At 69.1% G+C, this 404,794-nt stretch carries 360 protein-coding genes and 17 pseudogenes; 201 read left to right on the forward strand and 176 right to left on the reverse strand.

The window, feature by feature from the left end:
- Positions 1-415: 415 nt before the first annotated feature.
- A complete protein-coding gene (locus ACTWOL_RS33955) occupies positions 416-1,081 on the reverse strand; it encodes a DUF4232 domain-containing protein (protein WP_474300724.1) in 666 nt (221 codons plus the stop codon).
- 528 nt (positions 1,082-1,609) lie between these two features.
- Between ACTWOL_RS33955 and ACTWOL_RS33960 the strand changes: the two genes are divergently transcribed.
- The 3 genes from ACTWOL_RS33960 to ACTWOL_RS33970 all read left to right on the forward strand — a co-directional run bounded on the left by ACTWOL_RS33960 (position 1,610) and on the right by ACTWOL_RS33970 (position 7,409).
- Complete coding sequence (locus ACTWOL_RS33960; RefSeq protein WP_474300725.1) at positions 1,610-2,479, forward strand: alpha/beta fold hydrolase; 870 nt, start codon at positions 1,610-1,612, stop codon at positions 2,477-2,479.
- Between the two features lie 334 nt (positions 2,480-2,813).
- Positions 2,814-6,191 (forward strand): pyruvate carboxylase, encoded by a 3,378-nt coding sequence (locus tag ACTWOL_RS33965; protein WP_474300726.1) that lies wholly within the window; start codon positions 2,814-2,816, stop codon positions 6,189-6,191.
- A 210-nt stretch (positions 6,192-6,401) separates the two neighbouring features.
- Positions 6,402-7,409, forward strand: coding sequence for an NADP-dependent oxidoreductase (locus tag ACTWOL_RS33970; RefSeq protein ID WP_474300727.1), 1,008 nt, complete (start codon positions 6,402-6,404; stop codon positions 7,407-7,409).
- A 167-nt stretch (positions 7,410-7,576) separates the two neighbouring features.
- Here ACTWOL_RS33970 and ACTWOL_RS33975 read toward each other — a convergent pair whose 3' ends face one another.
- Positions 7,577-7,768: a hypothetical protein gene (locus ACTWOL_RS33975; protein WP_474300728.1), complete on the reverse strand. Its 192-nt coding sequence runs from the start codon at positions 7,766-7,768 to the stop codon at positions 7,577-7,579.
- A gap of 111 nt (positions 7,769-7,879) precedes the next feature.
- Complete coding sequence (locus ACTWOL_RS33980; RefSeq protein ID WP_474300729.1) at positions 7,880-8,635, reverse strand: type 1 glutamine amidotransferase domain-containing protein; 756 nt, start codon at positions 8,633-8,635, stop codon at positions 7,880-7,882.
- Between the two features lie 217 nt (positions 8,636-8,852).
- Between ACTWOL_RS33980 and ACTWOL_RS33985 the strand changes: the two genes are divergently transcribed.
- The 6 genes from ACTWOL_RS33985 (at position 8,853) to ACTWOL_RS34010 (ending at position 13,595) form a co-directional block, all read left to right on the forward strand.
- Positions 8,853-8,996 (forward strand): hypothetical protein, encoded by a 144-nt coding sequence (locus tag ACTWOL_RS33985; protein ID WP_474300730.1) that lies wholly within the window; start codon positions 8,853-8,855, stop codon positions 8,994-8,996.
- 503 nt (positions 8,997-9,499) lie between these two features.
- Positions 9,500-10,006 carry an RNA polymerase sigma factor gene (locus ACTWOL_RS33990; protein ID WP_474301310.1) on the forward strand — a complete coding sequence of 169 codons (507 nt, stop codon included), beginning with the start codon at positions 9,500-9,502 and terminating at the stop codon, positions 10,004-10,006.
- A complete protein-coding gene (locus ACTWOL_RS33995; protein ID WP_474300731.1) occupies positions 10,003-10,821 on the forward strand; it encodes a hypothetical protein in 819 nt (272 codons plus the stop codon). The genes ACTWOL_RS33990 and ACTWOL_RS33995 overlap by 4 nt, the downstream gene beginning before the upstream one ends.
- Positions 10,822-10,844: 23 nt before the next feature.
- Positions 10,845-11,648, forward strand: coding sequence for an ABC transporter ATP-binding protein (locus ACTWOL_RS34000; RefSeq protein WP_474301311.1), 804 nt, complete (start codon positions 10,845-10,847; stop codon positions 11,646-11,648).
- A gap of 100 nt (positions 11,649-11,748) precedes the next feature.
- Positions 11,749-13,023, forward strand: a complete 1,275-nt coding sequence (locus tag ACTWOL_RS34005) for a hypothetical protein (RefSeq protein WP_474300732.1) — start codon at positions 11,749-11,751, stop codon at positions 13,021-13,023.
- A complete protein-coding gene (locus tag ACTWOL_RS34010) occupies positions 13,020-13,595 on the forward strand; it encodes a hypothetical protein (RefSeq protein WP_474300733.1) in 576 nt (191 codons plus the stop codon). The genes ACTWOL_RS34005 and ACTWOL_RS34010 overlap by 4 nt, the downstream gene beginning before the upstream one ends.
- 85 nt (positions 13,596-13,680) lie before the next feature.
- Here the strand turns inward: ACTWOL_RS34010 and ACTWOL_RS34015 are convergent, their stop codons facing one another.
- Entirely contained in the window at positions 13,681-14,049 is a 369-nt protein-coding gene (locus ACTWOL_RS34015) for a low affinity iron permease family protein (protein WP_474300734.1), read from the reverse strand.
- A 362-nt stretch (positions 14,050-14,411) separates the two neighbouring features.
- On the opposite strand from ACTWOL_RS34015, the gene ACTWOL_RS34020 reads away from it, so the two are divergent.
- The 4 genes from ACTWOL_RS34020 (at position 14,412) to ACTWOL_RS34035 (ending at position 20,024) form a co-directional block, all read left to right on the forward strand.
- Positions 14,412-16,556, forward strand: coding sequence for a SpoIIE family protein phosphatase (locus tag ACTWOL_RS34020; RefSeq protein WP_474300735.1), 2,145 nt, complete (start codon positions 14,412-14,414; stop codon positions 16,554-16,556).
- 254 nt (positions 16,557-16,810) lie between these two features.
- Entirely contained in the window at positions 16,811-18,532 is a 1,722-nt protein-coding gene (ctaD, locus tag ACTWOL_RS34025) for an aa3-type cytochrome oxidase subunit I (protein ID WP_474301312.1), read from the forward strand.
- The gene (locus ACTWOL_RS34030) at positions 18,529-18,870 is read left to right on the forward strand and encodes a hypothetical protein (protein ID WP_474300736.1); all 342 of its coding nucleotides are present in this window, start codon (positions 18,529-18,531) and stop codon (positions 18,868-18,870) included. Before ctaD (ACTWOL_RS34025) ends, ACTWOL_RS34030 begins: the two co-directional genes overlap by 4 nt.
- A 215-nt stretch (positions 18,871-19,085) precedes the next feature.
- Positions 19,086-20,024: a hypothetical protein gene (locus ACTWOL_RS34035; protein WP_474300737.1), complete on the forward strand. Its 939-nt coding sequence runs from the start codon at positions 19,086-19,088 to the stop codon at positions 20,022-20,024.
- Between the two features lie 200 nt (positions 20,025-20,224).
- Here ACTWOL_RS34035 and ACTWOL_RS34040 read toward each other — a convergent pair whose 3' ends face one another.
- Both ACTWOL_RS34040 and ACTWOL_RS34045 read right to left on the reverse strand, forming a co-directional pair.
- A complete protein-coding gene (locus ACTWOL_RS34040) occupies positions 20,225-20,806 on the reverse strand; it encodes an AAA family ATPase (protein WP_474300738.1) in 582 nt (193 codons plus the stop codon).
- Between the two features lie 204 nt (positions 20,807-21,010).
- Positions 21,011-21,700, reverse strand: coding sequence for a helix-turn-helix transcriptional regulator (locus ACTWOL_RS34045; RefSeq protein WP_474300739.1), 690 nt, complete (start codon positions 21,698-21,700; stop codon positions 21,011-21,013).
- Positions 21,701-21,801: 101 nt separating this feature from the next.
- Between ACTWOL_RS34045 and ACTWOL_RS34050 the strand changes: the two genes are divergently transcribed.
- Positions 21,802-22,239, forward strand: coding sequence for a DoxX family membrane protein (locus ACTWOL_RS34050; RefSeq protein ID WP_474300740.1), 438 nt, complete (start codon positions 21,802-21,804; stop codon positions 22,237-22,239).
- A gap of 91 nt (positions 22,240-22,330) precedes the next feature.
- On the opposite strand, the gene ACTWOL_RS34055 is transcribed toward ACTWOL_RS34050, so the two are convergent.
- The gene (locus ACTWOL_RS34055) at positions 22,331-23,776 is read right to left on the reverse strand and encodes a sensor histidine kinase (RefSeq protein WP_474300741.1); all 1,446 of its coding nucleotides are present in this window, start codon (positions 23,774-23,776) and stop codon (positions 22,331-22,333) included.
- Complete coding sequence (locus ACTWOL_RS34060; RefSeq protein ID WP_474300742.1) at positions 23,773-25,431, reverse strand: NAD(P)/FAD-dependent oxidoreductase; 1,659 nt, start codon at positions 25,429-25,431, stop codon at positions 23,773-23,775. Before ACTWOL_RS34060 ends, ACTWOL_RS34055 begins: the two co-directional genes overlap by 4 nt.
- 280 nt (positions 25,432-25,711) lie before the next feature.
- On the opposite strand from ACTWOL_RS34060, the gene ACTWOL_RS34065 reads away from it, so the two are divergent.
- Positions 25,712-26,437 (forward strand): VOC family protein, encoded by a 726-nt coding sequence (locus tag ACTWOL_RS34065; protein WP_474300743.1) that lies wholly within the window; start codon positions 25,712-25,714, stop codon positions 26,435-26,437.
- Positions 26,438-26,903: 466 nt separating this feature from the next.
- Here the strand turns inward: ACTWOL_RS34065 and ACTWOL_RS34070 are convergent, their stop codons facing one another.
- From ACTWOL_RS34070 to ACTWOL_RS34085, 4 genes are all read right to left on the reverse strand, one after another.
- A complete protein-coding gene (locus tag ACTWOL_RS34070; protein ID WP_474300744.1) occupies positions 26,904-27,269 on the reverse strand; it encodes a CBS domain-containing protein in 366 nt (121 codons plus the stop codon).
- Between the two features lie 496 nt (positions 27,270-27,765).
- Positions 27,766-28,041, reverse strand: a complete 276-nt coding sequence (locus ACTWOL_RS34075; protein ID WP_474300745.1) for a plasmid stabilization protein — start codon at positions 28,039-28,041, stop codon at positions 27,766-27,768.
- A 604-nt stretch (positions 28,042-28,645) separates the two neighbouring features.
- Entirely contained in the window at positions 28,646-29,167 is a 522-nt protein-coding gene (locus ACTWOL_RS34080) for a hypothetical protein (RefSeq protein ID WP_474300746.1), read from the reverse strand.
- A gap of 161 nt (positions 29,168-29,328) precedes the next feature.
- A complete protein-coding gene (locus ACTWOL_RS34085) occupies positions 29,329-29,889 on the reverse strand; it encodes a hemerythrin domain-containing protein (RefSeq protein WP_474300747.1) in 561 nt (186 codons plus the stop codon).
- Between ACTWOL_RS34085 and ACTWOL_RS34090 the strand changes: the two genes are divergently transcribed.
- The 3 genes from ACTWOL_RS34090 (at position 29,881) to ACTWOL_RS34100 (ending at position 32,233) form a co-directional block, all read left to right on the forward strand.
- Entirely contained in the window at positions 29,881-30,321 is a 441-nt protein-coding gene (locus ACTWOL_RS34090) for a hypothetical protein (RefSeq protein ID WP_474300748.1), read from the forward strand. The two genes, ACTWOL_RS34085 and ACTWOL_RS34090, sit on opposite strands and share 9 nt — an antisense overlap.
- Positions 30,318-30,800 (forward strand): hypothetical protein, encoded by a 483-nt coding sequence (locus ACTWOL_RS34095; RefSeq protein ID WP_474300749.1) that lies wholly within the window; start codon positions 30,318-30,320, stop codon positions 30,798-30,800. Before ACTWOL_RS34090 ends, ACTWOL_RS34095 begins: the two co-directional genes overlap by 4 nt.
- A 266-nt stretch (positions 30,801-31,066) precedes the next feature.
- Positions 31,067-32,233 carry a carboxylate-amine ligase gene (locus ACTWOL_RS34100; RefSeq protein ID WP_474300750.1) on the forward strand — a complete coding sequence of 389 codons (1,167 nt, stop codon included), beginning with the start codon at positions 31,067-31,069 and terminating at the stop codon, positions 32,231-32,233.
- A gap of 124 nt (positions 32,234-32,357) precedes the next feature.
- On the opposite strand, the gene ACTWOL_RS34105 is transcribed toward ACTWOL_RS34100, so the two are convergent.
- A complete protein-coding gene (locus ACTWOL_RS34105; RefSeq protein WP_474300751.1) occupies positions 32,358-32,549 on the reverse strand; it encodes a hypothetical protein in 192 nt (63 codons plus the stop codon).
- Positions 32,540-32,752: a hypothetical protein gene (locus tag ACTWOL_RS34110; RefSeq protein WP_474300752.1), complete on the reverse strand. Its 213-nt coding sequence runs from the start codon at positions 32,750-32,752 to the stop codon at positions 32,540-32,542. Before ACTWOL_RS34110 ends, ACTWOL_RS34105 begins: the two co-directional genes overlap by 10 nt.
- A gap of 469 nt (positions 32,753-33,221) precedes the next feature.
- On the opposite strand from ACTWOL_RS34110, the gene ACTWOL_RS34115 reads away from it, so the two are divergent.
- On the forward strand, positions 33,222-33,959 hold the full coding sequence (locus ACTWOL_RS34115; RefSeq protein ID WP_474300753.1) for an SAM-dependent methyltransferase: 738 nt from the start codon (positions 33,222-33,224) through the stop codon (positions 33,957-33,959).
- Positions 33,960-34,116: 157 nt separating this feature from the next.
- Here the strand turns inward: ACTWOL_RS34115 and exaC are convergent, their stop codons facing one another.
- The 5 genes from exaC to xylB form a co-directional block, all read right to left on the reverse strand.
- Positions 34,117-35,640 carry an acetaldehyde dehydrogenase ExaC gene (gene exaC / locus ACTWOL_RS34120; RefSeq protein WP_474300754.1) on the reverse strand — a complete coding sequence of 508 codons (1,524 nt, stop codon included), beginning with the start codon at positions 35,638-35,640 and terminating at the stop codon, positions 34,117-34,119.
- A 151-nt stretch (positions 35,641-35,791) separates the two neighbouring features.
- A complete protein-coding gene (locus tag ACTWOL_RS34125) occupies positions 35,792-37,072 on the reverse strand; it encodes a GAF domain-containing protein (protein ID WP_474301313.1) in 1,281 nt (426 codons plus the stop codon).
- Positions 37,073-37,162: 90 nt separating this feature from the next.
- The gene (locus ACTWOL_RS34130; protein ID WP_474300755.1) at positions 37,163-37,666 is read right to left on the reverse strand and encodes a metallophosphoesterase family protein; all 504 of its coding nucleotides are present in this window, start codon (positions 37,664-37,666) and stop codon (positions 37,163-37,165) included.
- 57 nt (positions 37,667-37,723) lie between these two features.
- Entirely contained in the window at positions 37,724-38,926 is a 1,203-nt protein-coding gene (locus ACTWOL_RS34135; protein ID WP_474300756.1) for an ROK family protein, read from the reverse strand.
- Positions 38,923-40,368, reverse strand: a complete 1,446-nt coding sequence (gene xylB, locus ACTWOL_RS34140) for a xylulokinase (protein WP_474300757.1) — start codon at positions 40,366-40,368, stop codon at positions 38,923-38,925. Before xylB ends, ACTWOL_RS34135 begins: the two co-directional genes overlap by 4 nt.
- Before the next feature lie 178 nt (positions 40,369-40,546).
- Here xylB and xylA point away from each other — a divergent pair, with 178 nt between their 5' ends.
- Positions 40,547-41,713, forward strand: coding sequence for a xylose isomerase (gene xylA, locus ACTWOL_RS34145; RefSeq protein ID WP_474300758.1), 1,167 nt, complete (start codon positions 40,547-40,549; stop codon positions 41,711-41,713).
- 376 nt (positions 41,714-42,089) lie between these two features.
- On the opposite strand, the gene ACTWOL_RS34150 is transcribed toward xylA, so the two are convergent.
- Both ACTWOL_RS34150 and ACTWOL_RS34155 read right to left on the reverse strand, forming a co-directional pair.
- Positions 42,090-43,448 (reverse strand): SWIM zinc finger family protein, encoded by a 1,359-nt coding sequence (locus ACTWOL_RS34150; protein WP_474300759.1) that lies wholly within the window; start codon positions 43,446-43,448, stop codon positions 42,090-42,092.
- On the reverse strand, positions 43,445-46,318 hold the full coding sequence (locus ACTWOL_RS34155; protein ID WP_474300760.1) for a DEAD/DEAH box helicase: 2,874 nt from the start codon (positions 46,316-46,318) through the stop codon (positions 43,445-43,447). Before ACTWOL_RS34155 ends, ACTWOL_RS34150 begins: the two co-directional genes overlap by 4 nt.
- A gap of 461 nt (positions 46,319-46,779) precedes the next feature.
- Here ACTWOL_RS34155 and ACTWOL_RS34160 point away from each other — a divergent pair, with 461 nt between their 5' ends.
- Both ACTWOL_RS34160 and ACTWOL_RS34165 read left to right on the forward strand, forming a co-directional pair.
- Entirely contained in the window at positions 46,780-47,892 is a 1,113-nt protein-coding gene (locus ACTWOL_RS34160; RefSeq protein WP_474300761.1) for an acyl-CoA desaturase, read from the forward strand.
- Between the two features lie 91 nt (positions 47,893-47,983).
- Positions 47,984-48,166 (forward strand): hypothetical protein, encoded by a 183-nt coding sequence (locus ACTWOL_RS34165; protein ID WP_474300762.1) that lies wholly within the window; start codon positions 47,984-47,986, stop codon positions 48,164-48,166.
- Positions 48,167-48,246: 80 nt separating this feature from the next.
- Here the strand turns inward: ACTWOL_RS34165 and ACTWOL_RS34170 are convergent, their stop codons facing one another.
- The 4 genes from ACTWOL_RS34170 to ACTWOL_RS34185 form a co-directional block, all read right to left on the reverse strand.
- Positions 48,247-49,074, reverse strand: a complete 828-nt coding sequence (locus tag ACTWOL_RS34170) for a hypothetical protein (RefSeq protein ID WP_474300763.1) — start codon at positions 49,072-49,074, stop codon at positions 48,247-48,249.
- Positions 49,075-49,285: 211 nt separating this feature from the next.
- Entirely contained in the window at positions 49,286-49,528 is a 243-nt protein-coding gene (locus ACTWOL_RS34175) for a hypothetical protein (protein WP_474300764.1), read from the reverse strand.
- A 246-nt stretch (positions 49,529-49,774) separates the two neighbouring features.
- The gene (locus ACTWOL_RS34180) at positions 49,775-50,374 is read right to left on the reverse strand and encodes a class I SAM-dependent methyltransferase (protein ID WP_474300765.1); all 600 of its coding nucleotides are present in this window, start codon (positions 50,372-50,374) and stop codon (positions 49,775-49,777) included.
- Positions 50,375-50,810: 436 nt separating this feature from the next.
- Positions 50,811-51,026 (reverse strand): CsbD family protein, encoded by a 216-nt coding sequence (locus ACTWOL_RS34185; protein WP_474300766.1) that lies wholly within the window; start codon positions 51,024-51,026, stop codon positions 50,811-50,813.
- Positions 51,027-51,298: 272 nt separating this feature from the next.
- On the opposite strand from ACTWOL_RS34185, the gene ACTWOL_RS34190 reads away from it, so the two are divergent.
- The 4 genes from ACTWOL_RS34190 to ctaF all read left to right on the forward strand — a co-directional run bounded on the left by ACTWOL_RS34190 (position 51,299) and on the right by ctaF (position 54,363).
- Positions 51,299-51,802: a hemerythrin domain-containing protein gene (locus ACTWOL_RS34190; protein WP_474300767.1), complete on the forward strand. Its 504-nt coding sequence runs from the start codon at positions 51,299-51,301 to the stop codon at positions 51,800-51,802.
- Between the two features lie 120 nt (positions 51,803-51,922).
- A complete protein-coding gene (locus tag ACTWOL_RS34195; protein ID WP_474301314.1) occupies positions 51,923-52,183 on the forward strand; it encodes a DUF5133 domain-containing protein in 261 nt (86 codons plus the stop codon).
- A gap of 84 nt (positions 52,184-52,267) precedes the next feature.
- Positions 52,268-53,977 carry an aa3-type cytochrome oxidase subunit I gene (gene ctaD, locus ACTWOL_RS34200; RefSeq protein WP_474300768.1) on the forward strand — a complete coding sequence of 570 codons (1,710 nt, stop codon included), beginning with the start codon at positions 52,268-52,270 and terminating at the stop codon, positions 53,975-53,977.
- Positions 53,974-54,363, forward strand: coding sequence for an aa3-type cytochrome oxidase subunit IV (gene ctaF / locus ACTWOL_RS34205; RefSeq protein WP_474300769.1), 390 nt, complete (start codon positions 53,974-53,976; stop codon positions 54,361-54,363). Before ctaD (ACTWOL_RS34200) ends, ctaF begins: the two co-directional genes overlap by 4 nt.
- Before the next feature lie 11 nt (positions 54,364-54,374).
- Here ctaF and qcrB read toward each other — a convergent pair whose 3' ends face one another.
- Complete coding sequence (gene qcrB / locus ACTWOL_RS34210; RefSeq protein WP_474300770.1) at positions 54,375-56,015, reverse strand: cytochrome bc1 complex cytochrome b subunit; 1,641 nt, start codon at positions 56,013-56,015, stop codon at positions 54,375-54,377.
- A gap of 562 nt (positions 56,016-56,577) precedes the next feature.
- Here qcrB and ACTWOL_RS34215 point away from each other — a divergent pair.
- The 7 genes from ACTWOL_RS34215 (at position 56,578) to ACTWOL_RS34245 (ending at position 64,085) form a co-directional block, all read left to right on the forward strand.
- A complete protein-coding gene (locus ACTWOL_RS34215; RefSeq protein ID WP_474300771.1) occupies positions 56,578-57,357 on the forward strand; it encodes an MHYT domain-containing protein in 780 nt (259 codons plus the stop codon).
- A gap of 279 nt (positions 57,358-57,636) precedes the next feature.
- Positions 57,637-60,141 (forward strand): sensor histidine kinase, encoded by a 2,505-nt coding sequence (locus ACTWOL_RS34220; RefSeq protein WP_474300772.1) that lies wholly within the window; start codon positions 57,637-57,639, stop codon positions 60,139-60,141.
- Complete coding sequence (locus ACTWOL_RS34225; RefSeq protein ID WP_474300773.1) at positions 60,138-60,575, forward strand: roadblock/LC7 domain-containing protein; 438 nt, start codon at positions 60,138-60,140, stop codon at positions 60,573-60,575. The genes ACTWOL_RS34220 and ACTWOL_RS34225 overlap by 4 nt, the downstream gene beginning before the upstream one ends.
- Before the next feature lie 20 nt (positions 60,576-60,595).
- A complete protein-coding gene (locus ACTWOL_RS34230) occupies positions 60,596-61,009 on the forward strand; it encodes a DUF742 domain-containing protein (RefSeq protein WP_474300774.1) in 414 nt (137 codons plus the stop codon).
- Between the two features lie 54 nt (positions 61,010-61,063).
- Positions 61,064-62,038 carry a nucleoside hydrolase gene (locus ACTWOL_RS34235; RefSeq protein WP_474300775.1) on the forward strand — a complete coding sequence of 325 codons (975 nt, stop codon included), beginning with the start codon at positions 61,064-61,066 and terminating at the stop codon, positions 62,036-62,038.
- Positions 62,039-62,476: 438 nt separating this feature from the next.
- A complete protein-coding gene (locus ACTWOL_RS34240; RefSeq protein ID WP_474301315.1) occupies positions 62,477-63,319 on the forward strand; it encodes a pentapeptide repeat-containing protein in 843 nt (280 codons plus the stop codon).
- A gap of 205 nt (positions 63,320-63,524) precedes the next feature.
- Positions 63,525-64,085 carry a type 1 glutamine amidotransferase domain-containing protein gene (locus ACTWOL_RS34245; protein WP_474300776.1) on the forward strand — a complete coding sequence of 187 codons (561 nt, stop codon included), beginning with the start codon at positions 63,525-63,527 and terminating at the stop codon, positions 64,083-64,085.
- Positions 64,086-64,281: 196 nt separating this feature from the next.
- On the opposite strand, the gene ACTWOL_RS34250 is transcribed toward ACTWOL_RS34245, so the two are convergent.
- Genes ACTWOL_RS34250 through ACTWOL_RS34260 form a run of 3 tightly spaced genes read right to left on the reverse strand, consistent with a single transcriptional unit; the run spans position 64,282 to position 68,512 of the window.
- A complete protein-coding gene (locus ACTWOL_RS34250; RefSeq protein ID WP_474300777.1) occupies positions 64,282-65,235 on the reverse strand; it encodes a cation diffusion facilitator family transporter in 954 nt (317 codons plus the stop codon).
- Between the two features lie 42 nt (positions 65,236-65,277).
- Positions 65,278-67,122, reverse strand: a complete 1,845-nt coding sequence (locus tag ACTWOL_RS34255) for a transketolase (protein ID WP_474300778.1) — start codon at positions 67,120-67,122, stop codon at positions 65,278-65,280.
- 1 nt (position 67,123) lies between these two features.
- Entirely contained in the window at positions 67,124-68,512 is a 1,389-nt protein-coding gene (locus tag ACTWOL_RS34260; protein ID WP_474301316.1) for an NAD(P)/FAD-dependent oxidoreductase, read from the reverse strand.
- Between the two features lie 407 nt (positions 68,513-68,919).
- Between ACTWOL_RS34260 and ACTWOL_RS34265 the strand changes: the two genes are divergently transcribed.
- The 4 genes from ACTWOL_RS34265 (at position 68,920) to ACTWOL_RS34280 (ending at position 73,161) form a co-directional block, all read left to right on the forward strand.
- Positions 68,920-69,528, forward strand: coding sequence for a GTP-binding protein (locus ACTWOL_RS34265; protein WP_474300779.1), 609 nt, complete (start codon positions 68,920-68,922; stop codon positions 69,526-69,528).
- Between the two features lie 148 nt (positions 69,529-69,676).
- A complete protein-coding gene (locus tag ACTWOL_RS34270; RefSeq protein WP_474300780.1) occupies positions 69,677-70,090 on the forward strand; it encodes a roadblock/LC7 domain-containing protein in 414 nt (137 codons plus the stop codon).
- Between the two features lie 287 nt (positions 70,091-70,377).
- Positions 70,378-71,511 (forward strand): DUF6397 family protein, encoded by a 1,134-nt coding sequence (locus tag ACTWOL_RS34275; RefSeq protein WP_474300781.1) that lies wholly within the window; start codon positions 70,378-70,380, stop codon positions 71,509-71,511.
- An 81-nt stretch (positions 71,512-71,592) separates the two neighbouring features.
- Positions 71,593-73,161: an ATP-dependent DNA ligase gene (locus tag ACTWOL_RS34280; protein WP_474300782.1), complete on the forward strand. Its 1,569-nt coding sequence runs from the start codon at positions 71,593-71,595 to the stop codon at positions 73,159-73,161.
- Positions 73,162-73,423: 262 nt separating this feature from the next.
- Here the strand turns inward: ACTWOL_RS34280 and ACTWOL_RS34285 are convergent, their stop codons facing one another.
- Both ACTWOL_RS34285 and ACTWOL_RS34290 read right to left on the reverse strand, forming a co-directional pair.
- The gene (locus ACTWOL_RS34285; RefSeq protein ID WP_474300783.1) at positions 73,424-74,254 is read right to left on the reverse strand and encodes an SDR family NAD(P)-dependent oxidoreductase; all 831 of its coding nucleotides are present in this window, start codon (positions 74,252-74,254) and stop codon (positions 73,424-73,426) included.
- 79 nt (positions 74,255-74,333) lie between these two features.
- Positions 74,334-75,341: a lytic polysaccharide monooxygenase auxiliary activity family 9 protein gene (locus ACTWOL_RS34290; protein ID WP_474300784.1), complete on the reverse strand. Its 1,008-nt coding sequence runs from the start codon at positions 75,339-75,341 to the stop codon at positions 74,334-74,336.
- 425 nt (positions 75,342-75,766) lie between these two features.
- Here ACTWOL_RS34290 and ACTWOL_RS34295 point away from each other — a divergent pair, with 425 nt between their 5' ends.
- Positions 75,767-77,596, forward strand: coding sequence for a VanW family protein (locus ACTWOL_RS34295; protein WP_474300785.1), 1,830 nt, complete (start codon positions 75,767-75,769; stop codon positions 77,594-77,596).
- Positions 77,597-77,692: 96 nt separating this feature from the next.
- On the opposite strand, the gene ACTWOL_RS34300 is transcribed toward ACTWOL_RS34295, so the two are convergent.
- Positions 77,693-78,394: a TetR/AcrR family transcriptional regulator gene (locus tag ACTWOL_RS34300; protein WP_474300786.1), complete on the reverse strand. Its 702-nt coding sequence runs from the start codon at positions 78,392-78,394 to the stop codon at positions 77,693-77,695.
- A gap of 130 nt (positions 78,395-78,524) precedes the next feature.
- On the opposite strand from ACTWOL_RS34300, the gene ACTWOL_RS34305 reads away from it, so the two are divergent.
- The 4 genes from ACTWOL_RS34305 (at position 78,525) to ACTWOL_RS34320 (ending at position 84,110) form a co-directional block, all read left to right on the forward strand.
- Entirely contained in the window at positions 78,525-79,769 is a 1,245-nt protein-coding gene (locus tag ACTWOL_RS34305; protein ID WP_474300788.1) for a saccharopine dehydrogenase family protein, read from the forward strand.
- A gap of 166 nt (positions 79,770-79,935) precedes the next feature.
- The gene (locus ACTWOL_RS34310) at positions 79,936-80,598 is read left to right on the forward strand and encodes a transposase (protein WP_474300789.1); all 663 of its coding nucleotides are present in this window, start codon (positions 79,936-79,938) and stop codon (positions 80,596-80,598) included.
- Between the two features lie 238 nt (positions 80,599-80,836).
- Entirely contained in the window at positions 80,837-82,156 is a 1,320-nt protein-coding gene (locus tag ACTWOL_RS34315) for an IS110 family RNA-guided transposase (protein ID WP_474300790.1), read from the forward strand.
- A gap of 301 nt (positions 82,157-82,457) precedes the next feature.
- On the forward strand, positions 82,458-84,110 hold the full coding sequence (locus ACTWOL_RS34320) for an FAD-binding oxidoreductase (protein WP_474300791.1): 1,653 nt from the start codon (positions 82,458-82,460) through the stop codon (positions 84,108-84,110).
- Positions 84,111-84,190: 80 nt separating this feature from the next.
- Here the strand turns inward: ACTWOL_RS34320 and ACTWOL_RS34325 are convergent, their stop codons facing one another.
- A complete protein-coding gene (locus ACTWOL_RS34325) occupies positions 84,191-86,260 on the reverse strand; it encodes a transglycosylase domain-containing protein (protein ID WP_474300792.1) in 2,070 nt (689 codons plus the stop codon).
- Positions 86,261-86,714: 454 nt separating this feature from the next.
- On the opposite strand from ACTWOL_RS34325, the gene ACTWOL_RS34330 reads away from it, so the two are divergent.
- From ACTWOL_RS34330 to ACTWOL_RS34345, 4 genes are all read left to right on the forward strand, one after another.
- Entirely contained in the window at positions 86,715-87,938 is a 1,224-nt protein-coding gene (locus ACTWOL_RS34330) for a PP2C family protein-serine/threonine phosphatase (protein ID WP_474300793.1), read from the forward strand.
- A gap of 128 nt (positions 87,939-88,066) precedes the next feature.
- A complete protein-coding gene (locus ACTWOL_RS34335) occupies positions 88,067-90,505 on the forward strand; it encodes a SpoIIE family protein phosphatase (RefSeq protein WP_474300794.1) in 2,439 nt (812 codons plus the stop codon).
- Positions 90,506-90,696: 191 nt separating this feature from the next.
- Positions 90,697-92,346, forward strand: a complete 1,650-nt coding sequence (locus ACTWOL_RS34340) for a ricin-type beta-trefoil lectin domain protein (protein ID WP_474300795.1) — start codon at positions 90,697-90,699, stop codon at positions 92,344-92,346.
- 217 nt (positions 92,347-92,563) lie between these two features.
- Positions 92,564-94,333: a S8 family peptidase gene (locus ACTWOL_RS34345; protein WP_474300796.1), complete on the forward strand. Its 1,770-nt coding sequence runs from the start codon at positions 92,564-92,566 to the stop codon at positions 94,331-94,333.
- 75 nt (positions 94,334-94,408) lie between these two features.
- On the opposite strand, the gene ACTWOL_RS34350 is transcribed toward ACTWOL_RS34345, so the two are convergent.
- The 8 genes from ACTWOL_RS34350 to ACTWOL_RS34385 all read right to left on the reverse strand — a co-directional run bounded on the left by ACTWOL_RS34350 (position 94,409) and on the right by ACTWOL_RS34385 (position 102,681).
- Positions 94,409-94,636 carry a hypothetical protein gene (locus tag ACTWOL_RS34350; protein ID WP_474300797.1) on the reverse strand — a complete coding sequence of 76 codons (228 nt, stop codon included), beginning with the start codon at positions 94,634-94,636 and terminating at the stop codon, positions 94,409-94,411.
- The gene (locus ACTWOL_RS34355; RefSeq protein ID WP_474300798.1) at positions 94,633-95,031 is read right to left on the reverse strand and encodes a hypothetical protein; all 399 of its coding nucleotides are present in this window, start codon (positions 95,029-95,031) and stop codon (positions 94,633-94,635) included. The genes ACTWOL_RS34350 and ACTWOL_RS34355 overlap by 4 nt, the downstream gene beginning before the upstream one ends.
- A gap of 54 nt (positions 95,032-95,085) precedes the next feature.
- Positions 95,086-96,573, reverse strand: coding sequence for a sensor histidine kinase (locus ACTWOL_RS34360; protein WP_474300799.1), 1,488 nt, complete (start codon positions 96,571-96,573; stop codon positions 95,086-95,088).
- A gap of 48 nt (positions 96,574-96,621) precedes the next feature.
- Positions 96,622-97,332, reverse strand: coding sequence for a response regulator transcription factor (locus ACTWOL_RS34365; RefSeq protein WP_474300800.1), 711 nt, complete (start codon positions 97,330-97,332; stop codon positions 96,622-96,624).
- Positions 97,333-97,509: 177 nt separating this feature from the next.
- The gene (locus ACTWOL_RS34370) at positions 97,510-98,808 is read right to left on the reverse strand and encodes a vWA domain-containing protein (RefSeq protein WP_474300801.1); all 1,299 of its coding nucleotides are present in this window, start codon (positions 98,806-98,808) and stop codon (positions 97,510-97,512) included.
- 491 nt (positions 98,809-99,299) lie between these two features.
- On the reverse strand, positions 99,300-100,343 hold the full coding sequence (locus ACTWOL_RS34375) for an ATP-binding protein (RefSeq protein WP_474301317.1): 1,044 nt from the start codon (positions 100,341-100,343) through the stop codon (positions 99,300-99,302).
- Between the two features lie 163 nt (positions 100,344-100,506).
- Positions 100,507-102,015 (reverse strand): glutamate synthase subunit beta, encoded by a 1,509-nt coding sequence (locus tag ACTWOL_RS34380; RefSeq protein WP_474300802.1) that lies wholly within the window; start codon positions 102,013-102,015, stop codon positions 100,507-100,509.
- 207 nt (positions 102,016-102,222) lie between these two features.
- Positions 102,223-102,681, reverse strand: coding sequence for a transglycosylase SLT domain-containing protein (locus ACTWOL_RS34385; protein ID WP_474300803.1), 459 nt, complete (start codon positions 102,679-102,681; stop codon positions 102,223-102,225).
- Positions 102,682-103,069: 388 nt separating this feature from the next.
- Between ACTWOL_RS34385 and ACTWOL_RS34390 the strand changes: the two genes are divergently transcribed.
- Positions 103,070-103,411: a GNAT family N-acetyltransferase gene (locus ACTWOL_RS34390; RefSeq protein ID WP_474300804.1), complete on the forward strand. Its 342-nt coding sequence runs from the start codon at positions 103,070-103,072 to the stop codon at positions 103,409-103,411.
- Positions 103,412-103,689: 278 nt separating this feature from the next.
- Here ACTWOL_RS34390 and ACTWOL_RS34395 read toward each other — a convergent pair whose 3' ends face one another.
- Together ACTWOL_RS34395 and ACTWOL_RS34400 are read right to left on the reverse strand one after the other, a co-directional pair.
- Positions 103,690-104,574: a diacylglycerol/lipid kinase family protein gene (locus ACTWOL_RS34395; protein WP_474300805.1), complete on the reverse strand. Its 885-nt coding sequence runs from the start codon at positions 104,572-104,574 to the stop codon at positions 103,690-103,692.
- 76 nt (positions 104,575-104,650) lie between these two features.
- Complete coding sequence (locus tag ACTWOL_RS34400) at positions 104,651-106,249, reverse strand: FAD-binding oxidoreductase (RefSeq protein WP_474300806.1); 1,599 nt, start codon at positions 106,247-106,249, stop codon at positions 104,651-104,653.
- A 77-nt stretch (positions 106,250-106,326) separates the two neighbouring features.
- Between ACTWOL_RS34400 and ACTWOL_RS34405 the strand changes: the two genes are divergently transcribed.
- The 5 genes from ACTWOL_RS34405 (at position 106,327) to ACTWOL_RS34425 (ending at position 112,936) form a co-directional block, all read left to right on the forward strand.
- Positions 106,327-106,926, forward strand: a complete 600-nt coding sequence (locus tag ACTWOL_RS34405; protein ID WP_474300807.1) for a TetR/AcrR family transcriptional regulator — start codon at positions 106,327-106,329, stop codon at positions 106,924-106,926.
- The gene (locus ACTWOL_RS34410; protein ID WP_474300809.1) at positions 106,923-108,485 is read left to right on the forward strand and encodes a glycerol-3-phosphate dehydrogenase/oxidase; all 1,563 of its coding nucleotides are present in this window, start codon (positions 106,923-106,925) and stop codon (positions 108,483-108,485) included. Before ACTWOL_RS34405 ends, ACTWOL_RS34410 begins: the two co-directional genes overlap by 4 nt.
- A 254-nt stretch (positions 108,486-108,739) precedes the next feature.
- On the forward strand, positions 108,740-111,088 hold the full coding sequence (gene tap, locus ACTWOL_RS34415; RefSeq protein ID WP_474300810.1) for a telomere-associated protein Tap: 2,349 nt from the start codon (positions 108,740-108,742) through the stop codon (positions 111,086-111,088).
- Positions 111,089-111,435: 347 nt separating this feature from the next.
- Positions 111,436-111,993 (forward strand): telomere-protecting terminal protein Tpg, encoded by a 558-nt coding sequence (gene tpg / locus ACTWOL_RS34420; RefSeq protein WP_474300811.1) that lies wholly within the window; start codon positions 111,436-111,438, stop codon positions 111,991-111,993.
- Positions 111,994-112,081: 88 nt separating this feature from the next.
- Complete coding sequence (locus ACTWOL_RS34425) at positions 112,082-112,936, forward strand: ATP-grasp domain-containing protein (RefSeq protein ID WP_474300813.1); 855 nt, start codon at positions 112,082-112,084, stop codon at positions 112,934-112,936.
- Positions 112,937-113,003: 67 nt separating this feature from the next.
- Here the strand turns inward: ACTWOL_RS34425 and ACTWOL_RS34430 are convergent, their stop codons facing one another.
- On the reverse strand, positions 113,004-113,612 hold the full coding sequence (locus ACTWOL_RS34430) for a helix-turn-helix domain-containing protein (protein ID WP_474300814.1): 609 nt from the start codon (positions 113,610-113,612) through the stop codon (positions 113,004-113,006).
- An 87-nt stretch (positions 113,613-113,699) separates the two neighbouring features.
- Here ACTWOL_RS34430 and ACTWOL_RS34435 point away from each other — a divergent pair, with 87 nt between their 5' ends.
- The 4 genes from ACTWOL_RS34435 (at position 113,700) to ACTWOL_RS34450 (ending at position 116,162) form a co-directional block, all read left to right on the forward strand.
- Complete coding sequence (locus tag ACTWOL_RS34435) at positions 113,700-114,326, forward strand: class I SAM-dependent methyltransferase (RefSeq protein ID WP_474300815.1); 627 nt, start codon at positions 113,700-113,702, stop codon at positions 114,324-114,326.
- A 37-nt stretch (positions 114,327-114,363) separates the two neighbouring features.
- Positions 114,364-114,864, forward strand: a complete 501-nt coding sequence (locus ACTWOL_RS34440) for a DinB family protein (RefSeq protein ID WP_474300816.1) — start codon at positions 114,364-114,366, stop codon at positions 114,862-114,864.
- A gap of 66 nt (positions 114,865-114,930) precedes the next feature.
- Positions 114,931-115,380, forward strand: a complete 450-nt coding sequence (locus ACTWOL_RS34445) for an SRPBCC family protein (protein WP_474300817.1) — start codon at positions 114,931-114,933, stop codon at positions 115,378-115,380.
- Between the two features lie 203 nt (positions 115,381-115,583).
- A complete protein-coding gene (locus ACTWOL_RS34450) occupies positions 115,584-116,162 on the forward strand; it encodes a suppressor of fused domain protein (protein ID WP_474300818.1) in 579 nt (192 codons plus the stop codon).
- A 392-nt stretch (positions 116,163-116,554) separates the two neighbouring features.
- On the opposite strand, the gene ACTWOL_RS34455 is transcribed toward ACTWOL_RS34450, so the two are convergent.
- Together ACTWOL_RS34455 and ACTWOL_RS34460 are read right to left on the reverse strand one after the other, a co-directional pair.
- Positions 116,555-117,013: a hypothetical protein gene (locus tag ACTWOL_RS34455; protein WP_406307182.1), complete on the reverse strand. Its 459-nt coding sequence runs from the start codon at positions 117,011-117,013 to the stop codon at positions 116,555-116,557.
- A 208-nt stretch (positions 117,014-117,221) separates the two neighbouring features.
- Positions 117,222-117,431: a hypothetical protein gene (locus tag ACTWOL_RS34460; RefSeq protein ID WP_474300819.1), complete on the reverse strand. Its 210-nt coding sequence runs from the start codon at positions 117,429-117,431 to the stop codon at positions 117,222-117,224.
- A gap of 715 nt (positions 117,432-118,146) precedes the next feature.
- Here ACTWOL_RS34460 and ACTWOL_RS34465 point away from each other — a divergent pair.
- The 4 genes from ACTWOL_RS34465 (at position 118,147) to ACTWOL_RS34480 (ending at position 123,139) form a co-directional block, all read left to right on the forward strand.
- Entirely contained in the window at positions 118,147-119,163 is a 1,017-nt protein-coding gene (locus ACTWOL_RS34465; protein WP_474300820.1) for a serine/threonine-protein kinase, read from the forward strand.
- 135 nt (positions 119,164-119,298) lie between these two features.
- Positions 119,299-119,919 (forward strand): L-threonylcarbamoyladenylate synthase, encoded by a 621-nt coding sequence (locus tag ACTWOL_RS34470; protein WP_474300821.1) that lies wholly within the window; start codon positions 119,299-119,301, stop codon positions 119,917-119,919.
- Positions 119,920-120,729: 810 nt separating this feature from the next.
- The gene (locus tag ACTWOL_RS34475; protein WP_474300822.1) at positions 120,730-122,019 is read left to right on the forward strand and encodes an MFS transporter; all 1,290 of its coding nucleotides are present in this window, start codon (positions 120,730-120,732) and stop codon (positions 122,017-122,019) included.
- 109 nt (positions 122,020-122,128) lie between these two features.
- Entirely contained in the window at positions 122,129-123,139 is a 1,011-nt protein-coding gene (locus ACTWOL_RS34480; protein WP_474300823.1) for a glutathione S-transferase family protein, read from the forward strand.
- A gap of 36 nt (positions 123,140-123,175) precedes the next feature.
- On the opposite strand, the gene ACTWOL_RS34485 is transcribed toward ACTWOL_RS34480, so the two are convergent.
- Positions 123,176-124,180 (reverse strand): NAD-dependent epimerase/dehydratase family protein, encoded by a 1,005-nt coding sequence (locus ACTWOL_RS34485; RefSeq protein ID WP_474300824.1) that lies wholly within the window; start codon positions 124,178-124,180, stop codon positions 123,176-123,178.
- A 240-nt stretch (positions 124,181-124,420) separates the two neighbouring features.
- On the opposite strand from ACTWOL_RS34485, the gene ACTWOL_RS34490 reads away from it, so the two are divergent.
- Both ACTWOL_RS34490 and ACTWOL_RS34495 read left to right on the forward strand, forming a co-directional pair.
- Positions 124,421-125,047 (forward strand): PepSY domain-containing protein, encoded by a 627-nt coding sequence (locus ACTWOL_RS34490; protein ID WP_474300825.1) that lies wholly within the window; start codon positions 124,421-124,423, stop codon positions 125,045-125,047.
- Positions 125,048-125,359: 312 nt separating this feature from the next.
- Positions 125,360-125,977, forward strand: a complete 618-nt coding sequence (locus ACTWOL_RS34495) for a TOPRIM nucleotidyl transferase/hydrolase domain-containing protein (RefSeq protein ID WP_474300826.1) — start codon at positions 125,360-125,362, stop codon at positions 125,975-125,977.
- A 313-nt stretch (positions 125,978-126,290) separates the two neighbouring features.
- Here ACTWOL_RS34495 and ACTWOL_RS34500 read toward each other — a convergent pair whose 3' ends face one another.
- Both ACTWOL_RS34500 and ACTWOL_RS34505 read right to left on the reverse strand, forming a co-directional pair.
- Positions 126,291-126,479 (reverse strand): DUF6381 family protein, encoded by a 189-nt coding sequence (locus tag ACTWOL_RS34500; RefSeq protein ID WP_474300827.1) that lies wholly within the window; start codon positions 126,477-126,479, stop codon positions 126,291-126,293.
- A 603-nt stretch (positions 126,480-127,082) separates the two neighbouring features.
- A complete protein-coding gene (locus tag ACTWOL_RS34505; RefSeq protein WP_474300828.1) occupies positions 127,083-127,709 on the reverse strand; it encodes a hypothetical protein in 627 nt (208 codons plus the stop codon).
- 400 nt (positions 127,710-128,109) lie between these two features.
- On the opposite strand from ACTWOL_RS34505, the pseudogene ACTWOL_RS34510 reads away from it, so the two are divergent.
- The 3 genes and pseudogenes from ACTWOL_RS34510 to ACTWOL_RS34520 all read left to right on the forward strand — a co-directional run.
- Positions 128,110-128,433, forward strand: a pseudogene (locus tag ACTWOL_RS34510) (VOC family protein); the annotation flags it as partial.
- A 382-nt stretch (positions 128,434-128,815) separates the two neighbouring features.
- Positions 128,816-129,379 (forward strand): dihydrofolate reductase family protein, encoded by a 564-nt coding sequence (locus tag ACTWOL_RS34515; protein WP_474300829.1) that lies wholly within the window; start codon positions 128,816-128,818, stop codon positions 129,377-129,379.
- 216 nt (positions 129,380-129,595) lie between these two features.
- Positions 129,596-130,327, forward strand: a complete 732-nt coding sequence (locus tag ACTWOL_RS34520) for a dienelactone hydrolase family protein (protein ID WP_474300830.1) — start codon at positions 129,596-129,598, stop codon at positions 130,325-130,327.
- Between the two features lie 375 nt (positions 130,328-130,702).
- Here the strand turns inward: ACTWOL_RS34520 and ACTWOL_RS34525 are convergent, their stop codons facing one another.
- Together ACTWOL_RS34525 and ACTWOL_RS34530 are read right to left on the reverse strand one after the other, a co-directional pair.
- Positions 130,703-131,320 (reverse strand): hypothetical protein, encoded by a 618-nt coding sequence (locus ACTWOL_RS34525; RefSeq protein WP_474300831.1) that lies wholly within the window; start codon positions 131,318-131,320, stop codon positions 130,703-130,705.
- 1 nt (position 131,321) lies between these two features.
- A complete protein-coding gene (locus ACTWOL_RS34530; RefSeq protein ID WP_474300832.1) occupies positions 131,322-131,513 on the reverse strand; it encodes a hypothetical protein in 192 nt (63 codons plus the stop codon).
- A gap of 101 nt (positions 131,514-131,614) precedes the next feature.
- On the opposite strand from ACTWOL_RS34530, the gene ACTWOL_RS34535 reads away from it, so the two are divergent.
- The 4 genes from ACTWOL_RS34535 (at position 131,615) to ACTWOL_RS34550 (ending at position 135,149) form a co-directional block, all read left to right on the forward strand.
- The gene (locus tag ACTWOL_RS34535; protein WP_474300833.1) at positions 131,615-131,902 is read left to right on the forward strand and encodes a hypothetical protein; all 288 of its coding nucleotides are present in this window, start codon (positions 131,615-131,617) and stop codon (positions 131,900-131,902) included.
- A 687-nt stretch (positions 131,903-132,589) separates the two neighbouring features.
- Positions 132,590-132,751: a hypothetical protein gene (locus ACTWOL_RS34540; RefSeq protein ID WP_474300834.1), complete on the forward strand. Its 162-nt coding sequence runs from the start codon at positions 132,590-132,592 to the stop codon at positions 132,749-132,751.
- Between the two features lie 44 nt (positions 132,752-132,795).
- Complete coding sequence (locus ACTWOL_RS34545; protein ID WP_474300836.1) at positions 132,796-134,157, forward strand: carotenoid oxygenase family protein; 1,362 nt, start codon at positions 132,796-132,798, stop codon at positions 134,155-134,157.
- A gap of 350 nt (positions 134,158-134,507) precedes the next feature.
- Complete coding sequence (locus tag ACTWOL_RS34550; protein WP_474300837.1) at positions 134,508-135,149, forward strand: ABC transporter permease; 642 nt, start codon at positions 134,508-134,510, stop codon at positions 135,147-135,149.
- Between the two features lie 66 nt (positions 135,150-135,215).
- Here ACTWOL_RS34550 and ACTWOL_RS34555 read toward each other — a convergent pair whose 3' ends face one another.
- On the reverse strand, positions 135,216-136,976 hold the full coding sequence (locus tag ACTWOL_RS34555) for an immunity 49 family protein (protein WP_474300838.1): 1,761 nt from the start codon (positions 136,974-136,976) through the stop codon (positions 135,216-135,218).
- Positions 136,977-137,376: 400 nt separating this feature from the next.
- On the opposite strand from ACTWOL_RS34555, the gene ACTWOL_RS34560 reads away from it, so the two are divergent.
- The 3 genes from ACTWOL_RS34560 to ACTWOL_RS34570 all read left to right on the forward strand — a co-directional run bounded on the left by ACTWOL_RS34560 (position 137,377) and on the right by ACTWOL_RS34570 (position 140,284).
- Entirely contained in the window at positions 137,377-138,825 is a 1,449-nt protein-coding gene (locus ACTWOL_RS34560) for an amidohydrolase family protein (RefSeq protein WP_474301318.1), read from the forward strand.
- Positions 138,826-138,929: 104 nt separating this feature from the next.
- Positions 138,930-139,277 (forward strand): PadR family transcriptional regulator, encoded by a 348-nt coding sequence (locus ACTWOL_RS34565; RefSeq protein WP_474300840.1) that lies wholly within the window; start codon positions 138,930-138,932, stop codon positions 139,275-139,277.
- On the forward strand, positions 139,274-140,284 hold the full coding sequence (locus tag ACTWOL_RS34570; RefSeq protein ID WP_474300841.1) for a hypothetical protein: 1,011 nt from the start codon (positions 139,274-139,276) through the stop codon (positions 140,282-140,284). Before ACTWOL_RS34565 ends, ACTWOL_RS34570 begins: the two co-directional genes overlap by 4 nt.
- A gap of 252 nt (positions 140,285-140,536) precedes the next feature.
- Here the strand turns inward: ACTWOL_RS34570 and ACTWOL_RS34575 are convergent, their stop codons facing one another.
- Positions 140,537-141,214: a response regulator transcription factor gene (locus ACTWOL_RS34575; protein ID WP_474300842.1), complete on the reverse strand. Its 678-nt coding sequence runs from the start codon at positions 141,212-141,214 to the stop codon at positions 140,537-140,539.
- Positions 141,211-142,422, reverse strand: coding sequence for a sensor histidine kinase (locus tag ACTWOL_RS34580; protein WP_474300843.1), 1,212 nt, complete (start codon positions 142,420-142,422; stop codon positions 141,211-141,213). The genes ACTWOL_RS34575 and ACTWOL_RS34580 overlap by 4 nt, the downstream gene beginning before the upstream one ends.
- 288 nt (positions 142,423-142,710) lie before the next feature.
- Between ACTWOL_RS34580 and ACTWOL_RS34585 the strand changes: the two genes are divergently transcribed.
- A complete protein-coding gene (locus ACTWOL_RS34585; RefSeq protein ID WP_474300844.1) occupies positions 142,711-144,897 on the forward strand; it encodes an MMPL family transporter in 2,187 nt (728 codons plus the stop codon).
- Between the two features lie 88 nt (positions 144,898-144,985).
- Here ACTWOL_RS34585 and ACTWOL_RS34590 read toward each other — a convergent pair whose 3' ends face one another.
- The 9 genes from ACTWOL_RS34590 to ACTWOL_RS34630 all read right to left on the reverse strand — a co-directional run bounded on the left by ACTWOL_RS34590 (position 144,986) and on the right by ACTWOL_RS34630 (position 155,110).
- Positions 144,986-145,432 carry a hypothetical protein gene (locus tag ACTWOL_RS34590; RefSeq protein ID WP_474300845.1) on the reverse strand — a complete coding sequence of 149 codons (447 nt, stop codon included), beginning with the start codon at positions 145,430-145,432 and terminating at the stop codon, positions 144,986-144,988.
- Between the two features lie 223 nt (positions 145,433-145,655).
- Positions 145,656-147,206: an amidohydrolase gene (locus tag ACTWOL_RS34595; protein WP_474300846.1), complete on the reverse strand. Its 1,551-nt coding sequence runs from the start codon at positions 147,204-147,206 to the stop codon at positions 145,656-145,658.
- Positions 147,203-147,898 (reverse strand): FMN-binding negative transcriptional regulator, encoded by a 696-nt coding sequence (locus ACTWOL_RS34600; protein ID WP_474300847.1) that lies wholly within the window; start codon positions 147,896-147,898, stop codon positions 147,203-147,205. Before ACTWOL_RS34600 ends, ACTWOL_RS34595 begins: the two co-directional genes overlap by 4 nt.
- Positions 147,899-147,932: 34 nt before the next feature.
- On the reverse strand, positions 147,933-148,949 hold the full coding sequence (locus ACTWOL_RS34605; protein WP_474300848.1) for an ABC transporter ATP-binding protein: 1,017 nt from the start codon (positions 148,947-148,949) through the stop codon (positions 147,933-147,935).
- Between the two features lies 1 nt (position 148,950).
- Positions 148,951-149,997 (reverse strand): ABC transporter ATP-binding protein, encoded by a 1,047-nt coding sequence (locus ACTWOL_RS34610; RefSeq protein WP_474300849.1) that lies wholly within the window; start codon positions 149,995-149,997, stop codon positions 148,951-148,953.
- Between the two features lie 35 nt (positions 149,998-150,032).
- The gene (locus ACTWOL_RS34615) at positions 150,033-150,929 is read right to left on the reverse strand and encodes an ABC transporter permease (RefSeq protein ID WP_474300850.1); all 897 of its coding nucleotides are present in this window, start codon (positions 150,927-150,929) and stop codon (positions 150,033-150,035) included.
- Positions 150,922-151,848, reverse strand: coding sequence for an ABC transporter permease (locus ACTWOL_RS34620; protein WP_474300851.1), 927 nt, complete (start codon positions 151,846-151,848; stop codon positions 150,922-150,924). Before ACTWOL_RS34620 ends, ACTWOL_RS34615 begins: the two co-directional genes overlap by 8 nt.
- Positions 151,845-153,371 carry a M14 family zinc carboxypeptidase gene (locus ACTWOL_RS34625; RefSeq protein WP_474300852.1) on the reverse strand — a complete coding sequence of 509 codons (1,527 nt, stop codon included), beginning with the start codon at positions 153,369-153,371 and terminating at the stop codon, positions 151,845-151,847. The genes ACTWOL_RS34620 and ACTWOL_RS34625 overlap by 4 nt, the downstream gene beginning before the upstream one ends.
- 152 nt (positions 153,372-153,523) lie before the next feature.
- Positions 153,524-155,110, reverse strand: a complete 1,587-nt coding sequence (locus ACTWOL_RS34630) for a peptide ABC transporter substrate-binding protein (protein WP_474300853.1) — start codon at positions 155,108-155,110, stop codon at positions 153,524-153,526.
- Positions 155,111-155,291: 181 nt separating this feature from the next.
- Between ACTWOL_RS34630 and ACTWOL_RS34635 the strand changes: the two genes are divergently transcribed.
- Complete coding sequence (locus ACTWOL_RS34635; RefSeq protein ID WP_474300854.1) at positions 155,292-156,323, forward strand: transposase; 1,032 nt, start codon at positions 155,292-155,294, stop codon at positions 156,321-156,323.
- A 504-nt stretch (positions 156,324-156,827) separates the two neighbouring features.
- Here ACTWOL_RS34635 and ACTWOL_RS34640 read toward each other — a convergent pair.
- The 3 genes from ACTWOL_RS34640 to ACTWOL_RS34650 form a co-directional block, all read right to left on the reverse strand.
- Positions 156,828-157,994 carry an IS701 family transposase gene (locus ACTWOL_RS34640; RefSeq protein WP_474300589.1) on the reverse strand — a complete coding sequence of 389 codons (1,167 nt, stop codon included), beginning with the start codon at positions 157,992-157,994 and terminating at the stop codon, positions 156,828-156,830.
- A gap of 53 nt (positions 157,995-158,047) precedes the next feature.
- Entirely contained in the window at positions 158,048-159,691 is a 1,644-nt protein-coding gene (locus tag ACTWOL_RS34645; protein ID WP_474300855.1) for a DUF6895 family protein, read from the reverse strand.
- A gap of 94 nt (positions 159,692-159,785) precedes the next feature.
- Positions 159,786-159,992, reverse strand: coding sequence for a hypothetical protein (locus tag ACTWOL_RS34650; RefSeq protein WP_474300856.1), 207 nt, complete (start codon positions 159,990-159,992; stop codon positions 159,786-159,788).
- 336 nt (positions 159,993-160,328) lie between these two features.
- On the opposite strand from ACTWOL_RS34650, the gene ACTWOL_RS34655 reads away from it, so the two are divergent.
- Positions 160,329-160,874, forward strand: coding sequence for a hypothetical protein (locus ACTWOL_RS34655; RefSeq protein ID WP_474300858.1), 546 nt, complete (start codon positions 160,329-160,331; stop codon positions 160,872-160,874).
- A gap of 148 nt (positions 160,875-161,022) precedes the next feature.
- Here the strand turns inward: ACTWOL_RS34655 and ACTWOL_RS34660 are convergent, their stop codons facing one another.
- A complete protein-coding gene (locus ACTWOL_RS34660; RefSeq protein WP_474300859.1) occupies positions 161,023-162,165 on the reverse strand; it encodes an RICIN domain-containing protein in 1,143 nt (380 codons plus the stop codon).
- Between the two features lie 217 nt (positions 162,166-162,382).
- Here ACTWOL_RS34660 and ACTWOL_RS34665 point away from each other — a divergent pair, with 217 nt between their 5' ends.
- Entirely contained in the window at positions 162,383-162,982 is a 600-nt protein-coding gene (locus ACTWOL_RS34665; RefSeq protein WP_474300861.1) for a L,D-transpeptidase family protein, read from the forward strand.
- A gap of 262 nt (positions 162,983-163,244) precedes the next feature.
- Here the strand turns inward: ACTWOL_RS34665 and ACTWOL_RS34670 are convergent, their stop codons facing one another.
- The 4 genes from ACTWOL_RS34670 to ACTWOL_RS34685 form a co-directional block, all read right to left on the reverse strand.
- Positions 163,245-164,285: a vWA domain-containing protein gene (locus ACTWOL_RS34670; RefSeq protein WP_474300862.1), complete on the reverse strand. Its 1,041-nt coding sequence runs from the start codon at positions 164,283-164,285 to the stop codon at positions 163,245-163,247.
- Between the two features lie 203 nt (positions 164,286-164,488).
- Positions 164,489-166,462: a glycoside hydrolase family 5 protein gene (locus ACTWOL_RS34675; RefSeq protein ID WP_474300864.1), complete on the reverse strand. Its 1,974-nt coding sequence runs from the start codon at positions 166,460-166,462 to the stop codon at positions 164,489-164,491.
- 628 nt (positions 166,463-167,090) lie between these two features.
- Positions 167,091-167,360 (reverse strand): hypothetical protein, encoded by a 270-nt coding sequence (locus ACTWOL_RS34680; protein ID WP_474300866.1) that lies wholly within the window; start codon positions 167,358-167,360, stop codon positions 167,091-167,093.
- Positions 167,361-167,761: 401 nt separating this feature from the next.
- Positions 167,762-168,043, reverse strand: coding sequence for a hypothetical protein (locus tag ACTWOL_RS34685; protein ID WP_474300867.1), 282 nt, complete (start codon positions 168,041-168,043; stop codon positions 167,762-167,764).
- Between the two features lie 292 nt (positions 168,044-168,335).
- Here ACTWOL_RS34685 and ACTWOL_RS34690 point away from each other — a divergent pair, with 292 nt between their 5' ends.
- Positions 168,336-168,854 carry an LppU/SCO3897 family protein gene (locus ACTWOL_RS34690; RefSeq protein WP_474300868.1) on the forward strand — a complete coding sequence of 173 codons (519 nt, stop codon included), beginning with the start codon at positions 168,336-168,338 and terminating at the stop codon, positions 168,852-168,854.
- Positions 168,855-169,057: 203 nt separating this feature from the next.
- Here the strand turns inward: ACTWOL_RS34690 and ACTWOL_RS34695 are convergent, their stop codons facing one another.
- The 5 genes and pseudogenes from ACTWOL_RS34695 to ACTWOL_RS34715 all read right to left on the reverse strand — a co-directional run bounded on the left by ACTWOL_RS34695 (position 169,058) and on the right by ACTWOL_RS34715 (position 178,680).
- The gene (locus ACTWOL_RS34695; RefSeq protein WP_474300869.1) at positions 169,058-169,636 is read right to left on the reverse strand and encodes a response regulator; all 579 of its coding nucleotides are present in this window, start codon (positions 169,634-169,636) and stop codon (positions 169,058-169,060) included.
- Entirely contained in the window at positions 169,626-173,480 is a 3,855-nt protein-coding gene (locus ACTWOL_RS34700) for a hybrid sensor histidine kinase/response regulator (protein ID WP_474300870.1), read from the reverse strand. Before ACTWOL_RS34700 ends, ACTWOL_RS34695 begins: the two co-directional genes overlap by 11 nt.
- A gap of 78 nt (positions 173,481-173,558) precedes the next feature.
- Positions 173,559-175,703: a LuxR C-terminal-related transcriptional regulator gene (locus ACTWOL_RS34705; RefSeq protein ID WP_474301319.1), complete on the reverse strand. Its 2,145-nt coding sequence runs from the start codon at positions 175,701-175,703 to the stop codon at positions 173,559-173,561.
- Positions 175,704-175,919: 216 nt separating this feature from the next.
- Positions 175,920-176,444 (reverse strand): annotated as a pseudogene (locus tag ACTWOL_RS34710) (AAA family ATPase); the annotation flags it as partial.
- A gap of 1 nt (position 176,445) precedes the next feature.
- The gene (locus ACTWOL_RS34715) at positions 176,446-178,680 is read right to left on the reverse strand and encodes an ATP-binding protein (protein WP_474300871.1); all 2,235 of its coding nucleotides are present in this window, start codon (positions 178,678-178,680) and stop codon (positions 176,446-176,448) included.
- Between the two features lie 235 nt (positions 178,681-178,915).
- Here ACTWOL_RS34715 and ACTWOL_RS34720 point away from each other — a divergent pair, with 235 nt between their 5' ends.
- The 3 genes from ACTWOL_RS34720 to ACTWOL_RS34730 all read left to right on the forward strand — a co-directional run bounded on the left by ACTWOL_RS34720 (position 178,916) and on the right by ACTWOL_RS34730 (position 186,065).
- On the forward strand, positions 178,916-181,768 hold the full coding sequence (locus ACTWOL_RS34720) for an ATP-binding protein (protein ID WP_474300872.1): 2,853 nt from the start codon (positions 178,916-178,918) through the stop codon (positions 181,766-181,768).
- Between the two features lie 300 nt (positions 181,769-182,068).
- Positions 182,069-183,394, forward strand: a complete 1,326-nt coding sequence (locus ACTWOL_RS34725; protein ID WP_474300873.1) for an MFS transporter — start codon at positions 182,069-182,071, stop codon at positions 183,392-183,394.
- A gap of 334 nt (positions 183,395-183,728) precedes the next feature.
- Positions 183,729-186,065 carry an ATP-binding protein gene (locus ACTWOL_RS34730; protein ID WP_474300874.1) on the forward strand — a complete coding sequence of 779 codons (2,337 nt, stop codon included), beginning with the start codon at positions 183,729-183,731 and terminating at the stop codon, positions 186,063-186,065.
- Positions 186,066-186,303: 238 nt separating this feature from the next.
- Here ACTWOL_RS34730 and ACTWOL_RS34735 read toward each other — a convergent pair whose 3' ends face one another.
- Positions 186,304-187,374: an alpha/beta fold hydrolase gene (locus ACTWOL_RS34735; protein WP_474300875.1), complete on the reverse strand. Its 1,071-nt coding sequence runs from the start codon at positions 187,372-187,374 to the stop codon at positions 186,304-186,306.
- Between the two features lie 1,486 nt (positions 187,375-188,860).
- Here ACTWOL_RS34735 and ACTWOL_RS34740 point away from each other — a divergent pair.
- Positions 188,861-190,516, forward strand: coding sequence for a penicillin-binding transpeptidase domain-containing protein (locus ACTWOL_RS34740; RefSeq protein ID WP_474300876.1), 1,656 nt, complete (start codon positions 188,861-188,863; stop codon positions 190,514-190,516).
- Between the two features lie 131 nt (positions 190,517-190,647).
- Here ACTWOL_RS34740 and ACTWOL_RS34745 read toward each other — a convergent pair whose 3' ends face one another.
- From ACTWOL_RS34745 to ACTWOL_RS34755, 3 genes are all read right to left on the reverse strand, one after another.
- Positions 190,648-190,791, reverse strand: a complete 144-nt coding sequence (locus tag ACTWOL_RS34745) for a hypothetical protein (RefSeq protein ID WP_474300877.1) — start codon at positions 190,789-190,791, stop codon at positions 190,648-190,650.
- 80 nt (positions 190,792-190,871) lie between these two features.
- On the reverse strand, positions 190,872-192,131 hold the full coding sequence (locus ACTWOL_RS34750; RefSeq protein WP_474300878.1) for a sensor histidine kinase: 1,260 nt from the start codon (positions 192,129-192,131) through the stop codon (positions 190,872-190,874).
- 11 nt (positions 192,132-192,142) lie between these two features.
- Positions 192,143-192,796, reverse strand: coding sequence for a response regulator transcription factor (locus tag ACTWOL_RS34755; protein ID WP_474300879.1), 654 nt, complete (start codon positions 192,794-192,796; stop codon positions 192,143-192,145).
- A 200-nt stretch (positions 192,797-192,996) separates the two neighbouring features.
- Here ACTWOL_RS34755 and ACTWOL_RS34760 point away from each other — a divergent pair, with 200 nt between their 5' ends.
- The 5 genes from ACTWOL_RS34760 (at position 192,997) to ACTWOL_RS34780 (ending at position 197,722) form a co-directional block, all read left to right on the forward strand.
- Complete coding sequence (locus ACTWOL_RS34760; protein WP_474300880.1) at positions 192,997-193,569, forward strand: hypothetical protein; 573 nt, start codon at positions 192,997-192,999, stop codon at positions 193,567-193,569.
- A 197-nt stretch (positions 193,570-193,766) separates the two neighbouring features.
- Entirely contained in the window at positions 193,767-194,885 is a 1,119-nt protein-coding gene (locus tag ACTWOL_RS34765) for a peptidoglycan-binding protein (RefSeq protein ID WP_474300881.1), read from the forward strand.
- A complete protein-coding gene (locus ACTWOL_RS34770; RefSeq protein WP_474300882.1) occupies positions 194,882-195,631 on the forward strand; it encodes an ABC transporter ATP-binding protein in 750 nt (249 codons plus the stop codon). The genes ACTWOL_RS34765 and ACTWOL_RS34770 overlap by 4 nt, the downstream gene beginning before the upstream one ends.
- Positions 195,628-196,860, forward strand: coding sequence for an ABC transporter permease (locus ACTWOL_RS34775; RefSeq protein WP_474300883.1), 1,233 nt, complete (start codon positions 195,628-195,630; stop codon positions 196,858-196,860). The genes ACTWOL_RS34770 and ACTWOL_RS34775 overlap by 4 nt, the downstream gene beginning before the upstream one ends.
- A gap of 379 nt (positions 196,861-197,239) precedes the next feature.
- A complete protein-coding gene (locus ACTWOL_RS34780; RefSeq protein WP_474300884.1) occupies positions 197,240-197,722 on the forward strand; it encodes a SigE family RNA polymerase sigma factor in 483 nt (160 codons plus the stop codon).
- 122 nt (positions 197,723-197,844) lie between these two features.
- Here ACTWOL_RS34780 and ACTWOL_RS34785 read toward each other — a convergent pair whose 3' ends face one another.
- A complete protein-coding gene (locus ACTWOL_RS34785; protein WP_474300885.1) occupies positions 197,845-198,501 on the reverse strand; it encodes a Pr6Pr family membrane protein in 657 nt (218 codons plus the stop codon).
- Between the two features lie 910 nt (positions 198,502-199,411).
- On the opposite strand from ACTWOL_RS34785, the gene ACTWOL_RS34790 reads away from it, so the two are divergent.
- Entirely contained in the window at positions 199,412-199,696 is a 285-nt protein-coding gene (locus ACTWOL_RS34790) for a hypothetical protein (protein ID WP_474300886.1), read from the forward strand.
- A gap of 128 nt (positions 199,697-199,824) precedes the next feature.
- Here the strand turns inward: ACTWOL_RS34790 and ACTWOL_RS34795 are convergent, their stop codons facing one another.
- The 3 genes from ACTWOL_RS34795 to ACTWOL_RS34805 form a co-directional block, all read right to left on the reverse strand.
- On the reverse strand, positions 199,825-200,184 hold the full coding sequence (locus ACTWOL_RS34795) for a hypothetical protein (protein ID WP_474300887.1): 360 nt from the start codon (positions 200,182-200,184) through the stop codon (positions 199,825-199,827).
- 507 nt (positions 200,185-200,691) lie between these two features.
- Positions 200,692-201,075 (reverse strand): hypothetical protein, encoded by a 384-nt coding sequence (locus ACTWOL_RS34800; RefSeq protein WP_474300888.1) that lies wholly within the window; start codon positions 201,073-201,075, stop codon positions 200,692-200,694.
- A gap of 92 nt (positions 201,076-201,167) precedes the next feature.
- The gene (locus ACTWOL_RS34805; RefSeq protein ID WP_474300889.1) at positions 201,168-201,359 is read right to left on the reverse strand and encodes a DUF5999 family protein; all 192 of its coding nucleotides are present in this window, start codon (positions 201,357-201,359) and stop codon (positions 201,168-201,170) included.
- A 741-nt stretch (positions 201,360-202,100) separates the two neighbouring features.
- Between ACTWOL_RS34805 and ACTWOL_RS34810 the strand changes: the two genes are divergently transcribed.
- The 8 genes from ACTWOL_RS34810 to ACTWOL_RS34845 all read left to right on the forward strand — a co-directional run bounded on the left by ACTWOL_RS34810 (position 202,101) and on the right by ACTWOL_RS34845 (position 218,070).
- On the forward strand, positions 202,101-204,392 hold the full coding sequence (locus ACTWOL_RS34810) for a LuxR C-terminal-related transcriptional regulator (protein WP_474300890.1): 2,292 nt from the start codon (positions 202,101-202,103) through the stop codon (positions 204,390-204,392).
- 1,309 nt (positions 204,393-205,701) lie between these two features.
- Positions 205,702-206,475: a peptidoglycan recognition protein family protein gene (locus ACTWOL_RS34815; RefSeq protein WP_474300891.1), complete on the forward strand. Its 774-nt coding sequence runs from the start codon at positions 205,702-205,704 to the stop codon at positions 206,473-206,475.
- A gap of 654 nt (positions 206,476-207,129) precedes the next feature.
- Entirely contained in the window at positions 207,130-207,774 is a 645-nt protein-coding gene (locus ACTWOL_RS34820) for an ATP-binding protein (protein ID WP_474300892.1), read from the forward strand.
- 45 nt (positions 207,775-207,819) lie between these two features.
- Positions 207,820-212,007 (forward strand): HAMP domain-containing protein, encoded by a 4,188-nt coding sequence (locus tag ACTWOL_RS34825; protein ID WP_474300893.1) that lies wholly within the window; start codon positions 207,820-207,822, stop codon positions 212,005-212,007.
- 5 nt (positions 212,008-212,012) lie between these two features.
- Positions 212,013-212,615, forward strand: coding sequence for a response regulator (locus ACTWOL_RS34830; protein ID WP_474301320.1), 603 nt, complete (start codon positions 212,013-212,015; stop codon positions 212,613-212,615).
- Between the two features lie 332 nt (positions 212,616-212,947).
- Positions 212,948-214,234: a PP2C family protein-serine/threonine phosphatase gene (locus tag ACTWOL_RS34835; protein ID WP_474300894.1), complete on the forward strand. Its 1,287-nt coding sequence runs from the start codon at positions 212,948-212,950 to the stop codon at positions 214,232-214,234.
- 527 nt (positions 214,235-214,761) lie between these two features.
- Positions 214,762-217,059: an ATP-binding protein gene (locus ACTWOL_RS34840; RefSeq protein ID WP_474300895.1), complete on the forward strand. Its 2,298-nt coding sequence runs from the start codon at positions 214,762-214,764 to the stop codon at positions 217,057-217,059.
- A 501-nt stretch (positions 217,060-217,560) separates the two neighbouring features.
- Positions 217,561-218,070: a YceI family protein gene (locus tag ACTWOL_RS34845; protein WP_474300896.1), complete on the forward strand. Its 510-nt coding sequence runs from the start codon at positions 217,561-217,563 to the stop codon at positions 218,068-218,070.
- A gap of 100 nt (positions 218,071-218,170) precedes the next feature.
- Here ACTWOL_RS34845 and ACTWOL_RS34850 read toward each other — a convergent pair whose 3' ends face one another.
- Both ACTWOL_RS34850 and ACTWOL_RS34855 read right to left on the reverse strand, forming a co-directional pair.
- On the reverse strand, positions 218,171-218,815 hold the full coding sequence (locus ACTWOL_RS34850; RefSeq protein ID WP_474301321.1) for a substrate-binding domain-containing protein: 645 nt from the start codon (positions 218,813-218,815) through the stop codon (positions 218,171-218,173).
- A gap of 42 nt (positions 218,816-218,857) precedes the next feature.
- Positions 218,858-219,049, reverse strand: a pseudogene (locus tag ACTWOL_RS34855) (helix-turn-helix domain-containing protein); the annotation flags it as partial.
- A 102-nt stretch (positions 219,050-219,151) separates the two neighbouring features.
- Between ACTWOL_RS34855 and ACTWOL_RS34860 the strand changes: the two are divergent.
- The 4 genes from ACTWOL_RS34860 to ACTWOL_RS34875 all read left to right on the forward strand — a co-directional run bounded on the left by ACTWOL_RS34860 (position 219,152) and on the right by ACTWOL_RS34875 (position 224,935).
- Positions 219,152-220,972: an amidohydrolase gene (locus tag ACTWOL_RS34860; protein WP_474300897.1), complete on the forward strand. Its 1,821-nt coding sequence runs from the start codon at positions 219,152-219,154 to the stop codon at positions 220,970-220,972.
- A 32-nt stretch (positions 220,973-221,004) separates the two neighbouring features.
- On the forward strand, positions 221,005-222,012 hold the full coding sequence (locus tag ACTWOL_RS34865) for an SMP-30/gluconolactonase/LRE family protein (protein ID WP_474300898.1): 1,008 nt from the start codon (positions 221,005-221,007) through the stop codon (positions 222,010-222,012).
- A 405-nt stretch (positions 222,013-222,417) separates the two neighbouring features.
- Positions 222,418-222,924, forward strand: a complete 507-nt coding sequence (locus tag ACTWOL_RS34870) for a hypothetical protein (protein ID WP_474300899.1) — start codon at positions 222,418-222,420, stop codon at positions 222,922-222,924.
- A gap of 565 nt (positions 222,925-223,489) precedes the next feature.
- Positions 223,490-224,935: a carboxylesterase/lipase family protein gene (locus tag ACTWOL_RS34875; RefSeq protein WP_474300900.1), complete on the forward strand. Its 1,446-nt coding sequence runs from the start codon at positions 223,490-223,492 to the stop codon at positions 224,933-224,935.
- Between the two features lie 116 nt (positions 224,936-225,051).
- On the opposite strand, the gene ACTWOL_RS34880 is transcribed toward ACTWOL_RS34875, so the two are convergent.
- Both ACTWOL_RS34880 and ACTWOL_RS34885 read right to left on the reverse strand, forming a co-directional pair.
- Positions 225,052-226,464 (reverse strand): hypothetical protein, encoded by a 1,413-nt coding sequence (locus ACTWOL_RS34880; RefSeq protein ID WP_474300901.1) that lies wholly within the window; start codon positions 226,462-226,464, stop codon positions 225,052-225,054.
- Between the two features lie 316 nt (positions 226,465-226,780).
- A complete protein-coding gene (locus ACTWOL_RS34885) occupies positions 226,781-228,133 on the reverse strand; it encodes a cytochrome P450 (RefSeq protein WP_474300902.1) in 1,353 nt (450 codons plus the stop codon).
- Between the two features lie 566 nt (positions 228,134-228,699).
- On the opposite strand from ACTWOL_RS34885, the gene ACTWOL_RS34890 reads away from it, so the two are divergent.
- The gene (locus tag ACTWOL_RS34890; RefSeq protein ID WP_474300903.1) at positions 228,700-230,973 is read left to right on the forward strand and encodes an ATP-binding protein; all 2,274 of its coding nucleotides are present in this window, start codon (positions 228,700-228,702) and stop codon (positions 230,971-230,973) included.
- 105 nt (positions 230,974-231,078) lie between these two features.
- Here ACTWOL_RS34890 and ACTWOL_RS34895 read toward each other — a convergent pair whose 3' ends face one another.
- Positions 231,079-231,978 (reverse strand): MBL fold metallo-hydrolase, encoded by a 900-nt coding sequence (locus ACTWOL_RS34895; protein ID WP_474300904.1) that lies wholly within the window; start codon positions 231,976-231,978, stop codon positions 231,079-231,081.
- A 327-nt stretch (positions 231,979-232,305) separates the two neighbouring features.
- Here ACTWOL_RS34895 and ACTWOL_RS34900 point away from each other — a divergent pair, with 327 nt between their 5' ends.
- Together ACTWOL_RS34900 and ACTWOL_RS34905 are read left to right on the forward strand one after the other, a co-directional pair.
- On the forward strand, positions 232,306-232,515 hold the full coding sequence (locus ACTWOL_RS34900) for a hypothetical protein (RefSeq protein WP_474300905.1): 210 nt from the start codon (positions 232,306-232,308) through the stop codon (positions 232,513-232,515).
- The gene (locus tag ACTWOL_RS34905) at positions 232,502-233,893 is read left to right on the forward strand and encodes an amidase (RefSeq protein ID WP_474300906.1); all 1,392 of its coding nucleotides are present in this window, start codon (positions 232,502-232,504) and stop codon (positions 233,891-233,893) included. Before ACTWOL_RS34900 ends, ACTWOL_RS34905 begins: the two co-directional genes overlap by 14 nt.
- Positions 233,894-233,975: 82 nt before the next feature.
- Here the strand turns inward: ACTWOL_RS34905 and ACTWOL_RS34910 are convergent, their stop codons facing one another.
- The gene (locus ACTWOL_RS34910; protein WP_474300907.1) at positions 233,976-234,725 is read right to left on the reverse strand and encodes a creatininase family protein; all 750 of its coding nucleotides are present in this window, start codon (positions 234,723-234,725) and stop codon (positions 233,976-233,978) included.
- 613 nt (positions 234,726-235,338) lie between these two features.
- Here ACTWOL_RS34910 and ACTWOL_RS34915 point away from each other — a divergent pair.
- Positions 235,339-236,052, forward strand: a complete 714-nt coding sequence (locus ACTWOL_RS34915) for a helix-turn-helix domain-containing protein (RefSeq protein ID WP_474300908.1) — start codon at positions 235,339-235,341, stop codon at positions 236,050-236,052.
- A 67-nt stretch (positions 236,053-236,119) separates the two neighbouring features.
- Here the strand turns inward: ACTWOL_RS34915 and ACTWOL_RS34920 are convergent, their stop codons facing one another.
- Complete coding sequence (locus ACTWOL_RS34920; RefSeq protein WP_474300909.1) at positions 236,120-236,692, reverse strand: TetR/AcrR family transcriptional regulator; 573 nt, start codon at positions 236,690-236,692, stop codon at positions 236,120-236,122.
- 190 nt (positions 236,693-236,882) lie between these two features.
- On the opposite strand from ACTWOL_RS34920, the gene ACTWOL_RS34925 reads away from it, so the two are divergent.
- From ACTWOL_RS34925 to ACTWOL_RS34950, 6 genes are all read left to right on the forward strand, one after another.
- Complete coding sequence (locus ACTWOL_RS34925) at positions 236,883-238,301, forward strand: MFS transporter (protein WP_474300910.1); 1,419 nt, start codon at positions 236,883-236,885, stop codon at positions 238,299-238,301.
- Between the two features lie 90 nt (positions 238,302-238,391).
- On the forward strand, positions 238,392-240,332 hold the full coding sequence (locus tag ACTWOL_RS34930) for a propionyl-CoA synthetase (RefSeq protein WP_474300911.1): 1,941 nt from the start codon (positions 238,392-238,394) through the stop codon (positions 240,330-240,332).
- On the forward strand, positions 240,329-240,517 hold the full coding sequence (locus tag ACTWOL_RS34935; protein WP_474300912.1) for a hypothetical protein: 189 nt from the start codon (positions 240,329-240,331) through the stop codon (positions 240,515-240,517). The genes ACTWOL_RS34930 and ACTWOL_RS34935 overlap by 4 nt, the downstream gene beginning before the upstream one ends.
- Before the next feature lie 5 nt (positions 240,518-240,522).
- On the forward strand, positions 240,523-241,920 hold the full coding sequence (locus ACTWOL_RS34940) for an amidase (protein WP_474300913.1): 1,398 nt from the start codon (positions 240,523-240,525) through the stop codon (positions 241,918-241,920).
- Between the two features lie 263 nt (positions 241,921-242,183).
- Entirely contained in the window at positions 242,184-242,618 is a 435-nt protein-coding gene (locus tag ACTWOL_RS34945) for an ATP-binding protein (RefSeq protein ID WP_474301322.1), read from the forward strand.
- Positions 242,619-242,674: 56 nt separating this feature from the next.
- Positions 242,675-243,340, forward strand: a complete 666-nt coding sequence (locus tag ACTWOL_RS34950) for a TetR/AcrR family transcriptional regulator (RefSeq protein ID WP_474300914.1) — start codon at positions 242,675-242,677, stop codon at positions 243,338-243,340.
- 51 nt (positions 243,341-243,391) lie between these two features.
- Here the strand turns inward: ACTWOL_RS34950 and ACTWOL_RS34955 are convergent, their stop codons facing one another.
- The 6 genes from ACTWOL_RS34955 to ACTWOL_RS34980 all read right to left on the reverse strand — a co-directional run bounded on the left by ACTWOL_RS34955 (position 243,392) and on the right by ACTWOL_RS34980 (position 248,028).
- Positions 243,392-244,774 carry an FAD-binding oxidoreductase gene (locus ACTWOL_RS34955; protein WP_474300915.1) on the reverse strand — a complete coding sequence of 461 codons (1,383 nt, stop codon included), beginning with the start codon at positions 244,772-244,774 and terminating at the stop codon, positions 243,392-243,394.
- 16 nt (positions 244,775-244,790) lie between these two features.
- Entirely contained in the window at positions 244,791-245,312 is a 522-nt protein-coding gene (locus ACTWOL_RS34960; protein WP_474300916.1) for a nucleoside deaminase, read from the reverse strand.
- Position 245,313: 1 nt separating this feature from the next.
- Positions 245,314-245,961, reverse strand: a complete 648-nt coding sequence (gene folE / locus ACTWOL_RS34965; RefSeq protein ID WP_474300917.1) for a GTP cyclohydrolase I FolE — start codon at positions 245,959-245,961, stop codon at positions 245,314-245,316.
- 39 nt (positions 245,962-246,000) lie between these two features.
- Positions 246,001-246,477: a 6-pyruvoyl trahydropterin synthase family protein gene (locus tag ACTWOL_RS34970; RefSeq protein WP_474300918.1), complete on the reverse strand. Its 477-nt coding sequence runs from the start codon at positions 246,475-246,477 to the stop codon at positions 246,001-246,003.
- A gap of 124 nt (positions 246,478-246,601) precedes the next feature.
- Positions 246,602-246,973, reverse strand: a complete 372-nt coding sequence (locus tag ACTWOL_RS34975) for a hypothetical protein (RefSeq protein ID WP_474300919.1) — start codon at positions 246,971-246,973, stop codon at positions 246,602-246,604.
- A 452-nt stretch (positions 246,974-247,425) separates the two neighbouring features.
- Complete coding sequence (locus ACTWOL_RS34980) at positions 247,426-248,028, reverse strand: hypothetical protein (RefSeq protein ID WP_474300920.1); 603 nt, start codon at positions 248,026-248,028, stop codon at positions 247,426-247,428.
- Positions 248,029-248,108: 80 nt separating this feature from the next.
- Here ACTWOL_RS34980 and ACTWOL_RS34985 point away from each other — a divergent pair, with 80 nt between their 5' ends.
- The 6 genes from ACTWOL_RS34985 to ACTWOL_RS35010 all read left to right on the forward strand — a co-directional run bounded on the left by ACTWOL_RS34985 (position 248,109) and on the right by ACTWOL_RS35010 (position 253,493).
- Positions 248,109-248,693 carry a TetR/AcrR family transcriptional regulator C-terminal domain-containing protein gene (locus ACTWOL_RS34985; protein ID WP_474300921.1) on the forward strand — a complete coding sequence of 195 codons (585 nt, stop codon included), beginning with the start codon at positions 248,109-248,111 and terminating at the stop codon, positions 248,691-248,693.
- A 103-nt stretch (positions 248,694-248,796) separates the two neighbouring features.
- Positions 248,797-249,477 carry an alpha/beta fold hydrolase gene (locus ACTWOL_RS34990; RefSeq protein WP_474300922.1) on the forward strand — a complete coding sequence of 227 codons (681 nt, stop codon included), beginning with the start codon at positions 248,797-248,799 and terminating at the stop codon, positions 249,475-249,477.
- Positions 249,478-249,730: 253 nt separating this feature from the next.
- Positions 249,731-250,288, forward strand: a complete 558-nt coding sequence (locus ACTWOL_RS34995) for a DUF3159 domain-containing protein (protein WP_474300923.1) — start codon at positions 249,731-249,733, stop codon at positions 250,286-250,288.
- A 337-nt stretch (positions 250,289-250,625) separates the two neighbouring features.
- Positions 250,626-251,297, forward strand: coding sequence for a TMEM175 family protein (locus ACTWOL_RS35000; protein WP_474300924.1), 672 nt, complete (start codon positions 250,626-250,628; stop codon positions 251,295-251,297).
- Between the two features lie 109 nt (positions 251,298-251,406).
- The gene (locus ACTWOL_RS35005) at positions 251,407-252,036 is read left to right on the forward strand and encodes a class I SAM-dependent methyltransferase (protein ID WP_474300925.1); all 630 of its coding nucleotides are present in this window, start codon (positions 251,407-251,409) and stop codon (positions 252,034-252,036) included.
- A 395-nt stretch (positions 252,037-252,431) separates the two neighbouring features.
- Entirely contained in the window at positions 252,432-253,493 is a 1,062-nt protein-coding gene (locus tag ACTWOL_RS35010) for a hypothetical protein (RefSeq protein WP_474300926.1), read from the forward strand.
- A 243-nt stretch (positions 253,494-253,736) separates the two neighbouring features.
- Here the strand turns inward: ACTWOL_RS35010 and ACTWOL_RS35015 are convergent, their stop codons facing one another.
- Together ACTWOL_RS35015 and ACTWOL_RS35020 are read right to left on the reverse strand one after the other, a co-directional pair.
- Positions 253,737-266,252 (reverse strand): amino acid adenylation domain-containing protein, encoded by a 12,516-nt coding sequence (locus tag ACTWOL_RS35015; protein WP_474300927.1) that lies wholly within the window; start codon positions 266,250-266,252, stop codon positions 253,737-253,739.
- Positions 266,253-266,530: 278 nt separating this feature from the next.
- Positions 266,531-266,761 (reverse strand): NlpC/P60 family protein, encoded by a 231-nt coding sequence (locus ACTWOL_RS35020; protein ID WP_474300928.1) that lies wholly within the window; start codon positions 266,759-266,761, stop codon positions 266,531-266,533.
- Positions 266,762-267,835: 1,074 nt separating this feature from the next.
- On the opposite strand from ACTWOL_RS35020, the gene ACTWOL_RS35025 reads away from it, so the two are divergent.
- Positions 267,836-268,126, forward strand: coding sequence for a hypothetical protein (locus tag ACTWOL_RS35025; protein ID WP_474300929.1), 291 nt, complete (start codon positions 267,836-267,838; stop codon positions 268,124-268,126).
- A 26-nt stretch (positions 268,127-268,152) separates the two neighbouring features.
- Here the strand turns inward: ACTWOL_RS35025 and ACTWOL_RS35030 are convergent, their stop codons facing one another.
- Positions 268,153-268,680, reverse strand: coding sequence for an SMI1/KNR4 family protein (locus tag ACTWOL_RS35030; RefSeq protein WP_474300930.1), 528 nt, complete (start codon positions 268,678-268,680; stop codon positions 268,153-268,155).
- A 404-nt stretch (positions 268,681-269,084) separates the two neighbouring features.
- On the opposite strand from ACTWOL_RS35030, the gene ACTWOL_RS35035 reads away from it, so the two are divergent.
- The 3 genes from ACTWOL_RS35035 (at position 269,085) to ACTWOL_RS35045 (ending at position 270,988) form a co-directional block, all read left to right on the forward strand.
- Positions 269,085-269,294, forward strand: a complete 210-nt coding sequence (locus ACTWOL_RS35035) for a hypothetical protein (RefSeq protein WP_474300931.1) — start codon at positions 269,085-269,087, stop codon at positions 269,292-269,294.
- Positions 269,291-270,004: a restriction endonuclease gene (locus tag ACTWOL_RS35040; protein ID WP_474300932.1), complete on the forward strand. Its 714-nt coding sequence runs from the start codon at positions 269,291-269,293 to the stop codon at positions 270,002-270,004. Before ACTWOL_RS35035 ends, ACTWOL_RS35040 begins: the two co-directional genes overlap by 4 nt.
- Positions 270,005-270,343: 339 nt before the next feature.
- Entirely contained in the window at positions 270,344-270,988 is a 645-nt protein-coding gene (locus tag ACTWOL_RS35045) for a hypothetical protein (RefSeq protein WP_474300933.1), read from the forward strand.
- A gap of 476 nt (positions 270,989-271,464) precedes the next feature.
- Here ACTWOL_RS35045 and ACTWOL_RS35050 read toward each other — a convergent pair whose 3' ends face one another.
- From ACTWOL_RS35050 to ACTWOL_RS35065, 4 genes and pseudogenes are all read right to left on the reverse strand, one after another.
- Positions 271,465-271,836: a VOC family protein gene (locus ACTWOL_RS35050; protein WP_474300935.1), complete on the reverse strand. Its 372-nt coding sequence runs from the start codon at positions 271,834-271,836 to the stop codon at positions 271,465-271,467.
- Between the two features lie 158 nt (positions 271,837-271,994).
- Positions 271,995-272,489, reverse strand: coding sequence for a hypothetical protein (locus ACTWOL_RS35055; RefSeq protein WP_474300936.1), 495 nt, complete (start codon positions 272,487-272,489; stop codon positions 271,995-271,997).
- Between the two features lie 127 nt (positions 272,490-272,616).
- Positions 272,617-272,727, reverse strand: a pseudogene (locus tag ACTWOL_RS35060) (IS5-like element IS4811 family transposase); the annotation flags it as partial.
- 85 nt (positions 272,728-272,812) lie between these two features.
- Entirely contained in the window at positions 272,813-273,922 is a 1,110-nt protein-coding gene (locus ACTWOL_RS35065; protein ID WP_474300937.1) for an FAD-dependent oxidoreductase, read from the reverse strand.
- Positions 273,923-274,062: 140 nt separating this feature from the next.
- On the opposite strand from ACTWOL_RS35065, the gene ACTWOL_RS35070 reads away from it, so the two are divergent.
- Positions 274,063-274,674, forward strand: coding sequence for a TetR/AcrR family transcriptional regulator (locus tag ACTWOL_RS35070; RefSeq protein ID WP_474300938.1), 612 nt, complete (start codon positions 274,063-274,065; stop codon positions 274,672-274,674).
- Positions 274,675-274,854: 180 nt separating this feature from the next.
- Positions 274,855-274,984, forward strand: a pseudogene (locus ACTWOL_RS35075) (MerR family DNA-binding transcriptional regulator); the annotation flags it as partial.
- A 246-nt stretch (positions 274,985-275,230) separates the two neighbouring features.
- Here ACTWOL_RS35075 and ACTWOL_RS35080 read toward each other — a convergent pair.
- Both ACTWOL_RS35080 and ACTWOL_RS35085 read right to left on the reverse strand, forming a co-directional pair.
- Complete coding sequence (locus ACTWOL_RS35080) at positions 275,231-275,899, reverse strand: response regulator (RefSeq protein WP_474300939.1); 669 nt, start codon at positions 275,897-275,899, stop codon at positions 275,231-275,233.
- A complete protein-coding gene (locus tag ACTWOL_RS35085; RefSeq protein WP_474300940.1) occupies positions 275,896-276,858 on the reverse strand; it encodes a sensor histidine kinase in 963 nt (320 codons plus the stop codon). Before ACTWOL_RS35085 ends, ACTWOL_RS35080 begins: the two co-directional genes overlap by 4 nt.
- A 275-nt stretch (positions 276,859-277,133) precedes the next feature.
- On the opposite strand from ACTWOL_RS35085, the gene ACTWOL_RS35090 reads away from it, so the two are divergent.
- Both ACTWOL_RS35090 and ACTWOL_RS35095 read left to right on the forward strand, forming a co-directional pair.
- Positions 277,134-277,604 carry a cation:proton antiporter regulatory subunit gene (locus ACTWOL_RS35090; RefSeq protein ID WP_474300941.1) on the forward strand — a complete coding sequence of 157 codons (471 nt, stop codon included), beginning with the start codon at positions 277,134-277,136 and terminating at the stop codon, positions 277,602-277,604.
- Positions 277,605-277,610: 6 nt separating this feature from the next.
- Positions 277,611-278,858 carry a cation:proton antiporter gene (locus ACTWOL_RS35095; protein WP_474300942.1) on the forward strand — a complete coding sequence of 416 codons (1,248 nt, stop codon included), beginning with the start codon at positions 277,611-277,613 and terminating at the stop codon, positions 278,856-278,858.
- 610 nt (positions 278,859-279,468) lie between these two features.
- Here the strand turns inward: ACTWOL_RS35095 and ACTWOL_RS35100 are convergent.
- Complete coding sequence (locus tag ACTWOL_RS35100) at positions 279,469-280,182, reverse strand: VOC family protein (RefSeq protein WP_474300943.1); 714 nt, start codon at positions 280,180-280,182, stop codon at positions 279,469-279,471.
- 849 nt (positions 280,183-281,031) lie between these two features.
- Between ACTWOL_RS35100 and ACTWOL_RS35105 the strand changes: the two genes are divergently transcribed.
- Positions 281,032-281,454: a hypothetical protein gene (locus ACTWOL_RS35105; protein ID WP_474300944.1), complete on the forward strand. Its 423-nt coding sequence runs from the start codon at positions 281,032-281,034 to the stop codon at positions 281,452-281,454.
- A gap of 871 nt (positions 281,455-282,325) precedes the next feature.
- Complete coding sequence (locus ACTWOL_RS35110; protein WP_474300945.1) at positions 282,326-283,678, forward strand: HEAT repeat domain-containing protein; 1,353 nt, start codon at positions 282,326-282,328, stop codon at positions 283,676-283,678.
- A gap of 523 nt (positions 283,679-284,201) precedes the next feature.
- Here ACTWOL_RS35110 and ACTWOL_RS35115 read toward each other — a convergent pair.
- Positions 284,202-284,810, reverse strand: a complete 609-nt coding sequence (locus ACTWOL_RS35115) for a DUF3291 domain-containing protein (RefSeq protein WP_474300946.1) — start codon at positions 284,808-284,810, stop codon at positions 284,202-284,204.
- 493 nt (positions 284,811-285,303) lie between these two features.
- On the opposite strand from ACTWOL_RS35115, the gene ACTWOL_RS35120 reads away from it, so the two are divergent.
- The 9 genes from ACTWOL_RS35120 to ACTWOL_RS35160 all read left to right on the forward strand — a co-directional run bounded on the left by ACTWOL_RS35120 (position 285,304) and on the right by ACTWOL_RS35160 (position 293,661).
- Positions 285,304-286,791 carry an AMP-binding protein gene (locus ACTWOL_RS35120; protein ID WP_474300947.1) on the forward strand — a complete coding sequence of 496 codons (1,488 nt, stop codon included), beginning with the start codon at positions 285,304-285,306 and terminating at the stop codon, positions 286,789-286,791.
- A 3-nt stretch (positions 286,792-286,794) separates the two neighbouring features.
- Positions 286,795-287,061 (forward strand): phosphopantetheine-binding protein, encoded by a 267-nt coding sequence (locus ACTWOL_RS35125; protein ID WP_474300948.1) that lies wholly within the window; start codon positions 286,795-286,797, stop codon positions 287,059-287,061.
- Positions 287,062-287,097: 36 nt separating this feature from the next.
- Positions 287,098-287,475, forward strand: a complete 378-nt coding sequence (locus ACTWOL_RS35130; protein ID WP_474300949.1) for an ectoine synthase — start codon at positions 287,098-287,100, stop codon at positions 287,473-287,475.
- A 12-nt stretch (positions 287,476-287,487) separates the two neighbouring features.
- Entirely contained in the window at positions 287,488-288,627 is a 1,140-nt protein-coding gene (locus ACTWOL_RS35135; RefSeq protein WP_474300950.1) for an acyl-CoA dehydrogenase family protein, read from the forward strand.
- Positions 288,628-288,637: 10 nt separating this feature from the next.
- Positions 288,638-289,324 carry a transglutaminase-like domain-containing protein gene (locus ACTWOL_RS35140; RefSeq protein WP_474300951.1) on the forward strand — a complete coding sequence of 229 codons (687 nt, stop codon included), beginning with the start codon at positions 288,638-288,640 and terminating at the stop codon, positions 289,322-289,324.
- Positions 289,325-289,433: 109 nt separating this feature from the next.
- Positions 289,434-290,816 carry a TrpB-like pyridoxal phosphate-dependent enzyme gene (locus ACTWOL_RS35145; protein ID WP_474300952.1) on the forward strand — a complete coding sequence of 461 codons (1,383 nt, stop codon included), beginning with the start codon at positions 289,434-289,436 and terminating at the stop codon, positions 290,814-290,816.
- Positions 290,817-290,862: 46 nt separating this feature from the next.
- A complete protein-coding gene (locus tag ACTWOL_RS35150; RefSeq protein ID WP_474300953.1) occupies positions 290,863-291,798 on the forward strand; it encodes a DMT family transporter in 936 nt (311 codons plus the stop codon).
- A 1-nt stretch (position 291,799) separates the two neighbouring features.
- Positions 291,800-292,666 carry a maleate cis-trans isomerase family protein gene (locus ACTWOL_RS35155; protein ID WP_474300954.1) on the forward strand — a complete coding sequence of 289 codons (867 nt, stop codon included), beginning with the start codon at positions 291,800-291,802 and terminating at the stop codon, positions 292,664-292,666.
- Between the two features lie 26 nt (positions 292,667-292,692).
- On the forward strand, positions 292,693-293,661 hold the full coding sequence (locus ACTWOL_RS35160; protein ID WP_474301323.1) for a DUF1015 family protein: 969 nt from the start codon (positions 292,693-292,695) through the stop codon (positions 293,659-293,661).
- A 246-nt stretch (positions 293,662-293,907) separates the two neighbouring features.
- On the opposite strand, the gene ACTWOL_RS35165 is transcribed toward ACTWOL_RS35160, so the two are convergent.
- Positions 293,908-294,234, reverse strand: a complete 327-nt coding sequence (locus ACTWOL_RS35165; RefSeq protein WP_474300955.1) for a DEAD/DEAH box helicase family protein — start codon at positions 294,232-294,234, stop codon at positions 293,908-293,910.
- A gap of 14 nt (positions 294,235-294,248) precedes the next feature.
- Here ACTWOL_RS35165 and ACTWOL_RS35170 point away from each other — a divergent pair, with 14 nt between their 5' ends.
- On the forward strand, positions 294,249-294,380 hold the full coding sequence (locus ACTWOL_RS35170) for a hypothetical protein (protein WP_474300956.1): 132 nt from the start codon (positions 294,249-294,251) through the stop codon (positions 294,378-294,380).
- 4 nt (positions 294,381-294,384) lie between these two features.
- Here the strand turns inward: ACTWOL_RS35170 and ACTWOL_RS35175 are convergent, their stop codons facing one another.
- Complete coding sequence (locus ACTWOL_RS35175) at positions 294,385-294,894, reverse strand: ArsI/CadI family heavy metal resistance metalloenzyme (RefSeq protein ID WP_474300957.1); 510 nt, start codon at positions 294,892-294,894, stop codon at positions 294,385-294,387.
- Positions 294,895-294,983: 89 nt separating this feature from the next.
- Here ACTWOL_RS35175 and ACTWOL_RS35180 point away from each other — a divergent pair, with 89 nt between their 5' ends.
- Genes ACTWOL_RS35180 through ACTWOL_RS35195 form a run of 4 tightly spaced genes read left to right on the forward strand, consistent with a single transcriptional unit; the run spans position 294,984 to position 297,053 of the window.
- Positions 294,984-295,361, forward strand: a complete 378-nt coding sequence (locus ACTWOL_RS35180; protein ID WP_474300958.1) for an ArsR/SmtB family transcription factor — start codon at positions 294,984-294,986, stop codon at positions 295,359-295,361.
- The gene (locus ACTWOL_RS35185) at positions 295,358-296,134 is read left to right on the forward strand and encodes an aquaporin (RefSeq protein ID WP_474300959.1); all 777 of its coding nucleotides are present in this window, start codon (positions 295,358-295,360) and stop codon (positions 296,132-296,134) included. The genes ACTWOL_RS35180 and ACTWOL_RS35185 overlap by 4 nt, the downstream gene beginning before the upstream one ends.
- Entirely contained in the window at positions 296,131-296,550 is a 420-nt protein-coding gene (locus ACTWOL_RS35190) for an arsenate reductase ArsC (protein WP_474300960.1), read from the forward strand. The genes ACTWOL_RS35185 and ACTWOL_RS35190 overlap by 4 nt, the downstream gene beginning before the upstream one ends.
- Before the next feature lie 29 nt (positions 296,551-296,579).
- Positions 296,580-297,053, forward strand: coding sequence for an N-acetyltransferase family protein (locus ACTWOL_RS35195; RefSeq protein WP_474301324.1), 474 nt, complete (start codon positions 296,580-296,582; stop codon positions 297,051-297,053).
- A 125-nt stretch (positions 297,054-297,178) separates the two neighbouring features.
- Here ACTWOL_RS35195 and ACTWOL_RS35200 read toward each other — a convergent pair whose 3' ends face one another.
- Entirely contained in the window at positions 297,179-297,346 is a 168-nt protein-coding gene (locus tag ACTWOL_RS35200; RefSeq protein WP_474300961.1) for a hypothetical protein, read from the reverse strand.
- A 578-nt stretch (positions 297,347-297,924) separates the two neighbouring features.
- On the opposite strand from ACTWOL_RS35200, the gene ACTWOL_RS35205 reads away from it, so the two are divergent.
- Both ACTWOL_RS35205 and ACTWOL_RS35210 read left to right on the forward strand, forming a co-directional pair.
- Positions 297,925-298,317, forward strand: coding sequence for a hypothetical protein (locus ACTWOL_RS35205; protein WP_474300962.1), 393 nt, complete (start codon positions 297,925-297,927; stop codon positions 298,315-298,317).
- Positions 298,318-298,371: 54 nt separating this feature from the next.
- Positions 298,372-298,569 carry a hypothetical protein gene (locus ACTWOL_RS35210; RefSeq protein WP_474300963.1) on the forward strand — a complete coding sequence of 66 codons (198 nt, stop codon included), beginning with the start codon at positions 298,372-298,374 and terminating at the stop codon, positions 298,567-298,569.
- A 142-nt stretch (positions 298,570-298,711) separates the two neighbouring features.
- Here the strand turns inward: ACTWOL_RS35210 and ACTWOL_RS35215 are convergent, their stop codons facing one another.
- Both ACTWOL_RS35215 and ACTWOL_RS35220 read right to left on the reverse strand, forming a co-directional pair.
- Positions 298,712-299,008 (reverse strand): hypothetical protein, encoded by a 297-nt coding sequence (locus ACTWOL_RS35215; RefSeq protein ID WP_474300964.1) that lies wholly within the window; start codon positions 299,006-299,008, stop codon positions 298,712-298,714.
- A 497-nt stretch (positions 299,009-299,505) separates the two neighbouring features.
- Positions 299,506-299,733, reverse strand: a complete 228-nt coding sequence (locus ACTWOL_RS35220) for an AAA family ATPase (protein ID WP_474300965.1) — start codon at positions 299,731-299,733, stop codon at positions 299,506-299,508.
- Positions 299,734-300,342: 609 nt separating this feature from the next.
- Between ACTWOL_RS35220 and ACTWOL_RS35225 the strand changes: the two are divergent.
- From ACTWOL_RS35225 to ACTWOL_RS35235, 3 genes and pseudogenes are all read left to right on the forward strand, one after another.
- A pseudogene (locus tag ACTWOL_RS35225) lies at positions 300,343-300,453 on the forward strand (hypothetical protein); the annotation flags it as partial.
- Positions 300,454-300,592: 139 nt separating this feature from the next.
- On the forward strand, positions 300,593-301,351 hold the full coding sequence (locus tag ACTWOL_RS35230) for an ATP-binding protein (protein WP_474301339.1): 759 nt from the start codon (positions 300,593-300,595) through the stop codon (positions 301,349-301,351).
- 7 nt (positions 301,352-301,358) lie between these two features.
- The gene (locus ACTWOL_RS35235; RefSeq protein WP_474300966.1) at positions 301,359-302,036 is read left to right on the forward strand and encodes a response regulator; all 678 of its coding nucleotides are present in this window, start codon (positions 301,359-301,361) and stop codon (positions 302,034-302,036) included.
- A 39-nt stretch (positions 302,037-302,075) separates the two neighbouring features.
- Here ACTWOL_RS35235 and ACTWOL_RS35240 read toward each other — a convergent pair.
- The 5 genes and pseudogenes from ACTWOL_RS35240 to ACTWOL_RS35260 all read right to left on the reverse strand — a co-directional run.
- Positions 302,076-302,717, reverse strand: a pseudogene (locus ACTWOL_RS35240) (phosphatase PAP2 family protein); the annotation flags it as partial.
- Between the two features lie 278 nt (positions 302,718-302,995).
- Positions 302,996-303,298 carry a hypothetical protein gene (locus ACTWOL_RS35245; protein ID WP_474300967.1) on the reverse strand — a complete coding sequence of 101 codons (303 nt, stop codon included), beginning with the start codon at positions 303,296-303,298 and terminating at the stop codon, positions 302,996-302,998.
- 267 nt (positions 303,299-303,565) lie between these two features.
- Complete coding sequence (locus ACTWOL_RS35250) at positions 303,566-305,062, reverse strand: IMP dehydrogenase (protein ID WP_474300968.1); 1,497 nt, start codon at positions 305,060-305,062, stop codon at positions 303,566-303,568.
- A gap of 209 nt (positions 305,063-305,271) precedes the next feature.
- Complete coding sequence (locus tag ACTWOL_RS35255; RefSeq protein ID WP_474300969.1) at positions 305,272-305,496, reverse strand: hypothetical protein; 225 nt, start codon at positions 305,494-305,496, stop codon at positions 305,272-305,274.
- 230 nt (positions 305,497-305,726) lie between these two features.
- Positions 305,727-306,884 (reverse strand): nuclear transport factor 2 family protein, encoded by a 1,158-nt coding sequence (locus tag ACTWOL_RS35260; RefSeq protein WP_474300970.1) that lies wholly within the window; start codon positions 306,882-306,884, stop codon positions 305,727-305,729.
- A 95-nt stretch (positions 306,885-306,979) separates the two neighbouring features.
- Between ACTWOL_RS35260 and ACTWOL_RS35265 the strand changes: the two genes are divergently transcribed.
- The gene (locus ACTWOL_RS35265) at positions 306,980-307,948 is read left to right on the forward strand and encodes a LysR family transcriptional regulator (RefSeq protein ID WP_474300971.1); all 969 of its coding nucleotides are present in this window, start codon (positions 306,980-306,982) and stop codon (positions 307,946-307,948) included.
- Between the two features lie 124 nt (positions 307,949-308,072).
- Here the strand turns inward: ACTWOL_RS35265 and ACTWOL_RS35270 are convergent.
- Positions 308,073-308,484: pseudogene (locus tag ACTWOL_RS35270) on the reverse strand (helix-turn-helix domain-containing protein); the annotation flags it as partial.
- Between the two features lie 201 nt (positions 308,485-308,685).
- Here ACTWOL_RS35270 and ACTWOL_RS35275 point away from each other — a divergent pair.
- Positions 308,686-309,662, forward strand: a pseudogene (locus ACTWOL_RS35275) (IS5 family transposase).
- 67 nt (positions 309,663-309,729) lie between these two features.
- On the opposite strand, the gene ACTWOL_RS35280 reads toward ACTWOL_RS35275, so the two are convergent.
- Entirely contained in the window at positions 309,730-312,000 is a 2,271-nt protein-coding gene (locus tag ACTWOL_RS35280) for an MMPL family transporter (protein ID WP_474300972.1), read from the reverse strand.
- 175 nt (positions 312,001-312,175) lie between these two features.
- Here ACTWOL_RS35280 and ACTWOL_RS35285 point away from each other — a divergent pair, with 175 nt between their 5' ends.
- Complete coding sequence (locus ACTWOL_RS35285) at positions 312,176-313,348, forward strand: sensor histidine kinase (RefSeq protein ID WP_474300973.1); 1,173 nt, start codon at positions 312,176-312,178, stop codon at positions 313,346-313,348.
- Positions 313,323-313,985, forward strand: a complete 663-nt coding sequence (locus tag ACTWOL_RS35290; RefSeq protein WP_150497990.1) for a response regulator — start codon at positions 313,323-313,325, stop codon at positions 313,983-313,985. The genes ACTWOL_RS35285 and ACTWOL_RS35290 overlap by 26 nt, the downstream gene beginning before the upstream one ends.
- 454 nt (positions 313,986-314,439) lie before the next feature.
- Here the strand turns inward: ACTWOL_RS35290 and ACTWOL_RS35295 are convergent, their stop codons facing one another.
- Positions 314,440-315,375 carry an IS701 family transposase gene (locus tag ACTWOL_RS35295; RefSeq protein ID WP_474300975.1) on the reverse strand — a complete coding sequence of 312 codons (936 nt, stop codon included), beginning with the start codon at positions 315,373-315,375 and terminating at the stop codon, positions 314,440-314,442.
- 63 nt (positions 315,376-315,438) lie between these two features.
- Here ACTWOL_RS35295 and ACTWOL_RS35300 point away from each other — a divergent pair, with 63 nt between their 5' ends.
- Complete coding sequence (locus ACTWOL_RS35300) at positions 315,439-316,647, forward strand: IS701 family transposase (protein WP_474300976.1); 1,209 nt, start codon at positions 315,439-315,441, stop codon at positions 316,645-316,647.
- Positions 316,648-316,764: 117 nt separating this feature from the next.
- On the opposite strand, the gene ACTWOL_RS35305 is transcribed toward ACTWOL_RS35300, so the two are convergent.
- The 6 genes from ACTWOL_RS35305 to ACTWOL_RS35330 all read right to left on the reverse strand — a co-directional run bounded on the left by ACTWOL_RS35305 (position 316,765) and on the right by ACTWOL_RS35330 (position 322,593).
- Complete coding sequence (locus ACTWOL_RS35305) at positions 316,765-317,028, reverse strand: hypothetical protein (protein ID WP_474300977.1); 264 nt, start codon at positions 317,026-317,028, stop codon at positions 316,765-316,767.
- Positions 317,029-317,229: 201 nt separating this feature from the next.
- The gene (locus ACTWOL_RS35310; protein WP_474300978.1) at positions 317,230-317,358 is read right to left on the reverse strand and encodes a transposase; all 129 of its coding nucleotides are present in this window, start codon (positions 317,356-317,358) and stop codon (positions 317,230-317,232) included.
- A 163-nt stretch (positions 317,359-317,521) separates the two neighbouring features.
- Positions 317,522-318,859, reverse strand: a complete 1,338-nt coding sequence (locus ACTWOL_RS35315) for a ferredoxin reductase domain-containing protein (protein WP_474300979.1) — start codon at positions 318,857-318,859, stop codon at positions 317,522-317,524.
- A gap of 4 nt (positions 318,860-318,863) precedes the next feature.
- Positions 318,864-319,616 (reverse strand): nitroreductase family protein, encoded by a 753-nt coding sequence (locus ACTWOL_RS35320; RefSeq protein ID WP_474300980.1) that lies wholly within the window; start codon positions 319,614-319,616, stop codon positions 318,864-318,866.
- 11 nt (positions 319,617-319,627) lie between these two features.
- On the reverse strand, positions 319,628-320,986 hold the full coding sequence (locus tag ACTWOL_RS35325; RefSeq protein WP_474300981.1) for a salicylate synthase: 1,359 nt from the start codon (positions 320,984-320,986) through the stop codon (positions 319,628-319,630).
- Positions 320,986-322,593, reverse strand: coding sequence for a (2,3-dihydroxybenzoyl)adenylate synthase (locus tag ACTWOL_RS35330; RefSeq protein WP_474300982.1), 1,608 nt, complete (start codon positions 322,591-322,593; stop codon positions 320,986-320,988). Before ACTWOL_RS35330 ends, ACTWOL_RS35325 begins: the two co-directional genes overlap by 1 nt.
- 399 nt (positions 322,594-322,992) lie before the next feature.
- Between ACTWOL_RS35330 and ACTWOL_RS35335 the strand changes: the two are divergent.
- A pseudogene (locus tag ACTWOL_RS35335) lies at positions 322,993-323,157 on the forward strand (transposase); the annotation flags it as partial.
- A 224-nt stretch (positions 323,158-323,381) separates the two neighbouring features.
- Here ACTWOL_RS35335 and ACTWOL_RS35340 read toward each other — a convergent pair.
- Positions 323,382-324,296, reverse strand: a complete 915-nt coding sequence (locus ACTWOL_RS35340) for an exonuclease/endonuclease/phosphatase family protein (RefSeq protein WP_474300983.1) — start codon at positions 324,294-324,296, stop codon at positions 323,382-323,384.
- A 1,767-nt stretch (positions 324,297-326,063) separates the two neighbouring features.
- Between ACTWOL_RS35340 and ACTWOL_RS35345 the strand changes: the two genes are divergently transcribed.
- A complete protein-coding gene (locus ACTWOL_RS35345; RefSeq protein WP_474300984.1) occupies positions 326,064-326,288 on the forward strand; it encodes a DUF3027 domain-containing protein in 225 nt (74 codons plus the stop codon).
- A 7-nt stretch (positions 326,289-326,295) separates the two neighbouring features.
- Here ACTWOL_RS35345 and ACTWOL_RS35350 read toward each other — a convergent pair whose 3' ends face one another.
- From ACTWOL_RS35350 to ACTWOL_RS35370, 5 genes are all read right to left on the reverse strand, one after another.
- Positions 326,296-327,429, reverse strand: a complete 1,134-nt coding sequence (locus tag ACTWOL_RS35350) for an IS630 family transposase (protein WP_474300985.1) — start codon at positions 327,427-327,429, stop codon at positions 326,296-326,298.
- A gap of 109 nt (positions 327,430-327,538) precedes the next feature.
- Entirely contained in the window at positions 327,539-328,078 is a 540-nt protein-coding gene (locus ACTWOL_RS35355) for a P-loop NTPase family protein (RefSeq protein ID WP_474300986.1), read from the reverse strand.
- A 2-nt stretch (positions 328,079-328,080) separates the two neighbouring features.
- Complete coding sequence (locus ACTWOL_RS35360; RefSeq protein WP_474300987.1) at positions 328,081-329,313, reverse strand: NUDIX domain-containing protein; 1,233 nt, start codon at positions 329,311-329,313, stop codon at positions 328,081-328,083.
- Between the two features lie 78 nt (positions 329,314-329,391).
- Positions 329,392-331,335, reverse strand: coding sequence for an ATP-binding cassette domain-containing protein (locus ACTWOL_RS35365; RefSeq protein WP_474300988.1), 1,944 nt, complete (start codon positions 331,333-331,335; stop codon positions 329,392-329,394).
- Complete coding sequence (locus tag ACTWOL_RS35370; RefSeq protein WP_474300989.1) at positions 331,332-332,222, reverse strand: phosphotransferase enzyme family protein; 891 nt, start codon at positions 332,220-332,222, stop codon at positions 331,332-331,334. Before ACTWOL_RS35370 ends, ACTWOL_RS35365 begins: the two co-directional genes overlap by 4 nt.
- 809 nt (positions 332,223-333,031) lie before the next feature.
- On the opposite strand from ACTWOL_RS35370, the gene ACTWOL_RS35375 reads away from it, so the two are divergent.
- Genes ACTWOL_RS35375 through ACTWOL_RS35385 form a run of 3 tightly spaced genes read left to right on the forward strand, consistent with a single transcriptional unit; the run spans position 333,032 to position 335,759 of the window.
- Positions 333,032-333,739, forward strand: coding sequence for an NUDIX hydrolase (locus ACTWOL_RS35375; protein ID WP_474300990.1), 708 nt, complete (start codon positions 333,032-333,034; stop codon positions 333,737-333,739).
- On the forward strand, positions 333,708-334,823 hold the full coding sequence (locus tag ACTWOL_RS35380) for an NUDIX hydrolase (protein WP_474300991.1): 1,116 nt from the start codon (positions 333,708-333,710) through the stop codon (positions 334,821-334,823). The genes ACTWOL_RS35375 and ACTWOL_RS35380 overlap by 32 nt, the downstream gene beginning before the upstream one ends.
- A gap of 57 nt (positions 334,824-334,880) precedes the next feature.
- The gene (locus ACTWOL_RS35385; RefSeq protein WP_474300992.1) at positions 334,881-335,759 is read left to right on the forward strand and encodes an aminoglycoside phosphotransferase family protein; all 879 of its coding nucleotides are present in this window, start codon (positions 334,881-334,883) and stop codon (positions 335,757-335,759) included.
- Positions 335,760-335,896: 137 nt separating this feature from the next.
- On the opposite strand, the gene ACTWOL_RS35390 is transcribed toward ACTWOL_RS35385, so the two are convergent.
- Complete coding sequence (locus ACTWOL_RS35390; protein WP_474300993.1) at positions 335,897-336,457, reverse strand: hypothetical protein; 561 nt, start codon at positions 336,455-336,457, stop codon at positions 335,897-335,899.
- A 297-nt stretch (positions 336,458-336,754) separates the two neighbouring features.
- Here ACTWOL_RS35390 and ACTWOL_RS35395 point away from each other — a divergent pair, with 297 nt between their 5' ends.
- Together ACTWOL_RS35395 and ACTWOL_RS35400 are read left to right on the forward strand one after the other, a co-directional pair.
- Positions 336,755-337,333: a hypothetical protein gene (locus ACTWOL_RS35395; RefSeq protein WP_474300994.1), complete on the forward strand. Its 579-nt coding sequence runs from the start codon at positions 336,755-336,757 to the stop codon at positions 337,331-337,333.
- A 265-nt stretch (positions 337,334-337,598) separates the two neighbouring features.
- On the forward strand, positions 337,599-338,177 hold the full coding sequence (locus ACTWOL_RS35400) for a TIGR04222 domain-containing membrane protein (RefSeq protein ID WP_474300995.1): 579 nt from the start codon (positions 337,599-337,601) through the stop codon (positions 338,175-338,177).
- Positions 338,178-338,428: 251 nt separating this feature from the next.
- On the opposite strand, the gene ACTWOL_RS35405 is transcribed toward ACTWOL_RS35400, so the two are convergent.
- Complete coding sequence (locus tag ACTWOL_RS35405; protein ID WP_474300996.1) at positions 338,429-338,647, reverse strand: hypothetical protein; 219 nt, start codon at positions 338,645-338,647, stop codon at positions 338,429-338,431.
- Positions 338,648-338,912: 265 nt separating this feature from the next.
- Between ACTWOL_RS35405 and ACTWOL_RS35410 the strand changes: the two are divergent.
- Positions 338,913-339,749: pseudogene (locus tag ACTWOL_RS35410) on the forward strand (IS5 family transposase).
- Positions 339,750-339,763: 14 nt separating this feature from the next.
- Here the strand turns inward: ACTWOL_RS35410 and ACTWOL_RS35415 are convergent.
- The 3 genes and pseudogenes from ACTWOL_RS35415 to ACTWOL_RS35425 all read right to left on the reverse strand — a co-directional run.
- Positions 339,764-340,021, reverse strand: coding sequence for a hypothetical protein (locus tag ACTWOL_RS35415; RefSeq protein WP_474300997.1), 258 nt, complete (start codon positions 340,019-340,021; stop codon positions 339,764-339,766).
- Between the two features lie 398 nt (positions 340,022-340,419).
- A complete protein-coding gene (locus ACTWOL_RS35420; RefSeq protein WP_474300998.1) occupies positions 340,420-341,208 on the reverse strand; it encodes a hypothetical protein in 789 nt (262 codons plus the stop codon).
- Between the two features lie 74 nt (positions 341,209-341,282).
- A pseudogene (locus ACTWOL_RS35425) lies at positions 341,283-341,808 on the reverse strand (transposase); the annotation flags it as partial.
- Positions 341,809-342,127: 319 nt separating this feature from the next.
- On the opposite strand from ACTWOL_RS35425, the gene ACTWOL_RS35430 reads away from it, so the two are divergent.
- The gene (locus tag ACTWOL_RS35430) at positions 342,128-343,300 is read left to right on the forward strand and encodes a hypothetical protein (protein ID WP_474300999.1); all 1,173 of its coding nucleotides are present in this window, start codon (positions 342,128-342,130) and stop codon (positions 343,298-343,300) included.
- Between the two features lie 278 nt (positions 343,301-343,578).
- On the opposite strand, the gene ACTWOL_RS35435 is transcribed toward ACTWOL_RS35430, so the two are convergent.
- Positions 343,579-345,126, reverse strand: a complete 1,548-nt coding sequence (locus tag ACTWOL_RS35435; RefSeq protein ID WP_474301000.1) for a hypothetical protein — start codon at positions 345,124-345,126, stop codon at positions 343,579-343,581.
- Positions 345,127-345,273: 147 nt separating this feature from the next.
- Between ACTWOL_RS35435 and ACTWOL_RS35440 the strand changes: the two genes are divergently transcribed.
- A complete protein-coding gene (locus ACTWOL_RS35440) occupies positions 345,274-345,468 on the forward strand; it encodes a hypothetical protein (protein ID WP_474301001.1) in 195 nt (64 codons plus the stop codon).
- A gap of 40 nt (positions 345,469-345,508) precedes the next feature.
- A complete protein-coding gene (locus ACTWOL_RS35445) occupies positions 345,509-345,937 on the forward strand; it encodes a site-specific integrase (protein ID WP_474301002.1) in 429 nt (142 codons plus the stop codon).
- Between the two features lie 62 nt (positions 345,938-345,999).
- On the opposite strand, the gene ACTWOL_RS35450 is transcribed toward ACTWOL_RS35445, so the two are convergent.
- Complete coding sequence (locus ACTWOL_RS35450) at positions 346,000-346,506, reverse strand: MarR family winged helix-turn-helix transcriptional regulator (protein WP_474301003.1); 507 nt, start codon at positions 346,504-346,506, stop codon at positions 346,000-346,002.
- Positions 346,507-346,555: 49 nt separating this feature from the next.
- Here ACTWOL_RS35450 and pip point away from each other — a divergent pair, with 49 nt between their 5' ends.
- Positions 346,556-347,518, forward strand: a complete 963-nt coding sequence (gene pip / locus ACTWOL_RS35455; protein ID WP_474301004.1) for a prolyl aminopeptidase — start codon at positions 346,556-346,558, stop codon at positions 347,516-347,518.
- Positions 347,519-347,536: 18 nt separating this feature from the next.
- Here pip and ACTWOL_RS35460 read toward each other — a convergent pair.
- Positions 347,537-347,698: pseudogene (locus tag ACTWOL_RS35460) on the reverse strand (Tn3 family transposase); the annotation flags it as partial.
- On the opposite strand from ACTWOL_RS35460, the gene ACTWOL_RS35465 reads away from it, so the two are divergent.
- The gene (locus tag ACTWOL_RS35465; RefSeq protein WP_474301340.1) at positions 347,630-347,950 is read left to right on the forward strand and encodes a hypothetical protein; all 321 of its coding nucleotides are present in this window, start codon (positions 347,630-347,632) and stop codon (positions 347,948-347,950) included. The pseudogene ACTWOL_RS35460 and the gene ACTWOL_RS35465 overlap by 69 nt on opposite strands.
- 26 nt (positions 347,951-347,976) lie before the next feature.
- On the opposite strand, the gene ACTWOL_RS35470 is transcribed toward ACTWOL_RS35465, so the two are convergent.
- From ACTWOL_RS35470 to ACTWOL_RS35480, 3 genes are all read right to left on the reverse strand, one after another.
- The gene (locus ACTWOL_RS35470; protein WP_474301005.1) at positions 347,977-349,263 is read right to left on the reverse strand and encodes an MFS transporter; all 1,287 of its coding nucleotides are present in this window, start codon (positions 349,261-349,263) and stop codon (positions 347,977-347,979) included.
- A 151-nt stretch (positions 349,264-349,414) separates the two neighbouring features.
- A complete protein-coding gene (locus tag ACTWOL_RS35475) occupies positions 349,415-349,618 on the reverse strand; it encodes a cold-shock protein (RefSeq protein ID WP_338675205.1) in 204 nt (67 codons plus the stop codon).
- Between the two features lie 312 nt (positions 349,619-349,930).
- The gene (locus tag ACTWOL_RS35480) at positions 349,931-350,236 is read right to left on the reverse strand and encodes a hypothetical protein (RefSeq protein ID WP_474301006.1); all 306 of its coding nucleotides are present in this window, start codon (positions 350,234-350,236) and stop codon (positions 349,931-349,933) included.
- 60 nt (positions 350,237-350,296) lie between these two features.
- Here ACTWOL_RS35480 and ACTWOL_RS35485 point away from each other — a divergent pair, with 60 nt between their 5' ends.
- Positions 350,297-350,479 carry a hypothetical protein gene (locus tag ACTWOL_RS35485; RefSeq protein WP_474301007.1) on the forward strand — a complete coding sequence of 61 codons (183 nt, stop codon included), beginning with the start codon at positions 350,297-350,299 and terminating at the stop codon, positions 350,477-350,479.
- Complete coding sequence (locus ACTWOL_RS35490) at positions 350,476-350,760, forward strand: hypothetical protein (protein ID WP_474301008.1); 285 nt, start codon at positions 350,476-350,478, stop codon at positions 350,758-350,760. The genes ACTWOL_RS35485 and ACTWOL_RS35490 overlap by 4 nt, the downstream gene beginning before the upstream one ends.
- A gap of 31 nt (positions 350,761-350,791) precedes the next feature.
- On the opposite strand, the gene ACTWOL_RS35495 is transcribed toward ACTWOL_RS35490, so the two are convergent.
- On the reverse strand, positions 350,792-351,034 hold the full coding sequence (locus tag ACTWOL_RS35495) for a hypothetical protein (RefSeq protein ID WP_474301009.1): 243 nt from the start codon (positions 351,032-351,034) through the stop codon (positions 350,792-350,794).
- A gap of 59 nt (positions 351,035-351,093) precedes the next feature.
- Here ACTWOL_RS35495 and ACTWOL_RS35500 point away from each other — a divergent pair, with 59 nt between their 5' ends.
- Positions 351,094-351,267 carry a hypothetical protein gene (locus tag ACTWOL_RS35500; RefSeq protein ID WP_474301010.1) on the forward strand — a complete coding sequence of 58 codons (174 nt, stop codon included), beginning with the start codon at positions 351,094-351,096 and terminating at the stop codon, positions 351,265-351,267.
- Positions 351,268-351,420: 153 nt separating this feature from the next.
- Here ACTWOL_RS35500 and ACTWOL_RS35505 read toward each other — a convergent pair whose 3' ends face one another.
- From ACTWOL_RS35505 to ACTWOL_RS35520, 4 genes are all read right to left on the reverse strand, one after another.
- Positions 351,421-352,278: a Tn3 family transposase gene (locus ACTWOL_RS35505; RefSeq protein ID WP_474301011.1), complete on the reverse strand. Its 858-nt coding sequence runs from the start codon at positions 352,276-352,278 to the stop codon at positions 351,421-351,423.
- Positions 352,232-352,543 (reverse strand): hypothetical protein, encoded by a 312-nt coding sequence (locus ACTWOL_RS35510; RefSeq protein WP_474301012.1) that lies wholly within the window; start codon positions 352,541-352,543, stop codon positions 352,232-352,234. The genes ACTWOL_RS35505 and ACTWOL_RS35510 overlap by 47 nt, the downstream gene beginning before the upstream one ends.
- Positions 352,544-352,546: 3 nt before the next feature.
- Positions 352,547-352,849: a hypothetical protein gene (locus ACTWOL_RS35515; protein WP_474301013.1), complete on the reverse strand. Its 303-nt coding sequence runs from the start codon at positions 352,847-352,849 to the stop codon at positions 352,547-352,549.
- Positions 352,850-353,613: 764 nt separating this feature from the next.
- Complete coding sequence (locus ACTWOL_RS35520) at positions 353,614-354,573, reverse strand: alpha/beta hydrolase family protein (protein ID WP_474301014.1); 960 nt, start codon at positions 354,571-354,573, stop codon at positions 353,614-353,616.
- A gap of 172 nt (positions 354,574-354,745) precedes the next feature.
- Between ACTWOL_RS35520 and ACTWOL_RS35525 the strand changes: the two genes are divergently transcribed.
- Positions 354,746-355,336, forward strand: a complete 591-nt coding sequence (locus ACTWOL_RS35525) for a TetR/AcrR family transcriptional regulator (protein WP_474301015.1) — start codon at positions 354,746-354,748, stop codon at positions 355,334-355,336.
- A gap of 243 nt (positions 355,337-355,579) precedes the next feature.
- On the opposite strand, the gene ACTWOL_RS35530 is transcribed toward ACTWOL_RS35525, so the two are convergent.
- Complete coding sequence (locus ACTWOL_RS35530) at positions 355,580-356,563, reverse strand: helix-turn-helix transcriptional regulator (protein ID WP_474301016.1); 984 nt, start codon at positions 356,561-356,563, stop codon at positions 355,580-355,582.
- 166 nt (positions 356,564-356,729) lie between these two features.
- Here ACTWOL_RS35530 and ACTWOL_RS35535 point away from each other — a divergent pair, with 166 nt between their 5' ends.
- Both ACTWOL_RS35535 and ACTWOL_RS35540 read left to right on the forward strand, forming a co-directional pair.
- On the forward strand, positions 356,730-357,152 hold the full coding sequence (locus tag ACTWOL_RS35535; protein ID WP_474301017.1) for a VOC family protein: 423 nt from the start codon (positions 356,730-356,732) through the stop codon (positions 357,150-357,152).
- Between the two features lie 241 nt (positions 357,153-357,393).
- Positions 357,394-357,687 carry a transposase gene (locus ACTWOL_RS35540; RefSeq protein ID WP_474301018.1) on the forward strand — a complete coding sequence of 98 codons (294 nt, stop codon included), beginning with the start codon at positions 357,394-357,396 and terminating at the stop codon, positions 357,685-357,687.
- A 380-nt stretch (positions 357,688-358,067) separates the two neighbouring features.
- On the opposite strand, the gene ACTWOL_RS35545 is transcribed toward ACTWOL_RS35540, so the two are convergent.
- The 3 genes from ACTWOL_RS35545 to ACTWOL_RS35555 form a co-directional block, all read right to left on the reverse strand.
- On the reverse strand, positions 358,068-358,433 hold the full coding sequence (locus tag ACTWOL_RS35545; RefSeq protein WP_474301019.1) for a hypothetical protein: 366 nt from the start codon (positions 358,431-358,433) through the stop codon (positions 358,068-358,070).
- A 765-nt stretch (positions 358,434-359,198) separates the two neighbouring features.
- Positions 359,199-359,549: a hypothetical protein gene (locus tag ACTWOL_RS35550; RefSeq protein ID WP_474301020.1), complete on the reverse strand. Its 351-nt coding sequence runs from the start codon at positions 359,547-359,549 to the stop codon at positions 359,199-359,201.
- A 601-nt stretch (positions 359,550-360,150) separates the two neighbouring features.
- Positions 360,151-360,321, reverse strand: a complete 171-nt coding sequence (locus tag ACTWOL_RS35555; RefSeq protein ID WP_474301021.1) for a hypothetical protein — start codon at positions 360,319-360,321, stop codon at positions 360,151-360,153.
- Positions 360,322-361,345: 1,024 nt separating this feature from the next.
- Between ACTWOL_RS35555 and ACTWOL_RS35560 the strand changes: the two genes are divergently transcribed.
- The 3 genes from ACTWOL_RS35560 (at position 361,346) to ACTWOL_RS35570 (ending at position 362,856) form a co-directional block, all read left to right on the forward strand.
- On the forward strand, positions 361,346-361,759 hold the full coding sequence (locus tag ACTWOL_RS35560; RefSeq protein WP_474301325.1) for a helix-turn-helix domain-containing protein: 414 nt from the start codon (positions 361,346-361,348) through the stop codon (positions 361,757-361,759).
- Positions 361,666-361,893 carry a transposase gene (locus tag ACTWOL_RS35565; RefSeq protein WP_474301326.1) on the forward strand — a complete coding sequence of 76 codons (228 nt, stop codon included), beginning with the start codon at positions 361,666-361,668 and terminating at the stop codon, positions 361,891-361,893. Before ACTWOL_RS35560 ends, ACTWOL_RS35565 begins: the two co-directional genes overlap by 94 nt.
- A 711-nt stretch (positions 361,894-362,604) precedes the next feature.
- The gene (locus tag ACTWOL_RS35570; RefSeq protein ID WP_474301022.1) at positions 362,605-362,856 is read left to right on the forward strand and encodes a hypothetical protein; all 252 of its coding nucleotides are present in this window, start codon (positions 362,605-362,607) and stop codon (positions 362,854-362,856) included.
- A 1,271-nt stretch (positions 362,857-364,127) separates the two neighbouring features.
- Here ACTWOL_RS35570 and ACTWOL_RS35575 read toward each other — a convergent pair.
- The 3 genes from ACTWOL_RS35575 to ACTWOL_RS35585 form a co-directional block, all read right to left on the reverse strand.
- Complete coding sequence (locus ACTWOL_RS35575) at positions 364,128-364,475, reverse strand: beta/gamma crystallin domain-containing protein (RefSeq protein WP_474301023.1); 348 nt, start codon at positions 364,473-364,475, stop codon at positions 364,128-364,130.
- 392 nt (positions 364,476-364,867) lie between these two features.
- Entirely contained in the window at positions 364,868-365,869 is a 1,002-nt protein-coding gene (locus tag ACTWOL_RS35580) for a hypothetical protein (protein ID WP_474301024.1), read from the reverse strand.
- 667 nt (positions 365,870-366,536) lie between these two features.
- Positions 366,537-366,947, reverse strand: a complete 411-nt coding sequence (locus tag ACTWOL_RS35585; protein WP_474301025.1) for a hypothetical protein — start codon at positions 366,945-366,947, stop codon at positions 366,537-366,539.
- Between the two features lie 423 nt (positions 366,948-367,370).
- Here ACTWOL_RS35585 and ACTWOL_RS35590 point away from each other — a divergent pair, with 423 nt between their 5' ends.
- Positions 367,371-368,093, forward strand: coding sequence for a helix-turn-helix domain-containing protein (locus ACTWOL_RS35590; RefSeq protein WP_474301026.1), 723 nt, complete (start codon positions 367,371-367,373; stop codon positions 368,091-368,093).
- A 122-nt stretch (positions 368,094-368,215) separates the two neighbouring features.
- On the opposite strand, the gene ACTWOL_RS35595 is transcribed toward ACTWOL_RS35590, so the two are convergent.
- The 5 genes from ACTWOL_RS35595 to ACTWOL_RS35615 all read right to left on the reverse strand — a co-directional run bounded on the left by ACTWOL_RS35595 (position 368,216) and on the right by ACTWOL_RS35615 (position 371,699).
- Positions 368,216-368,359: a hypothetical protein gene (locus ACTWOL_RS35595; protein ID WP_474301027.1), complete on the reverse strand. Its 144-nt coding sequence runs from the start codon at positions 368,357-368,359 to the stop codon at positions 368,216-368,218.
- A gap of 264 nt (positions 368,360-368,623) precedes the next feature.
- A complete protein-coding gene (locus ACTWOL_RS35600; RefSeq protein WP_474301028.1) occupies positions 368,624-369,289 on the reverse strand; it encodes a nucleotidyl transferase AbiEii/AbiGii toxin family protein in 666 nt (221 codons plus the stop codon).
- Positions 369,286-369,624 (reverse strand): hypothetical protein, encoded by a 339-nt coding sequence (locus tag ACTWOL_RS35605; RefSeq protein WP_474301029.1) that lies wholly within the window; start codon positions 369,622-369,624, stop codon positions 369,286-369,288. The genes ACTWOL_RS35600 and ACTWOL_RS35605 overlap by 4 nt, the downstream gene beginning before the upstream one ends.
- A 326-nt stretch (positions 369,625-369,950) precedes the next feature.
- Positions 369,951-370,439 (reverse strand): 2'-5' RNA ligase family protein, encoded by a 489-nt coding sequence (locus tag ACTWOL_RS35610; RefSeq protein ID WP_474301327.1) that lies wholly within the window; start codon positions 370,437-370,439, stop codon positions 369,951-369,953.
- Between the two features lie 930 nt (positions 370,440-371,369).
- Positions 371,370-371,699 carry a hypothetical protein gene (locus ACTWOL_RS35615; protein WP_474301030.1) on the reverse strand — a complete coding sequence of 110 codons (330 nt, stop codon included), beginning with the start codon at positions 371,697-371,699 and terminating at the stop codon, positions 371,370-371,372.
- A 1,481-nt stretch (positions 371,700-373,180) separates the two neighbouring features.
- Here ACTWOL_RS35615 and ACTWOL_RS35620 point away from each other — a divergent pair.
- The 9 genes and pseudogenes from ACTWOL_RS35620 to ACTWOL_RS35660 all read left to right on the forward strand — a co-directional run bounded on the left by ACTWOL_RS35620 (position 373,181) and on the right by ACTWOL_RS35660 (position 379,538).
- The gene (locus ACTWOL_RS35620) at positions 373,181-374,203 is read left to right on the forward strand and encodes a DNA-directed RNA polymerase subunit alpha (RefSeq protein WP_474301031.1); all 1,023 of its coding nucleotides are present in this window, start codon (positions 373,181-373,183) and stop codon (positions 374,201-374,203) included.
- A 209-nt stretch (positions 374,204-374,412) separates the two neighbouring features.
- Positions 374,413-374,616, forward strand: coding sequence for a cold-shock protein (locus tag ACTWOL_RS35625; protein ID WP_474301032.1), 204 nt, complete (start codon positions 374,413-374,415; stop codon positions 374,614-374,616).
- Between the two features lie 693 nt (positions 374,617-375,309).
- Positions 375,310-375,618, forward strand: coding sequence for a hypothetical protein (locus ACTWOL_RS35630; protein WP_474301033.1), 309 nt, complete (start codon positions 375,310-375,312; stop codon positions 375,616-375,618).
- Positions 375,615-376,244: a class F sortase gene (locus ACTWOL_RS35635; RefSeq protein WP_474301034.1), complete on the forward strand. Its 630-nt coding sequence runs from the start codon at positions 375,615-375,617 to the stop codon at positions 376,242-376,244. Before ACTWOL_RS35630 ends, ACTWOL_RS35635 begins: the two co-directional genes overlap by 4 nt.
- An 84-nt stretch (positions 376,245-376,328) precedes the next feature.
- Entirely contained in the window at positions 376,329-376,820 is a 492-nt protein-coding gene (locus ACTWOL_RS35640; protein ID WP_474301035.1) for an RNA polymerase sigma factor, read from the forward strand.
- Positions 376,804-377,226, forward strand: coding sequence for a hypothetical protein (locus ACTWOL_RS35645; protein ID WP_474301036.1), 423 nt, complete (start codon positions 376,804-376,806; stop codon positions 377,224-377,226). The genes ACTWOL_RS35640 and ACTWOL_RS35645 overlap by 17 nt, the downstream gene beginning before the upstream one ends.
- A 646-nt stretch (positions 377,227-377,872) precedes the next feature.
- Positions 377,873-378,075: pseudogene (locus ACTWOL_RS35650) on the forward strand (cold-shock protein).
- Positions 378,076-378,094: 19 nt separating this feature from the next.
- Positions 378,095-378,232 (forward strand): hypothetical protein, encoded by a 138-nt coding sequence (locus tag ACTWOL_RS35655; RefSeq protein WP_474301037.1) that lies wholly within the window; start codon positions 378,095-378,097, stop codon positions 378,230-378,232.
- 319 nt (positions 378,233-378,551) lie between these two features.
- Entirely contained in the window at positions 378,552-379,538 is a 987-nt protein-coding gene (locus tag ACTWOL_RS35660) for an IS630 family transposase (protein ID WP_474301038.1), read from the forward strand.
- A 7-nt stretch (positions 379,539-379,545) separates the two neighbouring features.
- On the opposite strand, the gene ACTWOL_RS35665 is transcribed toward ACTWOL_RS35660, so the two are convergent.
- Together ACTWOL_RS35665 and ACTWOL_RS35670 are read right to left on the reverse strand one after the other, a co-directional pair.
- Entirely contained in the window at positions 379,546-379,770 is a 225-nt protein-coding gene (locus ACTWOL_RS35665) for a DUF3027 domain-containing protein (protein WP_474301039.1), read from the reverse strand.
- Between the two features lie 80 nt (positions 379,771-379,850).
- Entirely contained in the window at positions 379,851-380,168 is a 318-nt protein-coding gene (locus ACTWOL_RS35670; protein WP_474301040.1) for a hypothetical protein, read from the reverse strand.
- Between the two features lie 137 nt (positions 380,169-380,305).
- Between ACTWOL_RS35670 and ACTWOL_RS35675 the strand changes: the two genes are divergently transcribed.
- The 3 genes from ACTWOL_RS35675 (at position 380,306) to ACTWOL_RS35685 (ending at position 381,438) form a co-directional block, all read left to right on the forward strand.
- Positions 380,306-380,695, forward strand: coding sequence for a hypothetical protein (locus ACTWOL_RS35675; protein ID WP_474301041.1), 390 nt, complete (start codon positions 380,306-380,308; stop codon positions 380,693-380,695).
- A 178-nt stretch (positions 380,696-380,873) separates the two neighbouring features.
- Positions 380,874-381,083, forward strand: coding sequence for a hypothetical protein (locus ACTWOL_RS35680; RefSeq protein WP_474301042.1), 210 nt, complete (start codon positions 380,874-380,876; stop codon positions 381,081-381,083).
- Between the two features lie 91 nt (positions 381,084-381,174).
- Positions 381,175-381,438: a hypothetical protein gene (locus ACTWOL_RS35685; RefSeq protein WP_474301043.1), complete on the forward strand. Its 264-nt coding sequence runs from the start codon at positions 381,175-381,177 to the stop codon at positions 381,436-381,438.
- A gap of 294 nt (positions 381,439-381,732) precedes the next feature.
- Here ACTWOL_RS35685 and ACTWOL_RS35690 read toward each other — a convergent pair whose 3' ends face one another.
- Complete coding sequence (locus ACTWOL_RS35690) at positions 381,733-382,302, reverse strand: hypothetical protein (protein WP_474301044.1); 570 nt, start codon at positions 382,300-382,302, stop codon at positions 381,733-381,735.
- A gap of 441 nt (positions 382,303-382,743) precedes the next feature.
- The gene (locus ACTWOL_RS35695; protein WP_474301045.1) at positions 382,744-383,982 is read right to left on the reverse strand and encodes a hypothetical protein; all 1,239 of its coding nucleotides are present in this window, start codon (positions 383,980-383,982) and stop codon (positions 382,744-382,746) included.
- A 91-nt stretch (positions 383,983-384,073) separates the two neighbouring features.
- Here ACTWOL_RS35695 and ACTWOL_RS35700 point away from each other — a divergent pair, with 91 nt between their 5' ends.
- The 4 genes from ACTWOL_RS35700 to ACTWOL_RS35715 all read left to right on the forward strand — a co-directional run bounded on the left by ACTWOL_RS35700 (position 384,074) and on the right by ACTWOL_RS35715 (position 387,213).
- Positions 384,074-384,232 (forward strand): hypothetical protein, encoded by a 159-nt coding sequence (locus tag ACTWOL_RS35700; RefSeq protein WP_474301046.1) that lies wholly within the window; start codon positions 384,074-384,076, stop codon positions 384,230-384,232.
- A 470-nt stretch (positions 384,233-384,702) separates the two neighbouring features.
- The gene (locus ACTWOL_RS35705) at positions 384,703-385,194 is read left to right on the forward strand and encodes a hypothetical protein (RefSeq protein ID WP_474301047.1); all 492 of its coding nucleotides are present in this window, start codon (positions 384,703-384,705) and stop codon (positions 385,192-385,194) included.
- Between the two features lie 717 nt (positions 385,195-385,911).
- Positions 385,912-386,373 carry a hypothetical protein gene (locus ACTWOL_RS35710; protein ID WP_474301048.1) on the forward strand — a complete coding sequence of 154 codons (462 nt, stop codon included), beginning with the start codon at positions 385,912-385,914 and terminating at the stop codon, positions 386,371-386,373.
- Positions 386,374-386,565: 192 nt separating this feature from the next.
- Complete coding sequence (locus ACTWOL_RS35715; RefSeq protein ID WP_474301049.1) at positions 386,566-387,213, forward strand: maleylpyruvate isomerase family mycothiol-dependent enzyme; 648 nt, start codon at positions 386,566-386,568, stop codon at positions 387,211-387,213.
- A 46-nt stretch (positions 387,214-387,259) separates the two neighbouring features.
- Here ACTWOL_RS35715 and ACTWOL_RS35720 read toward each other — a convergent pair whose 3' ends face one another.
- Positions 387,260-387,649 (reverse strand): transposase, encoded by a 390-nt coding sequence (locus tag ACTWOL_RS35720; RefSeq protein WP_474301050.1) that lies wholly within the window; start codon positions 387,647-387,649, stop codon positions 387,260-387,262.
- An 8-nt stretch (positions 387,650-387,657) separates the two neighbouring features.
- On the opposite strand from ACTWOL_RS35720, the pseudogene ACTWOL_RS35725 reads away from it, so the two are divergent.
- A pseudogene (locus tag ACTWOL_RS35725) lies at positions 387,658-388,098 on the forward strand (transposase); the annotation flags it as partial.
- A gap of 170 nt (positions 388,099-388,268) precedes the next feature.
- Here ACTWOL_RS35725 and ACTWOL_RS35730 read toward each other — a convergent pair.
- The 3 genes from ACTWOL_RS35730 to ACTWOL_RS35740 form a co-directional block, all read right to left on the reverse strand.
- Positions 388,269-388,787 (reverse strand): RICIN domain-containing protein, encoded by a 519-nt coding sequence (locus ACTWOL_RS35730; RefSeq protein ID WP_474301328.1) that lies wholly within the window; start codon positions 388,785-388,787, stop codon positions 388,269-388,271.
- A 94-nt stretch (positions 388,788-388,881) separates the two neighbouring features.
- Positions 388,882-389,403 carry an RICIN domain-containing protein gene (locus tag ACTWOL_RS35735; protein ID WP_474301051.1) on the reverse strand — a complete coding sequence of 174 codons (522 nt, stop codon included), beginning with the start codon at positions 389,401-389,403 and terminating at the stop codon, positions 388,882-388,884.
- Positions 389,404-389,549: 146 nt separating this feature from the next.
- Positions 389,550-390,608, reverse strand: a complete 1,059-nt coding sequence (locus tag ACTWOL_RS35740) for an AraC-like ligand-binding domain-containing protein (protein ID WP_474301052.1) — start codon at positions 390,606-390,608, stop codon at positions 389,550-389,552.
- On the opposite strand from ACTWOL_RS35740, the pseudogene ACTWOL_RS35745 reads away from it, so the two are divergent.
- From ACTWOL_RS35745 to ACTWOL_RS35775, 7 genes and pseudogenes are all read left to right on the forward strand, one after another.
- Positions 390,607-391,275, forward strand: a pseudogene (locus ACTWOL_RS35745) (Mu transposase domain-containing protein); the annotation flags it as partial. The gene ACTWOL_RS35740 and the pseudogene ACTWOL_RS35745 overlap by 2 nt on opposite strands.
- 199 nt (positions 391,276-391,474) lie before the next feature.
- A complete protein-coding gene (locus ACTWOL_RS35750; protein WP_474301341.1) occupies positions 391,475-392,938 on the forward strand; it encodes a right-handed parallel beta-helix repeat-containing protein in 1,464 nt (487 codons plus the stop codon).
- Between the two features lie 246 nt (positions 392,939-393,184).
- Entirely contained in the window at positions 393,185-393,610 is a 426-nt protein-coding gene (locus ACTWOL_RS35755) for a hypothetical protein (protein ID WP_474301053.1), read from the forward strand.
- Between the two features lie 253 nt (positions 393,611-393,863).
- The gene (locus ACTWOL_RS35760; RefSeq protein WP_474301054.1) at positions 393,864-395,171 is read left to right on the forward strand and encodes a trypsin-like peptidase domain-containing protein; all 1,308 of its coding nucleotides are present in this window, start codon (positions 393,864-393,866) and stop codon (positions 395,169-395,171) included.
- Between the two features lie 50 nt (positions 395,172-395,221).
- Complete coding sequence (locus ACTWOL_RS35765; protein WP_474301055.1) at positions 395,222-396,700, forward strand: hypothetical protein; 1,479 nt, start codon at positions 395,222-395,224, stop codon at positions 396,698-396,700.
- 230 nt (positions 396,701-396,930) lie between these two features.
- Positions 396,931-397,743 carry a tyrosine-type recombinase/integrase gene (locus tag ACTWOL_RS35770; protein ID WP_474301056.1) on the forward strand — a complete coding sequence of 271 codons (813 nt, stop codon included), beginning with the start codon at positions 396,931-396,933 and terminating at the stop codon, positions 397,741-397,743.
- 44 nt (positions 397,744-397,787) lie between these two features.
- Complete coding sequence (locus ACTWOL_RS35775) at positions 397,788-398,279, forward strand: hypothetical protein (protein WP_474301057.1); 492 nt, start codon at positions 397,788-397,790, stop codon at positions 398,277-398,279.
- Here the strand turns inward: ACTWOL_RS35775 and ACTWOL_RS35780 are convergent.
- Positions 398,246-399,094 (reverse strand): transposase, encoded by an 849-nt coding sequence (locus tag ACTWOL_RS35780; RefSeq protein WP_474301058.1) that lies wholly within the window; start codon positions 399,092-399,094, stop codon positions 398,246-398,248. The two genes, ACTWOL_RS35775 and ACTWOL_RS35780, sit on opposite strands and share 34 nt — an antisense overlap.
- Before the next feature lie 302 nt (positions 399,095-399,396).
- On the opposite strand from ACTWOL_RS35780, the gene ACTWOL_RS35785 reads away from it, so the two are divergent.
- Entirely contained in the window at positions 399,397-399,843 is a 447-nt protein-coding gene (locus ACTWOL_RS35785) for a hypothetical protein (RefSeq protein WP_474301059.1), read from the forward strand.
- 166 nt (positions 399,844-400,009) lie between these two features.
- Entirely contained in the window at positions 400,010-400,276 is a 267-nt protein-coding gene (locus ACTWOL_RS35790) for a DUF6959 family protein (RefSeq protein ID WP_474301060.1), read from the forward strand.
- A gap of 346 nt (positions 400,277-400,622) precedes the next feature.
- Here ACTWOL_RS35790 and ACTWOL_RS35795 read toward each other — a convergent pair whose 3' ends face one another.
- The 4 genes from ACTWOL_RS35795 to ACTWOL_RS35810 form a co-directional block, all read right to left on the reverse strand.
- Entirely contained in the window at positions 400,623-400,886 is a 264-nt protein-coding gene (locus ACTWOL_RS35795) for an ATP-binding protein (protein ID WP_474301061.1), read from the reverse strand.
- A gap of 12 nt (positions 400,887-400,898) precedes the next feature.
- Positions 400,899-401,672: a Mu transposase domain-containing protein gene (locus ACTWOL_RS35800; protein WP_474301062.1), complete on the reverse strand. Its 774-nt coding sequence runs from the start codon at positions 401,670-401,672 to the stop codon at positions 400,899-400,901.
- 264 nt (positions 401,673-401,936) lie between these two features.
- Positions 401,937-402,767 carry a S1 RNA-binding domain-containing protein gene (locus ACTWOL_RS35805; RefSeq protein WP_474301063.1) on the reverse strand — a complete coding sequence of 277 codons (831 nt, stop codon included), beginning with the start codon at positions 402,765-402,767 and terminating at the stop codon, positions 401,937-401,939.
- Positions 402,768-402,802: 35 nt separating this feature from the next.
- A complete protein-coding gene (locus ACTWOL_RS35810; RefSeq protein WP_474301064.1) occupies positions 402,803-402,967 on the reverse strand; it encodes a hypothetical protein in 165 nt (54 codons plus the stop codon).
- Positions 402,968-402,977: 10 nt separating this feature from the next.
- On the opposite strand from ACTWOL_RS35810, the gene ACTWOL_RS35815 reads away from it, so the two are divergent.
- The 3 genes from ACTWOL_RS35815 to ACTWOL_RS35825 all read left to right on the forward strand — a co-directional run bounded on the left by ACTWOL_RS35815 (position 402,978) and on the right by ACTWOL_RS35825 (position 403,844).
- Positions 402,978-403,169, forward strand: a complete 192-nt coding sequence (locus ACTWOL_RS35815) for a hypothetical protein (RefSeq protein WP_474301065.1) — start codon at positions 402,978-402,980, stop codon at positions 403,167-403,169.
- Positions 403,166-403,351: a hypothetical protein gene (locus tag ACTWOL_RS35820; protein WP_474301066.1), complete on the forward strand. Its 186-nt coding sequence runs from the start codon at positions 403,166-403,168 to the stop codon at positions 403,349-403,351. The genes ACTWOL_RS35815 and ACTWOL_RS35820 overlap by 4 nt, the downstream gene beginning before the upstream one ends.
- Positions 403,352-403,496: 145 nt before the next feature.
- Entirely contained in the window at positions 403,497-403,844 is a 348-nt protein-coding gene (locus tag ACTWOL_RS35825; RefSeq protein ID WP_474301067.1) for a VOC family protein, read from the forward strand.
- A gap of 28 nt (positions 403,845-403,872) precedes the next feature.
- Here ACTWOL_RS35825 and ACTWOL_RS35830 read toward each other — a convergent pair.
- Both ACTWOL_RS35830 and ACTWOL_RS35835 read right to left on the reverse strand, forming a co-directional pair.
- Positions 403,873-404,157, reverse strand: a pseudogene (locus ACTWOL_RS35830) (transposase); the annotation flags it as partial.
- A gap of 261 nt (positions 404,158-404,418) precedes the next feature.
- Positions 404,419-404,794 (reverse strand): Helicase associated domain protein (locus tag ACTWOL_RS35835; protein ID WP_474301068.1); only part of this gene is annotated, 376 nt, incomplete at its 5' end.

The following is a 404,794-nucleotide window of genomic DNA, read 5'->3' on the forward strand; positions in this document are numbered from 1 at the left end:
AGTGGCGCACCGGTGGCGAAGGCCGCCGACGGGCGGACGCGGTGTCACGACGTCTGTTGTGACGAGGATGTGAGGGGAAAATGTGGGCTGGTACACATCGGCGATTGCCATGTTACTGACGAGTTATCATGCGGCGCCTTTCGGGCGGGCGTCGCGGCCTCGGTGACCATCGCCCGGCTCGTCCGCCGAGCCCGTGGCGGACCCGTGCCGGTCCGGGCAGTGGAACTGGACAACGCCGGCAGAAGAGGCCGGCCCGCGTCCGACGCAGCCGGTGGGCGGCGTCGGACGCGGGCCGGTGGGCGGCACGAGGCCGCCGTGGTCGAGGGCGGCGGTGGGCCCGGGGAGCTTTCGCCGCCCTCTTCGGCTCTCGGTGCGTCCGGCTCGTCCCCTTGGACGGACGCGGCAAGAGCCGGGATCAGTGGCTGAGCGCGTCCTGCATGTCGCTCAGCCAGTAGGTGACCTCCGCGTTGTCGTCGAGGAAGGTGCCCGACGGGAGGCTGAGGTTGACGGGCTCGCCGATCGAACCGGTCAGGCTCTTCGGGGCGAACATCACGCCCAGCTTCTTCGCGGTGTAGCCCTTGCCGCCCGCGCCGGGCTCACCGGTCAGCCTGATCGCGGCGTAGGCGGACTTGCCCGGAGCGAGGGTGGTGACGGCCTGCGGCTTGCTGTCCTCGTTGATCTGTGTGGCGGCCTGTGCTTCGTCGAAGCGGAGCAGCGGAGCGCCGTAGGCGTTGCAGGTGCCGGAACCGGTGTTGGTGACGGTGAGCAGCAGGTGGTTGATCGGGCGGGAGGCCTTGGCGACGACCACCTTGGTGTTGGCGTTGCTGCAGGCGGCGGCCGAGGAGGCGTCGCCTCCGCCGTTGCCGTTGCTCTTGCCCCCACCGCCCGCCGGCGTGCCCGAACCCGAGCCTCCACCGGTCGAAGTGGCCTGGCCGGGGCTCGCAGTGGCGCCCGCGCCGGCCTTGCCTCCCGAGGGGCTGGCCCCGGCGCCCACGTTGTCGTCGTTCTGGCAGGCCGTCAGGGACAGCCCCGCCACGAGCGCGACGGTGGCGATCGCGGTGCGGGTCTGGAAGGTGTTCATGGTGGTTCGACTCCCCGTGAAAATGGTGTATTTCAGCGCCGGTTGATCAGCGCGACAGGACTGCGGAAGGCAGTGGTCGGTCGCGGTAACGTCGACGACGCCTACGGGGCTACGCGCGGATACTGCTTTTGGTTCGATCCATCCGTGGAGACTTTGCGGGGACGCAAGGCGTGGCCGCTGCAGGGCTGCACGGCCTCGTGCCGGGCCGTGCCCGACGGACGGCCCGCACCGGCCTTCCCGCCACTGCGTCGACGCAGAACTCCACCCCGCAGGCAGGGCCCACCTCCACAGTGAGGGCAAAGGGTCATTCCGGTGGTGCGGATGATCTTCGGCTGGGTAGGGTGAACCACCGGACATCACGCAGTTGTCCGCACGCTGCCCTCACGTCTTCGTTGCTGACCGGGTGGTGGGGGTCAGGTGCGAAGACGATCCGCGGCGGGACGGTCCGCCACGGACACCGGCGACTCGCAGGTCGCGGTGAAGTGGCTCGCGACGCCGGGCCGCGGGGACGGGAAAGTGAGTAGACAGATGCAACCGACGTTCGTACTCGTTCACGGAGCCTTCGCGAACTCCTTCTCCTTCGCACCGCTCCAGGCCGAACTCGGCCTGCTCGGGCACCGTTCGGTCGCCGTCGACCTGCCCGGCCACGGCTTCGGGGCGACCTTCACCCGCGCCTATCAGGCGCCGCAGGGTCTTGAAGGGCTTGCCACCGCGCCCGGTTCGATCAAGGGTGTCACGCTCGCCGACAACGCCGCTCACCTGATCGGAATCCTGGAACGGGCCAAGCGGAACGGCCCCGTGATCCTTGTCGCCCACAGCCGCGGCGGCGTCACGGCCACGGCCGCGGCCAACGCACGTCCGGACCTGATCGACCGCATCGTCTACGTCTCCGCCTGGTGCCCGGTCGATCTCGACGTCAACGACTACTACGCCGAGCCGGAGATGGCCACGGTCGACGTCGCTGCCCTGGGCAGGGCGATGACCGGGAACCCGGCCGAACTCGGCGTGCTCCGCGTCAACTTCCGCACCGCGGACCCGGACGCCCTCGCGGCCTTCAAGGCGGCCTTCCTCGCGGACGGTACCGACGAGGAGTTCCTGACCTTCCTGAACACCTTCCAGCCTGACGAGAACCTGGACGTCGGCACCACCGCCGACCGGGCGCAGGCAGCGACCTGGGGCCGCGTCCCGAAGACCTATGTCCGACTGGCCGGCGACACGAGCCTGCCGCTCGCCCTGCAGGACCGGCTGATCCGCGAGGGGAACGAGCTGACTCCGGACAATCCGTACGACGTCCGCACCCTCGAGGGCAGTCATCTGAAGTGGCTCGTCGACCCGGCACCGGCAGCGCGGGTCCTGGGCGAGCTTGCCACGCTTCTGCCCCCGTCCGACCGGTCGTGACCGGGAGGGCATGACCGGGAGGGGAGGAGTGAGGCGGCGGTCACGGGGGGAGGGGTACGTCGTGTGCGAGCCAAGCCGGCCGAGGGCGTCCGCGTCGCGGGCGAAGAGCAGACGCGGGATCCTTGACCTGTTGTGGTGAACAGGACCTAAGGTCCGCCTGGGGCCGTGTCGATGCTTCTGCACCGGCCCTACGTGATGTAGCTCCCTCTGGTGGGAGATCGACGCGGGCGCTACTGATCGGTACCGTCCACGGGAACAGCGGATGCCGGTCCCGGCGCCCGGGACGACATCGCCACCTTGAGGCCGCGTGCCCGCAACACGACAGGGGACTTCGATGTTCCGCAAGGTATTGGTCGCCAACCGGGGCGAGATCGCGATCCGCGCCTTCCGCGCCGCGTTCGAGCTCGGTATCTCCACCGTGGCCGTGTTCCCTTACGAGGACCGCAACTCGCTTCACCGGGCCAAGGCGGACGAGGCCTACCAGATCGGTGAAAAGGGCCACCCGGTGCGGGCCTACCTCTCGGTCGACGAAGTGATCAAGGCCGCCCGCAAGGCCGGTGCCGACGCCATCTACCCCGGGTACGGCTTCCTGTCGGAGAACCCCGATCTCGCCGCGGCCTGCGCCGAGGCCGGGATCACCTTCGTCGGGCCCCCCGCTTCCGTACTGCACCTGACGGGCAACAAGGCCCGCGCCGTGGCGGCGGCCCGTGCGGCCGGCGTTCCCGTGCTGCAGTCTTCGGAGCCGTCCACGGACGTGGACCGGCTCGTCGAGGCCGCCGACTCCATCGGGTTCCCGGTGTTCGTCAAGGCCGTCGCCGGCGGCGGTGGGCGAGGCATGCGGCACGTCACCCAGCCCGGCGAACTGCGGGAGGCGATCGACGCGGCGATGCGCGAGGCGGAGTCGGCGTTCGGGGACGCCACCGTCTTCCTGGAGCAGGCGGTCGTCAACCCGCGCCACATCGAAGTGCAGATCCTCGCCGACGGCCAGGGGAATGTCGTCCATCTGTACGAGCGGGACTGCTCGGTCCAGCGGCGTCACCAGAAGGTCGTCGAGATCGCGCCCGCGCCGAATCTCGATCCCGGGCTGCGGGCGCGTATCTGCGCCGACGCCGTCGCGTTCGCCCAGCACATCGGGTACGTCAACGCGGGCACCGTGGAGTTCCTGGTCGACGAGCGCGGCAATCACGTCTTCATCGAGATGAACCCCCGTATCCAGGTGGAACACACGGTCACCGAGCAGGTCACCGGACGGGACCTGGTGATCGGGCAGCTGCGGATCGCCGCGGGGAAGACGCTGCCGGAGCTGCGTCTGACACAGGACGACATCGTCCTCACGGGCACGGCCCTGCAGTGCCGCATCACCACGGAGGACCCCGCCAACGGCTTCCGTCCCGACACCGGCACCATCTCCGCGTACCGCTCCCCGGGTGGTCCCGGTGTACGGCTCGACGGAGGCACTGTCCACACCGGCGCCGAGGTGTCCGCCCACTTCGACTCGATGCTGGTCAAACTGACCTGCCACGGCCATGACTTCACCAACGCCGCCCGCCGCGCACGGCGTGCGATCGCCGAGTTCCGCATCCGCGGAGTCGCCACCAACCTGCCCTTCCTCGGCGCCGTGCTCGACCACCCCGGCTTCCGCGAGGGCCGGGTCACGACGAGCTTCATCGCCGACCACCCCGAGCTGCTCCGGGCGCGCCCCACGGCCGACCGCGGCACCCGCATGCTCAGCTATCTCGCCGAGACGACGGTCAATCGTCCCCACGGCCCGCGGCCCCGGGTCATCGACCCGGCTGCCAAGCTCCCCCACGTCTCGCCGAACGGTGAGCCCGCCGCGGGCTCCCGGCAGCGCCTCGTGGCTCTCGGGCCGGAGGGGTTCGCGGCGGAGCTGCGCGTACAGCGGGCCGTCGCCGTCACGGACACCACCTTCCGCGACGCCCACCAGTCCCTGCTGGCCACCCGGGTGAGGACGCGCGATCTGCTCGCCGTCGCCCCGCACGTCGCCCGCACCGCACCGGAGCTGCTGAGCCTCGAATGCTGGGGCGGCGCCACTTACGACGTGGCCCTGCGCTTCCTCGCCGAGGACCCCTGGGAGCGGCTCGCGGCACTGCGGGAGGCGGTGCCCAACATCTGTACGCAGATGCTGCTGCGCGGGCGCAACACCGTCGGCTACACGCCCTATCCCGTCGAGGTGACCGACGCCTTCGTGGCCGAGGCGGCCGCGACCGGAATGGACATCTTCCGGATCTTCGACGCGCTCAACGACGTCTCGCAGATGCGTCCCGCCATCGATGCCGTACGCTCCACCGGCACCGCGCTCGCCGAGGTCGCCCTGTGCTACACCGGGGACCTGTCCGACCCGGCCGAACAGCTCTACACCCTCGACTACTATCTGCGCCTCGCCGAGGAGATCGTCGAGGCCGGCGCCCACGTACTGGCCATCAAGGACATGGCCGGCCTGCTGCGCCCGCCCGCCGCCCGCACCCTGGTCACCGCGCTGCGCGAGCGCTTCGACCTGCCGGTGCATCTGCACACCCACGACACGGCGGGCGGCCAGCTCGCGACGCTGATCGCCGCCATCGACGCGGGTGTCGACGCCGTCGACGCCGCCGTGGCCTCGATGGCGGGCACCACCAGCCAGCCGTCCCTGTCGGCGCTCGTCGCGGCCACCGACCACACCGAGCGCGCCACCGGGCTCTCGCTCGACGCGGTCGGCGCACTCGAGCCGTACTGGGAGGCGATGCGCAAGGTCTACGCGCCCTTCGAGTCGGGCCTCGCCTCACCCACCGGGCGCGTCTACCACCACGAGATCCCCGGTGGGCAGCTGTCGAACCTGCGCCAGCAGGCCATCGCGCTCGGTCTCGGCGACCGCTTCGAGCTGATCGAGGACTGCTACGCGGCCGCCGACCGGATGCTGGGCCGGCTGGTCAAGGTCACGCCCTCCTCGAAGGTGGTGGGCGACCTCGCCCTGCACCTGGTGGGAGCCGGGGTCGAAGCGGCCGACTTTGAATCCGACCCGGGCAAGTTCGACGTACCGGACTCGGTGGTCGGATTCCTGCGCGGCGAGCTGGGCGACCCGCCCGGCGGCTGGCCCGAGCCCTTCCGTACCCGCGCACTCCAGGGCCGCCCCGCGCAGGCCAAGGTCCCGACCCTGTCGGACGAGGACCGCGAGGGCCTGGACCGGGACCGGCGGGCGACGCTGAACCGGCTGCTGTTCCCCGGCCCGACCAAGGAGTTCGAGGCACATCGCGAGGCGTACGGGGACACGTCCGTACTCCCCACGCAGGACTTCTTCTACGGCCTGGAGCCGGACACCGAGCACACGGTCACCCTGGGGGCCGGTGTCACCCTGCTGATCGAGCTGGAGGCGATCTCCGAGGCCGACGAACGGGGCTTCCGTACGGTGCTGGCCACGCTCAACGGCCAGCTGCGCCCGGTGGCGGTACGGGACAAGTCCGTCGCCACCGAGGTCAAGGCCGCGGAGAAGGCCGAGCGCGGCAACGACAAGCACGTCCCCGCGCCGTTCGCGGGCGTTGTGACGCTCCAGGTGGAGGAGGGCGCGGCGGTGTCCGCGGGGCAGACGGTGGCCACCATCGAGGCGATGAAGATGGAGGCGTCCATCACCGCCCAGTGCGCGGGCACGGTCGCGCGCCTGGCCATCGGGAAGATCCAGCAGGTCGAGGCGGGGGATCTGCTCATCGAGATCGGCTGACGCCTGCTTCGTGCACGCGTGCGCGGCCGTCCGGGCAAGGTTCCCGGCCGGCCGCCCCGGTGTTCCGGTACGGAGCGCCGGACGGGCACCGCCCGGGTCCATGTCCTCGGCCGGCGCCGGGCACGGCACGCGGGTGTCGTAGCTCATACTCGCATTCATACCTACCGGTCGGTATGGTCATGGTCGTCCAGTGACCGACAGGAGGCCCCCATGTCTGCGACCAACCGCCAAATCCGTCTGGCAGCTCGCCCTTCGGGCGCGGTGCGACCCGAGGACTGGGAGCACCACTCCGCACCCGTCGAGGCGCCCGGTCCGGGCCGGTTCGCGGGCCGGACGCGGGTCATCTCGCTGGACCCGGCCATGCGCGGCTGGCTCGACGACCGCCCCTCGTACCTGCCGCCCGTAGGGATCGGCGAGGTGATGCGCGCGGGATCGGTCATCGAGGTGACGGCCTCCAACCACCCCGGGTTCCAGCCCGGCGACCATGTCGTGGGTACCTTCGGCGTCCAGGAGCACGTCGTCTCCGACGGCAAGGGCGCCCTGAAGATCGACACCTCGCTCGCGCCGCTGTCCACCTACCTCGGTGCCCTCGGCATGCCCGGCATGACGGCCTACTTCGGCCTGCTGGACGTCGGCGCGCTGAAGGACGGCGAGACGGTCGTGGTGTCCGGGGCGGCCGGTGCCGTCGGCACCATGGTGGGCCAGATCGCCAAGGTCAAGGGCTGCCGTGTCGTGGGCATCGCGGGCGGGCCGGAGAAGTGCGCGCTCCTCACCGAAGAGCTCGGCTTCGACGCGGCGATCGACTATCGCGAGGGCTACGTCAAGCGGGCCCTGCGTGACCTCGTCCCGGACGGCATCGACGTCTACTTCGACAACGTCGGAGGGGACATCCTGAACGCCGCGCTCACCCGTCTGGCGATGAGGGCACGCGTGGTGGTGTGCGGGGCGATCAGCCAGTACAACAGCGAGGGCGAGGTCGAAGGCCCGTCGAACTACCTGTCGCTGCTCGTGCGGCGCGCCCGTATGGAGGGGTTCGTCGTCTTCGACTACGCCAAGCGCTACGCCGAGGCCGCGCAGGAGATCGCCGGCTGGATCGCCGACGGCCGGATCAAGGTCAAGGAGCATGTCGTGAAGGGCACCGTGGACGACTTCCCGGAGACGCTGCAGATGCTGTTCCGCGGTGAGAACGTGGGCAAGCTGGTCCTCGAACTGGACTGAGCGAGGGCGTTGTCCGGCCGTCTGGCCGACAAGGACTCCGACCATCGGCTCGCCGCGTGACGCGGCGGCTCCACCGACGCCCGGTGGGGGCCGCCGCCTCCGTGTATCCGAGTACCTCAGGACAGTGGCAGGTATCTGAGTACCTCAGGACACCGGCTGTGAGTACGTCACCCGATCCCTGCCGTCATACGGACGGCTGGAATGGGAGCCATGAATCCCGAGGCATCGCGCGCACCCCGCATCCAGCACGTCACCACGACGGGTACGGCCATCGCCGCGGCCCTGCTCCCGCTGGTCGTCGGCGCCCTGGTGGCGAAGTCCATGGGCACGGACCCGATGTCCTCGGTGAACGCACTCATCACCAGTGGAGGCCAGCGTGCCCGCGTGTGTCCCGCACAGCTGCGCGGCCGTGGTCGCAACGTGTTGAAGTCGCTGCGGAAGGAGCGGCCGGCCATGGGGCGGTGTCGGTGTCAGGTGCGGGCGGCCTTCTCCAGCATGGTGAGGAACCGTCCTGCGAAGAGGTAGGCGTCGCCGGGCCAGCGTGCTGAGAGGTAGTTGGCGTCTTCGACGACGAAGGACGGGCGATGGTCGGTGGCCGTGTCCCGTTGTGACAGCGTGCGGGGGCCGCGCCGGAAGTCGGACGGCGAGGCGAGGGCGGCTGTGATCTCGTCCTCCACGTAAGCGGGGTACGTGCGGTAGTAGCGGCCGAGGCGCCAGGCCGTGAGCAGATAGGCGGATCGTTCCAGATACTTGGGCAGGCAGGTGGTGCGGCGCCCATGGAGCACACTGCGGTTGGTAGCCGGGTCCTGCGCGCGGGCGAGCACCAGCGGCCCGTGGCAGATCGCCGCGACTGGTCGTCCCAGCTGCCAGAATTCGGCGACCTTCCGCTGCAGCACCGCCGATCCCAGATACTGCCGCATTCCGCGGGCGTGACCCCCGGGCAGCAGCAGTCCGTCGTAGTCGGCGGCGACGAGATCCTGCCAGGCAACAACACCGCGAAAGCGTGGGTCGGCCACCATCCGGCGGTAGAACTGCCTGGGCTCCGGCTCGGCGCCGAGCCTGCCGAAGAGGACCCCGTCCAGCAGTCTCGGATCAGCGGCGGGGGTGACTCCCTGACGCTCCGTCGCGATGACCACCTCATGGCCCGCCTCGGTGAGTATCTGCCAGGGGACGGCCACCTCCGTGACGTCAAAGTCATGGTCGGGCAGGGGCATCAGTATCCGCATGAGAACATCGTGCGCGGCCGAGTCGGGCCGATCAACCCCGGCTCAGGAGGACCCATGCGGTGTAGCGCCGCTGTGCCGGCCGGGAAACGGCCGGGCAGTGTGGACGGGCCATCGCCGGACCCGGATGAGGATGGCGGCGAGACGAAGTGCGGCCTGGTAGGCGATCGCGAGTTTGTCCGTTCGCATGGCCAGACCGCGCCACTGCTTGAGCCGGTTTATGCAGCGTTCGACCGCGTTGTGTGTCCGGGGACTCCTTCCAGGTCTTGGTGCGCTGGAGGTCGGCGTCCGCGAAGGCGGCGACGAGCAGCAAGAGAGCCTCCAGGGCGAGCTGGACCATGCCCAGCACGGCGCCGAGCAGTGACCAGACCAGCAGTCCCACTCCAACGGCGTAGCAGGTCCGGGCAAATACCTTCGGGCGGCCTCGCATCACGAGCGGGACGGCGGCCGTGACCCCAGGGACCCCGAAGTACCAGACCAGGAGCGCGTAGGGGCGAGCAGTGCCGTGAGGGCCAGCGCGGCTCCTCCTGCCACAGCCCCGGCCACAGCCCATCCCCATTGCCGCGCCGACACCCTCTGACATCCGGCCACCGCCGACACCTCCACTTTGAACGCGTTCAATTGAGCGTCAAGATACGTCAGGAGGCAGCGACGCAACAACCGGGGGTGTCGGCAGACCGGGTGCACAACGTGGTCCGGACGCTTCCCCGAGCGGCATGACGCGATGTGACGACCTCGGCCTCGGGCGGCAGTTGTGTGACGGAGGCCACAGGAAAGGGAAAACCTGCCGTACGGTCGGGGCGTCTAGCGGGTGTGAGATCAGTGAGGGAAGCTCTCCACGAGCTGGATGAGGAACGTCTCGTCCGGATGGTGGCCAGGGGTGACCGTGCCGCCTTCGAGGAGCTGTACCGGCGTACGTCGCCGTGGATGGCGGTGCGGCTGCACCGCCGCTGCGCCGACGAGCAGGTCGTCGCCGAAGTCATGCAGGAGACCTATCTGGCGGTGTGGCGCGCGGCGGGTGCGTTCGTGGGGGCCGCTGCCGGGGGGACGGCCGTCGGCTGGCTGTGGACGATCGCGGCGCGTCGGCTCGTGGACGCGTTCCGGCGCCGGGCCCACCATGCGCAGCCGCCTCCCGCGGCGGCTCCGCGGTCCGCGGCGCCCGCCGCCGAAGAGGAGGCGCTCGCGACGGCCGTCGGCGGTGACGTCGGGGACGCACTGCGGCGCCTGGCACCGGAACTCAGACAGGTATTGCAGGCCATGGTTCTTGACGGGCTGTCCGTCCGGGAGACCGCCGTCCTGCTCGGACTGCCCGAAGGCACGGTCAAGACCCGTGCCCGACGGGCCCGGACCGTGATGCGGGAGGCGTTGTCGTGAGCGTGGAACACGCGTCGACGCGGATCATCGACGGCTACGCACGCGGCGATACGGACATCGCCGCCGACGAGGTGTGGGCCCTGGAGGCTCATCTGGAGGGGTGCCGGCTGTGCCGCGACCGCTTGTCGGCCGCCGTGACCGCGCAGGCGCCGCTCGTTGCGGCGTTGGTCGAGAGTGTGTGGTCCGAGCTCGACCCCTTCGTGACCGCCGTCGCCGCGATGCCCCGCAGGCGCCGTTGGTCGGCGAGTCTGTCGAGGTGGATGACACCGACAATGGTGCCGTGGCTGGCCATGGTCCTGAGCGTGACACTGGCCGCGATCATGCTCGACATGGTCGGCACCCGCTTCGACCGCGTGTCGCTCGTGCTGCTGCTGGCCCCGGTCCTTCCCGTACTGGGCGTCGCGGCATCCTGGTCACGAGGCTTCGACCCGGCTTACGAGTTGACGGCCTCGATGCCCCGGGCGGGACTCGACCTGGTGCTGAGGCGCACCGCGACCGTGCTCGTCGTGGTTGTCCCCGCGCTGTCCATGGGTGGTTGGGCGACGGGGGTCATGGCCGCGCAGTGGCTGCTGCCCTGTCTGGCCTTCACCTCGACGACGCTGGCGCTCGGCGGCGTCATCGGCGTGACCCGTGCCGCGCTGGCGATGGTGGCCGTGTGGGCCGCGGTCGTCGTCATACCGACCCTGGCCACCGAACGCACCGCCTTCGTCCTGGAGTTGAGCGGTCTGCCTGTATGGGGACTGATCCTCGCGCTCGGCATCGGTGTCGTGATCGTCCGCAAGGGCGCGTACTCCGCGCTGGGAGCCCATCGTTGACCATCGGAAAGGAACCCCACATGATGCGCGCGGTGAGCGCGGCCGACATCGCACCGACGACCTACGCCTGGCAGATCCAGGCCACCGGGTTGAAGGTCAGGGTCGGCAGGAAGCGGATGGCCGTCGACGGGCTCGACCTGTCGCTCGGTACCGGCGTACACGGTCTGCTCGGCCCCAACGGGGCGGGAAAGACCACCCTCATCCGGGCAATGGCCACCGTGCTGCCCCCTACCGAGGGCACACTTGCGCTCCTCGGGGAGACACCGGGCGGCATGGGCGCACATCGTGCGCTGCGCCGGCGGATCGGCTACCTGCCCCAGGAGTTCGGCTACTACAGGCGTTTCACCGTGCGCGAGTTCGTCGAGTACATGGCCTGGCTGAAGGAAGTACCCAAGGCCGACATCCCCGCGGCCGTCCAGCGTGCCGTGGAGCGAGTCGGCCTTGCGGACCGTGCCGACGAGCGGATGAAAGCCCTCTCGGGAGGCATGGTGCGACGCGTAGGCATCGCGCAGGCCATCGTCAACGACCCGTCGATCCTGCTGCTGGACGAACCGACGGTCGGACTCGACCCGGCGCAGCGGCTGCGCTTTCGGGAACTGCTGCAGGAGCTGGGCCAGGACACGTGCGTCGTCGTCTCCACGCATCTGGTGGAGGATGTGGCTGCCGCCTGCACCGACGTGGTGCTCTTCGCCGAAGGCCGGCTGGTGTTCCAGGGCACCCCGGACGATTTGGCTGCGGCGGGCACCCCCGAGCACGTCGGCGACAGCCCGCTGGAACGGGGATACTCCGCGCTGCTTGACTCCGAGCAGGGAAGGGGCGCCTGGTGAACACGCGTGTCCTGCGGATCGAACTGAAGCGTTCCGTCGCACCCTGGGCCGGTATCGCCATCCTGGCGATCGCACTGGCGTACTGTATCTGATCCCCGGCATGTGGTGGAACGGCACCGCCCGGTGGACGGCCCAGTGGACGTCCATGGCCATGTGGACCCGTTCCCTGCTGGTCGTCCTGTGGCCGCTCGCCGTGGGCCTCGGGGCGCTCCAGGGGTTGCGTGACCGTCGCTCGAAGATGGCCGAACTGCTGACCAGCACACCGCGGCCGGCCCCGCACCGCGCGGTCCATCTGGCCGGCGCCACAGCGCTCACACTGTCGGTGGCCTTCGCGCTTCTGGTCCTCCTCCCCTCCGTCCAGGTGCTCTCCGAAGCGGAGTACACGCACTTCGGATGGCTGCCGATCTCTCTGGTGGCGGTTCTGGCCCTCGTCGCGGGAGCCATGCTGGGCATGGGTGCAGGTCGAGTCCTTCCCTCCGCACTCACTCCGCCCGTGCTGGCCGTGGGTGCCTTCGTGGCGACCAACCTGCTGCGAGCGTTCGAGAACACGGCGGTGCCGGAGCCCATGGTGCCGAACCGCCTGTCCTTGTTGTCACCGGCGGTGGCGCAGGTGCGGGAGGCGCTTTTCACACTCGCCCCGTCCGTCCACATCGGACAGACGTTCTGGCTCCTCGGCATGGCCGCGACGGGCTTCGTGTTGCTGGTCTCCGCGTCCCCCCGGGGCCGCCTGCTCGCCCTGGCACCCCTGTTGGCGGGCTCGGCGATCGCGCTGCTCGTCCTCCCGGCGGAACCGCGTCGTACGTATGTCGTCGACGAGGCCGCCGCCACGATGGTGTGTGACGGCCCGGTGTGCGTGACGACGATGCACCAGGCACGGCTCGCCGACCTCGTCGGCCCCGGAAAGAAGGCGCTCAGCCTGCTGAGGGGAACCCTGGGCGGCGAGGCACCGGTCTCCATCCGGGAGGCTGCCACCATCCAGGACGCTGACGCCGCGCCGGAACGCTCCCGCAAAGCGGTGATCATCGACTTCGACGACGCGATGATCGCCGACGCGAAGGGCGAGGACCTGACCCGGGCCCTGCTCGGCCAGGGTCTGGCGCCGAACTGCGCTCCCCGCACCGTCAGCCAGAGCGGCACGGCATACGAACTCGCCGCGCAGAGCATCGCCGCGGGCTGGATCCTCGGGGACTTCAAGACGCTCGGCGGCACAGCCCACCCGTCGAAGGACGTGCACGAGACCGCCGACCCGTTGTGGAAGAAGCTCAAGGCACTGCCGCCGGCCAAGCAGCGCTCGCAGATCAACGAGATGCACGCCGCCTCCCTCTCCTGCAAGCCCGACCTGTTCCCCGGCCTCTCCGGCGGTGAGGCCCAGTGAGATGGCTGACGCTGTACGCACGCTCACGGCAGGTGCCCGCCTCGCTCGCCACGGTGCTGATCAGTGCGTTGGTGGTGTGGGCGTTCGCCCGGGACGCCGGCGCGGCCTCGGGTGATCCGCAGATGCCCCTGCTCGCCCTGGTCGCGGGTGTGACGGCGGCGTCGATCGGGCTCGGCGGGCAGGATGTCGCGCTGGACCGCACGGCCGCAATCCGCTGGGTGCCGCGCAGGGCGGCGCACGTGCTGCTGATCGGCGTGTGCGTCGGTGGGGCGCTGCTGGTGGCGCAGGGCGTGGGCGAGGGCTTCGCCCCCACCGCGTTCCTCGTCCGTGACAGCGCGGGACTGATGGGGCTCACCGCCCTCGGTGCGGCGGTGTGCGGTGCACAGTACGCGTGGACGCTGCCGATCGCGTGGCTGTCGTTCTCCCTCTTCGCCCCGCCTCCGACGACCGTTGCGCTGGAGGTTGCCGGCTGGATGATGCTGCCGCCCGGCACCACCGCCGCCACCTGGACGGCTCTGGTCCTCGCTGTCGTCGGTACCGCGGCCTACGCTGTCGCGGGACCGAAGCGGTAGTCGGTCGTGTGGCCCACCCGAGCGCCGCCCACCCGGAGCCGGAGCCGGTGTGCGTCATGGCGGAGCCGCACCGCCACGGCGCGGGTTACGTTTCCTCCTCCAGCCGGATCGCCGCCTCCAGATCCTCGTGCGCCTCACCGGGCTCGCCTTCGCTCGCCTCGAGCATGGCGGCGGCGATCGCATCCAGCTTGCGCTGGATGGCACGTTCGGCCCGAAGCTCCGAATTCTTCAGCAGTGCCAGCAGCAGCAGCGTCACCGAGGTCATGCAGCTCCCTGCGAGCACCTGCCACTCCAGGCCGAGGCCGGCGACGTGCACGGCGACGGACCCGGCCACCAAGGCCAGGCACAGCCCGAAGAACACCGGTGAGCTGGTGAAACGAGACGCCACCTCCGCCAGCCGTTCGAAGGTGCCGCGTGTGTCACCACCGCGGTCCGCGGGATGCCGAATCACCATTCGTCCACCGCCTTCCTCACCCGGCAGCGATCCTGCTCGTCCGCGCCGTGCCGTGGGCGGTCTTGCCCGCACGGCCTCCGTTCTGGGCAGATACGTGAGCGCAACTACCCTGAACCCGCCGGTTCACCCGTCCGGCCGTCGCCGCGCCAGGCCCGCAGGCCCAGCGGCTTCTTCCGGGCCCGGATACGAGGGGCCGACGCCTTGCCGGTCCAGCTCCCGTCGGCCCGACGGAGGCTGTGGGCGTATTGTCCGGTTATGGGTGATATTCGGGTTGGTTGCCGCAGTGTGCCGACGCCCGTACCGACGCGATGGCTCCGGGGGTGTCGCCGGTCGGTGCACCGGCGGAAGGCCGGGTGACCCGTATGGCCCAGACCTCCGGCTCCTCGGTGGCCGGGTCCGGCTCCGAGCCGGAAGGGCTCGACGCCGTCCTGGCCGAGGTCGTACACAGGAGCAGCGCCTCGGTCGGCATGGCGTATGTACTGCCACCGGGGGAGCGGATGCTGCGGCTCGCGGTCGTCTCGGGCGTCGTGCCCAGGCTCACCGCTCCCTGGACCCGCGTTTCCCTGGACGCCTCGATCCCCCTGGCCGACGCGATCCGGGAGAACCGTCTGGTGTGGCTTTCCAGCCAGGAAGAGGTGGCGCGCCGCTATCCGGGGCTCGGAATCGTCCTCCCTTACGACTTCATGCTGGCTGCCGCCCCCTTCACCTGCGACAGCCGGGTGTGGGGCGGGCTCGTGCTGCTGTGGCCGACCTGGCACCCGGTCGCGCTCAGCCCGCGGGAGCGTGAGGTCATCGCCAGGGGCTGCCGCCGTGCCGCGGCGTATCTGCAGCAGGCGGCCGATGGTGGCGAGCCGCTGCACACCGGGGACGAGCCACATGTACTGCTCCCACGACGCACCCACGAGCCCGGCCCGGACGAGGCCATGGCCGCACTCGACTTCGCCCAGCGCATCCCCGTCGGGTGCTGCGCCCTCGACATGGACGGACGGATCACCTTCATCAACACCGCGGGGGCCGACCTGGTCGGCGCGGGAGCGGCGACACTGCGCGGCGCCCGGCCCTGGGAGGCGCTGCTGTGGATGAACGAACCCGTCTTCGAAGACCACTACCGTGCGGCCGTGGTCAGCCGGCGGCCCACGTCCTTCACCGCACTGCGCCCGCCGGACCAGTGGCTGGGCTTCCAGCTCTACCCGGACGACCGCGGCATCAGTGTCCAGATCACCCCCCTCACCAGCGATCCGACCCAGGCGACCCCACTGCCGGGACCCCTGCCGCCCGCCACCGAGCCCGGTGGGGCGAGCGCGCTGTACCACCTGATGCACCTGGCAGCGGCCCTGACGGAAACCGCCGGTGTCAACGACATCGTCGAGGCCGTCGCCGATCAGCTCGTTCCCGGCTTCGGCCCCCGCGGCCTGGCACTGATGACGGTGGAGGAGGGCAGGCTGCGGATCATCGGTCAACGCGGCTACAGCAGCGAGTTCATGAGCCGCTTCGACGGCATGCCCCTGACCGCCGGCACCCCCAACGTGCACACCCTGAACACCGGCGTCGCCGAGTTCTTCGGCTCCTTCGACGACCTCGAACGCGCCTACCCCGGTGCCCCCCGCTACGGCGAACGGGACGCCTGGGCCTTCCTCCCCCTCATCGCCTCCGGCCGCCCCGTGGGCTCGCTCGTCCTCTCGTACGACCAGGCCCGTCCTTTCCCGCCCAGGGAACGAGCCGTACTGACCTCACTGGCCGGATTGATCGCCCAGTCCCTGGACCGGGCCCGCCTCTACGACTCCGCACACCAACTCGCCCGCACCCTGCAGACCGGCCTGCTCCCTCACCGCCTTCCCCGCATCCCCGGACTGGACGTGGCCGCCCGCTATCTGCCCGCAGGCCACGGCGTGGAGATCGGCGGCGACTTCTACGACCTCATCCGGTGCGGCCCCACGGCTGCCGCCGCCGCGATCGGCGACGTTCAGGGCCACAACATCCAGGCCGCCGCTCTCATGGGGCAGGTCCGCACCGCCGTGCACACGCACGCCGTCGCGGGAACACCCCCTGCGGACGTCCTCGCCAGTACGAACGGACTTCTCACCGACCTCGAGCCCGGCCTGTTCACCAGTTGCCTCTACGCCCACCTCGACCTCGACCGTCACCGGGGCCTGGTTTCCAGCGCCGGCCACCCCCCACCGTTGCTCCTGCACCCCGACGGCCGCGTCGAGATCGTCGAACTGCTCCCCGGCCTCCTCCTCGGCATCGATCCGGACGCCCAATACCCCACGACAGAGATCCCCATGCCCCCCGGCGCGGTGCTCGTCCTCTACACCGACGGACTCGTCGAGACCCCCGGCACCGACATCGACACCGCCCTCGCCGCTCTCGCCACCTGCCTCACACAGGGACGGCACCGGACCACCGACGAACTCGCCGAGCTCCTCATCGAGCATGCGATGTCCACCACCCCGCGCACGGACGACATCGCCCTGCTCCTCATCCGCCGGACCTCGGCGCAGCCGTAGGCCGGGACGACCCCACCTGTCGGCCCGGTGCCGGTCGTCGGCTCGCCGGGGATGACACCGGCACCGGAGCCAGGCGCCGCCCGCCCCGAATACGCCGAGTGGCCCAGATCGTGCCTCCCATCAGGTGACTTGAGGGTGCGGGGCGGGGGGTCGCACGTCCCCGTGCGGGAGAAAGGCATCGTAAGTGTGCGCTGACCCGGTGAACCGGCCGGGGATCGGCGCTGAGGCTGAGTACGCCAGGAGCCCGCGTGGCCATGCATCCCGAGACCTCATCCAGCACCTTGGCTGACGACTCGTACGAGAACGAGGTCCCGCCCCGGCGCAGGCTGCCCGGCAATGTGGTGGTGACGTGGCTGACCACCACCGACCACAAGACCATCGGCACGCTGTACATCACCACGTCGTTCGCCTTCTTCTGCGTCGGCGGCCTTCTGGCGATGTTCATGCGCGCCGAACTGGCGCGTCCCGGTATGCAGATCATGTCGAGCGAGCAGTTCAATCAGGCGTTCACGATGCACGGCCTGATCATGCTGCTGATGTTCGCGACGCCGCTGTTCGCCGGATTCGCGAACTGGATCATGCCGCTGCAGATCGGTGCCCCCGATGTGGCGTTCCCGCGGCTGAACATGTTCGCCTACTGGCTCTACGTCTTCGGTTCGCTGATCGCGCTGGCCGCGTTCCTCACTCCGAACGGCGCACCGGACTTCGGCTGGTTCATGTATCCGCCGCTGTCGGACGCCCAGCACACGCCCAACGTGGGCGCGGATATGGTGATCATGGGGCTGGCGTTCTCCGGCTTCGGAACCATCCTCGGCTCGGTCAACTTCATCACCACGATCATCTGCATGCGCGCTCCGGGCATGACGATGTTCCGGATGTCGATCTTCTGCTGGACCGTCCTGCTGACCGGTGTGCTGGTCCTGCTCGCCTTCCCGGTGCTGGCCGCCGCGCTCCTCGCCCTGGAGGCGGACCGCAAGTTCGGCGCCCAGATCTACAACCCGGCCAACGGTGGCGCCCTGCTCTGGCAGCACCTCTTCTGGTTCTTCGGCCATCCCGAGGTGTACATCATCGCCCTGCCGTTCTTCGGCATCATCTCCGAAGTCGTCCCGGTCTTCAGCCGCAAGCCGATGTTCGGTTACATCGGCCTGGTGGCTGCCACGATCGCGATCGCCGGTCTGTCCGTGACCGTGTGGGCCCACCACATGTTCGTCACCGGCGCGGTGCTACTGCCGTTCTTCTCGTTCATGACGTTCCTGATCGCGGTGCCGACCGGTGTGAAGTTCTTCAACTGGATCGGCACCATGTGGAGAGGCTCGCTGTCCTTCGAGACACCGATGCTCTGGGCCACCGGATTCCTGGTGACGTTCCTCTTCGGCGGCCTGACCGGGATCATCCTGGCCTCGCCCCCGATGGACTTCCATGTCTCCGACTCGTACTTCGTCGTCGCGCACTTCCACTATGTCGTCTTCGGGACGGTCGTCTTCGCGATGTTCGCCGGATTCCACTTCTGGTGGCCGAAGTTCACGGGCAAGATGCTGGACGAGCGGCTCGGCAAGATCTGTTTCTGGACCCTGTTCATCGGCTTCCAGGGCACCTTCCTGGTCCAGCACTGGCTCGGTGCCGAGGGCATGCCGCGCCGATACGCGGACTACCTCGCCGCCGACGGCTTCACGATGCTGAACACGATCTCCACGATCAGCTCGTTCCTGCTGGGCCTGTCGATCCTGCCGTTCCTGTACAACGTCTGGAAGACCTCGCGGTACGGCAAGAAGATCGAGGTCGACGACCCGTGGGGCTACGGCCGTTCGCTGGAGTGGGCGACGTCCTGCCCGCCGCCGCGTCACAACTTCCTCACCCTGCCCCGGATCCGCTCCGAATCCCCGGCGTTCGACATGCACCATCCCGAACTCGCCGAGCTCCAGTACGACGGTGCGCGTGAGCGGCGGCTGAGCGGACCGGGGCGGGACCTGAGGTGAGCCGTCCGTCTCCCAACGACGGAGTCGAACGGGGTCTGCACCAGCTCGACGGCTACCTCTACTGGCAGGCCGAACTCACCGCAGCACGCAGGGAAGCCATCGCCTTCTGCGAGAAGCTGCCCTGGCTCACCACCGGCGAGCGCCGCGAGCTCGAAGAGCAGTACGCACATGCCCGCGTTGAGATGTCCAAGGCGGTCACCCGCCGCATCGCGGACCGGTGCACCGAACTCCGCGCGGAGTACGAGGCGCGCTACCAGAATCTGCGCCGACGCACCGTTGCCCTCACCCTCGCCGGCGGATGCGTCCTCCTCACGGTATGCGAGCTGCTACGCCGGTGAACGCCGTTTCGGGACAGCCCTGAGCGGAGGGCCGGCATGGTACGGGGCTGCAACGAATGCCCCAGCGGCGCATTGGCCTCGGCCGCAATACGCGAGGCTGAGCATGGGCGGTTCACGCAAGGCCCGCGCCGCGTGATCGGAGACCAGAGCCCGCCCAGCCCCCGTCACCGGATTGTGAAATCCTCTGGAGAAGGGGTTGGTGTGCGGAGGGTCGAGTGGATCTGGAAGCTGTCACCGACGAGTTGTACGGCGTGCCGCCGGGTGAGTTCACTGCCGCCCGGGACGAGCAGGCCAAGGCAGCCCGCGCCGCTGGGGACCGGAAGCTGGCCGAGCAGATCCGCCGGCTGCGGCGCCCTACTCTGGCGGCCTGGGCGAGCAACCTGCTGGTACGTGAGCACCAAGAGGACGTCGAGCGGCTTCTTCAGCTGGGACAGGCACTGCGGCAGGCCCACCGGGATCTGGACGGGACGCAGCTGCGGGCACTGTCGGCCCAGCAGCGCCGGCTCACCGGGGCCCTGGCTCGGCAAGCCGGGCAACTGGCTGCCCGCGCCGGACAGAGCATCAGTGCGGACGCCCAGCAAGAGGTCGCACAAACTCTGCAAGCAGTGCTGGCCGACCCGGAGGCCGGCTATGAATGGGCACGCGGCAGGCTGACCAGGCCTCTGACCGGCCCCACCGGATTCACCGGCATCATGGGTGCCACCGACACCGCCACTGCCCCACCAAAGGCACCGTCCCTGCCGCAGCGCACATCGAAAAGCACCGGCGGCCGGGTCGGGGACCTGGACGCCGCACGCGCCCGCCGCCGGAAACGGCAGGAAGCGGAACGCCTGGAGCGCTTGGCTCGCGCCCAGCAGGAGGCTCGGGACGCCGAACGTGAACTGCTGCGCCTGGAGGAAGCCCGTGCCATGGCCCAGGGGAAAGCGGACCGTGTCCAGGACGAGCTCAAGGAAGTGCAGCAGCACCTCGCGGAGCTGAAGCGGCAGGTGACCCGGACTGAAGGCGAACACCGGAAAGCCGGGGATGCGGCCCGAGAGGCCGGCGAGCGTCTGCAGGACGCCGACCGGGCAGTGTCGGCGGCCCGAAAACGGGCCGCCGACACGACAGCCGCCGCCGAGCAGCTCGCCGACCAGACCCCTCCCGGAGATGATTGATTGCCCGCACGCACAGGCGGCACTCCGTCACCGCTCGTTGGGACGCCCGGCGCGTCCTGATGACATCACCGGACCAGGAAGGGGAGCGCTGTGAGTGAGCACGCCGAGCGCGAGTGGCGACGGTCATCCCGGGTCGGCGAGTATTCCCGGATTCCACCGTACTCCCGGGAAGCGCTGGCCTTTCCGCCAGAACTTTCCGGTCACAGCCCTTGGTCCCCGACAAGGAAACGGTCTGCCCTTAGGCCCGCGGAAATCTCGGCAACGGTCTGTTCCACGGACTGAACGCTCGAATCGACCACACAGCTTTCGAGCGTTCCGATGTCCTCAAACGCGCCGTACAGGCCGGTGATCGGCCCGACTTCCTTCAGTTGCCGCCCCTCGCGTTGGGTGGCTCGCGAGAGCACCACGTCCAGGCTCGGTCGAAGGACGACGTAGGACAGGCCGAGGCCACGCTCGTGGCATGCGATGCGGAACGATTCCAGCATCCAGGGCCCCAGGATGCCGTTGAGGACGACGGCATAGCCGCCCCGCGCATACGCGCATGCAGCGTCGGTCATGACGTTCTGGACGACCTCGTTCTGGAGCGCGGCTTCCGGAAGATAGGGCGGAATGAAGCCGGAGCGAATCCATACGTAAAAGGTGTCGGTATGTATGTGGACAGTTCGCTTTTCGGCGATCGAAGCCATTTTCTCTGCCACGGTGGATTTCCCGGACCCGGGTGGTCCGCTGATCAGTAGAAGTCTGCCGGACTGTGAAGTGTCGTTCCCTGCTTGGACCAACAATCGACCGCTCCTCGTTTGGCTGGAAATTCCGGGGTGGAGCTTGGACGGAGGAGATGTGATAAATCCAAGCGTCGGAATGAAGAAATTCCGTCAAGCAAACCGTAGAGTGAGCTGCGTCACGTTCCGTCACTGGGAGATCGTGGTCATCCGGGACTCGGTGAGACAGGACAGCCCTTGGATGCCCTGGTGGCTTATTGGTGGTGCCTACGGGGCCGTGTGCGGGGACACGGCCGGTTCCAGGCGGACGCAGCAGCGACCAGGGCTGGGCGCCAGCTGCGCTTGGAGTCCGCTTTCGTCGAGCGCTTCCAGCACGCCACGGAGCAGGTGGAGGTTCATGCCGCACACCGTCTGGGTGTGTTCGCGGGCAAGGGCGTGGAAGGGGCAGTTGCCCAGAACGATGGCGTCGCCGTCACGGCAGGGCTCGAATCCGTTGCGCTCCAGCAGGTCGAACACGGTCGCGCGGTTCTGGCCGGCCAACTGTGTGCCGAGGTCGTGGGCCTTGCGGTGCAGGACGGTGCGGACCGGCTCGCCCGTGGTCTCGGACTCCTCCAGTGCCTGGGCGAGGAGCCGTCCGACGAGTTCGTAGTTCCGTTCCGGGAGGTTGACGGTGACCTGTTTGGCGGAGCGCCTGTAGAGCTTGGCGGGTCTGCCCGCGCCCGGTCCTGTCCGGCCGCTGCGCCGTTCGTAGACGACGTCGAGCAGTGATTCGTCGGCCAGGCGGTCGAGGTGGAAGGCCGCTGTTTGCCGTGCCAGACCCAGGGCGGCCGCGGCTTCGTCGCGGCTGACCGGCTCGGGCCGGCGTACGACGTGGTCATAGAGCCTCCTGCGGGTCGGCTCGTCGAGAGCGGCGACGGCGGAGACGTCGGGGTGGGGTGCTTCCTTCGGATGGTCCACGCACACCAGTGTAAAACCCATGGCCATTGACTAAAGAAGGGTTCCGCGCTTCTATCGTTAGTGACAGTTGTCTTTAGAAGCTGGACGGAAGGAAGGACGTCATGTCGTCCGCAACTACAACCGGTGCCCTCGCCACTTCTGGGCGGGCCGCGCTCAGCGACCCCGGCTACCAGGCATTCCTCATCCTGCGCATCGGATTCACCGTGGCGCCGATCCTGTTCGGGCTGGACAAGTTCACCAACCTCCTCGTCGACTGGCCCACCTACCTCGCGCCCTGGATCAACGATCTGGTTCCGGGCAGCGCCCAGGCGGCCATGTACGCAGTCGGTGTCATCGAGATCGTGGCCGGTCTCGTCGTGGCGCTCGCTCCACGCTTCGGAGGCTGGCTGGTGGCCGGATGGCTCGCCGGCATCATCGTCAACCTGCTGACCATCCCGGGCTACTACGACATCGCTCTGCGCGACTTCGGACTGCTGCTCGGCGCAGTGGCCCTGGCCCGGCTCGCCCAGCGTTACCACGGCGAGCGGTCGCCGCGCTGAAGCCGGAGCGGTCACAGAAGGCGCCGGCAGGTGGGTGAGCGCCGGGCGCTCACCCACCTCACAGCCGGGAGGTCGCCCATGCCCTGGCTGCTCAGAGCGCCTCGTCCGAGGGCCGGACCAGCGGGAGGCAGACCCGGAACCGGGTGTCGCCGGGACGCGAGTCCACGCGGATGTCACCGCCGTGTTTGTTGACCACGATGCGGTACGAGATGTCGAGCCCGAGGCCCGTCCCCTGGCCGACCGGCTTCGTCGAGAAGAACGGTTCGAAGATGCGGGGCCGGATGTCGGGGTCGACACCGACTCCCGTGTCCCGCACCTCGACATACACATGGTCGTCCTCGTGCCAGGTGGCGAGGGTGAGGGTGCCGTCGCCGTCCATCGCGGCGAGGGCGTTGTCGACGAGGTTCGTCCACACCTGGTTGAGTTCCGCGCCGTACGCGGGGACAAGGGGCAGCTCCTCGGCGTACTCCTTCACCACCCGCACCTCCGCGGGGATCTTGGCCTTCAGCATCACCAGGGTGGCGTCGAGGAGTTCATGCACGTCCACGGGCTGCTGGGCGGTGCGGTCGAGCTGGGAGTACTGCCGGGCCGCGTCGACCAGTCCGGAGATACGGCGCACCGCGTCCCCGATCTCGCCCATCAGCATCTCCGTGTCGACGGTGTAGTTCAGCCAACCCACCGCCGCGCGGCGGTTGTCGTCGGAGAGCTCCGCGGTGGCTTCGGCGAGCCAGGCGGCGTCGATACCGCCGGAGGCGAAAGTGGGGGCGATGTCCCAGGCGTTCTCCATCCCCGACTCCTCGAGCCAGTCGCCGAGTTCGTCCTCCGCGTCGGCCGCCTCGATCGCCGTCAGCTGGGGGGCGTTGCGGGCGCGCTCGACCGCCGCGTTCTGCATCTCCACCAGCTCGTGGAGGCGTCTGCCGTCCACGCGGCCGTCCGCGATGAGCGCCAGTTTGTTCCGCATGTGAGCCACCCGGTCGCGCAGGGTGTCGGTGGCGCGGACCGCTGCGGCGGCGGGATTGTTGAGCTCATGGGTCAGGCCGGCGGTCAGTGAGCCCAGGGCGACGAGCCGCTCGCGTTCCCCCACGATGATGTCGCTGGCGCGGAGCCCGAAGAACAGGCCCTCGAGCAGATGCAGCGCCATTGGGAACCACGTGCGAATGGCGGTGGCGAATTCGGTCGCGGGCAGCACGAAGAGTTCTAGGTCCGTCACGGCGCGCATCGTCATGGGATAGACCTGGTCGACCCGGTCGCCGAGGTAGGCCTGGGTGGCGCCGCCGTACGCGCCCCGCTGGTCACTACGGCCGAGTTCGATGTCGTCGCCGTGGAGCTGGCGGCTGAGCGCGACCGTTCCGGAGAGCAGAACGAAGAAGCAGGTCGCGTCCTCGCCCTGGGTGTACACCGGCGTGCGGGCCTGGCGCACCTCCACGCGTCCGCGCTCGGCCAGCCAGGCCAGCTGGTCGTCTTCGAGTGCCTCGAAGAGGAACAGGGTGCGCAGTTCGTCCGGGGTGAGCGCCTCCCGTGACACCGAGGCTGTCATTGTCCCTCCAGGTAGCGGTGCACGAGGGTGACGGCCATGGCCCCTTCGCCCACCGCCGAGGCCACCCGCTTCACCGACTCGGATCGGACGTCCCCCGCGGCGAACACCCCGGGCACACTGGTCTCGAGGTGGTACGGGGCGCGGGTCAGCGGCCAGCGGGGCGAGCGCCCGCCCGCCTCGGGCAGATCCGGGCCGGTCAGCACGAAGCCGCGGTCGTCGCGGGCCACCAGCCCGTCCAGCCACTGCGTCTGTGGTTCGGCTCCTATGAACACGAACAGCCAGGTGGCGCCGACTTCGGTGAGGGTCCCGGTGCGGTTGTCCCGCAGAGTCAGCCGCTCCAGATGGCCCTCCCCGTCGCCGGCGGTCACCTCGGTGGACGGGTGGATCTCGATGTTGGGCAGGGCCTCGATCTGCTGGATCAGATAGGCCGACATGGAGCGGGCGAGGTCCGGGCCCCTCAGCAGTACGTGGACGTGCTCGGCGAAGCGCGAGAAGTAGACCGCGGCCTGCCCTGCGGAGTTGGCCCCTCCGACGATGTACACGTCGTCGCCGCGGCACGCCGCCGCCTCGAACGAAGCCGAGCCGTAGAAGACACCGGCGCCGCAGAAGGCGTCGAGCTGGGCACCCGCGAGACGCCGGTAGGTGACACCCGTCGCGAGGACGACGCTGTGCGCGCCGATCGAGGTGCCGTCGGCGAACCGAAGAACGCGCCCGGATCCCGCGGCCTCCAGGGCGACCACCTCGGTGGCGCTGAGGATCTCGGCGCCGAAGCGGGCCGCCTGCCGCCGTGCCCGGTCGGTGAGCTGCGCGCCGGAGACCCCGTCGGGGAAACCCAGATAGTTCTCGATCCGGCTGCTCTGCCCCGCCTGACCGCCCGTCGCGCTGCGCTCGACGAGCACGGTCCGCAGGCCCTCGGACGCGGCGTACACGGCCGCGCCCAGACCGGCCGGGCCTGCGCCGATGACGACGACGTCGTAGAAGTCGGCCGTGGGGCTCGTGCGCAGTCCGACGTGCGCGGCGAGTTCCGCCTCGGAGGGGGCGTGCAGGACCTTGCCCTCGGCGGTGACGACGAGGGGAACGTCCGCTGCGGTGAGCCCTGCCGCATCGAGCAGCTGCGCGCCCTCGGGTTCATCGGCGGCCAGCCACCGGTACGGGACGAGGTTGCGCGCGAGGAACTCCCGTACGAGGAAGGAGGGGGCGGACCAGCGGTGGCCGACGACCCTCGTCTCGGGGGCCTCCGGGTCCGATGCGGCACCCCACACATCGACGAGGGCGTCGAGCACGGGGTAGAGGTTCTCCTCCGGCGGGCTCCACGGTTTGAGCAGGTAGTGGTCGAGATCGACGACGTTGATCGCGTCGATGGCCGCTCCCGTGTCCGCGTACGCGGTCAGCAGGACGCGCCGTGCCCGGGGGAAGAGGTCCATGGCGGCTTCCAGGAACTGCACGCCGTTCATGGTGGGCATACGGTAGTCCGCGATCATGACGGCCACCGCCTCGCCCCGCAGCTTGACCTCGCGCAGAGCTTCGAGGGCCTCGTCTCCCGAGACGGCGCGCAGCACACGGAAGCGGTCGCCGAAGTGGCGCCGCAGATCGCGGGCGATGGCCCGGGACACTCCTGGATCGTCGTCGACGGTCAGGATCGTCGCCTTCGCCATCTCTTCATGATGCGCCGGTGGCGGTGCTCACGCCTGCCGGGAGGAAGCGCTGGTCAGCGAGCCGGAGGGGAATGGGGGAAACGCGGCTGGTGTCTTCGAGACGGCCGTCTGCTTCGAGGCGGATCTCGTCAGACGGCGTGCGAGTCCACGGTCGGCTCGTCAGGGGTACCGTGGAGGACATCCAGCCTCGCGTGTTCAGCGGCGGGTGCGTGACGATCGGTGGGTTGTCGTGTCGACGTCAAGTCATTCGGTGTTCGGTGCTCCCTGCTGGGTCAGTCTCATGACTCACGATCTTCGCGCGGCGGAGGACTTCTACGGTGCGGTCCTCGGATGGGAATTCCGGTCCACTCGGTTGGGGGAGGAGTTCTCCGTCGCCTTCTACGAGGGCGCTCCGGTGGCCGGTCTCGGAGCTCTGGCCCGCAGGCTGTCCGTGGCGGTGGCATGGACCCCCTACTTTGCCGTCAATGACGCGGATGCCGCCGCTGCCGGGATCCGCGAGCGCAGTGCCACCGTCGCGGTCGGCCCGCTCAGTTTCGGTACCGGCCGGGCGGCGCTGGCCGCCGACCGCGACGGGGCCGTCTTCGGTATCTGGCAGGGGAGGGTCATTCCCGACTGGCGAGTAGGCAGCGACAAGGCACCTGCCTGGCTGGAACTACGGACCCGGGATGCCTTCGACGCGGCGATGTTCTATGCGGAGGTCCTTGACTGGGCCTGCGACAAGCCCGGCTGCTGCCAGGTGACTTACGAGGACGAACGCGTAATCCTGAGGCGCGAGGGCTCAACCATTGCCCAGATCACCGGCGGAGCTGTCGAAGCGGCCCCGGATCCGCAGGTCCGGCCGCGCTGGCACGTCCACTTCCTCGTCCCGGACCTTGACTTCGCCGTTCGCGCGGCCACCAAGCTCGAGGGCACCGCCGTCTCGCCCGTCGGTTCCTCCGGCACTGAGAGCTGGATTACGCTGCGTGATCCGGACGGCGGGCTGTTCACCGTCACTGAACGACCCTAAGGGCTGTCCCGTGATCCCGAGCGGGCGCACGACGCCGGCTACGGCACTCCCTCAGCTACCGCCTGGGGGAGTTGTCGAATCATGCGAATACGCCCAGTATGAGGACGACTCTCAGCCTGGCGATGCTTCCCCACGGCCCGTTGGGCCTCGGGAGGCCCCATGCATCTGACGCCGCGCGCTGATCCACTGGGGATTACGGGACAGCCCTTGGTTCGGACCACGCCGACCACTCTCAGCGCCGGTTTCTGCCGGCCGCGAGCGCGTCGTATCCCTGCTGGGCGATCTGGGCGGCGTCGTCCTTCTTTGACTTCCGGCCGTGACTGCCGGCCTTTTTGACTGCCTGCCATCGAAGAGGCCGAGGTGACCGGTGCTCAGGTCGGTTACCTCGGCCCGTTGCCAGTGAATAGCCTCTGCTCATCGGCTCCGACGAGCACTCCACCGGCAGATGCGTCAACGCCGGTGCATCTCAGGTGGAAAGGGCCTCGAGGAGGTCGCCGACCTTGGGGTCGAGCAGGGCGCGGGCGACGTCGGCCTGGGCCACGATGCCGACCAGGGTGTGGCCGTCGATGACGGGCGGGCGGCGTACTTTGTGCCGGCTCATGGTCCGCAGGATCTCGTCCGCGTCGTCGTCGGCGCCGATGGTGATCGCTTCACCTTGTGCGAGCTCTCCGGCCTTCACTTGCGCCGGGTCCTTGCCGGCTCCGAGGACCTTCACGACGATGTCGCGGTCGGTGAGCATTCCCTTGAGCCGTTCGTCGGTGCCGCAGATGGGCAATGCCCCGACACCGAGATCGGTCAGCTTCTTCGACACCGAGGTGTACGCCTCACGCAAGGGGTGGCGACCCGTTGGCCGGAAGGCCTTTATGCGCCGCCGGTAGTGACTGTCCCCCACAAAGGGGCACTACCAGCGACGTCCCCTCTTCAGAGGAAGGGGCCCAAGCGAGGAGGCCGGCCCTAGGCTCGCGTACCCGAGGTCCGCACGTGAACACACCCCTCGCAGTTCTAGGCCGAAAAGAGCTCAGGCGGCACAGGCTTTGTGCCGCGTCTCACCGTATGTGACGGCCCGAACTCCGGGGACGGGCGGCCTCGTCGTCACTGTCGAGGCTCGGGCCGCTTCGGTGCCTCCATGGGGCCGGCTCCCGCGCCGGGCTGCGGCAAGCCTGAGGTGCCGGGCGACTCTCCCTCCACCACCAACGAGCGGCGGAGCAGCGTTCGTTGGGCGGACAGGTTCGCGTGCCGTGGAGGGAGCGCTCGCCGGCACCGGATCGCTGCCGCGTCAGCGGCCCAGGGCGCGGCGCAATTCGTCCTTGTTCATTGAGGAGCGGCCCTCAACGTTCTTGTTCTTCGCCTCCTCGTAAAGCTGGTCCTTCGCGGGTACCCTGCGAACCGCTGTGGGAGCGCTCGCCGCCGCGCTGGGAGGCGGACTTGCGGTCCTGGGTGGAGGTCTTGCCGGCGCTCTTGGATTCGCCTGAGCGCGCCCGCTCCTTGTTGACCGTGCGTGCGGCGGTTTCCTTGGCACGGGAGGCGGAGGCACCGCGCTTCTGAGCACTTTCTTTGATGTGCTCGTACTGACGTTCCCGCTTGGGGCTGGATCCTGCAGGCATGATGTGCTCCTTCGAGCTCCAGCTGCCGGCCTCGGAGGGCCGGCTCTGCCAGGATGGGTTCCCGATGTGAGCTTCCGCCCCCGGGCCTCCCCTCGCCACTGGGAAACACCAGCAGAGCCGGGCATGCCCGCGACTGTCACGCCGAAGCCGCGCGACGTCGGCGTGCGGCCCTTGACCGTCGTCCTCGGATCAGCTTTCGGTGCCGGTTGTGGTGTGTGGGGCGCCGACGGGCAACCGTCCCATGGCCTCCGCTCATCACTGCCACTCCGTTGGCGACCCGGCATCACCAATTCGGCGCGGGGGATACGAATGCCGGACAAGGCCCGCGATCGCGGACGTGGCGACAGCCGTCGAGGTCGCCGCCGGTCTGCCGCCGTCGGTGATCGACGGCGGATTCGGGTCATGTGCCGGTGAATCTCCGCGGAGGTCATGACCCAGGGCAGCCCGTGTACGCCCGCAGCAGTCCCGCCCGCTCGGCTCCCGGCCCGACGGTGTCCAGTGCGCAATGGGCCGTAAGGGCGACCAGGTCAACTGGTCTGAGCAAGCTCGTGTGGACAGCAGCCGGCCCGACGAGACGGGCGGTCCCCGAGCGGACCGCCTCGGGTCAGGTCCCGGCCGGTTCGGTTTCGAGAAGCTTGAGCAGGGCGGTGCGATGCAGGCTGGTGACCGGGCTGAGCAGATCGGGGTGGCGCAGCAGCGGGGCCGCGTGGTGATCACGGGGGCTGGGGATGGTCAGTCTGCGCGGATCGCCGGCGATGCCGGTGCCGTGTTCGGTGGCGGACAGGGCGGCCTCCGCCCTGGCGGCGAGATGGGGGTCGGCGAGCAGGTTTGCCGCCCAGCTGACGACGGTTTCGTCGACCCAGGAGCGCCAGGAGTAGTCGGCGTCCTCCATGGGGTGCCGGTCGGCTCCCGTGAGTGAGTCCAGCCGGTCGGAGCCACCGGGGCCGACCAGGTTCAGAAGTTCGACGTCGAGCGTCGTGGGATAGCGCAGCGCTGCGGCGACGGTGGCCGCCTGCCGCGCCTGGGCTTCGGCCAGGGCATAGTTCACAGCGCCGGCTGCTGCCGGGAAGGCGGTCAGCAGCCAGCGTGTGGCGGCGGCTATGAGTGGCGAGAGATCACCGGGCATGTGAACCGTCCTTGGTGCGCGCCCGGTGCCCCTGCGTCGTGCGGGAGCCGGCCGCGCTGTCGCGCATGGCGCGTCAGCGTATGCGGCCCCCCGCCGCCTGTGACAAGGACCTGCGTCACAGGCCTCGGTGGGGAGCGATCGCTCCCCACCGAGGCCGGAGGTCAGGACTTGCCGCGGCCGGTGACGAAGTCACGCACGCGGTCCACCAGACCTGCCCCCGGTGCGAGCAGCTTGTTGGCGGGCGGAGTGTCGGGGGCGGAGGGATGCGGTCTGGTGGGGGCCATGGTCTTGGCGCGGCGGATCTTGTCGCCCAGATCCTCCAGCGCCTCCGGCGTACATGCCTGCTGCAGTCGCGGGAACAGACGTCCTTCCTCGTCGCGGACGTGGGCGCTGACGTCGTCCATCAGCCGTTGCAGGGTGGGGTGGAACTGCGCGTCGTCGACCCTCATCTGCTCCAGGTTCTTCATGAGCTTCTCTGCCTCGGCGTGATCCGAGATTTCCTTGTCCGCGAGCTCGTCGCCACCCTCGACGTGCTCGCGGACGGCAGGATAGAGGTACTGCTCCTCCGCGACCGAATGCCGCACGAGCTCGATCGTGACCTCGTCCACCAGACCACGCAGCCTGATGTCCCCCGTCGGCAGCGCCTCGATCCGGGACAACAGCTCCTCGACCTCACGATGGTCGGCCATGAGCTCATCGATCACGTTTCCGCCGTGCCCCATGTTCTGTTCCTTTCGCATGCCCAGCCGCGGGGGATGCCCCGCCGCTGGGGCGATGCGTTCCCCGGCCGGCCGCCTCGGCCTACGCCGTCCCCGGCACCTCACCCGGCCGGCGGCAGGCGGTGTGCCATCGCGGCCTTCCACTACGGCTACTGGGACACACCGTCCGGATACGTTCCCGAGGGCGGGGCCGCCGGCCGCGCAGCGAACGAGACGACCGTCACCGACTCGGACCCCGTCTCCAAGCAACCACTCTTCAAGACCGCTGCTGCCGCTCTGACCCTGCTCCAGCGGGCTGAAGGCGCGGTCGCACCCGCCCCGACCACCACCGCCTCCGCACCCACCGGCACCCGGAACGTGCCCGCGACCACCGGCGGACCGGCGGCGCACGCCCAACACACCCACAGCACCACCGAAGGCGGAGACGGATCATGAACGGCATCGAGACCGTCCTGCGTGCTCTGGACACGGGCGAACGGAACCTGGCCCAGAGCCTCGTCGCCATGGCCGACCGTCACCGCGCCGAGCACGAGATCCACCACGTCGCGACCGACCTTGCGGGCTGGTCCCGCGAGCACGCGCAGCGACTGACGCACTTTGCCCACGCCCGCGGACTGGACCTCACCGGGCCGCCGAACGACGACTACGTGTTGTCCCCCTTCCGGCAGCACACCGCCGAAACCGCGCACCACCCCGAACCGGGCCTCGTGCTGCTGCGGGACCTCCGTGAACTCCATATCGGCGCAACGGAGAACTCCCTCTCCTGGGAGGCACTGGCGGGAGCAGCGCAAGCCACGAGCGACACGGAACTGCTTGAGCTCGCTTCCGCCTGCCATCCCGGCACGCTGCGGCAGATGCGATGGACCAACACCATGATCAAGAACCTGTCTCCCCAGATCCTGACGAGCCTGTGAACCCACCTGGACCACCGGCCACACGAGGCCCCGACGGAAGGGCCGTCCTGGATCTGCTCGACTGGGGTCACCCGCGGCGTGATCACCCAGGTCCCTCGGCGTCACCGCCCGCCCGCCCAGGCTCCCTCCGTCAGGTGAGAGCACCGGCCACTGCCTGCATCGACGGCGTAACGGTTGCCGGATGTGGCGCCGGGTAGACGCTCAGTATGACCCGAGCTGAGCCGGTGGTCTCCGGGAGTGCACCGGGGTCCGGGAGTGCACCGGGAATGGAGAGCGTAGAGCCCCCGGGCGGCTCCAGCGGCGGCGTCATGGTGCCGACGATGGGGGTGGAGGAGGAATTCTTCCTCGTGGACCGGCGCACTCGCGCACCTGCTCAAAGAGCGCCCGAGGTGATCGCCCAGCTCACGCCGCTTCTGGGAGATCAGGTGCAGACCGAGTTCTACCGGTGCCTCGTCGAGATCTGCACCCGGCCTACGCTCTCCTGCTCGGATCTGCGCGCTCAACTGGCCGGTCTGCGGGCCCTGGTGGCCGCGGCCGCCGACGACGCGGGATGTCTGCTGCTGGCTTCGGGTACACCGGTCGTGCCGGCATCCGGTCCGCTGCTCGTCACCGACACCCCGCGCTACCGCAGGATGGAGTCCCGCTATCGGGTGGTCGTGGACGGCGGGGCCAGCACCACATGTGGTTGTCACGTCCACATCGGCGCGCTCTGCCGGGCCGAGGCCCTGGCGCTGGCCAATCAGGTGCGCCTTTGGCTGCCCGTGCTCCAGGCGCTGGCCGTCAATTCCCCGTTGAGCAGAGGGCACGAGAGCGGACTGGCCAGCTGGCGGTCGGTCGAGTTGGCACGCTGGCCTACCTCCGAGCCCGCACCAGTGCTCGACGCAGTGGGGTACGAGGCAACGGCGCGGGCGCTCGTGGCCTCGGGAACTCTTCTCGATCGTCGGATGATCTACTGGTACGCGAGGCCTTCGGAGCACGTACCTACGCTGGAGATCCGGATCGCCGACGTGAATGCGGACGTGGACTGCACGGTCCTCCTCGCCGCTCTGACCCGCGGCCTGTGCGCGGCTCTTCTGGCCGAGGCCGGGGAGGGCCGACCGCCGGTACATGTCCCGCACGGGCGACTGCGCGCGGCGCACTGGCGTGCGGCACGCGACGGTCTGACCGGACAGGGGCTCGACCCGGTGACCGGCGCCGAGGTCCCGATGCGCGCGCTTGTCGAGCGTCTGCTCGCCCGAGCCGCCCCCGGTCTCGCGGCGGCCGGTGATCTCGATCTCGCCGAACGGCTCCTGGATCTCCATCTTCTGCTCGGTACCGGCGCCGACCGCCAGCGCACCGCCTTCCGCCGCGGCGGAAGCCTGAGCGGTGTTGTCGATCACATGGCTGCACTGGCGACCTCGACCGATGTGACGAGCGCCTTCCAGGTCCGCTGAACGGTGTCTCACGGCCGGCGGTCGGGGCTTGTCGTGGATGCGGGACAGACGGCCTCCGCCCACCCTTTGTGGCCACAGCCCGGAAGTGCTGAGCCTCGACGGGTTCCCCCGTCGGACGCCGTACTCAGAGCACGCCCACCAGCACGATGACCAGGGCGGGCAGTGCGATGAAGACGGTGCCGAGGTAGACGGCGAGGACCCACCGGTGCTCGGAGGCGACGCGGGCGAGGTTCTCGGCGCAGAACAGCGGCACGGGGCGCAGGAGCGGTATCACGTAGATCACGACGATCGCAAAGAGGTTGTAGATCAGATGCACGAAGGCCGCAGCTTTCCCAGGTAGCGGACGGCGACCAGGATCAACGCGGCGCCGATCAGGATGGTGAACAGCGGACCGAGTGCGCTGCTGACGTGCGAGGTCGCATGGATCACTCCGTGTTCCACCGGTCTGGTGGCCGCCCGGATGAAGTTGAAGTGGGCCGGGTTCGGCAGCCAGTCCGTGCCGTACAGCGCATTGGTCAACGTCCCGCTGATGTGTTTCAGCGGATGCCAGATCAGCTCAATCGGGAAGAAGATCAGCAGCGCGAGCCAATTGCAGGTAGATCAGCCCAGCGACACCGCACCAGCCGAGGGCTTTGGTCCACGCGGGAGCTGGACGGCTCCGGCGCCGCTCTCGGCCGCGGGGGCCGGGAGCGCCGAGCCGCCGGAAGGGGTTCGCCCGGACGCGTCACCCTTTTTGTGGCTGTCGTCCGGCCGGCTGTCGGATGTGGCTTCCGCCATGAACCAAGGCTACGAGCTCCTGACCAGGGGCGCGCGTGGCTGAGCGCCGTACGTGTGCAACGGACGGCTGGTGCCGTCAACGACCGCGGTCTCTCCTGGCCCGACGCCAGGTGGCCGTGGTCGGGCCCGCCGGCCGGGACCCCTTTGATCTATGCGAAATGCCCTGGGAAAACAAGGTGCGTACGCTCTCCGGCGCTGACAGGCTGCGCCGGTGAATCGTGAACAGATCTCCCGGATCGCCCATGCCGATCACCCGATCAAGGCTCCGCTCGACGACGACTCGGTCCGTCGCCTGCTGGACCGCGGCGTGCTGCGTGGTGACGAGCGCGTCCTCGACCTTGGTTGCGGTGGCGGGGAATGGCTCTTGCGCGCCCTGTCCACGTACCCGAACCTGCTGGCCGAGGGCGTCGACATCTCCGAGGATGCCTTGGCGCAGGCCCGCCAGGCAGCGAGGGGTCTCGGGGTCCAGGAGCGCCTCGTCCTTCACCACCAGGACGCCGCGGACTTTGCCTCCCGCCGGCCGTTCGACCTGGTGCTCAGCGTCGGAGCCACGCACGCTTTCGGCGGTCTGCTTCCCACCCTCGCAGCGGCCGGCAAGAACCTGGCCCCCGGCGGCCGTGTCCTGATCGGTGAGGGATTCTGGGACCGGGAGCCTTCCCGGGAAGCCAGGGAAATGCTCGGCGACTTCACCGATCTGGCGACCACCGTGGACCGGATCGTCGCCGACGGATGGACTCCCGTCGACGGGCATGTCAGCACGCGCCGTGAGCTGGACGCCTACGAATGGGCCTGCTGGGGGTCACTGGCCTCATGGGCCCTCGACCACCCGGCCGACCCCGACAGTGCGGGCGTTCTCGAGACAGCCACCACCCGGCGCTCCGAATGGCTGCGGGTCTACCGGGACACATGGGGATTCGTCTGCCTGGTCCTGCGCCGGACACCCGTATGACCCGGGCCGGTTCACGTGCCCGAGTCTGCCCGGACGGATGCGCACTCCCAGCGGACGTACAGCGGTCCTCCGCGGCCCGGCTTCCGGCTCCCGCTCCGTGCGGGCCATGCAAGGCGCCTGACGAGCGAAAGCCCAGGTCAGGCGCCTTCTTGATGTTCTAGAAGAAGCCGAGCTTCTTCGGCGAGTACGACACCAGCAGGTTCTTCGTCTGCTGGTAGTGGTCGAGCATCATCTTGTGGGTCTCGCGCCCGATTCCCGACTGCTTGTAGCCTCCGAACGCGGCATGCGCCGGATAGGCGTGGTAGCAGTTCGTCCACACCCGGCCCGCCTGGATCGCGCGTCCCGCGCGGTACGCCTGGTTGATGTCCCGGGTCCATACGCCCGCGCCCAGCCCGTACAGCGTGTCGTTCGCCGTCCTGATCGCGTCGTCGAAGTCCGGGAACGAGGTCACCGCGACGACCGGTCCGAAGATCTCCTCCTGGAAGACGCGCATCCTGTTGTCTCCCTCGAGGATCGTCGGCTGGACGTAGTAGCCCCCCGCCATCTCCCCGTCGTACACGATTCGCTGACCACCCGTCAGCACCTTGGCGCCCTCCTGCTGACCGATGTCCAGATAGGAAAGGATCTTCTGCAGCTGGTCGTTGGACGCCTGCGCGCCGATCATCGTGTCCGTGTCCAGCGGGTGCCCGGGCACGATCGCCTCCGTCCGGGCGATCGCCGCGTCGAGGAACTCCCGGTAATGGCCGTCCTGGATGAGCGCGCGCGACGGACAGGTGCACACCTCGCCCTGGTTGAAGGCGAACATCGTGAAGCCTTCCAGCGCCTTGTCACGCAAGTCGTCGTCGGCCGCCCAGATGTCGTCGAAGAAGATGTTCGGCGACTTGCCGCCCAGCTCCAGCGTCACGGGCCTGATGTTCTCCGCGGCGTACTGCATGATCAGCCGCCCCGTCGTGGTCTCCCCGGTGAAGGCGACCTTGGCGACGCGCGGGCTGGACGCGAGCGGCTTGCCCGCCTCGACGCCGAAGCCGTTCACGATGTTCACCACACCCGGCGGGAGCAGATCGGCGACCAGGCTCATCCAGACGTGGACGGACGCCGGAGTCTGCTCGGCGGGCTTCAGCACGACCGCGTTCCCGGCGGCCATCGCCGGGGCCAGCTTCCAGACCGCCATCAGGATCGGGAAGTTCCACGGGATGATCTGCGCCACGACACCGAGCGGCTCATGGAAGTGGTACGCCACCGTGTCGTCGTCGAGCTCGCTGAGCGAGCCCTCCTGGGCACGCAACGCACCCGCGAAGTAGCGGAAGTGGTCGATGGCCAGGGGGATGTCGGCGGCCAGGGTCTCCCGCACCGGCTTGCCGTTCTCCCAGCTCTCGGCGACGGCGAGTTCCTCCAGATGGGCCTCCATCCGGTCGGCGATCCTGAGCAGGACGTTCGCGCGGGCCTCGGGTGCGGTGCGCCCCCAGGCCGGGGCGGCGGCGTGGGCGGCGTCCAGGGCACGCTCGACGTCCTCCGCGGTCCCGCGGGCGACCTCGGTGAACGGCTGCCCGGTGACGGGGCTCGGGTTCTCGAAGTACTGACCGCGTGCCGGAGGGACATAGGCGCCGCCGATCCAGTGGTCGTAGCGCGGCGCGAAGCCGACCACCGCGCCCTCGGTGCCGGGTGCTGCGAAACGAGCCATGGGACCTCCCGGAGTCCATGCCGCCCGCCCTTGGGCGGCACTCGCCGCCGAACCTAGGGAGCGCCACGTTGCAACGACGTTGCGGTGGCCGTACCGCGGTACGGGGCCGAATCGCGGCACGGCCGACGGGCCTTCGGCACGTCCCCGGTTCCTACGGCTCCCGGCGGCGCGGCGGGGCACCGCCCCCGTACTCCACGTCGAGCGCTCGCGCGCGTGCCTCGGCGGCGGCCCGCCGCCCCGCGGGGAGGGCCGACGCGAGTGCCTGCCACACCGCAAGGTCGTCGTCCCCCCAGGGGCTGTACGCCCAGTCGGACAGCAGCGCGGGGTCGGCCCGTGCGATCAGCGCGGAGCGCAGCTGATCCGCGAGACGGTGCCGCAGCCGTACGACGCCGGGAGCGTCCGAACCGGGGAGCAGCGGCCCCGCGTACGCGCCGAGTGCCGCGGCAGGCGCACCCGAGGCGAGCCGCCGCGCCACGGTGGCGAAGTCGGTGTCGACGCGTGCCGCGAGCCGGTAGGGGCGGGAGAGCAGCAGCCGGGGGCCGAGCAGTCCGCGCAGCCGGGACAGTTCGGCGCGCAGCGTCACCGGGCTGACCTGCTCGTCCTCGTACAGTTCGAGCAACAGCTCGTCCCCGCTCATGCCTTCGGGGTGACAGCCCAGCACGACGAGGATCTCGCTGTGGCGGCGGCTCAGCCGCACGGTGCGGCCCTCCAAGGCGAGCTGCGCCTCGTCCCGGCCCAGGGCCGTCAGGCGGATCGTCCCCTCCGGCGCCCGGGGTGCCGACAGGGCCAGGTGCGACTCCACGGCCCGTGCCACCGCGCCCACGAAGGCCAGACTGTGCGGATGGGCCAGCCGGTCACCGCCGGTGATGTCCACCGCGCCCAGCAGCCGCCCGCTGTGCGGATCGTGTACGGGCGCCGCCGCGCAGGTCCACTCCTGCACGGGCCGCCGGAAGTGCTCGGCGGCGAAGACCTGGACGGGACGGTCGACGGCGAGCGCCGTACCCGGTGCGTTCGTCCCCGCCGTGGCCTCCGACCAGCGCGCACCCTCCACGAAGTTCATCCGCCCGGCGCGGCGCCGGGCCGCCGGATGGCCCTCGACCCACAGCAGTCGTGCCTGGGCGTCGCACACCGCGAGCAGGTACTCGCCGTCGACGGCGTACACACCCATGAGTTCACGGACGACCGGCATGGCCCCCGACAGCGGATGTCCGTCGCGGTAGGCACCGAGCTCGTCGTCACCGAGCTCCACGCACGCCGCGCCCTCGGGTGCGACATGCGCATGGACGCACCGCCGCCACGACTCGGCCACCACCGGTCTGACGCTCCGCGACATCCGGCCCGCCGTGGCGAACCGTTCGTAGGCCCGGCGCAGTTCACCGCCGTGCCGCACGGGATCGTTTCCCGCCTCCAGAGCCACCCAGGCGTCGGACAACTCGGCCTCCCGGTCGGTCACTTTCCTCCGGGGCCATCGTCGTCCCGGCGACCGGACCCGACAAGCCTCGGGGACCGGCCGTCCACAGGGTCATCCGCGGGGCGGCAGCCGGTGCAAGGACACGTCGGTCAGCTTCCCGTCGCAGACCTCGGCGGTCATGTACGTGCAGTGCGGCTGGCGTCGCCGGTCCGTCGGCGATCCCGGGTTGAGCAGACGCAGCCCACCCGCCGTGACGGTGTCCCAGGGGATGTGGCTGTGGCCGAAGACCAGCACGTCCAGGTCCGGGAACCGCTCGTCACACCGCCGCTCACGGCCCTGCGCGGGACCCGTCTCGTGCACCACGCCGAAGCGCAGACCGCCGAGTCCGGTGCGGGCGACCTCGGGCAGCCTGGCGCGCAGCCCGGGTCCGTCGTTGTTCCCGAAGACCCCGACGAAGCGCTGTGCACGCGCCTCGAAGAGATCGAGAGTGGCCTCGTCCACCCAGTCGCCCGCGTGCACGACGACGTCGGCCCGTGCGATCTCCGCCAGCAGCTGGTCCGGCAGCCGCCGGGCACGTGCGGGCACATGCGTGTCGGACGTCAGCAACAGCAGCACAGGCCGCCTCCCGCTCGCTCGGGCCAGCTCGGTGCGACGTCGTCCCCTCGACCGCAGTCAGGAGACCGTCGCGTAGGAGGCAGGATCGTCCAGGACCGCCCGGATCACCGAATGCGCCGCGCCGAGCAGCGGGCCGTCGGAGCCCAGTGCGGAAACCGTCAGCGCCGGATGGGCGGGATCGGCGGTGCGGCGGGTCAACTCGCGCTCCAGGGACGGCAGTAGCCACGGTGACAGCTGCGACAGCGCTCCTCCCAGTACGACCGCGCGCGGATCGAGCAGATTCACCGCGCCGGCCAGGGCGATGCCGAGGGCGGCCCCCGCGGTGCGCAGCGCCCGCAGCACCGCGCGGTCGCCGGCCGAGGCCCGCTCGGCGAGCAGAGCGACGGACCGGGCCCCGGCGGTCAGTCCGGCGGCCCGCAGCACGGCCTCCTCACCGGCGTACTGTTCCAGACAGCCCCGGCCCCCGCAGGCGCAGACGGGCCCTTCGGGGCGCACGGGCACATGGCCCAGTTCGCCCGCGTACCCATGGGCCCCGCGCAGCAGACGGCCGTCGACGACCACCGCCGCGCCGATGCCGATCTCGGCCGAGACATGGACGAAGTCCCGGGGAGCGGAGTCCCCGCCGATCCACAGCTCGGCGAGTGCGCCGAGGTTGGCCTCGTTGTCGACGGTGAGCCGCGGCCCACAGGGAAGGCACGAACCCAGGTCGACGTCCCGCCAGCCGAGGTTGGGGGCGCGGACGACGGTGTGGGTGCCGCGGGCCACCAGCCCCGGCACCGCCACGGCGACACCCGCGGGACGCAGCCCTTCGCCCCGTACCGCGTCCGTCACGCTGCGGACGAGCGCGGAGAGCTCCTCGAGGACCGGCCCCGGCGGGCGGCCCCGGTTGTCACCCTCGGCGGTCGCCCGCGCGCGCACCTGGCCGCGCAGATCCACGGCGGCGACGGCCAGATGGTCCACGCCCACCTCGGCCCCGATGCCCACCGGACCGCGGTTGCCGAGAGTCAGCGCGCTGCCTGGCCGGCCCACGCCGCCGGAATGCTCGCGGCCGAGCTCCACCAGCAGCCCCGCGTGCGTCAGTTCGTCGACGAGGGAGGAGACGGCGGCCCTGGTCAGCCCGATCCGGCCCGCGACGGCGGCCCGTGACAGCGGCCCCCCGGCGGACACGGTGTGCAGCACCAGGGATAGGTTGCGGCGGCGCATCCCCTGCTGGGTGTTGGGCAGTCCCGGCGCCGTGCCGGGGGCCGGTGCAGGATTCATGACCGGTGCTCCGGGCCCAGCAGCGCGCCGGCGTCCGCCAGGACCGAGCCGATGCGGTCGAGCGTGTCCCGGTCCACCGGCAGTGGATCGTAGGAGGGGCCGTCCGCCGTGCCCCACCGCCGGGCGATCGCCGCGGGATCCTCACCGGTGAGGACACCGGCGGCCTGGGCGGCGGCCCCCAGCGCGACCAGTTCACGCGCGGAGGGCACCCGTACGGCCCGTCCGGACAGCCGGCGAACCGTCTCCCGCCAGGCCCTGCCCTGCGCGCCGCCGCCGATCAGCAGCAGGGGCGCATCGGGTGCGGGGCCCCCGGCCGTCACCCGGTCCAGGGCGTCGAGCAGTGCGTAGACGGCTCCGTCGTAGGCCGCCTGGAGCAGGGCTCCCGGTGTGGTGTCGTGCCGCAGGCCGTACAACAGGCCCGAGGCGTACGGGAGATGGGGCGTGCGCTCGCCGTCGAGGAACGGCAGCAGCACCTCCCGGCCGCCGGACTCCACGGCCTCGCGGTCACGGCCCAGCAGGGCGGCGACCCGGTCGACGGCCTGGGTGCAGTTCAGTGTGCAGGCGAGCGGCAGCCATGCGCCGCGGGCGTCGGCGAACCCGGCCACGGTCCCGGACGGATCGGCCGACGGGTACCGGGACGTCGTGAAGACCGTGCCCGAGGTGCCGAGGCTGAGCACCGGCTGCCCGGCGGTGAGCCCGAGTCCCAGAGCGGCCGCGGCGTTGTCCCCGGTGCCCGGTGCGACGAGCGCGCCCGCGGGAAGGGGCAGGCCGGGAAGCTCACGGACCGTGCCGACCGGCTCGAACGGGTTCACGACCTCGGGCAGCAGGGCGGGGGAGAGGCCGACGAGAGAGAGGATGCGGATGTCGTACGCCCCCGTCGCGGGCGTCCACCAGCCCGTGCCCGAGGCATCCCCGCGGTCCGTGACGGAGCGGCCGCTGAGCCGCTCGGTGAGGTAGTCGTGGGGGAGCCGCACCGCGTGCGTGGCCGCGGCGGCCCGCGGTTCGTGCTCACGCAGCCAGGCCCACTTGGTGACGGTGAACGCCGGGCTCGGCACGAGGCCGGTGCGCCCGGCCCACACCTCCGGGCCGCCGAGCCGGGCGGTCAGCCGCTCGGCCTGCGGCGCCGAACGGACGTCGTTCCACAGCATCGCCGGGCGCACCGGCCGGCCGTGTGCGTCCAGCGTGACCAGTCCGTGCTGCTGGGCCGCCACGGACACGGCAGCGGCGCGGCGGGCCGGCGCGCCGCACTGGCGTACCGCGTCCTCGAGAGCCGCCCACCACTCCCGAGGGTCGCTCTCGCGTGCGCCGTCGGCGCCCGTCACCGTGTGCGGGCTCTGGCCGCTCGCCACGACCCGGCCCGTGGCGACGTCGACCACCAGTGCCTTCGTCGACTGGGTGGAGCTGTCGATACCGACGACGAGCGGTCCGTCAGGTACAGCCATCGGTGTCTCTCCGTTCACCGCGGTCACGGCCTCTTCCGCATTGCGCCTTCCCCGTGCGCTGCCCCGGATACTAATTTGTTAAGCGCCATGACGAAATAGGCGGCCATCGGTGCCGGGTGCACCGGGGTCGAGGCGATGCGGGAACAGGGAACGGGAACAAGGAAGCGGAGGAGCCCCCATGAGTTACCGGCCGACGCCCGAGGACAGGTTCAGCTTCGGTCTCTGGACCGTCGGATGGCGGGGCAGGGACCCCTTCGGCGAGGCCACCCGGCCCGCCCTCGACCCCGCAGCGACCGTACGGCGGCTGGCGGACCTCGGCGCCTACGGCGTGAGCTTCCACGACGACGACCTCATCCCGTTCGGAGCGAGCGGGGCGGAGCGCGAGGCACAGGTCAAGCGTTTCCGCCAGGCGCTCGACGAGACCGGCCTCGTCGTGCCGATGGCCACCACGAACCTGTTCACGCACCCGGTCTTCAAGGACGGCGCCTTCACGGCGAACGACCGCGACGTACGGCGGTACGCGCTGCGCAAGACCATCCGCAACATCGACCTGGCAGCCGAGCTGGGGGCCCGGGTATATGTCGCCTGGGGTGGGCGCGAGGGAGCCGAGTCGGGCGCGGCGAAGGACGTCCGCACCGCCCTCGACCGGCTGAAGGAAGCCTTCGATCTGCTCGCGGAGTACGTCACCGGGCAGGGCTACGCCCTGCGCTTCGCGATCGAGCCGAAGCCGAACGAGCCACGCGGCGACATCCTGCTGCCGACCGTGGGCCACGCGCTGGCCTTCATCGACCGGCTGGAACGGCCCGGACTCTTCGGGGTCAACCCGGAGGTCGGCCACGAGCAGATGGCCGGCCTGAACTTCCCGCACGCGATCGCACAGGCCCTGTGGAGCGGCAAGCTGTTCCACATCGACCTCAACGGCCAGAACGGCATCAAGTACGACCAGGACCTGCGCTTCGGCGCGGGCGATCTGCGCGCCGCGTTCTGGCTGGTCGACCTGCTGGAGGGCGCGGGCTGGGACGGTCCTCGCCACTTCGACTTCAAGCCGCCGCGCACCGAGGACCTCGAGGGAGTCTGGAGTTCGGCCGCCGGCTGTATGCGCAACTACCTGATCCTCAAGGAGCGTGCCGCGGCCTTCCGCGCGGACCCGGAGGTGGCGGACGCCCTGCGCGCGGCCCGTCTCGACCAGCTCGCCCTTCCGACGGCCGCGGACGGCCTGGCCGAACTGCTCGCGGACCGCACGGCGTTCGAGGACTTCGACGTGGACGCGGCTGCCGAGCGGGGCATGGCCTTCGAACGTCTCGACCAGCTGGCGATGGACCACCTGCTGGCCGCGAGGAGCTGAGACACCGCGACGACGGGGCCCGGCCGCGGATCCCACCCGTGGCCCGGCCCCGCCGGCCGGCCGGTGCCCGCCCGTGGGTCCGGGCGGGCCCGGGCGTGCCACGGCACACGCACCGCGTGGCGCGGCGGGCCCACCAGCGCCCGGGGCGGCGCCTCTCCAAGGGCCGTGCCCCACCCGTCCGTTAAGGGGTTTCGGATGGATCTCCGTGGAGGAAGGAGCGGCGTCCGGTGCGTGCTCTCGGGGTGCCGGCTGGAAGCCCTCGTACTGGACGTACTTGGGCTTTCGGCCGGTGCGGCGAGTGGGGGTACCTCCCACGCCGTAAGGCCGTGGGGGCGTGCCGGGCGTCGCGACGCCGCGGAGATCCGTCAGAAGCCCCCTACGCCCCCTGGCCCAGCGCCGCGGCTGCCGATGCCAGCGCCGACGCCGGGTCCGGCGCGGACGGGCCCGCGGGTGTCCAGCGGCCGCGGACCTTGAGACAGGGCCACCAGCGGCCCCCGGGCCCCAGCCGGAGCTGAGCCTCCCTACCCACGACGGTCCAGCGTGCGACACCGGCCGCACGCAGCCGGGGCCGCACGTCCTGAGCCCAGTTCTCCGCCAGCTGTGCCCGCGCCCGGTCGAGGACGTCCTCGTCGGGGACCCAGTCGTCCTCCAGCACTGCGAGGGCCGCCGCTCCGCCGAGCCGCCAGGCGTGGACGGCGAGATCGAAGTCCGGGCGCCTGCGTCCCGAGCCCGCCGCCAGCCGTGCCGTGACCGCGGCCGGGCATGCGGCGTCGTCGTGCGCCGCGGCCAGCCGGACCGCGTCCGCGGCGACCGTCGCGCCGGACCGCACCGGCTGCCGCAGATGTCCTTCGGCGAGGGCATCCACGAGCATCCGGTGCGCCCTGCCCGCCGCGTCCGCGGCGAGGAACTCGAGCGCGTCGCAGTCGACGCCCGCGGCCCAGGCCGTCTCCGTGTCCAGCGACGGCGGCGTCCCGGGCTCCGGCGGCAGCGGGGGAGGCGACGGCAGCGGAGGCAGGATCTCCGCCGCCGCGAACGCCTCGTCCGCACGGACTCCCTCCACGGGCGACCCGGTCGGCACACCGGACGCCGCAGGCGCGGCACTGCGCGCCTGCAACTCGTCGACGATCCGGTCCTCCCCGCGGCCGCGCAACAGCAGCAGCACCATCGGATCCATGTCCAGCAGCCGGGCCACCTGGTAGCACAAGGCCGCCGTGTGCGGGCACAGATCCCACGCCCCACAGGTGCATTCGGGCTCGAGATCCCCTATGCCCGGCAGCAGTTCGACCCCCGCCCCTGCGGCGTCCTCGACCAGATGGGGAGGCATCTCCCGGTCCAGCAGCGCCGCGATGTGCCCCGCCCTCTCGACCGCCATGCCGAGGAAGCGGTCCCACGCCTCGTCGGTGAGCTCCTGCAGCAGTACGTCACTCCTGTACGGCGTGCCGTCCCGGTCCCGGACCACGGCGGTGATCCGACCCGGCCGCACCGACACGGCACCCACCGCCCCGTCCCGTGCCTGCCTGCGCCCCTTCCTCAACTGGTCCTGCTCCAGTGCCGAGTCCTCCAGAGCCCGCAGCCACGCCCGTCCCCACCAGGTCCCGGCGAAGGCCCGGCCATGTGCGGGCGGGGGCGCGGCGAACGTCCGCTCCGTCTTGTGCCCGCCCGCGCCCTCGTGCCCGCCTCGGTGGCCGACGCCGAACCCGTCTCCGTATGCGTCCCCGTGCGCTTCGCTCGTCATCGTGCGCCCCCTCGCAGCTCCACCAGCTTCGCCAATTCGGCATCCGTCAGTTCGGTGAGTGCGCCCTCACCGGATCCGAGCACCGCGTCCGCGAGCTCCCGTTTGCGCTCCAGCATCGCCGCGATGCGGTCCTCGATCGTCCCCTCGGCGATCAGCCGGTGGACCTGCACCGGGCGGGTCTGGCCGATGCGGTACGCACGGTCCGTGGCCTGTGCCTCCACCGCCGGGTTCCACCAGCGGTCGTAGTGCACGACATGACCGGCCCGGGTGAGGTTCAGCCCCGTGCCCGCGGCCTTGAGCGACAGCAGGAACACCGGTACCGCCCCGTCCTGGAAGCGCTGCACCATCGCCTCCCGTCCCGCCACCGGCGTACCGCCGTGCAGGAACTGGGTGGGCACCCCGCGCGCCGCCAGATGCGCTTCCAGCAGACGGGCCATCTGCACGTACTGGGTGAACACCAGAACACTCGCCGCCTCGGCGAGGATCGTGTCGAGCAGTTCGTCCAGCAGCTCGAGCTTCCCCGAACGGCCCGGAATCCGCGGCCGCTCCTCCTTGAGGTACTGCGCCGGATGGTTGCAGATCTGCTTCAGCGCGGTCAGCAGCGTCATCACCAGACCACGGCGCTCCATACCGTCCGCTCCCGCGATCGCGGCGAGGGTCTCGCGCACCACGGCTTCGTACAGCCCCGCCTGCTCGGCCGTGAGCGGGACGGCGTGGTCGGTCTCGGTCTTCGGCGGCAGCTCCGGCGCGATGCCCGGGTCCGATTTGCGGCGGCGCAGGAGGAACGGCCGTACGAGCGTGGCGAGCCGCGCGGCCGCTGCCGGATCGCCGCCGCCCTCCACGGCCTCGGCATAACGCGCGCGGAAGGTACCGAGCCGGCCCAGAAGCCCGGGCGTCGTCCAGTCGAGGATCGCCCACAGCTCGGACAGGTTGTTCTCGACGGGCGTGCCGGTGAGCGCGACGCGTGCCTTCGCGCCGATCGTACGCAGCTGCCGCGCGGTCCCGGCGTACGGATTCTTGATGTGCTGCGCCTCGTCGGCGACGACCATGCCCCATTCCACCGCGGCGAGCCGCGCGGCATCGAGACGCATCGTGCCGTACGTGGTGAGGACGAACTCCCCCTCCGCCGGCGAGCCCAGATCGCGGGGGGTGCCATGGAAGCGCCGCACGGGTGTGCCGGGTGCGAACTTCTCGATCTCCCGCTGCCAGTTGCCCATGAGGGACGTGGGGCACACCACGAGCGTGGGCCCGGCGGCGGACGGATCGCCCTGCCGGTGCAGGTGCAGGGCGATGAGCATGATGGTCTTGCCGAGGCCCATGTCGTCGGCGAGACAGCCGCCGAGACCGAGGGAGGTCATCCGGTGCAGCCAGTTCAGCCCCTGCATCTGGTAGCCGCGCAGGGTCGCGGCGAGTGCCGGGGGCTGAGCCACGGTCATCGGCCCCGCATCCGGCGAGGCGAGCCGCGCGCGCACCCGCTCCAGCCAGCCCGACGCCTCGACCTCGATACGCCGTCCGTCCACCTCGGCCGATCCGGTCAGCACGGCTCCGAGCGCATCGACCGGGGTGACTTTGTGGTCCCGGTAGGCCCGCGCGCGGCGGACCTCGTCAGGATCGACGAGTACCCATCGGTCGCGCAGCCGCACCAGCGGCCTGCCGGCTTCGGCGAGCCGGTCCAGCTCATCGCGGGTCACGGGGCGATCGCCCACCGCGTAGCGCCAGTCGAAGGCGAGCAGGGCGTCCGCCGAAAGGAGCGACGGCATCCCCGATCCGGTCCCGTCGCGATCCCGTTCCGCCGGCTGCCGGGGCCCAGGGCCATCGGGTGGTCCGATCACCGCCCGCGCCGTCAGCCCCCGGGCCAACGCCTTGGGCCAGTGCACCTGCACACCCGCCGCGGCGAGTGCCCGTGAGGCGTCGCCGAGGAGTTCGGCGACCTCCTCGTCCGCGAGGTCGACCGCGTCCGGCACGGTGGCCGACAGCAGGGGCGTGAGCGGCGCCCAGGCGAGCGCCGCCCGGCGCAGCACGAGCAGGGCCTGCATCCGGGAACGCGGTGCGAAGGCGGAGTCGTGCCGGCCCGTCCAGACATCGGCGGCGTCGGCGACCAGCGCGGGATCCGCGACGCTGTGCATCTGCACGACGGCACGGAACGACGGCTCGCTGCTGCCGCTGCCGCTGCCGGCGCCGCTGCCGATCGTCGGGTCTTCGGAGTCGTCGCCGCCCCCGGTGCCCGTCAACTCCAGGCGCAGCGACAGCCGTACGCCCGTGTCATACGAGGCCGCCACCTCCTGCGCCCATGCCCGTGCCTGCGGTACGGGCACGGGCTGCTCGGCTGCGAAGGCCGCGGAACCGGTGGCCAGCGGCGCGGCAGGGGTACGGGGGAGTACGTCGGCGACCGCGTCCAAGAAGGTCCTCAGCAGCGCTTCGGGCTCCGGCAGCCGCAGAGGCTCCGCGGTCGCGTCGAGCGGGACGGCATGGCCGCTCGGCGGCATGGAGGCGGCGAGCGTGCGCAGCCGGTCCAGGTCGTCCGCGGCCGGTGGTCCCGCCCTCCAGACGTCGTGGTAGTCCGCGGTGAGTCCGGGCAACAGCAGTCCGCGTGCGACGAGTTGGAGGGCCTGCACGGCAGCCGCGCCCCAGAAGGCCGAGGCGGGTGAGGCATCGGGGGACACCCGGGCCCGGGTGAGTACGGGCAGCGCGTCCCCGACGGACAGCAGCCGGGCGGGTACGACGCGGGTGCGGATGCCCTCGGGACCGCCGACGACCACGGTCAGGTCCTCCACCGTGCCGCCAAGGCCCGCGGGAGGCGGCGCGCCGTCGGGGTGCCAGAAGGCGACACGGCCAAGGCGGGCGGGACCGGGATCCGCGGGCAGGAACACCGCGGAGCAAGGGACGAGCTGGGTGGGGTCCGGGAGGCCGGTGGCCCCGGTGGGACCGGTGGTCCGGGTGGCCTCGGCGGTGGTCGGGGAGTCCTCGGGGAGTGGTGCCGCGGGAAGTCGGTGAGCAGCGATGATGCATTCCTCAAATTTGACTACTGCGCCAGAGCCGCCGAGGGTACCCCGCGGGACCGCCTCGCGGAAGGAGCTCCTGGGTGACGCACCTCACGTGCCGGTGTCACACACCCGCCCCACCCGTCGGCGCCTCGTGAGCGACCCGGACGCCCACGTACCGGCGAGGTGGTGGGGCTGGCCCCACCGGGCGGCACCAGTGCGCCCCCGGCCGCTTCCGGGTGGTCACGCCATGGTCACGAAAGTCATGGATCCGTACGTTTCTCCAGGTCAGAGCAGTTCCGTAGTCGCGCGCGCCGGCCGGTGCGACGGCCGACAGACCGGAGACCGAGATGCCCCAGGCCACCGCCACCGCCCACGCCGTCGTGCCGGCCCCACCTCCGGGCGCACGTTCCGCCAAGGCGCCGGGCAGTGACTTCACGCCGCTCCTGCGGACCGTCAAACAGCGGGGCCTGCTCGAGCGCCGCACCGGCTGGTACGCACGCACCATCGCCGTGAACGGGCTGGCTCTGGCCGCCGTCGTCAGCGCCGTCGTACTCATGGGTCCGTCCTGGTGGGCGCTCCTGCTGGCCGTACCGCTGGCCCTGTTCTCCGCGCGCGCGGCCTTCATCGCCCATGACGCGGGCCACGCACAGATATCCGGCGACCGGCGCGTCGGCCGCGTCCTCCAGCTCGTGCACGGGAATCTGCTGCTCGGGATGAGCCAGGACTGGTGGAACGACAAGCACAACCGCCACCACGCCCACCCCAACCATCTGGAGAAGGACCCCGATGTCGCCCCCGACGTCCTCGTCTTCAGCGAGGAGCACGCCGCGGGACGCACGGGACTGCGCGGCTGGCTCACCCGCCACCAGGCCTGGCTGTTCTTCCCCCTGACCACCCTTGAAGGCCTGGCTCTCAAGATCTACGGCTTCCGCCACGTCTTCGGACGGCGCCCGCAGGCACGGCGGCTCTCCCCCAGGGAACGTGCGGTCGAGGGCGGTCTCCTCCTGGCCCACGTCGCCGGATACGTCACCCTGCTGCTGACCGCTCTCACCCCGCTCCAGGCCCTCGCGTTCGCACTCGCCCACCAGATGCTGCTGGGCCTCCACCTGGGCATGGCCTTCGCGCCGAACCACAAGGGCATGGAAATGCCCGACGAGAAGACCGGGAGCGATTGGGGCCATCTGCAGCGCCAGGTCCTGACCTCCCGCAACATACGGGGCGGCGCCCTCACCGACTGGTTCCTCGGCGGGCTCAACTACCAGATCGAGCACCATCTCTTCCCGAGCATGCCCCGGCCCCATCTGAGGCTCGTCCAGCCCCTGGTCCAGGCCCACTGCCGCAGCCTCGGCATGCCCTACGCGCAGACGGGACTGTTCGACTCGTACCGGCAGGCCCTCGGCCATATGCACCACGTCGGGGGAGCCCTGCGGGCCCAGGAGGCGGGAACCCCGGGCCGCTGAGGGGAAACGGCTCGCGCCGGGGAACCGGAGAGGGTACGGGGGGCGTTCTCACCACAGGTGCGGCCTCGGGGCTGCATAAGGAGGCCATGACATGTCCACAGGTACGAAGATCGCCATCGGGGGAGTGGCCGTGGGGCTGCTCCTCATCCCGCTGATCGGCTTCTGGATGTCGCTGCTGGTGATCGTCGGAGTGCCCGCCGTGGCCTACTTCGCGCTCGACCCTTCGCAGCGCCGCCGGCTCCGGCGGATCAACCGCAAGCAGATCGGCCGCTGAACACCGCCGGGACCGGGGCCCGGCCCGGCGGCATGAGCGTCGCAGCCTCGGAAGGGATCGTCGTACGTCCCGCCGTAAGGTCAGGAGGGGCGTACGGCCATCTTGTCCAGGGCGTCCAGCAGCCCGGGCAGTTCCGGCCCGCGCCCCACCGGCAGCACCTCGCCGGGCTCGTCGTCGAGGAGTACGAAGGCGATGTCGTCCGTGCGGGCGACCACGGACCAGCCGGGCCCGTCCGCGCGGATCATACGGGCACCGTCCGGGGCGAAGCTGGACCGTACGCGCCCGGGCGGCGGAGCCTCGTCCACGTAGCCGTGCAGTTCCTTCAGCACCCGGCGGATGCCCGTGTGTGTCGGCCCCTTGGCCTCGCCGCCGTCCGCCTCGCCGTCCTCCTCCGGGGCGTCGGGCTGGACGAACGTCACCCGGTCGGCCACCTGCTGTCGCCACGTCGCCCACTGCAGGGCGATCTCGTCCGCGCCCATCCGGCGCTGTGCGGGACCCCAGACAGCCGTGTCGGGCGGGGTGAGGGCGGGCCGGCCGGCATCCTCCTCGTCCGGGTCGTGCGGAGCGGGCACGCCAGGCGCGACGGTGGCGACGGCCAGCGGCCAGCCGGGGAGGACCGTGACGACCGTGCGGTCGCTGGGCGACAGGTCGTAGTCCATGCCGCAGTCCCAGGACGCGATCGCCACCGCCACCAGCGAGACGTCGTCGACCACGACCGTCCAGCGGGCACCCTCGGCGTCCTGGCCGAAGACGAGCCCGAATCCGCCGGCGTACGGTTCCAGCCCCAGAGCGGCGCAGGCCGCCGGGAAGTCGTCGCCTAGCACACTCGGGAACTGTGCGGGCGTGAGCAGCAAGGCGGTCAGCACAAAGAGCGTGTCGTCGTCGGTGATCTCATCCGTCCCGGCCACAGCACCCTCCCTTATCACATCGTTCGTCGGCGAACCCTAACCACGGTGCGGCCCCTCCGTCGAGGGGCTACGGCAGGGAATGTGACCAGGGCCGCTTCCCGTCCGCCTGCCCGGTCACCCCAGCTCGTCCGCCCTCCGCCCGTCCCTGCCGTACCGGCCCCTCCGTGCCTGCCCCGGCCCTGCCGGCGGTGTCCCCGTCTCCGGGCGTGCTTCAGGCCGCGGGCAGCCCGAGCAGACTGCGGGCCACGGACTGCGGCGACTCGTCCCGCTCGCGGGCGAGCGCGATGACGGCCCGGCACGCCAGCTCGTTCACCCCGAAGGACAGAGCCTCGGGCGACACCCAGCTCGAGGCCTCGTCGATCCCCTGCTGATCGTCTTCGGCGCACGCGGACACATACGTCGCCGCCGCCTCGAAGAGGTTGTGCTGGCGCCTCCTGGCGGCCGGAGCCGCCACCGTCGTTCCGTGCCGATCGCCCCGTGCGCCCCTGAGGAGACTGCGTATCTTTCCGACCACTGTGCCGAACACCCCGGCCCCCTTCCCGACTCGTTCACCCATTCGGCGTACACCGATGCGACAAGCCTTCCCGGATCGGGAGCCCGAGCCACGTGACACGGGTCGCTTCGCGAAAGGCCCGGGCAACACCGCGCGGAAAAGCGACGGCGGCACGGGGTGCGCGGGACCTACGGCTGGGGGTACGCCTCAGTCCTCGCGCAGGGCGAGCGCCAGGTACCGCGCGTCCTCGTCGAGACAGGAGAGCAGCCGCCAGCCCGAGCCGGCCAGGGTCCGGCGGAGGTTGGGCTCGGCCCGCAGATCGTCGTCGGTGAGCTGCCGGCCCTGGCGTGCCGCCAGGGCGGCCCGCCCGATGGGATGGAACAGCGCCAGCCGCCCACCGGGGCGCACCACCCGCGCCAGCTCCCGCAGGTCGTCGCCGGGCCGGGCCAGATGGGCGATGAGCCCGGACGCGAACACCGCGTCGAGTGACTCCGTGCGCAAGGGCAGCCGTGCCACGTCGGCGAGCAGCAGAGCCCCGGACCGGTTCCGGCCCGCGTCTGCCGCAGCGGTCAGCATCTCTCGAGTGAGATCCGCACCGACGACCGTGCCGCCGGGCCCGACGGCCTCCCGCAGCAGAGGCAGGGCACGCCCGGTGCCGCAGCCCGCGTCCAGCACGGCGTCACCCGGGCGCAGCCCGAGCGCCGCGACACCGAGGGCGAAGGCGGGGCCGTCATCGGGGAATCGCGTGTCCCAGCGCGCCGCTCGGGCGCCGAAGAACTCCCGGACGTGTGTGTGGTCGTCGGCCATGCGGACATGATCCCGCACAGAACCGCGCCGGTCGCCCCCGCGTGCGGGCACCGGCTCCGGTGGCCGCACGCGTTCGCTGCGACCCGGGGCCTGCGGGCACGTCTCCCCGCCACCGCCGACAAGGATCGGAGCCCCTGGCAATGGCAGCCTCAACCGGCCGCGGCCGGCACCGCCGCTGGACCATTCAGTCGTTGATGAGGTTCCGGTGTGCTTCGAAGGCCGGAGCGGTGATCTCGTCGGCACAGCCGTTGGTCAGCGGAGCCCGGGACGGCTGGACCACGCCGTCCCGGGCTCCGTGCCGGTATGAGCCCCTCTGGCGCCACCGGTAGTTCACCGGCTCGCGGGGCCCTGCACGGCGCTCCCCCCAGCTACCGCTGGGGGAGTTGTCGAAGCACCGGACGCCGCGAGCTTCCCGGCAACCTATCCGGCCACAGCACTAGATGTGCTTGCGGGCTTTGCCCTTCACTTCTTCCGCCGTACCGCGGATGGTCTGTTCCGCCTCGGCGGTCTTCTGCTTGGTCTTGCCCGCCAAACGGTCGGCGGTGCCCTTCGCGCTCAATTCCTCGTTGCCCGTCACTTCTCCGGCCTTCTGCTTGGCCTTGCCGACGGTCTCCTCGGCCTTGCCGCGAATCTTCTTTCCCTGCGCAGCCACGTGAATCAGCCCCTTGAGCGTTCGACGATCCTCCGGCTACGTCATGCGACTACCTCGAGCGGGGGCCGCCAAACGTCCTCGGCCGTCCCATCGTCCGGAAATTCCCCATCGTCCGGAATCGCTCGTGATCGTCGTGCGGGTCCTTCGCGGAGGGGCGTGGCTCCTCCGCCGAACCCGTGAAGGCATCCTGCATGCAACCGTCCTGATGGTCACCCGAAATCGACCACCGACAACTTTGCGTGAGGGATCGAGGCCGCTCTGCTGACGTGGCCATGACTGCCTCCCAACGAGTACCGAGCGCCGAATCACCACGCCCTGGCGTCAGGCACGAGGGGGTGCCGCCGGCCTTCACCCATCGGTTGCCCGGCCGGATCGACGCCATTCACGACGGCTCCGTTCGTGACCGCTGTGCGGCGACGTCGACATATCCGCCACAACTCGCTGATCACAGCGAGGTCGAGCGCATGCTCAAGGACCTCGAAGGCTGTGACGCGGACGACAGCCGCTTCGACACCCTCATCCAGCTGCTGAGGAATGCGGTGACCGAGCACATCGCCGATGAGGAGAGCAGGCTCTTCCCGATGCTCGTCGGTGCCTGCTCCCATGAGGACCTCGATGAGCTGGGCGAAAAGATCCGGAAGGCGAAGAAGACGGCGCCCACCAGGCCCCACCCCGCAGCACCCAGCACGCCGCCGGCGAACAAGCTCCTCGCGCCCGGGACCGGAATGGTCGACCGTGCCTGCGACCTGCTCACCGGCCGCGGACGAGCCAGGTAGGTGGCCCCCCGGCCGACTCACCACCCACCTCTCCAGCGTCGCGGGCCGCCTCACAGAGAGCTGCGCACGGGCAGGGTGACGGCCGGCGGATCACGAGGTGGAAGGAGAACACGGATGTTGATGGCGCACCCGGCCGTTCTGCAGAACCTCATAGAGCAGTACGACACCCTGCGGATCCTCCACGCGGGGGAGGGAAGTCCCGAAGTACGGCGGCGGATGGACGATGTCACCTACACCCTGTGCGTCTCGACCGGCACCCGAGACATCCACTCCGCTCTCATCGCCGCCCATCTTCGGTTGCCGGTTCCCAGGGCGTGCCTGTCATGGATCGCGAGGCGACGAGAGTCACGGTTCTTGGAACCAGTGCCGGTGAAATGGTGAACTTCGCCGTCTTCCCGCCAGTCGGATGAGGCGGGTCCGCCGGAAGGATCCACCATCGGTTCCAGCCGTGAGGACGGAGAATCGATGGCGCAGGACCTGCAGGAAGCCGCTTCTGCCGAGCCGGTGGCCAATAGGCGCGTCAGTGCCGGCGTCAGGCTCATGGGGTGGCTCACCACGACGGACCACAAGGTCATCGGCAATCTCTACATGGTCACCGCATTCGGGTTCTTCCTGCTGGCCGGTCTGATGGCCATGGTCATGCGGGCGGAGCTGGCCCGGCCCGGGCTCCAGGTGGTCAGTGCCGAGCAGTACAACCAGCTCTTCACCATCCACGGCACCATCATGATGCTGCTGTTCGCCACTCCGATGTTCGCCGGTTTCGCGAACGCCATCATGCCCCTGCAGATCGGCGCGCCCGATGTCGCCTTTCCCCGCCTCAACGCACTTACCTACTGGCTGTTTCTCTTCGGCGGCCTCATCGTGGTGTCCGGCTTCCTCGTTCCCGGTGGCGCGGCGCACTTCGGCTGGTTCGCCTACGCCCCGCTGAACAGCGCAGTCTTCTCCCCCGGAGCGGGCGGGGACCTGTGGACCATGGGCCTGGTGCTGTCCGGGATCAGCACGACCCTTGGCTCCGTCAACTTCATCGCCACGATCGTCTGTCTGCGCGTGCCGGGAATGACGATGTTCCGGATGCCGATCTTCACCTGGAACATCCTGTTCACTTCGATCCTCGCGCTGCTCGCGTTCCCGGTGCTGGCCGCGGCACTGCTCGCCCTCGAAGCCGACCGGAAGTTCGGAGCACACATCTACGACTCGGCCAACGGCGGTGCGCTGCTGTGGCAGCACCTTTTCTGGTTCTTCGGCCATCCCGAGGTCTACATCGTCGCGTTGCCGTTCTTCGGAGTCATCAGCGAGATCCTGCCCGTGTTCAGCCGGAAACCCATGTTCGGCTACCTCGGCATGGTCCTGGCCACCATCTCCATCACCATGTTGTCGGCGGTTGTCTGGGCCCACCACATGTTCGCCACGGGAGCCGTTCTGCTGCCGTTCTTCTCCGCCATGTCGTTCATCATCGCCGTGCCCACGGGAGTCAAGTTCTTCAACTGGATCGGCACCATGCACAACGGAAGCCTCTCCTTCGAAACACCCATGCTCTGGGCCATCGGCTTCCTGGTCACCTTCCTCCTGGGCGGCCTCAGCGGTGTACTGATCGCTTCGCCCCCGCTGGACTTCCACCTCACCGACTCGTACTTCATCGTCGCCCACCTGCACTACGTACTCTTCGGAACGGTCGTCTTCGCGATGTTCGGCGGGTTCTACTTCTGGTGGCCCAAATGGACCGGACGCATGCTCGACGAACGCCTCGGACGCATCCAGTTCTGGACCCTTTTCACCGGCTTCCAGATGACCTTCCTGGTCCAACACTGGCTGGGGGAGAGTGGAATGCCGCGGCGCTACGCCAACTACCTCGCGGCAGACGGCTTCACCCTCCTCAACACGATCTCCACCATCGGCTCGTTCCTGCTGGGCCTGTCGACACTGCCGTTTCTGTACAACGTATGGCGCACCGCCCGTTACGCGCCGAAGGTCGAGGTGGAGGACCCCTGGGGCTACGGCCGCTCCTTGGAATGGGCCACCTCGTGTCCGCCACCGCGGCACAACTTCCGGGCGATCCCCCGTGTGCGCTCCGACTCACCGGCTTTCGACCTCAACCATCCAGAGGCACTGGAGAGCCGGCAGTCGCGCGAAGTGTCGACACCCTCCACGGACACTCCAGGAGAGATCAGCGAATGAAGACCGAGGCCATCGTCTTCGCCGGAGTGGCGGGGTTCTTCCTCGTGACCGACGTCCTCTACGCCGTATGGTCCCGCGACCCCGCCGGTACTGCGGTTCTTACCGTCTCCCAACTCATGGCGTTGCTCATCACGTTCTTCTTCGCCACCAACTACCGCCGCAAGGGACTACGCCCCGAGGACCGCAGGGACGGCGACATCAGCGAGCGGTCCGGCCCAGTGGACTTCTTCTCCCCCCACAGCGTCTGGCCCCTGTTGACGGCTGCGGGAGTGGCCCTCGCTGCCCTCGGCGTCGTGTTCGGTCTGTGGCTCTTCCTGATCGGCATGGCGGTCCTGCTCGGCGCGGTGCTCGGGATGATCTTCCAGTACGCCCGCCCACAGCCCTGAGGCCAGGGTCGTCACTCGCGGCGCTCGGCAACCGGCTCCGGCGGAGCCGTCCGGTCCGCGATCACCGCCCGCTGTTCCTCCGTCGTGGGCAGCTCCACGAGGTCCTCGTAGTACCAGCCGCTCACCGCCGTCCGTAGGCGGCGACGACGCGACGCCGGGGTCTTCGCATCACGCTCCAGCGGCTCGGGGACGTCGCGCATCAGGATGCGGTAGCGGGCAGCCGGCGTCACAGGGCGGTGGCTTTCCGAAAGACCTCCATAGGGCGACTGGCTCACCTGACCGGTCTCGTCACCCTCCGTCAGGCGCCGGTGGTCACGCATCTGAAGGGCCAGGCAGAGTCGCTTGGTGATCGCGAAAGCCAGGACCGGGGCGACGACCAACGCGATCCTGAGGAGCCAGGTCATGGTCTCGACCGAGATCCGGAAAGAGAACGCGATGATGTCGTTGCCCGCGGCGACCAGGAGCACGGCGTAGATGACGACGGCCGCCACACCCAGAGCCGTGCGGGTGGGACGGTTGCGCGGCCGGTCGCACAAGTGGTGCTCCCCGCGGTCGCCTGTCACCCACTTCTCGAAGAACGGATACAGGAACAGCACCATGAAGACGACGCCGGGCAGCACGACCGCCGGAACAAACACGTTCCACATGACGGTGTGACCGGCGACGTTGGTCTCCCACGGCGGCATCAGACGCAGCGCGCCCTCCAGGAAGCCGACATACCAGTCCGGCTGGGCGCCGACGGAGACCTGGTCGGCGCGATACGGCCCGTAATGCCATACGGGATTGATCTGCGCGAGTCCCCCCAGCAAGGCCAGCACGCCGAAGATCACGAAAAAGAAGCCAGTGGTCTTGGCGGAGAACTGCGGGAACGCGGGCGAACCGACGGCGTTCTTGTTCGTCCGTCCCGGGGCGGCCCAATGAGTGTGCTTCAGATAGACGATCAGGATGAGGTGAACGCCGACCAGCGCCAGGAGCAGACCGGGCAGGAGCAGGATGTGAAGGACGTACAGCCGTGGGATGACGGCAGTGCCGGGGAACTGGCCGCCGAAGACGAAGAACTCCAGATAAGTGCCGACGACAGGGACCGATCCCACAATCGTGGCCGCCGTCCTCAAGCCGGTCCCGGACAGGAGATCGTCGGGCAGCGAGTACCCCGCGAAGCCTTCGATGAGCGCAATCATGAACAGTGTCACGCCCACGAGCCAGTTGGCCTCGCGCGGCCTGCGGAACGCGCCGGTGAAGAAGATCCGCAACATATGGACCGCGATCGCGGCCACGAACACCAGCGCGGCCCAGTGATGGATCTGACGGATCAGCAGACCTCCCCGCACATCGAAGCTGATGTGCAGCGTGGTGGCGTACGCCTGCGTCATGAGCCGGCCCTGAAGGGGCACATAGGGGCCGGTGTAGACGCTCTCCATCATGCTCGGGTCGAAGAACAGGGTGAGATACACACCGGTGAGGAGAAGGACCACGAAGGAGTAGAGGGCGATCTCACCGAGAAGGAAGGACCAATGATCGGGAAAGGCCTTGCGCAACAACTGCGCGGCCAGTTCGCTGACGGGCAGTCGTGCGTCCGCGGCCCTGTGCGCTCTGCGCGCCGCGATCCCGGCCCGGGCCCCGAGCTCCCCTCTACGCTTCCGAGGCAGCATGCACCACTCTCCCATCGATCCCTGCTCAGAGCATGGGTAACCCGCCACCCGACAGGATCACGCGGCAGCGGCATACAGGACCCTGATCGGCCGACCCGCAGCGCCGGTCGCGACACGCCGACCGCCGCTTGCGACCTCCCAGCCCCCCCAGGGTCACCCGGCTCGGACAACGGCCCGGGCGACGAGCGGTCCCCCGGCCGACCACCGCAGCCGTGATGGCTCCTGCGGCTGTCCCGACGCGGGCTCGGAGCTCGGCGAGCTGGGCAGAGTCAGCGAACGCGCCGGGACCGCCCTCACGGCCGCCCCCGGAGCATTGGGCCCGTCCCCATACCGGACGTCGCCCATGCAATCTGATGGCGCCTCGAACCATGCCCGGAGGCTCCCGGTCCGTTTACGGCGTTCCGCTGTCCCGTGACTGCCCCTCAACCCGACGCTCCGCGTACTCGTTCTGTGCAATCGTTCGAGCGGCACGATCGTTCAGCAACACCTCTCTGTCATATTCCAGCAGCTTTCGAAATGCGCCACCGTCCCGCGCCCCCGTCCGGACTAGCGTCCCTGAGCCATGGGACACCTGGACCACGCCGCATTCGGCTGGCTGACGCCGGTGCTGTCGTACGTGATGGCCTGCCTCGGCGCCGCACTCGGTCTGCGCTGCACCCTGCGGGCGCTGGAAGCGACCGGAGGCTCCCGGCGCAACTGGTTGTTCACCGCGGCGTCCGCCATCGGGAGCGGCATCTGGACGATGCACTTCGTCGCCATGCTCGGGTTCGGCGTCACCGGCACCGACATCCGCTACGACGTGCCGCTGACCATCCTCAGCCTGCTGGTCGCCGTGTTCGTGGTCGGGGCCGGCGTGTTCACCGTCGCCCACAGCCGTGACCGTCTCCGTGCCCTGCTGATCGGGGGCCTCACCACAGGACTCGGCATCGCCGGCATGCACTACCTGGGGATGGCCGCTCTGTGTCTGCACGGCACCGTGCGATACGACCCGCTGCTCGTCTCGCTCTCCGTCGCCATCGCCGTGATCGCCGCGACCGCCGCGCTCTGGGCCGCCCTCAACATCACGTCGTCCCTCGCTGTTGCCGCCGCCTCCCTCGTCATGGGCGCGGCGGTCACGAGCATGCACTACACCGGCATGCTCGCGGTCAGCGTCCATGTCCAGCCCCGGGACGTACCACTGCAGGGAGCCACGGCGATGCAGTTCATCTTCCCCCTCGCCGTCGGCCTCGGGTCCTACCTCTTCCTCACCGCAGCCTTCGTGGCCCTCTCACCGACGGCGAGCGAACGTGCCGCGTACGCCTCGGCCGGCCGCACCACCGAGCAGGCCGCCCCTTCCCGCTGACCGGCCGTACCCGACCGCCGCACCCACCGTCCCCTCCGGAACGAGGAGGCCATGCGCACACCTCGCACCACCCCTGGCGCCGGCACGCCGCGACCGTACGGCCATGCCGGCGGCGCGGCCGGCGCCCCTCCGGTCCGCGGTCGGCGTGCCCACGCCGGCCCGCCCGCGGACGAAGGGCCCGAAGCGGCGCCGGACCGGCGGCCGGCCGGGACCCCACCCGACGGCCGGGATCCCCGCACGCGATGGCCGCTGCGTCCCCGGACCGTACGTGCCAAGATCGTGTCGCTCCTGATGGTGCCCGTCGTCTCCCTCCTCGCCCTCTGGGGCCTCGCCACGGTCACCACGGCCCAGGACATCGCCCGGCTCCGCCAGCTCCAGGACCTCGAAGAGCACATACGCCGGCCGGTCGCAGCGACCGTGACCGCACTGCAGGCCGAACGCCGGGCGGCACTCCGTCAGATCGCCGCGCCCGCGCCCGGACAGGCCGGGGAATTCCGGCGCCTGTCCGGCGCCACCGACGAGGCACTCGCCGGGCTCGCTCTCGACGACACCCACACCGTCGCCGACGCGCGAGACCTCCCGCCGTCCGTCGCCGACCGGCTGCGTCTGCTCATCGGCGCCACGGCAGGGCTGCACGCCCAGCGCACCGCCGTACTCGACCGCAGGGCCCACTGGGACCGGACCTACGAGCGGTACACCGCCGCCATCACTTCCGCTTTCGGCGTCCACGGTGCCCTCACCGGCAGCCAGGACACGGCAGCGGGCTCCGGCGCACGCGTGCTCCACGAGTTCGGCCGTGCGGGCGAGATGCTCGCCCGTGAGGACGCACTGCTCGCCGCGGCTCAAACGTCGGGTACGTTCAGCGCCGAGCGCAGACGGCTGTTCACAGGAGCCGTCGGAGCCCGCCGCGCCTTCGTCGAATCCGCCGCCGACGACCTGCGAGCCCCCGGGCACACCGCATGGACCACCCTCACCGCCGAAAGCGGCTACCGCGCACTCGAATCGGCGGAGGACAGCATCCTCGCCGCGCCCTCGGACCGCCGGGCCGCCCAGGCCGTGTCCACCGCGGCCTGGGAATCGGCCCGGAGCACCGTGGGTACGGCGTTCCTCGACATCGAGGAGCGCGGCCGCCGCGCTGCGGCCGGTCGCACCGACCCCTTCGGCCGGGGACTGCTCAGCGCGTCCGGCGCGGCCGTGCTCTTCGGCCTCACCGCGGTCGCCGCCTCCCTCGTCATCTCGGTGCGCATCGGACGCGCCCTGGTCGTCGAACTGGTCGGCCTGCGCAACACCGCCCTGGAGCTGGCCCACCACAAGCTGCCCGGCGCCATGCGCAGACTGCGTTCCGGCGAAGCACTCGACGTACGGGCGGAGGCCCCCGTGGGACCGCCGCCGCAGAACGAGATCGCAGAGGTCGGAGAAGCCCTCTCGACCGTTCACCGCGCCGCGCTCGACGCAGCCGTGGAACGGGCGGAACTCAGCCGCGGTGTCTCCGGCGTCTTCGTCAACCTCGCCCGGCGCAGCCAGGTCCTGGTCCACCGTCAGCTCACCCTGCTCGACAGCATGGAACGGCACGCCGAGGATCCGGACGAGCTGAGCGATCTCTTCCGCCTGGACCATCTCACCACGCGTATGCGCCGCCACGCCGAGAGCCTGATCATCCTCTCCGGGGCCGCCCCCGGACGTGCCTGGCGCACGCCCGTCCCGCTGACCAGCGTCGTGCGCGCCGCCGTATCGGAAGTGGAGGACTACACACGGGTGGAGGCGCGTGGTCACCCGGACACAGCGGTCATCGGCACCGCGGTCGCCGACCTCACCCACCTCATCGCCGAACTCGTCGAGAACGCCACGCAGTTCTCCCCACCGCACACCAAGGTCCGCATCAGCGGCGAACCCGTCGGCAACGGCTATGCCCTCGAGATCGAGGACCGCGGACTCGGCATGGGCAAGGAGGCACTCGTCGAGGCCAACCGCCGTATCGAGGACACCGAAGCGCTCGACCTCTTCGACAGCGACCGGCTCGGGCTGTTCGTGGTCAGCAGACTCTCCGCCCGACACGACATCAAGGTACGGCTGCGCACGTCTCCGTTCGGGGGCACCACCGCCGTCGTACTTCTTCCGACAGCACTGCTCGAGGACGCAGGCCCGGACTCCGGCGAATCACCCGGCGGCACCGGGGCCGAAGCGGACACCAACGCGCCGAACGGCGTCGCCGCGGCCGGCGCCGACGGCATGCCGCCGTCGGAGGAATCCTCCGCTGCCCATGACGGGGAGCCCGGTCGGACCCCGGCAGTTCGCAGCGCTGAGGACGCGGGGGCCGATTCCTCCCCACCGGCGGGCGTCATCGCCCTGCGGCTGCACAGCCGCGCACGGCCCGGGCAGGAGTCCAAGAACGTGGCCCGGCCCCACCCGGAGCCGCGGCCACAGGCCCAGACGCCGCCTCGGCCCCCTCGGCCCGAGGCGTGCCCTGCCGCAGCCGGAGCGAACCCTTCCGAAGACGACCCCGGCGGCCTTCCCCGCCGGGTCCGCCAGGCCCATCTGGTCCCTCAACTGCGCGCGGACCATGGGCCGGACGCGACCGCAGGGGACGACTGCGCGCCCCCGGACGCCCCGGAGCGAACCCCGGAACAGGCCCGGGACCGTATGGCCGCCTACCGCGCCGGCTGGACGCGCGGCGGGGGCTCCGCTCCAGGCGCCACAGCAAACCGGCCCCCCAGCCGCAGCAGCCGCAACAGCGCCCGCGGCACCCACAGTGACACCCGCATCAGCGAAGGAGACGACGCATGATCGACCACAGGGGAATCGCCCCGCACCACGCCTCCGGAGAACTCGACTGGCTCCTGGATGATCTGGCGATGCGGGTCAGAGGGGTCCGGCACGCGGTCGTCCTGTCCGGTGACGGTCTGGCCGTCGGCGCCTCGGACGGCCTCAACCGCGAGGACGCCGAGCACCTCGCCGCCGTCGCTTCCGGATTCCACAGTCTGGCCAAAGGAGCGGGCCGTCACTTCCACGCCGGCTCCGTACGCCAGACGCTCGTCGAACTCGACCGGGGCTTCCTCTTCGTGGCCGCGGCGGGGGAAGGGTCCTGCCTCGCCGTCTTCAGCTCGGTGACGGCCGACATCGGGCTCGTCGCGTACGAGATGGCCCGTCTCGTCAAACAGGTGGGGGAGCATCTGCGCACCCCACCCCGGCTGTCCGCCACCCCACCCGCCGCCGGCTGACCGGGAGAGGCTGAGCCGCCATGAACGAGTCCGGCGACGGCGGTCCGGAACGGCAGGGCAGCCGCTGGTACGACGCGGATGCGGGACCCCTCGTCCGTCCCTATGCGATGACCGGCGGCAGGACGAAGCCCGGCGCCGGTGCCGAACACTTCGACCTCATCGCGCTCGTGGACCTCGCCCCGGGCGCGCTGGGCCGGGCCGAGGAGTCCCTCATCGGCCCCGAGCACAGGGCTCTGCTCACGCTCTGCGCACACGAGACGCAGTCCGTCGCCGAGCTCGCCGCCGGTGCCGATCTGCCCGTCGGAGTCGTACGTGTGCTCCTGGGCGACCTGCTCGAGGACCACTTGGTCACCGTGAGGCGTCCCGTGCCGCCCGCGCAGCTGCCGGACGAAAGGATTCTCCGCGAGGTGATCGACGGACTCCGGGCGCTGTAGCGGGCACACTGGGAAGGCACTCCCACGACCTGGTCTCCGACGCCGAGGAGCACCGTGCCTGTCCCGATCATCATCGACTGCGACCCCGGGCACGACGACGCGATCGCCATTCTGCTCGCGGCCGGAGACCCCGCCGTCGACCTGCTGGCCATCACGACGGTGGCCGGCAACCACGTGCTCGAGAAGACCACACTGAACGCCCGCCGGATCTGTACGGCCGCCGGAATCACCGGCGTTCCGATCGCTGCCGGCTGTGCGCGACCCCTCGTCGAGCCGCAGCATGTGGCGGATGACGTCCACGGTGACTCCGGGATGGACGGACCCCACTTCGGCGAACCCACCGTCGACGTCGTTCCCGGGCACGCCGTCGACCTCATGCACCGCATCCTGACCCGCCACCCGGAGCCCGTCACCCTGGTCCCGACGGCGCCGCTGACCAATGTCGCCCTGCTGCTGTCCCGCTATCCGGACGCGGCCGAGCACATCCGCGAGATCGTGCTCATGGGCGGCTCGACCGAGCGGGGCAACCGCACCCCGGCCGCCGAGTTCAACGTGTATGCCGATCCGGAGGCCGCCGACATCGTCTTCCGCAGCGGCGTACCCGTGACCATGTGCGGGCTCAATGTCACCCACCAGGCCCTGGCCACGCCCGACGTCCTGTCCCGGCTCGAGGGACTCGGTACCGAACTCGGCCGCGTCTGCGTGGAACTGATGACGTTCTTCGCCTCCCGGTATCGCCGGCTGTGGGGCTTCGACGCCCCGCCCGTCCACGATCCCGTGGCGGTGGCACGGGTCATCGACCCCGCGATCGTCGGCTGCACCGAGGCCGGCGTGGCCGTCGAACTGCGCGGTGAGCACACACGCGGGGCGACCGTCGTGGACCTGCACGGGTATCTGGACCAGCCTGCCAACGCCCGGGTGGCGACGACCCTCGACCATGAGAGGTTCTGGGACCGGATCGTCGCGGCCGTCGACACCCTCGGCAGCCCGCAGAGGAGTGCGGACGGGGCGGGCGGGCCGCGGTCCTGACACGCACAGGCAGAAGCAGAAGGCAGCAGAACCGGATAGGCGTGTGGTCACCGACGGCTCCAGGACGCACACTCCGCGAGGTCGGTCGAGGCCGAGGCGGTGGCGATCGCCCGGGGAGGGCCCGCAAACGAGGTGGCGGGGCCCTCCGGGCGGATGCGAAGCTGCTCCGATGGGGTGGCACCGACCTGGATCGCGCCATCAGCCGGCAGGACGAACGGGCACGACAAGGGAACGAGGTACGACGGCGTGTCGGAGATACGCGGGGACCGGGGAGCAGACGACCGGGGCCCACGCCGCGGCCGGGGCACAGGGCGGCCCAGGGACGCACGCCGAGCCCCGGCGGCCCGCCGCGACCCGACCGCTGTCACCGAGCCCCGTGTGCAGGAGCGCCCCGCGCAAGAGCCCCGCGTGCAGCGCCACCCCGTACAGGAGGATCCCCTGACCGAGCTCCCCCTCCAGGAGCTCCCCGCGCACGGGGACCCGACGCTGCGGGCCGACTGCGCGAACTGTTTCGGCCTGTGCTGCGCGGCTCTGCCCTTCTCGGCCTCGGCCGACTTCGCCGTCGACAAGCCCGCCGGACAGCCGTGCGCCCACCTGGATGAGGACCACCGCTGCGGCATCCACACCCGGCTCAGGGAGCGAGGCTTCGCCGGCTGCACCGTCTACGACTGCTTCGGAGCGGGTCAGAAGGTCTCCCAGATCACCTTCGGGGGACTGAGCTGGCGGGAGGCGCCGGACTCGGCGCAAGCCATGTTCACCGCCTTCCCGGTGATGCGCCAGCTCCACGAGCTGCTCCGGCATCTGGCGGAGGCGCTGTCGCTGCCCGCGGCCCGTACCCTCCACGGCAGCATCCGCAGCCTCCTCGGCCATATCGACGTACTGACCCGTCAGGACGCCGATGCCCTGCTCGGCGTCGACGTCCCGGCCCTGCGGTCGGAGACCGGCGATCTGCTGATGCGTGCCAGCGCGCTGGCACGTGCGGAGGCCCGGCCGGGACGCGGGAAGATGCGGCGCGGAGCCGATCTCGTCGGAGCGCGGCTCGCCGGCGCGGATCTGCGGGGTGCCGATCTGCGCGGCGCCTGTCTGATCGCTGCGGACCTCGGCGGAGCCGATCTGAGGCTCGCCGATCTCCTGGGCGCCGATCTGCGCGACACGGAGCTCAGCGGGGCGGACCTCAGCGGCAGCCTCTTCCTCACACAGCCGCAGCTCCGGCAGGCCAAGGGCGATGCACGGACACGGCTCCCGCAGGGGCTGAGCCGTCCCGCTCACTGGTCCGCGTAGCGGTCGGCGCGACGGCAGCCCGTGGCGGGCGTCCTCCGCCGGCGCCCCCGTGGCTCCCCACGGTGTTCACCAGGGCTTTCATCCGTGCCGGCATAAGCAGGCGATACGCGGGTACGTGCGAGCCTTGTCAGGCCGCGTCCGCAGGAGGCGCTCCGGCCGCCCCTCGGGCCGGCACCGCGACCGGGTGTGGAGGAGTGCCGCCACCATGAACATCGCCTTCCTCATGGCGCCGGAAGGCGTCGAGCAGATCGAGCTCACAGATCCCTGGCAGGCCGTCGCCGGCATCGGGGGCACGCCCCTGCTGCTCTCCACGAAACCGGGCCGTGTCCAGGCCTTCCACCATCTCGACAAGGGCGACACGTTCCCCGTCGACCTCGTGGTCCCCGGCGGATCCGCGATGGACTTCGACGGCCTGATACTGCCCGGCGGCGTCGCCAATCCCGACGCGCTGCGCATGGACGCGAAGGCCGTGGCGTTCGTCCGGGCGTTCTTCGAGGAGGGCAAGCCGGTCGCCGCGATCTGCCACGCCCCCTGGATGCTCGTCGAGGCCGATGTGGTCCGCGGCAGGACCCTCACCTCCTGGCCGAGCCTGTGTACCGACATCCGCCATGCGGGCGGCATCTGGGTCGACGAGCCGGTGAGGGTGTGCAGGGAGGGTCCCAACACACTGATCACCAGCCGCAGGCCGGGTGACCTCCAGGCGTTCTGCTCGGCATTCACAGCCGAGTTCACCGAGGCCGCCGCGGGGGCGGGCGTAGGCCGCTAGTGTCCTGTCCGGGGCCGGCGCTCCCGCTGCCGCGCACGGCAGCGGTGAAGCAGGACCTGGTGACCTATCTGGTCACAGCACGAGGAGGGCGTCGAGGTGTGTCATCGCCGCCTCGACCGCTCTGCCGTCTGCCGCGCGCTGCCCGGCGACGGCCCGACCCGTTCCGTCCCGGCTACCGCCCGGGTGCCGGGGGCGCCTACGTGATGTCGAGGAAGACCTGGTCGGCTTCGGGCCAGCGATCCGCGACGGCCCGCTTGATCCGCACGGAAACGAGTTCGATCTGCTCGCTGTCCAGCCCGGGGACCAGATCGACCCGGGCGGCCACCAGCGCCGAGTCCAGCCCCAGACGCATCGTCAGCAGCGACGCCACGTTGTCGATCTCCGGCTGGTCCCCCAGCATGGTGCGGATCGCCTCGCGCAGTGCGGGGTCCACCGCCGCACCGATCAACTTGTCGCGGGACTCACGGGCGAGCGCGTACGCCACGTACACCAGCAGCAGACCGATCCCCGCGGAGGCCGCCGCCTCCCACACCACCTCATCGGTGACCAGGTGCAGGCACATTCCCGCCATCGCGAGGAGCACCCCGACCACTGCGGCACCATCCTCCGCGACGACCGTGCGCAGTGCCGGATCGCGCGCCTCGTCCTTGCGACTGCGGACCTGGTGAAGGGCACGTACCAGCGAAGTGCCCTCGGCGAGCAGAGCCACCGCGAGGACCGCGAGCCCGGCCGCGTAGCGGGCCGCGGACACCTTGTCGCTGCCGTGGCTCAGTGCTTCATAGGCCTGGAAGAACGAGAAGCAGCCGCCCATCACGAAAATCCCGACGGCGGCAAGCAACGACCAGAACCAGCGCTCCTTGCCGTAGCCGAAGGTGTGGTGGCGGTCCGGCGGGCGGCGGCTGCGGCTCAGCGCGGTGAGGAGGAAGACCTCGTTCAGGCTGTCGGCGACGGAGTGCGCGGCTTCCGACAGCAGCGCGGGCGAAGCCGCGGCGAGTCCGCCCACCACTTTGGCCGCCGCGATGACGAGATTGGCGGCGAGCGCGACGAGCACGGTCATCCTCGTTCTGCGGTCGGTGCCCTTCCGGCGGTCAGAGCCTTTCCTGCGGTCGGTGCCCTTCCAGGACCCGCCGCCGTCGTCACGCGTCACCATGGCTCACGGCATACCCGGAACGGGACCGGGCGCATCCGATCCTCACCGCACCACGGCCTCCTCCACCAGCAGTTTCACCGCGGCGGCGATCGATTCCGCATCGATGCCCGAGACATGTGTCTGCTCCTCGGGCGCCGCCGACGCGGGCATGTTCCGCACGGCGAGGCGCACCAGCCGCGGCACCGGCCGCCCGTCGGAGAAGGCTTCCGCGACGGCGTCGCCGATTCCTCCCTCGGAGCGGTGGTCCTCGACCGTGAGGAGGCACCCCGTCGCCTCAGCGGCCTCGTCGAGGGTCCTCACGTCCACCGGCTTCACCGAGTAGAGATCGATCACCCGGACCTGGACCCCCTCCGCGGTCAGAGCGTCGGCGGCACGCAGGGCCTCGTGGACCGTCGTGCCCGCGGCCACGACCGTCACCCGGTCCTCGTCGCTGCGGCGCAGCACCTTGCTGCCCCCGACCGGGAACTCCTCGTCGGGCCCGTAGACGACAGGGGTCTCGGAGCGTGTCGTCCGCAGATAGCGCACTCCCTCCAGGTCCGCCATGGCCGCCACCAGACGGGCCGTCTGATTGGCGTCACACGGGTACAGGACCGTCGAGCCGTGCACGGCACGGAACATGGCCAGGTCCTCGAGTCCCATCTGGGAAGGGCCGTCCTGGCCGATCGAGACCCCTGCGTGTGAGCCGACCACATTGATTCCGGCCCGGCTCACCGACGCCATCCGCACGAAGTCGTGGGCGCGGGTCAGGAACGCGGCGAAACTCGAGGCGTACGGCACCCAGCCGCGCGTCTGCATGCCCACCGCGGCCGCGAGGAGCTGCTGCTCCGCGATGTAACACTCGAAGAACCGCTCAGGGTGCTCCTTCTTGAAGTACTCCGCCCGCGTCGAGTCGCTGACCTCGCCGTCGAGCACGACGATGTCGGCGCGCGCCGAACCGAGTGCCGCCAGTGCGCGACCGTACGCCGTGCGGGTCGCCTCCTGCGAACCCACCTCGAATCGCGGCAGTTCCGGCGGAACACGGTCGCGGGCCGGCCGACCGGACACCTTCGGCGGCGGTGCCGGCTCGACGTGGATGAACCTCGGCCCGCCGAGTTCCTCGATCGCCGCGTCGGCGTCGGGAAGCGGCTTGCCGTGCTTGCCCTCCTGGTCCTCGACGGAGGCCACACCGCGTCCCTTGCGCGTCGCGGCGATGATCGCGACGGGGCGTTCATGGACGCCGACCGCTTCCACAAGGGCTTTGTCGACTGCTTCGACGTCGTGTCCGTCCACTTCGATCGTGTGCCAGCCGAAGGCTCCCAACCGGCGTGCGTAGGCACCGAGATCGTGCCCGTGGCGGGTCGGCCCGCGCTGCCCGAGCCGGTTGACGTCGATGATCAGCTTCAGATTGCCGAGCCGTTCGTGCGCCGCGTGCTCGACGGCCTCCCAGACCGATCCCTCCGCCATCTCGCTGTCGCCCGACAGAACCCAGACCCGGTACGGGAGTTCGTCGAGGCGCAGACCCGACAGGGCCACGCCGACCCCGACCGGCAGTCCCTGGCCGAGCGAGCCCGTGGCCACGTCCACCCAGGGCAGGCGCGGTGTGGGATGCCCTTCGAGCCGGCTCCCCAGCCGCCGGAACGTCAGCAGCTCCTCGTCGTCGATGACTCCGGCGGCCTTGTAGAGGGCGTAAAGGAGCGGTGAAGCGTGACCTTTGGACAGAATGAGCCGGTCGTTGGCCGGATGGCCGGGATCGCCGAAGTCGTAGCGCAGATGACGGGCGAGGAGGACGGCGGCGAGATCGGCCGCGGACATCGACGAGGTGGGATGACCCGAGCCCGCGGCGTCGGCGGCTCGCACCGCGTCGACCCTCAGCTGCTGTCCGAGTTCGGAGAGTTCTTCGTACCGCATGTCACTCCTTGGCCGGTGGAGGCGATGGAGAGGAAGCCGGAGAAGCGGGGAACCGGGCGAGCTCGGGCGCCGCGGAATCGAGCGGGACCGACCACGAGCGGACCAGCCCCAGCTGCACGGCCTGGCGCGGCAACGCCGCATCCAGCAGCCAGTCGGCCGCGACCCGTATCCGGTTGCCCGGCATGGCGGCGAGGTGGTAACCACGGGTGACCGCGCCGGCCAGGGGGCCGGCCAGCGGGATGCCGACGGGGTTCGCCGCCGCCTGTATCCCTCCCAGGTCCACGGCGAATCCGAGATCGTGGTGCTTGTAGGGACGGGCACTGCCGTATCCCAGCGACGCGGCCACGTTGTTCGCCGCGACGGCTCCCTGGCGCGTGGCGTGCTGCGCGGTCATCGGGGTGAGGGCGAATCCGCCGTCGGCGTCGCCCGGGGCGGCGGGGCGGGTCAGATCCGGTACCCCTGCCGCGTCGCCGCAGGCGAAGACGTCCGGATGGTGCGGGACGTCCAGCCGCGGAGTGACGCACAGCCGGCCGCGTTCGACCGGCAGGCCGATGTCCTGGACGAGCGGATCAGGCCGCACACCGACACACCAGATGAGGGTCTTCGTCGGGACGAACTCGCCGTTGTCCAGCAGGACTCCGGCCGGTGTGGCTTCCTTGACGGAGGTCCCGGTGCGTACCTCGACGCCCCGCTTGCGCAGGACGCGGTCCGCCGTCGTGGACAGGCGCCGGTCGAGCTCGGGCAGGACACGGGGCGCGATGTCGAGCAGCAGCCAGCGCGGCCGGGGTTGCCGGCGCTGCCCGGTGAGGCCGGGAGCGGGCCGGGCGGTCTGCGCATGGAGCCGGTCGGTGAAGACGGCACCCTGGGCCGCGACCTCGGTGCCGGTGTAGCCCGCGCCCACGACCACGAACGTGCTGCGTGCCTCGGCCTCGCCGGGATCCGTTTCGACGGCGAGTTCCGTCTGCCTGACGATGTGGTCCCGCAGATACAGCGCCTCGGGCATTCCGCGGAAGCCGTGCGCATACGCGGCCACACCGGGGACGGGCAGCAGCTTGTTCACACTGCCGACGGCAAGGACGAGCCGGTCGTATGTCAGCTCACGCTGTCGGCCCTCGGGATCCTCGTACGCCACACGGCGACCGTCGGTGTCGACGTGGGACGCCTCGCCTAGCACCAGCCGCACGCCGGGGAGGCTGTGCACGAGCGACACCGTGACCCTGCGCGGCTCGAGGATCCCGGCGGCCACCTGGGGAAGCAGCGGCAGGTAGAGGAAATAGTCGGTCGGGTTGAGCAGGACGATCTCGGCGCGTTTCCCGGCGAGAATCCGGGAGAGCGTTCTGGCCGCGCGGTGGCCCGCGAAACCGGCCCCCACGATCACGATCCGGGGCACCGCACTCCGGTCACGGCCTCGGTCCGGGTTCTCGGCGCTCTCGTGTCCGAAGACGTCCCGGCTCTGCCTGTCCTGTGCCTGCACGACGAATAGCCTCCCGCGTGAAGGGGTGTGCGACGGGCGCGGTCAACCGGGTGCCCGCCCATGGGCCTCCTAAACAAGGGTCCCTCGGCTGATCTATCGCGGCCACGCGAATGGTGAATTCATCAGAACGCCAATAGATCAGGAACGGTCACATCGCGTAAAAAACGAACGCATCGCCCGGTGTATGCCGCTGGTTGCCATACTGCTCACGCCACACAGAACAGATGTACTGATGTCGGGCCCCCACCGTTGCGGTCGCCTGCCGGACGGTCGCCGACCTGGGGTTTCCATCCACGGCGGACATTCGATGAGAGAAGTGATCCATGGCCCCCGAGTTTTCTGGCGGCACCGGCGGGGAATCCGCCGCTCTCGCGCTGAAAATACTGGTCGCAGGCGGTTTCGGGGTCGGCAAGACGACCCTCGTGGGCGCGGTCAGCGAAATCCGCCCCCTGCGCACCGAGGAACAGCTCAGCGTGGCCGGACAGTCGGTGGACGACACCGGAGGGGTGGAACGGAAGACGACGACGACCGTCGCCATGGATTTCGGTCGCATCACCATCCGGTCGGGGCTGTCCCTGTATCTCTTCGGCACACCTGGCCAGGACCGTTTCTGGTTCCTTTGGGACGAGCTCGCCCACGGCGCACTCGGAGCGGTCGTGCTCGCCGACACCAGGCGCCTGGAGGACAGTTTCCCTGCCGTGGACTACTTCGAGCACCGCGGCATTCCGTTTGTCGTCGCCGTCAACTGCTTCCCGGGAGCGCGTGCTTACGGCGCCCATGAGGTCTCACGCGCCCTCGATCTCGACCGCGGGACACCCGTCGTGCTGTGTGACGCACGGGACCGCGACTCCGGCAAGGAAGTGCTCGTCCGCCTCATCGAATACGCCGGGCGCGTGCACACGGCCCGGCTGCTCGACTCGGTGGGTTTGTGAGGACCACTCACCGGATCCGCCGCCGGCACCGGCCGGTGGAGGGCCAGCGCCTGTGCGCCCCGGACGAGTCCTTGCCCTGACGGTAACGGTGAGGAAGGCTTACGGGCAGAATGGGGAAACGGGGACATCTGAACGGGGAGGACCGGACATGGGGCTGGAACAGGGACTCGACTGGCTGCTGGACGACTTGACCAAGCGCGTCGATCACATACGGCACGCGCTGGTGCTGTCCAACGACGGGCTGGTGACGGGGGCGAGCACCGGTCTCGCGCGGGAGGACGCGGAGCACCTGGCCGCTGTTTCTTCCGGTCTCCACAGTCTGGCGCGGGGATCGGGACGGCACTTCCGCGCGGGCAACGCACGGCAGACGATGGTCGAGTTCGACGACGCGATGCTCTTCGTCACCGCGGCGGGTGACGGCAGCTGTCTGTGTGTGCTGAGTGCCGCGGAGGCCGATGTCGGCCAGGTCGCCTATGAGATGACGCTGATGGTGAGCCGTGTCGGCGAGCATCTCGCGGTGGGCGCGCGTCAGCCGGGACGTGTGACACTCTCCGACTTCTGAAAGTCCCGTTCCGGTCTTCCAGTCCCGTTCCGGTCTTCGAGTCCCGTTCCGGTCTTCACGTTCCGTTCCGGTGTTCACGGCGTGCGGTCCCGACTGCGGCCGTTCGCGCGGGGGTGTCCGGGCGGGGCGATCGGGCGAGATGTGACTCATGCCCATTCGCTGCTCGATTGAGGGCGTGACCTGCGTCGATGTGGCGGGCTCAGGGGTTTTCCACAGGCCCGGCGAGAAACGGCTCCTCGGGCTACCGTCGTGACTGACAGTGTTCATCATGTACGGGGGAGTCACACATGTCGGAGACCACGACCGGTGCGGCCGTAGCCATGACCTTCGGACGCGCCGCGGCGACGCTGGAGCTGAAGCGGGGCGAGTTCGACCTCGCGGTGCAGCTCGGTCACATCCGCACCACATGCACGAAGACACCGGGAAGCAGCCGGGTGGCCCGGGACGAGATCGACCGCCTGCGGGCGGCGCAGGGCTTTCCCGAGACGCTCCGCGGGCGCGTCCGTACGGTCGCCGCGACCGAGGCCTCGCGGATCATCTCCGCCTCGGCCGGCCGCTTCACCAGGCTGGCCCGCACCGGCCACTTCACACCGGTCAGGTTCTTCCTGAACCGCTACCGCGTGGTGGTGTGGCTCTATCTCGCGTCGGAAGTCCAGGAGTTCGCCCGGACCAACCCGGATCTGCTCAAGGGCCGGCTTCCCGCGGCTCTACGCGCCCGGCTCGACGACGGTGCGGACTGGCGGGCACGCAACTGGCGGGGGCGCCGCCTCGGTATGCTGCTGCGGCAGACTTCGGAACCCTGGGCGCGCGCCGCGGCGATCGCCTCCGTGCTCGACCCTGCCGTGGTGGCGGAGGTGGTCGGCGACCCCGCGGAGCGGGACGATCTGGAGCGGATGCGTCCGGACATGCCCTACGAGCGTGCGGTGTCACAAGCGGTGCGTGACCTCAGGGACCGAGTGCTGCGGGCGGACGCCCCGGACGAGATCGCGTGGTACCGGCTGAGTCTGGAGCTTTCTCTGGACGAGGCCAGGGCCTCGGGTCCGGCTCCTCATCCTGACGGCGTGCCACGCCGGTTGCTCCGGCCGGGCGTGCCGGACGGCCTGTCACTCGCCCCGGCTCCCGGCCGCCCGGCGGCACTACCGCCACCGACGCCCCCACCGACGGCGGTAAGAGAAGCGGTTCCGGGCACCGGTGCGGGTGCCGGTACCGCGGTGGGCATGCGACCTGGGGCGGCCGTGCCCGCACACGCTCCTGACGACGGGGCCCAGGGTCTCGCCGTCCGAGACACAGACGGTCATGGCAGCCCGCACGCACGGCCGCCCGGGAGCGGCCGCGGAAGACACGCTCCGCGGCGGCACCACGGGACCGGACGACTACTTGCGCGGCTGCGCTCGCGCAGGAAGTCACCGTCCGGCGGGTGACGGGGGTGTCCGCTCGCCTCGCGTGGTGTCCGCGGTGCGCCATGGCGTGCGGAGGAGAAGCCGAGCAGGCACGATGGCGGCATGCTGCTGGCCCGTCTTGCGGAGGTATCGCGGCAGATCGCCGCCGAACCGTCCCGTACAGGCAAGATCGCGGCGCTTGCGTCGCTGTTCGCGGATGCCCGGCCCCAGGAAGCCGCGCTGGTCATCTCCTATCTCGCGGGCAGGCTGCCGCAGGGACGTCTGGGCGTCGGTTGGAGCGTGCTCAAGGACCGGGTGCAGCCGGCCGGCGAGCCGAGTCTGACCGTCACCGAGACCGATGCCGTCTTCTCCGCGCTCGCCCAGGTCTCGGGAGCCGGTGCGCAGGCTGGGCGCAAGCGCCTCGTAGGGGAGCTGATGGGTGCCGCGACCGCTCCCGAGCAGGAGTTCCTGCTCCGGCTGCTGACGGGTGAGGTGCGCCAGGGTGCTCTGGACGCGGTCGCGCTGGAAGGCGTCGCGAAGGCGGCGGGGGCACCGGCGGCCGATGTGCGGCGCGCGGTCATGCTCGACGGCTCGCTCGCCCGTGTCGCCGAGGCCCTGCTGGCCCGGGGGCCGGACGTGCTCGCGTCCTTCCGGCTGCACGTCGGCCGTCCGGTCCAGCCGATGCTCGCGCACACCGCCTCGTCGGTCGCCGAGGCCGTGCGGGCTGTCGGCGCCTGCGGCGTCGAGGAGAAGCTGGACGGCGTTCGCATCCAGGTCCATCGCCTTGGCGGCGATGTGCGGATCTACACCCGCTCTCTCGACGACATCACCGGACGCCTGCCCGACGTCATCGACACCGTGCGCGCACTGCCGGGGGACCGTTTCGTTCTGGACGGCGAGGTGATCGCCCTCGATCCCACGGGAAGACCTCTGCCGTTCCAGGACATCGCCTCACGCGTCGGCTCCCGTATGGACGTGGTGGCGGCGACTGCCGCCGTGCCGCTCTCGCCCGTGTTCTTCGACCTCCTCGCCGACCAGGAGAGCGGTCAGGGCGACGCAGGCGATCTGCTCGATCTGCCCGGCTGTGAACGCCATGCGGCCCTCGCCCGCCTGGTTCCCGAACCGATGCGGGTACGGCGCTTCGTCGTGGACGATCCCGGGTCTGAGGCGCAACTGCGAGAGGCCGAGACCTTTCTGGCGCAGACGCTGGACCGTGGCCATGAGGGCGTCATGATCAAGGCCCTCGATGCCCCCTATGTCGCCGGCCGGCGCGGCCGCTCATGGCTGAAGGTGAAGCCCGTCCACACCCTCGACCTGGTCGTCCTGGCCGTCGAGTGGGGCCATGGCCGGCGTACCGGCCTGCTGTCGAATCTCCATCTCGGCGCCCGTGCCGCCGACGGTTCCTTCGTCATGCTCGGCAAGACCTTCAAGGGTCTGACGGATGCGATGCTGCGCTGGCAGACCGACCGGCTCAGTGAACTGGCGGTCTCCGACGACGGGTTCACCGTCCGGGTACGGCCCGAACTGGTCGTCGAGATCGCTTACGACGGTCTCCAGCGCTCCACGCGCTACCCGGCGGGGGTCGCGCTGCGGTTCGCGCGCGTCGTCCGTCACCGCCCCGACAAGCGCCCGGCGGACGCGGACACCATCGAGCACGTGCTGGCCTCGGCACCGGTGGGCGGAACGCCGTGACCGGGTGGGCCCCGGCCGGTCGGGGGAGTCCGGCCGGGGCGGTCTGGGACGGGTCCTTCCGGGCGATCCGCCAGGTTCGCCCGTACCCGCATCTAGATGAATTGTAAACTATGCCCGATCGCCATGGATTCCCCCGACGCCCCGGTCATACATCGGGTGCGCGGCGGTGGTCGGCTGCAGCAGCACGAGTCCGAGCGAGCGGTTGTACGCGATCACTCCGCCCGTCGGCGTCTGGCCGGCCGGATCAGGTGACGAGCGGGGTTCAACCGCCGTGGCCGGTACGGGGTTCGCGGGGTTCGATGCGGTGGCGGAAGGCAAGCGTCCCCGGGTCCAGAGCCGTCACGCCGCCGTCGATCGTGAGGACCGCCCCATTGACGAAAGAGGCGGCGGGGGACAGCAGCCAGGAGACCGCCTCGGCGACTTCGCTCGGTTCGCCGGGCCTGCCCGCGGGGACGAGCCGCGTCGCCGCCTCGTACGCGGCCTGCGCGCCGCCTTCGCCCAGACCGGCCTCTTCGGCGAAGCGCACCATGCGACCGTCTGCCATGTCGGTGCGTACCCAGCTGGGGCAGACGGTGTTGGCGCGCACCCCCTGACGGCCGTAGTCCACGGCGACGGAACGGCACAGCTGGAGCAGTGCGGCCTTGGACGTCGCGTAGACCGCGTTGGCCTGGCCGTTGCGCAGCGCCGAGACGGAAGCCACCGCGACCACGGAGCCGCGCGATGCCAGCAGATGGGGAAGCGCGGCGCGCAGCAGCAGGAAGGGACCGGTGACATTGGTTCGCATGACGGTGTCCCAGTCCTCGTCCGACAGATCCCCGACGGCACCCGGGCGTGCGACGCCCGCGTTGAGCACGAGTCCGTCCAGCCGGCCGTATGCGGCCAGAGCCGCCTCGACCAGACCCCGGACCGCGTCGCGGTCCGTCGTGTCGGCCGGATGGGCCAGTGCCCCCGTCTCCCGCGCCACCGCCGTCAGCGGCTCGGCCCGCCGCCCGCTGACCACCACGCGATGTCCCTGGGCGCACAGCAGCCGTGCGGTCGCCGCCCCGATGCCCGTTCCTCCGCCGGTGACGATGAAAACTCCCTGGTCCGCCACGAGAATTGACCCTCCGCAGTGATCGACTACATCTGCTGCGAGCCTATGTACCCGGGTCCCTCCGGCGCACCGGGAGCCGTCAGCGGGCGCGCCTCCTGTGGCGCAGATATCCGCCGCCCGCCAGGGCCACGGCAGCCACGGCCGCCGCGGCGGCACCCAACGTCGCGGGGAGCCCCCAGGAGTGCGCACCTGCGGACGAGGCAGTGGCCACGGTCTGCTGCGGCGATGCGGAGGGGGCGGTCCCCGCCGGGCGGCCGTCGGTGTGGTCACCGAAGCCGCCGGGGTGTGCCGAGGGAGTGCTCCCCTCGCCCGCGTGGCCGCCGGCCGCAGCGTTCCCGCTGCCCGAGGCGGCGCCACCACCCGTGTCACCCGCTCCACTCGCCTTGCCCTTGCCCTCCGATGTGTCTCCGGCGCCGGAGCCCCGATCGTGCGTGGCGCCCGCCCCGGCTCCCGTCAGCACGATGTCCGAGCAGGAGTAGTACGTGTCGGGGGTGTCCGTGTTCTGCCAGATCGTGTAGAGCAGATGGCGGCCCTTGTGGCTGTGGGGCATCGTCCCCTGGATCCGGTAGGAACCGTTGCGGAGTACCGGGTCGGTGACCGAGGCGATCGGCTTGCTCTCCAGGTCGTCCCACGAGAGCGAAGTGCCGGGGTCGTAGCCGTCCTTGGTCACGTACACCCGGAACGTGCCCCGGTGGGGAATCGTCGACGCATAGGTGAGGGTGAACGGCGCTCCGGCCTTGAACGTGGTGGCGGGCCAGTCGTCGCGTGCGACGTCCAGGCCCTTGTACCGGTCTATGCCCGCGCTGCACAGCTTCCCGTCGGGGATCATCTGGCGGTCGCGGCCCGCCACACCGGCCACGCGCAGGTTGTCCCAGTGCTGGAAGGCCGTTTCCCCGCCGACGCGGACGGCCGCGGCACACGCGGCCGACCCCGAGTGACCGCCCCGGGGGGCGCACGCCACGGCGCGGCTGACCGGATCGGTCGGAGCGCCGTGTGCCCCGGCCGGTACGGCGGAGACCGCGAGGAGCATCACGGAAGTGCTGCTGATGAGCGCGGCCGCGGCCGGACTGGTGCGATGAACGGACATGCTCGGACAGACCTCCCGTGGCCGGCGTCGGCAGCCGTACCTGCCGTGTCCATGAGTACGTCCCGTGTGCCGGGCAGCGTTCAGCCCGGACCCCTGCCGGGTGACGGGGCACCGAACTCCACTCGCCGTGAGGCGGCCGACCCGTCGAGTCCCACGGCCGCGATCCAAGGTCATCAGCCCATGATCCGGGCGCGTCGGCCACCGTCCGTGACCGGCTCCCCGTTCTTGTCGCGCAAGGGCCGGAAAGCCCGCCGGTGCCGTGGAGAACGCGTGATCAGGGGCGCTTTCGCCATCATCGTGAGGTCAATCACAAAATGATCAGGTTTCGTCCGTTTTGGTGAAAGATAGGTGACTCGAATGTGTAATTTTGGGCCGTTCCAGTGGCCCCGAGAGGCCCTCCGGTCGGTGGGCGCCCAGGGAGAGAAATGGGACTGGCACCGCGTGCGGTCGGCAAGTGGCGGATCGCTCTGCCTGTCGCGGGAGGGGTCGCCGTGTTCGCGCTGGGCGGCCTCTACACCGCCGGAGTGGCGGCGGCCGACGACATCGCCGACGGCACCCGGGTGCGGGGCGTCGACATCGGCGGGATGAGCCGGACCGACGCCGAGCGCCTGCTCGAGCGCAAGCTGGGCCCCGGCTACGCGGAGCCGGTCGCGATGAGGATCGGCGACCGCACCGAAAAGGCCGACCCCGCCGCGCTCGGCCTCTCTCTCGACGCCGCCGCGACCGTCGACCGAGCCGTGGATGCGGCATCCGATCCGGCCGGCGTCATCGGCAAGCTCTTCGCGTCCTCCGGCCGCAGCGTCGAGCCGGTGGTCCACGTGGACCGGCAGAAGGTGCGCGCGGCTGTGGACCGCATCGGCCGCAGCGCCGAGCGACCGGTTCGTGACGGGGCCATATCGTTCGAGAACGGCGCCGCGCGAGCCGTCGCCCCCGTCACCGGCGTCACGCTGGTCACGGACCAGGCACTGAACACCCTCCAGGCCGCCTATCTGCGGGCGGGCGCGCCCGACGAGGTCGTCCTTCCGGTCAAGCGCACGCAGCCGCGCATCGGCCAGGCCGAGACCGACCGCGCCATGAGGGAGTTCGCCCGCCCGGCGATGTCCGCGCCCGTCACGCTGACTCTCGCCGACCGGCGCATCACCGTCGATCCCGTCACGCTGGGCAGGCACCTGGCGATGAAGCCCGACGCCCGGGGCCGCTTCGTCCCGGCTCTCGACGCGCACGGCCTGCTCATCGACCCGGCCCTCTCCCGGCCGCTGAAGCAAGCCACCCAGGGGCCCAGTGACGCGACGTTCCGTCTCGATGCCCACGGCCGTGTCGTCGTGGCGCAGGAGGCCCGCGCGGGCCGGCCGGTCACCGAGAAGGCGCTCGGCGACGCGGTCCTGCCGCTGCTGACCCGCACCGGCGCGGCACGCACCGGCGAGATCGCCGCACCGACCGTAGCGCCGCGGCTCACCGGCGCGCAGGCACGGCAGCTCGGCATCACGGAGAAGGTCTCCTCGTTCACCGTCCACTTCCCGGCCGCCCCGTACCGCATCACCAACATCGCCCGGGCCGTCGGGCTCATCAACGGCTCGCTCGTGCTGCCCGGGCACGAGTGGAGCTTCAACCGGACCGTCGGCGAGCGGACCAAGGAGAACGGCTTCGTCGACGGGATCATGATCAACAACGGTCAGTATGTGAAGTCACCCGGCGGCGGCGTCTCCGCGGTCGCCACGACCATGTACAACGCCATGTTCTTCGCCGGCGTCAAGCCCCTGGAGCACGGCGCCCACTCGTTCTACATCGAGCGCTATCCCGAGGGCCGCGAGGCCACGGTGGCCTGGGGCACCCTCGATCTGCGCTGGGCCAACGACTCGGGCCACGCCCTGTACGTCCAGGCCACCTCCACGGACACCTCGGTCACCATCACCTTCCTCGGGAGCAAGAAGTACGACGAGATACGCGCGACCCGCGGCCCGCGCACCAACATCACGCCCCCCGGCACCCGTACCGGAAGTGCTCCCACCTGCGAGGTCCAGACCCCCCTCGAGGGATTCGACGTCGCCGTCGGCCGGGTCTTCGTCCAGGGCGGCCGCGAGGTGAAGCGGGAAGACTACGCAACCCACTACACGCCTCGTGACAAGGTCACCTGCACCCCCGAGAAGCCGGGCACACCGCCGGCCGGTGGCGAGAAGCCGGTCACGCCGCCCGCCGGGGACCAGCCCGACCCGGCGCACACGCCGGCGGCGGTCGGCAGCACCCGTTCCGAGTAACACAAGCCGCGGTCGGGCAGGGCCCGTTCCGAGTGCGATCAACCCCGGCCGGCAGCGCTCCACCCGGCCGGAAGCAGACACGACACCCTGCCCCCGTCAGGACACCGCGAGCTGCGCCGCCGCGCTGTCGATGAGCATGTCGAGCGCTCCGGGATAGGCGCTGACGTTCATCTCCGCGACCAGGTAGGGGGCCGCGGGAGCGATATGCGGATTCGTGCTCGCGGGCAGCCGGGCGTAGGTGGCCCGCCACACGGCCTCGTCCGCCCGGCGGGCCGCATCGGGCAGGGCGAGAGCGGCCGCGTCGAGCGCCGCGAAGGCCAGCGTCTGGTCGATGAAGCAGTGATAGATGCGGACCGCCGTCGACGTGCCGAAGCCCGCTCGGTGCAGCACACCCAGAATGATCTCGTCCGACGCGATCTCATGGGCCCGTCCCGAGACCCGGCTGGCCGTGAGCACCGCCGCCTGCGGATGCGCCATATACGCGGCATGGATGCGCAGGCCGAGCGACCGCAGATCCGCCTGCCAGTCGTCCGACGGCGCCCAACCGCGCAGTGCGCGCCCGATCAGCTCGTCACCGACGGCCAGGGTCAGTTCGTCCATACCGCGGAAGTACCGGTAGAGGGTGCTGGGGTCCGCGCCCAGTGCCATCCCCAGCCGGCGCGCGGTGAGACCCGCGCTGCCGTGCTCACGCAGCATCCGCAGTGCCGTTTCCACGATCAGCTGCTCGGAGAGCACCACACCGCCCTTGGTGGGGCGCCGGCGACGGCGCAGATGCTCCGGTACCACCTTCTTGGGCATCGACCCCGACTCTCCTCACTCTCGGTGATGCTTATGCCAACGCCATTGACCGTATCAGCGGCCCCTGCGTTTCATCCAGGCACGGGGCGACGCCTCGGGCAGACTTCGGGCTGAGGGAAAGGACCTGGCTATGCGCGTTTTGCTGATCGGTGCCGGTGGGGTGGGGACGGCCTTCACCCGGATCGCCGCCCGTCGAGGATTCTTCGAGCGGATGGTCGTTGCCGACTACGACGAGTCACGAGCGGCGGCGGCGGTGGAGACCCTCGCCACGGCGGGGGAGGGCGCGTCCTCCCAGCCGGACGACCGCTTCACCGCCGCCCGTATCGACGCGTCGGACGAGGCCGCCGTCACCGAACTCCTCCAGCGCGAGCGCTGTGACGTTCTGGTCAATGCCACCGACCCCCGGTTCGTCATGCCCCTGTACCGTGCCGCTCTTGCCGCGGGCGCCCACTACCTGGACATGGCGATGTCCCTGTCACGGCCCCACCCGGAGCGCCCGTACGAGGAGTGCGGTGTCAAGCTCGGTGACGAGCAGTTCGCCCTGGCGGACGAGTGGGAGAAGTCGGGGCGCCTGGCCCTCGTGGGCATGGGAGTCGAGCCGGGCCTCTCCGACGTCTTCGCCCGCTACGCGGCCGACGAACTCTTCGACACCATCGAGGAGATCGGCGTCCGCGACGGTGCGAACCTCACCGTCGACGGATATGACTTCGCGCCCTCATTCAACATCTGGACCACGATCGAGGAGTGCCTCAACCCGCCGGTGATCTACGAGAAGGACCGCGGCTGGTTCACCACCCCGCCGTTCACCGAGCCGGAGGTCTTCGAGTTCCCCGAGGGCATCGGACCGGTCGAGTGCGTCAACGTCGAGCACGAGGAGGTCCTGCTGATCCCCCGCTGGGTCGACGCGGACCGGGTCACCTTCAAGTACGGACTCGGCGAGGACTTCATCAACACCCTGAAGGTCCTGCACCAGGTGGGACTCGACCGTACGGAGCCGGTGACGGTGCCGGGCCCCGACGGTCCCGTGCAGGTCTCCCCCCGCGACGTCGTCGCGGCGGGACTGCCCGACCCGGCCAAGCTCGGCGACCGCATGCACGGAAAGACCTGTGCGGGCACCTGGGCCAAGGGAACCAAGGACGGCCGGCCGCGCGAGGTCTACCTGTACCACGTCGTCGACAACGAGTGGTCGATGAAGGAGTACGGCTCCCAGGCGGTGGTCTGGCAGACCGCTGTCAACCCCGTCGTCGCCCTGGAACTCGTCGCGAACGGATCGTGGACGGGCAAGGGCGTGCTCGGGCCCGAGGCCTTCGCGCCGCGTCCCTTCCTCGACCTCCTCACCGAGTACGGCTCTCCCTGGGGGATGCGCGAGGACTGACAGTGATGATGGCTGTGGCTCCGCTCGGCGGTCTGACCCCAGGACTGACTGGCGCTTCGGCTGTCCTTGGTTCGATTTGTCGGCCGTCCGGGCGGGGCCACAGCGCGCGTGGCCGGTCGGGCATCTGTGACTTCATAGGAGCCCGGCCAAAGGTCCCATCACTGTCTTGTCCGTTTCGGCGGTCAAGGCCCGCACCCAGACCATCAACCAGATCCGCAACCTCATCGTGACGGCACCCGCGTCGGTCCGGGAGAAACTCCGGAGCCTGGCCGCCAGCGAGCTGATCGACACCCTGGCGCGGTCCCGCCCGGCCGGTGACCTAGCCGACCCGGAGCACGCGGCCAGGGTCACACTGCGGCGGCTCGCCCGCCGTCACCAGCGGCTCAGTGAAGAGATCGCTGAAGCCGATGCCGACTTGGGCCCGCTGGTCAACCGGGCCGCCCCCAGACTGATCGCCCTGCCCGGCGTCGGACCCGAGACGGCGGGCCAGTTGCTGACCACGGCGGGCGACAACCCTGACCGACTGCGCTCGGAGGCGTCCTTCGCGCACTTGTGCGCGGCCGCTCCGATCCCGGCGTCATCGGGCCGGACACACCGGCACCGGCTTAACCGGGGAGGCGACCGGCAGGCCAACCGGGCCCTGCACACCATCGTGCTGGTCCGCATGCGCCACGACCAGCGCACCCGTGAGTACGTCGCCCGACGCACCGCCGAAGGCATGACCAAGAAGGACATCGTCCGCTGCCTGAAGCGGTTCGTTGCCCGCGAGATCTACCGACACCTGCCCCACCCCCAAATCACCGCAGAACGCCTAACTCAAGCCGCTTGACGATCTATAGGAGTCGACCGTTCACCTGCGGTGACGCCCCGCAGGCGTGAAAATCGGTACAGGGGCTGCCCGCCGACGCCGCTTGATGTTTGGGCTGTGAGCCCGCATAGGAGTCTGGTGAGGGAGCCGTCAGAGGGGGCCGCACACTGTCGCCTTGAGCACGCCGATCAGCTTCTCCGTTACCCCCTTTGGCTCCCCGGGCAGCCCCTGCCCGGACCATCGCATCAGGGGGTATGTCATGGAGGAGTTGGGAGTAGACCACGATGATGGGACGGTCGCCAGGGTCGCGGCGATCGACATCGCGAAGGCGTCCGGAATGGTCTGCCTGCGCGTCCCGCACGACACCATCGAGGGCCGACGTGTTCAGAAGGTCTGGACGGTCGCCTCGACCACGAACACGATCCTCGAACTCGGCGACCGGCTGCTGTGTCAGGGCGTCGAGCGGGTGGTCATGGAGGCGACAGGCTCGTACTGGCGCCCGTTCTTCTATCTGCTGGAGGCCCGCGGCCTGGACTGCTGGCTCGTCAACGCCCGCGACGTGAAGAACGTCCCCGGGCGCCCGAAGACGGACAAGCTGGATGCGGTCTGGCTGGCCAAGCTCGCCGAACGCGGCATGGTCCGCGCCTCGTTCGTCCCGCCGAAGCCGGTGAGGCAGCTGCGGGACTTCACCCGCACCCGCACCGTGTTCGTCCAGGAACGCACCCGCCACAAGCACCGCGTCGACAAGGCCCTGCAGGACGCGCAGATCAAACTGTCCGACGTCGTCTCCGACCTGTTCGGCATGTCCGGACGGGCCATGCTCGACGCGATGGTCGCCGGAGAACGCAACCCACGCACCCTGGCCGGCCTCGCCAAGGGCAACCTGGTCAAGAAGAAGCCCGCCCTCATCGAGGCCCTCACCGGGCAGTTCGAAGACCACCATGCACGGCTGCTGCGGGTACTGCTGTCCACTGTCGACCACCTCACCGCACAGATCGACGAACTCGACCGGCTGATCGCCCGGACGCTGGAGGAGATCACCGCCCCACCAGGCAGCACAGAGGCCAAGGACGGCGGGGTCAGTGCCCGGACTCTGGCCGAGAAGCTGGACGCCGTCCCCGGGATCGGGCCGACCACCGCGCAGATCATCCTCGCCGAGATCGGCGCGGACATGAGCCGCTTCCCCACTCCCGAACACCTCGTCTCCTGGGCCAAGCTGTGCCCCCGCACCATCCAGTCCGGAGCGAAGAACACCACGGGGCCAGCTGGGAAGGGCAACCCCTGGCTCAAGGGCGCCCTCGGCGAGGCCGCCAACGCCGCCGCCCGCACCGACACCTTCCTCGGCGCCCGCTACCGGCGCATCGTCAAACGCCGCGGCCATGCCAAGGCTCTGGTAGCCGTCGCCCGTTCGATACTCGTCATCGCCTGGCACCTGATCAACGACCCCGACGCCTCCTACCAAGAACTCGGTGCCGACTGGCACCGCCGCCACCTCGACCCCGCCCGCAAGACCCGCGACCTCGTCCGCCAGCTCCAGGCCCTCGGCCACCAAGTCGCGCTCAGCCCGGCATCAGCCTGACCGCCCCGACACCGTCATCCGGTCCGCAAGCGGCCCGGATACTGCCGCCTGCCCTCCCGCACATCGATTTTCCGATCAGCTTCGAAGACCCTGCCCGGGGCCGTTGAGCGTGCGGCCCCGGGCAGGTATCCGGGGGGACGGAGCGGTCAGCCGTCCATGAGCCGCAGGGCCGGCGGCGCCTCGTCCTCGCGCACCCGTGCCGGCCGCCGCCGTCGAACCGCCGTACCTCCCCGTTCTCTTCACACCACGTACCCGCCGGCGCGGGAACCGCCGCCGCCTCCCCCGTCATCCTCCCCACAGAATGCCGAGCGAGGACGAGGGACGGGCGATGGGCAGGACGTCGGGGCGGGAATCCGGAACGGCAGCGGCGGCGCAGGGAGCGGGAGGCGGACTCACCCGCCGTGTGCTGCTGGGCGCGGGCGCCGCGGCGGGGGTGGGGGTGGCCGCGGCTTCCTGGACGGCGGGTGCCTCCACCACGCGGACGGCCTCCACCACGCGGACGGCCGCCGCCGCGCCACGTCCTCCGCGCGCCGGTGACTGGGCGGCCCTGGCACGTGGGCTGGACGGCACGCTCATCAGGCCCGGCGCCCGCGACTACGACAGCGCGCGCCGGCTCTTCAACCCCCGGTTCGACGGCGTCAAGCCCGCCGGAATCGCCTACTGCGCACGACCCGAGGACGTACGCGCCTGCCTCGCGTTCGCCCGCCGCCACCAGGTGCCCGTGGCGGTACGCAGCGGCGGCCACTCCTATACGGGATGGTCATCCGGTCCGGGCCTCGTCGTCGACGTGCAGAAGATGGCCGCCGTCTCGCTCTCGGGCAGCACCGCGACCGTCGGCGCGGGCGCCAAACTCATCGACGTCTACGGCCGGTTGACCGCCAAGGGGCGGACCATCCCCGCCGGATCCTGCCCCACCGTGGGAGTCTCCGGACTGGCACTCGGCGGCGGCATAGGCGTGGTCAGCCGTGCCTACGGCCTGACGAGCGACAGCATCACCGGCGCCCGGATCGTCACCGCGGACGGCCGGATCCGCGACGTGGACGCCCGGCACGATCCCGATCTCTTCTGGGCCCTGCGCGGCGGCGGCAACGCCCAGTTCGGTGTCGTCACCGAACTGCGGATGCGCACCCATGCGGCACCCCAGTGCACCACCTTCTTCCTCAGCTGGCCGTGGTCCCGGGCCCAGGCGGTGGTACGGGAATGGCAGCGCTGGGCGCCCACGGCACCCGACGAGACCTGGGCCAACCTGCATCTGTCCGCACCGGCCGGCGGACGGCCGGGATCGGTCCGGGTCGGCGGGCTGACTCTGGGCAGCCGGGGAGACATCGAGAACCGCCTCGACCGCTTCGCCGATGCCGTCGGCGCGCCCGCGGCGTCCGTGTTCGTGCGGACCCGCCCGTTCATGGACGCGATGAAGGTGATGGGTGGAGTCTCGGGCTTCAGCATCGCCCAGGCCCATCAGCAGGGCACCCTGCCGGGCCGGAACCCCCAGGGCCGTGTCGCGCGCGAATCGTATGCGGCGCGCTCGGACTTCTACACCCGGCGCATCCCCGGCGACGGCATCAAGGCCCTGCTCACCCGGGTGGAGCGGCTCTCCGCCCTCAGCGGGGGCGGCGTGGGCAGCATCGCCCTGGACGCCCTTGGCGGTGCGGTGGGGAGGGTCCGGGCAGCGGACACGGCGTACGTCCACCGGGACGCACTCTTCCTGGCCCAGTACATCGTCTCCTGGCCCGACCGTGCCTCCGCGACCACCGTGGCCCGGCACCAGGCCTGGCTCGACGCCACCCATGCGGCGATGCGGCCCTGGGCCAGCGGCCAGGCGTACCAGAACTACACCGACCCCAAACTCCAGGACTGGCGGCGGGCGTACTACGGGGCGAACGCCGACCGGCTGGCACGGGTGAAGGCCGCTTACGACCCCGGGCGTCTCTTCCGCCACCCGCACGCCTTCTGACCCGCCCCGTCCCAGGCCGCCGGCCTGCCGCGGACCCCGGGGCAGGCCGGCAGCCGCTCAGCCTCGGAGCGGCGGGAACCTCAGCCGTCGTCTCCGGTGGGCGGGGCCGAGCCCCCCGGCCCGGTGGACGCATCCGACGACCCGTCACGCGAGGCAGATGCAAGGGACGCGATCTTCGTCGAGTAGTCGGACCAGATCTGGGCCGCGACCTGGGACCCGCGCTCGGATCCCTCCCCGCCCGTGCCACTCAGCGGCAGCAGGGGCTTGCCGGGCTGGGAACGGAACAGCGTCACCGCTGTCGACAGCCTGTCCGTGTACCCGACGAACCACGCGGCGCGCTGCACCTCGTTCCGTCCGGTCGAGGCAGCGGCGACGGGTCCCAGCACCTCCGGCGAGGCCGCGGCCGGGGTCCCCACCGCCACATCCTGCAGCACCGCATTGACCTGGAACGCCACCGGAGTGTCCATGGCGCGCCGCGCGGGCACCGGCTGCAGCCCCTCCACGGGCGCGCCGTCCCGCAGCACCCTGGTCACCGAGTACGGCTCGTGCCGCGTACCGTCGGCGGCGAAGGTCGCGTACGACCCGGCCATCCGGATCGCGCTCGGTGACGAGGTGCCGAGCGGGAACTCCGGGTTGAGGCGCGCCATACTGTCCTTGAGCATCCCGGCGCCCATGGCCATGTCCTTGATGCGCTCCAGCCCCGCGTCCAGACCCAGCTGCCGGAACGGCGTGTTGGCCGATGTCGCCATGGCCTCACGCAGCGTCGGGAACCGCGGGGCCACAGCCAGCGGGGACGGCAGGGTCCGCTGCCTGCGCACCGGCATCAGACCGGACGACAGCCGGCCCCTCTCGTCGTAGAAACTCTCCGCGGACACCGGCCGGTTGTTTCCATCCTCGTCGCGCACTCCGTGCTGGAGCGCCGTCGCCAGGACGAACGGCTTGAAGACCGAACCCGCCGGCACCCCCGAGGTATCCGCGTTGTTGGTGAAGTGCCGGGTCGCGTCGGCACCCCCGTACATCGCGACGATGGCGCCGTCACCGGGCTTCACCGACGCCGCGCCGATCTCGGCGAACCGGTCCTGGTCACGGGTCTTCGGATCGAGCCGCTTGCCGAGGACGTCCTTCACGGTGCGCTCGAGCCGGAGCACCGCTTTCCGGTCGAAGGTGGTGTGGATCTGATAGCCGCCGCGGTCCAGGTCGGCGTCGGTGAGCCCGGTCTGCTTCTTGACGTACCGCCTGGCGATGTTGACGAGATAGCCGGTCTGGCCGCTCAGATTGGTGGCCAGGGACTGCGGGCGGGGTTCGGGGAACACGGTGTACTTCGCGCGTTCGTGCCGCGGCATCATGCCCAGTTCCACCTGGCGGTCCAGGATCCAGGACCACCGCTCGACAGCACGCTGCCGGTTGCCCTTGCCGAGCACCGGATCGTAGTCGTTCCCGCCCTTGAGGAGCGCTGCCATCAAAGCGCCCTGACTGGGATTCAGCTGCTCGACCCCAACGCCGTAGTACGCCATCGTCGCGGCCTGGATGCCGTACGCGCCCCGGCCGAACCAGCTGGTGTTGAGGTAGCCCTGGAGGATGTCGTCCTTGCTCTTGTCGCTGTCGATCTTGAGCGCGATGCAGAACTCCTGAACCTTGCGGGACAGTGTCTGCTCCTGCGACAGATAGGTGTTCTTCACATACTGCTGGGTGATCGTGGAGCCACCCTGGGTCTCCTCGCCGCCGGCCATGCTGACGGCCGCGCGCACCAGGCCGGTGAACGAGACACCGGGGTCGGTGTAGAAGCCCGCGTTCTCGGCGGCGATGGCGGCGTTGCGGACCGCGACGGGCACTCGGGCCAGCGGCACGCTCTGCCGGTTGACGGCGCCGACGTTCACCATCTCGCTGCCGTCGGCCCAGTAGTAGACATTGGCCTCCTGGCGCGCGGCGGAGTTCTCGCCCGGGATGTCGACATGCGCGTAGACACCGGCTAACAGGGCGAGGAGGCCGCCGGCGAGGCTGACTAACGTGCCGAGCTGCAGCCGCCATGACGGGAGCCAGCGGCGGACGCCCTTTCTGCCGTGTCGCGGGTAGTCGATCAGACGTGAGCGCCCGGTGCGCTGCCTGCGGATCAAGCGGATCAAGCGGAACCGGCGGGGGTCTTTCCTCATGGTGCGGCTGCTCCTCCATCGTGCTCCGCGCACACCCGACGGAGCGGCGCGGATCTTTCCCTGCAATACGAGAGTCGACGGTGGTGCGTTGTCATGCTGTCTTGTGAAAGACGGCACGCCGAGGGCAGGGAACCTGTTGACGATCTTTCACATCTGGCTCCGGCAGGGGGTTCGGTGCCGGCGGAGTACGGGCACAGCGGCCCGCGGGACGAAGCGGCGCGCGCCAGAGTGTCCCCCGGCGAGGCGGCCGAAGGGGCACGGGACCTCCCGCCCCGGCTCCTTCCCGTCGCGCGCCCGGTGAGCGGGCGTATCCGCAGCGTGACCCCCGGCGTCGCAGTGTTCTCCGGCCGAGCAGGCGTCGTGTCCGCGGTGCGCGCGAGAGCAGGAAGCCTCGTAGATTGATCAGAGAGCGGGGCCATGGACCGTGCGTCCGGGAGGGCAGGCGCGTGATGGCATGAAAATCGACTACTCAGGGCTGTTCGCCGCCACACCGAGCCCCTATCTGGTGCTCGACAGGGACTTCGTCATCGCCGACGTCAACGACGCCTACCTGTGTGCCACCCTCCGGACGAGGGAGGAGCTGATCGGGCAGTACGTCTTCGACGCCTTCCCTGGCAACCCCGCGGCCCCGGACGTCGACGGTGTGGAGAACCTCGAAGCCTCACTGCAGCGCGTCCTGGCCTCCTGCGAGCCGGAATCGATGGCCCTGCAGAGGTACGACATCCCCCTCGTCGACGAGCCGGGCACGTTCGAGGAGCGCTGGTGGTCCACGATCAACACCCCCGTCCTGGCTGCCGACGGCACCACCGCCTGGATCATCCACCGGGTCGAGGACGTGACCGCCTTCGTCCGGTCCCGTGACTCCGGTGCGGTGTCGAGCGAGCGCGAGGAGGAGATGGAGGCCGAGCTGTACGCGCGGGCCCGCGAGCTCCAGCGGCTCAACGAGGAACTGCGCGAGGCCCATGCACGTGAGCGCCAGGTGGCCCTCACCCTGCAGGAGGCGATGCTCCACGCGCCCGACCTCGTCAAGCACCGCGACATCGCGGTGCGCTATCTGCCCGCCACCGGGTCGCTCAACGTCTGCGGCGACTGGTACGACGTCGCCGACCTCTCCGAAGAGCGGTTCGCGGTGGCGGTGGGCGACGTCGTGGGCCACGGCCTCGATGCCGCGACCGTCATGGGCATGCTTCGCAGCGCTCTGAGCGCGGCGACCCGGGCCGTCGCGGGTCCCGCCCAGGCCCTGGAGGTGCTGGGGCTGTACGCCCGCTCCGTGGAGGGTGCCCTGGCCGCGACGGCCGCCCAGGTCGTGATCGACACACGCAGCCGTCTGATCACCTACAGCAGCGCCGGTCATCTGCCGCCCGTCCTGCTGCACCGCGACGGTTCCTGGGAGCTGCTGGACCAGGCCACCGACCCGCCCCTGGGCGCCCGCCCCGCGCATGTGCCCCGTCCCCAGACCAGCTGTCCCTACACCCCCGGGGCGACGCTGGTCCTGTACACCGACGGGCTCATCGAACGACGCGACGAGGACATCGACGTCGGTATCGCCCGGCTCGCCCACGCCCTCGCCCAGTACCGCCGGCTCGGCGCGGAACGGCTCGCAGACGCGGTGCTGGCACGGCTGGGTGTCAGCGGCGGGGCCGGCGACGACATCGCCCTCGTCGTCGTCCGGCTGTGACCATGCCGCCGCCAGAGGGGGCGGAGCGTCCGGGTCCCCGGGCGGCCTGGCACGGGCGGCCACCGCTGTTGCGGGCACCCGGGGCCGGGCGGATTCTGGAACGTGATGAAGCAGGCCGGTAGGGCGCGATGAGCGCACGGAAGGCAGCCGGGAACGGCGATTTCCGTGGTCCCCTGGACGTCGCCAGGGCGGCCACAGTGGTGCTGGACAGCCGGGGCGTCGTCATCGGGTGGAGCGCCGCGGCCCAGGAGCTGTTCGGCTACGGCGCCGATGACGCCGTGGGGCTGCCCGTGCAGACATTCCTGAGGCCTGCCCGCGGCTCCTCCGCCGCGCCGGCGCCTCTGAGTTCCGGCGGCCCCGCTCTGCGCGCTGCCGCACGGCTCGACGAGGGCGACGTCAGCGTCGCGGTCCACCGGGACGGCCACCGGCTGCTGCTCGCCACCGCCGTCTGCCCGCTGACCGGCGAGGAGGCAGGACAGGTCCTCGTGGCGGCGGAACGCGAAGGACTCAGGCTGTGGGAATCCCGGCTCGCCATGCTGCACGGCCTGGCCACCCAGTCGCCCGTAGCCCTCGCCATCCACGACACCGACCTCGGTCTGACCTGGTGCAACGCCGCGTACGAAGAGGAGATCGGAGCGCCGTTCGCGGCGTTCCGGGGAAAACGGGGCTCGGAGCTCTATCCCCAGGGCAGATTCGTGTCCCCCGGCTACCCGGAGCAACTCGACGACGTCCTGCGCCATGTGCTGGACACCGGCGAGGCGTTCCTCGACCTGCACTTCCGCGGGGAGCAGCCCAGCGACCCCGGGATCGAGCACCTCTGGTCCTGCTCCTACTACCGGCTGCAGGACCCCGACGGCTATGTGTTCGGGGTGTGCGAGGACGCGTTCGACATCTCGGAGCGCTACGAGGCCCAGCGGCAGCTGAACCTGCTCGTCGACGCGAGCCGTCATGTGGGCACCACGCTGGACGTCATCGCCACGACGGACGAACTGGCCGAGGTGGCGGTCCCTCAGTTCGCCGACCGGGTCGTCGTCGATGTCGCCGCGGCCGTCCTGGAAGGCGAGATACCCGGAGCCGTCGGCCCGGATACGGCACTGATCCGGACGGCCGGCCGCCGCGTCGCGGCCGGCGGCCAGGCCGATCCCGTGGTCGTGGCGCACTCCGGGCCCCCGGGCCCGACGCGGTACGCGCCCGGTTCGCTCCAGCAGCGCAGCCTCGCGTCCGGCGGACTCGTACTGGATGAGGACACCCTGGTGGTGCCGCTCCGGACCGGCGGCAGCCCACTGGGCCTGGTCACCATCGTCCGCAGCGCCGGTACGTCCGTTTTCGACAGACGCTCCGTCGCCCTGGCGGACGAACTCGTCGCGCGGGCCGCGGTGTCCATCGACAACGCCCGCCGTTTCACCCGGGAACGCGCGGCAGCCCTGGCACTGCAGCGCCAGCTCCTGCCACGGCATCTGCCGCCGAACTCGGCCGTGGACCTGGCGTATCGCTATCTGCCCACGGACGACGTGACCGGCGTGGGCGGCGACTGGTTCGACGTCATCCCCCTGTCCGGTGCCCGTGTCGGTCTCGTGGTCGGCGACGTGGTCGGCCACGGCGTCCATGCCGCGGCCACCATGGGCCGGCTGCGTACGACCGTACGGGCGCTCGCTCCGCTGGACATGCCTCCCGACGAACTGCTCACGCGCCTCGACGATCTGGTGGTGCAGGCCGCGGAGGACCGCCCCGACATCGTCGCCACTCCCACCGACAGCGAGGACGTGGCCATCGGGGCCACCTGTCTCTACGTGGTCTACGACCCGGCGTCGCGGCACTGCACCATGGCGCGTGCGGGCCACCCGCCGCCCGCCGTCGTCCACCCCGACGGGCAGGTCACCCTTCTCGACGCGCCCGCCGGCCCTCCTCTGGGACTGGGCGGGCTGCCGTTCGACAGCGCCGATGTCGAACTCCCGGTGGGCAGCTTGATGGCGCTGTTCACCGACGGGCTGGTGGAGACCCGCGACCGGGACGTCGACGAGGGACTGGCCACCCTGAAACGAGTCCTCACCGACAGCAGCGGGACACTGGAGAACATCTGCGACCGCGTCGTCGCCGAACTGCTGCCCGAGGGCACGACCACCGACGACTCGGCGCTCCTGATGGTGCGCACCCGCGAACTCGACACCGACCGGGTCGCCTCCTGGGATCTGCCCGCCGAACCGGTGGCGGTCGGCCACGCCCGGGAGAGGGCCGCCACCCGGCTGCACGACTGGGGACTCGACGACCTCGTGTTCCCCACCGAGCTGATCGTCAGCGAACTGGTCACCAACGCCGTCAGACATGCCGCGGGCCCGCTTCACCTAAGACTCATCCACGACCGTGTGCTGGTGTGCGAAGTCGCGGACGCCGCCCATACCTCCCCCCATCTGCGCCACAGCGCGGCCGACGACGAGGGCGGGCGAGGGCTGTTCATCGTCGCCCAGCTCGTCCAGCGCTGGGGTACCCGCTACGGTCATTCCGGCAAGACCATCTGGACGGAGCAGGCACTGCCGCGGCCCGACGGCCCGGCGGCTGCGCCGCAGTGAGGCTCCGGTCCCGGCGGTGATTCCGGTTTTCGGCCGGGGGCATCCGGTCGACGGGCGTACTTACCGCCGGAAACCCCTTTCCCCATGAGGTCTGCTGCCCCACGATGGGCTCTTGTTTCCCGGCAGGTAACCACCGGAGGGTTCCGGTTGCGGGCGGTCTGCCGGGCGTCGAGTGAACGAGGAGTGTCAGGGTGCCAGAGCTCCACCGGGCCGTTCCGGATCCCGCGGACGCCGCACAGGTCCACAGCCGTCTCACGGACGTGGAGCTCACCGAACGCATCCGGGCCGGGGCCGCGGACGCCCACCCCGCCGTCCTGGAGCTCAAGCGCCGCCATCTGCCCGCGGTTCTCGTCTACGCCGGCCTGTGCGCACGCAACCAGGCCACCGCCAACCAACTGGCCTTGGGAGCATTCGACCTCGCCGCCCAGGAGGTGTCCAGGGGAGTCGTGCCGCGCGGAACGTGGCGGCACCACCTGCTGATGCGCGTTCAGCGAGTCGCCCTCGTCCGGGCGGCCCGAAGCGGCCGTGACGTGCTCGCACCCGACTTCCTCGCCTGGACGGACCGGTCCGCCGCCATCCCGGCACACGGCCCGGCCGAGACCGTGCCGCCGCACACCGAGTCGTCGTCCGCGATGCTCGCCGGCTTCCTCCGGCTGCCGGAGCTCATACGGGGCGTCCTGTGGTACGGGGTGGTGGACGACGAGCCCGACGACGTCGCCGCAGGCTTTCTCGGGATCCGTCCGGACCTGGTTCCCGAGCTTCGCGACAGGGCGCCGGAGGCCATGCGCCGCGCCTGGATCCAGGCGCACCTGGAGCGCAGCGAGGACCCGCGGTGCCTGGGGTTCCGCCGTATCGTCGAGGCCGCCACGCGCCCCGGGGACCGCCGGGGCAGCGACGACCTGACGCTTCATCTGGCGGACTGCCCCGGCTGTACCGGTCTGGTCGCCGAGCTGGACAAAATGGCCGACGACCCCCGGACGGTGTGCGCCGAAGGCCTGCTGGGATGGGGCGGAGCGGCCTACGCCGCACAGGTTCCGGCGCCCGGACTGTTCGACGCCGTCGTCGCCGGGCCCGGGGACTCCACCACGTTCGCACGGCACCGGGAAGGGGAGCCGCAGCCGCTCACGGGGGCGCCCCGGCAGCTGTCCCGGTCCGTCGTCCTCGTCGCGGTGACGGTCGTCGGAGCCGTCGCCGCCGGGACGCTTCTGGCCGTCGCCGCGGGGGACGCAGACATGACCGGTGCAGGCGCCACGCGGACCGTGGACCGGTCCGCCGCCCCCACCTCGGCCATGCCCGCACTCCCGGCCACACCCTCGACCTCTCCGAAACCGTCGAAGACACCCTCCCGCCCGCCGTCTCCGACGGCGGCCTCCTCCCCGCGGCCTTCCCCGTCACGCAGCACCCCCTCGCCCCGGCCGGTGCCGATCGCCCCCGGCGGCCGCACCCAGGTCGTCAACGCGGACACGGGACTGTGCCTGGACATCGAGGACGGTGTGATGGCCAACCGCACCGACGTCGTCACCGCTCCCTGCACCGCGGCCGCCACCCAGCTGTGGAGCCTCGAGCCCGGCGGACTGGTACGCAGCCAGGCGGACCCCGATTTCTGCCTGGACTCACGCGGGGACACCGACCGCGGCGTCGGCATCTGGTCCTGTGCCTCCGTGGGCGGCAGGCACGGGTTCAATCTGCTCTTCACCGTCGATTCCGCGGGAGCCCTGCACCCGCGGATCGCCCCCGACGCCGCCGTCGAACCCGAGAGGGACCCGGCGGGGAGCCCTGTCGGGTTCGAGCGGTCCGACGGTGACAGCGACCAGCGGTGGATCACCAGCCGCCGGACCTGACACTTCAGGACTCCGGCCCCCGGCGGAGCAGCCCCCGGACAAGTGCCCGGGAAACGGCCCGAACACGGCGGATCCACCGCCAACCACCGCCCGACGATGGCCAGTTGTGTGATCGAACTCTTCCCATACACGGCTGTGATCTGGCATCTTGCGTCCACCACTTCCCACATCACGGCCCGGTCGGTGTCACGGCATCACCGGGCTTTCGGAGGATGCATTGCCTACCCTCATATCCCGCCGGCTCAGACGCTCGGTCGTGGCCACCGCCGTGCTGGGGGCGGCCCTGGCGCTCGTGACCCCGGCCACGGCAGCGCAGGCGGTCTCCGCCGCACCCTCGGCGGCTTCGGCGTCCTGGGCCGCGGGCACCCGCGCCTACCTGGTCATCACCGCGCCCGGCGACACCTCCGCCGTACGCACCGCGGTCACCGGCAACGGCGGCACGGTGTTCGCCCACTACGACGCGATCGGTGTGATCGTGGCGCACTCGGCGTCCGCGTCCTTCGCCGCCACCATGCGCGGCGTCAGCGGTGTCCAGCGGGTCGGTGCCACCCGGACCTCGGACGTCCCCGCCGACGCGTACAACCCGGCGCTGCCGCCCACGCCCACCCAGGCCACGACGACCCTCACCGAGTCCAACCGCTGGGACATGACCCAGATCAAGGCGGACAAGGCCTGGGCCGTCACCACCGGCTCCTCCGCCGTCAAGGTCGGCGTACTCGACACCGGCGTCGACGACCAGCACCAGGACATCGCGCCCAACTTCAACGCGGCCGACTCCGTCTCCTGCGCCTACGGCAAGGCGGACACCCGCACCGGGGCATGGCGCGACGTCGACGAGCACGGCACACACGTGGCCGGCACGATCGCGGCAGCGAAGAACGGAAAGGGCGTCATCGGCGTCGCCCCGGGCGTGAAGATCTCCTCCGTCCGGATCGCCGAGCCCAGCTCCACCCTGTTCTTCGCCGAGAACACCATCTGCGGCTTCATGTGGGCCGGTGACCACGGCTTCAAGGTCACCAACAACAGCTATTACACCGACCCCTGGCAGTTCAACTGCCCGGACGACCTGGACCAGGCCGCCATCATCGAAGGCGTCCGGCGCGCCCAGGAGTACGCCGAGGGCAAGGGCTCCCTGCAGGTCGCAGCGGCGGGCAACGCCAACTACGACCTCGCCGACAAGCGCACCGACACCGAGAGCCCGAACGACTCGACCCCGGTGACGCGCACCATCACCAACGCCTGCATCGACATCCCCACCGAACTTCCCGGCGTGGTGACGGTCGCGGCCATGGGCAACGGCAACGTCAAGGCGTCGTACTCCAACTTCGGCCGCGACATCATCGACATCGCCGCCCCCGGTGGCGACGGCGCGTACGGTGTGTACTCGACACTGCCCGGCGGCAAGTACGGCAATCTGAACGGCACTTCGATGGCCTCGCCGCACGTGGCCGGTGTCGCCGCGCTGCTCGCGAGCACCAACCCAGCCGACAAGCCGGCGGACCTGCGGGCGAAACTGGCCTCGCAGGCCACCGACACCGCCTGCCCCTCCGACAGACGGTGCACGGGTACGACGGCCGCCAACTCCTTCTTCGGTGAGGGCCAGGTCGACGCGCTCAAGGCCGTCGGCGGCACTCCGCCGCCCGGCAAGTACGTCGAGAACACCGCCGATGTCGCCATCGCCGACAACACCACGGTCGAGTCCCCGATCACCGTGACCGGTGTCAGCGGGAACGCCCCGGCGGCCCTCAAGGTCGGCGTGGACATCAAGCACACCTACCGCGGCGACCTCGTCCTCTCCCTCGTGGCTCCCGACGGCACCGTCTACCTGCTGGAGGACTTCCCGAACAGCGACAGCACCGACAACGTCGCCAAGACGTACACGGTCGACGCCTCGGCGGAAACCGCGGCCGGCACCTGGAAGCTGCGGGTACGTGACGTGGCCTCCCAGGACACCGGCAAGATCGACGCCTGGAACCTGACCTTCTAGCAGTCGGGCAGGGGTGCCGGGCGCGGCCGACACCGCACCCCGGCACCCCTGCCACCCCCCAACGCCGGACGCCGCTCAGTCGTCCGCGGCCGCCGCGGACTCCGCATCGGCGGCGGCGGACTCGGCGGCATCCACCAGTTTGTTCATCTCCGCGATCTGCGAAGGGCCGGACACCGGCCCGTTCGTGGAGCCGCTGCTCCCCGCCTTCTCACCGGGCCCACAACCGGTCGTCCCCACGAGGGCGACCAGGCAGCCCGCCGCGATCGCCACGGCGACGACGGCGCTGCGCCGGCCGTGCCTCACTTCTCGGTCCCGTTCTTGTTCGCCTTGCACCACGTCTTCACCGCGGCCAGGTCCTTCTGCCGCTTCTGCAGCGTCGGCACGAGGGAACGGCGGAAGGTCAGCTTGTCATTGAGATAGGTCGCGACCTCGGTGTGTCCCGCCTTCCGGGCGTTCTCCACCCGCTTCTCGAGCCGGCTGACCGAGCCGCGCTGCGTGGCGTCGCCGCCCAGCCGGTCCAGGGCCCGCTGCAGACGCTTCTCGATCTTCGGCACCCTCTTGCACAGCGCCTTGGCGCCGTCACCGGTCGGCGCGCTCCCCGGCGACGGCTTCCCGGCGTCGGCCGTGGCCGCGCCCGCCGTCGCGAGCAGGGCCGTGACTGCGGTGAGAGTCAGGGCAGCGGTCTTGGCGGTCCTCATGACGTGTACCTCCCGGGTCAGGGCGCGGCCCATGTGCCTGCGCCTGGCGGGACGTTAGGAACCCACCTTGTGGAAACCTTGTGACCCGCGCGCCGTACCGATCAGCCAGTCCCGCTCGGCGGGCAGTGGCGCCGCCGCCTGCGTGCGCAGCGGAAGGCACACCTCGAACCGGACGCCCTGGCCCGACGGCGGGTCCACGACGCGCACCCGCCCGCCGTGCAGAGCCGCCTGCTGGGCCACGAGGGTCAGGCCCAGGCCCGAACCGGGACTCTCCGGCCCGCGCCGGAAACGCTCGAACACCTCGCCACGCCGCGCCGGCGCAATCCCCGGTCCGCGGTCGTCCACGGTCAGCACCGCAACCGTCCGCGAGCCGTCGCCGCCGGTGCGCAGCCCCACCTCGATCCGGGCGCGCCCGTCACCGCCGCGCCCGTGGACCACCGCGTTGGCCAGCAGATTGTCGACGACGGTACGCAGCCCGGGCTCCCATCCGTACACATGCGGACGCGACGCCGCCGTCACACGGATGTCCGCCGTGGGATGACGGCGCCTGGCCTCGGCGACCGAGGCGTCGACCACGTCCGTGAGATCCACCGGGCCGAATGCGTCAGCCTCCACCAGATCGCCCCGGCCCAGCTCGCGCAGCATCACCAGCAGGCCCAGCAGCCGTGTGTGCTCCATGCGCAGATCGCCGAGCACCTCGGCCCGCTCGGACGGTCCGAGGTCCGGGTGCTCGCTGAGGATCTCCAGATTCGTCTGCATGCTCATCAGCGGTGTCCGCAGTTCATGGGAGGCCGCCGACGCGAAGGACCGGGCCGTGGCCAGGGCACCGCCCGTTCTGGCGGCCTGCTCGTCGTAGCGCGCGAGCACCGTCTGGAGGGTCCCCGCCAGGTCGTCGACCTCCGTGACCCCCGTCGGCGTGTGCTCGAGGCGGGTCGCGTCCGCTTCCGGATCGAGCCCGCTGGTGCGCTGCTGCAGCCTGCGCAGCGGGCGGCTCGCCCGTGCGGCCACGGCCAGTCCCAGCAGGCCCGCCACCGGAGCCGCGAGCAGAGCCACGGTCACCACGCGTGTGCGGACCACGGCCAGTTGCCGCCGGTCCGCGGAGTCGGGGGAGAAGAGCCACAGGGTGCCGTCGACCCCCGGACGTGAGCCGCGCACCCGCAGCGAAAGGACCCGCCAGCTTCCCTTGCCGTCCTCGACCGTCACCGGGCCGGGTGTCGTCGCCGGCAGTTCCACCGAGGCCCCCGGCTGTGGGCCGCCCGACACGGTGCCCTCGGGCCCGGTCAGCCGGATGCCCACATCCAGGGCCGCCGCGTACAGCTGACGCTCACGCGCCCGCTCGACCGCGGTGGGACGGTCGGCGGCCGCGGCCCGCAGCAGCCTGCGGGCGTCCCCGGCGACCTGTGTGGCGCGCTCGCGCAGATGGGCGTCCTGCTCCGTGTGCAGATCACGTGCGACCAGCTGGAGGAGCAGCCAGCCGGCCGCCAGCACCAGCAGCGGCACGAGAATCCCGGAGGCCACGGCGATCCGCGTGGACAGTTTCATCCGCGGCTTCATCCGGCCCTTCATCCCCGCTTTCATCCGTGCCGCCCCCTATCCGTCCATCGCCTGATCGTCGCAGCGCAGCACGAAGCCGACTCCCCGCACCGTGTGGAGGCACCGTGCCCGCCCGCCGCTTTCCAGCTTGCGCCGCAGATAGCTGACGAAGGTGTCGACGGCATCCGTGCGCACGTCGAAGTCGTATCCCCAGACCCGGTCGAGGAGTTGGTCCCGGCTGAGCACGATCCCCGCATTGCGTGCGAGGACCTCCAGAAGTTCGAACTCGCGCCGCGTCAGCGCCAGCGGTTCCCCGTCAAGACGCGCCTCGCGGGAGGCCGGGTCCAGTTCGAGCGCACCGGCGCGCACGGTGTCCGTGTCCCGGGGCGGACGCCGGCGCAGCAGCGCCTCGAGCCGCAGCACCAGTTCCTGCAGGGCGAACGGCTTGACCAGGTAGTCGTCGGCACCGGCCTGCAGGCCGGCGATCCGGTCCGCCGTCTCGTCCAGGGCCGACAGCATGAGCACGGGCACGTCGTTCCCGTCCTCACGCAGCACTCGGCACACCTCGATGCCGTCGATGTCCGGCATGGAGATGTCCAGCACCACCACATCGGCGCGCTGCCCGCGTACGAGCCCGAGCGCCGGCCTGCCCCCTTCGGCGAGATCCACGGTGAACCCGGCCAGCCGCAGCCCCCGCTCGAGGGAGCGGCGGATCGCCGCATCGTCGTCCACCACCAGCACACGCCCCCGGCCGGCGCCACCGTCCATCCGTCCGCTCCCGTCCCCAGCCACCGTTCGCACCGCGCGGCGCCCACCCCCGGCGGGCACGGTGACCGGACCGGTACGGACGAGGCCACCGCGGGGAGCCGGGCGCCGGGCGGACCGGCATCGTAATGGATGCCCCTGTGCACGTCCCCGGGCCGGGGCGCACGCCCCGCCGGTGTCTCAGCGCAGCCGGAAGACCGGACCACGCGGGGTGAACGGCAGCCGGGCGCCCTGCGGTATCAGATAGGCATGGTCCCGGCGTACCCGCAGCGTGTCGCAGTACCCGTCGGTGATGACCAGCACCGGAGCGGTGCGGGGGAAGTCCTCGGCCCGCTGCAGAAGGTCGACCCCGGGCTGGAGCTCGGTGCCGCCCCGGCCGCGGACCCGCACCCGCCCGGCGATCTCCGAAGGCGGCAGATAGCCCGCGTCATGGGCCCGGGCGTCACAGAAGACGACCCGGGCGGCCGGCACGTCGCGCGCGTCGGCGTAGGAGGCGATGGCGCCGAGGGCCTTGCCGAGCAGCCGCCGGTCCATCGAGCCCGAAGTGTCCAGGACGACACCGAAGGTGCACCGGGCGACCTCCTCGGGCGGGAAGTACCGCCCGGCGCGGGGAATGTCCGGGGTGGAGGCCTGGCGGCGGGCCGGCCGGGCGTAGCTGCGTACCGGCTCGGGCCGTGGCACGAACTCGTCGAACCAGCGCGCCAGCCGTGCGTCCCACGGCACGGGCGGGTGGGCGAGGGCCCGGATCTCCTCCACCAGCCCGGCCGGGAGCAGCCCGCGGGCGTGGTCGGTGTGCAGCTGATGGCCGTTCAGCAGGGCGCGCCGGTAGAACTCGTCGAGGTCGACCGGGGCACCGGGCGGGCGCAGCGGCCCACCGAGGATGTCGCCGGCGCCCTTGCCCCGGAGGGTGGCCAGCCGCCGCCGACGCCGCAGATCGGTGGCGATGCGGTCGTAGACCTCCTCCACGGACAGGTCCCTCAGCGCGGCGTCGTGGAGCAGGCCTTCGGGCATCTCGCCCACGTCCATCTCCCGCAGCCAGCCGTTGACGACGTAGTCGGCGGCGATGTTGAACAGCAGCGGGTCGCGGGCTCCGCAGCGGTCACCGTGGCGCAGCGCCGCGTGGAGCATCTCGTGGCCGAGGATGAAGCGCCATTCGGAGTCCGTGAAGTGCTTGAGCGGATTGACGTAGATCTCGCCCGCGGTGGCGTCGACCGCGGCGATGGCGATGCCGTGGGCACGAGCCAGCTCGGCGTCCGCGACGACGCGCAGACCGGCGGCGATCCCGCCGAGCAGCGGGTAGGACGAGACGAACCAGTTCAGGGCCCGGTCCCAGGGCTGCTTGCGGGTGTGTTCACCGGTGACGGGGTCGCGGTGCCCGCCCGCGACGTCCATCGCGGCCGACATTGTCGCGGTCAGCGCGCGGGCGAACGCGAGCCGGTGGTCCTCGGGTGTGCCCCAGCGGTTCCAGGGGACGAGCACTTGGTCCGGTGCTGCGCCCGCCGTGCCCAGGGCCTGGCACTCCGGCGGAATGCCTTCGTCGCGCCAGCGCCGCGCGAGCTGTTCCTCGTCGCCGCCCGGGTACGCCGGCGGATGGTGGTCGGGGGTCCGGCCGACCGGGAAGGTGAGCAGGAACCGGTTGACGACGGTGCAGCGCGCGGCGAGTTCGAACCGGTCGGGCTGGACCCGGGTGCCCTTGGCTGCGGGGACGTGTCCGAAGCCGAGATGGATCAGACAGTGGGCGAGGGCCCACGCCCAGGCCTCGGGCTCGGCGCGGCGGGTGGGGTGGACATGGACGGTTCCGTTGGAGGTGACCGCGGCCAGCCCGTCGGCGGGCGCGTGTTCGCACGTGGTGCCCCGGCAGATCTCGGCGCCGACTGCCGCGAGCGCAGGGTTGCGCCGGACCAGGGCGACTCCGGCGGCGAAGGCTTCCGCCGCCGGGTCGGGACGGTCCTAGCCGCGCGTGCGGCGGCTCATCGGCGGGCCTCCACGAGCCGGGGCATGTCCCGGGCCGCCTCGACGAGGAACCAGGCCGGCAGCACCGGCTGGCCGTGCTCGTCGTCGGCGATGACGGTCTGGGCGACCTCGACCGAGATCTCGGCGAGCTGCACGAGGAGCGACTTCGCGCGGTAGGCGGTCTGGCGGACCGCGTCGGACGCGTGCTCCTTGCTGGCCGGAAGCTCCTTGGTGAGCCGGCCGCGGAAGGCGTCGGCGAGGTAGTAGAGCAGATCGCGGTCCTCGATCCGGCGGGGCCAGGAGGCATCGCCCTTGATGATCGCCTCGATCCCGTACGCGTTGCGCACGATCTTCGCGTAGCCGCAGAAGGAGACGGCGTGCGCGGGCGTGAGGGTGCCGTGCGCGACGACCTTCAGCGTCTCCTCGTCGAGGGACGGGCCGAAGGAGTGCAGCGCGTCGGACAGCATGTGCCAGGAGCGCGGGGTGGAGAAGGGCTCCTCGGTCTTGGGCGGCTGCGACCACAGGTGGTCGGGCCGGTCGGTGACGTAGTCCAGCACCCAGGGGTGGATGCCGTGGCCCGCCGCCCACCGCAGCCAGTCGGTGGTGGTGGCCCGCAGATGCACATGGGTGAGCCGGTTCACCAGTGCCGAGGCGATGGGCCGGGCGAGCGCGTTGTCCGTGGCGCGGTTCCCAGCGCCGATCACGATCGACCCGGCGGGCAGCTCGTAACCGCCGATGCGGCGGTCGAGGATCAGTGAGTAGAACGCCTTCTGCACATCGGGGGTCGCCGCGTTCAGTTCGTCGAGGAACAGACAGTACGGGCTGTCCCGGGCGATGGTCTCGGGCGGGCAGAAGACGGACCGCCCGTCGCGGATCTGGGGCACTCCGATGAGGTCTTCGGGCGCCAGCTGGGTCCCCAGCAGGCTGACGCACTCCAGACCCAGAGACGCCGCGAAGTCCCTCACGAGTGACGACTTGCCGATGCCCGGCGCTCCCCACAGGAAGACGGGTCGCACCGTCGCAAGGCCGAGCAGCAGCTCGGGGATCTGAGCGGGGGTCACGGTGACGGCAGCCTGCAAGGACAACTCCTGGGGGCGGAAGGGGAAATGAGGGGAAAGGCGGACGGCGGTCGGCCGTGGTCCGTTCCGCGGGCATGGACAGTGTCGGCCGATCGGCGCCCGTGCCGCAGCTGAATTTCGCGTGCGCCCGCCGGTGCCTGTGCCGTCAGGCGACAAGAGGCCGGTCGGTGGGGGCGATGGGAGAGGGGAGCACGGTGGATCCCGTCAGATAGCGGTCCGCAGCGGCCGCCGCGGCCCGGCCCTCCGCGATGGCCCACACGACCAGGGACTGTCCGCGCCCGGCGTCTCCCGCGACGAACACTCCCGACGGCCCGCCGCCCCCGTTCGTGGCATCGTCGTCCGCCATGGCCGCGAAGGCCCCGTCGCGTGCGAAGTTGCCGCGGTCGTCCAGGGTGAGCCCCAGCTGTTCCGGCAGGCCGCTGCCCCGCTCTGGGCCGGAGAAGCCGAGTGCGATCAGCACCAGCTCCGCCGGTATCTCCTGCTCGGTGCCCGGCAGCGACTGTCGGGCCACCGGTTCGACCTTGGTCAGGCACAGCGCCCGTACATGCCCCGGCCGGCCCTCCTCGAAGTGCACGGTGGCGGAGGAGAAGAGCCTCGGGTCCGTGCCCTCCCGGCCCCGCGCCTCAGCGTGCGCGTGGGAGATCCGGTAGATCTTCGGATGCGTGACGGGCCAGGGCTGAGTGTCCGGGCGCGCCTCACCCGGCTCGGGATTGATGTCGAGCTGGATCACCGACGCCGCGCCCTGGCGCAGTGCCGTGCCGAGACAGTCCGATGCGGTGTCACCGCCGCCGACGATCACCACGTTCAGGCCCTCGGCACTGACGGGGGTGGCGGCGTAGTCGCCTTCCCGGACGCGGTTGGCGAAGGTCAGATAGTCCATGGCCTGGTGGATACCGCTCAGCTCGCGGCCGGGGACCGGCAGCTCCCGGCGCTCCATCGCCCCCACCGCGACGACCACGGCGTCATGACGTCTGAGCAGCTCCCTGGCGTCGAGATCACGTCCGACGTCCACACAAGTGCGGAACTTGGTGCCCTCTGCCCGCATCTGCTCGATACGGCGGTCCAGGTACTGCTTCTCCATCTTGAACTCGGGGATGCCGTAGCGCAGCAGTCCGCCGACGCGGTCGGCACGCTCGTACACGGCGACGGTGTGCCCGGTGCGGGTGAGCTGCTGTGCTGCGGCCAGACCGGCCGGCCCCGAGCCGATGACGGCGACCGACTTCCCGCTGAGCCGGTCCGGAGGCTGCGGTGGCGTGTACCCGCGCTCCCATGCCTGGTCGGCGATCGCCTGCTCGACGTTCTTGATCGTCACCGGGTCGGTGTTGATGGCCAGCACACAGGCGTCCTCGCACGGCGCCGGGCACAGCCGTCCCGTGAACTCGGGGAAGTTGTTGGTGGCGTGCAGTCGCTCGGCCGCGGCCTGCCAGTCGCCCCGCCTCGCGTAGGCGTTCCACTCCGGGATGAGGTTCCCCAGCGGGCAGCCGCTGTGGCAGAACGGGATGCCGCAGTCCATACAGCGCCCCGCCTGCTCGGACACGAGAGGAAGGAGGGCCTGCCCGGCGTAGACCTCGTGCCAGTCACGGAGCCGCTCCTCGACGGGGCGCGCCGGGACGGGCCGACGGGGGAACTTGAGGAAGCCGCGGGGGTCGGTCATGCGCCGCCTCCGTCACTCACTAGCGGTGCATTACGGCGGTCTGACCAGCGTACGCCTGCTTTGTTCCGTTATCACCGCCCGGTAGCCCGAATCCCCGCCCCGTCCCACGGGCCCGAGCGCACGCCGGGGGAGTGGCGACGATCACAGCCCGGCGGTCGTCGACCGCCGGGCTGCTTATGGGTGATTTCGGGTGATATCGACCAGGGGTCAGTAAGGCCCGTTGACGTTGTCGATCGACCCGTAGCGCTTGGCCGCGTAATTGCAGGCGGCGGTAATGTTGGCAATTGGGTCGTAGATGTCCCAAGAAGTGCCGTCTACGTGGTATGTCCGAAATGTGGGGTCAATTACCTGCATGAGACCTTTGGAGGGAATGCCCTTCTTGGCGTTCGAGTCCCAGAGGTTGATGGCAAAGGGATCGCCGCTCGACTCGCGCATCAGATTGCGGTGGATCCCGTCATAGCTCCCCGGAATTCCCTTCGCCTCCATGACGCGCAGTGCGTGGTCGATCCACGCGTCAAGCCGCTGAGAACTCACGGGAGTTGCCGACGCCTGGGCCGGGAAGGCGGCCGCGCTCACACCGAGCAGAACGGCGGCCCCGGCGGCGCCGCCGGTCACGTAACGGAAGGCCTTGGACTTGGCCCGCTGGGCAAGGGGAGACAGCCGCATTTTGCCGGCCTTTCGCGTGGATCGTGTGAGTGTGGGTCCCGTGAGGCGGTTGATAGTGGAATGGGGAATATCCGCCAGGGATTTCCCAGCATCCGAATGAAGACGGTCCACGGCAAGTGCCGGTTTCTGTGATTGCTGCCACAAGAGTCTGAATTGGGTAGGAGCGTCCGGGCGGCCTTTCCGGAGGAAAGGGACATCCCTCGCTGCCGCGACAGAGTGAAGGGTGGTGGCGGCCGGCCCTGGGCGCGCCCTGCGGGCGCATGCCTCCCCCAGGCCGCGTAGGCCCCCGCCTCCCGGTCATGCAGTGCCACCCTGAGCCCGGGCGTCGGCACCTGGTCACCCTCGTAATGTGCATGACAGCGCCTCGAATCCTGCGGATACTCGGCCCATGGACGAGCGCGTCGAGATGGCCGATGGCCGTGTACTGCGCCGGTGGACGGCCGCCGATGCCGCTGCGCTGATGACGGCGTTCGCCGATCCGCTGATGCGAGAGCAGTCCCCCGACCCCGTCGACTCGCTGCCCCGTGCCGAGCGCTGGATCGCTCGGCGAAATGAGCAATGGGACGCGGGAAGTGCCTTTTCCTTCGCCGTGGTTGACGGATGGCGCGCCGTTCTCGGCCATGTTTCCGTCGGCTCGGTCGACCGCCGTCATTCGGTCGGCTGGGTGTCGTACTGGACGTCGCCGGCGGCGCGGGCAATGGCGTCGCCACCCTTGCCTGCCGCTCCCTAAGGACTGTCCCGCAATACCCGCCAGGCGCGCGACGACAGCTACGGCGCCTCGCTACGTTGTCGAACCACCCGAGTGCATCCAGTACAAGGGTGATCCTTCGCCTTGCGATGCACCGCATCTGACGCCGCAGAAGCTCGCATACGACGGCCTGCGTTATGACGTGGAAACTCACGCCCGCCTCGCGACGGACACCGAGCCGCCGCCTTCTTGAAATGCGCGGCACCACACGGGAGTTCCGTCGGCATCGCCGGCGCTCTCGCACAGAGCGTCGGCGAGGCTCAGTGAAGAACCTTGAGAGCTCCGGGCTGCACGCGGGCAGTGACCGGAAGCGTGGCGTCGACCTCGCCGTCCGTGCCGTAGGGCACAGGACGATCGGCCTCGATCCGCACCTCCTTGCCCTGCAGGATCTCGACCTCGGGCCGTGCCACATGGGCGCCCGTCTTCAGTTCGTTCATCATGGCGAAGAAGAGGTGCCTGGGCGCATGCCGGATGACGACGACATCGAGGAGACCGTCGTCGATCCGCGCCCCCGGAGCGATCAGGCGTCCGGAGCCGTAGTAGCCGGAGTTGGCCGCGACCACGGTGTAGCCGCGGCGCTCGTACGGCACCCCGTCGACGGTGATCCGGTACGTGGCCGGCCGCCAGCTCACCACCGCCCGCAGGCCGCCCGCGTAGTACGAGGCCGCCCCGCGCAGCAGCTTCGCGTTGTTGGCGTGCAGGTTGGCGACCGCGTCGACCCCGGCGTAGACACTGCCCAGCACGGACGTCCTGGGGTGGACGGCCGATTCGACCTCGATGGTGTCGACGGGCTTGGGCGAGCCGTTCAGCAGCAGCTCGGCCAGGGCCGAGGTGTCGGTGGGCAGCCCCAGCGCACGGGCGAAGTCATTGCCACGCCCCGCGGGGACGAGGCCGAGGACCGCCTCCGTGCCGCTCAGGGCACCACCGACACAGCCGGCCATTCCGTCGCCGCCGACGGCGAGCACGACCCGCCCCCGCTCGCCGGCCTCACGCGCCAGCTCCTGTGCGTGCGCCAGGCTCCGGCTGTACTGCGTGTCGAGCTCGGCACCGGCCTCCCGCAGCTGCCGGGCCAGCCCCAGCAGCGCGGCGGCCGTACCGCTGGAACCCCCAGCGGTGGGGTTGACGACGGCGGTGAACTGTCGCATGGATGCGCCTTTCGGAAGGCCGGCCGGGGACGGGTCGGGGGCGGGCGGGAGACGGGTGGGAGCGAGCGGGGGTCGGTCAGCGCGGGGGGATGAGTATGCCCGGGTTGAGCACGCCCGTGGGGTCGAGCTCGGCCTTGACGGCCTGCAGGATGCGCACCCCCACGGGGCCGATCTCACGGGCGAACCAGTCGCGGTGGTCGGTGCCGACGCCGTGGTGGTGGCTGATGGTTCCCCCGGCGGCGAGGATCGCGTCGTTCGCGGCCTGCTTGACCGGAGCCCAGTGGGCGACCGGGTCCTCACCCTGAGCCGAGACCACGGTGAAGTAGAGCGACGCGCCGTTCTCGTAGACGTGCGAGATATGGCACATGACCAGCGGCGGGGTGCCGGCTTCGGTGAGCGTGGCCGTCAGCGCCTGGCGCACCGCGTCGTAGAGAGCCGGCAGGCCCGACCAGAACGTGGCGGTCTCCAGGGTCTCGGCGAAGGCCCCGGCGTCCAGCAGCGCGTCCCGCAGATAGGGGGCGTTGTAGCGCCCGTGCGCCCAGCGCTCACCCGGCGCTTCGCCGGCGAACTCGCCGCCGCAGTCGAGCAGCACCTTCCGCGCCTGCTCGCGCCGCTCCGCGGTGTCCTCGGAGGTGCCCTCGTATCCCGCGATCGCCATGCAGCCGGCGGCCGACGGCTCCGCGCTGCCGATCCGGTCGGGCTGTGCCAGACCGATGAACGTCTCGGACTCGTCCGACAGACGCAGCACGGTCGGCCGCGGGCCGTCCTGGGCGAGCCTGCGCAGCGCCGCGGCGCCCGCCTCGAACGAAGGGAAGCGCCAGCCCTCGTACACACGCACCTGTGGCAGGGGCCTGATCCGCACCGTCACCGAGGTGATCACGCCGAGGGCGCCCTCGGAGCCGAGGAGCAGCTGGCGCAGATCCGGTCCCGCGGCCGAGCGCGGCGCACGACCGGTCTCAAGGGTCCCCTCGGGCGTGGCGGCGGTGAGGCCGAGCACCATCTCGTCGAAGCGGCCGTAGCCGGCGGATGCCTGGCCGCTGGAGCGGGCCGCGGCGAACCCGCCGATGGTGGCCCACTCGTACGACTGCGGGAAGTGGCCCAGTGTGAAGCCCCGCTCGTTGAGCAGTGCCTCGGCCTGCGGCGCCCGCAGCCCCACCTGGAGGGTGGCCGTGCGCGAGACCTCGTCCAGGGCGGTCAGGGCGTCCAGCCGGCGCAGGTCCAGCGCGACGAACTTCCGCCCGCCCCGCGGTGCGAGACCGCCGACGACGGAGGTGCCGCCGCCGAACGGCACTGCGGCCAGGCCCAGTTCCGCGCAGGCACGCAGCACGGCGTGGACCTCGTCGTGGCTGCCGGGGAGCACGACGGCCGCAGGGATGTCGTCGGTCTCACCGGCGCGGATGCGCAGCAGGTCGGGAGTCGACTTGCCGCGGGTGTGCCGGATGCGGCTCTCCGCGTCGGTCCGTACGTGCGCGGGCCCGCCCACGCAGTCGGCGAGCGCCTGCAGGTCCTTGTCGGTGAGCGGTGAGGCTGGGACTGCGATGTCCGCGAGCTCCGCCGGGCCCTTCTCACGCGGCGTGACACCGAGCAGGTCGCGCAGCAGACCGGTCACCGAATCAGGCAGCGGGGCCGCCTTGGCCGGGTCTCCCCAGCCGCTCCACAACATGTCGGTCGACATCACTTGAGTGTTTCCTCACCGTCGGTTTCGCGGGGGCGCAGTGCCGCGCGGCCTGCACTGGCATTACACTGTGACAGATGACGCCCATTCGTCACAACCATGCGGACCAAGATGCCGTACTCGACGCGGCACGCGACTGCGTCCTGGCCGTCGGCGTGCGTCGCACCACGCTCACCGACATCGCACGGCGCGCAGGTGTCTCCCGGATGACGCTCTACCGACGCTGGCCCGACGTGCGCACGCTCGTCGGTGATCTGATGACCAGGGAATGGATCAGCGTCGCGGTCGCCGCCATGCCCACGGCGCGGCCGGACAGTCCCACACGGATGCGGCTCGTCGACGGTCTGGTGGCCGGCGTCGGTGCCTTCCGGGCCCATCCGCTGTTCCACAAGATCCTCGACGTCGATCCCGAACTGCTGCTGCCCTATGTGCTCGACCGCCGCGGCGCGAGCCAGGACGCCCTGCTCGGACTCATCACCGGGGCCCTGAAGGAGGGCCACGCCGACGGATCCGTCCGCGTGGAGCACATCGACCTGCAGGCCCGTTCGCTCCTGCTCGTCGTCCAGTCCTTCACGCTCTCGCTGCGCACGATGACCGACGAGGCCGACCCCCGCCTCACCGACGCCGCCTTCCTCGAAGAGCTGCGGACCCTTCTGGAGAGGATCCTCATCCCATGAGCCGCCCCGCCGGCCCCGCCGCTTCCTCCTCGCTCAGCGCGTCCCGCCGCGCCGGCGAACTCGCCCAGCTGGCCGACGGCGCCGAGGTCGACGTCCTCGTCGTCGGACTCGGCGCGACCGGCGCCGGCGCCGCACTCGACGCCGCGACGCGTGGCCTGAGCGTCGCCGCCATCGATGCCCACGACCTCGCCTTCGGCACCTCCCGGTGGAGCTCCAAGCTGATCCACGGGGGACTGCGCTATCTGGCCACCGGCCAGCTCGACGTCGCCCACGAAAGCGCCGTCGAGCGCGGAATCCTGATGGAACGCACCGCCCCCCACCTCGTGCGTGCCCGGCCGTTCGTCCTGCCGCTCACCCCGCTCGTCTCACGCGGCCAGGCCGCTCTCGCCCAGGCCGGATTCCGCGCCGGAGACCTGCTGCGCCTCGCCGCCCGCACCTCGCGGAGCACCCTTCCCGCCCCCCGTACGCTCTCCGCGGTCGAGACCCGCCACATGGCGCCCGCCCTGCGTCCGACCGGACTGCGCGGCGGGCTGCTGTCGTGGGACGGACAACTCTCCGACGACGCCCGCCTGGTCACCGCGATCGCCAGGACCGCGGCCGCCCATGGTGCCCGTATCCTCACCCGCACCCGCGCGTTGGGCCTGACCGGCAGCGGTGCCACGGTCCGCGACGAACTCACCGGCGAGACGCTCGAGATCCGGGCCCGCGCCGTGATCAACGCGACGGGCGTCTGGGCCGGTGGCCTCATCGACGACGTCCGGCTGCGCCCCTCCCGGGGCACCCATCTCGTGCTCCGATCCGAGGACCTCGGGGACCTCTCGGCCGGCATGCACATCCCGATCCCGGGGGAGAGCAACCGGTTCGTCCTGGTCCTGCCGCAGGGCGACGGCCGGGTGTACGTCGGGCTCACCGACGAACCGGTCGACGGCGACATTCCCGACGTGCCCGAAGTCCCCGAGACGGACATCGGCTTCCTGCTCGACACCCTCGGCTCCGCGCTCGACGTGACGCTCACCCGAGACGACGTCGTCGGTGCCTTCGCCGGGCTCCGGCCGCTCCTCGACACAAGCGGCACCGCGGGCTCCGGCCGCACCGCCGACATCTCCCGCAAGCACGCGGTGCTCACCTCGGCGGACGGCGTCGTCACCGTCGTCGGCGGCAAGCTCACGACCTATCGCCGCATGGCCGAGGACGCCGTCGACGCCGCCGTCACCGCGCGCCGTCTGGCCGCCGGGCCGTGCCGGACCGCCCGCACCCCCCTGGTCGGCGCCGCACGTCCCGGCACCCTCGCGGCACTCAGTGCGCCTCGGCGGCTGGTGCGCCGCTACGGGACCGAGGCCCCGGCCGTCCACGCACTGGGTCTCGCCGACCCGGCGCTGGCCGAGCCGGCCGTCCCGGGCCACCCCGTCACCCGGGCGGAACTGCTGTGGGCCGTCCGCCACGAGGGCGCTCTGGACACGGCCGACCTCCTCGACCGCCGCACCCGCATCGGCCTCGTTCCCGAAGACCGGCAGAAGGCCCTCGATGCCGCGGCCGAGGCCCTGGCGGATAGCGCGTGATGCGCATGCCCGCCTGAGCGGACTGCACGGCACGCCGAACGACCTGGGCCGGCCACCTGTCCCGCGAACTCCGCGGGACGGGTGCCGGCTTGCGCAGGCGCGACCGGTGAGGGAGCGGTGGCGGCCCAGGTGTTCGCGTCCAACCGCCAGGGGCCCGACGGAGAGCCCGATCGGGCAACCGACCGCAGGGTCATGTGCGTTCGGCGTTGGGCCCGATGTGCGTTTGGTCTAGGGTGGCCGCGGAGGTGGTTTCCGTGTCCCATGAGCAGGACGCGCTGTTCGCTTCGGTAGACGCCCTGCTCGCACAGGCGGCGCAGGAGGCACTGCCCGAACCGGGGGAGCGCAAGCGGCTGCGCGAAGCGGCCGGTCTCAGCCAGGACCAGGTCGCCACGGCCCTCGCCGTGCGGCGCGAGACGGTGACCGGCTGGGAGTCGGGCAGGACCGAGCCACGGCCGCCGAAGCGCGCCGCGTACATCCGCCTCCTGCAGGGCCTCGCCGCGCGTCACCCCACCCCTTCATGCGAGACGCCGGCTCCCACCCCGCCGGCACCGGCGACCTCACCCGGCACCGCCCCGAACACGGCCGCGCGTCCCGGCCGGGAGACGGTGCCCGTGCCTGCCCGCGCTCCCGGACAGCACCCTGCGCCCCGTCCGGAGAAGAGGCCCGGGGCCGTACCGGAACAGAGCCCCCGAGCCGCGCCGGAACAAGACCCCCCGCCCGCGCCGCCCGGTTCCGCATCGACGGACCCCGCACCCGGCGCAGCGGGCTCCGCTCCCGTTTCCCCGCGCACCTCACAGGGGAACAGCCGGCCGGCCCCGCGCCGTGCGCACCCGGCGAAAACCGCAGCGGTGGAGACCGCAGCGGAGAAGACGCCCACGCCCCCGGCGGCCGTCGAGCACATCAACGGCCCGCTCGGCGTGCTCGACGCCGACGGAACGCTTCACTGCGCCGGCGGTCTCCTGCTCGACTGCCCGGCCACGACCGTCCCCGCTCTGGTGGACTGGACCCTGACCGAGGCCGGGCTGGGCGCGCCCCGGCTCCATCGCTCGGGCAGGGACGCGGATCCGCTGATCGTCGTCACCGCCGCGGCGGCCGAACGCCTCGGCCTGCCTCCGGCCCTGGAGGACCGGCGCGGACTTCGCCTCCCGGACGACCACGCCGTCGTCCGCCAGATCGGCAAGGCGGGTTGGAAGCTGACCCGCCGCGGATTCGGCCCCTGGGCGAGGATCTACCGGCCGGCGCAGTCGGGCAGGCGGCGCTGTGTCCAGCTCGCCGTACTGCCATGGGGCGCGCTCGACGCACGCTCCTGGGCGGACGCGGACCGGCTGCCGGCCGCGGAACTCGCCCGTGTCCTGTGCGACTACGCGACACGGGTGCTCACCCCGTGCGGCTCGACCGCCGTGACCGGTCTGGAGCTGATGACCGCTCTGCGCCCGCCCACCCGCGCGGTCAAGGACGACGCGTCGGGCACCTGGGTCTCCGGCCCCAACCCCGGCTCCCTCACCGAAGCGTTCGATCCGGCACCCCCCGAGGCTCCGGACGAGCATCCGGTCGTCGCCGCCCTGTATCCGCGTGGCCACCGGCGCACCCCCGACGAGGTGATGGACGAGGAGGCGTACGACTGGATCCGGGATCCACAGCTGCTGACCGACACCGAATGCACGAGGACCCACGCGGTCGGCATCGACATCAACATGGCCTTCGCCGCGGCCGCGAACCGCCTCAACATCGGACTCGGGGCGCCGGCGCACGTCATGAAACCGGCCTTCGACGCCAAACTGCCCGGCACCTGGCTGGTCGACCTGTCGGGGATCGAGCTAGACCCCCGCCTGCCCTCACCGTTCACACCGGACGGCAACCGCCCTGACGGACCGGCCTGGTACGCGACGTCCACTGTCGCTTACGCCGCCGAGCTCATCCGCACCTACGGCCTGCCCGTGACGCTCGCACCGCTCGAGGCCTACGTCCGGCCCGACCACGGCCCCTATCTCGACCCGTGGTACCAGCGTCTCAACGAGGCGTACAAGACGACGATGGCCGGCCTCGGCGTCGTGACGGGCATGGACGAGGCCGACTTCCTCGCCGCCATGCGGACCTGCAAACAGCGCGACCCGGGACAGGCCATGGTGCTGTCCGCGATCAAGGCGACGGTGAAGGGCGGGATCGGCAAGCTCCGCGAGCGCCCGCAAGGAGCCCAGTACCGGCCGGGGGAGCGGTGGCCCGCCCTGGAACGACCGACATGGAGCCCGCACATCCGCGCCGAGCTCATCGGAAAAGCCCGCACCAGTCAGCACCGGAAGATCGTCAAAACAGCAGTCGCCACCCAGTCCGCGCCCGCACCGCAAGGCCATCTCCATTTCGCCGAGGACGCGTTGTTGCCCGTGGCACTGCTGTCGGACTGCGCCGTCTACCTCTCGGACGGGCCGTCTCCGCTGGACTTCCTGCCGCGCGCTCCCGACGGCACGCCCGCTCCCGGTACGTTCCGGCTCGGAGTGAGTCCCGGCATGGTCAAACACGAGGGCACCCAATCACTGATCTGGGCCGTGCGGATGCTCGACGAGGGCCACAATCCCGCCCGGCACATCAAGGACGCCGACGTGTAGGTACTCAGCTCCTCCAGAGCGGTGCGACTGTGCTCGGCCAGGGCATCGCGGACGCGGCAAGCCCATCAGCCGAGGCGACTTCCTCCCCGGCCACGACCGGCGGGCCGTCCACGAGAGTATTGCCCGCGTCGGAACCGTGATGGACTTCATCGCCTGGTTCGACCAGACCTGGAGTCCCGACGAAGCCCGGCAAAGCGATGCCGTATGAGGAAATGGCAGAGAAGCGACACGAACACTGCGGGACACCTGCTGAGACAGCAGCATGAGCAGCAGGTCACCGCGGTCCGGAATGACAACGGCGGCCGGAACCTGCACGACGCCGTGAGTGAAGGAGAACAGGCCAACCCATGGGCATCCTCGAGGACAGTCTCGACAGGGCCGAAGCCGCCACCTTCACGCGTGCCTTGCCGAAGTCCGCGCTTGCGCAGATGAAGTTCCTCATGAGGGTCGAGAGGGGCTCCACGAAGGCGGTCGCCCTGCGCCTGGCGATCTCGCAGCGCACCGTCGAGCGCTATCTCACCGGCCAGATCAAGCGGCCCCGCGCTGATCTCGCCGCTCGCCTCGTGACCGAGGTCCGCAAGGACTGGCAGCCCCGGGTGAGAGCGCGGGCCAGACAGCAGGCGGCCACCTCGACGGGGATCGTCATCGAGACCCGCGCGCGGTTCGGTTTCACCGCGGCACCCGGCAGCACCGACGACAGCCGGATCCGGCTGATCACACAGCATCTGCCGCCCGCCTATGCGGCCCGCCTCCTCGATGCCCGGGCCGCCGGTGCCACCGAGCAGCAACTGCAGGGCATCGCGGCCGAAGGGCTCCAGGAGGAGTACTTCAAAGACCGCAACCGCCGCGCTCCCGGCCTCCTGGTGGATTTCACCGACATCGACTTCGTCGAATTCGACTACTGACCGGCGTCAGGCCTGTCTTCGGGCCCGGCCTGACCGCTCAGCCGAAGCGCGTCGGCCGTGTTGACCCCGAGGTGTGGGCCCGAATGCCGTGGACGGTTCGGCCGAATCGATGGCATCGTCAGCGATCGTGACGGAGCAAGGTTTCCTGGCGTTGGCGCCGCAATACTCCACGACAGCCCAACTGCTCTCGATGTCGGCGCATCGGCGGGGGATGGACGTGGAAGTTCTTCCCGCCCATGGTGGTGCGGGCACCGCGCGGGGGAGGCGTGGTGGCCACTACTATGGCGGCCCCGCTTTCGCGGCACACATCGTTGACGCCCTTGAGGTCGCACTCTTGGAGCCATCTGACGACTGGCTGGCCACATTGCCCTACGAGTACACCGGACGGCGCATCGCCATGGCGACCCTGGGGGAGGCGCGCCTTCTGCCCCGGCCGGCGTTCGTCAAGCCGCCCAGTGACAAAAGCTTCCCGGCCGCCGTCTACGCCAGCGGTGGCTGCCTCCCGACAGGGCCGGAGCTGCCACCGGACGTGCCGGCCCAGATCAGCGACGTGGTGACCTGGGCAGCGGAGTTTCGCCTGTACCTCCTGGACGGCGAGGTCCGCACGGGTTCGCAGTACGCCACCTTCGGCCGTCTCGACGCCGAGCGGCTGGACGGGCACCGCCATGAAGACGCTGTCCTGGAGTTCGCGGACGATCTCCTGGCCACGTGCGGCGGTGGCCTGCCCAGCGCTGTGGTGGTCGACATCGGGCTCCTGGCCACACCTGAGCATGGCGCCGCCGACCAGTGGGCGGTGGTCGAGGCGAACATGGCCTGGTTCAGCAATTGTTATGCCGCAGATCCTGACCGGGCCCTGGACGTCGTCCTGCGCTCAGCTGGTCCGCGGACACAGCTGGCGGAGCGAGACCGCCGGTTTTGCCGGAGCATCGAGCCGGCAGGCTGAAATGCCGGCGTGATCACTCACAACAACCGCGCCGACCCGACGATCGGTGCCAAGTGCCGTGCGGAGTTCACCGTCGGCTCCCGGCCTGCGGCGATCGGTGGGAGTCGCTGCGTACGTGCGCACGCACCCCCTGCAGGCCGAACAGAATGAGGAGTTCAACCACGCCGCCGTCGGCGCTGCCCAGCCAGTGGGGCAGGGACGTGTCGAACTCGGCTGCCTCACCGGGCGGCAGTGTCAGGTCGCGTTCGCCGATCACGAGCCGCAGGCGTCCATTGAGTACGTAGAGCCACTCGAAGCCTTCGTGGCTCTGCGGGGTCGGTTCGAGTGGTCCCGGCGCGGCGGGGATGATCATCTTGAACGCGTGCACCCCGCCCGGTCGCCGGGACAGGGGCACGAACGTCATCCCGAACCGCCTGATCGGCTTGAGGTGTATCCGGGGATCGCCAGTACGCGGGGCACCGACGAGGTCGTCCAACGGAACGTCATAGGTACGGGCCAGCGGCAGCAGCAGTTCCAGGCTCGCTCGGCGCTGCCCGCTCTCCAGCCGGGACAGAGTGCTCTCCGACACGCCGGTCATCGCCGCGAGGTCGGCGAGGGTGATGCCGCGGTCACGACGCAGCGCGCGAAGGCGCGGCCCCACCGCGTCGAGCACGTCGTCGTCGGTTCTGCGTTCCATCTGGCCATCTTGCCGGAACCGCAAGATTCCGTGCCAGGTCGTGGGGTGCCTGGCAAGACTGACTGCATACCGACGCAAGGAGTCTTGATGAGCACCACTGATGCGATCGCGTTCTGGGACGGCGTCCACGCGGCCCGACCGGCAGCCGGCGGCCCGCAGCCGAATGCCCGCCTCACCGAGACGGTGACGGGCCTTCCGACCGGTGACGCGTTGGACCTCGGATGCGGTGACGGCGGCGACGCGCTGTGGCTCGCCCGTCTGGGGTGGCACGTCACCGCCGTCGACATCTCGGCCGTGGCGGTCGAGCGGCTCGCAGCCCTCGCCGGCTCACACGGCCTGGGCGACCGCGTCACCACCGTGCGGCACGACTTGCACAAGTCTTTCCCGCCCGGCGGATTCGACCTGGTCTGCGCCCACTACCTGCACACCCCCTTTGACCTGGACCGGGCGACCGTCCTGCGCTCGGCCGCGCACGCACTGCGCCCGGGCGGGCGGCTGTTGGTCGTCGACCACGGCTCGGCCGCGGCGTGGTCCTGGAACCAGGATCCCGAGGTCCGCTACCCGAGCCCACAGGAAGTCGCCGCGGGTATCAACCTGGCCCCGCACACATGGACCGTCGAGCGGGCCGACAGATCCGGCCGGACCGCGACCGGACCGGACGGGCGCCCCGCTCAGGTCACCGACCACGTCCTCCTCATCCGCCGCACCGCCTGATACGCCGCCCGCCCCCGACGAAGGAAGGGAGACCACGGTGCCCAGCACCACGCGCCGCAACCGCCGCCGCGATACTCCGCCGCCCCGGACCGGTGGCAACGAGACCGAGACCCTGCGCGGATTCCTCGACTACCTCCGGACCTCGATCGCCGCGAAGACCGACGGCGCCCCCGAACCGCAGGTGCGAACAGCCGTGGTGCCGTCGGGCACGAACCTGCTCGGCCTGCTCAACCACCTGAGTTTCGTCGAGCGCTCGATGTTCCTCGGCGACGACGTCACCGACTGGCAGGCGACGTTCCACGCCGCACCGGCGGACAGCGTGGCCGATGTCGTCGCCCGCTACCGAGACGCGGTCAAGCGCGCGAACGCCGTTCTCGACGGATGCACCGATCTCGGCGCACCGGTTCCCCGACCGGGGTCGGACCGCCCCGCTCCCAGCATCCGCTGGGCGCTCACCCACATGATCGAGGAGACCGGCCGGCACGCGGGCCACGCGGACATCCTCCGCGAACTCATCGACGGCACGACCGGTCGCTGATACCGCGTCGACCGCGTCCTCTTGGCCGCGGACGCCGCCCGCATCCACTCACAGGAGCCCACCAGCATGCACAGTTACGACGTCACAGTGACCACCTGCGCATCGCCGGAAATCGTCTGGAAGCTGCTGGTCGACGCCGCAAGCTGGCCACTGTGGTCCAAGGTGGACAGTCTGGATACGAAACGGTCGGTCGACCTCGACCCCGGCGGCGACGACGGCATCGGTGCCGTTCGGGCTTTCCGGACGGGACGCATCGTGACCGGTGAGCGGCTGACCGAAAAGGTCGAGCCACGCCTCTTGGCCTACGAAGACGCGTTCAACTCGTCGATGTTCAACTACCACGCGCGCATCGAGCTGAAGCCGACGGCGAGCTCAGGCACGGTCATCCACTGGTACGGCGAGTACGAGACGAGCTGGCTGTTGGGCTGGGTCATGCCGCGCTACCTCCAGAAGTTCATGCAGAGCATGGCGGAAGGGCTGGCCCGCTACGCCGAAGAGTGCCAACCGGCTCAGTAGTGCCTACGCCAATGCCTTCGCCGCAGCGCGCGTTCAGCCTGGGCCCGCCCGAGCACATCGCGGCGGATCATCCGGGAGCCCCGGGGTTGGAGACTGGTGGGCTCGCCTGTTGAGGTGTCGCGTATTCGGAGCTGACGTCGGCAGCCCCATGACGCTGAGTGAGCTGTCAGGGGCGGTCGATCGCGGTCCGGCATGATCGCGCGGTGAGTGATGCGAGGCTGCTGGCCGCAGAGTCTGTTGAGTCACATGTCCGGGTGTTCTTCGAGAGGCACTCCGTGGAGGTCGTCGACTGCGACCTCGGGCGGGAACGGCGAGCGGTGGTGCCCGATCTGCGAGTTCTCGTTGTGGGGCCCGGTCCCCGCAGCGACGGCTGGGCCTATGTGACCGCCGGGTGCTGGGCCGCGATGGAGAAGGACGGTCATGGACTCGAGTTCGTCATGACGGCCCATGTCCGCGACCAGAGGTTCATCGAGCTCATGGCGATGATCGCCTACTACCACTGCGGAGGACATCAGCTCGACCTGGAGCACAGCATGCCGATCGGTGAACCGTGGGTGCCGGGTTCAACCTGCGATCACCTACTGATCAGCTTGCCCTATCTCCACGGACCCGACCTTGAACACTGCCCGCTTCCTGGGGGACACGCTCGCATCCTGTGGACGCTGCCTGTGACGACCGCCGAGATCGAGTTCCGCAGGCGCCACGGCCACGAGGCGTTGGAGCAGCTCTTCGACGAGGCAGAGATCATCCCCACCGATCCTTTCAGGGCGTCGGTCGCCTGAGTTTCCGGCCTCCGGCGGTCACCGTTTGCGGTCTCCGGGGCGTATCGGCTCCAGGTTCCGTTCCGCCGGCCTCGGTGACGAGGCGGGTGGCGGTCTTGTCGTCATAGCCGAGGGCCTTCGCGATGACAATGACCATGGTGGATCCCCTTGAGGTCATCAGCAGGCCGGCCCCGGCCTCACCAAGGTGGGGTGGGTCAGGCCGGAGTGGCGGTACTCGCGCAGGTCCCAGCCAGTGCCCGGCCCGTGCACCGCGGTGTGCTCATCAAGCAGCGCGCGGGCCTGCCCGTACGAGAGGCAGGCTCTGGGCTTTCACGAGTACGGCCCAGTAGTCGAAAAATACGGACGCCTCCCGTCCTCCAACTCCGGGAGGCGGGGGCGTCGTCGTACCTAGCTCACGTCTGGCACTGCTTCGTCACGGCTCCGCTCCAGTTGCTCCACGCCCCGCCGGCCGGCCTCACATGCACCCGGATTTCGGCGGTGGCGTTGACGGGGCCGCAGACGCGGTCGGTGTTGCCGATCTCGAACGGGCCGATCGTGGACCTGCGCTGGACGATCGTGCGGCCGTTGCCGAGCTTGACCCAGTGGCCGCCTTCGCGGATCCGGAAATACGCTTCGTAGTCGACGTAGGAGGCGTGGGCGCGGGAGTTGGTGATGACGGCGTGGGCGGTGATGTTCCGCATGAAGACGTGGCCGTCCTTCCACCGTTCGGCGGAGATACAGCCCTGTGCGCCGATGTTCTGGGTCGAGACGGCGCCTCCGCAGGCAATGGCGGCGGCGTGGGCGTCTGCCGGCAGTGCCAGCGCGGTCAACAGGGCTGCTCCTGCTGTGGCGGCGAGTTGTTTCAGTTTCATGGGTTCCTCTCGGTCGGGGTGTGCCGAAGACCAGACTGCCAGTCAGACCATGCGCCGGTACTCGTTCCATGCCTTTGCAGCGGTCAGCATCCCGGTCATCCACGGCTCCGGATCGTCAGCGGTGATCTCCTCCGGACGCTGACGGTGGCCGCCGTGAACGCGTCCAGGCCCTCCTTCGTCGCCGTGGCCCACGCGGGCACTGGGAGGCCTATCGCTCCGCCTTACGGGGCGTGTGACCCTCCCTGATGAGCCACACCGCCCATAGGGCAGGGTCGATCCATCCCGCGCCGTACGACGTCCACGCCCAGTCGACCGGTACGGCCCGGTCCTGGGCGATCAGGACGTTGGTGGGAAACCAATCCGTGTGCAGCAGAATGTCCCCGGCGACAAGCTCCGGCGTGGGACTGTGGTTCTTCATCCGGTCCGGAACCGACCGCATCACGATGTCCGGCTTTCTGGTGTTCCCCCAGCCGCGTCATGACGTCCACGACCAACGGAAGGTCGTCGGAGCCGGGGACGTAGACCGCCTGGCGGCCGTCGATGTCCTCGGAGGCGAGCAGATCCCACCCGGCCTCCTGGACGTGCCACAGCAGGGCCGGGGCGACGTCGCGTACGTAGGGAGCCACGTCGGCTTCCCGCTGCTGCGTCCACGCCCGTTTGTGTTCCTGTCGCAACCCCTTGACGAAGACCGTGCCGCCGGGGGTATGGACGCGGACGGCGATCTCGCTGTTGAGGCCGCCGGAGAGGTTTTCCGTCTTCAAAACGCGGTCGGCCCGCAGCTCGGTCTCGCATCACTCAACGTGAGACCGAGTTCTCGGCGACAAGGAATACGTGACACCTCAACATCCGAGCCCACCAGTCCCAAGCACCGTCTCGTACACGGCCTGGATCGGGTTACGGGCGAATCGAACAACTGGTCGATACTCCGACCGGTACATACCGGGATCACTCGATAGAATTCGGGCACGGAGGAGTGGCCTGGCCGGCCGGGTCCGAATCGGTCCGCAGAAGCGGCTGCGGTGCTGTGGTGATGACGGCCACGGGGTCGATGAGACCCATGGGGCGGTCGGGGCGGCGGCCTCCGCACCTGGCCGCGCGTGGCTCCCGCCCCTCCGAGGAAGCGACGGTGACCCATGACGGAACCGGCATCGAACGACGTGAGCCCGTACGCGGGACGGCCCTCCGGCCTGGTCGGCGAGCAGATCGCGGGCTACCGCGTGGAGCGCGAGATCGGACGCGGTGGAATGGCCGTCGTGTACAGCGCCAGGGACCTGCGCCTCGACCGCACCGTCGCGCTGAAGCTCCTCGCTCCCGAGCTGGCCCGCAACGACACCTTCCGCCGCCGCTTCACCCACGAGTCGCGCGTGGCCGCCGCGATCGACCACCCCCACATCGTGCCGATCTTCGAGGCCGGCGAGACCGAGGGGATCCTCTACATCGCCATGCGTTACGTCTCAGGGCTGGACCTGCGAGCCCTGCTGGACCGGGACGGCCCGCTTCCGCTCGTGACCGCCATCCGCATCGCCGGGCAGGTGGCGTCCGCTCTCGACGCGGCCCATGAACACGATCTGGTGCACCGGGACGTCAAACCCGGCAACATCCTGGTCGCCAAGGGCACCGATATCGACCATCCCGAGCATGTGTACCTCACCGATTTCGGTCTGACGAAGAAGTCGCTTTCGCTCACCGGGTTCACCACCGTCGGAGAATTCGTCGGCACACTCGACTACGTGGCGCCGGAACAGATCTCGGGCCGCCCGGTGGACGCCCGGTGCGACCTCTACAGCCTCGCCTGCGTCGTCTACGAGACCCTCACCGGCAAGCCGCCGTTCCAGCGCGACGAGGACATCGCACTGCTGTGGGCGCATCAGTACGACCAGCCGCCGCCGCTGTCCGAGAAGCGGCAGGGGACCGGACCGGCCCTGGACGACGTCCTGGCGAAGGCGCTGGCGAAGGTGCCGGACGACCGTTTCGACTCCTGCCTCGAGTTCGTGGCCGCCATGCGCACCGCCACCGCGGGTGGTGAGAGCGCGGCCGGTCACCAGCCGACCCGGGTGGACACCCTCGTCTCGGCTGTCCCGGCACACTCCGGACCACCACCGGACCCGCCCGAATGGGCCCGGCCGGTCTTCCGTCGCCCGTCCGGATAGCGCTACCCGCAGGGGCAGGGGCAGGGACGGCAGCAGGGGCCTGGGGGGGCGGGCCGCACATCGCCCGTACTCACGCGGGGTGACGTGGAGGTCCGCCGGACGGCATCAGCGGGCCGGGTCACGTAGGCTCCGGCAATGGCGAAATACTTCGATGTTCACCCCGAGAACCCGCAACGACGCATCATCGGCAACGTGGCGGACCTGATCCGCTCCGGGGCGCTCGTCGCGTACCCCACCGACTCCTGCTTCGCCCTGGGCTGCCGGGTGGGCGACCGTGACGGCATCGCCCGGATCAGGGCGATCCGCAACCTCGACGACCGTCACCACTTCACCCTCGTGTGCCAGAACTTCGCACAACTGGGCCAGTTCGTGCGGCTCGACAACGATGTGTTCCGCGCGGTCAAGGCGGCGACGCCCGGCAGCTACACGTTCATCCTCCCCGCGACGAGGGAGGTGCCGCGCCAGCTGCTCCACCCGAAGAAGAAGACCGTCGGCGTACGGATCCCCGACCATGTCGTCACCCAGGCCCTGCTCGCCGAGCTCGGTGAACCGCTCCTCTCCAGCACGCTCCTGCTGCCCGACGAGGAAGAGCCCCTGACACAGGGGTGGGAGATCAAGGAGCGGCTTGACCATGTGGTTGACGCGGTGCTCGACTCGGGCGACTGCGGCACGGAGCCGACCACCGTCATCGACTTCTCCAGCGGCGAGCCCGAGATCGTACGCCTCGGCGCCGGTGACACCACGCGCTTCTCATAGACCAGGCCCGACCACACAAGCAGTCAATCGCCCGCCGTGCGTGCGCGGTTCACGTTCGCAAGCATCCGGGTGCTGCGCCGCCCGGGCATCGGGGCCCCTCCTTCGTCAGGGGTGACGGCGGGCGGCAGCCGGTCGGGTGTGAGCAGGGCAGAGGCCACCTGCGCCATCCACGTATGAGCGGTACCGCACCCGAGCAGCGAGGCCGGGGCGCGTGGTGTGGTCGTGAGCGCCGGTCCGTCCCGGCTCCCGCGCTGAGCACAACTCCCTTGCCCCCAAGGTCGTAGAGCTGTTTCAGCCAATTCGTGGCTGACCTCCGAGGCCATTGACAGCCCCCGCGTGCATTCCGTCTACTGCTCACGCACCACTCGACCAAAGTTCAACACGTGTCATGTGGCGAAGGGCCAACCATGAAGGTGCAGGGGGCCGGCACTGACCTCCAATCGGCGGTACGCATTCCACATGCGCACCGCCCGAGGCGATCAGGAGCCCATCGCCGCCGGGAACCCGGCTTTCCTGGAGCGGCAGTTCGAGTGTGACGAGGGCGCCCCACACGGACCCGCACGCTCGACTCCGATTCCTCCGCGCGAAGGACCCGCGGGCCCGTGTGCGGCCCGTCCCCAGGAGTTGAGCCCCCGGAATTTCCGGCCAGAGGCCTTCCACTCACCCCGCCGACCGCGATCCGAGCACGCGCCACATGCCCTCGGCCGTCCCGCCCCGCAGGGTGCACACAACCCCTGCCACAGGACACCGTCACCCACCTGCCGGCCCGGCGCTCCCGCAGGAGCCAACCGTCCTTTCGAGGAGACCATGATGACCGCTGGGGAACGCCCTGGCCGCAACATTCCCAAAGCTCCCCCGAAACGCCGCGGTACCTTCTTCACGACCTCACTGCCCCGCGGTGCGGGCATCGGGTGGTTCGGCACGGCCGCCCTGGTCAACGCCGTGGGTACCGGCTTCTTCTACCCGTACCAGCTGCTCTTCTTCCTCGGCGTGACCGAACTCCCGCTCACCACCATCGGGATCGGCCTCACCTCGGCGACCCTGCTGGCCCTGCCGGCCGTGCTCCTCGTGGGCCGGTGGGTCGACCGCTTCGGGACCCGCGTGTCCCTGGTCGCCGCGGCACTCCTCCGTGCGGTCGTCTTCGTCGCGTATCTGTACGTCCACAACGTCACGCTGTTCATCGCACTCGCCTTCGTGGCGGCGGTGGCCCAGCGGACGGAACAGGTGTCGATGCCCGTGCTGGCCGCCGGGATCGCCCCCGAAGGCCAGCTCGGAAGCTGGCTCGCACTGACCAAGGTCGCCTTCAACGCGGGCATAGGCTGCGGCGGGCTGCTGGCCGGACTCGCTCTCGTCCAGACGTCCAGCCACGCGGGGTTCGTCACGGTCGGTCTGCTCAACGCCGGCAGCTTCGCCCTGACGGCACTCCTCTACCTGCCGCTCCCAACGGTCTGTTCCCCAGCCACGGGACCGCTGCCTTCCGGCAGCCGGCCCTGGCGCGATCCGCTCTTCCTCAGGCTCGCCACGGTCAACTTCCTCCTCATCACCGTCATCGTCACCACCGAAGTGGGCCTGCCCGTCTACCTGATCGACAAGGTGGACACCCCGGCCTGGACCGTGGGCTTGGTCTTCGCCATGAACACGATCCTGATGGTGCTGTTCCAGCTCCCCGTGAGCGACCGCCTGAGAAGCCGCCCACCTCTGCGGGTGGTCGCGGTGGGCAGCATCCTGCACGCCGCACTGCTCATCGTGCTCGGCCTGGCCGGACACCTGCCGTTCGAGGTGCTGCTGCCGCTGATCGGCATGGCGGTGATCGTCTACACCCTCGGTGAGATCCTGGTCACCCAAGTCCTCTCCGTGCTTCTCGTCGCACTGTCACCGGACCACGAGCGCGGCGTCTACCAGGCCTTCAACCAGGTTCTCGTCGGACTCTCGCTGGCCGTGGCACCCCTGCTCGCAGCCCTTCTGCTCACCCATGCACCGGCGGGGCTGTGGTGGCTGCTCGGTGTGGTGACGGCCGTGATCCCCATCGGCATGCTGCGCATGGACCGGCGATCGGGCGCCGCGATCGCTACCGCGACGGGACAGGCGGGTCCCCGCTGACCACGTGAACACCGAGGTAACGGTGGGGCGTGCCCGGCGATGCCAGCAGCCTCGGCTCGTTCGGACCATCGGGCCGTTCACGCCTGCGATCCGGGGGTAGTCCCACCATGTGAGCTATGTGAAACCCGGCGGGGAGTACTCGCGCGACAGCCGTTACCTCACCACCCGGATCACCGCTGACGGACGGGACGGATTCCCTGTGGAGCCGGGCCGCTATCGTCTGGTGGTCAGCCGTGCCTGTCCATGGGCGAGCAGGGCGGTGATCGTACGGCGATTGCTCGGGCTCGAGAAGTCGCTGCCCATGGCCATCGCCGGCCCCACCCACGACGAGCGCAGCTGGACGTTCGACCTCGACCCCGGCGGTCGTGACCCGGTGCTCGGCATCGAACGGCTGCGGGAGGCGTACCTCGCCCGCGATCCCGGCTACGACCGGGGCATCACGGTGCCCGCAATCGTCGACGTGCAAAGCGGCGCGGTGGCGACCAACGACTTCCCCCAGCTCACGATCGACCTGTCACTGGAATGGACGCGGTACCACCGCGAGGGAGCACCGCAGCTGTACCCGCCCGCTTCGCGGTCCGAGATCGACGCGGTCGACGAGGTGGTCTACAAGGACGTGAACAACGGCGTGTACAGGGCCGGGTTCGCCGGGTCACAGGAGGCGTACGCCACGGCCTACGAGCGCCTCTTCGCCCGGCTCGACTGGCTCTCCGAGCGGCTCGAAGGCTCCCGCTACCTCGTCGGTGACACTCTCACCGAGGCAGACGTCCGGCTGTTCACCACGCTGGTGCGCTTCGACTCCGTCTATCACGGTCACTTCAAGTGCAATCGGCACAAGCTGTCCGAGATGCCGGTGCTGTGGGCGTACGCGCGTGACCTGTTCCAGACACCGGGCTTCGGCGACACGGTCGACTTCGACCACATCAAGCGGCACTACTACATCGTGCATTCCGACATCAACCCGACCGGGATCGTACCGGCCGGCCCGGATCTGACGGGCTGGCTCGAGCCGCACGGCAGGGCGGCGCTGGGCGGACAGCCATTCGGCGAGGGGACGCCGCCCGGGCCGGTCACTCCCGAGGAGGCGGTGCCGGCCGGCCACACGTCTTCAGCCGGCTGAGCCGGCGTCCGCCCATCCGTGCTTGTGCGGTCAGGGTCAGGGCCCGGTCCGCCGCGTCCCAAGCGCTTCGAGCAACTCGCGCTCGCGCCCCACGCTGAGGCCGGCGCGTCGTGCCCGGTCAAGACCCTGCTCGCGTTCCCAGCGCAACGTGTCCGCGAGCATGTCCGCCCGGGGCCGATGACGTAGCCCCGCGGCGCGCGCCGCGGATCCCTTGCGGGCCGACCAACCTTCCCAGCCCGGCTCGACGAGCCACATCGGTAGCGACTCGGCCCCCATGTATCCGGCCACGCCGTTGGCGAGCAGCCATGCCGAGTCGGTGGTGACCACGGTGCCCGTGTGTCCGCCAAGCGCGCGCGACAGCTCGATCCACTCTCCGAACGAGACGACAGGGCCCACAGCGTCGTACGTGCCGGTGCTCCCTCTCTCCGCGGCGTCGAGCAGCCAGGCGGCGAGATCTCGCACGTCTACCACCTGTGTCGGCATGGCCGGAGTATCGGGAACCAGCATTGGCCCTCGCGGATCGAGTGCGGCACGAGCCACCCAGTAGCCGGAGCGTCCGCTGTGGTCGCCAGGGCCGCCGATGAGACCGGCGCGTGCGATGAGGAGGCGGTCACCCGCGACCGCCGTCGACGCCTGTTCGCAGGCGACCTTCGCCTCGCCGTACAACGAGCGGTCGGCCTCGCTCCGGTCGGTCGGAGCAAGGAGAGCCGTGGATTCGTCCGCGTCCGGCACGGCATGGGAGGCGTAGGCGCTGACGGAAGAGACATAGGCCCAGTGCCTGGCCCTGTCGGCCAGGGCGTCGAGCGCCTCACGCACGAAGCCCGGCTGCCATGACACCTCGATGACCGCATCCCACTCGCGGTCGAGCAGTGGTTCGTACGCAGAGGGATCGCGCCGGTCGGCGGCCACCAGCGTCGCTCCGTCTGCGACGTCTCCGCTCTCGCCGCGCGCAAGGCATGTCACCCGATGATCGCGCCCGATCGCCTGCCGCGACAACTCCCGCCCCAGCCATGCTGTTCCGCCCAGAACCAAGATCTCCATCCCCGCACCCAAGCACCGCGAACACCGAACGCCCAGGCACTTTCGCCGACAGCGGACGATGACTCGTTCGAGTGATCTTCAGAGTGGTCGGTCTGTCCCGCGGGACCAGCGGTTACGCGTGGCGACATGAACGTATCGACTCACGCTCTCCGTCTGCGTGTCGCTCTCCCCGCGTGCCTCTTCGCCTGCTCTGCCCTGTTGGTCACTGCCTGCGGCGGCAACGAAGGGACCAAGGGCTCTGTGGCGGCTCCGACTTCGCCCGGTGGTGACACACGCTCACCGAGCCCCACGGGATCCGCCGGCCTCACCGACGACCAAGCCGAGCTCAAGGCTCTGATCCCTCAGGCCAAGATCACCTGGGACAAGGCAGCCGACACCGCGGTCGGCGAAGTCGCCGGGAGCAAACTGATGGAGATCGACCTGAACCGCTACGACAGCGGCAGCACAGCGAGCCCCGCGCCGAGCGTGGGCAGCCCCGTCTGGGCCGCCGAAGTCGCGACCCAGGACGGGAGCGTCCACAGGGTTCTCGTGGACGCGGTGTCGGGCAAGGTCCTCCAGTCCGAGCCTGAGACCGACCAGGACGCCAATGACAAGCGCGCGGTCGCCAACACTCTGAGCAATGCCGAGGTGACCCCGGAACAGGCCGTGAAGACGGCGACAGAGAAGAAGCAGGGGGCTGTCACCGACGTCCACCTGGAGAGCAACGACAACAAAACCATCTGGTCGGTCGACGTTGTCAGCCAGGAGGACTGGAGCCGAACGAACTTCGACATCGACGCGGCAAGCGGCCAAATCGTGCGTGAGCAAGTCGACCAGGACAACGACCAGAACAGCGATCAGAACAACGACCAGGACAACCAGGGCTGAGTGCACGTCATATCCGCACGGGCAACGGCCGTCAGCCTGCGGCTGTGGGGAGGGTGGGGAGGGCACGACTCCGGATGAGCAGGGGTGCACCTTGCAGCGAGTGGTGCCCGTGTCGCCTGCGCGGCCGCAGGCCGACGGTACGGCGAGACGGAGATCGGGTGGGACTGGCGACTATCACCTTTGTGGCCGGCCAACTGCTTCTGATACCGGCTTCCTCTTTCGTTCGGATCGTCGGCCCGACTGCTCACCGCCGATCGATGGGCTCGCGGAAATTCCCTACCGTTGTCGCAGGAAAGGGCGGAGACTCGCCCTATGGTTGACATGGGATCGTTCCGGGAGGCGGTCGCCGCATGGGCGGCCGGTGGCCCCGGCGACTCCGCGCGCGAGCTGGCCGCGCGGCTGCCCGTCCGGGCAGCCGTCCTGCTCGAAGGGCCGAGCGACGCCGCAGCGGTCAGCGCACTGGCCACGAGCCGCGACCGCAACCTGGAAGCCGAAGGAGTCTGCGTCCTCCCGATGGGCGGAGCCATGAGCGTCGGGCGCTTCGCCCGCCTCCTCGGGCCACCCGGCCTCGGCCTGCGCCTGACGGGGCTCTGCGACGAGGCGGAGCGTCGCTACTACGCCCGCGCTCTGGAGCGGGGGAGTGCAGCACAGCAGGAGTTCTTCGTCTGCGCCGCGGACCTGGAGGACGAGCTCATCCGCGCGTTGGGCGTGGCGCGGGTGGCGGAGCTCGTTCGGGCGGAGGGCGATTTCCGTGCCCTGGAGACCTTCCTGCGCCAGCCCGCACAGCAGGGCCGCACCTCACAGCAGCAGTTGCGGCGCTTCTTCGGCACGAAGAAGGGGCGCAAGATCCACTACGGTCGCGTCCTGGTCGAGGCCCTCGATCCCGACCGCATACCCGCTCCACTCGACGGCCTGCTCGCCGGACTTTGACCGCTCGAGGAGGTCAGTCTCGGCGGCCGGTTCGGATACTCAGATACAGGGCGGCAACCGTGCTGCGATGCCGGCGTGGGCCACCGCGTGGGCTACGACAGCCCCCACAGTTCGGTCGGGAGTACCGCCGCCTCTTCGGCGCCCCGCCCAGCCAGGACGTCACGCTTCTGCACAGCTCCGGTACGCCGTAAAGAGCGGCGAAACCGAGGCTTTTCAAGCGGAGTTCACGTTCTGGTGAGCCGGAAGTGGCTCCACCTGACCCACATGTGGCCCTGACGTGAAACGTCAGGGCCACACAGCGGTCTTGGAGTAGCTACTCCATGGGGTTCAGCCCCGTCCCGCTCCCGCTTTCCCGCGCGATCTTCTCTTCCATCTGGCGGGCCTTCTCGCGCAGCTTCTGGCGTTCCTGAGGATCGGTGGCGCGGTCCGCCGCGTCCTTCAGCTCCTGCATCTTGGCACGCATCTGCTCGGTACGGCCGCCGGGTTCGCCTGCAACGCTCATGATCACTCCTTGGATCTGGGGAAGAGCGGGCGTCATCAGCGAATCAGCACCTGAATGGCCCCGCATCTCGAGCAGTCACCGACCGCTATTCCCGCAGACCAGGCCGACGGCTTCGTACCGCCGGACGGGGCCCCGCGACGGAGAAGACCGCCACTTCATGACGAAGCAGCGGTCACACTCTCGTCGTGCCCGTGCTGGGTACGGTGACGGCTGACCCTAGTGCTGTGGCCGGATAGGTTGCCGGGAAGCTCGCGGCGTCCTGTGCGGTGGATCGCAAGGCGGAGAATCGTCCTTGGACTGGATGTACTCGGGTGATTCGACAACGCAGTGTGGGAGCCCCTCCCAGCGGTTGCTGGGGGAGGGCCGTGCAGGGCGCCGCGAGCCGGTGAACCTCATCCGGTCCCAGCACTAGGGGGCTTCTGACGGATCTCCGCGGCGTCGCGACGCCCGGCACGCCCCCACGGCCTTACGGCGTGGGAGGTACCCCCACTCGCCGCACCGGCCGAAAGCCCAAGTACATCCAGTACGAGGGCTTCCAACCGGCACTCCGAGAGCACGCACCGGACGCCGCTCCTTCCTCCACGGAGATCCATCAGAAACCCCCTAGCTGCCGGCCGCCGCTGCGGTCCCGATGCCGGAGTCCACGACGCCGTCGGCACCGACCCAGGCCGGCGACGGAGGTGCGTCCGCCTGCGCGGCCGGAGCGAAGCGCTGGTGCCCGGACCAGACACTGCCGCCCACCCATGCCCGCTTGGGCAGGCTGTACTGCCAGCCACCGGCCGCGGTGCCGTACCAGCCGTTGCCGCACGGCATGAGATCGGCGGTGAGACGGATGGTCGCTTCCAGCCGGTCGGCGGGAGCGCTGTTGGTCACACGACCGGAAGTGCGGCACAGCTGCCAGACCCGCAGCTGGTCATTCCACTTGTACAGGTCGGCGGTGGCAAGCAGGAATCCGGCGGGGAGATGGTTCACCTGGCGGCAATTACCGGCCGCGGCGGCTTTCCACGCCTGAACCTCAGACTTTCCGAACGCCACGGCCCGGTCCGTCGAAGACCTGTTCGTCTCGGCCTTGTTGAATGTGCATTCCTGCGGGCTGAGATAAGTCCAGGCTCCGCTTTCGGCCGCCACTGCCGACGTAGGCGTCACCAGTGCCAGGGCACTTGCGCCGACCATCACTGCCAGACTCAGACGACCGCCCGGTATCGACCGGAACAGCGGAATGGATCTCATGGAATTCCTCCTCTCGAGGAGCGGCCCGGTGCCGCACCTCCCGCGGTTCGGGCGTCACACTCGCACTGCCGTCTCAGGGGTGTCAATGGCCGGAAAAAGCCACGGCACGCGCTTTGCGTATGCGTCATCGGCCAACATTCAACGGCTTTCGTTATATCGAGTGTTGTGTGTCCGAAAAAGCACCGAGTGGGTACCGCGTCCCGGCCGCCTTTCCGACGCCTGCGGCATGGAACGTGCCAACCAAGAATTGGCTGTATCGCGTATATGCTCCGGACCCGGACGATAGAGGACCGTCTCAACGGCAAAGGGGAATTCAGGGATCTTCAATCGACTCAGGAATCGACGTCACACCGGCAGACGCGTTCCCGACCACCGGTGGCCTGCATCGCTGGGGATGCCGTTTGCCGATTGGGACGATTTCGATCGCTCACGGTCTCCAGGACCGGGGGTCATGGTTCGCATGCAGTGATCCCCCGGGTGTGGGCCCGCGGCTGTTCGTTCAGTGCGTTTCCGAAGGGAAGGTCGCCAAGAATCGGCTGCATCTTGACGTGCGGGTCGGCACCGGACTCGTGGGTGAAGAGTGCCTCGCCACGCTCGAGGCGGAGTGCGCACGACTGGTCGCGCTCGGGTGCGGTGCGCGTGCGACTACTGCGTGCGGATGGCGTCATTGAGGTCGTGCATCGTGATGCAGGACATTGAGGGCAACGAGTTCTGTCTCGACTGAACATCCTCTGAGCCGGCGAGGTGGGGAGCCATCTCTCGGCCAGGCTTGATCATGGCGAAGACCTCCGGTGCAGTGCAGCTGTCTAGGACTGCACTGCACCGGAGGTCCTCGCGTCCACCGTAATGCCCAGCTGCCCAGTTCGGGAAGATGGCTGCTCGTCGAACGTGTTTGCGTATGCCTGTTTGTCGCGCATGTCGCGGCGGAGACGACAAGCTGCCGCTGGCAGATTCGTCCGGCCCCCCGCGCAGCAGCATCATCAGCATTGAGGTCTTCTCAGCGAAATGATCTCGTGAGGTGACTCGGCTCAGCGGATCCCGCGAGCCACGATGGGTCCTGCGGCGCCGGCGGTCGTACGGTCGAACCCGTTACCAAGGAGCTTCTGATGCGCAGCGTGACCTATTCGATGGGCGTCTCACTTGACGGCTACATCGTCGGGCCGGATGGCGGCTTCGACTGGACGGCGCCCGACGAGGGCGTCTTTCGCTTCTGGATCAACGAGATTCGAGATGTCGGCGTCCACCTGTTGGGCCGACGGCTGTACGAGACGATGCTGTACTGGGAGACTGCCGACCAGGATCCGTCGCTCGACGACTCAGAGCTCGAGTGGGCCGCGCTCTGGAAGCCGCTCCCCAAGGTGGTGTTCTCCACCACGCTGTCGGCGGTGCAGGGCAATGCCCGCCTGGCCCCCGGCGGCCTCGCGGAGGAGATCGAGCGGCTGCGGGCCGAGCCGGGGGAGGGAGACATCGCGATCGGCGGCGCGACTCTCGCCGCCGGAGCGGCTGCGTTGGGTCTGATCGACGAGTACCGGGCCATGGTCTACCCGGTGTTGGTTGGCGGTGGCATTCCGTTCTTTCCCCAACGCGAGCGCCGAGTGGACCTCGAACTCGTCGAGACCCGTACCTTCAGCTCGAGAGTCGTCTATCTCCGCTACCGCGTGGCGCGTTAGTCGGCTCGTCCGCCGAGTCCTAGCCGCATCAGACAACGCCACCCTCTTGGCATCCCCGCCCGGACCAGGGTGACTCCGTTCGTGATACGTTCCTGCCGCCGTGCACTGCTGCGAACCAGGGAGGTGAGACCGATCAACGCTTTGACAGGTCGGGCCTCCCTCCCTCGCATGGTCTAGGGAGTGCCCGCAGAGGCATCCCGAAAGGCATGAGTCGCTATGCGCTTCATCTCTGAGACGTCGTCCGACGGCGTCCGCGAACAACTCTTTACCCTCGGTGAGATTCCTGGCGTGCTGTGGACGCCGGAAGGCGCTGTCGGCACTCGTCCGCTCGTCTTGATGGGGCACGGTGGCGGTCAGCACAAGAAGGCCCCTGACGTCCTGGCCCGTGCACGCCGCTTCGTGACCGAGTGCAGTTTCGCGGTCGTGGCGGTCGATGTCCCCGCCCATGGCGACCGGCCGAAGGTTGAGGAGTACGACCGGATCGCGACCGAGAACCAGGCTCGCGTGGAAGCCGGTGATGAGTTGGCTCCGTTGATCGCCGGTTTCCAGGCGCTCGTGGCCCGCCAGACCGTGCCGGAGTGGCGGGCGGTCCTGGACGCGGTCCAGCAACTCGAGTACGTCGGCGCCGGTCCGGTGGGCTACTGGGGGGTCTCGTTGGGGTGCGGACTCGGCGTTCCGTTCGTCGCTGCCGAACCCCGGGTCCGTGCCGCGGTACTGGGCTTGGGCGGGGTGCTGGCCTCGGCCGAGGCCGCCGCGCGGATCACGGTCCCGGTGGAGTTCTTGGTGCAGCGGGACGATGAGCGGGTGCCGTGGGTCCAGAGCTTGGCGCTGTTCGACGCCTTGGCCTCCGCCGAGAAAACGTTGCACGCCAACCCCGGCAAGCACGGGGAGATCCCGGTATTCGAGCTGGACAGCACGTTGAGGTTCTTCGCAAGGCATCTCGCCTGATATCGCCGCCCGCGGTCCGCGACGCGCCGATCGGGATCCGGATCCCGATCGGCGCGCGTTCACTGAAAGGCGGCCGACATCCGGCACTTCCTCGCCAGGGAGCAGCAGTGACATCCGGCATGCGCATCACCTGGACGCTGGGGTCGCACGGATGGGCCGACACTCTTGAGGATCATCACGCAGAGGCCGCGCTCACCGTGTCCTACGACACCAGTGCGCCAGTGCGATACTTCCCCACGGCCCGAGGGCCTGGGGAGACCCCATGCACAGGACGCCGCGAGCTTCCCGGCAAACCCAACCGGCTACAGCACTAGCGAGCCGACCGGCCGGACAGCCGTGTTGGTCTGGCTCGGAGGCCAGTTTCCCGAACGCGTCTCAGCCCCATACCAAGGCCGTCCTGTGGCCGGACAAGTGCCGGCCCAACTCGTTGGTGAATTCCGGCCGGAACTCCGGCCAGTTCCAGAACTCGAGACCGAGGTAGCCCAGAGCGAAGGAGCCCGGCTGCCAGACCCAGTCGGTGACCTCGATGTCAACGGCGCAGTTGCGGCATTCGACGGCTCCCTCGCCGGTGGCGCGCCAGAGGTCGACGGCCTCCGAGAACAGCTGCCACTCCTGATCACCGGAATCTCCAGCCTCGTGGGACGACTCGCCGGCGTCCCACAGATCGCCCCGGATCAGTGGTCTGAACAGAGCACTCGCCCCACAACTCGGGCAGTCGGCCCACTCGGGAGCGTCCTGACCGCCGTGAAACACGGTCCGCCCTGTTCTCACGACCAGTCCGCCGGGCTTCTCCCGACCGTCGTCCCCGGCTGAAACAGCCTCTGCCCAGCGGGGACCGGACGGGTGGCCCAACGACTGCCCGGGTACGCAAGCCGTCCGCCCGGCGAGCACGATGCCCTCCTCGACCAGCCACGCCAGCACGCGCTCGGCGAGGGCAGTGGCATTTTCTGCCGTGGCGCTGCGGTCCACGACGATCCGGAACCGGTCACCCACGTCAAGACCTCCCCGCGTGCTGCGCGGCGCGGTCCACACCCTGCTGTCCGGGCGCGGCGGCGAAGTCGTCCGCAAGCTGTGACCGCTGCCGACTGGCGCGGAACGGGCCGCCGACGCCCGTCCGCTCGGCGAGCAGAATCGCCCCCTCCTGGGGCACGTCGACATCGGCCCTGCGTTCGTCCTGGTCACCCATGCGCACGTCCCCTCTCGATCGGTGTCGCCCACTGTGTCATTGCTATTCGGCAGTCCCCACACCAGGTACCGGAGCAGGGCGATCGGACGCATCCGCAGCAGGTGCGTGCGCGGGCCACGGTCCTCGCCGCGCTCACCACAGTCCGCAGTACCACCGAAGTCGCCACCCGGGTCGGCATCTCCGCTGCGACCGCCGGCCACCACCTCAACGCCCAACGCGCAGGCAGCGTGATCACAACCGCGCGTGAGTACGGCACCGTCCGGCACAGCCTCACCCACCTCGGCTTGCTCATCCCCTACAGCTCCACCCCGCACTCCAGGCCGACCCGTGACCGCCTTCTTCCAGCCATCAGCACCTCGGCAACCTCCCTGCTGAGCGGGCAGCGGTGATCGTCCTTTGGAGGCAGCTCGCACGGCGAGCCAGCCGCAGGCCGGTGGCTGCGGAAGTGTTCCAGGGCTGCCAAGGTCAGGCGTCGACGCCGAGGGTGACGCATGCCTCCGGGTCTCGGCGGTCTGCTGACCGCTTCGGATTCCTCGGTGGAGGATCGGCCTGGCCGGCCAGGTGACTGTGCGGACGGCCGTTCGCACACCGTGCGCGGCCTTGCCATGCTCCGGCCTGGGCGAGACACGCTGGCGGGCTTACCTCTGCGTAGCTCTCGAGGCGCCGTCGCCGATTCAGCCATGTCATGGATATGCGCGCGAAATATTCGGTGCACGCCCTTGTCGCAGCGCGCGATACCGGCGCATCCTGTGCACATCCCGCGACAGGGCCTCAGCCCGGGCGGGCCAGCCGTCCCTCCCGGCCTCCCCACGGGAGGGTCGACGCCTGCGCAGCCGTGCCCACCAGGCCCAGCCGTCGCCCGTCGCCTCGGCCTTCCGTACAGCCCTACCGTCGCCACCTCCGTCAGCGCCTGGACCCGCTTGGTGAGGCCCTGTGGCAGCAGGAGCCGCACGGCCCCCACAACACCGCAAAGGTAGCTTCGGCCGGCCCGGGTGGACAGGTGTGAACAGGAGTGGACAATCCTCGTTCCTGTCGGGCCTGGATAGTGGACACCTCCCCCCATGAGGCTGTGCGTCATGAACCACCAAGGCACGCAGACGGAGCTGGCTCCCCTACTCCAGACGTCCCTCAGCTGCCTCGTCCGCAGACCCCTGCGGACGTACCCGCCCACAGGTGTGAAGACCTCCCTGGAGAGCGGGCTCGACTGCCTCAAGGCTGGCGCCGGGCAGACGAACTGAGACATGCACCACCGCACACCGGCTACAACGGACGAGGACCGAACATGACCAGCAAACCGTATCTGACGGGCCATTTCACTCCTGTCGTGGATGAGATCACGGTGACCGAGCTCTCGGTGGAGGGCACGCTGCCTTCCGAGTTGACGGGCCGGCTGCTTCGCAACGGCCACAACCCGAAGCCTGGTGTCACTCCGACGCACTGGTTCAAGGGCAGTGGGATGGTGCACGGGATCCAGCTGCGTGAGGGCCGGGCGGAGTGGTACCGCAACCGCTGGGTGCACACCCCGGCACTCGAGGGTGCCCCGTACATGACCGAGAGGGGTCCGGACCTGACGGCCAGCGCCGCCGGCACCCACATCATCGAGCACGCGGGGCGTCTGCTGGCTCTGTGTGAGGCGAATCTTCCCTTCGAGCTCACCCGTGAGCTGGAGACGGTCGGCGCGTACGACTTCGGCGGCAAGATGCGCAACGCGATGACCGCGCATCCCAAGGAGGACCCGGTGACGGGGGAGCTGCACTTCTTCAGCTCCTCGCCGTTCCCGCCGTTCCTGACGTACTACGTCGCCGATGCCAAGGGCGAGATCGTCCACAGTGCCGAGGTCCCGGACGCGTCCGCTTCCCTCAAGCACGACTTCGCTCTCACCCGCCGTCATGTGGTCTTCATCGAGGGCAATGTCACCTTCGACCCGGCCGAGGCCTCCGGCATTCCCTATGGCTGGAGCGATCAGCAGCTGTCGCGTATCGGCGTCATGCCGCGTGGTGAGGGTGGCGAGGGCCGGGTGCGCTGGTTCTCCATCGAGCCGGGCAACATGCTGCACGTGTCCAACGCCTACGAGGACGGTCAGGGCCGCATCGTGCTGGAGGGTCCCACGGTGGACCGTGAGGGCTTCCGGCTGTCGTGGAACTGGTGGGTGGGTGCTCCGGGGCGTGGTTCGGAGCCTGTCTCACGTTCCTATACGCGTCGCTGGGTGATCGACATGGCCGCGGGTACCGTGGACGAGCAGATCATCGATGATCTCGCGGTGGAGTTCCCGACGCTCAACGAGGACTATCTGGGCGCTGAGAACCGCTACCAGTACGCGATCTCCTTCCCGGACGAGAAGGGTTTCGGCGGTTACGGTGTCGTCAAGTACGACCGCACCACAGGTGCCCGGCGTATTCACCAGGTCGGTGACGCGCGTATGCCCAGCGAGGCGGTGTTCGTCCCGGCGGACGGGGCCACCAGCGAGGACGACGGTTATCTCCTGACCGTCGTCTCCGACCTCAAGCAGAACGCCTCGCAGCTGCTGGTCCTCGACGCCTCCCGCCTCGACCACGTCGCCACCGTACACCTGCCCCAGCGAGTGAGCGCCGGACTCCACGGCTCCTGGATCCCCGACACCCCTCAGGACGGCATCGCAGGCTGACCCATCGTCGCCGGAGCGCGGCGCCACCCCTCACGCCTCGTGACACCCTGCGGGTGACCGGTGTTGGGGGCAGTGATCAGGACAAGGGGGCGGTGACCGTTTGGTCACCGCCCCGGGCCATGGTGGGCCAAGTCCCGCAGAGCGGCCGCACTGCCGCCGTCGATCACGCCCGGTTACGTGCCCTTGCCCGGCCCGCACAACCTTGCTCGCCGGCGTGCCGTTTCGCGCGCCTACCCGGCCACCGACGCCGTGCGGCATTCCGTGACCCGCCGCCGCAGATCACACCGACACATCCCGTTCCGCAGCCCGGAACTGCACTGACGATCGCAAGCCCCCCGGAGGTATCCATCATGCCCGTCCCCGCCCCCGACACGCAGACTGCCAACGCCGACGCCAAGGCGTCGACTCGTCCCAAGGGCGAGGTGGACAACCGTGCTGCCTACGTCACCTTCGGCCTCGCCTACGTGCTCGGCCACGGCGCCGCCGCAGTCTCCCAAGGCGAACCGCCCATGCTCGAACTGCCCACCTGGCTGCCTAAAACGCTGCTCGGAACCGGTCTCGCAGCCGGTATCACCCAGGCCACCACTGCCGCAGTGCGAGCCCAGCGCGGGGCAACCCGGCCGGACGTCATCACCGGCAAACTGCTCGGCGCCTCCTGGGTCGTCGCCTTCACAGCCCTGTTCCTCGCCATCACCGGACTGTCGTCCACCCTCGACATGCCGGAGCTCCAGAACATCCTCTGGCCGACCGGCGCCGGCCTCATTACCGGCCTGCTCTTTCTCGCCGAAGGCGCCGCACGCCGCAATCTGCTGCACTACAGCCTCGGCATCTGGCTCGCTGTGATCTCCGCCGCGGCGTTCTTCCCCGGTGTCCCCGGCCTCTACTGGATCCTCGCCGTAGCAGGCGGCGGCGCCTACCTGCTTGCCGCGGTCCTCGAGAACCGTCGCCTCAACTCCCCGGCAATGCGCGCACCGGCATTGTCGGCCGGCTGACGCGGCACTGCTACAGGGAACCGGCCCGGCCGCGGCGAACGTTGCCGCGGCCGGGCGCTGTTGTGCCTACTGCGGCCGGGCGGCTTGGAGGAACCGCTCCGGCAGGTAGGGGGAGGCGACCCGGATGTTCCAGCCGCGGCGGCGGGCGTGGCAGGCCAGCGCCAGGATGTCCAGGTTGATGACGGCGTCGGGGTCCATGGCGCGGTCGGCGACCTGGTAGTAGTCGCGGTGTGATTCGAGGGCGTCGAGCAGAGCGAGATTGAAGCTCTCCTCGTCGCCCTCCACGAGTTGTGAGAGGAGCACGGCGGGCGCCGGGAGGAACCCCCACCTCTGGGCCTTCTCGCACTCACCCAGCGCACGTTCCGTGGCCGGCTCCGGGTCCACGCCGCGCAGATAGTCGTGCAGTGCCCGGCGGTAGAAAGCGTAGACGGAGACGTCCTTCTGCCCCCGGACGGGTCCGGCGACGACGAGTGGGGCGAGATACTCGCGGACGCCGGTGACCAGCGCCAGGTTCGTGGCGGTGTGCCATGTGCCGGGCCCGGTGTGCTCCCCGTCGTACGCGGGACAGGCGAGCGTGCTGCCGTTGATCGCCACCTCGACTCGGGTGCCGTGTTCGGCGAGCACCGTGCGGAAGAGCTCGGCACCCAGCCGGGCAGCGAGGTGCACACCGCCGAACACCTGGTCCGTGGCGTCGGGGGAGTGCGAGGCACGGGCTTTGAACAGCAGGTTCTGGTCGCTCATGGCATTCGCAAGCTGCCGGACGTCAGGCGTCTCCCCGGCCTCCGGCTCCACGACCTTGCGGGTGTCCTCCTCGAACATCGCCTCGCTCTCCGGATGGATGGGCCGAGGAGTGATGGGCCGGTCGAACGTCACGGGCCCTGCGGCCAGCTCGACGACGGCGTCCGGCCGCCTGTCGCGGCCGTACGCCCGGACGCGCGGCCCCGCGTCCTCGAATCCGGTCACCAAAGCACGCGGGAGGTAGTCGGAGTCGACCGGTGGCGGCCACCCCTCCCGCCGGTAGCCGACGGCGGCCAGGGCGAGCGGGAGGAGAGGGAGCAGACTGCGGGGCATCGCACCAGGGCCCGGCGTGTCACTCAGCGGGACCAGCAACCGGGTCAGCGCGGTACCGAATTCCTCCTGCTCCCCGCAGGCCAACGCACGCAGGGCGAGCAGCGCGATGCTCTCCGGGCGGTCCAGGAGGGCGTCACCGGTCTGCTCTTGCCGGATCCGGACCCGGGCGAGGGCGGCGTCGACTGCGGAGAGCTTCTCTTCTCTGGACGGCGGGTAACTCGCGTCGTCGTCGCCGGTGTCGCCCAGGACGTACGCCATGAAGCCGTTGATGAGTTCGACGGCGGGTTGCCCGCTCCCGCCCCTCTGGGGGGCCTCCCGGGCGAAGTGGAAGGCCTCGCCGTGGAGGTCGGTGGTGCCGCAGAGGACCGCCAGACAGAACGCGTCGAGCCACTCCCTCGAGGTGACGGACACGGACGGGGCATCGGACCCGGGGTCGTAGCTCATCCCGAAGTTCACGTAGTCGAGGAACACCTGGAACGAACAGTGAGGGTGGTACGCGGCGTACGCCACGGCGCCGGCGGCGGCCTCGGCGGCGTCTTTCAGGGCCGCACGGGCCTCAGGTGAGCCGAGGTCGGGCGCCTCGACGGACAGCGCTCCCAGGTAGTCACGGAACTCCTCCGAGATCAGCCACCACTCGTAGGTGGTGACCCGGCCGGCCTTGGACATGGAACGGATCTGGCAGCCGATCCTGTTGGTGAAGTCGTCGCGAGCCGCCGCGATCGCGGCTCCGCCCACCCGGTGTCGTTCGATACGCATGTTCCCGCTTCCCCCGTCGAGTGTGTGGGTCCAGCCTAGGTCGTGCCTTCAAAGTCCCGTCTGCCCGGCGCTACTTTGAAGACACTTCTAAGGGCCGTCCCGCAATACCGGGCGGACCAGCGCGCGGCGTCGGATGCATGGGGCCTCCCCAGACCCAACGGGCCGTGGGGAAGCATCGCAAGGCGGAGGGGCACGCTCGTACTGGGCGTATTCGGGTGCGTCGACAACTCCCCCAGGCGGTAGCTGGGGGAGCGCCGTAGCTGTCGTCGTGCGCCCGGCGGGTGATGCGGGACAGCCCTTGGCGCCGGCCAGAGGGGGTGCCACATCCCTGGGTGAACAGCGGCCTGGTTGCCGCGCTCGTCGGGACCGAGTCTGGTCACACCGGACGCCGCGCGTGACCATGCAGCGGCGTCGCACCACCCAGACCCGAGAACGGACCGACACCGTGAACCTCGACCGCGCCTCGCGCCAGGCCACCCTCGAACAGCTGAGCAGGACCGCCGGTCAGCCCGACCGTTGCATCCTTTTCACCGGCGCCACCGTCGTCACCATGGACCCCGAACTGGGCACGCTCCCGGTCGCCGATGTGCTCGTGAAAGGCACGACCGTCGCGGCCGTCGGCACCGATCTGGGGGCCCAGGGCGCCGCGGCCGGCGCCATCGTCATCGACGCCACCGGCACCGTCATCACCCCCGGCTTCGTGGACACCCACCGCCACGCCTGGCAAGCCCAGTTGCGCCGGATCATGCCGGACGTCGACGACCTCGGCGCCTACGTCACCACCACCCTCCTCGGCTATGCCCCCGTCTACCGGCCCGAAGACATGTACGCCGGGACGAAGCTGGCCGCACTCACCGCCATCGACTCCGGCATCACCACGATGCTGGACTTTTCCCACAACTCCCGTACCGCCGCCCACTCCGACGCAGCCGTCAACGCCCTGCTGGACACCGGCATCCGGGGCGTCCACGCCGCCATGGCCCCGCACTTCGGCGCATGGGACCACCAGTGGCCGGGCGACGTCGCCCGCCTGCGCGAGGAATACGGCAGCGAGCTGCTGACCTTCCGCCTCGCCACGCTCGCCACGGAAGAGATCGCGGGCCCCGAGCTGGCATACGGCCGCGAACTCGCTCGCGTCGCCCGGGAGCTGGGCGTCGGTGTCAGCGTGGACGCGGTGTTCGGCGCGTCCTCCTCGCAGGCGGTTCTGGCCTGGGAGCGGCAGGGCCTGCTGGGTCCGGACCTCACCCTGATCCACTCCACCGGGCTGACCCGCGATGCCTGGAGCGCCATCGGTGCCACTGGCACCACCATCGCGCTGGCTCCCACCTCGGACGCCCAGATCGGCCTGGAGAGCGCGATCCCGGCCGTAGACGAGGCGCTGTCCGTCGGTGTGCGCCCCGGCTTGAGCATCGACGTCGAAGTCGCACTGGCCAGCGATATGTTCACCCAGATGCGGGCCTTGCACACGATCCAGCGCATGCGTGCCGTCAACGGCGTCTACGGCACCGACCGCGAGCCGGTCCGTATCAGTACCGCGGACGTACTGGACTTCGCCACCTTGCAGGGAGCGCGCACCAACGGCCTGGACGATGTCACCGGCTCGCTGACCCCGGGTAAGCAGGCCGACCTGCTGGTCATCAATGCCGAGGAGATCAACAACATGCCGCTCAACGACCCGATCGGCACCATCGTGCTGGGCTGCGACGCCCGCAACATCGACACCGTCCTGATCGCCGGCCAGGTCCGCAAGTGGCACGGGCGGGTGCTGGACGTCGACCTCCCCGCACTGCGCGCCGAGGTCGCCGCATCCCGGGACCACGTCCTGGCCGCCGCCGCAGCCACCGCCTGACCCGGATCACCTGCGTGCCGTCTGTTGACGGGGGACGCCTCCCGCCTGCTAGTCTGAAATCGAACTAGTAGAGATTGGCGACTAGAGAAGAAAGGTGACATCCTATGCCGCCTGCGGAGCCCACGGCCGGTTGGCTGCGCGGCGTGCTGCCACTGGCCCTCGCCGCCATGCTCACCGGCGGCGACCGGCACGGGTATGCGCTCGTCCAGGAGTTGGCCGCCCGTGGATTCGGCACTGTGCGAGGCGGGGCTCTGTATCCAGTGCTCGGCCGGCTGGAGACCGACGGCCTGGTGGAGGCCCGGTGGGAGCCGGGCGAGGGCGGGCCGGGCCGCAAGGTCTACGGGCTCACCGACGCGGGACGGGACCGGCTGCGTGAAGAGATCGCCGGCTGGCAGCAGTTCTCCCAGGTGATGGACCAGCTTCTGGCTCAGAGCGCGAAGGAATTGCCATGACAGACGCGGTCACCCGGTGGTACGCCCGGGTTCGGCTGGAGCTGGCAGCGCAGTCGGTGGACAAGACCACGGTCGACACCGTGCTCGACGAGGTCGCACAGCACTGCAGAGACAGCGGAGAGGTACCCGATGACGCCTTCGGCGCGCCGGGGGAGTACGCCGCCACCGTGGTCAGCGAGCGGATACCGATCGAGGAGCGAGCCCGTCTCAACCAGGGCGGCCAGACCCGTGCGGACCATGTCTCCGCAGCCCTCGCCCCCCTCGGCCTGGCCACTTTGGTGGCCGGCGCCTATCTGTGGGTTGCGAACGGAGCCACACTGGCCCTCACTCCTGCAGGGCTGGTCGGCACCGCACTCACCGCCGTTGCGCTGACGAGCGGCGGGCTCGCCGTGGCTGCCGCGCGTTCCCGGATCCGTGCCGTGGGGTGGGGCCTCACGGCCGGCGCGGCCGTACTGGGCGTGACGGCATTCACCGTCCTGTCCGGAAAGACCTTCGGCCACCTGCCGACCCCGGCCGTATGTGCGCTGGGCCTCGCACTGCTCTGGTCGGCCACACGGACAAAACCAACCGCAAACACTGAAGGAGCCACCATGCAGGCTGAAACAAGCACCCAGAAGACGGTCAAGGCCGAAGACTGGCTGCGTCAGCTCCCCGAACTGCTCGAAGAGCGGCACGCGGTACCCCACGCCCGTGCAAACGAACTCACCAAAGAAGCCGCGCTCCACCTTGCCGCCACCGAGCGCGCGCCCGAGGAGGAGTTCGGTCCCGTGGAGCTGTACGCGCTGCGAGTGGCCGAAGCGGAATCACCGCACACGCGGTGGCTGCAGCGTTACGAGATCCAGCAGGCGATCCTCGCCGTCGTCTTCACCGGCTACCTCGTACTCAACATCGCCACCGGGGGTGCCGCCTGGCTGACCGTACTGGCGGCCGTCGCCCTCGCCGTGGACCTGGCGCTCCTCACCACCCACCTGACGCGCAAGCGACGGGCCGGGGCTCCCGGGCGATAGGGGCAGATGCGTCCTCCGTGCAGACCGTCAGACCGCGCAGACGTGGTGGGTGCTCACACAAGTCCCATCCGTTGGAGGGCAGTTGCCGTCGGAGGCGAGGCCAGTCGTCGTGGTCGGCCCGTCGCGGGACCGGCGCCGAAGCAGGCCGGGTCGGTCGCCGCCGCCCGCACCGGTGAGCCGTCACCGTGTCCGAACGGGTGGGGAGCCCGACCGGCGGAAACCCTGGATGCCGTCCGGGAAACGACGCTCCTTTCAATGGCCGACGTCGTGGTCCCCGGCCTCGACGAGTCCGCTCTCGTACGCGAAGATCACAATCTGTACGCGATCGCGCAGACCGAGCTTGGTGAGGATGCTCGACACATGCGATTTGACGGTGGCGGCTCCGATGAAGTGCTCTTCGGCGATCTCCGAGTTGCCGGCCCCTCGAGCGACGGAGACCAGTATCTCGCGCTCCCGGTCGGTGAGTCGGCCCAGACGGCCGGCGACTGCCGTGTTGACGGGGCGGCGTTCGGCGAACCGGTCGATGAGACGCCGGGTGATCGACGGCGCCAGCAGCGCCCCGCCCTCGGCCACGGTGCACACGGCGATGGCGAGTTGTTCCGGAGGGATGTCCTTCAGCACAAAGGCGCTCGCGCCGGCATGCAGCGCCTCGTACACGTACTCGTCCGGGTCGAACGTGGTCAGGATCATCACCCGCACGCCCCAGTCCGCCTCCTCCAGAATCCGCGAGGTCGCCTCGAGACCGTCCATCTCGGGCATGCGGATGTCCATGAGAACGACGTCCGGACGATGCCGGCGTGCCGCGTCGATCGCCTCGCGCCCGGTTCCGGCCTCGGCCACGACCTCGATGTCCTCGTGGACCCCCAGGATCATGGCGAAGCCTCTGCGGACCAGTGCCTGGTCGTCGACGACAACGACACGGATGCTCACGTGAGTTCCTCCCCGGTGGGCAGATGGGCCGCCACCCGGAACCCGCCACGGGGACCCGGCCCCGCTTCGAGGCTGCCACCCAGCAGGAGCGCCCTCTCCCGCATGCCGACGATCCCGTGGCCCGCCGGATTCGCGCGGCCCGTACCCGGCGCAGACTGCACGTCGGCACCTGGGCCGTCGTCGAGCACCTCGACGGTGACGCCCCCCTTGTCACTGCGCAGACGCACCTCCGCGTGCGTCCGCGGCCCGCTGTGCTTCAGTACGTTGGTCAGCGCCTCTTGGACGATGCGGTATGCCGACAGCTCCACGCGGGCGGGGAGCGGAGCCCGCACAGCGTCGATGACACAGACGTCGAGGCCGGCCTCCCGGACCTGCTCCACGAGCCGGGGCAGATCCGCCAGGCGGGGCTGGGGACCCAGCCCGTCGCGCTCGGCCTCCGGCCGCAGCACGCCCAGGAGGTGCCGCAGTTCGTCCAGCGCCTGTCGCCCGGCTTCTTCCACCGCGGCCATCGCCTCCACGGCACTCTGAGGGTCATCGGCCGCAACCATCCGGGCCGCGCCTGCCTGCACCGTCATCATGCTCACCCGGTGGGCGACCACGTCGTGCAGTTCACGAGCGATGTGGGTGCGCTCCTCGGCGACGATCCGCCGCGCCTCGGCGGCCTGCTCCTGGCGGAGCCGCACGGCCCGGTCGGCACGGAGCCGCAGACGCCGGCCGACGTACCAGGACCCGGCCATGACCACCGCGCCGAAGCCGATCTCCCCCCAGGCAACGGGGTCGAGGAGCCCGTCGCCGACGACGATGGCCACCGCAGCCACGACGCCGACGCGGCCCTGCCAGGCGTCCGCGGCGTACCGCCCGGCGCCGTACAGCGCGACGATTGCGAAACCGCCCAGGTCGGAGTAGCCGCTTCCCAGCATCAGGGCCCATGCGACCAGCACGAAGCCGAGTACTGCCACGGGCCGGCGACGGCGCCAATAGAGCGCCGCGGCAGCCATGGTGAAGACCAGCAGGGCAGGGACAGGGATATCGGTCAGCGAGCGGACGGCAACCGTATCGCCCGGTCCGTCCTCCAAGAACACCGTCGCCGACGCCACGGTCGCAAGGGCGGCGTCCGAGGCCCGCGGCCAGCGGGCGAACGGACCGCGGAATCTGCCGGGCGCGCTGTGGCCCGGAGTCTCGGAAGGGCGCGCCGTGCGCTTCATCATCGCTCCAGGGAGGGCTTGAGGTCCCCCGGCGTAGGACATCGGCCGCGCCAGGTGAGCCATGGTAATTCCAGGTCGCAGGCACCGTCACCCGCCCGCAGGCGGACATGGTTTTCCACCGCCAGGGGGAGGCGGCGCGTCGTCCGCCCCGCTCCCCGCAGGAGCCTCGAACCCCTCCAGCGGCGGGGGACAGTGGCAACAGCGGCCCCGACGATGGGAGCGCTGACCACTCCCGCCCTCGATGCGCCGGACACGCACGAGTGGCAGCCATCCCAACAGGAGCACGTATCCATGAACCGATTCACCCGCCGCATCGGCGCCGCCAGCGCCCGCCGACCATGGGTCACCATCACCGCATGGGCGGTGGCCCTCCTCCTTGTGCTGCCCCTGGCCGGCACGTTCGGGGGCTCCTTCGTCGACGATCTCGTCGCCCCCGGCAGCCAGAGCGAGAAAGCGATGGAGCTTCTCGAGGAGCGCTTTCCCGAAGCATCCGGCGGCAGCGCCAAGGCGGTGTTCGCCGTGCCCCCGGGGGAGCGACTCGAGCGCCACCGGCCCGCCGTCGACGCGGCGGTCGCCCGGATCGCCGATGTGGGTCATGTCGCCGCGGTGACCGCTCCGTTCACTGCGGGCACCGTGTCGTCCGACGGACGTATCGGATTCGCCGAGATCACCTTCGACGTGCCCGCGATGGACGTCGGCCCCGAGCAACTCGAGGCCCTGTCCGACGCGATCGAACCCGTGCGCGGGGATGGCGTGGTGGCCGAGCTGGGCGGTGATTCCGTCTTCGTCAACGCCGAGGACGAGACGACGGGTGCGGAGGCGGCCGGACTGCTGGCTGCCCTCGTTGTGCTGGTCGTCGCGTTCGGCACCATCGCCGCCGCACTGGTCCCGATCGCCCTCGCTCTGGTCGCCGTCGCCGCGGGCCTGAGCGGTGTCATGCTGCTGGCCAACATCATGGACGTCTCCACCGCGGCGCCGGCGATCGGGGCGATGATCGGCCTGGGTGTGGGCATCGACTACGCCCTGTTCATCGTGGCCCGCTTCCGTGAGAACCGTGCCACCGGGCAGGCGAACCCCGACGCGCTGGCCAACGCCATGGGCTCTTCCGGCGCTGCCGTCCTTTTCGCCGGCGGCACCGTCGTCGTGGCGATGGCCTCCCTCGCACTCCCCGGCCTGGGCTTCCTCACCTCGATCGGTCTGAGTACCTCGCTCGTTGTGCTCTTCGCCGTGGCGACCGCTCTCACACTGCTGCCGGCGCTGTTGTCAATCCTCGGCGACCGCATCGACACCGGACGCCTCGGTCCTGTCCTGGTTCGCCGCAGGCGCCGTACAAAGCGCACCGCTCCCGTGAAACGGACCGAGGACACCGCGTGGTGGCGCTTTGCCCACCGTGTGTCGGGGCGGCCGTGGCCGTACCTCATCGTCGCCGCGACGGCGCTCCTCGCACTGGCCACCCCGGCGCTGCGCATGGAGACGGGCTTCCCCGACGCAGGCAACGACTCGACCACCACCACCCACCGTCGCGCCTACGACCTGCTGGCAGAGGGCTTCGGCCCGGGCTTCAACGCCCCGCTGCTGATCGTCGCCGATCTGCGCAGACCCGGCGTGGACGCCCAGGCCATTCCCGCGCTGTCCCGGCGTATCGCCGCCGACCCCGGCATCGCCACCGTCGGCGAGCCCCGCACATCCCCCGCGGGGGACACCGTCGTGCTGTCCACGCTGCCCACCAGCGCCCCCGCCGACGCCGAGACCTCGAGAACCGTCCAGCGCATTCGCGAACTCGTCCCCGACAACGTCGCCGTCTCCGGTCTGACCGCCATGACCGAGGACCTCACCCGGCAACTGTCCGACACCCTGCCGGTGTTCATCGGCGCCATCCTGATGGTGTCCTTCCTGCTGCTGATGCTGGTGTTCCGCTCCATTGCGGTGCCGTTGAAGGCCGCCGTGGTGAACCTGCTGTCGATCGGCGGTGCCTACGGCGTCGTGGTCGCGGTGTTCCAATGGGGCTGGCTCAAGGACCTGTTCGGCCTGGAGAGCACCTTCCCGATCGTCTCCCCGCTGCCGATGATCTTCTTCGCGGTCCTCTTCGGTCTGTCCATGGACTACGAGGTGTTCCTGCTCTCACGCGTCCGTGAGGAGTACGACACCACGGGCGACAACGCCGAGTCGGTGGCGCGCGGCATGGCGGCCACGGGACGTGTGATCACCTCCGCCGCCCTGATCATGATGGTGGTCTTCCTCGGCTTCGTCGCCAGTCCCTCACCGCTCACCAAGATGATGGGCCTGGGCCTGACCACCGCGATCCTGCTCGACGCCACGATCGTCCGGATGGTGATCGTTCCTGCCTCCATGGCACTGATGGGCAAGGCGAATTGGTGGCTGCCACGGTGGCTCGGCCGTCGGCTGCCCCGCATCGGTGGGGAACGCGCCGACGTCCTGCGTCAGCCGGATGCGGTACTCGGCTCCGCCCCCCGATAGCCGCTGAGGGGCAGGGACGGAGCGGCGCAGCCCACAGCGGGGCCTGCCCTCCCGCCACCTCGGAGAGCAGACCGACGCACGACTGTCGTCACAAGCCCCGCGAGACGCCCCGTCCACTGCCGATGACGATGCTCGAGCAGGGCTTTACGATCACCGGGCAGGAGTTCCACAATGCCACCCCGGCCGTGATCAGTTCCAGTACCGCGCGTTGCTCCCCGGGAGTCCATGCGGCGCACTCGCCTCCGAACAGCTTCTCGTAGGCGCTGTTGTGCACCGCGCTTTGCCGGGGCAGCCCGTCGACCTCGCCGAGTCCTCGCGCGAGATCCTCGAAGAAGTTCCACGCCTCCAGCACCGCACCCGAGGGGACGCGACGGCGCACCGGGTCCTGCAGCCAATGCTGAACACGGCCGAGCTCCAGGGTCCCGGACTCAGAACTGGCCAGTCCCCACCCCCGTCGGCTCGCATACACCCGCGCCTGTCGAACGGTCGTGAACACCGGCACCTGACAGTGATCGGCTTCCAGCAGCGTCACCACCTGATCAGGTTCGTCGCCCCGGCCACCGGCCCACAGAACTACCCCGCTGCGGCCGGTCCCGCGTACCCGGTACGCATAGAGGCTCCTACCCCCACTGTGACGTCCGGCCGTCAACACATCTGTCATCTCGATTTCTGCCACGCCCTCACACTGGCACGACCCGCGAGAACCGTCGCGGATTTTCTCCACAGCGCTGGAGACACAACAGCGCCCCGCGACGGTGTCAGCCCGACATGTGCGTCCAGCAGCCGGCGACCATCGTCGCGTGGACGTGCATCCTGCTCAGCGTCTGCGCCTCCACCGTCAGTGGATCGCTGTCCACGACCACCAGATCCGCCCGGTCACCGACCCGGAGCAGCCTCTTGCCCCTGCACGACGCCGCGAGCGCGTCCGCAAGGCCCAGACGCTGTTCCGGGTGCCAGGCGGGGCGGTTGTCCCGGGTGCGGGTGACGGCCGAGGCGAGGGTCAGCCATGGGTCGAGGACGGCGACGGGCGCGTCGGAGCCGAGTTCGAGCGTGGCCCCGGCCGCGAGGAGGTCGGCGTAGGCGAAGGCGCGGTGGGTGCGGCCCGCCCAGTGGCGGTCGGCGATGTCGCGGTCGTCCGGGGCGTGGGTGGGCTGGACGCTCGCTGTGACACCCAGCGCCGCGAACCGCGGAACGTCCTTGGCGTCGAGGAGCTGGGCGTGCTCGATACCGCCACGGCAGCGGACCGCTTCGAACGCGTCGAGCGCGATCTCGTTGGCACGGTCCCCGATGGCGTGGACGGTCGGCTCGATTCCGTGGGCCGAAGCCCTGCGCATGACGGCCGCCAGGTCGTCGAGCGCGATCCGCTGCATGCCGTGGGCGTCGGGATGGCCCGCGGCCGCGTCGGGATACGGCTCGTGGCACAGCGCGGTACGGGTGTTGAGCGAGCCGTCGGTGAACAGCTTCAGCGGCCCGACCTCCAGCATCCGGCCCGGCGCGTCGAACACGGTGTCGCCGGTCCGCAGACCGGCGTCGATCGCCGCCTCCAGGTCTTCCGGGTAGATCGCGGCGGCCACCCGCACCGGTACATCGGCGGAGGACATCCGCCGCGTCCAGTCGGCGATGTTGTCGGAGAACTCGAAATCGCGGATGCCGGTGATCCCCTGTTGTGCCGCCGCATGACAGGCATCAAGCACCCAGCGGTCCGTCACCTCCCTTGGTACGGCCGGGAGTTTGGCCGTGGCCGCCAGAGCGTCGCCCTCCCGCAGGAGCCCGGTGGGGTGGTCGGCCCGTCCGAGGAGGGCCAGTCCCTCGGAGTTGATCCATACCGAGTGAAGGTCGGCGCTGACGAGTACGGCGGGATGATGGGGGACCAGGGCGTTCAGCAGGTCTTTGTGTGGCACGTCAGGCCAGAGGCCGTCCCGGTAGCCGTAGCCGACGACGAGTTCACGCGGAGGCAGGCCGGCCGCCCGGCCACGGGCGATCTCCGCGGCTGCCCTGGCCGATCCCGCGGCCGACAGGTCCAGGCGTCTGCGGGCGGCGGCCCACTGGGTCATGTGGACATGGGCGTCCCACAGGCCGGGCAGCAGCGTCCGGCCGTCGAGATCGATGCTCTGCTCGCCCGTTTGGTGGCCGAGGGAGCCGCCGGGATGGACCGCTGTGATGCGGCCGTGGGCGATCCGCACATCGCTCAGCGGACCTCCCGCGCCGAGCCGTACGCGGCGCAGGGTGACCGGCGAGGGCGCCGTGGTACTCGTGGCCCCCACGGCACTCGTGGGCCCGGCCGGGGTGCGGCGTGTGTGCGTGGTCACTGCTGTCTCCAGGTCTCCCGCATGGCACGGGCGAGTGCGGGATGGGCAAAGGGCTGATCGGACTCCAGGGCTGCCACGACACGGCGCGAGACGTCCTCGCTCTCGTCCTGGCTGAGCTTCGCCTTGGCGTTCACCCGGGTCGCCGGCAGCCGGAAGGCGGTGACGGCCGCGGCGATCCGGCGGGCATAGGCATCGACCCGCTCCAGACGCCAGGGGGCGGCGAAGCGGTCCTCGAAGTGGTCGACGGTGGCCGTGAGCACGTCGTACGCCGGCTCCGCGTCCAGGATCTGCGGGCGTCCGCTCACATGCACGACAACGAAATTCCAGGTCGGCACATGCGGGGTCTCCTCGTACCAGGTCGGGGAGATATAGCCGTGCGGGCCCTGGAACACCACGACGACGTCGTGGTCGCCGAGTTCGTGCCGTGCGGCATCGGTGCGGGCCAGATGCCCGAGCAGCGTCAGCCCGGCACCGGCGGAGCCAGGACCGTCATCCCCGGGGCCATCACCGGCACCGGCGGGGCCCCGCCCCTCATCGGCGGGGCCGGTGCCGTCCTCCAGAACGACGGGGAGGTGCGAGACGACCAGGCCGTCGCGGTCGGTCCGGCTGACGAGGGTCGCCCATGGATGGGCGCGAACGAGGTCGCGGATGCGCCCCGGATCGTCGATACGGAAGATCTCCTGGTCCAGCATGTGGTTCTGCTCCGTCTCTCGGGTCCTCGGGCCCTCAGGCCGGGATGGGTTCGGGGAAGTGGCACGCCGCCTGCCGTGAACCCCCCGGCACACGCGCGGCCAGCAGCGGGCGTTGCGCGGTACAGCGCTCCTGGCTCTTCCAGCAGCGGGTGTGGAAGGCGCATCCGGAGGGCGGATCGGCAGGGCTCGGCGGGTCGCCCTCCAGCACGATGCGCCCGCCCGTCCCGCGGCTGCGCGGATCCGGATCGGGCACGGCCGACAGCAGTGCACGGGTGTACGGATGCGCCGGATGTCCGAATACGGTGTCGCGGTCGCCGTGCTCGACGATCCTGCCCAGGTACATGACGGCCACCTCGTCGGCCACCTGCCGGACCACGGCCAGGTCATGAGCGATGAACACGTACGACAGTCCGAACTCCCGCCGCAGTTCCGTGAGGAGCTTGATGACCTGGGCCTGGATGGAGACGTCGAGGGCGGAGACCGGCTCGTCGCAGACCAGGACGCGGGGGCGGAGCGCGAGAGCCCGGGCGATGCCGATGCGCTGCCGCTGCCCGCCGGAGAACTGGTGCGGATGGCGTCGCGCGTGCGCCGGGTCGAGTCCGACCATCTCCAGCAGCTCGCGGACGCGTGCGGCGCGCTGCTGCTTCGGGACGATGTCGCCGTGGATGTCCAGGGGTTCCCGTACGATCTGCTCCGCCGTCATGCGCGGGTTGAGTGAGGCGTACGGGTCCTGCATGACGAGCTGGATATCGCGTCTGCGGCGGCGCAGTTCGGCGCGCGGCAGCTCCAGCAGGTTCTCGCCCTCCATCAGGACGGCGCCCGATGTGGGAGTCTCCAGTGCCATCAGGAGCCGCGCGAGCGTGGACTTCCCACTGCCGGACTCGCCGACCAGACCGAGGGTGGAAGCCTTCCGCAAGGCCAGATCCACGCCGTCCAGAGCCTTGACCGTGGTCCGCCGCTGCGGGCCGCTCATCAGACCGCCCGTCCGGTAGTGCTTGGTCAGTCCTTGTGCCTCCAGCAGCGGTGCACTGTCCGCGGTGGGTACGGACATCTCAGACCTCCAGAGGGAAGTGACAGGCGGCCACCCGGGCGGACGGCACGGGCCGCAGCGGCGGCAGTTCGTGCGCGCAGCGTTCCCGGGCGGAGGGACAGCGCGGGTGAAAGGCGCACCCCTCGGGCAGTGCCCCCGGCAGAGGAGGACTGCCGGGGATGGGCCGCAGGGCACCGATATCCGCGTCGAGCCGTGGCACGGCGGCGAGCAGCCCGCGGGTGTAGGGGTGGACGGGATGCTCGTAGATGCTCGTCGCCGACGCCTGTTCCACGATCCGGCCGGCGTACATGATGGCCACCCTGTCGGCCGTTCCCGCGGCGAGTCCCAGGTCGTGCGTGATCAGCAGCAGCGCGGACCGGGTCTCCTCGCGCAGCGCGGCCAGCAGCTCCATGATCTGCGCCTGTACGGTCACGTCGAGCGCGGTCGTGGGTTCGTCCGCGATCAGGACGTCGGGGTTGCGGGCGACGGCCATCGCGATGACGGCGCGCTGCCGCATACCACCGGAGAAGTGGTGCGGATAGTCGCGGTAGCGGCGGGCCGGATCGGGGATGCGGACGCGGGCCATGAGGTCGATGGCCCGGCTACGGGCCTCGCGGCGGCTCATGCCCTCGCCGACCCGCAGCGTCTCGGCTATCTGGAAGCCCACGGTGAGGGTGGGGTTGAGAGCGGAGAGCGCATCCTGGAAGACCATGGCGATGCCGGCACCGCGGTGGGCGCGCAGCTCGTGGGGGCCAAGGGCGAGCAGGTCCTCACCGCGGAAGCGGACGTGTCCGCTCACCCGGGCGGTACCGGCGGGGAGCAGACCCATCACTGCCAGTGCGGAGATGCTCTTGCCCGAACCGGACTCGCCGATCAGCGCAAGCGTCTCCTCCTCGCGCAGTGTGAACGAGGCCCCGGCGACGACGCGGCGGCCGCCGTCGCGGGTCACCAGGTCGACCGTCAGATCCCGGACGTCCAGCAACGGCGGCCCGGTGACGGCGGGATCCTTCGAGAGTACGGGTGCGGGTGCGGGCGGTTGTGACGGAGTCCCGGAGGGGGACGCGGACATGGGTGGCAGTGGGGACGCGGAGTCGGGCATGGCGGTCACCGGAGTCTCGGGTCCAGGGCGTCGCGCACCTGATCGCCGAAGGCGAGCAGGACGAACACGGTGAAGGACAGGAACAGGCCGGGGAAGACGAGGAGATGGGGGTGGGCCTGGAAGGAGTTCTGGGCGCTGGCCAGTTGCAGCCCCCAGGAGATCGCCGGGGACTCCAGACCCACCCCGAGGAAGGTGAGTCCGGACTCGGCGACGACCACACCGCCCACGGTGATGGTGGCGAGGGCCAGCACGGGGGCGAGGATGTTCGGCAGGACGTGCCGCACGGCCATGTGCAGTTCCCCGGCGCCGAGGCCGCGGGCCATCACCACGTATTCGGCCTCCCGCACGGTACGTACCGACGCCCGCACGATCCGGGTCATGGCGGGCCAGCCGAAGAGGACCAGCACCGCCGCGACGCTCACCACGTTGCGTGTGGTCACACTGTTGAGGACGACGATCGCGCCGAGCAGGAACGGGAAGCCGAGGAAGACATCGGTGATCCGGGCGATCACACTGTCCACCATCCGTCCGGACATCCCGGCCAGACAGCCGAGGACGAGGGCGACGACGAGCGAGCAGGAGGTCGCGAGGAGGCCGACCCCCAGTGAACTGCCCGCTCCGTGGATCACGTTCGCGTACAGGTCGCAGCCCTGGATGTCGAAGCCGAAGGGGTGCCCGGCAGTGGGGCCCTCCGCGCTGCGGCCGATGTCGCAGACGCGGGGATCGCCGTTGCCGAACCAGCCTGCGAACAGGCCCGGTGCGGCCGCCATCAGCAGGAGCAGGAGCACACAGCCACCCGTGGCGATGAGCAGGGGACGCCTGCGCAGCTCCCGCCGGGTCCTGCCGCGCTCCGGCGGCCCGGTGGTCGTGCCGTTCACTGTTTCCGTCACGGGGTCAGTCACAGCGGATCCTCGGGTCCAGAAGGCTGTTCAGCAGATCGACCAGCACGCTCACGGCCAGGAAGATCAGGATCAGAGCCGTGGACACGCCGACCACCGTGGGGCCGATATGTCCGCGGACCGCCTGGAAGAGGAGCTGTCCGATGCCGGGAAGGTTGAAGACACCCTCGACGATCACCGTGCCCCCGAGGAGGTAGCCGAGGTCGATGGCGAGATAGGTGACCGCCGGGATCAGGGAGTTGCGCAGCACATGGACCACGACCACCCTGCGCCGACTGAGTCCTTTGGCGAGAGCCGTGCGCACATAGTCCGCGCGGAGGTTCTCCACGACTTCCGTCCGCACCAGGCGGGAGACGGACGCGAGGCCGAAGGAGGCGACGACAAACGCCGGCAGTACGTAACTGGACGGCCATCCGTTCATGTCGCCCGCCACCGGGAACAACTGGAGCCGCACACCGAAGACCATCTGTGCGGTGTAGCCGAGCACGAACACCGGAACGGACACCGCGCCGATGGTGAAGGCGAGTACGGCACGGTCGGTCCATGTTCCGCGGCGCAGGGCGGCGACCACTCCGAGGGCCATCCCGGCGACGGCCTCGATCGCCCAGGCGGTCAGTGCGAGCCGCACGGTCACCGGCCAGCGGTCGGCCATCAGCTCCGCGACGGGGCGCCCGGTGAAGTCCGTACCGAGATCGCCGTGGAACAGGCCGGTGAGATAGCGGCCGTACTGGGTGAGCAAGGGGTCGTCGAGATGGTGCTCCTCGCGCAGTGCCCTGGCCACGCTGTCCGGCAGGGGCCGGTCGCCCGCCAGCGCGGCGATGGGGTCGCCGGGCAGCACGTACACCATGGAGTAGATGACCAGGCTCACGCCGAAGAAGACCACCAGTGCTTCGAGGAAGCGGCGTATCAGGTATGTGGTCATGTGACCTCCGGAACGGGTGGGCGGTCCGTCGCCCAGGTCCGCGAGCGGTCCGAGGCGTCCGTGTGCGGGTGGTCCGCTGCCCCGGCCCGCGGGTGGTCCATGGCCTCCGTGCGCGCATGGTCCGCGGCGGCGAGCAGGGCGGAGAACTGGACTCCGGCGAGCACGGCGACCGGGAACGGGGTGCCGGAGACGGGCTCGGCCTCCTCCTCCCACTTCTCGTAGATCGCGGACAGCTCCCTGTGCTGGGCGCGGACCTCGGGGGTGGCCGTTCCGGCGGTCCGTTCCGCGTCGAGGACGCGCAGCAGCATGCCGCCGTAGCGGATCCGGCAGCTGTGCAGGGTGGCATCGCAGGCGTGGCGTTCGGCGACCGTGGCGGGCCGGTCCTCGGTGTCGTGGGCGCGGGCCTTCTCCACGGAGGCCATCGTGGCCAGGGACGGGATGAAGTCGCGTACCGCGCGCAGGAAGGGAGTGGGGATGGTCAGGTGCGGAGTGACGGTGTCGAGGATGCCGTTGAGTAGGCTGCTGGTCTGCGCCAGTCCCTCGGCCCGGCGGACGACGACGTCGCGGTAACTCTCCTCGACGGGGGAGTCGTTGTCGGAGTCCGGGTGGATCCAGTGCGGGACCTCGGTGACGAAGCAGAAGGTGCCGTAGCGCTCGACGTACGCGGCGCTGGATGCTCCCGCGAGCTCCGCGGCGGGGTCGGCACCGAGCCGTTCGAAGTGGTCGTAGGTGTCCCGCATGTCGATGCAGCCGAAGATGGCCGGTGCGTAGCGGGGGGTGTGGGCTGCTTCGGGCTCGCCGGTGGACAGGGGGATACCGAAGGAGGCGGGGATGTCGTGGAGGAGGCCGTGGAGCGCGGGGGCCGGACGGTTCAGGTAGTAGTAGACGCCGCCCGTCTCGCAGTTGTGCAGTGTGGTGAGGAAGCGCGGACGGGTTTCGTCCAGCAGCCGCATCAGCGCCTGTGTCTCGGGCAGCACACGGTCGAAGTAGGCGTCCTTGTAGGCGAACGGGAAGGTCCACTCGACCTGCTCGACGCCGGCGGGGCGGTAGAACTGGCGCCCGTAGCGGCGCTTGTCGGTCGGTGTGTCGAACCAGCCCTCGTTGAGGCGTGCCCCGTCCGGGTCGATGCAGGGCACGATGTGCCATGGCCCGTCGAAGTGCGAGCGCAGCGAGGAGTCCTCGCACAGGGTCGTGGCCAGGTGGAGCGCGGTCACGGCGCCCACCGGTTCATTGGGGTGGACCCCGCCGACGACGACGTAGGAGGGAGCGTTGGAGTCGCCTTCGTCGGGGGACGTGTCGCACACGGTGAAGCAGTACAGGGGTTCGCCGAGGCGTGAGGTGCCGATCCGGCGCTCGGCGACGATGGCCGGATGGGCGGCCGCCAGGGCCCGGAACGAGGTGAGGAGTTCGTCGACCCCGGGATAGCGGTGGGTCTCGGGGACGGCCTGGGCACTGCGGGCCCAAGGGCTTTGTACGAGTTCGCCGAGTGTCGGCCGGGAGAGAGGGGGAGTCGCTGACGCCATGCTGTTGCGGGTCTCCTCAGTGGGGGGGCGGATGGATCTTCGGAGCGGTACGAGGTGGTGCGTGCGGCCCGCGTAGGCGGGTACGCGGGACGGAGGGGAGGTGCCGCCCCGCGTACCCGCCTGCTGCCGGCTCGGCATGCGCTGCCGAGAGGTCAGCCGGTGACGGATATCCGGTCGAGTTCGACATCCGCCGGGCCCACGACCACTCCCGACACGCGGGCGGTGGTGGCGTAGACGTAGGTGCCGTAGTAGAGCGGCACCACGGGGAAGTCCTGGAGGATGCGTTGCTGCGCCTGGTTGTAGAGCGTGATGGCCTCCGAAGGGGAGGCCGCGTCGGCCTGCTGCAGCAGCCGGTCGACGTCGTCGTTGCTGTAGTAGCTGCACACATAGCACCCGCCGGCCTTGGTGAAGATGCCGCGCAGTGTGTTCTGCATGCTCGGGTAGAGAGCTCCCCAGTGGCCGAAGGAGGGACCGGTGAGCTTCTTGCCGAACACCTTCTCGCTGAACTCGGACCAGTCCGCGGTGGGCTTGGCGGTGACCTCGTCGATGCCGAGGTTCTGGCGGATCTGGTTGGCCAGCGCCTTGTACAGCTCGTCGAGGCCGAGGCCGCCGGGATACGTGATCACCATGGGCCCGGACCAGCCTCCGGCTTCCTTCAGCAACTCCTTGGCCCTGCCCGGATCGAACGCGCAGGCGTCACAGATCCCGACCAAGGCACCGACCTCCGACGAGGGAGTGAGGGAGGTCGCCGGGGTGTACATGCCGTCGTAGATGGCCTTGTTGACGGCGGCCCGGTCGATGGCCATGGACAGTGCCTTGCGCAGCCGGACGTCCTGGAAGCGCTTGTCGTACAGCGGTAGGCCGAGGAACTCGAGCGCCGGGGCGTCGTAGGTGTACAGCCGCTCATCGAAGTCGGCCCGGGCCTGTCCGTACTTGCTGACCGGTACGCCGATCACGTCGGTCGTCCCCGCCAGGGCGTCGGTGTACGCGGTTTGGAGATCGGCGTAGGCCTTGAACGTGATGGAGGACGATGCGGGCTTGGTGCCCCGGTACTCCTTGTACGCGGTGACCGTGGCCCCCGTGCCGGCCACCCAGGGCGCCGTCATCCGGAAGGGCCCGTTGCCGATCGGCTTGCGGTCGTACGTGCCGAGGTCCTTGAACGCCGCTTTGGGGAGCGGGTAGAAACCGACCTGGCTGGGGGTGAGTTGAAGGGGGAACTGGCTGTCCGGGGTGGTCAGGGTGACCTTCAGCGTGGTGTCGTCGACGACTTTCACCCCGGTGAGGGTCTTGGTCGTCGGCTTGCCCTTCTTCGGGTTGAGCGCAGCGTAGCCTTCGACGTTGGCCAGCTGTCCGTTGGCGACCCAGCCGTTGGGCCCGTACGCGGTGTGGTTCCAGGCGTCGGCGTAGCTGGCGGCGGTCACCGGCTCGCCGTTGTGGAAGGTCCAGTCCGGGCGGAGCTTGATGGTCCAGTTCCGCGAGTCGGAGGAGGTGACCGACTCGGCCTGGACGTAGCTGAGACGGCCTTTGGTGTCGACCTTCGTCAGCGGGGCGAAAAGCACACGAGCCGGATCGAGGATGGCGAGGTTGCGGGCGGGGGTGAGATGGTCGGGCTCGCCGACCGCCACCGAGAAGTTCGTGGCCGTTCCCGGCTTGTTGCCACCGGCGGTGCCACCCGCGCAAGCGGTGAGGGAGGTGAGGGAGAGGGCGAGCGCCACGCTCGCCGGAATGATCCTTGACATGGGTGATCTGGGCAAGGCGACTCCCTGAGGAGGTGAGCGCGCCGTGTTCCGGTCCGAGGGGGAGCCGGGGCCCGGGGAGCGAGCCGAAGCGCGTACCGCGATGCTGGATGCTGCCGTCTTGCCGTGTCAATCCAAAGATGCGAAACTTTTAAAGTGAGATGAAGTTTTAGGGAGGGTCTGAATGCCAGCCGACATCCCGGCAGGGGCAGGACGTGACGACGGGGACTGGGACCGGGCCGCGTTCGTCGAGGAGATGGGGCTCCTCTGGGAGACCGCCGGCGCCGGGCGGATGGACGGCCGGGTCGTCGCGTATCTCCTGATCACGGACGTGCCCTATGTGTCATCCGCGGAGCTGGGCCGTGCCCTGCGTGTCAGCGGGGGATCCATCTCACTGGTGACGCGGCGCCTCGCGGAGGCCGGATTCCTCAGACGCCACGCGGTGCCCGGAGAGCGCAGCCATTTCTTCCGGGTCGACGACGACGTCTGGGGCAGCTTCCTGGCGGGCGAGCGCCGGTATCTGGCTCAGCAGGAACAACTCGCCGAACGGGCCATGGTGTTGCTGGGCCCCGACGAAGAAGCCCCGCGGCGCCGTCTGCGGAACATGCGCGACTACATGCGCTGGATCCAGGGCAGTCACCACGATCTGCTGGCCCGCTGGAAGGAGTACCAGCGCCAGTCCCTGACCGCGGACGAGGGCGACGCAGGGACGGCCGCTGAATTCGAGGTCCCGGACGACAGGGCCGCCGGGGACGATGGCACTCTCCGCCCTCAAGTCCCCTCACCCGTCGAGCCCGCTCCCGAAGCGGACGCCGAGGAGATCCCCGACCGCCTCTCCCTGACCCTGAGCCCGGTACTCGCCCAGCATCTGCTGAGCGACGCGCTGTGGGCGCACGCCGAGGAACTGCTCCCCATCGGCTCCGCCTCCCGCTCCGGCGCCTCCCGAGCGGAGCGCGAGCGGACCGCGCTCACCGCCGTGATCTACGTTCTGACCGCGGGCTGCGGCTGGCAGCAGCTGCCGGCTTGCTTCGGAGTCTCGCCGGCAACGGCCCACCGGCGCTTCACCGGCTGGAGCAAGGCGGACTTCTGGAACCGCTGGCTGAAGTCGGTCACCGAGGAGCACGGCGCGCCGGACGGGGGCAGCGCCCCGGTGCGGTGGTGCACGCAGATCACCGAGGCGGCACTGTCCAGGCAGCCGGGCGCGGGGGCTCAGTGATCGTCTGACCAGGGGAAAGGAGCGCCCACGCGAATGGCTGCGGGAGAGGAAGAGCTGACTGCTTGCCAGCCGGCGATGAGCCGTTGGGCGCAGAAGTGATGGCGTTCTGGCCTACATCCGCATCCTCACGGGATCAAGCAGGACCAAGACTGGGGGTTTCTGATGGATCTCCGTGGAGGAAGGAGCGGCGTCCGGTGCGTGCTCTCGGAGTGCCGGTTGGAAGCCCTCGTACTGGATGTACTTGGGCTTTCGGCCGGTGCGGCGGGAGTGCGTGCCGGGCGTCGCGACGCCGCGGAGATCCGTCAGAAGCCCCCTAGTACTGCAACGGTCTTTGCTGTGACGGTGGTTTGGGTTCTGGTGGGGTGTGGCTTCGTCGTTTGTAGTGGCAGATGCGGGCTTGGTGCTGGCGTCGGCGGCGCCAGGTGGACCAGTGCAGGACGTGGAGGACGGCTGGTCGGGGCCCTGGAGCGAGGCGGGTGATCAGGCGTCTGAGTTCCGGCAGGCTCAAGGGGACGAGGCCGGAGGATCCGTTTCTGCTTTCCCGGCCTCGAGTTCGGCGGCCCGCAGGACGGTCAGGCAGGCGTGGGCGGCCATGGCGAGGGTGATGTGCCGGTGCCAGCCCGGGTAGCGGCGGATCTGGTAGTCGTCCAGACCGCACTCCTGCTTCGCGCTCTGGAAACACTCCTCGATCGCCCACCGGGCTCCGGCCACCTGAACGAGATCGTCGAGGGTGGCCTCGGCGGGTGCGTAGGCGATGTAGTAGGCGATCTCCCCGGGGCGGGTGAGGCTGCGGCGGGCCAGGACCCAGTGCCGGCGGTCTTCCCGGTGCCAGGGACGGACTTCGGCCCGGGCCCAGTCATAGACCCGTAGCCCGTGGGCCCCGGCCCCGCACGAGCGGCGTTTCCACTTCTGCCGGGGCAGGGAGGCGATCAGTTCGTCGACGCGGTGGTCCAGGCGCTGGCGGGTGACCACGGTGTCGTTGCAGCGAGTCGCCATGACATGGAAGACATCCGCCTCCTCGAGGCGGTGGCGCCAGGACTTGCTCTGCCCGTAGGCCTCGTCCCCGGTCAGCCACCGAAACGGCACCTTGTCCGCGATGGCCTGGTCGACCATCGCCTCGGCCATCTGCAGTTTCGTGGCGAACTCCACGGTGTCGTCAATGCCGGCCTTCCGGCAACGTTCCCGGTCCTCGGTCCACGACTTCGGCAGATACAACGCGCGGTCGATCAGGGTGCGGCCACGCTCGGTGGCATAGGCGAGAAAGACGCCGATCTGGCAGTTCTCGGTCCGCCCGGCGGTGCCGGAGTACTGTCGCTGGACTCCGGCCGACCGCACTCCTTTCTTCAGGAAGCCGGTATCGTCCACGATCAGGACCGCCTCAGGGTCACCGAGGTGCTCGATGACGTAGTCCCGCACATCGGACAGGACCTCGTCGGCGTCCCAGTCGATCCGGTTCAAGAGCCGCTGCATCCGGTCCGGGGCCGCATGCCCGGCCTCCTCCGCCAGCGTCCAGCCGTTCTTCCGCTCCAACGGAGCGATCAGCCCCTGCATATACGCCAGCGACGACTCCCGCGGCTCCAGCCTGTTGAACCGGTGCACGAACCGTTCATGCAGCTCAGCCAGCCCAGACGACCAACGCCGGACATCCGCCGGCACCACATCCCACCCCATGACCAGCACAACGATCCGACAGTCAAACCGTCACACCAAAGACCGTTGCAGTACTAGGGGCAATTGCGGGACAGCCCTGAGGTCCGTGTCCTGGCTGCGGTGGCCAGGGCGGCTACCGCGCTTCGGGTCCAGGAGTATTGCGTCTGCTGCCAAGTGGTGGCGTGGTCGCTGGCAGGGTAGCCGAACGCCCCGGTGGTGTTCTGTTGTGCGATGAGGAAGGCGATGGCGTCCTGGGTGATGCGGTGCCGGCCCCATCCGGTCTGGGCGAGGGTTCGGATGCCGGCGGCGAGCTGGCCGAGGTGGTAGGTCTCGGTGGCTTCACGCAGGGAGGCGGCGGCCTGCAGGGGGTAGGCGTGCCGCTCGTGTGCCGTGGTCTGGTGGGGAATGGCTGCGGTGGTCGTTGGGGGGAGGAGACCGAGGCTGATCAGCCGGTGCACACCGTCGGCGATGTCGGCAGGGATGGTGTCCAGTGAGCTGACGATGTCTGCCGTGGTCTTGAGGAAGTCGTCCAGGGACGGGCAGGGAGTTCCGGCTGTGCGGATGGCGAGGGCGAACTCTCCCGCGACTTCCATGCCCTGTTCCTGCCAGAAGGCCGGGTTCGCATCGGCGAGGAGTTCTGCGTAGTGCTCGAGGGCCGGCTGGGCGAGGTGGTGCTGCTGGATTGCGGCGGCGCCGAGAGCGGCGGCCGTGGCTCCGGCAAGCCCCACTCGCGGGTCCTGCTCGATGCTCTGGTCGCACAGCCACACCACAGCCCGCCGCAGGGGCGATTCCAGGGGCATGCCCGCGGTGGGCAGGGTGGGGCGTGGCCTGCTCAGGCGGCGGGTGCTGCGCGACAGGAGGCCGGCGAGGGCGCTGACGATGGTGGTGTGGTAGCCCTCGGCCCAGTGCCGGAAATCCTCGTCACCACTGTCCAGTCCCGGATGGATGATCCCTTCGGGGCCGTTGACGCGTCCGTTGACTTCCTGCACGGATTCCAGGAAAGCCCAGGCTCCGTCTGCGGCTTCGGAGTCGGTGATGCCGAGGCAGTACAGGCAGCACAGCAGTTCCCCGACGAGGTCGGCGTTGGTGCGGGCTTCGGCGAGGACGAGGAGCGCTTCGAGGAGCTCGACAGTCCTTCCGGGGCTGTATCCGCGGGGCCACACCGGCTCGCGCCGGCCGAAGTCGGTCGCGTAGAAGAGCGTGTGGGTGATGGCGTAGATGTCGCGGTCGGCCAGCCTCAGGACATTCGGGCGCCGGCACAGAAGGGTGAACGGGAGAACCGCGTCCATGGACGGCAGGTCGTGCTCGACCCCGCACAGGTGAAGGGTGTGGAGAAGGTCCAACTGCCGGTAGGGAACTCGCTCGAACGCTGCTGCGTACCCACCGTCCACAGCCTGCTGGATAATGTGCCGGAACTCCGGGGCTTCACGGCCGCACAGCCGCAGCGCGGCATACGTTCCCGCGTACAGGAGGAGTGCTTGTTCGTCCCGCGCGATCATCTCCCGATACGAAGGCTGATCGGCGATTTCCTCAACCTGCTCAAGAATAGACGCATAGCCATCATCGAGCGGCATGTCATCGAACTGGGCGCGCAGCCCCACCAAAAAGGCCGTCTCAATAAGCGCCTTGCGGGTGAACAGCACCCTGTCCTGCTGGGCGGTACGCGGGTCCAGCATGGCCCGGCGCGCAGCGAGCCAGGCAACAGCCCGGTCTTCCACCGCGCGCCTTCGAGACGACCGGACGCCGGGTGCTCCTGTTTCCCTCACCGAGTCCTCCCGGCAGTCACCTTGATGTGGGCTTCTTATTGGCGGGTCAGCTGTCTGCGGGCGTGACGGCGTCCGCTACTTCGTTGGCGACGACCAGGACGTAGCGTTCCCAGGCGAGTACGTAGCCCGCAACATCGTCCAGCTGGCTGACCTGACCGATCACTCGCTCCAAGGGAACACTGAGATCGACCAGACCACTGGTTCTGAGAAAATCCAGCGCCTTACGCGCATCAACCGACGGCGGACAGGACATGACGAACCTCCTCTTTGAAGTCCAGCATTTCCCCTCCACTATCTACGTGTTCACCGCAACAGGGGAATATGCAAGAGGTAACTCATACAGTCATACTCAATCGGCGGTTGGCTGGTGGGATCCGGGTTGTGACTACGGCTCACGGTGCGGGGAGCCGGTTGTGGCGGCGCTGGGATGACGTGCGGGCTGTCTGGCCGGAGAGGGCTGTACGCAGGCCCATGGAACCCAAACGGCTGTTCCCGGTTGCGAGGGGTGATGAGCCGACGGAGCATCACAGCGACAGAGACCTGCGCCGGGGGCTCGCGCCGGCCGTTGCCTGCTTCGGAGTGATGCACCATGGACCCGTCCTCGCTGGCCGGTATCGAGTCGGTTGTCAGTGGCGGCAGGGCCGTCATGACGGCCGACGACAGCGTTGTCGTGGACGTTGTGAAGGCCACGGTGAAGAGCGGCAGAACGGCCACCTTCTACCTGACCCGCGCCCAGTTCTCCGCCGTCAATGCGTGGTACTGGACACCGCAGCGGATGAAGCACATGGGGCTCGAGCCGGTGTCGGACGAGGAGATGGCTCGGATCAGAACCGAGCTCGGAGCCGAGGCGTGCGGCTCGGCCTACTCCAACCGCATCAAGTGCCCCAACGGTCACACGTACGGCGCGTTTGAATTCGTGAAGCAGGGAATCGAAGAGCATGGGCTGGAGACCACCCGAGCGGTCTTCAGCCTCAAGGACACGGCCGTCGTCCGTGCCAATCCCCACCAGCAGGTGGTTTGCACCACCTGCCGGCGTCAGCTGGCGACTCCCCACTACTACGTCTACTGGGGCTACGGATGCTGCGTGGACCTTGACGACACGTCCACCGCTGCCTTCGCGTCCCGGCACGGCTGACCGAGGGCGCACTCATCGCCCGCGCTCGGTGAGCACCTGCGCAAGCGCGGTGTCCACGACCGCATGGAACGGGTGTGGCGAGTTCAACGGTGGCGCAGGAACGGGAGCAGAGGGGTGGGTCGGGGACGTGTTGCTCCAGCACCCGTTGTCAGCCGGTGGCTGAGGGCAGGGCGGTCGCTGCCGGTTGGCTTTGAGGGACCAGGAGGAGGTGCTGGGCGGAAGTGTCGGTGCAGGGCTCGGCGACTGCCACGGCTGTTGCGGCCTTGGGATCCGTCCCCGGGATGCCGACGCACTTCCCGTTCGCTGACCGTATCCGATAGGCCTTGGTGGGCGCGGTGGTTGAGGCTTGCGTGCCGGCTGTCTCGACCCGCTCGAACGTGAACACCTGGGCGGTCCTGCTGCTGCGGCAGTCGTCCCAGGGTTCGAGCAGCCCGCTGGCAAGAACCGTCAGACATCCCCAACCATGCACGGGGTGCGCCCACTTGACGAAGAAGCGGCCGTCACCGAGTGGAACGAGTCTGGTGTACGGCGGTGTGGACTGACCGCACGGCCGCTGCGCCGCGACCGGCCGCTCGCTGCCACCGCCGGGCTCACGGCCTTCGGTCACACACAGGTCGGTGGCCCGGACCGGTCGGATGCTGTACCACCCGGCGGCCGGCTCCTCGGACGAGGGCACCGTCACCGCGCGATCGCCGGGCAGTACCTGCCAGGAGACGATGCCCGCCACAAGCACGATGAACATCGATCCCATTGCCCTGGGCACCACGACACGGTGCCGGCGCCGCGGCCGCGTCGGCTCCAGTGGGGGATCGGACGGAATGCCCAAGGGCCCCGCAGCATCCTTGACGCCACGCTCACGCCCACCGCCGGCTTCGCAAGAACCATCGTCACCGTCACCGTCACCGTCACTGTCACCGTCATCGCCGTTGTCGTCGGCCTGCGACGGCGACCAGATGACGGCGCGGCCCCCGGCGGCGGGAGCTTCTCGCGTCGAACCGGTCGCCGAACTGTCGACCCTCGCGAGACGGCTATGAGCCTGCAGCCAGGCGTCGGCATGTTCCCCCGCGCCGCAGGCGTGGACGAAGGCGTTCAGGACGTGAGGCCGCGGCAACACCCCTCTGCGCAGCACATCGGCGATCGTGCTGCGCGGAAGGACCCGCCCGCTTTGTTCGGCGCGCTCTTCAAGCTGCCGGTATGTCAGTCCCGACGCGTCCTTGAGCCGCTTCATCATGCCGACGAACTGCTCGACACTGTGCGCACGTTCGGGATCGACACCCCCCGCAGTATCCATGGCGCCATCCTTGGCCCTCCGCTCGACAGCAGGCAAGCCATCCCCGCCGAGGCCCGGACCTTTGTCCGGAAAGCGGTGGTGACCAGCCAGGACAGCAATCAGCTGTCCGGGACACCGGGCATCCCTTGCCGGACGGTGCCCCCGGCCAGCAGGGTCAGTGCTGCCGGCGCAACCGTCATGTACCGCCACACGCCACACGCCACACGGGAGTGTTCTCATGCGTAAGTCCGCACGGTCCGCACGCATCGTCCCCCTCGCGCTCGCCGCCGTCTTCGCCGGCGGCCTGAGCGCCACCACCGCCGCCCCGGCCCAGGCGCGTACCGAAACCCAGGCGTCCGCCCAGGCGACCGACGCCTACTACCTGCGCTTCGACAAGGGTTCGGTCACGAACTCCCGCCTCGAGCTGGTCAAGCGCACTCCCGGCCGGGACAAGGTGATCAAGGCGTACAAGGCGGGCTCGGGCCAGTCCAAGGACACCTGTGCCGTCGGCAAGGGCTGGCTGCCCAACGCCGGGGCGAGCAAGCCGTACGCCGTCCAGTGGCACCGCACGAACTTCGACGGCATCATCAACGGCTTCGTCATCAAGATCTCCGACCGTAAGTGCCACAACGGCACCAAGCGCACCGAACTGTTCATCCACAGCGAGATGAAGCCGAACGGCAAGCAGGGGACCGCCGAGTCCGAGCGATGGACCAACAGCAACCCCAACGACTACTACTCCAACGGCTGCATCAAGCTCAACCCGACCGACATCAAGGACCTGTTCAAGCGCCTGGACCGCACAGGCTGGCCGAAGAAGCTGTACGTGGTGGACTGACCCCCGCCAGGTCCTCTGCTCGTGGTGCCCGGGAGGCTCGTCAAGGAGCCTTCCCGGGCACCACGTCCCTCTTGCGGCGGAGGGCTTGAGGCACCAGCGCAGCCCCGGGCCGCTGATCACGGCGAGGGACCGTCGGTCCGCGAACTCGGCCGTATGGTCGGCATGTCCAGCACGGGATCGGACGCATCCCCAGCGTGCTTGACTGGAAGTGCGGGGGCTGATCAGCCCTATCGATCGGCGCTGGCGCTCAGCCCTTAGCCAGTCAGAGCATCAGCAGCAGCCGTGTGTTCGGTACGAGCTTCCGGTTCACACTGGTGCTCTGCACGAAGATCGTGAAGTCGTCGTTGTGGTCCGGCTTGACGCGAGCTTCCACGTTCGGCAGGCCGAGCAGGGCTCGGGCCTCGGGCCCCGTGTACACCCGGTCCGTCTTCTTCTCCAGCACCGCAATCTGCTTCTGCGCCTGGATCTTCTCCGACTTGCCGAGCTGGTAGAACGCGCAACCGGTACGGTAAGTGTGCCCGCATTCGATGACCCAGTCCCGGATCGCCGCGTCACGAGCCACCGGTATCAGCTGGTACTTCGACGGATCCACCGGGGTGAGGCCGGCCGCCTTGATGGTGTCCTTGTTGACCGCCTCCGCACCCGTGGAGAACACCGCCCGCGATCCCCGGATGCCCTGGGAGCGGCCCACCATGAAATTCTCGGTGGCCTGCCGGATGACCTGCCCGGCCTCCTCCAGACCCTGTGTGCTCGTGGCGTCCCAGATGGCGATGTTGTCCTTCGGGAAACCGCACTGCATGGCCTCCCGCTTGCCCATCTGGTCCGGCACAAGGACAGCTAGCGTCCAGTTGTCCCCCTGAGTGTCGATCATCTTGGCCACGGCCTCGACCAGTTCACGCGCATCCCTGACAGGGGCATCCGGGCAGCGATGACTCGCGTTCTCCTGTCCGTCGGTGAGGACGAACGTCAGGAAGCTGTGGTCGCCGTACAGTTGCGCCGTCTGCGCCAGCTCCCGCTGTGACTTCAGCGCGGCAGCCAGCAGAGCCGTCATTCCACCGACCCGATACAGCTGCTTCAGCGACGGCATCCGCAGCACGTCCTTGTCGTAGATGACGCACTCCACCTTGTCCGCGAAGACGTACACCGTGACGCGGGTTTCCTGGTCCAGTTCCCTCGATCGGCGGGCAAGGTAGGCAATCTGCTGGTCGGCGACTTCGACGACCTTGCCGCTCAGATGGGACATGGACGAACTGGCGTCCAGCACGAGAGCAACGTGATTGATGTAGTTCTGGTTTCCGGACATGACAGCTCCCCGTTCTCTCCGACTCGATGCTCCTACCGTCTCACCCACCACTGACAATCGATCTTGACTGCCAGACCGGTGTGACGTGGCGGAGCCCGTGCTGACGGCAGACGCTGGAGCGGCTCGTCCCACACCACTGCCTCGGGGAGCTGCCCCGGCAGCCGAAGCGTGCCGGGTGCTCCTCGGTGCGGTTACGGAGTCGATCAGGCCAGGGGGCGGCAGAGCAGGGCGTCGGGTACGCCGCCGTGCTGCCACTTCCAGGTGTAGGCGACGCCGGCGAGGTACTCGTTGTCGGCGCACTGGCCCTTGTAGTAGCCGGGCGCCCAGTCGCTCTTCACCGAGCCTCCGGCCGCGGGCCGGTTGTCGCCGTGGTCGAACCAGACGTTGCGGCCGGTCAGAGGGAGTTGCCGGTCGGCGGGGGCACACAGCAGACCGGTCATCTCGCGGCGATTGACACCGACGGCGTAGCCGACGGCGTAGGAGTTGTCCGGGCACTGGAGCTTGTTGTAGCCGGGTGCCCAGTCACCGTTGGTGACATAGCGCTCGTCGGTGACGGCCGTCCAGGCACCGGTGGACTTGGCGGGCTGATGTGCGTCGGTGCACAGTCCCCGGCCCTGGCTGCGGCTGAGGGCGACCAGCCGCTGGGTGTCGGGGCAGACACCCTTGCGGTTGCCCGGGTTCCAGTCCGTCTTGGCGCGCATGGTGATGGACGAGTCCTGGTCTCCGAAGTCCAGGTTGAGCATGTTCCAGCGATCGACCTGCGGAATCGGGCCGGTCTTCGCGGGGGCGCCGACCAGCTTGCTCCAATCGGCAGCACGCCAGTCGCCGGGGTCGTTGATACCGACTTTGTTGCCGGTGGAGTCGTAGGAGATCAGCGCCCAGTTGTCGTTCGGATTGCCGTTGGCGTCGCTCCAGCCGACCAGCGGCCATTGGGCGAAGTCGGTGTCGTTCTTCACCAGAATGTCGGTGAAGTTCGCGAACCAGGCCTTCTCCTTCTCATCGGTTGCGCCACGCCCGCCCGCGCCGAACTCGCTGATCCACACCGGGGCGGTGAAGTGCTGGCCGCCCTCGGTGACGAATAGAGCCTGGTCGTCCACGACCTGCGCAAGCCTCTCGGGAGTCAAGTCCCGGTACCGGGGATCCCTCGTGGATCCCCAGTCGCTGTCGGAGGCACCGGTGTGGTTGGGGCCGGTGTAGCCGTAGAAGTGGGCCGCGTAGACCAGTTTGCCGGAGTGGATCAGGGTGTTGGAGAGATTACGGACGGGCGTCAGCGTGGGTCGCCCATGAGGGAACACGTCGGAGGGGATGCCCTGCCAGTTGATGCCCTCCATGATGACCAGCAGGTCCGGGTCGGCCTCGAGTATCTTGTTGCCGGCCTGCTCCAAGGCGGAGTACAGATCGTGCTCGTTGCCCCAGCCCCAGTTCGGGTTGTTCCAGGTGTCACGGCGGACCTCGTTACGCAGGTCTGCGCCGACCACGCGTTTGTTGGCCTTGTAGCGCTTGGCCAGGAACACCCAGTCGTCAATCCACTCCTGTGTGGACTGTCCGCTGTTCCACCGCTCGTTCCCGTCCAGGCCGCAGCAGAAACGGTAGCTCGTGGTGTGGTTGTTGAGGATGACGGCGAAGCCGTCCGCGGTCAGCGCCGCAACCACGGCGTCGAACACCTGCAGCGGGGTCTTGCCCTTCAGCTGAGGGTTGGCGGCGACAGCGGAATCCGGCACGACAGTGGTGTCGTCCATCATCGCGTTGGCGAAGGGCAGCCGGACGCTGTTGATACCCAGGGCGTGAAAGTCGGCGAGGATCTTCGTGATCGGCGTGCGGTCCAGACCGAGCGGGAGGTTGTGCGACTTCTGGTCTGCCTGGTGGTTCGCCACGTCGTTGACGTCGCCGCTGCCCTCGTACGTGCCCTGAGCGCCGGCCCAGTTACCGGACTTCAGCTTGAACCGATTGCCCACCGCGTCGACGATGTACCGCCCACGCGTGCTCAGCGGGGCGGTCCACGAAGCTGCCAGATCCTCACCGGTCATGGCGACGGGAGCCGTGGAGGTGGGCGGTGCGGCCGGGGCGGGCGCGGCAACCGCGCCGGGGGCGGTGGCGACGAGCAGGGAGGCGGTGGCGAGGAGGGTGGGGAGGCCGCGCGGGGCACGACCGGCGCGGGCGGGTCTGGCAGATCTCATGGCGAATCTCCAGGAGAGTGAGTGGGGGGTGGTGCAGGGCCCCGAGACGAGAGCCTGTTCCAGGTCCGGTTCGGGGAGACCAAGGGGGTGCCGCCGGGGCTGACGTATCAGTTCGTCAGGGCGCCGACTCCCGAACCGATGGTGACCCGTGTGACAGCACCTTTGGTGCCGGTTTCCCCACCGAACGGACGGCGGGCTGAACTCCGTGTGCAGGGTGGCCGCCGGCGGGTTGATCTGGCGCGGCCTGCTCCCGGAGTGGTGCGCTCCGGCGGGAGTTCGTGGCAGTAGCCGTCATCGGTGGACGGTGGTGCGGCCTGGGTGACCGCGGTACACGGCAGTCCGAGGCGGCTGCCTGGTTCGACACGGACAAGCGGACCCTGGGTCAGTGGCAGGGTGGGGATGCCGATTTCGGCAGGCGCCGTGACCAGTGGCTGTGCACGGTTCGGAAGCACGGCTATAACCTAGAGCGAATTCAATAACTTCGTCCAGTATTGATTTCGCGGGACGTTGACTCTACTCTTCCGTCACTTCCGTGCCCCTGCACGGCCGGACGCCGAACACTGCGCGGACGATCGTGTACGGGGAAGTCTTTCGGCCTCCGCCGGTTATCGGCCGCAGGGCTCGAGTCTCATCGTGTCTGACGGGCCGGCGACCGTTCCCACGCCCAAAGCCGGCGCGCGAGACTTCCCAGGGGGGAGCGGTACGCCTCGTGGAGCTGTGCCTGGCTGATCACGCCCGCGTCGGCGAGCCGTTCCAGGGCGAGGTCCAGGTCGTCGCGCACAGCCGTGCGATCGTGTTCGTCCAACTCGGCCACGAGAGCGATGACTTCCTCATAGGACGGTCGCAGCGAGGTGGGGACGCCGCGTTCGGCCGCCTGCTTGGCCACACGGATGCTCACCACGCACACCACGGCCACTGCTGCCAGGCCGGCGCAGAGGAGCCAGCGCCCCGGTGACGCCGTCACAGCGGCCGCGACTGCGACTATGCCGGCGGATATCGTGGCGAAGACTGCCTCGAAGACGGCGAGTACCACCTCTTGTGATGTCGCCCGCGGCCCACTGGTCCGTGTCCGCCGCCATTCTGCGGCGCGTAGCGCGATGTGCGCGGTGGCGATCAGCCCGGTGATGCCGGACAGCTAGTGCTGTGGCCGGATAGGTTTGCCGGGAAGCTCGCGGCGTCCGGTGCGGTGTATCGCAAGGCGGAGAATCGGCCTTGTACTCGATGTACTCGGGTGATTCGACAACGCAGCGAGACGCCGTGCAGGACACCGCGAGCCGGTGAACCTATCCGGTCACAGCACTAGATCTCGGCGTCCTCGTACTTCACGGCCAGGATCACCAGCAGGGGCAGGGCCAACGGTGCGAACAGGACCAGAAGCCACCCGGCGTCCCGTGCGTGGTCCCACCGGGTCCTGGTCCGGTCGAGATCGGCACCGGCCGCCATGACCACCCTGTGCAGCTCCGGGAGCCGTGTGAAGGCGCTGGACTCGAGATCGTGCCATCGGAAAGGGACAGCCGTGCCACCCACCACGCCGTCGGCGTAGGCGGCTGCGGACGAGAAGGATCCCGGAGGGTGGGCCATCGGCGGGTGCTCTCCAGGCTCGGTCGTTCATCGGGGCGAGGGCTTGCGCACACTAGCAGCACCCGTTCGGGCAGGCAGAGGCGCTCCGCTCGGCGGGCACCCAGGTCATCCGCCCCATCGCCCGCAGTGCCACGGGGCGGGGTGCCGTGTGCGCGGTGTGCGCGGGGCGCGGGCACGCTTCGAGCCGATGAGGGGCCGTCCGTGACCGCCGTTGGCGTCCGTGCGATGCCGAGGGATAGCCTCGCGCTCGCATTGATCACCATCCGATACTCAACAACGGGGATTCGCAGGCATGTCGACGCCTCCACCGCAATACCAGAACCAGCCGCCGTACGGGCAGACGCAGCAGCCCTATGGATATCCGCAGCAGCCACAGGCGCCGTATGGACACCCGCAGCAAGGACAGCCACAGGCGCCGTACGGATACCCGCAGCAACCGCAGCCTCCCCGCGGGCCGCAGCGACCGCAGCCGGGCGGTCTGGGGCGGATGCTGAAGTCCGCCGTCATCGTCATAGCGGTGTTCGGCGCCCTCGGCTACTGGGTCTGGGACTACAACACCGACCCCAACGGCGGCAAGGCGAAGAAGGAGGCCGAGGCGGCGTCGCACAACCCCACCATCGGCGACTGCGTCAAGGTCGCGGACCCTCAGGGCAGTCCGGTTCCGACGGTCGTCGACTGCGACTCACCCGAGGCCCGGTACAAGATGGGCGACCTGGTGGTCGCAGGCCGGCAGTGCGGGTCCGCGTACGACTACGGAATCAAGGTCACCCGCCGGGGCCGCGGCTCCACGATGTGCTTCACCAAGCTCTGAGCCCCTGATCCGTTCGCGGCCGCCGTTCGCAGGAGCGGGCGTCGGCCGTGCGGGCACCTCGGGCCAACCGGACTCCCGCCCCGCGTGACGTCTGGAGCACCTCGCCCGGCACACCGTCGAGTAGCTCGGCGAGTGACCGCTGCCGGGGCGGTGCCGGGAGCGCCGGCCACCGTGGGTCACCTCCGGGCAGCCAGTCCACCGGCCTACTGCCGCCCCTGTTCGCCCTTACTGGTGGCGGCAGATCCGGACTCTCGAAGCCTCAGGAGAAGCGCTCGTGCGATGCGTCCCGTGGTGTCGGTTCGCCGGGCATCGTTGTGCAGAGCCTCGGGTGAGGGGTCGCCTCCCGTGATGGCGTCTGCCATGTCGGCGAGGTGGGTGAGCTGTTGCTCGGCCTGCTGGAGTCTGTCTTTGAGGAGGATGTTGGTGACGCGGGAGACCAGCAGGAGCGAGTCGAGTGGTTTGGGCAGGTAGTCCTCTGCGCCGAGCTCGAGGCAGCGGATGACGCTGTCCATCTCGCCGAGCGCGGACATCATGATGACCGGTGTGTGGCGGAGCTGGTGGTCGTGTTTCAGCAGTTCGAGAGTGGCGTAGCCGTCCATCTCCGGCATGAGGATGTCCAGGAGGACCACGTCGAAGGTGCTCTCCCGCAGCATCTGCAGGGCTGCGACTCCGTTCTCGGCCGCCGCCGTCTCGAGCCCTGCGACTTCCAGGCGGTAGGTGAGCATCATGCGGCTCGTCCGGTCGTCGTCTACGACCAGCACGCGTCCTTTCCTATGGGTCATGGCGCAGCTCCGCTTGGTATTGGGTCAGCCTGTTTCGTGCGGCTGTGTACTCTTCTTCGATCTCGCCGATCAGCAGCCGGGTGGCTGCCAGGTCGCCGTCGGCGCTCAGTTCTTCCACGGACTGGCACAGCGGGGCGAGGCGCTTCAGACCGAAGGTGTTGCTGTGGGATTTGAGTGTGTGTGCTGCACGCCGCAGTTGCTGGGCGTCGTTGGCTTCGAGGCTGCGCCGGAGTGTTCGGACGAGGTCGGGGGAGTCTTCGAGGAAGGCGCTGAGGAGGCTGGCGAGGAACGCGGCGTCGAAGGACGCTGCCATGTGGTCGATGACGGACCTTTCCAGGACGGGGAGATCCGGAGGCTGTTCCTTGCCGGGTGTGGTCTGCGGGGGCGCCGGCTGTTCGTCTCGCTGCCGCGTGGTGCCTCGCTGTGCGCAGTGGCGGAGGGCGTCGCGTAGTTCTCGGCTGCGCAGGGGTTTGCTGAGGTAGTCGTCCATGCCTGCGGCGAGGCAGGCGTCGCGGTCCTCGTTCATCGCGCCGGCGGTGAGGGCGATGATGTGCGGCCGCTGGGCGCGTGGTACTTCCCGGTGAATCCTGCGGGCTGCCTCCAGCCCGTCCATGACGGGCATCTGGACGTCCATGAGGACGACGTCGTAGGGGGAGTGTCGCAGTGCTTGGAGTGCCTGGGCTCCGTTGTCGACGGTGTCTGCGGTGTACCCGGCTTTCTCGAGCATCCGGACGATCAGCTTCTGGTTGACGGTGTTGTCCTCGGCCAGAAGGATGCGCAGTGGGGAGCGGGCACCTTGGGGCGTGGCCTGGGGTGTGGGTTGGGGTGTGGGTTGGGGCGGCGTGGTTGCGTGGGCCTCGTGTGGTGTTCGGAGGTCGAACAGGACGCGGCACAGCTCGGCGTAGAGGTCTCGCGATCTGATGGGCTTGCTGTGGTAGCCGGAGAACTCCGCCAGATTGTCGGTGGCCGCCGCGGGGTGGCCGAAGGAGGTCAGCAGCAGCAGGGGAAGGTCGTCCTTGGTCTTGTGCTGACGGATTCTGCGGGCCAGCATCATCCCGTCCATCTCGGGCATCTGCATGTCGAGGACGCCGAGGTCGAACGGGTCCCCGCGCTCGACCCAGGCGAGTGCCTCGTGCGGTGAGCCCGTGGCGCGGACCACCATGCCCCAGGAGGTCGCCTGGTGAACCAGGATGGTCCGGTTCGTCGGGTTGTCGTCCACCACGAGCAGGCGCTTGCCCCTGAGCTGCACTTGCGAGGTCACCTGGCTCAGGCGCATCGCTTCGGGTACTTCCCGTGTCTCGATGGTGAAGTGGAAGGTCGATCCCTGCCCGGGAGCGCTCTCCACCCATATGGCTCCTCCCATGAGTTCGACCAGGCGTCGGCTGATGGCCAGTCCCAGTCCCGTTCCTCCGAATCGTCTCGTCGTCGATGCGTCCAGCTGCTCGAAGGGCTTGAACAGCTCCTGCTGGAGGTCCGGCGCGATGCCGATGCCGGTGTCACGGACGGAGCAGCGCAGTCTGACGGTGTCATCCGTGATGTTCGTGTCATCCGTGGCGCGCCGCGTCGGCCGGCTGTTGTTCTCCGGTGCGGGGTCCGCTTCCAGGGTGAGGACGACCTCGCCGGATTCTGTGAACTTCACGGCGTTGTTCAGGAGGTTGATCACGATCTGCCGGATCCGGACCTCGTCCCCGACGATCTCCTCCGGCAGGTCCGGGTCGATGACGTACGCCAGCTCGATGTTCTTCTCGGCGGCCATCGCTGCGACGACCTCGAAGGCCGACTCGATGCATCGGCGCAGCTGCAGCGGGCGGGCTTCCAGGTCGATCTTCCCGGCCTCGAACTTCGAGAAGTCAAGAATGTCGTTGATGAGCGCCAGCAGGCTGTTCCCGCTGTTCTGGATGATCTGTGCGCATTCCTTCTGTTCGCTGTCGAGACGGGTGTCGAGGAGGATCTCGGTCATCCCGATCACGGCGTTCATCGGTGTGCGGATCTCGTGGCTCATCGTGGCCAGAAACGCGCTCTTCGCTTGGTTGGCGACCTCGGCTGCCTGTTTGGACGCCCGCAGTTCGGCCGCCGTGCGGGAACGCTCCAGGACGCGCCCGAGCTGTGTGCCGATGTTGAGCATCAGCTGTACGTGGCTGTCATCCGGCTCGATGGCACCGGGGGTGAGGAAATCGAGGACCGCGGCCACTTCTTTCCCGACGATGACGGGGAAGGCGATCCTCCCGACCGTGCCGACGTGCGGGAAGGCTTCGGCGGCCTGCCGACGGTCAAGGGTGATCCAGGCGGGACGCGCGGTTTCCCGGACGGTGGTGGGCAGTCCACGGGGGTCGTCCATGCCGGCGGCGCGGGCGATGTCCCGCAGGGGGGCGCCCAGCGTGTCTTCGTCCCCGTGCCAGACGGATGAGGCGGTCAGTGTCGTGCCGGACGTGCCGTGGGCGTCGGCGAGCGGCTCGACGAGGTAGGCGTGCCCGACGGGCCAGCCCATGTGCCGGCAGATCAGATCAAGGCCTGTCTGCAGGGCGTCGTCCCAGCCGGCCGCCTCATTGGCCGCGGAGGAGACACCCTGGAGCAGGGTGAGTGACTCGGTCTGCTGGTGGAGTTCCGCCGTGCGCTCGCGCACCTCCTGCTCGACCGCGGCGTAGCTGTGCTGGAGGTTGTCGGCCATGGTGTTGAACGAGGCCGCCATCGCGCCGATCTCGTCCCGGCTTCGCACTCCGGCCCGGCGGCTGAGATCGCCACCCGCCAAGGACCAGGCGGCTTGAGCGACGGCCGCCACGTTGTGCGTGATGCGCCGGGACATCAGCGCTGCCAGGGCACTGATCGCGACGAGCACCGCGGCGATGCTGACCAGGATGCGCACATTGCGCGCCTTGATGGCATCCAGCCGGGCGTGGAGCATGACGTCTTGCTGGTCGAACAGCGCCTGCCACAAGCGTGTGTTCGACTGGATGGCTCCGGCCGTCAGGGCCGCGTAGGCCTGTGGTGACACGCTCATGGTGCTGCTGCTGATGAACTGCCGGTTCGTGACGCTGATGAGTGTGCTGACCGACGCAGTGGCAGCCCCCAGAAGGGGCTGGATCGTGGGCCGAAGAGCGGTGTTGTGGTTGAACGACGATGTGGCCTGGAATGCCCTGTTCAGTTCGTCGTTCAGCTTGCTGAGGTTCTGGTCGACGACCGTGGCGTGGTGGGCGATGCTCACACGGTCACTGGTGGACGCGCTGCGTCGCTCCAGCGCCGTGGCAGCTGTGTCACCCAGCAGATAGAGCTGGTTGACCGTCTCCGGTTCCCGCAGCACCAGAGCGGTCATCGTGTAGTACGTGTCGAGGTCGGGGTCGAGTATGAGGTTCGAGGTGTCCCCCACGTAGGAGCCGAGGGCGAGCAGGTTGCCCACCAGGCGGGAGTACCGCGATTCGGCGCCCCGGGTGCCGGCAGGGGTGGCGTTGAGCTGCTTCCAGTAGCCGGCAAGAGCAGCAGGTGCCAGCTCTGCTCTTTTCTGGGCGGAGAGATCGGCAACGCTGGTCCGCAGGGGCTGGTGGAGCTGCTTGTCGACGTTCACGAGGGTGGTGAAGCCGCGGTCGATCGACCGGGCCGTATCTGCCAGCCGTCCGGCAGGTACCGGATCACCCAGGAGCCGGCGGTGTATCAGGGCGCGGCGGGCCGAGACGTCCTGGACCAGTGAGCTCACCGGGCGCAGGTACGCGACACCGGCCAACTCACTGCGGGTGAAGCTGATCTTCTGTTCGGCTTCGTCGATGAGGTAAAGGGTGGCCAGTCCGAGCGGGATGACAAGGGCGATGCAGATGGCCAGCAGCTTGTGCCACAGGCGAGGGGCGAAGCGCATGCGCCTTCTCGTGTCCGCCCTTGCGGACGAGGGGTGGGATCCGCGGGGCTCGGGGGCGTCGGGTGCGGCACACATGAACTACTCCGCAACAGCGGCCGGATGGGGCTCGGCCGTCTTGGCGAGCTGGCGGCGCCCGCTGACACCTGTCTTGCGGTAGATGCTCGACAGGTGGACTTCCACCGTCTTGGCGGTGACGAACAGTTGCTGGGCGATTTCCCGGTTGGTCAGGCCTGTGACCGCGAGGTCGTACACCCTGCGTTCCCCTGGTGTCAGCGAGGAGAGGCCGGTGACCGCGTGACGGCGCGGATGGAGCCCGGCCACACGCAGCTCGTCGCCGATCTGCTGCGCCAGCGGTGACGCACCGAGGCCCTCGGCGAGGTCCAGAGCGTCACCGAGGACGCTCCGGGCCCTGTTGCGCTGACCCTGGCGCCGCAGGGCCGCACCGTAATCCGCCAGCGCCTTCGCGTACTCGAGGCGGGCCGGCGACTGCTCGAGCCTGCCGACCGCCTCCTCCAGGAGACCCAGTGCCGCGTCCCCTTCCGCGAGCACACCCGAGATCCGCAGAGCGCGGCCCAGCGCCCTGGGAGCCGTCCAGCAGCGCGCCAGCCGCACCTCCTCCCGGGCGAGCGCCCTGGCCTCCTCGTCCCGCCCGAGCAGGTGCAGGCACATCGCTGCTTCCGACCGCCAGGGGACGATGGCCGGATTCTCCCCGCCCGCAGCGCTGAAGGACTGCCCCGCGGCGAGGGCGGCATCGAGCGCCTCGGCCGGTAGACCCTGCAGACGCAGCAGATGGGCTCGCGCGTGGGACACGTAGTACACCAGCCCGGTCAGCGGAGCCGGGTCCGGAACTCCGGTCCACTCCAGCGCCGCCTGTGCCTCGGCCAGGGCTCCTTGTTCCAGCAGGATCCCGGCATGCACCGGCCCCAGCACCAGCCGGCGCAGGCTCACCGACAAGGCGTCCACCGCGTTCCTGGCCGTCGCGGCATCGGCTGCGGCCTCGGCCAGGTTGCCGCGTACCGACAACGCCATCGCCCGGTAGGTCAGGGCACCGGTCAGATCGTCGACCGAGCCCTGCCGGTACGCCTGCTCGACCGCCGCGTCCAGGCTCTTCATCACTTCCCGGCGATCCGCACTGATGAGGACCAGCCAACCGAACGACAACGACGTCGGGGCGCACTCCTGGACCAGCGTGCCGTCGCGCAGGGCCCGGCGCGCGCGAAGGACCGCATGGGGATCACCGATCATCGCGTCGTGCCCGGCGATGACGCAGTCGAGGGACATGCCGCCCACGCTTCCAGGGGGCTTGGGGCACCGCAGTTCGGATACCCGACTCAGGATGTCCTCCCGCAGATCCGGCCGCCCCGGCTCATACAGCGGAATCGACAGGATGCAGGCATGGAGCCGGTACCAGGACTCGGTGTCGCCGGGCACCGTGCCGGCCAGTGCCTGCCTCCACACGGACAGGGCTTCCTCGCTGCGGCGGAGCATGAGCAGCGCGGCCCCGAGAGAGACGGCGATGTCGAACCGCTGCCGGGGGTCTGCCGCCAGATCAAGGGCCTCGCGCAAGTACCCGACGGCCTCGGCGGCGTTGATGTGCCGCATGGCATGGCCGAGCGCCGACAGCACGTCCCTGCGTCTTCCTGGCGGCGGTGGTTCGGCCAGGCAGCGGCGCAGATAGCGTGCGGCGGTCTCCGGAGAACCCCGGGCGAGCGCGATGCTCGCGGCCGCCCAAAGGATCTCCACCGTGTCGGCGTCGCCGCTGGGCAGCGTGCGCAGCAGGTGCACGGACACGGTGTCGGCCTCGGCCTTGGCGGCATGCAGGACGCCTGCCGCCCCGGCGTGTGCGTGGTACCGCTCGGCCTGCGTCATGTCGTCGTACACGGCCAGCCGCACCAGGGGATGGACGAAGTCCACCGGCCTCCTCGTGCCGTCCGCTGCGCCGCCGGCCGCATCCATACGGCAGATCCGGGCCCGCTCAAGATCCTTCGCGGCCTGCATGGCGTTCTCCAGAGGCAGGTCCGCCAGTTCGGCGGCATGCATCAGATCCGCGCCGTCACCCAGCACGGCGATCGCACGGCTCAGCAGCGCGCAGTCCTCGGGAAGACGGTGCAACCACAGCCTCACACGCCGGGCCACCGCGCGAGGGCCCACGTCGTAGACGCGTGCGATGTTCGCGGTCCTGGGCTCGATGCCCTCCGCGGCGAGCGCCTCGACCAACTGCATGAGCAGCAACGGGGTGCCTTGCGTAGCCGACCAGCAAGCAGCCAGGAAATCCTCGTCCGGCGCTTCTGGGAATGCTCCTGAAATCAGCTCGGCGGAGGCGGAAGCGCTCAGCCCTGACAAGGAAACAAGCGTAGAACTCGGCGCATCCACAACCTGGTCGATCAGGTATTCCTGATTGCCTGATTCAAACGGCCTCAGTGTGGCCACCACACACGCGTGCAGGTCGTCGAGGCGCGGCATGAGATAGGCAAGAAATCTCAGGGAGTCGCTGTCCGCCCAGTGCAGGTCATCGATGACCAGGGCCAGCGGGCGCGCCTCGCAGAGGTCGGCCGCCAGCCAGTACAGACCGTGAAGTACGGAGAAATCTCCCCGTCGTGAATTACCCGGAATCTCCCTGCTCAGCACGTTCGTTGCCTGGCTGGCGGTTCCCGAAAGAATTCGCTGGCGCTCGCTTGGCGTCATATGCGCAAGGATCGGTTCGAATAGTTGACGCACCACTCCGAACGGCGAGTCGGTTTCCAGCTCCGAGCCTCGGGCGGTGGCCACCCTCAGACCGGTGGAGGCAGCCATCCGCTTTGCTTCCGCAAGAAGGCTGGTTTTCCCGAGGCCGGCTGCCCCTTCGACCACAATGGTCCCCCCGTGACCGGCCCGCGCGGCCTCTGTCACCCTCTCCAGGGCTTTCAGCTCGGCAGTCCGCTCATACAAGCCCATACTGCCGAGTATGCGCGTCGTGGTGCTCATTTCACCGTTCGTCTCTCGCGTAGACCGCCGGCGCCTCCTCCGGCGGTGGCCCTTCGGCGATCCGGTGGGCGACTTTCCTTTCCTTGCGGGGCAAGGGGCGCGTGGCTGGAGGCATGGCCGCCTCGTTGCCCAGGGCGACGGCGACGGCCTCGTCGAGCGGGAGCCGGGCGCCCGAGTCGAACGCTGCCGTGAAGGCGGCTTCACCCAGCTCCTGCCGCAGCATGGCGTCGCACCGGTCGTGGCTGGCCTGCAGATGGCCGTAGCCGGACAGAACGGGGCCGTCCAGCTGCCATGTCCCATGGGATGCGCCCAGCAGTACGCTCGCCTGTTCCGTCCGGCCGTCGACAGCGGCGCACCACCCCAGGCCCTCCAGGCACTGACTGATACCGAACGGGTCCTGGTGCCGGTGCTTGTCCCGCAGCGCCTGCCGGATCATCGAGGTGGCGGGCTGGGTGTGACCCCGCCGGTACTCCTCCAGCCCGGCCACGATCAGCCCGCAGCTTCTGGAGCGGTGCGCGTGGTGGGTCTCGGCCAGGGACAGGCACCGTTGTGCGTGGGTGCGAGCGGCCGGGTCGCAGAGGTTGAAGCAGGCGGTGGCGAGCATGAACGAGGCGATCGCGGCACTGCCGGCATCACCGGCTTCCTGGTGCCGGGCCAGGGCGTCCTCCAGCAGCGCCACGGCATGGCGGCAGTCGCGCCGGAACAGCGCGATCAGCCCGGCCAGGTGCACGGTGGCACGCGCCAGATCCGGGTTCTTCTCCAGCTGCCGCGACCGGGCGCGGCATTCCCCCAGCCGCTGCTCCGCGGCGGCTGCGTCGCCCTGGATCAGAGCGAGCGTCCCGTCGACGACCCGTGCCTTCACGGCGACCGGGCTGCTGCCGCGGTACAGGGCGAGCCCCTGACGCAGCCAGTCGCGGCCCTCGCGCAGAGAGTGGCCGTCGCACCCGTGGAACAGGATGTTGTTCCACAGCGAAGCAGCCATGACGAGACCGCTGAGGGCTTGGCCGGGCTCGCTCATGCAGAATCCCAGGGCAGCTCGCAGGTTGCCCTGCTCCATCCGCAGCCGGGCGACCCACCGCGACTGGTCCGGACCGAACCAGTGGGCCTCGGCATGTTTTGCCAGATGCCCGTACCAGTCCCGGTGCCGCTGCCTGAGCGCGAGTTCCTCGCCGGAAGCCACCAACCGCTCGTGCGCGTACTCGCGGACGGTGTCCAGCGGCCTGTAGCGCATGCTGGATCCGTGTTCTTGGCAGGCCACGACGGCCTTGTCCGCCAGGGCGGTGACCAGGTCGAGGACGTCGTGCCGTCCGACGCCCTGACCGGAGCAGATCTCCTCGGCCGCCTCCAGGTCGAAGCCGTCACGGAACACCGACAGACGTGACCACAGCAGTCGCTCGTGGCGGGAGCGCATGTCGTAGCTCCAATCGATCGTGGCCCGCACGGTCCGCTGCCGCGGGGCAATGGTGCGAAAGCCCCCGTTCAGCCGCCCGAACCAGTCGTCGAGCCGCTGCTGGATCTCCTGCACCGACAGGGTGCGTACGCACGCGGCCGCGACTTCGATGGCCAGCGGGATCCCCTCCAGCCGACGGCAGACCGCGGTGACCGGGCAGATGTTGTCCGCGGTCAGTGCGAAGCCCGTACGCGTCGCGGCGGCACGTTCGGCGAACAGGCTCACCGCATCGGACGGGGCCACGACCTGCGCCACCAGGGAGCACTGACGGTCGGGCAGGGTCAGGGGCGGCACCTCCACAGCGTGCTCGCCGCGCACGCCCAGGACCTGCCGGCTGGTGGCCAGCACCTTCACCTCGGGGGCGGCCTCCAGCAGAGCGCCGACCAGCACGTCACAGGAGTCGATCACCTGCTCGCAGCCGTCGAGGACGAGAAGCATCCGCTGGTCCGCCAGGCGGCGACGCAGGACGTCCAGTGGCTGCAGCGACGTCTGCTCGCGCAGTCCCAGAACCTTCACGAGGTCGTCCGCCACGGCGCCGTCGGGCACGGCCGCCAGCTCCACCAGCCGTACACCGTCACGGAAGGCACCGCGCACCTGCGAGGCGACCCGCAGGGCGAGCCGGGTCTTGCCGATTCCGCCCGGCCCCGTCAGCGTCACCAGCCGGCCGTCACACAGTGCCTGCGTGACCCGGGACACCTCATCCCGGCGTCCGACGAAGCTCGTCACCTGCGCCGGCAACCTGTCCGGCGCGCGGCCTTCGGGGCCCTGACGCACTGAGTCCACCACGCTGATCACCCTCTCCGCACGCTGCGTCCGTCGGCTGGGGAACGGGACTCGTCTGAGCCCACCCTGCCGCCAGGCCCGTGTCCGGGACTCCGGGCGCCTCCCTGAGGCCGACCCCGAGATCCCACCGCCGCAGACGACCCCTGAGATTCCGCCCCCACCGTCGACGACCGCGAGCCGTGCACGACGGGTGCGCACGGGCGCGTGCGTACACGGCAGGCCGCGTATGTTGAGGAACGTGGCAGAGACAGGCCCCTTGTACGAGCGGGACGCCGAGACCCAGGCCCTCGTCGGCCTGGTGAGCGCGGCCAAGGACGGCCATGGCGCCTTCACCGCGATCGAGGGCAGTGCCGGGATCGGTAAGACCAGCCTCCTGCAGGAGGCCATGCGTACCGCCGAACCCGCCGGATTCCGCCTGGCCTGCGCCCGCGGCATGGAACTCGAGCGCGACTTCTCCTTCGGTATCGTCCGACAACTGTTCGAACCGCTGCTGGCCGCAGCCGACCCGCAGGAGCAACGGGAATTCCTGTCGGGCGCCGCAGAGCAGGCAGCCGTCGTGTTCGGCCCGGTCACCCCCGCCACCAGCCACGAACGGGACTACGCCGTACTCCACGGACTGTTCTGGCTGACCGCGAATCTCTGCGAGCACCGCCCCATGGCATTGCTGATCGACGATCTCCACTGGGCGGACACCGCATCACTGCGCTTCCTCGCCCACCTGCTGCCACGCATCGAAGGCCTCGCCATCGCCACCGTGGCAACACTGCGGCCCTTCGAGCCCGAAGCCGACCGGCACCTGCTCGACCGGATCACCACCGACCCCACCTGTCGGCTCCTGCACCCACAGGCCCTGACCGCACCGGCCGCCTACGCCCTCATACGCAGCGCATTCGCGAGGAGTCCGGTCCGTGACGAACCCGACGAGGAATTCCTGGCCGCCTGCCACGCGGCGACCGGCGGCAACCCCCTGCTGCTGAAGGACCTCGCGGCAGCACTGCTCCTCGAACACATCACCCCGACGGCGTCCAACGTGCCGAAGGTCGCCGCCCTGGGCCCCAGGGCCGTCGCCCGATGGGTCTCGCTGCGCATGCAACGCCTCCCGGCCGACGACCGGGCGCTGGCCTGCTCGGTGGCGGTTCTCGGCGACGGTACCCCCTTCGCCTACGCCGCCGCTCACGCGGACCTGCCCCCGCCCGCCGCGATGCACGCCCGTACCGAACTGGAGCGGATCGACATGCTCCGTGTCGAACCCGATCCCAGCGAACGGCTTGCCTTCGTGCACCCCGTCGTGCGGGCCGCGGTCTACGACGAGATGACCGCTGCCCAGACCCTGGCCGCGCACCGCCGTGCGGCCGACCTCCTCACCGCCTCCGGCGCCGACGCCGAGAAGATCGCCGCCCACCTGCTGCACCTGCCGCCCACCGACGACGCACCCCTCGCCACCCAACTCCGTGCCGCGGCCGGTGAAGCCCTCGCCCGTGGCTCTCCCCGCACCGCCGCCACCTACCTGCGCCGCTGCCTGGACGAACCACTGGACGACGAGCAGCGCCACCACGTACTGCACGCATTGGGCAGCGCACTGCACCTGATCGACACCCCGGCCGCCACCACCTACCTGAGCGAAGCGCTGGCACTCACCCGCGACGGGCGAAGCAGAGCAGGCATCGCCCACCTGCTGGGCAGCGGACTGCTCATGCTCGGGCGCAGCCGCGAAGCTCAGGACGTGTGGAGCGACGCCCTCGCCGACCTTCCGCCCGACACGGCCGACCTCCGCGACCAGCTGCAGGCCTGCATCCTGTCCATCCCGCTCCTGCAGCCCGGACGGGCAGACCAGCGGCAGGCCATCATGCCGCAGCTCGCCCAGGAGCGGTCCACCACCCTGCGCCCGACCCCGTCCGGCAAGATCCTCGACTGCGCCATCGCCGGCCACGACGCCATGGACGGCGACCCGTACGCGGTCCTGCGGGCACGGCGGGCCATTCGCGACGGACAACTGGTCACGCACGACCCCCTCCCGCTCCCGGTGATGTTCAGCTGGTGGGTGCTGATCTGCGCAGACCATCCCGAAGCCATCGACAGCCTGAACGCCGCCGTCACCCACGCCCACCACGACGGCTCCACCAGCGGCCTGTCCGCCGCGCTCACCCACCGGGCCCTGGCCTGGCTCCGTCAGGGACACCTGGCCGAGGCGGAGGACGACGCCCGCCAGGCCGTCCTGGCCGTCGAGACCGCCGGCATCAACCTGCACCGAAAGATCATGGGCTGGGTCCTGGCCGAAGTACTCATGGAACAAGACCGCCTCCCCGAAGCGGCGGACGCCCTGGACTGGGCCGAGGAATCCGGCCCCCTCGAAGCAGGCTGGCCGGAGTACCACCAGCTCACGTCCCGTGCCCACCTGCTGCGCCTGCAGGACAGGCCACGCGAGGCGCTCGCGTGCGCACGGGCAGCCGGCAAGGCCTTCGCGACCGCAGGAGGACGCAACCCCGCCGTGGTTTCCTGGCGGACCGAAGCCGCGCTCAGTCTCCATCTGCTCAGTCGCGACGACGAAGCCCGCGAACTCGCCCGCGAGGAGCTGCGCGAGGCTCAGGCGTGGGGTGCACCGGGTGCCTTGGGCCGCGCACTGTGCGTGACCGGCCTCCTCCATCGCGGCGAGCAGGGTCAGGAGTTCCTGAAGCAGGCGACGCTTCTCCTCGAGCCCACTCCCGCCCGCCTCGAATACGCCAAGGCGGCCGCCGCTTACGGGGCCGCTCTGCGCCGTGCGGCGTCACGCACCGAGTCCCGGCGCGTCCTCAACAACGCCCTGGACGCTGCCGAAGCGTGCGGTGCGACGCCCTTGGCACGCGACATCCGCGCCGAGCTGAAAGCGGGCGGGGGCCGCCCCCGCCGCCAGGCGCTCACCGGACCGCAGTCGCTGACACCGAGCGAACGCACCGTGGCCGCACTGGCCGCCGACGGGAAAACCAATCGCGAGATCGCCCAGATTCTCTTCGTCACCGCCAAAACGGTGGAGACCCACCTGGCGAGCACGTACCGGAAACTCGGGATCAACACCCGCCGCCAGCTCGCGGACAAGCTGGCCCCAGCCGTCTGACCCACGCGCTCCTGATGACACTTCGCGCAGATCACGTCAGGTCCTGCCGGAGGTTCTCGCCCGCTCTTGCCAGGGGCTCTACGCCGGACCAGGCATACGGCATCCCGCCTGCACAAAACGACACCCACCGCTGACCTTAGGGGGGTCGGTCAGGGGGGATCCCTGATGTCCGCGCCGACGCCGCCGGTGAGCATGGGCGGAAAGACCGGCAGGTCACCGGGCGGGCAGGCAGCGAGAGCCCGCCTTCCCATCCCCCTCTTCGCCCGGGAGTCCTGCAGCCTGCTTTCCGAGGGGGTCGACATGACGAGCATGGACACGCCGCGTCGTTCATTCCGTACGGTCTTCCCGGTGCTCGCGCTGTGCTGGCTTGCCGTGTTCTTCGACGGCATGGATGCGAACATCTACGGCGCTGTGATGCCGCACATCCTCAACGACCGCGGCTTCGGCATGACTCCGGCCGCCGCGGGGTCGATCGGCAGTTGGACCACGTTCGGCATGCTGATCGGCGCGCTGACGGCGGGGAATCTGACCGACTGGCTCGGGCGCAGGCCGCTGCTGGCCGGAAGTGTGATGGTGTTCTCGGCTGGTTCCGGGATGTGCGCGCTGGCGCAGGATCCGACGATGCTGGGGGTTGGTCGGTTCGTGGCGGGTCTGGGTCTGGGCGGGCTGATGCCGCTGGGGCTGGCCATGGTGATGGAGTTCGCGCCCCCGGGCCGGGTGGCCTTGGCCATCGGGTTGTTGATGACCTCCTACCATGCCGGCGGTATGGCGGCGACGGCGCTGGGGCTGACCGTGGCTCCGGCGGCGGGCTGGCGCTGGGTGTTCTGGGCGGGCGTACTGCCTGCCATGATCGCCGTCCCCCTGCTGCTGAAGCTTCTGCCCGAGTCACCCGGTGTGCTGTTCGCGCGGGGTGAGCCCGATCGGGCCCTTGCCGTTGCGAACCGTTACGGACTGCCCCAGCCCACCGTGTCCGCAGCTCCGGCGGCGGGTGCGAAGGGACGGCTGGCCGCGGTGAAGGGGCTGTTCAGCCCCGGGACTCGGGGGGCGACGCCGCTGTTGTGGCTGGCCAGCTTCTGCGGACTGCTGCTGGTGTACGGGATGAGCACCTGGCTGCCGCAGATGATGCGCACGGCCGGCTACGGTCTGACCTCCTCCATCAGCTTCCTGCTCGTGATCAACGCGGGCGGCATCGTCGGCATGCTGATCGCCGGCCGCACCGCCGACCGGTTCGGCCCGGTACGGGTCTCGGCGATCTGGTTCGTGCTCACCGCCATCGGCGCCCTGCTGCTCGGCTCGCACCTGCCGCTGGCCGTGACGTACGCGGTGGTCGCGGTCACCGGAGTATGGCTGTTCAGCGCCCAGGTCATGGTCTACGCCGCCACCAACACCATCTACCCGGACAGTGAACGCGCCACCGGGCTGGGCTGGGTCACCGGCATCGGCCGCACCGGCGCCGTCGTCGGCCCCTGGCTCGGCGGAATCCTCGCCACCAGCGGCAACCAGGACTGGGGCTTCACCGCCTTCGCCCTCGCCGGACTCCTCGGCGCCACCGCCATCACGCTCGCCCCCCTCACCCTCACCATGCGAAAGAAGGCCGTAGCGGCAACCGCCCACGCACAAAGTTGACTCACTCTGTGTGAGGGGTCGTGCGGTCTGAGTGATTGCCGTGGCCCGTGACGCCCGCACTGCGCCGTCTCATCCGCGGCAGACCTGTTCGGGTCACAGATCTAAGGGGTCGTTCCAGGGGGTTTCCCTGATGGCGCCGGCTCTGGCTCGGTACACCGTGGAGACATCAGGGCTGAATCAGCAACGAGGAGGTGGGAGAGGCGAGAGCTGAACCGCGGTGGAATTTCGCGGCGTGCCCGGCGTGCCCGGTGCGTTCACGGACTACGCGGATCGTCTCGCCAACAACTTCCGGTTCAGCGCACCCTGCCGCCCTGGCCTTGGGGAGGTCGACGTGATGACCATGAATCATACGGTTCGGACGACAGTCAACCTGCCTGTCGATCTGACCAGCTTCGTCGGTCGCCGCCACGAGGTCGCCCAGGCCAAGAAGCTGCTCGGTGAGGGTCGGCTGGTGACGTTGACCGGGCCGGGCGGTATCGGGAAGACCAGGCTGGCGCTTCAGGTGGCCGCAGACGTGCGGCGCTCCTTCCCCGACGGGGTCCGGCTGGTGCAGCTGGCATCTTTGAGGCAGGGCGAGCTGCTGGCGCGAGCAGTCGCCGACGAGTTCAGGCTCGGCAGCGTCTCCGCCGGCGAACCGGTCGCCGAACTGGTGAACTACCTTGCGGAGCAAAGGCTGCTTCTGGTGCTGGACAACTGCGAGCACCTGCTCGACGCGTGTGCCCGCCTCGTCAGCACCCTGCTGGCCGCGGCTCCCGGGCTGCAGGTGCTCGCCACCAGCCGCCAGGTACTGCGGGTCAGCGGAGAGCATTCAATGGCTGTGCCGCCCCTGCGGGTACCCGAACCGGACGATGCCACGTCGGCCGAGGACCTCGCGCGCTGCGAGGCGGTGATGCTGTTCACCGAAAGAGCGCGCTCGGCACGCCCGGACTTCGGCCTCACCCCGGACAGGACGCTGGCGGCTGCACGGATCTGTCACCAGCTGGACGGCATCCCGCTGGCCATCGAACTGGCAGCGGCGCGGATGCGGTCCCTGTCGGCCGATGAGATCCTGGCCCGCCTGGACGCCCGCTTCGACCTGCTCACTCATGGACCACGCGCCGGCGTACCGCGGCAGCGGACCCTGCGGACCGCGATCGACTGGAGCTTCGAGCTGTGCACCCCGGCCGAGCAGCTGCTGTGGTCGCGGCTGTCGGTGTTCGCCGGCGGCTTCGACCTCGAAGCAGCCGAGGCCGTGTGCTGCACCGACGGCTTCATGCGCCGACAGGCACTCGACACCATCGCGTCTCTCGTGGAGAAATCCATCGTGACTTGCGAGGAACGTGGCACGCGCATGCGCTACCGGCTGCTGGAGACATTCCGCCAGTACGGGCATGAACGCCTGACGTCCCTCGGCGAGGCGCACACCCTGGCACAGCGGCACCTCAACTGGTACCGGGCGAAAGCCGAGCAGGCCGAGTCCGACTGGTTCGGGCCCCGTCAGATGTCCTGGCTGTCCTGGTTCCAGGAAGAGCAAGGCAACATCCGCGCAGCGATGGAGTACAGCGTGACCGAGCCAGGCCACGCTCAGACCGGACTGCAGCTGGCCGTTGCGTTGTGGAGCTACCGACTCGGACACTGGCTCGACTTCGGTTCTCTGGCCGAGGCACGACACTGGATCGCCAAAGGACTCGCCCTCGAACCCGATCCCAGCCCGGTCACGGCGAAGGCCTTCCTGGTCGACGGGATGCTCGCCCAGCTGCAAAGCGACACCGACGCCGCAACAACCCGGCTGGAACAGGGCCGCCGGACCGCGCAGAAACTGCATCACGACTTGGATCTGACATGTGCCGGCGCGATCCTGGAAGGCATGATCGAGATGGTCCAGGGGAACTTCGCCCCTGCGGCCGGCCTGCTCGAGGACGCGATGTCCCTGCATCAGGCCGCGGACGACCCGGCCGGCGTCGCGATCGCCTCCTTCATGCTCGCCATGGTCCGTTTCAACCTCGGTGATCCGGTTACCGGCGTACACGCCCGACGGTGCCTGTCCCTGTGCGAAGCAAGCGGCGCGCAATGGTCGCGTAGTCACATACTGTGGGTGGTTGCGCTGGAGGAATACCGCCTGGGCCATACGCAGCGCGCGACCACACTGCTCCGCGAGTCACTACGGGATAAACTGCACCGCCACGGCCAGTGGGGCATCGCCCAAGTCCTCGAACTCATGGCCTGGTGCGACACAGCCGACAAGCGAAACGACCGGGCGGCCACCCTGCTGGGAGCGGCCCAGACCGCGGCACGACTGGCCGGTATCGACATCACTCGGTGGGGACACTTCCGGGCGCGCCATGATCAGTGCGTGGCATTTCTGCGCCAGGAGCTGGGTCCTCAGGATTACCCGGCAGCCCACAGCGCAGGCGCACAGCTCACCCTCCAAGGGGCCATCACCTACGCCCTGGAAGACAAGCAGGGCTGCAAGCCCCCGCCGCCCGCCGCGGAAGAGCCCTTGACGCCTCTGTCCAAACGGGAGCAGCAAGTCGCCGCACTTGTCAGCGAGGGCCTCACCAACAAGGAGATCGCTGCCAAACTCGTCATCTCCCCTCGTACCGCGGAAGGCCACATCGTCCACATCCTCAACAAGCTCGGCTTTACCTCGCGGGCGCAAATCGCCGCCTGGGCCACCGTCTTCGGCACCTGACGCAGCTACCTTCGGAAGGACAGCTCGGAGACCCAGAAGGGAAGGTGTTCTCTCTCTGACGTGAGCCGTGGCTCTCGGTGTGGCGAACGGAGCAGGAAAGCAGACTGCCGTGCGCCGCTTGTCCTGGATCGTTGTGCCACTGAAAGGCTGTGCTCCGTGTGCCGTTCTTCCTGGCGGCTGCCAAGCCGCAGCACATGGAAGGCCCTGAGCTGCGGCTCCGCGTAGCGGTGGACGGCCCTTAGGATTTGGTGATGTGGAGCTGGCTGTTGAGGAAGGAAATGACGGTCTGCCAGGAGGGTTTGACGGGCGTGGACTTGGTGGTGTTCCCCTGCCGGGTGGTCTCCTGATAGGCGTCCTCTTGGGCGTTGGGGGCGCCGCTGAGCATTTCCAGGAACACGCCATGGCTGGCGTGGGGGAAGGAGATGAACCGGGCGTCCTGGCGTGCGGAGGCGAGTTTGTCGAAGAGGACACGGCTCTGGTGGTAGGGCACGAGCTGGTCCTTCTCGCCATGGAAGATCAGGAACGGCGGGAGGGACTGCTCGCCGATATAGGTGAGCGGATTGGCCGCTGCGACCTTGTCCGGGCAGTCGTTGATAGCGCAGCCCAGCAGTCGTGACTCGGGCGAGCCGGAGTCGGCGTGGCACTCGCTCGGCACGGAGCCGTCCCTGCGGGGCTTGCAGTCATCATTGAGCATGTGCGCGTCCATCTGCAGGAAGTCGGTGGGCGGGTAGAACGGGACGGCGGCCTGAACGGCGCTGGAGGGACCGGTCACGCCCACGGTGCCTTCCAGCTCAGGCCTGTTTCCGGTCACGGCCGCGATCGTCGTGGCCCAGCCTCCGGACGACTCGCCCATGATCGCGAATCGCTTCGGGTCCAGGTGGTACTTGTCGGCGTTGGCACGAAGCCAGCGGATGGCGCCCTTGATGTCGTGGAGCTGGGCCGGGAACCGGGCCTGCGAGCTGGACCGGACCGCCACGCCGGCCACGGCGAAACCGTGCGGGTTGAGCTTGGCGGCGACCTTGTCGGCGTCCATGCGGCCGTTGTCCGCCATCCATCCTGAGCCGTGGGTGAAGATCACCAGCGGGGCAGGAGAGGGGGAGGGGGGTACGTACAGGTCCAGAAGGTGACCCTGCGTGCCCTCGGGCTCGGCGGGTGCGTACGAGAGGTCTTCGGTGATCTCGACACCCGGCGAGGAGGCGGTCGGGATGCTGCGGGCGCCCACGGCGACGACTGCGACGGTCACGAGGGCCGCCAGGAGGATGAGGAAATGGCTGCTGCGGAACGGTGTTCGCGTATGACCGCGAAGCATGGCGTTCACTCCTGTTCGAGTTGGTAAGTGATGCGGACGTGCCAGAGGCCCCCTCCGGGGGGTGCCCTGGACCGCGAGCCTTGAGGGGCTCGGCGGTCCACGGACGATGGCCGGGGACGTCGGCCCGGCGAGGCTCGTCCGTGACGCTGCTGACCGGAAAAGAGCCACAGCGGCGTCACCGAGCGGTTACTCGGGCGGATGACGAACTCCCCGGCCGCAGGGGGAGGCGCGGCACCCGGGTGGTCAGCGCAGTGTCCTGCCGGCAAGCGCGTAGGTAGGGCCACGACACGTGCCTATGTGTCGTGAGAGCCGATGGCGATCACCAGAATGATCCCGGAGCAGATGAGACTGGCCACAAGCAGGACGACTGCCAGGACTTTCTGGGTGTCGGTGACTGCCACGTGATGTGTTTCTTCACCGGACGGCTGTCCGTCATGCGCCGGCCCTTCGGCCACAGTGCCGTCGGAGTGTGAGTTCATCAAAGGTGTGGCCTTCCGCCGTCCTCGGCGAGTGTGGAGTAATGCTCAGCCGTGTCCTGTGCATCCCGGGGTGTCCGCCAGTCGCGGAGCCCGGGGGACTTTGTCCATGATCGTCCCTTCGGCAGGGCGGGACACCCGGGAATCCACGTGTTGCACTACCTCAAAGGTCCGGCGACGGGCTGCCCGAGGCGGAGGAGAGCGCATGGCCCGGCGCCCCGGTGGGGACCTCTGCCCCCACATTCGTGTCCTGGGAGAGACATCCACCCCGCCTGAGCGTGGAAGGGGCAACCCCCGGCACAGCGCGGCCGTGCTTGCGGGTAGTGGTTTAGGTATGTCGACCGTTCCCTGGGCATCCCTGAACCGCCACGCTGTTGCAGGCTGCCACACCGTCTGATGCGGGGAATCGGCCACAGCCGTACGCGAGCCGCGTGAACGGTCACGTCGCGGTGCCGCGGCTGCCGCGCGGGGCGGCGAGGGGGAGTCCCACGCGACAGTGAGCTGCGGATAGCCGGAGCGACGCAGCCGAGGCTGCGGATTGTTCCTGTGATCGTGGCTCCGGCGAGGCGGGGGCAGCGGGAAACCAACGGGCACAGCAGTGCCCTCTCTTCTCCCCTCAGGACAGACGACGGGGGCATGCCATCCCCCGGCTGTGCGGCGTTCCTGGTGGGGCGGTGATGGCCTCTGAATCACTGCGTTGGTCTGGGGGGTTGGACGTCTTTGTCAGGTTCGAAGGATTCGGTTGTCGTGGTGAATGTTGTGTTGGTGCGCAGGCGATGGGCCGGTTCGATGTGGGGGGAGGTGATCGCGTGGTCGCCTGATGCTGGTGGTCGGCTGGACCCTCACATCCAGGTTTGGGCACCTGGTGCCCGGCACTGGTTGGCCGAGCGGATCAGGGCGACGACGGTGTCCGGGCCGGCGAGTCACACCGTGCCGTTCTCCCGGCAGGACCACGCCGCCGCGGTGGTCTGCTCGGCTGGGCAGGCCCACCTGGTAGGAAGGTGTGGTGGATGACCAACGTGTCGCCGAGAGGCAGGTCGGCCGGGCGGCGCGGTCGCGGGGGCGTGAGGGTCGCTGCTGCCGGCGGCCTGTTTGTCGTGGCCGCCGTGGGAGTGGGGTACGGCGCATACACCATGTGGGGCGACTACACCATGCTGATCGTTGGTGGTGCGGATGATGTTGGGTCTGGGGTGCCGAGTGCGGAGGAGGTTCGTGCGACTGCGGATGGCTTTCTGGCGGCGTGGGCGGGGGGTCGGTCTTCGGTGGCGGCGCGGCTGACGAACAATGCGGCGGACGCGGAGCCTGTCATTGCGGCGTTTCGTACGCGTGCGCATGTGACGGGTGTGAAGATGACGCAGGGGCGGACGGTTGGTGTGAGGGTGCCGTTCACGGTCAGTGGGGTGGTGTCGTATGAGGGGCTGCGTAAGTCCTGGACGTATCGCTCTGAGCTGACGGTGGTGCGGGGGAAGACGACGGGTCGGCCGCTTGTGGACTGGAAGCGGTCGGTGATTCATCCGCAGCTCGGTAAGAGTGGTCAGCTGAGGACGGGGCCTGCCGTGACGGCGTCGATCAAGGCGGTCGACCGCAACGGGCGTGAGCTGACGAGGGAGGAGTTTCCGTCGTTGGGGCCGGTTCTTGATGAGCTGCGTCAGAGATACGGGGGGAAGACCGGCGCCAAACCGGGGGTCGAGCTGGTGGCGAGTTCAGGGGGTGGGACGCCCGACAAGACGCTCGTGACTGTTTCCGAGGGTGAGTTGACTGAGCTGAAGACCACGCTGGATGCGCGTGTTCAGGCTGCTGCCGAGGCGGCGGTGAAGCGTTACAGCGAGGCGTCGGTCGTGGCGATCAAGCCGAGTACGGGTGAGATCCGTGCGGTCGCGAACAACCGTAAGGATGGTTTCAATGCGGCGTTGCTCGGTAAGCAGGCGCCGGGTTCGACGATGAAGATCGTGACGGCGGCGTTGTTGCTGGACAAGGGATTGGTGGCCGCCGATCGCGGGGCGGAGTGTCCCAAGGAAGCGGTCTATATGGGCCGGACTTTCCGTAATCAGGACGGCTTTGAGATTCCTGATGGCACGTTTACGCAGAGTTTCGCGAGGTCGTGCAACACCGCGTTCGTGAAGAAGATCGACGAGGTGGGTGATGACGCGGCACTGGCGAGGTTCGCGCGTGACACGTTCGGTATCGGTCTGAACTGGCGGGCGGGTGTGGCGACTGCCGATGGGAGCGTGCCGGCGGCGAGCGGTAGCGATGCGGCGGCTCAGTACATCGGTCAGGGCACGGTCCAGATGAACGCGCTCAACATTGCTTCGGTCGCGGCGACTGCGAAGAGCGGCAGCTTCAAACAGCCGGTGATCGTGCCGCGTGGGTTGGATGACCGTGATCTGGCTACCGCGACGGGGCGGTTGTCGGATCGTGTGGGGGGCCAGTTGCGGGACTTGATGCGGGTCACTGCGACGTCGGGCACGGGTGCTGCGGCGATGGCCGGTGTCGGTGGGGACAAGGGGGCGAAGACCGGGACCGCGGAAGTGGACGGGCAGCAGACTCCCAACAGCTGGTTCGCGGCTTTCGCCGACGATCTCGCGGCAGGTGCGGTGGTCCAGTCCGGCGGACACGGCGCGGACACCGCCGGGCCGGTGGTGGCAGCAGTCCTCAAAGCCCGCTGAGCACACCGGACCAGCGACACAGCGAGGCGAGCCTGCGCCTGTGGCCTGGCTCGCTCAGCTTCCGTGGAGTGTGTCTCTGGTCGGTGCTGACGCCGCATGGTCAGCGTGGTCTCGTAGGCTATGGCACCGCGTCATCGCGCGTCATCGACCATGAAGGCCTTCCGGCCGATCAGCGGCACCATGCGCTCGGCGATCCGCCGGTCATCCACCGCCTTCGACGGCTGCGGCTCACTCGCCCTGCTGGTCTCGGCCTCGATCACGTTGTCACTGGTCATCGGTGCATCTTCCTTGATCGGGAGTCCACCGAACGATTTACAGTCCCCAACCTACCGAGTGAACCACATGAGATGACCTCTTAATTGTCAGGTGTTTGGGGGAGTGTGATGTGGATGTGCAGTCCGCCGTTGGGGTTGGGGCGAGCCGTGACGGTTCCGGAATGCGCTTCGGCGATGGTGCGGGTGATGGAGAGTCCGAGTCCGGTGCCTTGGGTGGTGCTGAGACGTGGGGTGTTGCCTCGGTGAAAGGGTTCGAAGAGTTGGGGGATGGTTTCTTGGGGGATGGGAGGTCCGGTGTTGGAGATGGTGAGGCCGTTTTGGTTGGTGTGGATGGTGAGGTGGCCGCCGGGGTGGTTGTGTCGGATGCCGTTCTGGATGAGGTTGCCTACCAGGTGGTGGAGGAGGACGGGGTCGCCGAGGACGGTGAGTGGCTCAAGGTCGAGTTGCACGGTGATCTGGGCGTCATTCGCGGCTGTTGTGTGCTGCGCGGTGGCTTCGGCGACTGTGTCGTGGAGGGGGACGGGTTCGCGGTGGGTGAGGCCTCGCTCGCTGGTGGCGAGGAGGAGGAGGCCGTTGATGAGGTGTTCGGCACGGCGGTTGGCGTTGAGGAGCTGACGGCTGGCTTTGGCGGTCTTCTCCGGTGTGGTGGCGTTGTTCAGTCCGATTTGGATGGCGGCGCGTTGGACGGTGAGGGGGGTGCGGAGTTCGTGGGCGGCGTTGGCGATGAAGCGTTTTTGGCTGTCGGATGCAGCGTGGAGGCGGTCGAGGAGGGCGTCGAAGGTGTCAGCGAGTTCGGTGAATTCGTCGTGGGGTCCGGTGAGGTTGATGCGCTCGCCCAGGTTGTTCCAGGACAGGGTGCGGGCGGTGCTGGTGATGTGGTGGACGGGGCGTAGGACGTGGCCGGCCATGTAGTAGCCCAGGGCGACGGCGATCAGGAGGAGGATGGCGAGGGAGAGGCCGGAAACGGTGAGGAGTTGCTGGAGGAGGGCGCTTTTCAGTTGGGCCGCGGCTTGGGCTATCTCGGGGGGCACTCCTTCCTCCGGCGCTGCTCCGGGTGGTGCTTGGACGATGTCGGTTGATCCTTCGGCCAGGAGGGGTGGCCCGGTCTGGGGAGGGACAGCCTGGGTGGAGTCGCTGGTGATGAAGCCGCTGGTTGCGGTGCCGATGGTGTGGTCGGTTTGTTGTCGGTACCAGAGGTAGATGACGGCGATGAGGAGCGTGCCGGAGAAGAGGAAGAGTGTGCTGTAGAGGGCGGTGAGGCGGACGCGCACGGTCGGTGGCAGGCCGAGCCTGCGGCGCCGGGTCGGCGGGTCGGGCACGGGGTCGGGAGCAGGGCGCATGCGAGGTGCCTTCAGATGCGGTAGCCGATGCCGGGGAGGGTTTCTATGACGGCTGGTTCGCCGAGTTTGGCGCGTAGGCGGGAGAGGGTGACGCGGACGGTGGTGGTGAAGGGGTCGGTGTTCTCGTCCCAGGCGCGTTCGAGGAGTTGCTCGGCGCTGACGATGGTGCCCTGGGCGCGGAGGAGGACTTCCAGGACGGCGTATTCCTTGCGGGACAGGGGCAGGTAGCTGCCGTCTCGGTGTGCTTGGTGGCGTGCGGTGTCCAGGGTGATGCCGTGCCGCTCGAGTACGGGAGGCAGGGCGGGCTGGGTGCGGCGGGCGAGGGCCTGGACGCGGGCAAGGAGTTCGTCCCATTCGAAGGGTTTGGGTAGGTAGTCGTCGGCGCCGATGCGTAGTCCGTTCACGCGGTCGGTCAGTGAACCGGCGGCGGTGAGCATGAGGATGCGAGTGCGGGCGCCTGTTTGGGCGAGGTCGCGGCAGATCTGGTCACCGTGGACGCCGGGCAGGTCGCGGTCCAGGACGAGGACGTCGTAGTCGTTGACGGCGAGCTGCTGCTGGGCGGTGGTGCCGTCGTAGGCGACGTCTACGGCGATGGCGTGTTCGCGTAGGCCGGTTGCCAGCAAGTCGGCCAGGACGGGTTCGTCTTCGGCCACCAGTACGCGCATGGCTTCGTCCTTTCTCGCTTCGCCTCGCTTGCCCGCGGCCATGGCACACGCAAAGGGTGCAGGGGCGCGTGGTCCAGTGATAGCAGATGGGGTGTGTGGGCGGTGTTACAGATTTCCGAGACGCCGGTGTGACACGGCGGGGCGTATTCCTGAATGCCGACGGCCGGGTCCGGCCGTGTGAGCAGAAGGGTACGAGGATCATGAAGATCAGTGCACGGGGTTGTGGTGTGGGATTGCTGCGGCGGGGGCCGGCCGGGCGTCGGCAGGTGGCGGGCGGTGTGTTCGTTTCCACGGTGATGCTGGCGGTAGTGGCGTGCGGGGGTGGCCAGGGCGGCGGTGCGAAAGTGGACAGCCTGGGCAGTGGCGCGAAGAGCCCTTCGGCGTCGGCGGGTCCGTCTGCGAAGAACGATGAAGAGCTGTATCGCAAGTACATGCGGTGTATGCGTCAGAACGGCGTGGACATGCCCGACTTGACGGGTAACGACACCATGACCGCGGAGGCGAAGGAGGCTCCTGGGGACCGGGAGAAAGGAAAGGCAGCGGCTAAGGCGTGCAATAAGTACATTCCCGCCGGGATGGCCGACGCTATGGCGAAGGCGGATGCGGAGGGTAAGGACCAGCAAGTCAAGACCGCCCGTTGCATGCGCAAGCACGGTATCGACATGGGTGACGACGGGGTGATCAAGGGCAACCCGGATGCGTCGAAGGTGAACAATGCGGCGAAGGCCTGTGGGATGAGCGGTACCGTCTCGAGTAAGGGCGATGCGGGATGAACCCCGGGCAGCGGCAGGACGAGTCCTTCGCGGGTGAGCGGGGTGCTGCGGTGGTGAGTGCGGCTGAGGGCGACCGTCAGGCGGGCGTCCGGGCGCAGGCCGTGCTGGTCGCTGAGGATTCTTCGGTGGGGGCTGGGGCTTCGGTTCGGCGGGGGTCTGGTCGCCGGGGTCGGATGTGGGTGGTTGCGGGGACGGCTGTGGTGTGTGCGCTGGGTTGTGTAGCGGCGCTGTGGGCGGTGCAGGACCCGGCGCCGGCGAATACGACCAGGGCCGTGCGTGGATCGTCGGTGCCGGTGACGCGGGCTGATCTGCGGGAGCAGGAGCCGGTTGACGGGAAGATCGGCTACGCGCGTTCTTACACGGTCAACGCTCCGTCGGGTACGGGGGAGGGCGGTGCGGCGGGCGGTGCCGGCGGCGGCAGCGGTGGTGGGGGGACGCTGACGTGGCTGCCGCAGGAAGGGCAGACGATCAAACGAGGGCAGCAGGTGTACCGGGTGGATGACCGGCCGGTGCGGCTGTGGTACGGGTCGGTGCCTTTTTGGCGGGTGCTGAAGACGGGGGTGAGTGACGGGCCGGATGTGCGGCAGCTGAAGCGGAATCTGAAGGCGCTGGGCTTCGGCGAGGGGCTGTCCGACAGCGAGCATTTCAGTGAGGGCACTGCACGGGCGTTTAAGGCATGGCAGAAGGACCAGGAGGTGAAGCAGACGGGAGTGTTCACGCCGGGGGAGGTAGTGCTGGAGCCGTCTGCGATCCGGGTCACGTCGGTTGCGGCCACGCTGGGTACCCCGGCGACGGGCAAGATCCTTCAGGCTTCCGGCACCGACCGCATCGTCACGGTGGACCTTCCCGCGAACAAGACGTCATTGGCCAGGCAGGGTGCGGCTGTGCAGGTGCAGTTGCCCGGGGGAAAGACGACTGCCGGGCGCATCACGGGTATCGGCACGGTTGCCAAGGCACCGGGTGCCCCTGACGGAGGCGGCGGGGGCGGCGGAGGTGGTGAGAATCAGCCTGGTTCGGGCACGGAGAAGGCCACCATCACGGTGACGGTCACACTTGACCGTCCGGGGGATGCGGGCCGTTTGGATGGGGCGCCGGTGACGGTGTTGTTCACCAGCGCCCAGCGCAGCAACGTTCTCACCGTCCCGGTGACCGCGCTTTTGTACACCAGTGATGGCCGCTATGCCGTACGGGCCGTGGCCGGTGACGGCACGGCACGCCTGATCGGGGTGAGCCTCGGCATTTTCACCGGTGGCCGGGTGGAGGTCTCCGGCTCCGGGCTGCGGGAGGGCATGAAGGTGGAGGTGCCTTCGGAATGAACACTGAGAGTGAGATTCCCGTCCTCGAGTTGGAGGGGGTAGGCAAGTCCTATCCCGGTGGTGTCCACGCTCTGCGTGAGGTCACCCTGCGGGTGGGTGGGGGTGAGCTGCTGGCGGTGGTCGGCCCGTCCGGCTCGGGCAAGTCCACCATGCTGCAGTTGATGGGAACGCTGGACCGGCCCACAGCCGGCCACATCCGGGTGGTGGGCCGGGACGCGGCCCGCCTGTCCGACCGTCAGCTGGCGGCGGTGCGCTCACGCTGGATCGGGTTCGTCTTCCAGCGTTTCTTCCTCACCGCGCACCTGAGTGCCCTGGAGAACGTGGCCACGGGGCTGCTCTACCACGGTGTGCCGCGCCGCAGGCGTCTGGTGCTGGCCGCTCAGGCACTGGAGCGGGTCGGGCTCGGGCACCGGCTTGCTCACCGGCCCGGTGAACTGTCCGGCGGGGAGAACCAGCGGGTGGCCATCGCCCGTGCGGTGGTGGGCCGGCCGGCGATCGTGCTGGCGGACGAGCCCACCGGAGCGCTGGATTCCCGCTCCGGCGAGCAGGTCATCCACCTGCTGCACGAGCTGAACGCCCAGGGCACCACGATTGCCGTGATCACCCACGACCAGGGCATCGCCCGCTCACTGCCGCGCCGTATCGAGATCCTCGACGGCCGTATCCGTTACGACAGCGGACCGCCCTGCCCCACGACGGCACCAGAAGCCCTGGGACAGCGGGACGTGAGCGGGGAGGGTCCATGAGCACCATCACGCCGGCACCTCGGACCGCATCCCTCAGGCCGTTGCCGAAGACTGCTCGCCTGCATCCGGGGGATGTGATCCGGGTCGGTCTCATCGGTATCCGCGGCCGGCCCCTGCGGGCCTGCCTGTCGGCCCTGGGTATCGCCATCGGTATCGCCGCGATGGTCGCCATCCTCGGTATCACCGCCGGCAGCCAGGCACAGATCAACGCCCAGATCGCCAAGGTCGGCACCAATCTGCTCACCGCCACCGCCGGGAACACCTTCTCCGGGGGTAAGGCGAAACTGCCGGCGGAGTCGGTGGACATGGTCCGCCGGATCGCCCCGGTGCGTGCGGTCTCCGCCGTCGGGGAGGTCACCGGCGCCAAGGTGTACCGCACGGACAAGATCGACCCGAGGGAGAGCGGCGGCATCAGTGTCCAGGCCACCCGGCTTGACCTGCCGGCCACGCTCGGCGCCAAGCTCGCCCGCGGCACCTGGCTCAATGCCGCCACGCAGAAGTACCCCGCGGTCGTTCTCGGTTCCGTCGCGGCGGAACGGCTGGGCATCCACACCCCGGGCACCCAGGTCTACCTCGGCAACCGGTGGTTCACCGTCACCGGGATCCTCGAACCCGTCCTGCTGGCCCCCGACATCGACCGCTCCGCCCTGGTCGGGTGGGACGTTGCCGCGGCCAAGCTCGGCTTCGACCGTCGCCCGACCACGATCTACGAACGGTCCGCCGACGAAGCCGTCGAGGACGTCCACGCCGTCCTGGCACAGACCGTGAATCCGCAAAGCCCCAACGAGGTCAGCGTCAGCAGGCCCTCCGACGCCCTGACCACCGCACTGGCGGTCAAGAACACCTTCCAGCTGATGTTCCTCGGCCTTGGAGCCGTCGCCCTGCTGGTCGGAGGGGTCGGGGTAGCCAACACCATGGTGATCTCCGTACTGGAGCGCCGCGCCGAGATCGGCCTGCGCCGGGCACTGGGGGCCGGACGCGGCCAGATCAGGTTGCAGTTCCTCACCGAATCCGTGTCCCTCTCAGCCCTCGGCGGCATCACGGGAGTCGTCCTGGGTCTTGCCATCAGCGCCGGCTGGGCCCTCAGACAGCACTGGCCTCTCACCTTGCCCGTCCAGGCCGTCGTCGCCGGCGTCGCGGCGGCCGCCGTCATCGGTGCCCTCGCCGGGCTCTACCCGGCCGGCCGCGCAGCCCGCATCCCACCGGCAGAAGCGCTGGCCAGCTACTGACCGCGGCCCCCGCGCACCCGGGCTCCACCGCCCTGCCAACGTTGTACACCGCCCCGGCGCACGCATGAGAGGCGTGGAGCCACTGTGGTGCCGTCCAGCCCCGCTGCGCCGACATCGCAGGCCGGCGCAGCGGGGCCGAGGAAACCAGCGTGTCCCTTTCCCTCTCTTTCTCTGTCCTTGCTGGTGCGGCACAGGCCATAGGGGTCTGCACCTGAAGACGGTGAACGCACCCGGAAACAAGCCAGAGGCCCAGCGTCGCTCCGCGGCCCCGAGCGGCCGTTGACGCACAGTGCCGGACCGCCTGCCCGTGTCCGGTACCGGCAGGCGCCCGGGCCCGCTTGCCCGTCGGGACCTTCACCAACAACCGGAGGTCGTTGCAGTGAAATACCGTGAGGTGCACGATTTCGAGGAGTACGTGCGTAGCCGGCACAGGGCGCTGATGGGCAGTGCCCGGCGTCTGGTGCCCGACCCGGTTGACGCCCAGGACCTGTTGCAGTGCGCGCTGGCGCGGACGTACGGCCGATGGGAGGCCGTAGCCGACAAGTCCCGCGCCGACGCCTATCTGCGCCGTGTCATGATCAATACCCGTACTCAGTGGTGGCGGGACCGTAAGTTCGAGGAGATTCCCACCGCGCAGCTGCCGGACATCGCCGTCGACGACCCTGCGGAGCAGTACGCGGACCGGGAGTTCGTCACCGACATCCTGAGCGTACTGACCCACCGGCAGCACAGCGTGGTGGTGCTGCGGTACTGGGAGCAGATGAGCACCGAGGAAACGGCCGCCGCACTGGGCATATCGACCGGCACCGTGAAGAGCACGTTGCACCGTGCGCTCGCACGGCTCCGCCGGGAGCTGGAATAGCTCCACGCGGGGCTCGATTCCCGGGGCCGTGGGGTCCGAGTGCAGGCTCGACGGGGCAGCCCATGTCCCGGGCGACTGCGAGAGGCAGGGCGCCGATGGAAGCCGGGCCGGGGGTGCATGGGCTACGGTGCCGCGGGCTCTCTGCGCGTCGCTGTGCCCGGGTAGGCCGATCGCCGGGCACGCCGATTCCCCACGGCAAGGATCAGCAGGGCCAGCACGGCGCACGCCGACGTGAGGGACAAGGACCAGCCGGCCACGTGGGTGTAGCCGCCGGGCTCACGCGGATCGATGAAGTGGTACGGGTACCAGTTCACCAAAGCCCCCCGCACCAGCGAGCACGCCAGATAGGCGAGCGGGAAGATCATCCAGCGCAGCATGCCGAGCGGGTGGACGACCCTGGCCGGTGCGGGGGCCAGGAGCCAGTCGGCAACCAGCGCGGCCGGCATCACGGCATGCACGACGGTGTCGACCCAGACGATGGCGTCGACGTTGTTCCGGGCCAGCAGTGTCCAGTAGACAATGCCGGTGATCACCAGATAGAGGGTCGCCGCCCCGCGCCACCCGTCGCCGGGAGGTGGGCGGCGGCGCACCAGGGCGAGCCCGCTGGCCATCAAGACGACGGCGGCGTAGAGATTGGAGAGGTTGGTGAAGTAGGCCAGCCAGTTGACGGCTCCCTCGCCGGAGTACAGGGCTGTACTGAAGCTTGTGGCAAGCGCGGTGACGGCCAGTGTGGCGAGCCCTAGCCTGACAGCGGCCAGGCCTTGGGTGGCGGGAGACATGCGCAGCCCTCAACCGGCCGTCGACGAGGCGGTATCGGCCCCGTGGCACGCGATCGCCACACAGCTCCCGGGGCAGACCAGGGTCCCCTGGTCTGGTGCGGGCAACGGCGGCACCGCAAAGGCAGTGGACGACGGCCTCATTGTGGTTTTGACGGCCATCGAACGTTCCCTTTCTTGTCGCCCCGCAGGGCCCCATCCCGGCCGGCGACCACATGGGGAAGGCTGGCCTTTGGCAGGAGGGGCCGAGGAATGGCTGCTCGGTTTCCTGCAGGGCCGGCCGCTCGCATCGCCCAGGAGCTGTCCAGCTACAGCTTTTCCTCGAGTCTCCTGGCCGCAGAAGCGTAGGAGTACCTGTTCTGGCGCGTGTACCTGACCGCCCTCGCCGCAGGCGAGATGGTTCGGCAGGGCCGCCCGTGCCGTCGGCAAGGGGAACGCACCGGCGCCGGCTGCGATCCGACCGGCGCGCACCAGACCACGATCTGCCGGCGCGCCTTGAAGGCACCCGACCGGTCTGGGCAGGAGCGGAACTCCCCGAGCTCTACCGCCCCGTACCAGCGGCACGATCAGATCCCCGCCCTGCCACGGCGGCACCGGTTTCCCAGCGGAAAGACGTGCGAAGACGGGTGATTCCCCGTATGCGCACTTCGGGCCTTCGGAGTGACACTGCTCAGCGCGAGCCCCGACGGCGCGAAGGGAGCGGCAGACGGTACCGCTCGGGACATCTGTGTGCCCCGCGCCCCCATCGCTGCGTGATAGGGGAGCGCTGCCGGTGCCGGCACCGGCACCGCACGGCGTCCAGCTCGTTCCCGGCCCACAGCGCCTGGCCATGTGCTGATTGTGTGTGGCGCGTTGCCCGGTGGGCGCAGGTCAAGCAGCAGGGCGGGCGTGTCGGTCTGGAAGGGAGTATGTGATGGCGGTTGGTGAGTACGCGTGGACTTACGAGACTCTTGTTTTCCATTCCCGCCTGGGCTACTTCGACCGGCGGTATTTCTCCGGCTGGCCTTGTGTGCTGGAGTGGCTGGAGACGCAGATGGGCGGGCACGGTTACGACGTGTTCGACCGGGCTGTGGTCATCCGGCTGTGTACGGATGACCACGGTTTGGTCTACAGCGAAGGACGCGTCCGGCTGACGGCGGAGGACTTCGAAGAGCTACGCATGCCACCGCCCATCCCCGGTTGCAGACAGGTCCGTTGAGTGTCCCCAGTCGGTAGCCGGGGCACGGCAACTGATCAACGGACTCGTGGTGACCGCAGACGACGTGCGCCGTCCCTTCGCCTGTCTCAGGGCACGGGTCTTGTGTGTGATGCGGGTAGACGCCGCCCTCACATGCCGGCGAGTTGGTGGTCGTGGGGGTGCTTGGGGAGTTGGTAGATGCGTTGGCATCCTGCTGCCGAGAGCATACGGACGGTGGTCCGAACCTGTTGGTCGTCGGGGGAGAACATCCACAGTCCGGGGACGAGGAGGAGGGTGTGGCGGCCGTCGAGCAGTGACTGGACAAGCTCTTCCAGCCCGGGGCGCCAACCCGTGGCGGAGCAGCCGTTGTCGTTATAGATGACGGGGGCGGGCAGCCCGAGGCGAGTGGCGAAGCTGCACAGCGCTTGACGGTGTTTCACCACGGCGGGATTCCACGGGTAGTACCGCAGGTAGGCGGCAGGCAGCGGGGTGTCCTGTGTGTTGTGCATGAGGGGTCCTGGGAAACGGGGTGGTGCACGGAGGGCCGCGTCGGTGAGGTGGGGAAGCGGTATCGACCAGGCAGCCGCACCCGAGACGGCAGGAGAACGGTGGGAGAGAGGCGCCTGCGCCTCCACGACGACTGCGGAGATTGACGATGCCGGCCCAGACGGACGGGAATCTGGTGGGTGGTCATGACCGTGCCCGCGACGCGGGCACGGTGCCCGTTCCCCACAGACAGCGGGCGGCGCCGTCGGTGTGGAGCCTGAGGGCAGGACAGCACATGACGCGTGTCACGAGACCGGGTGCCCTCTTGCGCTCTCAGGCGGCGGGTCCGGCGGTTTCGCCGGATTCGGTGGCAGGGTGCAGCCGTTGGTGGTGTACCGGCAGCCGCAGGCGATGGGAGGGCCGGACTGCCCACGCGAGGGGGAGGGGGATGGCACGCAGACGGCGGGATGCGGGGTCCTCGGCTGCGCCGAGCTGCCCGGATGGGCGCGGGCGCGCGGCTGCGTGAGCCGTCAGCGAAGCAGAACATCACGGCCTTCCCGGCGAGGTGCCTGATGGGCCCCAGGCAGTTCGATGACCTGGCAGCCGAAGAGGTGGATACCGTCGACCAGGGAGCGCGCCTCCGTGTCACACAGGGAGAACATGAAGGGTCCGGTGACCAGCAGGTTTGAGTAGGCGCCGTCGGCCGCGCGTTGCAGGAACTGCTCCAACGCAGGGCGGGGGCCGAAGGAGCGCACCCCGTTGTCAAGGTAGAGCACCGGTTCGCGCAGGCAGAGCCGGCGGGCGTGGTGACGCAGCGCCGTCTGGTGGAATTCCATCTGCGACAGGTCGTATGGGTAGCAGCGCAGGTACATGGCTGTTCCGCCGAGAGTCGCCTGGTTCAGCAGTGACTGCATGTCCTCACCTCGCGTCTGTACCCGCGCCGCGAGCGGCGCCGGGGAGACTGACGTGCGCCGGAAAGGCCGGGATGCCGGTCCGGGCGGGTGGGTCATGAGAAGTCCTGCGGCGAGCGCGGCGGCGGGATGGTGGCCCGGTTGGGCAGGATCTCGCCGGCGTCGTCGAAGAGCACCACTCCGTTGCAGAGCAGGAACCACCCCTGGACGGGGTGGCAGGCCACGAGGCGTGCGGCATCGTGATCCGGGGCGTCCCAGGAAGGGCATGGCGGGGTGTGGGAACACATTTCCGTGCCTTCACTCTCATGACATCGTGTAGTGCATAAATGAGACTCTGAGGTCACGGAGGACGGGACCCGGAAAGCACGTATCCCACTACCTGCCTTTCCGTCTGGCCGCGGTTTCGCTGCTGCTCAAGCCTGAGGCCACCCGGATCCCCTCGCGTTCCCGCCGTGGTGCCGCAGACTTGCCTGCCCCGGATCCCCGGATCGCCTCGGCGGTACCCCCGGCCGCAAACGCGCGACTCGTCGAAGGGGCGGACCCTACTTCAGGCGCCTGCGACCCGGTGACCGCGCTCCGGCTTCCCCCGGGGCTCACCAGCGGTTGTCCCGAGTAACAGGTACGGGGTGCACCACTGGCGCGGGAATCTCCCTCGCAATCCCCCGGGGAGCTCAGGCCACCCGGCGCAGCGCTTTCCGGCCTTTGCGTACAACCTCGCAGGCAGCAGGTAAACCAGCCGATAGGTAGGTATACGCGTAATCCTACGGATCCAGCAACGCTCCGGAGAGTTCAACATCGTTGTGACCCCATACTCCGGGCGCCCCACCAGGGAGGCCCGGCGAGCGGTCATACGGGGAAGGTGAGAGTCCGGCCACGCGGCCGGTGGCACCGAAGCAGGCCCGGCGCCGCCACCGGAGGGCGCACACACCAGCGTCCTTCGGCAGCAGTGCTCCACATCACTGTCGAGACACACAGGGTCACAGCTCATGATGAAACACTCTGTCGTTCCGGGGAACCTCCCTTTGGAGATGACCAGCTTCGTCGGTCGGCGCCGCGACATATCCGAAGTCAGGGAGTTGCTCTCGCGTACCAGGATCCTGACGCTGACCGGTCCGGGCGGAGTGGGTAAGACCCGATTGGCTGTGCGTACGGCATCCAAGGTCGGCCGTTCATACCCCGACGGGGTATGGTTTGTGGAACTGGGCGCTCTCCAGGACGGGAACCTCCTGGCCACGACAGTGGCAGCCTGTCTGGGGGTGCGCAGCGACAGGGCGCCGGAGCCTCTGTCCGTTCTGGAGAGCCATCTGCTCGACAAGCGACTGCTGCTGGTCCTGGACAACTGCGAGCACCTCATCGCCCAGTGCGCCCAGCTCGCGGACAGACTGCTGCGTGCCGCCCCGCGTATTCAGATCCTCACCACCAGCCGTCAGCTGCTGGGGGTGGAGGGCGAGCACGTCATGGCCGTGCCGCCGCTGTCGCTGCCCCATACGAACGGCCTCGGCTCCGCGGACAGTGTGGCGCACAGCGAGGCGGTGCGCCTTTTCGCCGAACGGGCAGCAGCGGCACTGCCAGGCTTCACCCTCACCGACGCCAACGGCGCGGCAGTAGCCGACATATGCCGACGACTGGACGGCCTTCCGCTGGCCGTCGAGCTGGCGGCCACCCGCGTCCGGCTGCTGCCAGTGGCCAGGGTTCTTCAGCGCATCGAAGACCCTTTGGCGTTCTTGACGGGCGGTTGCCGCAGCGCCTCACCGCGGCAGCAGACACTCAAAGCAGTGGTCGACTGGAGCTATCACCTGTGCTCCCCGGCAGAGCAGCTGTTGTGGTCCCGTCTGTCGGTGTTCGCCGACGGCGTGGAACTCGAGGCGGCCGAGGCAGTCTGCGCCAGCGACGGCATCGCACCCGACCACGTGCTCGACCTGCTCGGGGGGCTCTTGGACAAGTCGGTCCTGGAGAAAGAGGAAACCGGCGGTCACGTACGCTTCCGCATGCTCCAGACGGTCCGCCGGTACGGCCTGGAGCGTCTGCGCGCCGCCGGCGAGGAAGCGGTTCTCCGGCGGCGCCACCTGGACTGGTACCTGGAGCTGGCCGAGCGCTCCGAAGCCGAATGGTTCAGCCCGCACCAGCAGCGATGGTCCCTGCACCTGCGCAGGGAAGAGGCCAATCTCAGGGAAGCCATCGCCTTCGGCGCGCAGGAACCGACTCTCACACGCGCAGCACTGCGTCTCGCAGCCTGCACATGGCACCTCCGGCTCGTCGGTGGCCCGCTGGGCGAAGCGCGCCGGTGGCTGGCCGTGGCGCTGGGCGCGGACCCCGCAGAGCCGAGCCCGGAAAGGGCCCGGGCCCTGCTCGTCGACGGTATCGCCGCCCTGCTCGAAGGCGACAATGCGACGGCCCTGCAGCGGCTGAAGGACTGCCGGGACATAAGCCGCTTCCTCGACGACGAGGCCTTCAGCGCCGCCACCGACCAGTTCGCAGCTTTTTGCGCCCTTTTCCACGGTGAATTCGTTCGTGCAACGGACCTGCTGTCCCACGCCCTCATCTGCCAGCGTGAGGCACAGGATCACGGCGCCACGGCGACGACTCTCCTCCTGCTCACGCTCAGCCACAGCTTCATGGACGACCCCCGCGCCCTGTCCTGCGCCCGCGACATGGCCAGGCTGTGCGAGCAGCACCAGGCCCACAGCTCCCTGTCCCACGCATTGTGGAGCATGGGCCTCGCATATTTCCGCGAAGGGCAGCTGCAGCGCGCCCTCATGCTCGTCAGGCGAGCACTCCAGATCAAACCCCTCACCGACCAGCTGAGCCGCGCGCAGTGCCTGGAAGTGATGGCCTGGACAGAAGCAGAAGACGGATCCAGCGAACGAGCGGCCCTCCTTCTCGGCGCGGCACACACCGCCTGGCACATCACCGGAGCGTGTGTTCCCCATGCCGGCCAGTTCCTGCATCACCACAACGACTGCGAAAAGCGGCTTCGTCAGGACCTGGGGAAGACCGCCTTCAAAGATGCCTTCCAAGCAGGCAGGCTCATGACCCTCGATCAAGCGGTCCGCTACGCGGTCAAGGCCACGACCAAGAGGAACAAGCAGGGCAACGCCCGCGCCCTGCCTGCCCCGTCGGCATCCCGCCTGACCTCACGACAGTTGCAGGTGGCCCGGCTGGTGGCCCACGGGGCGACCAACAAGGAGATTGCCGCAAAACTGGTGATCTCCCCGCGCACCGCAGAAGGGCACATCCAGCACATCCTCACCAAGCTGGGATTCACCTCGCGCGTGCAGATCGCCTTCTGGGCCGCGACCCACCCGGAGATCATGACCTGACGGCGGCTCCAGCAAGGCAGTTGTGCCGCAGGACGGGTCGTACACGGGGGCGAGCGACGCGGTGCACACCTGCCCCTCACGGATGGTGCGAAGGGACCGGGAGGCTTCTTGGCGAGAGGCATCCGTGTGCCCGGACCAGACCGTACCGCCGACGCCCACGACCGCCGCCGTCAGGACAAGAACGACCGCGGCGGCTGCCGGGAGCCGGGGGACAGCACGACTCCTCCGATACCTGATCTCCGCGATGCGATTCCTGATCATCACGACGATCCGACCCCCCTCACAGGATCCTCAAAGGCTGGTGGATACAGGGCCCGTGGGGTGGCGCTGCCGTACACAGCTCCCGGGCGACGGCCGCCGGCGACCACACGGGGGGTAGGCTGGCCTTTCACAGCAGGGGCCGAGGGAATGGCTGCTCGGTTTCCTGCCGAGCCGGCCGCGCGCATCGCCCAGGAGCTGCCAGCCACAGCTTCTCCCCGGGGGTTTGGCCGTAGAAGCGTAGAAGTACGTGTTCTGGTGCGTGCCGTCGCTGCCCCCGCTTGCCGACGCGATCCACGGGGAGTGCCGCCCGTGCCAGAGGCAGCGGCCCGACAGTCGATTTCACGGTGATTCCGTGATTCCTCGCGGCCTGCGCTTCGGCAGCCTTGATCATCGAGCACGCCGCAGGGCGCGGGACCAAGGGACCTGGGTCGAGCGACGGCCGACACCCATGGACCGGCACCTCACGGGACGACCAGACGGCTTTCGCCGGCGGCGGTCATGGCGGGCTCTGCCCATGCGCAGGCTCACATCCGCGGGTGGCAGTGGTGGTGGCCGTTGGGCCATGGGCCGGCAGTGGCACAGCACGAGGCCACGTCACGGGGTTCCGCAGGCTCTGCGTGTGCTTTTCGGTGACGGATATCGACCCATGAAGGACACACTTGTGGCCACAACACCCCCGGACTCTTCGCCCCCGTCTCATCGCCGGCAGGCCCCTGTCTCCCGCCGTGTGGTGGTGGGCGGGCTTGGTGCCGCGGCTGCTGCCGCGGCTCTCACTCCCGTTGTTTCGGCGACCACGACCGCGACCTCGTCATCGGGGCTCGCCGAGCGGGCGACGCATGTTCCCCGGACACGGTCCACCGTCGCCGCAGCGGGTGTCGCGTCCGTCCGGCGGACGGAATTCCCCATCCAGTACGTGGGAGTCACTTGGAGCGGATCCCCCAGGGGGGCCTCCATCCGGTTCCACGAGGAAGACGGAGCCGCGGGCGCCTGGCGACGTCTGCGTGCCGGCTGCGCCTGTGGGCAGGACACCTCCGATCCTGACGCCGCCGTGACACCGAGCTCGGTCCTCGTCCCCGCGACGGGCGCCGTCGGCTACGAGCTGTCCCTCCCGCACGGCACAGACGATGTGCGCGAGATCGCGATCGACGCACAGGACGGGCCCAAGCGCCGCGTCACCGTGCCTGCCCGGCCCACCCGGGCGCTTGGCCTGACCTACCTCTCCCGCGCGGCCTGGGGAGCGGACGAGTCCAAGCGGTTCGACGCCGACGGCACCGAGATCGAGCCTCCCCAGTACTACCCGGTCCAGACCCTGACGGTGCACCACACCGCCACGCCGAACGACGACCCGCAGCCTGCTGCCACGGTGCGAGCCATCTACGAACAGCACGCCGTCACCAACACATGGAGTGACATCGGCTACCACTTCCTCATCGACGAGGCCGGGCGCATCTACGAGGGACGCTGGTCCGGCAAGGACGGCATTCCGGCCCACGACGAAAGCGGAAAGATGGTGACCGGCTTCCACACCGCGGGCTACAACTCGGGCAACCTCGGGATCGCCCTGCTGGGAACACTCGGCGAGCAGCCTCCCACCGCCGCTGCCCGTCGCGCTCTGGTCCGTCTGCTCGCAGCCCTGTCCCGGGCACACGGTCTCAACCCCACGGCCGACGTCACCTTCACCAACCCAGTCAACGGGGTGAAGAAGGACGTCGCGACGATCAGCGGTCACCGCGACTGGCTGGCGACGGAATGCCCGGGCGGCATGATGTACGCCGGACTCTCCGCCTTGCGAAAGGACGTCGCCACGCGGCTGGCACGCTGACCTACCGCGGCACGTCTACGGAAAGGAGCCGCCCGGGCCGTCTGCCCGGGCGGCTCCGGCGTCCGTCTCACCAGCCCGGATCCGCCGCCCTGCGCGGACTCCGGCTGTACATGGGCCTCCTGTCCAGGCCGGCCTCTGTGTGCCCGGCAAGCAGACGGTGACGGTCATCCACTCCTCGTCACCGCAAAGACCATCGTCCTGCCGGCACCAAGCACAGCGGGTGTCTTCCGCTGCAGGCCACGGAGCCCTCACAGGCCCGGCGAAGCCGCCCGCCGGAAGGCCCCGCGGCGCCATGACACAACACCCGCCTTCGGAGGTACGTGGCAATACAGGTAGTTTCACGGGTGCCGTGCGCGGGGGCGCTGTCCATGCTGAGGGAACAACCGCAGGTGTTGTCCCGTGTAGGCCCGGAACGGGGTCAGGAGCACGGGGCCCACCATCCATTCACGAACACAGAGAACCGGGCGAGGGCCACACTGCGCCAGTGCCCCTGGCGGTACGGCTGTGAGACAGCAGAACTGCCAGAACCTGGCTCATCCGGCACCGCCCCCGCTCAGGCGGCTGATCAGTCGCCGAGGCACGGGCACGTCCACCACCCTCTGGCTCTCTCCCGGTCACCGATACCGCGGCGTGAAGTGCGCCCGGGAGGTCACCATGGCGACCCATACGCAAACGGACCAGGCCGAGGACGCCGGCCGTGGCATGAGCCCTGAAGCGCTCATGGACCGCGGCTCTGACGGCTCTCCTCGTATGGCCAGGCAAACGTGGTCCCAGGCGGGAACCCACACCGCGCCGCGCGAGGCGCGGGCACGCGTGGTCCAGCAGCTTGCCGTCTGGGGCCTGCAGCCTGACGGTGACGACCTGATGCTGCTCGTCAGCGAGCTGGTCACCAACGTCTACCGGCACGCCAAGGGGCCCCTGACGCTGGACATGCTGCTGGAGCCCGACTCCCTCACCGTATGTGTCGGCAGCAAGAGCGGGGGCCGTCCCGACCTGGAACGCACGCCGGTCGGGGACGGAACGGCCGTCGACGACCTGCCCTCAGGCGGATACGGCCTGCTGCTGGTACGCGTGCTTGCCGATGCATACGGCGTTGTGGGCGACAGCGGCGGCACAACGGTGTGGTTCAGCCTGCCACGACCTGCGCCCGGCGACGCCGGTGACCGGATGCGGTCAGGCGGACGCGGTCTTTGCCCACGCCAGGCGGGACACTGCCCCTGCCGGGGCACGGAAGAAGCGGGCTGGTCACCACGGGCACCTGCGCAACAGCCGAGCGTGAGCGCATCGAGCCACGTGTGAAAATCCCGCCCCGAGTCCTTCCGATGCCCCCCACGGTGAACTGCAATGACTGCCGAAACTCTTCTCCCACACCCTGATGGTGCTCCGACATACACGGCCGACCTGGGCCCGCTGCTCGCCGCCATGACCGCGCTGCGTGACGGCAACTTCCGCCGCCGGCTGCCGGTCGACGGTGAGGGAGCCGTCGGTGAACTCGCAGCAATCTTCAACCAGATCGCCGACCGCAACGAGCACTTCGTGACGGAGATGAGTCGCGTGCGCCGGGAAGTGATCGCTCATGGCCGGCTCAGTGAGAGGCTCGCACCGAGCCCCGGCCACGGCGCCTGGACCGCGACGGTGGACGCGACGAACACCCTCATCGACGCACTGGTGGCACCCACGGCCAACGCCACCCGTGTGCTGGACGCAGTCAGGGGCGGTGACCTCACCCAGAGAATGGATCTGCACGACGGCGTCCGGCCCCTCCACGGCGATCTGCGGTGCCTTGGCCGGGCGGTCAACCAGATGGTCGACCAGCTCTCCCGCTTCACCGGCGAAGTGACACGGGTGGCCCGGGAAGTCGGCACCGAGGGGCGCCTGGGCGGCCGCGCCAAGGTCCAGGGCCTGGCCGGCAGCTGGCGTGACGTCACCGATGCCGTGAACACCATGGCCGCACGTCTGACCGCGCAGGTCCGCGACATCGCCGTGGTGACCACCGCGGTGGCCCGCGGTGACCTGACACGGTCCGTGACCGTCGAAGCCACCGGCGAGCTCCTGGAACTGAAGCTGACGGTCAACACGATGGTGGATCAGCTGTCGGCGTTCGCCGATGAGGTTACGCGGGTGGCGCGTGAGGTGGGTACGGACGGTCGTCTCGGTGGTCGGGCGCAGGTGCGGGGGGTGTCGGGTGTGTGGAAGGACCTGACCGACAACGTCAATTTCATGGCCGACAACCTCACCTCCCAGGTCCGCAATATCGCCCAGGTCACCACCGCCGTCGCCAACGGCGACCTGTCCCAGAAGATCACTGTCACCGCACAGGGCGAGATCCTGCAGCTGAAGGACACCATCAACACGATGGTGGATCAGCTGTCGGCGTTCGCGGACGAGGTTACGCGGGTGGCGCGTGAGGTGGGTACGGACGGTCGTCTCGGTGGTCGGGCGCAGGTGCGGGGGGTGTCGGGTGTGTGGAAGGACCTGACCGACAACGTCAATTTCATGGCCGACAACCTCACCTGCCAGGTCCGCAATATCGCCCAGGTCGCCACCGCCGTCGCCAACGGCGACCTGGGCAAGACCATCACCGTCGAGGCCAAAGGCGAGATCCTCGAGCTGAAGGACACCATCAACACGATGGTGGATCAGCTGTCGGCGTTCGCGGACGAGGTCACGCGGGTGGCGCGTGAGGTGGGTACGGACGGTCGTCTCGGTGGCCAGGCACAGGTGCGGGATGTCTCCGGGGTGTGGAAGGACCTGACCGACAACGTCAATTTCATGGCCTCCAACCTCACCTCCCAGGTCCGCAATATCGCCCAGGTCACCACCGCCGTCGCCAACGGCGACCTGTCCAAGAAGATCGACGTCGACGCACGCGGTGAAATCCTCGAGCTGAAGGACACCATCAACACGATGGTGGATCAGCTGTCGGCGTTCGCCGATGAGGTTACGCGGGTGGCGCGTGAGGTGGGTACGGACGGTCGTCTCGGTGGTCGGGCGCAGGTGCGGGGGGTGTCGGGTGTGTGGAAGGACCTGACCGACAACGTCAATTTCATGGCCGACAACCTCACCTCCCAGGTCCGCAATATCGCCCAGGTCGCCACCGCCGTCGCCAACGGCGACCTGTCCAAGAAGATCGACGTCGACGCACGCGGTGAGATCCTGGAACTGAAGTCCACCATCAACACCATGGTGGACACTCTGTCCTCGTTCTCCTCCGAGGTCACGCGTGTCGCCCGGGAAGTCGGCTGCGAAGGCCAGCTCGGCGGCCAGGCCCGCGTCGAGGGCGTCTTCGGCACCTGGAAGCGACTGACCACCAACGTCAACGAGCTGGCCCTCAACCTCACCACACAAGTCCGGGCCATCGCCGAAGTGGCCTCCGCCGTGGCCCAGGGCGACATGTCACGCTCCATCTCGGTCGAAACCCAGGGCGAAGTCTCCGAGCTGAAGAACAACATCAACCTCATGGTCTCCAACCTCAGAGAGACCACCCGGGCCAAGGACTGGCTCGAGTCCAACCTCGCCCGCCTCGCCGGCCTGATGCAGGGGCACCGCGACCTCATGGAAGTCGCCGACCTCATCCTGAGAGAACTCACCCCCCTGGTCAACGCACAGTACGGTGCCTTCTTCCTCGCCGACTCCAACAGCGACGGCGACCGCACCTACCCCCCCGTGGACCAGGCCAAAGGACTGGCTTACATCGCCGGTTACGGAGCCGGGCAGGGCGCCATCGTCGACACACCCGGCATGCCGGGCCACAGCCTCGTCCAGCAGGCCGCGCTCGAGAAGAAGCGCATCCTCCTCGAAGAAGCACCCTCCGGATACATCAAGATCAACTCAGGGCTCGGAGAGGCCTATCCGGTCAGCGTAGTGATCATTCCGATCCTCTTCGAGGAAAACGTGCTCGGTGTCATCGAACTCGCCTCGTTCTCCCGCTTCTCCGATGTCCACCTCGCCTTCTTCGACCAGTTCGTCAACACCATCGGTGTCGCGATCAACACCATCATCGCCAATTCCCGCACCGAAGCCCTGCTCAGCGAATCCCAGAGCCTGGCCACCCAGTTGCAGGAACGCTCCGACGAACTGCAGCGCCAGCAAGTCCAGCTGCAGAACTCCAACGCCGAACTGGAGGAGAAGGCCGCCCTGCTGGCCACCTCCTCCCAGTACAAGTCGGAGTTCCTGGCGAACATGTCCCACGAGCTGCGCACACCACTGAACTCCCTGCTGATCCTCGCCCAGCTGCTCGCTGACAACGCGGAAGGCCACCTGTGCGACGAGGAAGTGCAGTTCGCGGCAACGATCCACCGCTCGGGCTCCGACCTGCTTCAGCTGATCAACGACATCCTGGACCTGTCCAAGGTGGAAGCAGGCCGTATGGACGTACGGCCCAAGAAGCTGCCGCTGGCGAAACTGCTCGACTACGTGCGGGACACCTTCCGGCCGATCACCGCGGACCGCGGACTCGACTTCAAGATCACCACGGCGGAGGGCGTGCCTCCCGAGCTCTACTCCGACGAGCAGCGACTGCAGCAGATCCTGCGCAATCTGCTCTCCAACGCGGTCAAGTTCACCTCGCAGGGCCGGGTGGAGTTGCGTGTCGAGGTCGCCGACCTCCCAGGCAGCCACGACGACCACGTCATCGCCTTCAGTGTCGAGGACACGGGAATCGGTATCGCGGGCGAGAAGCTCGCCGTGATATTCGAGGCCTTCCAGCAGGCTGACGGCACGACCAACCGCAAGTACGGTGGCACCGGTCTCGGTCTGTCCATCAGCCGCGAGATCGCCAACCTCCTGGGCGGCAGGATCGCCGCGGAAAGCCAGCCGGGCCGGGGCAGCACCTTCACCCTGTACGTGCCGGTCGTCTGCCCCGGCCACGACCCCGCCGACGAGCCGGAAGCAGACCCGGCGGACGACGGGTACCACCCCTCATACCGCAGCAGCACCCTGGCGAGCGAACGCAGCGGCACCGGCCTGGACGCCAACGACGACTGGCCCGCTGCCACACGGGTCGACAACTGGAGATCCGGCCGCCCGGGCCGGATCCTGCCCGGCAACCGCATTCTCATCGTCGACGACGACGTGCGCATCGCCTTCGCCCTCACACACGTCTTCGGCCGGATCGGCGTCCAGGTGGTCTACGCGGAAAGCGGCCGCGAAGGAATCGAACTCCTGGAACGCAACCCCGACGTCACGCTCGTACTCATGGACATCATGATGCCCGAAATGAACGGTTACGAGACGATCGAGAAGATCCGCGACGTCCCCCGCTACGCGGACCTTCCCATCGTGGCCCTCACCGCCAAAGCCATGGCCGGTGACCGTGACGAGGCCATCCGGCACGGCGCCAGCCAGTACGTACCCAAACCCGTCGACCTGGACAGACTGCTCAACGTCGCCTGCGACCTGGTGGCCGCGGAAGCGCCCGAGATTCCCCACCCTGCGACACACGAAGACGAGGCCCCGCACCCCGAGCCGCCGGCGGGCGAGGCCGACAACTCCCGCACCGACCCCGACGACGAGACGGACCCGGTGTCATGACCGGCATGACCGCCCCCGACCCCGCACGCATCCTTCTCGTCGACGACATGGAAGACAACCTCATCGCCCTCGAAGCGGTCCTGACCCCCCTGAACCAGTCGCTCGTACGAGCCCGTTCCGGTACAGAAGCGATGAAAGCCCTGCTGCGAGAAGAATTCGCCGTCGTCCTCCTCGACGTCGTGATGCCCGGCATGGACGGCTTCGAGACGGCACTCCACATCAAACGGCTGGACCAGACGAAAGACATCCCGATCATCTTCCTCACCGGGGCGACCACCAGCGTGGACTACGCCTTCCGCGGCTACGCCACCGGAGCCGTCGACTACCTCACCAAGCCGTTCGATCCCTGGGTGCTGCGTGCCAAGGTGGCCGTCTTCCTCGATCTGCACCACAAGACCCGCCGTCTGCAGCAACTGCATGCACGTGACCTCCAGCGGATGGACGCCTTCAGCGACCGTCTGGCGAAGATCGAGGGCCAGTTGGCTGCCAGCAGTGTCCCCGACGTCAAGAGGCTGCGACGAGACATCGCGCTCCTCGAGGACGCCCTGCAGGACATGCAAGGCACGCCTCCCACATCGTCGTGCTATCGAACCGGACGAGAAGCGTGAACGGCCCCCCGAACAACGAAGCAGAGCCGACTCCTGCGGGCACGGACTGGACGGACGGCTCGCATCCCGCCGACCACACAGGCCGGCAGGGCACGGCGGCCTTCGTGCGACAGAGGGGCGAGCGGCGCATTCTCCGGTCGGCTCAGCCGGCGGAGAGGACACCAACGGCGCGCTCCGACCGGTCCGCACCCGCCGTATGCGACCGGGGGCGGCCGGTCCTCACACGGCTCACAAGGGTTCTCCCGCCGGAGAAGCTCCCGGCAGACCCCAGCACACCGGCCCCGGACCGCCCCACGCCGCTCGGGACCGGCGCCGACCACCTCAGGCACGGCATGCTCGCCTTCCTGGCCGAGGCGTCCGACCTGCTCGCCGGACAGCTCGACGAAGACAGGGTCGTTTCCCTGGCCGCACAGATCCTCATACCGCGGCTCGGTGACTGGTGCGCACTCTGGCTCAACGCACCGGGCGAGCGCGCGACGGCCGCACCGCCCCGTCTCGCCCGTGTGTGGCATGCGCGCGAGCACCGCATCAAGGAACTGCGTAAGGCACTCGAGAGGGACACCCCCGGCTTGGTGAGCGCGGCCGGGGCCCGGCCGGAGCCGGTGCCCTGGACCGCTCCCCACGCAGCGGCACGGACACACACACGACACCCTGAAGGCGCCACGTGGGCCTGCCGGCTCATCGCGGCCGGATCCACCGTGGGCACGCTGGTCCTGGGACGGGAAGGCCCGTGCGAGCCGATGCCGGACGAGGTGAGTGTGCTCGTGGGCGACCTCGCACGGCGGGTGGCCATGGCCGTCGTCACCGCCCGGCGCTACACACAACAGGCCAACACGAGCCGGATTCTTCAGCGAGGGCTCCTGCCGGCCGGCCTTCCGCCCATCCCCGGCATGGACCGATGCGTCGTCTACGAACCGGCAGGTGACGGAATGTGGGCGGGGGGCGACTTCTACGACATCTTCCAAGCCCAGGCAGAGGAACAACGGTGGTGCTTCGCGCTCGGAGACGTCTGCGGACACGGACCACAGGCAGCTGTCGTCACCGGCTCGATCAGACCCCTGCTCCGGGTGCTGGCAGAAGAAGGCTACGGCGTGGCCGCGACACTCGACCGTCTCAACCGGATCGTGGCCGAGAGCACGGTGAAAGCGGAAACAACCGCGTCCGGCAACTCGCCCGGCCACCAAGAGGAAGAGCACACACCCTCACTGACCCTCCTCTACGGAGAACTGGTTCCCCGCCCCACCGCCGACGGCGGCGGCTTTTGCTGCCGGCTCGCCAGCGCCGGGCACCCGCTGCCCCTGCTTCTGAGACCCGACGGCGAGGTACGGACGGTCACCGAGCCCCAGGTACTGCTCGGAGTCATGGACCGCACCACGTACCAAAGCCAGAGCTTCACCCTCGAACCCGGCGACACCCTGCTGTGCGTGACTGACGGCGTCACAGAACGACGGCGCGGGACACGGCAGTTCGACGACGACGACGGACTGGCCCATGAGCTCGGCCAATGTGCCGGAATGGGAGCAACGGGCATCGCCGAACGTATCCGGGGCCGTGTGCACGCCTTCGCAACCACCCCGCTCCAGGACGACTTGGCCCTGCTGGTACTCCAACCCACCTGACCCTACCCGAGGTGAGCCGGACGGTCTTCCTGCTCACCCTCGCGCCCGGGGAACCGACGGGGACGTACTCTCACGGAGCTTCCGTGATGTACGGCTCGCCGCGGTTCGGCACCCTTGTCCTCTGTGGAGCCCCCTCCGCTGCTCGCCCGCCGTGCTCCACCCCTCCTCCCTTCGCACGGTGGGCGAGTGCCTGCACCCACGAAGACAACCCGGCCGAGGAAGCAGCGCCATCTGCGTGAAGAGAAGACCGACGGCAGCCGCCCTGTACCCGGGCGTCCGGGCACGCATCGGACCGATGAAGCGAAGCGGACCTGTCCGTCGGCTGCCGTCCGCGACTTTTCGGGACCGACGGATCCCATCGCGGCAGGAACGGCGGTACGTGTGGGTCTCGCCCGGTGGGGGTGGTGGTCAGAAGCGGATACCCCGGACAAACAGCGGCTCCGCTCAGGCCTCGCAGCCTGTGGCCTCCGTTCACCGTTCCCTGCGCCTGTTTGCCTGCCGCGCCAGAGCTGTCTAGCGTGCGGGGTATGGGCGGTCACGTACAGGAAGCGGGCACGCTGCCGGCTGAGATGACCCGGTTCATCGGTCGGCGGCGTGAGCTCACCCAGGCCAGATCACTGCTGTCGCGAGGCCGGCTCGTGACGTTCACCGGGCCCGGCGGGATCGGGAAAACCCGGCTGGCACTGCGGACCGCCGCCGACGTACGGCGGTCCTTTCCCGGTGGCGTGTGGCTGGTGGAGCTGGCCGCGCTGGAGAGCGGGGACCAGCTCGCCCAGACCGTGGCTGCTCGACTGAGGCTCGGTAACGAAGCCATGGATGATCCGCTGCCCCGCCTCGTGGACCACGTGGCGAGCCGGCGGATGCTGCTCGTACTGGACAACTGTGAGCACGTACTGGATGCCTGCGCCGAGCTGGTGACGACCCTGCTGGCCGCAGGTCCCCAGCTGCAGGTGCTCTCGACAAGCCGTCAGGCACTGACGGTGAGCGGGGAGCACATCTTCCCCGTGCCGCCGCTGACGTTGTCCGGGCCCGTGGTGCCCGCGGAGCAGTGCGAGGCAGTGGCTCTCTTCGCCGACCGTGCCGCTGCAGTGCGGCCGGACTACACGCTCAGCCCGCAGACCGCCGCGGTGGCCGATGAGATCTGCCGCCGGCTGGACGGGCTGCCGCTGGCCATCGAACTGGCGGCAGCGCAGATGCGGGCCCTGTCGGCGACGCAGATTCTCAGACGTCTCGACAACCGCTTCCGGCTGCTCAGCGCCGGGCCACGGACCGCCCTGCCGCGCCAGCGGGCCCTGCGGGCGGCGATCGACTGGAGTCATGACCTGTGCACGCCCCAGGAGCGCCTGCTGTGGGCACGGCTGTCGGTGCTGTCCGGCGGCTTCGATCTGGAAGCGGCCGAACAGATCTGCTCCGGCGACGGCATCGAACGCCGCGACGTCCTCGACCTGATCGCCGGCCTGGTCGACAAGTCCGTGCTGACCTGCGAGGAGCACGGCACGCGGATGCGGTACCGGATGCTGGACACACTGCGCCAGTACGGGCGGGAACAGCTGGCAGCCTCGGGTGAGGAGCACATGCTGCGCCAGCGGCACCGTGACCACTTCCGGCGCCTGGCCGAGCAGGCCGAAACCGAGTGGTTCGGCCCGGAGCAGATGGCCTGGTTCACCCGGCTGCGCAGCGAGCATCCCAACCTACAGGCGGCCCTTGCCTTCACCATCGGTGAGCCTGGCCAGGCGCGGGCGGCGATGGGCTTTGCGGCCTCCCTGTGGATCCACCGGCTCGGCTTCGGGTCATTCCGCGAAGGCCGCCAGTGGCTCGACCGTGCCCTCGCCCTTGAGGACGAGCCGAGCCCGTCCCGGGCCAAAGCGCTCTTTACCGACGGGCTGCTGGCCGTGCTGCAGGGCGACATCCGCACCGCACGGACGCGGGTCGAGGAGTGCCAGGCCATGGTGTCGGCCCTGGGCGAGCACCCGGACCTGATCCGGATCACGGTGACTCTCGCGGGCCTGGTGGCCCTGTTCCAGGCGGACTTTCCCAAGGCCATTGCGCTGCTGGAGGAGGCGTTCGCCCGGCACCAGGCTGCCGGAGACGACGGCAACGCCGCTGTGATGGCCTTCATGCTCACCACCGCCTGCGTCAATCTCGACGACCCTGATGCCACACTGCACGCCGAGCGTTGTCTGGCCCTGTGCGAGGCGCACGGCGCCGAGTGGTCGCGTACGCATGCACGGTGGGCCCTGGGCCTCGACCACTACCGTCGTGGGCTGTACCAGCGGGCCGACACCCTGGTGCGTGACGCTCTCAAGGACAAGCCCCTGTCCCACGACCAATGGGGTGTGGCCCAGTGCCTGGAGGTACTGGGATGGTGTGCGGCCGCCGAAGGACTCGGCGAGCGGGCCGCGACACTGATGGGCGCGGCGGACGCGACATGGCAGGTCGCCGGATCCGCACTCACCGGACTCGGTCACCTGCAGGCCGGCCACCGAAAATGCGAGGCACACCTGCGCGGCGAACTGGGCACCGCCGCATTCGACGCGGCAGGCGAGGCGGGACGGGCGCTCATCCTGGAGCAGGCCGTCGCCTACGCCCTGCAAGAGCCCTCCGTTCCCGGTCTGCCGCCCGCCCAGGATGCCTCCGCGCCCCTGACCCGCCGTGAACGCCAGGTCGCCGATCTGGTCGCCGAAGGAATGACCAACAAGGAGATCGCGGCCAAGCTGACGATCTCCCGGCGCACCGCCGAAGGACACGTCGAGCACATCCTGACCAAACTGGGCTTCACCTCTCGTGCCCAGATCGCCGCCTGGGCGGCCACCAACGGGCTCTGAGCCCCCCATAACCCAGACGCGCCCCCGTCTCCACGGCGGGGGCAACACCGCGTCGGCTCGCCACCCCGCTCGACCTGCCGGTGTGAAGCCACTGACGCATACCGGAGCATCGCCGCCTCGCTGCCACGTCCAACGACCGACAGGCATCCGGGGCCGCAACCAGCGCGAGTGGCCCCGCGAACGCGCCCAGCTCATGGCCAGGCTGCCGCCGCCAAGGTGAGAGCCCCAAAGACACGTACCGGGGCGCGTAACTTCTCGCTCCCGTCAGCGCGATCCGCGCACGAAACTGCTCCGCACCGCCGAATACACGGAGACCAGTTGACGCACTCACCAGGAGACACCACCCGGCCGAGCACCGAGGTGTCCTGGCCGGCCCTCATGGCCTCCCGTGTATCCGCATCCACCCCGTGCCCGACCACGCATCCAGGCCCCTCACGGCCATCACCTCCGCCCGGACCCCGGCCGTGGCCGTCCCCGTCCGGAACGACAAGAAAGCCAGCCATGCCAGATACCAGCGACTCCGTCCACGTGCGGCTCGACCCAGCCGGTTCGTCGGTTCTCCTCCAGCAGAAAACCATGTGGGGACTCGCCACAGTCAAGGGCACCTTCAGCAGGATGACCGGGAATGGAGAGATTCTTTCCGACGGCTCCGCCCATGGAACACTCACCATCGACGCCGCGTCACTGAACACGCGGATCGCGCAACGTGATACCCGCCTGCGTTCGGCCCGCTTCTTCGACGCGGAACGGCACCCCCGCATCACCTTCACCGCCCGCCGTGTTGTTCCGGGCACGGGAGACACGGTAGAGATCACGGGCAGTCTGACCATCCGCGGCATCACGCAGGAGCTTGACTTCACCGCCCGCGCCATCGAGTACGGCCCGGACTCCGTCACTCTCGCGGCTCAACTACCCATCGGGCGGACGAATTTCGGCATGCCTCGCAGTAGGGGCGGCATATCCCCGGGCCCCGCCGCAGTCACACTCGTCACCCGATTCGTGGCGGACTGAACGGCGGCGCTCGTCAATCGCCTGCTCCCGCAGGCTCCGCGTCCTGCCGAAGGAGCCTGCCCCCCGGGGATGCCCGAGTCTCACGGCGCGCCGCGAACCCTCATGACCCCAGAAGGTGAGAGAGAACCGATCGCACGCGGGGAACGGCTTCGTGCCCCCTGCGGGTCGCAAGGTAGAGAGAGTTGGTCACCGGCTGGGACGGCTTGTGCAGGACTTCCAGAATGCCGTGCTCGATGCTCTGCTCGACCAGGTACAGGGGAGCGACAGCAAGGCCGACCCCGGCCTCCACCGCACGCACGACAGCGCGCATGTCCGGCACCGTGACGGCGGGCACGGGCGGAGCGATGTTCCAGTTCAGACGGAAGTAGCGGCGCGCCATGGGCATGGATTCCGCGTAACCGACGAAGGTCCGGCCTTTGTCGTGCGGAGCGTAAGGCGCAGCGCCCGCCTGTCCGACGAGCACGAACTCCTCCGTGCGCCAGAGCACGAGATGCAGGTCCTTCTTCGGAGCGCCCTCGATCTTGGAAAGCACCGCGATGTCCAATTGGTTGGCCAGCAGCTCCTCCATCAGCGCATGAGGAAGTCCCAGACGGCAGCGCAGGCTTATCCCATGCTCGACCAGGGCGCCCACCTTCGGGAGCACCATCTCCGCCAGAAGGTCGCCGGGCGATCCGAGGAACACCGGCCCCGCCGTGCCGTCGTCTGCCTGGCGCAAAGATGTGACCGCACGTCCGAGCGCGTCCACGTGTCCGCCGATCTCGGCAGCAAGCGCATGACCGGCTCCGGTTGCCCTGATGCCCCGACCCGCCCTCACGAACAAGGGGCGCCCCAAAGACTGTTCAAGCGTGCGGAGATGGTGGGAGACGGCCGGCTGCGACAAGTGCAACAGCTCAGCCGCTCTGCCGACCGCACCGGACCGGTAGACGGCGAGGAACGTGCGCAGAGCGATCAGCTCCGGTGAGCTCGGGCCGTCAACCATAAGAAAAACCGTAGCATTAAGCCTGCATAAGCAAACTCTGCGAATGATTCATCGACGATCTTGTGATCCCGTCGCGGCCCGGAGTCGGCTTGCATGGTGGGCATGAGTCACACAGGGTTCACACGCCGGCAGGCACTGGTGACGGGCGTCAAGGGGGCCGGGGCCGTGGTCGCCGCAGCCGGTCTTTCCACGGCCCCCGCCATCGGTTCCGGGACGGCACACGCCGCGTCCGCAGAGCAGGTCGATCTCGTACTGCACAACGGGGAGGTCACCACACTCGATCCGGCCCGGCCTTCCGCACGAGCCGTCGCGGTCACCGGCGGGCGCATCACGGCAGTCGGCAGCGACGCCGACATCCGCCGGCTGGCAGGCCCTTGCACCAAGACGGTCGATCTGCGCGGACGACGGGTGATTCCCGGGCTGAACGATTCGCACACGCACCTCATCCGCGAAGGACTCGCCTACACCAATGAGCTGTCGCTGCAGGGAGTGACCTCCGTACGGGAGGCGCTCGCTCTGATCAAGAAGCAGGCGCAGCGCACCCCCGCCCCTCAATGGGTGCGCGTGGTCGGAGGGTTCTCCCGCTTCCAGTTCGCGGAGCAGCGGCTTCCCACCTTCACCGAACTCAACCGCGCTTCCGGAGACACTCCGGTATTCCTCCTGCACCTGTACGACCGCGCCATGGTCAATGCGGCGGGCATGCGCATCCTCGGCTACGACCTCAATCCACCCAACCTGCCCGACTCCGAAGTGGAACGCGATTCCGCCGGCCGGCCCACCGGCATGCTGATCGCCAAGCCCAACGCAACGATCCTCTACTCGACACTGGCGAAACTCCCCACCCTGGACCCGGAATCGGAACGCGTCTCCACCCGGCTCTACATGAGACATCTGAACCGGCGCGGTGTCACCAGCGTCATCGACGCAGGCGGCGGCGGACAGACATTCCCGGACAAGTACGGGGTGATCCAGGAACTGCACGACAGCAATGACCTGACCGTACGCATCGGATACCACACCTTCACACAGCGAGCCGGTGACGAGCTCGCAGACTTCCGGCGCATCGCCTCGTTGGTGACTCCCGGGGACGGCGATCCGATGCTGCGGATGATCGGCGCCGGAGAAATGCTCGTCTTCTCCGCCGCGGACTACGAGGACTTCGCTCAACAGCGTCCCGAACTCCCTGCTCGCATGGAGGACGACCTCAGCCGTGTGCTCGGCTTTCTCGCAGAGCACCGTTGGCCGTTCAGGCTGCACGCGACGTACGACGAGTCCATCACACGCTTCCTCGGCGTGATCGAGAAGGTGTACGGCGCCGAAGGCCCCGGAGTCAGGTTCATCCTGGACCATGCCGAAACGATCTCGGAGAAGAACATCGACAAGGTCGCGGCCCTCGGCGGTGGAATCTCCGTCCAGCACCGCATGGCCTTCCAAGGGGAAGAGTTCATCCGGCGCTACGGCGAGGCGGCCGCACTGAACACCCCGCCCGTACGGCGCATGATCGCAGCCGGCGTCCCCGTCGGCGTGGGCACCGACGCCACCCGCGTGGCCAGTGACAACGTCTGGACGGCACTGTACTGGCTCGCCTCGGGAAAGACGGTCGGCGGCCTCGCCATGTATCCCGCCGGCAAGAGACTGTCCCGGACAGAGGCCCTTCACCACATGACGGTCGGCAGCGCCTGGATGTCCGGCGAGGAGCACATGAAGGGGCGAATCAAGCCTGGTCAACTCGCCGACCTGGCAGTCCTTTCCCAGGATTTCCTCACCGTGCCCGAATCCCGCATACCCGACACAACGTCGGTTCTCACCCTGGTCGGAGGCCGCATCGTGCACGCGGAGGCCGAGCACAGAAAACTGAACCCGCCCCTGCCCGAAGCGCTCCCCGCCTACTCTCCGATCGCTCTCGGCACCAACACTCTCTGAACCCGCCACGAACACGAACAGAAATGATGACCATGCACATCCGATCAACACTGCTGTCCGCTGCAGCAGTCACCGTCCTCCTCGGCACGGGGACGGCCCAGCCTGCCGCCGCACACGACGTCAACTCCGGCACGACCAACCGGACCAGCGTGACGCCCCTGCCGGGACAGCAGGTCTTCCCCGAGAGCATCGCCGTCGACCACCGCACCGGTGTCTACTACGTCGGCTCGGTCAAGGACGGGACCATCTACCGCGGCCGCGTGGGCAGCACACATACGGAAATCTTCTCCCCTGCCAACGCCGATGGCCGCGACATCGCCAACGGCCTCACGCTCCGCGGAGACACGCTGGTCGTGCTCTCCCGCCAGCGTGGCACGATCCGCAGCTATGACACGCGCACGGGTGCCCTCCTGTCCACGGTCGACAACGGGCTGGGCGCCACGGGCACCTTCCTCAACGATCTGACCATTGCCCCGGACGGAACGGCCTACGTCACCGACTCGGTCAACCCCTGGCTGTACCGGATCACCTGGCACGGCAACCAGATGTCCCTCTCCACGTTCATGAACTTCGAGGGAACGCCGCTGACCTACGTCAAGGCGAGTGGCGCTGCCGGCATCAACCTCAACGGAATCGTCGCGACACCCGACGGCCGGTACCTGATCGTCTCCAAGCGCAACGAGAACGCCCTCTACCGCATCTCGCTGGCCGACAAAAAGGTCAGCAAGGTGCGCGTACCCGAAGGGGTTCTCAAGACCCAGGACGGGCTCTTCCTGAAGGGCCACAGCCTCTACGCGGCCCAGAACCTCCCCGAGAACGTGGTGGCGCTGTCGTTCAACGAGGACTACACCGCAGCGGATCCACGCCGGACCTACACCGACCCGAACTACATGTTCCCGACCGCGGTTGCGGTTCATCACGGGCAGTTGCTGGTGGTCTCCTCGCAGTTCGACTCGCTCGGCAGCCCTGCCGCGGTCACGGGCACCGAGCCGCCCCAACTGCCCTTCCGGGTGACCACCACTTCCAGGCGATCCCATTGAGTCCGCAATCGGCCAGGGCGGCATTCCGATGCGAAACCATGCGCACCCGACGGTGACTCGGAACACCGAGCCCTTGGCCCACTGACACGGCCCCCGTCGGTGCCCACAAGCGCACATACGAGTCCCCTTCCGCCGTGCGGAGTTGAGGTACTGCCCAGGGCAACGGGACGTGACGCGTAGAGGTGGGGGTAGTTCAACGGCTCCCCACATCTGGGCTCCTTGCTTGACTTCTGAGCGGCATCAAGTCTGCGTGGTGTCAAAGCACTTGCTCTCCGACGGGCCTCTTGGGAGTCGTCACGTCAGCTACGGGAGAGCGAGATGCTCGGTTGGTGAACTCATCAAGGAGTTGGAAGATGCACGAAAAGCGGAAGTCCGGCAAGGTGAGCCGCAGCCCGGGGTGCCTCAGTGACAGTGGTTGCTGCTGCCACAGCGGCGCTGACCGGACTCTTGTCGCTGCCCGCGAACGCGGCCGGCAATATCGCATTGAAGGCTGTGAATGGGAGCCCGTCTGCCCCCGCATATGCACCGCCCAAGGCAGTCGACGGCAACCTGGCCACCTATTTTGCAGGCTACAGTGCAATCGGGAACCTCATTGCCGTGAGCCCGAGGGATGTGGCATCTGCGCAACTGTCCGAGGTTCGCCTGGTGTTCCCGACCAAGGCCGGGGTCCCGCTCGATGACAAGGACATGCGAAAGGACATCAAGATTCGACTGCTGAGCACCACAGACGTCTGGTCCGAACTTTGCCCGGTAAATGAGTCGGGCATCAGGACCGGGGCGGCCATCGAGACCAGTGACCGCATGACGTGCAAGGTCAGCTCAACGGCAAACTACAAGAGGATTGAGGTGATCAAAGCGAGCGCCACGTACAGTCCGCTTCTGATCTCCGAAATCCAGGCTGTCGGCAAGTAGTTACCCTCGGCAGTCAGGCCGCGCGGACCCGCACGGGCACGGTACGCCTTTGGCTGCTTCACCTGCGTATGAGTTGACGGGGTCGCAGCTCTGCTGGTCTGTGACCCCGTCAACCGCCCTTGGGCCGAACTGCCGGGAAGTGGTCCCGCCATGGAGGCGGATCCACTGGGACCGGCGCAATCGGCGAAGCCGCCGTGGCCGTCCAGGTATCGAAGCAGGTAGTTGTACCCTTCTCCATCCGAACCCCACGCACCATGCTTCCTTAAGAATGGCGTCGACGGCGTGTCATTTCGCAAAGAAATTGGGTTCTTTAATCTGAGGACGTCGACCCTCAGGAATAGAAACCGGGAACATTCACGGTTTTGGGACGATCTCAAGCGAATTGCAGGTCGTCGAGCAAAGGGTTCCCGACGGAAGCCGAACGAGGCTTGGACAGAAAGGATTTGTCATAGTGGGGATTAGTCGCAGGCAGGCGGTTGGGCTGGGGGCTGCTGCGGTCGCGGGTGGCTTGGTGGCAGGGTCCGGCATGGCGGGGTCGGCAGGAGCCTCCGCACCGAAGCGGCCGGTGCGCGGACCGCGCCGTGACGATGCGGTGGTCGCGCGAACCCGGCTCGGGTCGTTGCGTGGCAGCAGGGAGGGCGGTGTCTCGGTATGGAAAGGGGTCCGGTTTGCCGAGCCGCCGACCGGCAAGTACCGGTTTGCTCCGCCGCGGCCGGTGACGCAGCCGTGGACGGGGGAGCGGGACGCCACCCAGTTCGCGGCCGGACCGCTGCAGCAGTTCGCCATGGGCCCTGGCACTCAGGATGAGGACTGCTTGTTCCTGAACGTGTGGTCCCGCTCGACCCGGGGCCGGCGGCCGGTGATCGTGTGGATCACCGGAGGGGGATTCCGCGGCGGCGCGGGCAGCTACTACGACGGGACCGCATACGCAGAGCGGCACGACGTTGTGCTGGTGACCATCAACTACCGGGTCAGCGCGTTCGGCTACCTGCACCAGCCGGACCGCCCGGGATCGGGCAACTGCGGCCTGCTGGACCAGGTCGAGGCGCTGCGCTGGGTCCGGGCCAACATCGGCGCATTCGGCGGCGACCCCTGCAACGTCACCGTGATGGGGGAGTCCGCCGGTGGCATGTCCATCGGCGTCCTGCTCGGTACGCCCGCTGCAAAGGGCCTGTTCCACCGGGCCATTGTGCAAAGCGGGGGAGCGCGGCCCACCGTCATGCAGCAGGGCAACGAAGCCACCACTCACGCGATCCTGCGCGTACTCGGGCTCGGCCAGAACCAGGCGGGCAAACTGATCGACGTGCCGGCCAAGGACCTGCTCGATGCGGCACGCAAGGTCGACGAGGGAGCGGAGGTCTTCTCCGAGCCCTTCCACCCGCTCGTCGACAATGTCGTGCTGCATACCCACCCGCTCAACCGCGTCGCCCCGAATGTCGATCTTCTGATAGGAACCTGCGACCGGGACTACATCGAGGACCGAGGCTGGAAATCCGAGATGGATTTCATCCTCCGTCATGCTGCGGGCGACAAGGGATTCGACCGCCTGCTCAAGACCTACACCGACACCACCAGCGCAGGCCGCGACCCCCGCATGGACCTGCTGGGCAGCGCCTTTGTGCAGATGCCCTCGATCTGGCTGGCTGAATACGCCCACCGCGCCGGCGCGCGCGTATGGCAGTACACGTTCGACTACGCGGACGCCAGCGCCGGCGGCGCCCTGCACGGCTCCGACGTCTCCTTCACCTTCGGCGCCCCCGATGCGCAGCGTCTGGCCACCGGAGCGGACCCCGCCCGCGCACAACGCCTTGCCGACGTGATGGTCGACTCCTTCAGCTCCTTCGCCCGGAGGGGCAACCCCGGGGTTCGGGCCCTTCCTCGCTGGCCGGAGTTCAGCCCCCGCAACCGTGCCACCATGTCGTTCGACGTGACACCGCACCTCAAGAACGACCGCCTGCCCACCGAACGACGGCGGGCCTGGGACGGCATCGATCCCCTCACGTTGTGCTGAAAGCCCCTCACATGAACGACCCCGCCACGGATGAGCGCGCCTGATGTGTCGTGCACGTGTGGGGGTGACCGGCCGGCCGGGGCCCGCTCTCGGGTCCCGGCCGGCCGGCCCGAGTGTCAGAGGGCGAGGTCTTCCATCGGCGCTGTTTCCTTGTCGGCCTGTCCCACAAGGACCCTCATCCCCAGATCCGACGCCAGTGCGAAGTGGATGAACGCCCGCCGTAGCACCGCACTCAGCTCATCGGGCGTCGCTGCGTTGCTGCGGCGCAGCTTCCGCGCCACCGCCCCGGGCTGGACCGCTGTGCGGATGGCCTCCTCCCGCTCGCGCCACGAGCTCGCCGTGGACGATTCCAGTCGGGCGAACTGTGCGAGTATCGCGTCCCGCAGCGGATGTGCCGCGGAGGGCAGATCCGAGTCGTCTTCAAGCCGCACCCCGGCGTCCGCCAAGACGCTCGTGCCGTGCAGCGCGTCCAGCCGCCTGATCTCCCCCCAGACTTCCTCTCGCAGTCCGGACACATCACCCGCCCGGGCATACGCGTTGCACGCCCGGTGACGCCCGTTCCACACGCACCACAGTCCCACAAGGTAGACGGCTGTCCACGAAGGCACCCGTTGCGCGGGCGCCCGCTTCAGCGTCACGTACACAACCCGTGCGTACAGTTCCGTCAGCTCCTGGACGGACCCGGACACGAGCTGATTCGTCACGTAGTTCGCGCGCTCCCGCTGGAAGAGGTCGTTCACCGCGTCGAACAGGTCGTGCACCACTCCCGCATACAGCACCCCCATGAGCTGGTGCTCCTCGACCGGCCGAGCCAACTCGTTGAGGTAGTGGGTGTCGAGCAGCTTGAACAAGCGGCTGTGGTCCAGCCGGTGGGGCACCAAGCGCCAGGGCTCGTCATGCAGTGTGACAGCGGCGTCACGCTCAGCCTTCCGCCGCGTCACCTCAGTCGCCAGCCGCAGCAGGTTCGCCTCGGTGGGTTCCTCCTGCGTGTCGTAGACCGAAGGGTTTCCTGTATTCACGTGGTAGTCGGTGTAGAAGCCACTCTGGAGGGTCGACAGCCGGTCCCGCTCCACTCGGGATCCAGAGTGAGCTATCTCGTTGGCGAATTGGTAGCCGTTGACCTCCCCGATCCACAGTCCCTGAAGCGGATCGTCACCATGACCGAGGTACAGCCGTCCCACCGGACGTCTCTTCACCACCCGCGCCACTGCGGGATCCACCAGGTTCGCGTACAACGCCGGATCGGGCAGAGGTACCCAGCCGGCCGTGAACGGCTCCCCAGCGGTGCGCACGATCTGCTCCCACACTGCCGCATCGGGGGTGAACGCATCAGCTGCCCCGCACCGCGTCCCGCAAGAGGGGCACGTTTCCGGTACTGGTGCGGAGAAGGGCGCGGGCGCTGAACGCTGGTGGTAGAGGCGGGTGAATTCCTGATCCCGTTGGCTCGCGCACTTCGCCAGGTACTGGAACGTGGACAACGACTGTATAGGCAGCATCGTGCGCCCCCAAGGAAGGATGCGCGTGATCACACCCAACAAGAGTGTCGACAGGTTGTATGGATCTTAACAGCCAACAACAGGCCGAGCCTGAGCGGCCAGTGTGCCCGCCACGAAAGCACAACACGTCGTTACGGATCGAACTCACGTAGTCAGGACCGTTGTTGACGGACCGTGAACGTTCGGCACCCCTGCGATGCGCCCGGGTGCTCCACGTCGACACCGAGGCCGGCGCCGTGCCGAACATCGGACGCTCCCGACTACGTCCGCGGCCTGCTCGGCCGGCCCGATCGCATCTATGCCAACGCTGGTTCGCGGAGTCGGGAGCTGTCGCGGCGGATACAGCGTGCTACGGATTGCCGTCTTGGTTCGGTGTGCGGGCGGTGACGAGCATCCGCAGTCCCGCCGGACTCAGCACCGTGGTGAGAGCGGGCTTGACGTGGGAACCCGGAAGCGGCCGCAGGCTCCATTGCGCGACGATGGTGGCGAGCGCGAGTGTGGCCTGGACGGTGGCGAAGGTGTCACCGACGCACTTACGGGCCCCCGCCCCGAAGGGGATGAAGGCACCACTGGTCGGCTGTGCCGCCTGGCCCTCCCAGCGGTCCGGGTCGAACCGCTCGGGAGCGGGGTACAGGTCCGGGCGGTGGTGGATCAGGTAGGCGCTGTACACGATCGTTGTGCCCGCGCGTATGTGGTGACCACCGAGCCGGGTGTCGGCGGTGGTGGTGCGCGTCAGCAGCCACCCCGGCGGGTACATGCGGAGCGTCTCGGTGATGACCCGGTTGGCAAGCCCAAGTTTCGGCAGGTCGTCGAAGGTCGCCGAAGAGCCGGAGAGAACGGAGTCGATCTCGGCCCAGAGCCGCTTCTCGACGTCGGGGTGCGCGGCCAGCAGGTGAAGGGCCCAGGACAGCACGTTGGCGGTGGTGTCGATCCCAGCGATCAGGAACGTGATGATCTGGTCGCTGATCTCGCTGTCGGATAGCCGGGTCCCGTCCGTGCTGTCGGGGTCGCAGGTGTTCAGCATGATCGACAGTAGGTCGCCGTGATCCGTGTCGTCGGCACGATACCGCGCGATGATTCCGTCGATGCTGGCCCGCAGTCGGGCCCGGGCCCGGTCGTAGCGGCGGATGGCGGGAATCGGCAGCGCAGTCAGTGCCTGTGGCATGAGCGACCGTATGAAGATGCCGGACATGACGACGGGAACGTCGGCGAGCATCTGGCGGAAGACGACCGGCGGGACCCCACCGGTGAACATGGTGGACAGTGTGACTTTGGCGGTCAGCCGCATCATCTCCGCGGGGACGTCGATGACCTCGCCCGAGTGCCAGGAGCCGGTCACCGCGGTGATCTCGTGGTCCATGACATGGGCGTAGCCTGGGAGTCGTGACCTGCGGAACACCGGCTGGACCAGACGGCGTTGCCGTCGGTGGTCGCTGTGGGGGCAGCCGGCCAGACCGTTGCCCATGACCTCCCGGGCGCGCTCGTAGAGGAAACCGCCCTTGTCGAACACGCGGTCGTCCACGAGTACCTGGCGGGTGAGGTCAGGATCACACACCACCACCGCGCTGGCCGGGCCGACACCGATCCGCACAAGGGCACCGCCCGAGGACAGCGACCTCATGAACCGCAAAGGATCGCGAATCAGTGGGACCACATGGCCGAGCAGCGGCAGCGCCCCCGGCGCGCTTGGAATCCCACTCAAGGGACGAGAGGACTCTCTCCGGAATACGGTCATGAGGCTGCTCCCAAGATCTTCAACCCGTGCAGGGATGCAGTGTGACTGAAGGACCCGGCTTTCAACCAGTCCCCAACATAACCCAGTTGATGCACGAGCTCAGCAGACTCCGGCGCCCAGCTCATTCACAGCCCGCATTGCAGTGGAGTGTGAATCGGGCGCAGACTGACCCGAGTTCGATGCCTCTCCAGCCTCTGAGCTGTGAAGACGTGGTCTCGGTACCGGAATCCGGACTTGAGCGTGCTGCGCGCGGCATTGCGGCTTGGTGGTGGCACGCATGTGCCTACGCCGGACAACCTCGCCTCCTCCGGCGGGGTTCTTCATGCCTCACGCCGCTGTATGCGTGCGTCCGGCTACCCTCCGTGGCGGAGCCTTGGAGATCATTCGCTGCATGGCCATGGGGCAGACGTCATCCGGCTGGGCCGGAGAATGCAGATCCGGCATAATCATGAGCGGCTGGGAGAGGTCCCCGAATGGGCGCTGCGGAATTGCCGGGCAGAGTGATGGGGGTACCCGCGGAGGTGACGACCTTCGTGGGTCGCAGAAGTGAGATCACCGAGGTCCGGCGGCTGCTCTCCACGTCCCGCCTGGTCACGCTCAGCGGAGTCGGGGGTGTTGGCAAGACACGTCTGGCCGTTCGGGTGGCGTCCACTGCCGTACGGGCGTTTCCGGACGGGGTCTGCGTTGTGGAATTGGCGAGTGTGCGTGATCCGCAGCTGGTCAGCCAGACCATCGCCGTGGCGGTGGGCCTGCAGGACCATTCCGGACGCGCTGCCATCGACGTGCTCACCGACCATGTGCGTCACCGCCGGCTGCTTTTGGTACTCGACAACTGCGAGCACCTCGTCGACGCGTGTGCACAGGTCACGGACACCTTGCTGCGGGCGGCATCCGAGCTTCGCGTCCTTGCGACCAGCCGGCATGCCCTCGGGGTCGCCGGTGAGCATCTGTTCCTGGTCCCGCCCTTGGAGACTCCCGGACCGGACTTGGGTCTCCCGCTCGAGAAGCTGCTGGTGAACCCGTCGGTCGCCCTGTTCGAACAGCGCGCCGCGGCAGTCCGGGCGGGGTTTGCCGTTACCCAGGACAACGCCGACGCGGTCGGGCGGCTGGTGCACCGCCTCGAGGGACTGCCGCTGGCGATCGAACTCGCCGCCGCCCGGCTGCGGACCCTCACCGTCCACCAGGTGCTGGAGCGCCTTGAGGACCGCTTCACCGTGCTGACGCACGGCTCCCGGGTGGCGCTACCGCGGCAGCGGACGCTGCGTGAGCTCATGGACTGGAGCTACGGCCTCTGCTCGTACCAGGAGCGTGCCCTGTGGGCCCGTATGTCGGTCTTCGCGGGCGGGTGCGACCTCAAGGCCATCGATGCCGTCTGCTCGGGCGAGGACCTTCCTTCCCAAGGCCTGCTGGATCTCGTGGACGGTCTGCTGGAGAAGTCGATCCTGACCAGGCATGAGGACGGAGACCGGTCGCGCTACCGGATGCTGGAGACCGTACGGGAGTACGGGCTGAAGCAGCTGGCCGAATCCGGACAGCTCCCGGCGTTGCGGCGGCGGCACCGTGATCACTACCTGGAGCAGCAGATGCAGGCACAGGCGCGGTGGTTCGGCCCCGAACAGGTTGCCTGGGCGGCGTGGCTGCGGCAGGACCACGACAATCTCCGGGCCGCCCTGGACTTCTGCCTCGCCGAGCCCGGTGAGGTCCAGGCGGGTATGGTCCTCGCGGTCACCCCCCGCGCCTACTGGATGCTTCGCGGTTCGCTCAACGAGGGCCGTCACTGGCTGGGCCGGCTGCTGGAGGCGGATACCGAGGACAGCGCGCCGCGCACCGCCGCGCTCGAGATCCTTGCGCAACTCTGCGTCCTGCAGGGGGCACTGGAGGAAGGCTTGACGCTGTACCGCCGGTGCCAGGCAGCCGCCCAGCAGCAACAGGACGCCTCCGCGCTGGCCTGGGCGCAGCACGGCCTGGCCGTGGGTACGGCGTTCGGCGGGGACTGGGCGCACGCCCGGGAACTCATGGAGGATGCCGCCGCACGCCATCGTGAGCTGGGGGATCCGCTCGGTTTGACCGAGTCCACCTTCAAACTGGCCGTCGCTTACTGCCTTCAGGGTGATCCGGACCGGGCGCTGGCTCTGGCGCGGGAGTCCGAGGCCATCTCGGCCGGGCGGGGGGAGACCTGGTTCCGGGGTTACAGCCTGTTCGCACAGGCCTTGGCGTGCTGGAGCAAGGGGGACTGCCGCGGTGCCGACGCGCTCGCGCGCAAGGCGATCCGACTGCTGCGGGACATGAGCGACCGCTGGGGCATCGCCGCGTGTGTGGTGCTGGTCGCCTGGAGCGCCGTGGCTGCAGGGGTGATGGAACGCGCCGCCCAATTCCTCGGCGTACTGCAGACCTTGTGGGAGACCCTGGGCGGAGGCCTTGCCTGCGCGACGTTCATGGCCGAGCCCTATCGCCAGTGCGAGGAACAGGTGCGGGGCGCCATGCCGGAGAAGGCGTTCGGAGACGCCAGGCGGCGTGGTGCGGGATATGCCTTCGACGGGGCGGTGGCGTACGTCCTGGAGGAGCAGGATGCCTCTGCCCCCGCGGCGGCCTGGCCGTTGGAGCGTGGGAGCCTGTCGCTGACCCGGCGCGAACGCGAAGTCACCGACCTCGTCGGGGCCGGAATGACCAACAAGGAGATCGCCGCCAAGCTGGTGATCGCCCCGCGCACGGCCGAAGGCCACGTCGAGCACATCCTGACCAAACTCGGCTTCACGTCCCGCGCACAGATTGCCGCCTGGGCGGCCAGGCAGCGCTCAGGTGACTGACGGTGTAGTCAAGCGTGGTCGTCCACGGGTGCTGTGGGCCGCGCTTCGGCCTCACGGCTTGTTCCTCCCTTGTCCGGGTTGAGTTCACCAGGGAAACGCGGGCTGTCACATCGCGGCGACCGGCAGCAGCCGGTAGGCGTTCCCGTGCGTAACTACGCGGCCGGCGCTGGGCGGCGCGAAATGGGTGCCGAGAACGAGGGTGTCCGTGTCGGCGAGGGCGGCGAGCAGTTCACGGCGCGAGGCCTCGGACTGCTGCGGGTCGATGTCGACGCAGGCGCCGATGGTGGGGTGGGCGAGCTGAACGGGGTGGTGGATGCAGTCGCCGGTGATCAGCGCGGTCTCACCCCGGTTGGTCAGCTTGACGGCGACGTGGCCGGGGGTGTGGCCGGGGGTGGGCAGCAGACGCAGCCCCGGGGCGATCTCGACGCCCTCGGTGGGGACGTCGACGAGGTCGAGCAGACCTGCCTGCTCGACCGGTATCACGGAGTCGCGGAACATCTGCTTGCGTGCCTCCTCCATGTCGTACCCGGCCCAGAACTCCCTCTCGGTGCGCGAGGTCACGTATCGGGCGTTGGGGAAGGTGGGGACCCACTCTCCGTTCACTTCGCGTGTGTTCCAGCCCACGTGGTCGGCGTGCAGGTGGGTGAGGATCACCAGGTCGACCGATTCCGGAGGGAATCCGGCGGCGGTGAGGCGCTCGAGGTAGTCGGTGCTCAGGTTGTGCCAGGCGGGGTTGGCCCGCTCCTTGCCGTTGCCGATGCCGGTGTCCACCAGTACGCCGAGACCGCCGACCGTGAACGCGAAGCTGTGGCTGTCGATGTGCAGGATGCCCTCATGGTCGGCGAAGTGGGGGCGCAGCCAGTCCTGCCCGGTCACCACCTCGGGAGTGGCGTCGGGCAGCAGCCATGGTCCGGTCGAGGGCGGCAGCAGGACCTCGTCGACGCGTAGGACGGTGACGTCGCCCACGGTCCAGGCGGCGATGGGGGTAGGGAGGGCAGAGGGCATGGTCCGTCGTTTCCTTTGTTCTGATCAGCGTAGGTTCCACGGGGGACGGCGGTGATGACGGCGTGGGGGCAGGAGCGGGGCGAGCCGGTCTCCTCTCCGACGCACGGCTCCTCCAGCCCGCCTGCGGCCGCGCGGGCGCCGCACCGCGATCGTTCCTCCGGGCGCCAGGCGGCTTTCACTCCGACATGGGATTGCGTCCCGATAAACGCAATGGATTTGCGTTAAATCACCGTAGCCTTCTAGAGTCCACTAACGCAAGGTCTTAGCTTTTGATGAGGCTCTGCCACTCCTACTCCGCCTCCCATCCTTGAACAGGAAAGGGCGTACATGCGCGCTGTTGAGCTCACGCCGCCGGTGGCGGCCCATTGGGCCGCCCATGCCGGACTTCCGCTCCCCGCCGACCGTCATGCCGCGGTCGCCGCCGTCGCCCAGCACATCCACTCCGTCGTCGCGGTCCTGCGGGAGCTGGACTTCGGCGAGACCCCGTCCGCCGGCGCCTACCGCGCGGGAGAAGGGAAGCACGATGCAGCCGTATGAGCTGTCCCTCGCCGCCGCCGCGGACGCGATCCGGGCCGGGCAGCTGTCCCCGGTCGAGCTGGTGGACTCGGTCCTCGATCGCGTCAAGCAGGTGGAGCCGGGCCTCAATGCCTACGTCACGGTCGACGCGGAGCGGGCGCGCCGGGCAGCGCGTGAGGCCGAAAGCGACATCGCGACCGGCCGCTACCGCGGTCCTCTGCACGGTATTCCGATGGGCCTGAAGGACCTGATCGACGTGGCCGGCATGGCGACATCGGCCAGTTCGCGGGTCCGCGCCGGCCACCGCGCGCAGACCGACAGCACGGTCGCCGCACGCCTGGCGGAGGCCGGCGCGGTCCTGCTCGGCAAGACGCAGACCCACGAGTTCGCGTACGGCCTGACCACTCCGCAGACCCACAACGCCTGGGACCCGGGCCGTGTCGCCGGCGGCTCCAGCGGCGGATCCGCCGTCGCGGTGGCGTCGGGCGCCGCGACCTTTGCCCTGGGCACCGACACCGGCGGGTCGATCAGGGTGCCCGCCGCACTCAACGGCGTCGTCGGCCTCAAGCCGACCTACGGCCTTGTGCCCCGCCACGGCGTCACGTCCCTGTCCTGGTCGCTGGACCACGTCGGCCCGATCACCCGCACCGTCCAGGACGCGGCCCTGGTCCTGAATGCGCTGGCCGGGCACGACCCGCGTGATCCCGCCTCTCTCTCGACGCCCGCGACCGACTACCGGCCGACCGCCGGCACGAGCCTGACCGGGGTGCGGATCGGCGTGCCCCGCACCTACTACTTCGACCATGTCGACCCCGAGGTCGAAGCCGCGGTCCGGCACGCCATCGACGATCTCCAGGCCCTCGGCGCACGCCTCGTCGATGTCGAGATCCCCATGGCCCGCTACATCCAGGCCACCCAGTGGGGCCTGATGGTGCCCGAGGCCACCGCCTACCACGAGCACACCCTGCGCACGGCCCCCGAGCTCTACCAGGCCGACACCCGAGTCCTCCTGGAGGCCGGTGCACTGATGCCGGCCGCGGACCACCTGCGCGCCCAGCGCTCGCGCACCCTCATGCGGCAGGAATGGGCCCGCATGCTGCAGGAGGTCGACGTGATCGCCGCCCCCACCGTCCCTGCGACCGCCGTGAAGGCCGGCCAGGAGACGATCACCTGGGCCGACGGCACCACCGAGGGCGTCTCCGACGCCTACGTACGCCTCTCGTCCCCAGCCAACATCACCGGAATACCGTCCCTGTCCGTGGCGGTCGGCCAGGACGGGGACGGTCTGCCGATCGGCATGCAGCTTCTGGGGCGGCCCCTGGGCGAGAGCACGCTGCTGCGCGTCGGCCACGCCTACGAGCAGACCCAGCTCACCTCCGAGTCGGCACAGGTGGCCTGACAACGGCGCGTGGGCCTGGACGGAGAGTCCGGCCCACGCGCCGTTCGCGTCCGATCAGGATCAGGTCGGGATCAGGTCAGGGTCAAGACCAGATGCCTGCGGCGAGGAGGTCGGCGAGGGCTGTCGCACAGCCGTCGAGCATGCGCTCGCCCTTGGCCGCGGAGGCGCTTCGGGCGTCGCCGGCGGTGCCGGACGGTGTGATGGTGTCGAAGGAGACGGAGCGGTAGACGGGCGAGGAGTCCTCGGACTGCAGGCCGATGTCCGGGCCCACCGCCCGGGCGGCCTCCTCCGTGCGTACGAGTTCGGGGCAGGCGGCCAGCGCCATCGAGGTCTCGCCCTCGCAGGCGTGCATGAGGTGGCGCTGTGTCTCCAGGATGTCGGCGATCACCTCACGTCCGGCGGTGAAGTAGCTCGTGACCGCGACCGGCGCGTCCAGCTCGGCCGTCAGCTCGTTGACCAGCGCGTTGAGCGCGGTGACATTGCCCCCGTGTCCGTTGACGATCAGGATGTGCCGGAACCCGGCGCGCAGGATCGAGCGGCACACGTCCCGCAGGAGCGCATGGAGGGTCGGCAGCGACAGGGTCAGGGTGCCGCCGAAGGGCATGTGGTGCTCGGCCAGGCCGCACCACACCGACGGGGCGACGACCACGGGCACGGAAGCGGCAGCGGCGGCCCGGCGGCACACCTCGGCGGCGAGGAAGTCGTCGATGCCGGTGGGCAGATGGTCACCGTGCTGTTCGGTGGAGCCCACCGGCAGCAGCACGATCGTGTCGCGTTGCGCCAGGTCGCGCAGCTCCGGAGCGGTCAGATGGTTCCAGTGGTTATCTCTCACGGCCGGGCAGCCTTTCGTAGCGCACTAAAGCGAATGCTTTGCGTTAGGCAGGCTAGAGTGAGGGAAACCTTGATCGCAAGGATTTCGCTTTAAGGCGGTGACAACCCTGGCGGGCGGTCGCCGCAGAGTTTCCTGGTGGGCGACCGGGTGGGCGGCTCCGCGGATCTCTTGCCGCTCCCGGTTATGGACTGTACAGTCCAGTCTACACCGTCGGCTCAGTCGGCCATGGAGGAGGAGAGGAATGGCCCTGCCCTCGTCCCCGGTCGGCCCAGCACTGCGGACGCCGCCTGGGTGCAGCGGGGCCGCCCGCGAAGGTACGTACCCGACCTCTCGCCGTGGGTGCCCGGCAGACGGGCACCCCGTCACCCATACTGCCGCCGCGCTGCGAGGTTCCCTCAACCTCGCAGCGCGGCGGCTCCTCAGGGCCCTGGTCCGTCCTGCCCCGGCACAACGGCGACCACGGCCGATCCCCTCGACCAGGCCCCGGCGCGGCCGGCATGAACCACGGCTTGGCCCGCCAGCCGCCGCCAGGTGCGAACGTTCCCGTCCACGTTCGAAGGCGGCCGCACCGAAGGCGGCCACCGTGACTCACCCGAGAGTGTGTCCTTGACAGATGTCCGCCCACTTCCCTCACTCGCGCAACAGGCTGCCCGACTTCGATCCGGTAGCCGCTCGCCGGCTCCGCGAAGCCCTCGGGCTGACCCCCGCCCAGACCGCCCATGTCATGCGGACCTGCTACGGGCTGCGCACCACGGCCGCGACCGTCGCGGCATGGGAACTGGGGGAGGGGGCACCCGCGCACAACGAACTGATCGCCATGGCCGGGGCCTTGTGGTGTGAACCGCATGACCTGCAACGCCGGGCGACGTTGACGCTGCGCGACTACCGCACTGCCCGCGGCTTGGGCATCAGCGCCCTGGCAATGCGGATCGGAATGGCGCCCTCGGTCTACGAAAGGATCGAGCAAACCGGCCACTGGAGCGGGGACGAGCGGCAGGCCGCCGCGCTCGCGGAGGTGCTCGAACTCCCCCTGCCGGTGTTCGTCGTGGTGATGGGCCGCGCCGAGCCCCTGGCGGGTCTCCTCCGTTACGCCGTCACGACGCGATGGAGCGCGTACGTCAAGCCGATATCCCAGCTCCTGCCGCTGCCGCGGCATCAGATCGAAGACGTGCTCCAGCACCTCCACGCGGAGTACCGCGCCCACATGACCGGGACGCCGGTCGCCACGGCGGAGAGCACCTTCTCCTCGGTGCAGGAGCTGGAACGCGCCTATCTCGGCGTCATACTCGACCGCTTCTGGGCACGGCTGCGTCGGTTGTACGCGTGACACGGAGGACCGCCGGGCCGGGCGCGACGGCCCTGCCGCTCCATCGGTTCTGCGCCCGGCGCGCCGGTCAGGGCAGCGGCATCAGCCGGTAGAAGACGGTCGCCACGAGCCCTCGCGCATACTCCGCTTCCAGCAGCCCAGGACGGAACAGGATGCGGTACATCATGGGTGCCACCACATGGTCCATGATCACATCGACGTCGGGTACGTGCTCGCCGCGTTCGGCGGCGCGGGCGAGGATGGCCTGCACCTGCTCGACGGCGTAGGTGGAGCAGAGCCCTGCGTTGCCCCCGCCCGGATCGCCGGCGAGGGCGTCGCGTACATAGGCCCTGCCCGGTGGTGAGGCCATCTCCTCGAGGAAGGCCACGGCCCATGCCTCCAGGTCCTCGCGCAGGCTTCCGTGGTCCGCCGGAGGTGCGTCGGGCCGGAGCCGTGCGACCGCGACGTCCGACAGGAGTTCCTGCAGATCACCCCAGCGCCGGTAGATGGTCGAGGGGGTCACCCCTGCCTTGGCTGCGATGAGGGGCACGGTCAGGCTGGACCGGTCCCGTTCGGTGAGCAGCTCGCTCACAGCTGTGTGAACCGACTGCTGGACGCGGGCACTGCGTCCTCCAGGACGGACCGCTGCTTTGGGGCTCATGCAGGAGAGCTTAACGCGAATTTCTTGCGTCTAGGGCCTTTCGTTTGGATCAGGCCGGGGTGCGGACCGGCGTCGTCGCCTCACAACGATTCGTGCGCAAGCCTTGCCACCCCCAAGGGTGGACTGTACTGTCCAATCCAATTCACGCTCCGGTATGCCCTGTATGGGCGTTTTTCCGTGGAGGAGAAGAATGAAACAGCCTGCGATCCCGTCCAGCGGCCTCTCCGTCGCCGCCCGACTCAACCGACTGCCGGTCACCGGCGTCCACAAGCGCCTCGTCACCGCTGTCGCCATCGGCAACTTCTTCGAGGTCTACGAGTGGTTCGTCTCCGCGGTCCTGGCGACCAAACTCGTCACCACCTTCTCGCTCGGCACGTTCGAGCTCGCGCTGCTGCTGTCATCGGTGTTCGTGGGAGCCTTCGCCGGAGCGGCGGTGATCGGCCGGCTGTCCGACCGGATGGGTCGGCGGAAGTGCTACATGATCACCCTCGGCTTCTACACCGTCGGCACTATTGGCTGCGCGCTGGCGCCCGACCTGTGGACGCTCCTGCTCTTCCGCTTCATCGCGGGCGTCGGGCTCGGCGGTGAACTTCCCGTGACCGATGCCTACCTCGGAGACGTACTGCCGCCCCGTAAGCGCGGCTACTACGCGGCATGGGGCTACACCGCCGCCTACACGGCCGTCCCCCTGGTCGGGTTCCTGGGCATGATGCTCGCGGACGACACCCTGCTCGGCTTCGACGGCTGGCGCTGGATGTTCGCCCTCGGCGCCCTCGGTGCCCTGATCACCTTCTTCATCCGGCGGTCGCTGCCCGAGTCGCCCCGCTGGCTCGAATCGGTGGGCCGAGTCACCGAAGCGGACGAGGTCACCCGCACATTCGAAAAGGCGGCCATGGCCCGCGGCTGGGTTCCTCCCCAGGACACGGACGAGCCGCAGCTCGCCGAGACCACCCCGCTGCCCGTAAAGACGATCTTCCGCCCTCCGTACATACGCCGCACCGTGCTCATGGGCATGCTGTGGATCCTCGCCCCCATCGGCTACTACGGCTTCAGCAACGTGGCCACACTCGCCCTTGCCCAGAAGGGACACACCGTGACCGACTCGCTGATGTACCTCAGCCTGTCCTTCATCGGCTACCCCCTGGGCTCCTTCCTCTCCATGATCCTGATGGAGAGACTTGAAAGAAAATGGTTCGTCGCCGCCTCCCTGGCAGGCATGGCCGCCTTCGGGATCGGCTACGGCAGTGCGAACTCCGCGGTCGCCATCGTCACCTGCGGCTTCTTCTTCACCCTCACCGCCAACCTGATGTCCAACTCGGGCCGCGTGTACCAGTTCGAACAGTTCCCCACGAGCCTGCGGACCACCTCCACCGGCATCCTCTACTCCTTCAGCCGCCTCTCCGCGGTCGCGGCCCCCTTCTACCTCGTCCCCCTCCTCTACAGCCAAGGCGCGGTCGCCGTCTTCGTCCTCGTCGCCATAGCGCTCCTCGTACCCGCCCTTTCCCTCGCCATATGGGGCGTCCGCACCACCGGCCTGTCGGTCGAGGCCATCACCGGCACCACGCCCGCGCCCGCCACCACCGTGCCCGTACCGGCAACCGGCACGTAGCCGACGAAGAGCCTCGTCCCTGGGCGGCAACCGCCCAGGGACGAGGAGAACGGCTTTCCGAACCGGTTTCCCGCAGACAGGAGAACCCCTATGGCAGCAGCAACGCCGCAGACGGGCACGTACACGGCCACCCACCACCGAAGCCTCGAAGACCCCGAGGGGTTCTGGCTGGAGGCGGCCGAACTGATCGACTGGACCGTGCCCCCGACGAAGGCCCTGGACGACTCCCGGGCACCGCTGTACCGCTGGTTTCCCGACGGCCGGTTGAGTACCTGTCACAACGCCGTCGACCGGCACGTCGACGCCGGTCACGGCGACCGCCTCGCGCTCGTACACGACAGTCCGCTCACCGCGAGCCGCACCACGTACACCTACCGGCAACTGCGCGACGAGACCGCCCGTGTCGCCGGAATGCTGTCCGGACTCGGGGTGACCAAGGGCGATCGCGTGGTGCTGTACCTGCCGATGATCCCCGAAGCGGTGATCGCCATGCTGGCCTGCGCCCGCATCGGCGCGGTCCACTCGGTGGTCTTCGGCGGATTCGCCTCCCGCGAGCTGGCCGCGCGGATCGACGATGCCCGGCCCAAGGTCGTCATCACGGCCTCGTGCGGCATCGAACCCAAGGGCGTCGTGCCCTACAAGCCCCTGCTCGACGACGCCCTCGCCCAGGCCGGCCACACACCGGACCACTGCGTGGTGCTCCAACGCCCTCAATGCACCGCCCCACTCACCCCCGGACGGGACCTGGACTGGGATCAAGCGGTCGCCACGGCCGCACCGGTACCCTGCGTGCCCGTCGCAGCCACCGACCCGCTCTACATCCTCTACACCTCCGGCACCACCGGCCGGCCCAAAGGCGTCGTGCGCGACCACGGGGGCCACGCCGTCGCACTGCGCTGGTCCATGCAGTACATCTTCGACACCCACCCCGGCGATGTCTTCTGGGCCGCTTCCGACGTCGGCTGGGTCGTGGGGCACTCCTACATCGTCTACGGCCCCCTGATCGCCGGCTGCACCACCGTGCTGTACGAGGGCAAGCCCGTCGCGACTCCCGACGCGGGGGCCTTCTGGAGAGTCGTGGCCGACCACGGCGTCACGACACTGTTCACCGCACCCACCGCGATCCGCGCGGTGAAGAAGGAGGACCCCGAGGGCAAACTGCTCGGTGCCCACGACACCAGCTCCCTGCGTCATCTGTTCCTGGCGGGAGAGCGGCTGGACCCGCAGACCTACCACTGGGCCGGCGACCTGCTCGGCGTGCCGGTGGTCGACAACTGGTGGCAGACGGAGACCGGTTGGCCGATCGTCGCCAATCCCATGGGCTTGGAGCCGCACCCCACGAAGCCGGGCTCACCCACGCTACCGGTACCGGGCTACGACGTGCGGATCCTCGACGGCGCGGGTCACCAGGCAGCGGCAGGCGAGGACGGAGTGGTCGCCATCAGACTGCCACTGCCACCAGGCACCCTGACCACCCTGTGGAACGACGACGAGCGCTACACCAGCTCCTATCTCTCCACGTACGACGGCTACTACCTCACCGGGGACGGCGGCCGCAGGGACGAAGACGGCTATGTATACGTCATGGGCCGCATCGACGACGTCCTCAACGTCGCCGGTCACCGCCTGTCCAGTGGTGCGATGGAAGAGGTGCTCAGCGCCCATCCGGAGGTGGCCGAGTGTGCGGTGATCGGAGTCCGGGACGCGCTCAAAGGACAAGTGCCACGCGCGTTCGTCGTCCTCAAGGCCGGAGTCGATCGTGCCCCGCAGGAGATCTGCGCGGAACTCGTCAACCGGGTCCGCCACGGCATCGGAGCCGTCGCCTCCCTCCGCCGGATCGATATCGTCAGCGCCCTGCCCAAGACCCGCTCCGGCAAGATCCTCCGGCGGACCATGCGTGACATCGCCGACGGCGTCGACGGCGCACCGCCCTCCACCATCGACGACCCCACAGTGCTCGAAACCCTCCGCGACATTCTCCGCAACGACTCGTCCCCGATGGGGGACCACCCCGAAAGGACCGGACCGTGACCCTCGATCTCTCCTGGGAAGACGCGGCGAAGTGGTCCCGCAGAGCCGGACTGCCCCTGGCCGACGATCGGCTGGAAGCAGTGGCCGCCACAGCGAACCACGTCCAGAACGTTCTCAGCGCGCTGCGCTCGCTCCACCTCGGCGAGACGCCCCCGGCACCCGCCTACGCCGCAGCAGAGGAATGAGGATCATGCAGCCGTACGAACTGTCCCTCGGCCAAGCGTCGCGCGCCATGGCGGCGGGCCGGCTGTCGCCCGTCGAGCTGACCGAATCGGTCCTCGACCGGATCGCGACCATGGAGGAAGACCTCAACGCCTACGTGACCGTCGTGGCCGAATCCGCGCGCCGCGCAGCGGCCCGGGCCGAACGGGAGATCGCCGCGGACGGTCCCCGCAGCGCGCTCCATGGGATCCCCATGGGGCTGAAGGACCTCATCGACACCGCCGGAGTGCCCACGACCTCCAGCTCCCTGGTCCGGGCCGACCGCGTACCGGCGGAGAACAGCACCGTGGCCGCCCGGCTCGACAGCGCCGGCGCCGTCCTGGTCGGCAAGACCCACACCCATGAATTCGCCTACGGTCTGACGACCCCGCAGACCCGCAACCCCTGGGCGCCCGAGCGCGTCTGCGGTGGATCGAGCGGCGGATCCGCCGCCGCGGTGGCCGCGGGTGAGGCGATCTTCGCCCTGGGCACCGACACAGGCGGCTCCATCAGAGTCCCCGCGGCGCTGACCGGCGTGGTGGGTCTGAAGCCCACGTACGGCCTGGTCCCACGGCACGGCGTGACCCCGCTGTCCTGGTCCCTGGACCACGTCGGCCCGATCACCCGCACCGTCGAGGACGCGGGACTGGTCCTGAACGCCCTCATGGGCCATGATCCCAACGACCCCGCCAGCAGCCACCGGGAGCCGCAGGACTGCCTGCGCCACCTCGGCCGGGATCTCACCGGGCTGCGCCTGGGCGTGCCCGTCAACTACTTCTTCGACCACGTCGATTCCCAGGTGGAGAACGCGGTGCGGGCGGCCGTCGCGCGGCTCGCCGGACTGGGTGCCCAGTTGGTGGACGTCGAGGTCCCGATGACGCAGTACGTCAAGGCGACCCAGTGGGGGCTGATGGTCCCCGAGGCCACCTCCTACCACGAGGAAGACCTCCGCAGGGCACCGGAACTCTACGACCCGGACGTGCGGGTCCTGCTGGAGGCCGGCGCGCTGGTCCCGGCCACCGACTACCTCCGTGCGCAGCGTTCCAGGACCCTGATGCGCCGCGCCTGGTCAAGCCTGTTCGACCGGGTCGACCTCATCGCGGCACCCAGCGTCCCGGCTACCGCGGCCATGACCGGCCAGCAGGAGTTCCGGTGGGCGGACGGCACCAGCGAAACGGTCACCGACGCCTACGTCAGGCTCTCCGCCCCCGCCAACCTCACCGGAATCCCGTCCGTCTCCCTGCCCGTCGGTCTCGACGGGACCGGCCTGCCCATCGGCATGCAGCTCATGGGCAGGCCCTTCGAGGAGGCCACCCTGCTGCGCGCCGCCGCGGCCTACGAGCACGAACGGGGCGCCATCGTTCCTTCCACGCCCCTCGCATCGTGACCTCGTCCCGGAGCCCGGGGCCGCATGTCAGAGTGCCCGCGTCCAGTGCCGGGAACGTCCTGCGAGGCCCACCGCGGGCGATCGCCGTCGGTGCCTTTGACACGCCAAAAGGCGGGAGCGGCACCCCTCCGAGTCTCCGGCAGGGACAGGGGTGACACCAGGGACGGAAGGGATTAAACTGGACTGTACTGTCCAATCTAATCGGCCCGGTGAGTCCGATGATCAAGACCTCTGCCCCTCCAGCCCAGTCGACGGCAACAGTCATGGCCACCTCCTCCAGCTCCCCGAGATTCCGCCCGACATCCCTGTCCCTGCCGGCACAGGAGCGTTATGTGCCGATCGCCCGCCGTCTCGTCGCGGGCCGCCTGCCGGCCTGGAGTATCAGCCCAGCCGATCAGGACTCCGTGCTGCTGATCATCGGAGAGCTCGCCGCGAATGCGGCCAAACACGGGCGGGAGACCATGACGATCATGGTTACCGCCTCCTCGCGATGGCTGACCATCGAGGTCACCGACACCGGCAGGCCGGCCCCGGGCAGGCGGCAGCAGTCCTCCGAGGCCGAAGGGGAGAACGGCCGCGGACTGCAGATCGTCGAATGCCTCGCGCACTCCGTGCAGTACATCGCAGACGCCACAGGAACCCGTGTCCGCGTCGACTACCGCCTCGCCGCCGCCACCTCCTCTCCCCGGGACCGGTAGACCGCCGCAAAGAGATCGAAACTAGACTGACCCGTACACAATCCGGAAGGTATGCGATGCCCCCACAGAGCCCTCAGCCGGTCATTCGTGCACCCCAGAAACCTCCAAGCGCCACGAGCCAGAAGATCCTGCAAGCCTCGAGGGACTTGTTCCTCGAATTCGGCTATGACGGTGTCAACCTCGACCTCATCGCGAAGCACGCCGGCGTGGCGAGACAAACCGTGTACAACCTCTTCGGAAGCAAAGAGGCGGTTTTCCGGGCCACCATGGAGTACCACTGGGCGGCTTTCGGACTGGACGCCATCGAAGCCAGCCTCGTGCGCGACTATTCCGACCCGGCCGGCTTCCTCCGGCACTTCGCCGAGACCCTCCTCGACTTCATCAACGAGAAGGATCAGATCGCCTTCACTCGACTGGTCATCGCCGAGTCCCGGAAGCTCCCGTGGGTCTCCGCGGACTTCTACCGCCTCGGCAAGGCGCCGCTGGCGGGGATGTTCAGCAGGTGCCTGACCGAGATGACCGAGTCCGGCGCCTTGGACTGTCCCCACCCGGATCTGGCGGCACGCCAGTTCCTCGGGCTCATCCAGGAATTCGCGATCTGGCCGCACGTCATGGCCATCGGCGAAGCCATCAAGGACCTTCCCCCCATCGAACTGGTCGTGGAAGAGGCCATCACCATGTTCCTTCGCCGCTACCAAGCCGAGCAACCGGACAAGCGATAGACCGCTGAACACCATCGCCGGCGCGGCCGGTACTCGGCCCTGAGGCCGGCGCTACCCGTCCGATCCGGGGAACGAGTGGAAGGTCCCCTGCGGGTCGTATGCGGCCCGGAGGTCTCGCAGCCTCTCCCAGTTCGCCGGCGCGAACGAGCGGACGCAGCGCGACGGGTCGCGAGCGAGATCCGCCTCACCCACGTAGTGGCCGTGGGCGAGCGGTTCGAGGGTGGTGGTGAGGGCGCTGAGCCACTCTCGATTCTGCTGGTCAGCGGTCTTGTCGTCCCAGATCGCATACGGCAGGACCAGGGTATTCCCCGTCATCGAGAAGGCGGCATCGGGCAGACGACTGCCACGGAGGGCCGGAGGAGAGGGGCAGACGAGGATCACCGACTCATCGGATGGCGCGTCGGCTGCCGCCTGGGCGATGGGTTGCAGCAGATCGCGTAGAGGTGCGTCGGACCACAGGGCGTCGCCGCTGTAGCGTCGGCCTTCCGGCAGGAGCGGCGGACTCGCCTCAAGCAGTCCGCTCAGTGTTGTCGTCGCGTTGGTGGCCCTGACCGCTCCGGCCCTGGCCATCGGGTGATCGAAAAGCGGGTGGAGTGACTGGTCGGCTTCGCCGACCGAGTCGCCGAACGCGGTCGCGCAAACCTCGAGGCTGCCGGTGCCGCCAAGGGAACGGGCGGCAGGCGAGTCTGCGCGGATCAGCATGCGCAGCTCAACCGAGTCAGGGAGGGCCGGTGCGACCTGTTCCAGCCAGGCTCCCACAGCCGCGGCCTCTGTCAGCGGGAAGACCGCGGAGCTGGTCCGGATGGCCGGCGGTTCGGGATACAGCCGCACCGTGAACCGCGTCGCGACACCGAAGAAGCCGGTTCCCGATCCCCGGGCCGCCCAGAACAGGTTGGTGTTGTGGTCGGCCTCGGCAATGACCAACTCGCCCTGAGCGGTGAGGACGTCCAGCGACTCCACACTGAAACAGGCAGGGCCCCAGGAGCCGAGATTCCATCCGAGCCCGCCGGCGAGCAGATACCCGCTGAGTGCCACGGTGGCGCAGTGCCCGACCGGAAAAGCCAGCCCGTGCTTGGCCAGAGCCGTGGTGAGGTCCAGCGCGGTGACGCCGGGCTGCAGGGTGGCCGTCTGCTGTCGGGGGTCGATCGAGACCTCACGCATCTGCGAGAGGTCGATGAGCATCCCGCACTCCCGCAAAGCCGATCCCCACAGGCTGTGGCCGCCTGCTCGGACCGCGACCTTCATTCCCCGGCCGCGGGCGTAGTCCATCGCGGCCATGACGTCCTGCTCCGATGTGGCCAGCACGATCAGGTCCGGGCGATGGCCCGGCTTCCGGGCGTTCCACACCGCGTTGCGTCTTGCCGTTTCGTAATCGGTTTCGCCGCACCACAGTGCCCGGCCGTGGCTGCCTGTGGGAAGGAGCGTGTTGCTCATGATGCGCGTGGTCTCCTCAGCGTACGTGTGAGTGTGATTGCCTCACCGTTGTTGCCGGTCCGGTCACAGCACCAGGCACCGTGTCCAGCTCGGCGAAGACGGCTTGCCCCTCTTCCCGCAGGACGTCGCCGATGACTTCGATCCCGGCTGCGGCGAGTGCGGTCAGATGCTCGGGGGCGTTGGCCAATTGGCGGATGCCACCGGCTTGGGCGTCGGCCACCCGCGCCGAATACACGATCCGGGAAACGCCGGCCCAGAAGCACGCGGCCAGGCACATCGGGCACGGTTCGCAGGACGTGAACACCGTCGCGCCGGTCAGGTCGATCCGGTCGAGCACTTGGCAGGCTTCTCGGAGCGCGTTGACTTCGGCGTGCCGTGTGACATCCCGGTCGGCAAGCACCGTGTTGTGTTCGGCCGAGATGACATGTCCCTCCACGACGACGCAGGCTCCGAAGGGCATCTGGTCAGTACGGACGGCGCTGCGTGCTCGCTCGAGCGCGACGCGGATGAACCTCGCGTCCTCATCGGAATGCGGCATCTCAACTCCGTTCGGATCGCGCGCCGGCTCGAGGGACCAGGTGCAGGAATTCCGAGCGTGCGGGGTCGGTCGCCAGTAGCCCGCGGAAGGTGGAGGTGTAGGTCGACGAGCACTGCTTCTCCACGCCTCGCATCATCATGCACATATGGGATGCGATCACGATGACCCCCACACCGGCCGGAGCGAGGGCCAGGTCGATCGCCTCCGCGATCTGTTCGGTGAGGCGCTCCTGGACTTGGAGGCGGTGGGCGAACATGTCGACCAGCCGCGGGAGCTTGGAGAGCCCGATGACTCTTCCGGTCGGGAGGTAGGCGATGTGGGCGCGACCGAAGAACGGCAGCATGTGGTGCTCGCACTGCGAGTAGAACTCGATGTCGCGGACGACCACCAGGTTCTGGGTGTCTTCCTCGAAGATCGCGTCCCCGATGACGTCGGAGACCTGGACGTCGTACCCTTCCGTGAGGAACTGCATCGCCCTGCGCACACGCTCCGGGGTCTTTCGCAGCCCGGCACGTTCCACATCCTCGCCGATCAAACCGATCAGCTCACGCACGAGCGACTCGATCCGCCGGCTCCCGTCTCCGATGCCGTTCGACAGCCCGCTGTCCGTACCCAACTGCACCAGTGAGTCGTTGGTAACCGATGTCATACTGACCTCCTGAGATGGACGTGAAGTCAAGGCCGGGTCCTACTGGTTGGCTCGGTAGGACGCGGCATTGACGTGCGTCTCGGACACCTTGACCTGGGTGATCGATGCGTCGCCGGCATGGGGGATCGACTCCAGGGTTGCCCGAGCCACGCGGAAGACCAGCTCGGCAACGTTCTCCACGGTGGGAGCTGTCAGACCTGCCGCGAGTTTCTCGGCATCGGTGGGATCGTCCTCCGCTCCGAACCGGAAGATCTTGCATTCCTCATCGAGGAGTGCGGCGACGAGGGGGTCAGCGGCACTCAGCATGGTGCCGTGATCGAGCCAGGTGTCGATCCAGGTCCTGATCCCCGCTTTGAAGTCGCCGAACTCGGCCACGGTGCCACGGTCGGTCTGCGGTGCGGATACCGTGATTTCACACCACCAGGAGTGACCGTGGAGGTTCCAGCACTTCCCGCCGAGATGGGGAAGCCGGTGAGCTGTCTCGAAGTTGTGACGGACGGTTACCGAGTGCGTCATGCGCACCTCCGTAGGGTCTCAGTCGGCCGGGGAGGCCCGGAAGTAGTGGATGTGTGCAGGTTGCGTTGGGACCAACGCCGGCAGGAGTCCACTTCTGCTCAACCCGTCGCGCAGACAACGCGACTCAATCGGCGACGCTCCAGGTAACCCTGGCTCCGCCCTCGTCGACCACCGTCACAGCGGTCTCCAGCACGGGGAGTCCCTTTTCGATCAGGTAGTCGCCGAGCTCCCGCGCCACCGCCTCGCATGATGCCGAGTCAAACTCCCGCTCCCCGGGTCCCCACCACTGCCGCACCTGCTCGGCGAGGTCCATGAACTCGATATCGCGGTCGTCATGACGCACCAGCACGTCCGCGCGCACACGAAAGACATGCCGATGCCGGCTGGCGAGATGAGAGCGCGCAGGCGGCGCGGCCGGGTAGCAGTGGTAGCCGGGCAGGCGTTCCTCCACCCACACCGACGACCTCACGGCGTGGCCCAGCAGTGAATCGGACATCGCGAACTCCCCAATCAGCCAAGCGACTTGAGTCGCAGAACGATTGATTCCCCGCCATGCAAATGCGAGCCCCCGCACTGAGCAACGGCCACTTGTTGCAATCGGTTCACGCTTCGCCTCGGTAACTTGGCACGGCTTGTCAGGCCCCAACGACCAGCGCCGGCAAACCAGTTCTTGCGACGTCTGGTAGGCCCGCGGCCCGAACAGGGCGCCGCCGGACGCGACTGAGGTTGGTCTGACGTAGTGACAGCTGATCGTTCTTTCGCTGCTCCGTGCGTATCAGGTACGCGCAGTGCGGCCGGGCGGATGTTGGCGTTCAGGTGGAGTGCGCCACGTACCGATGAGAGTGCACCAACGTGGTGGTGGAGACGGGTCGTGTCCGTGAGCCGACTGTCGTCGGATCGGGGTGCCGGCAGGGGCAGCCGCTTGAGACCGCCCCTGCCGACGTGGGATCAGGATGCTTCCGCGACCCGGTTGAAGAGCCGGCCGGCGAGGTCGACGCCCGTGATCGCGCCGTTGATGTCGCGGGAGAAGTAGCGCTGCCCTTTGAGGCCGCCTTCGGTGACGATGTACTCGTCGCCGTCGCCGTCGCCGTCGCCGGGAAGGAAGCCGATGTCTGCGGCCGGGTAGTCCGGGGACATTTCCTCGTCCGATGCCTTGCGGATCTCCGGCTTGATGCCGACCGCCAGGGTGAGCCGGGTGCCGTCGGTGGCGATGTCGAGGTTCATGGCGTCGATCTCGCAGCGGCCGACGACCTCCCGGGCTCGTCCCTCGTCGTACGGGACCGGCTCCGCCGTCTGCTTGACGACGCCGAGGTAGTGCTCGAGCGCCCACCGCACGACGGTCTGGTTGAAGGGGTAGCCGTCCGGGCCGACGTTGGCCAGGGAGACCAGCGCGAAGTTACGCTCGGGCACGATGAGCAGCTCGGCGAACTGGCCGTTGCCCGAGCCGCCGTGGCCGATCCCGGGCAGGCCGTCCAGGTCGTGCAGGAACCAGCAGATGCCGAAGCCGTCGCCGAGGGTGCTGGCGCGCAGCCCGGCCGTCTGCTCCCGCATCCTGTGCAGCTCCGTGGCTCGCGCTGCCTGATCTCGATGCCACCGACTGGCGCACGGCCGCCATCGCTCATGCCTCCGGCATGCACGCGATGCTCACCCGGCACCCCTGGCTCGTCCAGGCATTCGGCAGCCATCTCCTGCACGGACCGCGCCAGGCCCGGCACAGCGACCTCAGCCTCGGCATCTATGAGAAGGCGGGCTTCGCCGCCGCCGACGCGGACCGGGTGGCCGCCGCCGTGTTCACCTTCGTGTTCGGCAGCGCGCTCGGTCCTGCCGGGCAGGTCTCGCTCAACCGTCGGCTGAGCAAGAACGGTGCAGACGCCGAGCAACTGATGGCCGACGTCATGACACGCGACACCGAGACTGCCGTGCAATTCCCGCGCCTCCAGGAACGCCTCGGCACCACAGCCGCCACGGAGTACGCCGCGGCGCCCGACGACACCTTCGCGTTTCGGCCTCCAGGCCCTCCTCGACGGCTTCGAGGCCCGCCTCAGAGCCGACCGCGCCAGCCAGGGCGATTGACCGGGCCCGGCCGGCACCCGCCCCGCGCCTCTGTGAGGAGGTCCCCGATGGGGAAGCGTCGGCTGTCCATGCCTCGGAACTCGCGGCCGAGCCCCCTGCTCCTCGAGGAAGGTCCGCGGGAAAACATCACGGAAATTCCGTGATGTCTCAGCGCCTCACGTCGTGCAGCCTTGACCCCCGGAACTCCCACCGACCGCAACGCAAGGGCCGGTCGGGTACCTGTCCGAGCAAGGGGATTTGACAGTTGTGACAGACATCGTGGTGGTACACGGAATGTGGGGCGACAGCTCGAGTTGGAGCGAGGTGATCCCGCTCCTGGAGGCTGCCGGGCACCGTGTGCATGCCGCCCAGCTGCCGCTGACGTCTGCGGAAGACGACATCGCGTACACACGTCAGATCATCGACGGTCTGCAGGGGCCCGTGGTTCTGGTCGGCTGGTCCTACGGCGGGATGGTGATCACGAACGCAGCCCACGGCGCGCCCAACGTTTCCGCCCTGGTGTACATAGCAGCCTTCGCCCCGAACGAGGGCGAGAGCGGAATCGACATTCTGAGCCGTTTCCCGTCGGCTCTCGCGGAAATGGTACGCCTCGACGAGCAGGGTCGCCTGTCTCTCGACCTCGACAAGTGCGGGCACCTGTTCGCCGGCGATCTTTCAGCGTCCAAGGCTGCTGAGCTGGCCGGTACGGCGAGGACGGGCGCAGCGACATGCATGTCCACGCCTTCCGGCGAGCCGGCCTGGCGTACGGTTCCGTCCTGGTACCTGGTGGCCGAGAACGACCAGGCCCTGCTGCCCGAGGCGCAGCGTTGGATGGCCACGCGCATCGGGGCGGCCACCACGTCCACGCCGGCAAGCCACGCCGTGCCGATTTCCCAGCCGGAACCCGTCGCCGAACTGATCGCCTCCGCGGCGGCAGCACGCCCGTGATCACACCTGCACGGGTCACGACGGCTCCAGGGCCCCGCTCACCCGCCCGTCTGCAGACACGTCTGACACATCTGACACGTTCGACACCAGAAGCCGAAGGCGATCGTGTGCGCATGGCACGGACGCGTGAAGGAAGAGCCCGCGTGGGGTCACAGAGAGCCCCCGCTGCGCGTGATCACGGCACTGGACGGGCGGTGTCCGATCGCGGCGCCGTGGGCAGCCTCCGAAATTTGCATGCTGAGGAGATTGTTCGATGAACTACGTCCGCGGCTTCGCGCCCTGGCTCTGCTATGCGAGTCTGAGCCCGTTCGACTGGCGGCTGGGCGTATGTGCTGCCGCGGTCGCCGCGTTGCTGCTGCTCGCCGGGCAGCTCCGAGTGCACAGCATCGACCTGCTGGGCGCGGCCACATGCGCGTTCTTCGTTGTGATGGCCGCGGTGGCGCTGGTGGACCCGAGCTCGGGGCTCCACAACTGGATCTGTGCCCTGGCCGCCGGCACCTTGGCGGTGACTGCCCTGGCCTCGCTCGGCGTGCGCAGGCCCTTCACCCTGGCGATGGCCCGCACCCAGGTCCCGGAGAAGTTCTGGAACCACCCGAAGTTCCTTCAGGTCAACATGGTGATCACCGGCGCGTGGGCGACGGCGTTCGCTGTCTCGGCGATCGCCTGCGCCCTCATCGTGGCGTACGCCCATGGCGCGGTCGTCCCGTTGGTCATCGTTCAGATCTTGGGGTTTGTGATCCCGTCCGCGTTCTGCGCCCGGTATGTCGGGCGCGTCCAGGCCGCTGTGAGGCGAGCCGCAGTGCAAGGGTGAAGCCGGCCCGAGAACCGAAACCTGCGGCGGTCAGGCCCCGCGAACAGCAGCCCGGCCCGGCGGCTCCCGCGGCGCCTGACCGGCAGGAGCCCACGCCCTGTCCCGCCGCCGTCCGGCCGAGCCGCGTCCGTGGCTGCTTGCGTATGTCAGGGCAGCAGCCGGGGGACGGGCGAACGGTGGCTCCGGACAAGAGACAGACACGGGCCTTGGTGATCAAGGGAATCGATGCTCGGCTATGGCTCGAGAGCCCGTACCCAACGATGCGCTCAGGCGTCAACTCACCCAGAGCCAGCCCGTGATCGCCCACGTTCAACACTCACACCGGAGGAACAGACACATGGCCGAGACCTCTGCGCAACGCCCCGGCGCGGCGTATGACGAGCCCCACGAGGCCCGGCAGACCAGCGCTGAACGGTTGATGTACTTCTCGGACGCGGTGATAGCCATCGCCATCACACTGCTTGCACTGGAGTTGCCGGTCCCGACCGAAGGCGTCCATGGCAACGCCGGTGTGCTGGATTTCCTGCGTGAGCACCTCACGGAGTACGTCGCGTTCCTGGTCAGCTTCGTGGCCATCGCCACGCACTGGATGGCTCATCAGCGCCTGTTCCGGTACGCGACCGGGACGGCGGGTGGGGTGATCCGATGGAACCTGCTGTGGCTGCTCATGATCGCCATCACGCCGTTCACCACGAAGCTGCTGACCAACGAGGCCGACGCGTTCCAGGTCCAGTTCATCATCTACGCGGCCAACCAGGCCTTGGCAGGCCTGTTCCTCATGCTGGCTTTCTCGTCCCTGCGACAGTTCAAGCTGCTGCGAGCGAAGACTCCGCCCGCGGCGGTGGCGGGCACCCTGGCATGGATGACCTCGGTGGTCGTCGTCTTCGTGATCTCCATACCCGTCGCACTGGTCACGCATTGGGCGTCCCTGTGCTGGGTGATGCTCCCGATGGTACGGATCATCAGCCTGCGATTCGTCGAGTGGCGAGTCGCCGGCACCCTGGGGTGAGCCGATCGTGCATCAGACCCTTGTGTCGCTCGGTCGCGGGGTTGGTGACGAAGGTCGGTATGGGGGCCGAGGAACGGCCGCGAACGGCGCGGGTGTTAGCTTCCTTCCCGTGGTGGAACACCAGGACAAGACCAGGGCGGCCTACGACGGGGTCGTCGAGCTCTATGCGTCGATGTTCGCTGATCGGCTGGAGACGCGGCCGTTCGCGCGGGCTATGATCGGCGCTTTCACCGAGCTGGTGCGCGAGACGGGGAACCTGCGGGCAGCCGATGTCGGGTGCGGGCCCGGACATCTGACGGCCATGCTGCGCGAGTTGGGGCTGGACGCCTTCGGGCTCGACCTCTCCCCGGCGATGGTCGACCACGCCCGGCGGGCCTATCCGGCGCTGCGGTTCGACGAGGCGCGAATGGAGGCTCTGCCGGTCGAGGACCGCGCGCTCGGCGGAGTGCTGGCCCACTACTCGATGATCCATACCCCGCCTGCGGAATTGCCCGCGCTGCTCGCCGAGCAGGTGCGTGTCATGGTACGAGGGGGCCTGCTCCTGGTCTCGTTCTTCGCGACCGAGGGTCCGGAGCCGGTCCTCTTCGATCACAAGGTGACGCCCGCCTATAGCTGGCCGGTGGACCGGTTCGCCGAGTTGCTGGCCGGTGCCGGGCTCGTCACGGTCGCTCGGCTGCTCCACGACCCGGCCTCCGAACGGGGTTTCCTCGACGCCCACTTGCTGGCGCGCCTCCAATAGACGGGAGCGACGGGCCGAACCCTGCCTGAGCTGCGGACTGCTGGTCGGAGAACTCGGGTCGACGACCGCACCCCTGTCGACGACCAACCTCCTCATCCACATCGGGTCGCCGTTGACCCGGCGACTTCGAGGAGCACGGCAAGTTCGTGCCGTCGACGCTGAGCCCGTCGACGCTGAGCCCGTCGACGCTGAGCCTGCCGACGCGGAGGACCGCGCCGGCGGGCTGCCCGAGTCCCGGTCCACCCTTCGCGCGCCACCGGGCCAGCCTCTCGCTGCACCTGGTGGCTTTGTAGGATTATGCGGCCGCGGCCCCAGGGGAGACGCTGCAGCAGGCTGCGAGGGCAAGGGAGTTCGGTGTGGGTGCGGGTGCGGGTGGGGAGCGAAACGGTGCGTCCATGTCCGATGAGGAGTGGGAGCAGTTCCTGCGCGAGTCGGTGATGGGTGTCGCCGATGCACCCAAAGAACCGTCGGCCCGCGAACGTCACGTAGCGAACATCCTGCGAGAGGAGTCCGACCCACCAGCAGGTTGGCGCACCTATACGCCCGCGCGACCCAGGCGGCGGAAGATCTGGTACGTGGCAGGGCTGCTCGCAGCGGTGGTGTTGCTGGGCGTGGCTCTCGCCCCGGCACAGATAGTCGATTTGTTCAGTGGCGACAATGCGGCGTCTCGGCCGCTCGCAGCCGAGACCGGGCGCCCGCAAAACGCGCCTCCGGCCGAGTCGGCCCTGCCGCCTACGCGTGATGAACCGTTCAGGGGATCGCCGGCGGTGCACTGGGCAAGCGGATCTGCAGGAATCACGGTGCCTGAGGCCAAGGCGACAGGGTGGATGAGTGCTGCCCAAGTTGCGCAGGCTCTTGAGAAGAGCCGTACCTTCCTGGTGGCCTCCAACCTTGATTCCGGAGTGCTGCGGGGGGAGCGCCCCGAGAAGGCGATCAAGCTGATCAACCCGCATCAAGAGGACATCCAGGCCTTCCTCAAGACCGCGTTTCGTACACCCAGCGAAGACAACGACCCGCTCTTGCTGTTCAGCCGCTTCAAGCCCTCGCAAGCACGCCTCATCGGAGATGTGATCAAGACTCGGGGCCGGATCACCTATCGGGAAGGCGAGCGCGGCGCGCTTCAGGTGACCGCCGACGTTACCTTCGTCTACCCGGTTACCCGTGCGGTGGCAGACAGCCATGAAGTCGTGCGCACCGTTGTGCGGCGGGAGTTGGTGATCGGCTGGGACGATCCGGCCAAGGTCGTCACAGAGCCGGGAACGTTCTCGGTCTTGTCGTACAAGCTCGACATGACCAATGGGGGCTGCGACACCCACACCGGCTACTTCGCTCCGGCGTTTGGGACAGAACATTCGACCAGCGCAGTCGGCACTGAAGTAGACCCGTACGACCGCAGCACACCGATCGACCAAGGCCAACCTGCGGGTGACGGGTGCAGAGTCGCCACACGCTCCTAAGCTCGACTCCGACGGGATTCAGCACCACCACGTTCCTCGCCGCACTCACCGGCCACTGGCACCGCAACACCCGCATGTGCTCCGCCAGCCGGGCCGCAGGGTGCTCGGCGTCCATCGGCACCCAGCCGGCACCCCCGGCGCCCTGGGGCTTGTCGGTGGGAAAAGTGACCCGGCGGGTGCAACCGGACTTCCGGGTGAGCCGCGCACCCCGCGTTTCGGGCCTGCGAAGGCGGAACCGGGGGATCATCCCGTACACCTGTCGTCCGCGGGCCCCACGCCGGCCGGCAGCGGGTCGAGGACCTGGCCGAGCAGGTGCAGTGGCCCGGCGGTGACTCCCGCCTTCTCCACGGCTCGCCAGTAGGCCAGCGCCGTGGGACCGTCCACCAGACCTTGCACCAGCGGGACGTCCGCGCCGGAGGCGTGCAGCAGGGACTCCGCCCGGCAGGACGCCAGCGTCCCGGCGATCCCGTGCCGTGCCGCCGCCTCGACGGCTGCCACGGGCAGTCCGTCCGTTGGGGCGTGCCGTGTGGAGCCGACCGTGAGCAGGCCCCCGCCGACGACGAGGACGTCCCCGTGCTCGCGCATCCGGGCCAGCGCCCGCCCGGTGTCGAAGCAGTGCGGGAAGCTGTCGTCCACGACGACGGCGCCGGGCCGCAGCCGGCCGACGTCGATAAGGCCCCGGTGTCCGCTGACCGCCGCGATCACCAGCCCAGCCCCGTACACCGCCTCGGGCAGGTCCGGTTGTGAGAGCTGGACGGCGACCTCTCCGGCCAGGCCGCGCTCCCGGAGACCGCGCGCCAGGTCCCGCAGGCGCGGACCGCTGCCGGGCACGTCGCACAGCACGAGCCGGGCGGGCGGCACCTCGGCCAGGGTGAGCAGCAGTTCCAGCGACGAGGCGCCGATGGAGCCGAGCCCCACGACGGCCACTTCCAGCGCGGCCAGGTCACGACCGGTGGCCTCCAGGGCGGCGTGCACCGTGCGCACCACCGAGACGACGGTGGCCGCGTGCCCGGTTGTGACGGACGCCGTCGGGGCACGGCCGGCGCGCAGCACGTCGAAGCCGTAGCCGGTCAGGGAGGGGATCATGCCTGCCAGGGAGACGCAGCGGGCGCCGAGCGCCCCGGCCCGCTCCACAGCACGCGCAGTGCGCTCGGCCAGGGCGGCGTCCCCGGCGAGTTCGTCGGCGAACAGCGGCAGCGCGACGAAGCCGGAGCGGCCCAGCGGTGTCGTGGTCGTCTCCAGCAGCCGGGGCTCGCCGCCCGGGAACAGCAGACGGCGGATGTCCTCGCGCACCGAGGGGGCGTCGGGCAGACCCGCGAGCCGGGCCAGGTGGGCGGGCGTCGGCAGATAGCCGACGAGCGCTGCGTCCAGGTCCGGGCGCCGGTCGGGTTGGGTCGGGTGCGTGCCGGGTTTCTTCTCCCGCCTGCCGGACGGAACTTCCCGCCCCGCGGTCCGCCGCGGTCGCGCGGTCTGCCGGGGTGTCACGGGCAGCCGTTCCTGCTCCGCCGCCGCACGGCCGAGGACGTCGCGCAGAGCGTCGGCGAACGCGGCGAGCGCGGCCTCGTCGAAGACGGCTTCCGCGCCGCGCACGGTGATCCGCAGCCGGTCTCCGTCAGGCCGCACCGCGAGGAACACGTCCGTCCGCGCCGCGGGCGGCGTGAAGTCGCTGTCCTGCTCCTCGTCCCAGTGGACGGCCAGGGCGTCCCCGCCCTGCGGGCCCAGCGCGCCGAAGTCGAGGAAGGTGAAGAAGAACTGCGACGTCAGCGGTAGCCCGCCCGCGTCGCGCGGGACGACGTCCTCGTGGATGCGGGCCGTGACCGTCTCCTCCACGACCCGGCGCATCCGCCGTGCGAAACCGCCGCCGGACGGGTCCGTGGCGCCGGGCCCGAACGGACGCACGGCGATGGCGGTGGCGAACGGCCCGAAGACGCGGTGGATGTCGGGCAGAGGATGGTCACGGCCGGACACGGCCACGCCGATGACCAGGTCCTCCTGGCCGGTGAGCGTGGCCAGAGCCTGGTGGTAGGCGGTCAGCAACGGCGCGAACAGCGTGGCGCCCGCCCCGGCGGCAAGCCTGCGGAGCGCGTCCACGGCGGGGGCGTCCAGCACGAAGCCGCGGGAACGGAACCCCTCCGGTCGCGCCTCCCCGTCCCGGGGCAGGTTCCCCAGGACCGGCCGCGCGTAAGGCGAGGACAGCGCCTCGTGCCGCCACGCGCCGTCCTCCTCGGCTTCGGCGGCGGACGCGGTCTGCCCCGCCAGACGCTCCGTGTGCTCACGGAAGGTGCCTCGCAGCGCGGGCAGCTCGGGCTCGGCGCCCCGGCTCAGACGGTCGTGAACGGCAGTCAGTTCGGTCAGGAGCAGGGCCGCGCTGTAGCCGTCGCCGATCAGATGGTGGGCATGCGCGACGAGCACGTGCTCGTGCGGAGCCAGGGTGAGCACCCGCAGCCGCAGCAGCGGCCAGGTCCACGGCTCGAAGCGGCGGCGCCGCTCGTCCTCGATCCGCTCCGCCAGTTCCCGCGGCCCCGCGACGTTCTCGAAGGCCACCGGCAGCCGCAGCGACACGGGCAGTTCCTGCTGCACCGGAGGCCGCGCCCCGGCGGGGAATACCGTCCGCAGCATCGGATGCCGGGCCACCAGTACGTCCACGGCCCGCTGGAAACGGTCCCGGTCCAGTGGGCCGGTCAGCCGCAGCCGGGCCAGCCAGGACGCCCCGGCACCGGGGGCGAGCGCCTCGGCGAGCAGGAAGCCGCGCTGGCTCGGGGTGACCGGGAAGGCTGACGGGAACAAGGGTTCGGCGTCGGGGGATGCCGCTTCGGGCCCGGAGAGCACTATGGCTGCCGCGGTGCCGCTCCCGATTCCCACGCCGGCTTCGGCACCCGTCTCGGCTCGGGTCCCGCCTCCGCTTCCGGCTTCGGTGCCACCCGTGCCCCCCGCCCCGGCCGCCGCCTTGTCGACGGCCTCGGCCAGGGCGGCGAGGGTGCGGTGCCGGTAGATGGCGGTGGGCCGGGGGAGCGGACGGCCGTCGTGCCGGGCGAGCCGGTCGAAGACCTGGAGGGCCAGCAGGGAGTCGCCGCCCAGGTCGAAGAAGTCGTCGTGCCGCCCGACGCGTTCGACACCGAGCACCTCGCACCAGATGCGTTCGAGCCGTTCCTCCGTGGTGCTCGCCGCCGCAGGCACGGCCGCTGACGGTGCCTGCGCCCGGCCCAGCAGCGCCCGCCGGTCCACCTTGCCGGTGCTGGTCAGCGGCAGCGAGTCCAGGAGCGTGACGCGGGACGGCACCATGTACGGCGGCAGCGTCCGTGCCAGGTACCGCCGCAGCGTCGGCGTGTCCACCTCGCGGCCGGTTTCCGCGTCCGTGGGCGAAAGCACGACGAACGCGAACAGCCGCCCCCCGTCGGCGAGTACGGCCGCCTGCGCGACGTCCGGACGGGCCCGCAGCACCGTCTCCACCTCGCCCGGCTCCACGCGGTGACCGCGGATCTTGACCTGGTCGTCGAGCCGGCCGACGAAGTGCAGCACGCCGTCGTCCAGCACCCGCACCCGGTCGCCGCTGCGGTACCAGCGCCGCCCGTCGCGCCGGACGAAAGCGGTCCGTGTCAGATCCGGTTCGCCGAGGTACCCGGCGGACAGCCCGACGCCCCCGATCAGCAGCTCGCCGGTGCCGCCGGACCCGACCGGCTCGCCGTCGGCCCCGACGACGAGGAGTTCGGTGCCGGCGACGGCACGGCCGACGGGCAGCGCCGCGACCTCCGCGCCGGGACGCTCGGTGACGACGTGGTAGGTGGCATTGATGGTGGTCTCGGTCGGCCCGTAGAGGTTGACGATCGTGTGCCCGGGGCCGAACAGGTCGTACCAGCGGCGCACTTGATCCGCCCACAGCACCTCCCCGCCGACGTGGACCAGGCGCAGCGCGGACAGGTCCGGCACCGGCCCGCCGCGCCGGACCCGGGCCTCCGCCACGGTCAGCAGCCGCTCCCACAGCGACGGCACCGAACTCCACACGGTGATCCGCGTGTGCTCCATGTGCTTCAGCAGCAGCTCCGGGTCGCGCACGAGGTCACGGTCGGCACTCACCACGGTGGAGCCGGTCAGCAGCGGGGCGAGCAACTGCCGTACGGAGGCGTCGAAGCACGGCGAGGAGGTGTTCGCCAGGCGGTCGCCGGGGCCGTAGGCGAAGGTGGTCGCGGCCCAGTCGAGGTAGTTCTCCATGGCGCGGAAGGTGATGGGCACGGCCTTGGGGCGGCCGGTGGAGCCGGAGGTGAAGATGACGTACGCCGTCGCGTCGGCGTCGGCCGCCTCCTCCCTGACGTCCGGGTCTTCGAGGTCCGGGTCTTCGAGGTCCGGGTCTTCGACGTCCGGGTCTTCGCACGGACCGGTCACGGGGACGGCCGTCAGGTCGGGGAGCGCTCGCAGGGCCTGCCGGGTGCGCTCGTCGTGTACGACCACGCGAACCCCGCACCGGGCGGTCTGCTCCGCCAGCCGGGCCGCGGGGTGCTCGGCGTCCATCGGCACCCAGCCGGCGCCCGTCCGCAGGATGCCGACGACGGCGATCACCGTGCCGGGGCCCGGCGAGGCGAGCATCCCCACCAGGTCCCCCCGCCCCACGCCCTGTGCGCGCAGACGGCCGGCGAGGGCACGGGTGGCCGCGTCGAGGTTCCGGTACGTCAGGACCACTCGCCCGTCGTCCACCGCGACCGTGTCGGGATCGGTGCGGAACCGCTCCAGCAGACGGCCGACGACGCTCGCCCGGCCCCCGGCGGCGGGCGGGAGGACGGCGGTGTTCTCCGGCCTTTCCCCGGCGTCGGGTTCGTCCGCGAGACCGGGGGAGTGTCCGGGACGGGGTGCGTCCATGGCGGCGCGCAGTTCCCGCTCGTAGCGGACCGCGAGCCGGTTGTGGGTAGCGGGGGTGAAGAGGTGCTCGGGGACGTTCCAGGACAGCCGCAGCAGAGGGCCGTCCTCCCAGCACAGGAGGCTCAGCCGGGTGGCGGCGGAACCGGTGCCCGCGGCGGTCGGCCGTACCTCGACCGGGCACTGTGCCTCCAGCGGCGCGGGGAAGCGGGCGAAGCTGAAGCTCGCGGGGCTCGCCGTGCGCGGCCCGTGGTCGTCGCCGGGCAGCAGGCGGGCGAGGTCGAGACTGCTCATCGTGGCGTGCCGCTCGTTCTCCAGCCAGGCCCGGCGGACGCGTTCGGCGAGCCGGGGGAGCGGCTCGTCGAGCCCGCCCTCCAGCAGCAGGGGCAGGGTGTCGGCCAGCGGGCCGACCATCCGGTCCAGCCCGGGCAGTTGCCTGCTGTCACGGCCCGCGCGGGCCACGTTGACCGTGAGGTCCCGGTGCCCGGTCCACCGGGCCAGGCAGCGGACGTAGGCCGCGAGCAGGAGGTGGAAGAGGGAGACGTTCCAGCGGGCGGCCCGCTCGCGCAAGGCGGCGACGAGGTCCTCGTCCAGCACGCGCTGTACGGCGATCAGCGCCCCGGGCTCCTCGGCGTGGGCGTCGGGGCTGCCGTCGTAGGGCAGCGTCATCCGGTCGCGGCCGGCCAGGCGGGCCGTCCAGTACGTGGCATCGTCCGCGCTCACGGCCGGCCGCCGCGCGCCGGAGGCGAGGGCGGCGAAGTCCCCGGCGGGCGGCAGGACGACGGGTCCGCGGCCGAGAGCGAGGCCGGTGTAGAGGGTCCACAGCTCCGTGCCGAGGACGTTCAGGCTGTAGCCGTCGGCGGCGGCATGGTGCACGGCGAGAACCAGGTGGGCCAGCCCCTCCCGTTCGGTCACCAGCAGCGCCCGCAGGGGGGGTTCGGCGGTGAGGTCCAGAGGCCGGTTGGCCAGCTCCGTCTCCAGTGCCTCCAGCGCCGCCCCGCCCCCGGGACACGGACGCGTCTCGAACCACACGGCCGGATCCGTGCTCGGCGTCACCGTCTGGTGCGGCACCCGCCGCGCGTCGTGTCCGATCCGTATCCGCAGCATGCCGTGCCGCTCGGCGAGTACGGCGAGCGCTCGGCGCAGCAGGCCGACGTCCAGCGGCCCGCGCACGGTCTGCCGCACCCAGCCCCGGGCGGGCGTCTCCGGGTACAGGACGCTGCTGGTGTGCAGGGCGAGTTGCACGGGGGTGAGGGGGAACGGCACACCCTCCGTGACGCCGCCTTCCACGAGGGCTGCCCCGGCGACAGGGCGTTCTCCTGTGGGGGGCTCGGTGACACCGGGCACCGCGACCGGCGTCCGCCCGGTGGCCGCGGCGTCAGCGGGTGTGCTGTCGAGGTGGGCGGCGAGTTCCCGCACCGTCCGGTACTCGAAGAACAGCGTGGCCGGCAGTTCCCGGCCCAGTGCGCGCTCCAGCCTCCGCACCAGGTCGACCGCGGCGAGCGAGTCCAGGCCGAGTGAGAGGAAGGCCTGGTCCTCGTCGACGGCTTCCCCGGGCAGGTGCAGCGCTTCGGCGAGGAGCGCCCGCACGACGGCACGGGTGCCGGACGTCCCTCCGGATCCGGTCGTGGCGTCGGGTTCGGATGCGCTGCCGGATCCGGGAGTCCCGCCGGCCCCGGCCGCACCGCCGGTCGCCCCCACCGCGGGGATCCGTTGCCCCGGCAGGCGTGACGCCGTCGGCAGGTCTTCGCCCCCGGAGTCGCCGGGACTGCCCAGGTCGGCCACGACCACCTGCGCGGCGTCGACGGCGCAGGCCGTGCGCACGGCGCGCAGCGCCTCGCCCGGAGCCAGCGGTGTGCCGCCGGCCCGCAGCGTCCGGTCACCGGCCCGCGCGGTCAGCCCGGTCCCGGCGACGGCACCGAGGTTCACCGCCAGCCAGCGGCGGCCGGCGGCACGCTCGGCCGCCGCGAAGGCGTCGAGGTAGGCGTTGGCGGCCGCGTAGTCGCCGAGCGCGCCCGCGGCGCCCGGCAGCACGGAGGCCACCGAGGAGAACGCCACGCACAGGTCCGGGCGGTGTCCGTGGCGGCGCAGGGCGCGGGCCAGCAGTCGGGTGCCGCGGGTCTTCGCGGCCAGCGCCCCGCCGGTGTCCTCCCGGCCCGTGCCGCGCAATGAGCCCGCGACGGCCACCCCGGCCAGGTGGAAGACGACGTCGAGCGCCGGCGTCGCGGCGAGGAGCGCGTCGAGCTGCCGCTCGTCGGTGACGTCGGCCTGCCGGTAGCGTACGTCGGTGCCGAATTCGCCCAGCTCGGCGAGGAGCGCGGCAGGCGGCTGCGCGGAACGCCCGGAGAGGACGAGGGTCGGCCGGCCGCGCCCCGCGAGGTCCCGGGCGAGCGCGGCGCCGAGGCCGCCCGCCCCGCCGGTGATCAGATAGACGCCGTCCGCGGGCAGCACGTCCGCCCGGTCCACCGCGGCTGCCGGCAGGGGCTCCACCTCTCGCAGCAGTCGGACACCGCCGCGCCAGGCGGCCACGACCGCAGCGGGGCCAACGCCGCTGCCGCTGCCGTCAGCGGCCAGTTCGGCGGCCACGGCGGTGATGTGCTCCTGCGGCGTGTCCCGGGAGGACAGGTCGGCGCAGACCAGGGCGGCGCCCTTGCTCTCCTCCGGGAACGCGAGCGCCAGACCGGTCAGCAGGGCCTCTCCGGGACGCGGCGCCGGCTCGCCGTCGGCGCCGGTGCGGTGGGCGTCCTCGGTGAGCAGCAGCAGACGCCGCGCGCCCGCCCGGTCGAACTCCCGCAGTGTGTCGCGGAAGGCGCCCGCCGCTTCGGCGGAGCCGTCCTCCCGGCCCGCGAGATGAACCACGGTGTGGGCCGGGTCCGTGCCCGCCCGCCCCACCGGCACCCCGCGTTCGGCGAGCCGGCCGGACAGCTCCCGCACCGCCTCGGCGTCGGGCCCGGTGACGAGCGCGACCGGAACGGGGCGCTCGGGTCGGGCCAGGGGAGCCGGTGTCCAGGTGATCTGGTGCAGCAGCCGGGCGGCGTCGGGCCCGGGCCAGTGGGGCCGCCGCTGGAAGGGGTACGTCGGCAGCGGAACCCGACGTGCCGCGGGCGCCAGCGCGGCGTGGTCGAGGCCGACACCGCCGGTCCACAGCCGGGCGACGGTGCGCAGCAGCGCGCCCCGGTCCGCGCCCACGCCCTCGCGCGTGGGCGGCAGCGCGGAGAAGGTGGTCACGGGCACGCCGGACAGGCCGGCGGCGGCCCCGCGCACGGCGCCCGGCAGACCGCTGCCGGGCCCGAGTTCGACGAACGTGTCGTACCCCTCCTCGGCCAGCCTCCGCGCCGCGGCTCCGAACCGTACGGGCCGCAGGGCGTGTTCACGCCAGTGAGCGGCGTCGGGGCGGTCCTCCCAGCCGGCCGTCAGGGTGCTCAGCAGTGGGACGCGGCCGGCCTGGGGCGCGAGGGCACAGGCAGCGTCGTACAGAGCCGGCGCGGCCGGTTCCATCAGCGGTGAGTGGAAGGCGCGAGTCACCGGCAGCTCCCGCACGGCGACGCCCCGCGCGGCCAGTTCGGCGACGGCGTCCCGCACCGCGTCCACCGTGCCGGACAGCACCGTACGGCCGGGCGCGTCACGGGCCGCGACGGCGAGCGCCGCGCCCGACGCGGCGACCAGCGCGTCCACGGCGTCGTCCGCGCCGCGCACGGCGGCCATCGCGCCCGGCGGGGTCAACTCGGCCAGCACACGGCCGCGTTCGGCGGCGAAGCGGACCGCGTCCGCCGGCGACAGCAGGCCCGCGGCGCAGGCGGCGGCCAGCTCCCCGACGCTGTGCCCGGTGACCGCGTCCGGCACGACGCCCCAGGCCTCCAACTGGCGGGCCAGTGCCACGCCGAAGGCCACCAGGACGGGCTGGGTGATCTCGGTGCGGGCCAGTTCGGCCGCCGCCACGCCGGGATCGGTGCACCAGCCGGTCAGGGTACGGCCGTGCAGCGGGCCGAGGAGCGCGGACGCCTCGTCGAGAGTGGTGCGGAAGACAGGCGCGGCCGCGTAGAGTCCCGCGGCCATGCCCGGACGCTGGCTGCCCTGCCCGGGGAAGAGGAAGACGAGGCGGGGGCGCCGGCGGACGGTGGCCGTGAACACGCCCGTGTGTCGGAGCGGTTCGTCCGCCGTCGCGCCTGCCTGGCTGGGGGCAAGGCGGGCGGCGAGGCCGGCCAGTCGCGCCCGCAACGTGCCGCCGCTACCGCCGCCACCACTGTCACCGTCACCGACGTCTCCGCCACCGCCGTTTCCGTGAGGGCCGCAGAGGAGGGCGAGGCGGTGCGGGGCGTCGTCGCGGGCCGTCGCCGCGGTCAGGCACACGTCGGCCGCGGGGATGCCGGGGTGCGTGTCCAGGTGGGCCGACAGGTCGCGGACCAAGGCGTGCAGCGCGGGCCGGGTGGTCGCGGACAGCGCGAGCAGATGGACGCCGTCGGCGTCCTCGTCCGGCCGGGACGGCTGCGTGACCGGGGCCGGGGCCTGCTCCAGAACGGCGTGCGCGTTGGTGCCGCCGAAACCGAAGGCATTGACGCCCGCGACGAGCGGCCCCCCCGAGGGCGGCGCGGGCCAGCCGACGAGCCGGCCCGGCACCCGGAACCCGGACCGGGCGACTGCCGCGGCCGGCGGGTCGGCGTGCAGCGACGGCGGCACCTGCCCGTGACGCAGCGCCAGCACCACCTTGACCAGGCCGGGCAGCGCGGCGGCGTTCAACAGGTGCCCGACGTTGGTCTTCGCCGAGCCCAGCAGCCGTGGACGCCCGTCCGGCAGCGGCGGGAAGGCGTGGACGAGCGAGGCCAGTTCGACCGGATCGCCCAGGGCGGTGCCGGTGCCGTGCGCCTCGACGTACGTCACATCGGCCGGGTCGACGCCCGCGGCGGCGTGGGCGGCCGTGATGACCTCGCGCTGGCGGGCGGGGTTGGGCGCCATCAGGCTCAGCGAGGTGCCGTCGTTGTTGACGGCGGTGGAGCGGACCACGGCGAGGACGTCGTCGCCGTCCCGCCGGGCGTCCGCCGCCCGCCGGAGCACCAGCACAGCACCGCCCTCGCCGGGCACGAAGCCGTCCGCGCCGGCACCGAACGCCCGGCTGCGCCCGGTCGGGGACAGGGCTTGCGCGGCGTGCAGCAGGCGGTGCGCGGCCGGCGTCAGGTGCAGATTGACGCCGCCGACCAGAGCGATGTCGCACTCGCCGTCCGCGAGACTGCGCCGGGCCAGGTGCAGGGCGACCAGCGCGGAGGAACAGGCGGTGTCCACGGCCAGCGCCGGACCGTCCAGGTCGAAGGTCTGCGCGAGGCGCGCGGCGAGGAGATTGGGCAGGTTCCCGGTCAGCGCCGAGGCCGGCAGCCCGGCACCCTCGGCACGGGCGGCCCGCTCCAGCAGCTCCCGGTAGCCGCTGTCCCCGGCCGTGGTGAACACGCCGACACGGTGGGCGCGACGCCGCGGACCGGCGTACCCGGCCCGCTCGAGGCCCTCGTGCGCCAGTTCCAGCAGCAGCCGGGCCTGCGGGTCCAGGGTGCGGGTCTCCTCGTCGGAGATCCCGAAACGAGCTGCGTCGAAGCCCGCCGGATCCTTCAGGAACGCACCCCACCGGGCCTCGGGCAGCTCCTCGCCGTCCCAGCGGTGCGGCGGCACCGGGGTGACGGCGTCCCGCCCCTCGGTGAGCAGCCGCCAGTACGCCTCCGGCGAGTCGGCCCCGGGGAAACGACAGGCGAGACCGACGACGGCGAGGACGTCGTCGCCGTCCCGCCGGTCCGCGCAGGACGCGCTTTCCGTCCCCCCACCGCCACCGCCACCGCCACCGACGCACGCGCCCGCGGGCAGCCCGCCGCCCGAGCTGCCCGCACAGCCGGCCGCTCGCTCCCGCGCAGCGCCCGCCCCGTCGACCGCCCTGCCGCGTGCACCCTCCGATCCGCCGCCGCTCGCCTCCGCCAGCAGGAGGTCGACGACCCCGGCCACGGTGTCCGCCCCGGCGCGCAGCGCCGCCGGCTCCAACTGCACCCCGAAGCCGTCCTCCAGCGCGGCCAGCACCTCCATCGCCTTCAGCGAGGTGCCGCCCAGCGCCCGGAACGACGTATGGACCCCGATCCGCTCGCCGGACGTCCCCAGTACCCGGGCCCACACCTCCCGCACCGCCCCCTCGACCGCGGTCCGCGACTGCGGCACGGAGCCGCCGCGGCCGTCGCCGTCGCGGTCCGTCCGCCGCTCGTCATGAGCCGTTGCCGCGTCCTCGTGCCGGTTCGCCGCGTCCCCGCGACCGCGTACGACGACGCGGGCGTACCGGCCGGCCTCGAACCGTTCCCGCAGCACATGGCGGCGCACCTTGCCGCTGGTGGTGCGGGGGATCTGGCCCGGCGGCAGGGGAACGACCCGTACGTCGTCGTGGAAGAGCGCCTCGCCCACCCGGTCCGCGACCTGCCGCAGTACCTCGTCGGCCGAGCGCGGCGGCCGGGCCCAGGAGACGAACACCACCACCCGCTCCGCGCCCGTGCCCGTGTCGGTGGACCCCACCACCGCGGCCGTGCCCGGTGGCAGTCCGGGCGTGGCGGCGGCGACGGTCTCCAGATCGGGGGCGTGGTGCTTGAGTCCGTTCAGAAACAGCACGTCCTTGTGGCGGCCGCTGACACACAGCCTGCCCTCCCGGACGAAGCCCAGGTCGCCGGTGCGCAGCCAGCCGTCGGCGGTAAAGGCGGCGGCGGTGGCCTCGGGCAGTCCGCGGTATCCGCGCGCGAGCTGCGGACCACGCACCTCGATGTGCCCGGCCCGCCGCTCACCGAGATCCCGCCCGGCATCGTCGACGACACGCACCTGGCAGCCGGGCACGGGTTGCCCCACGTCCATGAGCTCCACCACGCCCCGAGCGCCCTCGGAGGCGTCGATGACCCGGCCGCGGCTCAGCGCCGCCCGGTCCACCGCCACCGGCACGGCGACCTCACCCGGCGGCGGGAACGTCACCGCGAGGGTGGCCTCCGCCAGGCCGTACACCGGCTGGAGCGCGTGCGGCGCCAGGCCCGCGGCCCGCGTATGGCGGCTGAAGTCGCGCCAGACGGACGCGGCGATCGGTTCGGCACCGACCACGACCCGCCGCACGCTGCCGAGGTCGAAGCGAGCCATGTCCGCCTCGGGGACGCGCCGCACGGCCAGCGCGAGGGCGAAATTGGCGGCCGAGAGATGGGTGGCGCGGTGCGCGGTGGCCGTCTCGAACCAGATCGCGGGCCGCCGCGCGAAGGCCATCGGCCCGATCTTGACCTGCCGGGCGCGGGCGGCGAGTGGCGCGAGATGCGTGCCGATCAGCCCCATGTCGTGGAAGTACGGCATCCAGCTCACCACCACGTCCGTCTCCGTCAGACCGGACACGGCCACGATCTGCCGCAGATTGGCCAGCACTGCGGCATGGGTGAGCTCCACCCCCTTGGGCGCGCCGGTGCTGCCCGAGGAGAACTGCACGAAAGCCAGATCACCGGGCGCGCACGCAGGAGGCTCCGCCGGCCCTGCCCCCTCGCCCAGCTCTCCCGGACGCAGGACGACCGCCTCCGCGGGCAACGCCTTCTCCCCGGCCGGGTCGGCAAACACCGGCGGCCGGCCCAGGTGCTCCCACACAGGCAGCACCCGCCGGGCGTCGGCTGCGAGCGGCACCGGCACCAGACCGGCCCCGATCAGCCCCCAGAACATCTCCTGGAAGTCCTCGCTGTGCTCCGCGACCAGCGGAACGCACGTCCCGGGCACCACCCCGGCCGCCCGCAGGCCTCCGGCCACCCGACGGGCGCCCGCCAGCAGCTGACGGTGGGTCACCGCATGCTCGCCGCCGTCGCCGCGCACGTGCACGGTCACCTGCCCGGGAGCCTGATCGGCCGCATCCAGCAGGACGTTCCACAGAGTGTTGTCGCTCATTGTCCGTTCTCAGCGCGTCGAAGAAGCCCACGTCACGCGGTGGGATCCGCCCCGTGTGTGAGGGAAGGGGGCGGCGTGGGCGTGTCCCGGACGATCACAGGGCCCCGGCCACCACCGGCCCCACGAAATCCGCCGTGTACGGGCGGCCATAGGTTCCGGCCCTGTTGCCCCCATGTCCCCTCCTCGTTCACGTCTGCTGAGGAGGGTAGTGCGCAGGTGAGCCGGCCCGGGCCGATGGGTGCCGGATGTCAGGGATCTTCATCGGTGCCATGCCGTGGTTACCGGATGATGCGGCGGTGGCTGACCACGTCGGAGGGATCCGTCAGCGGTACGACGGTGACGGTACGGCCGGGGCGGGGGCGTGGGTGGATGACTGTGCCGTCGCCGATGTAGAGCCGGGCGTGTGCTCCGCTGCGCGTGATGACCAGGTCGCCGGGGACGAGCTCGGCGCGGGTGGCGGCGGCCTTGCCTGCCTCGATCTGGCCCCAGGTGGCGCACGGCAGGTGCACCCGGCCTTCTGTCGCAGGTGTTGTGAATCGCCCTCGGCTCGTGGCCGGTGGGGCCAGGCGTGGACGGTACGCGCAGGGTGTCGCCGGCCTCGGGCGGGCCACCACCCACAAAATCCCGCGACCGCAAGAGGGATCACGACTACAGTGGTGCTCGGCCCAGGTGCGAAGGAGCGGGTTACTTCCACTGTAAATGGGGTGTTGTGGGTTCGAGTCCCACCGGCGCCGAAAGGTTGCCGTAGCTCAATCGGCAGAGCACCTTGTCACCTGCACCGAACTTGACCTCTGGGCCCACAACTTCACATGCATTGCACCTCTCGGTGTGCAGGCCCGCGGCTACTTGTTCTGGTGAAACTGTGTCGCACGGCCTCTCTGGAACTCGGGAGGCACAAGCACCGGGGCGCCCGGTGCGCAGGCAACGGATACTTCTTTCTCCAAAAAAGAGGACCCGGGTTCGAATCCCGGCGGCCCGGTTCCGACCGGGTTGTGGTGCAGCGGCCTAGCATCTATGTCTCCGTCGCCGACCTTGATCTCGGGCGCCCACCTGCTGAGCCTCCCCTCCACGGCGAGGGGCTTCTTCACGGCACGCTTCAACACCGGCACGGCTCGCCCGGCCACGACCAACCGTGCGGTCATCGCCTCCGTGCTGCATCGCGCGGATGCGCTCGCGAGCTCCTCGGCTACTGGACATCCCGCTATGGCCGGGCGATCCCGAAGCCGGTCAAGCGCGGGATCGCCGACGCGGAAGTGCGGACCGCTCAGGAGAACAAGCTGTCGTTGCAGGCCAACCAGCGTCTGCACGGCGACGGTCTGTGTGATTGGGAACGAGGGACCCATCAGAATCCTGAGACACGGGACCCCGCGCCGCAGGCCCCGTGCCGAGCAACGGTCATCACGAACCTGAGGAGCATCCTGCCGTTCCTGACCGAGTACGCCGGAAAGTACACAACCCTGCGGCAGGCTACCCCCGACGACAGCCCTTAGCCGACCGGCCCTTTCGCGCATACGACGCCAGTGCCCTGCGTTCGCTGTTCAGCACGCTCAAGGCCAAGTGGCTGATCTTCGCCAACCCGCTCGATGCTGGTCGAACACGTGGACCTGTCGGGACGGCGACTCGATCCCAAGGGCTTGAACCGTCCCTTGGACGACTACACAGCCGAGGCGATTGGCGAGTACCTCGCCTACCGCCACCGCCGATGGCCGAACAGCACCAACCCACATCTGCTGATCACCAGCAATACCGCCACCACGACAACAGCCGTGGGCACATTCTGGATGGACGGACTGCTCAAGGAATTGCCCGTGGGCGTCGATCAGCTGAGGCAGGACCGCATCCCCGAAGAGGCCCTCGCCAACGGTGCTGGCTGAGCGCCGGGGAGGCTTCCGGCGCAGAATCAGCGGCAGAGTTCCATGATGGTGTCGTCGAAATCGGGGAACTCCTGAGTGGCCAGCTCGATCACTGTAGCGGCAGACCGATGCTGGCCCGGTGCGAACCGTTCAGCGATGGCCGTCAGCTCGCGGTTGGGGCGCGGGATCCAGTCAGGCTCGTAGGAGGTGGTTGCCTCCCAGGGGCCGTAGCCGCCGGCCAGCAGCCACAGAAAGTCGCCCAGATCGCGCGCCACAACACCCGTCTCTCCCTCGGACCCGAGGAAAACAACGGGTTGATCGGCCAGTGGCTGGCTCGGGCGGATCAGCCAGAACGCCGCATACCCGCCCGAGCCATCCTGGCCGAAGACGCGGAAGCCGGCGCCGTCCAGTTCGCTGTTTCCGGTCCATGCCCGGAACCAGTCGGTGGTCTCCTCAGCGGACAGGAATGCCTCGAAAGGCTCGAAGTCGACCCCGTCACCGCCCGCGTAGTCAAACGGTACGGTCAGCGCAGCGGCGAGCGCGGCGGGGAACTGTCGATCATCGGTAGGCGTCACTCACACAGGCTAGCGACACGGCAACCGGCCTCGCCCACGGGCCAGAGTTCGCGGTTCGGAGCCAGCCCTTCACTGGCACCTCCTGGCCCCTGGTCGACCAGTACCTCAACGAACAGCCCGCACCCCTACGCATCCCGGGGCATCAGGGACGGGCACGAGGTTCGGATCCGCGACCTCGGCCGCCCCGGGAACCATGGTGGTGCGCCTGGAAACTTGAACGCCACCGTGCACACATCGTCGACTTGTAGGCCTGCCGCGCGGTATTCGGCCAGGTCCGATGGCTTTGTGCCATTCGTAGGCAACCCGCCTCCAACATCACTGAGACGCCGCTACACAAGAAGGCTGGGGCGGTGCGCTGCCTGCCCTGCGCGGTGATGGCCGGTCGTTGGGGGAGGTCTGGACGCTTGCTGACCATCAATGTGGCGCTGCTGCTCGCCGTCATCGTCGTGGTGCGGCTGCGGCGGCGTACGGAGGCCCGAAGTCGCTTCGACGAGAAGCTGACCGTCGTCATCGTCCTGGCCCTTGGGGTCTTGCTGGCTCCCACCCCGGTAGGGGAGGGCATTGCGAACGTCTTGGGCCAGGCCGTGAGCGGCGTTACGCAGGCCGGCCGATGAGCCCCCGCAGGCGCCGGGCGGCGTCGACCAGGCGCCCCTCGGCGCGGCGGCGCACCCGCAGACCTGGCAGGCGGGGCCAGCGCGCGGACGAGAAGCTGATCGGGCTCCTCGCGGCTGTCGTCCTGGTGGTGGCTGTCGTCAACTGGCTGGTGGCCCACTGGTGGGTCCTGGTCGCCGTCGGCGCCATCGCGGCACTGGCCGGCGGCGGCTGGCTTCATCAGAAGCGGCAACAGGCGCGGTGGGAAGCGGTCCGCATGCAGGGCCTGCGCTACGGGCTGTCGCAGCTGGATGGCCTGCACCATGCCCGGTTCGAGGACGCGGTGCGGGACCTGATGCGCCGTGACGGCTGCCAGGACGCGGTCCGCGTCGGAGGCGGCGGGGACCTGGGCGCCGACGTGAAGGCGACGGACCCCTACGGGCGGCGCTGGGTGATCCAGTGCAAACACAGACGCAATGGTCTGGCCGGCTCGGCCGTGGGCACTCCGGACCTCCAGGTCCTCAACGGCACCGCCCGCCAGGTCCACGGCGCCGACGTCGCGGTGATCGTGACGAACGGCCGGGTCACCGCCCCGGCTGTGGCTTTTGCCAAGCAGCAGCGCCTCCATGTGGTCGACCGCCACACCCTCGGCGTGTGGGCGTCCGGTTCGTGCCCCCTGTGGGAGCTGCTCCGAGGTGTTCCGCCGCCTCGCAGACCAACCGCCCTCTCCTGAGCCTTCAGCCGGGCTACCCCACCGACGTTGCCGAGCGCCATGCTCGCCGGTGGTCTGGAGGGCGAACGGTGCTGGTGGCACGATGAGATGAGCCGAAGAAGGCGAGGGTGCAGCGATGGGCAGTGGCGGGCTGTCAGGCGTGGATCCGCGGCAGAACCAGACGGCGGTACTCGGGTCGGTGGAGTTCCAGGAGCCCCTCGTGCCGCCGCTGGAAGCCCCCCACTTGGTCGACCGCCACCCTGCTGCTTGGGAGGCCGCGTTATGGGTCACGGTCCAGGCGATTGCCACGCCGACCGCGTCCGTTGTGCAAGTAGTTGCTGCTGCCGAAAGCAGGCGTCAATGAACTCCAGCGCTGTGACCCGTCACCTGCACCGTGCTCTCACCGAACCGCTTCGCATCGCAGCCGTGGCAGCCGCCGGCATTTGGTCCGCGTGGGTGTCGACCAGGCGAAAGAAGGCACGACGACTCGCCGGAAGCCCAGAAGCCGAACAGGCCCGCCACCCCGCCGAGACCCGCCTGCGCGCGATGGCGACCGCGTACGACGAGACGACCGCGCTCGCCCTGCGCCTCGTGGTCATCGAAGACCACTACGTCCCAGGAACCCCCACCTGGGAATGGCTCGCTCCATCGAAGCCGGCGTTCACAGTGTCCTGCTGGATGCGCCTGACCGCGTACTACAGCTCCGGCACCGCCGTGGCCGAGACCATCGACAGCATCCTCACCGCAGGTGAACGGCCCCTGGCTCCTACCCCCTTCACACATACCCATGCCCCCCTGCCGACGGCCACCGCGATTACTCACGCCGGACACACCCTCACCTGGGGTCAAGCCGACCATCCCGTCAACGAACCGGAACGCCCACTGGTCCCATACCGCTACACGCGCGAACCCTCATCATCGACCCTCGAAGAGATCCGTCAACAGCACGGCACTGTGTTCGCACTGACTCTGCCCTCAGAGCACTACTTCCGAATGCCGAGATAGGGCGAGAAGCAGGCACCGGCACGGTCGTTGGACCCGCTCGGCGGCCAGAGCCGACAGCACCTGGCCCACACAATCTCCGACCTCCACACAGAAGGCCACCCCCCAGCCCCGCCGGCCATTCCGGACGATTACGTTCTTCGCTGGGACTGCCGCCGCTGCATCGTCGCACGCATTGGCTGGAACCTCCCCGCCCAGGTCTGGGCTCCCACTCACCGATGATGTCTGTCCTCGCCACAACCTCTGGATCGGCAAGAACGTCCTCGCCCCCGAGCCGCAGCTCGACCTGACCCGAACCCCCGAGTCAGCCACTGGAGGCGGTCCATCCTCGGCGACGATCTCCTCGCTGCCCCCAGGCCCTCGCCGAATTCCACCGCCGCTTCCCATTGCGGACGCCTCTGCGAGGCACCGGCCGCACATGGCTCAGCACCACCATCACGGCCACAGCGATCAGGCCGAAGACCTCCTGAACCCGCCCGTCAGCCTTGACAGATACAGAAAGGATGACCGGCCGGGTCCGTGAGAATCCGCGCTCTGGCAGCATCATGAGGCTGGTGACCAGGCTTGCCCGCACCCAGCTCCAGTAGCCGTGCCTCGGCCTCGTCCAGATCCACGACATCGAAGCAGAGGTGCAACTGCTGAGGAACCGTCTGCCCAGGCCAGCGCGGGGCTCGGTAGTCGTCGACCCGCTGAAATCCGATGAAGAGTCCGTCCCCACGGTTGAGACCCGCGAAGTCCGCGTCCGACTTGGGATGAGGTTCGAAGCCGGTGGCCTGCTGATAGAACGCCGCCAAAGCCAGCGGATCAGGGCAGTCGAGCGTTATCGCAACCAGCTTCATCTGCAGGGACATAGCACCTCCGGGTCGACCAGTGGACTTCCGCCACGAACACCCTAGGGACAGCTACCTACGGGTCAGCGGGAAACCGACCGCCAACCTGTCCCACTCAACCGTAAGCACCGCTGGTCACAGCCTTGACCCCGCCCACAGTTACCTGGGACAGGACGGCCTCATCCGAGCGCTCGCAGGAGCAGGTCTGTCTGCCGCGCAACGGCCTGCTGGCACTTTGGGTTTTGCCTCTCGTCCTCGACTGTGACTCGCCCGGTCAACTGGGATACCAGGATTGCCTCGTAGCAGCTGGACAGGCACTCCAGTGCTTCGTCGGCCGACAGGAAGCCGCCGGGTGCTTCGAAGAGTCGAACCAGGACAACCAGGAAGGGACCGACCGCTGGCCTGGTGGGGACATTCGGCAGAAGGTCGTAATGAGTCAGGAAGTCTCGCGCGAAGGCCTCGTCCTCCCGCCAGGTCGCTGGAGCTTGTGCGCGCAGGGTCAGTGCGGACTTGACCAGCTCGCGGTGCGGTACCGGAAAGAAGTTGTCAAACGGCGGCTCGAAGAGGGGAATCGTCGATGCCACCACGTCCAAAACGAGGTCGGCCCGCGTGCTGCTGTCCAACGCCTCGAGCTCCCCTTCGTACGGCGCGACGTTCTGGTCCCACAGGTCCAACACAATCCCCCATCGCTCTGCTACCCCTTGAAACGTAGACGGGGACGTTCATCCGTACGCAACTGGGAGCCGAGGTTGTGCGCCGACACAAGGTTCAGAAACACTCACCGAGCTGGTCATTTGGTGTCTGGGGGTGCATGAGGGGGAGGCGGAAGAGGACTTCCTTGGCCGCCTGGCTGTTGTGGGGGTCTGTAAAGGTGGCCATGACGAGCAGGGGAAGACCGCGGGTGTCGACGAGGCCGATGACCGACGGGTGGCGACCGCGCTGGAGGTCGTGATCGCGCTGGCCGGATGCCCTGTTTCTCGGTCGGATTTGGTTACCTTCAGCCAGGTTGGAAGAATGCGAGCATTTTCTGTGCGGCGTCCGGCGACGTCAGCAGTTCCTGCATGTCCGCGGACATCCGGGCGGCAGCGCTGGTGCGTTCGAACATCTCGCGTTCGTATTCTTTGACGGCGGCGGGAAAATCGTCCGGGTGCGCGGCCAGCGCGAGACCGAGCAGGGCCCCGTCGAGCAGCGCCATGTTGGCGCCCTCTCCCACCGGCGGCATCAGGTGCGCGGCATCGCCGAGCAGCGTGACGCCTAGCGTCGACGGCCAGGTCAGGCCGACCGGGAGAGTGGTGATCGACCGCGGCACGACCGTGTCGTCGCAGGCCGCGATCAGCGCGGTGAACCGTGAGTCCCAGCCGGGGAGCAGGTCGATCAGCCGCGCCCGCGCGGCGGCCGGGTCGTCGAACGGGATCCCGCTGGTAGCGAACCAGCCCTCGTCGGTGTTGTAGAAGCTGAGGCCGATGCGAACGCGGCCGTCGCCGTTGCGCTGCGCCGCCAGGGATATTCCGTTGCCGAGCACCCAGTAGTTGCCGCGCCCGACCATCGCCGCGAGGTCGGGGTGCGTGCGGTCGATGTCGGGAATGCCGATCTCGACGATGTTCTGGCCGATATGCGCCGGGCAGGCGTCGGTGAGCAGCGCGCGGACCCGGGAGTTCGCGCCGTCCGCGCCGACCAGCAGGTCACACGTCGCACTGCGGCCGTCGGTGAAGTGCAGGACGTCGTTGTCGGCAGATTTGAACGCGTGCCCCCAGCGCACCACGTCTTCGGGGAGGGAATCCAGCAGCAGGTTGCGCAGATCGGCGCGGTCGACCTCGGGTCGCTCGAGCGGGGCGTCGTCGGGCGTGTCCTCCTGGAGTAGCAGGGTGCCATCCGGCTCGAGGAGACGCATGTCCTGGCCTTCGCTGCGGGCGATCGCATGGAACTGGTCGATCAGACCGGCCTCGCGTAGCGCCCGTTGACCGGAGTGGATGTCAAGCATGCCGCCCTGACCGCGCGCACCGCGTGACGATTCACGTTCATACACGACGGAATCTATGTCGTTCACGTGCAGCACCCGGGCGAGAGCCAGGCCGCCGAGGCCGGCTCCGACGATGGCAATGGTCATGACTGCCTCCCCTTCGATACGCCGTACTATCAGATACACTGTATCGTTCGATGCGATGTACTGTTAGTGGCATGTTGGTGTGGGAGAGGCCGGAGCCACCGAATCGACCCGTCCCGGCCCCGTTGAGCCGGGAACGGATCGTGCGAGCGGCGATCCAGCTGGCGGACGCGGACGGGCTGGACGCGGTGTCGCTGCGCAAGGTCGCCACCGCGCTGGACGTCCGTCCGATGCGGCTGTACGGGTACATCGCCAGCAAGGAGGAGTTGCTCGACCTGATGGTCGACGCCGTCCATACCGAGATCCGGCCGGTCGGAAACGGCTGGCGGGAGGTGCTCCGGTCTCTTGCCGAAGCCACGCGGCACGCCGCTCACGAGCACGAATGGCTCGCCGATCTACTGGGTGGCCGACCCCAGCTCGGGCCGCACGCGCTGGCCAGTGGGGAAACCGTGGTGGCCGCACTGGGTGAAGTCGACGTGGACGCCATCATGCCGATGGTCGCCGCGGTCAACGCGTACGTGATCGGCGCAGTGCGCCGGGAGGTCGCCGAGCGGCGTGCCGAGCGGACCACCGGGATGGACGAGAAGCGTTGGCAGGCCTCACTTGGGCCCTATCTGGAGCGGACCTTCGCCACCGGCCGGTTCCCCGCGCTGGCCACGGTGGTGCGCGATGCCGCCCACCTGGACGCGGACCACACCTTTCGGATCGGCCTCGACTTCCTGCTCGACGGCATTGACGCCCGCATCTCCGGGTGACGCGCGGTCGAAGGGCGACCCGGTACCACCCAGAACCAGACCATCGCTTTGGCTTGCAGGAGTCGCCTCGGACCGCTGCTTCGCGTTCGGCTCTTGCTGTTGCCGTGAGCGGCTCTTGACCCTCACGTGACGTCCGGCTGCATAGTCGGTGCCGTGGAGGATCACTGGACCGTGTGATGCGTGGCCGAGTTGGTCCGCGTGAGCGTCCGCACGCTGCATCACTCTGACGAGATCGGGCTCGTGCGTCCTTCGGCGCGGACCGGAGCGTGATCATCGCGCCGTCTCGGCACACCACCCACAACGAATGCGCTGGCCGTTGTCAACTACCGACACGGTGACGCTGTACCTCTGGCAGGTCCACCCTGGGCAGCATCGCGTTCATTGCCGCCCGCCGCCCGCCGCCCGCCGCCCGCCGCCCGCCGCCCGCAGCGCGAGCAGCGACGCGGGTTCCGCCTCCGGCTCCAGCGCCGCCGCAGTCGGGGCAACAGCGGCATCGCCCGTTCGCCGTCCAGTTGATAGCGCTCATTGAGCCGGGGCGGGTAGGGAAGCTGTGGGGTCAGGGTTCGATGAGGCCGACGCGAATGGCGTAGCGGGTCAGCTCGAGCCTGTCGCGCATGCTGAGCTTCTGAAGCAGGTTGGCGCGGTGGCGTTCGACGGTCTTGGTGCTGATGACGAGCATGTCGCCGATCTCTTTGGAGGTGTGGCCCTCGGCGACGAGTTTGAGGATCTCTTCTTCGCGTTCGGTGATCGGCCGTACGGGAAGGGACCGGCCGGAGCGGGCGTGGTCGAGGTAGGTGCGCGCGAGGGTGGTTTCGGCTCCGGGGTAGATGAAGGGTTCGTCGCGCAGGGCGGCGCGGCAGGCTTCGACCAGGTCGCGGTCGGCGACGGACTTGGGGACGTATCCGCAGGCGCCTGCGCGGAGGGCTTCGAAGAAGTACTGCTCGTTGTCGTACATGGTGAGCATCAGGATCCGCAGTCCAGGGCGGAGACGGGTGAGTTCGCGTGCGGCTTGGAGGCCGGTCTGGCGGGGCATGGCGATGTCGAGGATTGCCAGGTCGATGGTGGGGTCCTGGCGTGCCCGGATGACGGCTTCGGCGCCGTTGCCGGCTTCGGCGGCGACCTCCAGGTCGGGTTCGGCGTCGAGGATGAGGCGGACGCCGTTGCGTACGAGGATGTGGTCGTCGGCGAGCAGGATGCGGGCGGGCGGCGGGGTGGGTGCGGTCATCGCACGTTCCCCCCGGGCTTGGGCGCATTGAGGTTGGTGTCGAGCCGGACTTCGGTGCCGCCGTGAGGGCCCGGGCCGATGGTGAGGTCAGCGCCGATGAGTAGTGCGCGTTCGCGAATACCGCGGATGCCTGCGCCTTCGGGTGCGGTTCCGGGCCCTCGGCCGTTGTCGCGCACGATCAGACCCACTCCGTTCGTCAGCGGCCTCAGATGGATCTCGACATGGGCGGCAGCTGAGTGGCGGGCGGCGTTGGTCAAACCCTCCTGGGCGACGCGGTAGAGGACGAGCTCGGTGGCAGGGTCGAGTTGCGGCAGACCCGGGGTCATGTGGGCGGTCACACTCAGTTGTGGGGTGGTGAACTCGGCAGCCAGGGAACGCAGCGCGCTGTGCAGGCCGAGCTCTTCCAGCACGCCGGGGCGCAGGCGGCGGGCGATGCGGCGGATCTCCTCCAGGCTGGCCCGGGTGCTCTCCTGGGCCTGGTGCAGATCGCCGCGGGCAGGTTCGGGTGCCCGGTCGGCAGCATGCTTGATCTGGAGGAGCACGGCGGTGAGGGTCTGGCCGATTTCGTCGTGGAGCTCTTGGGCGATGCGGTGGCGTTCGGCTTCCAGGGCGGTCAGGACGCGGCCGCTGCTTGTGGCCCGCTCGGCTTCGAGACGGTCGAGCATGGCGTTGAACGTGCGGGTGAGATCGGCGACCTCTCCGTGGCCGGTCACGTGTGGGCGGCCACCTGGCTTGAGCAAGTCGGCGGTGGCCATGGCCCGGTTGAGACGTCCAAGCGGGGCAAGCCCGATCCGCAGAAGCACGGCGTTGGCGAGGAGCATCGCGCACAGGCCCCCGACGACGACGATTGCCTCACCGAGGAGGACGGGGGTGGAAACGGTGACAGGGCCGAGCAGCAGGAGGACTGCCAAGACGAGAACGGCGGCGTTCAGCAGGAAGATCCGCCAGTACAACGACATGACCCCAAGCCTTTCCACGTGTCCCCCATCATGCCCCTCCGTCACTTGGCGGATCGACCGTGCGACCGTCTGACCTGGGACAACACCTACCGCCCCGCCACATCCTCACCGGCTGCGGTGGCCTTGTCCATCCGTGGCAACACCCATATTGCGGGCCATCGGGAAGGTGGCAATATGTGCCCTCGCCGCGCCGGTCTTGCCTGCCCGCATCCGCCGCGCGTCGGCACCACCACATCCACGAACATGAGGAGGGATGGGCTGTGCCTGCTCCACGGATGCGCACAACGCCACTGCCCGGTATCGGGGTCCAGTACGACCTCGTCACCCGCGAACACCGCCACCTGTCCGTGATCGCTCAACGGGACGGCACCCGCACCCTCAACGTCTATCGGGCCGACGATCCCGACGCCTGCGCCCAGTCCCTGCATCTGACGGCCGGGGAGACCGCCTCGCTGATCGACGCACTGATGCCCGCCCACCACAGCCACAGCCTGCTCCACACCACCGATCTGGGGCTGGTGGCCGAGCGCATCGAACTTTCTGCGCACTCCTACTGGAACGGCCGGCTGCTGGGTGAGACGCGGATGCGGACCGAAACAGGAGTTTCGATCGTCGCCGTGCTGCGCCGCGCGGAGGCATGCCCTTCGCCGGCGCCGGACTTCCGTCTCGCCGGCGGGGACACCCTCATCGTCATCGGTACCCGTGAGGGCGTCGACGCTGCCGCCGCGATACTCGGGCAGGAGTGATCGCGCATGCACTCTGCGCTTTTCCTGATCGAGTTCGGCGCGATCATCCTCGGTCTCGGCCTACTCGGCAGGGTCGCCGGCCGTCTCAGGTTTTCCCCGATACCCCTCTATCTGCTCGCCGGGCTCGCCTTCGGTGAGGGCGGACTCCTCCCACTCGGTGCGAGCGAGGAGTTCGTCGCCATTGGTGCCGAGATCGGCGTCATCCTGCTGCTGTTGATGCTCGGTTTGGAGTACACCGCCAGCGATCTCGTCTCCAACCTCAAGACTCAGTACCCGGCGGGCCTGGTCGACTTCACCCTCAACGCGCTGCCCGGCGCGGCCGCGGCCTTGCTGATGGGCTGGGGCCCGGTAGCCGCCGTCGTTCTTGCAGGCGTCACCTGGATCTCCTCTTCCGGCGTGATCGCCAAGGTGATGGGTGACCTCGGTCGGCTCGGAAACCGCGAGACCCCGGTGATCCTCAGCATCCTGGTTCTCGAGGATCTGGCGATGGCGGTGTACCTGCCGATCATCACGGCTCTGCTCGCCGGGGTGAGCCTGGCTGCGGGTGCCGTCACTCTCGCCATCGCCCTTGGTGTGGCGGGCGCGGTGCTGTTCGTGGCAGTTCGCTACGGGCGTTTGATCTCCCGGTTCGTCTCCAGCGACGACCCCGAGAAGCTGCTCCTGGTCGTTCTCGGGCTGACCCTGCTGGTCGCCGGGATCGCCCAGCAGTTGCAGGTGTCGGCGGCGGTCGGTGCGTTCCTGGTCGGCATCGCCCTCTCGGGTGAGGTCGCCGAGGGCACGCACACCCTGCTCAGCCCGCTGCGGGATCTGTTCGCCGCGGTGTTCTTCGTCTTTTTCGGCCTGCACACCGACCCCGCCAGCATCCCTCCCGTCCTGTTGCCCGCGCTCGCCCTCGCCGTCGTCACCGCGTTGACGAAGATCGCGACCGGGTACTGGGCGGCTACGCGGGCAGGAATCGGAGTCAACGGCCGCTGGCGGACCGGGGGAACCCTGGTGGCCCGCGGCGAATTCTCCATCGTCATCGCCGGCCTTGCCGTCACCGCCGGCGTCGAACCCGACCTGGGGCCGCTGGCCACCGCCTACGTTCTCATCCTCGTGGTGCTGGGGCCGCTCACAGCCCGCTACGCCCAGCCCGCCGCCACTTGGCTGACGTCACGGTGCCGTGCGCCCGCGGCTCGGCCCCTGGGCGAAGCTGACTCGCCACTGACGTTGGGCGAGATGGTCGCAGACCAGGACCCTGCCGGCCGGGGGTGAGTCGCGACGTCTGGGCAGCCTGCACCGCCGGAAACGATCCTGCTGCTGGCCGCCCCGGCCGTCTGTCTGGGGGATCGGCTTCACCCCGAGCCTGCCACGCGTCCTCCCGCGTGAGGAGGGCCGGAGGTGGGACACCCAGCGGTGTCCCACCTCAAGCGCCCTCGCGCTCCTCATCCAGAGCGAGAAGTGCTGTGACCGCCCCGGGCTGACAGATGGAAGGCCGTCGACCAGGCCGCGAACGGTTACGGGTTGGTGAGCTGTGCCGTTCGACCTACGAGAACAGCGTCTGAGGCTAAACGTGCCCTCACTTAGCAGGCAACCGAGTAGCACCCGTTTTCCTTCAGAGATCACAGACGAACAAAGTGTCTGTTTGGTACTGGAGATGACGTGCACCGCACGGTGCTTGAGCTGCGCCAGGACATCGCCTCCGGCCACGACGCTGGTGTGCCCGTGGCCATTCTGTGGCGTTCGAGGGGGTGCGTTGGGTGTGGCTCTCCTCGTGGGACGCGTCGAGCTGCCGGTTCGGTGGTGAGGAACCAGCTCGAATCTCCGCCGCGCGTCCGCGTCCCGCAGCAGCAACCGCCTATCGCGGTTTGTGTCGGTTCCGGTTTCACCGGTGCCTGTGCACGCGGAACTCATTGCCGTCGGGGTCGGCCAGCAGCACCGTGCCGTCCTCACCGTGGGCGGAGTCGAGACGCTTCGCCCCAAGAGAGAGCAGGCGCTCGACCTCCGCCTGCTGATCGCCGTACGGCGCGAGGTCCAAGCACAGGTCCTTGCCGGGGTCCGGCATCAGCGGCGGACCGCCCCACGTGATCTTCGTACCGCCGTTCGGCGACTGGATGGCGGTCTCCTCGTCCTGGTCCCAGACCAGCGGCCAGCCGAGCGCCTCGCTCCAGAAGTAGCCCACGGCCTGCGAACCGTCGCAGGCGAGCGCTCCGATGAAGCCGCAGCCGGCGAGGAAATTGTTGCCCGGCTCGAGGACACAGAACTCGTTGCCCTCGGGGTCGGTGAGCACCACATGGGACGCGTCCGGCCCCTGGCCGACGTCGGTGTGCTGGGCGCCGAGGTCGAGCGCCCTGGCCACGGTCTCCTGCTGGTCCTCCAGGGAGGAGCTGGTCAAGTCGAAGTGGAGCCGGTTCTGGGCGACCTTCTGCGCCTGGGTGGGGCGGAAGCCGAGACGGTAGCCGGCGTCGTTCCCGGACAGCAGCGCGATGCCGTCGTAAGAATCGTCGGCTCTCTCCAAGCCCAGGACGCCGGACCAGAAATGCGCCAGGCGCTCCGGCTGGTGCGCGTCGAAGGAGATGGCAAAGAGTCGGCTGGTCATTGCGCCCCGCATCCTTGGTCCGTGAGTGCCAACTGTCGAACAGGGCGCCATGTCAACCCTCGAGTGAGCATCCTAGGGACGGGACTGCCTCGGTTGCAGCCGAGTTTCCGCGCCCTGCGTTCGGACTTCGCTGTCATGTGCGAGTGCTCATGGTCTGCTGGCGCAGCACCGTTCCGGAGGCCGGACCCCGCTCGGCGATCGACCTGACGGTGCTGCGTGCTCTGAAGGCCTCGCGGACCGGCCTGGATGCCCTGAAGTTCACCGACGAACGGCTGCGCCGCCGCCTGGACGCCTTCGCCAGGGCGGCTGGCCACCCGGGCGACCATGCACCACTACGCCGGCAGGGAGGACGCCGATGTACCGCACCTGTGCGTAGGACGATCAGCGGGCGCACCGCCCGCAGCAGCGCGGACCGCACCGCGGACGAGGAGCCGGCCACTGAGTGGGCCCGATGCCGCCCAGCTGTTGCGGCGATGCGCACCGACGATGCACCGCCACTCCACTCCACTGAGTGGAGCCCACCAGCCGGGGCGACTGGAGCCACTCTGCACGGGGTGGAGTCCACCGCATTGTGCGGGAGTCCACTGCGTCATCGGGCGCATGGTGAGATCAGCTGCACAGAGCCCGCGGCTCGATCCGCCCACCGAACCCGGCTCAGGTCACGCTGGCGTGACCAGCGCGTTCACCTCGTGTAGGGCACTCCATATCGGGCGGCCGGAGAGTCACCGTATACAACCCGGAGGGTGTACGGAATGCGTAGGGGCTGTGGACTCGTCGCCAACGACATGCGGCAAGTGGGCTCGTAGGTTGGGGCTGTTCGAGAATCATCCTGAGGTAAGGAAGGCCGCTATGGGATTACCAGGCCGTATCGGCACTGTCTTCGGTGCCGCAACCGCTGCCGTGCTTCTCACCGCCACCAGCGCCACCGCGGTCGATCCGGACCCCGGGTTCCGAGGCTGCTCGACGCCGGAGAGTCCGTCCGGTGCATCGGGGGGCGCGGTCATCTACAACTGGAGCGATCCCGGGGCGACTCTCTCCATCAAGCTGGACCTGGCGGACATCCAGGCCGACGGACGCCACGCACGAGTTCGGTTCGTGATCGAGGACGGTCAAGGGCGCCGGACCTACGGCCGTTGGCGCAAGGTCGTCGGGGACGGTGTCTACAAGACTTGGTGGACAAGTGCCAAGTCCGACCGCGGCATTTTCGAGGCGGGAGTTCAGGTGGCCACCTTCAAGGGGAGCCGTATGAAGACCATCTGCACGGACATGTGACGCGGCGCCGGAGCCCGGCCGGGCGCGGTCGGCGCCGTTCCCGCGCCGATGGATTCCCCAGCCGCAGCCCGCTCGCCCGAAGGCCCAGGACGACCACGGCCACTCCGGGCGACGAGCTCCCGGGCCCGCGGTCACCCGGGTGCGGTGGACAACCCGGACGACTGGCGAGCCGACAGCGCCTGCGATGAACAGCGTCGGCTGAACGGGTAGCCGGGCCGCGGCACGAAGTCGCTGCACAGTGCGTCGCTTCGCCCTTGCCAGCAGCATCGACGAGTTGCTGACCGATGCGGGCAACCGGCAGTCCATTCTCGACGCGTACGAGCTGTACCTGTTCGAGCGGTGGAGCGACGGCTGTCGCGACATCCCACGGCTCCACCGCGAACTTCGGGACCTTGGTTTCCCCGGTGGCATCCAGACCGTGCGCCGCTATCTGCGACCGTCGAAGGTGCGCGGGCTCCCCATGGCCTTCGCCGGGATCAGGACGCTGTGGTCGCCGGCCTCTGCAGTTTCTGGAGCTCGGGCCAGGTCACGCGGATCATTCTGTGGAATCCGCCCTCCGCGCACGGCGCGTCGTCATTTCACGGCGGGGAAGCACGCTGTGTTGGAGGGTGTAGCTTCCTCGCGTTCTGCTCTACCGAGCGTGGAAGGCCTTTGTCACGTGGCGTCGAGGGGGAGGGGGCCGCCCTTGAGCCAGCCAGCCAGGTCCGGTGGCGGGGCGGACCAGCTCGGCCGATGACCGCCTGCTTGACCGTGACCGTTGATCAGGCTGCAGGGAACCGAGAATCGGCGCTCCCGGCTCGGATACCGTGCTGGTCGAGGATCGTCTGGGGGGCAGATGCCAGCACCGCGACACGAGCTGACCGACCGGCTCGTGGCAGCCGTAACCGCCAAAGACTCCGACACGGTCAAGGCTCTTCTCCAAGAAGGCGCCGACCCGGACACGCGGGATCCCGACGGTCTCCCGCTGCTCTGCGCCGCTGTGGCCGGATTCGACCACGAGACCGTCGCGGCTCTGACGGACGGCGGCGCCGACCCCGATCGCGAGCTGCCGGACGGCACGACACCGCTCCTGCGGGCCGTCGGCCTCGGCTCGGACGCGTTGGTCGGTGCTGTGCTTGGCAACGACCGACAGTTGCGGTTTTCCGAGGGCGCTCGGAAGCGGCTGCTCGACGTTGCGCGGCACTGGTTCGAGACGGGTGAGGAGCAGGAACTGCGCCGGCGAACCGGAGCTGCGGGCCCGGCTACCCGCCGGCTCGTCAACGATGACAGGTACAGGTACGTCGAGGAGGTCCGCCTCGGAGGCCTCACGGTCCGGGCAGGCCACAGCGCCGTCCTCACCTCACTGGAAGAGCTTTTCGGCATCCTGCCGCCGGTGGCGGAGCTGGTGGCACGCGCCGTCCCGTACTGGGGCCCCGACGGGACCCATATCAACTGGTCCACCGCCAGATACGTTCTCGGCCGGCGCCAGAGCCCGCAGGACTGGTTCGACCTGAAGGCCCTGCAGCACCATCCCGACCCTGTCCACCGCATGTTCCTCGCCGACGTCGTGTGGAGCAGGAACTCCATGACGTGGTGGAGCCAACGCCGGGACACTGCGCAGGACGCGGAGTTCCTCGCCGCTTGGGTACTCAGCGAACCGGACGGCATGGTGCTTGCCAGGGTCTTGGAGGTCTATGCCGACGTGGAACACCCTGACCAAGAGGTCGTCGGCCTGCGATACGCCGACCATCCCGACCCGCGCGTGCGCAGCCGGATTCCCAGCCTGATACCGCGAGCAGCCCCACTGACCGAGGCTGCCGCCACCACCTTGCTCGCCCTGTCGCGCGATCCCGACCCCGACGTGCGGTGCTCCACCACCGGAGACTTGGCCGCCCACCTCACCCCGGCGTTCCGAGAGGCTCTGCTGACTCTCATCCGGGACTCTGACTGCAACGTTCGAGCTCAAGCTGCCATCTCGCTGGGCAACTCCGACGACCGGACGGCCGCAGTCACGGACGCCCTCGTCTCCCTGCTGGATGAGGAGCACCAGCTACTGCGTCTGGAGATTGTGTACGCCCTCGCTCGCCGCGATGATCCCCGCACCGAGCAAGCCTGGAAACGCGTCGGCGAGCTCCCCCCAGGCTTCGGCGAGATCGATCAACAGCAAGAGGACCACCGCATTCTCGCTTATCGGGATTACCAGTGGCGCAACCGTCCAACCGAACCCGACAGCCCAACCAGCTGAGCAATCTGTCCGCGGCTGACCCCGGCGCCCTCAGCGAGCCGAGTGGACCCTCACACTTTTCGGTCGGGTGGCCCTGTGGAGCGAGGTTACGAGCGGCCCTGGCCGCTTTCGGGGCTCTGGCTGCGGTTCTGTGAAAGCGCGGGTCAGCGACGGGAGACTAGACCTGGCACCGAGGGTCCATTCCGTGGCGGCGGGCGTTTCCCGCTCCCGCGCGGCGGGCTTGCCGACGCTGTTCGCGGTAGCCGCGGCGCCGTAGGACTGCCTCGGCGGCGCACTGTCGGTCCGTCAATTCGACTGTACGGGGCAATCGTCGCGGCCATCTGTATGCATCCCCTCGGTGGGCGAACGGTGCCGTATGGGGTCCGTACCGTCGAGTGATTCCGTGGACGCTTTCGACGAGACCGCCGGCAATGTCGCGTACGGCGGCGGCAATACGCTGCAATTCACGGCATGGCCCGACGGGCTGTCCGCCTCCGCCGGTGCCACGGCGGGCAGTTCGCCTACAGGCCGGCGCCGGCCGTGCTCACCGCGGGCGCGCAGCCAGGCCGTGGTCTCCTGCGGGGGCATCGCCGCGGCGACGAGCCTGGTCGCTCTTCGGCCCGATGCCTTTGATCCTGGTCGGAGTTCCCTCCGAGGCAAACGAGTGGTGGAAGGTGAAGGCGTGCGGCGCGGAGCCGTGGTCGTGGAGGTGTTCCAGCCTGGAAACCCCGTCCTGCCAGGTGGGCATCACGCCGTCGGAGACCCACCAGATCACGTAATTTGGGTGCCCTGTCTTCTCGAACCAGTCGTAACGCCTGTTCAGCGCCTCACGGTGTAGACCGGTGTAGACGGCGTCGAAGGCGGGGTGCAGGTCGGTCCAGAGTGAGAGGGTCGCGGCCAGGGCGGTGGTTTCCACCGTTCGGCCCTTGCCGTACCAAGTCGGTACGGCGAACTCTCCCCATGCACCCCAGTTCGCCTCGAAGAGCATGCCCCGGTCACCGTCCGCCGCTTCAGCACGCGCGAGATACCCGGGATGCTGACTGATCTTCCGGTAGACGGCCTCACCACTGTCGTAGAACTCGCGCGTGAGAGGTGCGGGATCGGAGAGAGGTGACTTCAGGACGCCGAATGTGTACAGCGCAAGATGGGGCATGCGTCTCTCCCTGGTTGGGGGTGCCTGGTGTGGACCCGATTCGGTGGCTTACGCCTGGGGGCGAGGATTCGTGGCGTGACCAACTCATCCCTTCGCGGGTGGCTCAGCCTGAAGGAACTCCCGTGCGACCGTGGGCGATCGCCGAAGACCAGGTGAAGGTAGCCGTCTCTCCGGGCCATGTCGAAGTTGCGCTTTCCCCGTCCAAGTGGCCTCTTGCACCGGTCATTGCGGGATCCCGCTCCTGAAGCGGGACCACGATCACTGTCGACGGACCAGGTCGCAGGCTCCGTACGAGCGGATCACCCGCAAGGCGTTCGACGAGTATGAGTCTTTCCGTGTCGAGGACTTGACCTGACGGACCTCGAACAGTCTCGCGCTGCCACGCGTCGCTCGATACGCGTTCGAGTGGCGCCCGAGATCGCGCCGCCATGGTCGATTGGACCGGCAGACCGCCGGGACCGTCGAGCCGCGGACAGGACGGTGCGACTGCTCTATGAACTCACTGGTGAAGGCGCTGGTCCGGGCCATCCGGGACACTCCCGGGCGGCCGGCTCTCGTCTGGCACGGCACCGAGATCAGCTATGGAGACCTCGGTGAGCTGACCGACCGCAACCGCACACTGATCCGCGGGCTCGACCCGACCGAGGGGCCCGCGCTCGCGCTGGTCGCCAAGAAGTCACCCGAGGCGGTCGCCATCGTCCTGGCGGCTCTGATGGAGCGCAGGCCACTGCTCCTCCCGCCCGCCGAGCTGGGCTCGACCACTCTGGACAAGCTGGTGGCGCAGGCAGGGTGCCGTCATGTGCTGACCCTGACCCCGCGTACCGGTACCGGTACCGACCCGCAGCCGCTGGTGCGGAGCACACCGGTGCCCGATCCCGTACAGGTCGACCACGCCGACACCGCGCTGATGCTCACCACCTCGGGGTCGACCGGCATACCGAAGATCGTGCCCCTGCCGGCGGACGCGGTGGACCGGTTCACCGACTGGGCCGCGGACCAGTTCGGCATCGACGGCAACAGCACCGTGTTCAACTACGCACCGCTCAACTTCGATCTGTGCCTGCTCGACATCTGGGCCACGCTCAAGGCCGGAGGCCGGGCCGTTCTGGTCGACCAGGACCGGGCGGCGAACCCGGCCCACCTACGGGAGTTGCTCCGCACCACAGGGCCCGACGTCCTCCAGGCCGTTCCCATGCTGTACCGGCTCCTTCTCGAGCCCGGGGATGAGCAGGAAGGCAGCTTCCCTGGGGTCCGGCACGTCATGGTCACCGGCGAGGCGGCCGGCTCGGCGGTGCTCGACGCACTGCCGGAGCTGTTCCCCAACGCCCGGTTCCACAACGTCTACGGCTGCACCGAGACCAATGACAGCTTCCTGTACGAGATCCCCGGTAGGGGAGACATATCCGATGCCGACCGGCTGCCCATCGGTGGCCCGTTGCCCGGCGTCAGTCACCTCCTCATCACCTCGGACGGCTCCGTACTGGACGGCCCGGGAGAAGGCGAGCTCGTCGTATCCACGCCTTTTCAGACGACGGGATACCTCAACGCGCCGGAGGCGCAGAAGGCCTTTGTGCGTCGGGACGACAGTTCAAGGGTCTGGTATCACACCGGTGATCTGGTGCACCGCGACGCCGATGGCGTTCTCACTCTGCTGGGACGGAATGACTTCCAGGTCAAAGTGCGTGGTGTGCGGATCAATCTGCAGGATGTCGAACATGCCCTGCTCGAGCATGAGGCCGTGGCCGAAGCCGCCGTGGTGGCGATAGCTGACCCGAGCGCGGGGAAATCCCTGCGTGCTGTCGTCCGCCGGGTCCCCGGCAGTGGCCTCGGAGGGCTTCAGCTGCGCGAGCACTGCGCGAAACGGCTGGTGCGGACCGCCATCCCGGCGCGGGTCCACATCACGGAGGACGCACTACCACGCACCGGAACAGGAAAAGTCGACCGGCAAGCGATCACTCTCGCTCTGACGACGGGAAAGTGACACATGGAAACAGCGGACGCCGTACAGCACTTCATCCTCACCGAACTCCTCGGAGACGGTGAGTTCAATGAGATCCCACACGACTTCGACCTGCTCGAGAACGGGGTCATCGACAGCCTCCATCTGCTGAGGCTCATCGACTGGCTGAACCGGCACTTCGACGTGGTCATCGATTCACTCGAGATCTCCCCGGAGAACTTCCGCAGCATCGAGGACATCGCAGGTCTCATCAGCCGTTCACCCTCCAGGAGCACCCCGGCGGGTGTCTGAAGCTTGACAACGAAGTCACAAAGGAAGGGGAATCACGTGATCATTCGCAGCATCGCGGAACTCGAAGCCGTTGAATGGGGTAATGGCTTGAGCCGCCGTCTGCTCACCGAGGCCGACGGCATGAGTTACAGCCTCACCGACACCGTGGTACGGGCGGGCACCGTGTCGGCCCTGCAGTACCTCAAGCACCTGGAAGCGTGCTACTGCATCTCCGGCAGCGGACAGGTCGTCGACACCCAGGGCAACACCTACCCGATCACGCCCGGCACCATGTACGCCCTCGACGAGCACGACGCCCACTACCTCATCGCGTCACCCGACGAAGACCTCGGGCTGGTCTGCGTCTTCTCCCCGGCCCTCCGTGGTGACGAGCGGCACCAGCTCGACACGGCGGGCTTCTCCCACTACAGCTGACGGGAGTGCGACGTGGTGATCAAGTGGACACCGGAGCAGCGTGCCCTGCGCGACGATCTGCGACGGTGGCACCCGAAACTCGGTGCGGACCATCTCAGAAACGACCGGGCAGGGGTCTTCCCCGCCGACACCTGGGAGTCGGTACGTGCATCAGGAATTCTGCGTGTGCCCTTCGAGGAGCGCTGGGGCGGTCTGGGCAAGGACCTTCTGAGCACCATGTGCGTACTGGAGGACCTCGGCCACGGCTGCCGGGACGGCGGGCTGAACTTCTCCGTCTCCACGCAAATGGTCAGCGTGGGAATTCCGGTGCAGCGATTCGGCTCCGACGATCTCAAATCCCGCGTGCTCCCGGGAATCTGCTCGGGTTCCGCGCTGGGCGCCCATGCCATCACGGAGCCCGAGGGCGGTTCCGATGCGATGCATATGCACACCACGGCCACCGCCGATGGTGACGCATACGTACTGAACGGACGCAAGGCCTTCATCAGCAACGGCCCGGTGGCGGATCTGATCGTGGTGTACGCCAGGACCGGCGAGCCCGGCCCCTTCGGACTCACCGCATTCGTCGTCGAGCGAGGGACACCCGGCCTCACGGTCCATCCCGCGAACGAAAAGATGGGGCTGCGCAGTTCACCGTACTGCGAGCTCTCCTTCGACGACTGCCGGGTGCCGGCCGGCCATGTGATCGGCAAGCAGGGTACCGGCTTTACCGTCATGGACCACGTTCTGAAGTGGGAGATCCTGAGCTCGTTCAGTATCTCTCTCGGCGAGATGCGGCACCGTCTCGACAAGGTCACCGAATTCGCCGCGGTGCGCCGGCAGTTCGGGCAGAGCATCGGGTCCTTCCAGTCCGTCTCCAACAAGGTCGTGGAAATGAAGATCGGCGTCGAGACGTCGAGTAAATGGCTGCACGACACCGCGCAGAAGTTCGTCGAGGGCGAGTCCGTCACCACGGACCTGGCGATCACCAAGCTCGTCGTGAGCGAGAACAACCTCGCCTCCGCACTGTCCGCGGTGCAGATCTTCGGAGCGCGCGGCTACACAAGTGAGTACGGAATCGAAGGCGATCTGCGCAATGCGGTGGGCGGCACCATCTACTCGGGAACCTCGGAGGTCCAACGTCAGCGCATAGCCAAAATGATGGATCTGTGAGGGGGCACCCATGGAAGAGACGGAAACACAGCTCGACGAGCTGCTGAAACCGACCGAATTCCTCGACCACCAGTCGCTCGAGGTGCGGTCGTTCGTATCGGGCGTACTGGGCGAGGACCACAGCGCCCTGACCCCGGTGGAGCGGGCCGTCAAGCTCTACTACGCAGTCCGCGACGACCTGTTCTACGAGGTCTATGGCGCCGATATGTCACGGCAGGGGCTACGAGCCAGCTCCGTCGTGCGCCGGGGCAGCGGGTTCTGTGTGCACAAGTCGATCCTCTACGCGGCGGCCGTGCGCGCCGCGGGGATCCCGAGCCGCCTGGTGTACGGAAGCGTACGGAACCATCTGGCCTCGGACCGGCTCAAGGAATTCGTCGGCGGCGATGTCTTCTACCATGCGCTGACCTCGGTGTATCTGAAGGGGACATGGGTGAAGGCCACCCCCGTCTTCAACAGGACGTTGTGTCTGCTCTACAAGATCGGACCTCTGGAGTTCGACGGACTTTCCGACAGCCTGTACCACCCGCACGATCTCGAGGGCCGCGCGCACATGGAATTCCTTGAAATGCACGGGGAGTTCGATGACTTTCCGTACGACACGGTGATGTCCGCTCTGCGCACCAAGCACCCCCGGATGTTCGAGACACCGGAAAAGGTCCAGGCGGGCTCCCTGGTCGCCGAGGCCTCCGCCTCGTAGCAGTACGTCAGCACGCCCATAAGCGTAAGTACGTGCCTCGCGCGCGAAGCCCCTACATCGGCACACCCCTCGTACGCAGCCGTCCAACCCGCAGAGTCAGAGAGGCGTCATGACCGACCCGATCAAGTACACCCTCGCCGAATCCGACATCCCCACGACCTGGTACAATCTCGCCGCCGACCTGCCGGACATCGCCCCCATCCTGGACCCGGCGACACTCACCCCGCTGGGCCCGCGCGAACTCGGCCGCTCGATGGCCACGCCGCTCGTCGAGCAAGAGCTCAGCACCGAACCGGAATTCGAGATCCCCGCCGAGGTCCGGCAGCTCTACGCCCAGTACCGGCCGTCCCCGCTCTACCGCGCCCGCAGGCTGGAGAAGGAACTCGGCACCCCCGCCCGTATCTACTACAAGTACGAAGGCGTGGCACCGACCGGCAGCTTCAAGCCCAACAGCGCCCTGGCCCAGGCGTACTACAACAAGCAGCAGGGCAAGACATCGCTCATCGCCGAGACCGGGGCGGGCCAGTGGGGCAGTGCCATCGCCCTCGCCGCCTCCTTCTTCGGGATGACCGCCCAGGTCTTCATGGTGAAGGTGAGCTATCAGCAGAAGCCCTACCGGCGTGCGCTGATGGAGGCCTTCGGCGCCACCTGTGTGGCCAGCCCCAGCGTCGAGACCGAGATCGGCCGGAGGATCCTCGCCGAGCGCCCCGACCACCCGGGCAGCCTCGGTGTCGCCAAGTCCGAGGCCCTCGAAGTCGCTTACGCCAACCCGGAGATCGGCTACACCCGCGGCAGCGCGCTCAACCATGTCTGCGCCCATCAGACCGTGATCGGGCAGGAGGCGATCCGCCAGCTGGAGCTCGCCGAGGACTACCCGGACATCGTCGTGGGCTGCTCGGGTGGCGGCAGCAACCTTGCCGGGCTCGCGTTTCCGTTCCTGCGGGAGCGGCTGAACGGCCGCCGCTCCGTACGGCTGATCGCGGCCGAGCCGGCCTCCTGCCCGACGCTCACCCGTGGACGTATCGCCTACGACTACGCCGACGCGGGACGGATGACACCGCTGTTCCGGATGCACACACTCGGCCATGGATTCGTGCCGCCGCCGGTCCACGCGGGCGGGCTGCGCGCCCACAACATCGCCCCGCTCATCAGCCGGTGCGTCGAGGACGGGCTGATGGAGGCGGTGGCCCTGGGGCAGAACGAGTGCTTCGAGGCCGGTGTTCTCTTCGCCAGGGCGGAGGGAATCCTGCCGGCGCCCGAGTCCACCCATGCGATCCGAGCGACGGTCGACGAGGCGCTGCGCTGCCGCGAGCGCGGCGAGTCCAAGGCGATCCTGTTCGGCCTGTCGGGCCATGGCAATTTCGATCTCACCGCCTACGACAAGTACTTCTCGGGCGCCCTGCCCGATGACGCGCTCTCCGACGAGGCCTTCGAGAGCGGGCTGTCGAGCATCCCCGAACTGGCGAGCATCCCCGACCTGGCCCGCGCATAGCGGCCGCGAGGCGCGCGGGAGTCCCGTACGCAAGAGAGAGGTAATCATGAACAAGGCAAGTGTTCTCCGCTTTGTCCTCCTGGGCCTGATCTGGGGCGCCAGCTACACCTTCATCAAGGTGTCCCTCGACGGGCTCTCCGAGAGCCAGCTCGTGCTCGCCCGGCTGCTGCTCGGCGCGCTCGTGCTCCTCGTGGTCATCAAGGTCGCCAAGGTGCGGCTGCCATCCCCCGGATCCGCCTGGGGGCATATCGCCGTCACGGCGGTCCTCGGCATGGTGCTGCCGTTCCTGCTGCTCGCCTGGGGTGAACAGCACACGAGCGCGGCGATGGCCGGTGTACTGATCGGAGCGACGCCCCTGCTGACACTCGGCGCCGCGGCCTTCTTCCTGCCGACGGAGAAGGTGACCTGGCGCAAGACGGGCGGTCTGCTGCTGGGGTTCGCCGGTGTGGTGCTGGTCATCTCCCCGTGGCAGAGCGCCGCGGGTTCGCTCAAGGGACAGGTCGCCGTGATCGGCGCGGCGGCGTGCTACGCGGCGCAGACCGTCTACGTACGACGGTTCCTCGCCCAGCGAGGCCTCGCCCCGCTGGCCGCATCGGCCTCCCAGATCATCGCCGCACTGTTCCTGCAGGCCGCGGTGACCCCCGCGTTCGCCTGGGAAACACCCTCCCTCTCCTGGAGCGTGGGGCTCAGCATCCTCGTCCTCGGCACGGTCGGCACGGGACTCGCGTACCTGCTCTACTTCCGGCTCATCGCCGATGTGGGGGCGACCACGGCCTCCGCGGTCAACTACCTCGTCCCGGTCACCGCGGTGGCCATCGGCGCCACCACCCTGGGCGAGACCGTCACCTGGAACATGGTGGTGGGCACGCTCGTCGTCCTCGCGTCCCTGGCCTTCGCCGAGAAGCGCATCACGCTACGCCGCCGGGTGTCCGCCGCCGCAGGAGCGCCCCAACCGGCGGCCCGCGCCCGTGAAGCGGTGTGAGATGACGGTGGATCTCTGGGGCCGGAGGGCCCGTATCGGCATCCTGGTGATCGACAAGGACCCGGTTCCCGAAACGGAGTTCTGGGCGATGGCGCCGCCCGGAGTCTCCGTCCACGCGGCACGGTTCGCGAGTCCTCGCCGGCCGGGCTCCGAGGACTACGGCGAGGACCCCGCCGAGCGGGTCGCGGGCTCCGCCGAATTGGCCAGAGGTCTGGACGCTCTCGGTGCCATGGAGCTCGATGCCATCTGTCTCTGCTTCACCACGAGCAGCTTCTTCGGGGGCGTGGGCTTCGATCAGCGCTTCATCGACCGGGCCACCCGGGCTGCGCACGCGGTACCGGTGACCACGGTCGCGGCCGCGATGACCGCGGCGCTGCGGGAGACCGAGGTGACCCGTCCGTATCTGGTGGTCCCGCCATGGTTCAAGCCCGCCATTGTCGAGGCCGGGGAGAAGTACTTCGCCGACGCCGGATTCCCGGTCGCGGGCACACACCTCTTCGACCTCGGCACCGGGTGGCGGAACATGAAGCCCTGGGAAGTCTGGGACCACGGCGGGCAGTGGCATGTGGACCCCGACGAGGTGTGCCGCCAGGTGAGGCGCACGCTCCCCGCAGATGCCGACGGAGTGCTCATGGCGGGCAGCGGCTTCCGCACGCTGGCGGCGATCGGACATCTGGAGAGCGACCTGTGCATGCCCGTCATCACCTCGAACCAGGCAGGGCTGTGGGAGAGTCTGCGCATCGCGGGCATAGCGGCGCCGGAGCAGGCGCCGGGCAGACTCTTCTCGACCGGCCGGGGGCGGCAGGGTCACCCTCCCCGCCGGGAGTCGTCCTTCACCCGTTCCGCGGGGTCCACCCCGGGCCACTGATCTACCCCACCACGGCGCGGCCTGCCCTGTACGTCCAGGAGCAGCGCCGCGCGGGACGGCTGATCCAGCGGGGCGTCATCGGCGCTCTGCAGCTGACAGCATCCGCGGGAGCGGTCCTTCCACACGAGGGCGTCGTGCCCGCCGGGGTCGACTTCCAGCGACGGCTCGTCGGGACGATGCACGGCCATGGCGAACCGCTCCTGCTCACCGTGCGCGGCGGCAGCGGCACCGAGGACGTACTGGATGCGGTGACCTCCGGTCCGCCGCAGTGGACGGCGGCAGGACCGCGGGACATCGTGCACACCTACTGGGTCATCGCCGAAACCGCACAGCAGCGGGTCGTCCAGCGGGAGTTGCGGCAGCGGCGGGCACTGGTCGCCGACGGCCACCACCGGTTCGCCGCCGCACTCCGGATCCGGGAGGAGTTCGGTGGCAGACCGGGCCCGTGGGATCTGCTGCCCGCGCTGGTGGTGGACTCCGGGCGGTATCCCCTGCGGCTGGCCGCCATCCACCGGGGGATCGACGGCCTCGACCCCGTTGTCGCGGCGCGGAGGGCGGCTGCGGTCGCCCGGGTCACACCGCTCGGCCCGGGGCCCCGCGTCCCCCGGCGCGGCGAGATTCTGCTGCTCGGGGCAGGCCGGGGCTGGACGATCAGCGAGCCGCGCCGGGACGCCGTACGCCGTGCCCTCGCGGGGAGGCCGCCCGCTTGGCAGCGGCTCGACGCCGCTGTTCTGGACGAGTTGTTTATTCGTGAGATCTGGGGCGTACCGGATGCTGATGCCTCGGTGCGCCATGTGCACGAGGACGACCTCGGCAGCCCGGACGACCTCCGCACCCCGGCCTGTCCTGCCGGCGGAAGTCTCGCGCTGCTGGCCCCGCCCGCCGAGGAGGACGTACGCATCCTCGCCGAGAGCGGGGTGCTGATGCCGCGCAAGTCCACGTCCTTCCAGCCCAAGCCACTCGCCTGGCAGCTGTTCCACTCCTTCTCGGACTGACGGCCCCGACAGGCTCCCACGGGTGCCGCGGGGTCGGGCGGGCGGTGCATTCGGATCACGGAAACGTCCGGATCGCCTGACCGACCGGTCCGTGGACGGCAGGGGTCGTCCACGGACCGGCGCCGTCACGCTGTGACCTCGAACAGCCGGCCACACGTCGCTCTGCGGGGATGCGGGTGTTGTCGTGGACGACGGCCCGGGACTTTCCTGCCCGGCCGCCGGTTCGGTGGGCCTCGTCCACGATGATCAGGTTCCCGTGGGGGAGGCCTGCGGTGTGGCCTCGGCTTCCAGGAAGCCGAGGCCGAGTGAGGCGTAGGTCGCGAAGACGGTGATACGGCGCGGGCCGTGGGTGAGTTTCACGAGCTCGTCCGGGTCGGTGGTGTCGGGGAATCCGGCCTCTTCGGACTTGAGGGAGGAGACGCCGTCGAACGCGCCGGGCCGGCCGCCCTCGCGCCAGGCCCGGGCGGTCTGGTCGAGAAGGTTCAGGGAGGGCAGGAGGACCAGGACGCGGTCGGCGTTGAGCTCTTCGGAGGTGTGGACGGCCACGAGGGTATTGCCACTGCCGGTGGCCATGATGACCTGATCCGTTGTGGGCGGCACAGGCTCTGGTGGGGGCACTGCACCAGGCCACGACGGAGGACAGCCATCTGCGCCGGCAGCTCGCCGACCGCCATGCCGTGGTCCGCGTCCTGCCGCCGCAGGCGCCTCCCGGCAGATAGCAGGTCAGCTGGCGCAGGCGCACCCGGCGGCGGCCTTCGCCTCGGCCGAGGTCTGGGATGGCTCGACGGCCTGCTCCTCAGGGGTGCAGCAGGCGGTGGTGCCGCAGCACTCCTCCGGAGTGCTGTCGGCGCTCTTGCCGAGGGTGTCGGCGTCGGCCTTGACGACGTAGACCTCCCACGGCTCCTTGCCCGGCCCGTGGACCCACACCTTGTCCTGCAGGGCATAGCAGCAGGAGGTGTCGTTCTCCTCGAAGGTGGCCAGGCCCGCTTCCTTGAGCCGGGTGGTGGCGGCGGTGACGTCCTCGGTGGAGGCGACCTCGACGCCGAGGTGGTCCAGGCGGGTCTCCTCGGCCGCCTGGCCCTCGATGAGGACGAGCTTGAGCGGGGGCTCGGTGATGGCGAAGTTGGCGTACCCGTCGCGTCGCTTGGCGGGCTCGGTATTGAACAGCTTGGAGTAGAAGGCGATCGAGCCCTCCAGGTCGGCGACGCGCAGGGCCAGCTGGACTCGGGGCATGGCGGTCTCCCATCAGGAAGCAGCTTGTTTCGACATCTGTCGATACAGGCGACCTTGCCACTGGATTAGATGGATGTCAACATAGAGGAATGTCGAAACAAGCTGGTCTGCCGGTGCTCGGCCAGGACACGGCGTGCTGCGCGCCGATGGTCCGCGAGCCGCTGGGCGAGGAGGCCGCGGCGGAGCTGTCGCGGATGTTCAAGGCGCTGTCGGACCCGGTCCGGCTGCGGCTGCTGTCGCTGATCGCTTCGCACGAGGGCGGCGAGGCGTGCGTATGCGACCTCATCGGCCCGTTCGACGTCTCCCAGCCGACGATCTCCCACCATTTGAAGGTGCTGCGGGAAGCCGGGCTGGTCGGCTCGGAGCGGCGCGGGACCTGGGTGTACTACTGGGTGCTGCCCGAGGCCCTGGCCAAGCTGTCGGCGCTGCTCCAGACCCCTGCCGTGCCTGCGAAGGCCACCGCGTGAGCGCCGAGGCGCCGCTCGTGCGGCGGGCGGCCGTCGAAGCGCTGGGCACGGCGGCGCTGGTCGCGGTGGTGGTCGGCTCCGGCATCCAGGCCACCGAACTGACCCACGATGTCGGCGTGCAGCTGCTGGTCAACTCCCTGGCCACCGTCTTCGGCCTGGGCGTGCTGATCGCCTTCCTCGGCCCGGTGTCCGGGGCGCACTTCAACCCGGTCGTGACCCTGGCCGCATACGTCACCGGCTGCAGGAGCGGCGACGGCCCGACGCTGCGCGATGTCGCCGCATACGTACCGGCGCAGATTGCCGGGGCGATCGGCGGCGCGGTACTCGCGGACGCGATGTTCGCCCAACCGCTGGTCCACTTCTCCACTCATGACCGCTCTGCCGGTCACCTGTGGCTGGCAGAGGTGGTCGCCACCGCCGGGCTGGTCTGGCTCATCTTCGGCCTGGCCCGCGTCGGCCGCGCGCACCTGGCACCGGTCGCGGTCGCCTCCTACATCGGGGCGGCGTACTGGTTCACCTCCTCCACCTCCTTCGCCAACCCGGCGGTGACCATCGGCCGTGCGTTCACCGACACCTTCGCCGGCATCGCCCCTTCCTCCGTCCCCCCGTTCCTCGCCGCCCAGCTGGCCGGCGCCGTCCTCGGCCTGGCCTTGGTCGCGGCCTGCTTCGGCCGCCCGGCCCGCGCGACCCGCGACGAGGTCGTTGTCCCACACGGCGAGCAGCAGCCCGCCGCCCCCGCCCGATCTGCTGAAGAAAGCACCCTGGCCTCATGAGCACTCCCGCCACCCCGTCCGTGCTGTTCGTCTGCGTGCACAACGCCGGCCGCTCCCAGATGGGCGCCGCCTTCCTCACCCACCTCGGCGGGGACAAGGTCCAGGTCCGCTCCGCCGGGTCCGCCCCCGCCGACGCCGTGAACCCGGCCGTGGTGGAGGCCATGCGCGAAGTCGGTATCGACATCTCCGCCGAGACCCCCAAGGTCCTCACGGTGGAGGCCGTGCAGTCCTCCGACGTCGTCATCACCATGGGCTGCGGGGACGCTTGCCCGTACTTCCCGGGCAAGCGGTACCTGGACTGGAAGCTGAACGACCCCGCCGGACAGGGCGTCGAGGCCGTCCGGCCGATCCGCGACGAGATCGAGCGCCGTATCCGCGGTCTGCTCACCGAGCTCGGCATCGAGGTGACATCGTGAGCACGGCCACCGGCGTGGGAGTCACGGCGATGCAGCTTGAGCATGCCGCGGCCGTACTGGAGATCTACCAACTGGGCATCGACGAGCAGAACGCCACCTTCGAGACCGCCGCCCCGACCTGGGAAGCGTTCAACGCGGCCAAGCTGCCCGATCACCGCCTCGTCTCCCTGTACAACGGCAGCCAGGTGGTGGGCTGGGCAGCGGTGGTGCCGGTGTCCGACAGGTGCGCGTACGCCGGTGTCGTCGAGCACTCCGTCTACGTCCACCCCAACGCCCGTGGCCGCGGTATCGGCATGGCGCTGCTGACCGCCCTGATCGCCTCCACCGAAGCCGCGGGCATCTGGACGATCCAGTCCGGCATCTTCCCCGAGAACACCGCCAGCCTTGCCTTGCACGAGCGGGCGGGATTCCGGGCCATCGGTACCCGCGAGCGCATCGGTCGCCACAACGGCCAATGGCGCGACGTGGTTCTGGTCGAACGCCGCAGCCCAGTCGTCGACTGAGCTGCCCGGTCGGCTACAAGCAGTCGTTGCAGCACGGCTGGTGGATCTGTGTGCACAGGTCAAGCAGGGCGGCGCATCGTGCGGCGGTTGGCGGCATGTTCGTTGGCGAGAGCGGCGGCCCTCCGTCAGCCAGGTGTGGCGGTGCTGGTGGCCGCACGGTAGGCGCAGCCGAGGTACGCGGCGGCGTAGTGCGAGCGCTCGCTGGCGGCGGTGTAGTCGAGGACGATCGCGCCCTCCAGATCGAGGAGTGGTCTGAGGTGCGATAGAGGGCGCCAAGCCCGACCAATCGGCATGCGAACCGCAGGTGGAGAGAGCGGAGCGGATCACCGAGGACCAAGTCGCACAGCTGGTCCGTTTCGTGTTGGCACGGATCCCCGACACGACCTCACTCCAAGGCGAAGCCGGCCGCACGGACGCAGCCCTGCGTTTCGCCGCAGAAAGCAGGTCGCGGCGGTGCGCTTCCACCGAGCCTCCTCGCCTGAGCAGGCAGCGGAGACCGAGCTGCACGCAACCGCCTTATGGAATCTTCTGGTTGCCTTCGCCCAAATCTGGCACCACCACCCAGAGTTCCCCGCCGATGCCGCCGCCGAGATCTTCGAGTTCGACTCTGAGTCGCCCCTTTCGCCAACCGTGCACCTCGAGCTGCGTGAGCGACAAGCCCCTCGGGAGGGGCCACCGCGCGCCGACCGAGGGCGCTGGTGGTCATGGTCGGGCGAGCGGAATCCGAGTCGGCAGGGGAGTCGTCGTCGTAGACCAGGTCCTCGCCCTACAAGCGCTTACGCATGGCCGTCCTGGACTTGCACCCAGATATCGCCGATCGCACTTCCGATGCGGGTCAATCCGAGCAGTTGCGAAGATGGCGGGACGCTGCATGCTGGTGTCTCTCCTGATCTCGACCGTGTGCCGCTTGCGGGACACCGGCCTCGACATCCTCCTGGCATCTGCCCGAGATCGCCGCCCCACCGGCGTCCGTACCCCGTTCAAGGCATACGCCATCACCCGCTTCACCGATACCGGCGGCCACATCAGCGCACCCCAGGCCCTCGCCGAGATCCGCGCGCAGGGCTATCGCGGCAGCGTCCAGGCTATCCGCAAACACTTCGCCGCTCTCCGCGATGGCACCGCCGAACCCGTCCGTGCCGACATCCCCAGTCCCCGGAAGATCACCTCGTGGATCATGCGCCGCCGGGAAGACCTCAGTACGAAAGACGACGAACGACTCCTCCAAGTCCCGCTCGCCCGACTGGACATCACCCGCGCCTGAGACCTCTCCCGCACCTTCCCCGACCTGGTCACACACCGCCGAGGGCACCTGCTGATGAACTGGATCCGCCAGGCCGAACAGGACCGTCCCGCACCCATACCCGGCTTCGGCGGCTTCCTCCGCCAGGACCTCGTCGCCGTCGCCCCCGGCCTCACCCTGGAATGGAGCCGGCGTCGTCGAGGGATACGTGAACAGAGCGAAAACGATCAAGAGGAGCATGTGCAACCGGGCAAAATGCGGCCAGAACCTTGAATCTGGCTCTGACCGGAGTTACTTGAGCGGCCTGGTGGCGATCGCGATCACGTACGAGGACAGGAAGCGCAAGCCCTTTGTTCGACCCGCCGAAGGTACCTCCTGCGCTCGCACGTGCCGGTCAGTCCTGGGCGCTTCGCGTCTACCACGCATGCCAGAGCTCACCGTGACGGTGGCGGACCGGAGGGACATCTACGTCGTCAAGGTCGTTGCCGGCGTGGTGCAGTCCGCGGATCCGCTGGGCTTCGAGTCGACCCTGGAGCCGGGCCCGACCTTCAGCCGTGGCGATCTCGGCGGAGAACGAGCCATTTCTGCAATAGAGCACCATCGACTGCCAGGAGGTGATCCGGCGCAGCGTCTTCGTTGGGGCAGGGCGACGGCCTTCGCGGGCGGCCTGGGCCAATTCAGCGTGTGTGTAGCGCAGGTCGTACAGGGACATGGACTCCGACGCACCGTCTCGGACGCGGAGTCGCCAGGGAGTCGTGCGAACAGTCCTGGACATCGAGAGCCTCCGTAGGACCGTCTGGGCTTTCCAGAGGTGCCTACGGCGGGTGCGAAGTGGTCAGCACGACTCAGCCCCCTCGTCGGTGAACGATCTACCAGCAGCACAGTAGTCGCGTGGAGGAGTAGGGCCGAGTCTTTTGCTCGCCCCCGTTGTCAGGTCAGGCCGCCCCAAGATCCTTCACGGACCTGCGGCCGGAAACTTGAAATCGGCTCTGGCCGCAGTTCCGTGACGGCCTACGTCCTCATACCGAGTGCTGATGCTTGTGCAGGGCTGCGCTAGTGCTGTGGCCGGATAGGTTTGCCGGGAAGCTCGCGGCGTCCGGTGCGGTGTATCGCAAGGCGGAGAATCGGCCTTGTACTGGATGTACTCGGGTGATTCGACAACGCAGCGAGACGCCGTGCAGGACACCGCGAGCCGGTGAACCTATCCGGTCACAGCACTAGCCCGGAAGCGAAGCTCGAGTTGACCATCTCTCGGTGCTGCTCGATGACCGTGGCCTCGGGCACCGTGCGGTTGGCCGGCCGCGGGCCCTGCCGCTCGATACAGACGCTGCCGGGGGCGGCGACCATGACCGCGATCGGCAGCATGTCGTGCCGCTTGGCCGCGGCGACCAGCGGCTCCCTGGCCGCCTTGGTGACATTGGTTGCGTTCCCCGTCAAGTTCTTCTCAGTCTCCGTCCGCGAGTAAGACTCAGCTCGCGTCCGGGACTTGGCCGTGTCTGGCCAGCCTGTCCCTCAAGCTGCGGTGTCGCTGGTTACTGGCGCAGATTGGACTTTCGGCAGTGTCGGACGACTCCCGATGTCCGTACCGTCGCTTCCGTGGACAGCATGGTGATCAATAGTGGGACTCCGACCGGGACGGCTGTTTCCCTGCGGACTCTTGCTCCAGGGAGCCTTCTGACAGCGGCGGCGGTGACGGCCGCCGGCCTGAGCATGGTGAACCTGTGGTGGACTGTCCCGACTGCCATCGCCGCGTTCCTGGCCGGACGGTGGCCTGGACGGATGGCGCCCACTCTGCTCGCTCTGGTTGGGCTTCTCGCGGCCGGCGTCGTGGCATTGTCCGTCGTGCCTGCCTGGCTGCCGTTGGCCAGCCGGTTTGTCGCAGTGGTGGTCGTCGCCACGATGCTGCCCTGGTTCGCGGGCCGGTTCTGGTGCCAGTATCAGCAGCTTGTCCGGGCCGGTTGGGAGCGTGCAGAACAACTGCAACGCGAACAGGAGCTGGTCGCTGAGCAGGCCCGACTGCGCGAGCGAGCGCGTATCGCGCAGGACATGCATGACGTACTGGGCCATGACCTCAGCCTGATCGCCTTATCGGCCGGTGCCCTGAAGCTCGCGCCGGGCCTTGAAGAGCACCATCGAAGGGCCGCAGGTGACATCAGGGCCAAGGCGGCAGGCGCAGCGGAGCGTCTCGGCGAGGTGATCGGTGTCCTGCGCGAAGAGACCGGTGGCGCGCCGACGGACCCTAACGGCTCCAGTCTCCCAGGCCTGATCGAAGAGGCCTCCGCGGCCGGCCTTCGCGGTGAAGTTGTATACCGACGGCACGGCAGACGACCTGCCACCGGTAGCGGAGCGGGCGGTTCATCGCGTCGTGCAGGAAGCGCTGACCAACGTTGCCAAGCACGCGCCCGGCGCGACGGCGACCGTCCAAGTGACGCATACGGCAACGGAATCAAGAGTCGTCGTAGAGAACGGCCCGCCATCATCCGCGGCCAACCTGCAGCCCCGGCCCCGAAGTGGGGGACGTGGCCTCATCGGTCTCGAAGAACGTGTGCGCTTGGCCGGCGGTGCGGTCGACCATGGCCCGCGCGATGGGGGCTTTGCAGTCGCCGCGTGGATCCCGCACGCACCTGCGTCACAGCCGCCACGGCTCCTCGCGCCCGCGGCCTCCCGGACCGGCGGCCAGTTGCCGCAGGAACATCGCCGTGCTCGGCGCCTCGTCAGCCGGGCCCTGGTCGCTGCGGTCATGGTGCCCCTGGTGACAGGAGCGGTGCTGAGCGGAGCACTCATGGGGTGGGAGATGCTGTCGGCGTCCCGGTCGGTCTTGGAACCTGGTGACTATTCCCGCCTGCGCGTTGGGCAAGATCGTTCTGAGGTGGAGCGTTTCCTGCCGGACCGGCAGACGAACTACCGACCGCTAACTGCCGAGCCGACAGGAGACGGCATAACGTGCGAGTACTACGCGATGACGGCCGACCGGTTCGACGACAGGTCCGGCGACGCTTACCGGCTCTGCTTCCGGGACGGCATCCTGATGTCCCTGGACGCGCTCACCCCATGAGTGCTCGATGATCCGGGTGCTGATCGCCGATGACGAGCCGATGACCCGGGCGGGAGTACGCGCCGTTCTTGCCTCGGATCCGGACATGGAGATCGTCGCCGAGGCCGGTGACGGACACGAGGCCGTGGAACTGGTTCGGCGTCACCGCCCTACGGTAGCCGTGCTCGATATCCGTATGTCGGGGCTGAACGGCATCGACGTGGCGTCGGAGATCCGCAGGACCGTGCCCAGCACAGGCGTCGTCATGCTGACGACGTTCGGTGAGGACGACTACATCCTGCGAGCACTCGGTGGTGGCGCGACCGGTTTCCTGATCAAATCGGGCGAGCCCGAGGAACTGATCACCGGGGTCCGGGCGGTGGCCGACGGCGCCGCCTATCTGTCACCGAAGGTCGCGTCCCGGGTCGTCGCGCACCTCGCCGCGACGGGCGCGGGCACCCTCGCTGGCCGGCGCTCCGCCGCCCGCGCCCGAGTCGACTCCCTGACCGCCCGGGAACGGGAGGTACTGGCCTTCCTCGGCAGTGGGCTGTCCAACGGGCAGATCGCCCGGCGTTTGCATGTGGTGGAGGGGACCGTGAAAGCCCATGTGAGTTCCATCCTGGCGAGACTGGGCGTGGACAACCGCGCCGCTGCCGCGGTCGTTGCCCACGAAGCCGGGAGCGTTCCTGCGCCACCCCAGACGTGATGCCGCCCGCTGAGCCAGCGGCAGGACCGTGAGCAGTACGGCCACCACCACGGTGGCACCGAGGATCGCGCCAGCGAGTACATCGTGCGGATAGTGGACCCCCACCAAGGCACGCAGCAGCGCGGCGGCCCCGGCCAGCGGCAGCGTGGCTGCGGCAAGGCGCGGCCGAAGCACGGCCATGCCGACGGCCATCCCGGCGGCCAGGGTGGCGTGGTTGCTCGGGAAGGACCAGTCTCCCGCGCCAGGGCATTCCGCGATGAGGTCGGCCCCCGTGCGCAGCGCGCGGCAAGGTCGCTCCTCGTCCACCACCCGCTTCACTGCTTCGCTCACCGCGTAGGCCGCGACGGTGCCGAAACCGGTCAACACCGATCCGGCGGCCTCTCGTAGGTCTTTGCGGCGGACTGCTGTCCACCACGTCCAGGCCAGCAACATTCCGAGAAGCACCAGAGTGCCATCGGTGGCCAATTCCAGGATCGGGCCCAGCCATGACGGCGCATCTGCCACCGTCCGAGTAACCGACCGGTACGCGGACGCCGATGCTCCTCCAGTGACCTGAACGGCACCGGCTTCACCCAGCCCACCCGGGGAAAGCCAGACGACCGTTCCCGACCCCACACCCAGGACGCCCAAAGCACCAAGCAGCCGACCAGCTCTGATCTTCTCTCGTGGTTCTTGTTCCATGTGGGCTGAACGTAGAAGCGGAGACAGCCAGGAACCCGAGCCGAACGGCAACAGCGACCCCTGCCGATCGTCGGGGTTGACGGAAACGGAAACCCTCGCCCACAGCACCGGACGGCCATCCTGATCGAGGCCGCGAAGTCCACGTGTGCTGAAGGCGCGTCACGCCCTCTCAACCCCCGGAAATCCTCGCCGTCCCAGCCTCCCCCACTACAGCCAATCGTGTGGATGACCCAGGGCCTGCTGGTGAGGCGGGAGCAGACCCTGCGGCTTCAGCCCTGTCAGGTTATGGATCCCGGAAGCGGGATGGCGTTGTCCGAGGCAAGTGCCCGTTCTGCTTGCCCATCGTTCTCTTGAGTGAGCACGGCCCTCGCGAGGGCGAGCCTGGTCACCTGCTGGCGAAGCTCTTCGATCTCGGCCTTCTGGTTGGCGATGGTCCTCTTCAGCTTGGTGCTGTTTCCGTTTTTCAGGTCGACGTGTCGTTTGAGCAGGGCCATGCGGTGGACGCCGGCCTCGACGGCGAGGGAGACCACGGTGGGGCTGCCGTTGGAGGCGGTGGCCTGTCCAGCCAGGAGCCGGTCCATGGCCGCCTGGCGCCATCCGCTCCAGCACGCGGATGGCGTGGACCACCGGTGTGAGCGCGACCCAGGGGACGCCGCGCACTTCGCCGGCGGATACGTGATTGCCGTCATCGTCGGCGACGTTCTTGTAGTGGTGGCTGCGGATCAGGTGACGGCCCGGGATGCCGTTCGGGGCGGGTTCGGGGTCGGGGCAGCAGCCGGAGCGCAGGCCCTGGACTACTGGCGGGAGGGGCCTCCGGCCAGTAGTCCTCGATGGGCCTCGGCGGCTGGTCAGGAGACCGTCGTCGGGGTGTCTCGCAGGGTGACGTTGGCGTGGCTCTCCTGGAAGCTCTGGTCTGAAACGAGGGTCAGTCGGGCCGTGGACTGGAACTCTGGCAGGGTGGCGGAACCGCAGGACACCATCGTGGTCTTGAGCTTGGCGACGGTCAGGGCGAGCCCTTCGTTGAGGTCGCCTGCGTAGGGGACGTAGCCGTCCACGCCTTCCTCGAAGACCAGCCCTTGACCGCCCTGACCGTAGCGCTGCCAGTTACGGGCACGGTTCGAGCCCTCACCCCAGTACTCCTTGATGAAGCCGTCGCGGGTGGGCAGTTTCGCGCCGGCCGCCTGGTCGAAGCGCGCGAAGTAACGCCCCATCATGACGAAGTCGGCCCCCATCGCCAGCGCCAGGGCCACATGGTAGTCGTGGACCAGGCCGCCGTCGGAGCAGATCGGCACATACTCGCCGGTGCGCTCGCGGAAGGCATCCCGGGCCGTCGCGACGTCCAGCACAGCGCTGGCCTGGCCGCGGCCGATGCCCTTCTGGTCGCGAGTGATACAGATGGAACCGCCGCCCACACCGACCTTGACGAAGTCCGCCCCCGCCTCGGCGAGGAAGGTGAACGCCTCGCCGTCGACCACGTTGCCGCCGCCGACCGGGATCTCGGGATAGTGCTTCTTCACCCAGGTCAGGGCCTGTGCTTGCCAGTCGCTGTAGCCGTCGGACGAGTCGAAGCACAGCGCGTCCGCGCCAGCCTCCACCAGGGCCGGGATGCGCTCCTGGTAGTCATGGGTGTTGACGCCCGCGCCCACGCGCAGGCGCTTGGCGGCGTCCACGACCTGGTTCGGGAATCGCTTGTTGTCCGTGTAGTCGGATCGGAACACCAGATACTGCAGGTTGCCCTCGCCGTCCAGCACTGGGAGGCAGTCCAGCCGTTCGTCCCACAGCCGGGCGTTGGCCTCGGAAAGCGTGGTGTCAGGCCCTGCATGGGGCAAGTCGGCGATGGCGGTCATCCGCCCGCTGACCGGTCCGGCCAGGTCGTGGCGTTGCGGGTGGAAGTCGCGGGAGGTCACCAGGCCGAGCAGGCGGCCGGTGGCGGTCCCGTCGTGGGTGACCGCGGCGGTGCTGTGACCTGTGCGGCGCATGATGTCGACCAGGAGACCCAGGCTGTCGTCAGGCCGGACGTTCGTATCGCTGGTGACGAATCCGGCCTTGAAGTTCTTCACTTGGCAGACCGCTGCGACCTGGTCCTGGATCGACTGGTTGTGGTGCAGGAAGCTCAGACCGCCGTTGCGAGCGAGCGCGATCGCGAGTTCCGGTGTGCTGACGGCCTGCATGATCGCGGAGGTGAACGGGGAGTGCAGCTCGATCGCCGACGGCTCGCCCACGATGTGCCGCACCAGGGGCGTGCGCAGCTCGACCGTCGCGGGCGAGCAGTCGGTCCGGGTCCGGTTGGGCAAGAGCAGAAACTCGTTGAACGTCCGTGAGACCTCGGCGATGATCTGTGCCACTCGTTCCTCCTGACCCATCGGCCGGGGCCCGACTGCCCCGCCGTGAAGATCGCCCCCGTGTCCCAGGGCCCGGGCAGGCAGGGGTCGGCAAGGCAGCCGTGGAGGTGCCACAAACTGCGGCAGAGCCCTGACCGGCCCGTGGATCGAACGGGTGCGGTCGTGACCTGGCACCTTATCGATTGGCCAGCCGCAGCACGAAATCGTGCCCCTCATCGGCAATCGCCACCCGGCGGTTCCCTCAGGTCCTTGGCCCGGGCCGCGAGGTACTCGGCCCAGTCGCGTCGGGCGTAGGCGACCCAGCGGAGCGCGGTGTGGCGGTGCATCCCGGTCACGTCGGCGAGGATCGGGCTAGGAAGATCAGCAGCGAGGGCGGACAGCGCCCCGTTGCGCGCGGTGCGAACCAGGATGCCGTGCCGGTTGAGTTTCTGGGTCATGCCGTGCGTCGAGATCGGCTTGCCCGGGAAAAGCCACCGCGGGCCCTGGGTGGGCTCGCGAGAGCTGCTATGTCGCGGGCCATCCGGAGCATGATGGCAGCCAGTGGAGGCGATCGTCGCCGCCGCCCGCCCCGAGGACACCGAGGGGTGTTCACGAGTGGGGTTGACCAGTGCCTTCGGAGCTCTCTGGAGATCGTTCCCCGTGTGCGCGGTGATCGTTCCCCGTCCTCTCAAGGGTGCCGGTGATAAGCCTTGTTGGCGATGCGCCAGCTGTCGTCGACGTGGACCAGCAGGAAGACGTCGGTGAACGTGTCCGGACCGTGCGAGAGCGTCATGGTCGCGGTCGCGACGGTGCCGTGGACGTCGAGGGCGTCGATGCGGCGGGAGCGGGTCGGTTCGTCCGGGGCCGGCTGGCCTTGGAAGAGGGCGCAGTACTCGTCCAAGGGCCAGGAGACGAATGCGCCGTCGCGGACGCCCTCGATGTGGGCGGTGGGCAGGAACGCGGCGCGGAAGTGGGTGGGGTCGCCGGTGGAGTGTCCGCGGACGTAGGCGCGGAGTGGTTCGAGTACGGCGTCTGCTGCGGCGGGGGCTGTGGCGGCGAGGGCGATGTCGGCTTCGGAGTCGGCTGGGGTGTCGGCCAGGCCGACTGCGCTGCGCAAGGGGGTGTTGGACGCGGCCGCCAGCAAAGCCATGTCCTTGGCCAGCACGCCAATGGTGAATTCGGCCGGGACAGCGTCCGCCTGGTCGGCGAGGAAGGGTCGTTTGCGTGCCACGAGCCCGCCGAGCTGGCCGAGTTCGAGGGTATCCAGCACCTGGGCACGGGGCAGGTCGAGGGCGTCGGCTTGCCGTAGTGAGTCGCGCAGCGCGAGTACGGCGCCGGCGAGGCTGCTGTTGGCGATCAGTTTGAGGGCGGCGGCGGTGGCGGCGTCCTCGACACACCGCACGGTGCCCAGCGCTTCCAGTACCGGTCGGACTCGATCAAGCGCGTCTTGGTCGGCGGCGGCAAGGATCTGCAGGGCTCCGGCAGCGGCAGCCGGTACGGAGCCGAGCACGGGCGCGTGGATGTAGGCCGGGCCGAGTTGCCGGGCCAGCTCCGAGGCTTCGGCGGGGGCGATAGTGGTGGTGTTCAGCACCATCGCCCCCGCACGCAGGGAATCACGGACGTCGTCGAGGACCTGCTGGCAGGCGGGGCCGTCGAACAACGCCAGGAGCGCGAGGTCGGCCTTCGCCACGGCGTCGTTCGGATCACCGGTCGTCCTGACGGCGCCTGATGCGCGCCCGGAGCGTGTCCAGCCGACGACGTCCCAGCCCTGGGTGGCCAGTCGTGTCGCGATCGCCTCGCCCATACGCCCCAGGCCGAGGACGGCAATCGTGTGCGGTGTGGTCATGCGCGCCAGAGTGGTGCACCGCAAGGGCTGCGACAAGCGCAGATCATGCAGGCCAGCTCTGCGGAGCTCGCATACCGGCCGGGCATACTGGCGCCATGGAACTGACGGTGTGGCGAACCTTCGTGACCGTGTGCCGGCTCGGGTCGCTATCGGCGGCGGCCGCCGAGCTCCATCACACGCAGTCGGCGGTCTCCCGGCAGATCGCCGGGCTGGAGCGGCAGCTCGGCGTGCCCCTGATCGAGCGGCACGCGCGCGGTGTGCGCCCGACGCCTGCCGGCGAGGTGTTCCGGCACCACGCTCTGGCCACGCTCAGCGAGGCCGACCGCGCCGTACGTGCCGCACGGGAGGCCGGCGACGGGGCGTTCAACCGGCCGCTGACGGTCGGCGCGACACCTTCTCTTGCCACAGGGATCGTCCCCGAGGCCATCCGGGCCCTGCAAGAGGAGACCGGATCCATCCGGTGGAGCCTGCTCCCCGGCTTGAGCGCACAACTGCACCACCGTGTGACCACCGGCGAACTCGACGTTGCCGTCGTCACCGACGCACCGCCAGGGCTGCCCCATGACCCGCAGGTCGAACGCCGGTTCCTCGGGCTGGACGACATGGTCGTCGCACTGCCCGTCGACCATCCACAGGCCGGGCGCGGCCCGGTGGGCATGCGGACACTGGCCGACCAGACCTGGGTCGAGGACAACGACGGCTCGGCGGCACTCCTGCACCAGCACGCCGCCCGCGCCGGGGTCAGCGCCCGTATCGACCTGACCGCGGCCGATCTGCCCGGCAAGCTGGCCTTGGTCGCGACCGGCCACGCCATCGCGCTGATACCCCGGGTGCTGACGCGCGCACTGCGAACCGACATCATCACCGTGGGCCTCGTCGATCCTCCGACCCGCGCCATCTACACGATCACGCCACATCGCAGCCCTCACCCCTGCGCAGCGCCTCTGTTCGACCAGCTCGCCACAGCCTTCGCCTCAATCCGGTCGACCCACGCCACGCACCCGCCGACCGAGACGGACGCCCACCCTGCTGGGCCGGCGCTTCACGACGGCATCAAGGACTGACTTCCCCAACTGCCGGACACAGCTTGGCGATTGAGTGTCTGTGACGTCTGGCTTTGCCTACGATGCCTGGCGTCGCGCCTGTGGCGCTGTCGGGTTGGGGAGGTTCATTGTTCCCGGGAGTGGCGTCGACGTGGACAAGTTCACCCGGGCGGTCGCGTTCGTAGCGGCGTATGACACGGCCGGTGGCACGGTCCAGGTACGTGAGCCGGGCCAGACCGAAGCGGGTCAGGATGCGGTGGACGGCGGAGGGGACCAGGCCCAGGAGGTGGGCGATGCGGGCGGGTCCCCACCGGCGCAGGAGGCGGACCTTGATGACCCGCCGTTCGGTGCGGGTGGGTGTTTGGGTGCGGGCGACAGGAGCGGTCCACCATTCCGGCCTCGCCCAGGGCCCGGTAGCGGTTGGCCCATCGTTGGGCGGTGGTGGGCGAGACCTGGAAGCGTTCGGCGGCCCGGCGCAGGGTCCAGCCGTCCTCGATGACGCAGAGGGCCAGTCGCAGCCGGCCGGTCTCGGTCAGGGGTGCATTACGGTGGGGCACGAGGGCCTTTCTGGTCGCCGGTGCAGATGTCGCAATCCACACCAGGCCAGAAGGCCCTCACCCATTTCAAGATCCCTCAACCGAGACCTACCTCACCCGTCCACAACCTCCCGAGACAGAACAACTAGGGCGCGTATCGAGTCGTGATCAATTTGCGGGATGTGCCTTCGTGGCACGGTCCGGTCCGATAGACGGTCTTACGTGACGCGAGTGCAACTGACCGATCCGGATTGGGAGTTCATCGAGCCGTACCTGCCGATCGGCGAGTACGGCCCGTACCTCGAGCGACTGCGGCAGCAGTTCGAGGGCGTGATCTGGCGGTTCAAGACGGGCGGGCAGTGGCGGGAGATGCCGACGGAGTTCGGCGCCTGGTCGACCGTCCACAACCGCTTCCGGCAGTGGCGTGACGCTGGCGCCTTCGAGGCCCTGCTAGAGGGCCTGATCACGGAAGCCGCGAAGCGGGGTGAGGTGGACCTATCCCTGGTCAGCATCGACTCCACCACCGCCCGAGCCCCCCACGACGCAGCCGGGATGCACCTCGACGAGGACGTCGTCACCGCCCTGGAGAAAGCCGCGGCCGAGGAGGAGAGGGCCAGGTCAAAGGGAGCGGCCTCGAAGAGCAAAACGGGCAAGAGACCGAAAGTGATCCCGCGCTGGAAGAACGACGACGCATCCGGCGTCGGCGGAAACTCCGGCTGAAGGCCGCCCTCCTCGGACGTTCCAGAGGCGGGCAGACCAGCAAGGTCCACCTCGCCGCCGACCGCAAGTGCCGCCCGCTGGCGTTCATCCTGACCACAGGCCAGGCAGCGGACAGCCCGCAGTTCATCCCCGCCCTGAAGAAGGTACGGGTACGCGGGCCCGTCGGCCGACCCCGCATCCGGCCGGACGCGGTCGCCGGGGACAAGGCGTACTCGTCCCGCGGAAACCGCGCCCACCTGCGCAAACGCCGTATCAAGGCGGTCATCCCGGAGAAGAAGGGCTCCAGAGGTGGCCGACCCGTCAGCCACGACGCCGATCTCTACAAGGAGCGGAATACCGTCGAACGCCTGATCAACAAGCTCAAAGCATGGCGAGGCATCGCCACCCGATACGACGAGACTCCCGACAGCTACCTCGCCGGTATCCACCTGCGCGCCTCGATGATCTGGATCAAGGATCTCACGAGGACCACCCGATGATCACGACTCGATATGCCCCTAGGTGACGCGCTGAGGTGCCGGACGCCAAGGGTGGGCAGGAGTTGAGTCAACGGTCAACCAGCCGTGGACGCGGGGCTTCACCCGTGGATTCCGCGTCGGTGTCGTCGGTGCCGACCGGGCCGCGGGGAAGCATCCAGTCTAGCCACTTCGGCAGCCACCAGTTGGTCCGGCCGAGGAGTGTCATGGTCGCCGGTACCAGCACCATGCGTACGACCGTGGCGTCGATGAAGATCGCGGTGGCCAGGCCGAGCCCGAACATTTTGGTGGAGGGGTCCTCGGCGACGGCGAAGGACAGGAAGACCGCCACCATGATGAGGGCGGCCGAGGTGATGATCCGGGCGGTGCGCGAGACGCCCTCAACGATCGCCGTGCCGTTGTCGCCGGTGCGCAGGTACTCCTCGCGTACGCGGGAGAGGAGGAACACCTCGTAGTCCATCGACAGGCCGAACAGGATGGCGAAGAGGAACATCGGGATGAACGACACGATCGGAACCGTCGCTTCCAGCCCGATGAGTGCGCCTCCCCAGCCCCACTGGAAGACCGCGACCATGATGCCGTAGGCCGCGCCGATGCTCAGCAGATTCAGCAGTACCGCCTTGAGCGGTACGAGTATCGAGCGGAAGACCAGCATCAGCAGCAGGAACGACATCGCCAGCACAGCGGCGACGAACACCGGCAGGCGTTGGCTGGTGCGTTGGCCCACATCGGACAGGCTCGCGGCGGCGCCGCCGACGTGGGCCCTGGCCGGGCCGTGCCCGATCGCCGTGGGCAGCACGTCGGTGCGCAGCCGGGCGATGGTGTCGGCCGTGGCCTTGTCCTGAGGGCTGGTGGTCGGGAACACCACGAGGGTCGCGATGCCGGTGGCCCGATCGATGTGCGTCGGCGCGACGGATGCGATGCCCGGATCCGCCGCGACCGTTGCGACGAGTCGGTCCAGCACTCCCGGATCACCGGTGGGGTCCGCGGCGATGACGAGGGGACCGTTGGTGCCCGGGCCGAACCCCTCGGCGACGAGGTCGTAGGCCCGGCGCTCGGTACGGCTGTGGGACAGTGAGCCGTCGTCGGGCAGGCCGACGCGCAGGCCGAGCACGGGCAGCGTCGCGGTCAGCAGCAGCCCCGCCGCGCCGACCGCGTACGGCACCGGGTGCCGGCTGACGTGCCCGATCCAGCGACGCCACCCGGCGGCGTGGGCGGCGCCTGCCGCCGGGTCCCGCCGCCGTGCGAGTCGGCCCAGCTTCCTGGTCTGCAGAGCCCGGCCGATCCGGCCGGCCCGGGCCAGGCGCGGGCCCGCCGCGCCGAGGAAGGCCGGCAGCAGCGTCACCGACGCGAGCACCATCGTCAGGACGACGATCGAGACGGCAACCCCGCCCACCGTCATGAACGGCACGTTCGCGACCGCCAGGCCGAGGATCGACACGACGACGGTGCCGCCGGCGAAGACCACCGGCCGCCCCGCCGTTGCCACCGCTCGTCCGGCCGCCGCCTGCGGATCGAGCCCGCACGCGAGGTACTCCCGGTGCCTGGCGAGCACGAACAGCGCGTAGTCGATGCCTACTCCGAGCCCGACCATGCTGCCCAGGACCGGTGCGAAGGTGGGGACCTCTGTCACCCCCGCCAGTACCGTCATCGTGGCGACCCCAACGGTCAGCCCGAAGACCGCCATGCCGATCGGCAGCGCGGCGGCGATGAGCGAACCGAACGCCAGGAACAGGATCGCGGCCGCGGCGAGGAGGCCGATCAGCTCGCTTGCGCCGCCGTCGGGGTCGGAGAAGGCGTAGAAGAGGTTCCCGCCCATCTCGATGCGCAGCGGCAGCTCGGCGCGCAGCCGGTCGCCGAGATCGACGAGGGCGTCGAGGTCTTCGGCCGACAGCCGGCTCTGGTCGGGGTACTGCACCCGGACGACCGCGATCCGCCCGTCGGCCGAGACGAGGCCGCCGCGCACGGCGGTGTCCCCGCCCGTGTCGAGCGCCCCCGCCGGGTCGCTCGTGCCGAGCACGTGCGGCAGCCGCTTCACCTCGGCCCGCAGCCGCGTGAGAGCGGTGCGCGCGCCGTCGTCGTCGAAGAACGTCGCACCGTCGTCGAGGGGGGTGACGACCACTTGGGCGGTCATCCCCTCCTCGCCGGTGCCTGCCCGCTCGATCAGTTCTGCGGCCCGTCGGGAGTCCAGTCCCGGAGCGGTCATCGAGTCCGCGGTACCCCCGCCGAAGGCGACGGCGGCGAGGACGGCGAGCGTGGCGGCGATCAGCCATGCCGCGATCACCCGCCAGGGATGGCGGGCGGCGCTTGCGCCCAGGCGCAACAGGGCTTTCGAGAGCATCGGGTCCTCCAACCACCTCGTCGGCCGTCCTTGTACGGCCGCCGATGCCGAGGCTCGTCGCCACGGCGCTCCGCGGCATCGGCCCGCGGGCCGCGGATCCGTCGGCCCCGGGGCGGAGTGACGACCCGTCCTTTCGGCCGATGCGCGGCACGCCGCGGTCCCTAGGCTGAGAACCGTGCTCCGAGACGACCTGCGAACCCTGTGGACCGAACCCCGGCCGCCCGACGCGCCCGCCCGGGTGCGGCGGGACTGGGCGCTGCTCGCCGCGGGCCTTGCCGGTGTGGCGCTGGAGGCCACCCTGCGCGAGGACGTCGTGTGGCGGCCGGTGGCGGTGGTGTTCGCCGTATGGCTGTGCCTGCTGCCCCTGTGGCGCCGGACCCGCCCGCTGGCGATGGTGACGCTGGCGTTCGGCTCGGTGATCCTGCTTCAGGTGGCCTCGCTCGTCGCCGCACCGCACGAGCCCGTCGGCCTGGACACCGGCGCGGTCGTGCTCGTGCTGGTGTACGCGCTGCCCCGGTGGGGATCGGGACGCGAGATCGTGCTGGGCGGCGCGGTGATTGTCGCGGCCGGCGCGCTGTGTGTCGTCACGTACGAGACCCCGGTCGTCGATAAGGTCGTGGGCTTCGTCTTCCTGCTGCTGCCCGGCGTGGTCGGGGCTGCCGTGCGGTTCCGGGTGACCGCTCGCGAGCGGCAGTTGGAGCAGGTGCGCTCCCGCGAGCGCGAGCAGCTCGCCCGGGAACTGCACGACACGGTGGCCCACCACGTGTCGGCCATGGTGATCATCGCCCAGGCGGGCCGGGTGCTCGCGGGCACCGACCCGTCCGCCGCCGTCGAGGCGCTGGAGGGGGTCGAGGAGGAAGGGGCGCGCACGCTGGAGGAAATGCGCGCCATGGTCGCCGCGCTGCGCGACCGCGGGGTCGGCGCCGAGCTGGCGCCCCCTGCCGGAGTCGCGGATCTGGAGCGTCTGGTGCGCACCCCGGGTGGTCGCCTCAGGGTCGACCTGGGGCTCGACGGCGAACTGGACGCGCTGCCCCCGGCCGTGGACGCGGCCGTCTACCGGATCGTGCAGGAGTCGGTGACCAACGCGCTGCGCCATGCGGTCGACGCGACCGAGCTCGTCGTTCGGGTCGCCGCGGAACGGCACACGGTACGGGTGAGCGTGCGCGACAACGGCCGGCGCACCGGCCGGGGTCGCGACGGATACGGACTTACCGGACTGCGCGAGCGCGCGACCCTGCTCGGCGGCACACTACGAGCCGGACCGGGTACTGACCGGGGCTGGCATGTCGAAGCCGAACTGCCGAGAGCGAGGAGCGAGAGCGGTGTCCATTCGCGTCCTCGTCGCTGACGATCAGACGATCATCCGCACCGGGTTGCGGATCATGCTGAACGCCCAGCCCGGCATCGAGGTGGTCGGCGAGGCCGCCGACGGGCGGGAAGCGGTACGTCTGGCCCGCGAACTACGCCCCGACGTCTGCCTGTTCGACATCCGCATGCCCGTACTCGACGGGCTCGAGGCCACCCGGCTGGTCGCCGGCCCGGGCGTCGCCGACCCGCTGGCCGTGGTCGTCATCACCACGTTCGACCTCGACGAGTACGTCTACGGCTCACTGCGTGCCGGCGCCCGCGGATTCCTCCTCAAGGACACGGGACCGGACCTTCTGGCGCAGGCCGTACGGTCGGCGTCCGACGGTGAGGCGCTCATCGCGCCCAGCGTCACCGTCCGTCTGCTCCAGGCATTCGCGGACCTGCCCGCCGGCCGGCCCGTGGCCCAGCCGGTCTCCCCCGTCACCGCCCGCGAGGAGCAGGTGCTCCTCGCCGTCGCTCGCGGGCTGACCAACACCGAGATCGCCGATGCACTGCACATCAGCCTCAGCACGGTGAAGACGCATCTGGCCAGCCTGATGGCCAAACTCGGCGCCCGCAACCGGGTCGAGATCGCGATGTGGGCTTACGAAACGCGCCGTATCCTCCCCGGAACCTGAGCCTGGTGCCGCCATGTCCCATGAGTCCCCGCCCGGACATCAGTGCACCGGTCGGCTCACGTCGGCTCCACGTTCCTCACCCGCCCCAGAGCGTGACGTACCAGGAGGCCGGAACTGGGACGGTGAGACACCCGATACGACAAGACTCCCGACAGCTACCTCGCCAGTCCCCACCTGCACGCCTCGATGATCTGGATCAAAGACCTCACCAGGACCACCCGATGATCACGACTTGATACGCGCCCTAGTACTCCAGCAGGATTTCGCTGTCTGACTTGGTCTTTCGCCGGGTGGCGGGAGTGTAGTGGGACTTCGATCGCGTGGGGGCGGTCTCACGGAGACCGCTCCTCGATCGTGTGACAACGCCGCAGGTAGTGACAGCGGCGGGCGACTGTTTGGCGTCGGCGGCGCCAGTGAGACCAGCTCAGCGCGTGGTGTCGTCCGCGGTGTCCGCTCAGGTGCGGGGGCCGGGCACGACAAGCTGCCAGGAGTCGCCGAACCTCCGCCACTGTGAGCCCGATTGCCTCGGGTGTCTCACCGGTTCCGCCCCCTTTTCCCAGGGCTGGTGTGCCGTGGCGGCCAGGAAAGCGTGAGCGAGCATGGCCAGAGTGATGTGCCGATACCAGCCCGTGTAGCGGCGGACCTCGTACTGGTCCAGGCCGCATTCGTTCTTCGCGGCCTGGAAGCACTCTTCGATCGCCCAGCGCGCCCCGGCGACCCGCACCAGCTCCTGGACAGTGACCTGAAGGGGCGCGTAGGCGAGGTAGTAGGCCATCTCGTCGGGCTTGCTGATGTTGCGCCGGGTCAGTGCCCACCGCATCCGGTGGGGGACCTCGCCCTGATAGTCGGACTCGGCGACGGCCGGCAGCCGCACCGCTGCCCAGTGGTAGACGCGGGGCCCGTTCGCGCCGTCGCCGCAGGAGATCTTCTCCCACGCTTCGTGCGGGGCCTGCGTGAACAGGTCCTCGATCGGTGAACAGCCCACGCTGAAGTGGGACTTGGGGACGGCCGGTACGTAGCCGACACCCGACTGCTCCAGCAGCCGGCGGAATCGGTTGTCCTGACCGTAGGCGGAATCCGCGGTGATCCAGGTAATGGGCAGTGGCGAGGCGAGGGCCCGCAGCACCATGTGACGGGCGAGTTCGCCTTTGGTGGCGAACTCCCGCTCGTCGGGGACCTTTGCGGTGCGGCAGCGTTCCCGGTCCTCGGTCCAGGACTTCGGGAGGTAGAGCTCACGGTCGACCAGGGCCCGGCCGAGGGCGGAGGCGTAGGCGGCGAAGACGCCGATCTGGCAGTTCTCGGTCCGGCCGGCAGTTCCGGAGTACCGGCGCTGGACCCCGGCTGAGGTGGTGCCCTTCTTGATGAACCCGGTGTCGTCGATGATCAGCACGCCGCTGGTAGTGCTTTGTTAGCTGGTCTTGTCACGTTGGGTGGCTGGTAGTTCGCTGGTGGTATGAGGGCTGGGGAACTTGCTGCGTGTCGGGGCCGGTTGGAGGAGTTCGCCTCTGAGGTGTTCGCGCCGCTGGTGCGGCGGGATCAGCGGGCCAAGGGCGGGCTGTATCTGCGGGGGCTGTTGCTGGACGGGCGGCGGAAGTCGATGCAGCCGATGGCAGAGCGTCTGGGGATTGACCACCAGCAGCTGCAGCAGTTCATGACGTCCTCGACCTGGCCGGTGGACGAGGTCCGGGCCGGGCTGGCATGGCGGGCCGTGGCCGTGGTGCGGCCGCAGGTGTGGGTGGTGGACGACACCGGCTTTCCCAAGGACGGCGTCTCCTCGCCCGGGGTGGCCCGGCAGTATTCGGGCACCCTGGGCAAGGTCGGCAACTGCCAGATCGGCGTCAGCGTGCATGCTGCCTCCGATACCGCCTCGTGCCCTCTGTCGTGGCGGCTGTTCCTGCCCACCGCGTGGGACGGGCCCGCTGCGGCCGGCCGGCGTGAGCGCTGCCGCATCCCCGATACCGAGCACCACCGCGCGAAGTGGAAGCTCGCGCTGGAGATGCTCGATGAACTCGGCGGCATCGGCCTGCGGCCCGCCGTGCTGGTCGCGGACACCGGATACGGTGCGAACGCGGACTTCCGCCATGGCCTGGAAGACCGTGGGCTTGCCTACGTTCTTCAAGTGAAGGGCGAGATGACCGCCTACCCGGAAGCTGCCGAACCGCATCAGCCCGCCTATGGCGGGCTCGGGCCCAGACCTCTGCCGCGCTACCGCACCCGCCCGGTCTCCCTGCGGGAGCACGTCGGGGCCGCGGGACGTGGCCAGGGCCGGAGCGTGACCTGGCGCAAAGGCTCGAAAGCCGCGATGAGCTCGCACTTCGTGCTCTTGCGGGTCCGCCTCGCCGGCCGGCGGCCCAAACCGGCTGCGGACGGGACGATCCCTGTGGTCTGGCTGATCGCTCAGTGGCCCGAGGGCCAGGCAGAGCCGGTGAAGTACTGGATTGCGAACCTTCCCGCCAACATTCCCGCCCGCGATCTGGTCCGGCTCGCCAAGTCCCGGTGGCGGATCGAGCACGACTACCGCGAGCTAAAGACCGCCCTCGGGCTTGACCACTTCGAGGGCCGCTCGTTCACCGGCTGGCACCGCCACGTCACCCTCGTCACCGCAGCCCACTTATTCCTGACCGAACAGCGGACCTGCCCAAAAGCCCCTGCCAGGGCCTGACCCTCTACCAGGCCCTGGACCTGCTTCAACACCTCCTGGCCACCTGGACCGGCACCTGCCCCACCTGCCAGCAACCCACCCCATGGCAGCCCTACGACACCACCTAACAAAGCCCTACTAGAGTTCCTCGAGACGTGGCTCAGCTTTGGATCGCCGACGATGAAGCGCACCGAGCAGCCAATTTCTCATGGCGGCCCCGGTGCCGCGCGCTTCGTCGGCCAGGCAGCGGTAGCCGAACTCCGGGTCGTCACGGTGGGCGTCGAACAACACGTTGGCGCGATACGCCTCCGCGAGCACGGCGTCGGCCACCGGCTTGTCGAGCCAGCGATAGTAGGGCTGTCCGGCGAGCCTCAGGACCCGGCACGTCAGCGTGACGGGCACCCCGTCCCCCGGCCAGCTCCTTCACGAGCGGGTAGATCCTTTTCCCGGCAGATGTGCCTGCGACAAGTAGGCCGCGGCCCGGCACAGAACCTCGTTCTCCTGCTCCAGCAGCTTGATCCGCCGACGTGCATCCCGAAGTTCCGCGCTCTCCTGACTGGACGTTCCCGGCTTTGTCCCCTCGTCGATGTCCGCGCGACGCATCTACTTCCACAACGTCATCGCGTGGACTCCGAAGTCGGCAGCCACCTGCTCGACCGTCACACCCGGACCACGGTTCCTCGCGACCCGCACGACATCCTCGCGGAACTCTTCCGGATAAGGCCTGGGCACAGCGACATCCTTTCCACCCGCCCCACAGGGCAAGATGTCGCCCAATCGCGCAGACCCCCATGGCCGCCATCACCGAACGAGAAACCACGCTCTACCAGGCCAGAAAGCTGTCACTCACCGATGACACCCAACCACCGCCGCCACATACCCAGCTCACAGGCTGTCACGAGTCCCAGATGGCTCCGTAGGTGGGAATGCCCCGGCGTTCCAGGCCCTCGACCACCTGCCAGGTGAATCTCTTGTTGGAGATGCAGATGACGGCTTCGGCGTCAATGGCCCGGTACGCGCTGTACGCGAGCCCGAGGATGTCGGGCCTGCCCTGCGTGGCGGTGTCCCAGATGATCGCGTTCGGTTGCGCGCTGAGGATCTCGTCGACGAGCGTGTCTCCGAATGTCATACGGGGGCTGCGAACCACCCAGACGAGCCGCGCGGGCACCGCGGCGTTGCTCAGGTGGTAGAGGCAGGGGCCGATGCCGCTGCCGGTCGCCACGTAGACGACTCCTGTGAACAGGCTCTCGATCTTGGCGACGCCCGCGGTGGGGATGCCCCTGACCCACACGTGTGAAGGGGGGTTGTCGATGAACGAGCCGGTCCAGTCCCCAGCCCGCGAGACGGCGAGGCGGAAGCCAGACTCCCCGGCGGGCGGCAGGTTGGCGAAGGTGTGCCATTCGAGGAGCGGGCTGCGGCTCATCGCCGTGGCGGAACCGGCCCACGTGCTCACGCCGTGGTCGAAGTGGACGAGAGCCAGGTGCGAGGAGGGGCGTTCCACGGTGACCGGTACCCTGCGCAGGCGCAGCCATGGCAGGGCGACGCTGGCTGTGGACACCCCGAGTATCCACAGACCGGGTGCGGAGACGTTCTGGGCGCTCTGCGCCCAGACGAGCACCAGCGCCGTCCAGCCGCCGAACCGGTGCGTCCGCTCGAAGAGGTCGTGGAACCGGGCGCGTATCCGCGGCAGGGCCGTGATCACCATGAGGATCAGCACCCCGGCGAAGGCGAACGACACGGAGAGCGTCCAGGTGTCCACCTGCTCGGCGTCATGGGCGAGCGCGCCGGTGAGGGCAAGGGACCAGGCGGTGCCGGCGATGGCGCCGCCGATGTGCAGCCCTCCGTAGTGGTAGATCTTGCCGAGCGTCCAGCGGATCTTCAGGGGCCACCGTGTGGGCGCGGCGGACGCGACGCGGAACAGCAGGTTGATGACGTACTGCTGGCGGATCAGGATGGCGAGCGCGAAGTTGATCAATGCCGCGTAGGCGAGCGTGCCCGTGCTGAGGCCGTGGCGGGTGAGGTGGTGGAGGGCGTACGCGAGGTTCGCGACGATCACAAGCGCGGCCAGCCGGTTGTGGTGCGTGAACCGCCGGTGCCTGAGCGACCGCCGCAACGGTGCCATGAGCGGGGGCAGTTCCGCGTCGCTGTCGTGCGGGGGAGCCTGATCGCCGGGGGCGTGCCGGCCGGTGTCGGGGTGGTCGCCGGTGCGGGGGGCTCGACATGTGGATGTCATGGCTTCACGCCACCTGTTCCGAGCGGAGACCGGCCCACCACCGCTTCCGGCCTTGTCGCCAAGACCGGCCCCAGGTGTCGGCGAAGGTGACCTCCGATACGGGGAGCCGGTTTCCGGGTGAGGTGGCCTGGTGTACCGGATAGCCGAGGGGAATGACGGCCGCTGGGACAGCCGCTTCGGGGATGCCGAGAATGCGCCGCAGCTGATCGCCGCTGCTGCTTCCCGTGGTTGAGAGGCCTGTGATGCTGTCGACAGCGTGGACCGTGGTGAGGGTCGCCCCCAGTCCCACGGCTCTGGCGCTGAGTAGCAGGTTTTGCACGGCAGGGTAGATGGAGGCACCGCCGAAGAAGTCGGCGGGGTTGCGCGGGATCGGCAGGAAGCACGGCACGATCAACACCGGTGCCTCGGTGAAGTGGTCCGCAAGGCACTGGGCGGCCTCCGTCTGGGCCGCGCTCTCCGCTGCCCGCCCATCGTCGAGTCGGTCGGCCCGGGCTGTGTGGCGGGCGAGCGTCGCTTGGTACCAGCGCGCGATCTCGGCGCGGAGTCCCGGTTCGCGCACCACGACGAAGCGCCAGGGCTGCCGGTTCTTGCCCGATCCCGCCTGGGCGGCGTGCCACAGCACGAACTCGATCAACTCGTCCGGTATGTCGTCGGGCAGGAACCGGCGCACCGATCTGAGTGTGCGCAGACACGCGGACACCGCCCGCACCTCGTCGGGCGCGAGCGCGGTCGGCCCAAGGGGCAGCGAATCGAACATGTACAGGCTCCTCAGTCGGCCGTGCGGTGGGGGCCCTCGGCGGGTACGAGGAAGTGGGCGACGCTGCGCAGCTTTTCGCAGCTCTCCTGGAATTCCCGTCGAGGGTCGGAGCCGGCGGTAACTCCGGCGCCGGCCTGGAGCCAGCTTCGTGCGCCTCGCTGGAAGACCGTCCGCAGCGCGAGAGCCGCATCCAGACCGCCGTGGGAGTCACAGGTGATCACGGCTCCGCCGTAGAGACCGCGGTCGCGGCCTTCCAGGCGCCGGATGGTGTCGAGGGCGGCCGGACGTGGCACCCCCGTCGCCGCGGCGGCGGGGAACAGGGCGCGCAGCGCGGCCCACGGTTCCATGTGCTCGGCCAGCCGACCGCGCAGTGTCGAGGCCAGATGCTGCACGCTGCCGCGCCGTACGACCCGCATGAACCGGGTGACCACGGCCGACTCGGGCGCGCAGACCGCCGCGAAGTCGGTCAGGGCGTCGGCTACGGTGATGGCGTGCTCGTGGATCTCTTTGGCGTCGCCCAGCAACTGGTCGCGCAGGGCATCGGTCGTGTCCGGGTCCTCGCTGACGGCGCGGGTGCCCGCGAGGACATGAGTGGTGATGACCCGCCCGTCGATCTCGACGACGGTCTCCGGGCTGAAGCCGGCGGCGCGCAGGCCCCCCAGGTCGAACAGGTAGGACCGCGCCGGGGTGTTGCCCGCCCGGCCCAGCTCGTAGGTGGCCGCCAGGTCGATGTGCTCCGGCACCTCGACCTGACGGGAGACGATGACCTTCCGCAGCGTGGAGGACTTGATCTCGGTGATGGCCCGGCTGACGAGTTCCCGGTAGGAGGCGTCGTCGTCTGCAAGGCCGAGGGGGAACCAGTCGGCGGCGTCGGTATCGGTGTCCGGGGGCGGGTCCGGGAACTCTTCAAGCAGTATTTCGGCCAGCCGGTCGAGGGTGTCGGCGTCGGTGGCGCGCAACGCCGCGTGGCTGGCCGTGAGCCGTACTTCAACCCGCGGGACTGCCAAGCACAGCTGAGGTGTCTCGGCCAGCGCCGTGGTGCCCAGTTCGAAGGCGAGCCAGCCGAAGGCCCGCCAGTCCTGGACAGGGCTGGCGTCGAGGAGCCGTGTGATGGCGGCCATGTCGAAGGGCCCGTCCGGCGCCTGTTCCGGCTCGGCGGCCGGGCCTCGCGAGTCCACGCCGGCACCCTGGACATGGAGGCCCCGGCGGTCTGCGGTGATCTTCAGCAGAGAGCCGCCGGCGTAGGTCCAGCAGCCGTCGCTCTCGTACAGCACGTAGTCCGCGAGACCAACCTGACGGACGAGCCGCATCGCCGCCGCCAGGGGAGTGAGCCCGGATGGCAGGGACTGCTCGCGTTCGAGATAACGCATCACCGCTCCACCGCCGCGGCGGCGGGCGCACTGGCCGGGGCATCGGCCTCGTGGGGGTCGACGCCGCTGTCGGCGATCTCCCGCAACGCCACCTTGTCGATCTTTCCGGTGGCGGTGAGAGGGATCTCGTCGATCAGGCGCAGGACTTCCGGATGCTTGTAGCGGGCGACCCCGAGGCGGGTCAACGCCGCGCCGATGCCCGCCACTGTGACGACGGCCCCGTCGGTCGCCACCACACAGGCACAGACCCGTTCACCCGTCTCGGCGTCGGTCGCGGCGACGACTGCGGCCTTGTCGATCTCCGGCAGCTCGTGCAGGAGGTCCTCGATCTCCAGGGCGGATATCTTCTCGCCACCCCGGTTGATCACGTCCTTGATGCGGCCCTCGACCACCAGGTTCCCGGTCGGGTGGATCCGTACGAGGTCGCCCGTCCGGAACCAGCCGTGGGCGAAGGCCTCCGCGTTGGCAGCGGGGGCCCGGTGGTAACCGCCGAAGATCCCTGGTCCGCGCACCAGGAGCTCGCCCGTTCCACCCGCCGTGACGTCATGGCCGTTCCAATCCACGACGCGCAGTTCGTCGTACGGGGTGAGCGGCCGCCCCTGGGTTCCCTGGACGATCTCCGGGGCGTCTTCGAGCCGGGTGAAGTTCAGCATGCCTTCGGACATCCCGTAGACCTGCTGCACCTCGCAGCCGAGAACGGGCCCGACGAGCGCCGCCTGCGCCGCCGAGAGCCGCGCGCCGCCCACCTGGAGCAAGCGCAGACTGGAGAGATCCCACTGCTCCCGGTCGTACTCCCGCAGCCAGCGGTGGACGACGCTCGGCACGACCGCGGTGATGGTCACCTGGTGTCGCTGCACCGCCTCGAAGGCCACGTCGGGCCGGGGCGAAGGGGCCACCACGCATCGGCCGCCGGCGAGCAGAGTGCCCAGCAGGCCTGGGCAGCCGAGGGGGAATGTGTGTGCCAGCGGTAGCACCGCGAGGCAGACCGAGTCCGCGTCGAGCCCGGCGTGCTCAGCACTGTTCCGAACGACGTAGAGGTAGTCACGATGGGTCCGGGGCACGACCTTCGGGCTGCCCGTGGTGCCCCCGGACATGAGGAACATGGCCGTCCGCTCCGGGTCCGCGACCGCGGGCAGCTCGGTGAGATCACCCGCGAACAGGGCGTGGACGTCGTGGTCGTCGTCGACGTCGCCCCCCACCACGAAGACGCGTCGGACCGTGGGAGCGGCCTCCTGGACCTGTCGGGCGAGGCCCACATGATCGAACCCGGTGGCCTCGCCGTCGACGATCAACGCGACGGCGCCGATGTGCTTGCTGATCCGGCTCAGCTCGTGCCGTCGATGAGCCGCGAGGACCAGTGCAGGGACGACGCCGGCCTTCATGCACCCCAAGAGGACCGGGACGAACTCCCATCGGTTGGGCAGCTGCACGACGACCCCGTCGCCGGGGCGCAGCCCCGCTCGAATCAGTCCGCTCGCGAACCCGGCGGCCATGCGGACCAGCTCGGAGTACGTGAGGTCTCGGGTTCCGGCGACGAGGGCAACCCGGTCGCCGTGGCGGAGGGACACCTCTTCGACGGCCTGATGCACGGTCACCGCAGCCGTCATCGTCGCACTCCCCGAGTGCTGCCGTGCCGTGAGTCACCGAGACCCGAGCACGGTCGGGAGGTTCCTGATCGGGCGATGCTTGTCATTACCTGCGCCGTCCTTCTCTCGTCATCGCGTGCGCGGTCAGCGGCACGCCACAGGCCTCAGCAGCGCGCACCTGGCGTGAAGCCAGACGCGGTGCGCCTTTCGAACCGCGTCTACGCGGGGGGGTTCGGAAGGGTTCACTCCGCATTCGTCTGCGAGACAGCGGGGGTGGTTCCACACCTTGTTGCCGTCGGCGACCCGTACGGCGTGCCTGTGTATTCGGGCAGCGATACAACGGGTTGCCGGCAAAACGAGGAGCGGCGCTGCGTGCGGCTGCTGACGGACACCGCGCGGTGCGGATGTTCGCCGTATCCGCCCGGGACCAGGGGATTCACCCCAATCCCGAAACGGTGGGCAGTAGAGCGGACCTACCGTTGGCTGATGCTCCACCGGCGTCTGGCCCGCGACTACGAAACCCTGCCTACCCGCTCCGAAGCCGTGATCCACATCGCCATGACCGACCCCATGGCCCGCCGCCTCACCGGCGAGAACACGATCTCCTGGCACGACCCGAAAATGACCGCCAATCAACTCATCCCAGGATGAAACATCGGACGAAAACGACCTGTGAGAAGCCGGTACCCACCCACCCACGTGGGAGGCACCGGCTTCTCGCAGGTTCGAACGCTAAGGCCTACGATTCGGCACGCTGCTTCTTTGCTGCCGGAGTCGTGCCGCACGAGCGGGAGGACGCATGTCCCCGCTCACGTGGCGGCCGATGGGTTCGGTGCTGACCGGTCGGGGGGCGTCTGCGGTGGTGGCGGGTTTGACACCGCCGCAGTGAGAGGCGGGAAGCTGAACCGGACCGGCAGATGGTCGGACAGCTGAATGTTCAGCACATGCCCGTGCAATTCCACTCCGATTTCACGCACCATGTAGTCGAGCTTCTTGGTGGGCTTCGTCGCAGGGTGGGTGGAATAGGAAGGCGGGCACACCACGTAGTCGGACAGGGCGTTTCCGAGGTTGTCCGGCTCGCGATTGTAGTCGCCCAGGGCGAACCATTCGTAGTCGTGGCTGTGCCCGTTCACCGCGTTGTCGATGTTGGTAAGCAGGGCAGGGGAGTCCCCACCTCTGTTTCCCGCACTGGCGTGGATGCTGAAGTAGAAACCTTTGCCGATCCGGATGCCCAGAGCCGGCCGGGAGGGGCCTGAGACGACGTCGACTTGTTCGGCCTGGCTCGCCGAGACCAGCGCGAGGTTGACCCGGTTTCCGTTGGGATCAGTCTGCAGCCAGTAGATGTAGGAACCGGGACGGGTGCTCGTTCCTCCCCAGGTGTACTCCTTCACCGTCCACTGCCGTATGGTGGTGTTTTGTTGGAACTTCGCGCTGTCCGGAACGGCCCCGGCCTCTTGCAGGGCGACCAGCCGGTAGTGCTGCGCCATCTGCGCCACGCCTGTGTTCCATTTGTTCTCCGTACTGTGACTGGCCCCCTGCATGTTCCAGGTGGCGACGTAGTGCGAGTCCGGATCAGCAGCCGCCTTAGGTGCGACGGCCGAGCCGCTCCCGATCGCGGCGCCAGCCGGCGGCGGTGTTCCGGCGCTGGCGGTGCCCAATATCAGGATGAATGTGCTCACCGCTGCCGCCACGGCGGTGAGGAGCACTATGATGCGTCTTTTCACAGGAATCCTCCTTCGCTGCGCTCCATCTCTTCCGGTCCGGCACGTCTCTTTCCAGAGAGCACCCAGACTGATCGGCTGACATACTCTCGAATGCGGAACATCGCGCTATTTCGGAACTCCAGTCCTCCCGATCGCCGCACCGGACCACGCACATCGTGCCGTCAAGGGGTGTTCGGTTACCCCCAAGGCGCCATCGCGGTAAGGGTTTTGTAATAACTCAGGACTTGAAGCGGAGACCGACGCCAGGAGGGCGGTATCGGCTCCACAAGCGATGCAACAACGATGAGGGCGGAGAGGATGACCAGCGGTACACGAGGCGACGGTGCCGGTGATGGACCGGCGGAACTTGTTCAACTTCTCGGAGACGACGACCCGTTCGTATGCCTTGAATGCGGACCGGTCGCCCGTCGCGTCGCGTGTCACAGAAGTGAGCCGCCTCACAGGTTCGGCATCAGAGTCAACGGACCACCTCGGCGCGCTCTATGAGAGGTATGACCACGTTCGAAGCAGGGATCCTTGCCGGGCTCCGCACCACCGAGTACGCCTGTCTCGACGCGAAGCACCATCATCTCCGCCTTGGCCAGGGCGAGGTGGTCACCTCCTCATGATGACGTCAACGGTGGTCCTGCGTGCCGGTGAGGTGACCGCCATCGCCGGTGGCAGCGGAGCGGGAAAGAGGGCGGCGGGGGCATCCTTCAGCGCCTGGGCGAGAGCGAGCCGTTCGGCTGTGACCACGGTCAGGCCCCAGCATGCAATCAGCGACGTAACGGCATGTCACATCGATGGCGGCGGCATCCATTCGGCGGAATCCTGGTCGACCTTGGACCGGTTGGTACTGCCCGTCACAGCGATTGGGGTACCGGACGGCGCCGAAGTCGTTGGCATACACCTTGCGCCGTTCAGCTGCCCACTGCGAGGCGCAGCTGACGGGGAGCGTCATTACGAGTAAGCAATATTCATGCACGGTCGATCCGGATGCCACGGGCGCTTGGGAAGCTGGTCCACAGCTGTCGGAAGCGGGCCAACGCTTGATGGCCTATTTCTCAAATTCCGCAGGTCAGTAGAGGAGCAGTCACAGCAGGCGCATTGCCGTCCATTCTCGATGATCTTCGCCACGACTCACCGTGAATGCTGACTCTTAGTGTCTAACATGGCACCGTCTGTCGTGACATGCCGATCGCCGCGCAAAAGGCAACTTCGATTGCCGCCATCGAAATGCTTGACAGCCGATATCGGGTCCGCTAACCTCTACTATTTCCGTTAGTAGAACGGGGAATCGATCGCGTGTTGGCGAGGCCCTCGGATTGTTGAGAATCTCAAAACTGCAATCCGGGGGCCTCGTTGATTCCCTAACGTAGAGTCCAGCAGCACCTGGGGCTGTGCTGGTCTCCTCTTCCCGTGTCGCGTCTGACCCGCCCTTCGAGGCGCTCGCCGAACCTCGGCCGTGCGCCTCACCGCCCTCGCGTCGGCGAAGCCCGCCTATGTAGGCAATGACGGCCGACGCGTACGTAGTGCCGGAACGGTGATCACTTGAGGGTGCCGTCGTTTGCCGACACTCCGGTGATCTCTTCGGGGCCGAAGACGGCGCCGTCTCCGTCGACCACTGACGCGAGGCCAGCTAGTGCCGCATCAGGCAACGTTCGCCCTGTTCCTGATGAGAGGATCACCTGGCAATCATCGGGGCTGACAGTCTCGGTTAGGCGAGGAGGGGCCGAGGGTGACGACTGGCGAGCCTTGGACGGGTGACGATCGAGAACACAACGATCAGTGCCATGCTCGCTGGCGTGGAATCGTTCGACCGCTCAGCCCGACTATCCGGACGAGTGGTACGGCGTTCAGTGCGGAGGGTGCCGCTTCTGGATCGCGCTGAGCGGGCAGCTCGGCCAGGACTACGGGGTCTGCACCCACCCCGTCTCGCCATTCGATGGACGGGTGCGGTTCGAGCACGACGGCTGCCAGTGCTTTGCGGTCCGCGAGGGCTCGTTCGGATAGACACCGGTCAGACGACGTTGACGCTGGCGACGACCCGGCGAAGGCGTTCGTCAGCGGCATGATGGTTCCGCCAGATGATGTAGCGACGGATCATGCTGCCCTGGGCCTTGTGGCTGGCGTGGTCGGTGCCGTCGAGGGCGAAGTAGCGCAGGGCGGTGGACTGGGCCTCGATCCGGTTGAGCCAGGAGCTGTTGGTCGGGGTGTAGGCGATCTCCACATTGTTTGCCGCCGCCCACGTCGCAACCCGCTGGCACCGCTTCGTCGTCAGGTGCGGGGAGTAGTTGTCGCAGACAATCGCAATGCGCACGTCCATCGGGTGCAGCGAGCGCAGGTAGCGGCAGAACTCCAGGAACTTCGAGCGGTTCTTGGTCTTCTTGACGTGCCCGTAGAGCTGGTCCTTGGCGAGGTCGTAGGAGGCGAACAGATGCCGGACCCCGTGTGGGCGGGTGTAGGTCGCGCGACGGCGGGGCCGGGGCTCACGGTCGGGATCCTTGTTCAGGCCGCCGCGTTCGGCCCATTGCCGGCCGGGGTGAGGCTGGAGGTTGAGCGGCCCGAACTCGTCCATGCAGAAGACGACTTCGGGCTCGCCTTCCTCGGGTATGACTTCGCCGTCGGCGATCGCGTAGAGATGCTCGAGACGAGCTTTCTTGGCCGCGTAGTCGGGGTCGCGGGAGGTCTTCCAGGTCTTTACGCGTTGGAAGGAGACGCCCTCCTCGCGGAGCAGGATGCGCAGGCCCTCGTGGCTGATGTCGTCGACCACCCCCTCGGCGACCAGGAAGTCCGCCAGCTTGGCCAGGCTCCAGGTCGAAAACGGCAGGCCGTGCTCGGCCGGCCTGGACTTGGCGATCTTCTTGATCTCCCGGCGTTCGGGAAGGGTGAAGGTCCTCGGGCGGCCGCCCTTGTACTTCGGGTAGAGCGAGTCGAAGCCGTCCGCGTTGAAGTTGTGCAGCACGTCCCGGACCCGGTCCGCGCTGGTGAACGACACCTCGGCGATCTTCGCCACGGACATGCCCTGTGCGGATAACAGCACCATCTGGGCCCGTCGCCAGGTCACCACCGAACCGGTACCTCTGCGGATGATCCGCAGCAACCGCCTGCCCTCGTCGTCATCAATCTCCCGGACCCGCACACGTTCAGCCACGCGATCATTCTGGCCGTCCGATGCCATCCGGCGCAGCAAACCCAACAACGCGTCACGACAGGGCGAACGTTGCCTGATGCGGCACTAGGAGGCCAGCGGAGACGAGGGGTCAAAGGCCTCGCGGAGGGAGACGGTCAAGGCCCGTGTCTCGCATGGCGTGGTCGACCGTTTCGTTCAACGAGCTGTCCGCAGGGATCACGGTCTCCACCTCACCGGAGAGTAGATCGCGTTCGCGATACCAGTCCCTGAGTTCCCGCTCGGTTACGTGCGCGAGGTACTTCGCCTCTTGCTTCGTTGCATGTCGAACAAGCGTCTCAGGGAACGGGACATCCAGGTAGTAGTGGCGGGAGATGCCACGGTGGTCACCGGCGAGTGTCTCCAACATTTCCCCGTAGCGGTCGGCGTACAGGATCCCCTCGACAACCACGTGGTACCCGGCATCAAGGGCGTAGCGGGCGACCGTGTCGATCAGCCCGATGTTGGAAGCAGCGGGCCGATCCCGCTCGCGTAGTACGACCCGCCGGAGGTTGTCCTGTCCCACGAGGGCGAGACCGCGACCGAACCGGTCGCGAAGGCCGACTGCCACGGAGGACTTCCCCGACGCTGAGTTTCCCCGGATGACCAGGAGTCGGCTCTCTTCGCTGCCCACGCTCACCGTGGCTCATCGCCCATGGCGCCGAGCGACTCAGCACAGCAGTCGGACGCTGATCTGGCACGGCCGGTGAACGGGTAGAAGGTGGCCACCGGGTGGTTGATCGCGAGTTCCGGCCGCCAGGCGGTAAGGCACTGGGCGTTGGGGATGAAGAGACCGTTGGGGAGCCGGTCGAGAGGGTGCCAGCGCCAGTCGCCCACGCTCTCGTTCGGCTGCGTTGCCGGATCACCGTCCCACTGGGTCACGACCGCGGGCACCGTCGTGCGTACGACGGGGCCGACCTGGTCCACGAGCACGCCGAGCAGGACGACGTCCTCCTCGCGGGCACGGCAGCCGGTCTCTTCGTAGAGCTCGCGGATGACCGCGTGTTCCAGGGACTCGCCGCGCTCCACGGTCCCGCCCGGGAGTTCGGTGGTCCCGCGGCGGTGGACTCCCAGCAGGAGTCCGCGGGGTCCGTGCAGGATCGCACAGACCCCGAGCGCGGCGTTGGGCTCCGGCGGGCGGGTCGTGCGCGGCCGACTGCTGGCGGCGGTGCGGCTGTGCGCGCGGTAGAGGCGGACGGAGACCCGATTGTCGTCCTCGGGCGCGTCGGGTGCGTCGATCCCGTCGATCCCGTCGATGAGGAGGCCGTTGTCGACGCAGAGGTCCTCCCACAGCTTCGGGGTGAGCACCCACATCTCGACGCTCTGGTCCTGGCCGCCGGCGAGCGGCAGGATCTCCGCGCGCGGCGTGACGCTCGAAGAGGGCCCGTGCCCGTGGGAGTTGGTGTGCAGGATGGAGAAGGCGAGGCGCCCGCCGGGCTTCAGGGCCGGCCGGAGGGCGGGCAGCAGGCGATGGGGGTCGATGTAGCCGAAGCCGTGGATGGAGTAGATCACGTCGTAGGGCTCGGCCTGGTGCAGGTGGTCGACGGCGTCGGCGTGGATGAGGGTGAGACCCGGGAGTTCGCCGTAGCGGGCGAGGGCGCGTGCGTGCTGGCTGGCGGATGCTTCGACGGCGTCGACCGTGGCTCCGTGCTCGCGCACCAGGTGGGCGGCGTGTTTGCCCAGGCCGGAGCACAGGTCCAGGACGCGCAGGCCGGTCAGGTCGCCGAGGACTTCGGCGCCGGGGCCGGTCGGCCAGAATCCCCAGGAGATGCGGTCGACTTCCGGGATGTCGGTGCCTCGTTGCAGATGGTGGGTGCCGTACGTGGTCCAGGCGCGGGCGTTGACGGCTTCGGGCTCGGGGCGGTGCATGGTGCTCCTTGGGCGGGGGAGTGGCGGGGCCGCGCCGGCGTGCGCGGCCCCGCGTGGACCTCTGCTGGTGGCTGCGGGTCAGCGGTCCTGGGCGAGGGCGTACAGCTCGCCGAGCAAACTCCCCTCGGTCGCGACGAGTTCGTCGAAGGAGCCTTGCTCCCGGACGGTTCCTTGGTCGAGGACGATCACTCGGTCGGCCATCCGGACGTTGTCGAGGCGGTGGGTGACCACCACGGTGATCCGGTCCGAGGCCATGGCCCGCAGCTCCCGGAAGATCTGGTGCTCTCCGCGGGCGTCCATCTCGCTGGTCGGCTCGTCCAGGACGAGTACGGCCGGCTCCCTGTACATCGCCCGCGCGCAGGCCAGCCTCTGCCACTGACCTCCGGACAGCTCGTGGCCGCCCCACACCGACCGGGCGAGCAGCGTCTCCAGTTCCTGGGGCAGATCACGCAGGGCCTTGGTCATGCCGACCCGTTCGACCGCGTCCCAGATTCGCTCGTCGCCGTGCTCGCGGGGCTGGCCCAGGGTGATGTTCTCCCGGGCGGCGAGCGGCCAGTGCCCGTTCTTCTGCGGCACCAGGCCCACGTGCCGCCACACCGACTCCGCGTCGGCGTCGGCCAGGTCGGTGTCGTCCCACAGGACCTTGCCGTCGGTCGGGACGGTCAGTCCGGTGATCATGCGGATCAGCGTGGACTTGCCGGCGCCGTTCTCCCCGACGAGGGCGACGACTTCGCCGCGGTTCAGGGTGAGGGTGATCGGCTGGACGGCCGCGGCCTCCTTGCTCGGGTAGGTGTAGGAGGCGCCTTCCAGGCGGATCTGCTGCGGGGGCTTGGCCCGCGCGGTGCCGCGGGCCGTGGTCATGGCGCGGACCTCGTCGATGAACTCGTAGTAGTCGGAGAGGTAGAGGCCGTGGTGGAACATGACCGTCGAGTAGCGGATGATCGAGTTCAGTGCGCGGCCGGCGGTCTGTGAGGCGACGACTGCGGTGCCTGCGATCGCGGTCGTCATGGCCCCGGCGAGGACCAGGCCGGCGAGCGAGGCCCACATGCCGAGGGTGAACAGGCCGCCGAGCGAGGCGGCCAGCAGTGTGATCCGCAGATACGGGCGAGCCCCGGCGACCTCCCTCATCTCGACCCGGTCACACATGGACCGGTACCAGAAGTGCAGGTAGCCGCGCATGGTGTTGGCCCGGAGCTCGTCGGCGAGCTCGGCCGTCGTCAGCCACCAGCGCATCATGCCGCGGACGTTGCGGGCGGAGATGGTCTGGTCGTGGACGCGGTAGTCGACCCGGGCGGCGATCACGCCGCCGAGTCCGCGGGGGACGACGGACAGCAGCAGCACGCCGAGGAGCAGCGGGTGCAAGGTGGTGAGCACTAGGGCCGCGGAGGCGAGCTGAACGAGTCCGTTGGTGAGGGTTTTGGCGTCGTCGGCGAGGTCGACGGCGCGCAGCGCGCCGATCTCCGCCGCCTGGCTCCGGTCGCCGAACCCTTCCGCGTCGTAGGCGGCGAGTTCGGCCCGCATGTGGAGATCCACGAGCTGCAGGTCCGCGGCCGAGGCGATCTTCGGATTCATGCGCCGGGTCGCCCAGTCCGCGAGGATCCACATGGACGCGCCGGTGGCCATCGCGCCGACGGCGACGGTCAGCGCCGGCCACGCGTGGGCCAGGTCCTGGCGGGGGTCGTCGCCCATCAGCTGCGGCAGGGCCTTCGCGACGGCGGTGAGCATCACCGCCGTGCCGATGCCGGACAGCAGCTGGCACACGACGATCGTCAGGGCCATGCGCCGGTCGACGCTCCAGGCCAGGCGCGCCGTCTGGATCAGGGCCGCGGGGATGCGGCGGGCCATGTCCCACAAGGTGGCGTCGTCCATCGCCCGCCGGTGCTTGCGCCCGTTGTAGTCGAGCTCCGGCGGTGCAGAGGGCTGCGGAGCGCCCGTCCGCGCGGCCGGGAGGGACGCCGCCTCGCCGCCGATGGTTGCTGCGTCGGTGGTTGGGACGTCGGTCCGGTGGTGCGGTGCGGTCATGCGAACACCCCCGCCATCAGCCGGTCCAGGGTGCGCCGTCCGCGTGCGGTGACGTGGGGGTCGTCGAGCTTCGGTCCCCAGACCAGGCAGCTCACCGCGTCGATCGCCGCGAGACACTTCAAGGCGTGCTGCTCCTCGAGGGTGAGGTTGCGACCGTAGCCCTGAAGGCCCGCGGCCCGCAGGTCAGGCCGATCGGTCCAGGTGGAGCAGGCCATCAGCACGAAGTCCTGCACGGCGGTCGCGCCCCGGGAGCGCTCGAAGTCGATCCAGCCAGCCTGCTGCCGGGCGGTCGACCACATGAGATTACGGTCCCACGCGTCGCCGTGGATGTACGCGAGCGGCAACGGCGGCAAGGCCCGCAGCTCCTCGGCCAGCTGGCGCACGAGCTTCTGCTCCGGCGCGGTCAGCCGGTCCCCGGCCGCCGCCAGGTGCCTATCGGCACCCTCGGCCGCGGCCTGCAGAGCCTGCTCCGCCTCGGCCCGTCGAGGACCGGACAGATCACCGGCCGCGTGGAGACGAGCCAGCAGGGCGCCACCGTGCCGGTGCGCGCGGGCTTCCTCCACGCGCGAGAGCTCCAGCTGCTTGAGCGGTCGTCCTGGGACAGCGGTCAGCAGCAGTGCCAGATCCTCCGCGCTCGAGGCGCGCAACTGCGGCGCACCACCGGCGCCGAGGGCCGGTACAGCACTTCGCAGCGCGAGCGTCTCGCGCTCGTACATCACGGCCTTGGGGGAGATCTTCAGGTAGAAGCGGGAGGCCCCGGGCAGGTCGAGCTGCCAGACGCGGGAGTTCTCGCGCGGATGGCTGACGTCCTTGACGGCGGGACGGGCGGCGAGTTCCCGGCTGGCCCACGCGAGCAGGGCGGGAGGCGGGGTGGTCGGGTTGGTCATGCCCCCCACCCCGATGACGGTCGTGATGCTGCGGCGAACAGGACGCGGCGGACGTCGACGGGCCGCCGGTGCGCGAGAGCCTCGGCGGCCGCAGCAGGAGGGTTCTCGAGAACAGGGTGAAGGGTGACCAAGCGGACGGGATTCACGGTTTCTCCTCGGTTCGGAACGGGGGCAGAGCACCCGAACAACGCACCTGATCACAGGGCCGCTACGGGCAGCCGCGGGCGACGAGCCGAATGAAGGTTCGACGCCGGGACGCGGACGGCAAGCGCCGTCTGCGTGGGCGGCTCCTCTCGCTTCGTTCGATTCACACGTACGGGGAAGGCGGCGGGACGGCAGCCCGAGCGGCGGATTGCATGACGCGTCGACAGCACCCGTCTCCTTCGGTGTGGTGTGGCTGTGCTCTGCGGACGGACCCTCGCCCACGCCACTGACAATCCGCGGCCACCAGCACCGTGATCCGGTCATCCCGAACCTCCCCTGCCACCAGCCACCACGTGCGATACGGAGGGCTCTGACCTGGGGTGATGTTGGAAGAAAGGATTCTTGAACTCTCCAGGCCGGCCCGGAATCCGGCGCCCGAGAGAGTGGCTCGATCTGGTTCGCGGCCGGGTGAGCACCCGGAGCGTCATGCCCCTGGGGGGTCGCGACGGCGGCTAGCATCGGCACCTTCGACGCGGCCGGCGCACGCCCGGGTGGTGTTCTCGCGATCCGTGCCCGCGCCCGCAGACCGGCCGCTATGTTCGAACGCGCCGTACCCGCTGCACCCCCTGGGGAGTTGCGCCGCGCACGAGGTCACCAGGAGAGCCATGCCCATTCCCGCCCAGCACCTCCAAGACCTCGTTGCCGACTACCTGCGCAGGCACCCCGACGAGCAGCCGGTGCTTCAGCCACTCGTGGACCGTCTCGCCGCCGGCGCCAACGTGACCGACAGGCGGGCGTTCGAAGGCCACGTCACCGCCTCGGGTGTCGTCATCAACGACGCCGACGACGTCCTGCTCATCCACCACCTCGCCTCAGGCCGGCGCATCCAGCCCGGCGGTCACCCGGAGGACTCGGACAGCACGCTTCGGCAGGCCGTCCTGCGGGAGATCGCTGAAGAGACCGGCATCACCGGGCTGGAGGCGTTCGGCGATGGCGCGCCCGTGCACATCGACGTCCACCCGATCGAGGCCCGGCCGGACAAGAACGAGCCCGCCCACGTGCACTACGACGTCCGCTTCATGTTCCGGGTCCGCGGACCGGTCGCCCTGACGCTGCAGGCCGAAGAGGTCGGCGCGGCTCAATGGTGCTCGCCGTCGGAACTCGGCGACCCCGTGCTGCGCGCCCGGGTCCTGGCGAGCCTGGGCCTGCCGCGCGAGGACCACCCGGCGGACGAGGACCCTCACTGCGCCCTCGTCGTGATCACCGACCCGGACGCGTCCAAGGTGCTGATGCACCTGCGCGACGACAAACCGTATCTGGGCGCCGGGTACCTGGGCGCCGATGAGCGGCGGCGCCGAGCTCGCCGACTATGACCCGCACGCCACCGCGTGCCGGGAGCTGCGCGAGGAGACCGGTCTGGAGAACATCCGGCTGACGAACCTGTTTTCCGCGCACACCGACGGCTACCCCCGCCACGTCTTCCACGGCGTCTGGGACGGCGACCCCGACTCGCTGACCCTCACCGAAGGCCGCGAGCTCGCCTTCATCCCGCGCGACGACTTCGACCGGGTCCCGCTGCACCCGACCACCCGCCAGGACACCGACCGCGTCCTGGAGCTCATCACGCCACGCCAACCGCCTTACGGCTACGGCACCCTGGCCCTGATCGGGAACCGGAGCGGGCATCTCCTGATGCATCTGCGCGGCGACGGCCCGGGAATCTGCTGGCCGGGCACCTGGTCATCCAACGGCGGCAAGCCAGAGGCCGCCGATGCCGGCCCGCGCGGCACCATCGTGCGCGAGGTCCACGAAGAGGTCGGCCTCGACGAAGCTGCCGTGCACCTCTCGCACCTGTTCACCCACACCGCCGACGACGGGCACCTCACCTACGTCTTCCGCGGCACCTGGGACGGCGACCCCGACACCCTGACCCTCACCGAAGGCCGGGCGCTCGCCTTCGTCGACCCACGATGCCTGGGGGACCGCCCGATGAGCCCGCTCGCCCGGTACGCGGCCCTGCGAGGTCTCGCCGCCGAGCTCGAAGACCAGGCCCACCGCGACGGCATCCACACCCTCGTCGCCGGCGGCCTGATCGTGCACGACGAGCGCCTCCTGGTCGTCCGCCGCAACGCGGACGACTACCTCGGCGGCACCTGGGAGACCCCGGCCGGCCGGCTCGAGAGAGGCGAGTCGATCATCGACGCCCTCCCACGCGAGATCACGGAGGAGACCGGCCTCACCATCACCATCGACCGCTACACGGGCCACTTCGACCACACCAACTCCCGCGGCCGCACCAGCCGCCAGTTCGTCTTCGCCTGCACGCCGCAGAAGCCGGGCCCGGTCACCTTGTCCGAGCACGATCGCCACCAGTGGGTGCGCGGCCTGGACGAGCTCCCGCCGACCACCCCGGAGCTCCGGCGCTTCCTGGAGCAGCAGTGGCCGGCACGGCGGTGACCCGCCGACCGGTAGGAGCCGCGCACCGGCACGGCGCCGCGTCTCCCGGAGCCGTTCGTGCGGGTCACCGTGGACTGCGAAGGCCCGGCCGGCTCGGCATGGCTGGCTATCCTCCCGGCCACGGTGAGGGAGCTGGCCGAGCGCTGGGACTGCACGCCGGACGGTGACCCGTTGTACGGGGGCGTCGGGATCGTCGTCCCGGTGCTGCGCAAGACGACCGAGCCTGCCGTGGTGAAGGTGTCCTTTCCTCATCCCGAGAACAGGTCCGAGCCTGACGCGCTCTCGGTCTGGGGCGGGCGCGGCGCGGTCCTGCTGCACGAGCGGGACGACGACCGGTTCGCCATGCTCCTGGAACGGGCGCACCCCACGACGCTGGCCCAGGCCGCACAGGGCGACGAGGTGGCGGCGATCAGCTGGCTCAACAACCGGCCTTATCGCGCATACGACGCCAGTGCCCTGCGTTCGCTGTTCAGCACGCCCAAGTCCGAGAGGCTGATCTTCGCCAACCCGATGCGAGGCATCAAAGGAGGCAAGGTGGGGATCAAGACCCCCGCATTACTCTCTGCGGACGAAGTGGAGTCTGTCGCACTCGCTGCACTGCAGAATCCAGCCCTTCGAGTGGTCGTGGCCCTGTCCGGCATCCATGCGCTGCCCGCCCGCCAGATTCGCTCGATGCTGGTCGAACACGTGGACCTGCCTGGACGACGACTCGACCCCGAGGGCTTGAATCGTCCACTGGACGCCTACACCGCCGAGGCGATCAGCGAGTACTTCGCCTACCGTCAGCGCCGATGGCCGAACAGCACCAACCCGCATCTTCTGATCACCAGAAACACCGCCACCACCGCAACGGCCGTGGGCACGTTCTGGATGGACAGGCTGGTCAAAGGAATTGCCCGTGGGCGTCGACCAGCTGAGGCAGGACCGCATCCTTGAAGAAGCCCTCGCAAACGGCGCCGACCCCCTCCACCTCGCACACGTCTTCCCTCGGCGCCAAGGCCAGCCTCCGCTACACCAGCGCAGTGACCGAATCGGAAGCAGAGCAGGAACCGAACACCCGCTGATCTTGAGCTTTACTCCACAGGAAGCCGTCGCCGACCCTCCGGGGTAAAGGTGAAGGTCTGGCGGAAGGGCTCCGTTCCAAAGCGCACCGCAAGCAGGAGGGGTTCTTCATGCGGAGGTGGCCATGATTGCTCGTCTCCCGGAGCAGTGCCGTTCCAGAGATGGAAGGACACCATCGGGTCCTCCAGGTTCTCAGTCAGATAGCCAAGCGTCTTGCCGTAGTAGGGGTTGTTACTGCCGAACAGCATCGACGGAGGACCGAACTCGTTGACGACGTCCGTCCACGTGCGGTCTTCGCCCGCCCACTGGCGGACCACGCTCAGCAGGACTGCGTACTCGTCACGGTCCAGTACGCGGTCAGGCTTGAGCCAGCCGCGGCTGTGCGCGAACTCGGCATACAGCGAGGCAATGCCGTACTCGTAATAGCGCTCCGGGATCAGATCGCGGAACACACCCGCGACGCCGGTGCTGGACCAGGCTCCGCGCTCTTCCCAGACACGCTGCTGCTCGGCCAATGCCTCGGGCTGGCACTCCACGAACAGCAAGTGATCCATCAGCATGCGCAAGGCCAACTCCGACTCCCTCCCGAACAGTCCGGGACGACGCAGGGCGTGATTCAACTGATCGACGAGATACGCGCGTATCTCGTCGGAGGCTGCAAGCGATCTGGAAGTAGGCACCCCACATTCTCGCGCAAATGCCACCGGATCGCGTCATGGGCTTGCTCCAGCCATTCTCCATTCGAGCCAGGTCCAGGCCCGTCGCCCCTACCGTTCACTGCGACAACCGGCCCCTTCGATGCAGCAGCACGGCCTTGGAGCCCCTGAGTTCGCGCTACGGAGCCTTCAGATTTCCTGAACCCACGGAAGATGGGCATCGATGCGTTCTACTGCCGTCCCGGCATCGAGGGCGCCCACGAGAAAGGCGGCGTCGAAGGGCAGATCGGCTACTACCGGCGCAACCACTTCGTCCCCGTCCCCGAGGTTGCCTCGCTGACCGAGCTGAACGCCATGGTCGACCAGTGGAACCTGGACGACGAAGGCCGGCGTCTGCGGTCGTCGAAGACCCGCACCATCGGCGAGTACTTCGCGCGGGAACAGCCACTGCTGCGGCCCCTGCCACGCGAGGTGTTCGAGACCGGCCGGTGGTTCACTCCGCAGGGTCAGCCGGTTCGGCCTCTGGTCCGGTTCATCGGCCGCCAGCTGGGGTGCTGCTGCACGCCAACGACCTGGTCGTCTACGACGGGCGGACCGTGGTCGCCCACCACGAACGGCTCAGCGGCCGGGGCGAATCCCGTCTGGTCCTGGACCATTACCGACGATGGCGGACGCGGCTTTCTTGATCATTACTGGGTCCTAAGGTCGCCGGTCGCTCTTTCCGTGCCCTCTACCAGACCGCTCTCACATCGGCAGCGGTGGGCGTTAGCGCACCTTTGCGCCGGTGGCTGACGGATGGGGCGCCGAAGCAGCCGCGGACGATGTGGGGCTGATGGTGGTGTCTGCGGAAGAAGCGGTAGAAGCGGTAGAAGCGGGGGTCTCGGCGGCGAACTCGGCCTGATTCCTGGCCCGGAGGCCGCCGTCTCTGGCGTCTTGAAGCTCAGAAGAAGCTCTGAACGTGGGTAATGGCTCGCCCGAGCGGCAGCATCGGCGAGATCATGCGGGCGACGGCTGCCTGGCGGAGCGGTGTGTGGGGTGGGGACGCGGGATGGCGCGGATGTTCTGGCGCGGAGAAGCGGACAACGGCTGTGAGGACCTGGATCCCTACCAGTACGCCTACCTTGCCGGTGGGAGGCTGCGGGTCGCGGAGAGTGCGGTTATCTCCCTCACCGAGCGTGGGACGTTGTCCTTGGGGGCCGCCCGCCTGCGCGTCATTGGCGAGGAGCGCCCCGAACACCCGGTGGAGCTTGCCGTCATCGCCGCCTGCCCGCGGAGCAGGCCGGTGCGGGAGGTGATCGAGGCTGTCAGGCGCTGCTCTCAGGTCGACGAACTCTCTCGTGGCCTCGTCGCCCTGGGCCTGGTGCGCCGTCGGCGACGGAAGCCCACCCGCGCCGGACGGCGACGTCTCGCGGCCGCGGGTTTGGCGGGACATGTGCCCGCGTACGTGCTTCACGGTCCCACCACACTCGTCCCTGGCTCTACCCGGCGCGGACCGCTCGGCACCCGCCCCGTCCCCGACGACCTCGGGCGGATCCTGATCCGCATGGGCAAAGCCCTCGAAGACGATCGCAGTCACGGCACGGACAGCAGCCCAGATGGAGGTGGTTTCGGAGGAAGCGACGGTGGCGGTGACTGACAGCGGCGACTGACCCAATTGGCCTGCCTCGCGCCGGGGTTTGCGGGCCAGCAACTGGTTCCTGTTCGGTACGCATTCGCACCGCGCCGGGCGCCATCAGGTCTGCTCCACAGCCAGTTCGGTCGCTTCCACAGCCCCACACCGGTCCGAAGCCATCATCCACGTCGCGATGATCAACCTCATAAGCTGCCGACTGTCTCCACCCCGAACTGGCGCGACACCTGATCGACCTCGGCAGCACGCGTCTCTATCTACTGCCGCAAGCTACTGGCGCGAAGTTCCAGCAGATCGACGCACTCACGGAGATCAGATTGCGGAAGGCCGGCGCGCTCGCGCATCACTGCGATGGCCTGAATATGGCGGCCATCGGCGATCAGACCGTCCACCTCTGCTCGCGCCTCGACCGACAGCCTGCTCCACAACGAATCATCCACACTCACATTGAACCTGCCGAGCAGCCGTAGCCGCATGGCGGCACCCTGATGCCAAACATCCACACCGGGATAAAACGCTCTTTCAAGGAGCGTTTTGTCCGTGTAGGTGTGTTTGGTAGTTGTTTACGTGGTGGGCTGGTCTGGGATCGCTGAGTCGAATGGGGCTCGATGTGCTTCGCGTGACAGCTGGCATTGTGAATCGGTCCGTTTCCGGCTGCTCGCTCCTGTCTGATCCCAAGACGCCCCTGCTTGGCGACGTTTGCGCCCTGGAGAGATACTGCGCCTGACGGTACTTCCGAATATGAAGCGACACCGCCCCCATCCCAGCGACCTGTCCGATGCCCGCTGGGAACTGCTCGAGCCCACTCTCTCCGCCTGGCGGGCCGAGCGGCGAGGCAAGGGCCTGGACATCGGCCGCCCGTCCGAGCACGAGCTGCGCCGCATCCTGGACGCCGTCTTGTACGTCGACCGCTCCGGGACCCTGGTGCTACCTCCCGCACGACTTCGCCCCGTGGGAAACGGTCTACGGCTACTTCGCCGCCTGGCAGCGAGAGGGCGTCTTCGACCAACTCAACGGCCTGTTGCGTCGCCTGGTTCGCGAGGCCGAAGGCCGAAGTGCCGAGCCGAGCGCATGCGTACTGGACGCACAGAGCGTCAAGACCTCCGCCAACGTGCCTGCGGCAGGCCAAGGCATCGACGCCGGCAAGAAAATCGCAGGCCGCAAGCGCCATCTCGGCGTCGATGCGCTAGGCCTCCTACTCGCCATCTGGGTCACCGCGGCAAACGTGTCGGACAACACCGGCGGCATCCACGTCCTGTCCCGCATCGCCGCCGAGAACCCCCACGTCACCAAGGCCGGGGCCGACACCGGCTATCGCACCAAGGCCATCGACCACGGTGCCAGCCTGGGCATCGACGTCGAAGTCGTCCGCCGGGACCCAGGAGAGAAAGGCTTCAAGGTCATTCCGCGACGCTGGGTGTCGAGCGCACCTTCGGCTGGCTCATGCACCACCGACGCCTCGCCCGCGACTACGAAACGCACCCACACCGCTCGGAGGCCATGATCAAGCTGGCGATGGTCGACTTGATAAGCCGTCGGCTCACACGCGAGTCCACGCCGAACTGGCGCGACACCTGACCGCCCGCCAGCAGTCAGACCTCGTACGGCCAGACGGTGACGCGGTCCTGCGCCACACGGACCTCGACCCACGATCCATCGACACCTCCCGGCAGCGGCAGGCCAGCGCGATCAAACAGGATCAGCGCGCCACCCACGTCCAGGACAGCCCCTCCGCCTTCGGCAAGGTTCAGCTGCCCGCGAAAGACGATGCGGTCGCCGCTCTCCCGCAGCTCGGGAGTGCGAGAAGCGCCGGGCCAGGTATTCACCGCCCAGGCGAATTCCTCATCCACGGTCCACTCGACATGGAGTTCTCGTCCCACTGCCTCAGGTGTCCCCTGCCAGAGCACCACAACGGTGCCCACCGCCGAGCGCACTCGGACAGCCACGGGCCTCGATGAGGCCGACTGTACTGCCTCTACTCTGGCCAACACCCCGCCGTCATCCTCGACTGACCTACCAAACACCTTCGCCGGGATAAGACGTTCTTTCAGCTTGTTCTTTATCCGTCGTTCGAGACCGGTAGATAAAGAGCAAGCTAAAGCCACACCCAGGCCCCCGGGTCTCCCGATCGTACGAAGGACCGGAATCAACCCGCCAACAAGGTAAGGAGCGCCGTAGTTGGCCCGACTGGCCAACCGGCGTGCTCAGCCACAGGTGAGCGCCCCGACCGTCGGCGCGGCGCGCGTGCTCAAGCGCTGTCGATGCGGTCGAGCAACGCCTGGGCCTCGGCGGTGCGGCGGTGATCCGGGCCGAAGGCGGCCAGGCAGGCGTCTTGGGCGGCTGCGGCCAGCAGGCGGGCCTCGGTGCCACGCCCCAGGCCGAGGAGGGCGGTGGCCATGGCCAGCTTGACTGCGCCGGTTTCCGGGCGGCGCTGTTCCTGGGGCAAACGACGGCACAGCTCGTCGGCACGCTCCGCCTCGGCGAGAGCCTCCTCGTGGCGGTCCTGGCCATTGAGGCTGCGGGCCAGACCGAGACGCAGGACCAGGGTGAACCGATCCAGTACGCGATGGGCGGCGAGTGCCTCGCACGCTAGCGCCTCTGCCTCCGAGTGGCGGCCCAGCGCGTTGAGGGCGTAAATCTGCCCGTTGCGGGCGGCCGTAGTGATGAGCGGCATATCCGGCCCTGTGCCGCGGGCTGCGACCTGGGCGACGGCCGCGCACTCTGCCTCGCATTCGGCGTGCCGGGCGAGTGCGCTCAGCGCCTGGGCGCGGTCCGAGCGCACTTTCAGGGTCTGCGGGTGTTCGGCGCCGAAGATCCTGCCGAAGACCGGCAGCAGTGCGTCGTACGTGGTGACGGCATCGGCATGGCGTCCTTGAGCGCCCGCAGCAAGCGCGGCGATACCCAGTGCCAGCGGCGCGTACGTGTCGTCGCGCGGCTGGGACCGGGCCGCAGCCACGGAGCGTGCCTCGGCCTCAGCCTCGGCATAGCGCCCCGCCTGGTATAGGGCCACGGCCTGGGCCAAGGGGGTTCTCGTCATCTGACCGGCTTCGCCTCGGCCACGCCACCGAAAGAGTTTCATGCCCGGAGCATACGAATGCTACACACGCCCGTTCGGATCTGTACCGTGGTCACGGCGGCGACGTCGGCGCCGGGCTCGAGACGGACCGCGTCCAGCGCCGCCGTCCACGAGGTCCGGCCGGTCTCCAACGCGGCGACGAGGGAGTACGGCCAGCCGGGCACCATCTGGTGTTTGCCCTCGCCCCGACCGCGTGTGTGGCAAAAGGACCGGTCAGCACACGTATTGGCGTCCGGCCGCAGCCACGGCGAGACATCCACAGCCAGCACCAGTCGGCGATCCGCCGTCCTCGGCAACGGCAGCCCGGCCTGCGCCCGACGCAGCCGGCCCACATCGATCCGCCCCAGGTTGAGCCCGCCGTAGAGGGCTCCGTGTCCGCGGCGGTGTTCGGGCGCGAGCGCGAGATCGACCAGCGTCTGCACCGGACCGTCTGTGCACAGCAACGCCGCATATCTCGAACAACGCGTCGCCCCGTGCGGTCATGCACGCGTACAACTCCGACCGGAAGTGTGACACTTCCGCGAACGCATCCCGCGGGACGCCCTGATGCACCAAGCTCACGACCACGGCCTTCGCGCTCTTCCTATGCCTCTGTGACGGAGCACAGGATCAGACGAAGGCCGCCTTCATATCCGCTGAACTGCGAAAACGCAGATCAAGCTCAAGCCTCGTTCGGCGCCGGACCATAAATGACAAGCTGAGAGACCGTCGTCGGTGCTCGGCCCGGTACCGCCATCCGGTGAACTGCTACAAGAGCATGTCCATCATGGCAGGTCAGCGCCGTTTTTCGTAGGACGGAACGCACAGTTCGCGAGGCTTGTCCGTTCCGCTCCCCGGCTCCCAGAATCTCCTTCGTGCATCACCCGGAGACAGGGGGAACATGGGGAAGATCGATCACGATGCGGTGCTGCGGGCCCGCGTGCTGCTGCTGGGCTCCGGCCACCTGAGCCTGCGCGAACAGGTCCACGCATACCGGGTTCTGGCGGAGGTGAACCCGAAGGCGTATTTGCCGAAGCTGGTCGACGCGCTCCTTTTGATGAGCTACCGCAGCCGGGACCCGCAGGTGGACCTGGCGCTGGCCACCGAGGCGGTCGAGGCTGGCCGAAGGATCGAGGCCGGGTCGCCGAACCGGGCAGAGCGGCTGTGCAGGGCCCTGAAGGCCTACCAGGCGGCCCTGTTCGCCCTCGGACGCCGGGCAGAGGGGCGCGCGGCCTGCGAGGAAATGGCCGAGGCGGGACAGAGCGGGCGGCTGGCGAACGTACTGGCTGAGGAGGGGCGCTTCCGGGAGGCCGCAGAGCTCAACGAGAAGGCAGCCCGGAACGGAATACCGAAGCACTCCTTCTGGAACATGGTCGAGTGGGCGGCGAACCTGGAGGGAGCTGGCCTGCACGGTGCGGCATCGGCTGTCTTCCGCGAGCTCCTTGACGAGACCCGGCATGAGACCGCCGGGCAGCGCACGGCGCTGGCCATACTCACCTGGGAGCTGGTGCACTTCTCCCGGATGTGCGAGGCCGCCGGGCACGGGGCGGACGCTGCAGCGACCAGGCTGGAAGCCCTGACCGTCCTGGAGGAGCTGGCGACGACGGGCGAGCCGAAGAACTGGAGCTGCATCCTCGGGTGGTGGGTCACCCTGTTCGCCCTGTCGGGGCGGGGAGACGAACCAGCTGCGAGCGCTGAATCCCCGATGCCGCCGTTCGGCACCGACCTCGGGTGGTCGAGCGACACACGGAATGCCTTTCTCGGCACTCTTCCCAGGCTCGAAGAGAAGGCGGCGCGACTACGCGAGACAGGCCGGCTGCCCGAACTGGTCGACGTCCAGCGCAGAATCAGCGTCCGCGCCGCCCTCCGCGAGGGCGACAACCCCTATCGCTTCGAGGAGCGCCTCAAGCCGTACTTCGACGAAGGCGTGGCGCTCGCCCGCCGCCTGCCCGACGACCCTGCACGCCTCGCTCGGGCCTTGACGGACCGCTCGATGTTCCTCGTCGCTGCGCGGACCTTTGAGCCCGCGCATGCCGACTTCGCCGAGGCCGTCGCCGTTCTCGACATCCGCTAGTCCCGCTTCGGGCCGGGAGCGGGACCTCGCCCCCGGTGGAATCACCCGGACCGGCTTCAGCAGTACTCCGCGCACCGCCGCGCACGCCGAAGGGCATTTGGGCAGGGTTGAGTTCGAGCGGCCACCCCGGTCTGGAGCCGGTTTGGTGCCGCTTCTTGCACGCCCTCGAGCTGACTACCCTGCCCCGTCCGTCCGCCTCCCACGTCCCGGACCACAGCGGCTCGCTGTTCGGCTCCTCCTCGTCCATGAACTTCCCTTTCTCGTCGCGGCGTCCGGATTCAGCGTCCGCTTGGCGTGTTGTGGAGGTATTCCAGGCGCTGCTGGGCGGCGGGCAGCTGCCTGGGATCCAAGGAGGGGAGCTGTCGCAGCAGGATGATCAGCTCCGGGCCGGTGCTGCGTGCGGCGGCCGAGTCGGTGATCTGAGTCCAGCAGTAGTGGGCGCTGCGGGCCGCGTCGTGGATCTCGACGGCGTCGGGCGACTGGTGGGCGAGGCGGGTGCGTGCGGCGGCGATCCACAGCTGCGTGGCGAGCAGATGGTTGCCGGCTATCTTCGCGAGGTCCGCGCGGATCTCGGTCCACTGGGTGGCCTGCGGGGAGCTGGGCCCGTATTTCTGCAGGGCGTACTGCTCCCACGCGACGGCCATCTGAGCAGCCTCGTGGTGGCGGCCGGCCTGGGCCGCTGCTGCGATGTACGGGCGGGGGTCCAGCTGCTGCGGGACGGTTGGCGGGGCCTGGACCGGAGCGGGCGTCGCTGGCCGCTGAACGGGGGCGGTTTGCTGTGGGACCGGAGCCGGGGCAGGGCGCTGTGCCGTCGGGTGCGGAGTCTGGACGGGGCCGGGCGTCGTCGGCACGGGCTGCGGCTGCGGCTGCGAGGGAGTCTGGACGGAGGCCGGGCGAACGAGTGGTGCCGTCTGCTGCGGCATCAGGGCCGGAGGCTCTTGTGGATGCTGGGCGGACCGCACCGGGTGGTGACTGTTCTCGGCCCGTTGGTGGGCAGCGGGGTTCAGGTACATCCGCTCGACGGCCTCTTCCCACGCCTCACCGCGGTGCGCTGTGGGCGGCTCGGGCTTGCGCCGACCGGGCAAGAAGCTGGTGTCTCCGGCGAGAAGACGCTGCACGTTCGTCATCGGGGCCCGCGGCTCAGCCGGGGGCGCGTCGATCTCCCGTGTGAACGGCAGGACCACGGTGCCCGGCGGGAGCGAGGCGGCGGCGACGGTCAATGCGTGCAGGCGCGCGTTACTCGGCCGGTCGGGGTTGCCGCGCAGCTGGGCTATCCACGTCTTGGTGTAGGGGCTGACGCCCGCACTGCCGGCGAAGGCGGGCGGCACGATCGCCCCGTAGACGTCGACGGAGTGCGAGGCGGGCAGCGTGCCGTACTCCTGCACCAGCTCCCAGGCGCTCTTGTCGGCCGCAATGTCGAACACGACGGTGGTCAGGCCGGCCGGGCGGTGGCGTAGCTCGGTGCCGAGCCATTCCCAGGGCAGTGCCGTGTAACGGGTGGTGGTGGCGGTGGTGCCCGGCAGGGCGAGGTACAGCTGCTGTCCTCGGCGGTCCACGGTGAGGCGGCCGGAGAGGTAGATGAGCACGGGGCCGGGGCTGGCAGCGGCGGTACGCAGCCGTATCAGCAGGGAGTTCTGGTCGCGGGCGCCGTCGAGATGGGTGGTGTCGGTCGGGATGTCGCTGCCGAGCAGAACGGGCACGGGGACGGTGGAGAGGGCGGCAAGGTTGGCACTGGGCTCGACCTGGACGGTCCGGCGGCGCACCGCGATGTCTCCGGCGATGAGTAGTACGTGTCCTCGTTGCTGGTCCGGCCCGTTGATCTGCATGTCAGAACCGTACCCACCCGCAAATAGCCCCGGTGGGTCCTTTCCGCCTGGGTAGTTCGCCGTGGTGAGGGTTCGCTACATCTCGATCTCGTCATGGGCGCGGTCGTCGTGCTCCGGGGTGGGCGGGATCGCCTCATAGTTGCGGGCGTGGGCGGTGTGGTTGGGGCCCGAGGAACATCGGTCTCGAAGATGGCCGTCGACCGGCTGATCGCCCGCAGCGAGGTGCACCTGTGGGAGAAGACGCTGTGGCGGATGCTCTACGAGACTGCGGGGCGCTCGGAGGAGAATCTGGGCATGAACAGTTCGAGGACTTGGACTTGGCCGGCCGCCGGTGCCTGGTGAAGGCGAGAGTGCGAAGTCGAAGTCCCGCAGCCGAGGCCAGGTGCGCGAGACCTTCGTGCTGGAGACGGTCTACTGGGACGCGGGTACGGCCCGGCTCCTGCCGCGTCTGCTGAAGGGCCGCACGCGGGGCCCGGTGTTCGTCACCCACCGCCGCCCAGGGCCGGGGAAGGTCGTCAGCGCTCGGGACGTGTGCCCGGACACCGGCTTCGCACGGTTGTCGTACGGGCAGGCCCGCGCGCTACTGGACGACGAGCACACCGCTGTACGTGGGCCTGGGACGGGCTGGGACCTGCATGAGTACCGGCACTCCGCCCTGACCCAGCTCGGCGAGGCTGGGGCGAGCCTGCTCATGCTGATGGCGAAGTCACGGCACAAGAAGCCGGAGAACGTCCGCCGCTACTTCAAGCCCTCCCCGGAAGCAATCGCCGAGCTCACCAGCCTGCTTGTGTCAGGCGACAGTCGCCGGTGACCTGTCGGATGCGGTGGCTGTCCGGGGTATTGAGCCCTACCGAGATGCGCTCGGCAGGTCGACTATGGCAGGTCCTTGCCAGGGGCGATGAGGTGCGGCGCAGCCTCGGTGATCCTCTGGCGCATCGGGCGCCGGCGCAAGGCGTCGAGGGCCTCGCTGACGAGTCGGCTCAAAGGGAACGAAAGCTCTTCCTCAAACTGCGTGGCCGCTGCTGTCGTAGCGGCCCGTTCTTCGTCCAGCATCGGCAGCAACGACTCGGCCTTTGCCGTGAGGTGGACGATGCGCTGCCGCGCGTCCTCGCCGGGGGCGAAGCTGACGAGGTCCTCTTTGGCCATCTGGGCCACGGTCTGGCTTGCTGCGGAATGGGTTACGCCGGTGGCTCTGGCCAGATCCCGGATGGAACTCGGGCCCGAGGCGGTCAGAGCACGGACGATCGGGGCGAACCGGGGGCGGAATCCGTGCAAGCCAAGGTCCTCATAGACGGACGCAACGTCGCCGTCCAGAAGATCCAACAGATGGCGCAGCCGTGTGCCCAGAAGCTCAGGGCCGGGCGGGACGTCGGAAGGCATGTGCCGTAATGTAACAGCGCTGTTGTATTTGGTGTGAGGAGAGCCGACCATGGGCGAGCTGTATCCGCCGATCGAGCCGTACGACAAGGGGATGCTCGACGTCGGTGACGGCAACCTCGTGTATTGGGAGGTCTGCGGCAATCCGGATGGCAAGCCCGCCCTTGTGGTTCACGGCGGACCGGGATCAGGGTGCAACCCTGGCATGCGCCGGTACTTCGATCCGGACCGGTATCGCGTCGTCCTCTTCGACCAGCGCGGCTGCGGCCGTAGCAGCCCGCACGCCAGCGACCCCAGAGCCTCCATGCCGCACAACACCACCGGGCATCTCATCGCCGACATGGAGCGGCTACGGCGGCACTTGGGCATCGACCGCTGGCTGCTGTACGGCGGATCCTGGGGCTCCACACTCATCCTGGCCTACGCCGAGCAGCACCCCCGAGCGGTATCGGAGATCGTCATCCCCAGTGTCACCACTACCCGGCGTTCGGAGATCGACTGGCTCTATCGAGGTGTCGGCCGGTTCTTCCCCGAGCAATGGGAACGCTGTCTCGCGGGCGTCCCGGGCACGCCCCGGGACGGCGATGTCGTCGGGGCCTATGCACGCCTGATGGAACACCCGGACGCCGCCGTACGGGAGAAGGCGACGGCCGACTGGTGCGCCTGGGAGGACGCGGTCCTGTCCGGCGAGACAAAGGGCGTTTCCCGCCCCTATGGCGCCCGCCCTCCATCCGCCCAGCTCGCACTGGTACGTATCTGCTCCCACTACTTCTCCCACGGCGCATGGCTGGAGGAGGGCGCGCTACTGCGCGACGCCAACCGTCTGGCCGGCGTTCCGGGCGTTCTCGTCCACGGCCGACTTGACATGGCCGGGCCGCTCGACACCGCCTGGGAGCTCGCCCGCGCCTGGCCCGACGCCGAGCTGATCGTCGTCGATGACGCGGGCCATCTGGGCAGCACCGCGATGCGTCATCACGTACTTGGGGCCCTCAACCGGTTCGCAGTCTGTGAGTGACCCCGGATCGCCGCTGGGCTACTGATCGTCAACGTCCGGATCGCGCAGGGGCCGTTGCCCGCCGGGCAGCTCCGGGAGCTGGAAGGAGTACCGGCCGAGCATGTTGATGTGATGGCGGACGAACGGGGAGAGGCGGGCCACGTCCTCGTCGCGGACGTCGAACCCGTCCTCGCGCAGCTGAGCTTGTTCTTTAAGGTCGGACCGTGCCGCATTGTGGCCTTTGTCGAGGCGCTCGTCGGGCGGTACCCGGACGACGCCGACGGCAATGTCGTATGGGCGTCGCCACCGGTCATCGATGAGGCTTCGGGGCCGATCGTGTACCTGCTCATGTCCTACAACAAGGCTGAGGAGGCCTCTGAGTACGCTGCTTGGCTGGCGCGCGAGCACGGGCTCGTCTGCTTTGATCCGCAAGGGGAGTGCCTGCTGCCGTGAGCTGCCGATGCTTCAGCGAACGGGCTTCAGTCCTTGGCGTACGCCTGTTCCGGCTCGTAGAACTGCGGAAGATCGCGCTCTCGGCGCATCGGGCTCATGGCCAGGATGAGCCAGCTGGGCGCGACGATGCCCGTCATGATCCACATGGCGGCCCGGTACCCGACGGTATCGCCGAGCACGCCGCCGAGCAGAGATCCGAGCGGGATGGTGCTGTGATTGATCATCATGGCCGTCGCCCCGACCCGGCCGAGCATGTGTGGCGGGCAGTAGGTCTGCCGGAAACTGCCGACCACGATGTTGGCCACGGAGATGCCGATCCCCACGAGGAAGGCTCCCATCGCGAACAGCAGCAGTCCCGGACCGGCGGTGGTCATCGGCAGGAGCAGCACGAAGGGAGCGGTGCCGATTTGCAGAAGGAGCAACCCGCGCCCGGTGCCGAACCTTCGGCTGACTCTGGTGGCCACCAGCGCGCCGACGATGCCGCCGGCGCTGCCGCTGGTCAGCAGCAGCCCGACCAGGGCCGGGTCCAGTCCGACCGTGCGGACCAGGAACACGACCTGGACCGCCTGATAGCCCATCAGCGCCATGTTGATCACGGCGCCCCAGGTGACCATCGACCGAAGGTACCGGTCCTGGCCCACGAAGCGGAGCCCGTCGGTGATCTGCTGCCGGAGGGACGCGTGTTCCTCGTCGGGAACGTGATCCGGCTCTACCACTCTGATCCGATTCAGGCAGACGGCGGAGATCAGGAACGTCACCGCGTCGGCCGCGAGCGCGGTTGCCGCGCCGAATGTCTGGGCAAGCAGCCCCGCTGCCCCCGGCCCGGCGACCTGCGTGGCGGCCTCACTGCCCTGCAGCTTGGCGTTGCCCTCCAGCAGGTCACGGCCGTCGAGCACGATCCGTATGTACGAGTGGTAGGCGGTGTTGAAGCACACCGCTGCGGCGCCGCAGATCAGCGCGACGGCGGCCATGTGCTCGAAAGTGAGCGCGTCGAGCCACACCGCCACAGGGATGCTCACCAACGCCGCGGCGGAGACCAGATCGCACGCGATCATCAGTGGCCGTTTGCGTATCCGGTCAACCCACGCGCCGACCGGCAGGCCCATCAGCAGCCAGGGCAGCCACACCGTCGCGGCAAGCAGGCCGACGGCCGTGGAACTGGCGTCCAACACCACGACCGCGATCAGCGGCAAGGCCACCACGGTGATGCTGTTGCCCAGCCCGCTCACCGTCTCGCCCATCCAGAGCAGACGGAAATCCGACTGGACGAGTACTCCCCAGCGGCTTCGAGGCTCGTCCGGCGTGTCAATCATCGGGTGCACCCGGGGAATCATGCCGTGAGCTCAACTGAGGGGCGCGGCCCTCGACATGATGGAGGCGGAGCAACGCGTCCCGCTCGGCGGCGAGCTTGGACCCGTGGGTGCCCTCGCCCCGGCAGGGCGAGGGCACCCACGGCCTTGAGACTCAGGCGGGGGTGATGTTCTCCGCCTGGGGACCCTTCTGGCCCTGGGTGACGTCGAAGTTCACCTTCTGGCCCTCCTGCAGCTCACGGAAGCCGCCGCCGGAGATGTTGGAGTAGTGGGCGAAGACATCCGGGCCTCCACCGTCCTGCTCGATGAAGCCGAAGCCCTTCTCCGAGTTGAACCACTTCACGGTTCCGCTGGCCATGCACATCCTCCAAAGGACTCGGGGTTACGGTCCCCGCACCGTGCGGGGGCCGGAGGTGATCGCCGGGTCCTCGTCGACGCTGAACAGCAAAACCGCCCGTGCATGTGCTCCACGGGCGGAAGGGACTTCGGAACCACGACAGCTGGAGACAAGGTTACACCGGCCGCGGCGCGCCACCGCGAAATCCTGCCGCAGTCTGCGCGGTGTCGTCTCAGGCCTGGGCGACGGTGGCCGTCCATCTCGTCCTTGTGCCGGCGTGAACGTCCGTCGGGGCGGTGGTGCCGAGTCAGCGGCGGGCGCCTTCCGGCCAGATCACCCGCACAGGGACGTCGGTCTGTTCGGCGTATGCCACCACGTCGGCCGTCCCACCGTGCCCCACGCTGGTTTCCCGTCCCATACGGCAATCAGTTCGTCGACCAGCCCGACCAGGATTTCACTGCCGGCCATGTGTGCGGCGGAGTCGGACACCGTCATGCCGGTCTCGTGTACGTCGGCGGCCTGTCGCATCAGCTTGTCGTACACCGGGTGGTGTCCCTCCGGGAGGCTGTCCCGGTATTCGACCGCGGGAACGACCACTTCGAGCCGACCGGAGTGGCTGTAGTGGACGACGACAGTCAACGATCTTCACTCGACTACGCCACCGCGCAGCTCACCGCCCTAACAGGCCGGGCTCCGCGCATGTACGAGGAACCTCCCTCCGCCGTACGGCTCGAGGTGCGCGTGACCGCGAACCTGGTGCATCACCACTGGCAAGATCTGGTCGCAATCCTCGACCTGGGTACCTCATACGGCCTGAGCGACACCAACACCGGCCAGCTCGCCTGGGCCCGCTTCGAACTGGACTGCGAGGCCCGCCCATGACCGACCAACTACGCCGCATCATCATCCCGTTCGCCAAAGGCCACGGCGCGCAGAACGACTTCGTCGTCCTCCCCGACCCCTACGCCGAACTCTGTCTGTCCTCAGCCGATGTCATACGGCTGTGCGACCGGCGCTCGGGCCTCGGCGCCGACGGCATCCTGCGAGCCGTCCTGCCCACTGCCACTCCAGAAGCCGCAGCGATGACGGCGGAAGCCGAGTGGTTCATGGAGTACCGGAGCGCCGACGGGACTCACCGAACGATCCACTCGCGGATGCAGTGAAGGATGCGGCGTTCTCTCTCGCTGATCTCGTTCATGCAGCGCCTCTCCAGCCGTCGTCCCCACGGGCGATACGCCGCAGCTCCCCCCACATGGCCGGCGAGCGGCCCGTCTCCGTCCAGAACGGGTGCCTGGCCAGGCGGCACGACTCCACGATCAGGCGGCGCCGCAACGCCGTCGCACCGGCCGCGGGAGAACAGCGTGCCAGCGCCTCGTACGTGCGGAGCCAGTCGCGCTGGATCTGCACCAGGTCATCGGGGAAACCGTTTCGCGCCATGGCTCGATTAGAGCACATGTTCGAATTCGTGTGCACGCCGAGACACGTCACCCGGAGGGGTGAAAGCGGCAACCGTCACCGGCCTGCTCGCCGACCTGGGCTGGCAGCCCGCATGGATCGAAGACCTTGGAGGCATCAGCACAGCCCGAGCCACCCAGGCCATGATCCTGGTCGTGCCCCACATCCTGCGCCGACACGGCTTCAAGCCCTTCGCCGTGTCCCTCTCCCGCTGAACCCGCCTCCCGGACCGAAAGAACTGCGCACCGCGCCATGGCCGCAGCCAGGTCCCGGAGCCCGGATGTCACGCCGGGGCTGCCGCCGTCACGTCCCGCGGGGTGCGCGGGCCGGGCACCGTTGCCCGAATGGACAGGTCCAGATCGAGGCGGCTATTCATGTCCAGTTCGAACCTGCCGTACGGATTCACATGGGTCCACAACAGCGGCGACAGGGCCCGACGGTCCGCGTCGGCGAGCTTGACCGCCCACTTCGGATCGGCCAGGACTTCCTGCATCGGTAGCCTTCTTGACGTGCACCAGCGCGTACTGGAGCAGGTGCAGCGCGAGCATGCTGACCTCCTGGGACTCCTTGTCCGAACCGGCAAGGTCGCCGTCCTTGCCGTAGAAGAGGTCCTTGTTCGCGGAGTTCCAGTTCTCCACGACCTGCAACCCCTCGTGGATCTCGCGCCGCATCTCGACATCCGCGAGGTAGTCGCAGACGAACGAGGTCCGCACCGCCCGGCCCAGCTCCTCGATCGCCCGGTACGTCGGGTGCTTCGGTCCGCCGCGGGTGAACCGGCGCACGACCTGCTCGGCCTCGGCGGTGCCGAGGCGCAGGGCGGTGGTGTACTTCACGATCTGGTCGCATTGCTGGGCGATCAGGTCCCAGTCGAGTCGTCTTTGGTGGTGAGCACGGGGCCCAGGTTCGGCCAGTTGTCGTCCTCCCCGCCTGCAGGACCTCGTGTCCGACGCCGTTGTCGTCAACGTAGGCCCGCTCGGCGCGGTAGAGGCAGCGGCCCGTGCGTACGGGGGCGGGCATGGCGGAGTCCTTCGGAATGTCAGGCGGCTTGGCCGAGGACGGCGGTGGTCAGGTCCGGCTCGCGCGGCGCGGTGAAGCCGACGTCGAGCTTGGGGTCGTACGCCTCTGGCTCGATGCCGAGTTCGGGCGTGGAGTACTCGCCGAACCGTTTGATGTGCTCGGTCAGGTACGGCGAGATGTGGGCCAGGTCCTCGGGGTCGATCTCCCATCCCGCTCGGCGAGCCGGATCTCCTCCAGCTCCTCCTCCGCCCTGTTGACCTTCGTCCCCATGCGCGTGCAGAACATCAGCGCCAACTCGTCGCGAACCCGCATCCGGGCCTTGTGCGCCAGACATGCCATCGGCGCGACCCACTTGACGGGCACGTACGCCTTGAGCTCGGAGGCATCCGCCGCGGCCACCTCCCCCGCGAAGTCCGTGACCTTCCGCGAGGCGACACCGTCCATCCACACCCCGGTGTCGCCCAGGGCATCCACCCATCAGCGCTTGAAGTGCGACCAGGTCGGGCTCTGCGCGGACTTCTTCAGCCGGTTGTGCTGCGTGGTGCCGTCCGCGTCACGTTCTTCCAGCAGCCGCAGCGACCCCGCCTGCTCCACCGCGCTCATCCGGTCGTGGGTGCCCGTGCAGATCGACGCGTTCACCTCTTTGCGGACCGTCGAGGCCATCGCGTCGAGGGTGGAGAACGCCGGTAGCTCCAGCCCGGCCCCCACGACCTTCTCCAGCGCGATGTTGATCAGGTCGGCCGGGCGGTTCTTCGCCGCGGCCTCCCGCCGGATCGACACCTCGGCGATCCGGCCGGCCTCGGCCTGGTCGCACGTCGCCCTTACCCAGCGGCGCCTCCGTACGCTGCCGCTCGGCCGACCGGCCCGTCGCCCACGACGGCCGCGTCCTCTCTGGCAGCTCCACCGCGCGACGGACGAAGTCGACCACCATCTCCGGGTACTCGTCCGGCTTCGGGAACCGGCCCATCCGCTGATAGGACTTCAACGCCGGCAGCAGCGCGAGCTGATGTCCATCGGAGTCCATCCGCTCAGCCGCCCATGCCGCCTCCTCCCGGGTCGGCGCGAGTTCGGGCCGGGCTACGAGGCGAGGCCCCTGTACAGAGGAACCCGACGAGCTGGAAGACATCGCCCCCGGACGGTCCCGGGCCATGGACATCGCCGGATTCGTCGACCCGAAGGACGTCGAGCCGGAAGTCAGTGTCGAACGCGCCCGCAGCCCGAAGGACTCGGATGGGAAGGCAACTGCCTCCGGCGGCGGCAAACCCTGCCGGTCAAGGACATACAGGAAGGCGACGAAGCGGTCCCCGTCCGAACAGGCCCGAAGAAGTCAGACCTCCAGGAACTGACCAGGGCCGAGTTCTACTAACGCGCCAGCGACGCCGAAATCCAGGGCCGTCCTCCATGAGCCGCGAGGAACTCATCAGGGCCCTCACCCGTGGGGCGCCGCGGGCCGGCGCGGCCTGAGCGCTTTTCGGCCCCCGTCCCCGCGGGCGCATCTGCTGGCGGGCCACGGGTACGCGCCTGACGGGCCGGCCTGCACGGAGCTACTTGGATTCGACCCGTCCGAGCGGGTTGGAACCGGCCGTCAGCGCGTCGCAGGCTGCCTGCCAGGCGGGGTCCCCGGGGTAGAGCTCGCTGCGCAGGTAGGCCCAGGTGAGCCGGGCGAGGGCGGCGACCCGTTCGGGGTTCTCGTCCGTGGTCTCGGCGACGTCGTATCCGGAGACTCCGCCGAGCCCGTGTTCCGCGTCGAACAGGGTGAGCAGGGACTTGGGGCCCGAGGCGAGGGTGTAGGGGTCGGTGTGCCAGTCCGAGCCCCGGACGGTCAGGAAGGCGGAGTCGTCCTTGTCGCCGGCGACGACGAGCGCGGGCGTGTTCATCTGGGAGAAGTCGGTGGTCAGGAAGAAGGAGTAGTTCTCGACCGTGAACTGGGTGAGGGCGTCGCCGCCTCGGCCAGGCGCGGCCAGCAGCACACCTGCCTTGATGCGGGGGTCGGCCAGGTTCACTTCGGTTCCGTCGCTCGGATCGGTGAGCCGGGCGCCAAGGAGCAGGCTCGCGGTGTGCCCGCCCATCGAGTGCCCGGCCACGGCGACCTTGCGCCGGTCCAGGCGCCCGGCGAGCTGCGGAACGGTGGTCTCGATCACGTCGAGCTGGTCGAGGATGCGCTTCATGTCCTCGGCCCGTGAGCGCCAGTGCGGGGTCGCCCCGGAGGCGTCGGGAGCCAGGGTCAGCGTCCTTGAGTCCAGATGGGTGGGCTGGATCACGACGAAGCCGTGCGCAGCCCAGAAGTTGGCGAGGGGCGCGTAGCCGTTCAGCGAGGAGAGGTTGTTCGAGAAGCCGAGACCATGCGAGAGGAGGATGACCGGCAGCTCGCCCCCTGCCACCGGGGCGGAGACGCGCACCTGAAGGTCCATGACCCGGTCGGGAGCCGGCAGCACGACCGGACTGACCGAGAGGACTGGAGTGGGCGAGCCGAGGGTGTCGGCCGAGTACGTCAGTTCATTCATCACGTGCGTTTCCCTTCGATGGCCGCTCCTGCCGGGCTCATGCGGCCGGGGCGGTGGGCAAGGCGGGGTAGGCGCGTCGGGCTTTCAGCTACCCTGAAAGCGGAGCGTCGTTCCGTTTTGAATATACGGAACAGTGTTCCGTTTCGTCAATGACCGCCGGAAGGAGAGCGTGATGCCCACTGCAGGCCAGCCCAGGGGGACGTCGGCCCGAAGCAAGCGGGCCGACGCGGTGCGCAATCAGCAGACGCTGCTCGACGCCGCCGCCGAGGTGTTCGTGACCTCGGGAGTCGACGCGCCGATCCGCCAGATCGCGGCCCGAGCGGGCGTCGGGATGGGGACCATCTACCGCCACTTCCCGACCCGGGCGGACCTCGTCGTCGCCGTCTACCGACACCAGGTCGAGGCGTGCGCCGAAGCCGGCCCGAACCTGCTGGCCGATGCCGACTCACCGATAGAAGCACTCCGCCAGTGGGTCGACCTCTTCGTCGACTTCCTGGTCACCAAGCACGGACTCGCAGGCGCGCTGCAAACGGACAGCAGCGGCTTCGACGCACTCCACGCCTACTTCCTCGACCGCCTGGTGCCCGTCTGCACGCAACTCCTCGGAGCCGCGGTCGACGCCGGCGAAATCCGGCCCAGCATCCACGCCTACGAACTGATGCGCGGCATCGGCAACCTCTGCATCGGACACGACAGCGACCCCCGCTACGACCCCCGCCGATTGATCCAACTGCTCCTCCAGGGGCTACGACAACCGCAGTGACCCTGATGCCGACTGCACTCGATCCCCTTCGAACTCGCAGGCCCCGCCCGCACCCTTGTGGGCGCACTTGCCGAACGGGCCAGAACGAAGCGTCCCGGAACATGTATGCGAACGGGGTCTGGACGCGGGCTGGAAGCGGCTGGCCGAACACCTCGCGGAGGCCGGGCCGACGGCGCGGGTCAGCATCGACGTGACCGGGGACGGACTGGGCAAAGATGTGCGGCACTGTGTTCTTACACGGGGTCAGGGCGGGGTGGTGGTTCGGGCGGCGTTGGCGTAGCGGGTGGCGAGCTGTGCGAATGCGTCGTTGAGTTCGCGTGGGCCGATGACTTCGATGTCGGTGTCGAAACGGCCGAGGGCGGCGGCCAGGCCGGTCCATGACCAGGAGCCGAGGGTGAGGCGGCATCGGTCGGGGCCGAGTGCTTCGACGGTGCCGTCCTGGGCGAAGGGGGCGACGACGGCGGCGGGGAGGTCGAGGATGACTTCGCCTTGGCAGGGCCAGTCGGTGTGGGTGCCGTCGTTGCCGCGGAACCGGCTGGTGATGAAGGCGGAGACGTTACCTCCGGGGATTTCGCGCCGGGTGAAGCGGGGTCCGGTGGGGGTGCGGGGGCGGATCCGGTCGACGCGGAAGACGCGCCAGTCCTTGCGGTCCAGGTCCCAGGCCAGGAGGTACCAGTGGCCGCGCCGCGTGATCAGGTGGTGGGGTTGCGTACGGCGGGGGTGCTCAGCGGTGGCGGCGCGGTCGTGCCCGTAGTCGAAGCGGAGCTCGGCGTGGGTGTGGATGGTGTTGCCCAGCTCCACAAGGGTCTGCGAGTCGACCGGCGCGGCGCCGTCGTTCTCGGGAGATCGGACGGCAGTGACGCGCAGCAGGTCGATCCGGTGGCGCAGGCGTGGAGGCATGACTTGCCGGATGGTGACGAGGGCGCGCTGCGCGTCCTCGCCGATCGTGGTGCTGGTGGCGGCGGCCTGCAGGGCGAGGGCCAGAGCGACGGCCTGGGCATCGTCGAACAGCAGTGGGGGCAGATGGGAGCCCGCATCCAGGCGGTAGCCGCCGGCGGGTCCTTTGAAGGTCAGGATCGGGTACCCGAGTTCCCGCAGCCGGTCGATGTCGCGGCGCACCGTGCGCGGGGTGATGTCGAGGTGCTCGGCGAGGTCGTCGCCGGACCAGTCACGGCGTGTCTGGAGCAGGGAGAGCAGCGCGAGTAGCCGCGAGGACGTCTTCTGCATGCCCGCATTCTGCCGGAAGTACAGGACACATCCTGTCCGCTACCTTTGTGATGGTGGGATCCACGCCACCGAGGGAGCAATCGCTCCAAGTCACGGTGGCGGCGCCGCATCCCGGATCTCTCCGCAGCGGTGCACACCCGAACAGCGAGAAGGCAAGGAGCAGCTCATGGCTGTCGTCACCACCACCCACCTGAACTTCCGGGGCGCCGCGCGTGAGGCGCTGGACTTCTACCAGTCGGTGTTCGGCGGGCGCACCGTCGCGGTCACCTACAAGGACGCCGGCAACGTGCAGAACGAGAGTGAGGCGGACTGGGTGATGTGGGGCGAGGTCGTCTCGGACGACGGCTTCCACGTCATGGCCTATGACGTGCCCTCCCAGCTGGCCTGGAGCCAGGAAGGCAACCCGTTCTTCGTGTCCGTGCGCGGCGACGACGCCGGTGAGATCAGCACCCTGTGGCAGAAGCTGTCGGAAGGCTCGACGGTGGTGCGGCCGCTGGAAGCCGCACAGTGGGCGCCGCTGTACGGCATGCTCACCGACCGCTTCGGCGTGACCTGGGTCCTGGACGTCACCGCTCCCTACAACAGCTGACCGCCTGGCTCGCCAACCGACACGGAAGGTCCGCTGCGAGAACGCGGCGGACCGGTCAGCAAAAGTGAAAGAAAAGCGGGTCACCGTCCGCAGACGACACCTGTGAGAAGAGCATGACCATCCTCGACACACGCGCCCTTAGCTTGACTCTGTCGGGGATCTTGGTGTTTCGCGGTGCGACAGCATGATCAACGGGCATGCTCGGACGGTCCGACGACCGATGCAGCCATCGAGGTGCCTGTTGTCCCTTCGTCCCCGTTCCGGTGAGCAAGTCCCGCCCCTGACCGCGCAGATCGCGCGGGCGAGCAACCCGGACGGCACGACAGCGATATGGGTCCGCGACCGGCTGGACCGGCTGTGGCGCGACGAGGACTTTGCCGACTGGTACCCGCGCGATGGGCGTCCGGGTTTGTCGCCCGCTCAGCTTGCCACCGTCTGTGTGCTGCAGTTCCTGCTCGGCCTGTCGGACCGGCAGGCCGCCGAGGCGGTCCGCTGCCGCATCGACTTCACCCGGAACCCGCGCCTTTCCCGGTAGTGCACGCCTCCGAACACGTGGCCCGCCTCGCCCGCAACCGGCTCAGACAGAGATTGCCGACTCGCTGGTTGAGCTGTTCATCCAGCTGGTGCGACTAGAGCCAGCTTGCCGCTGGGTTCGCGGAGGTATGCCGAGCGAGCGACGAAGCGGTCTCCGTCCAAGCAGGCCCCGAAGAAGGCAGACCTCCAGGAACTGACCAAGGCCGAGTTCTACCAACGCGCCAGCGACGCCGAAATCCAGGGCCGATCCTCCATGAGCCGCGAGGAACTCATCACAGCCCTCATCCGAGAGACGCCGCGGGCCCGCGCGGCCTGAGCTCTTTTCGGCCCTCGCCCCTGCGGACGTATCTGAACTTGGAAAGCCGCTCGGCCGAGCTGCGATCAGGAATCAGGATGGGTGCCGGGCGCGGCCGGCGGTTGGGCGTCGGGATGCCGCTTCAAGGCATGCCGGGTGGCGACGACCTCCTTGGCCTCGTACGTGGCCCAGTGCTCATGGGTAGACACCTCGAGCGCCGGTTCGGCGAGGAGCTCCCGGTACCGGATGACTTCGGCGACCTGCTCCGGGCTGTAGCCGTCGCTCGTGTCCCGGCCGCCTTTGACCTCACCGGTGTGGGGATGCTCGGTGCCTTCCCAGCCAGGCAGCGGTTCCGCGGACCACGGCAGGGCCTTGCAGAACGCCGCATAGTCGGCTTGGGCCTGGGCGAGATCGCGTTGGGCTTTGAGCAGGTCGGGCGGGAATTCACGCACGATCAAATCCTATGCCTGTTCGATTCAAAGAGCTCGCGACCCTCCAGCGCACACCGCAGGAGAATGGGGCTGTGAGTCTCACGCCTCCCGTAGAGCCGATGCTGGCGCGCGCGGTGCAGCGCCTGCCCGCTGTCATGGCGCTGCCGGGCGGGACGGTGTACGAGCCGAGCTGCTCGATGATGTGCCGGGGGGTGCCGAGCCGTTGTGGGTGGTGTCGCTACGTACCCGGCTCCAAAGCCCTCGCCCGCTATCTCGACGACCCCCTGCCCTGGCAGGACAACCCCGCCCTGACACGTGCGCGGGAACCGCTCCGCCCGATCAGTGGACGGTCAGGGGGCGGGGCCAGGCTAGGGCTCGGCCGACCCGGCGTATCGCTGGTAGAGGCCAGTGGAAGGCCCTGAGCGCAAGGACGGGCTGGGTGTCCGGGGGAGAGTACCCCGGACACCCAGCCCTTTCTTGATCCACCATCTCTTAGGTATCAGCTGACGCGCCCGACTTCAGGACCGAGACGATGATGGTGCCCTCATCAGGTCCGGTAGAGGGCGCGTCGCCGACCGTAGGGATGGCTTCGTTTCCGGGTTGGGCACGCTCCGCACCCGGCGCACGGTGCGGGTCCCGACCATTGCGGCAGTCGACACGCACATGCCCGGACGTTTCCGGGCCTTGCACAGCAGGTGCCGTCTGCCGCGCGTCAGCGCAGGATCACTCAGTTGTCTCGTGGTGCGTGTGACTTCTTCGCGGTCCTGCTGAGCGCGTGGAAACGTGTCAGGCAGGCAGCTGGTCGTCGACCTCGACCCACGTGCTGGTGCTGAAGTCGAACGCATCCGTCTGCAGCGGGCCAGTACGGTCGCCCGGCAGCTCCCACACTTCGCCGTTCTCGAAGAGCACCTTGACGTATGCGGTGTTACCGAGCACAGAGATGCCAGCCGACGGCACCGAAACAGAGACCGAACAGGCCCTGTAGCCGGTGCCCGTGGGGAAGCCGGTGTTGTCGTCGACCCGCTCCCAGTCGTACTCGTTCGTTCCCGCGCTTCCGTCCAGGTTGAGGTCGCGCTGGCCGACGAAGACCCTTCCGTTGGTGCGGAGCGCCACGCTCAGCTCTTCGCGGAGTGTCACGCCCGGTTCCGGGCCAAGGTCGAGTGCGAAGTACTCGGTGGAGTCGATGTCGGTGCACGGCCCGGCCGGTCCCCGCGGCCCAGTCGGGCCTTGCGAACCGCGCTCTCCGCGCGGGCCCTGCGGACCACGGTCTCCCCGGCACCAGTCTCCGCCACCTGCGGCGATGAGGCTGCTGATGCCGTCGGAGTCGTACCCGGTGCAACCCGCCGCCGCAAAGACGCCACCTGTCGTGGGGACGGCCGTATCGGCTGCCACAGCCGGCGTGGCAAGGCCCAGCATCGCCACGCCCAGCGAGACGGTCGCGCAACTGGCAAGCAGCCTGCTTCGCTTGGGAAGCGGACCGAAACCAGATCCGGCCCTGTTCTCAGGAGTCATTGAGGTCCCCTGCTTTCTGATGGATTCGAACTCATCTCGGAGGCCGCCGGGCTTGCGAGGGCAGACCCAGCGGCTCTCTCGGAATCATTCGACCGCCACTGACTCAGGCAGGACAGGCGCGCTTAGTGATCAACACTTCGGCCCAGTAACTAGCTCCCGATAAGACCAATCAGCAACGCGATGCCGAGGAAATTCGGAATGGTATCCGACTCTGTTGCTCAATTCGTCAGGTGGTGAGTCGATAGCGGAGTCGTTCGAGCTGGCTGGTGCGGGAACGGTCGAGTGGGCCGTCGGCCCAGTCGTCGAGGAGGGCCACGTCGTCGACCCCGAGGACTTGGCCCACATCTCGCCGTACTTGACCGAGCACATCCGCCGCTTCGGCGAATACTCCACCCACGAACTCGGCCTTGAACCAGATGCGTTCGACCGCACCTGGACGTCGACTTCAGCCCGCTGCGCGGAGACGGGTAGCCGGAGGCCGGCGGCTACGGGGGCCAGGCAGCGTGACCTCGACGGCAAGGCAACGAGTGGTCGCCGGATCGCCGATGGGAAGATCGGGCCATGTGATTGAACGTAGTGGTCGGGGTCCTCGTCGACGCCGAGGAGGCCCTGTTCTCGTATGGCTACGGCGAACGAACATGTAGCGCTGCGTGATGCTCGGGGCTGGGCCGGACATGAGGGCCGACGGTACTGGCGATTGGCGGTGGCGGCGGTTCCGTTTCGATGTCGGCTTATCGGACTTCCGGCGCCTAATAGTGCGTCAGAGGGGTGCCGCAGTAAATGCCGGATCTACTGCGGTAGTGCCGGGAGGCGGGGCGGGCGTGACGATCGAACCAGCGGCCGAACTCGGGTCCGGGGGCGCGTTGCGTGTGCCGCGCGCCTGGGTGGCACCGCTGTCCGCCCCTCCGGCCACGTACACCGCGGCGGTCGAGCGATATCTCACCGCCGCCAGGTCCTGGCCGAGCTGGCAGCGGCCTGGGCGGATGAGATGGACGCCGACACCGTCAACCGCGAACTGTCCATCGCACGCAAGGCGATCGGCTGGTGGCAGCGTCAGGGCTGGATCGACGGCGACCCGACGATCGGCATCGAGCGGCGCCCGGCGCCGCCGGACCGCACCAAGGCCCTGGCCGAGAACCAGATCGGCGCCCTGTGGAGGTTGGACGTCGCTCTGCGGGAGAAGACGTGCTGGAAGATGCTCTACGAGTCGGCAGCGCGGTCCGACGAGGTGCTGTGCCTGAACGTCGAGGACCTGTACCCGCAGGACAAGCGCGGAAAGATCACCGCCCGCCTCGTGCGGAGGGATACAGCAATACCGAAGCGTGCCGGATCGTCGGCATCGGTACGCGGACCGGTCGGAAGTGGCGCAACGGCCGCTCCGGGAACGGAACCGGAAGCCGGTACCACCGATCAATCTGGTGGTGCCGGCTTCCGGCCCGTCCCGTTACCTGCGCGAGGACGAGCGTTTCCACATTGCCGACCGGCTGGGGGAGAAGGCCACCGTGCGGGCGGTCGCAGCGGAGCTGGGCCGCAGCCCCTCCATGGTCAGCCGGGATATCCGCCGCAACCGCACCGAGGGGACTCGTGGCCAGTGGCACTACCGCCCGCGTGCGGCCCAGGCATGGGCCGATGCCCGCCGCCCAACCCCGCAGGATCCTCCAGAATCGACGCCCTCATCGAGGTCCTTCCACAGATCAAGGTGTCCTACCGCGGCGAAAGGGCGATCCGCGTGTGAGACGGACTGTCCGCCCACTGGAGCCGGGCGATGCGCGCCTGGGGCGCCGGACAGGACTGGCTCTCCCTCGAGCGATTACCCGCCTACGCACCCGAGCTGAACCCGGTGGAACTGCTGTGGTCGTCGCTCAAGAAGCGTGAACTCGCCAACCTCGCCGGCGCGCGCATTCCGCAGCCGGCCAACGGCCGTCCCGTGCTGCTCTTGGCCGTCCTTGCTTGCCGGCGTTCCGGCTGACCACACCGAAATCGAAGGCGTGTCCGCGCGCCAGCGCCTACGTCGATGCCGTTGCCGCCGTCCTGGTGTCGGTGACGTGGTGTGCGCCAGCGTCCGGCTGGGGGCGCCTTCGGGGCTGGGTGGCGTGGCCTGTCCTTTCCGACTGCCCGGTTGATACGTCGGATCAGCGGGCGGCGCCGGAAGATGAAGAGCCGGCCCTGCGGGGGCCGGCTCTTGGGTGCGGTCTCGCGCGCCAACGCGATCGCGCGGCAATCCCTGCTTGGCGGCTGAAGCCCGTAACTCAGGGGTCGCCCGGATCGTGGCAGACCGCCAGCGCGACAGCAAGGGATCGTGGGATGGACTCGCGAGATTCGCCCTGACCTTATACAACCCCCGTGCCCGGGGGCTCGGAACGTGGGCGGCACAGGCGGTCAACCGCCCTGGTGACGTGGATCTGCCCAGCACGGCGTGCTGATGCGTGGCATCCCGTACTCGGACAGTCGCGAAAGCATCACGCGGTGCAGCAAATTGTGTGTCGGGATGATCCGGCATGAACGTCCTCCGAATGGCCCAAGCCGCTGGCAGCATACGGACGCACACCTGTTCCTGGGCAGCGCCAACTGCCTTGGGACAGCGCTTCATGGCTGAAGCCCGGCCCCCGGCGCGCCCGTCGTCCCGGGGGTTCCTCACCCCGTCGCGGACAGTCCGCGGCCGAAAGACTTGGGGCAACTCATGACGTCTCAACACTCCACGGTCACACGGCTGGGGCCGCGGGAGACGGTTGCCCTGTCCGTCACCACCATGTACTTCTCGGCCGCGGTCACGCTCGTCGGACTCGGCCTGCCCGTCCGCGACATCCTGTTCCTCACGAGCGGTACCGCCGGCGCTGCGGTCGTAACGGTCGCCATGACGACGCTCGCCGGCACGGTGCGAGCGACCCGCGAGGCCGTTGCCGCACTCGTCCGCCTCGCCGGACGTCCGTGACGGGGGCGGGACGTGGGACGTACCCCGAACCCGATTCCGGACCCGGACCCGGACAGGGCCGTCGGACGCCTCGCGCAGAAGTTACGCGACGGCCTGATGCACAGAAGCTTCAGTTACCGGGAACTCGCAGCGCAGATCGCGTACCACGCGACGACCCTGCAGCGGGCCGCCGATGGCAAGACCGTCGCGTCCCGGGCCGTGGTCAGCGAATTCGCACGAGCCTGCGACCTGGACAAGGAGGATGTACACCGGCTGTGGCAGGCTGCCCGAAGTGAACGCGATGGGAGGCCGGCCCCCAGGCCCAGACCTCCCGTCGCAGTTGAACAGATCGCCACCTACGCTGATCTGGGCTTGTATCTGGCGTGGGTGCGCGAGAAGGCAGGAAGCCCCTCGTACCAGCGGATGGAGGATCGGGCGGAGGTCACGAGGAAGCAATTCGGCCGACTGCCCCACTCCACAGCCCACCGGATCGGTGCACGGATGACGAATCGGCCCAGCCTGAAGCAGATGCGGGCGTACCTGGTCGGATACGGGATCCCTGTGGAGCGCCACGATCCCCTCGTCCGGGCATGGCGAAGGGCGGATGCGCGGTACTGGGAGGAAGACGCCCGCCAAAATGGCGGCCGCCGGGTGGCCAACCAGTGGACGGCGCTTCCGGAGCCCTACCGCGAGGCGAGCCCTGTGCAGCTGGCTCAAGACATGGGGTACTTCCCACTGGAGGCGTACCGCGGGCCCAGTCGGCCTTGGTCCGTCCGCTGCACCGCGTGCGGGGAGATCCGGCGGATCCGGCTCGGTGTCGAAATCACCAACCCAGGGCCACGGGACGGCTCGACGAAGCGGGGGTGCAGAAGGTGCGTTACCCAGGCCTACTGCTCGGCCTGCACAGCACTGGGCGCCGGTCGGGTGATCGCCGCCGGAACGGGGAACCGCGGGCCGCCGGGGCCGGCGGCTCGCGGCCACCGGCCGCGCCCGTAACCGTGGCGCCTTCCCCGCCGGTCCGGCTGCGCCCGGGGGCGGCCCAGCTCGAGCTGGCCTGAGCGCCGGGAAGGGGCCCCTTTGCTGCTCTCCCGGCCTTGAGGGCGTACACCCACCCGGCGCCCCGTCGCCTGAGAGAACCCACCGTCCCGGTCGGCAGCTGCTGCCGACGGGCCCCGCGTGTCCCTTGGCCGGAGCGCGTGCCCATGGGACGAAGCCCGCCTCGGTATCCGGCGAACGCCCAGGTGAGGAGCTCAGTCGGAGGTCCGTTGCCATACCGGACCCCATGGACTAGCTCAGCTGATTTCGACTGCCTGGAGCTTCACGGTGCCCACCGTGGGGAAGTTGAGAACCGTATTGCGCGACAGCCAGTGCCACTTCCCGTCAGCCAGCCACCAGATGTCGTTGTTGCCGGTGCTGATCTTGCTGGTCCAGAGTCCGCCCCGGCCAAGCCTGCTGGTGAAACCCACCTTTCCCTTGTTCGCGTAGCAGTAGTTCTTTTTGTAGTTCTCCGTTATCTGGAGAAAGTCCTTGTTTCCGCAGTCCACTTTGCTGATAGCGAACGCGGGGGCGGTGGAGATGGTCGCGCCGAGCGCGACCGTCAGGGCTGCGGTTGCCGCGATTCTCTTGATGCTCGTCTTCACCGAAGTGTCTCGACTTCCTTGGATGTTCGGGCATATGTCATCCCCCGCGGAGATCTAGATGACCGTCGGCGGCAGTGGGTTCCATCCCAAGCCACGTACCTTCGACGTTCGTGCGGCTCCCAGCCCGTAGCACCGGGCGCGGGCCGCCGTCGAGCACCACGTCGTCCCCGAGTGCCGGTTTACCCACTGGCGCGACCTCCTCGCCCGGCCGCGGCTGGCCGACGTGGCGGTGATCGCCCTCCTGGACGCTGACCATCTCGCCGCGGCCGTCGGCCTCGCCGTCCTCGGGGCTCCGTGTTGGCAGTTGTGGAGGGAATTTCCGGCGCTCCCTGGAGGGCGCAGCCCTCAGGCTGCACCGCCCTTCCGCCCAACCGGGCCGAGATTTTCAGTGCCTACCGCACGGACGCAGCCACCGGTGAGCCGATTCCGCCGGGCAGCGTCACCTCGACGCTGCGGCCCAGACTTCCGGACCCCAGATTGGTCAGCTGGCCTGCGTATGTCGCGGACGCCGTGCCCCGCTCGTCCAGAAAGGCCAGCTCGACCGCAGTCCCGGCCCGTGGCGCCGGCGCGGCCGGTCTCCAGGTCACCTCGACATTCTGCAGCGTCCTGGACAGCCACTCAGGTCCGCTGACGATCAGGCTCTCCACCGATGCAGGTGGCACCACGACCTCCTCGGCCACACCGAAGCCGATCGTGCGGACGAAGGCCGCCGCGAGTTCGGTGTCCATGGTGTCCCTGCGCCCGGTGACCGTGAGGTGGACGGGGCTCACCTCGTGGGCTCGCGGGTGCTTGGCCCGCAGCGTCTGGACGACCGAGCCGCCCTGGCGGGTGAAGTCCACCGTCCAGTGCGGGTCAAGCCCGTCGACCTGCTGCCCGAGCGCCCCGACCCGCGCGGCCAGGTCCTGCGTCCCGTTGCATAGGATCGCCCGCTCCTGGTTGTAGACCTCCGCTGCCGCATACAGCTGGTCGCGTGTGAAGAAGGACTCCAGATCACTGTGAGCGGCCAGGCGGTCGTCCAGCTCTGCCCGGTCCATGATCCGCACCCTCACGCTGAGCCCGGCCGCGAGAGCGGTCACGAAGGCCCGCTCGAAGTCGCTGACCGTGCACGGGACCACCAAGATCCACTCGTACGGATTGTGATTCATGGCTCGTGCGAACGACTTCTTGATCGAGGACCGGCGGCCCTTGACCGATGTGGGGAAGCCGTCGGGGTAGTACTTCAGCTGGAAGATACGCAGCCGGCCACCACTGGTCACCCGGATGTCGATACCGCCGTCGCCGCCCCGACCATTGACCGGCTCGACCTGAGCGGTGGCGTCGTAGAGCCGGTGGACCAGCGCCTCCACGATCCGGTCGAACTTCGGCTGTCCGATGCGATCCCACTCGACGGCCACGGCCACCCCCTCGTGCGGCAAGACACTCTGGAAGCATCGCACCCGTCACCGACACTCCCGGCTGCTTTGCCGGCGCATCGCAGTAAGGAGGTCGCCGAAGCCTGCCACTGGTGCGTGGATTGGAGACGTACTCCTTCCTGCGGGACATCAGCGCCGAGACGGGCGACCCGGTCCTGTGCCGGATGGCCGGGGGTACGCGTACGGCTACGCGACGGCCAAGCTGGAGGACGGTGATCCGGCGGCCGCGGCCAAGCAGCTCGCCTGGCTGGTGAACGAGGCTTCCCGATACGAGGACGCGGTGGCTACCCCAGGGCACCCCGCACTGGGAGCACCGGCCGAACACGGCAATGGCGGTCCCACGCGGCGTGCGAACGGAGCGCGGGACCGCCGGCCGCGCTGTCCTGTCAGAGCGGGCACCGCGACCGTACGGCCATCGGTCCGGCAGCGCGCGTCCAGTGGGCCGTGCGGAGCACCGATCCCATTGGTCGCGGGGTCCAAGCTGCTGAACGGAGAGCCGGGGATCGGTGCTGAGGTTGGGGCGCCTCTGTGGGTACGGCAGCTCACCGACGCAGTCCGTGCAATGGGCGACGAGAGTCGGTCCGGTATGTGCAAGAGCGATGCCCAGGCTCGATTCCTGGGCATCGCTCGGCGCGAACTGCCGTCGAGGCTACTGGACCGGGCCGCATCCGTTGATGCCACTGGGGGTGACGTTGCAGACCCGGAAGCGGAGGTTTATGACACTCTTGAAGTCCAGGGGAATACTCAACGTCTCAGCGTCATGATTCACCCGGCCCGCGGGCGACCACCAGGATTGGTCGGTGTGCCAGTACTCAAATTGGACCTCCCAGTTAGTGCCACACTTCGTCGGATGGAACGTGAGGTACGCCGTTCCCCAGGTGTTGTACTCGCCTTGGCCATCCGATGCCCAGCCATAGGTTCCCGATACTGTGCCGCACCGGTTGTATGAGGCGCCGCCGATCGGGCCCTCAGCAGCCATCGCGGTCGACGGCAGCAGCGCCAGACCGGCCGCCGCGGCCACGAGTAAGGTCGCGCGCCAGCCCCTCCGTGACATGGTCATTCTTTCTCCCCAGACTAGTGACGCCGCGTCCGACAGCACCCGTGCTCCTGCGCCGGCGCCATGGGCTGGTCGGAGCGACCTGTTGTCGCCTTCCCCAGCCGGCTTGTAAGGCCTCAGACTCCTCCTGACGCTGTTCCAGCGTCTTGTACGAATGCGAACTCACGTCCCGGCACAGACCGTGAATCCATTCCCGAATGGGGAGCGGTGCTGGCCAAGGTGTGTACGACAGGGATGCGGCGGCCGATGTCAGGGGTACCCGGAATGACGCAAGGCGCGAGTGAGCGTTGGGTGCGGGGCGCACCGAACTGGTTACGCCCGTTTGTGGTGAGCTATACGGGCTATCACCTGCCACGCGTCCAGGGGCAGCCCAGGGTCAACCTGCCTGCGGCTACCGTGACGTTGCTTCTCGGGTGGGGCGATCCCTTGAGCATCCATTCCGACAGCGGGCAGGATCCGCAGGGAAGCGCTTGGCAGGGCCTGGTGGCGGGGCTGCGAACCGCTGCACTCCGCAGCTCCTACACCGGTTCCGTCCATGCGATGCAGGTGGAATTCACGCCCCTCGGGGCGTATACCTGTCTGGGAGGCGTGCCCATGCGTTACCTCGCGGAGACACTGGTCGACCCAGACGATGTCCTCGGCCGAGGCTTCACTGCCCGGGTGACCGGCCGACTGGCAGCGGCGCCGGACTGGACAACACGCTGCGCGATTCTTGATGACGTCTTGGCGCAGCGGCTGACAGAGGGACCTGTGCCCTCACCCGTGGTCGCGCAGTCATGGGATCGACTGCTCGCGTTTCACGGCGGGGTCACCATTACTGAGCTGGCCGAAGTCACCGGTCGTGGTAGCCGTCGGCTCCAAGTGCTCTTTCGCGAGCAGATCGGCCTTCCGGCGAAGACCGTCTCCCGCATCCTGCGATTCCAGCGCGCGATCACCCTGCTGTCCTTGGCGGACCAGCCATTCGCCCTGACTGCAGCCGACTGCGGATACCACGATCAAGCCCACCTCAGTCGTGATTTTCAGGCACTGGCCAGGCTCACGCCAACACGGTTCCGCGAACTCATCCGCGACGCCATCCCAGGCGGAGCAGCTGTCACCAGCGGGCGTCTCACCGACATCACCACATTCACATCGCCACCGCCCAAGTGATCCGAGTCGGAGACTGACCTTGTCTGTTCCCAGACGGCGCGACGGCCGACAGCCTGCTTCGGCTCCCTGAGATGCTCGCTGGGCTGCGAGTGCCCTCCCTTTTTCGGGAGGGCGCCCTGGCGTTACTGGCTCTGGGGCGGCTTCGTGACTACTGCGGTCGCCCGCTTGTCGACGTAGTGGTCGAATGCCGCCTTCCCTTTCGAGGCGGCAAGTGCCAGGAGGCTGCCAGCCAGAGCGCCGACCGCGAAGGCCGTTTCGGTGTGCATGTGCTGCTGATCTCCTCGGATCGTTCCGTGCCGCCCCGGGGTTCCGAGCCGGCTGACCGACCCATTCGCGGGCGACCCGACCGCTCTCGCACTGCGCTGCGTGCGCCGCCAGTCCGTCACTCGATACCCGCAGCGGAGGCTCCATCCACGACCTGCGGTCCTACAACCTCAACGACCAGACACGCTCCTTGAAGATCAACCGCAACGACTGCTGATAGGCCAGGAACCGAACTGGCTTCTCGGCGCACCCAGCCAGGCACTGGATTATTCGGTTTCGTCGTATCGGGTGGCCAGGCGCAATCCGAGATCGGTTGCCCAGTTCTGGATCCATTGGCGTAGCTGGGCGATGTCGTCAGGTGTCATGCCGTATGCGGCGAATTCGCGGTCGGAGGTGTACTCCGCTGCTTCGAGCCGGGTGTGGAGTTCTTCGAGGTCGAAGTCTTCCTCGTGCCGGGCGCCGAGCCGTTCCATCTCGAGAGGGCTGTAGAGGTGGCGGGCGCTGAAGACGTCCAGCAGGTCCCGCGGGAAGCCGCGGTCGTGGACAGCCCGGGTCTTCAATCCGATCGTGTCATCGATCGACAGCACCGGTCCTGCGCTCGTCTGCTCCGGTGGCCGGGTGAAGACCTCTTTCAGTACGTCGAGCTCGCAGGATTCACCTGTGACCGTGTCCGTGGCGGTCAGCCGGGACATCCGGGGTGCCATTTCGACGATGTCGACCTGCCATCCCCTGTCTCTCAGCGCGGTGGCGAGGTAGGTGGTGATGACGTCCAAGGCGACGTGATGCGTGGTGGCAAGGGCCAGATCCTGGCTGAGGCGCGACACCAGGTCGTGGGCCTGGACTGCGTAGCCGCCTGCCAAGACCAGGCCGTAGGGCGCGCCAGCGTCCAGGGCGTCGGCCAGGAGCCGCTGGTGCAGCGGGGGAAGTTTCACGCCGCGGCGGCGGGCAAGAGGTCTGGGAAACGCTGCTCCCAGCAGCCACGCAGCGGTTTGCCCACGACGCGGCGCAGAAGAGGCCAGTACTGGCGCAGTAGGTCGCTGTTCAGGTAAGTCACCAGATCGTCGTGCTGCCCGATGTTCAGCACGATGCGGTAGAGACCGATCACGAGCCGCTCGTCAGAGAGGTCGAACTCCGTCAGTCCGGACCAGGCCAGGCGCTGCGGCAGGCACACCACGCCAGTCGCCGGCCCCCGCAGCTCCTCCAGGGAACGCGGCAGACGGTCGGCCAGGTGGCTCCAGCGAGGGTGCAACGATACGTCTTCACTCACCCCCTCAGTATCCCCCGTCGCGGTGCCGACGGGTGAAGCCCAAAGGCCGTACACGGGGACGCGCCGACGACTCCTGCCTTCCTCCCGGACGAGGGCGAGCTCGGATGTGGGTCTGCACGTGCGGCTACGCCAGTCAGCCCGCACCAGTGAGAAAAGCAGCAAAGGACGTCGCGGGTCTGCACGGCTGCGGCAGCGGGTTGTCGGTGGACCGAGCGGCCTTGATCGCAGCCCCGTACCAGGCGCGGCGCGACCCGTTGTCGCCCATCTTCCCACGTCAGCCATCCGGCCAGGCTTGCGGTCTCACGGCCGACGACCACATCGATCGACTATTGGGCAAGTGGGATCTGGGCGCGGGTTTCCCATTCGTACATGCGCCGGTTGCGGTTGAGGACGATGAGTTCTACTGCGCGGACGCGGTGGGTTGCCGGGATCGGGTCGACCGATTCCAGGGCCTTCCGGACGGGTTCGGCGGGGCCGTCGCTGTTGCTGTACGCGATGGAAACGTGTGGGGCGAACCCATCCGGCTTCTCGGGTACGTCCGTCCATACGCCACCGATCGCGGCGCGTACGGCGGACCGCAGGGAGGCGGCCGGCTGGGTGGGCTCGCCTTCCCACCGGATGGCTTCGGGAGTGATTTCGGGCCGGTGCAAGGTGAGGTCGAAGGCGGGGACGGCGGCGAGGCGCTCCGCGGCGGCGTCGACGATGGCGGCGACGTCTTTGTCCGGGACTTCGTCGGTGAACCCGAAGCCTTGCATGGTGAGGTGGAGCCACTCGTCCGGGACCAGGGAGCTCGGGGTTTCGGTCGAACGCTGCAGAGCTCCGTGCCAGTTGTAGCGGTGGGCGTCTGGTCGGCCCTGGGGTTGCCGTACTCGTCGCTGTCCAGGGCGATCGGGGCCTTGCTCGTGTCCAGCGGCAGCTGGAGGGCCACGTCACCGTGCACGTTGCTTAGCTGGAGAACCGTCCCACCGCTCTGGCCGGTCACGGCACCAAGCACGCCCGCCAGCGATTCCACATTGCGGCTGATCTGGCCGGTGGTCGTGTTCTCGACGATCCAGCGGGGCGCATCCCCGTCTTCGGCGTAGTGGTTGATCTTCGTGCCGAGGTCGGTCCAGGTGTTGCCGCTGCCCGACTCCAGCTTCCACGACCGCATGCGCAGGCCGGAGTCGAGCTGCCACGTCTGGCGCTGGCCGTTGGCGACCTGCTGGTGGACGAGGTCGTTGGCGTAGTAGCCGATCGTGCCGTGGCCCGGAGCGGTAGTGGTGCGGCCGAAACCGTCGTAGACGTACCCGGCGTCGACCAGGCGGTTGCCACTGTCGTATGTGTGGGTGGTGGTCGTGCCCCCGGAAGCGGGGCACTCGGCACCGGGGGCACTCGCGGCCGACGTCAGCGTCTTCCGGTTGGAACGCTGGTCGAAGGTGTAGGTGCGCTTGGTGCAGATGGTGTTCGCGGTGTCCTCGACCGACGTGAGCCGGCCGGTGGCGTCATAGCCGAATGCCTGATCGGACCAGCCGCTCTGCGAGGAGATCTGGCCGTGGACCGAGGATGCGGCGGTGTCCGAGTACACCATGGTCCCGTCCGAGTCACGGGTGTACGTGCGCGCGGTGACCGCACCCACGCTGTTCTTGACGACGTCAAGGGAGTAGCCGCCCGGCAGCTTCTCGCTGTCTACGTCACCGTCGGCGTCGTAGACGGCCTGGAAGGCGCCCGCCACGGAGTCGGTGAGAGTGGTGGCCAGGCCACGCGGGTCAGCGCTGTGATCGTAGGTGTAGGTGTCCGTGGACGGCGCGCCGTCGGTGATCTTGGTGGAGCCGGTTGAGCAGGTCGTACTCAGCCCGCGTCGTCCCCCCGTCGGCATCCGTGTAGGAGGTCTGGCGGCCGAGCTTGTCGTACGCCTTGGTGATCGTGCCCGCAGTCGGGGACGTCTTCTTGATGATGTTTCCGGTGCCGGGGTCGTACTCCGTGGTGACCTCGAGTACCGCCTGTCCGAGACCGCCCATGACCGTTTCGTTGCTCGCGCGACCTGCGCTGTCGTACGTGGTCGTGGTGGTGCGGGTGACGCCGTTCGCGGTGTCCATGACCTTGGCCGGGTGGCCCCACCAGTTGTACTCGGTGGTGGTCGGCAGCGGCGAGCCAGCGCCAGGGCGGCCTGCTGGTGCGCACGGCGCAGGACACGGTGCGGGCTCGCCCACACCCCGGGCCCGTGCGCGATGCGGTGCGCGGCGACGTAGTCGCCGAGGGCTTCCCTGGTCGGCTCGGCGAGATGGGCCAGGGACCCGAGCGCCTCAGCCGCGGCCGCGGAGGTGTAGGAGTCGCGCGGCAGCAGGCAGTCGGCGAGGAGCCGAACAAGGTGAGTATGGTCACCCCTCCAGGTGGCGGATGTCCTGGCCGAAGCCCGCCGACACCTGCTGGAGACGCTGCGCGGCCGTGAGTTCACGCGCGGCCTGGACGACTACATCGCGAACGCGGCCCTGTCCCGCCACTCCCGGCAGCTCACGGTTCCCCAGCCCGGCCGCCGGGCCCGGCGCCGGACCAGCTCACGTACACCGCCGACTTCGCCTGGCCGCACCGGTGGTGGATCGCCGGCGCCGACGGCAAGCGGCCGCGGGAGTCGAGCCGGTACGAGCGAGCCCGGGTCGCCAGCCTCGCCCTGCAGAACGCGACACCTTGGCCGGCCGCGGGTACGTTGGCTGAGGTCTTGACGCTCTGCGCGTCCAGCACTCAGGCACTGGGCTCGGCACTGCGGCCTTCAGCCTCGCGGACCAGGCGACGCAGCCAACCAGCACCGCGCTGCTGTCGCCGGTCTCGCCCTCCTTATCCACTGCCTCAGCTGAAGCAAAGGCTCGGCATCGGCGAAGCCTCCGAGGTCAACTGGCCTCGGAGGCTTCCCGGTCCTTGCTCCGCGGCGGGGTACGGGGGTATCCGCCAGGCGCCAGCCCGCGCACGACTCAGGCGCGCCTTCGGGACGGGAGCCCACCGGGCCGTCACTGGTATGCCCGCCGAGTTCCTGCGCCCTGCGCCCAAGGCGCAAGCACGTGGCAGCAGATCGAGGGCGCCGACCTGGTCGGCCGACGGACCGTCCTGCTGGACGACACCGTCCGCAGCGGCGCCAGTCTTCTGCACAGCGCCCGGCTGCTGCAGATGGGCGCGCTGGTCGGTGCGGCCCGTGTCCTTGCTCGGCAGTGTGCTCAACGAGCACCACCTGGTCCGGCCTGGTTGGTGGCCTCGCCCGCACCTTGCTCCCGCCGTGCCCTGAGTTCCTGCACGGTTACCGTCGCAGCCAAACCGGCTGTGACGGTGCGGCAAGGGTCATTGCCAGTCGTCTCCGTCTTCCGGGGTGGGCGTCACGACAGGCGGTATTCGTACTGGGTCACGCGTTCGTTGATGATCCACGAAGGGAAGTCCGCGCTCCAGGGGCTGACTTCTCATCACCCTCGTCGTACGTACGTGTCCGTAGAGATACCTGCTCCCGTGGGCGTGTCGCCAGCGTGTGCCCCCGTACCCTTCGTGGTGTCTGCGACGTTACGTAGCGGGCGCCAAACACTGGAGGTAATGCCTCGTGCTGATTGCTCAGCGTCCGTCGTTGACCGAAGAGGTTGTCGACGAGTTCCGGTCCCGGTTTGTGATCGAGCCGTTGGAGCCCGGCTTTGGTTACACCCTCGGCAACTCGCTTCGCCGTACGCTCCTCTCGTCGATTCCGGGTGCGGCGGTCACGTCCATCCGTGTCGACGGTGTCCTGCATGAGTTCACGACCGTGCCGGGTGTCAAGGAGGACGTCACCGACCTCATCCTGAACATCAAGCAGCTGGTCGTCTCCTCGGAGCACGACGAGCCGGTCGTGATGTACCTGCGCAAGCAGGGCCCGGGTCTGGTCACCGCCGCCGACATCGCGCCGCCGGCCGGTGTCGAGGTGCACAACCCCGACCTCGTCCTCGCCACCCTCAACGGCAAGGGCAAGCTGGAGATGGAGCTCACCGTCGAGCGCGGTCGCGGCTATGTCTCCGCCGTGCAGAACAAGCAGGTGGGCCAGGAGATCGGCCGTATCCCGGTCGACTCCATCTACTCGCCGGTGCTCAAGGTCACCTACAAGGTCGAGGCGACCCGTGTCGAGCAGCGCACCGACTTCGACAAGCTGATCGTCGACGTCGAGACCAAGCAGGCCATGCGTCCGCGTGACGCCATGGCGTCGGCCGGTAAGACCCTGGTCGAGCTGTTCGGTCTGGCCCGCGAGCTCAACATCGACGCCGAGGGCATCGACATGGGTCCGTCCCCGACGGACGCCGCCCTGGCCGCCGACATGGCGCTGCCGATCGAGGATCTGGAGCTCACGGTCCGCTCGTACAACTGCCTCAAGCGTGAGGGCGTCCACTCCGTGGGTGAACTCCTGGCGCGCTCCGAGGCCGACCTGCTCGACATCCGCAACTTCGGTGCGAAGTCGATCGACGAGGTCAAGGTCAAGCTTGCCGGTATGGGCCTGGCTCTCAAGGACAGCCCGCCCGGATTCGACCCGACCGCCGCCGCGGACACCTTCGGCACAAACGATCGTGCGAGCACGGGTTTCGTGGAGACCGAGCAGTACTGAACACCGCGGCCACGGGGCCTTGTCACCATGTGGCGGTGCCTCGGCAAAGGGATTGGCGTGATCCCCAGACTGGTCGCGGTTTCGAAGTTGTCTGCCCCACGGGTCACGTCAGCCGCGGGTGCTTTGCGTCCGGCCCTGTCCGGACCAGGGCGCTTACCTCACGGGGCCCGCAACGTGCGGGTCTGAACCTCCTCGAAGGAGAATCAGGGATGGCCAAGGGCACTGTGAAATGGTTCAAGGCGGATAAGGGCTTCGGATTCATCGAGCAGGGGGGTGGTGGCCCGGACGTCTTTGCCCACCACTCCAATATCGTCAGTCAGGGCTTCCGCGAACTGCGGGAGGGCCAACAGGTGGAGTTCGACGTCACGCAAGGCCAAAAAGGCCCCCAAGCGGAGAACATCCGCATCGTCTGACCCCAGCACCTCAGCAGGGCCCGGCACCAGTGGTTTGGAAGGTGCCGGGCCTTTCGTGTCTGGCCGCCGGCCGTCGCCGGCTTCGTGGCTCCGCTCACCGGTGTCAGCGGGCGGGGCTACAGTACGTCGCTGTGGACGCTGCTGATCTTGACTATCGTGCTGCGCGCCGTGCGTCCCGAGGCCCCCATGCAGCTGGAGCGGCTGATCAGCCGACTTCTGGCAAAGGAGCCCTGCGGCCGGCCATCGAACGCCACCTCACCCGAACCCTCACACGACAACCTGAATACGCCTTGCTCCTGCAGCCGTACGTTGCTGGTCGGTGCTGCCCTGCGCCCGGCGCCGCGCTGCCCGCACGGCCAGCACGCGGGGCCGCGCACAGTGGGCTTACCACCGGGTCAACTCTGCCGTCGCGTTCCTGACTCACCTCGCCGGGCTCGGTCTCAGCCTGACCGAAGCCACCCAGCACAGTGGCTCGCCGTAGCGGTGGTTGAGTCTGCGGTAGCCGGTGAGCCAGGACATGGTGTGTTCGATGACTCATCGTCACCAATTGCTCGCCGCTCCCAGCTCCGGTGACGACTTTGCCAGCTCTTTGCAACCCGTCACGGGGCTGCCTCGTCTCTCCGGTCGATCAGTTCCGATCAGTGACCAGCCCGCCGGTTGACCACCGTGCAGGCCGACGAAAGAGAGCGAATCATGCGCCGAACGGCCCTCAGTGCCATGGTAGTTGCCTGCACCGCCGTACTGGCGGGCGCGGTGCCCGCCTTCGCGGACGCCTCCCCGACCCCGAGCCCCGCCCGCACCACCGCCCCCACGCCCCCGAGCGGGGCGCCGTCGTCTGGCCAGGTCCCCGTCGTGCCGAGCGGCGCGCCGAACACCGGTGTGGCGCCGACGTCCTCGGATTCCTCCGGGGCGGGTGCGCTGATCGGCGGGGGCGCCGCCGCGGCCCTGGCCCTCGGCGGAGGCGCGGCCTTCCTCGTCCGCCGCCGGGCGAACGGGGCATGAGGCCGCTCTCCGGGCGCGCTTTCGCCGCCGCGGCGTCAGTCGTACTGGCCGCGCTGCTCCTGGGCTGCGGCGGTCCCGGCGCCACGACCGGCAGCTCCGCGAGCGGGGGCGGCGACAGTGCGTCGTCGTCCTCCGCGTCGGCCCCTGACAGGCCGACGTCCGCGGTGGGGCGATCGACCCCGGTCAGGCTCCAGATACCCGCCATCGGGGTGGACACCCCGGTCATGAAGCTGGGCTTGGCCAGGGACGGCACTGTGCAGGTGCCGCCGGTCAAGGCGCACGACAGGGCGGGCTGGTACGAACACTCCCCGTCGCCGGGCCGGACCGGTCCGTCCGTGATCCTCGGTCATGTCACGGTCGGCGCTTTTGGGGACGGCGTCTTCCGGCACCTCGAGGACATGCACCGGGGCCAGAACATCGTGGCGCGCCTGGAGAACGGCACAGCTGTGGAGTTCCGTGTCACCGAGGTCAGGAGGGTGGCCAAGGCCGACTTCCCGACGAAGGATGTATACGGGAACGTGAACCGGCCGGAGCTGCGCCTCATCACGTGCGGCGGCGCGCGGACCGGTGACGGATACCGCGACAACGTGATCGTCTTCGCGGCACTGACCTCCGCGAGCCCCTGACTCGCACGCTGACCCCGGGCCGCCGGAACGCAGAACGGCGGTCCGGGGTCTAGACCTGCGTATGCCATCACCCTCTGGAGAACGTTGAAACGGTCCCGAGACAGGGCTGCGGCCGAGCTGTTCGCCTCCCTCTATCCACGACTGGCCGGCTGGGTCCGTCGACTGGTCGACGACGACGAGACGGCCCATGAGATCGCCTCGGAGGCGTTCACCCGGCTCTGGGCCCGCTGGACGGACGTAGCCGAACCGCACGGTTTCCTCTACGTCACCGCGGCCAACCTCGTCCGGGACCACTGGCGCAAGTTGGAGCGCGAACGCAGGGCCGTGCGTCGGGCGACCACGGAGGCGGAGCTGACCCCGCACCCCGAGCAGGCCGACCCCTCGGTACGGCTGCTCGTGCAGGCGCTGCCCGAACGGCTGCGCGTCCCGATCCTCCTGCACTACTACGCTGACATGCCGATCCGGGAGGTGTCCGTGCTCACCGGACGCAAGGAAGGAACCGTCAAGGCCGACCTCCACGCGGCCCGCGAACTGCTCCGTGCCCACCTGAGGAGAAGCCTTGATCACACACTCTGACGAGAGCCCGGACCGCGACGCCGACGACCCGCTCACCGTCATCCTGCAGCCCCCCGCCGAGTACCTCGGCGCACCTGTCGGCCGCTACGAGGCCATCCGCCGCGGCGCCTCCCGCCGCCGCCTCCTGCGCGCGGCCGCGGGTGCGGCCCTGACCTGCGGCGTGGCCGCCCTCGTCGTCCTGCCGCTGCGGCTGACCACGGCCGACGGGCACGGCTCCCCGACGGTTCCCCTCGCCCCGGCGCCCGTCAGCAGCCCCTCGACACCGCCGCCCCGTCCGGCGACGTCCGCACCGCAGAGCCCGCACCCGCCCCGCCCCGGCGGGATCCCCACTCCTGCCGCGCGTCCGAGCACGACAGCCCCTCCGACCCCGTCCGCCGCCGCGTCCTCTGCAACACTCACCCACTGACCCAACAGCGCCGGATCGCATGAATCTGTCGTATAGGTCCTCGAAGACCTCAAGCGCCGCAGCATCGTCAGCAGGGCTCGGACCGTCCCAAACAGCCAAGTCATAGCTCATGGCGGCATTGTGTTGGTCCCCACCGACAGCCGATGCCACCAGGGTCAACAACTGCATCGGTTCGTCACGAAACTGCGGACAGAGCCGCTTTCAGAGAGCGCCATCACCAGCTACGCATCGCCGCCCGGGCGCGACCAGGGCACTCCCCGCTGAGGCCGCCTGCCGCATCATCATCCTCGAAGATCACCTCGAAGAGGCCCAGCGCCTCAACGCCGAGTACCGCCGCGCCGCCGAATCGGCCAGCCCGACGGCTGCGGACTGAGGCGGTCCGCGCCCTGCCGGGCGCCATCTGGTCGCACGCACGCACGTCGGCAGTGCTCCGCGTCCAACACCGGAGTCCAAGAGGTAAGGCTGCCTCCCCTGGTGACAGGGCGTGTGGACGTGTAGCGTCTGCGTTAGCTGTCGTGGTTCGGAAGTTCCCTTTGCCCACGCCTTCGGTGTGGGCGTTTTGCTGTGCTGTGCCGCAGGGACCAGGGCGATCACCTCCGCCTTCCGCATGGTGTGGGAGGCGTTCATCGACTGGAAGGCATGAGACATGGCTACGGGAACTGTGAAGTGGTTCAACGCGGAGAAGGGTTTCGGCTTCATCGCCCAGGACGGGGCGGTCCGGACGTGTTCGCCCACTACTCGGCGATCAACTCCTCGGGCTTTCGTGAGCTCCAGGAGGGCCAGGCCGTGACGTTCGACGTCGCCCAGGGCCCCAAGGGCCCCCAGGCGGAGAACATCACCCCGGCCTAACCTTGAGCACCGGGCGCGCGTGCGCTTCTCGCCGGAACTCCCCGATCCCGACCGCGCCACGGGCGCTGTGACGTCCCGGGTCGTGCCGCTGATCAGCGCGGAGGACATCGACGCGGTGGTCAGGAAGACGATCGGCTTCGGTATTCCGGGCGCCTGATCACGGGCATGCGGGACTTTACGAGAGTGTGTGCCGCCGGGTCGCCGGACCTGGCGGCACACTTGGGCGTCCCGGTCACTCACTGCTCGATCGGACGGCCGTTCGTACCGGGTGGCGCGTGCGCCCTTGGCCGGAGCACGTGCCCATGGGACGAAGCCCGCCTCGGTATCCGGCGAACGCCCAGGTGAACAGCTCAGTCGGAGGGTCCGTTGCCACACCGGACTCCATGGACTAGTGCCGCATCAGGCAACGTTCGCCCTGTCGTGACGCGTTGTTGGGTTTGCTGCGCCGGATGGCATCGGACGGCCAGAATGATCGCGTGGCTGAACGTGTGCGGGTCCGGGAGATTGATGACGACGAGGGCAGGCGGTTGCTGCGGATCATCCGCAGAGGTACCGGTTCGGTGGTGACCTGGCGGCGGGCCCAGATGGTGCTGTTATCCGCACAGGGCATGTCCGTGGCGAAGATCGCCAAGTCCAGGCCGGCCGAGCACGGCCTGCCGTTTTCGACCTGGAGCCTGGCCAAGCTGGCGGACTTCCTGGTCGCCGAGGGGGTGGTCGACGACATCAGCCACGAGGGCCTGCGCATCCTGCTCCGCGAGGAGGGCGTCTCCTTCCAACGCGTAAAGACCTGGAAGACCTCCCGCGACCCCGACTACGCGGCCAAGAAAGCTCGTCTCGAGCATCTCTACGCGATCGCCGACGGCGAAGTCATACCCGAGGAAGGCGAGCCCGAAGTCGTCTTCTGCATGGACGAGTTCGGGCCGCTCAACCTCCAGCCTCACCCCGGCCGGCAATGGGCCGAACGCGGCGGCCTGAACAAGGATCCCGACCGTGAGCCCCGGCCCCGCCGTCGCGCGACCTACACCCGCCCACACGGGGTCCGGCATCTGTTCGCCTCCTACGACCTCGCCAAGGACCAGCTCTACGGGCACGTCAAGAAGACCAAGAACCGCTCGAAGTTCCTGGAGTTCTGCCGCTACCTGCGCTCGCTGCACCCGATGGACGTGCGCATTGCGATTGTCTGCGACAACTACTCCCCGCACCTGACGACGAAGCGGTGCCAGCGGGTTGCGACGTGGGCGGCGGCAAACAATGTGGAGATCGCCTACACCCCGACCAACAGCTCCTGGCTCAACCGGATCGAGGCCCAGTCCACCGCCCTGCGCTACTTCGCCCTCGACGGCACCGACCACGCCAGCCACAAGGCCCAGGGCAGCATGATCCGTCGCTACATCATCTGGCGGAACCATCATGCCGCTGACGAACGCCTTCGCCGGGTCGTCGCCAGCGTCAACGTCGTCTGACCGGTGTCTATCCGAACGAGCCCTCGCGGACCGCAAAGCACTGGCAGCCGTCGTGCTCGAACCGCACCCGTCCATCGAATGGCGAGACGGGGTGGGTGCAGACCCCGTAGTCCTGGCCGAGCTGCCCGCTCAGCGCGATCCAGAAGCGGCACCCTCCGCACTGAACGTCGTACCACTCGTCCGGATAGTCGGGCTGAGCGGTCGAACGATTCCACGCCAGCGAGCATGGCACTGATCGTTGTGTTCTCGATCGTCACCCGTCCAAGGCTCGCCAGTCGTCACCCTCGGCCCCTCCTCGCCTAACCGAGACTGTCAGCCCCGATGATTGCCAGGTGATCCTCTCATCAGGAACAGGGCGAACGTTGCCTGATGCGGCACTAGCCATTGTGGATCACTCAGACGATCCAGTGCCTTCGCCTCGGAAAGCTTGCGAACCAGGGCCTTCAGCAGGAGTACGTGGCTGCCGGTGTAGTGGCGCCTGTGGTGCGTGTACCGCACCGACCACGGCGTGTACGGATGCCGGAGCATCCCCGCGAGGGAGCAGCCGTCACGCCCGGTCTCATAAGGGGTGTTGCCGAACGCGCCGACGAAACCTCCTGCGCGGGTAGCCTTCCTGGCTGCGTAGGTCATAAGCGGGAACGGTTGTCGGTGCATTTTGAGAACGATGATCGGTCGACGATCACGAGGATGTTGGTGAGAAGTAGGAACAGGGGAGCCGCGGTCTGGCCGTCGGGCCTTCGGGTTCCTAGGCCGCCGGGGATTTGTCCATGAGGGATGATCCCCTCATGGACAGAGTTGTTGATCTTGACGAGGTGGCTGTCGTTCTGGCTGACCGGGCCGTGGGCTGGATGGCGGCTGGGCTCGAAGTGGGACGGGCGACCTGGAGGGATGCGGAGGCGTCCTGGCCTCAGCCGCTGGAGACCGATAGGGCTCGGGTTCGTGATCCGGACTCGGTTGGCGTGGTGATATCCGGTCCGGCGGAGACCGTGCTGTCGGTTGTGCTGTTCTGCGGCGGCTGGGCCGATGTGGACTTCGTCGCTGACCTTGACGACGCTGGTTGCTTGCCGGCCTCGGGAATCATCTCGGCATCGGACTTCGGGACCCGTTTGGATCGGTGGGTCACTCGTGTCTTCGGGAACCTCGGCAGCGGTCAATGAGGGCTGCGCCGCCTTGGCTCACCCGGCTGCCTGCTGTTCGGCGTGGGCACGAGTCGTGGCCAGGCGGTAGACACCTCACGGTGCCAAGCGGTCAAGCCCGGGTCGTGAGAGGCCGGGGTAGCCTTCTGGCTGTTCGATTTCAGCAGGGGGTGGGGATGCGATGGACGTAGTGCGGGTCATGGAGTCGTTGGCAGAGCAGGGTGTGACGGTGTTGTTCAAGGTCGACGCCGAGCGCATGCGCGATGCGACGAAGCCTTGGACCTTCGTCGCGAGTGGGGCTCCGCTTCGGGATGATCTCCTGGTCCGCACGGACGCCGTCTCTCTGGAGGCGTGCCTGGAGGTCTGCCTTCCGCGGCTGCGTGAGTTTGGTTTGGTGATTCCCGATTGACGGCGCGGTCCAGGGCGGGCAACGAGCTGCGATCGAGCTTCCCGAAGGGTCATGGTGGGACTGGGACATTGTCGCCTGGGACCCCGGGCGGTTGCGTCTGGGCGCCGGGCACGACATCTCGTATGCCCACGGCCTGGAGTTGGTGTTCAGCGACCCGGTCTTTGTCACGTGCCCGGCCGCCTTCCAGGATTCTGTGTTTCGTGTGCCGACGCCTGACGACGTCCGGCTCATTGCCCGGCAGGTCGGCGAGGCACCTCCCGTACTAATTGCCTTCGAGGCCGATGCGGGCGGGCCGAGTCTCACTTCCGGCCTGGTCGCGGCCGGGCAGCTCGACATCGTCCAGGGACAACGGTGAAGCGGTCCTGCAGGGCAATGAGTCTCTCTTCATGGTGAAGGACGTGTACTTTCTCGTCTGCAGTCAGCAGAGCGGCCCCTGCAAGCAGTTGTCCAAGGTCGGTGGCTAACCCGACCCGTCGTCCGGCGGGGCCTGTCATCAGTTCCCCGCCGGACTCAACGAGTGCCCCGGACCGGGCGTAGCCGGTCACCGGTGACAGCTCTGTGTACGAGCGCGGGAGGCGCATCGCGCGGGCGTATATGGACTGACCCGGCTCCCGGGCGGGCGGTTTCAACGGACGGCTCCCTCCGTCGGTCAGCGCCTGGCGTGCAGGTACGCCTGCCGTGCGATGACCAAGCCGCGCCAGCGGCTGCGGGTCTGTCGTTCGCTGTCGAGCCACCGGGCTCCGGAAGCCTGATTGAGGGGCACGTCGGCTATGAACTGGGCGATGTCCACGTAGTGGGCGCAGTCTCCGTCCTGGGTCAGGTCGCGTAGTCGGGAGATGGCGATGGCGAGGGCGTCACGGTCGTCGAGTACGGCGTGATGTAAGGCGGCGGCGAGGTCGAGGGTGGGTGTCATGGAGGTGAGGCCCGCAACGTTGAGCTCGGTACGCAGCGCTTGGACGCGGTAGTCGAGTGTGGGGTGGCCGGCGTCGCGGATGAGGGCGGCGATGGCCGCATTGATGCTGGTAGCGCGCAGGTCGAGCCCGGCGAGGAGTTGCTGGGCCAAGTCGAGTTCGTCGTCGGCTTGATGGGGGTCGAGGAAGGCGATGGCGAGGGCGCGCATGGCCTGGCAGTGTGCGGCTTCGCCGGATTTCGCGTGCTGTTCGGCTTCGAGGCGCCCGGCCAGGAAGGCGGCGGCCGCGCGGGCCGGCTCTCCCTGCACCCACCACAGGTCGCCCAGGACCCGTTGATGGCGGCCCTCCCAGCCGAGGGTTGCGCGGCGGCGTACGTGGTGGGGAAGCCCCCAGCGAGACGGGCTGCCTGGGCGAGGCCGCGCCCGGCGGCAGGGGCAAGGCGGCCGCCGCCGTCGGCAACGTACTGGTAGCCGCGGCGCGAGTCCTGGCTGCGCCCGATGTCGCGCAGTGCCTTGACGGTAGTACACAGCCATCTCGGGCAGGTCTGTGGGCAGCAGGTCGGAGTCGATGACGGTGGTGAGCCGGGTGACTGTGTGAGCGCGGTGTTCGCGTTGGCGGCGGGCCAGGTTTGAGGGTCTCTACCAGCGCGTCGGCCGGTGTCTCCAGCGCGGCGGTCTCGTGGGCGGGTGGGGCAATGGGCTCCCAGACGGAGTCGCTGACATAAGCCCAGGCAGCGCCGGTCAGCCAGCCTAGGTCGAGCCGGAAGTCGCGGGCGAGCGGGAGGCCCTGGCGCAGGCAGCCGACCAGCAGTTCCCGGTCCCGACCGGTGGCTTCGGCGGCACACTCCATTGACTGCCGAGGGCGGTCAGGGCGCGCTCGGCCGCCTGCTGCCAGTCCCGATCGGTCCAGCGGTCGTCGGTGGCGTCGTCGGCGCTGCGGATGGTGGAGCGGATCAGGCCGTGGAGGTGGTAGGGCCATAGCCCGAAGGGCTGTTCGAGTACGAAGGGTCGCTCGATCAGCCGCTGTGCGGGTGCCTCGTGCCGCAGGCCGGCGGTGGCGGTGGCAAGGGTGAGGTCGAAGGCGTCCAGCAGGCTGATGGAGCGCAGGACGTGGCGTTCATCGGGGGTGAGGTCGGACAGAGTGCGGGCGATCAGGGCGCCGAAGTCGTGGTCGAAGTCGGCCGGGACCGGCTCGCGGGTGCGGCGGATCTCCAGGAAGCGGAGCACTGACAGGTCGAGGTAGAGGGGCAGGCCGTGGGAGCGGTCGGTGACGGTCTGCCGGATAGCGGCGTTGATGAGCGGCTGGCCGTCGCGGGACAGCCGGCGGGCGAGGTAGTCGTCGCAGTCCTCGGGGGAGAAGTCGCCGACCAGCACGTGCCGTCCCCGGCCTCGTGCCGCGGCTTGGGCCGGGTGGGCGGCCGGAACCACGGGCGAGGCCAGGCCGGGCCAGGAGGTTGGGCCGGTGTAGTCGAGCTGGCCTTGCAAGGCGGCATCGGCCCACTGCAGTCGCGATCGGCCGGTGATGATGAAGAAGCAGTTCGGCATCAGCCACACCACCCGCTGGATGAGGCGCTCCAGGTCGCGGTGGGTGCGGTCGCTGACGTCCTCGAAGGTGTCCAGGAGGATCACCGGCATGACGCGCCTGTCCGTAGGAAGCTGGGCGATCTCCCATGCGAGCAGGTGCGGGTAGAAGGAGAGCGTCTCCAGATCGGACTCGGCTTCCAGCAGATCGGCGAGCCGGGCGCACCCGGAGAGCGCCCGCACCGTCTGGCGCCGCTCGCGCAGGGCGCGCACCAGGGAGCCGGTCAACTGCCCCACCGCGGTCACGATGGAGCCGGGCAAAAGGAGGGCCTGGGCGACATCGGCCATGGCGGACTGCATCTGCTGCGGCATCGCCTTACCGAACCGGCCAGCCAAGCCGCTGCGGCGCAGGTACTCCTCCAACGATTCCCATGGGTGCTGCTGCTCCCAGTAGCGGCGCAGTGCCACGTCGAACGCGGGCAGCGGGCGGCCGAGCGTACAGCCGCTGGTAGACGGCCTGCTGCTGTATGACGATGGGCATTACCAGTTCACACCCGCTATGGAGACTGAGGAGCAGACGGGCTGGGACAAGTCCAAGGTGTGTGCCGAGGACCGGGACCCCATGACGGCGGTCCTGTACCTCGAGCCCTCGACCGGGTGGCGACGGGCCGACATTGCCTGCCGGACGGTCGTGATCGATGGATTCTTCACCCGGTAGCAGTCCTCACAGGCTGACCGTAGGCACTGGGCGCACCTGTCCGGTTGTCCCCGTCGGGGGGCGACGGGAACCTGGCCAGCTGCGAATGGCTCTACCAGAGCGAGCAGTGCCTACAGCACAAACCAAGGAGTGTAACTAATGTCCATTTTGCGTAAGTTACGTGCGGCTGCCCTACTCACCGCCGCACTGACCGGTTTCTTCTTGTCCACCGTCGGCCCGACCCACGCCGAGACGGTGCCTGGTGCCACAGCCGCAAGTGGCGGCCTCGTGGTCGCGTGCAAGTGCGAGCGCAGCTGGTGAACCTGCCTGGTCACCCGGATCCGTGGTGGGAGGAGGGCTGCGGCATTACCGGTCGCGACCACCGTCACGACCTGCTGGGACCGGCGCATTCTTTGGTTCGGCTGACGGCTTGGAACTCTCCACGCTGGTATAGACATGCCATTGCACATGTTCTTTGGGAGGGGATCGACATGAGCAGGTTTCTCGGCGGACGCAAGGCGGCTCGTATGGCTGGTGTCATCAGTGCCGCCCTACTGGCTCTGACCGGTGCCGCGGTGGGGGCGGCTGCCCCCGCCACCGCGGCACCGGTCAGAGCGGCGGTCCTGGACGAGGGCGGGCTCGATCCGGGCGACATCCTCACGAGTCGCAACTTCATCATGCAACTCGACGGCTACTCAGTCGAGTTCATCGCGGAGGTCAGCGATCTTAATCTCGGCAACCACACGGTGACCCTGGCCCGCGGTGCGTTCCACAGCCCCATCGTCCAGCGCTGGATCGACGACGCAATCGCGGGGCGCGAGGGCCGTCTCAAGACCATGACCATCGGGATGTGCGACTACGCCGGCAACATCGTCAGGCGGTACAACTTCAGGGGCGCGTTCGTGGACCGTATCGTGCTCGGCAACACGACACAGGAACCGAGTTACCTCAACGTCAGGTTCTTTACGCTCGACATCAGCTAACCGCCGCCCCGAGCGCCGGTCGAGGCCCCTGCTGCCGATGGCGACCTTCGGCACCGGGCCGGTGGACGGGGCGTCCCCGGCGGTGTAGACGAACTGCTGGATGGCTGGCGCGGACCGAGGCGGCTGGACCAGCACTCGGCGCTGGTGACGGTCCGGCGCCGGCCCGGGCTATCGCCGACTCCACCGTCATGCGGGTCCTCCAGCCAGCCGCCGATCCGGCCGGACCGCTCGCGCCCCCGGCCGGATCGCCAGCCGACACCGCCGCGCGAACCCCGGCCGACACCGAGCGCCAGGCGCGCCTGGCCGGCCGGCCTGCTCGACGCGATGTCACCGACCACCCGAGCAGGCGAAGCCTGACAGCGGTCCCGAGGATGTGGCTCTGGCGGCCCGGGCCCGCCCTATGCGCGCCAGCATCGCCGTACGCTGCCCCTCCTGCGGCCGCCGCTTCCGGCCTGGCCGAGGACACCGCCGCGACCAGGTTTTCTGCGGCCGGCATGCCGCCAGGCCGCGAAGCCCCTACGTACAAGCGTCACCGCCGATGCCGCTTGTGCGCCCGCGCGGTCGGCCCTCGGTCTACCCGGCCCTGCCGGAGGGCTCTCAACGCTTTGGATGCCGCCACTTTGACATCAGCATCATGCATCGGTGCGTCGACGTGTGTCTGGTTTCCGACAACGATGTGTGCGGCAAGCACCGCTGGTCGGCCTTTGGGGGAGTGACGTGGAACTCTGGGTGGGAATCATCGCTGTCGCCGGGACGCTGCTGGGCGTGGTTGTCTCGCATCTCCTGCAATCCCGTACGTCACGCAAGTTGCATGCCAGGGCGCTGGTCGCAGAGAACAGGCGTGAGCTACACCAGGCCGCTGCTCGTCTGCTCGCGGTGGAGACCGTACTGCGTCGGTTGCAGTACGACCGGTGGGAAGCGCGTGACGCCGACGCCGCGACCCGGGACGCTGCTGCCGCTGCGGCGCTGACAGCACGCTCGGATGTCATTGCGGCGCTGGCTGAGGTCCAACTGCTCGCTGATGATGCGGAGGCGCTCGAGTGTCTTGCTGAGTTGGCAGACGCGACGTTCACCCTTCACTACGCCTCGGGTGAGGAAGACCTTGCCGTACGCTCCCAGCGGGCTAGGGATGCGGCGGACACAGTGGTGAACACCATCGGCCGTCTGGTCCGTTCCTGAGTAGGCGTTCTTGATCGCGGTTCTGGCGGTTGTGGTGCGTGTTGGAGCCGTGTCACGATCCTGTGGAGATCACGTGGGAGGTGGCGCGGGACACGGTGGCGCAGGTGGAGGACTGCTCTTCGCGATGAGTTTTGCGGCGATCGTGAGTCTGTATCTCTACGAGGGCAACAAGCCGATCATCGAGGAGAGACGATGGCCATGGGAAATCCGGAGCGCGTCAGAGACGTCTGGTCGATCGTGCACGCGGAGCGTGCCGCACTGATCCACGACCTCGAGCGTCTCGATGACAAGCAGTGGGAGCAGCCGTCACTCTGCGAGGAGTGGACGGTCCATGACGTCGTTGCCCACCTGGTCGATTCAGCTCGCACGACGCGTCTCGGTTTCGTGGTCGGCCTCGCCCGGGCACGGTTCGACTTCCACCGCCAGAACGCTCACGGTGTGGCGCGCGAGCGCGGTGCCTCACCGCTGGAGACGTTGGCGCGGCTTCGTCAGGTGGCCTCGCGGACGTCGACCCCTCCGGCGCCCCTTGACAGCCGGATCGTCGAGGAGGTCGTCCACGGTGAGGACATCCGCCGCCCGTTGGGACTCACCCGCCTCTATCCCCGGAATGCCGTCGTCAGGGCGCTTCGCCTGCAGGCTCACACCCCGGCGTCTTTCGGCGGCGCCAAGGAACTCGTGGCCCCTCTCCGTCTCACGGCAACCGACGCCGATGTGTCGATTGGCGACGGTCTGGAAGTGACCGGACCTGCGCTTTCACTGCTTCTCGCAATTATGGGACGGCGCGTGGCGCTCAACGACCTGGACGGCCAGGGAGTCGGTGCGCTGGGGCAGCCGACCTGACGATCTGCCCTCGAACCGCCCTCTCAGGCTGATGCGCAGGGGCGACTCAGCTCGTGGCCTTGGGCTTGCCCGGCCAGTTCCGTGGCGGTTTCTTGCGGGTCAGGCGCCGGGGCATCATGGTGATGAGTGCCCAGTTCAGGTGGGCTTCGGAGTGCTGGGGGAGGCGTTCGTAGTCGCGGGCGTTGCGGCGGGCGTTCATGCACCAGTCGATCGTGCGTTCGACTTTCCGGCGGCGGGGCAGGACGACGAAGCCTTTGGTGCCTTTCGGCCGGGAGACGATGTGCAGGGTGAGCCAGAGGCGTTCGCGGGCCCAGTCCACGAGTTCGCCGGCGTAGCCGCGGTCGGCCCAGACCTGGGTGATCTGTGGCTGGATGAGGCGCAGGCGCCAGAACACGTCGCGGGCGGCGTCACGGTCTTGGATGTCGGCGGGCGTCACCGCGATAACGCCCGCACCCCGGCGCCCAGTTGCGCTTCACCGACGCCGACGGCATGCGGTTGACATGCTTCGCCACCAACACGGCCGGCGAAGCGATCGCTGCCCTCGAACTGCGCCACCGGCAGCGGGCCAGGGCCGAGGACCGCATCCGCGCCGCCCGCGCCACCGGCCTGCGCAACCTCCCCCTCCACGACGCCGCGCAGAACCAGATCTGGCTGGAGATCGTCCAGATCGCCCTTGACCTGCTGGCCTGGAAGTCTCTGCTCGCCCTCAACGGCACCGCCCGGCTCTGGGAGCCCCGCCGCTTGCGGCTCCGGTTGTTCTTCACCGCCGCCCAGTTCGTCACCACCGGCCGCCGCCGATACCTCCGCCTCGCCAAGCACTGGCCCTGGACCGACGTGATCACCGACGCCCTAGACCGGCTCCACGCCCTCCCGAACCCCGGCTGACCAGCACTTTCCCATCCCTGCGAGCAGCACCAGCCCACCGGATCCGTGGAACCCGGCGCCCACTCGACGCGACAGCCGGGCACTCAACCTACCCAGACTCCGAAAATCCCCACCGACACTCACCACAAGGGCCCGTCAGCAAACTGACGGGCCCTCATGAATAATCGAGGCTAGACGGATACGTCCCAGTAATACCAATTCTGGGAGCCGTGCTCCATCCAGTCCCACTGGGTGATATGAACACCGTTAGCGACGTTGGCCCCTGACGGCGTAACAAATTTCCAGCTGTCAGCCCCACGGATTCCCTTGATCCCCGTGGAGGAGCTCTCATAGTACTTCCACCTCTGCACCGGGCTTCCGGTGCAGGTCCACAGAGTAAGTTCGGCTCCATTTTCCGCACTGTTTCCCTTCGGCGTGAGGCACTTGCCACTGGCTCGGTGGATAAGCTCTCCAGAGGAAGTCCACCGCCACATCTGAAGCCAGTCCCCGTTGCCATCCGTACCCGTACAGGTCCAGACGGTGATGACGGTCCCATTGCTCGTGGCATTACCCTTGGGGGTCAGGCACTTGTAACTGGGATGCCGTACGGTCCCGTAGGGATCATTGATATCGGCGCTGACAGGAGAGCTCGACGTCGCGAGCGGAGCCAATGTCATTGCGGCGACGCTGAGAATTCTCTTGAGGAGCATTTCCCCCACCTAAATCAAGCTAAGGTTCGGCTCTGCGTGTCGAGCACGGCAGAGTCATGGTTCCCGACTGGCTACTGCGTTGTACGCCTGACGGTCAGCCGTTCTCGTACATGCCCCAGTTTTGCGTGGCAGGTACGGAGCTGGAGCAGGACCAGAGGGTCATGTAGGTGCCGTTGGAAGTACCGTTCCCGTAGCCGGTGATGCACTTGTTGCCGTAGGTGGTGTAAGTGTTCGTCCGCAGGTTCATCCTGTCGCCAACGGAGAAAGTCTGAACCTCGTTGCGGTAGCTACCGCAGTCCCACAGAGTGAGCACGGCACCATTCGTGGCGTACGCGTTTCCTCGGGGGGTCATGCACTTGCCGCTGGGCAGGTGCCTAACGAACCCATCCTCCCAGTACCACTTCTGCATGTTGCTGCCTGTGCAGTCCCAGAAGGTGAGAACGGTTCCGTTGGCAGTGCTGTTGCCTTCGGGGGTGGCGCACTTGACGCCGTTGCTGGGGTAGTTGATGAGGCTGCCCGTGGCGCGGATGTACGCCTGAGCAGACGTTGCGTTGACCATCATGAGTGCGAGGAACACCGCCGCAAATGACGCGATGGTTCTGGCCGTCTTCTTCATTCTTCACATTCCTTTTGAATGTCTTGCTGGAGGGGACACGACGCCCCTCCCGGAGCACGAGGGGGCACTGAGACTCGACTGTTGCAGGCCGTAACTGCCGATGGCGTACCAGTCATCAGACTGGGTACACGCCCCCGTGGCTGTGCTTACGTTGAGGCGGTGCCTTCAACGGCAGTGAATCTAGGCCCGAGCGGCGCGCGGTGGTGTGCGTGACGTGCAGGGTTTCTGTGCTCTGCGTGCCGTGGGGTGACCAGGGAGAACGTACGGTGTTCGGTAGGGGTGATCCCGTAGGCTTCGCGGAACGCCCGGCTGAACGCGGTGGCGCTGGAGAAGCCCCAGCGAGCCGCGATCGCTTGAACGGGCTGACCGCTCAGTTCCCCGCGTGCGAGGTCGGCGTGGGCGCGCTCCAGCCGGCTTTGGCGGATACGTGCCGCGACGCTCAGCTGCTGGTCGCCGAAAAGGGCGTAGAGGCCCCGCAGGGACATGTTGTGCCGATCAGCGATCACCTGAGGAGTCAGGCCCGGGTCACCGAGGTTGTTTTCGATGAAGCGGTAGATCCGCTGCAGTGTCTCCTGCGCACGGGCCTCGGCAGGAGCCTCGCCAGGGTCACCGAGCTGCTGCGCGAGACACGCGGTTGCCAAGTCGAGGGCGACAGACCCCATCCCGCGCAGCTCCTGGGGGCGACAGCGCGGGCCGTGTGTGAGCAGCGTTTTCAGGAAGTCGGCGAGGATTGCCCCTGACCCCACGTCTGCGGCCAAGCCCTGTGCGAGGAGACGGTCCACCCGGTCTGGGCGCAGCGCCAGGGCCGGACGGGGAATCTGCAGCACGACCGTCTCGACCTGCCCGCCCGTGCAGGCTCCCTCGCTCGGTCGTGAGGTGTCCGTGAGCACGAGTCCCCCCGCGACCACCGATTCGCTGCCCCGCTGAGAAATCCTGAAAGCGCCTTGTGTGATGAGCGCCAGCTGCAAGTGCTCGGGATCACCACGCCGGACATGGGCCAAGGAGCGGCGCGAGTGCACCGGTGAGCAAGCCATGGCGAACAACCGCACCACGCCGAGGTCAAGGTCCGTGATGCTCGCGCGGAAGTCGGCCGTATGCCGAGTGCTGAGCATGACAGGCATCACTTCGCTGGACACTGTCTCGCAAAACCAATCGAACCTGTCCTCGCACGCCACTACAGCATCCGACGCAACTGGCAACCCCATGCGATCCCCCACACCTTGGACGTGGCAGCGAACCAGCCCATTACCAGTTGTCGCACATCGTGCTCCGCCCTCACCGCCACATGATCAATTATCAGACACAGCCTCGACCTCACTTCTCACAGCAACGGCAAGATGGATCTTCTTTCGGGTAAAAACGGGCCGCGCCCCGTACACGGCAGTCCATTACTCCCCCGGCGCTCGCCCGGCTCGGCGGAGTGCTCAAGCCCGCGAACATCGAGTCGCAGTACTGGCAGGTCCGCAACCGCAGGACCTGGCTGCGGGCCTGAGCCGCGAGCGGCTGCGGACTGCGCCGAGCCGCCGCGGGCGCCTGATCCGTGCTGCCGTGTGCGCTCCAGGACAACGACCAGACGTTCCGGTCGGCCAGCGGCCCACCGGACGGTCCTTCTCCTTCATCGAGGAGCTGGACTCCGCCTTCAACGCCTGGGTGCCGTTGCGCCGGGCGAAGTCCCACGGCATCCACGGTGAGGTGATCGGGCACCGAGCAATCCGCGATCACGTGGCCCTCAAACCACTGCCGCCGACCCCGTATCCGGTGGCCGAGCGGCTTCTGCGGCCGGTCGGCAAGGACTGCCTGGTCGCCTTCGGCGGGAATCTGTACTCGGTGCCGACCCGCAAGGTCCGTCCCCGCCAGCTGGTCGAGGTCGGGGCCACGAAGTCTCATCGGGTTCACCGAGGACGTGATCCGAGGCTCGAAGACTGTCTGGTCTCCCGCCTTCGACTGAGGGGGCACACCCTATATAGGGCCATTATGCGATTTGACGTTTTTCATCTGTTTCTATGTGGGGACCATCGCTCCTGCCTGGCATGGGTCATGACGGCCGTCACACAGAAGGAGAGCCAATCGGATGTCTGGATCACAGGGCACGGTCGCGGATGTTCCGCGTCCTGCGAAGTCGGCGGCGCTGAGCCGTCATCGGAAGGCCGCCGTTCTCGCCGCGGCCGGGCTGGTCACCATGACGGGGGCCACGACCGTCGTGAGCATCACGGACGCCGAAGCGGCCGAAACGACGGCCGCCTCCATCGCGCGGGTCGATGCCAAGGAGACCGATGGGGCCCCGGGCGGTGGCAGGGGCGACGAAGGCAAGGAGAAGTCCACCGCCGGGAAGGGTGACGAGGGCAAAGAGCACGACGAGGACAAGGAGTACGGCGACCGGTACGGCCACGACGACGAGGACCACGGCCACAAGAAGCACGACGGAGCCCGCGGCGGCGACAAGCGGTACGTGGAGTGCGACCCGAACGACCTGGTCGCGGCCCTCGTCGACCTGAACGAGAGCCGCGGCGGGACGCTCGTTCTCGCGAAGGACTGCACGTACACGCTGACGGCGAACCAGGACGACAACGGTCTACCGGAGATCGTCCAGCCGATCACCATCCATGGCAAAGGCGCCACCATCGCCCGCGCCGCCAACGCCGACCAGTTCCGCATCTTCGAGGTCGGCTCCGGCGGTGACCTGAAGCTCCGCGACCTCACCCTCACCCGCGGCAAGCTTGACGAAGACGACGGTGGCGCCATCAACGTCGGTCCGGCCGGGCGCCTCGACACCAAGCACGTCACCTTCACCGACAACAGTTCTGAAGACGGCGGCGCGGTCTCCAACGAGGGCATCGCCGATCTCCACAGCAGCACCTTCAGCAAGAACTTCAGCGAAGTCGGCGGCGCCATCGACAACAGCGAAGGCAAGTTGAAACTCCATGCATCCAAGCTCACCCGCAACACCGCCGCTTTGGGTGGCGCCCTCAACAGCAGCGGGACCACGACGCTCAGCAAGAGCCTGATCGCACACAACAACGCCCCCAACGGCTTCGGCGGCGGCATCCTCACCCTTGGTGGGCTCCTCGATGTCGACCGGAGCGCCGTCCTGCACAACACCGCCGTATTTGGCGGCGGCGTCATCCCCTTCGGCCCGGCCACGTACGTCCGGCACAGCACTATCAACGAGAACACCGCCACTGACCAGGGCGGCGGCTTCTTCTTCCTCGGCGCGGGAGTGATCGAGGACAGCAAGGTCAACGGGAACACCGGCATCGGGGGAGGCGGCGGTATCGCCAACGACGGCTCGCTGGCCATCCGTGGCAGCCACGTCAACGACAACCAGGCACCCGGCAACGACGCGAGCGGTGGCGGCATTCTCAACGACGGCGACCTGGCCCTCACCGACAGCAAGGTGGCCCGCAACATCTCCGACGAACCCGCAGGCGGCATCCACAACGACGGCACCGTCACCACCCACGGCAAGGTCCGCATCATCGACAACGTCCCCACCAACTGCCAGGGCGGCGACCCCGTCCCCAACTGCTTCGGCTGACACACCCACCCGCCCCGACCACCCGCCTCCTGCCCCCGGCCGCTCTCCCGGGGACAGGAGCCGGGTATGCCCGGGGTTGAACCGTTCCGGGTTCGATAGGGACTCGATCATTTGAGAGGATCGAGTCATGGCACGCCCTTCCCCCTACCCACTTGAGCTGCGCAAATGAGCGGTCCGCATGGTCGCCGAGGTGCGTCCGGAGTACGACACCGAGTGGGCCGCGATGAAGGCGGTCGCGGCGCCGTCATGGGACGCCGACTGTCTGTCCGGGCGCTCATCGACGGAGCCGAGACCACCAAGGTGACCGCCAAGGTTCTCAGCGCTGCTGAGGCCGCCAACGTCGATGCCGCGCACATCACCGTCATCGGCCAGCTCGAGGGGCTCCCGGAGACGGCCGACATTGAGGACCTGTTCTCCACCAAGGACTACCTCTGGCTGTACAACAGGGCTACCGAGGTGACCATCAACGAGGAAGACCTGATCACCCCCGACAAGCCCCTCCCGATACTCAAGCGCATCGGGATCGCCCGGGAGAAACAGCACAAGCCCCGGGACTTCGACCACGTCGGACCCGCACACCAGCTCACCCGTGACAAGGACGACTTCTTCGAGCAGGTCGACGACGACCCCCTCGACCGCTTCGAGACGGTCTTCAAGAAACTCACGGCCTGAACCTGCAGACAGCACGAGAACCCGGGGGACGGACCATCCTGGCCCCGGGTTCTCGCATACTCCGGCTCACAGGGAAGCCGCCCCCAACGCCCTCGAAGTCGCTGATCGCTGGCACCCTCACCGACAGCCAAAACGAGCGCCTCCTCCGGGCCTGCGACCTTGCCCGCGCCTTCGCCGACCTGCTGATCGGTGACTCCGGCGGAGGGCGCGGCGGACCGGTGGACGGCTTGCGGTAGAAGAGTGCCCGGAGGCGATGGCGGGGGGAGCGGTCCTGCGGACCGTCGAAGTCAGCAATCAGCACAAAGGCTCGTACGGGACCGGCTGCCTGATCGCGCCCGGTCTGGTGCTCACCGCCCACCACGTGGCTCTACCTGGCGAAGACAGTGTCGTCACTGTCCGGGACACGGCGAGCGCCGACTTCACCGAGGCAGTGGTGGTGTGGGAGAACCCCGAGCTGGACGCGGTGCTGCTGAAGGCCGACCGAACTCTGGTCGGGACCGGTATGGGCGTCGTGCGCGGGGGCGAACTGGTCTGTGACTACCCGGGCCGCCGCCCCGTGTGCTCGATGACAGGGTTCCCCAAGGCGATGCGCCGCAGGGCCTCCACCCGTTCCGAGCAGTACGTCGATGATCTGAAGACGGTGGAGGGGACGATCGCCCCGCACACCGGATCCCGCTCGAAGCTCTACGTACTCGAAGTCGACGGTGCCGCGCCGACCGAGTTGAAGAACTGGCAGGGGCTGTCCGGGGCCGGGGTCTTCTGCAACGGCGTGCTGATCGGCCTCGTCCGCCTGGTCGACCGCCAGTGGGACCGGTGCCTCATGGTGCTTCCGCTCTCGCATCTGCTGGCCGCCGACGGGTTCGCCGATGCGGTCGCCAGCCACACCAGCATGGCCCCGCGTCTTCAGCCGGCCGACCTACGACCGCTGATGGACAACGCACCCGATCCGAAGCTCTCCTCCACCTACCTGCTTGATCCGCGTTCCCAGGTCACCGATCTCACCGGCGTGAGCGAACTCGTCCGTCAGATCGAGCAGTGGTGCAAGGGCACGGACCGCGCCGACGTTGCCGCCGTGACCGGCCTGGGCGGCACGGGCAAGACCCGTCTCGTTACGGAGGTTCTGCAGCGGCTCACCGCCGGCTCGGGCGATCGGCGTCCGTGGAGCGGTGGCTTCCTCGCCGAATACCCCACCCACACCGACTACGCGATCCTTGCCACAGCCAGCTACCCGCTACTCCTGGCCGTCGACCTCGCAGAAACCCGCCTTCCCCAGATCCGAGACCTCATGGCGGCCCTGGCTAGCACCCACGACGGTGCACCCATCCGGATCCTGCTCCTCGCTCGCAGACCGAACCGGCCGGTGTCCCACCCACCGGTCTGGACCTGTCGGCTCGTTGGCTACGCTTCGGCGTACGCGTGCGCCGAAGCGGTCGGAGTGCCCCGCGGGTCCCCTGGCGGCGCCGGGCCGCGGAGGTACGGGAGAGCCGGAGGGGAGAACCGACGAGGAGACCGGCTGCGCACCTCGACACCGGTGATTCCCACCGGGATTCCCACCACCTGAGCCGCCGAGCGCAGCGTACGCATCCCCCACGAGCCGACAACGGAGTACGGATGCCACCTCAGAACAACGGAGCCCGACCGGCTGCCGCATCGCCACAGGCGACCGGTTCCGGCGCACCCAAGGTGCGCCAGGCGGTCGTGCTGCCCACCGTAGCCTGCGAGGCGGGAGCGGAGCTGGCCCCCGCCGGCGGGCGTGCACAGCCTTCCGGTGAGAGCGCCGGAGCGCCCACGGCCACTGCCGCCCCTGGCGCCGGCGCGGCACGCGCGGCTTCCTCCCGGGAGTCCGGCGCTGCCACGGGCACGGCGGAGGCCGCCGAGGAGACAGCGGGCAGCCGGGAAGCCGGAACGCCCCGGCGGGCCTCGGCCTCGGGCGGTGCCTGGCGGACCGGATCGGACACCGCCGCGGGCAGTGCCGCCGCTGCCGGATCCGCTCCCGCTCCCGATGCGGACCCCGCTTCCGGACCGGACCCGGTCGCCGGATCCGGCTCCGCTTCCGGATCGGCCGCCGAAGGCGCCGGGGCACCGGCCCTCTCCGGGTCGTCGGGAGGCCCGTCGTCCGGTGCGAGCGAAGCCACCGCGGAATCCCTGGCCGAGGCGCAGGAGGAGGCCGGAGCCGGGGCGCCGGTGGAGAGCGCCGGGAGCGAAGGCGGTCAGGAGAGCCGTGTCGCGGCGGGAACCCGTGGCCGTACGCACGCTGCGGCGGCGGCCGCCACCGGCGCGGACGCCGATGGCAATGGCCCGCGGCCTCCGCTCGGCCGCCCGCCGAAGGCGCTGCTGGCTGGTGCCGCCATCGCCGGTGCGATTCTGGTCTCGGTACCCCTGCTGGTCATGGCCCTCGGTGACGACGACAGGAGAAGGACGTCGAAGACGGGTGCCGACCTCGCGGCGGGCGCGATCACGCTGGAGGACTCGGCACCGAAGGGGAGCGGGGGCGGTGCTCCCTACGTCATGGAAACCCCGGCCTCGGCCGCTCCCACCACACCGACGGCAAACGACAAGCAGCCCCTCGATCCGCAGGCGGAGAAGACCGCAGGAGCGGTCAGCTCGCCGTCGCAGCCCGCTCCACCGTCGGTGCCCGCTCCGCCGTCGGCGGCCAATGGCCCGCGGCCGAAACCAGCCGCGCCGGCCCCGCCGAACAACGCTGCCGGGACCTACCCGATCAACCGGATGCTCCACCAGGGAGCAGCCATCACCGTCACTCTCAGTGTCATCCGAGTCGGTTCGGACGGTGTGGCCACAGCTGAGGTCGTCTATCAGAACCGTCTGCCGATGGTGCAGTTGCTCTCCTGTACGAGCGAAGTCCAGGCCCCCGGCATCGACACACTGACGAGCTCCAGCAGTGGAACGACCATCCGGGCAACCCGCTCCTACTGCTCGGACCACCCGGGCGCCAACTTGATCCTGCCACCGAGCGGGAGCTTCAAGAGCTATGCCGTCTTCCCTGGCATCCGGAGCCAGGCGGGCCCGTTCACCTTCGGGTGGCAGAAGGGAACGGAAGTCTCTGGAACGGTGAAGGGCATCGTTCTCTGACCGGCGGGCCGCGTTTCACCCGAGCTGAGCCCCGACGAGCTGGTCAACCCCAACCTTGCATGGTGCGCCGGGATTCCGGCGGCCGACGCGTCCGCTGTGTCATCGACGAGTGACCACCCCCATGAGTTTCTGATCAACGGAAGACTGCTGAAATCTTGCTGCAAGGGCCGTCCGGCCACAGGCCGGACGGCCCTTCGCATCACGCGGTGGGCGGGGGACCAACCCCGCGGGTGCGGGGACGACCAAGCGGCGTCGACGCCTGGCAGGCCGTCAGGCCCTCCCAGCCCCGCTTCGTCGACCGCCGGACCGCCGAGCAGGTCGACCTGCTGTTCGCCTTCCGGGCCCGTCGATTATCCCCTGCCTACATCAACAACACGGTCATCCCGATGCTCTGCCGCAAGGCCCGCGTGCCGGCCGCCGACGTCCGCGGGAACATCACCAGCCACCGGGCCCGCTCCACGATCGCCAGCCAGCTCTACAACGCCAAGGAACCGATGACCCTGTTCGAGCTGCAGGCCTGGCTCGGGCACCGCTCTCCGCAGTCCACGCAGTACTACGGGAAGATCACCCCCAATACCCTCACCAAGGCATACACCGATGCCCAGTACTTCTCCCGGAATGTCCGCACCATCGAGGTCCTCGTCGACCGCGACGCCGTCACCTCCGGTGCCGCCGCGGCCGGTGAGCCCTGGCAGCACTACGACCTGGGACACGGCTTCTGCAGCTACACCTTCTTCGAGCAGTGCCAGCACCGAATGGCCTGCGCGCGCTGCGATTTCTATGCCCCGAAAGACTCCACCAAGGCTCAACTCATCGAAGCCAAAGACAACTTGCAGAGAATGGCCGCCGCGATCCCACTCACCGACGACGAACGCGCGGCCGTCGACGACGGCCAGGAAGCGCTGGACCGCCTGCTCAACCGTCTGGCCGACACTCCGACGCCCGCAGGCCCGACACCACGCGAACCCGACGTGCCGGCCACTGCACGCCTCCTGCCACTCGTCGCCGTCCGGCAACGCGGCGCAAGCGCGGAACCGCGCTGATACCGAGGTGCGAACCAGCTCGGGAGAGTGCCACAGTCACTGTCGTGACCTTGATGGACGTACTCGTCGACTTCTCCCGCACTGGCCGTATCGGCCCCCTTAGCTGCGGAATGACCCTGGCTGAGGCTGAAGACCTTCTCGGCCCGGGGCGCCCGCACCCGGCCCACCGCCTGAAGGGGCCCGATACCGACGGCTACCCCTACTCCTGGGACGGGCTGCAGCTGGTGGTCACTCAGCGGGCCGTCAGGGAAATCTGGATCAACCTCTGGCCCGGTTCGACCGCCAAACTTCCGCCGCTCGTCCTGCCTGATTCCCAGTCGTTCGAGGCCACCGTCCTCCGCGAGGAACTGGTCGCCGCCCTCAACGGCGCTGGCTGCCAGCATGCGGTCAACAGCACTCTCACATTCGGCGAGCAGTCGAGCATCCTCACCCAGCCCGCTGACGTCTGCGCGGTCTTCAGCCTGCCCGGGCGGGACAACCACGTGCCGCACCGTGATCGGCACTACCTCGACGTGATGCACAAGCACACAGCTTGACATCGCTGATTCCACAGAATGATCCGGTTGACGTGTCCTTCGACGGCCCCGGAGCTCCAGGGCAGGGTCAGACCGGCGGTCACTGCGTCGAGGTCCTGGCGGAGGAAACCGGCGAAGCCCTTCATGGGCTTCGGTGCTTCCTGTTCGGCCTGGCGGATCCACTCCAGCAGCAGGTATCCGCGCTGGTGGCGGACCAGGTCAGCGAACGCCCGAGCAAGATCGCAGGCCCGGGTGATGTCCGGGCAGGCGAGCCGGACTTGCAGGAGTCGCTCGTCCTGGCTTTCGGTGAGCGTCTCCCGGGGCCGCATGATCCACGAGGTGATCTTGCGAGGGCTCGGAATGTCGGCCCGGACCGGTTCGGCGGTGCCCGCGCGGAGTGCGGCGAGGTGTTTGCGGACAACCTGGCGGCTGCCTCGGTAGCCGCGAGCCTGGATCTCCAGGAACAGTCGGGTGCCGCTGACCTGGCCTTGGGCTTCGGTGAAGCGGGCGTTGAGGTATGCCTTGAACGGCTCCCGGACGCCGTTGGGGCGACGCTCGCGGGCGGAGGCGAGCAGCTCGTCGAGGCCGGTGTCGCGGAAGCGGCGCACGGTCTTGCGGTCGAGGTTAAGACGGCGGGCGATGGCGCTGATCGTCCAGCGTTTCTCCAGCAGGCGGTGGATGTCCTCGTAGCGGTGGCGGGTGCGTTCGATGATCTGGGTGCGGGGCAGTTCCGCGGGCGGTAACAGCATCGGGGGCGGCTTTGGCACCTCGGTCACCGTCTCCTCCTCGGCACGTTTGCGCAGGCAGTCACGGTGCTGGTGGCAGGTCTTCTCCACCGCCCCATGCTCAGGGGGAGGACGGAGCTGCTCGCGCTGGCTCCTCACCCCTGGCGCGCTAGGAAGCCGTCCGGCCGGTAAGCCGGTCGATGCCGAACGACAGCGAAAGACGGGGCCGGGCCACGCGGCCGGTACAGCGTGACGCTGCCGGGAGGGCCGCCCCCGTGTGGCACCGGTTACTGTTCCCGATCCGGAGGGATGACAGGACCGAGGGAGACATCGTGGCACAGTACCTGGGGCCGCTGGAGCAGGTTGGGGACCGGTGGATAATTGGGGATCCGAAGCGGAAGGACGGCTTGTGCGTGGTGCTCACACCAGAGGGTCTTGAGCACTACAGGCACGCGGGGTCCGCGCCTCAGTCCGTCGTCCACTGGCCCCAGTTCGCACAACTTGGGGTACATGCGACCTACTGGAAGTGGGAGGCCACCCGCACAGGAGGTTTCGTCGGCGCGTTCGGCAACACCCCTTATGAGACCGGGCGTGACGGCTGCTCCCTCGCGGGGATGCTCCGGCATCCGTACACGCCGTGGTCGGTGCGGTACACGCACCACAGGCGCCACTACACCGGCAGCCACGTACTCCTGCTGAAGGCCCTGGTTCGCAAGCTTTCCGAGGCGAAGGCACTGGATCGTCTGGGTGATCCACAATGGCTAGGCATGGCCGTCGCCAAGTTGTCGCCGGTGACCACATGGCTCCCCAGCTCGGGCAACGACCTGGTGCAGGAGACCATCCAGAGCCTTGGCATCTGAGAGGTCGTCACGGTCCGCACACTCCACGAGCGGGTGGCTCTGGCCTACTCATCAACCCCTCAACCAAGTGGGGAATCGGAGCGATCATGGGGAATTTCGCGGCTGTGACCGCGCTTCCGTGATGACTACGGCTGGGTGGAGTCGCCGTCTGCTGTTGGATGGCCCGATGGAACGCATTGAGGCTGAGCTGTTCACAGATCCAGGCAATGACGCGGTTGTACGTCTGCCCCCACGTCACTTCCCAGGTGTGCTGGTCCAGGGTGACTCGCTGTCGATCATCCGCGGCGACGTTGCTGAAATCGTGGAGGCCTGCGCCCAAGGCGACGTCCAGGACGCCCACGAGGCCGCCACCCTCCTCCTGGCTAACTTCGACGAACTGCTGGCCCGCTACGAGAGCGCGTTGGAGGCTCACGGCATCCGGCGCCCCTACTGATCGCGACCGCGGGGGCTGGCATGCCGGCTCGTTTCGCCGCGGCACAACTTCTCTATGGGGTTATGTGAGTTGTCGGATGTCCTGTTTCCGGGGATCGAGCTGAGGATCGAGCGGGTGCATGTCGCGGGCCGCACCCTGTTCGTGGACGCGGTTGGTACTGCCCCTCCAGGCCGTTGTCCGGACTGCCGCAACGCTGCACGGCGGGTCTGGCTTCGTAGGTGAGAACCGAGAGCGAATGTCGATGGGGCCTGACATCAGTTCTTGATCGAGATGTCCGGAAATGTTGATGAGAAGTGGCAGCACCCAGAGGGCTCGGCTCTGGTGTGTCGGCACCGATGGCCATAATTCAGTCGAACTTACGGAGCGACTTGTCGCGGGGGAATCCGGCGGCCTTGATCCGGCGCTCGGAGCGGCGTCGGGCTCGGTCGTCGCACTCGGCCAGCAGCAGTTCGGAGAGGAAGCCGAGGTAGGACATCTGCTCGCGGCCGGCGGTCTCGGCAAGCTCTGGGAACTGGGATCGGATGGTCGGCAGCCGCAACATCCGGCATGCCTGGTCGACCGCCGCGGTGGCGGCCTGCTCGGTGAGTCCTCGCTGGCGGGGAATGGTCACAGTCGTTCTCCTTCAGGATGTGGGACGGTCCGGCCGACGCAGTCGCAGCAGCTGGTCGTAGAGGGCGACCGAGGGAAGCGGACGCTTGTCGGGAGGCAGATGGGCCAGTCGACGGGAGGTCAAGGTCGACCGGTCGGCCGTTGGCGGCACGTGTTCTGCGAGGGTGTTGCTGTCCTCTTCCGCGGCCTTGCGGGCCTCAAGCGCGACGGCATCCGCGGTCAGAGCGCCCGTGTTCAAGGCCGCTGCGAGGCCGGTGACCAGGTGCTCGTGAGGCAGGTGGCGGCCAAGAAGAAGGACTTCGATGAGCGCCCGGGTGCCGTCCCGTTCGCCATGGGCCTTGACGGCCGCCGCCCACCAGGCGTCGTGGACTGGGGTGAACCTGCCTGCGGAGCGAGCCTGGTCGAGCGCGGTTGCGCCGGGCAGGGCTCCGGGCTTGCGCACGAGGGCCTCCAGGTAGTGGTCCAGCTCAAGGCGGGTGCCGCCCTTGGCAATGAGCCGCTCGTGCCGAGCGACCTCCTCACGGCCTTCGTAGACGATCAGCTCAGAGGCGTGCAGCATCGCGCGGACACTCCGGCCGATCAGCCGCGCTGGCACCGAGTAGCAGTTGGTCCGGACGCTGATCTGGCTATAGCGGTCGACCCTCAGGGTGAAGAGCCGGCCCGTCTCGAACGGCTCCTCCGGCAGCGGCGCGAGCAAGGGCCGCTCGGCCTCGAAGTACTCGCCGATCGTGCGAGGCCGGGACCGGATCCGCCGCGCGTTGTCCGCTTCGTCCCACCGTTCGATCATGGTGTTGAGCTCAGCGAGGGTGGCGACTTCCGGGACGGGAACGAGGTGGTTGCGCCGGCACCACCCAATCTGGCCCTCGACGCCGCCCTTCTCGTGGGCGCCGCGGATTCCGGGCTGGCAGTAGAGAGCTTGCAGGCCGATCTTCCGTGGGTTCGCGAATTCTGAAGGGTGGTCGCGACGAACCCACGGTGTCAGGAGAGCAGTTTGCCGGAACGAAGACGGCGGTTCAGAGCTTGCTTCAGGTTGCGGCGAGACCGAGAGAGATCACTCGAGAGCCGTAGAAGCCTGTCGTCGGGAGAGGACCAGCCTGCGTCGCTCTCTGTCGATCTCTGTGACGACGACCGTGATCTCGTCGCCGACTTGAACGACCGCCTCTGGAGCCTCGACAGGCGTCCAGGTGAGCTCTTGCAGATGGACCAGTCCCTCGATGTCGTTGGTGACCTGCACGAACACTCCGAAGGGAACCAGCTTGGTGACCCGTCCCTGCAGCGTCTGCCCCACAGTGATGATCTCGGCGAAGGTCTGGAATGGGTCAGGCTGCGTCGCTCGCAGGGACAGTCTGGCCTCTCCGTTCGTTGTGTCGAACTGGAGGAACTCGCACGAAACGCGCTGTCCCACCTGAACGACGTCCGAAGCTGTCTCGAAGCGTCGCCAGGACAGCTCGGGGATCGTGATGAACCCGACGCCGGGGAAGACCGGATGGTGTGGGCCGTCGTCAAGTGCCACGAACACTCCGAACCGTTCGATCGACCCGATCTGGCCCGACAGCAGTTCGCCGGTCCGGAGGGTTTTCAGGAATGCCCAGAGCTCGGGGTTCTCCGTGGCAGCCGTGGACATCCAAGCTCGACCTTGCTCCAGGTCGATGGCAGTCACCTCGGCGGTGATCCGGTCGCCGACCTCCACCGCCGCTGCCGAGAATCGGACCCAGGACAGATCCAGCGGCCCCACGAAGCCCAGCGGACGTGCGGCGAAACCGTCCAGGATCACCGACATACCTCGTCGAGTGGCCTCTGCCACGATCCCGCTGCAGACATCACCGACCTGCAACGTAGCCAGAAACTTCCCGGAAAAGTCTTCGTCCGCCACTCCGCCCATGCCGCCCAGCTTCTCACGGGAAACCGTTTGTCAGCTCAAGGGACGGACTCGTGCTCTGCGGCCGAGACGGCGACGGCGGTCGTGTAGCGGAGGCTGGTCTTGGCACCGAGCGAGAACACGTGCGCGAGGTGCAGAGGATCCGCGCCACTGACAAGAGCCTCCTCCAGGATGCGGTCCTGCCGTAGTCGGTCGACGCCCACGGGTAGGTCCTTGACCAGCCTGTCCATCCAGAACGTGCCCACCGCCGTTGTCGTCGTGGCTGTGTCCTTCGACAACGCCGGAGTTCCAGGGCAGGGTGAGGCCGGCGATGACGGCATCGCGGAAGAGCCCGCAGCCCGCCTGGGCCACTTCGGCTTCACTGCGCACCACCCCTTGCTGTTCCTGCCCCGCCCGGCCCGGTGACCTTCACCGCCCGCGCACAGTCCGGCTCATTCCCCGGCAAGAGCACCTCCAGGACGAAGGCCGGCGACGCCATCGGGACAGCGCACCAGTGGACGGCCAACGACCCCGACTTCCTGGCCGAGCGGGTCGCCCGCGACCTCAAGCTGCTGTGGCCGCGCCTCACCGGCTCGGAACGGAGCTGACGATGGCCTCGTACGCGAAGGACCCGCGCTGCACCGCCATGGCCGAAGCCCTAGGGTGTGTATCGAAAGTGTGTGCGGCGGACGGTGTGGCGTAGTACTCCTGGAGAGCCTCAACGCCGGTCTGTTGTAAACCTTGGAGTTACCGATGGCCGTTCGCCGTGTCGTACCCAATGTCCAGTCGGAGGCTGCGGGGGAGAGCCGGGAGTTCTACGGCCTGCTCGGATTCGAGGAGGTCATGAACCACGGATGGATCATGACGCTCGCGTCCCCGTCCAGTCCGACGGCGCAGATCAGCTTCATGGCCAGCGACAAGACCGCAGCAGTCACTCCCGATATGAGCGTCGAAGTAGATGACGTGGATGCGGCCTACGCGGCCATTCTGGAGAGCGGCGCGGAGATCGTTCACCCCCTGCAGGACGAGGAGTGGGGTGTGCGCCGGTTCTTCGTCCGTGACCCCAACGGCCAGGTGGTCAACGTGCTGGGCCACCGCTGACGGTCCTCCCGGCTACAGGGAACGCGAGTCACAGCCATTCGTTGATGGCCGCGATGAGCACAGTCGCCTCGTAGCGGACGGCGAGTTTCTCGTAGCGGGTGGGTGCCGCCCGGTGTCTCTTGAGCCGGTTGATCCCGCATTCCACGGCGTGCCGCTCCCGGTAGTCGATCTTGTCGAACTTCGGGGGGCGGCCACCGCGGGAGCCCAGCTTCTTGCGGTTGCGGGCGTGGTCGGCCTTGTCCGGGATGGTGCAGCGGATCCCGCGCCTACGCAGGTAGGCGCGGTTCTTGCGGGAGGCGTACGCCTTGTCGGCGCTCCCCCCAGCCCGGCACCGCCGACTGCAACACCAGCCCTTGGCACTGCAACGCAGCCAGTGAAATACGACTCGCGTTTCACTCCTGACCTGCGGTGATGCCCCGGATAGAGGCTCCTGGCGCCAGTGGTGCACCTCGTGTTGCAGGCCCGCGCCCCTGTCTGGGCAGAGCCAACAGCACGAAGCCCCGGGCGACGACGCCCGGGGCCTCTCAGTGCACTTCGCTTGACCGTCCGGTTCAACGACCAGCTGCGTCAGGTGTCACGCCCATTCCACCCCCAGCTCCTTCAGTGTGACCCGCTGTTCGGGGGTGAGCTTGTCTCGCCTGGCGCGGGTGTTGGAGACCCATACGCCGAGCTTGACGATCACTGGCTCGGTCTCGCCGTCGACCGCGATCTCCTCAGCGTGGCCGCGTGGGACGGGCCGGTGGGCGCCTTCGCGTTCGATCCATTGTGCGAGGGCCGCCAGGCCGCGCTGGAATGCCTGCTGCGCTTTGCCCGGCCCCTTCGCCGCAGACGTTGCCGCCGGGGCAGGAGACGGGGCCTCAGTAGGCTGCACGCCCAGCGTTGTCAGCCGTTCCTGCTGTTCGGCGGAGAGTTGTGTCCAGGTGCTTGCTTCTCTTTGTCGTGTGAGCCAT

Source organism: Micromonospora sp. IBHARD003 (assembly GCF_056106285.1).

What these genes read in the sequence shown, in the direction of transcription:
- ACTWOL_RS33955 (WP_474300724.1), bottom strand. Translation starts at nt 1,081, where the DNA reads ATGAACACCTTCCAGACCCGCACCGCGATCGCCACCGTCGCGCTCGTG.
- ACTWOL_RS33960 (WP_474300725.1), top strand. Translation starts at nt 1,610, where the DNA reads ATGCAACCGACGTTCGTACTCGTTCACGGAGCCTTCGCGAACTCCTTC.
- ACTWOL_RS33965 (WP_474300726.1), top strand. Translation starts at nt 2,814, where the DNA reads ATGTTCCGCAAGGTATTGGTCGCCAACCGGGGCGAGATCGCGATCCGC.
- ACTWOL_RS33970 (WP_474300727.1), top strand. Translation starts at nt 6,402, where the DNA reads ATGTCTGCGACCAACCGCCAAATCCGTCTGGCAGCTCGCCCTTCGGGC.
- ACTWOL_RS33975 (WP_474300728.1), bottom strand. Translation starts at nt 7,768, where the DNA reads ATGAGTGCGTTCACCGAGGACATCGGGTCCGTGCCCATGGACTTCGCC.
- ACTWOL_RS33980 (WP_474300729.1), bottom strand. Translation starts at nt 8,635, where the DNA reads ATGCGGATACTGATGCCCCTGCCCGACCATGACTTTGACGTCACGGAG.
- ACTWOL_RS33985 (WP_474300730.1), top strand. Translation starts at nt 8,853, where the DNA reads ATGCAGCGTTCGACCGCGTTGTGTGTCCGGGGACTCCTTCCAGGTCTT.
- ACTWOL_RS33990 (WP_474301310.1), top strand. Translation starts at nt 9,500, where the DNA reads ATGGTGGCCAGGGGTGACCGTGCCGCCTTCGAGGAGCTGTACCGGCGT.
- ACTWOL_RS34000 (WP_474301311.1), top strand. Translation starts at nt 10,845, where the DNA reads ATGCGCGCGGTGAGCGCGGCCGACATCGCACCGACGACCTACGCCTGG.
- ACTWOL_RS34005 (WP_474300732.1), top strand. Translation starts at nt 11,749, where the DNA reads ATGTGGTGGAACGGCACCGCCCGGTGGACGGCCCAGTGGACGTCCATG.
- ACTWOL_RS34015 (WP_474300734.1), bottom strand. Translation starts at nt 14,049, where the DNA reads ATGGTGATTCGGCATCCCGCGGACCGCGGTGGTGACACACGCGGCACC.
- ACTWOL_RS34020 (WP_474300735.1), top strand. Translation starts at nt 14,412, where the DNA reads ATGGCCCAGACCTCCGGCTCCTCGGTGGCCGGGTCCGGCTCCGAGCCG.
- ctaD (WP_474301312.1), top strand. Translation starts at nt 16,811, where the DNA reads ATGCATCCCGAGACCTCATCCAGCACCTTGGCTGACGACTCGTACGAG.
- ACTWOL_RS34050 (WP_474300740.1), top strand. Translation starts at nt 21,802, where the DNA reads ATGTCGTCCGCAACTACAACCGGTGCCCTCGCCACTTCTGGGCGGGCC.
- ACTWOL_RS34055 (WP_474300741.1), bottom strand. Translation starts at nt 23,776, where the DNA reads ATGACAGCCTCGGTGTCACGGGAGGCGCTCACCCCGGACGAACTGCGC.
- ACTWOL_RS34060 (WP_474300742.1), bottom strand. Translation starts at nt 25,431, where the DNA reads ATGGCGAAGGCGACGATCCTGACCGTCGACGACGATCCAGGAGTGTCC.
- ACTWOL_RS34065 (WP_474300743.1), top strand. Translation starts at nt 25,712, where the DNA reads ATGACTCACGATCTTCGCGCGGCGGAGGACTTCTACGGTGCGGTCCTC.
- ACTWOL_RS34075 (WP_474300745.1), bottom strand. Translation starts at nt 28,041, where the DNA reads ATGCCTGCAGGATCCAGCCCCAAGCGGGAACGTCAGTACGAGCACATC.
- ACTWOL_RS34080 (WP_474300746.1), bottom strand. Translation starts at nt 29,167, where the DNA reads ATGCCCGGTGATCTCTCGCCACTCATAGCCGCCGCCACACGCTGGCTG.
- ACTWOL_RS34085 (WP_474300747.1), bottom strand. Translation starts at nt 29,889, where the DNA reads ATGGGGCACGGCGGAAACGTGATCGATGAGCTCATGGCCGACCATCGT.
- ACTWOL_RS34095 (WP_474300749.1), top strand. Translation starts at nt 30,318, where the DNA reads ATGAACGGCATCGAGACCGTCCTGCGTGCTCTGGACACGGGCGAACGG.
- ACTWOL_RS34100 (WP_474300750.1), top strand. Translation starts at nt 31,067, where the DNA reads ATGGAGAGCGTAGAGCCCCCGGGCGGCTCCAGCGGCGGCGTCATGGTG.
- exaC (WP_474300754.1), bottom strand. Translation starts at nt 35,640, where the DNA reads ATGGCTCGTTTCGCAGCACCCGGCACCGAGGGCGCGGTGGTCGGCTTC.
- ACTWOL_RS34135 (WP_474300756.1), bottom strand. Translation starts at nt 38,926, where the DNA reads ATGAATCCTGCACCGGCCCCCGGCACGGCGCCGGGACTGCCCAACACC.
- xylB (WP_474300757.1), bottom strand. Translation starts at nt 40,368, where the DNA reads ATGGCTGTACCTGACGGACCGCTCGTCGTCGGTATCGACAGCTCCACC.
- xylA (WP_474300758.1), top strand. Translation starts at nt 40,547, where the DNA reads ATGAGTTACCGGCCGACGCCCGAGGACAGGTTCAGCTTCGGTCTCTGG.
- ACTWOL_RS34150 (WP_474300759.1), bottom strand. Translation starts at nt 43,448, where the DNA reads ATGACGAGCGAAGCGCACGGGGACGCATACGGAGACGGGTTCGGCGTC.
- ACTWOL_RS34160 (WP_474300761.1), top strand. Translation starts at nt 46,780, where the DNA reads ATGCCCCAGGCCACCGCCACCGCCCACGCCGTCGTGCCGGCCCCACCT.
- ACTWOL_RS34165 (WP_474300762.1), top strand. Translation starts at nt 47,984, where the DNA reads ATGTCCACAGGTACGAAGATCGCCATCGGGGGAGTGGCCGTGGGGCTG.
- ACTWOL_RS34180 (WP_474300765.1), bottom strand. Translation starts at nt 50,374, where the DNA reads ATGGCCGACGACCACACACACGTCCGGGAGTTCTTCGGCGCCCGAGCG.
- ACTWOL_RS34190 (WP_474300767.1), top strand. Translation starts at nt 51,299, where the DNA reads ATGACTGCCTCCCAACGAGTACCGAGCGCCGAATCACCACGCCCTGGC.
- ACTWOL_RS34195 (WP_474301314.1), top strand. Translation starts at nt 51,923, where the DNA reads ATGGCGCACCCGGCCGTTCTGCAGAACCTCATAGAGCAGTACGACACC.
- ctaD (WP_474300768.1), top strand. Translation starts at nt 52,268, where the DNA reads ATGGCGCAGGACCTGCAGGAAGCCGCTTCTGCCGAGCCGGTGGCCAAT.
- ctaF (WP_474300769.1), top strand. Translation starts at nt 53,974, where the DNA reads ATGAAGACCGAGGCCATCGTCTTCGCCGGAGTGGCGGGGTTCTTCCTC.
- qcrB (WP_474300770.1), bottom strand. Translation starts at nt 56,015, where the DNA reads ATGCTGCCTCGGAAGCGTAGAGGGGAGCTCGGGGCCCGGGCCGGGATC.
- ACTWOL_RS34215 (WP_474300771.1), top strand. Translation starts at nt 56,578, where the DNA reads ATGGGACACCTGGACCACGCCGCATTCGGCTGGCTGACGCCGGTGCTG.
- ACTWOL_RS34225 (WP_474300773.1), top strand. Translation starts at nt 60,138, where the DNA reads ATGATCGACCACAGGGGAATCGCCCCGCACCACGCCTCCGGAGAACTC.
- ACTWOL_RS34230 (WP_474300774.1), top strand. Translation starts at nt 60,596, where the DNA reads ATGAACGAGTCCGGCGACGGCGGTCCGGAACGGCAGGGCAGCCGCTGG.
- ACTWOL_RS34245 (WP_474300776.1), top strand. Translation starts at nt 63,525, where the DNA reads ATGAACATCGCCTTCCTCATGGCGCCGGAAGGCGTCGAGCAGATCGAG.
- ACTWOL_RS34250 (WP_474300777.1), bottom strand. Translation starts at nt 65,235, where the DNA reads ATGGTGACGCGTGACGACGGCGGCGGGTCCTGGAAGGGCACCGACCGC.
- ACTWOL_RS34255 (WP_474300778.1), bottom strand. Translation starts at nt 67,122, where the DNA reads ATGCGGTACGAAGAACTCTCCGAACTCGGACAGCAGCTGAGGGTCGAC.
- ACTWOL_RS34265 (WP_474300779.1), top strand. Translation starts at nt 68,920, where the DNA reads ATGGCCCCCGAGTTTTCTGGCGGCACCGGCGGGGAATCCGCCGCTCTC.
- ACTWOL_RS34270 (WP_474300780.1), top strand. Translation starts at nt 69,677, where the DNA reads ATGGGGCTGGAACAGGGACTCGACTGGCTGCTGGACGACTTGACCAAG.
- ACTWOL_RS34275 (WP_474300781.1), top strand. Translation starts at nt 70,378, where the DNA reads ATGTCGGAGACCACGACCGGTGCGGCCGTAGCCATGACCTTCGGACGC.
- ACTWOL_RS34280 (WP_474300782.1), top strand. Translation starts at nt 71,593, where the DNA reads ATGCTGCTGGCCCGTCTTGCGGAGGTATCGCGGCAGATCGCCGCCGAA.
- ACTWOL_RS34290 (WP_474300784.1), bottom strand. Translation starts at nt 75,341, where the DNA reads ATGTCCGTTCATCGCACCAGTCCGGCCGCGGCCGCGCTCATCAGCAGC.
- ACTWOL_RS34295 (WP_474300785.1), top strand. Translation starts at nt 75,767, where the DNA reads ATGGGACTGGCACCGCGTGCGGTCGGCAAGTGGCGGATCGCTCTGCCT.
- ACTWOL_RS34300 (WP_474300786.1), bottom strand. Translation starts at nt 78,394, where the DNA reads ATGCCCAAGAAGGTGGTACCGGAGCATCTGCGCCGTCGCCGGCGCCCC.
- ACTWOL_RS34305 (WP_474300788.1), top strand. Translation starts at nt 78,525, where the DNA reads ATGCGCGTTTTGCTGATCGGTGCCGGTGGGGTGGGGACGGCCTTCACC.
- ACTWOL_RS34315 (WP_474300790.1), top strand. Translation starts at nt 80,837, where the DNA reads ATGGAGGAGTTGGGAGTAGACCACGATGATGGGACGGTCGCCAGGGTC.
- ACTWOL_RS34320 (WP_474300791.1), top strand. Translation starts at nt 82,458, where the DNA reads ATGCCGAGCGAGGACGAGGGACGGGCGATGGGCAGGACGTCGGGGCGG.
- ACTWOL_RS34325 (WP_474300792.1), bottom strand. Translation starts at nt 86,260, where the DNA reads ATGAGGAAAGACCCCCGCCGGTTCCGCTTGATCCGCTTGATCCGCAGG.
- ACTWOL_RS34330 (WP_474300793.1), top strand. Translation starts at nt 86,715, where the DNA reads ATGAAAATCGACTACTCAGGGCTGTTCGCCGCCACACCGAGCCCCTAT.
- ACTWOL_RS34335 (WP_474300794.1), top strand. Translation starts at nt 88,067, where the DNA reads ATGAGCGCACGGAAGGCAGCCGGGAACGGCGATTTCCGTGGTCCCCTG.
- ACTWOL_RS34355 (WP_474300798.1), bottom strand. Translation starts at nt 95,031, where the DNA reads ATGAGGACCGCCAAGACCGCTGCCCTGACTCTCACCGCAGTCACGGCC.
- ACTWOL_RS34360 (WP_474300799.1), bottom strand. Translation starts at nt 96,573, where the DNA reads ATGAAACTGTCCACGCGGATCGCCGTGGCCTCCGGGATTCTCGTGCCG.
- ACTWOL_RS34365 (WP_474300800.1), bottom strand. Translation starts at nt 97,332, where the DNA reads ATGGACGGTGGCGCCGGCCGGGGGCGTGTGCTGGTGGTGGACGACGAT.
- ACTWOL_RS34380 (WP_474300802.1), bottom strand. Translation starts at nt 102,015, where the DNA reads ATGACCGACCCCCGCGGCTTCCTCAAGTTCCCCCGTCGGCCCGTCCCG.
- ACTWOL_RS34385 (WP_474300803.1), bottom strand. Translation starts at nt 102,681, where the DNA reads ATGCGGCTGTCTCCCCTTGCCCAGCGGGCCAAGTCCAAGGCCTTCCGT.
- ACTWOL_RS34390 (WP_474300804.1), top strand. Translation starts at nt 103,070, where the DNA reads ATGGACGAGCGCGTCGAGATGGCCGATGGCCGTGTACTGCGCCGGTGG.
- ACTWOL_RS34395 (WP_474300805.1), bottom strand. Translation starts at nt 104,574, where the DNA reads ATGCGACAGTTCACCGCCGTCGTCAACCCCACCGCTGGGGGTTCCAGC.
- ACTWOL_RS34400 (WP_474300806.1), bottom strand. Translation starts at nt 106,249, where the DNA reads ATGTCGACCGACATGTTGTGGAGCGGCTGGGGAGACCCGGCCAAGGCG.
- ACTWOL_RS34405 (WP_474300807.1), top strand. Translation starts at nt 106,327, where the DNA reads ATGACGCCCATTCGTCACAACCATGCGGACCAAGATGCCGTACTCGAC.
- ACTWOL_RS34410 (WP_474300809.1), top strand. Translation starts at nt 106,923, where the DNA reads ATGAGCCGCCCCGCCGGCCCCGCCGCTTCCTCCTCGCTCAGCGCGTCC.
- tpg (WP_474300811.1), top strand. Translation starts at nt 111,436, where the DNA reads ATGGGCATCCTCGAGGACAGTCTCGACAGGGCCGAAGCCGCCACCTTC.
- ACTWOL_RS34430 (WP_474300814.1), bottom strand. Translation starts at nt 113,612, where the DNA reads ATGGAACGCAGAACCGACGACGACGTGCTCGACGCGGTGGGGCCGCGC.
- ACTWOL_RS34435 (WP_474300815.1), top strand. Translation starts at nt 113,700, where the DNA reads ATGAGCACCACTGATGCGATCGCGTTCTGGGACGGCGTCCACGCGGCC.
- ACTWOL_RS34445 (WP_474300817.1), top strand. Translation starts at nt 114,931, where the DNA reads ATGCACAGTTACGACGTCACAGTGACCACCTGCGCATCGCCGGAAATC.
- ACTWOL_RS34455 (WP_406307182.1), bottom strand. Translation starts at nt 117,013, where the DNA reads ATGAAACTGAAACAACTCGCCGCCACAGCAGGAGCAGCCCTGTTGACC.
- ACTWOL_RS34460 (WP_474300819.1), bottom strand. Translation starts at nt 117,431, where the DNA reads ATGAAGAACCACAGTCCCACGCCGGAGCTTGTCGCCGGGGACATTCTG.
- ACTWOL_RS34465 (WP_474300820.1), top strand. Translation starts at nt 118,147, where the DNA reads ATGACGGAACCGGCATCGAACGACGTGAGCCCGTACGCGGGACGGCCC.
- ACTWOL_RS34470 (WP_474300821.1), top strand. Translation starts at nt 119,299, where the DNA reads ATGGCGAAATACTTCGATGTTCACCCCGAGAACCCGCAACGACGCATC.
- ACTWOL_RS34475 (WP_474300822.1), top strand. Translation starts at nt 120,730, where the DNA reads ATGACCGCTGGGGAACGCCCTGGCCGCAACATTCCCAAAGCTCCCCCG.
- ACTWOL_RS34485 (WP_474300824.1), bottom strand. Translation starts at nt 124,180, where the DNA reads ATGGAGATCTTGGTTCTGGGCGGAACAGCATGGCTGGGGCGGGAGTTG.
- ACTWOL_RS34495 (WP_474300826.1), top strand. Translation starts at nt 125,360, where the DNA reads ATGGTTGACATGGGATCGTTCCGGGAGGCGGTCGCCGCATGGGCGGCC.
- ACTWOL_RS34500 (WP_474300827.1), bottom strand. Translation starts at nt 126,479, where the DNA reads ATGAGCGTTGCAGGCGAACCCGGCGGCCGTACCGAGCAGATGCGTGCC.
- ACTWOL_RS34505 (WP_474300828.1), bottom strand. Translation starts at nt 127,709, where the DNA reads ATGAGATCCATTCCGCTGTTCCGGTCGATACCGGGCGGTCGTCTGAGT.
- ACTWOL_RS34515 (WP_474300829.1), top strand. Translation starts at nt 128,816, where the DNA reads ATGCGCAGCGTGACCTATTCGATGGGCGTCTCACTTGACGGCTACATC.
- ACTWOL_RS34520 (WP_474300830.1), top strand. Translation starts at nt 129,596, where the DNA reads ATGCGCTTCATCTCTGAGACGTCGTCCGACGGCGTCCGCGAACAACTC.
- ACTWOL_RS34530 (WP_474300832.1), bottom strand. Translation starts at nt 131,513, where the DNA reads ATGGGTGACCAGGACGAACGCAGGGCCGATGTCGACGTGCCCCAGGAG.
- ACTWOL_RS34540 (WP_474300834.1), top strand. Translation starts at nt 132,590, where the DNA reads ATGAACCACCAAGGCACGCAGACGGAGCTGGCTCCCCTACTCCAGACG.
- ACTWOL_RS34545 (WP_474300836.1), top strand. Translation starts at nt 132,796, where the DNA reads ATGACCAGCAAACCGTATCTGACGGGCCATTTCACTCCTGTCGTGGAT.
- ACTWOL_RS34550 (WP_474300837.1), top strand. Translation starts at nt 134,508, where the DNA reads ATGCCCGTCCCCGCCCCCGACACGCAGACTGCCAACGCCGACGCCAAG.
- ACTWOL_RS34555 (WP_474300838.1), bottom strand. Translation starts at nt 136,976, where the DNA reads ATGCGTATCGAACGACACCGGGTGGGCGGAGCCGCGATCGCGGCGGCT.
- ACTWOL_RS34560 (WP_474301318.1), top strand. Translation starts at nt 137,377, where the DNA reads ATGCAGCGGCGTCGCACCACCCAGACCCGAGAACGGACCGACACCGTG.
- ACTWOL_RS34565 (WP_474300840.1), top strand. Translation starts at nt 138,930, where the DNA reads ATGCCGCCTGCGGAGCCCACGGCCGGTTGGCTGCGCGGCGTGCTGCCA.
- ACTWOL_RS34570 (WP_474300841.1), top strand. Translation starts at nt 139,274, where the DNA reads ATGACAGACGCGGTCACCCGGTGGTACGCCCGGGTTCGGCTGGAGCTG.
- ACTWOL_RS34580 (WP_474300843.1), bottom strand. Translation starts at nt 142,422, where the DNA reads ATGATGAAGCGCACGGCGCGCCCTTCCGAGACTCCGGGCCACAGCGCG.
- ACTWOL_RS34585 (WP_474300844.1), top strand. Translation starts at nt 142,711, where the DNA reads ATGAACCGATTCACCCGCCGCATCGGCGCCGCCAGCGCCCGCCGACCA.
- ACTWOL_RS34600 (WP_474300847.1), bottom strand. Translation starts at nt 147,898, where the DNA reads ATGCTGGACCAGGAGATCTTCCGTATCGACGATCCGGGGCGCATCCGC.
- ACTWOL_RS34605 (WP_474300848.1), bottom strand. Translation starts at nt 148,949, where the DNA reads ATGTCCGTACCCACCGCGGACAGTGCACCGCTGCTGGAGGCACAAGGA.
- ACTWOL_RS34610 (WP_474300849.1), bottom strand. Translation starts at nt 149,997, where the DNA reads ATGTCCGCGTCCCCCTCCGGGACTCCGTCACAACCGCCCGCACCCGCA.
- ACTWOL_RS34620 (WP_474300851.1), bottom strand. Translation starts at nt 151,848, where the DNA reads ATGACCACATACCTGATACGCCGCTTCCTCGAAGCACTGGTGGTCTTC.
- ACTWOL_RS34625 (WP_474300852.1), bottom strand. Translation starts at nt 153,371, where the DNA reads ATGGCGTCAGCGACTCCCCCTCTCTCCCGGCCGACACTCGGCGAACTC.
- ACTWOL_RS34630 (WP_474300853.1), bottom strand. Translation starts at nt 155,110, where the DNA reads ATGTCAAGGATCATTCCGGCGAGCGTGGCGCTCGCCCTCTCCCTCACC.
- ACTWOL_RS34635 (WP_474300854.1), top strand. Translation starts at nt 155,292, where the DNA reads ATGCCAGCCGACATCCCGGCAGGGGCAGGACGTGACGACGGGGACTGG.
- ACTWOL_RS34640 (WP_474300589.1), bottom strand. Translation starts at nt 157,994, where the DNA reads ATGGGGTGGGATGTGGTGCCGGCGGATGTCCGGCGTTGGTCGTCTGGG.
- ACTWOL_RS34650 (WP_474300856.1), bottom strand. Translation starts at nt 159,992, where the DNA reads ATGTCCTGTCCGCCGTCGGTTGATGCGCGTAAGGCGCTGGATTTTCTC.
- ACTWOL_RS34655 (WP_474300858.1), top strand. Translation starts at nt 160,329, where the DNA reads ATGGACCCGTCCTCGCTGGCCGGTATCGAGTCGGTTGTCAGTGGCGGC.
- ACTWOL_RS34660 (WP_474300859.1), bottom strand. Translation starts at nt 162,165, where the DNA reads ATGGATACTGCGGGGGGTGTCGATCCCGAACGTGCGCACAGTGTCGAG.
- ACTWOL_RS34665 (WP_474300861.1), top strand. Translation starts at nt 162,383, where the DNA reads ATGCGTAAGTCCGCACGGTCCGCACGCATCGTCCCCCTCGCGCTCGCC.
- ACTWOL_RS34670 (WP_474300862.1), bottom strand. Translation starts at nt 164,285, where the DNA reads ATGTCCGGAAACCAGAACTACATCAATCACGTTGCTCTCGTGCTGGAC.
- ACTWOL_RS34675 (WP_474300864.1), bottom strand. Translation starts at nt 166,462, where the DNA reads ATGAGATCTGCCAGACCCGCCCGCGCCGGTCGTGCCCCGCGCGGCCTC.
- ACTWOL_RS34685 (WP_474300867.1), bottom strand. Translation starts at nt 168,043, where the DNA reads ATGGCCCACCCTCCGGGATCCTTCTCGTCCGCAGCCGCCTACGCCGAC.
- ACTWOL_RS34690 (WP_474300868.1), top strand. Translation starts at nt 168,336, where the DNA reads ATGTCGACGCCTCCACCGCAATACCAGAACCAGCCGCCGTACGGGCAG.
- ACTWOL_RS34695 (WP_474300869.1), bottom strand. Translation starts at nt 169,636, where the DNA reads ATGACCCATAGGAAAGGACGCGTGCTGGTCGTAGACGACGACCGGACG.
- ACTWOL_RS34700 (WP_474300870.1), bottom strand. Translation starts at nt 173,480, where the DNA reads ATGCGCTTCGCCCCTCGCCTGTGGCACAAGCTGCTGGCCATCTGCATC.
- ACTWOL_RS34705 (WP_474301319.1), bottom strand. Translation starts at nt 175,703, where the DNA reads ATGCAGTTGGTCGAGGCGCTCGCCGCGGAGGGCATCGAGCCCAGGACC.
- ACTWOL_RS34725 (WP_474300873.1), top strand. Translation starts at nt 182,069, where the DNA reads ATGACGAGCATGGACACGCCGCGTCGTTCATTCCGTACGGTCTTCCCG.
- ACTWOL_RS34730 (WP_474300874.1), top strand. Translation starts at nt 183,729, where the DNA reads ATGACCATGAATCATACGGTTCGGACGACAGTCAACCTGCCTGTCGAT.
- ACTWOL_RS34735 (WP_474300875.1), bottom strand. Translation starts at nt 187,374, where the DNA reads ATGCTTCGCGGTCATACGCGAACACCGTTCCGCAGCAGCCATTTCCTC.
- ACTWOL_RS34740 (WP_474300876.1), top strand. Translation starts at nt 188,861, where the DNA reads ATGACCAACGTGTCGCCGAGAGGCAGGTCGGCCGGGCGGCGCGGTCGC.
- ACTWOL_RS34745 (WP_474300877.1), bottom strand. Translation starts at nt 190,791, where the DNA reads ATGACCAGTGACAACGTGATCGAGGCCGAGACCAGCAGGGCGAGTGAG.
- ACTWOL_RS34750 (WP_474300878.1), bottom strand. Translation starts at nt 192,131, where the DNA reads ATGCGCCCTGCTCCCGACCCCGTGCCCGACCCGCCGACCCGGCGCCGC.
- ACTWOL_RS34755 (WP_474300879.1), bottom strand. Translation starts at nt 192,796, where the DNA reads ATGCGCGTACTGGTGGCCGAAGACGAACCCGTCCTGGCCGACTTGCTG.
- ACTWOL_RS34760 (WP_474300880.1), top strand. Translation starts at nt 192,997, where the DNA reads ATGAAGATCAGTGCACGGGGTTGTGGTGTGGGATTGCTGCGGCGGGGG.
- ACTWOL_RS34770 (WP_474300882.1), top strand. Translation starts at nt 194,882, where the DNA reads ATGAACACTGAGAGTGAGATTCCCGTCCTCGAGTTGGAGGGGGTAGGC.
- ACTWOL_RS34775 (WP_474300883.1), top strand. Translation starts at nt 195,628, where the DNA reads ATGAGCACCATCACGCCGGCACCTCGGACCGCATCCCTCAGGCCGTTG.
- ACTWOL_RS34785 (WP_474300885.1), bottom strand. Translation starts at nt 198,501, where the DNA reads ATGTCTCCCGCCACCCAAGGCCTGGCCGCTGTCAGGCTAGGGCTCGCC.
- ACTWOL_RS34790 (WP_474300886.1), top strand. Translation starts at nt 199,412, where the DNA reads ATGGCGGTTGGTGAGTACGCGTGGACTTACGAGACTCTTGTTTTCCAT.
- ACTWOL_RS34795 (WP_474300887.1), bottom strand. Translation starts at nt 200,184, where the DNA reads ATGCACAACACACAGGACACCCCGCTGCCTGCCGCCTACCTGCGGTAC.
- ACTWOL_RS34800 (WP_474300888.1), bottom strand. Translation starts at nt 201,075, where the DNA reads ATGCAGTCACTGCTGAACCAGGCGACTCTCGGCGGAACAGCCATGTAC.
- ACTWOL_RS34805 (WP_474300889.1), bottom strand. Translation starts at nt 201,359, where the DNA reads ATGTGTTCCCACACCCCGCCATGCCCTTCCTGGGACGCCCCGGATCAC.
- ACTWOL_RS34810 (WP_474300890.1), top strand. Translation starts at nt 202,101, where the DNA reads ATGACCAGCTTCGTCGGTCGGCGCCGCGACATATCCGAAGTCAGGGAG.
- ACTWOL_RS34820 (WP_474300892.1), top strand. Translation starts at nt 207,130, where the DNA reads ATGGCGACCCATACGCAAACGGACCAGGCCGAGGACGCCGGCCGTGGC.
- ACTWOL_RS34825 (WP_474300893.1), top strand. Translation starts at nt 207,820, where the DNA reads ATGACTGCCGAAACTCTTCTCCCACACCCTGATGGTGCTCCGACATAC.
- ACTWOL_RS34830 (WP_474301320.1), top strand. Translation starts at nt 212,013, where the DNA reads ATGACCGCCCCCGACCCCGCACGCATCCTTCTCGTCGACGACATGGAA.
- ACTWOL_RS34835 (WP_474300894.1), top strand. Translation starts at nt 212,948, where the DNA reads ATGCTCGCCTTCCTGGCCGAGGCGTCCGACCTGCTCGCCGGACAGCTC.
- ACTWOL_RS34840 (WP_474300895.1), top strand. Translation starts at nt 214,762, where the DNA reads ATGGGCGGTCACGTACAGGAAGCGGGCACGCTGCCGGCTGAGATGACC.
- ACTWOL_RS34845 (WP_474300896.1), top strand. Translation starts at nt 217,561, where the DNA reads ATGCCAGATACCAGCGACTCCGTCCACGTGCGGCTCGACCCAGCCGGT.
- ACTWOL_RS34860 (WP_474300897.1), top strand. Translation starts at nt 219,152, where the DNA reads ATGAGTCACACAGGGTTCACACGCCGGCAGGCACTGGTGACGGGCGTC.
- ACTWOL_RS34865 (WP_474300898.1), top strand. Translation starts at nt 221,005, where the DNA reads ATGCACATCCGATCAACACTGCTGTCCGCTGCAGCAGTCACCGTCCTC.
- ACTWOL_RS34895 (WP_474300904.1), bottom strand. Translation starts at nt 231,978, where the DNA reads ATGCCCTCTGCCCTCCCTACCCCCATCGCCGCCTGGACCGTGGGCGAC.
- ACTWOL_RS34900 (WP_474300905.1), top strand. Translation starts at nt 232,306, where the DNA reads ATGCGCGCTGTTGAGCTCACGCCGCCGGTGGCGGCCCATTGGGCCGCC.
- ACTWOL_RS34905 (WP_474300906.1), top strand. Translation starts at nt 232,502, where the DNA reads ATGCAGCCGTATGAGCTGTCCCTCGCCGCCGCCGCGGACGCGATCCGG.
- ACTWOL_RS34915 (WP_474300908.1), top strand. Translation starts at nt 235,339, where the DNA reads ATGTCCGCCCACTTCCCTCACTCGCGCAACAGGCTGCCCGACTTCGAT.
- ACTWOL_RS34920 (WP_474300909.1), bottom strand. Translation starts at nt 236,692, where the DNA reads ATGAGCCCCAAAGCAGCGGTCCGTCCTGGAGGACGCAGTGCCCGCGTC.
- ACTWOL_RS34925 (WP_474300910.1), top strand. Translation starts at nt 236,883, where the DNA reads ATGAAACAGCCTGCGATCCCGTCCAGCGGCCTCTCCGTCGCCGCCCGA.
- ACTWOL_RS34930 (WP_474300911.1), top strand. Translation starts at nt 238,392, where the DNA reads ATGGCAGCAGCAACGCCGCAGACGGGCACGTACACGGCCACCCACCAC.
- ACTWOL_RS34940 (WP_474300913.1), top strand. Translation starts at nt 240,523, where the DNA reads ATGCAGCCGTACGAACTGTCCCTCGGCCAAGCGTCGCGCGCCATGGCG.
- ACTWOL_RS34945 (WP_474301322.1), top strand. Translation starts at nt 242,184, where the DNA reads ATGGCCACCTCCTCCAGCTCCCCGAGATTCCGCCCGACATCCCTGTCC.
- ACTWOL_RS34950 (WP_474300914.1), top strand. Translation starts at nt 242,675, where the DNA reads ATGCCCCCACAGAGCCCTCAGCCGGTCATTCGTGCACCCCAGAAACCT.
- ACTWOL_RS34955 (WP_474300915.1), bottom strand. Translation starts at nt 244,774, where the DNA reads ATGAGCAACACGCTCCTTCCCACAGGCAGCCACGGCCGGGCACTGTGG.
- ACTWOL_RS34960 (WP_474300916.1), bottom strand. Translation starts at nt 245,312, where the DNA reads ATGCCGCATTCCGATGAGGACGCGAGGTTCATCCGCGTCGCGCTCGAG.
- folE (WP_474300917.1), bottom strand. Translation starts at nt 245,961, where the DNA reads ATGACATCGGTTACCAACGACTCACTGGTGCAGTTGGGTACGGACAGC.
- ACTWOL_RS34970 (WP_474300918.1), bottom strand. Translation starts at nt 246,477, where the DNA reads ATGACGCACTCGGTAACCGTCCGTCACAACTTCGAGACAGCTCACCGG.
- ACTWOL_RS34975 (WP_474300919.1), bottom strand. Translation starts at nt 246,973, where the DNA reads ATGTCCGATTCACTGCTGGGCCACGCCGTGAGGTCGTCGGTGTGGGTG.
- ACTWOL_RS34980 (WP_474300920.1), bottom strand. Translation starts at nt 248,028, where the DNA reads ATGCGGGAGCAGACGGCCGGGCTGCGCGCCAGCACCCTCGGCGACGGC.
- ACTWOL_RS34985 (WP_474300921.1), top strand. Translation starts at nt 248,109, where the DNA reads ATGCACGCGATGCTCACCCGGCACCCCTGGCTCGTCCAGGCATTCGGC.
- ACTWOL_RS34995 (WP_474300923.1), top strand. Translation starts at nt 249,731, where the DNA reads ATGAACTACGTCCGCGGCTTCGCGCCCTGGCTCTGCTATGCGAGTCTG.
- ACTWOL_RS35000 (WP_474300924.1), top strand. Translation starts at nt 250,626, where the DNA reads ATGGCCGAGACCTCTGCGCAACGCCCCGGCGCGGCGTATGACGAGCCC.
- ACTWOL_RS35010 (WP_474300926.1), top strand. Translation starts at nt 252,432, where the DNA reads ATGTCCGATGAGGAGTGGGAGCAGTTCCTGCGCGAGTCGGTGATGGGT.
- ACTWOL_RS35015 (WP_474300927.1), bottom strand. Translation starts at nt 266,252, where the DNA reads ATGAGCGACAACACTCTGTGGAACGTCCTGCTGGATGCGGCCGATCAG.
- ACTWOL_RS35025 (WP_474300929.1), top strand. Translation starts at nt 267,836, where the DNA reads ATGCTGGTCGAACACGTGGACCTGTCGGGACGGCGACTCGATCCCAAG.
- ACTWOL_RS35040 (WP_474300932.1), top strand. Translation starts at nt 269,291, where the DNA reads ATGAGCCCCCGCAGGCGCCGGGCGGCGTCGACCAGGCGCCCCTCGGCG.
- ACTWOL_RS35045 (WP_474300933.1), top strand. Translation starts at nt 270,344, where the DNA reads ATGAACTCCAGCGCTGTGACCCGTCACCTGCACCGTGCTCTCACCGAA.
- ACTWOL_RS35050 (WP_474300935.1), bottom strand. Translation starts at nt 271,836, where the DNA reads ATGTCCCTGCAGATGAAGCTGGTTGCGATAACGCTCGACTGCCCTGAT.
- ACTWOL_RS35065 (WP_474300937.1), bottom strand. Translation starts at nt 273,922, where the DNA reads ATGACCATTGCCATCGTCGGAGCCGGCCTCGGCGGCCTGGCTCTCGCC.
- ACTWOL_RS35080 (WP_474300939.1), bottom strand. Translation starts at nt 275,899, where the DNA reads ATGACCGCACCCACCCCGCCGCCCGCCCGCATCCTGCTCGCCGACGAC.
- ACTWOL_RS35085 (WP_474300940.1), bottom strand. Translation starts at nt 276,858, where the DNA reads ATGTCGTTGTACTGGCGGATCTTCCTGCTGAACGCCGCCGTTCTCGTC.
- ACTWOL_RS35090 (WP_474300941.1), top strand. Translation starts at nt 277,134, where the DNA reads ATGCGCACAACGCCACTGCCCGGTATCGGGGTCCAGTACGACCTCGTC.
- ACTWOL_RS35095 (WP_474300942.1), top strand. Translation starts at nt 277,611, where the DNA reads ATGCACTCTGCGCTTTTCCTGATCGAGTTCGGCGCGATCATCCTCGGT.
- ACTWOL_RS35100 (WP_474300943.1), bottom strand. Translation starts at nt 280,182, where the DNA reads ATGACCAGCCGACTCTTTGCCATCTCCTTCGACGCGCACCAGCCGGAG.
- ACTWOL_RS35105 (WP_474300944.1), top strand. Translation starts at nt 281,032, where the DNA reads ATGGGATTACCAGGCCGTATCGGCACTGTCTTCGGTGCCGCAACCGCT.
- ACTWOL_RS35115 (WP_474300946.1), bottom strand. Translation starts at nt 284,810, where the DNA reads ATGCCCCATCTTGCGCTGTACACATTCGGCGTCCTGAAGTCACCTCTC.
- ACTWOL_RS35120 (WP_474300947.1), top strand. Translation starts at nt 285,304, where the DNA reads ATGAACTCACTGGTGAAGGCGCTGGTCCGGGCCATCCGGGACACTCCC.
- ACTWOL_RS35125 (WP_474300948.1), top strand. Translation starts at nt 286,795, where the DNA reads ATGGAAACAGCGGACGCCGTACAGCACTTCATCCTCACCGAACTCCTC.
- ACTWOL_RS35140 (WP_474300951.1), top strand. Translation starts at nt 288,638, where the DNA reads ATGGAAGAGACGGAAACACAGCTCGACGAGCTGCTGAAACCGACCGAA.
- ACTWOL_RS35145 (WP_474300952.1), top strand. Translation starts at nt 289,434, where the DNA reads ATGACCGACCCGATCAAGTACACCCTCGCCGAATCCGACATCCCCACG.
- ACTWOL_RS35150 (WP_474300953.1), top strand. Translation starts at nt 290,863, where the DNA reads ATGAACAAGGCAAGTGTTCTCCGCTTTGTCCTCCTGGGCCTGATCTGG.
- ACTWOL_RS35155 (WP_474300954.1), top strand. Translation starts at nt 291,800, where the DNA reads ATGACGGTGGATCTCTGGGGCCGGAGGGCCCGTATCGGCATCCTGGTG.
- ACTWOL_RS35165 (WP_474300955.1), bottom strand. Translation starts at nt 294,234, where the DNA reads ATGGCCACCGGCAGTGGCAATACCCTCGTGGCCGTCCACACCTCCGAA.
- ACTWOL_RS35175 (WP_474300957.1), bottom strand. Translation starts at nt 294,894, where the DNA reads ATGCCCCGAGTCCAGCTGGCCCTGCGCGTCGCCGACCTGGAGGGCTCG.
- ACTWOL_RS35180 (WP_474300958.1), top strand. Translation starts at nt 294,984, where the DNA reads ATGTCGAAACAAGCTGGTCTGCCGGTGCTCGGCCAGGACACGGCGTGC.
- ACTWOL_RS35190 (WP_474300960.1), top strand. Translation starts at nt 296,131, where the DNA reads ATGAGCACTCCCGCCACCCCGTCCGTGCTGTTCGTCTGCGTGCACAAC.
- ACTWOL_RS35195 (WP_474301324.1), top strand. Translation starts at nt 296,580, where the DNA reads ATGCAGCTTGAGCATGCCGCGGCCGTACTGGAGATCTACCAACTGGGC.
- ACTWOL_RS35200 (WP_474300961.1), bottom strand. Translation starts at nt 297,346, where the DNA reads ATGCCGATTGGTCGGGCTTGGCGCCCTCTATCGCACCTCAGACCACTC.
- ACTWOL_RS35205 (WP_474300962.1), top strand. Translation starts at nt 297,925, where the DNA reads ATGCTGGTGTCTCTCCTGATCTCGACCGTGTGCCGCTTGCGGGACACC.
- ACTWOL_RS35210 (WP_474300963.1), top strand. Translation starts at nt 298,372, where the DNA reads ATGAACTGGATCCGCCAGGCCGAACAGGACCGTCCCGCACCCATACCC.
- ACTWOL_RS35215 (WP_474300964.1), bottom strand. Translation starts at nt 299,008, where the DNA reads ATGTCCCTGTACGACCTGCGCTACACACACGCTGAATTGGCCCAGGCC.
- ACTWOL_RS35235 (WP_474300966.1), top strand. Translation starts at nt 301,359, where the DNA reads ATGATCCGGGTGCTGATCGCCGATGACGAGCCGATGACCCGGGCGGGA.
- ACTWOL_RS35245 (WP_474300967.1), bottom strand. Translation starts at nt 303,298, where the DNA reads ATGGACCGGCTCCTGGCTGGACAGGCCACCGCCTCCAACGGCAGCCCC.
- ACTWOL_RS35255 (WP_474300969.1), bottom strand. Translation starts at nt 305,496, where the DNA reads ATGACCCAGAAACTCAACCGGCACGGCATCCTGGTTCGCACCGCGCGC.
- ACTWOL_RS35260 (WP_474300970.1), bottom strand. Translation starts at nt 306,884, where the DNA reads ATGACCACACCGCACACGATTGCCGTCCTCGGCCTGGGGCGTATGGGC.
- ACTWOL_RS35265 (WP_474300971.1), top strand. Translation starts at nt 306,980, where the DNA reads ATGGAACTGACGGTGTGGCGAACCTTCGTGACCGTGTGCCGGCTCGGG.
- ACTWOL_RS35280 (WP_474300972.1), bottom strand. Translation starts at nt 312,000, where the DNA reads ATGCTCTCGAAAGCCCTGTTGCGCCTGGGCGCAAGCGCCGCCCGCCAT.
- ACTWOL_RS35300 (WP_474300976.1), top strand. Translation starts at nt 315,439, where the DNA reads ATGAGGGCTGGGGAACTTGCTGCGTGTCGGGGCCGGTTGGAGGAGTTC.
- ACTWOL_RS35315 (WP_474300979.1), bottom strand. Translation starts at nt 318,859, where the DNA reads ATGACATCCACATGTCGAGCCCCCCGCACCGGCGACCACCCCGACACC.
- ACTWOL_RS35320 (WP_474300980.1), bottom strand. Translation starts at nt 319,616, where the DNA reads ATGTTCGATTCGCTGCCCCTTGGGCCGACCGCGCTCGCGCCCGACGAG.
- ACTWOL_RS35325 (WP_474300981.1), bottom strand. Translation starts at nt 320,986, where the DNA reads ATGCGTTATCTCGAACGCGAGCAGTCCCTGCCATCCGGGCTCACTCCC.
- ACTWOL_RS35330 (WP_474300982.1), bottom strand. Translation starts at nt 322,593, where the DNA reads ATGACGGCTGCGGTGACCGTGCATCAGGCCGTCGAAGAGGTGTCCCTC.
- ACTWOL_RS35360 (WP_474300987.1), bottom strand. Translation starts at nt 329,313, where the DNA reads ATGCACCGCCCCGAGCCCGAAGCCGTCAACGCCCGCGCCTGGACCACG.
- ACTWOL_RS35365 (WP_474300988.1), bottom strand. Translation starts at nt 331,335, where the DNA reads ATGACCGCACCGCACCACCGGACCGACGTCCCAACCACCGACGCAGCA.
- ACTWOL_RS35370 (WP_474300989.1), bottom strand. Translation starts at nt 332,222, where the DNA reads ATGACCAACCCGACCACCCCGCCTCCCGCCCTGCTCGCGTGGGCCAGC.
- ACTWOL_RS35375 (WP_474300990.1), top strand. Translation starts at nt 333,032, where the DNA reads ATGCCCATTCCCGCCCAGCACCTCCAAGACCTCGTTGCCGACTACCTG.
- ACTWOL_RS35380 (WP_474300991.1), top strand. Translation starts at nt 333,708, where the DNA reads ATGAGCGGCGGCGCCGAGCTCGCCGACTATGACCCGCACGCCACCGCG.
- ACTWOL_RS35395 (WP_474300994.1), top strand. Translation starts at nt 336,755, where the DNA reads ATGGGCATCGATGCGTTCTACTGCCGTCCCGGCATCGAGGGCGCCCAC.
- ACTWOL_RS35400 (WP_474300995.1), top strand. Translation starts at nt 337,599, where the DNA reads ATGTTCTGGCGCGGAGAAGCGGACAACGGCTGTGAGGACCTGGATCCC.
- ACTWOL_RS35405 (WP_474300996.1), bottom strand. Translation starts at nt 338,647, where the DNA reads ATGCGGCTACGGCTGCTCGGCAGGTTCAATGTGAGTGTGGATGATTCG.
- ACTWOL_RS35420 (WP_474300998.1), bottom strand. Translation starts at nt 341,208, where the DNA reads ATGACGAGAACCCCCTTGGCCCAGGCCGTGGCCCTATACCAGGCGGGG.
- ACTWOL_RS35430 (WP_474300999.1), top strand. Translation starts at nt 342,128, where the DNA reads ATGGGGAAGATCGATCACGATGCGGTGCTGCGGGCCCGCGTGCTGCTG.
- ACTWOL_RS35435 (WP_474301000.1), bottom strand. Translation starts at nt 345,126, where the DNA reads ATGCAGATCAACGGGCCGGACCAGCAACGAGGACACGTACTACTCATC.
- ACTWOL_RS35450 (WP_474301003.1), bottom strand. Translation starts at nt 346,506, where the DNA reads ATGCCTTCCGACGTCCCGCCCGGCCCTGAGCTTCTGGGCACACGGCTG.
- pip (WP_474301004.1), top strand. Translation starts at nt 346,556, where the DNA reads ATGGGCGAGCTGTATCCGCCGATCGAGCCGTACGACAAGGGGATGCTC.
- ACTWOL_RS35465 (WP_474301340.1), top strand. Translation starts at nt 347,630, where the DNA reads ATGGCGGACGAACGGGGAGAGGCGGGCCACGTCCTCGTCGCGGACGTC.
- ACTWOL_RS35470 (WP_474301005.1), bottom strand. Translation starts at nt 349,263, where the DNA reads ATGATTGACACGCCGGACGAGCCTCGAAGCCGCTGGGGAGTACTCGTC.
- ACTWOL_RS35475 (WP_338675205.1), bottom strand. Translation starts at nt 349,618, where the DNA reads ATGGCCAGCGGAACCGTGAAGTGGTTCAACTCGGAGAAGGGCTTCGGC.
- ACTWOL_RS35485 (WP_474301007.1), top strand. Translation starts at nt 350,297, where the DNA reads ATGTACGAGGAACCTCCCTCCGCCGTACGGCTCGAGGTGCGCGTGACC.
- ACTWOL_RS35490 (WP_474301008.1), top strand. Translation starts at nt 350,476, where the DNA reads ATGACCGACCAACTACGCCGCATCATCATCCCGTTCGCCAAAGGCCAC.
- ACTWOL_RS35495 (WP_474301009.1), bottom strand. Translation starts at nt 351,034, where the DNA reads ATGGCGCGAAACGGTTTCCCCGATGACCTGGTGCAGATCCAGCGCGAC.
- ACTWOL_RS35505 (WP_474301011.1), bottom strand. Translation starts at nt 352,278, where the DNA reads ATGGGAGATCGACCCCGAGGACCTGGCCCACATCTCGCCGTACCTGAC.
- ACTWOL_RS35520 (WP_474301014.1), bottom strand. Translation starts at nt 354,573, where the DNA reads ATGAATGAACTGACGTACTCGGCCGACACCCTCGGCTCGCCCACTCCA.
- ACTWOL_RS35525 (WP_474301015.1), top strand. Translation starts at nt 354,746, where the DNA reads ATGCCCACTGCAGGCCAGCCCAGGGGGACGTCGGCCCGAAGCAAGCGG.
- ACTWOL_RS35530 (WP_474301016.1), bottom strand. Translation starts at nt 356,563, where the DNA reads ATGCAGAAGACGTCCTCGCGGCTACTCGCGCTGCTCTCCCTGCTCCAG.
- ACTWOL_RS35535 (WP_474301017.1), top strand. Translation starts at nt 356,730, where the DNA reads ATGGCTGTCGTCACCACCACCCACCTGAACTTCCGGGGCGCCGCGCGT.
- ACTWOL_RS35570 (WP_474301022.1), top strand. Translation starts at nt 362,605, where the DNA reads ATGACGTCTCAACACTCCACGGTCACACGGCTGGGGCCGCGGGAGACG.
- ACTWOL_RS35585 (WP_474301025.1), bottom strand. Translation starts at nt 366,947, where the DNA reads ATGACCATGTCACGGAGGGGCTGGCGCGCGACCTTACTCGTGGCCGCG.
- ACTWOL_RS35595 (WP_474301027.1), bottom strand. Translation starts at nt 368,359, where the DNA reads ATGCACACCGAAACGGCCTTCGCGGTCGGCGCTCTGGCTGGCAGCCTC.
- ACTWOL_RS35615 (WP_474301030.1), bottom strand. Translation starts at nt 371,699, where the DNA reads ATGGACACCGCGAACGGCGTCACCCGCACCACCACGACCACGTACGAC.
- ACTWOL_RS35625 (WP_474301032.1), top strand. Translation starts at nt 374,413, where the DNA reads ATGGCCAAGGGCACTGTGAAATGGTTCAAGGCGGATAAGGGCTTCGGA.
- ACTWOL_RS35630 (WP_474301033.1), top strand. Translation starts at nt 375,310, where the DNA reads ATGCGCCGAACGGCCCTCAGTGCCATGGTAGTTGCCTGCACCGCCGTA.
- ACTWOL_RS35635 (WP_474301034.1), top strand. Translation starts at nt 375,615, where the DNA reads ATGAGGCCGCTCTCCGGGCGCGCTTTCGCCGCCGCGGCGTCAGTCGTA.
- ACTWOL_RS35670 (WP_474301040.1), bottom strand. Translation starts at nt 380,168, where the DNA reads ATGACCTACGCAGCCAGGAAGGCTACCCGCGCAGGAGGTTTCGTCGGC.
- ACTWOL_RS35675 (WP_474301041.1), top strand. Translation starts at nt 380,306, where the DNA reads ATGAGGGATGATCCCCTCATGGACAGAGTTGTTGATCTTGACGAGGTG.
- ACTWOL_RS35680 (WP_474301042.1), top strand. Translation starts at nt 380,874, where the DNA reads ATGGAGTCGTTGGCAGAGCAGGGTGTGACGGTGTTGTTCAAGGTCGAC.
- ACTWOL_RS35700 (WP_474301046.1), top strand. Translation starts at nt 384,074, where the DNA reads ATGGAGACTGAGGAGCAGACGGGCTGGGACAAGTCCAAGGTGTGTGCC.
- ACTWOL_RS35705 (WP_474301047.1), top strand. Translation starts at nt 384,703, where the DNA reads ATGAGCAGGTTTCTCGGCGGACGCAAGGCGGCTCGTATGGCTGGTGTC.
- ACTWOL_RS35715 (WP_474301049.1), top strand. Translation starts at nt 386,566, where the DNA reads ATGGCCATGGGAAATCCGGAGCGCGTCAGAGACGTCTGGTCGATCGTG.
- ACTWOL_RS35730 (WP_474301328.1), bottom strand. Translation starts at nt 388,787, where the DNA reads ATGCTCCTCAAGAGAATTCTCAGCGTCGCCGCAATGACATTGGCTCCG.
- ACTWOL_RS35735 (WP_474301051.1), bottom strand. Translation starts at nt 389,403, where the DNA reads ATGAAGAAGACGGCCAGAACCATCGCGTCATTTGCGGCGGTGTTCCTC.
- ACTWOL_RS35740 (WP_474301052.1), bottom strand. Translation starts at nt 390,608, where the DNA reads ATGGGGTTGCCAGTTGCGTCGGATGCTGTAGTGGCGTGCGAGGACAGG.
- ACTWOL_RS35750 (WP_474301341.1), top strand. Translation starts at nt 391,475, where the DNA reads ATGTCTGGATCACAGGGCACGGTCGCGGATGTTCCGCGTCCTGCGAAG.
- ACTWOL_RS35755 (WP_474301053.1), top strand. Translation starts at nt 393,185, where the DNA reads ATGGGACGCCGACTGTCTGTCCGGGCGCTCATCGACGGAGCCGAGACC.
- ACTWOL_RS35760 (WP_474301054.1), top strand. Translation starts at nt 393,864, where the DNA reads ATGGCGGGGGGAGCGGTCCTGCGGACCGTCGAAGTCAGCAATCAGCAC.
- ACTWOL_RS35765 (WP_474301055.1), top strand. Translation starts at nt 395,222, where the DNA reads ATGCCACCTCAGAACAACGGAGCCCGACCGGCTGCCGCATCGCCACAG.
- ACTWOL_RS35790 (WP_474301060.1), top strand. Translation starts at nt 400,010, where the DNA reads ATGGAACGCATTGAGGCTGAGCTGTTCACAGATCCAGGCAATGACGCG.
- ACTWOL_RS35800 (WP_474301062.1), bottom strand. Translation starts at nt 401,672, where the DNA reads ATGATCGAACGGTGGGACGAAGCGGACAACGCGCGGCGGATCCGGTCC.
- ACTWOL_RS35805 (WP_474301063.1), bottom strand. Translation starts at nt 402,767, where the DNA reads ATGGGCGGAGTGGCGGACGAAGACTTTTCCGGGAAGTTTCTGGCTACG.
- ACTWOL_RS35825 (WP_474301067.1), top strand. Translation starts at nt 403,497, where the DNA reads ATGGCCGTTCGCCGTGTCGTACCCAATGTCCAGTCGGAGGCTGCGGGG.